Source organism: Octadecabacter ascidiaceicola, assembly GCF_900185015.1.
Taxonomy (GTDB): Bacteria; Pseudomonadota; Alphaproteobacteria; order Rhodobacterales; family Rhodobacteraceae; genus Octadecabacter; species Octadecabacter ascidiaceicola.
This window is the reverse complement of sequence record NZ_FXYD01000002.1, coordinates 168,056-621,534: the sequence shown is the minus strand read 5'-3', so window position 1 is coordinate 621,534 and position 453,479 is coordinate 168,056. Positions and strand designations below refer to the sequence as shown.

Below are 453,479 nucleotides of genomic sequence, written 5' to 3'. Positions count from 1 at the left end.
CGCGATCGGTGATCTTGGCGCGCAATTGCGTTTCCCCAGCACGCGAGGCGAGGCGCACGAACTGACCATCGCGCACGCCACGTACTTCGGCGTCATGTGGATGGATTTCGAGCACGTCTTCCTCATGCCAAACAACGTTGTCGGTGCGTCGTGTTTGTGCGCCCACGTTGTATTGCGACAAAGTACGCCCCGTTGTGAGGAGAAGCGGGAAGCGTGGGCCGGTCTTTTCATCGGTTGCGACGTATTCGGTGATGATGAATTGCCCCTTGCCGCGTGCAAATCCGTCGATATGCATGATGGGCGAACCATCAGGCTTGTCGTCGTTGCACGGCCACTGAACGGAGCCACGTGTTTCCAGCATTTCGTAGCTCACATTGGCAAAACCCGGTGTGGTGGCCGCGATTTCGTCCATCACTTGGCTCGGGTGAGTGTAGGTCCAGCCTGCGTCCATCGCGTTGGCCAACATCATGGTGATTTCCCAATCCGCATAGCCATTCTTTGGCGCCATAACCTTGCGCACGCGATTGATGCGGCGTTCGGCGTTGGTGAATGTGCCGTCCTTTTCTAGGAACGTGGACCCCGGCAAGAAGACGTGGGCGTAGTTCGCGGTCTCGTTCAGGAACAAGTCGTGCACGATGACGCATTCCATCGCCGCAAGGCCCGCTTGCACGTGTTTTGTATCAGGATCAGACTGAAGAATGTCTTCGCCTTGGCAATAGAGGCCCTTGAATGTGCCATCGACGGCGGCGTCGAGCATGTTGGGGATACGCAGGCCGGGTTCTGGGTCGATCTTGCCGCCCCAGATTGCCTCAAACACTTCGCGCGTGGCGTCGTCGGACACGTGGCGGTAGCCGGGTAGTTCGTGCGGGAAGGATCCCATATCACAGGCACCTTGCACGTTGTTCTGGCCGCGCAGCGGGTTCACGCCAACGCCGTTTTTGCCCAAGTTACCGGTCATCATCGCGAGGTTTGCGATGGCCATAACCGTGGTGGATCCTTGGGAGTGTTCCGTCACGCCGAGGCCGTAGTAGATGGAGCCGTTGCCACCCGTTGCGAACAGTTTCGCGGCTGCACGCAGTTCTTGCGGATCAACGCCAGTCAGCATCGCTGTTGCTTCGGGCGCATGGCGCGGGTCGGAGATGAATTCGGCGTAATGCGCGAACTCGTCCCAATCACAGCGGGTGCGGATGAACTCTTCGTCCATCAAACCTTCGGTCACGATCACATGCGCGATGGATGACATGACGGCAACGTTTGTACCCGGAAGCAGCGGCAGGTGGTGCTGTGCCTCGATGTGTGCGGATTTCACAATATCCGTACGGCGTGGGTCGATCACGATCAGCTTCGCCCCTTGACGCAGGCGCTTCTTCAAGCGGCTGGCGAACACGGGGTGGCCGTCTGTCGGGTTGGCGCCAATGATGATGACAACATCGGTTTCCTCAACGGAATCAAAGTTCTGCGTACCAGCGGATGTCCCAAACGTTGTCTTCAACCCGTAGCCAGTGGGCGAATGACAAACACGCGCGCAGGTGTCTGTGTTGTTATTGCCAAAGGTCGAGCGGATCATCTTTTGAACAAGGTAGGTTTCTTCGTTCGTGCAGCGACTAGACGTGATGCCACCGATGGACTTCACACCGTGCTTGGCTTGTAGATCGCGCAGGCGTTTGGCGGTGTATGAAATCGCTTCATCCCAGCTGACTTCTTTCCACGGATCGGTGATCTTATCGCGGATCATTGGGTTCAGGATACGATCCGAATGGTTGGCATAGCCCCATGCAAAACGACCCTTCACACAAGAATGGCCACGGTTGGCTTCCCCGTGTTTATAGGGAACCATACGCACCAGCTCATCGCCATTCAGCTCGGCCTTAAAGGAGCAGCCGACACCGCAATAGGCGCAGGTGGTGATAACGGAACGCTCTGGCGTGCCCATTTCGATCACGGATTTTTCCTGTAGCGTCGCCGTTGGGCAGGCCTGCACGCAGGCACCACAAGACACGCAATCAGAGCTTAGGAAATCATCGCCCGCTGCTCCGGCAGACACACGGGAATTGAAACCCATGCCTTCAATCGTCAGGGCGAATGTCCCCTGCACTTCTTCGCAGGCCCGCACGCAACGCGAACACACGATGCATTTGGCAGGATCATAGGTGAAATACGGGTTGGAGTCGTCCTTCGGGATGAACTGGGTGTTTACGTCACCTGAATTGTCACGCGCCTCAAAATGGTTTGCGACGGCCTCGTAGCGGACATCGCGCAAACCCACCATTCCGGCCATGTCTTGCAATTCGCAGTCACCGTTCGCCGCACAGGTCAGGCAATCCAGCGGGTGATCCGAGATATAAAGCTCCATCACGCCTTTGCGGATCTTTTTCACCTTTGAGCTTTGGGTTTTTACAACCATGCCCGGCGTAACCGGTGTGGTGCAGGACGCAGGCGTACCGCGTCGCCCTTCGATTTCAACGACACACAAACGACAGGACCCGAACGCCTCGACACTGTCCGTTGCACACAGTTTTGGCACCTGAATGCCGGCCTCGGCAGAGGCACGCATTACGGATGTGCCCTCGGGCACAGTCACATCAAAACCGTCGATTGTCAGCGTGACCATTTCCGTAGATTTGGACGCGGGCGTGCCCATGTCCATGTCTTTGCTTGTCGGGATTATGAAATCTTTCATTCGGCGGCCTCCTTCTTGGTGGCAAAGTCGTCTGGGAAATTCTGCAATGCGCTCATGACTGGGAACGGCGTGAAACCACCCAACGCACAAAGCGAGCCCTCTTTCATGGTTTCACAAAGGTCTTCCAGCAGCTCAATCGCTGATGTGTCGCCCTTGCCGATGCGATCAATCGTTTCAACGCCGCGCACGGCACCAATGCGGCATGGTGTACACTTACCACAACTTTCAACGGCGCAAAATTCCATCGCGAAACGGGCCATGCCAAGCATGTTAGCACTGTCATCAAACACAACGACGCCAGCATGACCGATCAACCCGCCCTGCCCGTCGAATTCTTCATAGGCAAACGGCGTATCGAACTTTGATCGCGGCATGTAAGCGCCCAGCGGCCCACCGACCTGCACAGCCTTAACCGGACGCCCTGACAGGGTGCCTCCTGCGACTTTGTCGATCAGATCGCCCAGAGGCAGGCCAAAAGCCGTTTCATACAAGCCGCCAAATTTGACGTTACCCGCAATCTGGATTGGCATGGTGCCCTTGGATCGACCAAGCCCGAAGTCCGCGTAATGCGCAGCACCCTTTTCCATAACCACAGGCACGGTGGCCAATGAAATGACGTTATTGACCACGGTTGGCTTGCCAAGGAATCCTTCCAACGCTGGTAGAGGCGGCTTGGCGCGAACCACGCCTCGCTTGCCCTCAAGCGAGTTCAAAAGCGAGGTTTCTTCTCCGCAAACATAAGCCCCTGCACCGACGCGGATTTCCATATCAAACGCCCGACCCGAGCCAAGAATATCCGCCCCCAACATGCCAGCACCGCGCGCCAAAACGACAGCTTTTTCCATGATATCAATGGCATCAGGGTATTCTGAGCGCAGATAGACGTAGCCTTGCGTCGCTTCCACCGCGAGGCCAGCGATGATCATACCCTCAATCAGGGTGAAGGGGTCACCTTCCATGATCATGCGATCCGCAAAGGTGCCGCTATCGCCCTCGTCCGCATTGCAGACGATGTATTTCTGATCGGCCTGCGCCCCCAGAACCGTGTTCCACTTGATACCAGTTGGGAACCCCGCCCCGCCACGGCCACGCAGACCGGAGTTGGTGACTTCCTCAACGATGCCAGCAGGTGTCATCGCGATTGCATTGCGCAAACCTGTGAGGCCGCCGTGGGCCTCATAATCGGCCAGCGACAGCGGGTCCGTTACACCACAACGTTGGAACGTCAGGCGTGTTTGGCCCTTCATCCAGTCCAATTCTTCGACCAGACCAAGGCTCTCCAGCTTACCATCCAGCAATGCCGGTACGTCTGCCACATCAACCGTGCCGTAACCGACACGGCCTTTTTCTGTTTCAATTTCAACCAGAGGCTCAAGCCAGATCATGCCACGCGTGCCGTTGCGGATGACTTCAACGTCTAGCCCGCGCGTCTTTGCCTCGCTCAGGATCGCTTCTGCAACGTCATCCGCGCCAACGGCTTTCGCCGCACTATCAAGGGGGACGTAAATCTTCATGCGCCTGCCTCCGCCAAGAGTTTGTCGAGCTTTGCACCATCAACCCGCCCAATGACCTTACCGTCCACCATCGCCGCAGGGGCGCAGGCACAAAGACCAAGACAATAGACCGCTTCAATCGTCACAGCACCATTTGTCGTCGTGCCGCCCCACTCAACGCCGAGCTTTTCCAATGCCCGGTCTGACAGCGCGTTCGCGCCAACGGACTGGCACGCCTCAGCGCGGCAAATCTTGATGACGTGTTTACCCGCAGGCGCATCGCGGAAATCGTGGTAGAACGAGATCACACCGTGCACTTCGGCGCGCGTAATGTTCAGGTGATCGGCAATAATCTGCACCACATCTGCGGGGATGAATCCATATTCCGCCTGCACAGAATGCAAAATCGGCAGTAACGGCCCTTCCTGCTTCGCATGGCGAGCAAGAATACCTTGCATTATTTCAATGGTTTGCGCATCGGCCATTTGGATAACCCCCTATTTTCTTAAGCAAGGTATCGCCAGAATTACATGGGTTATCAATATCGTTATTCCGTGGATTGATAGGAAATGCCTATCACTCTTATGCAATCTCTGAAAGCGCTCGCGCACGGTCGAGCAAGCTTGCCAGAACTGGTGTGAACGGTTCGCGATGCGGTGCCACCAGCCCAACCACATGGCTTGCATCAGGCTTGATCAACGGGACCGAGCCGAGATCGTCGCCTTTTAGAAAAATCTCAGCGGCGCGAACTGGTAGGATTGTTGCTAAGTTACTGCGCACAACATGGCTGACCAAAACAATAATTGAGGAGGCTTCGATGCGAGGTATCGCTTCAACCCCAACCTCAACCAGATGTTGGTTAATGATCCGGCGGTTCTGCATATCCGGCGTTAACAGGCATAGCGGAACATCTCCCAAGTCACCCCATTTCACAGGACCGGACAACAGCGGATGGCCCGCCTTTGCGACCAATACATATCGTTCTGCGTAAAGCGGGACCGTTGTGACGCGGCCTAAGGGTTCGTTGTCGAGGTACGTTAGCCCTGCGTCGATCTCTAGGTTGTCCAGATCCGACAAGATCTGAGTCGAGGTTTTGGATTGCACTGAAAACCGCACATTGGGGTGTCGTTCCCCAAAATCGGCTGTGATTTCAGAGACAACAGTCAGCGCCGTTGGGATAACGGCCAACCGCAAGTCACCCGACAGCCCTTCTCGGGCCACTCGCATTTCTTGGCGCAGCGTTCGCGCGTCCCCGACAATCTGGCGCGCCCAGATCAGCGCGCGCTGCCCTTCAGGTGTAAGCCCCTGATAGCGCGACCCGCGCCAAACCAGCATCACGCCCAGTTGGTCCTCAAGCTGTTTAATCGCAGCGGACAACGTCGGCTGGGTCACCCCCTGCGCCAGTGCTGCGCGGCCAAAGTGTTCTTCCCGCGCAAGGGCGATGAACATTTCAAGTTTGTCGATCATATTTAGGACTTTCGATAGGACATGCCTATCAAACCCGACTCGGCCTATTAGAGCAAGCGGCGTTGCGATGGCATTTCAAGCCGATTCTAATACGCTACTTTTGGCAAAGTGCGCCCGGCGCATCTGGTGAGAGCGGCGCGGACGCGAGTTGCCCCATATGCCAGGCAAGTGCTTGATTGCTGCTGACCACGGGCAGCCCAAGGCGTTGCTCAAGATCATCTATGATGTCCAAGGTGCGCAGGTTCGTGCAGGACAGAAAAACTGCCTCCACCCCTGCTTGCGTCCCTATCTTTAATGCCGCTGCGCGAATTGATTCCGGATCGATCCGTGCAACGTTGGCTTCAATTTCTTCGCCAAATGACAGGGTTGCCGGAACCTTAAACCCTGCGCTCTCAAACGCGGCTTGAATAGGCAAGGCAACGGAGGCGATGTAGGGCGACACGATCGCGATGGATTGAACGTTTAGCGCCCTAAACGCCGCGATGGATGCCGTGAGCGGATTGGTTACCGCATTCGTGTTGGCAGCTTCCTTTATCAGCGTGGTGACCTTCTCAGCACCGATCAGTGTCGTCCCAGACGTGCAGGCATACCCGATCACATCAAACACAGCCGCAGGTGGCAAAAGCGACGTGGCGTAGGGCAAATCAATCGCCATTTGCGCGATGGTGTCTGGCGTCAGATTATCCCCCGACGGAATGCGACTGACATAGAGCGCCACATCCGGTCTGGCAAACAATCTGCGAAAGTCTTGCTCTAAGGTCTCGTCCACCTGAAGCACCACCACCCCCAAGGTTGCGGCACTCCCAATGGGGCCCGTGAGGTCATATGGGAACTGATCCATCAATCCAGCCTTGGTAATTCGTGCGGCGCGCGCGCAGACAACAACTCTGGCCCGTTAGCGCGTAAAACGATGTTTTCTTCATGGACAAGGACCTTGCCCGCAGAAACCTCAACTCCCGGCTCTAAGGTAAGGACCATGCCTTCGCGCAGCGGTGTGGTGTCTTTGGCGGTGAACGACGGCCATTCGGTCAACGTAATGCCCAAACCATGCCCAAGCCGCCCGCCGCTAGGCGTGGCACCTTCAGCGCGAAGCGTGTCCGTCATAGTCGAATACAGATCCGCCGACGTCATGCCGGGGCGTAGCGTTTCCAGCACTGTTTCTGTTGCAGCAAACAACGCGGCTTGCGCACGTTCAACTGCGGCAGTCGGCGGCCCGACAGAATAGTTGCGATCAAAGTCACAGAAGTAGCCGTCCTTCACTGCACCCGTGTCCAGCATCAGGACATCACTTTGGGCCAATGGCTGCGTCGTTGCGGGCGAGATCACATCGCCGTACCCCCCCTGCCCAGCGCCGCCCGCGACATAGCTGACCCAGTCGGCACCCTCTTGCAGCAGTGCGATCTGGAAGTCGCGGAAGACTCGATCAAGCGGCTGTCCGGTTGAGGCAAATTCAGGAACCCGCGCGAATACTCGATCCGCGATTTCGCAGGTGGTTTTAATCTTGGCGATCTCAGCTTCAGATTTGATTTCACGCACGCGCTGCACGGTTGCAGTCGCATCCATTATGCGGCGAGGTTCGATCCGGCGCTTAACGCGTTCAAAATCACCCAGCGGCATTCGAACATGGGTTTCCAGCCCCATTGGTATCCCAAGAGCGCCATTGCTCGGCACGGTTTCGACGATAGCATCTGCCAGTAAGGACACCCCATCATCCAAGGGGTCAGGTGCGTCCCAAGTGCGAATGTCGTCCAACCAGCTTCTCCCCATCAGGTCTGCACCGATAGAGGGGATGATAGCGATTGGGTCACCATTCGTGGGAACCAGTATGAACCAAGGCCGCGCAGGGCTTTCCCAAAAGCGCGTCAAGAACCCTGTGACGTAGAACACATCTGCCGGTGTTGTCAGCAGCAGCCCATCCAGTTGCGCCGCTTTCATACTATCCTGAAGGCGCCCGACCCGCCCACGGTGTTCTTTGACCGAGAACAGTGGCGCGGACTCAGACATCCTCGGCGCCTTCGCTGAGGATCACCAGTACGCGCGCGTCAGGAGCCATGCCGTCAAACCCATTCAGAGCCGCAGCAAAACCTGCGCCGCCAGACGGGGTGGTTGTCAGGCCGTGTTCAGCCAGAACATTCACCGCTTGGGATGCGTCATCTTCGGTGATGGTCACAAATGTATTCGCATCCCGCGCCAGACCCGCCAGCGCAATCATGGACGGAGTTTTGCAATCAAGGCGCCCCATTTCCGAAACGGGGCCCTCTGTCGTCACGATCTCCCCTGCACGCATGCTTTCAATCAGCGCAGGCGCTGCGTCAGGTTCTACAACAACAATCACAGGCCCGTCCGTCCAAACGGCACGTGCATAAGCCGCGACTGCCGCTGCCAAACCGCCAACACCGGCCTGTAGGAAGATATGTGTAGGTGGTTCATCAATTTGCTCAGCCACCTCTACGGCGAGCTGCAAATACCCTTCCATCACCCGCGACGGCAGTGTCGTATATCCGGGCCAAGAGCCGTCAGACAGCAACGTGCCCTGCCCTGCATCAGCACTTTCGTTTGCCGCATCCAAGCTGTCTTCATAGGTGGCCCCAGCGCGAACAACATCGGCTCCGATGGCCCTTAGCCTGTCTGCGAATGCTTCCGGTACACTCTCGGCTAGATAGATGATCGCTTTTGCCCCAAACAATCGCGCGCCGGCGGCCACAGACAACCCATGGTTTCCGGCGCTTGCCGTGATGAAGACTTCGCCCGTTAACGCAGTTTCCCAATGACCGTCTACCACCCGATCCGCAGCTTCACAGGCAATCGCATAGGCGGCGCCCAGTGCTTTGAAACTGCCCAACCCCATGCGACCGCGTTCGTCCTTTACGTGCAGCTGTGCGACGCCGATTTGTTCGGCCAGCTCCGGCATGTCCAACAATGGCGTGGCTTTGTGCGCAGGGCATTTCGCCAATAAGGCCATCACGTTTGACGCGTCATCCTTCGGCATATGCTGAAATTCTGGCAGACCGGTTTGAATATATGGGTTGTCGAAGCTGTCACGCATGAAGTGTCCCTTTAGGCAATGATGCCACGCGATATGTCGTGACTGAAAAATCCTGACCGAATTCACAACGCAAGTCTAGCGAAGTTAGCGTTCGAGGATGATCAAGCGGTCCAGGACCTTAGCTGGTCACTGATAAACTCGAATGATGCGTTTATCTCGGCATAAGGATCTGACATTGCGTGGACGACAGGCGAGAAACATTCATAAGAGAACGCCCCAGTGTAGCCGCTTTTTACTAAGGCGTTGATTTGTTCAATATTCCCGAGGCGATCCCGCGCATCCACGAGCACCCGATGTTCGTCTTCCATGTCTTCAAAACGCAATCCGGCCTCGGTGACAGCCGAAATATGCACAATACCCGTCGATTTTGCGAACACGTCGCCTCCCCCAGCAAGCGTATGATGGAATGTATCGTGCACCATTTTGATGTGGCCCGAACCACCGATCGAATTGATCGTCTCAACTAGTTCAGCCTTTGAACGCAAAGAAGACCGCTGAAATCCGAGCGGTTCGACCAATGCGTCGATGTTCGCGTCCTGCAACATCGGCAGGATTGCCGTTAGCGCGGTCTGTAGATTGGATTGTCGTTCCCCATCACCCATCGCCGTGCCGTCATTACGGGGAATAAGGTTGACGGTTTCTGCACCAGCGGCGGTTGCTGTTTCAATCAGTTCGCGAACGGCCGTTTCCCGTTCAGTGGTCCAGTCATTGAACGGGTATACTTGGCTTAATCCCAGTATCCGCAAACCTTTGTCGCTGGCCAATTTACCGGCCTCAGCTGGGTCCATGCCATCGAACAGCTCTCGGGTAATATCGTTGCGAACTTCTACGCCAATGCAACCAAGCTTTGCCGCCAAGTCAAGAAACTCGGCATAGCCCAAATTGGGAACCGTCATGTGGTTCAAAGCAAAATTCATTCTACCCTCCAACATGTCGCAATCAATTTAACTGAACATCTAGTGTTTGCTATCATTCTTATACATGGTCTCGACAACTTTTTCCGGCGCATTCAAACGCGAATAGCCCAATCAAACGAGGCCCATATGTTTCGACCTGCGCAGGGCTGATCAACTGTGCGTCCCTTGGGCTGAAGATCAAGTTGACGGGCAAGACCGCCCATGCAGCTGACCCCGAGGATGGCCTTTCCCCAGCATTAGCTGTTGCACAGATCATCCCCGCGCTTGACGCGCTTGGACGAGGTGGCGCACTGGATGATGACTTCCGGCTAGTAACGATCACCCATGCCCAGATCGGCGAGCCCACATTTGGCGTGGCCCCCGGAGACGCTGAAATCTACGCTACATTACGAACCACGGCTGATGCAGGCATGGAAAATTTTGAAACGTCAGCGCGAAACATTGCTACGAAAGCGGCGCAAGAGTTTGGAGTGTTTGGTTGGGATGCGAAGGCCGCGATGCTTTGCCTTGGACCGGGCGAGGATTACGCCGCCCTACATAACCCCGACTACGATTTTCCAGATGACCTGATCCCCGTCGGTGCAGCCATCTTTGCAAGAATTGCCCGCGATCTATTGGGATAGCGACGCACTATTTTCAATCATCCATCACGGAACACGCGCGCAATATAGTCTGTCAAAGGACGGGTTAGGTAGTTGATTGGTGTACGATCCGCAGTTCTTATGAATGCTTCCACAGGCATGCCCGGAATCAATGTCGTGCCATCCGCAAGGCGGGCAAGCTCACCATCGTTGAGGCGAATTTCGGCGCGGAAATAGGAAGCACGTGTTGCGCTGTCAGTAAACGCATCCGCGGAAACCACCGCGACCGTGCCGTATAGTTCTGGCGTTGTGCGATCATCAAGGGCGGTAAATCGCAGACTAACTTGCTGGCCGATGGTCAACACATCCACATCATTCGGCGAGACCTGTGTTGCGATCACCAGCGGGCGATCTTGCGGCACGAGATATAGCAACGGATCGCCAGGCTTCACGACAGCGCGTGAGCCGAAAACAGTCAGACCGTAGACGATACCGCTGACAGGTGCGCGGATGTCCAACCGATCAAGGCGGCGCAAGACACTTGTGCGCCGCTCACGCAGTTCCAATTCGTTAAACTGAAGATCACGCAGGCGGGTGATTGCCTCTTCGCGCCGTGCAGTTTGCAAACCAAGAATTTCAATCTCAATTTCGGTGTTACGCTCTTGTGCCCCCCCCGCTGAAGCGGCCAGCTCCCCGACTTGCCCCGCAAGCCGTGCTTTTTCTCGCTCAAGATTCAGCACCACAGACGCCTGCGCTAACCCGCGATCAAGCAATGCCTGCTGGTTGGTTAGTTCTTCGTCAATCAAAGTAAGCTGAATTTCAACCGCTGCTTGCTGCGCAACAATCCCGCGAACCTGTGAACTGATCTGATCCTTGCGATTTAACAATTGTTCCGTGCGACGCGTTTCGCTTTCTAAACGCGCTGTGAAGAGGTTTTGCTGCCCTGTCGTCAGGTCATCTACATTGCCAACCAAGAGCGGATCAAACGTAAGCGTTTCAGCGCCGTCACGTTCCGCTTCAAATCGCGCGCGGCGCGCCAACACTTCAAATAGCTGCCCTTCAATCACGGCCAGTTCTGCTTGCAGGTCTTGCGCATCAAGCCGTAGCAGCAGATCACCTTCAGCGACAAGATCGCCCTCATCGACCAAAATTTGCGTCACTTCACCACCGTCAAGGTGCTGCACAACTTGGCGATTTTGGTCGACCTCGATCAAGCCGCTGGCGATGATCGCTCCGCTGATTTGCGCGGTCATTGCCCAGCCACCAAAACCACCAACCAGAACCACAAGCGCCAACAAACCAACCATCAATGGGCGGCGGGCAGACCATTCCGTTCTCATGTAACACCCCCGCCGCTACCTTTAACCTGAGCAATCTCTGCCCTATTCGCGAGGATTTTCGCCTTAACCGCTTCTGTGGGCCCGAACGCCCGTAAGATGCCGCCGTCAAGATACATCAGTTTATCACATTGCTCGATTGCAGCAGGACGGTGGGCCATTACAAAAACGCAACGCCCCTCTTCTCGCATTAGCCGGATGGCGTTGTTCACCGCAATCGATCCCTCGTTGTCTAGGTTCGAATTAGGTTCATCCAGCACCAAAAACACCGGATCGCCATACATCGCACGCGCAAGGCCGATCCGCTGAACTTGCCCTCCAGACAGCTGCCCGCCGATGCTATCGACAACTGTATCGTAACCATCTGGCAACTGGAGGATAAGATCATGCGCAGCGGCACGTTTAGCGGCCTTAATGACTGCGGCATCGTCTGGATCGACAGACATCCGCGCAATGTTGTCGCGGATCGTTCCGTTCAAAAGCGTAACCGTTTGGGGCAAATAGCCAACATAGGAGCCAAGAACATCCGGTTCGTATTGATCCAGCGTCGCGCCATCTAAGCGGATCGTACCGCTGATTGGCTGCCATAGCGCCACAAGCGCGCGTGCCAATGTTGACTTACCTGCACCAGACGGCCCGATCACGCCAACAGCCTCACCCGGGTTCACGGCAAATGACACCATTCGAAGGCTCGCTTTGGTCTGGCCCGGGGGAACAATGGTCACTTGATCGGCGACGATCGATGCTTTGGGAACTGGTAATTGTGTGCGATGTTTCGCTTCAGGTATCGCCCCGAGAAGGCGGGTCAAATTGGTCCAACCAATGCGCCCCCGGTTGAGCACAGGCCACTGGCTCACCAGCAACTCAACCGGCGCCAGTGCCCGCCCGAGAAGGATGGAACCCGCGATCATCGCACCCGGTGTCAATTCGTTTTGAAGGACAAGGTAAGCGCCCATGCCCAACATTGCCGATTGCAAAAACAGCCGCAATGACTTGGTCAGGCTTCCAAATCCCCCTGCAAGATCCCCTGCCCGAATGCCGGCCCGAAGCGACGTATTGCGTAGATCAAGCCACCGCTGAAACGCCGCCCCCCGCATACCAAGGGCCTGAATCGTATCGGCATTGCCGCGCAGTTGTTCACCCATGTTTTCTGACCGAAGCGTCGCAGTGTTAGACACTTCAAGCGGGCGCTTGGCGCTCACTTGATTTACTATAGCAATCGCCACGAGTAACGCCCCGCCAACCAACGCAAGGTAGCCAAGGTAAGCATGGAAAATGAATATCCCGAACAGAAAGACCGCGGTCCAAGGCAAGTCAAACTTTGCCATTGCAACAGGTGCGGTGATGGATTGTTGAACGGCTTGAAGATCACGCTGGCCTGTCGCAGCCTCAGAAAGAACGAAACCTGCGGCTCTTGCGCGCATGGATGAATCGTAAACTCGCTTATCCAGATTTGCTTGGAACTGTGCCCCAATACGCCCCATAATCCGCCCACGCGCGAAGTCCAAAATCCCCATCATCAAATACATGAATGCGACAAGCACAGACAACGCGACCAGGGTCTCAAACGACCGCGACCCGAGAACGCTGCCATAGACGTTAAGCATATAAAGAGGGCCGGTCAGCAAAAGCGCATTCACAAAACTGCTGAAAATCGCAACAAACCAGTACAAACCACGCGAGCGTTTGCGCACCTGCAAAAGCTCAGCTTGCCCCGCTTGGACTTCAGCACGGGTAGGTTCTTTGACAATCATCAGATGAGGTCGACTTTCGTAAACGGTTACTTAAATGATCCGCTTTTAGAGTTGAAAAGCAATAAACTTTTCTCCGGGGTCACTACAAATTCTGAGATACGGACTACTATTAGAAAATCAGAAAGTCGTTACAATTCAAAGCTACGGTCAAGAACTATAAACTTATGAAAGTTAGTTGAAAAGTCAACGGTGACGAAGGTCGCCTATTCAACTCGGGCAAAACTGAAAAAGCCAAACAGGTACGTCAACGAGCAGCGCCATTCTTAGATGCTCTGAACAGAGAAAGGGGAAATCAGCGTGCTCTACTCAGTTAAATAGTGCCCATGCGGCCTTACACCAACGACATAGGCACCTGAAAAAACACTTATAATTACTTTACCTGCCCTTAGCTGACGGCTTTTCTTTTTTGGTTCATTCGTAGGTATGAGATCAGATCACCTCATCCGTGCGATCGTCGCTTTCTCCGTAGCGCTTAAGGGTGGCTGGTTTCGTCCCTTCATAGACCCTGTCCACATTCTCGGCGATCTTTGCGTTTTCGCGCTCAAACAAGCAGTCGCCATTCATGTCGGACGCAACGATAAACGGCCCCATATTGTTGCATTTCAACACCCACATGGCTTGTGCGATGCCCAGTTCTTCGTTCCAATGCACGGCTTCGACGTTTTCCACCCCACGCCCAAGCAAGGCGCCCGTACCATAACCGACGGTCGACAGATACACAGCACCATTGGGCACGAAATACTCCTTATAATCCTTAGGCGTCATGCCGCCCTTGCCGACAATTAACTTCGCGCCGGTTTTGGCCATCCATTCGGGCAACCACTTGGCAAAGCGAAACGACGCTGTGGCCTTGACAGCCCCCATATCAAAGCTGCCATCTGCGTTGATCCGGGCCGCAGGAGAGCAATGGAAATTCGCCGCTGATTGGCTGGGCAGTTCCATTGGGATATTCGCCTGATCTTCCAGTGCACGCATGTAGACGCCTTCACGCGCGGTATACATCAGGCCATCGAGGTAGACGATGTCGCCTAGGCGCAGGTCGGTGATGTCTTCGGGCGTTGGGGTGGTGGACAGGCGAACCTCACGAATGCTCATTCTGCGGCCTCCTGGGCTGCAGGCCAGTCAACAGTTTCACGCCGTTGATAGGAGGTGAACCAATCGGGATCCGTGCGGTGTTCGACACGCCCGTCGGCATGAATGCGCGCCACCGCACGGCGCGACGACAGGCAGAACGCATGCACCGACATCGGCATGCCACCCGTGTGGCAATATCCGACCTCGATGTTGCAATCGATCACCATGTTCTTACCGACAAAGCCCATGGCCCACATGCCAATGGAATTACCGAGCTCTTTGAATTCCGCTTCCATCTTGGCAATCTCTGGATCAGAATTTTTCGACCCGACAATACGCAAGGTGGATGCGCGTTTTCCAAGGCTCATGCAGATGTCCTTGGACCCGCCAAGCCCGATTCCGATGATCGCAGGCTGGCACGCTAACCCGCGTTTACCGAACGCCATAAGGCTATCGAGGTAAAATCGTTTGATCCCTTGGACGCCGTCAGACGGGAACAACATTCGATAGTCAGAGCCAAACAACCCCCCCTTGTGCACCGTAATCAGGTCAACCCAAGCGCCTTCCGGCTCGTACCCGTATTCAATCTCGGGCGCACCTATGCCGACGTTGTTGTTGTGATCCGTGCGCCAAAGCGGGTGCACGCGGTTCGGGCGCAGCGGCACGCCATTCGTGGCGGTGGCCGTCGCCCGTCGCAACGCCGCCTCCAGTGCGACCATTCCGCCCTCGACCTGTGCCTCATTGCCCATCTTGACGAACCACCGCGGCACACCCGTGTCGCCACACATGGCACGGCGGTCTTCCTTGGCCGCCTCGTAGTTCTCTAACATCGCCTTCAGAACAAAGGACGACAAATCGCCATCTTCCGTGCGCGCAGCCTCTTGCAACCCGTCCAGATAGTCCTGCGGAATTTCGATCGCGGCCTTGCCCATCAACGTTTCAGCTGTGGACTGAATGAGGTGTATTGGTATCATGGGTTTGCCACCAAAGTTTCTGGTGCGCCATGCGGCAGCACGGTTTCGCCCGGTTTTACGATTGTGAACTTTACGGGTTCGCGGGTTACGTTGACATCACCATCCTTCAACTGCGCAACAGTGAAATCGCTGTCTTCCATGGCACCCGCGTCTGGGAAGTCTTCACGGAAATGCGCCCCGCGAGAATTCTCGCGCGCGACGGCCGCTTTCGTAATCACTTCGGAAATATCGCAAAGCGAGCGCAGATTGAGCCAGTCATGCCACGTCAAATTGAACGCGAGGTTGCTGTCATCTACCCCTACATCCTTCAGCGCCTTTGACACCTCAGCAATGCCTGTTAATCCTCGTTTCATATCACCCGAGAGGTACTCCAAGAGCGGAAATCGAGATTGTTAACAATTCAAATGTTGAAATTACGCTTGTGGACGCAAGTATTTCCGCCGCTGCCGAAGCTATCATTGCTGAGGTTTTGGACAAGCGTTTCGTAATTCAAGACGGTTTAGAGGGACGGATCACGATCCAGTCTACGGGGCCAATTCCAAAATCGGCTCTTGTTGACCTGTTTCAAGCCGCACTGAACGCAAACGGCGCGCGCCTTGAAGTTGATGGTGATATTTTCAGCATTGTCGCTGGAACCAATGGTCGTCGAACATTTCAAACCGTAGGATCAGACGGCGTAACGGATGCGACAATCATTGTAGCTCCGCTAGAGCACATCTCTGCAGGGCAGATGGTCGAAATACTCAGCCCTCTAACGGATGATGGGTTAAATGCTGTCGCCGATAGTGATCGAAATTTGATACTGTTGTCTGGCTCTGCAGGCCAGCTAGAGTCCGCAATGGATGCGCTCAACCTGTTCGACGTCGATGTTATGCGTGGGAAATCCATTGCAATTGTTCGTCTTGAGGCAGCCGATCCCAGTGCCGTCGTTGAAGAGCTAGAGGCGATTTTTGGTGCGCGTAATGGTGGTCTACTTGATGGTGTCATTGAGTTTCATCCAAACGACCGCTTAAATTCTGTCCTCGTTATCTCGTCTCGTTCACAATACATGGATGAAGCGAAACGATGGATTCATGAACTTGACCGCACGGCTGGTCAGTCACAGCAATACACGCGGGTCTATCCACTTCAGAACCGCCAAGCAGCGGAACTTGCTCCAGTGCTAAATCAAATACTCGGCGGCGGAGGAACAATCACGGCCACGTCATCAGATGGAGATAATCCAGCGGCGTCTATGTCGGAACAGCCTCGGGTTGCAGCAGATCCTGAACGAAACGCGCTTATTGTTAGGGCGCTCCAGCCGGAACACGCGGAGATTGGGCGTTTGCTGCATGATTTGGACAACAGAGCGGCGCAGGTTGCCCTCGAAGCGACCATTGCAGAAGTAACGCTAAACGACGAAGTATCCCTCGGGGTGCGGTTCTTCTTGGATGAACGTAATTCCAACACAACTTTTTCAGATGCGGCAAGTGGCGGTGTTTCACCTAACTTCCCAGGCTTTTCGTCCCTGTTTACCTTTGGGGATTCATCAGTTGTTCTGAACGCACTAGCCGGGGCCACGGATGTGAAGATAATTTCGTCTCCGACCTTGATGGTTTTGGACAACAAAGAAGCTGAGTTACAGATTGGTGATCAGGTTCCAGTAGCAACCCAAACTGCGGTTTCGACAAAGGATGCGGGTGCACCTGTCGTGACAACCATCGACTACAGAGACACAGGCGTCATTCTACGCGTGCGGCCTCAAATTGGCGCCGGAAACACGTTGACGTTAGAGATCAGCCAAGAGGTAAGCAGTGTAGCGAATACAAACACCTCAGGGATCGACTCCCCTACTATTCGCCAACGCCAGATCACGACCAGCGTGGTTTTGCGGGACGGCGCAACTCTTGCGCTAGGTGGCTTGGTCCAAGAACGCGACAACCTCACTGACAGCCGTGTGCCTGGGCTTGGCGACATCCCATTCTTAGGCAGCGCATTTCGCAATCGTGATAGCTCGAAAGATAGAACTGAATTGTTGATCCTAATTCGACCACGCATCATTCGAACCGATGAACAAGCTGATCAATTCACATCGGATTGGCGGGTGCGTTTGTCTGGAGCGGACAGTACATTGCAGTCGGGATTGGGCGAACCGACACACAGCCTGTCGGAAATATTACGCTAGGAGGCCGTGCTGAAAGAGTTTTTCTATAGGGCAACTGATAAATCAGGGTTGGACGTCGAAGGGGTTTCTCTCGCCTCCTCACAATCTGAAGCGTTGGTTGATTTGGAAAGCCAAGGCCTTACGGTTTTTGAATTCTTTGACCGATCCCCTGCAGTGTCAAAGAGCTGGCTGACTAGAGATATTTCGCTCTTCCGGTCGGAGTTATCCAGTGTGGGTCTTTCAGAGCTCTGTTGGTTTCTTTCTTCAACTTTGTCCGCAGGCCATACCCTCGATGCAGCGGTCGAAATGGCGGCCCAAATGCATTCCGCACCCAAAGTCAGAAAGCTATTAGTTCGTGTTCGGAATTCTCTTGAGAGCGGCATGGACGTCGGAGAAGCATTCAAATCGGTCGGCAGCTTCCCCCAAGACTTTCTGATTTTTGTTCGTGGCGGCAGTTCATCAAATGCGCTTGCCAGTTCGCTATCTGAAGCCGCTGGTTACTTTGAACAACGAAGCGAAACAAAGTCCAAAGTGGTAGCTGCGCTGGCTTATCCAGTTTTCTTAGTAATCGTCGGCATCGGTGTTTTTGCTATGATCGTATTTTTCCTAACACCAACCTTGCATGGAACCATCGCGGCTTCGGGCCAAGAGGTAACAGGAGTTCTTGATAACTTAGAAAGGTTTCGGCGCTGGGTTGTGGGAAAGGCACCATTTTCCATAGCAGTGTTGTTGGGCTCGGCCGCATTTGGTGCCGTGGCTATTTGGGCAATGTTCCGCATAATCTACTCACGCCTTCCAGCGATGCAGAGGAATTTTCATGCGCGTGACTTTTCGAGATTGAGCCGAGCGATGGCGGCACTGCTTCAGTCTGGGCATTCCTTGACTGAAACGCTACAGACTTGCCTTCCACTTGCACGAAAACCACAGGCGCAGTTACTTCAAGATGCCATAAATCAAATTTCAGTGGGTGAGCCCTCAAGCGGCGTTTTTGAAAAGGCCGCTAACGTGCCGTTCTCATTTTCACGTCTCTACGCTTTTGGCGAACACGCAAACGAACTCCCCTCGTCGCTGAGGCTGGCCGCAGAAATCATGGAAAAGCAATACGCAGCGTTCACCGCAAAGTGGGTGGCCATCATCTCACCCCTTTTAACCTTGTTTGTTGGGAGCTGCATTGGCCTTTTGGTCTTCGTGGTGATCTCAGCCGTGTTACAGGTCAGCAACCTTGCGACATTCTGATTCAGGCTACACCTTACTTGAGACCTTGCTAGCATTGGCCTGCGTCGCCTTGATTGGCATTCCAATACTAACAATATTTGGCAGTGTTGGTCGGATCTCTTCAACGTCACAAGTTCAACTCGAACAAATCGAGTTTGCGCGCTCTTTGGTCGAAGAAGTTAGGGTAACCCGCGATCGCACTCCAAGACATGAAACCTATAAAGGGCGGTATCAAATTGAATTGAGTTTCCAAGAACAGGCCATTCCCGAAAATAACCGCTACGCTCCTGTTCTGGCTCTGTATCAAATGACAGTTACAGTCGACGATCTCACAAGCGCCACCCAGCCGTTTCGAGGTGAATATTTCGTCGTCGGGCCCCAAGAGCAATGAATCAGCGCACCTCAAATGCCGGTATGGCGCTTCTAGAAGTGCTGATCGCTCTGGTTTTGATGAGTGCCATTGCGATTGCTCTGGCATCTATTGGACGTACTGGTTCGCAAGTCTGGGCGCGAGTGGAAAATGGCGCAAGTCCTTCGGCTGCCGCATTGGCGCGCTTCGAGCTTTTGAAGCATTTCGAAGCGATCCCATTAGCCGGCCCGCAAAACCCGCTGGAGCAAGTGTTACGTGTTGAGGATGACGGCAAAACAATCGCAGTATTTTCTCCTGACCGAGGGTGGTGGCAAGCGAGTTGGTCACCAACGGCATTCACGTTTTCGCAAGTCGGCGATCAGCCTAACCTAGACAACCTACTCTATGTAGATATCAGCGACGTAACCGTTTCCTTCTATGGCTCGAAGATGCCCCGATCGCCAAGCGGTTGGTTCTCGGATTGGCACAATGCAACTCTCGTCCCGCAACTCATCAAATTTGAGGTCACTGGAGCGGATGGACGAGTCTTCCCTCCATTGGCCGTTCAGCCAGGAAAAATCGAGCGTCACCGCGAGATATCGGCATCTTCGTTGTTTCCCCCAGGTTGACCGTCACGGCCCAATGACATGAGGTCAAAGCGCCCATTTGAGCCCGGTTGGTGGTAGATCCACGCCCGACTCCATGGGTCCATTAAATTACTTTGATCCAAATATGGCCCCTGCCAGCCCTCTCCGGTCGAAGGAGCTTCGAGCAATGCACCCAATCCCTCTGCTTCAGTTGGGTAGCTGCCGACATCAAGGTAATAGAGTTGCAGAGCCGCATCGACATTCACAAGTTGGATTTCAGCGGCTTGCCCTTTGGCCCGCCCAAAGCTGTCCATCAGGCGCGGGGCGGCAAGCGCCGCGATCATTGCGATGATGGCCAACACGACCAAGACTTCCAACAATGTTGTGCCAGCGTTGGGATTGCGACGTACCATTTTTACCTCAAAAGTGAATGGGCCCAGTTAGCCAGACAAGGAAGTTTGCGAATACAATATAGGGCCCGAACGCGACCCCACTCGCCCTGCCCAGTTTTAGTTGAATTAGACCGACAACGATACCACCTAAAGATGCAATCAGCAAAAGAGTGGGCAAGGCCGCAACGCCACAAAGAAGGCTGCAAGCAGCTATCAGCTTTGCGTCGCCAAACCCCAATGCATCCACGCCCTTCACACGAAAAAGCACAGCTCCAATTGTGCCGAATAATGCCAGTACCACTAAGCCAGCAACTGCATTGAAAAGGAACATATCTGGGGAAAACTGAATGTTGGCTATGATACCCAGTCCGACAATCAGCAAAACCGCCATGTTCGGTATCGTAAAGTCTTTTAAGTCCTGTAGAGTAACCCAAAGACTTAACGGGATCAGGCACAACGCGACGACCAGCGCGTCGAACGGCAATGGTCTCCCAAACAGCACTAAGGTCAAACCATAAATGCTTACGAGCCCGACGCATAACGCGGCCTTACGTCGAAAGGATTCTGGGGTCACGCTCATAGCAACTCTGGTCATTCTCATAGTTTATGCTGGGTTTGCTGCGGTCCTGCAAGCTAAGGCGTCCGCGCGTTTTAACGTTTCTAGTGAAGTGTCAGCACACTACCAAAACCAGTTGGACGAAGCCTCCGCGAGGGCTGGTCTTTTGCCCGAAATAGCGGAGGCGCTTCTGGTTGCCCGTGAAGGGCGCCCTACAGAACTCAACCTCGCTGGTGAAGAAAACTTTGTTGAGCATGACGGGCAAATGTACATTCTGATTCTTGAACCTGCTGAACGGGCACACAGTTGGTTCTTGTCAGTCGCTTTGGCAAACTGAGAGCAGCCGAAAAGAAAGAATCCGCATAGGTTTCCACGCCGCCGAACGGCGGCTATATGGCGTCCCAGGCGACAGTGCCGCTCATGTTCGTGGCGAAGATCGGACGGCCGATGTGATCCGTGCGCACGGGGTAGTAGGCGCCGTTTTCCCAAACCCCGATCAGGCGATCTCCGGCCCAGAGGTATTCGCGGATCAGCGAGGACGTGCCTGCGACATTGCCCTAGAGACACTCCGCGAACCGATGCGCTCAACTCTCTCAATGGCAGCGGCCCAGTGTTGAGAGCAAATCGCATATCAGTTCCTGCCTTTCACGGCATACAAAATTTAGTCTAATGCCTGCCCAAAGTCGTCCAACGCTTGTGGCGTGGTGTCCACATTCGTCACTTCGACCTCTGAAAGGTTCGAAAGACCTCGAATGTCGATGCCAAATTCGATAATTGACATGATGCCCCGGTTACAAACGAAATCAACACGGCATTTTTTACCGTCTAAAAGAATTGTTAACGTCGCCAAAATGACAGTTAGATCGGTGAATGCAAACTTCTTCTTCCTTTTTAGATCGGGGCCCCATGGACGCATCTTAAATAAAATCGCCTCCGATTTTCTTTTGTAGCACACATGACTTACGTAATTCACCTCGCGCAATTGGCTCTCTAGAATCAGAGTTTGATCCGGTGGCAATTTACTGCATAGCTCTGCGATCAAGGCTTCCTCGAACTTACTGAATGTTCGCCGTCTGATTTTGTTCCACAGGACTGCAGGGTAAAACATCACCCCAAAGAACACAAACCACACTCTGGATGGTGTTGGAGATATCGTCACCTCATCAACTACATCAATGCTATCGCGCTTAGCCAAACCGACCGTCCTCCATCTATTCTTGACACCTACAACTATCTGGTTCGGAAAACAATGAACCGCTCCAGCCAAACATCCAAGGTGGTGCCCTGAAGAGAGCTCCAAAGCGGCCAGCCGAAGGAATGATGTCTTTGAGATAGCTATGCAAGAATCGATGGGCAAACCTATCAGTTGCAGCGTGATACATCCACGGAACAAATGTGGTATTCAAGCTAGAGTGTCCGATTGCGGCTGCAAGTCCACCGCCTGCAACGCCACGGCTCGGTATAAAGTGCGAATTCTCAAAGAAATTTTGGAGCCTTGGACCTCTCCGAGTGTTCACCGTGCGCCCTATTCCCGCCCGCTTCAAAATAGGATTCAAGAAACGTCCGGCATGTCCTACTCCACCAAAAGCGCCGCCAATTGCGGTTGATCCTGCTATTTGCCACGGATTGTAACATTCGAAGTTCCAGCCGTGAGCTAAATATTGGTCTAATACGCCAAATGAAAATCCGAGTGCGGCCCCCGCTAACAGCGCCGGCACGAGCTCCCCTGTTGGATCCACATACCTTCCTGGGTTTTGAGTAACGTATCCATAAACAGACGCGCCAACGACCAGCCCCAACGGATCGGTCTGTGACTGAGAGATCGAGTACCTTTGACAAATCAATTTCCTAACCAATGCCGGAAATCGTGGCGGATTTCTAACCGACCTGTCTAGTTGACAGACTGTTTCCAGAACAACGGTTTAGGGGGTATTTTGTGGTCCGAAATTTATGACCCTATAGGGTCATAAATCCCGCCCGCCCTGCCTGAGTGACAATTTAAATTTCAAAGAGTCTTCGTTCGATTGCTGGTTTCTCTGAAACTAGCGCATTTCGCTGCTCAATTAGGCTGGACTAGCTGCCAGTACAAAACGTGAATATTCATTCCATTTTTTCCTGGACATTCATAGTCTGTCGCTGTAGAAACGCGATATGAGGAGAACCTAGTCTTGCGAGAAATGAACGGACACCCAACCTTCATCGACCTATTTGCTGGCTGCGGCGGGCTGTCTTTGGGCTTGGAGCAAGCTGGCTTCTTTCCGCTATTTGTCAACGAACTCAACAGCGATGCGCTGGAAACATACCTTATCAACCGTGAAGAAGAGTACCCGCATCTGCGCGAACGCTTCAAATCGCAAGACATCAAAAAAGTGGTGGCGGACGAATCCTTCTTCGGGAACTTGTTTGGCGACCTTAAGAACCAGTTTGATCGCGACTTCTCGAATGGTGAGGTTGATCTGGTTGCAGGTGGACCACCATGCCAAGGCTTCTCGGGCATAGGCTTGCGTCGCTCGTACTCAGTGGACAAAACACAGCTACCCTCTAACCACCTCTATCAAGACATGGCGTACTTTGTGCACCAAGTCCGGCCAAAGATGTTTGTGTTCGAGAACGTCGAGGGGTTGCTTCGCGCGCGTTGGACGAAGGATGGCACCAAAGGCGAAATCTTCAAAGACGTCCTCAAGACCTTCCAGAAGCTGGTCGAGTATGAGGTCCGGTACAAACTGATCCACGCCAAGGACTACGGAGTCCCGCAAAACCGGCCACGCGTGTTGCTAGTGGGTGTTCGCAAGGATATTTGCGCGCCTACTTCAGACAAGGTTGATGCTGTGGAAAGTGGATTTCTTCCGCGCATTGTAGGTGGATACCCGCACCTTGAAAACGTCTTGTCTGATCTGGTTGACCCAGACTTCGAGTACGGCGGCAAGACCAATACATATATCAATTCGTCTAAGTCCGATTGGCAGAAAACCATGCGCACTACGCTGGCTGGAAAAAAGCTCAAAAAGGGCGACCCACTCACCGAGCAGGAATACAGCAAACACGCAGCGCATGTTCGCGCCCGTTTTGAGGCCATGATCGAAAATGGCGGCACAATCCCTGAAAGCATGCGCACCAAGAAGTTTGCCCAGCGGCTCCTACCAAGACATTGGGGAAACATGGGGCCTTCTATCACAGCCTGTTCGCTGCCCGACGACTTCGTCCACTACGCCCAGCCACGCACCCTCACCGTCCGTGAGTGGGCTCGGCTGCAGACGTTCCCAGACTGGTATCAGTTTGCAGGCAAGCGTACTACTGGAGGAATACGTCGCGCTGGCAATCCACGCGAAAACAACTTTGAGCGAGAAGTACCGAAGTATACTCAGATCGGGAATGCCGTACCGGTGCGATTGGCGCAAGAGCTGGGCAAACATTTTTGCGAGGGAATTTTGGGCGTCAGCTAGCGTGCGCCAAACATTCCGACCCTATTTTTAATGGCGTCTGCAATGCTAGCGCGAATATTGACATCGAAAGCCGAACCGTAGTTGCGGTCAAAAATTTCTGACAATGACAGCGCCACACCGGAGTTCGTCGGCAAACCCCAGTAGTTGCCACCTGTGAGCTGGTTGACCCTCTTCACCGCCATTTGTGAACTCTTTTTGGGCATTCTGTCCTCTTTTTGCGATGGTACCGTCACAAACGAATAGGTAAATCGCCTCAGGTTCCGAACGCTGTATCCATTTTTCCCAATGTGGATGTTTGTCCCTGCTCCAAAAGTGGCTCGATAGACCATATCCCAGAGCATTGGGATTTGCGCATTATCGTTCCAATTAGTTTTGCATTGAATAATACCAAGCTCTAGATCGCCAATTCGTCTTGTTACCTCATCGTCCAATGCGTCAAAGAAATTTCTGCCCTCGGCAGGAAATGCGAAGTCTTTGGGGTACAAAACCACACAAACATCAGACTCTGTGTTCGTTTGATTGTTGCCGTAGCTAATTGTTGTTGCATCTAGGAGAGTCTTCGGAACGACCCCTTGGCTTTGCCTCATCGCAACCGCATTTGTACCTGTAAAAACTAAATTTAGATACCACGTTACTAAGCTTTCCCACCCAGCACCGCCTGCTGAAACTGAACCCTGATTTCTTCCAGTATTGGTAAGAAAGAACACTTCTCTCAAATGGCTTCCAAGGTCATGTATCTTTGCTGGGTTCGTAAGGTTATCGGTTCGCCTAAGAATATCAGGCTCCCAAATCGGCCAGTTTTGCTTCCAAGTTGAGATGGACGCAAGTGCATCGTTAGCCATCGATCTGTGCTTTTCGGCTGTCATATTCCCACCAGTTTTTTTGTAACCAAAGATGAGTACACATATAGATGCAATGCAAAAGTCTGTTCAGATATCGATTTTCCGGCTTCACGTCCTCATAGTAAGGTGTCGTAATCTGAAAATAGCGGAACAAACTCAAGGAGCAAACCCTTGCTTCAGAGGATTGAAACTGCCTTCCAGTAGCTCGCTGAAAATCGGTCAAGTTTGATGAGGTCGGGTGACCAGCCTTGCAAAGCCAGCCACCCAGCTCCTGAAATCAGGAGTGTCGGTGGGGTTCTAACGCTGTGCCAGGCGTTCATTGAGCCAGTCCAACACTTCAGCCTCAACCCAGCCCACCCGGTTCGGGCCCAGCTGTACCCGCGTTGGGAATGAGCCTGCCTTCTCTAGGCGTGCGATGTGTTGCGGTGAATATAGAACCAACTCTTTGACCTGACGTTTTGAAAGTATCCTCATCACAATGTTCTCCATGATTGAAGAGCATCGCGATGCCCTAGGGTTAGACATACCTAGGCTGGGTCAGGGTAGCGGTTGATTCTGGTCTGACCAAGGCAGAACATGGCAACACGCTGTTTCGCACTTGGTGCGGTGGGCCAAAAGGTGGCCTGAATAATAGAAATACGATCTAAATTATTGATATATATTTGTAATTTTAGAATAAATGGTGCCCCCACACGGACTCGAACCGCGGACCTACTGATTACAAATCAGTTGCTCTACCAGCTGAGCTATAGGGGCACTGGGCGGTGACTTAAGGGACCTTTTGAGTTCGCGCAAGAGGGTTTTGAACAGAAATCTGCATCAATGAAGGTTCCACTGGTCGTAAATCGCGCTTAAGGTTCAAAAAACACCATTTCACAACGGCAACGGGCGCGGATTTCATGCAAATTGTTTACCATATCGGCGCAAATTGTACGGATCAGGATCGACTCCTTAAATCTGTACTCAAAAACGCTGAAACCTTTGCTGCGCAGGGTGTGAAGGTTCCGGGCCCGGGCAAGTACCGACGTTTGATTCGCGAGACGATTCAAGCACTTGATGGACAAGCACCTGCAGCAGACACGCGCGAAATCTTGATGGATGCGATTCTCGACGATGAGCAGTGCAACCGCCTTGTGATGAGCCACGCCCAGTTCATGTGCGTGCATCGACGTGTTTTTGAAGATGGAATTTTCTACACGCTCGCCGAGCAGAAACTTCAGGGCCTTTCGGATCTGTTTCCTAACGATGATATCGAAATATTCATCGGTTTGCGCAATCCTGCGACGTTCATCCCCGCCACTTTCGGGGACAGCAGCGCAAATAATTTTACCAAGTTTATGAATGGCATCGATCCGTTTGATTTGCGCTGGTCCGACTTGATTGCACGTATTCGCACGATTCTACCGCGCGCCAGCCTGACGGTTTGGTGTAACGAAGACACCCCGCTTATTTGGGCCCAGCTTATTCGCGAGCTCGGAGGCGTTGATCCATTGGCCAAGATTACAGGCGGGTTTGACCTGCTCAGCGCGATCATGAGTGCGGATGGCATGAAGCATTTTGTCACCTACCTGAAGGCCAACCCGCCCCAGACGGAGCAACAAAAGCGGCGCATTATTGCGGCGTTCTTGGAAAAATACGCGCTGGACGACGAAATCGAGGACGAGATCGACATTCCCGGCTGGACGGATGAAACCGTGGCACAGCTAACGGCGAACTATGACGAAGACATCGACCGTATCGTCAGCATGGAAGGGGTTAACTTCATTGGCCCATAAAACCGCCCGATCCCGCGTGTTCATGCAATGCGATGTTTTCAGCACGACGCCTACGGGTGGTAACGGGCTGGCCGTTGTGTTGGATGGCGACGGGCTGAGCGATGATGACATGCAGGCCTTTGCCCGCTGGACCAATCTGGCGGAAACCACTTTTGTTTGCCCGCCGACTGATCCTGCTGCGGATTACGACATCCGCATTTTCACGGTCTCGCGCGAGCTGCCCTTTGCGGGGCACCCTACCCTTGGCACGGCGACCTGTTGGATGGCTGCGGGGAATACGCCCAAACAGGTGGGTGTGATCCGGCAGAACTGCGGTGTTGGGTTGGTTGAGATCGACCTTAGTGGTGATACGCCGGCGTTTATTGCCCCGCCGACGGTGGTTAGTGAAATGCCAGAGGCAACGCTTGCGGCAATCACCACCGCCCTGAACCTTGATCCGACGCGCATCAACAGCCACGCGGTTCTGGACAATGGCCCCGTTTGGCATGCGATTGAAATGCGTGACGCCGATGATCTGCTAACACTTGATGCTGTCGCAATATCACCTGTCAAAGGCTTGGCCGTCGGCCTTATTGCGCCTCACAAGGATGGCGATGCAGACTATGAAGTTCGCATGTTTTCAATGTGGTCAGGTCTAACTGAGGACCCGATCACGGGTTCTTTGAACGCAGCCCTCGCCCATTGGATGCAGTCACAGGGCCGCGTCAAAGCCCCGCATATCGTCGCGCAAGGCACCTGTATCGGGCGTCTTGGCCGCGTGCATGTGATCCCGTTACCGGACGATCCGGACAACGGGCCAATGCGCATCGGTGGGCATACAAATATCTTGATCGAGGGTCGCGTGACCCTCTGATCAGCCGTTTATGAAAACGCCCTTTTGGGGCGATTACATGCCAAGCGCTTCTTTATACATCTCAAGCACGGCTTCTTCTTCGGCGATGTCGTCGCTGTCACGCTTGCGCAGTGCGATCACTTTGCGCATGACTTTGGTGTCGTAGCCGCGCCCCTTGGCTTCGGCCATCACTTCTTTTTGCTGCTCGGCGAGGTCTTTCTTCTCGGCATCAAGGCGTTCGATCCGTTCAACGAACTGACGCAATTCGTCTGCGGTTACGCGGTAGCTTGTGTCGATGGATGTGTCAGACATGTCGGGCCTCATATGGGTTGGATCGGCCCCTTCCCTAACCGCCCCCGCGCCGCGCGGCAAGCGGTTGCGTGCAAGCCGCAGGCGCTGTACCCGATGTCTGGCAAACAGGAGACGCAAATGGACCTATTGATCAGCATTGGTGCCGTCATTTCGGTGATTGGGCTTGTGGGAATTATTCTGAGCATCCTGAAAGTGCGCCGTGCAAAACGCGAAGCAGCCAACGACGAGGAACTGCGCGCAAAGATTCAGGCGGTTTTGCCACTGAACCTTGGGTCATTCTTATTGTCGGTCATCGGGTTGATGTGCGTCGTCTTGGGCGTGATCCTGACCTAAGAGCTTTCGACGGCGTCAAACCCGCGCGCGTCTTTAATCGCTTCATCAAGCAGGTTTGGTACAGTCCATATTTCGCTGTCTTGCGCCCAAACGCGCATGTCTTTGCGCAAACCGATCAGCCCCATAGACTGAGCAGCACGCATCGGGCCACCCATGCGGCGCGGAAAACTAATCGCGTGAACCGCTAGCGCATCCACATCTGATGGGCGTTGGACCGCCCCTTCATCAACGCATGCAGCGCCCTCAACAACAAGCGCTGCGATCATTTTGCGTTCTATTTCGGAATTTCTTTCGGTTTTCGTTCTACCTCCAGACGGCCCTTTGCGAAAACCATAGGCGACCATGGCACCGTCGATGTCCGCTTCGTTCTCACCGTTTTCAACGAGGTGTTCTGCGGCTTTTACCACTGTCTTGCGCAGTCGCGTTGCTACAGATTTTCCCATGGGCGCAACGGGGCGGAAATTATTTTCGGCCTTTTCAATCAATGCGCTATCGATTTTTCGTTCAGCCATGAAAACATGCCGCAAAGCGATCGATTGAGGGTGTTCCATGCAACGGGCGAACGCGTCGTCCTCAAACGCCAAACCCGCATCAAATGGAAGCAAGGCCGCAACCTCAACGCAATCAACAGCCCGTTCTGGAGCATGTAGCGGGCTACCATCCAAGCTCGCGCGTGCTTTAGCAATTGCAGCAGCATGTGCGCGCGCGTCCAGAAAGTGCTTTCGATTGTCTCGCGTTGGCCTTGGCCCTTTCCCGCTCTCAATAAGGTTTTGGGCAAAGGCTATGGCACCAGACCCAAGATCGCCTTGAACGATCCCATCAACAAGCCCGGTCCGATGAGCAATGCCTGCTTCAATAGACTTAGTCGTGATCAATAACTGAAGCGCTCTCTCAGCCCCAATCAAACGCGGAAGCCGCTGCGTACCTCCTGCCCCAGGAACGAGGCCCAATGAGATTTCGGGAAGCCCAAAACGCGCATCCGGAGATGCGAGACGATAATGCGCCGCAAGAACGAGTTCTGCGCCACCACCCAGCGTTTGCCCGTGAAAGGCTGCAACGACGGGTTTGGTGCAGGCTTCAATATGGTTGCACAGCTGCGGCAAAGACGGATCAGCAACCGGATCGGAAAACTCGCGAATATCAGCACCTGCAGAAAACATGCGCCCAGCGGCCATCAATACCGCCGCTTTAATGTCTGGGTTGCTATCGATGCGGCTGAATACTTCCCAAAGACCTGCACGCATGGGGGCAGAAAGCGCATTCACGGGGGCCGCGTCCAGTGTGACAACGGCAATCCCGTCTATTACTCGAAACCGCACCAAACGTGCCATGTCACTCCTAATCTTGCGGGCCGGAAATACAGTTGGCCCGCTATGGTTAACAGAATGGCTGGCTGAAAGAAAAAGGGAAAGCCCCCAAACACAACAATCTAAGGTGGTACAGGTCGATTTGTGCCCCGCGCGGTCTAGACCTGTGCCGCAGCACGTTCTAAATCAGGGCATGGATATTCGCCAACTGACCCCCGACTTCGCCGTTTCCCCGCAAATAGACCCGCAGGATTTGCCTGCGATCGCAGAGCAAGGGTTTACCACCATCGTCGTCAACCGCCCGGATGCAGAGGTTCCGCCGTCTCATCAGGTGGATGCAATGCAGGCCGCCGCGTCAGCGGCTGGGGTTGAGCTTGTGGTGCTGCCCGTCACACATATTACGCTCTCACCCGATATGGGGGCGCAACTAGACGACGCCCGCGCCAAAGCAAAAGGGCCAGTTCTGGCTTATTGTGCGTCCGGCACGCGCAGTGCAATTGTTTGGGCACTGTCCCAAGCTGGTAAGCGCAGCACTGATGAGATCACCGAAATCGCAGCGCAAAATGGATATGATCTGTCCATGATGCGTTCGCAATTGGATGCTCTCGCGGGAAGCTAAGCTTTATCCCCCAACCAGGTCAGCCGCCGTCGGAGTGGGCTCCGGTGTGGCAGCAGTATTGTGTGGGCTTGGCTGTGGAGCCGAAGGCAGCATCGGGGGATCGTCCAGCATTTCAATTTGAGCATCTTCAATCCGCACCGCGCGTTTCCCCGCGACCTGCCCGAGACGCGCAGTTGATACAGCTTCACCACCCGGCCCCGTGAGCGTGACTGATCCGACCGTTGTCCCCGCCAGCTGCAAAACCTGCCCCACCTCAAACGCTTCGATCTTGCTGATGGGCAAAGTCATCTTTGTCAGAACAGCATCAAGGTCAGCGGGGGCATCATCCAATGCATCGCGCAGATTTCTTGACCAAGCGTTCGTATCCACCGTCGGCTGGGGAACATTGGCATCCTTGGGGCGTAACGCAATCAGCATTTCGCCCTGCGCTTCCCCACCGCCCAATTGAACGGAAACCCGCCAAACGCGATACCTCCCCTGCATCATTACCAGCCCTGCGGTGCGCAAATTTTCGACCGGGCCGATATCATACGCCGCGAGGTTAACGTCTGGCGCACCGAATTCGACTTCGCCCAATTCAGCGAGCAAGTTTGCGGCAAATGGCACCGACATCACCGCGTCCGTGCGGGTAACGGGGCGCTGGGTTTCAGGCAAGGGAAGCAAACTGCCCATTGTCTGCATCTCGATCAAAGCAGACCGCAAAGGTGGGTCCATCAGGAAAAGCCCCGAAAGGCCAGCCGCATCACCAGTACGCAGGCCTAACACGATCCAGTCATCCGGCCCGTCTTCTATCAACCCTTCTGCATCCATCTGATCCTCAGAGATTCCAAGCACGGACGCCAATAGGCCAACGGCGTTGTCTGCGGCACGCCCCAAGGCACGGCGCATTTGGCGTGTTGGAGAAGTCGCACTTTCAGCAAGTTCTGGTGCTTCAGTCTGCAACTGCCCAAGTTTATGGGCCAGGATCGGGTTAACCGCGTCCATCAGGGCTGTCTCGTGTCAAATTTCATAGTTCTTTGTAGAGGGAATGTGGTTACCAACACCCTAACAACACGGGGGAAAATCGGTTATTGCGCGGCCAATGCCTGTGTTTTTGGTAGCGTAACACGAAACGCCGCACCGCCCTGACCGGGAAGATAGATAACATCACCGCCAAGCGCGCCCATGATCTGGCGACAAATCGCGAGGCCAAGGCCTGCACCGCCGGCTTTGCCTTCATCCTCAAGCCTCGAGAATTTTTCGAAAATCATCGATTGGCTTTCCTTTGGAATGCCTGCGCCATTGTCACAAAAATCAACGACAGTTTCACCGTCTATCTCTCGCACAGTGATCCGCAATTGCGGCGTTTCGGATGCGCAGTACTTTGCGGCATTGCTGATCAGGTTAATGAACACTTGCGCCAAACGGTCCAGATCAGTTTGAACGAGAATAGCTTCGGCCCCGGGCTTTCTTAAGATTGAAAGCTTCCCAGTGTCCGCACCAGAAGCGATCACCGCGCGATCCAGCACATCAGCCAAACTGCCCTGCCCCATATTCAGCTGCACTTGGCCGCTTTCCAGAACGCCAAGGTCAAGCAGATCATCAAGCAAACGCGTCAAGCGATTGGATTCCTCATGGATGATCCCAGCAAACCGCTTACGCGCTTCGTCTTCGACTTCGCTGTCACGCAAAATATCCGAGAATGATCGGATCGACGTCATCGGCGTACGCAATTCGTGGCTGATTTGGCTAAGGAACGCGTCCTTCTGGATCGACAGCGCGGTCAGCTTTTCGTTGGCTTCCAAAAGCGCGCGCGCAGTACGTTCTTGCTCAGCGCTTTTGGCTTCCAATTCGTTGGAGTACTCCATGATTTGTGCGGTTTCGTCCGCCACTGCGATCAGGTCTTCGACGGAAACCATGGTGCCTTCGGTCAATTGACCGATCATCGCATGGGCCGTGGCCGCGCCCACGGAACCGGACAGTTCTCGTTCCAATCGCCCAATGAAATCGGGTGTCACGTCTGGCAAAAACCCTGCTTTGCCTTGGGATTTCGCTTCGGCCCGAAATGTCGCCTGCGCCACTGAGCCACCAAGAATGCGTTGCGCCATGACGAGTAGATCTTCAGCCTGCGCAGCGGATTGCGACCATGTGCGGGCACCGCTGGAATAGTCAAACACGTTCACAAACTGCGCACCCTGCAAGCGTTCCAATGGGTTCGGGAAGGTCAGGATTGAGACGACCATGAACGCTGTGGTGTTAAGGAACATTGACCAGAAGAGCGCATGCACAAACGGATCCATTCCGGTGATTCCGAACAATGCTTGTGGCCTTAGCCAACCGATCCCGAATGGCCCATGTTCGAACACAGCTTGGGAAATAGCGCCGTCGATCCCGAAGCTCGGCAAAAAATTCGTCCATGCCCAGACCGTAAAGCCAACGATCAAGCCAGCCCCTGCCCCCCATCGGTTCGCGCCGCGCCAGAACACGCCACCAATCATCGCCGGAAGCACCTGAACAACGCCCATGAAGGACACGAGGCCAATAACCGCCAAAGCCGTGCCGCCCCCAGACAAACGGAAGTAGATGTAGCCAAATGCCAATATCACGCCGATTGAGATACGCCGCGAGATGACAACGACCCGCCGCACGTCACCGGAAACCACGGCACCGGGTGTACGGGCGTTTAACCAACTCGGAACGATAATATGGTTAGATACCATTGTCGCCAACGCCAAGGTCGCCACGATCACCATGGATGTCGCAGACGAGAATCCACCAAGGAACGACAAAATCGCAAGACCCTGCCGCCCTTCACTGAGAGGAAGCGTCACAACGAACAAGTCAGGGTTCGAACCCTCTGGCATAAGGTCCAGCCCCACCACCGCGATCGGCATGACGAAAAGGCTCATCAGGAGTAAATAGGCTGGGAACGCCCAGCTTGCGGTTCCCAGAACGCGTTCGTCAGAATTTTCCACGACCAAAACCTGAAACATCCGAGGCAAACATAGGAATGCGCCAGCGGAGACGAAGATTAGCCCAATCCAGCGCCCTGAAACTGGGTTCCACTGCGATTGCGCAGACGCGTCAATGAGGTCCAACGTCGGGCCGACACCGCCAGCAATGCCCCAAACCACGAAAATTCCAACTGCCATCAGCGCAAAAAGCTTCACCACAGCTTCGACCGCGATGGCCAAGACGATCCCGTGGTGGCGTTCATGAGCGTCGAGGTTTCGGGTGCCGAAAACCACTGTAAACACAGCCAGCCCAACAGCGACCCACATCGCAGCACTATTCAGATCACGCGGTAACCAAGTTTCACCACTGCTTGCAGCAAACACGCCGATAGATTGGGTAACCGACTGAAGTTGCAAAGCAATATAGGGTGTTGTTCCTACAATCGCGAGGACCGTCACCAAAACGCCCAGCACCGTAGACTTGCCGTATCGCGACGAAATGAGGTCAGCGATAGAGGTCAGACGCTGCGTGCGGCCAATTCGTACCAGCTTGCGCACCAGCCACCACCAACCGATCATCACCAAGGTCGGCCCAAGGTAGATCGTCAAGTATTCAAGGCCAGATCGCGCGGCATAACCTACCGCGCCGTAAAACGTCCACGCGGTGCAATAGATGCTTAACGACAGCGTGTAGATCGTCGACGAGCGCAACCAGCCGGTTTTGCCCTGCGCAGAACGGCGTTCTGCAGCGAACGCCACTAAAAACAAAAAGGCGACGTAGGCAAGTGATACGAAGATGAGCAGGTTAAACGAAATCATTCGCCGCCGCGCGGGATTCGCGCCTCTTCATCACGAGATGGGTCACTAAAACGCAATACCCGAGACAAGAACAAAGAAACAAAAACTAGAAAAATCCAAAGGCCAAATATATAAATAATTCCGTCGCTTGTCTGGTTTTGTTCAGGTGAATTTCGGGGCCACATCAGTGGCAATATCATCAAGACGAGCGCTACAATCGGAAGCAGGCGCGCGCCATCGCGAATCCGACGTTGGCGATAACTGCTTCGTTCAAGAAACTCAGCTCGTTTGGACTTAATCATGTCGCCGCCCCCCTACGGATTACGGCGTGGCCAATGCGCGAACGCTTTCCAGCACATCGGCATTTGAGAATGGTTTCGTCATGAATTGCGTCGCCCCTAGCCCGATCGCCATCTCACGATCTTTCGCTTGACCACGTGCGGTCAACATCATCACAGGCACATCCGCCGTCGCGTCTTGCGCCTTTAAGTCGCGAAGAATGTCATAACCAGACCGCCCAGGCAGCATAACGTCGAGTATAATCAGGTCTGGGACGCCCTGCATCACCTTCTCCATCGCCGTTTCACCGTCAGAATGCGTGTGAACGGTCCAGCCATCCTTGCTTAGGATATAGCTGATCGCCTCGATGATATTTGGCTCATCTTCGATAAGAAGGACGCGTTGGCCCATGCTGTCATACCCTCCCAAAGGTCTGAAATGCCGCGCCCCAAACTCCCCATTGGGCCGGACAACGTGACTATCGCGTTAACAGAAGGCGAAGTCAAAGGCTCGAGGATTAAACAAGGCTCGGGTGTCTTCGGCTTGTGCAGTCTTTCACCGTGCAGACCCTGCATCCCGGCCCAACAACATCAGGCGTATCCTCGTTTTTGGCTGGTCGCACCAGCATTGTCGCGGTAATGCGCGGTTCCGCAACAAATGAAACATCGCCTACCGGAGTTGCGACTGCAAAACATTCAAATGGTGTATGTGCCCCACCTGGTAAGCGAACCACACGTCGGATCGCCCGCCCAGGTTGGGTCAATGCCTGATACAATGGCCACAGCGGGCATGCCGCGCCAGATCTGGGAAGACGGAAGTCCAATACTGGCTTTTGGAATGTCACCACCCCTGCTGCATCACACACAGCCAGCCCCATCAGCGGATGCTCCCGGTCGGTCGGCAAATGCGCCAGCCGCCGGAAAATCACATTTAGCGGCACATTAAACCAAGCGGCCAGGCGAGCCGGATCATAGGCCGTCGCCCGCGCCGCCTGACTGAATTCCTCCAAAGGCAAGCGTTCGGCATCGTTACGGGCAACCTTGGCCCAGTTTCGCAAAATCTCGCGCGCACTGGGTTCTTCCACATCGTCAAATCGCAGCTCCATCCCCGCATCAATGTCTGGAAAATAAAACCCTGACTTGGCCAGTTCCGCTTCTGCCACTTCCATCGCGGATTCCGTTTGGGTGTCCCCGGCTTCCATCTCCATATCCAAAAACCCCAGCAACGCCTGACTACTTTGCGCCAATCGCGCAGAGTCCGTATCGATGTTGGTGTGGAACCGAGCACGCCATTCGCGATCAAGATCAGGTGTTTCGGCCAGAATGCTCGCGGTCGAGCGGATTGCGGTCGCCGTTGAGATAACCTCGTGCAGGGAATTGGCGATTTGGCTGTCATGGGCCAGCCTGTTGCTTAGCGCCTCGGTGCGTTCTTCAAGCTGCGTGATACGGCGGCGTTGTGCGGCAACCAAGGCCGCCCACCCCGGAAAGCGGGCAACCAGTTCTTCAGCACGCGCGTCTTCAACAATTGCCTCTGGGAAAGCAGCAGCGGCCTCTTTGATGGGTGATAAGATGGCGTCTGTTGTGTCGTCAGACAGCAGCGCGGCATCGATCTGAAGCACCTCTGCCAGATCTGTCAAAAGTTTCCCCGCGATTCTGCGGCGGTTATGTTCAATAAGATTCAAGTAGGAGCCAGAAATCCCTACAATCCTAGCGACATGTGCCTGTCGCAACCCAAGATCAAGCCGACGATTGCGTGCCCTTGTCCCTGTCAAAACGCGATCCGGCATTTAGAATTCCTTAATAATTACATCGTGTTTCTGCAGTGCGCAGATAATTTATTTACAATCTACTGCCTTGCCGCGTCGATGTCTTTACAAAACTTTGTAATTATCCCTACCCCTTATTGTTAAGTTTTCAGAATGCCCGTCTATTAAGCAGGCTACTAAAAGCATATGCAGCCGGGCGGGAGGCCCAAGGTCATCTAACCGCTGCATCACTCTAGGGAGGATTATATGTCCAAATCAAACTTTACACGTCGTGGTGTACTTAAGACTGGTGCCGTTGCTGGTGCTGGCCTGACACTGCCAACATATCTACGCGCTGATGGCCACACTGGTTTCACGAACGCACCAGGCGACTCCGAAGTCGTTCTTGGTTTCAACGTTCCACAGACAGGCCCATACGCTGACGAGGGTGCAGACGAACTGCGCGCTTATGAGCTGGCAGTCGAGCACCTGAACGGTGGCGGCGACGGCGGTATGCTGAGCACGTTCTCTTCCAAGGTTCTGGACGGCACAGGCATCTTGGGTCGCGAAGTTAAGTACGTAACTGGTGACACACAGACAAAATCCGACGCGGCGCGCGCATCTGCACGTTCCATGATCGAAAAAGACGGCGCAATCATGATTACTGGTGGGTCTTCCTCCGGTGTGGCTGTTGCTGTTCAGGCTTTGTGCCAAGAAGCTGGCGTCATCTTCATGGCTGGCCTTACACACTCCAACGACACAACTGGTAAAGACCGTAAAGCGAACGGTTTCCGCCACTTCTTCAACTCCTACATGACTGGTGCGGCTCTCGCGCCTGTTCTTGCAGCGCAGTACGGTACAGACCGTAAAGCATACCACCTGACAGCTGACTACAACTGGGGCTACACAACTGAGGAGGCGATTAAAGCTTCCACAGAAGCTATGGGTTGGGAAACTGTTAACTCTGTTAAGACACCTCTTACACAGACTGACTTCTCTTCCTACATTGCTCCAGTTCTGAACTCTGGTGCTGACGTTCTGGTTCTGAACCACTACGGCGGGAACATGATCAACTCTTTGACATCCGCTGTTCAGTTCGGTCTGCGTGAAGCTCAGGCAAACGGTCAGAACTTCGAAATCGTTGTTCCACTGTACTCCCGCCTCATGGCGCGTGGTGCTGGCGAAAACGTTAAGGGCATCTTCGGTTCCACAAACTGGCACTGGTCCTTGCAGGATGAGGGTTCTCAGGCGTTCGTTCGTTCCTTCGGTACGAAGTACGGCTTCCCACCATCCCAGGCTGCACACACAACATACGTTCAGACACTTCTGTATGCGGATGCTGTTACACGTGCTGGCTCCTTCGCACCTTGTGCGGTCGCTGAAGCGCTTGAAGACTTTGAGTTCGACGGCATGGGCAACGGTAAGACACTTTACCGTGGCGATGACCACCAGTGCTTCAAAGACGTTCTCGTTGTGAAGGGTAAAGAGAACCCAGAGTCAGAGTTCGACCTTCTTGAAGTTGTGGAAGTTACACCTGTTGATCAGGTTATGTACGATCCAGCACACCCACAGATGGGCGGCGCAGAAGCCACTCTTGGTGAGTGTAACAACGGCGCGTAAGCGACTTTGTAAACTATTCGGGCGCGCGGCTTATGTTGCGCGTCCAACCCTACCGCTGCACCCCCTCTTCCATTCATAATTTCCTGAACCGAGGCCACGTCCATGGACCAGATAATCGTTCAAATTCTTAACGGTTTAGACAAGGGATCCGCTTATGCGTTGATTGCCCTTGGTCTGACCCTCATCTTCGGAACGCTTGGCGTTGTGAACTTCGCACACGGCGCGCTGTTCATGATGGGTGCGTTTTGTGCCGTCGTAACATCCAAGATACTGTCTTCATCGCACAAGGTTGTTGATGAAACACGCACTGACTTTCTTGGAAATCCACTCGAAGTGGATGTGTTTTATGTGCAAGACTGGTTTGGACAGGCAGCAGGTGCTGCCATTATGGATTGGGCCGTGCCGCTCGCCATTCTGGTCTCCATCCCGTTTATGATCCTTCTCGGTTTCGTCATGGAACGCGGATTGATCAAACACTTCTATAAGCGTCCACACGCTGACCAGATCCTTGTGACTTTCGGTCTTGCGATCGTTCTGGGCGAAGTCATCAAGTACTACTTTGGTGCGAACCCAATTCAGACCCCTGCCCCTGATGCCTTGAACGGCCGCGTGGACTTCGGTGTTTGGCTTGGCTACGGCCCGAATGTGGTCGTCTACCCGATGTGGCGTCTTGTGTACTTCTTCTTCTCAGGCGCGATTATCGCATCTGTCTTTGCCTTCTTGCAGTTCACAACCTTCGGTATGGTTGTTCGCGCAGGCATGGCAGACCGCGAAACGGTTGGCCTGCTGGGTATCGACATCGACAAGCGCTTTACGTTCATGTTCGGCCTTGCAGCCGCTGTGGCTGGCATCGCCGGCGTCATGTACGCACCGATCGTTTCCCCTGCCTACACGATGGGCATGGACTGGTTGGTTCTAAGCTTCGTGGTTGTTGTTGTTGGCGGAATGGGCTCCCTACCAGGGGCGGTCCTCGCGGGCTTCGTGCTCGGCATTATCGAAAGCTTCGCCTCTATGCCGGCTGTCGTGAACCTGCTGCCAGGTATCAACCAAATTGTTATTTACGTGGTCGCAATCGCGATCTTGCTGATCCGCCCTCGTGGCTTGATGGGTCGCAAAGGCGTGATGGAGGACTAAACCATGCTAGGACTAGACAAAAAAGACAGCACTTTGATGCTGGTTGTAATCGGGCTGGTGATTTTTGCCCCGTTCCTTCTCAACCCCTTCCCTGAAGGCTCTGCGATGGCGCAGTTCAACGCGGGTTACCCCGACTTGATGCAGCGTTTCGTAATATTCGGGATCCTTGCGATCGGCTTTAACATCCTGTTTGGCCTCACGGGCTACCTCAGCTTCGGTCACGCCGCTTTCTTGGGTGTGGGGTCATATGCTGCGATTTGGTCACTGAAACTGTTCACACTGAACGTTATCCCGGCCATCTTGTTTGCGATCATTGTCGGTGGCTTCTTTGCTTGGGTCATCGGTAAGATTTCCCTGAAGCGTTCCGGTATCTACTTCTCGATCCTGACACTTGCCTTCGCGCAGATGTCCTTCGCGATGGCTTACTCGGTTCTGACTCCGCTGACTGGTGGTGAGACGGGTCTTCAGATCAAGAACACTGACAACCCGCTGATTGGTGGGCCAACAGACGGCAGCATCGGACGCGCAAACTTGTTTGGCGCTGAAATGGGCAATTCGTTTGAGTTGAACTTGGGCAACTGGGTGTTCACATTCAACCTTGGCTACTACATTGCAGCCTTGGCCATGATCGCCGCCTTCTACCTGTCGATCCGCATCTTCCGCAGCCCTTTCGGCATTATGCTTCGTGCGGTTAAGTCCAACCAGAACCGGATGAACTACACCGGCCTGACACCAAAGGTTTACACTCTGTACGCCTTCGTCATCTCCGGCATGTATGCTGGTCTTGCGGGTGGCCTGATGGTTGCAATGGATACACAGGTTGGCCCTGAGCGTATGTTCTGGACAGCGTCTGGTGAGATCGTGATCATGACCATCCTTGGTGGCGCCGGAACACTCATTGGCCCCGTCCTTGGAGCGGGTTCGATCAAATACATGGAAAACATCCTATCCAAGATCAACAAAGACGTTCTTCACCAGTGGTTCGCATTCCTTCCGGACGGCTTGGAAGACGCGATGGTCGTGTTCGCCGATATTTTCGTTGGCAAACAATGGCACTTCACATTGGGTATCGTTTTCATGCTCGTTGTTATCTTCCTGCCAGGTGGCCTTGTTGAAGGTGCACAACGCCTCTCTGCACGCTTTGGCCGCAAGAAGAAAACAGACACCACCGACACCGCCGCAAGCACACCTGCGGAATAAGGAGACAAATAATGGCAATCCTCTCAGTCAAAGGCGTGAATAAGCGCTTCGGTGGCCTGCAAGCTTTGGGCGACGTAAACCTCGATGTGGTAGAAAACACCTGCCACGCAATTATCGGCCCGAACGGGGCCGGTAAATCCACCCTCCTCAATGTGCTGGTTGGCAAATTGATCCCAGACTCTGGATCGGTCGTTTTTGATGGCCAGTCGGTGTTGGGTCGCCAACCACACGAGATCAACCAGATGGGCATTTCCCGCGTGTTCCAAACACCGGAAATCTTCGCTGACCTGACCGTAATGGAAAACATGCTTATCCCATGTTTCGCCAAACGCGACGGTGCTTTCCGGATGCACGCCATTGAAAGCGTACGTCACGAGAAGGACATGATCGAAAAGGCAGAAAGCATGCTGTCCGAAGTCAACATGCTTGATAAGCGTGAGATGACTGCGTCAGCCATGTCGCGTGGCGATAAGCGTCGCCTTGAGATGGCGATGTGTCTTGTCCAAGACCCTCGCCTTCTTTTGCTGGATGAACCAACCGCTGGTATGGCCCGTGCTGATACGGAAAACACCATTGAGCTGCTTAAGACCATCCGTAAGGAACGCGGTCTGACAATGGCAATCATTGAGCACGACATGAACGTTGTGTTCTCGCTTGCTGATCGTATTACTGTGCTTGCGCAGGGTATGCCGCTAGTCGAAGACACACCGGACAACATCAAAGGCCACCCAAAAGTGCGCGAAGCGTACCTCGGCGAAGCTCAGGTCTAAGGAAAACCAGATGACACACGTTGAACACCTCGAGACCGACAGCAAATTCGACAAGAACCGCAACATGGCGGCCACGTCCGCCAAGTTCCTGTCGGTTTGGAACATCGAAGCCTACTACGGTGAAAGCTACATTGTTCAAGGCGTAAGCTTTGACATCCATGAAGGCGAAATCCTCGCGCTTCTGGGACGTAACGGTGCTGGCAAAACATCAACCCTGCGCGCCCTCGCCCGCATGGATGACCCTCAGTTGAACCACGGTGAAATCTGGCTCGACCACAAACCTGTTCATGAGATGAAAGCTTGGCAGGCGTCACAGGCTGGTATCCAGCTGGTGCCGGAAGATCGTTCGATCATTCCGGGCCTGACGGTTGAAGAAAACCTTAAGCTTGCGCAAATCGCCCCACCGCACGGTTGGTCTATTGAGCGCGTATACGAATTGTTCCCGCGCCTCAAAGAACGCCGTAACCAAGAAGGCGTTACGCTTTCTGGTGGTGAGCAGCAGATGCTGGCAATCGCCCGCGCCTTGTGCCGGGACATCAAAATCCTGCTTCTGGACGAGCCTTATGAAGGTCTGGCACCTGTTATCGTTCAGGAGATCGCCAAGACATTGCAACTGATCCGCGACCAAGGCATCACGACCATCATCGTTGAGCAAAACGCTGTTGCTGCGCTTAAGCTCGCTGACCGTGCTGTGATCCTTGACATCGGTAAGGTCGTTTATGATGGTTCTGCAACCGAGGTTCTCGAAGATGAGGCCCTGCGCGCGAAGTACCTCGCGATCTAATTGAATTGGTGGGGGCCAAACGGCCCCTGCCCCGCACATTTTGCGCAACTTTCGGCCGATCCGGTTCCCTGCGCGAACCACGCGATAACACCGTTGCCGCATCAGGCCCCAATCCAAACGAAGGATGCCCCCATGCCAAAAACTTACCCCCCTTCCGCCAAAACCGCCGCCCGCGCGCACATCACAGCCGAAAACTACGGCCCAATGTACGAGCAGAGCATCAATGACCCGGATACATTCTGGGGCGAGCATGGCAAGCGTGTCGATTGGATCAAGCCTTATACAAAGGTCAAGAACACATCCTTTGAGCCGGGCAAAGTTGACATTAAGTGGTTTGAAGACGGTACCCTAAACGTTTCCGCCAACTGTGTAGACCGTCACGTTGAAACACGCGGCGACCAGACAGCGATTATCTGGGAACCGGACGATCCAAACACAACTGAATCCTTGCACATCACCTATGCTGAGCTTCAGGTTCACGTCTGTAAGATGGCCAATATCCTACAAGAACTGGGTGTGGGAAAAGGTGACCGCGTTGTCCTTTATCTCCCGATGATCCCTGAAGCTGCTTATGCGATGCTGGCTTGTGCACGTATCGGCGCGATCCATTCTATTGTTTTCGCAGGTTTCTCTGCGGACGCTTTGGGTGCTCGTATTAACGGTTCCGACGCTAAGGTTGTTGTCACAGCTGATCACGCGCCACGCGGTGGCCGCTCAACTCCGCTGAAATCCAACTGTGACGCAGCCCTGCTGCACTGCAAGGACAGCGTGAAATGCCTGGTCGTAAAGCGCACCGGCGAACAGACCACGTGGACAGATCGCGATTACAGCTACAACGACATGCGGCTTGAGGCTGATGACTACCAGAAGCCGGAAGAAATGAACGCCGAAGATCCGCTGTTCATTCTTTACACATCTGGTTCAACGGGCCAGCCAAAGGGCGTTGTACACTCGACTGGTGGTTACCTCGTCTATGCTTCCATGACGCACCAGTACACATTCGATTACCATGATGGCGACATCTTCTGGTGTACGGCTGATGTTGGTTGGGTCACAGGCCACAGCTATATCGTCTACGGCCCGCTGGCCAACGGCGCGACCACGATCATGTTTGAAGGCGTCCCAACCTACCCTGACGCGGGCCGTTTCTGGGAAGTCTGTGCCAAGCACAAGGTCAACCAGTTCTACACCGCCCCAACTGCTATTCGCGCCTTAATGGGGGCTGGCAATGAGTGGGTCGAAAAGCACGACTTGTCTGACCTGCGCCTTCTGGGATCTGTTGGTGAACCGATCAACCCAGAAGCATGGAACTGGTACAACGAAGTTGTCGGCAAGGGAAATTGCCCAATCGTTGATACGTTCTGGCAGACGGAAACTGGTGGTCACATGATCACGCCCCTGCCCGGCGCAACAACATTGAAACCTGGTGCGGCGCAAACGCCATTCTTTGGTGTAAAGCCCGTCGTTCTGGATCCGCAGTCTGGCGTGGAAATTCACGGCAACGACGTCGAAGGTGTTTTGTGTATCAGTGACAGCTGGCCGGGCCAGATGCGAACCGTCTACGGCGACCACGAGCGTTTCGAAAAGACATACTTTGGCGATTACGCTGGCTACTACTTCTCCGGTGACGGCTGTAAGCGCGACGAAGATGGCGACTACTGGGTCACAGGCCGCGTGGATGACGTGATTAACGTGTCCGGCCACCGTATGGGCACAGCAGAAGTCGAATCTGCGCTTGTTGCACACGTCGCCGTCGCAGAAGCCGCGGTTGTCGGCTACCCACACGACATCAAAGGCCAAGGCATCTACGCCTACGTCACCTTGATGAACGGCCAAGTGCCGACCCCAGAGCTGCGCAAGGAGCTTGAGACATGGGTTCGCGCCGAGATCGGCCCAATTGCGAAGCCTGACCTTATTCAGTGGGCACCGGGCCTGCCGAAAACACGTTCCGGCAAAATCATGCGCCGTATCCTGCGCAAGATTGCCGAAGACGATTTCGGTTCTTTGGGCGATACATCAACACTTGCGGATCCGTCCGTGGTTGATGATCTGATCGAGAACCGCATGAACCGCAACTAAACGCGGAAAAACACAGAGACGATGCCGCGTTGATCCGTCAGCGCGGCATTTTTTTGCGCTGTTGGCTTTTTTTTGCGCTGTTGGCTTTTCGCTTGTTCAGATCAACAGATTCTTAAGACCTATCCATTATGACAGAATTGGTGGGGGCTCCGTTCTAGGAATAGGAGCTTGAGATGGAACTTCAAAACGCATCAAACGTTCACGTATCTGCTGTACCGACGCAGCAAACCACACCGCCTCCGGCGGAGGCCGACGGTCGTGCGCCAGCAGACGCGAATGCAATCGCAACTGATCCAACTCCTGAAGTGCCGCTCCCTATCCCAGCCAGCCCTTCGCAAACAGGTTTGGTAAGCAAAGCATCGCTTTCAGATACCGAAGCCGCGCCAAAATTCGTCGGTATAGGTGCGTCGGCCGCGCAGCGCACATTGAAACCATATGGAATAATTATGCTGCCCGAAAACCTCGATGCGCCTCAGAACGAGGCAACGATTGATACACCAAGCGAATAAGCCCCAAATTCCCCAACGTCATTTTCCAAGCAGCCCCCGCTTCCCACCCTCGCCACCTTGGTGTAGGAGTCCAAGAAGCGTTTGCGCTAAACTTGCCAAAACGCACTAAAAGACAGGCAACAGCCGAGGGAAAAATGACCAAAAAGACGCCTCACGACTCAGATGTAAGCTTTATTCAAGCTTTGGCAGAATTGCTGCGCGAAAATGACCTTACCGAGCTACAGGTCAAACGTGACTACGGCGAGAACGATGCGCTGAACGTCCGCGTTAGCCGAAAACAGCCAGCCCAAGTTGTGACCCAAGTGGCCGCTGCTACGCCGGTGGCCGCACCCGTAGCCGCCGCGGCACCTGCTGCAGCCGCTCCTGCTGCTGCTCCCGAAGCCAGCGCAGACCCTGCCAGCCTGCCCGGTGCCGTTACATCACCAATGGTCGGAACTGTTTACATGTCTCCCGAACCGGGTGCCGATGCCTTTGTTAAGGTTGGCGACACAGTATCCGAGGGCGACACGCTATTGATCATCGAAGCGATGAAAACCATGAACCACATTCCCGCGCCGAAATCCGGCACGGTAAAGCGTATGTTGGTCGAAGATGGTGCGCCCGTTGAATTCGGTGCACCGTTGATGATCGTTGAATAGGCCGCTGCCATGTTTGACAAAATCCTTATCGCGAACCGTGGTGAAATAGCGCTGCGTGTGATCCGTGCATGCCGCGAAATGGGCATTAAGTCTGTCGCGGTTCATTCCACCGCTGACGCTGACGCAATGCATGTGCGCATGGCAGACGAAAGCGTTTGCATCGGCCCAGCCCCATCCCCGCAAAGCTATCTCAGCTTTCCGGCGCTGATTTCCGCCTGCGAAATCACCGGTGCGCAGGCTATTCACCCAGGGTATGGGTTCTTGTCCGAAAACGCGCAGTTCGTTCAGATCGTTGAGGACCATGACCTGACATTCATCGGCCCAACAGCCGAGCACATCCGCACAATGGGCGATAAAATCACCGCGAAAGACACGATGAAGGCCCTTGGCGTTCCTTGTGTACCCGGTTCTGAAGGTGGTGTTGATACCGTTGAAGACGCGCTGAAGATCGGCGAAGAATTCGGTTATCCTGTCATCATCAAAGCCACGGCTGGTGGTGGTGGCAAGGGTATGAAGGTCGCCAATTCCGCGGAAGAAATGAAATCCGCGTTCCAGACTGCACGTGCTGAGGGCAAGTCGAACTTCGGCAACCCCGACGTCTATATCGAGAAATACCTCACCACGCCGCGCCATATCGAAATTCAGGTGTTTGGCGACGGTAAGGGTAAGGCTGTGCATCTGGGTGAGCGCGACTGTTCCTTGCAGCGCCGCCACCAAAAGGTATTCGAGGAGGCCCCCGGCCCGTCAATTTCCCCAGAAGAGCGCGCGAAAATCGGTAAGATTTGTGCGGATGCCTGTGCCAACATCAACTACATCGGCGCCGGAACCATTGAATTCCTATATGAAAACGGCGAATTCTACTTCATCGAAATGAACACCCGTCTACAGGTCGAACACCCTGTTACGGAAGCAATTTTCGACCAAGATCTCGTGCGTGAACAAATCCTTGTGGCTGCTGGCGAACCCATGACGTTCTCTCAGGACGATCTGAAAATCCGCGGCCACGCGATTGAGGTTCGCATTAACGCCGAGAAACTGCCGAACTTCTCGCCTTGCCCGGGTAAGATCACGCAGTTCCATGCGCCAGGTGGCCTTGGTGTGCGAATGGATTCAGCGCTCTATGATGGTTATTCGATCCCTCCATATTACGACAGCTTGATCGGGAAACTGATCGTACACGGCCGTGATCGCCCCGAAGCCTTGGCACGCCTTGCACGCGCCTTGGGTGAGCTGATCGTGGATGGCGTGGATACGACCGTGCCGCTGTTCCACGCGCTGTTGCAGGAAGATGCCGTGTTAACAGGGGATTACAACATCCACTGGCTTGAGCACTGGCTTGAAGAGAATCTGTCGTAGACGCTATGACCACGACCCTCACGCCGGAAATGTTGCTGTCCGCCTACGCGGGCGGCATCTTTCCAATGGCCGAGAACCGTGGCGACGATGAGCTATTCTGGGTTGATCCACGTCAACGCGGGGTGATGCCGCTTGATGGTTTTCATATCTCACGCTCGCTGACCAAAACGATCCGCTCAGAGCGTTTCAAGATCACTTTTGACGTTGATTTTAATGGTGTTGTTAAGGGCTGTGCGGCCCGTGACGAGACATGGATCAACGATATGCTGGAAACGCTTTATGGCCAGCTGCATTTGGCACGCATGGCGCGATCCATTGAGGTTTGGAACGGGGGCGACCTTGTGGGCGGAGTGTTCGGAATTACCCTTGGCGGTGCATTCTTTGGCGAAAGCATGTTCAGCACCCGCAGGGATGCCTCAAAAGTCGCCCTCGCCTATTTGGTTGATCGGTTAAATAGCGGTGGGTTTGCACTGTTTGATACGCAGTTTATCACACCGCATCTGGCCAGTTTAGGCGGGCTCGAAATTCCACGGTCCAACTATCGGGAAATGTTGAACATTGCGCTCGCGTTGGACGCGGACTTTGACCGGCAGGGCGATGTGCCTGATTCTTACTCGCTACTACAGCGCAATGCCCAAACATCGTAACGTGGGTGGTCAAGTGCATTCAGCGCTGGCGCGGATGCGATCATCCAACCGCGAAATGCAGGATCTGGGTCGTTGCTATAAACAATCGTAAGCAAGGCGTAGGCATCGCCGGATCGGTTGCCGCTCGGGTAGCGGCATTCTGTCATTGTGATCGCCAACAGTCCGACCATCTTGGTCTGACCATTGCGAAATTCAATGTCTTGCGTGGTGCCAGTGATCTTATCCAGAAGCCGCAACGTCCCTCCTGGTGCGGTCGTCGCCTGTTGCGCAACCGCTGGCGCAGCTAAGCAAAGCACTAGCGCTGTCAAAAGCGCCTTCACGCCTCTTCCCCGCCAACGAATTTCATCAACAATTGAATAAGACTAACAGCGCCCTGCGTGTCTTGGATAAGTCCGCCGTCAGCGAACATTTCAAAGGACCCGCCTGGTACGATTTCAACGAATGTACCACCCAAAAGCCCCTCAGAAGCGACAACGGCTGCGCTGTCATCAGGGATTTCAATGCCTTCATTGATCGCGAACACAGCTTCGGCGCGGTAGGTTTCGCCGTTCAGATCAAGTTCGCTGACGGTTCCAACAGAAACACCAGCAAGACGGATATCGGTACCGACGCTAACCCCTTCGGCAGAGCGGAAATTGGCTTTAAGCTCGATACCTGTTGTGCCGCTGCTCAGCCCCGTTGCGCTAACTATGAACCACAAAAAGCCCAAAGCCGCCGCAAGAACGGCGGCCCCGACAACGACCTCTGTGGTGTTTTCACGCATCAGTTATTCCGGAGTCCACGCTTCGTAATCGCTACGCGGCGTAGGTTCAGCACGGCGCAAGGACCCCGCTGGCGCATAGGCCGCGGCCGTCCCGGTTAGGTTTTCGAGGTGTGGTTTTTCCCAAGACTTGTGAGCCAAAGGCTTATCACCCGGCATTTCGTCAAACGTGTGATGCAGCCAGCCGTGCCAATCCGGGCTGACACGGGAACCTTCGACTTCGCCGTTGTAAATAACCCAACGACGGTCGCCTTTGGCATTGGTGTAGTAGATGTTGCCAAGTTCGTCTTCGCCGACCTTTTTACCTTTGCGCCACGTCCACAGCTGCGTGCCGAGCGTTTGCCCGTCCCACCACGTGAAAATACGTTTGATAAAGTTTAAAACGCCCATTGGCTTGGCTCCGGTTCTGATTGGCCCCGTGATGCCCGATAATCGCGGTGAGGTCCAGTGGCCGCGTGGCTTCGCCTGCGCGTTATACCGCCAGTGCGGTGACTTCGATTTCGATGCGGTATTTGGGGTCGATTAACCCGCTTTCAATCATCGTTGCCGCAGGCGGATTATCCCCAAACGCGGCCTTCAAAAGCGGCCAGCAGGGTTCGAATTCGGCAGCATCTGGAAGGTAGTAATTCACCCGCACCGCGTTTTGGATGCTTGAACCCGCCTCTGTCAGCGCGTTTTTAATGATTTCCAAGGCTGAAGCACATTGGGCAACAACATCATCGCCCTGCCCCACTGTCCCTGCGACATGCACGAAACCACCCGCAACAACAGCACGGCAGTACCCGATTTTGGCTTCAAACTCGCCGCCGGAATGGATGCGTTTAATCGACATTAGCCTGCAGAGGCCGGTTCGGCCTTTTTCTTGCTCTCATCGTGGATCATCAGCGGTTGAACGTCAGCGCCAACGGCCTCTTCGTTCACGACCACTTCTGTCACGGTTTCCATGCCTGGCATTTCAAACATCGTGTCGAGCAGGATGTCTTCCATGATGGAACGAAGACCCCGTGCACCCGTTTTGCGTTCAATCGCGCGTTTCGCAATCGCTGTAAGCGCGTCTTCCGTGAACGTCAGCTTCACGTCTTCAAGCTCAAACAGGCGTTGGTATTGCTTGACCAGCGCGTTCTTTGGCTTGGACAGAATGGTGACCAGCGCGTCCTCATCGAGGTCTTCAAGCGTTGCGATAACCGGCAAACGGCCAACGAATTCAGGGATAAGGCCGAATTTCAGCAGATCCTCAGGTTCAAGGTCGGTGAAGATTTCGCCAACGCCACGGTCATCGGGGCCGCGTACCTCGGCGCCAAAGCCCATGCCAGCGCCTTTGCCACGTTGTGCGATGATCTTATCAAGACCCGCAAACGCACCACCACAAACGAACAGGATGTTCGTAGTGTCCACTTGCAGGAATTCCTGCTGCGGGTGCTTACGGCCGCCCTGCGGCGGCACAGAGGCTACGGTGCCTTCCATGATTTTCAACAGCGCCTGCTGCACACCCTCACCCGATACATCGCGTGTGATGGACGGGTTGTCAGACTTGCGCGTGATCTTGTCGACCTCATCGATGTAAACGATGCCGCGCTGTGCGCGTTCAACGTTGTAATCAGAGGCCTGCAAGAGCTTAAGGATAATGTTTTCAACATCTTCACCCACGTAACCTGCTTCAGTCAGCGTGGTGGCGTCAGCCATTGTGAACGGCACATCCAGAATACGGGCCAGTGTTTGGGCCAGCAGCGTTTTACCACAACCAGTAGGGCCGATCAGCATGATGTTGGATTTCGCTAGTTCAATCTCGGACTTTTCAGCGTGGTTGAGGCGTTTATAGTGGTTGTGAACCGCCACAGACAGCACGCGTTTGGCGTGGGCTTGGCCGATCACGTAGTCGTCCAGCACCTGACAAATCTCAAGCGGTGTTGGCACCCCTTCGGAGGCTTTTAAGCCAGCCGACTTGGTTTCTTCGCGGATGATGTCCATGCATAATTCAACGCATTCATCACAGATGAACACCGTTGGACCCGCGATCAGCTTGCGGACCTCATGCTGGCTCTTACCGCAAAAGCTGCAGTAAAGTGTGTTTTTGCTATCACCGCCGGACGTCGTTGCCATGTCGATTTCCTTTGGCCCGTTTAAAAAAATATAGGGCCGATAAATGTGTTTCGGGCTGCTTTGGTCCGTATCCTACGGCAGCCCGAAATGGTCCACAACGCCAAAACGTCGTGTGTTTACTCTTCGTCTGCTGCCTTGCCGCGGCTTTCGACAATCTCATCGATGTGGCCCCAGTCTTTGGCTTCTTCTGGTGTCATCCAGCTGTCGCGATCAAGCATCTTTTCGACCTCTTTTTTGGTCTGGCCAGTGTGCTTGTTGTACAGCTTGTACATCCGCTCACGTGTTTGCTCGATGTGTTTGGCAGAAATCAGGATGTCTGATGCCTTACCTTGTGCGCCACCGGATGGCTGGTGCACCATGATTTCAGAGTTCGGGAGCGAGAAGCGCATGCCCTTTTCGCCGCCAACAGCAATGATCGACCCCATAGACGCCGCCATACCGCAAATCAGCGTGGACACCTTCGGGCGGATATATTGCATGGTGTCATAGATGCTCATGCCGGAATGCACTGCCCCTCCTGGGCTGTTGATGTACATTGAGATTTCTTTTTTCGGATTTTCCGCTTCAAGGTGCAAAAGCTGCGCCACGATAAGCTGGCTCATGCCATCGTGGACAGGGCCGTTCACGAAAATGATGCGTTCCTTCAGCAAACGCGAGAAAATGTCATAGGCGCGTTCGCCACGGCTGGTCTGTTCAACGACCATAGGAACGAGGTTCATGTATGTTTCGACGGGATCGTGCATATGCTCTGCCTTAGAATTGGGACGCTTGCGCGCCCGTGTACGGGAATTTTGTTACCCAAACCTTAGTGCTGCAATCGGGGGGCTACAAGGGCGTCTGAAGGCTTTGGTTAGGGGAATGATAAAAGCATTCCCGCAATGGATTTCAACCAAGCGTTAACCAATAATCCTATGGCTCGCGCAGCGCTTCTTGTGAACGGTACAGCGGCTTGGTGAGATATTGCAAAACGGTCTTGGACCCAGTGTGAAGTTCAACATCTGCCTGCATACCAGGGCGAATTTCGATTTGGGACTGACGCTCGCCTAGGTCGGTGGTGTCCACACGCAATGTCACGCGGTAATGGGGCGGTGCGTTAGGGTCACGCTCGTCCTCAAAGGTATCAGCAGAAATCAGCTGCACTTCGCCCGTGAGTGCGCCGTAAATGGTGTAGTCATAAGCACTTAGCTTGATTGTCGCGGCTTGGCCCGGGATGACGTTGGCGATGTTGGATGGGGAGACCTCAGCCTCGACAAACAGCTCATCATCCAGCGGGATAATCTGGAAAATCTCCTCACCGGGGCGAATAACACCGCCGATGGTCGTAACGGCCAAGTTGTTCACGATACCGCGCATCGGGCTGGTGATGACAGTGCGTTCCATGCGGTCCTCAGCGCCGCGCAACTCTTGGCGCAGGGTTGCGAGGGCGGACAAAACGTCCGAATATTCAGAGGCGCGTTCCAGTTCAGACCGTGTCACGATTTCGTTGTACGTATTAAGCGCATCAGAATTGGCTTTACGTGCGCGGGTGACCTCGATCAGGGCTGCAATGTCGCGGTTATAGAGGTCTTCCATCACGCCAAGTTCGCGGCGGGTTTCATTCACAATCGCCTGCGCACCCTCAGTACGGCTGACGTAATCTGACTGACGCGCGTTCAACAACGCACGCTCGGATGCAACCATATCGGGGCTGAACGTTGCGATGGCTTCGGGAACTTCAAAATCGAACATGCCGTCAATCTCGGCCTCAAGGCGCAAGCGGCGGATTTCAGCGGCAATCACCTGTTCGCGCAGGTCGGTCACGGATGTTTCAAACTGCGTGCCACGCAAACGGGCCAGCACATCACCGGGTTCAACTTCGTCCCCTTCGGCAACCAGAAGTTCCGCCAGGATACCGCCTTCGAGGTTCTGGATGATCTGCGGGCGTGAAGATGAAACGACGTTGCCGTTCGCACGTACAATTTCGTCAATCGCTGCGAATTTGGCCCAAAGGATAAACAGCAGTACTGTCAAACCGATCAACCAGATCAGCAGGCTGGGGCCCTTCGTGCGTTCTTCAAATTCGTCGTTAAAGGTCACCATTACGCCGTCGCTTTCTTATTGTTCTTTTGCAGGTGCGCCAGCACCTCTTGGCGCGGACCATCCACAGCCAAGCGGCCGTTTTGCAGGATCACGGTACGGGTCGTCAGTTCAAGGATCGGTACACGGTGCGTCGCGATGATCGCGGTGCGCCCTTCCAGCCACGTGTCCAAGCGGCTCACGATTGTGGCCTCAAGTGTTTGGTCCAGCGCGGCGGTCGGTTCGTCCAGCAGGCAGACCTTGGGGTCTTGCAGCCACAGACGTGCCCAGCCGATGGATTGGCGTTGGCCAACGGACAGGCCTTCGCCTCCGTCGGAAATTTCCAGATCAAGACCTTTAGGGTGGTTGCGCACAAACGGGCCGAGGCCTGCAAAATCAAGCGAAGCCAACAGACGGTCATCATCGCGTTCCAGCAATGTCAGGTTTAGGTTTTCGCGCAGAGTGCCGGAGAACAAGCGTACTTCTTGGGACAGGTAGCCAATGGAGCGACGCAGGTCGCGCGGCATCACTTGGCCCATATCAACGCCATCAATCAAAACGCGGCCTTTGGTCGGGCGATAGATGCCAGACAACAGTTTCAGCATTGTGGACTTACCAGATCCGTTGGACCCAAGCACAGCAATACGCTGGCCCGCTTCGATCTTAAGACCCGGAATATCAAGGTTCTGACCGCTGTCTTCATTGTAGCAAAACGCGATGTCACGCAGTTCAAACGCGCCCTTCATCTCTTCGCGGCGCAGGTAGGTGCGATCTTCTTCTTGGTCTTGCTCCGCCTCGGCAATTTCGCCCAAAGCTTCCAATGCGGCCTTTACGTTGGACCAGCGCGCAAGCGTTGCCGCCAGCTGTGTCAGTGGGCCCAATGTACGGCTTGTCAGGATACCAACGGCGATGATTGTACCAACCGTAAATTCACCGGTGAACACCATGAACGTACCTGCAACAACGGCGGCCACATAGGTCGCCTGCTGCACGCCCTGCGCCCAGAACGTCAGGGTGCTGGCGAGCTTGCGTTGCTCGGATGTAGCAAGGGAAGACACAGCGGAAAGCTCAGCCCAAAGGCGCTTGAAACGGTCTTCGCCGCGCTGTGATTTGATTGTATCGGCTTCATAGATAACTTCGTGAAGCAGCTTGTTGGACTTGGCCGAAGCGCCCTGTGTTTGGTGGGTCAGCGCGATCATCTTCTTTTGCAGGAAGAAGGATGGCAGGACCATCAGCAGACCACCAACAAACAAGACCCAAACCACATTGCCACCAATGGAGGCAACGAGTGCAAGGAACAACACAATAAAAGGCAAATCGGTCAGCGTGCCGATGGTGGACGCAGTGAAAAATTCACGTACAGAACCGAATTCGCGCACAGCGGAGAACAAACCAGACGGCGTTTGGCCTTCCTTGCCACGACGCATGCCGAGCAGGCGGTCCATCAGCAGGCTTTGTACCTGAAGTTCAATCTTGCGCCCTGCCCCGTCCATCAGACGGGCACGCGCTATGCGAAGGCCCGCTTCAAGCAACATCGCCAAGCCAGCGCCAATCGCCAAAACCCACAGCGTCGCGGTGGACTGGTGCGGGATCACGCGGTCATAGACCTGCAAAGAAAACAGTGCCACAGCCACAGCCAAAAGGTTGGCAACGAACGACCCAAGGGCCACTTCCGCGATGTGACGACGAAACTGCATCATCTCGCCCCAGAACCAGTGGGCTTTCTTACCTTTGCGGGCATGCTTTTTGGACAGATCGGCAATCGCCATATCTGCACGCAACACAAGGCCGCTGAAGAATGGGATGAATTCGTTGATCGGCACTTCGGCGCGGTTGTCACGGCAGGTTGTGTCAAACACAATTACCGCATCATCGGTCTGGTCCAACACCAACAAAACATGACCCGATGTCATTTCAACAAGCGCTGGCCATTGATCAGCTGTGGGTTTGCCAACGGTTGTGACCTCGCTCACAAGGCCCGCTTCGTTTAGCGCTTTGGCAATCGCGTGCGGTGTGATGTCATCCCCACTTGCCGCGGTCATGACCTCCAACAAATCGGAGCGCACGATGTCTACGCCCAGCAAGCCCGCATAGGTCGCGGCCAAATCAGCGCGTGTTTTGGCTTTGTCGGAAAAACGGTCCTCGGCGCTTGCAGGGTGCGTTTCATCGATCGCATCTTGTGTGTTCGCGGCCTCTTTTGGCTCCGCCTTAGAGATACGCGTCAGCTTACCACCGCTTGTGGCATTGATATCAAAGGCGATGACGGGTCCAGTCATATGTCTTCTCCGTCAACAAGCGTGCCGTAGATGCGGGCGAGCTTCAGTTCTTGGCGAGCAAGGTCATAGCGCAGGGCCACCGCGTCGCGTTCTGCATCTAGCTTGGTGCGGAACACACCGACAACCTCAGGCACAGTACGTTGGCCCGCACGAAGCTGTTCTTCGAACAATGTGTAATTGTCATTTGCCTGCGCAATGATCGTTTGAATATTGGTCTGCTGACGACGCAGAGATGTGATCTGACCTTCAATGGCCGCCACTTCGCGGGCGCTGTCTTCGCGCTGCTCAGCAACCTGAAGCTCAGCCGCTTGTCCCATTGCTTCGATCGCTGCCATATCTGCGCGACGACCAAATCCGAGGCCGTTCGGGATGCCTACATCAATTCCGGCGCTTCCGCCCTCACCGATCAGGCCTGTTGCAGAAACACTCGGGGAGTAGCCAGCCTGAAGCGCGCGGGCTTCGGCCAAGCCACGTGTGCCTTCGGCTTCGACCTTCATCACATCAAGCGGTTGGGCCGTTCCGGCTGGATCACTGATCGTGTCAATGCCGCTGACACCGTCCAAGGACGTGGCAGACATCGCGGCAAGCTCTGCACGTGCAGAAGACGCCGCTTCGCGGTCTTCCAAAACATCAGATCGCATCTGCGTCAACTTCTGTTGGACCAGCTGCAAATCAGCGCGGTCATTGATGCCAGCGTTCACGCGCTCAGACATGACGTATTCAAAACGCTCCATCCGCGCCATGCCGCCTTCGTTGACAGCCGCACGGGCTTCGGAGGCCTGAATGGTCAGGTACAGATCCAGCGCTTGGTACACGCGTTCATTGGTATCCTGCGCCAGTGCCACAGCGGCAACTTCCACGTCGGCGCGGGCAAATTCACGTTCGGAACGTTTGGCGCCATTATCAAATAGGGTTTGCTCAACCACGAGGTTCGCAACAATCGACCCAAGGGAGTTCAGGGAAATTGTTGGGCCAAGCGTTGGGAGCCAGTTCATTTCGCGGGCCTCAGAGCGCAGCATTGCGGCGCGAAGCTCGGCTTCTGCTGCGCGGGAGTTCGCAGCCAGTACGGATTCTGAAACTTGGGCGTAAGGGCCTGAGGAGATAACGGATCGGCGGTTCAAGAGCGCGTCAATCAGTTCGGAACGTTCGCCGTTGGAAAGTTCGCCGTCTAGTGCGGCAGCTGATTGTGGCGCGTCTGTTGCGACTGCTTCGCTTGTTCCCAAGAGGTTGCCAGCGCGGGACACGATGTCTTCCCCCATGCAACCACTCAAGATCGTTGCGGCCAACAATGCTGCAATCGGTGTCTTGATGTAATTCGCCTGTCTCACTCGATACCCCAGTTCGCTTATCTTTTGCGTAGCGGGGGCCGGTTGATCCGGCCCTCCGCCAATGTCGTGCGCCCTCCCCTATTGCGGGAAGGGCGTGGGTTTTTAGATGGTCACGTTTACGCCGTCTTCGATAAAGATCTGCGCGTCGTCTCCCATTGTGTAAATGTCGTAGGACTTGCCATCGATGGTCGTGGATTGACCGCTGTCTGCCGCCCCAAGGATCGTAACGCTGTCATTGTCAGCATCGCTACCGTGGATGATGAGGTTGTTGTCGACATCCGACAGCCCCTCAAGCGTTGCAAGATCAAGCGTGAGTTCAGCATCCTGTGCGTAACCGAGGTCAATCGCGCCGATGTCAAAGCCGTCCAAACCACCCAGATCAACCGAGTTGGTTGCGGTTTCTTCCAGCACAACGAAGGTTGCGTTGGCGTTTCCAGCATCATCCAGCTCGTTGACGACAAGGTGTGAACCGTTTGGAAGCGGTGCGTCAAAGCCGTAGTAGTCCCCTGCTGCGCCAAGTGAAATTCCGTCATCCTGATCAGCCAACTGGTTGGTCTGATGGCCTGCCGTGACTTCGTTGATCGTCACGTCGGCGTCAGTCGCCTCAATGGAAACCGCCGTTACACCCTGCGGTGTTACAACAACGCTTTCGATACCTGGTGCCTCCGGGTCCACTGTATCAACGCGGAACTCGTCGTTGATGCTGAGCGTGTTGCCGTTGGCGTCTGTCGCATCAATGGTGATGTCTACGTCGTATTCACCCTGCGGGATTTCAGAGCCCGCGTAAGTGATGGACCAGTTGCCTGCGCTGTCAACTGCGGCTTCGCGAACGATCTGGCCGCCGTCGTAGTCATAGGTGATCATGACCGTAGAACCGGCTTCAACTGTACCTGTCAGCGTCACACCGTCAGAAGCTTCAGCGAAGTTTACAACGTTGTCACCTTCAACCGGATCGGCAGTTGTCAGGTGCGTCACGAGTGTGTCGACCTCAACAGTGCGGGTGATCGGCGCGGAAACGTTGCCATGCGGGTCAGTCGCAGTTGCTTTCACAACGGCCGTGTATTCATCGACACCAATCTGCGCTTCAGAGAATGTCGCGCTCCATTGGCCAGCACCGTTTGCGTTTACGGTTTGGGAATAGCCGTTGAATTCAACAACCACCGATGAGAATGCCTCGACTTGGCCATCAAACGTTACGCCGCCGTTTTCAGCTTCGGCGTGGTTAATGATGTCGTTGCCTTCGATCTGACCTGCAGAGAAGTTGAACGGGTTCACAACTGTGTCGATTTCAACTGTGTCGCTAACTTCTTTGTAGTTGCCAGCTGCATCCGTGATGGAGGCCGTGATTTGCGCAGACGCCGTGTCAGCTGGAACTTGGCTGGCGGGGAAGTTCGCGGACCATGTGCCATTCGGCTGGGCTAGAACGTCCATCGTAGCGTCGCCAAAGCCAACTGTGACAACCAAACCCGGTGTCGCCGTGCCATTGATGATCACGCCGTCGCTTGCTTCGTCATAGTTCACCACATCGTCAAACTCGATCGGCTGAGTAGACAGCGCCAGATCACCAACGACCGTATCCACATGGACCGCTTCTGTCAGCGAAGATGAGTTTCCAGCCGCATCTGTCGCAGTTACAACAACAGTTGTTGGGTAATCCCCGCCCGGCAGCGTGCCACCAGGGTACGTTACGGTCCACGCACCCGTGGATGCATCAACCGTTGCTTCCATGATTACACCGTGCAGGTTCACGCTAACTGTTGATCCAACCTCAACCGTACCTGACATCGTGATGGCTTGTCCGGATTCATTGAAGTTGACCACACCGTCGTCGCCGCCAGCTGTGTTTGTTGTCATCTCAAGTTCGTTAACGAACGTGTCGATTTCGATCGTGCCTTCGTCGCGCGAAATGTTGCCAGCAGCGTCTGTTGCCTCAACAGCCGCGATCAACGTCATTTCACCTGTCGGCAATTCGCTCGCCGGGAACGTGTGTGACCACGTACCGCTCGCACCGGCAGTGAACGTGTGTGTTGCGTATGTTTGCGTTCCATCAGAAAGCGTAACAACAACCGTAGAACCCGGCTCAGCTGTACCTGTCAAAGACGCACCGCTTGAATGCTCGCCAGAGAATACAACGCCATCAGAACCACCAACACCAGAAGTGCTGATTGTTGCCGCTGTCACTGTATCAACGATCACAGTGCCAGTTGTGCTTGATGAGTTGCCCGCCGCGTCTGTCGCCGTGACGATAATGTCATGTGTGTGATAATCGCCAGCGGTAATCGCCGCGCCAGTCGCCAAAGTCCAAGTAGAACCCGATACTTCAGCCGCGTATTCCGTACCGTCGATAGTGATAACAACCGTGTCACCACCAGTTACGGTGCCCGTCAGCGTCACGCCGCCACCGAACTCAGTTGCGTTGATCACGCCATCAACACCACCCGTTGCCGACAGATCAGCACCGATAATTGTATCCACGACAAGCGTGTGCGTTACAGATGTGGAGCCACCCTCGTTTGTGACTGTAACATCGACGACAGTTGAATATTCGCCCGTTTCAACATCAGAAGGGCCGAATGTAACCCCCCAAGAACCATCGTCACCAACGGTTGTTGTTTCGGTCACATTACCAATTGTCACGCCGACCGTCGCGCCAGGCGTACCCGTGCCGCCAATATCAACGCCGTCCGCGTGATCTTTCTCGTTTACGATATGGTTGTTACCCTCATCCGTTCCAGTTGTCACTGCGACTTCTGGTGCAGTTGAACCACCACCACCGCCGCCACCCCCACCGCCGCCAGTTGTAACGATTGCCGCCGCGCCAGCCGCTGCGGCCGCGCCACCCCAGCCAAACAACGGAGCCATCGCACCCAACATACCAACTTCGTCGTCGGCAGGCACGTAAGCGTCAGCAAGCATAACATCTGCGCCGCGCATGAAGTAAAGATCGTCATTTACTGCAAATTTACCAGCACTATCGCTTTGCAAGTAATTCGCAAAATAGTCAGCACCCGCGCCTTGCGTCAGGTCGACTTCCGTAAGGTATCCATCGGAAGACAAGAACAACTGGTTCTCAGAAACACCTTCAGATGTGAAATATCCCTCAATCACAATCACACGCCCATCAACCAATGTGACCTCTAGCGCCTGACCCTGACGGGTATAAGAAATGATTTGGCCCTGCGTGAGGTTAAGCGAAACATCCGCCCCCGCCCCAACAATAAGAGATGACGGAACGCCCTCTCCGGCTACAGTTCCTCTGGAAATATTGCCCGCAACATCGCGAACAACGAAATTAATCGCTGACATGGTACTCACTCCGCCTCATTGTCACGGCATTTTTTACGCCGCTTTTATCATTGCGGATACCATATGTTGATTTACCCACAATTTCTAGGGGGAATTTAGACCCGTCTCAATCATGCCACAATTCAAATATTTCACTTTGTTTCACAATGGCTTACGGCGATCCAAGGCAACGTTAATCGCACCCCCCGCGAGGATTAGGTATGCGCTTAGGTAGAACCAAAACAACAAAGCAATGACCGCGCCGAGCGAACCATAAACTTCGTTATAAGTCCCGAAATTTGCGACATAAACTGTGAACATGGCAGATACGCCAAGCCAAACCGCCACGACTATAAACGCACCAGGCGTGATCCACGAAAGGCGGGCGAACCTGCGATTAGGGCCGTAGCGGTACAAGACACCAAGACCCACAAAGAGAACTGAGATTGCAACCGTCCAGCGGATAACCTCAAGCCACAACCCTGTATCCGTTTCGAATGGGATGACCGCCAAAGCAATAGGCGCAACCACCAGCATTAACAGGGCGATAATCGCGATCCCGACTAAGCACAGGGTCAACAGCAACGCCACCAACACATGGCGAATGCTGCCTCGGTTTGGGCGTTCAAAGATTGCATTCAACCCGCGAATTAGGGCAGCGACCCCTGTTCTTGCAGACCAGAGCGCCAATCCAATTGAGATCAGCGTCGTCACCCCAAGCGTGGTCGTCCTCGCCCCCAAAAGCCGGTCAACTTGCGTCTCAAAAAGTTTGAAAACGCCGGTCGGCATTAGCCCTTGCATCAACTCCAGCTGCGCTTCGACAACAAAGGGGTCAGCAAACAAACCGAACAAAGAAATCGTTGCCGCGATGCCTGGAAAAATCGCGAACAGCCCGTAAAATGCGACGCCCGCCGCAATTAAACTGGCGTTTTTTTCCCCAAGGTCATCAATGACTTGGCGCGAAACATCATAGGTTGAACGCCACCCCATCAAATACCCCTAGTTGGCATAGACGGTGACTTCGGGAAGCCCGGTTAGCGGCGCTTCAATCAGGCGCATCGCGGCCAGTGAAATCTGACTTCCAGACCCCTGCGCGCCACCTGATGGGCGCAGTTCGACGTTGACGGATTTCCCGTTGTATTCAACGCGGCCTTGCGTGACCTCGCTAACCAGTGGGGTTTTGAACCAAATACCAGGATCGGTCGGGCTGCCTAGGCTTGCGATTGCTGTCCCTAGCCTACGCTCACCGCCAGCGGGGGGCGCAACAGCTGCGGCGCGATCTTCGGCGGTTGTTGTATCAAATTGCTCAACGGTGCGGGCATTTGGCGGCGGTGGCGGCGGTAAATCGGGCCGCGTTTGTGTGGTGTCGATGGTCGGGCGTATCGGTGGCGCGAAGGCCTCCCCGCGGGACGGTGACAAATCAGGCCCCTCAACCACAACCGCAACTGGTACAACAACAGCCGGATCCGTGCTTTGCATCCCACCAAGAAAAGAGCCCTCAGCACAGGCCGTCAGCCCAGCAAGGGCAGCAATCGTAATAACGTATTTCATGCTAGCAAACCTACGGTTGGCCTTCGTCGCTGTCGAGGGGGAATTGGTCGCGTAATTCCCTTGCGCGCCCTATTGCGCATGCCTACGTTCACTGCATGGAACAGCGCCTTATTGACCCCTTTCAACGTGCCATCACCTACCTTCGGGTTTCGGTGACAGACCGCTGCGATTTTCGCTGCGTATACTGCATGTCCGAAAACATGACTTTTCTGCCGAAAAAAGACCTCTTGACCCTCGAGGAGCTCGACAGAATGTGCACGAACTTCATTCGCTTAGGAGTTGAAAAGCTTAGAATAACTGGTGGTGAGCCATTGGTTCGACGTGGCATCATGACGTTCTTTGACGCGATGAGCCGCCACCTTGATAGCGGCGCGTTGAAAGAGCTGACGTTAACCACCAACGGCTCCCAGCTTGAGAAATATGCGGATGATTTATACGCCGCTGGCGTGCGCCGCATCAACGTCTCATTGGATACGCTGGATGATGACAAGTTCGCCAAAATCACCCGCTGGGGCCGCCTACCCCAAGTCATGCGCGGGATTGACGCAGCACAGCGTGCTGGATTGCGCATCAAGATCAACGCTGTGGCGCTCGCTGACTTTAACGAGTCCGAACTGTTCACGATGCAGGCGTGGTGCGCCGAACGCGACATCGACCTGACCTTCATCGAAGTCATGCCAATGGGCGACATCGGCAATGAGGACCGCATCACGCAATACTGGTCCCTCAAAGACCTGCGCGCCCGTCTTGAAGAACGCTTTACTGTCAGTGACTTGGCGGAAACCACCGGCGGCCCCGCCCGCTATATCCGCCTTGAGGAAACAGGTCAGAAAATCGGTCTCATCACCCCGATGAGCCATAACTTCTGCGAAAGCTGCAACCGCGTGCGCATCACCTGCACCGGTGAAATCTATACCTGCTTAGGCCAAGAAGGGCATTCTGACCTGCGCGCGCCACTGCGGGCCAGCGATGATGATGCGCACCTCGAAGCCGCCATTCGCGCAGCAATTGGGCTAAAACCCAAGGGGCATGATTTCGACTACTCGCGCCAAACTGTTGACGGTCAAGTTTCCCGCCACATGAGCCACACTGGTGGCTAACGTTCTGCCGCGATTGCGCCACGCAGCACTGCTCGCATTTATCACAGCACTTTGGTGTTGGTTGCTAACGGCGTTACACGGCATGTGGTCGTTTGGAGTTGTTTTGGACTACTTAAACGACGGAAGGATGCCACTTTATCCTTCGCTACCAGTTACATACGGAACATTCTTCATCTACACCATCACGGCCCCAATCGTGGTGTTCTTGCTTGCATTCGTCGCTTGCGCCGCGCTCCCGCCGACATATCATCTGGCTGCCATCATGCTCGCTTGGACGATCGGTGGCTTTCTAGGCGCGACGGGTCTCGCGTTTGAATTCCAGTTTGACTTTGGGGCGACTTGGGTTGGGATCGAAGCCTTTAGCGCGCTCTTCTTTCATCCCATCATGACCCCGTTTTGGATCATATTCGGGCTGGCAGGCACCGCGTCCTTCACGCGGCCCCTGCGTCAAAGCACCTAGCCCGCAGGCATCCGCTGTTCCACGATCTCAGCCCACCAGCTGCAGCCCGCTGGGATCGCATCATCGTTGAAGTTGTACTCAGGGTGGTGAACCATCGCGGTGTCGCCGTTGCCAACGAGGATATACGCGCCTGGACGTTCCTCGAGCATAAACGCAAAGTCTTCCCCGCCCATAACCAAGGGCGCGTCTGCGCAATCACCAGAGATTGACGCGGCAACCTCAGCGGCAAAGGCAGTCTGGTCTTCGGAATTCACCATAACGGGGTAGCCGAGGATATAGTTCACATCCGCACTGCCCCCAAACGTCGCCGCTGTGCCATTGCAAATCTCGGTCACCCGCTTTTCTGCCAATGCGCGCATATCTTTGCTGAGCGTGCGCACTGTCCCGCGGATCGTGACGCGCTGCGGGATCACATTGAACGCCTTTGAAGACGATTCAATCGATGTCACGGACACAACAATCTGATCGACGGGGTCGGCATTGCGGCTGGCTATCGTCTGCAACGTCATCACCGTTTGGGACGCCATGACCAGTGTATCAACGGTTTCATTCGGCTTGGCCGCATGCCCGCCAATACCTTCGAACGTGATTTCAAACGTATCGGTCGCAGCGAAAAACGCACCTGGGCGGATCGCGAATGACCCCACAGGTTTGCCGGGCCAATTGTGCATGCCGTAAACTTCTTGAATGCCGAAACGCTCCATCATGCCGTCATCACACATCTCTTTGCCGCCACCGCCGCCTTCTTCAGCGGGTTGGAAAATGACCACGACCGTTCCGTCAAAGTTGCGGGTCTCAGACAGATATTTCGCCGCCCCAAGCAACATCGCCGTGTGCCCGTCATGGCCACAGGCATGCATCGCGCCGTCGGTTTTGGACGCATACTCAAGGCCGGTCTGCTCATGGATCGGCAGCGCATCCATATCCGCACGCAGACCGATAACCTTGCCCGACGTGTCAGATTTCCCTTTGATAACCGCCACAACGCCCGTGCGGCCAATCCCCGTTACGATCTCATCACACCCAAACGCTTCTAACTTCTCAGCCACAATCGCGCTGGTGCGGTGGGTCTCAAACAAGATTTCAGGGTTTTCGTGCAAATCGCGGCGCCACTCGGTGATTTCGGGTAGCAGTTCGGCAAATCGGTTCTTAACTGGCATCGTTTCTCTCCAATTGAATTTCATATACTTGGTCTGCGCCCTGCCTGTCAGCAAGGTGCCGTATTCGTTTCTTTGGCTCTTAAATACTCACTCGCGAGGTCTGCAAACGCACTGTCGCATCTAGATTGCTGGCCCCAGCACCATCTTTGATCCATCCGAAAACCGAGACAACCGGAAACGGTTCAGATCGTAGGCCGCCGTTTTCCCTGTCATCGTATCTGCCAACATGTATCCGATGGCAGGGCCAATTCCAAACCCGTGCCCGCTCATCCCCGTTGCGATCGTCAGCCCGCTGATGTCCTCAACGCGGTCGACCACCGGGACAAGGTCCGGCATAGAGTCGATCATACCCGCCCACGCCGCTTTGACTTTGATTGGGCCCAGTTTAGGAAACTGTGCTGAAAACCCACTGACCAGAGCTTTGCACTTTGCGGCATTTGGTTTGGGATTCAATACACGCATCCGTTCAAACGGGGACTGTTCGTCCAATGCCCAGCGCCGCGGGGTTCGCCACGCATCTGGATACCCTTTGGGGGCTGCTGGATAGTAGCGCGTCCCGAAAGGGTCGCTTTTGATCTGGGTTAGGTATTTGCCAAACGCCCTGAATGCATCCGGTCCGAGGAAGAACTCATGGAATTCACCGGCGGCTAATGTGAACCCCCCGTCTGCGCGGGTTCGGAAGGCAATTTGGGAGTCCGCGCCGCCTCCTTGATAGGTCATTGGCGCTCCATCCACGGCCACGACGCTAGCGCGTACGGACAGTTGGGGGATGTTCACGCCTGCATTTCGTAAAAACAGCGAAGACCATGCGCCCCCAGCGATAACAACCTGTGGCGTCCTAACGGTTCCCTGTTCGCTCACAACCGCGGTGATCTGCCCCGCTGATGTCTCGACTCCACGTGCCGCGCAGCCTTCAATAATCGTCACACCTTCAGACACAGCCAGTCGTGCAAGCGTTGGAACAGCGACCCAAGGCTCAGCCCGCATATCACTTGCGGTATAGATACCCCCTGCCCAATCGCTACGCGCTTCGGGTAAAAGGTTAGCGAGCTCAGCCCGACTGAGCATTCGGCTATCAACGCCATTCGCTTTGGCATGGGGCATCCAAGACGCGAACTTTTCATATTCGACCTGATCCTTGGCCATATAGGTAATTCCACCTTGGACCAGACCTATCGTATCGCCCGTTTGCGCAGATAACTCCTGCCACAGGCGGCGTGCTTCAACCATGATAGGCAGCTCGTCCGGGTCGCGCCCTTGTTGGCGAATCCAGCCCCAATTGCGGCTGGATTGTTCGCCCGCGATGCGCCCCTTCTCAAGCAAAACAACGCGTTGCCCTAACCTGTTCAGATAGATCGCGGCAGATACCCCTACGATCCCACCACCGATGATGACGACATCAACGCTTTCGGGAAGCGCTCCGCCGTGTTCTATCGGCGTAGCATCGGAGATCGGGAACTCAACCAAGGCTGTCGAGCAAGCGTTCCATGAACGCCTCGCCTGCCTTGAATTGCTCAATCGTGATGAACTCGTTTGGCTGGTGGGCCTGCGCGATGTCGCCGGGGCCGCAGATCACGGCGCTATAACCTCGCTCTTGGAACTGGCCCGCTTCTGTGCCGTAGCTTACGACGTTGACGGCATTGTCGCCCGTCAGGTTGCGCACGATCTCTTCGGCTTCGCCTTCCACTTCGGGCTTCAATCCGGGCACATCGAATTTGCGCGTGTAGTCGATACCGGTGTCAGGGTGAATCGCTTTCATCTCAGCGTCGATCTCGGCGACTTTTTCCTCGAACGCCTTCACCCACAATTCACCGGGTTCGCCCGGAACGTTGCGGAAGGTCAGAACGAAATTACAGTCCTTAGCAGTAATGTTGTGGGCGGTGCCGCCCGTAACCATGCCGACATGAAGCGTTGTGTAGGGCGGCACGAACCCTTCATCGATTTCGAGCGGTGCTTTGGCGGCATTGGCCGCGTTCATCTCATTGCACCAATCAATCAGCTTGGATCCAAACATGATCGCATTAACGCCGGTATGGATCAGTGACGAGTGGACCTCGAAGCCGCGCATATGAACGTCAAACCCGATTCCCCCTTTGTGACCCGTGACCACTTTCATCATCGACGGCTCACCAATGATGGCGGCGGATGCCCGCGGCATCCCGCTGGCAACCATTGCATCAATCATGGGTGGTGCTCCGGTGCAGCCCACTTCTTCGTCATAGCTCAGCGCGAGCTGCAGCGGCCGTGTGACGCCACGTTTCTTTGCCTCAACCAAGGCCCAGATTGACAGCGCATCGAACCCCTTCATGTCGCAAGTTCCGCGCCCATAAAGCTTGTTGCCGCTTTCGATCACCTCGAACGGGTCGGTGTCCCATGCTTGCCCGTCAACCGGCACAACGTCGGTGTGACCGGACAAAACAATCGCGCCTTCAACCTGCGGCCCGACATGGGCGTAAAGCGCAGCCTTTTCGCCAGTTTTATCAGGAATCCGCGTTGAATTTATTCCGTGATCAGCCAAATAGCTTTCAACGAAATCGATCAGATCAAGGTTGCTGTCGCGGCTGACAGTGGGGAACGCAATCAAGCGTTCCATCAAAGATCTGGTGTCCAGTGTTGTCGTCATATTGCCCCCGGCGGGCCTTCAATTTGGGCCGCGCATTTCAGTGGTGAGCGTGAAACGCGCGCACCACTTGGTCAAGTACATTAGGACGCCCTGCGCAAAAAATTTACCATACGGTAAAATGCTATCAGGGGTTGCGGGATGTCTTTTTTCCGCTAACGTCATCCCAATCGCCGGGGTTCCTAAGACTCAAATACCAACTTATCGGCAATAAAAACAAAAACTTAGACCACTTTTACAGGGAGGTCGCCTATGCCCGATGGGGCGCTGACAGTTCTTGATGTTCAAGGACTAAAGACTGTATTCAAAATCCGCGGTGGCGAAGTCCACGCCGTCAACGACGTGAGCTTTGACCTTAAATCCGGTGAGCTTTTGGGCGTTGTCGGAGAGAGTGGATCGGGCAAATCTGTTACCATGATGTCGCTCTTGGGACTGCTGCCAAGTCCCCCTGCAGACGTACGTGGTGGAACCGTGACCTTCGATGGGCAAGACCTTCTAAAGGTAGATGCAGAGACGTTACGCACCACACGCGGCGGCAAGATCGGGTTCGTGTTTCAGGACCCGATGACGTCCCTCAACCCTGTCTACAATGTCGGCATGCAAATCATGGAGCCCCTGCGCAAGCACATGGGGATGACCAAGAAGCAGGCCGCCGTTCGTGCAAAAGAATTGCTCGAATTGGTCGGCATTCCAGACGCGGACCAGCGCCTGAAAGATTACCCGCACCAGTTTTCCGGCGGCATGCGCCAGCGCGTCATGATCGCGATTGCGCTTGCTTGTGATCCAAAGGTGTTGATCGCGGATGAGCCGACAACCGCCCTTGATGTAACGATCCAAGCGCAAATTCTGGAGCTGATGAAAGACCTGCAAGAACGACTTGGAATGGCCGTGATCTGGATCACCCATGATCTGGGCGTTGTGGCAGGAATCGCGGACCGCGTTGTGGTGATGTACGGTGGGCAGATTGTTGAGCAAGCACCAACACGTGAATTGTTCAAGAACCCTCAGCACCCCTATACGCGAGCACTATTGAAAACTGTGCCACGCGTTTCTGGTGGCCGCGAAGAGCGGCTTGAAATCATCGAAGGCCAGCCGCCCATTCTTGGGGCGTCCCCCACAGCTTGCCCATTCCGCGACCGCTGCGATGTGGCGCTGGACCGTTGCGCGCACGAAAACCCGTCGCGCTATGATGTCGGCAACAACCACGACGCCGCGTGTTTCTATGACGCCCGAACAGGAGAGCCGCGCGATGTTTGATGACACCAAATCCGCGACCAAGCTGGTTGAGGTGAATAACCTCAAAATGCACTTTCCGATCCATACTGGGTTGTTCCGCCGCCACACGGGTGACGTGAAAGCCGTCGATGGTGTTTCCTTCGATATCTTCGAGGGTGAGACATTGGGGCTGGTTGGGGAGTCCGGCTGTGGCAAGTCCACCTGTGGCCGTGCCGTTCTGCGCCTTTATGACATTACAGATGGATCCATTGTCGTGGACGGCGACAGCATCGGGGATGTTGCGCAAAAGGATCTGCGCGGCAAACGCCCAACGATGCAGATGGTGTTTCAGGACCCGCAAGCGTCGCTAAACCCACGCATGACTGTACAAGCGATCATTCAAGAACCGCTGGATGAGCACACGTCCCTGTCTAAGGAAGAAAAGCGCGAAAAGGTTTTGGCGCTGATGGATCAGGTGGGCCTGAACCGGAAGTTTTCAGGCCGCTATCCGCACGCCTTTTCCGGCGGTCAACGGCAGCGTATCGGCATTGCCCGCGCACTGGCGTTGAACCCGAAGTTTATTGTCTGCGATGAACCGATCGCGGCGCTTGATGTGTCAATCCAAGCGCAGGTCGTGAACCTGCTTGAGGATCTGCAAAAAGAGTTCGGGCTGACCTATTTGTTCATCAGTCACGATCTTTCCATGGTGCGCCATATCGCGACACGCGTGGCGGTGATGTACCTTGGCAAGATCGTCGAACTCGCCCCACGCGAGGAACTATACGCCGAACCGCTGCACCCCTACACAAAGGCGTTGCTGTCAGCGGTGCCAGAACCCGACCCCGAATTGCACGACAAAATGGAGCGCACCATCCTGACCGGTGATGTCCCCTCCCCGTCCAACCCGCCAAAGGGTTGCAACTTTTGCACCCGTTGCCCCGCGGTGATGGACATTTGCAAGCAGATCGACCCCGAATACCGAGAGGTGCTGCCAGGCCGTTTTGTTGCCTGCCACCACTATAACGACGTGACAACGAGTGCCGAACAAACGGCAGCATCCGAGGCATCAGACCGCCAGAGCCTGAGCAATACCAATACGAAAAACCAACCAGGAGAGAGTTCATGAAAAAACTATCAGCCCTAATGGGCGCTACCGCACTGGTAGCCTGTGGCACGGCGGCACTTGCTGACGGCCACGAAGTTGAGCGCGGCCGCGATGGCCAGCTCAACATCATCTATTGGCAAGCGCCATCCACGTTAAACCCGTATCTATCGGGCGGCACGAAAGAAGTTGAATCCGCATCCTTGGTGCTGGAATCCCTCGGCCGTTTCTCTGACACAGGTGAATTGTTGCCTTGGCTTGCTGCTGAAATTCCAACTGTTGAAAACGGTGGTGTTTCCGAAGATCTGACATCCATCACATGGACGCTGAAAGACGGCGTTATGTGGTCCGATGGCACACCTTTGACAGCAAACGACGCAGTCTTCACATGGCAGTACTGTACTGCTGAAGGCGGCGGTTGTGCGCAGGCATCCTACTTTGACGGCGTTGAATCCGTTGAAGCTGTTGATGACCAAACCATCAAGATCACGTTCGATGCACCAAAGCCGTTCCCATATACGGCCCTTGTTGGTGCTGAATCCCCAATCATCCAAGCGGCACAGTTCGCGGACTGTATGGGTGCAGCTGCGCCAACATGTGTTGACGCAAACTTTGGCCCAATCGGGACCGGCCCCTTTGTTGTGACAGACTTCAAAGCCAACGATGTGGTTCAGTTCTCAGCCAATGAAAACTTCCGCGTAGACGGCCAGCCAGCATTTGAAACAGTGCTGTTCAAAGGCGGCGGCGATGCAGCTGCAGCGGCACGTTCCGTTCTGGAAACAGGCGAATTTGATTACGCGTGGAACCTGCAGATCGACCCAACAGTACTCTCCGACATGGAATCCGCGGGCCTTGGCACTGTTGTCGCCGCGTTCGCGACTTCCGTTGAGCGCCTGCACCTGAACCAGACAAACCCGTCTGCTGATCTGGGCGATCTTCGCGCAACTGCTGAAGGCGGCGCGCACCCGTTCCTGACCAACCGTACAATCGGCCAAGCGATGTCCATGGCGATCGACCGTGGCTTGCTTGTTGAAATCGGATACGGCGCTGGCGGCCAACCAACCTGTAATGTATTGCCTGGCCCTGCGGTTTACGCATCCACTGCAAACGACGCCTGCCTGACACAAGACGTTGCCGGCGCGAATGCACTACTTGATGAAGCTGGTATCGTAGACAGCGATGGCGATGGTATTCGCGAGTTTGAAGGCACACCACTTATCGTGTCTTACCAGACATCCACGAACGCCGTGCGTCAGGATACACAAGCGCTGGTCAAGCAGTGGTGGTCCGAAATCGGCATCCAAGCTGAGCTTCGCAATATCGACGCATCCGTCTTCTTTGGTGGTGACCCAGCTTCGCCTGACACCTTCCAAAAATTCTTTGCGGACGTTGAAATGTACACCAACAACTTCGCAGGTGTTGACCCAGAAGCCTACATGGCGAACTGGGCGTGTAAAGAATGGCCAAGCCCTGAATCCCAGTGGCAGGGGTCCAACATGCAGCGTTTCTGTGATCCTGCATATGACGCTCTGATCGATGAGTTGGCATCTACTGCCGGCATCGACGCCCGCGCTGAAATCGTCAAGCAGATGAACGACATGTTGATGGCCTCCTACTCCATCATCCCACTCGTTCACCGCGGCAATCCGTCTGCGCATGCCAACACACTCGGTGGTGTTAAAATGTCCGATTGGGATTCTGAGCTGTGGAACATCGCTGAATGGTACCGCACCGAGTAATTTCGATTGCTCAACAACGGGGTGGGCAGACATGCCCACCCTTTTCCTACCAACTATGGACCCGATTTTCATGCAGCCTGCCTTCGCTTTCACCGAATTTCCAAACCCGCATCCTATGTCGGCTGGCGATGAACAAGACTGCATCAAAACCTCGTCCCGCATCGGAGATACCGAATGCTGACTTACACAATCCGGCGTTTGCTGACTGCGATCCCGACGTTGATCTTCATCTCGTTGATCATCTTCCTGTTGCTGGACATGGCACCGGGCGACCCAACGGCGCAGCTGCCTTTGACGATCCCGCCAGAAGTGCGTGAGCAAATCCGCCAGTCCTTGGGCCTCGGTGAACCCGTCCACATCCGCTACCTCCTCTGGCTGAAACAAATGGTCTGGAGCGAGCCGGTCTACTACCTGTCGCAATCCGTTGACTGGGTATCCGCACCGGACGAAGCCCGCCTGATCTCATGGCAGACCCGCGCGCCCGTAATGGACACCATCCTCGAACGTCTGCCTCAGACGCTTATGGTCGTTGGCCTCGCCTATGTGGTCGGCGTGCTGATCGCCCTGCCCATCGGCATCATCTCGGCCTACAAACAGTATTCCGTGTTCGACCAAGCCGGTACGTTTGTCTCTATGATCGGCTTTTCCATCCCGCCGTTCTTTTCCGGCGTTCTGATGATCATCCTATTCACTGTGATGATGCCAAACGACAGTTTTTGGTGGTTCCCGTCGATCTATGACACCACCCTCGTGATCGACAGCTGGGAGGCCTTTGGCAAGCAAGTTCGCCAGATGGTTCTGCCTGTGATGGTGTTGGCCCTGCAAACCACAGCGCAGATCAGCCGGTTTATGCGCGCCTCCATGCTCGACAACCTCAATCAAGATTACGTGCGCACTGCCCGCGCCAAAGGCATGACCGAAAGCGTCGTTGTCCTGAAACACGTGCTGCGCAATTCGATGATCCCCGTTGTGACGGTAATTGCCCTTGGCATCCCTGCGATTTTTGGCGGTGCGATCATCACCGAGCAAATCTTCAAGGTGAACGGTATTGGCCAACTTCTAATCGTCTCGATCCAAGCCAGTGACGTGCCCATGGTGCAGACGCTCACCTTTATCTTCGCCATCCTGATCGTGTTCTTTAACCTGATCGCTGACATCCTTTACGGAATTCTAGATCCGAGGATCCGCTATGACTGATACATCCATAGACACGCGCGACGATGCAGTGGCCCGCAACCAATGGTGGGACGTCTGGGACCAGTTCAAAACCCACAAGGGTGCGGTCATGGGCGCGTGTTTCTTCATCTTCATCGTGCTCGCCGTCTACGTGGGCCCGTGGATCTGGAGCATTGATCCAACCTACATCGACGTGCGCGCCCGCAACCAAGGGTCCACATGGGCACATCCCTTTGGCACTGACCAATTAGGCCGCGATATGCTGGCGCGGATGATGGCGGGCGGACAAACCTCCATCTCCGTGGGACTCACGGCAATGGGGCTCGCGCTGTTCCTTGGCACGCTGGTTGGGGTCCTTGCGGGCTACTTCAAACGTATCGACGGGCTGTTGATGCGCGTAACCGACCTATTCCTCGCCCTGCCCTTGCTGCCATTGCTGCTGGTCATGGTGATGCTATTCCGCCAACCACTTTCGGCGTCTTTTGGTCCTGAAACCGGCATCTTCATTCTGATCGTAATCGCCATCGGCATTACCTCATGGATGCCCACTGCCCGCATCGTGCGAGGTGATGTATTGGCCCTGAAGGAACGCGAGTTCGTCCTCGCGGCGCGCTCCATCGGCACTCGCCCCGGCAAAATGATCTTGCGCCATGTCCTGCCAAACGTAATGTCACCCATCATGGTCTCCGCCACCCTTGGCATCGCGACTGCCATCATTACTGAGTCAGCCCTCAGCTTTCTCGGCCTCGGCTTCCCACCGGATTTCCCAACATGGGGCCGCCTGCTATTTGATGCGACTGACTTCATGCAGCAACACCCCCAGCGCGTCATGTGGCCCGGTCTCGCAATCAGCCTCACCGTGCTCAGCGTTAACTACATGGGCGACGGTCTACGCGACGCATTAGACCCCCGCATCCGCGGCCTCTAATCCTGTCTCTGTTACCCAAATGCCCCGAAGGGAGTCCGCAGGACGGGGGGCTAGCCACCCTCGGTCGGATGAGCGCAGCTCATTCGAAACCAACTTAATGCAACGCCTTACGAATACGGCGCACCATCATCCAGACGCCTAGGATCACCAATGGCGTTAAAACCGCTTTTAACGTCTTCTCACCAAGTCCAAGATCATAGGCGAACGGCGCGGCAATATTCGCGGCCAAATTCACCGCGTAATAACTGATCGCCACAATCGACAGGCCTTCAACCGTCTCTTGCAAACGCAACTGGATATCTGCCCGCCGATCCATGCTTTGCAACAGCGCCTTGTTCTCAGCAGAACGTTCCACATCAACCCTCGTTCGCAACAAATCGGACGCACGGATCGCACGACGTCCCATCGCATCCAGACGCGCTTTGGTGCTGGCAACGGTGCGCATCGCGGGATCAAAGCGGCGCATCATGAATTCGCCAAAGGTTTGCCGCCCCAAAAACCGCTCCTCGCGCAGCACTTCAATGCGCTGGTTCACAATGGTCTCATAGGCTTGTGTCGCGCCAAACCTAAACGTTGAGCGCGCAGACAGAGCCTCCAGCTCGCCAGATATCTGCAACAACGCATCAAGCGTGTCTTCCGTGCTCTCTAACGGTCCTGACAGCGCCTCTGTCAACGCAGACAAGCGCCCATCAATCGTGCCCATGTCGCGGCTTAGATCGCGGGACCGCGAAAACCCCAGCATCGACATCGCTTTATAAGTTTCGATTTCACAGAGCCGCTGAATGACCCGCCCAACTCTACGCTCTCCGGTTTCTGGCCGCGCGAAAACCGCAATCCTTATGTGCCCCGCTGCATCAATTCTGAAATCCCCAGCAATGACAGCATCGTCATCCAGCACACGGCTGACAGCAACGCTTTCTGGTACAAACCAATCCGCGAGTTTCTTTGTGATCCCTGCATCACCTGTCTGTTGTTCGACCCTAATCAACGCAGAGGTCACCCGCGTTCCCGGTGCTGACGCAAGCCAGCTTTCTGGAAACATTGCAAATGCCGCGAAATCGAACGGGGTATCGCGCACCCCTTCTTCGAAAATCGTATAGGTCACGAATTCCGTATGGCTTTCCCATTTCAGAATATGACGTCCGATCTGGCCGAAGTAATGGGTAGCGCCCTCTTCCGGATGGGGCGCGGCGTAGTGATCCAACAAAGCCTTAAGGTGCGCCATATCCGCAGAACGATCTCGTCCGGCGGCGTCTTGCGCGGGCTTAATCGCGAGGTAGGCCGCATGGCACGGCGCAGCCAGCGCGGGAAACGGGCGGGCGTGCAACTCGTTCGCCATTGCATAGCGCAGCGGGTGGTCTTTGATCGAACTCATTGCTGTATCCTTGTTAACTTGCGCAGAAACTAGCGGACCACCCTCGCCTGTAAAGCTAAAAAATAACGCAATCTCAAAAGGTTAGCGGAACACAATGGTATACAACCGTTTTTTCACACTCGTTTTCGCCCCAGCTAAGCCATGCAGACAATGCGTCGTGCAATCAGAAGCCGTTGAAACCAATCAAGGAAAAAGGGCTTTGAAATTGCAGCCGCCCGTCTTGCAAGTTACCAACGCCACATGGCCACCATCCTTTTCAATAAACCTTTCGGCGTGTTGTCGCAGTTCACAGACGCCAAGTCCCCGACCGAGCGCCCGACGCTGTCGGGTTTTGATCTGCCCAAAGGTGTTTACGCTGCGGGGCGGTTGGATCGCGATAGTGAAGGTCTGTTGGTGCTCACGGATGACGGCAAACTTCAGGCCAAACTCTCTAGCCCGAAGTTCAAGACACCCAAGACATATTTGGTACAGGTTGAGGGTGCGCCAACTGATGCTGACCTTGCCCCATTGCGCGCGTCCGTTTCACTAAAAGACGGCCCCACCCTGCCCGCCAAAGTGCGCCTGATCGACCCGCCTGACCTATGGCTGCGTGACCCGCCCGTTCGGTTCCGCAAGTCCGTTCCCGACACGTGGATCGAAGTTCAAATCACCGAAGGCCGCAACCGCCAAGTGCGCCGCATGTGCGCCCATGTCGGCTTTCCGTGCCTGCGCCTCGTGCGCTGGTCTGTTGGGGCTTGGACGCTGGACGGCATCGGCCAAGGCCAGTGGCGTACTGTTTAACGAACTGTTTCACCAAATACGGTTAGCTCGAACGCAGTGAGCGCCCCAGTATCCGTTACCGCATATTGCGTTGATAACGTAGTGTTCCCCCCGACGACCCCCTTAGTAATCCCTGCCGGTGTTGGATCGCTTGTTCGGTTGCCAATGAACTGGCCGATGATCACACCATCAACTGTGTAACTCGTGCCATCAACGGTGAAACCTCCAGCATAATCTGCGGCAAGTGCGTTATTTAACGTACCAGTTCCGATCAAGCTTTCATCCTGTCCGATGAGAATTTCGCCAGAGGCTGGAACAAGCGTTTGAGTATCAGTTCCCGCGCTCGTGACCGCTTCGAAATTGGTAATCGAACCGGTGAATGTGCCGGTACCGCTAAATTCAGCGGTCATGGACGCGTCCGCGACGATCGCGATATTGTCAAACTCAGTGAATGGAGAACGGTCCATTCTCATAACTGCGTGACCGGCATAGGAAGCCGATCCAGTTGTTGGCATGTTTCGTTCGGTTGTAATTGATAGATCGCGCAATCGGGCGATTTGATCGTTCGATTCTTCAGCAGCGTTCCACCTTACTTGTTGGAAACCTTCTTCGGTGCCACATGCGGTCAAACCGGCTACTGCAAAACAAACAAGAAATACTCTTACGGACTTAGTACACATCGTGAATCACCTAACCAATCTAACACGCTCGCCTTTTGGGTTACTTAGCAGGTACCGAACCGCCCCTAAAGGTTGTTTCGGGAAATTCATAGTTTCTTAACTTGCGCTAAACTTTGTCTTTACAAAAACGGCCGCCAAAGTTTCCTATGGCGGCCGTCAAACAACTTTTTTACATTTGCTTAGGTGATCTTACCCAGTAACGCATCCAAGGATGCCTTCGCGTCACCATAGAACATGCGTGTGTTCTCTTTGAAGAACAGCGGGTTTTCGATACCGGAGTAACCAGTACCTTGGCCACGCTTGGACACGAACACCTGCTTGGCTTTCCAGCATTCCAGAACCGGCATACCCGCGATTGGCGAGTTTGGATCATCCTGTGCAGCTGGGTTCACGATATCATTGGAGCCGATCACGATAGCGACGTCCGTTTCAGGGAAGTCCTCGTTAATCTCGTCCATTTCCATCACGATGTCATAGGGCACTTTGGCTTCTGCTAGCAGAACGTTCATGTGACCCGGCAAACGACCTGCAACAGGGTGGATCGCAAAGCGTACGTTCTTACCCGCAGCGCGCAGGCGGCGTGTCAGTTCAGCGACGTTCTGCTGAGCTTGCGCCACGGCCATACCGTAGCCCGGGATGATGATGATGCTGTCAGCTTCTTCCAAAGCTGTCGCAACACCGTCCACGTCGATGGCGATTTGCTCACCTTCAACGGCCATCTGTTCACCAGCTGGGCCGCCGAAGCCACCCAAGATCACGGACACAAACGAACGGTTCATCGCCTTACACATGATGTAGGACAGGATCGCACCGGAGGAGCCCACCAGCGCACCAACCACGATCAACAGGTCGTTCCCGAGGGAGAAACCAATCGCCGCTGCGGCCCAGCCAGAGTAGCTGTTCAGCATGGAAACCACGACAGGCATATCCGCACCGCCGATGCCCATGATCAGGTGGTAGCCGATAAACAGTGCCGCCAGCGTCATGATGAACAGCGGGAAGAAGCCGCCAGAGTTGAAGTACCAGACCAGCGTGATCGCAGAGATAACAGCCGCTGCGATATTCAGCATGTGACCACCCGGCAGCTTTTTCGCCGCAGAGTCCACTTTGCCAGCCAGCTTGCCGTAGGCAATGACAGAACCGGTGAATGTGATCGCACCGATGAAGATGCCGAGGAACAATTCAACACGCAGGATGTTCAGCTCAATCGTCGTCTTCTTGGCAATCAGCGCCGCGAATGTGCCGAGCTCTTTCAGGTCCGCACCCTCTGCGACAAGGCCAGCAACGCGGCCCATTTCAAAGTGCGCGATAAAGCCAACAAACACCGCCGCAAGACCAACGAGCGAGTGCATCGCTGCAACCAGTTCGGGCATTTGTGTCATCTGAACCTTAGTGGCCAGCTGATACCCGATGGCACCACCACCTGCGATTAACAGAAGCGACAGAAACCAGAAACCGCTACCTGGTCCGACCAGTGTCGCTGCCACGGCCAAGGCCATACCAACGATACCGTACCACACCGCGCGTTTCGCGCTTTCTTGGCCGGAAAGACCGCCCAGTGACAGGATGAAAAGAACTGCTGCAACTACGTAAGCTGCTGTTGTGAAACCGAATTCCATTGGTCAGTCCCCCTTAAGATTTCTGGAACATGGCAAGCATGCGCCGTGTGACGAGGAACCCGCCAAAGATGTTGATGCCCGTCATAAAGACCGCGAGACCCGCAAGCAGAACGACTAGGAAGGACCCCGACCCGATCTGCATGAGTGCGCCCAAAATGATGATCGAGGAGATCGCGTTTGTTACGGCCATCAGCGGGGTGTGCAGGCTGTGTGCCACGCCCCAAATGACTTGGAAGCCGATGAAGATCGACAGAACAAAAACGATAAAGTGCTGCATGAAAGATGCTGGCGCCCAAAGGCCCGCAAGCAGGATTACCGCTGCACCGATACCCAGCAGGGTAACCTGCTGCTTTGTCTGCGCTTTGAACGCTGCGGTTTCTACAGCGCGTTTTTCTTCTGGGGTCAGCTCAACCGCGGCCGCTTTTGGCTGTGCTGCAATCGCTTGGACCTTTGGTGGTGGCGGCGGGAAGGTCACTTCCTTGCCGTAAGCCACTGTCGCGCCGCGGATGACGTCGTCTTCCATGTCATGATTAACCACACCGTCCTTTTCAGGGGTCAGGTCAGTCATCAGATGACGAATGTTTGTCGCGTAAAGCGTTGAAGACTGCGCCGCCATACGGGATGGGAAGTCGGTGTAACCGATGATAGTCACGCCGTTGTCGGTGACGATCTTCTCGTCCTTAACGGTCAGTTTACAGTTGCCGCCCTTTTCCGCCGCCAAGTCAACAATCACAGAACCAGGCTTCATGGATTTCACCATGTCCTCGGTCCAAAGCTCAGGCGCTTCGCGGTTCGGGATCAACGCTGTAGTAATAACGATGTCCATGTCCGGCGCAATTTCGCGGAACTTGGCGAGCTGGGCCGCTGCAAATTCAGGCGAGGAAACGGACGCATACCCGCCAGAGGACGCGCCGTCGGCCTGTTCTTCTTCAAAGTCGAGGAACACGAATTCCGCGCCCATGGATTCAACTTGTTCAGCCACTTCTGGGCGCACGTCGAACGCATAGGTGATCGCGCCAAGGGATGTGGATGTTCCGATAGCGGCAAGTCCAGCGACCCCTGCCCCGACAACCAGAACCTTCGCTGGCGGAACCTTACCCGCCGCTGTGATCTGACCGGTGAAGAAACGTGGGAAGTTGTTACCGGCCTCAATAACCGCACGGTAACCCGCGATGTTCGCCATGGATGACAGTGCATCCATTTTCTGGGCGCGGCTGATACGTGGGATCATTTCCATTGCGACGACTGTGGCACCCTTACGGGCCGCAGATTTCATCTTGGCCTCATCCGCGACGGGGCTGAAGAAGGAAATAAGCGTTTGGTCCGCAGATAGGCGCTTCATCTCGCCGTCATCCGGTACGCGTACCTTGGCGACAATGTCTGCCGCTTTCCACAACGCAGCGGCGGTTTTAACAACCTCAACGCCTGCGTCTTTATAATCTTTGTCCGAGAAACCCGCGGCAGCACCTGCTTTGGTTTCGATCACACATGAGTGTCCTAATTTTTGCAGTTCGAGCGCAGACGCCGGCGTCATCGCAACGCGGTTCTCCCCCTCAAACAGTTCCTTTGGTGTGCCGACTATCATCGGATATCCCCCTCTTATGTCGCATTCCGACAATTCGTATAGGCCACAAGGGCAGACCACAAGCAAGTGCACCTTGCACAGATGCTATGCCACACCCTGCTTGACAAATGACATTCCTTATATAACAATATTGTTATGAATGATTCACCCGCCCCAAACCTAGATCGGATCTTTGCCGCGCTTGCTGATAGCACGCGGCGGGCCATTCTATTGAAACTCACAGACGGCGACGAAGGCGTCATGGATCTCGCCGCCCCTTTTGACATGAGCCAACCGGCAATCTCGCGCCATATCAAAGTGTTGGAAACTGCTGGCCTCGTGACACGATACCGTCAAGGCACGCACCGTTTGTGCCGACTAGCCCCTGATACGCTTGGCCAAATCGAACCATGGCTGGACATGATCGCCGACCGTTATCGCCGAAAATACAATCGCTTGGACGCTGTTCTCGAGACGATGAAACCATCACAAAAAGGAGACAATTGATGCCCCCACTTCAGCTATCCCTAGAAGGCGACACGGATGTCGTTGTCACACGCCAGTTCAACGCAACACCCGAAAACGTCTACCGCGCTCACCTTGAACCAGACCTAATTTGCCAATGGATGGCCGCGTGGCCAGGCTGGACAATGCCCGTTTGCGAATCTGATGCTCGTGAAGGCGGTGCATTCAGGTTTGAGTTTGAAGGCGGCGAAGAGGGCTCATTTACTACAACTGGCGAATACATAACGCTCACACCTAGCTCGCTGATTGTTCACATCGAACGCATGCATATGCCTGATCCGGCGCCAGACAGCCACGTCCGCACGACATTCGAGGCGTCCGGCACAGGCACGTTGTTGACCTTAAGGATGACATTACCAGATGCGGAATCACGCCAGGGCATGATGGATATGGGTGCCGCTGACGGTATGGAATTGTCGTATTCCAAGCTGGATGAAATTATGTCCTAGGCCGCATTTCAACTACCCCAACAAACCCGCCGTTATATCCAGCGGCGGGTTTGTTGGGTGTACTTGAAAAAGTCCTGCCGGAATTTGCGACGCAGGCGGTTTTCCTCGGGAATGACGAACCGCTTTTCCAATACCCAAAGCAAGATCGGCGCCAATGGCAATGCAACGGGCGCATCCCAACGCAAGATAAAGCCAGCTAAGATTATGACATCGCCCAGATAAATCGGGTTGCGCGAGCGTTTGAAAATGCCCGATTGAACAAGTTGATCTGCTTCAAGGTGCGGAATAACAGTCGTCCGTTGGCGGCGCATCTCTGTGATCGCCAAAAGCATCAAAATCAGCCCGCCACCAATCAGAACGGCCGCCAGAAACTGCGTCAGCGGATGATCAATGCTGAGGTTCCAAGGCTGACTTTGACCAAGAAAATACGCAGCAAGTAAAGAAGCCGCGAGCCATACGGGGGGGATGTCTATCCATTTCATGGCTATCAGGTGCCATATGGCCACCAAGACCGCCAGCAGATTGTAGCAACATAAAGAACAGCCCAACACATTTTCGCCATGAACTGGCCTCGCCTTTCTCACACACCCTCCTAACTCAGAACACTTGGTCTCCGTAAACCCTCACGCAAAGGGACCTCATTGTCCGAATTGTGCCGAACGAAAACGGCGCGACAAGGCAGTGAAGTGGAGCAGTTTACTGGAACGTTTGTTTGTTCCTGCAAGATGTTAAAGAGGTTTTTGCAATGCCACAGGGTTATTTGGTCACACTTGGTGATGGGTCTCTCGATAACGGGGATGCCATTTCTGGCAGTCAATCAACGTTTACAACGAGCTCTACAATCGGGGCTGGTTCGTGGACTTGGACCGGGGTCTGGGATGGCGACGGCAATGCCTACAACAATGTCAACGACTCTGGTGTTTATTACGTTGCAAGTGACGGCAACGTTTATTTCGTGCCGGACAATTGGTTCACAACCTCCGGTACCGCGACGGCAGTTTCCCCACCAGCATATACGGCAGCTGACGGCACAGTGACTGGCACGGCTGGCAACGACGTTATAGACGACGCCTACTCTGACACCGATGGAGACAGCATTTCATCGGGTAACGATACTATTGATGCAGCGGGCGGCAACGACACCGTGTATGGTGGCGGTGGCGACGATTCAATTGATGGCGGCGATGGTGCTGACTACATTGTTGGCGATCAAACGCTTGCCAACGACGGCCAAGACAACATTTCAGGTGGAAGTGGCAATGACGTCATATATGGCGACACGGCCGCTGGAACTGATAACTCACCAACACTCGTTTCTTGGGCCAACCAAGGTCTGGCAGATGAAACCAGCGTTGCAGGCGGTACCACAGCAACATCCGCAGACGGCAACATCAATATAACTGTATCCGTCGCGAATGAGGCGAACTTTTATGGTGCATCTGTCGAAACTGGCGACCCCCTCTATAACTACAATAGCGCCAGTGACACATCGTCCCTCGCAATTGAAGGCGGTGATATCGCCACGGGCGGTACACTTGGTAATGACCAAAACGCTGCGGTTGTCACACTCGACTTTTCTGCTGCGGAAGCTGGTTATTCAGATGAGGTGTCTAATGTCACCTTTGGCATCTTCGACATTGATGAACTGGATGGGCAGTTCCTCGATCAAATCATCGTCACGGCATACGACGCCAATGGGGTCGCCATTCCGGTTTCTGTGACGCTTGGCAGTACGACCACACTTACGTCCACAACAAACGCAAACGGGTCCCAGACTGTAACCGCGATCGTGAATTCCGGTGGCGCTGGTAATACCGATTCCCAAACTGGTTATGCGCACTTCACTGTTGCAGGCCCAGTCTCTTACATCGAAATCGACTATAACAACGTCGACACAGCCTATGGCGGTCACGCGATCCGTATTGGTGACGTCGAGTTGACCCCAATTCCGGAAGAGCCCGAAGACGGTGCTAACGATACCATCGATGGCGGTATCGGCGACGATGTAATCTACGGTCAAGGTGGTGACGACAGCATCAATGGTGGCACCGGCATTGACACAATCTACGGCGGCATTGGCGCTGATGTTATTGATGCAGGCGCTGACAACGACAGCGTCACAGGTGGCGAAGGCAATGACACCGTAACCCTTGGCGCTGGCAACGACACCTTTGGTGACTGGAGCACCGATGACGGAAACGACACTGTCTTTGGCGGCGCGGGCAACGACACCATCAACGGCGGCAACGACGACGATGAACTTCACGGTGGTGCAGACGACGACACGCTGATCGGCGCATCCGGTGATGACACCCTTTATGGCGGCACAGGCGATGACGCGTTCTGGATCACGGATGATCACAACAGTGACATTATTGTGGGCGGCGAAGATGTCGGCGACGGCGATGTGGATACTGTAAGCTTCTACAACTATTCCTCGACTGACGGCGTCACGGTAACGGCCACGGGCGACGAGGCCGGCACATATGATTTCGACGGCACTGTCGGGACAGGAACCTTCACCGAAATCGAAGCCATCGAAACGACCGACTATGACGACACGGTCGACTTGACCGCCGACAACAATGGCGTGGATGTGTCTACGTTTGACGGTAATGACGACATCATAACCGGCGGTGGCGACGACGTTGTGGACGGTGGCCAAGGGTCCGACACATTCAACACCGGCGCTGGCGATGACCAGATCAACCTTGGTGATGATGGCGCAGGCAGCCCTGATGGCGATGCCGATGTCATCGTGCTGGAAGACGGTTTTGGCGAAGACGTAGTCACCAACTTCGACGCCCCTACCCCAGATGGCGACGGCACATTCACAGGTATCGACACGCTTGACGTGTCCGGCCTTTATGACCTTCCCCTAGGCGATCCTAATCGTACGCCCGTATTGACCAACGATGTTACGGTCACGGATGACGGGTCTGGTAACGCGTTGCTGACTTTTCCGAACGGTGAAACCATTACGCTCGTCGGGATCAGCCCGACCGACGCGGATAACCCGTTCTACCTCAACGCAATTGGTATCCCGATGCCGGATGGTACGGTCGAAGGCACTATCGGTGCGGACAACATCGGAGCGGGTTACACTGGTGACCCGGATGGCGACATGGTCGATGCTGGCGATGCGATCCTGCCCGGCGACACAAACAACGACGACCTGATCTATGGTTACGGCGGGAACGACACCATTTACTCCGGCACTGGTGCTGATGAAGTCTACGGCGGCGATGGTGACGACACGCTTGGCACGAACGGTGATCCGACCGTTGGCAATACTCTGAGCGGCGATGCGGGCAACGACACGATCTTGGGTGGTAGTGGTGACGACACCATTCTGGGCGGAACTGGCGATGATACAGTGTTTACCACTGGTGGAAGTACCGACACCATCGAGGGCGGCGAAGACGCTGGCAATGGGGATGTCGACACGCTGAACTTCGTGACGCAAACGTTCTTTAATGCAGGTGTCGATGTTACCATGTCCGGAAACGAAGCCGGCACATACACCTACGTGACCGACGGCGGCACTGGCTCTGGCACCTTCTCAGAGATCGAACAGTTCAACCTAACCGATGAGAACGACTCCTTTGATGGTGTTGCTGCGACAGGCGGTAGCACTGTAGATGGCCGCGCCGGAGACGACACGTTGGTTGGTTCAAGCGGCGATGACAGCTTCATCGGTGGTACTGGCAATGACACGCTGAATGCGAATGCTGGCAGTGACTCTCTGGATGGCGGCGAAGGCAACGACACGGTCTTTGGCGACGAAGGCGATGACGTCATCGACGGCGGCGACGGCTCGGACGAGCTTCATGGTGGCGATGACAATGATATCGTCGATGGTGGCGCCGATGATGACACGATCTATGGTGGATCGGGCGACGATACGCTGACAGGTGGTGATGGTGCCGACACCATCATCGGAGGCGCAGATCAAGACGTGATTTATGGCGGCGCGGGCGATGTCATTGACGGCTCGGAAACAGGCACGGACAACGACACGTTGATCGTATCAGGCGTTGATTATATCGACTACGACACCAACCCCGAAAACGGCACGGTCTACTTTGAAGGCGGTGGCAGCCTGACCTTTACCAACATCGAAAACGTCGTTGTCAGCGACCGCGACGGCACCGTCAGCGGCACCGCAGGCAATGATACTATTAACTCAGGTTATGTCGGCGATCCTGATGGTGATCAGGTGGATGACACTGATGCCATCCTCGAAGGCCATGAACCGAACGACGACCTGATCGAAGCAGGCGCCGGTGATGACACCGTCATGGCAGGCCTAGGCGATGACACTGTCTATGGCGAGGCCGGTAATGATCTGATCATCGGCCAAGATGGAACCGACACCATTTATGGTGGCTCAGGCGATGATATCATCAACGGCGGTGTCGATGCAGATACGATTTTTGGCGGCGACGGTGATGACCGGTTCGTGCAAGAAGCCAACTTCGGCAATGACGTAATCGAAGGTGGCGAAGGCGGCACTGACAACGATGAAATCTGGTCCACCCAAAACGTCGATATAACGGTTACGACCAGTGGCGACGAAGCGGGCACAATTTCGGATGGAACCTCAACGGCGACATTCACCGAAATTGAAGCCATCCAAACCGAAGGCGGAAACGATACCATTAACCTGAGCGGTGGCAGCGCGGGCATGACAGTCGATTCCGGTGCGGGCGACGATACGATCACAGGTGGTGTCGGCAACGACGTTATCGATACTGGAACCGGTGACGACCTCGTTCACACTAATAATGGTGACAATACCATCACCCTTGGCACTGGTGACGACGAAATCATTCTGGGGAATGGCGATGAAACGGCCTATGGCGGTACGGGGCAAGACATCTTCCATGTGGACGATACGTCTGGCACCAACACCGTTGTCGGTGGCGAAGGTAACGACGGGTTTGGCGACATTCTGAACAGCAACGACCCAACACCTGTCAATGTCACAACATCCGGCGATGAAGCTGGTACAATGACAACTGGAACGACCACGGTAACGTTCTCCGAAATCGAGGTCATTCAAACTGACAGCGGCAACGACACCGTTGACATATCAAACGACAGCTTTGGTATGACCGTCTTCGCCTATGATGGCGACGACACGATCACAGGCGGTTCCGGCGACGACCTAATCTTGGCGGGCGATGGCGATGATGAACTGACAGGCGGCGAAGGCGATGACACCTTTTATGCTGGCGCTGGCGATGACGATATCACGTTCTCGGAAGGCGACACGGCGGATGGTGGATCAGGCGACGACCTGTTCGTTCTTGAGGACCTCGGCGAAACCAGCAATGGCACGATCACTATTGATGGCGGGGCTGGTGATGAAACAGGTGGCGATACGCTGCAGTTGGGCAACCTTGGTGTTCTGACACAAGCCGTGCGCGACACCTTTGTCGATGACGGCACTGGCAGCTACTCCGGTTCTATCACGCTGGATGATGGCTCGATCCTTAACTTCTCCGAGATCGAAAACATCATCTGCTTCACGCCGAACACGCGCATCGCCACGCCAACTGGTTTGGTTGCGATCGAGGACCTGGAAGTGGGCGACTTGGTGGTCACGCGCGATCATGGTTTGCAGCCCATCCGCTGGATTGAAGGGCGCACAGTGCCTGCAATTGATCGCTTTGCACCGATCAAAATTCGCAAAAATGTACTGTCGGGACAAGACCGCGATCTTATCGTTTCCCCGCAGCACCGCGTATTGTTCCAAGGCTATCGTGCCGAGCTTCTTTTCGGTGAAAGCGAAGTTCTGGTTGCGGCCACGCACCTCGTGGACGGTATGGACGTGACGCAGGACGAAGCCGAAATGGTAACCTATGTGCACATACTCTTTGATCAACACGAAATCATCTATGCAGAAGGTGCGGCGACAGAAAGCTTCCACCCTGGTGACATTGGTTTTTCTGCTGTTGGAGACGCTGCGCGCGAAGAGCTGTTTGCTATCTTCCCCGAGCTGCGCGTTGACCCTCGTCAGTACGGAAGCACGGCACGTCGTTGCTTGAAGTCACACGAGGCAAAACTGATCCGCACCTAAGAACTGCTTGATTAGACGGATTGCGCGGGCCAGTGTCGGTTTGACATTGGCCCGTTTCATTTCGGGCTTACCGATAAAGGAAGCCGAATATGCGTCTGACAATGCTTGCAATCCCCGCTTTGGTTCTGGGGGCCTGCACCACCCCACCGCAAACATCTGTAGCTGCAATCGGGTCAACAGAGCCCGCGATAGAGCCACATTTCAGCTTCGATGTACCAATGGACCCCGGTCAGATTCGGTGTTCGTCTTTGTCAAACTCCGTCGCGCTGGAAGCGGCCGTACAATGGACCATCGGCCAGGCGCGCGCAGGTGTTTTGGCAGGGCGCGACGCGGAAATACCCGGCGAAGGGGACCTCGCCCAGATCTTTGCGGCGTATTGCGCTCAGAACCCGAACAACACAGTCCGCGCCGCTGCGATCCATTGGGGGCTTGCGTCTTAGGCGGTTTGAAGGAGCGACGGTTCGCCTCGGTTGGCCCATGCACCCGCCGCTACGCCGAAAGCCTCAAACAGCGGCTTTGAAACAGGGTCGAGGCCAGCTTGCCATTCTGGGTGCCACTGCACCGCCAGCGTGAAACCGATCGCATCTTTGACGTAGATTGCTTCCGGCGTAGTATCGGGTGCGCGTCCGTCGATGACGATCCGCTGGCTACATTCAAGGATGCCCTGCCCGTGCAGTGAATTGGTCATAACCTCACGCTTGCTCCAAAGACGATGGTACGGCCCGCCTTCCGAAACTGTCACGAGGTGACGCATCCCAAACTTTTCTTCGAGGCTACCATCTGGCGGCATTCGGTGGTTGTCACGACCCGGAATGTCGCGAATTTCGGGGTGCAGCGTACAGCCCATAGCAACAGCAACCTCTTGAAATCCACGGCAAATCCCCAAAATCGGCTGGCCGCGCTCAACACATTTACGGATTAGCGGCAAAGCAATCGCATCACGTTCACGATCGAAAGCGCCATGCGCCTCGGTCTCTTCATGACCATATTCGTCTGGATGCACATTCGGGCGTCCGCCTGTAAACAGGAAACCATCACACACGTCGGACAGATGATCGACATCAACCAAATCCGGATGTGCAGGAACGACTAGAGGCAAGCCACCGGCCACCTGTGAGACCGCAACAGCGTTCATCGCACCAGATGTGTAAGCAGGGTAATCACCATGAAGAATATCATGATTGCCGATGATGCCGATAACAGGTTTACGCATAACAAGTCTCTTTTAGCAGATACTAAACAAATAAATAGTTAACATAAGACATCAACTCCGTCTCTTTTAGCAGATACTAAACAAATAAATAGTTAACATAAGACATCAAACTCCAGTTCACGAATTTGTTAGCCTAAAACTCTAAATTTCCGCCGAGTAATTGGCGGCCTCGACACCGAAAGCAGCGCAGGCCGCATCATTTTCTGACAAATCGCCGGTAACGCCGACTGCGCCAATAATCGCGCCGCGTTTGTCACGCACAATCACGCCCCCGGGAACCGGAATGACCCGCCCACCGTAAATACCGTTCACCGCATTCATGAAATAGGCCTGCTGCTCAGCGCGCGCCATCTGCGCGGTCCCAGCCATACCCAGCATGACCGCCCCGTATGCTTTTGCCTGTGCAATTTCAAATCGACCAGGCGCCGCGCCATCTTCGCGTTCAAATGCTTTGACGTGGCCGCCGGAATCCAGAACCACCACAGCGAGCGGATTTAGCTCCATCTCGCGGCCTTTCAACAGTGCTTTGCGGATAATTGTCCGCGCTTTATTCGTCGAAATTTCAGCCATATCGCTTAAGCCTTTTGTCACTACCCCGACAATCGGGGCGCATGAAAACAAGTTCAAGCGGAACAAATCACGAATTGCGCTGTGATTTCAACTCCAAACGCCGACGGTGCAGCACTGGCTCAGTATAACCTGACGGCTGTTCTCTACCGCGGAACACCAGATCACAGGCTGCTTGGAACGCAATCCCATCGAAATCCGGGGCCATCGGACGGTATGTTGGATCACTTGCATTCTGCCCATCCACAACGGCGGCCATCTTGCGCATCGCCTCCATTGTGTCAGCTTCGCTAACGACATCATGATGCAGCCAGTTGGCGATGTGCTGCGCTGAAATCCGGCAGGTGGCGCGGTCTTCCATCAGTCCTACGTTATTGATGTCGGGAACTTTGGAACACCCGACCCCCGCATCGATCCAACGAACAACATAACCCAGAATGCCCTGTGCGTTGTTTTCGACCTCGCGGATGATTTGCGCTGGTGTCCACGAACGGTAGCTGGCCAGCGGAATATCGAGCAGCGCCTGTACATACGCGCGACGCCCCCCTGCTTTCAGTTTTCGTTGAACCGCAAAAACGTCGACCTTATGATAGTGCAGCGCATGCAGTGTCGCGGCCGTTGGCGACGGCACCCACGCACAGTTCGCGCCGGATTTTGGATGCTCGATTTTTTGTTCAATCATCGCTTCCATTGCGTCAGGCATCGCCCACATGCCTTTGCCGATCTGCGCCTTTCCCGACAATCCGCATTCCAAGCCGATATCAACGTTCTGGTTTTCATAGGCGCCAATCCAACCTTTGCGCTTAATGAAGTCCTTGCGGCTGAACGGCCCAGCTTCCATCGAGGTGTGGATTTCATCGCCGGTGCGATCAAGGAAACCGGTGTTGATAAACGCCACACGGGATTTCGCAGCGCGAATACATTCCTTGAGGTTTACCGAGGTGCGGCGTTCCTCGTCCATGATGCCAACTTTAATCGTATGCTGCGGCAGGCCGAGGGTCTTTTCCACATGGGCGAAGATGTCATTCGTGAACGCCACCTCTTCAGGGCCGTGCATCTTGGGCTTTACGATGTAAACAGACCCATGCACCGAGTTGCCGCTTTCACGGGCAAGATCATGCTTGGCGATTAACGTCGTGATCATCGCGTCCATCAGGCCCTCATAGGCCTCATTGCCGTCACGGTCCAAAATCGCAGGATTCGTCATCAAGTGACCGACATTGCGGACCCACAACAACGCGCGGCCTTTGAGCGTCAGCGTGCTGCCATCAGGTGCAGTGTAGGTACGATCGTCGTGTAGGCGGCGCGTTATGGTTTTGCCGCCCTTTTGAAGTTCTGCTTCAAGGTCGCCCTTCATTAGGCCCAGCCAGTTTCCATAGGCAAGAACCTTGTCTTCTGCGTCCACACAGGCCACGGAATCTTCGCAATCCATTATCGCAGATACAGCGCTTTCAAGGCGCACGTCCGCCAACGTTGCGCGGTCATGTCCGCCAATCGGGTGGTCTTTGTTGAACACCAATTCTACGTGTAGGCCGTTGTTTTTCAAAAGAACTGTTGATGGTTTAGCCGCAACGCCCGTGTAGCCAACAAATTGCTCAGGCATCATCAACGCATTGCCATCCACCAATAGCGCGCCATCTTTAACGCAATAGATTTCCGCATCCCCATGCGACGCCCCTTGGATCGGAAAAGCATCATCAAGGAATACACGTGTGCGGGCAACAACGCGGCTGCCGTGCCCGCGATCATAGCCCTTGTCCTGTGCATGACGCCCCATTGCGTCCGTTCCATACATGCTATCGTAAAGGCTACCCCATCGCGCGTTTGCAGCATTCAATGCAAAGCGGGCATTGGTGATTGGCACGACAAGCTGCGGGCCGGGAACGCTGGCGATTTCGGGGTCAACATTGGCCGTATCGATCTCGAAATCGGCGCCCTCTTCAACCAAATAGCCGATCTTGCGCAAAAACGCTTCGTAACCCGCCTCATCATGGGCTTGCCCGATACGCGTGCTGTGCCAGTCATCGATCTGGCTTTGCAACGCATCGCGTTTCTCAAGCAGCGCTTTATTCTTGGGGCCAAATTTGTGGATCAAATCAGACAGGCCGGACCAGAACACACCCGCGTCTACATCTGTGCCTGTCAACGCCTGCCCGTCGATGAAGTCTGCTAGTTCCGCGGCCACGGAAAGGCCCGCGCGATCCACTCTGTTGGTCATGATGTGTTTTCCCTTGTATGCCGCTGCACACGGCGCTTTGGCAAAACCTAGGTCAGACGGTGAAAAATGGCAACTATATGCGGTTTCTGAATAGTCTTAAATCGCTTTCAAAATTAGTACGATAATAGGCGTTCAGCGCACCTTGTAGCCTCGCGCCGCCGCGCCTAGGTTTCCCCCAACATCACCGGAGATTCACATGACCGACGCGGCCCAAGAAACCATCTACCTCAAAGACTACCGCCCATTCGCCTACATCGTGGATGACGTGCATCTGACGTTCAAATTGGCAGATACGGCTACGCGGGTGATCAGCCGGATCTCATTCCGCCCGAACACCGACTTTCCAGGTGAGTTTTTCCTGCACGGTCAGGATGTTAAACTGATTTCAGCGAAGATTGATGGCGTTGCGGTTTCCCCCAATGTCACTCCCGATGGCCTGACATGCGACGTCCCCGACGCCCCCTTCGTTTGGGAAGCCGAGGTTGAGATTTCCCCCAGCACCAATACCGCGCTTGAAGGGCTATACATGTCTGGCGGCATGTATTGCACCCAATGTGAGGCCGAAGGTTTCCGCAAGATCACCTTCTACCCCGACCGCCCCGACGTCATGAGCGTGTTCACCGTGCGGGTTGAGGGCGACTACCCCGTGTTGCTGTCTAACGGGAACCCCGTTGCATCTGGTGAAGGTTGGGCCGAATGGCACGACCCATGGCCCAAACCGGCCTATCTGTTTGCCTTGGTTGCAGGCAATCTGGTCGCCCACCCAAGTTCATTCACCACGATGTCTGGCAAGGACGTGGACCTGAATATCTACGTCCGCCCCGGCCCTGACGAAGACAAGTGTGCCTTCGGGATGGAAGCGTTGAAGCGGTCGATGAAGTGGGATGAAGACGTTTACGGGCGTGAATACGACTTGGACATTTTTAATATCGTCGCCGTGGATGACTTCAACATGGGCGCAATGGAAAACAAAGGATTGAACATTTTCAATTCCAGCTGCGTTCTCGCCTCGCCCGAAACCAGCACCGATGCCAATTTCGAGCGGATCGAAGCGATTATTGCTCACGAGTACTTCCACAACTGGACCGGCAACCGGATCACCTGTCGCGATTGGTTTCAGCTATGCCTTAAAGAAGGGCTAACCGTTTTCCGCGACCAGCAATACACCGGCGATCAAGGCAGCCACGCAGTCAAACGAATCGAGGACGCAATCACCCTGCGGTCCCGCCAGTTCCGCGAAGACGGCGGGCCGCTGGCTCACCCCGTTCGCCCCGAAAGTTTCATTGAGATCAACAACTTCTATACGATCACCGTCTATGAAAAAGGCGCGGAATTGATCGGCATGCTGAAACGGCTTGTGGGTGACGCAGAATACTACAAGGCCCTTGATCTGTACTTCACACGTCATGACGGGGACGCGGCAACCATTGAAGATTGGTTGCAGGTGTTTGAGGATTCAACGGGCCGCGATTTGACCCAGTTCAAACGCTGGTATTCACAGGCTGGAACACCGCATGTCACCGTTACCGATGACTTCAAGGATGGCACCTACACCATTAATTTAAAACAAGAAACATCACCCACACCTGGACAGGACAGTAAGCAAGCACAGGTCATTCCAATAGCTGTCGGGTTGTTGTCGCAAAACGGCGACGAAGTCTCCCCCACGCGGGTTTTGGAAATGACCGAAGACAGCCAGAGTTTCACCTTCGAGGGACTTGCGGCGAAGCCTGTGCCCTCAATCCTGCGGGATTTCTCGGCGCCTGTGATTTTGCAACGCGAGCAAAGCAACACCGAACGCGCGTTCCTGATGGCCCATGACACGGACCCGTTTAACAAATGGGACGCTGGGCAAACGCTCGCGAAGAATGTCCTGATCCAGATGATCACACAGGACGCAGCACCGGATGGTGCATTCCTTGACGGGATCGCGGCGATCTTGCGCGATGACACCCTCGATCCGGCGTTCCGCGCCCTTGCGGTTTCCTTGCCTTCTGAGGACGACATGGCGCAATCGTTGCATGGTGCAGGAACCACGCCTGACCCGCTTGCCATTCATCACGCCGTGGAAGCATTGCGTGTGGCCATGGCGCAGCATGTGCAGGATATTTTGCCACGTATTCAAGCAGGTATGACAGTATCCGGCCCTTATTCACCCGATGCAAAATCGGCGGGAAAGCGAAGTCTTGGCAACACGGTTCTTGGGCTGTTGTCACGGCTCGACGGCGGCGCTGCGGCCGCAAAGCAATACGACGAGGCCGACAATATGACCATGCAACTGGCGGGCCTTGCAGCGCTGTTAAAGCTTGGGAAAGGCAGTGCCGAGTCCCAAGCGTTCCGCACTCAGTGGCGCGATGATCGCCTGGTGATGGACAAATGGTTTGGCTTAACGGTCTCAATGGCGGCGCCCGAAAATGCGGCCCGAACAGCGATGCAGCTAACGCAAGAGCCTGATTTCGATATGAAAAACCCGAACCGTTTCCGTGCTGTGTTTGGAGCGCTTGCTGGCAACTCGGCTGGGTTCCATGACGCATCCGGCGCGTCTTATACCCTGCTTGGCAATTGGCTGGCCAAGTTGGATGCGATAAACCCGCAAACCACGGCCAGAATGACGGCAGCCTTTGAAACATGGCCACGATATGATGCGGACCGGCAGTCAAAGATGCGTGGCGCCCTTGAAACGTTGGGCGCGACAGCGGGGCTTTCGCGTGACACTGGCGAAATGGTTGGGCGCATGCTGGGGAACCAGACTTCCTGAAAGGGCTAAACGGCGGTATCCATTAGAAAAGTCATGATAGGGATCTGTTTATGCCGTTCTTAATTGCACTTCTCGGGGTCATCGGGGCCGCCTATTTCTGGGCACAACGTGCGCGCAATGCGCGTGATATGGTTGGCGATGTTGCGGATATGGCCAATGATGTGCGCCTTGCGGCGCGGCGTTTCGGGTTCACCCGCAAAATGAACGTTCACCCCGTTGAAAGCATTGAAGACCCTCGTCTTGCTATCGCAGCGATTGGGTCAGCGTTTCTGGAACTCGACGACCTTCCAACGGCCGAGCAACGCAAACTTTTGCAGGTTCAAATCCGCGCGAAACTACGGGCAAGCGCGGAAGAAGCCGAGGAGATGGAAGTCTTGGGTCGTTGGTTCATGACGGAGTGTGGTGGCGCTGAACCCGCCGTGGCAAGGCTATCACGCAAGCTATATAAACTTGGCGGATCCGAGCAATTGGAACCGCTGCTTGACCTATTGCAGGCCAGCGTTTCGAATTTGAGCGATCGGCAACGCGACGCCATCGAAGACATCAAACGCGCCATGCGCCTGCGATGATCTATCGCCACGAACGCCGCGGCCGCCGTTGGGGCGTAGTTCTGCCACTGACTGGCGTTTGGGCCGCAATCTTTGCGCTTTGGATTGGTCTAGGTGCCGCTTGGTGGATCGTTGCCATTGCCGTCGCCTTCACCCTCCCCGCGCTTTGGGACGTTATTCACGATACCCACACATGGGTCGAAGTATGGCCCCAACGCATTGTCTGGGGTTCTGCAATGCGCAGTGGGGAAACCTCGGACATCGACCATATCAGGCTTGATCGGCGCTTTGATGGCGGAATGAAGATCACATTAGTTCATATTGGTGGAACGCACTCTCGGCTGCCGCCAGATGTGTCCCCGCCCGTCGATGCCTTTCAGGACGCACTGAAAGATGCAGGGATCGCGTCCCAACGCCACCCGTTTTCGGTGTTTTAGCTGTCGTCGCTCATCGTTGACAGGGTGGCCTGCACGATTGGGCGTGCCTGTGGGCGGATTGAACGCCGCGAAACGCAGTATTCCTGCCGCCGCGTCCATGCCGACATTTCCGCGATCTTTGATCGGTTGGTCATTGGTCCCCAATCCGCAGCCACCCCGCGCCAACGGCTGTCGCGGATCGCAATCGCCTGATCACGCGGCACGGTCACATTCATGATGCGAATGGCGCAGCTGAGGTTGTCTTCGGGATCTTTTAGCGCCTCACCCGTTGTCGCGCGGCACCCGTATCGGCGCGCTGTGTCGGGGTAGATTTGCAGCAGGCCATACCAAAGGTTCCCGCCCCCAACCGCCGTAGGGCGGTATGTGCTTTCGTGTTTGGCCAAGGCCGACATCATCCCAACCCAGAATGCACGGCGCAAATGCGGTGGGTTTTCCTCATACGCCGGACACCACGCCGCGATATCACGCGGAACGGTTTCTTCCATTCGGCTACCGTGGCTACGCAGGGCCGCAAGGGCTGCACGTGTCCAACTGTCTGAACCACTTACGAAATCCCAACGGGTGTCGGGAATGTAATTGGTACGCATCACGGGGCGCTGTGTCGGGTTCTGCGAAATCGTGACCGGATAGCGCACCATATAAACTGGGCGCGCAGTTGGGCGGGCTTCAGCGAGGGCCGCAATCGCCGCAAGGCGCGCCTCTTCTGCCCGATCAAGGGCGGCTTGCGTGCGCATGACAACCACATCAGCGCGGCTTAGGGGGCGGATATCGGTCACGGGGCCAACGACCGGCCATTCAGCCAGCGCAGCAGTACCCATCGTGATCGCAAGAATCCCCCCCAGGAGATTTCTAATAGCAAACATCGCGCGCACCTTTGCCTAAGCTTTTGGAATTTGCAAGAAAATCGGGCAATTCCCGTGCGTTACGAGCAGGTTTTCGCGCCTTAACACCAGATATTGCGTATCGGGTGCGGCGAACCGCAACGCAGCTGCCTGATGTCGTCTTGAAGCTCGGCCCGCTCGGGGCTATTCACCCACTAACAACGTCGTACCAACCTGATGCGGAGCACAGCATGCTTGATCTCACCTATGAGACCCCAAAAGTGAAAACCATCGCCGGAATGACTGGCGATTGGGAGCTTGTGATTGGTCTTGAAGTCCACGCGCAGGTCGCCACAAATGCGAAGCTATTCTCCGGTGCCTCAACACAATTTGGCGCAGAGCCAAACAGCAACGTCGCATTCGTTGACGCCGGCATGCCCGGCATGTTGCCCGTTATTAACGAAGAATGTGTGGCTTATGCGGTGAAAACGGGCCTTGGATTGAAGGCCGAGATCAACCTAACCTCAGCGTTTGACCGCAAAAACTATTTCTACCCCGACCTTCCGCAAGGCTACCAGATTTCACAGTTGTACCACCCTATTGTTGGGACCGGTGAAATTCTGGTTGAAATGGGCGATGGCACCGCGCGCAACGTGCGCGTTGAACGCATCCACCTCGAGCAAGACGCCGGTAAGTCCATCCACGATATGGACCCGACGATGTCATTTGTAGACCTGAACCGCACAGGTGTGGCCTTGATGGAAATCGTGTCCTTCCCTGACATTCGCGGCCCCGAAGAAGCGGCCGCCTATGTGGGCAAGCTGCGCCAGATTATGCGCTACCTCGGGACCTGTGATGGCAACATGCAAAACGGCAACCTGCGGGCTGATGTAAACGTGTCCGTTTGCCGCCCGGGGGACTACGAAAAGTTCCAAGAAACCGGCGATTTCGGTGTTCTGGGCACGCGCTGCGAGATCAAGAACATGAACTCCATGCGCTTTATCCAAGCGGCGATTGAACACGAAGCCCGCCGCCAGATCGCGATCATCGAAGACGGTGGCGAAATCATTCAGGAAACCCGTCTTTATGACGCGGACAAGGATGAGACACGCTCTATGCGGTCCAAAGAAGAAGCGCATGATTACCGCTACTTCCCTGACCCCGACCTGCTCCCACTTGAGATTGAGCAGGCATGGGTTGACGACATCGCGTCCTCCCTGCCCGAGTTGCCGGACGACAAAAAGGCGCGTTTCATCAAGGAATTCAACCTGTCTGACTACGATGCTTCTGTTCTGACAGCGGATGTTGTGAACGCGGGCTATTTCGAAGCCGTTGCGAGCGGAAATGACGGCAAACTTGCCGCGAACTGGGTCATCAACGAGCTGTTTGGCCGTCTGAAAAAGGACGACAAAGGCATTGAGGATAGCCCGATTTCCGCGGCGCGTTTGGGCCAGATCGTGGCGTTGATTAAGTCTGACAAGATCAGCGGCAAGATCGCCAAAGACGTGTTCGAAATCGCCTACACGCAAGATCGCGATCCCGAAGAGATCGTGAAGACCGAAGGCATGGAGCAAGTCACAGATACTGGCGCAATTGAGGCAGCTGTGGACGAGATTATTGCTGCCAACCCGGATCAGGTCGCCAAGGCGAAAGAAAACCCGAAACTTGCCGGTTGGTTTGTAGGCCAGGTGATGAAAGCCACAGGCGGCAAAGCGAATCCTGCGGCTGTGAACAAACTGATTTCGCAAAAACTTGCCCAGTAGCCAGAACATGTGGGGGTCGCGCACGCGCGCCCTACTAGCTATGGTGTTTCGCAAAAAAATCCAATGATTGCTTTGCGTTAAGAACCACTCTTGATACAACTCTCTCGGGCAGAGTGAGGTAAGTCATGACCGGATTTGAGTATAAAGTATTGCCAGCACCGATGCGAGGGTTAAAGGCAAAGGGCGTCAAAGGCACGCCAGCGCGGTTTGCGAATGCACTGCAATCGGTGATGAACGACCTTGGTGCAGAAGGCTGGGAATACCAGCGCACAGACACCCTGCCTGTTGAGGAACGTGTTGGTCTGACAGGTAAAACCACCAATTTTCAAAACATGCTCATCTTTCGTCGTGCCGTCGATTTGGCCGTCGAAAAAACGCCGACCGTCGCGGCCATGATCGAAGATCAAACCGAGGTTCTTGAAGACGCGCCAGAATTAGAAGTCGTAGAAGACATCGCCGCAGTATCAGACGCTGACGTTGCAGTTGAAGAAGATAGCAACGTTGAGGCTGACGAAGCGCCCGCTGAGCCGGCAATGTCCCTGGACGCCAAGGACCGAGTTAGTGAAACGCTGAACGCGCCCTTCACCTTCCCGTGGAACAAACGTCGTGCAGCTGGAACACCGTCAAACGACGATCAGCCCCAGCACCCAGCGGAATAGCCTAACCTAAGAAATCTGTAGCGACAGGGCGTGGATGCGTCCGATGATATCTGCGCCAAGTGCGGCATGGATCGCGCGGTGCTTTGCAACACGCGACTTGCCGTCCAGCGCAGGCGCCTTGATTTCAACGCGCCAATGGCTTTCGCCTGACCCGTCATCACCGGAATGACCCGCGTGTAGATGGCTTTCGTTGATGACGGCAAGGGCCGTCGGTGAGAACGCCGACACCAGCGCATCATTTATTTGTTGTTCAAGACCCATTATTTTCTCTCCTGCCCCTTCAATCCTCGCGTCATTGGTCTAATATCTATCGTCCGAGTCGGAAAGGTAGCACCATGTCAAAAGACGACCCCTTTGGTTTCAATATGTCGGTTTCGGCCAGCAAAAAGAAGAATCCGCGCGGACGCCGTGGGATGTCTGGCGCGTCCGAGACGTCCACACGCGTGTGCGAGAAACCAGGTTGTGAGGAAGCTGGTAAGTACCGTGCGCCCAAGAACCCAGATGTTTTGGACGACTACTACTGGTTCTGCAAAGACCACGTGCGCGAGTATAACTTGGGCTGGAACTTCTTTGACGGAACGACCGAGGCCGAGATCAACGCCCAGCGCAGCAAAGACCGCGTTTGGGAGCGTGAAACATCCTCGATGAAGAAATCCGACGAACAGCGTGCATGGGCGCGTTTGGGCGTGGATGATCCGCATCAGGTGTTGGGCGTGAATGCGACGCAGAACCCGGGCAAATCCATCACAGGTTCAACACGCAAACTGCCTGCGACGGAACGTAAGGCGATCGATATTCTGGAAGCCAAGGATCACTGGGCCAAGCCTGAAATCCGCAAGGCTTATAAAAAGCTCATCAAGGTTTTGCACCCAGACATGAACGGCGGGGATCGAAGTCAAGAAGACCAGCTTGCAGAGGTGGTTTGGGCGTGGGATCAAATCAAATCTAGCCGTCACTTCCGCAACTAGATAGCACGGCCCTGCAGCCGTCTTCGCAAGCTGTCTGGGTTATCTGACTTGTCGATGCGCGAAGGCGTAAAAATCGAGTCGCGTTCGCGCTGGTAAGTGGCCAGCAAGAAATGGATGCCGAGCAGATTGAATGCCCAAAGCATCGCCAAGATCGGCGCGCCCATCAGGGTTACGGCCACAATGAACGGCCCAAACATCGTGCCATAGAATGGCAGACCAAGCGTCCCACCGATCAGCGATCCAATAAACGTCACCCAAATTGCGCCAGCCACAGCGCGGATTGCTCCCACCTGCCCTGATTGGCCCATTCGATCACCAGACAGGAAAAGTGCAATCACGCCGCCAAGACCGGATGCGATAACGATCCAAGTCTGATACAGGCTAAACCCTTCAAACAGCGCCGTATGATCAAGATGCAGCACAGCAAGAAAACCCAAAGCAGCGCTGCAGGCGCCCACGAGCAAAAAGGCCAACGCGCGTGCACGTTCGCCTTCGGATAGTTTCGCCTTTTTGCGCGAGAATGGGCGCATTGATCCTCCGGTTTTGAAAACTCGATATGCTGGGGCTTTGAGGCGGCCATAAGGCATCGGGTACGTAATGTAGAAATGGACTGTTTCGCACATAAAAACAGTCCCATCCCTTGCGAATACTAACCCTTTGATTTCAATAAAGCTAAATGCAATACAGCCATCAGGCACAACCAAACGAGTGCGATCGTTGGATGCGCAATTGCTTGGTCCAGTAGCGCGAAGGGCGCGATGATTGTCCCAAATAATGGCAGCACAATTGTTCCCCCAATCGCGGCCCCCAAAAGGGTCGACAAACAAGCGCCCAAAAGCGCAAGCCCCCAACCCATCGCGCCTTGTTGGCCAAACATCCCGCCAAAAAGGAAACCAGCCATCCATGCGCTTGGGCCTGCGATGATTACGACACCAATCGGTCCGGTCCACGGATCGTGCAGTTCACGTAAGTCGCCGAATACAACGAGCGCAAAGGCGGTTAAAATCCCGACCAATCCAAAAGCAACGGCAATGTCTTTACGTGCAGGTCGTGTCATGAAAAATCCCTCGTCTCAGTTTACCTGAGAGAGGGATAAAGCGGCAGCGCACAGCCCCCGCATAGCAGTTGTGCAGCGTTTGCTTAGGCTGCGCGGAACACGAGGCTGACCCCGTTCAAGCAGTGACGCAGGCCCGTTGGCGCAGGTCCGTCATTGAAGATATGCCCAAGGTGGGACCCGCAGCGGTCACAATGGCATTCGGTGCGCACGGACAGCAGACGTCGGTCTTCTTTGGTCTGAATTGCACTTGGCAACACGTCATAGAATGACGGCCAACCCGTACCGCTGTCAAACTTATGTTCGGAGGAATAGAGCGCCTGATCGCATCCGCGGCAGTGATACACACCCGCAGCGTAATTCTTGTCCAGTGGCGAGGACCCTGCCCGCTCCGTACCTTCTTCACGCATAACGCGGTACTGGGCATTGGTCAGCATCGCGCGCCATTCTGCTTCTGTGCGTGTTACTTCGTACGGGCCGTCAGCAGCTAAGCTGCGCGTTGCGCCGAATGCGGTGGCTGCGAGTGCGGTAATTGAAAACGTGCGGCGGTTCATGGGTGGGCTCCTGTATACTTGTCGGCAGTGTAAAACGTACGTTGCAACAAAGGGATAGTTTTCGTCGCAACGCACGTAGATGTGACCAAAGGCGACCGCACTGAGGGAAATGCCTTCGATCTGCCACCCGATCTGAGTGTCGGGTTTTATTGTTGAGGCAGGATCACACGGTCAATGACATGGATCACTCCGTTGGATTGGTCGACGTCAGCAATGGTCACAGTCGCTACGCGGCCGTTTTCATCCGTAAGCGTGATGCTGTCACCGTCCATTTCTACGTTCAACATGCAGCCACCCAAGGTCTCAACCGCGAACGCGCCGCCGCCATCAGAGATCATGCCAGCAAGCGCTTCGGAAAACACTTCTGCTCCAACCACATGGCAGGTTAGAATTTGTGTCAGCTGTGCTTTGTTGTCATCCATCATTAGCGCGCCAAGTGTTTCATCCGTGATCATGCCAAACGCTTCGTCTGTTGGGGCAAACACAGTGAATGGACCGGATCCCGAAAGCGTATCGACAAGGCCGGCCTGCGTAACAGCAGCAACAAGTGTCGTGTGGATCGGTGAGTTCACCGCGTTTTCTATGATGTTCATCTCAGCCATCATTTCAGCGCCCCCAACCATCGGGTTAGCAACGTGTCCGTCAGCGAAAACCATGCCAGCAGTTACAGCGAGAGCGGCGGCAGTTGTAAGTGTCTTAATAGTCATGATGCGTCTCCAGTATGTTGAACTTGGAACCACGTGATTGCGGCCCCGGTGCCAAGAGCAACGGATCGATCTGGAAACAAGTTTCAGAGTATTTCAGCGCCTCACACCGATGTGTGCGCTGCGTGATCAAAGAGTGGTTATTGGCCCAACCGCAAGCACCTCGCCTGTCGCAACACCAGTTGGTGAGCCTCCAAGCGGTTCATCAGACACAGCGAGCGCGCCGCCAACCAAAAGGTTCCGCAACTCAGCGGGAATGGATACTTCGGTGACTTTGCCTTCTTTGCTCAGGACGCCGAGGGAAATCGCATCGCCATCAGCGACCAACCAAAGTTCGACATCGCGATCAGGTATTCGGTCCCCAACCTGCCATTCAACAAACAGCGTTTGGCTGTCCTCTACATAGGCTGCGGCGACAATGATACTTTCGTCCTCGGCAACTACTTCAGCAACAAGACTGGCAACCGGTGTTGTGGGCTGCATGTAATTGCCGAACTGCATCGCGATGATCAGAACAAGCGCCGCAGCGCCTGCTCCGATAAGCGCTGGAAGAATGCCAAGTTTCTTCCAGATGCGCTGCGGGCTTTCTGGGTAGGCCTGCGCTTTGATCTTGTCGAACAAGCCCTTCGGTGGTGCCACCGGATCAATCGTTTCCGTAAGCGAACTGAAATGAATGTCCCAATCTTCAACCAAGCTGGCAAACCGCAAGTCCGTGCGGGCACGGCGTTGTGCATGGGTCAGCGCATCACCCGACAGCAGCCCAAGGCTTAGCTCAGCCGCGAGGACATCGTCGTTGTCTTCTGGAATGATGCTCTCGTCGCTCATCTGCTCAAACAGTCTTTCAAACTTATTAGGCTGCGGCGCAGCCATGTTCGCATTGTATTCAGCGGCACATCAAAACGCGCCGCGAGGTCGGCATATGTCTCCCCATCCAGATAAGCACCGCGCACGGCCGCGGCACGATCCGGGTTCAACTCATCCAGACACCCATCGATTTGCGCGCGTTCAGATGATGCCACGACGAGGTCCTCAGGCCCCATCGCGGGATCAGCTGGCTCTGCAACCCCTTCAAGGCCACTTTCAGGCTTGGTCCGCCGCAACCGGTCAATTGCGCGGTTGCGTGCAATCGTGGCAAGCCAACTGATCGGGCTGGCACGCCCCGTCGCAAATGTCTGCGCCCCGCCCTTCCAAAGACGCATGTAAACGTCTTGCAATACGTCCTCAGCAGCGGCGCGGTCTTTTAAGACACGCAGGATAATCCCAAAGAGTTTCGCGCTGGTTGCAGCATATAGTCCTTCAAACGCTGCGCGGTCATTCAGCGCAACGTGATGGATCATTTCCTCTATGTCTTCGCGCGTAGTCATTTGGCGGCAGTCTCCTTGTCGCTCAGCATGACAGAGTGAACACTAAATACAAGCAATCGGAATGCCGCTTCCCCTTGCAGCTTAGCGCAATATGATGCATCCAAATCGCAAAGCGACCACGCACATTTTGATAAATAAGGGCACCAACATGGCCGAAGAAAATCTTGACCCAAATATGAAGCCAACCGAAGAGATTTCGGTCCGTGAGATGTTCGGAATTGATTCCGACATGAAGGTCAAAGGATTTCCAAAAGGTGCTGGTGACCGCGTGCCGGAAATTGACCCAACTTATAAGTTTGACCCAGACACCACATTAGCGATTTTGGCCGGTTTTGGCTACAACCGCCGCGTCATGGTGCAGGGGTATCACGGCACAGGTAAGTCTACGCACATCGAACAGGTCGCTGCGCGTTTGAACTGGCCTTGTGTGCGTGTGAACTTGGACAGCCACATCAGCCGGATTGACCTTATTGGTAAGGACGCGATCAAGCTGAAAGATGGCGTTCAGGTTACAGAATTCCACGAAGGCATCCTGCCATGGGCGCTGCGCAATCCTGTCGCGATTGTGTTTGATGAATACGATGCAGGCCGTGCGGACGTTATGTTCGTGATCCAGCGCGTTTTGGAAGCCGACGGTAAGCTGACGTTGATGGATCAGAACGAGATCATTACGCCAAACCCGAACTTCCGCCTGTTTGCGACAGCCAACACCGTTGGCCTTGGTGACACAACTGGCCTCTATCACGGTACACAGCAGATCAACCAAGCGCAGATGGACCGTTGGTCCCTCGTCGCGACGTTGAACTACCTCAGCCATGATGCGGAAACCAACATCATCCTATCCAAAGCGCCGACGTTCAACACCGACAAAGGCCGCAAGACAATTTCGCAGATGGTGACCGTCGCCGACCTGACCCGCACCGCGTTCATGAACGGCGATCTGTCGACAGTCATGTCTCCACGGACCGTCATCGCATGGGCCGAAAACGCCCGCATCTTCCAAGACGTCGGCTATGCCTTCCGCCTGTCCTTCCTGAACAAATGTGACGAACTCGAACGCCAGACTGTCGCCGAATTCTACCAGCGTTGTTTCGACGAAGAACTGCCGGAAAGTGCCGCGAGCTTGAGCTTGGGATGAGTGTCGCGCAGGCAACCATGATTGCGGCGTTTGTGATGCAGGCACTACCTGTCTCAAGCGACAATATCCAGTTGTCAGACATTCTTGCGCGCCCCGAACCTTTAACGACCCTTGCGTCTGATGCGCCCGACTCTAACGTGCGCTGCCACTCTTTCTTTTTGGCGGTGAATGCAATTTGGGCAATGTCAAAGCCATTCGGTGAGGTCCGCGACGTGTTTGACTGGTCCTTCGATCGCACGCTTTTTGCAGATTACGATGAGGAGATGCGCGCACAGGTTCAGGACACAAATTACGTCGGGCGCTATATCGAAACGATTGCCCCCGATGGGATTAATCCTGAGCTGAATAGCCGACATCCCGTCTATTTGGCCGACAAAACATTTTGCGCGCCCTTTGGGGACGAAACATCATGAACAAACCATCCGACAACCCTGCTGATCCGTTCAAAAAAGCGCTCGCCGAGGCTACCAAGGTCATGGCGGATGATCCTGAACTGGCGGTGACGTTCACCGTGGACCCTCCGGGGGCGACGCAAGAGACCGTGCGCTTGCCGCAGGTTTCGCGTCGCATGACCCGCGAGGAAGTGTTGATCGCACGTGGCACGGCAGATGCCTTCGCCCTGCGCCACAAGTATCATGACGTCAAAGTCTCTGCCAAATACATGCCGCAGGGCCAGATGGCGCAGGACCTGTACCAAGCGATGGAAAACGCGCGGGTTGAGGCAGTGGGTGCGCGTCATATGCCGGGCACCGCAGGCAACATCGACGCCAAGATCGGCAATGAGGCCCTGCGCAAGGGCTATGACCAAGTGCGCGAAGCATCCGAGGCGCCACTCGCCACGGCCGCCGGATACTTGATCCGCCACCTCGCGACGGGTCGTGATTTGCCCCGTGGTGCGGCCAATGTGATGGAGCTATGGCGCGGGTTTATTGAAGATTCCGCAGGCGGAACGCTCGATGACCTCCAAGACACGCTCGAAGACCAAGCAGCATTCGCCAAATTCGCCCGTCAAGTAATTTCCGATTTGGGATACGGCGACCAGTTGGGCGACGATCCTGACGACACGGGCGATGAAGACCAAGACGCGGATGAAGGCGGCGAGGACGAACAAGAGCCAGATAGCTCCGGTCAGGACGACGGCGACGAAGAAGAGACTGAGGGTACGCCCGAGCAGTCCCAAGAGGAACAGCAAGACAGCGCCGAAGCGCAGGTCAGCATGGATGACACAGCCGAATCCGAGATGGCCGAAGAAGCGGAAATGCCCGAGGGCGAGGCCCCGATGGAGCCCCCCACCCCGCAGCCTGTGTCAGACGCCGACCCAAACTATATCGTCTATTCCACCGAGCACGACGAAGAGATTGGTGCCGAAGACTTGGCGGAACCCGCCGAGTTGGAACGCCTGCGTGCCTACCTTGACCAGCAACTTGAACCACTAAAGGGGGCCGTGTCCCGACTGGCCAACAAGCTGCAACGCCGTCTACAGGCGCAACAAAACCGGTCGTGGTCGTTTGACCAAGAAGAAGGCATTCTGGACGCGGGTCGTTTGGCACGTGTTGTTGCCAACCCGACCACGCCATTGTCCTTCAAAGTCGAGCAAGACACCGAATTCCGCGATACCTGCGTGACGTTGCTGCTGGATAATTCCGGTTCTATGCGTGGCCGTCCGATTTCGATTGCTGCGATTTGTGCGGATGTTTTGGCGCGTACATTGGAGCGGTGTTCGGTGAAGGTCGAAATCCTGGGCTTTACGACGAAGGCGTGGAAGGGTGGATTGTCCCGCGAAGAATGGCTGGCCGAAGGTCGCCCGCAACAGCCGGGCCGCCTGAACGATTTGCGCCACATCATCTACAAACGGGCCGACGCACCGTGGCGTCGTAGCCGCGATAATCTGGGCCTGATGATGAAGGAAGGCCTGCTGAAGGAAAACATCGACGGTGAAGCTTTGGAATGGGCGCACCGTCGTCTTGTTGGCCGCCAAGAAGCCCGCAAAGTGTTGATGGTAATCTCCGATGGCGCGCCGGTGGACGATTCAACTTTGTCCGTTAACCCCGCGAATTACTTGGAAAAACATCTGCGCGATGTGATCGCCATGGTCGAGAAACGCAAAGCGGTTGAACTGGTTGCGATCGGGATCGGCCATGATGTGACGCGTTACTATGATAAGGCGGTTACGATCACCGATGTAGAACAATTGGCGGGCGCAATGACCGAACAGCTCGCCAGCCTGTTTGACAGCGATCCACGCAAACGCGCGCGGGTTCTTGGAATGCGCAAGGCGGGCTAACAGGATCGCCTGCGTTTAGCGTGCGCCTCCGGCGGGGATATTTTTGAAACAAAAGCAAGGGTGTAAAGATGTTCCAGACGTTTGAAGTGACATCATCGCCTGACACGGGGCCGGCGCGTTTGGCGGCGGTGCGCGCCGAGATGAGCGCGCGAAAACTGGACGGTTTTCTTGTGCCGCGAGCGGATCGGTTTCAGGGTGAGTATGTTGCTTCCTGCGATGAACGGTTGTCGTGGCTGACGGGGTTCACGGGGTCTGCGGGATTTTCCTGTGTTTTGAATGATATAGCAGGTGTTTTCATTGACGGACGCTACCGCGTGCAGGTGCGCGACCAAGTGGCAGATGTGTTTACGCCCGTGCATTGGCCCGAAGTGCAGCTGGCCGATTGGTTGAAAGAGCAATTGCCTGAGGGTGGCGTCGTTGGGTTTGATCCGTGGCTTTATTCTGTCGGGCAAATCCGCGATTTGCGCGGAAAGCTGGACAGGACTGGGATTAAGCTGGTCGGGCATACAAATTTGGTCGACGCGGTCTGGGAAGATCGCCCCGCCCCGCCCCGCAAACCAATTTGCATTCAGCCGGATGAGCTGGCGGGAGAACGATTTGAAGATAAATGTAGCCGTCTCGGGACGGCGTTAGAAAAGGACGGGCTGCGGCGCGCGTTTATAGCGTTGCCAGATTCAATCTGTTGGCTTTTGAACATTCGTGGAAGCGATATCCCGCGTAATCCTGTCATGCAGGCCTATGCCATTCTGGATTGGACGGATCATGTGCATCTGTTCACCGACGCGAAAATCGACGCTGATGTGGCTGCGCATCTGAGCGACGAAATGGATTTAGTCACAACTTATCCATTGAATGACCTTGCTGGGTTCTTCGCGAAAGCAGAACGCGCCACATTCCAGATTGATCCGGCCACTACACCGCAGGCGGTTCTAGACCTATTGGAAGCCAAACGCGCGGTAGACCAATCTGTGCAAATCGTCGAAGGCCCTGACCCCTGCATTTTGCCTAAAGCGCGTAAGAACGCGGTTGAAGTCGGCGGCAGCCGAGCAGCGCATTTGCGGGACGGAGCGGCGATGGTGCGTTTCTTGACATGGTTGGACGCCGAGGCGCCGAAGGGCGATCTGACAGAGATTGATGTGGTTACGGCGCTTGAGGGATTTCGGCGCGACACCAATGTCTTGCAAGACATTTCCTTTGAAACCATCAGCGGCGCAGGGCCAAACGGCGCCATCGTTCATTACCGAGTGAACGAGGACACGAACCGCGTCGTTACACCTGGGGATTTGCTGTTGGTCGACAGCGGCGGGCAATACCTTGACGGGACGACTGATATTACCCGCACGATTGCGATTGGCGATATTGGGGGGGATGAGAAAACCTGTTTCACCCGTGTACTGCAAGGCATGATCGCCATCAGCCGCGTGCGCTTTCCTAAAGGGGTTGCTGGATCTGATCTGGACGCATTGGCGCGCTATCCTTTGTGGTTAGCGGGGCAGGATTATGACCACGGCACGGGCCATGGCGTCGGTTCCTATCTGTCCGTGCACGAGGGGCCGCAGGGGCTATCGCGGCGGGCGAAAACTCCGCTTGAGGTCGGTATGATCCTGTCCAACGAACCTGGATATTACCGTGAAGGGGACTTCGGCATACGCATTGAAAACCTCATTGTCGTTCGGGAAGCCGATGCCGTAACCGGCTGTGATGCCCGCGCGATGCTGGATTTCGAAACCTTGACCTATGTACCGCTTGATCGCCGTTTAATAGATGCGACACTTTTGACGCGTGACGAACAAGCATGGATTGATCAATATCATTCTGATACGTTGCAAAAAATTGGCCCGCTTGTAGACGGATCCGCGCTGGCATGGCTGCAAGCGGCCTGTGCGCCGCTTTAGTCACTTCAGCGCTAAACACAGCGTCTGGGCCAGCATCCCTGATCATGAAGATCACGGAAATACTGCCTTTGGGGGGACGAAACGAATGTCTGATCATATCAAAATCAAAGCCGCTTCTGGGACTTGGGTTGTGCGTGCCGCTGGCGCCGTTCTTGGTGAAAGCAATGAGGCGCTGGAGCTTGCTGAAGGCGCTTTCCCAGAGGTGATCTATTTCCCGCGTAAAGACATCTCTATGGCGTTCTTTGATAAGTCCGAAACGACGTCGACCTGCCCACATAAAGGCACCGCGACTTACTACAATCTGGAAGCCAAAAGCGGCACGTTTGCAGATGCGGCTTGGTCTTATGAAACCCCAAAAGATAGCGTATCACAGATTGCGGATTATCTCGCGTTTGATCTAACCAAGGTGAACGTTGAACGCGTTTAAGAGTGTTCTTCGGCGGCGGTTGCGGCCAGTGCGCGGTTGAACGCGCGCAAAGCATCCACCTGAAACAGCGCACCGCGTAATTCAGGTGGGCCATCGCCAATGGCAGGTGCGACGACGGGAATGAAGTTTGAGCCCGTAGCCTCAAGGATAGGCATCGCTTGGTCGAGGGTTTTATCCTCGAACACGTATGTCCCTTCCAAAATCAGCGTCGCACAGGTTTCGGCATCCGCCGCCTTGGGGTGATCGACCCCGCGCATGACGCTAGCAACCTTAAACGTCCCGAGCAGATAGGCCTGTGGCCCTGCCGCCAAATGCACATCGCGGCGTTCCAATTGGGTCAGAAAGAAACTGCGGTGCACCAGTTTTGACGCCAGTGCAGATGACAATGACACAGACACCATCACCGCAATCCCTGTTTGCCAGTCTCCTGTCAGTTCAAACACGATCAACGTGGTTGAAATCGGGGCTCCCAACACTGCCGCTGTGACAGCCCCCATGCCGGCGAGCGCGTATAGCGTCCCTTCCCCAGAAACGTCGGGGAAAATGCCTGTCGCGACGATACCGAAGGCCAAGCCGGTCAACGCACCAACCATCAAAGACGGTGAAAACACCCCGCCCCCCATGCGGCCCGCCATTGTAATGGCAACGGCGACAATCTTGATAAACACAAACACCACGGCTTCGTGCATCACCAAGCGACCTGTCAGTGCGTCAGACGTGGTTTCATAGCCAACGCCAATGATATGCGGATAAAAGATCGCCAAAGCGCCAAGCAACGTGCCCGCAACCATCGGGCGCAGGTAACGCGGCATGCCAATGCGGGCTTGCAGGTTTGATCCGAAATTGTCCGCCCAAAAGATGGATCGCATGAGGACCACAGCAATCAACCCACAGAGCAGCCCGAGGATCAGGAACGCTGGAAGTTCAACATAGAAGGCCAACACATTTTGGTTTGGAATAAGGAATTCAGTGACATCCCCGTACACAAGGCGGTTGATCACGGTCCCTGCGACTGATGCGATAACGATCGGGGCAAAGGCATGCACCGCAAAGTGGCGCAAGATCACTTCGAGCGCGAAAAGCGCCCCAGCGATCGGCGCGTTAAAACTGGCGGACACTGCCGCGGCAACTGCGCAGCCCAAAAGGTCGCGGCCCGTAACCCCGTCAGCACGGATAAGTCGGCAGACATAGGTCGACACCACGGACGCCAAATGCACCACTGGCCCTTCACGGCCAGTCGAGCCACCTGTGGACAGCGTAACGAAAGACGCCAGCGTTGAGGCGAGACCTTTATGGCGTTCAACGCGTCCATCATAGAGTGCGGCCCCTTCGATCACATCTGCGACGGACCGCACACGTGCATCATCGGTGAAGCGATCCAAGATCAGCCCGACCAACAAACCGCCCGCCATTGGGATCAACAAGATCCACCACCAATCAAGCCGCGCCGCATCCGTGCGCAAGTTGGCGATGTCGTCCGTGCGATACAGCCAAGCTTGCAACGACTCGATTCCGAAGCGAAACCCGATGGCTGCAAAGCTCGCCGCGATGCCGACCAGCAGTGCGATGAACCAGAACTGCACCTGTGATGGGCCGCGATCGCGGATCACGTTCCACATGTCGCGCGAGACTTGCAGGGCGTCATCTACACCTTGCCGTATCGCTGACTTTTGCGGCTCCGCCATATCTTTCCCCTGCTACACGTCTGGCCCCCAACAAAGGAACCACGTAGTCTTCAGCCAAGCCAATGAAGGAGAATTCCATGTCCATCGACGCCGCCATTCGTGCGCTTTCCACAGTGTTAGGCGATAGGCTGTCGCTGTCCAAGCCCGATTTGGATGCACACGGCCAATCAGAGTCTCACTTTGATGCAATCGCGCCTGATGCAGTGGCTTATCCGGCTTCAACGGATGAGGTTTCGCAGATCATGACGATCTGTTCTGGGCACCATTGTCCGGTGGTTGGCTACGGCGCAGGCACGTCTTTGGAAGCGCATACACTTGCGATCCAAGGCGGCATTGCGATGGATTTTCGTGACATGGCACAAGTGCTTGAGGTCAACGCGTCTGACATGACCGTGCGGGTTCAACCCGGTATCACGCGCGAGGCCCTCAACGAAGATCTGCGTGCGACAGGCCTGTTCTTCCCAGTCGATCCGGGCGCAAATGCGTCGCTTGGCGGTATGGCCTCCACCCGTGCGAGTGGCACAACGGCCGTGCGCTACGGCACCATGCGCGACAATGTCATGGCGCTGGAAGTCGTGCTGGCAGACGGGCGTATCGTACGAACAGGGTCAGGTGCACGCAAATCCAGCGCAGGGTATGATTTGACTGCGTTGATGGTGGGTTCTGAAGGGACATTGGGCCTCATCACCGAGCTTACCCTAAAACTGCAAGGCCAACCCGAAGCCACCGCCGCTGCCACCTGTGCATTCGACACAATAGACGCAGCCGTTGACGCGGTCACAGCGACCATCGCGATGGGTATCCCAATGGCCCGCATCGAATTCCTAGATGCCGCCAGCGTTGCAGCCGTGAACGCCTATTCCAAGGCTAGCATTCCCGTGTCTCCGCACCTCATGGTGGAATTTCATGGCTCGGATCAGGGTGTCGCGGAGCAAGCGGAACGGTTTGGTGAGATCGCCGCCGAGTTTGGCGGTTCGGCCTTTGAATGGGCGACCAAACCAGAAGACCGAAACCGGCTTTGGCAAATGCGTCACCACGCGTATTGGGCCATTCTAGCATCCCGAAAAGGAGCGACTGCGATCGTAACGGACGTTTGCGTTCCTATGTCCAAACTCGCGCAGGCTGTCGCTGAAACCCAAGCTGACATAGACGCATCAATGATCCCTGCCCCGATCTTGGGCCATGTCGGTGACGGAAACTTTCATGCGATCCTGCTGATTGACCCATCCAACGCGGATGAGAAACGGCGCGCGCAGGAATTATCGACCCGCATGGCCGAACGCGCCATCGCACTTGGCGGCACAATTACTGGCGAGCATGGTGTCGGCATGGGAAAGCTTCCCTATATGGCCGCAGAACATGGCGTGGGTTGGGATGTTATGGCTCAAATCAAACGAGCACTGGACCCGGACAACATTCTCAACCCTGGAAAAGTTGTACGTTTGAACGGATAAGGTGACGCAAGGGTAAACTTCTGCTACTCTTTCAACCTGAGAGGGAAGATGGGTACAGATGACAAACCAGCGGCTTCGCAAGGTGTCGCGAACACAAACGAAATGATCGACCGACTTTACGAAGTCGCCGTCGATCCGTCCCGCTACGAAGCGCTGCTCGACCACTGGGAAGCGATGATCGGGCCTGAACGCTTAGCAGCCCATCACGCGCAACCTTCTGTCATTGGGCTGGACCAACTGGTTGGCCACGTTGAACGCGCGGATCAGGTTTTGGACCGTGTTCTGCGCGACGAAGTTGGCAAAGGGCCGCAATCCATCATCGACCAGATTGACCATTCCGCCGCCTTTGCCGTGGATCAAAGCCTTACAATCACTGCAGCAAATGCCGGTGCCAGCCAATTGTTGCACGTCAAAAGCGGAAGCCGCTTGCAGGATGTCCGACTTGGCGATGGCGACACCGAAGAACTCGCGCATCACATCGCCCGTATGTTGAACAGTGCGCAAAATGAACCCGTGGTGCTTCGTGGCCATACCGCGGACAGCGATCGTCTCGTGGTGTTCCATTTGCGTGTCATTCACACGCCAGACAACGCCCCGTTCGTTTTGATCCTGTCATCAGATATCCATTGGCCCGACGGTTTTTCCGAAATGCTGCGTGCAGCCTTCGATCTTACCCCTGCGGAATCCCAAGTCGTTCGTGCCCTGACCGAGGGCAATACACTTCAACAAGCCGCCGATATTCGCGGTCGCAGCGTTGATACGATCCGTGCCCAGCTCAAGTCCATCATGGCCAAGACTGAAACCCGCAGCCAAACAGAGCTTGTTCGCCTGACGCTTTCGACGATGGAAATTGCACAGTTCACGACCCAAGTTTCAGAAAAAACCAAATCTGTTTCCCAAGGGTATGACACGCTCCCCCCCCGCCCGTTCCAGACGTTTACCTTAGAAGACGGGCGGCGGATGGATTACCTCATTCTGGGCGACCCTTATGGAACGCCACTGATCTACTCTCCGCTCGACTACGGCTTAGTACGCTGGCCGGCGAAAGCCGAAGTGGAAGCGGCACGGCTCGGTATAAAGGTGATTGTACCTGTTCGAGCCGGATACGGAAAATCCGACCCGATCCCCAAGCGCACGCCCTATGTGCCGCAATTGTGCGATGATCTTGCGGCACTGATGAACCATCTGGATGTTGAGGCCGCGCCTATGCTTACCCTTGGCGGAGATACGCATATTGCATGTCAATTCAATCAATTACACGAAGGCCGTATCTCTGCACTTGTGGCTTGCGCAGGTGTTCTTCCACTGACCCGTGCTGAACAATACGACCGGATGGATAAGTGGCACCGCTTCATCCTCGCTGGAGCGCGCTATACCCCTCACCTTTTGCCATTTATGGTTAAAGCGGGTTTTGCTTTGGCGAAGCGGCTTGGGAAACGCGGCTTTCTTCAGGCGGTTTATGGAAAATCGGAAGCCGACACTGCGACCTTTGCGAACCAAGACGTGTTTGAAGCACTCGTCGTAGGTTCTGAAGTTTGCCTTTCTGATGATCATAGCGCCCACGATTCATTCTCTCGCGAAGTCATCGCCCATGAAACGACCGATTGGACGGATTCAGTTCTGGCACTGAAAGGTAAAGTCCCCGTGATCTTGATGAATGGGTTGCAGGACCCGCAGGTTCCGGCTGAAACGCTTGCAGAGTTTCGTCGCGATTACCCATGGATCACATTTGATGTGTTTCCCGACGCAGGACAGTTGCTGTTCTTCGTAAAATGGCCGCAAGTTCTTGAACGATTACAGCAATTTCTGATCAAAACGTAATTTTACCCTAAATGGGGTAAGCGGTTAATTGACCAAAAGGTTAATTTAAGTCTCATTAGAGTGGTACATTTGAATTTTGGCCTTCGGGTCACAGAATTTCTTTTAGATCCCGTGATGCGAATTGATCGTGGATCGGGCTTTTCAGAGAGCCGAGCAATCGGCGCAAGTTTTGGTCGGGTGGTGGCAATGACGTGGGTATTTCAGCGTTAAACACTATCCGGCTTGGCTTGTCATTTCGCAACAAAAATCAGCAATTTCTCCCACAAAACCACCGGAATTGTTGAACAAACGCAACTTGAACCTGATCACTCAGGAAGCAATGCCTTTGCAGCAGCACGGGCTTCTTCAGTTATACGATCACCGCTGAGCATACGCGCGATTTCGTCAATGCGTTCATCATCCATCAAACCAACAACTGTCGACAACGTCGCGTCCTTAGTCTGGCGTTTTTCAACGCGCCAGTGATGATCCCCAAGGGCCGCGACTTGTGGGCTGTGCGTTACGACCAACACTTGGCCCTGCCCTGCCAGCTGGGACAAACGTCGCCCAACAGCATCTGCCGTCGCACCGCCAACGCCGCGGTCAATCTCGTCAAAAATCAAAGTGAGGCCAGATTCAGCGCCCGTCAGGCAGACCTTCAGGGCAAGTAGGAAACGGCTCAATTCCCCACCTGAGGCGATCTTTCCGATCGGACCGGCTGGCGCACCGGGATTGGTCGCAACGGTAAATGCAACGGTATCCACCCCTTCTGGGCCAGCTTCTGCTTCCGTGATTTCTGTAACGAAAACAGCGCGTTCCATTTTCAATGGTGCCAGCTCGCTCGCCATAGCCTTGTCGAGCTTGGCCGCCCATTTACGTCGAGACTCCGTCAATTCGCTTGTGGCTTTGTCGTAACTTGCCTGTGCGATGCCCAATGCGGCATTCAGATCGGCAAGGTCAGATGCACCTCTATTCAAAGCGTTCAAGCGTTCGCGCAAACCGTCGGCAAACGGCGCAAGCTCATCTGCCAGAATGTTGTGTTTGCGGGCCAGACCACGGATCGCGAATAAACGTTCCTCGACCTGTTCCAGCTCAAATGGATTAAACGCCAGCGCATCAATGCAAGTTTCCACACCCCCCTGCGCTTCGCTTAGCTCAGCCATGGCGCGTTCTAGTGCGGCAAGTGGACCTTCCAGTGTGCCATCTGCTTGGTCGGCTGAATCGCTCAGCCAACGCATCGCATCGCCAAGCATTCCCTCTGCCCCGTTCAGGCCAAGTGCTTGTTGTGCTTTAGAAATATCGACGCCGATCTTTTCAGCGGCCTGCATTTTGCGGCGCTGCTGGTCAAGTTCTGCGTCCTCTCCAGCTGTTGGGGCTAGCCCGTCCAGCTCGGCCACTGCATGGCGTAGGAACTCTTCCTCAGCCTGCAATTCAGCGACGCGCGCCTGCGCTTCAGACAGTTCTTTCTTCGCCGCAACCAAGGTTCTCCAAGCGCTACGAACTTTCGTTAACTTTGAATCCAACCCACCGAAATCATCTAGAAGAACACGATGCCCTCGCGGGTTCAGCAAGCCACGATCATCGTGTTGACCGTGCAATTCAACGAGCGTTTCAGACACCGATCGTAAAATTTCCCCACTGACACGGCGATCATTGATCCACGCCGTTTTGCGCCCGTCACGGCTGTTAATGCGGCGTAAAATCAGGGTGTCATCGTAGGTAAACCCCGCCTCGCGCAGCACGTCCCATGCGGCGTGGCTTTCGGTGAGATCGAACTCGGCAATGACCTCACCCTGATCGGCCCCTTGGCGCACAAGCTCGGCGCGGCCGCGCCAACCAAGAACAAAGCCCAATGAATCCAGTAAGATAGACTTGCCCGCCCCAGTTTCTCCAGTCAGCACATTCAACCCCGGTTGGAACGCAAGCTCCAGCCGGTCAATGATTAGCATGTCACGAATATCAAGGCTGCGGAGCATGCCTTAGCCTAGAGCCATTCGCCGCGTACCATCTGACGATAGATGGCCGACAACCAGTTGTCCCCGATGGATTTCGGCTCAAGCCCCTGCCCCGTCAACAACGCAAAGCTGTCTTCATACCACTCGGTCGACTGGTAGTTATAGCCAAGGATCGCGCCAGCGGTCTGGGCTTCTTCGACGAGGCCGAGCGACAAATACGCCTCAACCAAACGGTGTAAGGCTTCGGGTGTGTGGGACGTTGTTTGGAAGTCTTCGACAACAATGCGGAAACGGTTAATGGACGCTGCGAAATGGTCGCGTTTCAAATAGTAGCGGCCGATTTCCATCTCTTTAGCGGCGAGATGGTCAAAGGCTAGGTCAAATTTCAGGACCGAAGAACGTGCATATTCGCTCTCAGGGTAGCGCTCAATCACAACGCGCAATGCCTGCAGCGCTTGGAACGTAAGACCTTGATCTCGGCCAACTTCGTCAATCTGGTCGTAGTAAGATAGCGCCAACAAATACTGAGCGTAGGCTGCGTCAGAATCGGCGGGATAAAAGTCGATGTAGCGTTGTGCCGCTGCACGTGAATTCGGGTAGTCCTTATCACGGTGATATGAAAACGCCTGCATGATCAACGCGCGTTTGGCCCATTCGGAATAAGGGTATAGGCGCTCAATTTCACCGAAGTAGAAGGCAGCGTCATCGCCCTGCCCGCGTTCGAGTTCGAACTCACCGCGTTCAAAGATCTCTTGTGCGGAATATGCTTCCAAAGCGCCAGGTGCACGGGTATCAAGCGCTCCACACCCAGCCATCAGCCCGAGCACAAACACGCCTGTTACCAGACCTTTACGAAGTTTAAAAATGCTGCTGCGGCCTGACATTGAGGCGCCCCCGCTCACGTTTATTGTCCGAACATCTGTTCTCATTGGAAGTGGTCTAGCACATAAATATGGGGTGCAAAATGCCTTTTGCACGCACGCGTTGTCGATTGATAATTGAAGGTAATTTAAGCGACAGCAGGAACGTCAGCCCAACGAATGCCAACACCCGGCAAACGAGCGGCAGTTGCCACATCAGCGTCTCGCCATGCCCAAGCCTCGGGGTCATTAAACAATGCACACAGCAAGGCGTTCGTGACCGCATGGCCAGCCTTTGATCCGGTGTATCGGCCCAAAATTGGGGCGCCTGCGGTATACAAATCACCCAATGCATCCAACATCTTATGACGAACAGCCTCGTCTTTGTGGCGCAGACCACCGGGGCTGAGAACCTCAGCATCATCAACCACAACTGCGTTTTCCAATGTGCCACCAAGGGCGAGACCTTGGGCGCGCATCGCATCCACATCGGACGAACGGCAGAACGTGCGGCTGTTGCTTAACTCACGCACAAAGGCACCGTTAGACATGTTCAGTGTCTTTTCTTGATGTCCAATCGCGCGATCGGCGAAGTCGATTTCAAAGCGGATGTGCAAAGTATCAGCAGGGTCAAGGCGTGCGGTCGCATCGCCGACCGTAACCGAAACTGGTTTCAGTACTTCGAGCACGCGCAAGGGCGCGTTCAAGCGGCGAACCCCAGCGTGCAAAAACCCTTCGACGAATTGCGCCGCCGACCCATCAAGAATTGGCACTTCAGGGCCGGTTACTTCGATCAGTGCGTTGTGCAAACCACATCCGGCAAGTGCCGCCATGATATGTTCAATCGTGGAAACAGACGTCCCTGCCGCGTTTTCGATCCGCGTGTTCAGCGGAGAAACGATGACGCGGTGCCAGAGGGCCGGAACATCGGCTTTGGATGCATCAACGTCCATACGGCGAAAGATGATTCCATGATCTGCGGGTGCAGGACGAACAACAATAGACACAGGCTGCCCGAGGTGGAGCCCCTTGCCTTCAAATGCCACTGTTGTGTCGAGAGTCGTTTGCACGATTAAAGCCTTCTTTGTTGAAAAAGACTTAAGAGGTGGGGGGCCGTCTCTCAACACACTCTTTGCAACGGACTGAAACATCCCTGTTACAAAGTGGCTAAAAACTGCCGTTGTGCGTGCTGCGGCGCGGCAAGCGCCTGATATGCAAATAAAAAGGGCCACCAGCTGGCAGCCCTTCTTCTTAAATCGTGACCTTACGTCACAGCATTTTAGTTCGCTTGGCGACGCAGGAACGCTGGAATTTCGATACGTTCTTGGTCTGCATCAGCTTCAGACGCTGGTGCAGCCTCTTCGCGCAGGGTCGCAACAGGTGGCTGCGGGCGCTCGGCGGCTTGGCTTTCGTTATGACCAGTCATGCGGCTGATCAGGCTGTTCAACCCGCCCATCCGCGGCTTTGCGGCCTCTTCTGTTTCCATCGGCTCTGCGACGGGTGCTGCGGCTGGTGCGCTGCGGGTCGCTGCGGTGCGAAGACGATTAAGCGTTTCCTGGCTTGGTGTGCCAACTGCAGGGCGCTGCGGCGCAACGAATGCGTTAGTTGGCGCTTCGATTTCTGGCTCTGGGCGCGGCTGGTAAGCGGCCGGTGGCAGATCAGCTTCGGCTGCAGCAGCGGCTGCAGGTGCGTCAAATGTTGGCGCTGGTGCCGGTGCAGCGGCAGCTGTTTCATCAAACAACGTTGGTTCAGGAGCCGTTTCTGTAGCAACTTCAGCAACAGCAGCAGGTGCCTCAGCCGGCGCCGGTGCCGCTTCTTCTGCTTTCACTTCAGCTGTAACTTGCTGTGTCAAAGGTGCTGCCATTGGGCGACGTGGAACCGGAATGTCGGACGTTTTCGCAACAGCGTCGATGCCAGTTGCCACAACGGACACACGCATCTTGCCTTCCATGCCAGTGTCCAGCGTGGACCCGACGATGATGTTTGCTTCTGGGTCGACCTTTTCGCGGATCTTGTTGGCTGCTTCGTCGAGTTCGAACAACGTCAGGTCGTAGCCGCCTGTGATGTTGATCAGAACGCCGCGTGCGCCTTCCAAGGAAATCTCGTCCAGCAGTGGGTTCGCGATGGCTTTTTCTGCCGCCTGAACCGCACGGTCCTGACCGTCGGCCTCGCCTGTGCCCATCATCGCCTTGCCCATTTCGTCCATTACGGCGCGAACATCAGCAAAGTCGAGGTTGATAAGACCAGGGCGAACCATAAGATCAGTAACACCCTTAACACCTTGATAAAGCACGTCATCCGCAAGGGAGAACGCTTCGGTGAAGGTTGTGTTTTCATTCGCCAGACGGAAGAGGTTCTGGTTTGGAATGATGATCAGCGTGTCGACAACCTTTTGCAAGGCTTCGATGCCTGCATCCGCTTGGTTCATACGCTTGCCGCCCTCAAACTGGAACGGCTTGGTAACAACACCAACAGTCAGAACGCCAAGTTCACGGGCAGCCTGTGCGATGATCGGTGCAGCACCTGTACCGGTGCCACCGCCCATACCCGCTGTGATGAAGCACATGTGTGCGCCAGCAAGGTGGTCAACGATCTGTTCAATTGATTCTTCTGCGGCAGCGGCACCAACGGTTGCACGAGCACCTGCACCCAAACCTTCGGTTACTTTGACACCCATCTGAATTTTCGCATCCGAGCGGGACTGCTGAAGCGCCTGCGCGTCTGTGTTGGCAACAACAAACTCAACACCTTCAAGCTCTTGCTCGATCATGTTGTTTACTGCGTTACCGCCTGCGCCGCCTACACCAAATACGGTGATGCGTGGTTTCAGTTCTTCCTGCCCGGGCATGGAGAGATTCAATGTCATGTGCTGTCCGCCTGTCTTGTTGGGCCCGTCCCATCGGGCGTTCTTGTCGAATTATTTACTGGACCTTAACGGCCTCTGCCCCCTGGGTCACGTCTAAAGTGCCAAAAAACCGCAAAATGTGGGCCTCTTGGCGAGATTTTCCGCCGTATCTGGGGTGATCGGCGAAATCTTGCGTATGCGTGGGTAGTAACCCACGGAACTACCAGTTCTCTCGGAACCAGCGAACAGCCCGTTTGAAGGAACGTGCCGGATATTTCTCGGCGGGAATATCGAAGTCCCACCACTCATCCTGCGGGTTCGCCGCAAAAAGGCTGAGGCCAACGGCGGCCGAAAACGCCGACCCTGTCGCCGCTTGCGGCAAGCCTTGAACGCGCAATGGACGACCAAGGCGCACTTGCTGGCCAAGGATTTTGCTGGCCAGACCATCAAGGCCCGGAATTTGGCTGCCGCCCCCTGTCAGAACGATCTGTTGGCTTGGCAAATGTTCAAAGCCCGCGGCGTCCAAACGCACACGTACCTCTTCAAGTATTTCTTCAACCCGTGGGCGCATGATGCCGATAAGCTCCGCGCGGCTGACGGTGCGACGATCGCGTTCCCAGTCGCCTGTGTTGCTGCCAACTTCGATCATTTCGCGGTCGTCCATGCCCGTCGCCAGCACGCCTCCGTAGAATGTTTTGATGCGTTCTGCCATCGCAGGTGCAACTTGCAGACCCATGGAAATATCAGACGTCACGTGGTCCCCGCCCATGCGCACAGCGTCCGAATAGATCATGTGTTTGCGCATAAAGATCGAGATACCGGTAGACCCGCCGCCCATATCGATGCAGGCCGCACCGAGTTCCTGTTCATCCTCAACCAGCGACGAAATCCCCGCCGCATAGGCCGATGACGCAATACCCGCCAACTCGAGGTCGCAGCGTTTGATGCAATACAGCAGGTTTTCAATGATGCTGTCTTCGACAGTCATCATGTGCATATCGGTCGTCAGGGTTGTGCCGATCTGCCCGCGCGGGTCTTCAAGACCAGAGCGGTGATCCAGTGCGAAGTTGATCGGTTGCGCGTGCAGCACTTGGCGACCCTCGCCAATGTCTGGCACTTCGCATTCCGCCAGAACACGGCCAATGTCGCCTTCCGTTACAGTTTGCCCCATCACATCAACCTGCCCGTCCAGTCCGTAGGACCGCGGGCGGCCACCGGACAGACAAGCTATCACGTGATCCACGCGAACATTCGCCATCTTTTGCGCTGCTTGAACAGCGGTACGCACTGCACGTTCAGTTTCGGCCATGGCCTCAACCTCGCCAAAACGAACACCACGTGAACGGGTGGTTGCGGCCCCAATCACCCGAAACGACGACTGCCCCGCCATGGAACCAACACCATCCCCATCGCTATATTGCTCAGGCCCGTCAAAACGCAGAACAAGGCAGGCGATCTTGGAACTGCCTATGTCCAAAATTGCAATGACACCACGTTGCATGGCTGCTTGGCGCATAGCGCGCATGGCGCGTTGGGATTGGTAAAGATCTCTCATTTGTTACACACCTATTCTTATTCTTGTTCGGCGTTGATCTGACGCAAATTCGTTACGGCCTGTTCATTCATTCGGATTGTCGGGCGGGCTGGATGGCGCATATCGACCACCGCTACATCCCGTTCCAGCAAGTCTTGGGCTTGGTTCAATGCAACCACCCGTTCAAACGCGGGCACTGGATTGTCTGTCGGTAGTAGAATGCGTTGACCACTGTCGAGGATCACGTCCCAACGACGTTCGCCCATCCGCACCACGCCGCGCATACGTGGCATCAACGGCCCCGCAACACGGTAAATTTCAAGCCCTTCATCGAGCGCTTCCCGAGCGCCATCACCTGTGATCAGCGGCAAATCCGAACGGTCTGCGCGGGCGATGATATTTTGAATTAGCACGCCTTCGCTATCGATCAGCTTAAGCCCTTCAGGGGCCCGAAACACCGCAACCGGAACGCGCTGCGTAACGTTGACCTGCAAAACGCCCCCTGGACGCACACGTAATGAGACATCCGCAACAGCGGGCAAAGCCGCAACCGTTTGGCGCATTTCTTCTAAGTCGAGGTCAAAGTTGGATTGCGGAAATTCCAACGGCAAGACCGTGCGAATATCGGTGGCCAACGTATCGTCAGCCCCGTCAATCGCCATCATCTTAACCATGAATTCATCGCGCTGCTGAAGCTGGGTTTTGGTGTTGTTGTAGGCGTCCGCGATCATCTGACGGTTCGCTTCACGCGCTGTCCAACCTGCGATCAGGCCACCAACAACTAGCATTGGAACGCCAACTTTTACAAGCTTGCGGAACCCAGGTGTCAGCATCAAACGCTGGTAACGGTACCCCCAACGGGATGGCGCCGGGTCGCGGCGTACACCTTCAGGACGCTGAGCCTTTAGCGATCGCATGACGCGTCCTCCACCATCCAAGTCATCAATTCTGGGAATGAAATTCCGACATGTGCCGCCTGCTCTGGGGCCAATGATGTTGGTGTCATACCCGGTTGCGTGTTGGTTTCCAGCAAGATTAGCCCATCAAGGCCACGGCTCTCGTCCCAACGGAAATCCGAACGGCTAAGCCCACGACAGCCAAGCGCGTTATGGGCGCGGACCGCGTAGTCCATACAAGCATCGAAAATGTCCTGCGGGATGTTAGCGGGCAGAATATGTTTGCTGCCGCCGGCACCATATTTGGCTTCATAGTCATACCAGCCATCCACAACGATATCGGTGACCGTTAGCGCGCGACTTTCAGCAGATGCAGCCCCCGCCCCCCTCACGGCTGTCGTCAACTCGCGCCCCGGCGCAAAGGTTTCAACCATCATCACATCCGGCAATTCCGGTGCGATCTTTGGCGTCCCGTTTGCCGCTTCATGCACAAGGTAAATTCCAACGCTGGACCCTTCATCGAAAGGCTTCACAACGTAGGGTGGCTCCATCACATGGTCCGCTTGAATCTCGACCTTGGTCGCCAAAATGCTTTCCACAAACGGCAAACCGTGGGTGCGATACACGTCTTTGGTCTTCTGTTTATCCATCGCAATCGCAGACGCCAGAACGCCGCTGTGCGTGTAAGGGATGCGCAACCATTCCAACACGCCCTGCACAACACCATCTTCACACCACCGCCCGTGCAGCGCATTAAACGCGACATCTGGCTTGGCGGCTTTCAGCTGTTCCACAAGGTCAGCACCGGCATCAATCTCGACCACATCAAAACCTGCGACGCGCAACGCGGCCGCACATTCTTTGCCTGAACTGAGGGATACCTCACGTTCAGCCGAGGGGCCGCCCATCAGAACGGCTACGGTTTGGGGTGTCCTGCTCGACACGCTATCGCCTCTTTCGCGACCCTTTGTTGGGTCGTCATATACTTTGTTTACCGCGCCCCTGCCTGTGGGGCTTTGATCCGTTAAAGGAGATCAGTCTTTCGGGGCCGGTTCACCAACCCTCATAATTTCCCACACTAACGTTAATCCACTGGTTTCGTAAACCTTTTTTCTAACGCTTTCCCCAAGGTTTTCGAGGTCGGCCGCCGTTGCGCCCCCCGAATTGGTCAAAAAGTTGGAATGTTTTACGTTCATCACCGCGCCACCGACGGCTGCGCCACGCATGCCAGCGTCGTCAATCACCTTCCACGCCTTCAAATCTTGGCTATCATCCGCCTTTCCAGTGCTGGAAAAACCCGCAGGGTTACGGAATGTGCTGCCAGCGGTGCGATCCTTGGTTGGCTGGGTCTCATCACGCTTGGCCAGCTGCGCCGCCATGCGATCCTCAAGGGTTTGAGGATCCTCGAGTGGCGCTTTCATCGTGGCCGAAACAATCACCGCGCCCTCTGGCAATGACGAGGAACGGTACTGCAAATCCAGCGCATCGGCCGCCAACGTTTGCACAGAGCCATCGCGCATCACAACACGTACGTTCTGCAAAACATCGGCCATATAGTCGCCGTAACACCCTGCGTTCATTCGAACAGCGCCGCCAATGGAGCCCGGAATTGTCCGTAGAAACGTCAGGTTCAACCCCTGCGCCGCTGCCTTGCGCGCCACATGCATGTCCAGTGCCGCGGCCCCTGCCCGCACGGTGTTTCCGTCAAACTCAATCCCGTTGAATCCACGCCCAAGCCGGATCACGACGCCGCGCACACCGCCATCTCGCACGATCAGATTGGACCCAACGCCCATCGCGAAGACAGGAACATCTTCCGGCAAAGCAGCCAAGAACGCGCATAGGTCTTCTTCATCCGCAGGCTGGAACAACACATCCGCAGGCCCGCCCACGCGCATCCACGTCAGTTCTGACAGGTCACGGTTTGGCGTTAACACGCCGTGCACTTCGGGCAAATCATTCAACATCATGGGGCTCGTTTAGCGCGACACACCACTGCTGCCAAGCATTTGTCGCGTCTCTTAGCTTTCTGTCTTCGCCATTACGCGGCGTATCCAGCGCCCCAAATAGATCACCGGCCAGCGCAGCACACTGCATCCAGCAACCAAAAACGCCATCCCCCAAAGCGGGCCGTTGATGTATGTAATGTAGCCCAGCAACGGAATGCCAATCGCGATCAGCACATAGGCCCGCGTCCACAGGTTATCGCGGCTTGGCAACATCGCCAAAACATTGGCCGCAACCAGCCAAGCGAATCCCAACCCCACTGCCATCATTTCGGAATCTCCGGCCGTTGACCGCGTGCGCGAGCGAACAAATATCTAAGCGGGTTGCGAAACATTGACGCAAACCCAATGAATGCCGCAACGCCCCAGCCCCAGCCAAAGTCATAGCCCAGCCAAAGGATCAGAACCGGCGCCACCAACAACAATGTAACCCCCGGCACATATTGCCGGCGCATCGGCAGCAACGCGGTTCCCGTCGCGACCAAAACCCAGAGGGCGGCAATGACAATCGACCAACTCACGCCCAGATCCTCTTTGTCTCTGTTTCAAAAATATCCCGGGGGCGCGGGGGCTGGCCCCCGCATTGGTCGGATTGGCATAGCCAATTCGAACCCATCACAATATGCCACCCAAAACCATACGCCGAATAGGGCGCGCAAACATCAGCCCGCCCCCCATTGCCCCCAACGCAAGCGTCGCTTCACCAGGGTTATGCTGCATGTGAATTAACATCATCCCAACAAATGCAATCGAAAACGCCCAAAACAGGCGGCGCACCCATTTGATCATCGGCAACAGCGCGGCAATCAGAACCGCCCCAAGGATGAGCCATTCATAGGTCACGCTTTCAAAAGCTCCGGCAGCGCGTTGGCCCAGCTGGAAATAGAACCCGCGCCAAGACACACGACCATATCGCCCGGCTTGGCTTGTTCTTTCACCAAGCGCACCAAGTCAGCCTCATCCGTGATGGCACGGGCATGGCGGTGGCCCGCGCGGATCAATCCGGCGACCAGATCATCGCGCGTCGCGCCCTCAATCACGTCCTCACCAGCGGCGAAAACCTCGGAAATAGCGACGACATCCGCGTCGTTGAAACAGGCGCAATAGTCATCAAAGTGATGGTGAACACGGGTATAGCGGTGGGGTTGGTGCACGGCGATGATACGCCCATCGCAGGCTTGGCGTGCGGCCTTTAGAACGGCCAGAATTTCGGTCGGGTGGTGACCGTAATCATCAATAATCGTGACCCCATCCACTTCGCCCACACGGGTAAAGCGACGGTTCACACCGCCAAAGTTTTCCAAGGCAGACCGGATTTCTTCGGCCTTCATCCCCAAATGCCGCGCAACGGCGATTGCCGACAATGCGTTTGAGACGTTATGATCCCCCGGCATCGGCAATGCGCAGTTTTCGATCGTCATGTCTTCGTTTTGCAAGACCACGTCAAAATGCGCGACGCCCTGCTTATATGTCAGGTTGATCGCGCGCACGTCCGCTTGTGCGTTAAACCCGTACGTCATGACACGGCGGTCGGTGATTTTCCCAACCAAAGCCTGAACGTCACTGTCATCGGTGCAGCACACAGCCAGCCCGTAAAACGGAATGCCGGACACGAAATCATAAAACCCGCGGTGCAGGTTTTCCTCGGTACCCCAGTGCTCCATGTGCTCAGGGTCGATGTTGGTCACAATCGCGATTGTCGCTGGCAAGCGGTTGAACGTGCCATCAGACTCGTCCGCTTCAACCACCATCCATTCGCCGTCGCCAACGCGCGCGTTGGACCCATAGGCGTGAATGATACCGCCGTTCACAACCGTTGGGTTGAAATTACCGCCATCCAGCAGCGCCGCAACCATAGTTGTGGTCGTCGTTTTGCCGTGCGTCCCCGCGACCGCGATATTAGATTTCATGCGCATCAGTTCGGCCAGCATTTCGGCGCGACGCACGATTGGAAGACCTCGGGCACGGGCTTCGTCCAGTTCTGGATTGCCCGTCTTGATCGCACTGGAAATCACGATGACTTCGGCGTCTGCGATGTTTTCAGCCTTTTGACCGACAAACACATGTGCACCCAGTTTTTTCAGGCGCTTAGTGATCGGGCTTTCCTTCAGATCGGACCCCTGCACCACATAGCCGTGCGACAACAGCACTTCGGCAATCCCTGACATGCCAATACCGCCGATACCCACGAAATGGATCGGGCCAACGTCGAGGGGGAGTTTTGTCGCTGCTGCGTTCATGGGTCTGCTTCCGTCCATCTTCTTTTTGTTACTCGTATCTACGGTTTGGGTTGGGTCAATTCCAACGTCAGCGCGACAAGTGTTTCTGTCGCGTCCGGCTTCCCGCAGGCAAGGGCTGCTTGGGACATGGATTGCGCTTTGTTTGCGTCGCCCAAGATATCTGCAATCTGCGTGGATAAGCTGTCGACTTGCAGGTCTGCTTCGGCAATCGCAATTGCAGCGCCTGTTTCAACCAACTGGCGCGCATTTGCGGTTTGGTGATCTGATAGCGCCATTGCATATGGCACAAGGATCGCGGGGCGACCGATGACGCTCAGGTCTGCGATAGACGACGCGCCTGCGCGGGAAACCACCAGCTGGCATTCAGACATCAGCGTCGGCACGTCGTTAAAGAACGGCTGCACGTCTGCGGGAATGCCTTCGTCTGCGTAATACTTCGCGACGCGTTCAAGGTCCTCGGCGCGGGCCTGATGGCTGACGCGGATGTTGCGACGAATGGCCGAGGGAAGCCCCGAAACCGCAGGCGGCACAATGTCTGACAGGATACGTGCGCCCTGCGAGCCGCCCATCACCAGAATGGACATCGGGTAATCACCCGGTGCGATGTATCCCGCCCCCGCACGTTCCAAAATTGCATTACGCACGGGGTTGCCCACGGGCACGCCTTCGACACCGGCGGGCAATTCTGTCGGCCATGTTCCGCAGGCAACCTTGTTCACGCGCTTTGAGAAAATCTTGTTAACACGGCCCAGCACGCCGTTTTGTTCGTGGATCATCGTGGGCTTGCGCAAAATCCACGCCGCAGACATCGCCGGAATAGTTGGATAACCACCAAAGCCGACAACGACGCTGGGCTTGTCGCGCAGCATCTTAAACACTGCCGAAACCACCCCACCTGCGATCGTGAACGGTGCCCTGAGCTTGGCCACCAAACCGCCCCGCGCGAAGGTGGCCGATCCGACCTGTTCGATTTCAACCGCATGGGGAAAGCCGCCCGTGTAGCGCGCGCCGCGCACATCCGTGGACAGCTTAACCCGCCAGCCGCGTGCCAGCATCGCTTCGGCCAAAGCTTGGGCTGGGAACATATGGCCACCAGTGCCACCTGCCGCGATAATCAAAAGTGGATCAGACATTACCGGCCCCGCCGTAGCAAAATGTCACCGATTTGGCCCTGTGGACGCGTGCGCGTGAACGCCAGCAACATGCCGACCGCAATCGCGGACGCGATCACGGACGAACCACCGTAGCTAACAAACGGCAATGTCATGCCTTTTGCAGGAAGCAAACGCACCGCCACCCCCATGTTAATCATCGCTTGAACACCAACGATGCAGGCAAGCCCACAGCCAGCCAAACGAATGAACGGGTCCCGTTCTTTCATCAAACGCATCAGGGACCGTACGACGACAGTTGCATAAAGCCCGATGATCGCAAGAACACAGATCAATCCGTATTCCTCGGCCGCGACTGCAATAATGAAGTCTGTATGCGCATCAGGCAGAGACCATTTCACCTGCCCCTCGCCCACACCAACACCAAAGAACCCGCCTTCGCGAATGGCGTTTGTGGCATAGCCAAGCTGCGTGGTCGGGTCGACGTCAGGGTTCAAGAAACCGTCAATACGACGCGCAAAGTGTTCGGAGTTCGAATAGGCAACCGTGCCGCCAAAGGTGACAACACCAGCAAGCGCGACGAGAATAAGCATCGGCGCACCGGCAACGAAATACATCACGCCCCAGCCAAACAGGATCAACGCGGATTGGCCAAAGTCAGGCTGCATGGCCAGCATCAACACGATCACCGCGGTCAGAATAAGGGAATATGACTTACCAGGCGGGCCGCCAATCTCTTGGCTCGCAGCCATAAACCATGCGGCCACAACGATAAATCCAGGCTTTAGGAATTCGGACGGCTGCACAGATGCAAAGCCCAAGGAATACCAACGCACGGCACCTTTGCCAAAGTCCGTTCCCAAGAACGGCAAACCAGCAAGGGCAATAAACGCTGCCAAAAAGCCAAGCGTAGCCAATCGGCGCACCAAAGTCGGGGACATCATCGAGGTGACGACCAATACAACCATGGCGATGGAGCCAAACAACGCCTGACGTTGCACATAGTGGAAAGGTTCAAACCCGTTCTTAGCAGCCAAAGGCGGCGAAGCGGCCAGCCCCAACAACATTCCAATTCCGAATAAAATGATGACGCATGACAGCGTCCATTTATCAACCGTTCTCCACCAACGTGGAAGAACCGGATCGCCCGATTGCACGGGGATCGCACCGAAAACCATTTCTGTCATGGCGACTGCCTTACTGCCTCAAAACGCCCGTTTGCCGGGTCTGGTTTCAACTGTAACGTCAAAAGCATCACGTTTCCAGTGAAATGACGCTTCTTTAGCCCTCTTGTGCACGAGACGTTTTCAAGGCACCTGAACTGCATGCATGTAAACACTCTTATTCTTGGCGCTGGCGCCGCTGGACTTCACTGCGCCGCCTTCGCGGGGACCAGCACATTGGTTGTCGATCACGCCAAATCCGCGGGTGAAAAAATCCGCATTTCGGGTGGTGGGCGTTGCAATTTCACCAACCTTGGCACGACGGCGGCGAATTTCATCAGCCGGAACCCGCATTTCGCGAAGTCCGCATTGGCACGCTACACGCAGTGGGATTTCATTGACCTGATGGATCGCTACAAAATCGCGTGGCACGAGAAAACGCTGGGCCAGCTGTTTTGTGACGACACAGCCAAAGACATCATCGCGATGCTTCTGGCCGAGGTTGCAAACGCTGGCGGCGAGGTTTGGACACAAACCAGCATTGGCAATATTCGTCACGACGGGGCGCAGTTTCAGGTCGCGCTGAAACGACACGGGCAGGCGCAATTGGTAACGGCCGCCAATCTGGTCGTCGCGACGGGCGGCAAATCCATCCCGAAAATGGGCGCGACGGGGCTGGCTTATGACATTGCGGATCAGTTCGGGCTGGCCGTTACAGAAACGCGCCCTGCCCTTGTGCCGTTCACGTTCTCGGATGAAAAATTCAAACCGCTGGCAGGCGTCGCCACCCCCGCGCGCGTCACAACAAATGACGGCACAGCCTTTGATGAAGCGCTGTTGTTCACGCATCGCGGGCTGTCTGGCCCTGCTGTTTTGCAGGCATCGTCCTATTGGGTGGATGGCGAAGATATAGCTGTCTCCTTGTCCCCAGGCTTTGACCTTGCCAGCGCATTAAAGGCCGACCGTACCTCAGAAGGCCGTAAGGCACTAACGACAACATTGGCCAAGTACCTGCCTGCTCGTTTGATCGAATTTATTGCTTCCGAACTCAAACTGAGCGGAAACACGGGCGATCTGTCAGATGTCCGCATCGAAGCGTTGATCGCAGACCTTCGCAACTGGACCCTCAAACCATCGGGCACCGAAGGTTACCGCACCGCCGAAGTCACGGCGGGTGGCGTGGACACGAACGGCTTGTCGTCAAAGTCCATGGAAGCCAAAACGCAAAACGGTCTTTATTTCATTGGCGAAGCGGTGGACGTCACAGGCTGGCTCGGCGGGTATAACTTCCAATGGGCGTGGGCGTCAGGGCATGCCGCAGGAACGGCGATTGCGGCGCGTGAGGGCTAAGGTCGGGATCTGAGTTTTTTGGCCAAGATGAAGGTACTAGAGCGCGTTTACACAGTCGGTGAAGTCCTCACCGCGTTTCTCGAAGCTGTCGTATTGATCAAACGATGCGGCTGCTGGGGCAAGGAGGACGGTTTCACCCGACTGAGCCTCGGCTGCGGCCTTGGTTACGGCTGTTTTCATGTCACCGCAGATTTCAACATCCACACCCTTAAGCTTCATGGCGAAAGCTGCGGCCTCACGCCCGATGACATAGGCTTTGACGACGGTTGGTGCCGGTAGCAAGGCATCCAAGCCGCCCTCTTTTTCCAAACCGCCGCAAATCCAGCGGACCTTATCAAAGGCGGCTAATGCTTTGGCGGCTGAGTCCACGTTGGTGGCTTTGCTGTCATTCACAAACCGCACACCATCGCGTTGCGCGATCAACTGGCTGCGGTGCGGAAGGCCCTTAAAGCTGTGCAAAGCCTGTTCGATCACCCGCGGCCCGATGCCCAAGGACCGGCAGGCAGCGTAGGCCGCACAAGCGTTCTGGTGATTATGTGCGCCGGGCAGTCCGGCGATTTGTCGTAGATCGATTGACCCAATTTGCCGCCCCTTTCGCGTTTCGCTCAGAAACCCTTTGCGGGCAAAGATGTTCCAGCCGTCCCCGCCAAGTTTCGTGCCAGACGAGACGCGGATCACGCGATCATCTGTTGGGCCTTCGGAGAGTTGGTTGGCGATGTAGTTCCCTTCAGGTTCATCCACGCCTATCACCGCGCGGTCAGGGCCGCCTTCAGCGAACAGGCGGCGTTTGGCGGCGAAGTAACCTCCATGCCCGGCGTGGCGATCCAGATGATCTGGCGAGAGGTTAGTGAACACGGCCACATCCGGCGTCAACGCGCGAGCAAGGTCGGTTTGGTAACTGCTCAGCTCAAGCACGATGACTTCTCCGTCATGGGCTTCATCAATGTCCAAAACACCGCGCCCGATGTTTCCGGCCAGCTGTGTAGGGCGGCCTGCTTCTTCGAGGATATGATGGATCAGCGCGGAGGTCGTTGATTTACCGTTTGAACCCGTTATCGCAATGACCTTCGGGATGGTTTCGAAATTGTCCCAACCACCCGTTGCAAAGCTGCGAAAGAATAACCCGATGTCGTTGTCGACGGGGCAGCCCTCAGTCATCGCACGGGCAATCGCGGGGTGCGGCTCAGGGTAAAGATGCGGGATTCCAGGAGACGTGATCAACGCTGAAACGTCCGCAAACGCGCCTTGCTTGGTCAGGTCGCGCAACGTTGCGCCCGCGTCATTGGCTTTGTCGGCGGCTTCAGGGCTGTCGTCCCAAACGATCACATCGGCGCCACCAGCCTGTAGCGCCGTAACGGTCGCGAGCCCCGAGCGTCCTAGACCGAGAACCGCGACGGTCTTGCCAGAATAGCCTTGCACTGGAATCATGTTTTCTGCCCCTTTTATTGGCGCGCAGAGTGCAGTGCGCGCGCCGGTTTCGCAAGCTCAGGATCGCCGTCCGCCGAGTTTGTTCAATCTTGTGCAATTGCGCCAGATCAAGGCGGCGTAGCTGCGAATAACGTACAATGAAAGCGTGATCAAAAGAGGAGGACACGCGGTGTTATTGGTTCACAAAACCAAATCCGATCGTCTCGACATCCTAGTAGGTGGCCCGCTTGACGCGGAAATGATGAAACTCGGCCTCGAAGATTTGTTCGAAAAGTCCGAGGGGATTTCAAATGGTCAAATGCTCATAAAGGTTGCGGATTTTGCGATGCCGACATTTGGTGCAATAATGATTGAGATGGCACGGCTGCCGTCGTTGTTTAAAACGATGCACCGTTTTCAAAAGCTCGCCGTTTTAACTGACGCGAAGTGGATGCAAACCGCTGCAGAGATTGAAGGCGCACTTATGCCAGGCCTTGAGGTAAAGGCATTTGATACCAAGGACGAACCCGCTGCTGAAGCTTGGCTTACTGGTGCGACTGTGCTGGTTGAAGAAGAGGAAGATGATCCAACGGACAATATGCCCGTTTAGCGCACTTTCAGCGTTGCAAGACCAATCACCGCGAGGATCAAAGAAATGATCCAAAACCGGATAACAATTTGCGGTTCGGCCCATCCCTTTTTCTCGTAATGATGGTGAATTGGCGCCATTAGGAAAACGCGTTTCCCTGTACGTTTAAAGTACAGCACTTGGATTATGACGGACATAGCTTCGACGACAAAAAGGCCTCCAACGATTGCGAGGACGATCTCGTGTTTCGTCGCGACAGCAATCGCGCCCAGCGCGCCGCCAAGTGCCAGCGAACCAGTGTCACCCATAAACACGGCAGCAGGCGGGGCGTTGTACCACAAGAAACCCAAACCACCGCCGATGATACCCGCTGCAAAGATCGCCAGTTCACCTGTCCCGGGCACGTAGTGCAGTCCAAGTTCTGTCGTAAAGTCGGTACGGCCAACGAAATAGGCGATAATCGCAAAGGCACCGGAAGCGATCATAACGGGCATAATCGCAAGGCCGTCCAGACCGTCGGTCATGTTCACAGCATTCGCCGCACCTACGATAACGATCATCGCAAAAGGAATGAACAACACGCCAAGGTTGACCAATACGTCCTTGAAAACTGGCAACGCCAGTTGGTTTGTCAGCTCATCTGGGTGATATTGCGCGGCCCAATAGGCGGCAACGCCAGCAATCAGAAAGCCCAGCGCAAGACGCAATTTACCGGACACGCCTGCTGTATTCTGCTTGGACACCTTGGCATAATCATCGGCAAAACCGATCAGGGCGAACGACATGGTGACGAATAAAACCATCCAAATGAACGGGTTATCCAGACGGGCCCACAGCAAGGTCGACGTCAGCAACGCGCCAACAATCAACAAACCACCCATCGTCGGGGTGCCCGCCTTGGCAAGGTGGCTTTCAGGGCCATCATCACGGATCGGTTGGCCTTTGCCCTGACGGGCACGCAACACGCGGATCAACGAAGGGCCGAACACAAAGCCAAAAATCAGGGCCGTCAGAAATGCACCACCTGCACGGAACGTGATATAGCGGAACAGGTTGAAAAAGTCCCCGCCGTCAGAAAGTGCCGTGAGCCAATACAACATATACGTAAACCTTATCGCGTTATCACTAGATCGTGTCGGGATGCCCCAGTTTGCGGATGGCGTCAACGACAAGGCTGATTTTTGAGCCTTTTGACCCCTTTACAAGCACAACATCGCCTGCATCCACAAGCTGTGACACTTGCGTTGCCAGTTGTTGCGCGGTTTGCGCCCATTCCCCGCGTTGCCCTTCGGGGAGTGCGTCGTACAAATGGCGCATTCGCGGGCCGGCACAGTGAATCAGCTGCAATGCCGGAACGGAGGGGTCATTGACCACATCGGCGTGCATTGCCATTTCATCGGGGCCAAGTTCTAGCATATCCCCAAGGATCGCAACACGCCGCCCTTTTACAACGCGCCCAACATTGTCGCGTGGGGTGTAAGACGCCAAAACTTCAAGCGCCGCAGTCAGCGACGTCGGGTTAGCGTTAAACGCGTCATCCAACAACGCAAGACTCTCGCCGACATTTGCAGGATCCGTGGTCACTGTTTCCAACGTACCGCGCCCCGCAGGGGGCTGCCAAAGGCCAAGGTCCATCGCCGCCTGCACAGGGTCCGCACCCATTGCATCACAGGCCGCCAGAATGCCAAGCCCGTTCATCGCAAAGTGACGCCCAGCGGTGGAGAGTTTGAACATCAGCGGGCCATTGGGCGTGTCCGCTTGAACCATGGTTTGCCCCTCAGATAGGGCTACATGATCCAGTTTCCAAGTCCGCGACATTTGGCCAAACAGTACCTGCGTAACTTGGCAACGGGCGGCATATTTCTGCAATACGGCGCTTGTTTCAATGTCTGCATTCAAAACGGCGACACCATTCTTTTCCAACCCATCAAGGATCGATGCCTTTTCACGGGCAATACCCGAAATGTCATCAAACGCTTCAAGGTGGGCTGCCGCGACGGTCGTAATCATCGCAACATCAGGATGTGTCATGCGTGACAGCGGCGCGATCTCTCCGGGGTTGGACATGCCGATTTCGATAACGGCAAATTCCGTGTCTTGCGGCATACGCGCCAAGGTCAGCGGCACGCCCCAATGGTTGTTATAGCTGGCTTCGGCGGCATGGGTTTTGCCTTGGCGCTGCAAAACAGTGCGCGCCATTTCCTTGGCCGAGGTCTTGCCAACCGACCCCGTAATCGCAAGGACCTTGGCCTTGGTGCGCGCGCGTGCTGCCTGCCCCAAAGCTTCGAGTGCTGCTAAGACGTCTGTAACAACCAACAGCGGCGCATCATCGGCGACACCGTCAGGCCGATGCGTCACCAGCGCCGCAGCGGCCCCTTTTTCTAACGCCATCTTTACGAAGTCATGGCCATCGCGTTCCGCCTTGAGCGCGACAAACAGATCGCCCTCTTGGATGGTGCGCGTATCGATGGACACACCATTCGCGGTCCATTTTACGGCTGATGTTCCACCTGATACGGCGGCAGCGTCACTTGATGTCCAAAGCGTCATCACAAATCTCCGTCAAGGGCGCCCACGGCGACACTGGCTTGTTCTACATCGTCAAATGGCAGCACATCATCCCCGATGATCTGTCCGCTTTCATGGCCTTTACCGGCGATCAAAAGCGCATCCCCCGGCCCAAGCGCATCAACGCCGCGCAGGATTGCCTCGGCGCGATCGCCGATTTCGATAGCTTCAGGACATCCAGCCATAACAGCGGCGCGAATTGTGGCAGGGTCTTCCGAGCGCGGGTTGTCGTCGGTTACGAAAACGATATCCGCGTTTTCAGCTGCGGCCTGCCCCATCAAAGGCCGCTTGGATGCATCACGATCCCCGCCGGCCCCGACAATCGCGATCAGCTTGCCCATCACATGCGGGCGCATCGCTTTCAGGGCCGTAGCAACCGCATCAGGCGTGTGGGCATAATCGACAAACACAGATCCGCCGTTCTTGCGCGTCGCGGCGTGCTGCATGCGGCCGCGAACGGTAGTCAAATATGGCAGGGTATCAAAGGCTTCCTCAGGATCGCCGCCCGCGGCAATCACCAACCCAGCGGCAAGCAAAACGTTATCCGCCTGAAAGCCACCGATCAGGTTCAGGCGCGCCTTATGACTGCCGCGTTGCCAATCAAACAATATTTCCTGCCCCGTTGCGTCAAACCGCTGTGCAGTCAGTTGCAAACGCGCCTCGTCTCTGCGGCCAACGGTGATGGTTTCCAGCCCGCGGGCCTCGGCCAATGCAACGACCTCTGGCCCCTTAGGGTCATCAATGTTGATGACTGCCACGCCTTCTTCGGGCAAAAGCCGCGTGAACAACCCCATCTTGGCATCGAAATAGGCCTCGAAGGTTTCGTGATAATCAAGGTGGTCTTGCGTGAAGTTCGTGAACCCCGCCGCCGCCAAAATCACCCCATCAAGGCGGCGCTGGTCCAAGCCGTGGCTTGACGCCTCCATCGCGACATGGGTGATCCCTTCGGCCTTCGCCTGCGCCATGGTGCGGTGCAGCGTGATGGGTTCGGGTGTTGTGTGTTTCAACGGATGGGTCCACGCGCCTTCAACCCCTGTGGTGCCAAGGTTCACCGCCGCAAGGTCCATCTCGACCCAGATTTGGCGGGCGAAGGTAGACACCGATGTTTTGCCGTTGGTGCCTGTGACCGCAATAACCGTTTCAGGATGTGCGCCAAACCAAAGGGACGCGGTTTGCGCCAAGGCACCGCGCGGGTCTTCAGCTATGATCAAGGCGGCATCGCTTTCGGCCAGCTCTTTGGCTGCAATTTCAGCGCCTTGCGCATCCGTTAGAACAGCGGCCGCCCCCATGCGCAGCGCGTACTGGATGAATTCACCGCCATGCACCGTGCTACCTGGAAGCGCGAAGAACAACGTTCCCTCGCCCACCTCGCGGCTATCAACGGTTAACCCCGTTATAGTCGCTTCCTGACCACCCTGCGCATGCAAGCCGAGGCCCGCCAAAGTGGATGTTTTCTGGTCTGCTTGGCTGCTCATATCCGACCTCAAGTTAGGGCGTGATGGGGGCCCCCCATCGCCCGTATCAATTTGAAGTCAGTGTTACACCTGTTGGCGTCAGGGTTTCAACGTCCGGTCGCATGCCCAACAGCGGTGCAACGCGGCGGATCATTTCTGCGGCAACTGGAACGGCCGTCCAACCTGCGGTGCGGCGTTCCTCACCAAGAGTTTCGATGGATGGTTCGTCAAGCGTGACGATCAAAACATATTTCGGATCAGAGGCTGGGAAAACGGAAGCAAATGTCGCGATGGTGCGGTCTTCGTAATAGCCACCTGTTGGGCGCGGCTTATCCGCCGTGCCTGTTTTACCGCCAACCTCATAACCAACCACATCGCCAAAGGACGCGGTGCCGTGGTCAACAACAGCGCGTAGCATGTTACGGGACGTTGCTGAAACTCGCTCGCTGACGATACGATCACCGTATTGCGGGCCGTCTTGGCGTATTATCGTCGGCTCAACGCGGTAGCCACCGTTCAAAAGGCTGGAATAGGCCGTCGCAAGGTGCACGGGCGAAGACGAAAGACCGTGCCCATAAGATATTGTCATCGTTGAAATTTCTGACCAATTCGCTGGCAACAACGGGTCACCTGTTGGGGCCTCGACCATTTCGACTGTGGTTTCTTCCAGCAAACCCAACGTTCCAAGGAATGCGCGTTGGCGTTCGCCGCCAATCATCATCGCAATACGCGCGGTGCCGATGTTGGACGATTTCACAATTACATCTTCTGCGCTCAAAGCGGGACCGTAATTATGGAAGTCACGGATGCGGAAGCGGCCCCATTCAAGCGGCCCAGTTGTGTCGATCATCGTATTGGCGTTGATCAGACCAAGTTCCATGCCTTGCGCCACGGTGAAAATCTTAAATACAGAACCAAGCTCATAGACCCCCTGCACCGCGCGGTTAAACAGCGGGCTGTCGGATTGGTCCCCTGCGCCGTCTTCAGCGGTCAAAACGCGTGGGCGGTCGTTCGGATCAAAATCTGGTAAAGACACCATTGAGATGATTTCGCCTGTGTGAACGTCCATCAAAACGGATGACGCACCTTTGGCGGACATCAACATCATGCCGCCTTGCAACACACGTTCGGACGCTGCTTGCACGGTGAGATCGATGGACAGTTCCAACGGTGCGCCTTCATTTGCGGGATCACGCAGGAAATCGTCATAGTAGCTTTCGACGCCAGCCACGCCGACGACTTCCGCCGAACTCACACCTTCACGCCCATAAGTCGCGCCACCAAGAATGTGGGCTGCAACGGAACCGTTCGGGTACAGACGCATTTCACGTGGGCCAAACAGCAGGCCCGGATCGCCAATGTCATGCACGGCTTGCATCTGCTCTGGTGAAATTTCACGGCGAATCCAAAGGAAACGGCGCTCTCCAGTGAAGTCTTTCAACAGCTCTTCGGCATCTAGCTCGGGGAAAATCGCCGCCAAGTCAGTCGCGGCTTTTGCCGGATCTATCATGTCTGGAATCTGTGCATATAGGCTGTGCGTATCAAGATTGGTTGCCAGAACGCGGCCATTTCTGTCTACAATATCAGAACGTTGCCCGATAATAGGCGAACCGGACGCCTGCGCCGTAGGTTCCTCGGGAACCGAACCGGAAAGCGCCGCCATGCGCACACCGATCACACCGAACGCACAAAAGAACGCAAGTCCCATTACCAACAAGCGCCCCTCGGCACGGTTGCGGGCGCGGTCACGGTCTTCCTCGTGACGCAAGCGAATGTTTTCCGCCTCAATAGCGTCAGGGTTTTGGCCCTGTGCGCGGGCTTTCAGGATACGGGCAAGTGGGCGCAGTGGTGTGCGGATCATTGGGTCGCCTCGGGAGCATTATCTGAGGACACTTCGATGGAATTGGAAATGTCGAATACAATCTCGGTTGGGTAAGCCACCTGTTCGATCCGTCCAAATGCGTCCGGCATCAAAGGCAGCAATCCCAGGCGATCAAAGTTCAACTCCGCCAAGTCGCGCAGACGATCGGGACGGTTCAGGTAGGCCCATTCAGCCTCCAAGACATTCAGACGTTCATGCGCGGCACCAATCTGGCGGTGCAGGCTGCGCACATCACTCAAAGATGCCTGCGTTTCGTAGTTTTCATGGTACGCCCAATAGGCAAGACCCATAACCATCAAACCGGAAATAATGTAAAAAATTGAACGCATTACCGTTTATCTTTCAATTGAGGCATACCGAGTTTCGAGCGATCCACAGCGCCCGCTGGCGCATCCGTGCGCCGTGCAACGCGCAGCTTGGCGGACCGCGAACGCGGGTTCATTTCCAGCTCATCGGCATCAGGGCCGATGGCTTTCTTTGAGGTGATTTCAAACGCAGGCTTTTCCGTTTCCATTACGGGGGAATAGCGATTTGCATTGCCCATCCCGCCCCCGCGCTGCTGCAAGAACCGTTTCACCATGCGGTCTTCAACAGAATGGAAGGTCACGACGGCCAAATAACCGCCGGGTTTCAGGGCGCGTTCGGCGGCCTCCAACCCTTCGGCAAGCTGGCCATATTCATCATTTACCGCGATGCGAATGGCCTGAAATGACCGCGTTGCCGGATGGCTTTGCCCGGGCTTCGAGCGCGGCAAACACCCTTCAATTATTTTTGCGAGGCGAAGTGTCGTTTCAATAGGCTCACGGTCACGTTCGGAGACGATTTTCCTTGCGATCCGTCGCGACGCACGCTCTTCACCATAGGTAAAGAGAATGTCAGCAAGATCGGTCTCGTTTGCTTCATTGATAATGTCAGCTGCACTTCGTCCCTCCTGTCCCATCCGCATATCTAGCGGACCGTCCCTCATAAAAGAAAATCCACGCTCAGCCTGGTCCAACTGCATGGAAGACACACCGAGGTCGAGGACAACCCCGTCTAAATCAGTCGCAATCGCGTCTAGGTTGGAAAATGTATTTTCTACCAGCTCAATTGCTGGGTTTTCGATTGTCCATTGTGCCATTTTGAAAACGGCTGGGTCGCGGTCGACACCAATTACTTTGTCAGCACCGGCATCTAAAAGGCGCTGGGTGTAGCCGCCCGCGCCAAAAGTGCCGTCCAACCATGTACCCTGAACAGGCGAACAGGCCGCGATAAGCGGTCCGATCAGCACGGGAACATGGGGGGGAGAGGCGGCAGCAGTCTCCATCTTATTCAGACCCTGGTGGGTAAATTAGCGAGAGTGGATCAAAGTCACCGTCAAACTCTGCTTCCATCGCTGCGGCTTCTGCTGCCTCAACTTCGGCGTAGGTCTCGGCGTTCCAGATCTCAAAGAAGTCGCCCATCGCGGCCATTGTTGCTTCACCGGTTAGACCGATTTGCTGACGCAGACGCTGGGGCAGCACGATGCGCCCATCTTTATCAACTTCAGTGTCCCATGATTTACCAAGGATCATCCGGCTGGCACGTTTGCGGGCTTCAGAGCCACGCGGCAGGGCCTTAATGCCCTCTTCGATCTCTTCCATCGCTTCAATCGTATAGGCGTGGAGACAATTTTTCAGATGTGGGCCGTGCAAAACGACCATACGTGGGAGGGGATTTTCAGGGCAACGCGGATCGCCATCGGTGAGCACAACGCGAAAATCGGCAGGGATCGACATGCGTCCCTTTCCGTCAACCTTCTGGTTGAATTCGCCTCTGAAGCTCAAACCCACTGTCCCGCGGCTCCTACTACTCTTCCCCCGATAAATCGCTGTTTTTTAACGAAAAGAGGCGGATTAGTCTGCTGCCACTGACCAATCCGCCCTCTCCTTCCCGTTTCCGGGTTAGTCCAGCTGCGCGCGCCACCTGGGGGGATGTCTGCTCGCTCGCGCGCCGGATCTCTTCGTTCAAGAATTGGGTGCCTGTATGAAACCTGACCTAAGTTTTCTTAGTGTCGGTGGGGTCGTTTGGTGCCCCGTATTGTCTGCCCGTCTTCTTGAGATGTTTATGCATGGGAATTCATGGTCCGCCAAGTACTTTTTGGGAATTTATGGCACAACATGGTGTTTTTGAACCTCCCCCACACTAGGGCGTGTGTTCAGATTGGCATATATGGGGAAAATTTGCGTATTTTTGCCAAATTAAGCACAAGATATAGAGAACGCACTTTTTTTAAAAAAGTTCCAGAAATTCCCAGAAAAACTAGAAATTTTCAGCAAACCCCATTCCAATTCACGCAAAAACCCGCCCTTCACGGACGAATCATGGGTATTTTCCTTGAAATTGATTCGAGAACTACGGGCCTAGCCCATGATTTCCCATATCGCCGCTTAATGTATTTTTCATAGCCGCGCCGTCCGTGAAAGACGACGCGCTGGATCTTCAGCCCATGCCGCCGTCGATAAGACGCTTTGCGAGTGTCGCGTAAGCTTGCGCCATTGGCCCCTCGCCCGCGGCAATTGGTGTGCCAGCATCACCGGCAAGCCGCGTGTCCAGATCAAGGGGCAGCGCACCTAAGAAAGGTGCTCCAATGGTTTCAGCCTCAGCCTCAACACCGCCATGGCCAAACAGATGCGCCTCATGTCCGCATTCAGGACATATATAAGTAGACATGTTTTCGATCAGCCCCAACACAGGGGTTTTAAGCGTGTTGAACATATCAATCGCCTTGCGTGCATCCAAAAGGGCGACGTCCTGCGGCGTGGACACAACAATCGCGCCGGTCAGGTTGGTTTTCTGGCACAGGGTCAGCTGCACATCACCCGTTCCGGGCGGTAAGTCGACCAGCAGAACATCCAGCTCACCCCATTCGACCTGCGTCAACATCTGTTGCAACGCGCCCATTAACATAGGACCACGCCAAACGACGGCCTTTGCTGGGTCCAACATCAGGCCAATAGACATCAGCGTCACACCATGGGCCTGCAATGGAATAATGGTTTTGCCGTCCGGCGATGCAGGGCGCTTGGTTGTGCCCATCATGCGCGGCTGGCTGGGCCCATATATATCGGCATCCAACAGGCCGACCTTACGGCCTTGTTTGGCAAGCGCGACGGCAAGGTTGCTAGAGACCGTCGATTTACCAACGCCGCCCTTCCCAGAACCCACCGCAATAATACGCGCAACACCGGGGATCCCTTCAGGGCCCGCTTGCGGCGTTGGGTGACGTCCGATTGTCAGGTTCGGAGGCGTTTTATCTGTCGGTGGCGGGGGCTGCTTGGACGGGCCGCCGCTGTGGGCTGTCAAAACGACTGACACGGTCTCAACGCCATCCATCTTAGCGACAATCATCTCGGCGGCTTGCCGGATCGGCTCCATCCGGCCAGCCATCGCTGCATCCGGCGCCTCAATAACAAAGCGTACGGTGCTTCCTTCGACGGAAAGCGCACGGATCATATCCCGTGAAACCAGATCACCCCCATCAGGAAGGCCGATTGTGCTCAACGCGGCCAGAATCAATTCATTAGTTTGCGCCATTTGGATCACCCAGTAGTTTTCTTGGACTATCTAGACTGACCAAGTTTGAGACAACAGTGCTGATATTTTGCACATGTTGAAAATTGACACTACGTAAAAGCGACTAATTACCTAGCGTCAGACAACCTGTTTGCGCAATCCGTAACAGTTTCAAGACATTATCCATGCATTTTCTGCATAGCGGTATTGATCATGCAAGGGATTGTGCAAGTGCAGCAATTGCCTATTTTCAATCTCGAAGACGCAATACGGCGTCCTAACCGACGGCCCATACAATCGGGCTCAACACTGAAAAGAGACTAAGACATGGCACATATTACTGACGTTCGCATCAGCAACGCATCTGTGTTCTCAAACATCGCAGCGCTGCGCGACGCACTCGCGGCACGCTACGCACAATACCGCGTTTACCGCACAACATTGGCTGAGCTTCAGTCCCTGTCCACCCGTGATCTGGCCGACCTCGGCATGCACCCAAGTGCAATCGTATCCATCGCTCGCAAAGCGGCATACGGCACTAACTAATTACCGAAATCGGGGCTTTCTCTTCCTCCCAGAAAGTTGCCCCGTGATCGCGCCCACCTCCTCCTCCCAGGATTGGGCGCAGCGATCAAGACGCGGCGATGTCTTCCTCCTCCCTGACATCGCCGCACTTGAAACGCGACACGGTCAACCGTCCTCCCACGAGTTGGCCAACGAACAGAACGACGAGTTCCCTCCTCCCGGGCTCGTCGTTTCTTCGTTTTAGGGGCATTGTTTTCTCTGGCCTTTCGCAACGCTAGGCGTAGAAATGCCTGATGAGTTCTGACGTTTTCCTTACCCTAATCACGTTTGCATTTGTCGGAACCGTCACACCGGGGCCGAACAATGCGATGTTGATGGCATCTGGCGCGAACTTCGGGTTGCGGCGCACGATCCCGCATATGATGGGGATCACGCTTGGGTTTCCCATCATGATCGTACTGGTAGGCTTCGGCCTGATGCAGATTTTTGACGCCTTTCCGGTGGTCGACAGAACACTAAAAGTCGTCTCGATCGCCTATCTTTTATGGCTCGCCTACAAAATCGCGACGGCAGCACCAAAACTGCCAGATGTACCTAAGACTGGTGGCAAGCCGCTTACGTTTCTGCAGGCCTCTGCATTTCAATGGGTAAACCCCAAAGCATGGAGCATGGCGGGCTATGCAATCACGCGGTTTGCAACGGATGCTGATGGCGCACGGTCCCTATTGGCTGTCGGAATTGTGTCCTTCGCCTTCTTCGCAGTGAGCTTCCCGTCAGTGACGGTATGGACGACTTTGGGCCAACAAATGCGCCGCTTCCTGACATCGCCAGCCCGCTTGCGCACTTTTAACATAATCATGGCTTTGCTCTTGGTCGCGACATTGGTGCCTGTGGTTTTTCCAAACCTACTCGGCCCCTAATACTGTCTCACAACTTGCTAAACGTGCTCAGAACGGCACATCATTGGCTTTGTGCGCGCTGACGATAAACTTGCCGACAACCTTTTTCTCACCGGCTTTGTCGAACTCGATCACCAGCTTGTCCCCCTCGATCTGCATCACTTCGCCATAGCCGAATTTTTGGTGGAACACCCGTTCACCCGTGGTGAAGGATGATGTCGCGGTCATGTCGATGGTCATGCTGCGGGATTCTTTAGACTGGCTCATCGGGCGTTGTTGACTGCGCTGCTGCAAACGCCGCCATCCGGGGGAGTTGTAGACATCCGCACTCGCAACACGCTCATGCAGGTCTGACGCCATACCATCGCTGGCCGGATTAGCCTGTGCTGCCATGCCCGCCGCGCCAAAGTTGCCACCGTACAAACCGGGCGGCGTGAGAACCTCGACATGTTCTTCGGGCAGCTCATCAATGAAGCGGCTCGGCATTTGGGACTGCCAGCGGCCAAAAATCAAACGGTTCGACACAAAGGAAATCGTGCAGTGGCGTTCCGCCCGCGTGATGCCAACATAGGCCAAACGACGCTCTTCCTCGAGGCCCTTGAGACCGCTTTCATCCATGCTGCGTTGGGACGGGAAAATTCCGTCTTCCCAACCAGGCAAGAACACCGCCGGAAATTCCAAACCTTTGGCGCCATGCAGCGTCATGATCGTAACCATGTCGCCCTCGTCTTCTTTGGCGTTGTCCATGATCAGGCTGACGTGTTCGAGGAATCCTTGCAGGTTCTCAAAGTTTTCCAGCGCGTTAACCAGTTCCTTGAGGTTCTCCAACCGTCCCGGAGCCTCGGGCGTTTTCATGTTTTGCCAATGACCCGTGTAGCCGGACTCGTCCAAAATCATTTCGGCCAACTCAATATGCGTAATCTCGGGCGGCCCATACTCATATTCAGCGGCAACCGAACCAGCGTCGTCATCAATGACTACGAGACGTTCATTTTCGTTTACGCGGACAAGAGGCCCGCGCAGCTTCTGATTCCAACGGTCCAACCCCTGAACCAACTCGCGCAAGGCATTGCCACCCTTGCCCTTAATCAGCCCGCCCTCAACACACATCCGTGCGCCTTCGACCAAGTTCACGCCGTTTGACCGCGCGGTCATCTGGATCGTTTGTACCGCTTTATCGCCCAACCCGCGTTTGGGCGTGTTTACGATCCGCTCAAACGCCAAATCATCATCTTGGGACACGGCCAGCCGGAAATAGGCCATCGCATCGCGCACTTCCAAACGTTCGTAAAAGCGCGGCCCACCGATTACGCGGTAGGGCAAACCGATGGTTAGAAAACGGTCTTCGAACGCGCGCATCTGATGGGATGCCCGCACCAATATCGCCATTGAATTCAAAGGAATAGGATCAAGTCCACGTGTGCCGCGTTGCAGGGACTCGATTTCCTCACCGATCCAACGCGCTTCTTCCTCACCGTCCCAATGCCCAATCAAGCGGACCTGTTCACCGTCTTCGCCGGCTGTGAACAACGTCTTGCCAAGGCGGTTTCTGTTGGCGTCGATCACCCCCGCCGCAGCGCCTAAGATGTGTCCGGTTGAGCGGTAGTTTTGTTCAAGCCGCACCACATGGGCGCCTGGAAAATCTTTCTCGAACCGCAGGATGTTGCCCACTTCGGCCCCGCGCCAGCCATAGATGGACTGGTCATCATCGCCCACGCAGCAAATGTTTTTGTGCCCCTGCGCCAACAGTCGCAGCCACAAATACTGCGCGACGTTGGTATCCTGATACTCGTCAACAAGGATGTATTTGTACCAGCGCTGATAGTTTTCCAGCACGTCTGCATGGGTTTGGAAAATCGTCACCATATGCAACAGCAAGTCGCCAAAATCACAGGCGTTCAGGTCTTTCAGGCGTTGCTGGTAGGCCGTATAAAGCTCAACCCCCATACCATCATAGGCCGATGCCTCATCAACAGGAACTTGGCTCGGCATCCATGCCTTGTTTTTCCAGCCATCAATGATCCCCGCCAACATGCGCGGCGGCCAACGTTTTTCGTCAATATCCGCGGCCCGAACGAGCTGTTTCAAAAGGCGCAGCTGGTCGTCGGTGTCCAAGATGGTGAAGCTCGATTTCAGCCCAACAAGTTCCGCATGGCGGCGCAGTTGCTTTACACAAATCGCGTGGAATGTTCCCAGCCAGCGCATCCCTTCAGAAACGCCATTCGTCAGTGACCCGATACGCGTCTTCATCTCACGCGCGGCTTTGTTGGTGAATGTCACCGCCAGAATTTCGTCAGGTCGCGCCGATTTGGTGGCCAGCAAATGCGCAATCCGGCAGGTCAGCGCCTTGGTTTTGCCTGTCCCTGCCCCCGCAAGCATCAACACAGGCCCGTTCAACTGCACAACGGCCTCGCGTTGCGCATCGTTCAAGCCGCTCAAATAATCAATGGCAGGGGCTGCCATCGCCCGTTGGGATAGGGATGGCTTGGCTACTGCAGCGCTTTCAAAAGCGTCTTCATCGGAAAAATTGCTCATGCCGTTTGTTTATCCCGCATCTGCGCCCACCGCAAACCCTGTGTTCACTTTCTGTTCATGCAGCATCCACACGCGAAACCTGCGTGTCTGAGGTCGTTTTAGGCTGGTTTTCTTGGCGTATGGGTCAACTTGTGCGGCAATCAATGCATTAGCTTGGAGGGTAACATGAAAAAAATCTATTATTAGTACGACTTTGGCATTTAGCCTTTTTTGCATCCGCGTCATTTGCGGACAAAAACTTACCAGTCATGCAGATGGACGAAAGCGCCATCAAAAATCAGACCTCTGTCGGGTCAAATTCTGCGTGGGCGCTGGTGCCGATTATCATCTTTACGCTTTGGGTATTTCTAGCGTCGAGAGGCGGCGGTGGCGCTCCGATGTCGGAATACCTAAGCTAGAGTTTAATGATCGCTTGGAAATTCTGAAACTCATGCGGTTGCCGGGAAAGCCTCGGCAATCGCAACTACGAAATTGCCCAACACTCAGAACAGATAGCTATTCCTGCATGTGTTGGCGCTATAAATTCATCACGACAGCTAGTTTACACCCACAAAAAAATCCCCATAAATGCTGCAACTGCAAAATGCACCATTCAAACGGGGGGCCAAACGCATGGCTGACTTTCAAAAAATCCTGATCGCAAACCGGGGTGAAATCGCCATCCGTATCATGCGCGCCGCTAACGAAATGGGTAAGAAAACTGTCGCTGTTTTTGCCGAAGAAGACAAACTTGGCCTGCACCGTTTCAAAGCGGATGAAGCCTACCGGATTGGCGAAGGCCTCGGCCCTGTAGCTGCATACTTGTCCATCGAAGAAATCATCCGCGTGGCAATCGAATCCGGTGCGGATGCCATTCACCCCGGCTATGGATTGTTGTCTGAGAACCCTGAGTTCGTAGACGCCTGTGAATCCAACGGCATCAAATTCATCGGCCCAAAGGCCGAAACCATGCGCATGTTAGGCGACAAAGCCAGTGCACGTGATGTTGCAGTTGCAGCCGGCGTTCCTGTCATTCCCGCAACAGACGTGTTGGGCGACGACATGGATGCTATCAAAAAGGAAGCGGCAGAGGTTGGCTACCCGTTGATGCTCAAGGCGTCATGGGGTGGTGGTGGCCGCGGGATGCGCGCCATCAATTCCGAGGGCGAACTAGAGGAAAAGGTGCTTGAGGGCCGCCGCGAGGCTGAGGCTGCGTTTGGCAACGGCGCAGGTTTCCTTGAGAAGATGATCGTGAAAGCGCGTCACGTTGAAGTGCAAATCCTTGGCGACAGCCACGGCCAGATTTACCACCTTTGGGAACGTGACTGTTCTGTACAGCGCCGCAACCAAAAGGTTATCGAACGCGCCCCTGCCCCGTATCTTTCGGGCACCCAGCGTGAACAGCTTTGCGCGCTAGGCAAAAAGATTTGCGAACACGTGAACTATGAATGCGCTGGTACGGTCGAATTCTTGATGGATATGGACAGCGGCGAGTTCTACTTCATTGAGGTGAACCCCCGCGTGCAGGTGGAACACACTGTGACTGAGGAAGTCACTGGCATCGATATCGTTCAAGCACAGATCAAGATCGCCGAAGGCAAATCACTGGTCGAAGCCACGGGCTGTGCGAGCCAGTATGACGTCAAACTCGACGGTCATGCGCTGCAAACCCGCGTTACCACCGAAGACCCATCTAACAACTTTATTCCCGATTACGGCCGCATTCAGACCTATCGCAGCGCAACGGGCATGGGCGTCCGTTTGGATGGCGGCACCGCCTATTCCGGCGCGGTCATCACGCGCTACTATGATAGCTTGTTGACCAAAGTGACCGCATGGGCCCCAACACCCGAAGCCGCGATTTCCCGTATGGACCGCGCGTTGCGTGAATTCCGTATTCGTGGTGTGTCGACCAACATCGCGTTCGTGGAAAACCTACTGAAACACCCGACGTTCCTTGATAATACCTACCATACCAAATTCATCGACGAGACTCCGGACTTGTTTGACTTCAAACCGCGCCGTGACCGTGCGACGAAAATCCTAACCTACATCGCGGACATCACAGTAAACGGGCATCCTGAAACCGCTGATCGCCCGAAACCTGGGGCTGAAGCGATTGCTCCAAAGGCCCCCACCCCGCGCACAAAAGACACCATTCCCGGCACGCGCCAAATTCTTGATCAGTTCGGCCCAAAAGCTGTGGCCGATTGGATGCGTGACCAGAAGCAGCTGTTGATCACTGACACCACAATGCGCGACGGTCACCAGTCCCTGCTGGCCACGCGCATGCGTTCGATTGATATGGTGCGGGTCGCCCCAAGCTATGCTGCCAATATGTCCGGCTTGTTTTCTATGGAATGCTGGGGTGGTGCGACGTTTGATGTGGCCTACCGCTTCTTGCAGGAATGCCCGTGGCAGCGCCTGCGCGACATTCGCGCCAAGATGCCAAACATCATGACGCAGATGCTTTTGCGTGCGTCCAACGGTGTTGGTTACACCAACTACCCTGACAACGTCGTTCAAGAATTTGTGCGCCAAGCCGCCACATCCGGCGTCGATGTATTCCGCGTATTTGACAGCCTAAACTGGGTCGAAAACATGCGTGTTGCGATGGACGCGGTGATCAAGGCTGAAAAAGTCTGTGAGGGCACGATCTGTTACACAGGCGACATGCTGGACCCAGATCGTTCCAAGTATGACCTAAAATACTACGTCGGCATGGCCAAGGAATTGGAAAAAGCCGGCGCGCACGTATTGGGCCTGAAAGACATGGCCGGCCTGCTAAAACCACAGGCAGCGACGCAATTGGTTAAAACCTTGAAAGAAGAGGTCGGTCTGCCGATCCACTTCCACACACACGATACATCCGGTGCCGCGATAGCGACCGTTCTGGCGGCATCCGCTGCAGGTGTAGATTGTATTGATGCGGCGATGGACAGCTTCTCGGGCAACACATCCCAGCCGACGCTTGGGTCTATCGTTGAATCCCTGCGCGGGTCTGAACGTGACACGGGCCTCGATATTTCCGCCATCCGCGAGATTTCGAACTACTGGGAAACGGTTCGCGCCCACTATGCGCCGTTTGAATCCGGTCTTCAGGCCCCAGCGTCCGAAGTTTACTTGCACGAAATGCCCGGAGGTCAGTTCACCAACCTTAAGGCGCAAGCGCGTTCCTTGGGTCTGGAAGAGCGCTGGCATGAGGTTGCGCAAACCTATGCGGATGTGAACCAGATGTTTGGCGATATCGTAAAGGTCACGCCATCCTCAAAAGTGGTGGGTGACATGGCCCTGATGATGGTGTCCCAAAACCTGACACGTGCGCAGGTTGAAGACCCTGAAACAGACGTTTCCTTCCCCGATTCCGTCGTAGATATGATGCGCGGCAACCTTGGCCAACCACCAAACGGGTTCCCTGACACCATCCTGAAAAAGGTGCTTAAGGACGAGAAGCCGAACCTGTCCCGTCCGGGCAAGCATTTGAAAGCAGTGGATTTAGAAGAGGTTCGCAAGGAACTTTCGACCAAGTTGGATGGCGCGGAAATCGACAACGAAGACCTGAACGGCTACCTGATGTACCCAAAGGTCTACACCGATTACGCCCAACGCCACGAAACCTATGGTCCCGTGCGCACCCTGCCGACAAAGACGTTCTTCTACGGCATGGAACCATCCGAGGAGATCGCAGCGGAAATCGACCCAGGCAAGACGTTGGAAATTCGCTTGCAAGCCGTCGCTGACACCAATGAAGAAGGCGAAGTGAAGGTCTTTTTCGAACTCAACGGTCAGCCCCGCACGATCCGTGTTCCAAACCGCATGGTTAAGGCAACAACCGTTCAGCGCCCGAAAGCCGAAGCAGGCAACGAACACCACATTGGCGCACCAATGCCCGGTGTTGTCGCCAGCGTCGCGGTTGCAAATAGCCAATCCGTCAAAGAAGGCGATCTATTGCTGACAATTGAAGCGATGAAGATGGAAACCGGCATCCACGCCGAACGTGACGGAGTAATCAAAACCGTCCATGTTGCAGCTGGTGGGCAAATCGATGCCAAGGATCTTTTGGTGGAAATAGAGTAAGCTCCAACATGCTCACACCCGTTCAAACTATTGTCGCAACCCTAAGCGTTCTGGTTCTGAGCGGGTGCCAAGTCCTTGTTGCGAATGGATCACTACGGTCAGGAATTCGCGACCTTACATATCAAATGCCCTACGAAGACGTCGTTGCCTTACTCGGGCCACCAACGCATGGGGGGAACCCGACTTTTGAGAGGTTCCAATCGTCATGTCTTAGCTGGCTTTATTCGGAGATATACGGTCCACGCTATCTTCATATTGTATTTGAAGAACAAAAACTGTCGAGCGCGCGAGATAACTTCAAGGAACCATGCACGGAGCGAGTTTGGTAACGTGCAGCGCCTTTCGACCCTCTCCATACTTGTACCATCCTACGAGGCTGGCCTTGCGTTTTTCGTGGACCAGCTGGGGTTTGAGCTTCTGGAAGACACCGATCAAGGCCATAAGCGTTGGGTAAAGGTCGCGCCAAAGGGGGCTGAAACCGCTTTCCTACTGGCCCGCGCTTCAACTCCTGAACAGATCGCTGCGATTGGCAACCAAGGCGGCGGGCGTGTTTGGTTGATCTTGGAGACGGATAACTTCGTCCGCGATCATGCGGCCTATCTCGCGGCGGGCATCACGTTCGAAGAAGACCCGCGCCATGAACCCTACGGTACAGTTGCGGTGTTCAACGACCCTTTCGGCAACCGCTGGGACCTGATCGAATTCACCTAAGGTTGTGATCATCGGTTGCAGCCTCACGTCCTCCCTGCTCTATATCCTCCCAACAATTTGGGGAGAGTATTTATGAGACGTTTGGTTATTGCAGTAGTCGTGCTGGGTGGGTTGTTTCTTTATAATGGGGGTCATCTAGACAGCATTATCGGCAGCGTAGCCCCTGATTATGTTTCCACAGGCAGTGGCGACCCAATAACTGAGTTCGCATCCGATGACGCAACAATGTCTGCAGCTGAAGCCGAAGCACAATCTACGCTTCAGGCGTTTCTACCCCGCGCCTTGGATGCGAATGGCGTGGCCACTGACAATACATTGATCAAAGTTGCGTTTCCAATCGCTGGCCCAAACAACGCCGAAGTGATTTGGGTAGCGGCGTTCCAGCAAACATCCGCGGGCGAATTCAAAGGATTTCTAGCGAACCAACCAAACGGCATGGAAGGTCTTAACGCCGGTGACGAGGTCACGTTCACCACTGACATGGTGCGCGACTGGTCTTACTCCACCGCTGATGGGCAAATGTTTGGCAACTACACAACACGCGTGATGCTGCCCAACTTGGATGAGGAAACAGCGGCAATGCTTGGCCAGATGCTGTCCCCTGATCCCGTGCCTGCCGACTGGAACTAACCCGTGGATAAGATCCTCGTCCTAACTGATTTACATCTTCGCCTTCAGGGCCAAACCATTATTGGGTTGGACCCTATTGCGCGGTTGGGCGAGGCGCTGGATGCTGCACTTGGCGATCATCCTGACGCCAAAGCTTTCATCCTGATGGGGGATTTGACTCATTCAGGATTTAAGGAAGAATACGAACTCCTGCGTGATATGATGCGGAATTGCCCAATTCCCGTGACCTATATGCTTGGCAATCACGACCTGCGCGCGCCGTTTCGGTCCGTCTTTCCCGATGTTCCCGTAACGCCGCAAGGCCACATTCAACACATCATCGACCTGCCGGATCACCGGATCATCACGCTAGACACCCATCAGGCAGACGTGGTTCCGGCCCATTCGGGGTTCCTGTGCGATGATCGCTTGTCTTGGCTGGATGCCGCACTAGCCGGCGCAAATGGACGGATGCCATTGGTGTTCACCCATCATCCACCTCACACGATCGGCCTACCCGGAATGGACGCGATTAAACTAACGAATGGCTCTGATTTGTTGGAACGACTGGCCTGCACCAAAGCACATCTGTTTTGCGGACATGTGCATCGCACGATTTCAGGCCAAGCACAGGGCGTACCCTTCACGATGTTCAAGAGCCCCTGTCATCAAGCACCGCTTGATTTGCATGACGCGGACAGCACATTGTCGAACGCTGAACCAGGCGCTTACGGCCTTTTGCTTTTGGCTAAGGGCGGCGTGACCGCGCATAGTGAAGATGTCGGGCTGAACTTTCCGCCAATGTCGGGGGCGGACGCCCTACCCGACCACTAGCCTAACCCGACGTTAAGCAATTATCGGCCTTTTGTTGCCCATCGAATACCGACCCGTCGGCGGTATATCGTCATGGATTTCTACACGCATTTCTCCCCCCCTAAATCCGCACGCTCAAATCATGAAACTAACAAGTCACCGTGCATATTTTGTGTGCGGATCAATGACTTGAAAGTATGTAACAATGAAAAACACGACCCTCCTTCTTGCAGGCACTGCATTGTCCATGATGGCGACTGGCGCCGTCGCGCAAACCTTCGGCGATAGCGCCGTCGACCCCCGCAATGAGCAGCTCGCAGAGAACATCGCTGATGACTTCAACCGTACGTCGGCGCCTTTGGCAACACAGGCCGCGCATTTGGATTTGAAAGCTCTATGTCGCTTCAGGGGCCCGCTGCATCTGGCAACACAGACACTGCATCCCTCGGTATCGGCGCTGATTTGGGATACTATGACGGCACAAACGGCTACAAACTTCAGCTGGGCTACCAGTACTCCGAAAACGATGGCACAACAGACGAAGACAGCTTGCTGTACGATCTGGAATACACACGAGACTTTAGCGCGTCATATTTCGGATTTGCCACGTTGCAAGGTAACGTAAAAAGCATCCCGTTTGACACATCTGATAACTTCCTTGGTTTCGGTGCAGGGTATCGCATCCACAACACCGCAGACGTCTATTGGGCTGTTCAGGCGGGTGTTGGTTACCGTGTGGCGGACCTGACGTCCGCAAGTGATCTGGATGAGGGTACCTTCACGCTTGGATCCGATTACTCCAACCAGCTGTCTGAAACACTGGATGTCACAATGGACACCGATATCGTTTCCTCCGAAAGCGATACAGTCGTTTACAACGATTTGGGCCTGAACGTCGCCATGACGGAAGTTCTGGCACTGCGCACATCCGTTGTAACGGAATACCACACAGATCCCGACGCAGGTCTGAAAGACACAAACAACACCTACGGCGTCTCGCTCGTCTTTAACTTCTAAGCGGTTCTAAAACGTGTTTGCTGGACGGGGCGGTTGCATCATGCAGCCACCTCTTTCATGTTCGGCGGGGAAACCAGAACTGGAGTCTCCTATGATCACAGGCGTCTATGCCTCCGCCGTCGCCCTTATTTTCTTAACGTTAAGCGTTAGGGTTATTCTGTATCGTCGCAAAAACCAACTTGGGTTGGGGGATCATGGCGACAAAAGCCTGATGAAACGCATGCGCGCACAGGCCAATTGTGCAGAATACGCGCCATTCGGATTGCTTTTGATGGCGCTGGTTGAATTACAAGACGCCGATCCCAGTGCTGTGCACTTAATCGGCGCAACCCTGCTTTTGGGCCGCATCGTTCACGGGTACGGATTTTCCACATCTCCCCCGATTATGCTTATGCGCCAAGCCGGCATGATGCTGACATTCGCGTCATACCTCGTCAGTGTTTATTGCCTTTTGTTCTTTGCATTCATCTGGACATAACCGCATCGAAAAAAAGTAGTCAGATTGGCAACTTTTCCTCTTGCGGGGTTTGGCGAGAGTTTATAGATGCTGCCTCACGAAACGGTGCGGGCGTAGCTCAGGGGTAGAGCATAACCTTGCCAAGGTTAGGGTCGGGCGTTCGAATCGCCTCGCCCGCTCCATTTCGATCCAGTTCACCCAGTTGGAAGCACAGGCCACCCATCGGGTGGCTTTTTGCTTTTCTACAGCAAGCCATTTCCCCTGCGTTGCCTGCTGTGCAGTGCCAGCCTAAGGTAACTTATGGATGAAACAACCAAATCAACAATCATAGAAACCGTCGTCGCCCGCGCCAAAGACCTGCGCCCGGGCATATACATTGGGTCCAAATATGGCGGCACCACCTTTGTGACGGACCCTGCACAACCAGATTCGATAAGTCTGGTCGGAGGCGTCTACGCCTACAAAGACTACGTTTCCGTCGAGTTTTCAAAAGGTGCGGAATTTGACGACCCGAACGGCCTGCTAGAAGGCAAAGGCAAAGCACGACGCCATGTCAAACTGCGTAGCCTTGGGGACCTTGATTTCAAAAACGTTGTCGGTTTCCTAAGCCAAGCGTTCGCTTAGATAATCGGTTCTTGCGGGCTGCTGTCGCGGGGCAGCACGCCGTTCAGACGCGGGTCATCTGCGATTTCGACCTGTCGATTGTAGGCTTCAAACCCGCTCCGCATATAGAATGGCAACGCCTGCGCGCTATCCAACGTGCAGGTATGAACATGAAAGCGGCTGATCGGGTGTTCCCACGCCTTATCAAGCGCATGTTCCATCAGCCAACGCCCCGCCCCTGTGCCAACCATTGCAGCCGTAAGGCCGAAGTAACCAAGTTCACATTCGTCCGGCGCGCGGAAATCAAGTTCCAACATCCCCTCGTCGCGCCCATCAATGCGCACTGAATATATCTGAACGTCCGCGTTATGAATGACATCGGTTAAGGCTGCATCATCCATTCCAAGGCGGGAAAACCACATCCAGTCATTTCCACCAACCCGCGAAAACAGGTCGCGATACCATTCAAGATCCGGCTTTTCATGGAAAACCAATTCAGCATTCACTACAGGCACTTTGCGCGGCGCAGGGCGTTCAAACATCTGCAAATGTGTGACCACCGCGGCAATTTTGCCTTTAGGTACATCCCAATACTCTGACTGCATAACCGCACCTTTCCAATGCTGATGATCCGTCTTTGAGGCACTTGAAACCACACTCCGAGACTGAAAACCACACCCTGTTGAACCATGGTTGCTCGACAGCCCACTGGCGGCCTATAAGGGCGCCAATATCAAGGAAAACAATCCCATGCGCACCAGCACCATTACCCGCAAAACTGCGGAAACAGACATTTCGCTTGAAATTAACCTCGACGGAACAGGCGTTTACGACAATCAGACCGGCGTTGGGTTCTTTGACCACATGCTGGACCAGTTGGCGCGTCACTCTCTGATCGACATGACGATCCGCGCGACGGGTGATCTGCACATTGACGACCATCACACCGTTGAGGACGTAGGCATCGCCCTTGGTCAGGCGCTTGCGGACGCTTTGGGCGACAAGCGCGGCATCAACCGTTACGGCGACTGCCACCTTGCCATGGATGATGCGCAGGTGCGTTGTGCCCTGGACTTGTCTGGCCGTGCCTATCTGATCTGCAATCTTGAGCTTCCTACAGCCAAGATCGGCACGTTTGACACTGAACTGGTGCGCGAATTCTTCCAAGCGCTGTCCAGCGCGGGGGGCATCACGCTGCACATCGACCGTTTGCACGGCTTTAACAGCCACCACATCGTTGAGGCCGCGTTCAAATCCGTGGCCCGTGCGTTGCGCATCGCGGTTGAGACTGATCCGCGCAAGGCGGATGCGATTCCGTCGACCAAAGGCGCACTTTGATCCTATGACCACAGTTCTTATCGATTACGACAGCGGCAACCTGCACTCGGCACAAAAGGCGTTTGAGCGCATGGCGGCCGAGGTTGGCGCTGGCGACGTTATCATCACAGGCGACCCCGATGTTGTCGCCAAAGCGTCCCGCGTGGTTCTGCCCGGTGACGGCGCCTACCCCCATTGCCGCGACGAACTTCACGGTATTTCCGGCCTCGCCGATGCGATCATTGAGTCCGTTGAAGTGCGTGCAGTGCCGTTCATGGGCATTTGCGTCGGCATGCAGCTGCTTGCCCAAAAGGGCTATGAGTACCAAGAGACTGAGGGCTTTGGTTGGATCGACGGCGAAGTCCAAAAGATCACGCCAGCAGACCCAAGCCTGCCGGTTCCGCACATGGGGTGGAACGACCTTGTTATCGACACTGCGCACCCCGTTCTGGACGGAATAAAAACGGGTGACCACGTCTATTTCGTTCACTCATGGCAGATGGTTTTGAACGATCCAACACAGCGCTTGGCCCATTGCGATTACGCAGGCGACGTCACCGCAATCGTCGGGCGTGACAACATCATCGGCGCGCAATTTCACCCCGAAAAAAGTCAAGACGCTGGGCTGCGGATGATTGCAAACTTCTTGCAGTGGGCGCCATAGAAAAAACCGCGCAGGCATTAAGATAAGCGCGGCTTTTATACTTTATATCAAATAGGTATCAACCGAAGCTAAAGTGATACTTCAATTGCGTGTCCACGTACCACCGTCGCGGCAGATGCCCAAAACACACCCTGAAACGGACAACGAATTACCGTTCAGCTGCAGGCGTGAATTGTAGGTTTTGTCGCGATCTGGTGAGTACACCTGACCACGATATTCGCCGCCGCCACTTGGTGTAGTGTCAAAGATAATCTGTCGACCAATGTTTGCGGAATCCATCGACGCGCCTGAGCTATCAAACGCTTGAATAAGTGTTCCACAAAGCGCGGTACCACAGGGTGCAACCTGCACGATCCCTGAGTTTCCGTTGTCATCTGATGGCGTGCGCCAGTTGCCTTCAAGCGGGTCAGCAGCAGCCGCGCCAGCGAAGCCGACAACAGCCGCAAGTGTAAGTGCAAAAGTCTTCATTTTCGTATCTCCTCCCTGAGATTGAGCAAATCTTGCCCGCGAACTGCGATTCCACGCAAGCGTAACGTAGGGTCGCGCCGGTCCCTCCCGTTGAACGCCCCACGTTGCATCCCCCGCCTGCCCGTGCATAAACGCGCCAAACGTAAACACAGGTGCCGCCATGATCCTTTACCCAGCAATCGACCTTAAAGACGGACAAGCCGTACGGCTGGTGCATGGCGACATGGAGCAAACCACCGTCTTCAACGACGACCCCGCCGCGCAAGCCCGTGAATTCGTCGAGGCCGGCTGTGAATGGTTGCATCTGGTCGACCTGAACGGTGCCTTTGCAGGCGAACCTGTGAACGCCGCCCCCGTTGAGGCGATCCTGAAAGCTTGCCCCGTCCCCGCACAACTAGGCGGTGGTATTCGCGATTTGAAAACAATCGAAACTTGGATCGACAAGGGCCTCGCCCGTGTGATCCTTGGCACAGTGGCCGTCGAAAACCCCGATCTAGTGCGAGAAGCCGCCAAAGAATTCCCCGGTCATGTCGCCGTGGGCCTTGATGCGCGTAACGGGTTTGTGGCCACGAAAGGCTGGGCGACGGAAACGGACATCCAAGTGACCGACCTCGCCAAATCCTTTGAGGACGCGGGCATTTCCGCGATCATTTATACCGACATCCTGCGTGACGGTGCGATGAAGGGCCCTAACATTGACGCAACCGAGGCCTTGGCCCGTGCGGTCGATATTCCGGTCATCGCATCTGGCGGCGTGTCGTCTATGGCGGATCTTGAAGCGCTGAAAGCCACTGGCGTGATCTCCGGCGCGATTTCCGGCCGTGCGCTTTATGATGGCGCGATTGATCTGGGTTTAGCACTAACGACGCTGGCAAGCGATTAATCCGTTCGCTGCAAAACTATTTCGGTCAGGCCAACTGCCCCAAGCGGACAAACGGTTCCGAACCCAAATTGAAGAAGCTCACGTTGCTCATTGAGTCGTTGAATCATCGATTCACTTATAGAAATCAGTGCCCTATCTGAAGCCACGATCTCTCTTTTGGCATTTGCGATAGAAACCTCAAATTCGTAGTCTCCGACCGTAAGGCTGAAGTTTTCGTCAAAGAACGCTTCGAGATCGCGGGCTAGAGCAACGTTCAAAACGGGTCGCCTCTCAAACCACTGTCGCTTGCAGTCGACTCCACCCAGTCTTTGTATGTCTGCTCCAGCGCGCGCGCGAAGCTCAGCATGACGATCGATCACTTCTAAATCCGTCGAATAGGTTTCAGAAAGACAGTTAACCGGATTCATAAACTCCTCGGAGATGTTGAGTGAAACAGCGCCGATAACCTGTTTTCCGAGGTAGTTTCCGGTACCATCCGGCAAATTGAACGTCGCTGCCCGCATTTCTTGTACTTGTTCATCTCGGGTAAGGCTGCATTTGATCTCAGCCACGCTACCGGGCGCATTTCCGTCATTCACAATGGCAAGGAACGGCGTGAGTTCAACAATGCCTAGGTTAGTTGTTGCCGTCATCGCGACCGGTAGAATGACTTCTAGTTTTGGCCCTGAAAACAGATCAGACAAAGGTTGATAAAGTGATACGGAAAAAGCTGCCACCGATACGATAACAGCCAAATATTCCGCTGCGAAGATTTTTTTCCTGAACGTTTTGATCACTGCTGGCCTTACAAAAAACAACCCCAAGCTGAACTAAAGTGCAATCCGGCTCGTACTGCAAGCAAAGTGCAACTTTGGTAGACGCATTGCGCAGGCGCTTTTCGCCAGCTAAACCACGCCCATGTTAAAAACACGCATCATCCCCTGCCTAGATGTCGCCAACGGGCGCGTCGTCAAAGGCGTGAACTTCGTTGATATCGTTGACGCAGGCGACCCTGTGGAATCCGCCATTCGTTACAATGACATGGGCGCGGATGAGCTGTGCTTTCTTGATATCATGGCCACGGAAGAAAACCGCGGAACCATGTACGACCTCGCGACCCGTACTGCAGAGGCCTGCTTCATGCCACTCACTATTGGTGGCGGAGTGCGCACCCATGTTGACGTGCGCAACCTGCTGCTCGCGGGTGCGGACAAGGTCAGCTTTAATTCTGCCGCTGTGGCCAACCCTGATGTACTAACCGAAGCCGCCCTGCGCTTTGGTTCGCAGTGTATCGTCTGCGCGATTGACGCCAAAACCGTCGCACCGGGACGTTGGGAAATCTTCACCCATGGTGGGCGGCGCGCCACCGGCATTGATGCCGTCGAGTTCGCCCTGACCGCACAGGCCAAAGGCGCTGGAGAAATCCTTCTGACCTCGATGGATCGGGACGGCACAAAGGCAGGTTTCAACCTGCCCCTAACAAAAGCCATCACCGATGCGGTCTCCATTCCAGTGATTGCCTCTGGCGGTGTTGGCACGCTTGACCACCTCGTGGATGGTGTCACCAAAGGCGGCGCTTCTGCCGTCCTCGCGGCCTCGATCTTCCACTTTGGCACCTACACAATCCCACAAGCCAAGGCACATATGGATGCCGCTGGCGTCCCTGTAAGGCTCTGATATGTCGATAAAAGACCTCGCGAAAACCATTGCAGACCGCGCCGGTACTGATCCCAGCGAAAGCTGGACAGCGAAATTGCTGGCCGATCCGGACAAGGCTGCGGAAAAGTTCGGCGAAGAAGCCGTGGAAGCCATTATTGAGGCCACAAAAGGCGACAAAACCCGCCTTACCTCGGAGGCGGCCGACGTCATGTACCACCTTTTGGTCATGTGCGCGGCACATGGCGTCACGCTGGCTGACATCGAAGCCGAACTCGCCAATCGCACCCATCAAAGCGGCCTTGCCGAGAAAGCCAGCAGATGATCCGCCACATTGCCTTCTTTTCCGCAATCGATCCAAGCGATCTGGATGAAATCGAAGCCGGTCTTTGGATCCTGAAGGACAACCCACATGCCGAAACCTTCAACGTCTCGCGCAACTTGAACCTTGATGAAATCCCGGGTCCGCACCCCGATTTCGTCGTCACTGCCGAAATCAAAGACGAAACGGCCCTCGCCGCCTACAAAGCCCACCCGCTTTACGCCGAATCCATCCGCCGCGTGCGCCCTTTGCGCGATATCCGCGTCGCGGCCGACCTTCTGATCGAAGACCCTGCTTAACTTTGCCTTTGTTTTAAAAATATCCCGGGGTTCGGGGCAGCGCCCCGATCCGACGTTACAGCTTTGACGAAATCACGCCCGTAGCGAACCCGCCCATCCGCAATTCCCCAAACAGACGCTGATACTCAATCTTCGGGCAGCGGTTTTCAATTACCGTCACACCCCGCGCCTGCGCCACTGCGGCTGCTTCACTATGTTCAACGCCGAGCTGCATCCAGATCGTCAGCAACTTGGGCCAACGGGCCAGTGCCTCATCTACAATCGCAGGAACGGCGTCTGAACGGCGGAAAATATCAACCATATCAACATCAAACGGGATATCCGCCAGCGTCGCGTAGACCGTTTCCCCCAACAGCTCTTGCCCCGCAAGCCCGGGGTTCACGGGCACAATCTTGTACCCTTTCAGCTTAAGGTAACGGGCGACAAAGAAGCTCGGACGCACTTGATTGGCGGACACACCAACAATCGCCACCACCTTGGCGCGTTTTAACACATCTTTGAGCATCTGATCACTGTACATACAGCCTCCCTACCCGATCATTTCACCATAAAAAAGGCGCCCGGACAAAACCGGGCGCTAAGTTCGGAACGAGGGACAGTGAGTTTGCGCAAGGGGGTTCCAACCCTTGCTCACATCTTAGAAATAGGCACGAAGGTACGTATTTTAAGGGGGATCAGGAAAACGTGATCATTCAGATCAACCCAAAATCGCGGGCCATTGGACATCTGCCAAGGCGATATTTCCTGGAATATCTTCCGACCACACCTGACGCACATTCACGGAATAATTCAGGTAAAGCTTGTCGTCATGAATGGTCCAGGCCTCAGGCACCGTGCTCGCCAGCGAGCCCTTGGAAAGGGCGAAGGCACAATAGCCGCCATATTGCGGCGCATAGGCCGTCGGGTTGGCCATAAACATTTCCATGTTCTCGGCACTGGCGAAATGCCACGTGGTGCCTTCCCACATCAGCGCATGCCCAGCGCTGCCGATTACGGGTGCCGCTTCGGTGAAATAAGCAACAGGGTCCGCTCCACGAATAGCAACGCCGTCCTCAGAAAAGACATAGGGTTCAGCGGCCATGGCCGGGCGTGTGAAGAATGCGGCAGCTGGGGCAGCAGCGGCAGCGCTAAGTAACATGCGGCGTGTCAGCATCGGGGACTCCAAAAGTTCAATTGCGTTGAACCTTATCTGGCGTATTCGACTGCTAAAAAATACCCGCCTCGCCTATCTGTGACAGCGCGTGCGCAAATGTTTCAATCGAAGACATCTTCGATTTCGTCCCAAATCTCTTCAACAAGATGCCGCAGTAACCCTTTACGTTTCTTGTATTTTTTCACCTTCCGCGGCCTCGGGTGTGGCTGCTTGGGGTGGGTCGGTTTGGGTGTCGGGCGGGCGGGCGTCGCGGAACGCGCGGTGCCCTGCACGACAGCAATCGGTAACATTTTGAGGTCATGCAGCGGCGCGCCGCAGTTTGAACAGTTCAACTCATGGCGCTCAGATCCGGCCAGAACCAGCACCGCGCGGGTGCCACAATAGCAACAGGTCGCGATCTTACGGGCAGGCATCTTGGCTCCTAGGTCGCGCGACTTGCATAAAGCGCCACCGCCGCCGCGTTTGAGACGTTCAGTGAACCAAATTCACCCGCGAAGTCGATCTTCACCAGTGCATCGCAGGTTTCTTTGGTCTTTTCGCGCAAGCCTGGCCCCTCGGCCCCCAAAACCAGTGCAATTGCGCGGTCGCGCTTGCCCTCTACGACTTGTTCAATGGTCTGCTCAGCTTCACCGTCCAGCCCAAGCACCAGATACCCCATCCCTTGCAGCTCTACGATTGCATCGGCCAAGTTGCGGACCCGCAAATATGGCTGGCGCTCCATTGCACCGCTTGCGGTTTTCGCCAAAGCGCCCGTTTCTGGGGCGGCGTGACGGCTCATCGCGACAACGGCCTGTGCGCCGAATACTTCCGCCGAGCGAAGAATCGCCCCAACGTTATGTGGGTCCGTAACGCGATCCAGAAGCACAACACGCGGCGGATTCGTTCCATCCCCCATGCAGCGGTCCTCAATCTTCCCCCAATCCAGCGGTTTCACCTCAAGGGCGGCCCCTTGATGGACAGATTGCGGGTCGATGGGCGCTGCAAAACGGCGCGGATCGCTCATTTCAGGCTCAGGGCCGTGCTGAACAGCATCACCAAGACGATCAAAGGCGTTTTTAGTCACCACAAAGCGCAATTTTTCACGCGCAGGATTCAAAAGCGCGTCTCGAACAGCATGGATACCAAACAGCCAAACCGTTTCATTGGCAGCAATGCGTTTGTTGCGTTCTTTTTCAACAACCCAAGTCGGTTTTTTCATGGTCTTTTCCTTTGTCCTTGCCCCCTCATGCGCGGCTTATGCAAAAACCGCAAGGTGCAGCGCAGAATTGAGGTTGACGCCCCAAGGGCGCAAAGCTATTCACGCCGCCAGTGGGCGTCAGGCCGCAAGGTGTGGCAGGAGACTGTAACTCTCTCGCGGAAACGCACGCCTGGTTCGATTCCAGGGTCGCCCACCATTATACCCAAATAGCTGTTTTTATTGAGCCTGTGGTGCTATGATGCACCCTATATAGCCCATTTTCGATACAAACAGCGCAACTTTCGATACAATGAGTGATGAAGAGAAGATCCCATACCTGAAGATTGACCGAGGTCGGTACTTCTACCAGCGGCGTGTTCCAAAGCGTTTACAAGCTCACTTAGGTGTTAAACGTTGGCAGTTACCTTGCGGTGATGTGAGTTATTCGAAAGCTGTTCAGTTGGTCGTGACTTGGGCTGAGGAACACGACGCTCTTATCGCCGAGATGCGAGACCCAGACAAACTGCGGACCGCTGGAGTGGCTGCGGCCAAAGCAACCAAGTTAAGAAAAGATGCAGCCTATTCCGATCTGGGACTTCCCAAGTTTTACGAGATGACAACGCGGCTTGCAGGCGAAAAACAGTTTTATCCGCGAGAAACCCTTCCCCGCCCCTGGCAAGCCGCCGCGAAGTTGCTTCAGGAAGCGGAGGCAGACTTCTCTGGCAATATATCTCTAGACGTCGTCAAGCGTCAAATTGCTATCCGCCTACGCGATGCATCCAATGGCGAGCGACCCAAAAGGGCACTTTCATTGCCTGGGCTGCCAGGTCTTCGCGAATACATCAACACACTCGATCTGGAAGCCGTAAAAAGCGCAAAGATAGAGATCAGAAGGGATGCTTTACCGATGGAGCCTGAACTCTATTTGGTAAGGCTAGTTGATGCCTATGTACTGGGATTTGACCCAGAGATCGAAGCTCCTTCTGATCCAGACGACAAGGACGAATTCGATTTCATCAAAAAGAAGCTGGAACGCAAGATATCAGAACTCTCACCGGACCCGAATAGCTACACTGTTTTCGATACAATTCGGACACTTATCGATACAATGGCAGGTTATTGAGATTCACAAAAAACAGATATTACCTTACAAATAAGGATAAAATTTCGAACTTAGCCCAAATGGAGAATTCGATTCCAGGGTCGCCCACCACTTACTCCTTTTTTCACAAACGGCCATTCCACTGGCTTTCCAACTGTAATTGTAAAAAGAACTGCACCCCTCCTGTTTAATTCCGCAAAACTTAACCTATTTCAGACTGGAAAGTGCCTTTCATAGGGCCCTATTATTTTTTGTCGCCTTTGTGCAGTGAAAACTGAACAATGGCCCCTTCTTCAGCTGCAGTTCCAAAGGACTGACCCAATGACCAGTACGCCTAAAAAAGCCACCAAGCTTAAAGTAGATACAAAAACTGACGAAAGTGCGGTGCTACCAGAAGCTGACACGCCAACGCCAGAGAGTCAGCGATTAACCTTTGCGTCAGACAAGGGCGCATCGCGAGCGACATGGATCGCCGCGGTTTTGGTTCTGATCATCGTTGGTTGGCTGGGTAGCGGGTTTATCTTCCCGTCCGAAGGCGAAGACGCGCCTGTCGCACGCGAAGCCCCAAAACCTATTGCCGTCGCGATTGAGACATCAACCGCTGAAGTCGTCACCCAGTATTATCAGGCCGAAGGCCAAGCCCTACCCGATCGCGACACCATGATGCGGGCCGAAACGTCTGGCGACATTGCCGAGGTCTTGGTGCGCAAAGGACAAGATGTGTCCGCTGGCGATGTCATCGCGCGGTTTGATCCGACCAGCAATGAGGCCGATGCCAACCGCGCGGCCGAAGACCTCGCCAGCGCGGAACGTGAGCTTCAGAACGCACAACAATTACTTGAGCGTGGCGTAGCGACGACAGATCGCGTGGTGGAAGCCCGTGCGAGCCTTGCTGCGGTGCAGGCACAAATGACCGCCGTACAACAGGCCGCTGATGCACTGACGATCACTGCACCCTTTGGTGGGCGCATTGAAACGCTCGACTTAGATGAGGGTGAATTTGTCTCTGCTGGAACGGAAGTGGGTCGTCTGGTGGATATTACGCCGCTTACAATCGCCATTCAGGTCCCCCAACAGTCCTTGACCCGCCTAGCTGTCGGCCAACCCGCGACAGTGCGCTTCATCACGGGCGAAGAGAAAACAGGCGTCGTCACATTCGTCGGGACCTCTGCGGCGGCTGAAACGCGTACGTTTTTAGCTGAAGTCGAAGTCGACAATGAGGACGGCGCCATTCCTGCTGGCATTTCCGCAGAGGTCATCATCCCGACTGGTGAAGTGACAGCGCATTTCCTGTCTCCGTCCATTGTTTCGCTGAACACCGAAGGCGATCTTGGGGTTAAGACCGTGAACGGAGACAACGTCGTAGAGTTCTATGCGATTCAGGTTGTTAAGGCACAGATCGACGGTATCTGGGTCATCGGGCTACCAGAAAGTGTGGACATCATCACAGTAGGCCAAGGTTTTGTTAATGCAACAGAAACCGTTGCGCCCAGCACAGGGGATGCAAGTTAATGTACACGCTCATTGACGCCGCCTTCTCGCGCTCACGCGTTGTTGTTATGGCGCTCCTGATGATCCTTGCGGTGGGGGCCTACGCCTATGTTTCCATCCCAAAGGAGGCAAATCCGGAAATCCCGCTACCATTTTTCTATGTCTCAACAGGTCTAGACGGCATCAGCCCGACGGACGCTGAACGGCTGTTGCTTGAACCGATGGAGACAGAATTTGCCTCCATTGAGGGTCTTCAAAGCATGAATTCCGATGCAACCGAAGGATTCGCCAGTATTCAGCTGGAATTCAGCGCAGGCGGCGACACGGCCGAGGCGCTTGATAAAGTCCGCGAAGCGGCTGATCGTGCACAAAGTGACCTACCAACCGATGCGCGTGACATCACAATTACCGAAATCAACACCGCCCTCTTCCCGATCATCACTGCAATTCTGTCTGGCCCCGTCCCTGAACGCACTCTGAACAATCTGGCTGAAACGCTTCAGGAAGAAATCGATGGATTGCCAGGCGTCCTGGAAGTCAGCATCGGAGGGCAGCGGTTCGAGTTCCTTGAGGTGCTGATCGACCCCACAGTGTTTCAAACCTATAACCTGTCATTCGACGAACTCATCGGCCAAATCCAACGCAACAACATGCTGATCGCTGCTGGCGCGATTGAAACTGGGTCCGGGCGCATTGTGCTTAAGGTTCCGGGGCTGATCGAGGATCTCGAGGACGTCATGGCAATGCCGGTAAAGGTCCGCGGAAACGCAGTTGTGACGTTCGGCGATGTCGCCACCATCCGGCGCACTTTTGAAGACCCGAGTTCCTTTGCACGCATCAATGGCCAGCCTGCTTTGGCGTTGGAGGTCACAAAGCGATCCGGTGCAAACATCATTGAAACCGTCGCCGCTATCAAATCCGTGGTAGCTGAACTTCAAGCGGATTGGCCGGAAAGTATCGAAGTTACATTCCTTCAGGACGAATCTAAAACCGTCGAAGACCTGCTAAGCGACCTTGAGGCCAATGTTATCGCTGCGGTGATCCTTGTGATGATCGTGATCGTATTCGCCCTTGGGACGCGGTCGGCGATCCTTGTTGGGCTTTCTATTCCGGGCGCGTTTTTTGCAGGTGTCGTCGCGCTTTGGGCTTTGGATTATTCAATGAACATCATCGTGCTGTTCGCGCTTATCCTCGTGGTTGGCATGCTGGTTGACGGTGCGATTGTGACCACCGAATTGGCGGACAGAAAGCTGCAAGAAGGCGCGGAACCGAAAGAGGCCTATTCTTTTGCTGCCAAACGCATGGCGTGGCCCATTATCGCGTCAACCGCAACGACCCTATCGGTGTTTTTCCCGCTACTGTTCTGGTCCGGCATGGTTGGGGAATTCATGAAATACCTCCCCATTACCGTGATCTTCACGCTCTCAGCGTCATTGTTTATGGCCCTAATTTTCATCCCAGTGGTCGGCGGCTTGATCGGGAAACGCCAAGCACAATCCGCCAACGCCAAGGCCGCGCTGCATGCGGCTGAAGTTGGTGATCCTCGTGATATCGGCGGGTTTACAGGGGCGTACGTTCGCGTGCTTCATTGGGCTATCATGCGCCCTGCCGCGACCCTGCTGCTTGCCATTGGGTTGCTACTTGGTGGGTTCAGCCTTTATGTGCAATTTGGCAAAGGTATGACCTTTTTTCCCGATATTGAACCTGATTTCATGCAAGTCCAAGTGCGTGCGCGTGACAACTTTTCAATCTTCGAACGCGACGCATTGGTACGCGCCGTCGAAGACCGCCTTCTGGGGTATGATGAAATCAAGAGCATCTACGCCCGCTCCGCCATGAGTGCAGGACAAGGCGACGAAGAAACCATCGGCACGCTGCAATTGGAATTGATGCCGTGGGACACGCGGCGCACTGCCGCTGAGATTGGCGTTGATATCCGCGAAAGCGTTTCAGACATCGCAGGCATCGACGTTCAGGTCCAAACCGAGGACGGCGGCCCGTCAGCGGGCAAGCCCGTGAACCTGCAAATTACTGCGCAAAACCCTGATGTGCAAAATGACACCGTGCAACAGGTACGCGATATCATGGACGCGATGGGTGGCTTTACGGACGTCACCGACACGCGCCCAGTCCCCGGCGTCGAAGTTTCGATCCTTGTGAACCGCGCAGAAGCGGCGCGGTTTGGGGCTGATGTTAGCTTGCTCGGGCAAGCGGTGCAGTTGCTGACCCAAGGGATCACGGTTGCCGACTATCGCCCCGGTGATATTGACGGGTCCTTGGACATTCGCGTGCGCTTCCCCCGTGAAGAACGTTCGCTTGCTGAGCTGAGCAGCCTGCGCGTGCCGACAACGTCCGGCCTTGTGCCGATCTCCAACTTCGTGACCTTCGAACCAACTGACCGCACCGGCGTTATCCGGCGTATTGATGAAAAGCGCGTTGCAACGATTGAGGCAAATGTCGCCCCCGGTGTTTTAGTCAACGATCAGGTTGTCGCACTGACTGCCGCACTGAATGCGGCTGAGCTGCCTGATGGCGTCGACTTTAGCTTTGGTGGCGAAGCCGAAGACCAAGAGGAAAGCATGACCTTCCTCATTGGCGCGTTCATCACCGCGATCTTTTTGATGTTCGTGATTCTCGTGATCCAGTTCAACAACTTCTACCAAGCCGTCATCGTCATGAGCGCAATTGTCTTTTCGATTGCCGGCGTGCTGCTTGGCCTTCTCGTGACGGGCCGCCCCTTTGGCGTGGTCATGGGCGGGATCGGCGTCATCGCGTTGGCGGGGATCGTTGTAAACAACAATATCGTGCTGATAGACACGTTCAACGACCTAAAGAAGGCGGGCCAGTCCCCTCTGGAAGCTGCATTGAGAACCGGGGCGCAGCGTTTGCGCCCCGTAATCCTGACGTCGGTAACGACAGCGCTTGGCTTGATGCCAATGGTGATCGGCCTCAATCTCAACTTCTTCACGCGCGAGATCGTTTACGGCGCACCGTCTACACAGTGGTGGACTGAACTGTCCTCTGCCATCGCGGGTGGCTTAGTGATCGCGACGATCCTGACGCTGGTTGTCACGCCAGCCATGTTGATGCTTGGCGAAAGGCGACGTCACGAACCAGCAGCAGGTGTCAGCTAGGGAATACGAACCTCGTTTCGCTCAAACTGGCCGAAGTCTTCTGTGCCATCGTCATAAACGATTTCAACGTAGACACTTTCGATCGAGCCGAGCGGGTAAGTCACGTATGGAAGATAGTTTTCGACATCTACCATGACGTTAGGCTGGGCGAATTCTTCGTTGCAGGGTTCCATTGGCACCACGATGTCCGCCGATTCACCGTTGATGCCATAGCGGATATCCCAAAGCCCGCAACGCCATGCCATGAGGTGCGAAAAGTACAATAGGTCCTGCCCTTCGTATTCGCGAACACCCACCCAGCTGTTCTTCGTCATCCCTAGGATCGGGCGAATTTCAATTGCCGTGGTATACTTCCCCGTTGGAATTTGTGGTTCCGGTTCGCGCGCGGCACTCAGATCATCGCCAGACCCTTGGTCAATGGGCAGTAATACCTCAGCCACAACCTCAGGTGTTTCGACTTCGTCGAAATCGTCCTGTGGGGGCGTAATCCCAATACCTACGCCAATAATAAGCGGTAGAAATAAATCAATCATCTTGGTCTCCTATGCGGCAAACGGGCCTTCCCTTGCGCCCCGCTGCGCCCCTATAGTGGCAACATCGAGCAAGCAGGCAAGCAAAATGGCGAAAAAGACCACTCCTAAAAAGACATCGAAAAAGGCAAAGGCGCCTACGGCGATGTCCTCCGACTTTGATATTGTCATCGTCGGTCAAGCAGGCCGACTGCAGTACGAAGCCCTACTTTTGGCCGCATCTTTGCAAACGAATGCGCCTGATTTCGCCGGAACCCTGTATATCGCCGAGCCACAAAAAAGCAGCCTTTGGCCCAAAGACCCTACCATGCCGGGCGACATAAAGACGGCGCTGGAGGAACTTGGCGCGGTGATCTTGCCGTTTGAAAATCAAGCCTTCGGCGCTGACTACCCCTATGGTAATAAGATCGAAGCGCTTTGCGCGATGCCCACTGGTCGCAACTTCCTGTTCTTGGACACCGACACACTGATCGTTGGCGATATTGCAACGCTTGAGACGGACTTCACCAAACCAAGCGCATCCATGCGCCGCACCGGTACATGGCCCGAAGAAGAGCTATACTGGCCCGGATATTCCGCGACATGGAAGTCACTTTATGACCGCTTCGGTCTGGATTTTGACAGCACCTTGGACACCGACCAGCCTGACGAATACTGGCAACGCTACCTCTACTTCAACGCGGGTTGGATAACAGGCCATGACGCGCCTGCGTTTGGTGAGCGCTGGAAAGAATGGGCGCTGGATGTGCGCGATAATCGGCCCGATGAATTGGTTCTGCAATCGCTTGATCCGTGGTTAGACCAAGTGACATTGCCGCTGGTGATTCACAGCTTTGGCGGCGGACGGCCCGGCGACGACCTAGCCGGTTTAGACGGCGACCTGACCTGCCACTACCGCATGTTGCCCCTGCTTTACGCGCGTGAAAGCGATGCTGTTGTTGCGGCGTTGGAAGCTGTCACCGCGCCTAACAAGATCAAAAAGCTGCTCAAACAATACGACCCATTCAAGCGGATGATTTACCAAAAACGCGGCGACAAAGTACGCGCCTTGTTTGACCAAAACGACATGCCCCCGCGTGAGCGTCAGGTCCGAAACACGATCAAACGGGAAGGGTTCTGGATGCGCTAGGCATTTAGCGCAAGAATCCTGTCCCGCTTTTTTTCTGATTCCGAGAACGGGTGTCGTTTCGGGTGCACCCAAACGCGAACGCCGTTCCAAAACGTCCAATTACATTGAGGTTGTCGCGCTTTACACTTAACGTCGCGCCAACTTTACCTTTGGAGAGACCACATGTCCGACACCCCATCCTACGGCTTTGATACGCTGCAAATCCATGCAGGCGCACGTCCAGACCCTGCAACTGGCGCTCGCAATACGCCGATTTACCAGTCAACAGCCTATGTGTTTCGCGATGCAGACCACGCTGCAGCTTTGTTTAACTTGCAAGAAGTTGGCTACATCTATTCCCGTCTGACGAACCCAACGGTTGCAGTTCTACAAGAACGCATCGCAACCCTCGAAGGCGGTGCTGGCGCGGTTTGCTGTTCTTCCGGTCACGCGGCGCAGATCATGGCGCTGTTCCCGATCATGTCGCCGGGCAAGAATGTTGTCGTTTCTACACGTCTTTACGGTGGGTCCATCACGCAGTTTTCCCAGACAATCAAACGGTTTGGTTGGGAAGCTAAATTTGTAGACATGGACGATACCGCAGCTGTGAAAGCCGCCATTGACGACAACACCCGCGCGATATTTGGCGAAGCCATCGCAAACCCGGGTGGCTATATCATGGACGTCCGCGCGATTGCCGATATTGCGGATGCTGCCGGCATTCCGCTGATCATCGACAACACCACAGCCACGCCGTACCTGTGCCGCCCGATTGAACTGGGTGCGACGCTTGTTGTGCATTCCACCACCAAATACCTGACAGGCAACGGGTCTGTGACAGGTGGTTGTGTTGTGGATAGCGGTAAATTTGATTGGGCTGCATCCGACAAGTTCCCATCCCTTAGTGAGCCAGAGCCAGCATATCACGGCATGAAGTTCGCCGAGACGTTCGGCCCATTGGCCTATACGTTCCACGGCATCGCCATCGGCCTGCGTGATCTTGGCATGACAATGAACCCACAGGCGGCGCACTACACGCTTATGGGCGTTGAAACCCTGTCCTTGCGCATGGATCGCCACGTTGAAAACGCAACCAAGCTGGCCAAATGGCTAGAGGCTGACGCGCGCGTTGATTACGTCACCTATGCTGGTTTGGAATCGTCACCGTATTTCCACCGCGTGAAAGATGTTTGCCCACGTGGGGCATCTGCACTGTTCACATTCGCGGTCAAAGGCGGGTACGATTCTTGCGTTAAACTTGTGGATTCATTGGAAATCTTCAGCCATGTAGCGAACTTGGGTGATACGCGTTCGCTTATCATTCACCCAGCATCCACGACGCACCGCCAGCTGACCGCGGAACAGCAAGAGGCCGCATCCGCCGGACCTGGCGTTGTGCGTGTTTCTATCGGTCTTGAAGACGTAAACGACTTGATCGCGGATCTGGATCAGGCGCTAGCGAAAGCAAGCGCTTAATCGGTTTAAAAACGGGGTGCCGCATATTGCGGCACCCCGATGCAATTCTTAGTCAGCGATTGCATAAACCATCGTGACCGATGAATTCAGTTCGATCTTACCGGGTGACACCGGCACATCGTATTGCGGTGAAGACGCAGCAAGCTCCATCTGGCGCGTTTCGGCCTGAACTGGGCGATACCCGCCACCACCAGTTTCACTCAGCATAGTAAGCTCGCCAACAGTGACGTCTGCCGCTTGTGCATAAAGCTCAGCCAACCGTACGCCTTCTGCAACCGCACGGCGGCGCGCTTCATCAGTCGCTTCCGTTGGATCTTGAAGTCCGAAACGCACGCCATCCAAGCGATTAGCGCCATCGCCTACAACGGCGGCCAACAGGCTGCCCAAACGGTCCAGGTCATTCACCTGCACTTCGACGGAATTGATCGCCTGATATCCGGTAATCTGTGTCCCCGAACTTAACACGCTTTGGCTGTAGCGCGGGTTTAAACGGATCGCGCCACTGCGAATGTCTTCGTCCAGCACCCCTTCCCCGTCCAGAGAGGCTAAAATTGCGGCCGTCGCAACGCTGGCTTCATCAAGCGCTGTTGCTGCGACCTCCGCTTCGGTTTGTACACCGATGATAACGGTCGCCATATCCGGCTCAACACTGACTTCACCGCGCCCCGTGACAGTAATTGTGCGCTCTTGCGCAGCGACGGGTGCTGACAGGGCGGCGACCGCAAGGGTACCGGTCAAAAGGCTAAGGGCAATGTACGAACGCATGAGTAACTCCATTATTGATGCTTCATCATATCTGACGTGGCTCGCTTCGCCATCCTTGGAAATTAATTCGGGGAAAGTCGCGCTTGGCGTGGGCGAAAGCTTGCTGTACCTTTCGAGGATAAGAAAAAGGGGAGTTTTCAGCCCCGCTACAGGATGCTAAGCCACGCAGATGAAACCAAATTTCGCCTTGTCATTGTCCTTTGACGGACTGCGCTTGATGCACCGCGTGTCTGGCGGGTGGCATCTTGTTGGTGAAGTGGCGTTGGATGTGGCCGATTTGACCGGTTCTCTTGAACGGTTACGGAAAGCCGCCGAAGGGCTTGAGCCTGACGGCATATCGACCAAGCTTTTGATTCCAAACGATCAAATTAAGTACCTCGCCCTTGATACCACGCGTGCCGAAGTCGACGATGTACGTGAAGCGCTTCATGGCGCGACCCCATACAGCGTCGATGAGCTTGTTTACGATTTCACCAAAGGTGGCGGGCGAACCTATGTTGCGGCTGTCGCCAAGGAAACGCTGGGCGAAGCACAACAGTTCGCGACGGAGCATGGGTTTAACCCAAATAGCTTTGCAGCGGTTCCAGAACCCTTCACGTTTGTCGGCGAAGCGTTTTTTGGCGCTGTCGATGGGCAGACTGTGGAACGCGATGACGACGCAGTTGTGATTATCGGGAACGCGGATGTTTCGTTTCCTGAACCTTTTGAAGAAGCGACAGCAGATGCGGTTGAGGAAGAAACGCCTGTTCCTGCTGCCGAACCAGACGTTGACGCGCCTGCTGAAAAAGCTGCTACCGAAGCAACGCAGAGCGAAACACCTAAGGCTGAACCGACTGAAGAAGAACCTGTCGTTGATACGCCCGAAGACGTTACAGAAACAGAAATCGAAGCTGTTTCCTCTGCAGAGGTCGAAGACGTCGTCGCGGACGAGCCAATAGCAGAAGAGCTTGCCGCTGAGGCTCCGGTGGAAAACCCGCCCGACGAAACCGTTCAAGAAGATGAAACTCCGGTCGAAGACAATCCCGCAGACGAAGCACCAGCTCCGATGTTTGCCTCACGCTTGCGCGCGGATCGCACGAAAGGGCACCCTCCTCCGGCACCTAACACAGTTAAACAAGATACAGGGCGTACCGAGCCGACCTTTAGCAGGCAGACCTCCGCGTCTTTGGCTGTTCCGACGGGCAAACGTACCGATCCGATGCCACCATTGTCGGCACCAAGCCGCAATGCTGATGCTGCTCCGGTTGTTGCGCCAATCACAACCGAAACACCCGATGTTCAGGCCCCAGCAGCAGATATCGCCATTACGGGTGAGGCTCCGACGGCGTTGTCACCTGATGCGGCAGTTGCAGCAGCTTCACTTACGGCGCAGCACGAAGACGGTATTCACGTTCCCAGTGACGATCAGGCGGATCAAACTTCCGACGAGAAGAAAAGCGCAGCTGCAACGGCGCTAGGTGCGGCCACGGCAGTTGGCGGTGCTGTTGGTGGTATGTTTGCCAGCCGACGCATGGCCCGCGCGGAAGCAAAGGCGGCTGAGGCGGCTGAGGCGGCTAAAGAGTCCGAAACGGCAGCCAAGCCAGATGAAAAGTCACGATTAACGGTCTTTGGTGCGCGTAAGCCGCCGAAGAAAAAGGAAAAAATTGTTGTTGGTGGTAAGCCACGCTTCCTCGGGTTGATCCTAACGGCAGTGTTGTTGCTGTTCCTTTTAGCAATCGCCGCTTTTGCCGCGCTCTCCGAAGAAGGCATCGCCAGCTGGTTCGGATTTGGCTCTTCTGAAACACAAATCGCAGCCGACCCTGCCGATCCGACATCGGCTTCGGAGGTGGCCGCAGCGCAAGCTGACGACGCCGCACAAGTGGCTGCATCGGATGCATCCGATGCTTTAGCCGCTCCCATTGCGCTCACAGGGGGACAGGTCCTTACCCCTGAGGAAGCCGCGCGTATCTACGCCGCCACCGGTGTGTGGCAAAGGGCCCCCAGAATTCCCCTAAATCCCCGTACAACTTCACTTGATGGGCTTACGCTAACGTCGGCGCCGACGCCTGTCGTTCGTGTACCGCCTAGCCCCTTGGCCACTGCCAGCAGTGTGGCCGGTGATGCAGTAATCGCAACCCCGATTGACCCACCACCACCTAGCCAACAGTTTAATTTCAATGAAGAAGGTCTCGTAGTCGCAACGACAGAGGGCGCTGTCACGCCTGATGGAATCTTGGTGATCGTAGGACGCCCCGCGCTAAACCCACCAACACGCCCTGGAACTGTAGCGCCAGAAGTTACACCACAAGACCAGCTTGCGGCCGTCATCCCAGAAGAAGCCGCACCTGTGAGCGATGCACCTGACGGCGTCATCATTATTGCAGGCCGCCCGTCCATTGAACCACCCGTTCGCCCAGGCACAGCCGCCCCCGCCCCCGCACCTGAAACCGAAGCTTTGGCCAGCGGTGATGCACCACTCGTCGCCACGGATAATCTGTTGGTTCTCGCAGGTTCGCCCTCCATTCTTCCTCCGGTACGCCCCGGCACGGTCGCGCCCTCCGCGCTTGCAACCCCCGAAGCCTCTGTTGATGTAACCTCAACAACAGAGGTCCCGACGACCAATGCGCCTGTTGACGGTTTGAACGTTATTGCAGGCCCGCCGCCGATCCTACCACCAGCCCGCCCGGGAACCGTCGCTCCGCAGGAAGGCCTTGATAGGCTATCTCAGGATATCGCCGCCGCGCTGAACACCAGCACCGCGCAAACGCCGACCGCTGATACGCGCCGCCCGTCAACCCGCCCCGCCAGCATTCAACAGGCCGCAGTCGCGGCTGCCGAAGCCGCCGCCGCCGCAAACACGCCAATTCTTGGGGCGCTTACCGCATCCCAAGCCGCTGGTTTCCGCCCACGAACGCGTCCTGCTGGCCTTGCGCCCACACCAACCCCGACGCCAAATCCTGAGCCCGATGAAGCTGCAGTTGAGCCCGCACCAGAGCCTGCCGCGCCAGCCGGCCTTCAGATTGCCCCTGAAATCGCCGCCGCGGTACAAGCCGCCGCAAACCGCCCGAACCCGATCGTAAACCCGACAGCGCAGGCTGTGCCACAGTCTTCACGCCCTGATACGCGTCCGCGCAACATGGACCGGATTGTAGCACGGGCTGCACAAGCGCAAGAACGCGCCGCGACCCAAGTCGCCGCCGTTGCACCGCGTTCCGTCGCTCCAAGCGGACCAACAGCCGGTTCGGTTGCGCAAGCCGCGACATTAGATAACGCGATCAACCTGCGCGAAGTGAACCTCATCGGGATCTATGGCGGATCAGGTGATCGACGCGCGCTCGTGCGGATGGGCAATGGCCGGTATCTGCGTGTAACTGTTGGCGACCGCCTAGATGGTGGACGCGTCACAGCCATCAGCGCCAGCGCACTTAGCTATACCAAGCGCGGACGTGCGATTACCTTGCAAGTACCGGGCTAAGACCTTGAATTTCCCACGCCACAAACGGATAGCTGGCATATGGAACAAACCCTAATTCTAGCGACAGTTCTGCTGGGTGCTGCGGTTATCGCGGTGCCTTTGGCTGCGCGTCTGGGTCTTGGGTCTGTTCTAGGATATTTGCTCGCTGGTGTTGTGATTGCCCCACTTATTGGCGCTGAAGCTGCCGAACTACAGCATGTTGCCGAACTTGGCGTTGTGATGATGCTGTTTCTCATCGGGCTTGAGCTTGAACCGCGCGCATTATGGGGAATGCGCCATCGCCTTCTTGGGCTAGGTGGTTTGCAGATCGGTGTAACGACCCTTTTGCTCATGGGACTGTTTATGTGGCTAGGGCAACCGTGGCAAACGTCCTTGGCCATCGGCATGATCTTCGCCCTATCGTCCACCGCGATAGTCCTGCAAACCTTAGACGAAAAGGGCCTTATGCAAACAAGCGGCGGGCGAAATACGTTTGCTGTACTGCTCACGCAAGATATCGCCGTGATCCCGATGCTTGCGTTTCTCCCCCTTCTCGCGCTGCGCTCGCCTGTGTCAATCAACCCCGACGGGTCCGTGACGCGAGGGATTGAAACAGTGGAGACGGCCCACCACGCTATGAGTCTTGTAGAAGGCCTACCCGCATGGGGGGTCACGCTCGTAACGCTGGGCGCCGTCGTTGCCGTAATATTTGCTGGCGTATTCCTAACCAACCCACTGTTTCGCTATATTCACCACAGCCGCCTGCGTGAAATGTACACTGCCCTCGCGCTGCTTATCGTTGTTTCAATCGCAGCGCTCATGGGCCTTGTTGGGCTGTCCGCTGCGCTGGGGACGTTCCTTGCTGGCGTGGTCCTTGCGAACTCAGAATTCCGCCATGAACTGGAAAGTGACCTTGCGCCGTTTAAGGGCCTGTTGCTTGGCCTGTTTTTCATCACGGTCGGCGCTGGCATCAACTTTGACACACTCTTTAACGACATCTACCGCATTCTCGGACTGACGCTTGCTGTCATCCTGATCAAAGGGTCTGTCCTTTACGTTCTGGCGACCATTTTCAAACTGAAGCACCGCGCACGCTGGCTGTTCACCCTCGGCCTTGCCCAGGCGGGTGAATTTGGGTTTGTATTGATCGCTTTCTCGCTACAGCAGAGCGTCCTAACACAATCCCTTGGAGCTGAACTTTTGCTGATCGTGGCACTGTCCATGCTCGTCACCCCGCTTCTGTTCATTCTATATGAGGTCCTATCCAAACGCATCAAATCAGAAACTGCAGATCATCCTGAGGACGAAATCGACGAAAAGGGCACCGTCATTATTGCCGGCATCGGGCGATTTGGACAGGTGGTTAACCGCCTCGTGCAATCCAACGGGTTTAGCACCGTCGTCCTTGATAGTGACCTTAAGACTGTTCAGCTCATGCGGACTTTCGGTTTCAAAGGCTTCTTTGGGGACCCGACCCGCCCCGATATTCTGCATGCCGCTGGGTTGGATGAGGCCTCGGTGCTTGTTGTTGGGCTAGACAGCAAAGAAGCCGCCGTCAAATTGGTAAAATACGCTCGCTTGCACAATCCCGACCTGCATATCGTCGCCCGCGCACGCGACCGCGTTCATGTTTATGAACTCTACGAGGCAGGCGCGAATGACATCGTGCGTGAACTCTTCGACAGTTCGCTGAGGGCAGGCCGGTACGTGCTGGAAAACCTCGGGCTAACAGAATTCGAAGCTTCAGAGGCGGAAATGTCTTTCTATCACCACGATCGCCGCATCCTGCGAGACCTAGCCGAAGTTTGGGATCCCAAAACCCCAATCGCGGAAAATAACGCCTATATTGAACGGGCAAAGGCGGCGAACCGCGATTTGGAAAGCGCGCTCACCCAAACCCTGGATGAGGCCGAACGCAAGGCGACGCGCGGCAGCGACAGCCCCGCGTTTCGCCATGCCTCAAAACGTTAATTAGCCAGCCGCTACACCTGCTTCGGCGAATGTCGCCATGTCAGAATGACACGCAATCGCGGACTTCAACACGTTGATTGCCAGCGTCCCGCCAGAACCCTCGCCCAAACGTAGACCCAGCGACAACAGTGGTTTTTTACCAAGAGCGTCCAGCAATCTTTCATGCGCGCCTTCCGCGCTCAAATGCCCCGCAACCGTGTGATCCAATGATCCCGCTACAGCCTTTTCGAGCGTCGCGGCAGCCGCACTGCAGATGAAGCCATCCAAGATCACCGGAATACGGTGATGACGCGCCGCGGCAATCGCGCCCGCCATTGCCGCCAATTCGCGTCCGCCAAGACAGCGCAATGCCTCAAGCGGGTCAGTCGTGTCATGCAATGCCAAACCACGCGCAACGACATCTGTCTTGCGCGCGAGCCCTTCGTCATCCACGCCTGTGCCACGACCCGTCCAATCAGCCGCATCGCCACCCAGCACCGCCGCAGCAACGGCCGCTGCAGATGTCGTGTTACCGATACCCATTTCGCCCGTGACCAACAGATCGGTCTCAGGTTCAACAGCCGCCCAACCTGCGATCAGCGCCAGCACAACCTCGCCTTCGCTCATCGCTGGGGCAACGGTAAAGTCCTGCGTTGGCATATCCAGATCAAGGGCGACAACGTCCAAAGACGCCCCCGCCGCTTTGGACAATTGGTTGATCGCCGCACCGCCATGTTCAAAATTCGCGACCATCTGAACGGTGACTTCCGGCGGAAACGCCGAAACACCTTGCGCACAAACACCGTGGTTACCCGCAAAAATAATTACCTGTGGTTTTTCGATGCTAGGCCGATCCGTATCGCGCCACCCAGCATACCAGATAGCCAGCTCTTCAAGGCGCCCCAACGCTCCCGGAGGTTTCGTTAGCTGCCCATTGCGCTCCTTGGCACCAGCGATTGAAGCCATGTCAGGCCCTGTCGCCGCCTCAAGTAAGGCGCGAAATTCGGAAAGTGTCGAGAAAGGAGCGGTCATGGCACAGGCCTCATTGCAAACATTTACCGCACTCTCTACCCAATGGGGTGGGAATGACCAGAGAGGAAGCGGCGTCATGACACAAAACAACGACAAGACAGCGCCTCTTTCTTTGTCGGATATTGCCGCAGCCCTTGGGTTGCTCAGTCGCTTATCGATTCCCGTAGATACTGATCGCGCGATGCAACGCGGGGCCTTGGCATCATGGGCTTATCCGATTGCAGGCTTAGCCCTCGCGTTGATCGCAGGTGCCGTCACGCAAATCGCGCTTTTGCTAGTCCTTCCCGCCACATTAGCAGCGGCGCTCACACTCGCCACGCTGATCATTGCAACAGGTGCCATGCACGAAGATGGCTTGGCCGATTCCGCCGATGGGCTTTGGGGCGGGTGGGACAAAGAACATCGTCTGAAAATCATGAAAGACAGTCATATCGGCACCTACGGTGTACTCGCGCTCGCCCTCAGCCTGCTCCTCAGGTGGAGCGCGTACACTGTCATAATTGACCATGGCATGCTCTGGCCCGCTATCCTGACCAGCGCAATGGTCAGCCGTGCCGTGATGGTTCCAATTATGGCAACTCTACCCCATGCCCGCACCGAAGGCCTCAGCCATTCCGTAGGCCGCCCCACCATGCAAACAGCCTATATAGCACTGGCGATCGCCGCCGTTGCATCCCTCGTCCTAGTTCAATTCTGGGCTGTTTGGCTTGTTGCAGCATGCGCGATTTCAACGCTCGGGTGTATTGCGATCGCAAAGTCAAAGATAGAGGGTCAAACCGGTGACATCCTCGGAGCGACACAACAGCTCACAGAAATCACTGCCCTGCTCACGCTCGCGGCACTTCTCACTTAGCTTTGTCTTTGTTTTGATAATATCCCCGCCGGAGGCTTCAAAGCGCGCAGTTAAGCACTGCCGCCAATTGCTCAGGTGAAAACGCAGCAACCGAGCGCGTCTCTAACGCCCCTCCTTCCAACCGCGTGACCATAACGTCAGACCAGTCACTGTTCGCCGTCACAAGTTCGGGCCCATCGCCACAGTCCCGCACACCGCCAGAAATGAAGTCCTGTCCAATACGGTGGTTCGTCAGCCCACTCAACTCAGCATCCAACACTAAGTCCGATCCGTCCCATTCAAAAACTCTCAAGGTTTTGGTCAGATGTGGACGGTCAATAAATGCGACTTCTACGCGCCCATCCCCATCCAGATCAACAGCCCCAATTGGGGCAAGCCAGCGGTTCGTGCGACCGATATGGGGCGTTTCGGCAATCTTGCCTGTCTCGTCGTAAACGGCCAAAGACGCGCCTCGCGCCAGGTCGGTTTCGATCACGACAACTTCGGGGGCACCATCACCCGTGATGTCCCACAGTCGCGGCGCGATATCTTCGAAAACATGATCTTCGGGCAGGCTCACGCGATAGCGTGTTTTATGCGCCCAATCCTCGGTTTCGATCACCAACTCAGTGAACTCGACCGCATCGCCAAGGATACCATGCCCGTATCGCGTCGTTGGCCCGTCAAACGTGGCACCAACTATCGTCTCAGCCGCGCTGGTCCCAGCCAACCCCACGCACAACGTCAGCGACGCGCCGCGCAAAAGACCTTGCAACATCCACGACGCCAGACGCGGTGCCATCTTAGATCTGTTTTTCTGGCATCCGAACGATCAAGCCGTCCAAGTCATCCGTGACTTTCAACTGGCACGTCAAACGAGACTTCTCAGCGTCAGGCTCATAAGCGAAATCGAGCATGTCTTCTTCCATCGCGTCTTTCGCAGGAATTTTATCAACCCAAGCCGCGTCCACATAAACGTGGCAGGTGGAACAGGCACATGCACCGCCACAGTCGGCTTCGATACCAGGAATGCCGTTGTCACGTGCGCCTTCCATAACGGTCAGCCCGTTGGCGACGTCTACAACGTGTTCCGTTCCACTATGCTCGATGTAAGTGATCTTTGCCATTGTTATTGGCCCTTTGTAAAAACTCTGTTACCCGATAGATAGGCCGCGCGGCGCTGCCATTCCAGCCCCTTTTACTCACGAAGTCGTTGATGGGGTGGCACGTAAACGACACCATTGGCACCTGAATTACCTCTTACAGTCGCATCACGCTTTGCGGGCTCAGTTCGCTCGGGTACAAATCCGTAAAACGGGCCATAAGAGCCCGAGGATGAGCAGATGACGACACAGACCCTTCGACCTACGCACCTCGTGCTTGCAGCCCTTGGGCTATTCGTTTTGACGGGTTGTATGGACGCGCCGCAGGTCACCCGCGCGGATAGCGACTCGATTGGGCCACTGGCAGACCCTGCCACTGTAGACGCACAAACCGGAACCTGTTTTGCCCGCGCGACGACCCCTGCCATCATTGAAACTTTGACCGAACAGATCATGGTGCAACCCGCCAGCGTTCGCAGCGACGGCAGCGTTGATACGCCCGCCATCTTTCGCACGGTAACGCGCCAGCAAATCCTGCGCGAGCGCCGTGAAGTGGAATTTGAGACACCTTGCGCATCCCTAATGACGCCACAGTTCATCGCCTCGATCCAGCGTGCGTTGATCGCGCGTGGGTATTATCGCGGTGGTGTTAACGGCACATTAGATGCGCGTACTACGACTGCAATTGAACGTTTTCAGGCGGCTCAGGATGATGTGCATACCGGCACACTGACGCTCAAAACAGCCCAAACATTAGGTCTGGTCGCGCTGTCGCGTGATCAGCTATAGACGTCTCACCAAAACAGCCTAGGCGATCATTTCTTGTCGCGTGCGGCTTTTTCTTCTTTGGTCAGTGTCTGGTTCCAAACGTTTTTACTAATCCCTAAGGCTGGGTCCAGCGGTTTGGTTTTGCCTTTGGTGACCTTGCCGCCCTTATTCAGATATTGCTGAATAAGGTCTTCGTCTGTGGTGTCTTTGGGTACATGTTTCATAACCAAGGCTTACCGCGATCAATTGGGTGACGCAACATCACCCCGAAACGAAAAGGGCGCCCCAACCGGAACGCCCCTTTGCTAGACTGTCTAACTGATTACTCGAGGCCGAGTGCGACAAACCGTGGCGCACCATCGCGGCGGACCAGCAACAGAAGCGACTTGCGCCCTGCTTCTTGGGCCTCTTCCACACGGGCTTCAAAATCAGCGATTCCTGTCAGCTTTTGCTGCCCTGCTTCGGTGATCAGATCCCCGGCAAGCAACCCCTTGGTTTCTGCCTCGGACCCTTCTTCAACCTCAACCACGACCAAGCCACTGCCAGCCTCAACGCCAAGGCTTTCTTCCATGTCTGGTGAGATTTCAGAAAGCGTCATACCAAGCATGTTGGTTGTATCTGGTGTGCCTTCATCAGGTGTGTCGCCGTCCTCTGGGAAGGCTGCGGATTCGGCAGTTTCGCGGCGACCAAGCACAACTGTTAGGTCAACCATTTCACCGGTGCGCAGCACCTGAACGGGGACTTCTTTGCCAACAGGGGAGTTACCAACGATCTGCACCAGCTCACGTGTGTCTTCTATCGCGACACCGTCAAACAGCAGGATAATGTCGCCAGACACCATACCCGCGTCTTCCGCTGGGCCAGCTGGCACATCGGTCACCATCGCGCCGCGTGCTTCCTCTAACCCGTCAATCGCGTCGACCATATCAACGGTGACGTCCTGAATGCGCACACCAAGCCAGCCGCGACGTGTTTCCCCGAACTCTTCCAGCTGATCGACGACGTTTGTAACAACCGCCGAGGACATCGCAAAGCCGATCCCGATGGACCCGCCATTCGGGGACAGGATCGCCGTGTTCACGCCAATCACGTCGCCGTCCATGTTGAACAACGGCCCACCAGAGTTCCCGCGGTTAATCGCGGCGTCAGTCTGGATGTAGTCATCATAGGTGCCCTGAAGCGACCGGTTACGCGCCGAGATAATGCCAGCAGACACAGAGAACCCCTGCCCCAACGGGTTACCCATTGCCATGACCCAGTCGCCAACGCGCGAACCGGGGCCATTGCTGTCGCCAAAGCTGACGAAGGCCAGTGGCGTTTCATATTCGACCTTCAAAAGCGCGATGTCGGTGTTCGGATCCGTCCCGATCAATTCAGCAGGCAGCAGTTCGGACGGCTGGCCGTCGCCAGGAAAAAACTCGATCTCGATCTCGTCCGCGCCCTCAATAACGTGGTTGTTCGTCACGATGTAACCGTCAGCAGAGATCACAAAACCAGACCCAAGTGCTGAGGAGCGGCTGGGCCCGTTATCCCCGAATTCATTGAAAAAGTCTTCAAACGGGGACCCTTCCGGCACAACGCCTTGCGGGCCAGTGCGCCCTGCAATCACGGTACTTGTAGTGATATTCACCACAGACGGGCTGATCTGTTCTGCCAAGTCCGCAAATGTCGCGGGGCGGTTTTGTGCATCAGCGCGAACGACCGTCAACAACGACAACGCAAGGCCAACCATCAGCGCGGCGATCCATTTCTGGCGCGTAGCATCTTGGGTCCGTGTTGCGGCGATAACCTGTGGCTTTGTAACCGATTGGGGTTTCACGTGTCTCTCCTTCAGAGGGTAGCAATTCAACGACTGAATTTCAGCCTTTGCGTTAGAATGTAGGGGACGACAGCGCCAACGCAACGTCTAACACGCGTTCGTCAACAGCTTGTGAGGATTTCAGAGCGTTGATGCGCTTAGCTCAATACCCCAAGGTTTGCCGCCAGCCAAACCAACGCAACGCCGATGCACAGTGCAGCAAAACCGACCAAGCGTCGTGTCTCGAGTGTCATTTGACGCAGTGCTGCGAGCATGTCTTCAACAAGCGAAGGGACCAGTGCGTACACCAGCCCCTCCACGATTAGCACCAGCCCGAGGGCTAAAAGCGCGGTACCCATTACTCGGCGACATTGCCGTTTGGTGAGCGCAAGTAGTCAAAGAAGTCTTCTGGAGGCGTCATGACAAGACGCGCATTCCCCGTCGCAAGACCTTCACGGTAGGCTTCTAGAGACCGGTAGAATTCAAAGAACTCAGTGTCTTGACCATAAGCCTGTGCGAAGACTGCGTTGCGGCTGGCGTCAGCTTCACCTTGAACGATTTGCGCTTCACGGCTCGCATCGGATTCAAGTTCCACCACGGTACGATCCGCGAGGGCAGTGATGCGCGTCGCGGCTTCACGACCACGGGCGCGTTCGTCTTCTGCTTCACGCTGACGTTCCGACACCATGCGCTCGAACGTGCGTTCAAGGTTCTGAGACGGCAAGTCAGTGCGTTTTAGACGCACATCGATCACCTCAATCCCCAGGGCAGAAGCCTCGGCAATCGCGGCGTTCCGGATGCGTAACATCAGGGCGTCGCGGTCAGTGGAAAGGATGTCACCAGAAGTCACCTCACCCAGCACGGTACGTGTTTCTGCGTTCAGGATGTTTTCAAGCCGTTGATCTGCAATCGCAATCGCCTGATCCCCGCCTGCACCAGTCGCCTGGCGAATACGTTCCAGATTAACGATCCGGTAGCGCGCAAAGGCGTCAACAATCAAACGACGGTCATCGCTTGGGATAACTTCCTGTGCAGCCATGTCGATGGAAATGATCCGGTCATCATAAGTCACAACCTGATCCATCAGTGGAATACGGAAATTCAAACCGGGCTCATCGATGGTTTGAACCACGCGACCAAACCGCAGGACCAACACTTTTTCGCGTTCGTCTACGATAAAGATCGAGCTTAGGATCGCTGCAATCAGGATCACAATAACCGGTAAAATAAAGACTGACTTATTCATTAGTTTGACCCTCCGCTGTTTGACGGTGTGCGCAGTTGATCTAGTGGCAAATACGGTACCGCGCCGCCGCTGCCATCAGAGTTTTCGTCCAGCAGAATGATATTCGCTGATCCAAAGACTTCTTCGACCATTTCAAGATACAGACGCTCACGCGTCACTTCGGGTGCTTTCTGGTATTCTTCCAGAACGGACACAAAACGCGCCGCCTCACCTTGGGCCTCGTTGACGACGCGGGCACGGTAGCCTTCCGCATCTTCTAGGATTTGGGCTGCATTACCACGGGCACGCGCCGTTTCTCGGTTGGCGTAAGCGTCCGCTTGGTTTTGTAGCTGAATGCGTTCTTGTTCGGCATCCTGAACGTCGCGGTAAGCCGCAAGTGGGGATGTCGAGATATTTTCGCCATCGATGTTCTGCGTGTCCACGCGCGTTGCGGGCGGATCGGCAGCACCAAGGTTGATACGGACGATATTCACACCGGAGTTATAGCTGTCCAGCGTTGCTTGGGTCAGTTCACGCATCCGCTGTTCAATAGACGCACGATCCTGGTTCAGGTTGGCCAGTTGCGACGTCGCGATAATTTCACGCATCACAGATTCAGACACCGCTTCGATGGTTTCAGATGGCTCAGCCAAGTTGAACAAGAATTGGTCAGCGCGGTTAATATTCCAAACCACCTGAAAATCGATATCGACGATGTTTTCGTCACCCGTCAGCATCAATCCGGTATCGCCTTCAAGCGCACGTAGCACTGATGGGCTTTCGGAAAGCTCTTGCGGCACAGGATCTTCACCGATCGAAATCACGCGTTCCTGCGTCACCTGAACGATCTCATAAGTTACCAGCGGCCACGGCGCAAAGTTTAGACCGTCGGACCCGATGCAGGGGTCATTACATTCACCCAGAAACAGTTCAACCGACTGTTGTTCAGGCAAAACGCGGTAAAAGCTGTTGAAACCCCAAAGGGCGACAGCCGCCAAAACACCAAGGCCAATCATACCGCGTGAAACGGCTGGGCCACCTGACCCACCGCTGCCGCCAGCGCCACGGCGGTTTCCACCGCCGCCGCCCAGCAGATCGCGCAGCTGGTCTTTGGTTTTGTTTATGATTTCATCAAACTCAGGGATTTGCGGTTCGTTGGTCGGACGACGCCCGCCATTGCGATCGCCATTTCCGTTCGGGCGAAAACGGTCATCGTCATCGCCTCCACCATTGCCTCCGCCCCCCCAGGGGCCGCCGTTGTTTCCAGCCATTAAGCCTGTCTTCCTTTGTTGCGACCCGAATTTCGCGGGTCCGAATTAACTTGTACTATAAATGGGCCTTTGGCCCCGAGATTCAAGCAGTTCTCACCGGTTCCTTCATTGTAACCAGTTCTTCCGAAATCGTCGGGTGCACCGCGCAAGTTGCGTCAAATTGTTCCTTGGTGGCCCCCATCTTGATCGCGATCCCCGCCAGTTGGATCATCTCGCCGGCATGTGGGCTGACGATATGGCATCCTAGCACCTTTCGGGACTCTTTGGACACGACGAGTTTCATCAACACGCGATCAGGGCGATCCGCGAAGGCGGACTGCATTGGGCGGAAGCTGGTCGCGTAAATTTCAACGGGCTCCTGCTCGGCGGCTGCTTCTTCGCTTAGGCCGACAGTGCCCATTTCCGGCTGAGTGAAAATCGCGGACGGGATCAATTCGTGATCCACTTTCGTTGGGTTGCCTTTGAACACGGTTTCAACAAACGCCATGCCTTCGCGAATGGCGACAGGAGTCAGTTGAACGCGGTTGGTTACATCACCGATCGCATAAATGCTCGGCACTTTGGTCTGGCTGTAGTCATCAACCACGATCTCGGATTTGCGACCGACCTCAACACCAACGTCTTCAAGGCCCAGCCCATCAGTGTTTGGTACGCGCCCTGTCGCGAACATGACTTGGTCGAAAACATTTTCGGACCCGTTGGTGCATTTCACCCAAACGCCGCCGTCGCGCTTTTCCATTTCAAGCACATTTGTGCCCAGATGCAGGCCAACGCCCTTTTCAATCATCATCTCGGACACAAGACCCCGGGCCTCATCATCAAAGCCACGCAGGATTTGTGCGCCGCGATAAAACTGAGTGACTTCAACCCCAAGACCGTTGAGAATACAGGCAAATTCAGACGCGATATATCCACCACCAACGATCAGTATTTTCTTCGGAAGCTCCGGTAACAGGAAAATCTCGTTTGATGTAATTCCCAAGTCAGCATTCTTCATGTCTGGCAGTACCGGCCGCCCACCTGTTGCAACCAAAATGTGCTTGGCGCTGTAGGTTTTGCCATCTGCCAGTGTGACCTCATGCGTGCCAGAAACCGTTGCGCGGCTATCGTGTATGGTAACGTCAGAATTCCCGAGCAATTTGCGATAAATCCCCTCGAGGCGTTCCAGCTCTGCGTGCAGTTTCTTTTGAAACCCAGACCACTCAAACGTGCCGTCCTGAACATCCCAACCGTAGGCACGCGCGTCTGCGAACATCTCCTGATACTCGGATGCGAAAACCATCAGCTTTTTGGGAACACAGCCGCGGATCACGCAGGTTCCGCCCATGCGGAACTCTTCGGCCAGACCAACTTTAGCACCCGTCGCAGCAGCAACGCGTGCAGCACGTACCCCGCCGGACCCGCCGCCGATTACAAAAAGATCATAGTCAAAATCAGCCATGCCAGTCGTCCTTTAGCGCTATTTTGGTTCGGGATTTGGATAAAGCACAGCCCTGCGATGATGACCAGTCACAGGGTCGTGCAAAATGGAGCGATATTCGATCCGCGCTAATCGTTCAGATCGGCGAACAAGTTTTCCGTCTCGACGAACTCAATCCGGTCTTCCTCAATCGATCCTTCATTAATGTCGCGAGTTTCGACCCGGCCATCACCGAACCCGACAATGACAACATCACAGATATCAATGAACAAACCGTTTTCAACAACGCCCGGCATCTGATTGATAACAAGCGATAATTGACGCGCATTTCCAATCCGGTTCAGGTGCATATCAAGAATATGGTTGCCTTCGTCCGTGTAAAACGGTGCATCCCCGTTCATTCGCAAAGACACACGGCGACCCAGCACATCCATGCCGATCAGCGTTTCCTCAACCAATGTTTTCGTGGTTTGCCAACCAAAGGGGATAACTTCAATCGGCAGCGGGAAGGCACCCAATGTTTCCACTTGTTTTGACGCATCGGCGATCACAATCATTTGGTCGCTTGCTGTCGCCACGATCTTTTCTTGTAGCAACGCGCCGCCGCCGCCTTTGATCAGGTTCAGGTTACCGTCATATTCGTCTGCCCCGTCAATCGTCAGGTCCAGCCACTTGGCTTCGTCGAGTGAAATCACCTCGATCCCGACCTCTCGCGCCAAAGCAGCAGTGCGCGATGACGTTGGCACGCCTTTGATATTCAGACTTTCTTTCTCAACACGCTCACCAAGGCACTTCACCAACCACGCTGCTGTGGACCCAGTCCCAAGGCCGACTTTCATACCGTCTTCGACATAGCTGCTTGCTTGTTTCGCCGCGACGAATTTGGCTTTGTCGATGGGGGATAATTCGGACGGCATGGGGCAGCTCCTGCGGTTTGAATCGTTACTTGTGCCCTTATAAGCGCGCAAACGCCACGGAGCGAGGCGGAATGGTTAGTCGCTACGATTTAATTATTCGGAAACGCTGCATTTAGCGCCGTGAAGGCGCTGGCCAATCGCCTAAACTCTGCGATGTTACGACTATGTCCAACCTCGTTCTTCACTACGCACCAGACAATGCCTCGTTGTGCATCCGCCTCGCGCTTGAAGCGGCTAGCCTACCATTCGAGACCCGCCTCGTAGATCGCGCGTCATCCGCCCATAAATCCGAGAGCTACCGCGCGTTGAACCCCAATGGGTTAATCCCAGTTCTTGAGACACCGGATGGAACGTTGTTTGAAACGGCCGCGATTTTGCTCTGGCTTGCAGAGCAGAAGCCGTACCTGCTGCCGAGCCAAAGCGCTGAGCGTGCGCAAGCGGTCAAGTGGCTGATCTGGATGTCGAATACGCTACACCCCACCCTGCGTATGTTGTTTTACGCTGATCAGTTCACCACCAAGGAAGGTCAAAACGCCCTGTCTGAACACACCAGAACGCGCCTTTGTGAACAACTTGCAATCCTTGATATTGGCCTGACCGGCGCGGATTACATTGGGGGCAAAACCCCAAGTATCCTAGATTGTTATCTGTGCCCGTTGTTGCGCTGGATGCAGCTTTACCCCATCGACGCCCCGTCTCGACCGAACCTTTCGGACTACCCAACACTTCAGCGTGTCGCCGCTCTGAACGAAACCTATGCCTCAACGGCCTCAGCGATCATCGCAGAGGGCCTTGGCAAAACCCCCTTCACGGCCCCAAACTATGCCCAACCCCCTGAAGGATCAGCGGTCTAGCCCTCGCAAACGCGCGGTATGGTGTCGTTTTCCACACCGACAGCCCAATGTACGTCGATCTATCTTCTAGAAAACCAAAAAGGCGTCAGCACATGTTTCTCTCCGTCTTCGATATGTTCAAAGTTGGGATCGGCCCGTCATCGTCGCACACAATCGGCCCAATGGTCGCCGCCGCGCGTTTCCTAGACCACCTTCGCGCCCAGCCGTTCAAGGTTGCAGGTGTTAAAGCCTCCTTGCATGGCTCGCTCGCATTTACGGGCGTTGGCCACGCCACAGACCGCGCGACGATCCTCGGCCTCGCTGGGTTTCGCGCGGACGATTACGACCGCGACAAAGCGGATGCTGAAATGGAACGTATTGCGGCCGAAGGGACGGTGCATCCCGATGGGCTAGGGACGCTAACGTTTCGCCCGAAGGAACACTTGGAATTTGACTATGGCCCCGCACTAAAAGGCCATGCGAATGGCATGATTCTGATGGGCACCGATGCGCAGGGCGATGTGGTCACGCAGGTTACCTACTATTCCATCGGGGGAGGCTTTGTCCTTACCGAAGACGAACTCGCCGATGGTGCTGACAAGGAAGACGGCGCGCCAGTCCCATTCCCGTTTAAGAGTGCCGTGGAAATGCTTGATATGGCGGCCGAAAGTGGGCTGAGCATCGCAGAGATGAAGCGCAAGAATGAGCTCAGCCGGATTTCTGCTGCGGACCTCGACAAAGGGTTGGGTCGCCTCTGGCAAGTCATGAACGAGTGCATTGATCGTGGGCTTACAACGGATGGAATTTTGCCGGGCGGATTGCACGTCAAACGCCGCGCCAAGGGCATCCATGATGCGCTTGAAGCCGAGGCTGGTGTGAACCTGACAGCGCCGCACACGATCAATGACTGGATGTCGACCTATGCGATGGCTGTGAACGAAGAAAACGCTGCCGGTGGGCAGGTTGTGACCGCCCCGACCAACGGTGCGGCTGGCGTGGTCCCCGCGACAATCCGTTACTACATAGACCATGTGCCCAGCGCGACCACCGCTAAGATTTCTGATTTTCTTCTTACTGCCGCGGCGATTGGTGGTTTAGTGAAATTCAACGCTTCAATAAGTGGTGCTGAAGCCGGATGTCAGGCCGAGGTCGGATCAGCCGCGGCAATGGCAGCAGCGGGTCTATGTGCTGTCCTTGGCGGCACGCCTGAGCAAATCGAAAACGCCGCGGAAATCGCACTCGAACACCACCTAGGCATGACGTGCGACCCCGTGCGCGGGCTGGTTCAGGTCCCCTGCATCGAACGCAACGGGCTGGGTGCGATTAAGGCTGTCTCAGCCGCGTCCCTTGCTATTCGCGGGGACGGAACACATTTGGTTCCACTGGACGCTGCCATTGAAACTATGCGCCAGACTGGCGCGGATATGTCTGAAAAGTATAAAGAAACCGCGCTCGGCGGATTGGCTGTGAATATACCGAACTGCTAAAATGGATGGCGACAAAAGTACCATTAGATAGATTGGCTACCCTGATACCATTCTAGCGCGTCTTTTTCGGTCTCTATGATAAATGCGTCTTTCCCGTCCAAGTACCCACCCCAAGTCTGCCCCTCGACAGACACCAATGTTTCTTTAAGGTCCGAGTAAGCCGAAGCAACGTTTGCATGTTCTCGCAAGTACTCGCGAAACGCCAAGTGACGCTCAATATGAGGTGAGTTTTTCTCATAGATATGAAGTTGATGCGTGCGACGCCCGTCCGCCGTTATCTTTCGGAAATAGCGCCGACCTTCAATTCCAAACGCGCCCATGACCTCATAGCCTAGCCCCTCCATCGCCCTCGCATTGGCATCGACTTGGCTGAGATCGGAAACAACGCCAAGCAGGTCGATGATTGGTTTAGCCAATATCCTTTCAATTGCCGTGCTTCCGATGTGGTGAAGCATAATGTCCACGCCTCGCAAACATGCCTTGATCGCGCGTTTCTCTGCGTCAAAATCAGCTTTCCAGTTAGGGTCATGCGCAACAACAAGATCAACCATTTGCTTAGATTGCATCGCAGCCGCGTTAAGGACAACAGCATGCGGCGTTTTGGAATGTTCAAATTACGCGCGGCGTGTCGGTTTTGGGCGTGACAGCCGTGGTGTGCAAAGCTAGGTCGGCCTTATGATGACAAACAACACAGACACACCCGACCGGATCATGCTTGGCGTTTTGCTGATGCTGGGATTTTGCCTAACCGCCCCACTGCTTGATGTCGCCGCGAAACTTGCGTCTATCGAGATACCTGTGGGGCAGATCACCGCCGCACGGTTCTTGGTGCAGCTTGGTTTGATGTTACCAGTGTGTCTGATGATGGGATTGTCTTTTCGCATGAATGGGTTGCTTGGCTTGCTGTCGCTTCGCGCCCTGCTTTTACTGTTCTCAACGTTCTTCTTTATCGCCGCGATCCGCGTGATGCCCTTGGCGGATGCTCTGGCGATTGTGTTTATCGAACCCTTCATCGTCATGCTTGTTGGAAAATACGCCTTTGGAGAAGACGTCGGGCCGCGCCGGATCGGGGCGGCGGTTGTTGGCTTTTTCGGCGTGGTGCTGGTGATCCAACCGTCCTTTGCAACCTTTGGCGCCGTTGCTCTGTTTCCGTTGGGCACGGCTGTATCCTTTGCGGGCTATGTCTTGGTTACGCGCGGAATGCGCGGGCGTCTGCACCCTGTGATGATGCAATTCCACACAGGCGCAATCGCAACCGTTATGAGCGTTCCCGTCATCTGGCTTGCCAACGGATCGGGAATTGAAATGCTGGACCCTGTTTGGCCGACGGGAATCTATTGGACATGGCTGCTTGGTGTCGGGTTCTTTGCCACGGTCAGCCACATGATGATGACCTATGGGCTGACGTTCGCCCCCTCTTCCACGCTCGCGCCGATGCAGTATTTCGAAATTCCGGTGGCCGCTGTGCTGGGGTACATGGTGTTTCAGGATTTCCCCAACTCAATTGCGCTTGGTGGTATCGCCCTGATCATTGGTGCTGGGGTCTATATGATCCACCGAGAGCGCGTGACATCGCGTGGGGTCGCGACACGCCCGCATGCTCCCATCTAGACGCGGCTGCGCGCCCCGCATAGCGTGCACCCATGATTGACCGTCCCTTCTTAGGTATCCTTTTAATGCTCGGCTTTTGCGTGCTGGCCCCCTTGGGCGACGCCATGGCGAAAGTGCTAGGAAACGATATGTCGGTCGGGTTCCTCGTGTTCGTGCGGTTTTTGGTGCAAGCTGCGCTGCTGTTGCCATTGGTTTGGCTGCTGAAATACCCGCTGCCCTCAGGCACACGTTTGCTGCGGCTTACCGCGTTGCGCACGGCGTTACACATCGCGGGAATCACGCTGATGTTTTCGTCCCTGCAATACCTTGAGTTGGCAGACGCAATCGCGATTGCCTTTGTGATGCCCTTCATCATGTTGCTCTTGGGAAAAATCTTCCTGAACGAATTTGTCGGCCCGCACCGTTTGGTTGCCTGTTCTATTGGATTCATTGGCACACTGCTGGTGGTACAACCCAACTTTGTCGAGGTCGGCCTGCCCGCGCTGCTCCCCCTTGGGGTCGCCGTAGTCTTCGCGCTGTTCATGCTGGTCACCCGCAAGATCGCCAAAGATGTGGACCCAATTGGCCTGCAGGCCTTGTCCGGTGTGATGGCAGTTCCCGTCGTCGGTGCGGCGTTATTGATTTTTCCGAACACCACACTACTTGCGACCCAACCGATTGTGGGCAACGTTTGGTGGTTGCTTTTAGTCCTCGGCGGGCTTGGAACCCTCGCCCACTTACTTATGACGTGGTCCCTGCGCTTTGCACCCTCTGCCACCCTCGCACCGATGCAGTATTTGGAAATCCCGATAGGCACCGTTATCGGTTATCTGCTGTTTAAAGATCTCCCCAACGGCCTGGCCGCACTCGGTATCTGTATCACGATGGCCGCGGGTCTTTATATTATCCTACGCGAGCGGGCCATCTCTCGCCGTCCTGAAGCAGCGCCTGCACAGTAACGCCAAGCGCACCGCGCGGCAGGATCAGCAACATCTTTGGCGCGTCAGGGCGCAAGGATACCTCCCCCTCGACCTTATTCAAGGTGCCGATCTGCCTGTCCGGTGCAAATCGAAGGCCTCCCGTCGGCCAGCGCAGCCCCTCGCTTTCGCATCCGACCTCGGCCATTGGAAACAACGACACCGCGCTTTCCATCGGCAATTTCAGCGTGATCTGCGGCGGGCAAAGCAGCACAATCGTCTCTTCTCCGATTAGTACGCAGCGCCTTTCGGGATGGCGCACCAGCACCGTCATAGAGCCGAGCTCATGATCCAATCGCGCGCCGCTAAAACCTACGCCCAAAACCAATGGCGCATCTATATGGCGTAGTGCCTTGTCAAAATCTGTGCTGTTCTGTTCTGCAATCGGATGCAACACGTCTTTAAATGCACCCTTTGCAGTCTCGGAAATCGAATCCATGTCGCCTATCACGGCTTCTAGCTTCTGCCCTGCCGCGAACGCATGATCCGCACCACCGTCAGCAGCGACAACTAAAGGTGCAATGCTTAACGCCTCTGAAAGAGTTCCTGACGCAGGGTTCACGCCTCCAATCAGGGTGATTGGACACGAACTTGAAACAATCGGTGGATTCACGTTGATTAACCCCAGTTTTGGAAACATGCCTTAAAACGGTCACGAAATAATACCCACTTTAACGCGGTTCTGTTCCGGATTGCGAACCAATTGATGGTAAACAGACTGTCACTGGTTGGGAAGAAAGCGAGCAAATAATGGTTGGAACGAGTAAAATTCTTACCGTCTCTTACGGCACTTTTTCGTGCACACTTGAAGGTTTCGACGATTCCTTCAACACGATGAAGGCAATTGCGGAGTATTTCCGCGGTTTGGCCTCTGATGATCGGTACTTCGGGGCAGAACCCCCGACCCCAGATGCAGAAATGCTAGCAAAGATCGCCGAGCGTGAAATTTCGCGCCGCGTTGACGCCAGCATGGATGACAGCGGCATTGTGCTGCGCGCTGCGGCCCTGACAGACCAGTCAGACGCGCCAAGCGACGCAGATGAAGCCACTGCCGAACCTGAGCACGACAAAGATTCGCGTGCCAAGGTCGAAGCGGAACGCAAAGCCGCCAAAGCCGAACGCAAAGCGCGCCGCAAGGCCGCACGCAAAGCAAAGCGTGAAGCCGAAGCCGCTGCTAAGGCAGAGGAAGACGCGAAAGTTGAAGCTAAAGTCGCAGCAAAAGCGAAGGCCGAAGCTGAAGCAAAAGCGGCAGAAGATGAAAAGTCCGAAGCCGAGGCAAAGGCAGATGCTAACAACGCAGCGGACGACACATCTGATTTATCAATTCTAAGTTCCGTAAGCACTGCGACGGCAGCGCAAGCGGAGGGGACGACCGGATCCGACGTCGAAGAAACGCGCGGCGACGCGCCGTCTTCTGTGCTCGCGACGAACGATCCGGCCCCCGCCCATTCTGATATCCCGGCCCATCCGGATGCAGATAGCGTCGCTGCAAAGCTTCAGCGTATCCGCGCCGTTGTCAGGAATTCTGATGACGATGAAAACGCAGCAACTGACGACCTGACGGCGCAATTCTTGCCTAAGAGTGACGCGCCAGACGTAGCGGATGTTCAGGCGGAAGACGGCGAATTCGGTGACCTTGTCGCAGAACTCGACGCTCACGAAACTGAAATCGATCAAGACGCTCAAGTCGTCGGTGAAGTAGAAAACAAAAGCGCGACACCCGCCTCTGACGACAACGGTTCTGACATGATTTCTCGTGTAATGGGTCGTCACACCGTCGATGCGGCAGTTGAACCGGCTGAACCTGATGTTCAACCGTCTGAAAGCGACGATGCAATGACTGCCGAAGCGGACACCAGCCAGTCGCGTGTCATCCGCATGAAACGCGCGGATTTCGAAGATGCTGTCGAAAACGGCGATATTGATGCGCCGGTAGCAATGCCATCATCTAAATCGGGGCCAGACTTTGGCCTCTTGGATGGAGCCGATGAGCTTGATGAATATCTCGAAGACAGCGACTTCGCGCAAGCAGCACTTTCAGAAAGCGAAACACTAGACCTTGATGAAGACCTTGCAGCGATCGAAGCTGACTTCGCTCAAGAAGATGCTGTATTGGAACCTGAAGAAGTAGCGTCCGTCGCCGATGATGCGCAAACACTGGACGCCATTTCTGATGCAGTAAACGCTGATGAAACGGCCACACCAGCACCTGCAATCGAAGACGTTACTGAAGTAGAAGCCGAAGTTTCGGTAGAAGCTGATGAAGCGCCTGCAGAGGAAACCGAGAAGTCCGCGTTCCTTACCAAAGAGCCGCAAGTGGATGACGCAGCGCTTGACCGCTTGATGTCTGAATCCGACGCTCAAATGCAAGAACCGGAAGGCAGCCGCCGCCGCGACGCAATCGCGCAACTCAAGGCAGCCGTCGCTGCAAAAGAAGCAGCGCGCCAAATGGGTGATACGCAGGACGACGGGCAAGAAGCGGAAAACGCATTCCGTGAAGACTTGTCACAAGCGGTTCCGCCTGAAAGCGGTGGTGTTGTTCGTCCACGTCCGGTCGTGCGTTCAAGTAACCGCACCGAACGTCCACGTCCTGCTCCGCTCAAACTTGTGGCAGCCCAGCGCGTCGACATGGTGGAAAGCGAAAAGCGCGATACGCCAGTCGTACCACGCCGCGTCGCAACACGTCCGGATGCCGAAGCAGCACAGCAATCTGCGGGTTCATTCGCTGAGTTCGCAGAAAACATGGGCGCATCCGAGCTTCCGGACCTGCTCGAAGCAGCAGCCGCATACACTTCCTTCGTGGAAGGCGCGGATGAGTTTTCTCGCCCGCAAATCCTGCGCCGCGTGCGCACGGTGGCGACAGATGACTTCAACCGCGAAGACGGATTGCGCAGCTTTGCAGACCTCTTGCGTGCTGGTCGCTTTACCAAAGTACGTAATGGCCGCTTCCAGGTTGCAGACGACAGCCGCTTTAACCCGGAACGCCGCGCGAGCTAAAGCCGACAACAAAGCAAAAACCATGCGGTGCGAGGGTTCCCCCTTCGCGCCGCTTTTCTTTCTTTCATTTTCTTTGGCTCTTAAATACTCGGCCTTATGTATCAAACGCACCAACAATCTGGCTGATTTCTGAGCCGTCGTGAATCATCATACGGCCGGGCAGGACAAAACAATCAACAACGCGCTGCTTGCACTGTACCGACAAGACGAGGCGCTTGAACACGTGGAAGCGTTAATGGCGCGGCGTGGCATCCCTAAGCCCAAGTGTGTTCACGATAGGCCCCTAGGGTATTTCCGCCATGGCGTCACCGGCTCCCAGATCGAAGTACAAGTAGATCAGACCAATCAGGCTGCCCACGATAACCACGAACAGCATTTGAATCTGACCAGCGAAAGTGTCGGAAAGTGAGCGCATTAGATATTTCATTCCGCAAACATCTAATGATCTTGCGGAGTTGCGGAGTCCTAATCATCGTTCACACCCGCTTGGTGCGTTTGTTACATAAGGCCGTAAATACTCGCCCCGCAGGGCCGCAAAACCAGTCACCACGTCTCCGCGATTGGCTCACACCACCAAATACGCCAATAAAAACAACGCCGCACGGCGGCTCCGTTTGATGACCTCAGGCGTCCGGGTCTTCTTGGCCGATCCCTTTGAAGATAAACTTCAAGGGAAACGCCCAAAGTAAGCCGATCCCGACGAATATTCCGATTTGCACCAAAGGTGGCGGTAATTCCATCGGATTGGGGTAAAGCCAATTAATCACACTCACCGCGACGACCACATAGATCGGCAGCCCCACCAGCAATATCACCAGTGACCAGCGCTTTCGTGCTTTGTATGACAGCGCCATGTCGCCCCCTTAGTCCGCGAACGGATCCGTGACGAGGATCGTATCTTCACGCTCGGGGCTGGTTGAAACCAATGCCACAGGGCATTCGATCAACTCTTCCACGCGGCGCACATATTTGATCGCCTGCGCTGGAAGCTGCGCCCAAGACCGCGCACCTTCAGTCGACTCGCTCCAGCCTTCCATCTCTTCATAGATCGGCGTGCAACGGGCCTGCGCATCGGCGGCTGTTGGCAGATAGTCCAACCTCTCACCGTCCAGATCATAGCCAACGCAGATTTTCAGTGTTTCAAACCCGTCCAGAACGTCCAATTTCGTCAGGCAGATGCCAGTGATGCCGGATGTCGCGCATGTCTGGCGAAGCAGGGCCGCGTCAAACCAGCCACAGCGGCGTTTACGCCCTGTCGTGGTGCCAAACTCATGGCCGCGTTCACCCAGTCGTTGCCCGTCCGCATCATCCAATTCAGTCGGGAACGGCCCCTCGCCGACACGGGTTGTGTAGGCTTTGACGATGCCCAAAACGTAATCAATCGCCGTTGGCCCAAGGCCCACACCTGTCGCCGCCTGCCCTGCAATCACGTTAGAGCTTGTCACGAATGGATAAGTACCAAAATCGATATCCAGCAACGCACCCTGCGCGCCTTCAAACAAAATCCGTTTACCGGATTTGCGCTTTTCGGCCAGAACTTTCCAAACTGGCGCTGCATAAGGCAGAATTTTCGGTGCGATTTCTTGCAATTGCGCAATCAACGCATCGCGGTCAATCTCGTCAAAACCAAGACCCTTGCGCAGCGGGTTATGGTGTTGCAAGGCGCGATCAACGCGGGCTTCCAGTGTCGCGGCATCCGCCAAATCGGCCACGCGGATGGAACGGCGACCGACCTTGTCTTCATAGGCTGGCCCAATGCCGCGCCCTGTCGTGCCAATTTTCGTGCCCTTGCTGGCGGCTTCTTCGCGCACGCGGTCAAGTTCGCCGTGGATTGGCAGGATCAACGGCGTGTTTTCCGCGATCATCAGGTTTTCGGGGCTGATCTCAACGCCTTGCGCCTCAATCGTGGCGATCTCTTTCATCAGATGCCACGGATCCAACACAACGCCGTTGCCGATAACCGAAAGCTTGCCACCGCGCACAACACCAGAGGGCAGCGCGTGCAATTTGTAGACTTTGCCATCAATCACCAAGGTGTGGCCCGCATTGTGCCCCCCTTGGAATCGCGCAATCACATCGGCGCGTTCTGAAAGCCAATCGACAATTTTGCCTTTGCCTTCATCGCCCCACTGTGCGCCGACAACTACTACATTCGCCATATTCTTGATCCCCTAAGGTAAAACCCGTGCCCCTCATAGGGCATGATGCAAAGGGGCGAAAGTGGACATTTGACACACCCCCGATCACTGCCCCCTAGACAGGGCGCATCGGCGCGGCCATCTTGCCCCAAAGCGATACCTAAAGGGTCTTTCATGAACGGTTTTCTTTTGCGTTGGCTATTTGCGTTTTTGCTTCTGGCGGCCACATTCAACCCGACACAATGGTGCTATGCGCGCTGGGTGCAGACATCTGGTGCAGAGAATCTGTCCGTTGCGGTGCTTTGCGGACTGTTGTTGATCGTGGGCTACATCATCTACGTGCGCGCAACGCTGCGCTCCATCGGGTTTGTTGGCATGTTCCTTGTCGCCGCGATTACCGGCGCTTTGGTTTGGGTTGCCTATGATCTGGGGTGGATGAATTTTGAAAACCCAACGGCAAACACGTGGGTCGCCCTGTTCATGATGTCCTTTGTGCTGGGCATCGGCCTCAGCTGGAGCCACGTACGTCGTAAACTGTCTGGTCAAGCAGACATGGATGATGTGGACGACTAAAAACTTGTAAACATGCGAGACGTCACTGAAACGACGAGGGAAAAGCAATGCTTGAACTGAAACCAAACTGTGAATGGTGTGACTGTGATCTACCACCAGATTCACAAGAGGCTCAGATCTGTAGTTATGAATGCACCTATTGTGCAAGCTGTGTTGATAACATTCTAGAAAACGTATGCCCCACCTGCGGAGGTGGCTTTGCAATGCGCCCTATTCGGCCCACGCGTGCTGAAGGCCAGCAGAAAAACCTTGGATTGAAAAACCGGCCTGCTGGCACAAAACGGTATCATTCATCTTGGACACGCGCCCAAGTAGAAGAGGTGCGGGATCGGCTAAAGGATACGCCCCCTTGGGAACGATGATGCTTAAAAACTCGCGCTGATCAATCACGCGACACAGTTGGCCCGCGATTTTTCACACCTCACCCCGCCCAAGATCGAGCAAGTTTCGTTGAGAGGGGTTGCGACCTTCTCTTTTCGCTTCTAAGTACCACTCGTTCTTCCGCCAAAGGGTCCATCCATGGAAAATGTCGTACTTGTCGTCCACTTGTTGCTCGCGCTTTCGCTGATTGGCGTTGTTTTGTTGCAGCGTTCTGAAGGTGGCGGTCTTGGTATTGGTGGCGGTAGCGGCGGTGGCGCAATGTCCAGCCGTTCTGCGGCGACAGCCCTTGGCAAGCTCACATGGCTCTTGGCGATTGCATTTATTTGTACCTCTATCGCTCTGACCGTGCTGTCTGCACAGCAGGCAAGCGACGCATCTGTGGTTGGTGATGGTACTGCCCCAGCGGTTGACGCAACTGAAACCGCACCTGATGCCGGTGAGAGCCTGTTGCCACCCTCTGCGGACACACCAAGCGATCAGCCACTGGTTCCTGACACCGAATAGACCACTACCCATTGCGGGCTAAGCGACTTTATCTACTCGATATTGCGGTTTATTCGACCTGTGCAGAGAGACTCCGGTTGCCAGAGGGCACCGAATCCGCATAGACTTAAATCCCGTGATATATGCGTTCCGGCGTTCTGCTGCTGGGCTGTAATCCACTTATTTTAGACCTATTTCACGGGGGTTTCCTGCTTCATGGCGCGTTACGTATTCATCACTGGTGGGGTTGTGTCCTCGCTTGGCAAAGGTTTGGCGTCTGCCGCACTTGGCTCCTTGTTACAGGCCCGTGGGTTTTCGGTTCGTTTGCGCAAGTTGGATCCGTATCTGAACGTTGATCCGGGCACGATGTCCCCGTTTGAGCACGGCGAAGTGTTTGTCACGGATGATGGCGCGGAAACCGATCTGGACCTTGGCCACTATGAACGCTTCACTGGCGTGCCCGCACGAATGACGGATTCTGTGTCCTCAGGGCGCGTATATTCCACCGTGTTGGAAAAAGAACGCCGTGGCGATTACTTGGGAAAGACCATTCAGGTGGTTCCCCACGTCACAAACGAGATCAAAGATTTCTTGCATGTGGGCGACGATGAGGTCGATTTCATGCTGTGCGAGATCGGCGGTACCGTTGGCGACATCGAAGGCCTGCCGTTCTTTGAAGCGATCCGCCAGTTTTCCCACGACAAACCGCGCGGTGAATGTATCTTCATGCATCTGACGTTGTTGCCATACTTGGCGGCCTCGGGTGAGTTGAAGACAAAGCCAACACAGCACTCGGTCAAGGAATTGCAATCCATCGGCATCGCGCCGGACATTCTGGTTTGCCGGTCCGAGCACCCGATCCCCGAAAAGGAACGCGAGAAGATCGCGCTGTTTTGTAACGTGCGCAAAGACTCCGTTGTCGCGGCCTATGATTTGAAATCCATCTATGAGGCGCCGCTGGCCTATCACAAACAGGGCCTCGACCAAGCGGTGTTGGATGCGTTCAACATTACCCCCGCCCCGAAACCAGATCTGTCGGTGTGGAACGATGTCTATGACCGCATCCACACAACAGACGGCGAAGTGAATGTCGCGATTGTCGGGAAATACACGCAATTGGAAGACGCCTATAAGTCGTTCAAAGAGGCGCTGACACATGGTGGCATGGCCAACCGCGTGAAGGTCAATGTGTCTTGGGTCGACGCCGAAGTGTTTGATTCCGAAGACGCAGCACCGCACCTTGAAGGGTACCACGCGATCCTTGTTCCCGGCGGATTTGGCGAACGCGGCACTGAGGGCAAGATCAAAGCCGCGCAATACGCCCGCGAGAATAATATCCCCTATTTCGGGATTTGCTTAGGAATGCAGATGGCGGTGATTGAGGCCGCACGCAATGTAGCGGGTATTTCTGAGGCAGGGTCGGAGGAATTCGACCACGAGGCCGGCAAGAAACGGTTTGAGCCGGTCGTTTACCATTTGAAAGAATGGGTGCAGGGCAACGCCAAGGTAAAGCGCAAATCTGATGACGACAAAGGCGGCACCATGCGCCTTGGGTCTTACGATGCGACGCTAACGTCTGGTTCGAAAGTCGCGGAAATCTATGGCAGCTTGGCCATCGAAGAGCGCCACCGCCACCGCTATGAGGTGGACACGAAATACCGTGCGAAACTGGAAGACGCAGGGTTGCGCTTTTCGGGCATGTCACCGGACGGGAAGTTGCCGGAAATTGTGGAATGGACAGATCACCCTTGGTTCATCGGCGTGCAGTTCCACCCAGAGCTGAAGTCCAAGCCATTTGCGCCGCACCCACTGTTTGCGGATTTCGTTCGGGCCGCAGTTGAGGCGTCTCGACTAGTTTGATTTCGAATTGGCTACGCCAATCCGACCAAAGGGGGGCCAGCCCCCCCCCCCCCCCCCCGGTCCTGCGGACTCCCCCCGGGATATTTTTGAAACAAAGGCAAATGTGATAGGAGCGTTTGATGCTGTCGTACCAACATCTCTATCACGCAGGCAATTTGGCGGATGTTCATAAGCACGCGGCCTTGTCGTGGATCTTGGAGTACATGACCCGCAAGGATAAGCCGATCAGCTATATTGAGACGCATGGCGGGCGTGGGCTGTATGACCTAAGCGCGGATGAGGCGGTCAAAACCGGAGAGGCCGAGGCAGGCATTGCTGTGGCGGCGCCGTGGTTTAAACCGGATCACCCTTATGCGCGCACTTTGGCGGCGTGTCGTGCTGAGAATGGCGAAACATCCTATCCTGGCTCGCCTTGGATCGCGTCGGATTTGCTGCGCGGCGATGATGTTTTGCACATCGCAGAGCTGCACCCACAAGAGTTTGAAGGGCTGTATGATGCGGTTCCCGGTGCACATGTCCATGCGATTGACGGGTTTGATCTGGTCTATTCCATGTGCCCGCCGACCCCACGGCGCGGCTGCATGCTGATCGATCCGTCCTATGAAATTAAGGACGACTACGTGGCAATCGTGCGCCATTTTACCAAGATTGCGAAAATCTGGCCCGTTGGTGTTTTGATCCTTTGGTATCCGATCCTGACGGATGCGCGCCATCGCACGATGCGGTCATCCATCATGGGTGCGCTGCCTGATGCGTTAAACCACGAGGTACATTTCAAGCCCGCGCGCGAGGGACATCGCATGGTCGGGTCCGGTTTAGTTGTGCTCAATGCCCCTTGGGGGCTGGACGAAGAGTTGAAGACCCTTGGGGCACAATTTGCAGCGCTTTGAGACTTGCAGGAAACGTTAACACGCTTAAAGTGATCTTATGTTTGAACGTGTCCTTTCCCTTCTTCGATCACCTGCGGCTGAATTTACTGCAATGCCAGCGGCGGACGCGCGTCACGCACTTGGGGCGCTATTGGTCCGTGTAGCTAAGGCGGATGGGGCCTATCTGTTTCAGGAGATCGAGGAAATCGATCATCTGCTTGCAGACCTGTACGGGTTGAACGCGATTGAGGCTGCCCGCATGCGTGCGGAATGTGAAAAGCTGGAAGACTCGATGCCGGACACAAGTGAGCTTGCCCATATTCTTTCATGCGATGTGACGAGTGGCGAATGTAACAACCTTGTGCGTGCGCTTTGGAAGGTTGCGGATGCGGATGGTCAGCGCCACGATTCCGAGACTCAAGTCGTTGCAATCGCAACGAAAACCTTTGGAATGTCACCAGAAGACGCCGCCGCGTTGCGCAACTAACCCGGTTTATTGGGCCTTGGCCTTTTGGGGCGGTCTGCCTATATCTCTGATATGTTTGGTGATCTTTTCAAGCGCTTGACAGCGCCCGACCCCGCCCCCCTTCCGGATGCTGATGCGCGCGTCGCCCTAGGCGCGTTGCTGGTGCGGCTTGCGCGATCAGACGGTGCATATGACGGCGAAGAAATCGAACAGATAGATGCTGTTTTGATGCAGCGCTACAATCTGTCAAACACTGACGCCGCCGTGTTACGTGCGCAATGTGAAACGGCTGAAACCGAGGCACCGGACACCGTGCGCTTTACCCGCGCTATCAAGGACGCCGTTCCGTTTGAAGACCGTGTTGGCGTGATCGAGGCCCTTTGGTCCGTGGTTCTGGCAGATGGTGTGCGCGACGAACATGAAGACGCGATGTTGCGCATGGTTGCGCCTTTGCTGGGTGTTACCGACATGGAAAGCCACCAAGCGCGCCTTCGCGTTTCGCAAGGCTGATGTTCGCCAGTCTGCCAATGTATGATCGGCCGGAAAACCGTGCCGCACACGACGCGTTATGGGAACGGGTTCGCGATCACTTGGGGTACGGGCCCGAAAAGCTCGATCGCCAAACCGACCATATTGATGGCTGGCGGCGTGACGATTTGCTTATGGGACAGATATGTAACCTCCCGTACCGTGCCGAGTTTCATGACAGCGTCACTAGAATAGCCTGTGCAGATTACGGCTTGGCCGACACGCCCGCTGGATATTACCATTCGGTCTTTGTTGTACGTGAAGAAGATGCCGCGCGTGGCCTTGCGCCGGCTGCATTGGGCCGTTTTGCGTATAATGACGCGCTTTCCCATTCCGGGTGGGGGTCGCCGTTGGCGCGCATCACCGAACAGGGTTTGCAGTTTCATACGACTCTGTGCACTGGGGCCCATATTAACAGCGTTAACGCCGTCGCCGATGGTCGCGCGGATTTGGCAGCAATCGACGCGGTGACATGGCGCATGTTTCAGGCGTGGGAACCGAAGGCAGTTGGATTGCGCGTTGTTGGCCGTACAGCCTTGTCCCCAGGAATGACGTTCATAACCGCCAAAGCAAACAACCCAGCTCCGATCAAATCTGCCTTAACCGAAGCGGTCGCTGACCTTCCGGCTGAACATGTCGAAACGCTCGGCATGCGCGGGATCGTCACGCTACCAGATCGCGCCTATGACATACCGTTGCCAAGTGCCCCTTAAACGCACATTGCATTTAGCCACGATTTGCGCCCTACTCGGCCAGATCACTTTAAACGAGGCCACATGACCGCTCCTGTCATCGAAATCCGCAACCTGCACAAAGCCTATGGCGACCTGGAAGTTCTGAAAGGCGTCGATATCAGCGCACCTGCGGGTCATGTTGTCAGCCTGATTGGATCTTCTGGGTCCGGTAAGTCCACACTGCTGCGCTGCGCCAACCTGTTGGAAGACAGCCAGCAAGGGGATGTGTTGTTTTGCGGTGAACCCGTGAAGTGGAAAGGCAAGGGCCGTACCCGACACCCCGCGGATCGTGCGCAAATGATCCGAATTCGCACGAACCTCAGCATGGTGTTCCAGCAGTTCAACCTTTGGTCGCATATGACGATTCTACAAAATGTGATGGAAGCGCCCGTAACCGTTCTCAAGCGGGATCGCGCTGAAGTTGAAGCCGCAGGGCGCATGTATCTTGAGAAAGTTGGTATCGGCGACAAGTGCGATGTCTATCCGGCAATGCTATCTGGCGGCCAACAGCAACGTGCTGCGATTGCACGCGCGCTTTGCATGGAGCCAAAGGCGCTGTTGTTTGATGAACCTACGTCGGCGCTCGACCCTGAACTCGAGCAGGAAGTTGTTAAAGTTATCAAAGACCTAGCAACGGAGGGGCGCACCATGCTTGTCGTTACACACGACATGCGGATGGCCCGCGACATTTCGGATCATGTCGTGTTCCTGCATCAAGGGCTGATCGAAGAGCAAGGCCCGCCGGAGGAGTTGTTCACAAATCCAAAGTCAGAACGCCTGCAAGGGTTCCTTTCCGTCACGCAAACCGCTTAAGCCATTGCCTTTTTCGCCCACGCGGACAATCCTGCGCGGCAGTTTGGCGACCAACAATATGAGTCGCTCTTTCATCTCAGGGAGATACACGATGAAAAACCTTATCCTTACGACCGCTGCGGTCGCGCTTACAGCTGGCATAGCTATGGCTGACGATTCCGTTGTTCGCATGGGTACTGAGGGCGCTTACGCACCTTGGAACTTTATCAACGACGCTGGCGAAGTTGACGGCTTTGAGCGCGAGCTCGGTGATGAGCTTTGCGCCCGCGCTGAGCTGACTTGCGAATGGGTCACAAACGAGTGGGACAGCATTATCCCAAACCTCGTATCCGGCAACTACGACACAATCATCGCGGGCATGTCCATCACAGACGAGCGCGACGAAGTGATCGACTTCACAATGGCTTACACACCTGCTGACCCTACATCTTTCGTAGCATTGTCCATGGATGTTGACCCAGCGGGCGGCGTTGTTGCTGCACAAACTGGTACAATTCAGGCGGCCTACATCGCTGACCAAGGCTGGACGCTTGTGGAATTCGCAACACCGGAAGAAACGCTCGCAGCCGTACGCGGCGGTGAAGCTGACGCTGTTTTCGCAGACAAATCCTTCCTCGCAGCCGCTCTGGAAGGCCAGGAAGAACTCGTCATGCTTGAGCAAGAAGTGTCCTTGGGTGCTGGTGTTGGCATGGGTATCCGTGAAAGCGACGGTGAGCTGCGTGACACATTCAACGCGGCGATCCAGTCCATGAAAGACGACGGCTCCCTCAACGAGCTGATTACAAAGTGGGAAGTCGCTTCCACTTTCGAATAACCAATACAGCGCCCTACCTTTACTGGTGGGGCGCATCTTCGCTTTCTTTGGCTCCTAAATACTCAATCTCCTTCGCCTGACCGAGGCACCAACATTTTTGAATTTTGCACAGCCCCCAGCACCCTAGAGACCGTCAAATGGCTCTCCTGCTACCTGACTACAGGCAAGCACATGGGGTTCTATTGGTCATTCCTGACCGTCCTGACATTGCTGGCGATCACCGCCCCTCTTGCCCTGACATTTGGCATGGGAGGCGCAATGGCCGCGCGCTCGCGCATCGCACCTGTGTCTTGGCTGGGCAAAGGCTACATTGCCATTGTGCGCGGCGTGCCAGACATCGCATTCTTTCTATTCTTCGTCATCGCGCTAGATCAAGGCATCGAATACCTGCGTCACCAAGCGCTTTGCCCTGATTGGCCAGACGCGATCCGCCAAGGCAACGACTTTATTGTGTGCCAAACAGCAAAGATGCCCCTGAACAACGCGCCACCCGAAGCCCATGATCGCTACGGCTTTTTCATCGCTGTGTTCACCTTCGCCATCGTCTTCGGTGCCTTTGCAGGCAACGTATTGTTTGGCGCGATGAAAGCCGTGCCAAAACCGCAGATCGAAACCGCTGAATCCTATGGCATGACCCGCCGCCAGACATTCTGGCGCATCGTCGTGCCGCAGATGTGGGTCTACGCCCTGCCCGGCCTTGGCAATCTGTGGATGGTGCTGATTAAGGCCACGCCCTTGTTGTTCCTGCTTGGCATTGAAGACATCGTTTATTGGGCGCGTGAGCTTGGCGCCACCAAGACGCCGCGTTTTACCGACTACCCCCACGCCGATTGGCGGATGTGGTATTTCCTTGCTCTGCTGGTGTTCTACCTTGCCTTCACCCGTGTTTCAGAAATCGCACTCGAACGCATAATGCGCCGTTTAACCCGAGGGCAAGCGACGGCCGGTGGCGAAGCGCAACGGAAAGTCGCCGCATGACCAAATTTTCCCAGAAAATTTGTGAACAGAGTTTCCTAGAAACTCTGGTGCGAGGCTGCTGATGGAAGAATGCCTTAATACCATCTCGGACTATGCCCTGCGTTCTGTCGGCGTTGGGGAACGTCTGTTACCGCGCTCTGACTTCACGCTGTGCCAGCAATTCACGCTGATTGGTTCCGGTATGATCTGGAACATCTATTTCGGCCTTCTCGCGCTTTTGTCCGGCTTCTTTCTGGCAACTGCCGTGGCCGTGGGTAAGGCATCGCAAAACATTGTAATCCGCAAAGCCTCTGAATGGTTTATCTTCGTGTTCCGTGGCTCGCCGCTGTTTATTCAGTTCTTCTTTGCGTATTTTTTCTTCCTTTCGCTCAAAAGCCAGTTCGCCTTCTTTGATGCGTTCACCTCAGCGTGGCTTGGGGCGTTGATCGTGTTGTTCCTCAATACGTCCGCCTACACAGGTGAGATTTTTTACGGCGCATTGCAGTCCATCCCCAAGGGCGACTCCGAAGCGGCCGACGCCTACGGGCTGTCCGGCTGGCCACGTTTTCGTCGCGTGATCTGGCCAACAATGTTGCGCCTTGCGTGGCCTGCCTACACCAACGAAGCGATCTTCCTGTTCCACTCAACAACGTTAGTCTTTTTCAGTGGTTTCCCAGTTTGGGGCCAAAAAGGGGACGCGCTCTATTACGCCGCCTTTTTTGCGGACAAAACGTTTAACCCCTTTATTCCCTACCCCATTTTGGCCTTCTATTTCATCCTGCTTACTTTGGTCATCATCGGGATCATGGGAAAGATCGGCACACGACTGAACAGCCACCTACCGCAAGACGCCAAACCTAAATTCCGTTTCCGTCCTCAAATTATTCGGTGATCCGTTATGACATGGCTCCATGAAAACCCTGATATCAAGTCGATCCGCGTCGCGGCTTCAGATCTCAACGGTGTGGCCCGTGGCAAACGTATACCAACCAAATTCGCGCAGAAAATCGAAGACGATGGCTCACGCTTTCCGCTTTCGGTTCTTAACCTCGATATTTGGGGCGAAGACATCGAAAATTCACCGCTTGTGTTCGAAGCAGGTGATCCAGACGGCGTCGCCTTACCAACTGAACGTGGGTTCATGCCGATGCCCTGGCTAGAAAGCCCATCCGCGTTTCTACCGATGTGGATGCACCGCGAAGATGGCACCCCTTTTGACGGCGATCCACGCCATGCCCTCGCCGCCGTTTTGAAACGCTATGCCGACCGAGGGCTAACGCCTATTTGCGGTACGGAACTGGAATTCTACGTAGTAGACGACAGCGGCAAAGATTTGCAGGTTGTTCCGTCTGAACGGTCCGGCAAGCGCCGCCCCGGTGCAGAAATTCTTTCGCTGCGTGCGCTGGACGGTTTCGACAACTTCTTTTCAGCACTTTATGACGGCGCCGAGGCGATGGATATCCCCGCCGAAACCGCAATATCAGAAGCAGGCCTCGGCCAATTTGAGATCAACCTTAGCCACAGCAATGCAATGAAAGCCGCCGACGACACATGGTTGTTTAAACTGCTGGTGCGCGGCATGGCCCGCAAGCATGGGTTCGCGGCCAGCTTTATGGCGAAACCTTACCCCGAGTATTCCGGCAATGGCATGCACGTGCATTTCTCTGTGCTGGATGCGGACGGCAACAACATCTTTGACAACGGCGGGAATGAAGGCACGGATGTGCTGCATCATGCTATTGCCGGCTGCATGAACGGCCTCAGTGCAAGCGCATTGATCCTCGCACCTCACGGTAATTCTTATGATCGTTTGGTTCCGAATGCCCATGCGCCTACGTCCATCTGCTGGGCCTATGAAAACCGCACCGCTGCGATCCGCGTGCCCGGTGGTAGCCACAAAGCCCGCCGTATTGAACACCGCGTTGCGGGGGGGGATGTGAACCCGTACCTCATGCTTGCAGCTGTTCTTGGCGCCGCTTTGACAGGGATCGAGGACGGCGAAATGCCCCCGCCACCAATCACAGGCAACGCCTATGATCAGGGCCTACCGCAATTGCCGGGCAGTTGGGACGAAGCGATCAACAGCTTTGAAACGGATGAGCGGATCAAACGTATTTTCCCGACAGAGCTGATCCGCAACCTTGTCGCGACAAAACGTCAAGAATTGCAGGCCTTTGCGGACCTTAGCCCCGAAGAACGGATCAACCTTTACTTAGATACAGTCTGATAAATTGTCCGGCTTGTGCGATGGCTTAAGGCAGATTAGCCTAACCGCAAATCAATCACTGGTGTTTCATGAAAATCGGCATTTTGCAGACTGGCCATTCTCCGGATGAGCTGCGGCCCGTGATGGGCGACTATTCCAACCTGTTCGAACAACTTTTGGCGAACCAAGGCTTCACATTCGAAACATTCAACGTCGTGGACGGCGTGTTTCCGGATACGCCGGATCGATGCGAAGGCTGGCTGATCACCGGGTCCAAACATGGCGCTTACGAAGACCATCCGTGGATTGCGCCGCTCGAAGCCCTGATCCGTGATATCTACGCGAAAGAGGTTCCGCTGGTTGGCGTCTGCTTTGGCCACCAGATCATCGCGCAAGCCCTCGGCGGTAAAGTCGAAAAATTCAAAGACGGTTGGGCTGTTGGTCGCCAGACATATGATTGGAATGGCGAAACCATATCACTCAACGCGTGGCATCAAGACCAAGTCGTGCAACGCCCCGCCGACGCCACCCCGATTGCCTGCAATGACTTTTGCGAAAACGCAGCGCTGGTGTATGGCAAACGCGCCTTCACGGTTCAGGCCCATCCGGAATTTGAAGCTGAGTTTATCGATGGGCTGATCCGCACACGTGGCGGTGCTGTTCCGGCTGACCTGATCGGCGCAGCACGTGCAGACCTTGAAGGTGACGTGAACAACGACCGCCTTGCCGCGCAGATCAGCGCCTTCTTCAAAGGAGTCGCCGCATGAGTTGGTCTGACAAAATCCCACAAGCCGCGCGCGACTACCTCGACGCGAACCGTCTGGATGAGGTCGAGTGCATGATCTCCGATTTGCCTGGCATCGCACGTGGCAAGGCAGTTCCTGCCGCCAAATGGGAAAAACTTTCGCAGTTCCACCTGCCGGAATCTATTTTCTTTCAAACACTTACGGGTGGATGGGGTGAAGCGGCGGGAGACGCAGGGTTCACTGAACCCGACATGGTTTTAAAGCCTGACTACTCCACGACTACTGCCGCACCATGGGCCGCTGACGGCACACTGCAAGTCATCCATGACGCCTTTGACACAAAGGGCGAGCCGATCCAGTTCAGCCCGCGCAACGTGCTTAAACGTGTTGTCGCGCTTTATGAAAAGGAAGGTTGGACGCCTGTTGTCGCGCCGGAAATGGAATTCTTCCTCGTGGCGCGCAACACGGACCCGACCAAACCGATTGAACCAATGATCGGGCGATCTGGCCGCCCAGCTGCCGCCCGCCAAGCCTATTCCATGACGGCCGTGGACGACTACGGCCCCGTGATCGACGACATCTATGAATTCGCCGAAATCCAAGGGTTTGAGATCGACGGCATCACTCAAGAAGGCGGCGCAGGTCAGTTAGAAATCAACCTCAACCACGGTGACCCGGTTGAACTGGCCGATCAGGTGTTCTTTTTTAAACGTCTGCTGAAAGAAGCCGCGTTAAAGCACGATTGCTACGCGACCTTCATGGCTAAGCCGATTGAGGGCGAGCCAGGCAGTGCCATGCATGTTCACCATTCGATCCTTGATAAGGATGGAAACAACATCTTCACCGGCCCGCAAGGTGGCGAAACAGATGCGTTTTTCCACTTCATTGGTGGCTTGCAGGAATACCTGCCAAGCGTGATCGCTGTGATGGCGCCTTATGTGAACAGCTACCGGCGATACGTCAAAGATCACGCCGCGCCGATCAACCTTGAATGGGCGCGCGACAACCGCACGACCGGCCTGCGCGTGCCGCTGTCCTCCCCCGAAGCACGGCGCGTTGAAAACCGTCTCGCTGGGATGGATTGTAACCCCTACCTGTGTATCGCGGCGTCGCTGGCCTGTGGCTATCTAGGTATGAAAAACGAGATCCGCCCAGACAAACGTTTTCAGGGCGATGCCTATGAAGGGGATGGAGAACTGCCCCAGGGGCTCTATGCCGCGCTTGACCTGTTTGACGCCAACACCGAAATGCACGAGGTTCTCGGCCCTGATTTCGCCCGCGTCTATTCCATCGTGAAACGTGCGGAATACGAAGAATTCCTGCATGTCATCAGCCCATGGGAGCGTGAACACCTCCTGCTAAACGTATGATCCGGCTGGCGTTTATTCTTGTCACCCTTTTGGGTGGGCTGATCGCCTTTGGTGCGTTTCATCTGGTGCGTGGCAACCAAGCAGACGTTCCCCAAATCACGACCTTTCCCGCGTCCCCCGCCGAAGAAGCGACACAGACCGCGCCCACGCCGCCCGCCCCCCCCGTGGTTGAGCGCCTATACTACCTGCGCGAAATCGACTTTGATCAGGGCGAAATCACCGTGTTGTATTTCGGGGCTGGACCAGAGGGTAGCACGCTGGTGATCCGCGATCAGGACCCCCTGAAAGCCGCCCGCACCGAGGCCTATGTGAACACGTCCGCCACGGGTGGAGAAGCGGTAGACAGTTTTGTGATGGATATGATGGGCGCGCCGCCCGACGAAACGATTGTGCAAATCTATCGCCGCGACAGCTTGATTGCCGCTGTTACCTGCGTCAACACCGCCTGCGGACGTCGCGCCCAAAACCCTGACATCAACCATGCCGGACTGACCGACCACGCGACCCCCTATCAAGTGATCAACGATCAATTCGATGACCACGCTACCTATCTGGAAACCATCCACGCCGTGTCCGAGTCGCCCGATTTCATGCTTCTGGACCAACGTCCGCAGTCTGATTTTCCGGCGGAACGACGTGTTCCCAACCTTAAGCTCGCGTTGCCGACGGTCGTTCACCCGACCGTCACAGCGTTCGACGCGGCCACACACGAAGCGCTGCTTCGCGCTGCCATCGACCCGCTGTTACCCGATGGGGCGGAAGTCGAAAATATCACGATCACAGATCTTGGCCACGCCGTTCTTGCAGACAAGGACAACAATCAGCCCGTAACAGCAGGCGGCGCGCCGATCCCTTTCCCCGATGCGCAATATTTCGGAGTTCAGGCGCAGATCAACGGCACTGCCGCCTTGACTGAGGCCACCCTCGACCAGATCACGGCAGCGACGACGCGCAGCTTCGACCTCGACGCGCCGTTTGCAGAATTTGTAACGGCCCGCCTGCAAACCACCTGCGTGGATTGCTATTTCCTTAAGGTCGACGGAACTTTTGTGACTCAAGCCCGCGCCATCACATGGCGCAACGAGGTCTACGACCTGAGCTACTATGATCTACGCGAGGCCCCATAACCCGTTATGACAAACGCCCTTTATCGCAACGACCGCCCTGCCACGTTCCCCAATAGCTGGTACGCCGCAACCGCCGACATCCCAGCCGAACGCGCGCCGCTGCACGGCCAGATCAAAGCGGATGTCTGCATTGTCGGCGCGGGTTTCACAGGGCTTATGGCTGCGCTTGAACTGGCTGAGGCCGGGATGGATGTTGTTGTGCTGGATGCCCACCGTGCAGGCTGGGGTGCATCGGGGCGCAACGGCGGGCAAGCCGGATCAGGGTTCAACCAAGACCAACGTTGGATCGCTGCTAAACTGGGCAAAGGACCGGCCAAAGCTCTCTGGGATATGACGGAGGAAGCAAAAGAGCTTCTAAAGTCGCGCATTGAAAAGCACGCACCCGAAGCACGGTTTCGCCCAGGCGTGGCGCATGGCGCATATAACGCCGTCGAAGCGCGTGAGCTACGCGACGAGGCCGAGTTCCTGCGCCGGACTTACGGTTACAAAGACGTCGAAGGCCTAACCCGTGAAGCATTTCAAGACATTGTAAAGTCACCAAATTATCAAGGTGGGCTGATTGACCGTGGCGCGGGCCACATCCACCCGTTGCGCTACGCACTTGGCCTTGCCAAGGCAGCCGAACGCGCAGGGGCACGCATCTTTGAACGCTCTGAGGTGCATGACATTGTAGAAGGCGATCCTGCCGTTGTTGCCACCGGACAGGGCCGCGTCACAGCCCCGTTCGTACTGCTTGCTGGCAACGGATACCTACCCAACATCAACAAAAAGGTCACCGCGGGAACGATGCCGCTCAACTCTTTCATCGCCGCGACTGAGCCTTTGGGAGAGCGCGCGAAAGATATCCTGACCCAAGACATCGCCGTCGCCGACAGCAAATTCGTCGTGAACTATTTCCGCCTGTCTGAGGACAACCGCCTGCTGTTTGGCGGGCGCGAAAACTACACCACAGGGTTCCCACAAAACATCGAACCCGCCTTGCGCAAGCGCATGGAAAACATGTTCCCGCAGCTTAAGGGCGTGAAGATTGATTACACCTGGGGTGGCACGTTAGGAATTACACCGACCCGCCTGCCCGCACTGCTACGCGCTTCCCCCAATATCCTGAGCGCTGGCGGCTACTCCGGCCACGGTGTGGTTCATTCCGGCTTTGCAGGTAAGCTCATGGCCGAAGCGGTGCGGGGGCAAGCAGAACGGTTCGACGTTTTCGCCAGCCTTCCAACCCCACGTTTTCCTGGTGGTACAATGTTACGCGCGCCCCTGCTGATGGCGGCAATGACATGGTATTCAATGCGTGATCGCCTAGGGTTTTAGTGCGACAATAGGAATTGATCTAAGTCATTCCACTGTCACAATTCGTCTGCTATTAAGCAATAAAAATAACAGGCGAAAGAGCGGACAATGACTAAAATTCCTAACGTTTACAACGCGGAACCCATTCCTGAGGCCGCCCTCGAAGCGGTCACTCAGCTGCTCTCAAGTGCGGATCTGTTCCGCTATACAGCCCCTGAAAACGCTCCGGTGTCGCTGCTCGAGCAAGAGTTCGCTGAGATGATGGGAACCAAGTTCGCCCTTGCGGTGTCCAGTTGTTCAGCGGCTTTGTTCTTGTCCCTCAAAGCGTTGGACTTGCCACGTGAAGCGCGTGTTCTGATCCCCGCATTCACATTTGCCGCCGTGCCATCCGCTGTTGTTCACGCCGAGTGCATTCCTGTTTTGGTCGAATGCAACGACAACTACCGCATCAATATGGATGACTTTGCCGCCAAGCTGCCAGATGCCGACGCCGTGCTGATTTCGCATATGCGCGGTCACACATCAGATATGGATGCGATCATGGCTCTGTGTGACGCGGCGGGCATTCCTGTTGTTGAAGACGCGGCCCATAGCCTTGGTACAACATGGAACGGTCGCAAGATCGGGACCATCGGCAAAATCGGCTGTTTCAGCTTCCAAAGCTACAAGATGATTAACGCCGGTGAAGGTGGCATTCTGATTACCGATGACGCCGACCTCGTTGCGCGTGCGATCATTATGTCAGGCGCTTACGAACATATGTGGACGAAACACGCGATCCCGACAGAAGCGATGGAGCGTTGGCAGAACCTGTTGCCGCTTTATAACCTGCGCTTGTCAAACCTGTCTGCTGCTATCATCCGCCCGCAGTTGCCAGAACTGGCACGCCGTGTGCGTGACGGATTGCGCAACCATGATCACGTTGCCGCGCGACTGAACACCTCGCCAAACCTCGATGTGCCAGCACCCCTGTCCGCAGAAAAACGTGCGCCAGATTCCATCCAGTTTAACCTTGTCGACATGAACGACGAACAGGTTGATGCATTCGCAAAACTTACGGCGGAACGTGGGATGAAGGTACAGATCTTCGGAAAATCCGTCGATAACGCCCGCGCGTTTTGGAACTGGCAGTTCTTGGGCGACACGCCCGAATTGCCGACCACACGCACGATGTTGATGCGCGCGTGCGATGTACGTCTTCCCGCGCGCCTAACGGTCGAAGAATGCGACGTAATCGCGGATATCATTCTGGGCGCCGCACAAAGCGTCGCGAGCCAGTCAGCCGCGTAGTCGAAGGCTTATTTCCCGAGCTTAGACAGCTTTTCTTGCAGCGCTGCCAGTTCCGCCTTGATGTCATCAAGGCCTTCATCCGACGTTTCAGGCTCTGCAGACTTGGGTGCTGATGGCATCATGCCCCCTGTCATTGCCTTCATAAATGCCTGTTGCTGTGCCTGCATGGCTTCAAACCCAGGCATCGAGGCGAGCGGGTTGGTTGATCCGATGTTTTCCATGATCTTGGTTTGCCCATCGCGCAGCATATCAAACGATTGCGCTAGGAATTGTGGGACCACGGACATCGACTGGCTGGTGTAGGACCGCACCAAGTCCGTCAAAACATCAACCGGAAGCACGCTCTCGCCGCGACTTTCGTGTTCCGCGATGATTTGCAGCAAGTATTGGCGGGTAAGATCGTCACCAGATTTCAGGTCTACGATCTGCACTTCGCGCCCATCGCGAATAAATGCTGCGATATCTTCAAGCGTGACGTAATCGCTGGTCTCGGTGTTGTACAAACGACGGCTTGCGTACCGCTTGATCAGCAACGGTTGTGATTTGATGGCCAACGGATTTCCTCCCAGAAATGTTGCAGTGCAGAAGAAGCCTATGCTGCATGTCAGCAAAAGAAAAGGGCGTGCTGTCGGGAGAGAACAGCACGCCCCAGAAAGACGTTGGCGCTCAGGGAGGAGGAAGCGCCTATCTATCTAACATCGCTTACTTTGCAGTCGCGACTTTCTTAGCTGCAGCAGTTACGTCTGCAGTCGCCTTTTTGGCAGCGGCAGTCATGTCTTCGGACACGTCTTTGCCAGCAGCCATCATCAGTTCCAGAGTTTCTGTCTGAACTTTTTTCGCGATTTCAGCGAAAGCCGCCATGTGCTCAGCAGCAGCTTCAGCAGAAGCAGATGCGAAGTCAGTTACGGAAGTTGCGTAGTCAGCAGGCTCTGCCTTTGCTTTGGACAGTTCTGTTACCTTAGCAAGTGTGTCCTGTGCCCACTTAGCGGACAGGTCAGTGGAAGCCTGTGCTGCGGAGATGGAAACAGCGGAAAGCTTTTCGTTCAAGGAAGATTGCGTTTTGATCGCGTCGTCCATTGCTTTTGTGTCTACCGGGAATGCGCCCATCATGTCTTTGAGAACGGCGGTGAAGTCAGGTGTCTTAGCAGCCATGTCGGTGCTCCTTAAATGTTTGCCGGACTATTCCGGCGTTTCTGCGTCTGCAAACAATCTACGTGCTGCAGTGCAGCATTTCAAGTATTTTCTGCAGTGCAGCATATAAAACTTGGACGGAATTCAAGTATTTGAATTTGTTGCTAAAAACCATTAACGCCAGTGTTTAAAGGCTGGAAATGGATGGCGTTGCGCACCATCCAAACAGTTCATTCGCCTAAAACGTAAGTTCCAGGGGCTGGTGCAATTGCAGGGTGAGTCGCTGTCCCGGGCGTTCTTGCATCGACCTTTTTGCCAGATTTCTTCGTCAACCAGTTGCCCCACATCGGCCACCAAGATCCTTCATGGGCCTTCGCCCCCTCTTGCCAGTCTTCTGGACCAAGACTGAGGTCGGTATTGGTCCAGTGACCGTATTTCTTCTTGGCAGGTGGATTCACGATGCCCGCGATGTGGCCCGATCCGGATAGAATGAACGTCTTGTCCTTAGACCCCATCTTTTGCACGCCGCGGAAAGATGACTTCCAAGCAGCAATGTGGTCGCTTTCACAGGCAATCGCACAAATTGGAACCTCAACATCGCTCAACTTTGCTGTAACGCCTGCGACCTCAAAGCCCGTCGTTGCGAATGTATCGTCCTGACAAAGTCCACGCAGGTATTCGATCGACATTTTCCCAGGAAGGTTCGTGCCGTCGCCATTCCAATACAATAAATCAAACGCTGGCGGGGATTCCCCTAACATATAGCTGCGGATGGCTGGCTGGTAGATAAGGTCGTTTGCGCGCAGATAGCTGAACGTCCGGCTCATGTAGAAACTGTCGAGGAATCCAGCGCCCAGAACCTCAGATTCGATGCCATCTACAAAATCGTCGTTCAGGAACACGCCGACTTCCCCGCGATCAGAGAAATCGGTGAGGGTCGTAAACAGCGTGGCAGAGTTCACGTAATCAAGGCCGCGCGCTTTCAAAACAGTCAGCGAAAGCGACAACGTTGTGCCAGCAATGCAATACCCGACAGCATTCACTTTCTTTACACCACAGATCTCACGGGCAGTTTCAAATGCGGTGAGATATCCGTCCTCGACGTAATCCGCCATGCCGACATCACGGTAAGTCTCGTCAGGATTGACCCAAGACACGACAAAGACAGTGAAGCCTTGATCCACCGCCCATTTAATCAGTGAATTCTTCTCGTTCAGATCGAGAATATAGAACTTGTTGATCCAAGGCGGGAAAATGACCAACGGCGTTTCATGGACCTTCTCAGTCGTTGGCGCGTATTGGATCAGTTCGAACATATGGTTGCGGAAAACAACCTCGCCTGTCGTCATGGCAAGGTTCTCGCCGACCGTAAACGCGTCCTTGTCCGCCAATGATACGATAAGCTCACCATCGTTGGCTTCTAGATCAGCGATCATGTTTTCGAGACCGCGCACCAGACTGTCGCCCTCAGTTTCAACGGCTTTGGTCAATGCGTCGGGGTTGGTCGCCAGAAAGTTTGTCGGAGACAGCATGTCTACAATCTGTTGGCTGAAGTATTCCATCCGCCGCTTGTCTTCATCATCCAGACCTTCCATGTCGGAGACCACCGCATCGACGGCCTGCGCATTCAACATGTACTGTTGTTTGAGAAAGTTAAAATAAGGGTGCGACTGCCAGAGGGGGTTTTTAAAACGGCGATCTGTTGGTGTGTCGTCTTTTGGCGCCTCAAGGTGTCCTTTCGACAAGGCTTGCTGTGCGTCGACAAAATGCTGCAGCGTTTTGCCCCAGTAGCCGACTTGCTGCTCGATAATCTTGGACGGATTTTGCATCATCTCCTGAAAAAGTGCGCCACCTGCCCGCGCATAAAGATCGGGTTCTGGCCCCTGAAGGTCTTGCGGAACTTTGCGTTTATTCGCCACAGCCCCCATTAGGCGCGTTGTAAGATCTTGGATACGCTCCATATTCTGTTCAAGCTTAGGCAACGCAGCGTCCAGATCGATGGATTCATTGCTTTGTGAATCATCTGTTGTCATATCGGCGTCGCCCTCTTACTGTGCAGGTGCAGCATTTTCTCTTTTTGCTATCGGCTACGATAGCTTCTTGGTCAATGCGACATAGTCATCGCGTCTTAAGGCTAGGTCGAAAGGCCACAATAGTTTGACCGCGACAAAACCGAGGGCGCGTAAATGAAGTATATGGCAACATATGACCTGATGGAAACCATTCGAAATACGAACGAATGGATGGGGGCCTCGGCGCGGGCGATCGCGTCTTACCCTGCCGTTGCAATGTGGCCCGGTCCCGGAATGGAAATGTTGCGCGCTTGGGGCGAAGTGACTGAACGCAGCTTTGCCCGTATGGTTACAAAACCTGACTGGGGCATTGATAGTGTTCCTGCCGAAGACGGCAAAGACCACGTAATCATGGTGCGGAAAGTTGTCGAAAAGCCGTTTGGCGATCTCGTCCACTTCTGTGCGGTCGGCCGTGCGGAACGCAAACGCAAGGTTCTTCTGGTCGCGCCGATGTCTGGCCACTACGCAACGTTGCTGCGTAAAACGGTGATGTCCCTGCTGCCAGATTGCGAAGTTTACACAACCGATTGGCACAACGCGCGCGATATTCCGGTGTCTGAAGGCAAGTTCGACGTGGAAGACTACACGCTCTACCTTTCCGAATTTATGAAAGAGATGGGGCCGGACACACACGTTATCGCCGTATGCCAGCCCGTGCCGCTTACACTTGCGGCTACAGCCTACTTGGCAGAGCAAGACCCAGACGCGCAGCCACGCTCACTGACGTTGATCGGCGGTCCTGTTGATCCAGAAGCGAACCACACAGAAGTCACCGACTTTGGCCGCTCGGTCACGATGGGTCAGCTCGAAGAAACAATGATCCAGCAGGTTGGGTTCAAATACCCAGGCGTTGGCCGCATGGTTTACCCGGGTCTTCTTCAATTGGCATCGTTCATCTCGATGAACAGCGAAATGCACAGCAATGCGTTCCAAAAACAGATCATGGCCGTTACCAAAGGCGAAGCGTCAGAACACGACAAACACAATGTGTTTTATGATGAATACCTTGCCGTGATGGACATGACTGCCGAATTTTACCTTTCAACCGTCGACCGCATTTTCAAGAAACGCGAAATCGCGACAAACAGCTTCACAGTCGAGGGTCATCCTGTCGATTTCGGCAAGATCACGACAGTGGCCGTAAAAATCGTCGAAGGCGAAAACGATGACATTTCCGCACCGGGCCAGTGTCTTGCTGCGCTGCCTTTGCTGACCGGCTTGCCCGAAAGCAAAAAAGCGTCCCACCTTGAACCGGGTGCGGGTCACTACGGTATTTTCGCGGGCAAAAGCTGGCGTAACAACATCCGCCCTCTCGTGATCGACTTCATCGACGCGAACTCCGAACCGGTAAAGCCGGCTGCCAAACGCACCAAGAAGATCGCAGCGGTTAAGTAGATGGCAGACGTTCCCTTCTCATGCGACTGCGGTGGCGTGACAGGAACTCTGTCAGATATTTCACCTAAGGCCGGAAGCCACGCCCAATGCCATTGTGACGATTGTCGCCGCGCTATCGTTTGGCTTGGCCACGACGACCCTGGCCCCGACGGTGTCTGTTATTTCCAAACCGCTCCTAATCGCGTGACGTTTGCCAAGGGAGAAGACAGCCTCGCCGTCTTTACGTGGAAATCGGAAAAGCTGCTGCGCTGGTATGCGTCGTGCTGCAACACGCCTTTGTTCAACACGATGAGCACACCAAAGATCGCATTCGCCAGCCTGCTTGTATCCCGCACGCAGGACACGTCACCCTTCGGGCCGATAAAGGGCCACGCGTTCATCTCAAAACCCAATGGGAAAACCGGGCATACCGGACTCGGTGACTTTATCTGGGGTATGTTGAAACGCACGACGCACGCACGCGTAACAGGAAAATGGCGAGAGACCCCTTTCTTCAACGCGGACGGAATGCCCGCTGCTTCGGTTCAAACACTGAGCCACGAAGACCGCGCCAAAGCTCGCCTTTAAACCCGACCTTGTCCGCAAGTTTCCAACAGGCGCCTTAGCGCAACACGAGCGGCTGGCGCATCCATGCATAGATCGCCTCAGTCGTGCCTTCGGGGTCTTCAAGCATCACCGTATGTCCAACCCCCGGGAGCACACCCAACTTTGCGTAGGGAATCAGTTCCGCCAGAAACTCCTGTCGTTTCAGAGGCACGATCTGGTCCTCTTCCCCTGCCAAAACCAATGTTGGCTGCGTGATGCGTCGCAGGGTGCTCTGCTGGTCACGGCGGCGCTGCATCGCGCGTTCTTGGCGTGCGAACACATCCGCACCTACCGATATCGCCATCTCATAGAGTTGTGCAGTCGCATTAGAACGAAGCGGTCCGCCTCCGACGTGACGTGGCAACACATCGCTTTCAAGCAAGCGTTCAAACCGGCCAGACTTCGCCCCAATCATCCGTGGCTCACGATCAGCGGCCTCTTGCGGTGTATCAGACAACGGGTTGGTCCCTATCAAAGCCAACCGGATCACCCGCTCTGGCGCACGGCGCGTGACCTCAAGTGCAACCGCGCCACCCATCCCATGTCCACATAACGCAAATTTAGGTGGCAAACATGACAACAATTCAGATGCGATTTCTTCTATACGATCGCCAACGCAGATCGGTGCAACCGTCACAGGACGTTCATAGCTTAGAACCGTCAACTGCGTGGCCCAGACGCGCGCATCGCACATCATGCCCGGCAATAGGACGAGTGGTTCTGCCATGTCTGCCTCTGTTTAATATTCTGACTGTTGGCCTAAATTGCCCATGCACAGCCCGCAGACGCAACCCCTATTACAACGCTTTGGCCCAAGCGATGATCCTTTCCGCCAATGGCGCGGTTTGGTTGGGGCTAAACACGTCACCGGCCATTACATGCCCGTCTTTGTCATCACTTGGCCCCTGCACCAGAATGTCCTGCGTCACGGGCCCAGCCCAGCGCGCCATGACAGCGCGGGTGCGTTTTGGACTAACGACCCGATCATCTTCGTTAAAGGCAAAATAGGCGGGCGTCTGAATGGCCTCGATTTCACTGGCAAGGCACGACCGCACCGCGTCCCCCATCGTGAACACTGCTTGGGTGTCATATTTGATGGTCCAAAGCGCTGCGTGCTCGTCTGAAATCGCTTCGAATGACGTCTCTTTCCCCGCGATCAGCGGTCCCCATCTACGGACGCCCGGCAGGTCCAACAGCAACTGCGCGAGCCGGTGGCGCAGGCCGTAATTGGGCGAAAGATGAATAATCCCCTTTGCACGAGCACCCCTCGCCAGTGCGGTCGTCAGCAACGTGCACCCCGTGGAACACCCAATGACGACCACCTCATCGCCGATTGCCGCACCAATCTGCAATGCCTCATCTACATCGTCCTCCCAATCCGAAAGGCGCGCACGCCCCATCGCCTCTCCGTCCTGCCCGTGCCCTGTTAACCGCGCGAAATACAGGTTCGCGCCCAGCGCTTTGGCCACGATATCCGGCAATGGGCGTACTTCTGCAGCGGTGGCAGAAAATCCGTGAACATAGAGAATACACAAAGGCTTCTTTGCAGGTTGGTCCGCCCAGACAATTTGCTTTTCACAACCATCCCGCACGTCACCAACAGCGGTTTCATGATCCGCCAACCATGCGTCAATCTCATTCAGTTCTGGCAACATCGGACACCTTTCATGCGAACCCTCGTGGATAAAAACTACAAAACCCCGCCCCCAAAGCCACGCATTCGTTTGCTTTTGTTTCACAAATATCCTGGGGGGATCGCGCAGCGATGGGGGCTAGCCCCCCGCCACGCCCGCCGCAGGCGCAGTCACCTCGTTGATCGCACCAACAATCATCGGCAAACAAACCTCGCTGGAAAACGAATGATCCGCGCCATCCACCAGCGTCAGCCGCATATCCGGACTGTCCGCATGATCAAGCAGGCGCAACGCAGTTTCCGTACTCACCGAAGTATCCGCCGTCCCGAGCAAGAAGCGCACAGAAAATGGCAAATCAAGCGGCGAGCGCAACACCAAACGGTCCCGCCCTTCTTCAATCAGCCGCTTGGTGATGATGTAGGGGTCGCCGTATTCTGACGGCAGCGCCACCTGCCCCTGCCGTTCCAATTCGGCCCGTTGTACTTCATCAAATCCAGCCCAGAACCCGTCCTCAGTGAAATCAGGTGCAGCCGCGATACCCACCAACCCTGCGATCCGCTCTGGCATGGCGCGCGCGACAAGCAGTGAAATCCATCCCCCCATGCTGGAGCCGACCAAGACGACAGGACCGTCGATCAAACCTAGCGCAGCGCAGGCGTCCTCATACCAATCCCCGATACAGCCGTCCTCGAACGCCTCCCCACTTTCCCCGTGTCCCGAGTAGTCGAATCGCATAAACGCTCGGCCCGTTTTCTTGGCCCAATCTTCAAGGAAAACTGCCTTCGTTCCTGCCATGTCCGACTTGAATCCACCTAAAAACACAACGGTTGGACCCTGACCGGCCGTCAAATGATAGGCAATTTTGCGACCCTGTGGGGTTACCAATGTATCAACCATTTCAATTCCTTAACGTCTATTCTTTCGCATCCTATCCCAGCTGCGCCTGCAGGTAAATCACGTTACCAACTTGTCACGTGACTATTTTATCACCTATAGTAATCTCATGGAACACATCTTCAAAGCCCTCGCAGACCCGACACGTCAAAAGCTCCTTGATGCTTTGCGACTGCGCGATGGTCAAACCCTTACAGACCTTGAAGCGAGCCTCGAGATGACCCGCTTTGGCGTCATGAAGCATCTTAATTTGCTGGAGGACGCGGGGCTAATCATCACCCGCAAACGGGGTCGCTTCAAATACCACTATCTGAACGCCCTCCCCTTGCAGGAAGTCATGGACCGCTGGGTCGCGCCCTTTCTTCAACCCCAAGCCAAAGCCCTGAGCGACCTTAAAACCAAACTCGAAAAGGACACCCGTATGAGTAAGCCCGATTTCATGATGCAGACCTTCATCCGCTGCACCCAAGACGCCCTTTGGGACGCCCTAACCCAAGCGGACGACATGGCGCGTTATCACTTCGCCTGTAACACGGTGCAAGGCAACGCAGTCGTTGGCGACACCACAACGTTTATACGCCCTGACGGCAGCGCAATGTTGAAACAGGTCACAACCGCGCTTGATCCGAAATCCAAAATCGCGATGACATTTGAACCGAAGTTCATGGGCCCTGAAGCCCCCACGAGCCACATGGTTTATTTAATCGAACCGCAAGGAGATGTCTGCCAGCTAACAATTGAACATTACGACATGGCACCAGGCCAAGAAGGCTTTGCCGAAGGTTGGGCGCGTCTAACAGCATCCCTCAAATCCTACCTCGAAACGGGCGAAGCCCTCAAAATGGCAATGTAAGGACACGCAATGGAATTTCCTACAGAACTCGGCATTCTGACATGCCTCATGATCCTTGCAGCGTCGCTTTGGATTCCGCAAATCGTTGGCCAAGCCAACATCAAACCTGAAGACTGGCCGGAAGGCGCTCCCGACGGATTTTCACGCATCACCAACCCACATTTGATGCCTGCATGGATCGGGCGCGCCCATCGTGCGCACTTGAACCTATTGGAACAGGCCTTCCCCTTTGCGGTTCTGGTCTTGATCATTGACCGAATGGACGGCTTCACCGCGCTGACCTATTGGACGGCCATCGCGTTCTTCTGGCTGCGTATCGCCCATGCTATCGGGATGATTTCAGGTTTAGCCCTGATGCCACTTCGCCCGATCATTTTCACTGCGGGCTATGTCTGCGTATTGATCATGGCCTACTCGGTTTTCGTTGCCTAACGCTTAGGCATCAATGCTTTGCCCCAAAACACGGCTGATTTCCGTCAAGCTACGCCCTGATTGATCCGCCCATGTGTTGAACGCACCCTGAACCGCCGACATTGCCTTTTGCGATGTCGGCGGTTTGTCGATTACGCCTTCGGCAATCAGTCGTGCGATCACGTCACGCGACAGCAAAAAACTATCCACGCCAAGTCGCCGCAACGCATAGGCCCCAGTGGACCCGCCAAGGCGCGAGCCATTTTTCTTCATCCAAAGCATTAGCCCTGCAAAATCATCTGACGGCCAATCCGCGATGAACGCGCTAAAGTCACCAGCCTCTTGGATCATCACTGCATTCTCCTGAATCGCACGGATTTTGGGGGCGCTGCGAATGACGCGTTTGTCTTCGACCAGATCGTAAAACCAATCATCTGACATCATCGCAACACGCCCCACATCAAAGCCGTGAAAGGCCTCAAGGATATCGGGCCACTTGTTTTTCACGACGGCCCACGCCAGCCCCGTTTGAAAAATGCCTTCCGCAAAGGACGCAAGGAAGCGATCCCCTGAAATAGCCGCAATCTCATCGCGTGACTTGGGCGGTTCGATACCATCCAGAACCGCACCGCGCCCGCCTTTACGGTCAGCTGCGATATCTAAAATCTCATCGAAATGTCTCACACCTGCACCCCTATATGACCTATCTTTAGCTACGAATAATGCGCAAGAAATTCTCAAGCGCCGTGTTGGATTGCGACTGAATTTCCTCTTTATTCAAGAGAGGAAGTACGCCTGTCACCCGCCTAATTTGAAGATCACCGATGAGCAGCGTGAAATACAATTCTGCCATCGCGAAAAGCTCAGGCATAGTTTTTTCAGCGTGATAGGTACCCAAAATTTCAACCAGACGTGGTCGAACAACGTCACGCCCGCCAGTTGCCAAGGCCTTGCCCAATTCTCCTGTCCCGTCAGCAGCCGCTGCACGATTTAACGCAATCGCGCGCGGCCCAAGCAACATTCCAAGTAAAACTGGCCCGAATTCGGCCAGAAGGGCTTCTAAGCCGCCCTTTGCTTTGACGTTTGCGAGGTGTTGTTCGACCTCAGCGACATTGCGCGCGACAAGCGCGATGAACAACCCGTGTTTGTCGCCATACCAACGATAAAGCGTTTCGTTTGATGCTTTGGCGGCCTTGGCCACCGCCAACATTGAGATCCCATCAAAGCCCTTCCGTTCTAGGATTTCGTAAGCGACCCCTACTATCTGGGCTTCACGTTTTTCACGGATTTCGGGTTTCATCATGTTCTCCTTGACAGCATCCGTAATCATAGTTACGGACTTGGTAAATAGCGTATTTTCAATTACGGTTAGGAAAACCAATGCTCGTTCGCTCCCTCGCTTTGACGTCCCTCTTGCTTGTCGCAGCCATCTTTGGCTTCTTTTACGCCTATACCGTTTCGGCAATGTGGGGACTGGACGCGTCCCCCCCTTCTGTCGCTATTGAAGCGATGCAAGGTATCAACAACACGGTGCGCAATGTTGCATTCTTTCCGGCCTTCTTTTTGACGCCAGTTCTGCTTGGTCTAACTGCGTTCGCGGCGCATCGCGACGGTGCAAATGTATCCAAAATGGCCTTTGGCGCTGCGGCACTCATCTATCTGTTAGGCGGGATTGTTCTGACAGCTTCGGTGAACATCCCAATGAACAACGCCCTTGGCCTTATCGATGTCCCGCAAGACCCAACGGCCGCTGCTGAAATCTGGTCCAACTACTCCCCTAAATGGCAGGTGTGGAACCTAACGCGCACTGTCTTTTCCGGAATTGCGGTCGTGTTTACGGGGATCGGCCTTTTGGCCCTTCCTGCCACGCGTACGGCTTGACACCTCCATTTGGAAACGCCATTTGGAACAGGAAGACATAACCCGCAACCGGGCGCTTTGTAGGCGCCAAACTGACGAGGAGCCGAACACATGGCCCAGATCTCCCTTACATTTCCTGACGGCAATTCCCGCGAGTACGATGCAGGTGTTACGCCTGCCGAAGTCGCCGCATCTATTGCGTCGTCACTGGCGAAAAAAGCCATTTCCGCGACCGTGAACGGCGAACACTGGGACATGCAGTGGCCGATCGATGCGGATGCAAGCATCGCCATCAACACCATGAAAGACGCAGAACCTGCGCTGGAATTAATCCGCCATGACCTCGCGCACATCATGGCGCGTGCGGTGCAGGAACTGTGGCCCGAAACACAGGTCACAATCGGACCCGTTATCAAAGACGGCTGGTACTATGACTTTGATCGCAAGGACCCATTCACACCTGACGATCTAGCGACCATCGAAAAGAAGATGAAAGAGATCATCAACAAGCGCGATGAAGTCCGCACCGAAGTCTGGGAACGTGATGTTGCGATCCAGTACTATAAGGACAAAGGCGAGCCCTATAAGGTCGAGCTGATTGAAAGCATTCCAGGCAACGAAGACCTGCGCATGTACTGGCACGGCGAATGGCAGGACCTGTGCCGTGGGCCGCATTTGCAGAACACTGGTCAAGTGCCGGGCGATTCATGGAAACTGATGTCCATCGCAGGCGCCTATTGGCGTGGCGATAGCGATCGCGCGATGTTGCAGCGGATCTACGGCGTCGCGTTCCAGAACAAAGAACAGCTTAAGGCGCATATGAACATGCTTGAGGAGGCCGCCAAACGCGACCACCGCAAACTGGGCCGTGAGATGAACCTGTTCCACATGCAAGAAGAAGCCCCTGGTCAGGTGTTCTGGCACCCGAACGGCTGGCTGATCTACACCCAGCTGCAAGACTACATGCGCCGTAAGCAACGCGCGGGCGGCTACGTTGAGGTGAACACACCGCAGGTCGTGAACCGCAAACTCTGGGAGGCCTCCGGCCACTGGGAAGCCTATCAGGAAAACATGTTCATCGTCGAAGTTGACGAAGAACATGCCCGCGAAAAGACGATCAACGCGCTAAAGCCGATGAACTGCCCGTGCCACATTCAGGTGTTCAACCAAGGTATGAAATCTTACCGCGAACTGCCCCTGCGCATGGCGGAGTTCGGATCGTGTAACCGTTATGAACCGTCCGGCGCGTTGCACGGCATCATGCGTGTGCGCGGGTTCACCCAAGATGACGGTCACATCTTCTGTACCGAAGACCAGATCGCATCCGAGACCGAAAAGTTCATCGACTTCCTGTCCCAGATCTACACCGAGCTGGGCTTCAGCAACTGGAAGATCAAACTGTCCACCCGCCCCGAGAAACGCATCGGGTCTGAGGAAACCTGGGACCTGCTCGAAGCCGCCTTGGGCGAGGCCTGCGCGGCTGCAGGGCATGAATATGAAATCCAAGAAGGTGAAGGTGCGTTCTACGGCCCGAAACTGGAATTTGTTCTGACCGACGCAATTGGCCGTGATTGGCAGTGCGGCACCCTACAGGTCGACAGCAACATGCCAGAACGTCTTGGTGCGTCCTATATTGGGTCGGATGGTGAAAAGCACCTGCCCTACATGTTGCACCGTGCGACTTTGGGATCGTTTGAACGTTTCATCGGCATCCTGATCGAGGAACACGCAGGTAAACTGCCGTTCTGGATCGCACCGCGTCAGGTCGTTGTGGCCTCTATCATCAGCGATGCGGACGACTACGTCCACGAAGTTGTTGCAGCCCTGAAGGCCGTAGGTGTGCGTGCCGAAGCTGACATTCGCAACGAGAAGATCAACTATAAGGTCCGCGAGCACTCACTGGGTAAAGTGCCGATCATCCTCGCATGCGGTGCGCGCGAGGTTGAAGAACGCACGGTGTCCGTGCGTCGCCTTGGTGAAAAGCAAACTTCTGTAACATCTCTGGATTCGATCATCCAAGAGCTGTCTGAATCAGCGACTCCACCCGACCTTTTGTAACATTTAGCACATCTGCAGTGTTACAGGCCCGATCGTGAAAACGGTCGGGCCTTTTGTTTTCAACCACTTAACCCCGAGTGCGGTCTAACGCGCGATAACGCACACGCGATGCACGCTCCTGTGAGTGGATCGAAAGGAGCGCATCGCACTAGGGTTAGGAAGTCGCCAATCAGGGCGCATGACTACTTGAAACCAACCAACAGGAATTCACACCATGTCCAAGACAACAACATCCCTCGCACTCGCAGCTTCCATCGCAACAGCAGTTGCTGGCCTGTCCACAGCAGCGCACGCTCAAGAAAACGAAAAGTGCTACGGCGTATCCCTCGCTGGCGAAAACGACTGTGCAGCTGGCCCAGGCACAACATGCGCCGGTACATCCACTGTTGATTATCAAGGCAACGCATGGACATTCGTTCCAGCTGGCACATGCGAAGACACAATGATCGAAGCTATGGGCGACTCCCCAGAGCGCATGGGTTCCTTGACTGAGTTGGATCGTGACCTCCCAGCATAAGCTACCCTAATACTTGCGCCCAGCCTGCCAACTTAGTGTAGGCTGGGCGTATCTTACTGCCGGAGGCCCCATGTTAGACGCGACGAAACCATCCCTGCCTTTCACGCCCGGCGTAGGCTACAAAGCCCAACATTTTAACGACATCATGAAGGACGCTGGCCCCGTTGGCTGGTTGGAAATTCATGCTGAGAACTACATGGGAATGGGCGGTCGCCCCCTCGCGCAGCTACGCCATCTCTCTGAAAAATTTCCGTTTTCCGTGCACGGTGTCGGCCTCAGCATCGGTGGCGAAGGCCGCCTTGATGCAGACCACCTTGCCCGTTTGAAAACCCTTTGTGACTGGCTCAACCCGGCCAGTTTCTCCGAACATCTTGCATGGTCCACCCACGAAAGCGCGTTCCTGAACGACCTGCTTCCGCTGCCCTATACCGCAGCCACCGTAAAACGTGTGGCCGACCATATCGACGAAGTCCAATCGACCCTTGGCCGCCAGATGCTGCTGGAAAACCCGTCCAGTTATCTGGCTTTCGCTGAATCCGATATGTCTGAAACTGACTTTTTGGCTGAGATCGTCGCCCGCACCGGCTGCGGCCTTCTGCTCGACGTGAACAACGTCTTCGTAAGCGCCACCAACCTCGGTTACTCGCCGCAAGGCTACATCGACGCCTACCCGCTTGATGTTGTTCGTGAAATTCATCTTGGAGGCCATGATGAAGACGAAGACGAAACCGGCGCACCATTGCTGATTGATAGCCACGGTGCCGAGGTAGTGGACCCTGTGTGGGCTTTGCTCGACTACACACTCTCCAAGTCCGGCCCCAAACCATTGCTGATCGAATGGGACACCGATGTTCCTGAATGGGCCGTGCTGGTTGAGGAAACCAAACGCGCCGACGCAGCGCTTTCGGTACTCGTATGATCACCACCCAAACAGATTTCCGCACGGCCTTGTTGGACCCGTCCAGCCCAGCGCCGAACGGCGTGCAAAACCCTGATGGTGTGCCCGCGACCAAGCGGTTTGATGTGTACCGCAACAACGTCGCCGTCAGCTTGACGGACGCCTTGGAAACCGCCTTTCCGGTGGTCAACAAACTGGTCGGAACCGATTTTTTCCGCGCTATGGCAGGCGTTTACCTGCGGGCGCACCCGCCAACGTCGCCCGTGATGATGTTTTATGGCGATGAAATGCCCGACTTTCTGGCTGGCTTTGGCCCCGCGCAATCGGTCCCCTACCTCCCCGATGTTGCCCGCCTTGAGCTGGCCATGCGCCACAGCTACCACGCCGAGGATGCATCCCCGATCGAACCTGACGCATTGGCGAAAATTGCCCCGGATACGCTGCCGAATGTGACGTTCACCTTCGCCCCGACCGTGCATCTGATCCCCTCAAACTACCCGCTGCATTCGATCTGGTGGGCGAATACCCATGGAGGCGACATCGCAAAAGCCGCGCAGCCAACGCTGATCACACGGCCCGAATTTGATCCATCCGTTGACCCGCTAACGCCCGAACAAACTGCGGTTCTCGCAGCATTGATCGATGGAACCCCGCTCGGCGCGGCCCTGCAAATTGGTGGCGCAGGTTTCGACCTTGGCCCGCTACTGGGCTTGCTCCTTTCCCGTAACGCATTGATTTCAATAAACACCTGAAAGCCTAAATCATGATCGCATTGTATGACCGCATCGCAAACGCCCTGAACGCCTCCGCCAACGGCATCCTACCCACGCTGGCACGCTTCGTCTTTGCTGCGACCCTGTTGTTCTATTTCTGGAACTCGGCTGGCACCAAATGGGACGGCACACCTTTCTCCCCCGGTGTCGGCGGCTACGCACAAATCTTTCCGAAAGCGATGGAGGCCGTGGGCTATGACATTTCGCAAATGTCGATTTTCCATTGGGCCGTTGTTGTTGCGGGCACCCTAGCGGAATACATCCTACCCCTACTGATTGTCATCGGGCTGTTCACCCGTTTCGCCGCACTTGGCATGATTGGTTTCGTCACCGTTCAATCCCTGACCGATCTTTATGGTCACGGTGGGATCGAACACACAGAAACCTTGGGCAAATGGTTTGACGGGCTGCCAACAGGCGCGATCCTTGATCAACGCGCGTTCTGGATGGTGGTGTTCGTGACACTAGCCCTCAAAGGCGCCGGTCCACTATCGCTGGACCGCGTCCTTTCCAAAAACCGTTAGAAGTGTGACTTTTCTTCGTCTGGTCGGCCTGCGGCGATTGCCAAAAGGCCGCCCAGACCAGCGAAGCCAATCGGGAACATTGTAAAACCGTTGAACCCGAAAGCCGCCAAAAACAGCCCCGAGCCAATCAACAAGGCAATTCCACCCCATAATGCGCGCGACTTGGCCATTGCGCCCCCTGCGATGCAGACCATCGGCGCGACGAAGCTGGCGAATTGGATGAACTGCGGGTTATCGAAACTCAGCCATTCACTGGCCTCTGGCACCTCGTTTGACAATGCAACCATGCCCCAGCCGAATAACCCGACGAAAATACCCATGATCCCTGCGATGATGCCCAAAATGGCGGCTGCGTTACGCATTACTCTACTCCTACGGCGGCTTTGGTGGCGGGGGTCCACCCCTGATACCACGCGCCGTCTATTTCAATGACTGGGCGCTTCATAAGCGTTGGATGCTGGGCGAGCAACACTGCCGGGTCTTTGGCGCGCTCCTCCTCAGACAGGTTGCGCCACGTGGTTGAGCGGGTGTTCAAAACCCCTGCCCCGAACGCTGCGATCATCGCCGCTTGATCCGCCGCGCTGACCCCATCGCTGCGCACATCGATCACCTCTGGGTTTCGGTCCGCCAATGCTTTCAACGCCTTACGGCAGGTGTCGCAGGATTTGAGGGAAAAGACGCGCATCACAGCCACTCCGCCTTCACGGTGTCATCCCAGCCGAGCGTGTATTTCGTGCCGTCCGTGATGACAGGCCGCGCCATGACGGCGGGCGTGTCGGCCAATTGCGCGTCCGCCTCGCTCTCGCGCATCCACGCGTTGAGGTTGCGGTAGGCTTGGGATTTGCGGTCCACCAGATTGTCGCCGAACTCGGCCAACAACACGGCCCATTCCGCCTCGGACATCGGCTCGCCACGCACATCGCGGAAGGTGGGTTTATGTCCCTCGTCTTCCAGCGCCTTGAGCGCTTTTTTGCAGTCTGAACAGGTGGGGAGGCCGTAGAGGATCATATCGGGGCTTTCTGTGTGGTCACGTTGATCCCAACAAACTAGCCGAGTGGTGCTACCTGCGCCAGATGGCCCGTTAATCCTGTCGCTGGGCAAGCTTTCCAAACAAGGCGCGTACTTGCTGTGGCGTTAGTGGATACAACGGATTGTGTGTGCTTTTTGCTGTGTTTTCCATGACAGTAACATGGACGCTAGGGAAAGCTGATATCAGGGGAGATGTCGCGGAACCTTCCCCGCATTCAAAAGGCACCACCCTATCGGTTATCGACGCGCCTGACCCGGGGTGGGTGCGGAACGCGCCCGCCCGTGGGGCGGGTCAGGCGCGTGCGCATCGGAGATGCGCGCTGATTAATTCAGCCCCTAAATGCCCAACAGTGAAGCAACGTATGTTGCCAGCAAGCTAACTGAAATTGTTCCGACCGCCGCAAGCACCAGCGCTCCAATCGACTTAAGATACGATTGTCGAACACTTGATTTGGTTTCTACGTCAGCGTTTGACAACTTAATAAATGCCATTGGTGACAATGATTTAAATGATCGTCCTGCCCACGAACCTAAGCCGTAACCAATTCCGGTCATCATCGAAACCGACGCGACAAAAACAGTTAGTATCTTAAACAAACTTGAAGTGTCAGACGAGATACTTGGTAAAAAGAGGTACCAAGTTATTGAGATTAGTGCCACAAACCCGGCAAATTTGGTTACCTGACCAGAGTGTGTGGCAAAGAAACGGGCAATCTTATGCCGAAAGATCAACGGTTCCTTTTTTAAGCCGCGATACCATTCATCCAATTGAGCTTCGATTGATCGTGCTACTGAAACGTCAACGTACTCAATATGGAAACGAGCGGTAATTTTCATTAAATCGTTCATCATGTTTCGCTCTAAATCTGAGGCATTTGATCGATTCAGCCGGTCTAAAAGACCGACGTGGCTCATCAAGAACACTCCGACCTTGTAGGTCTTAGCTTCTTTTGTTTTTGGAAGAACGATTAAAAATTCATAGGACAATTCCAAATTTTCAACACATCCGACCTTTGCACCACTTAAGGTCTCGAAGCGTTCAAAACTGCTAAAACTGTCAGTTCTCCCATCACTATATCTTACTACCACGGAGCAACCCGAAGCTTCACAAGCATATTGCTCCAGCATTTGTTCCATCTGAGCATGCAGACTCTTTAGGTCATCGAAGCCGACCTTATGAAAATCAAACATATTCCGCGAAAGGTTTTCACGATGGCCTGTTATGCTATTGTAAACGTCTTGATAAACTTGGAAACTAATTTCCGAACCTGTGCCGCTTAGAACAATCTCTGTCGCTTCATTTCCATCACTCACCCCTCAACAACCCCCATAAACTCACGCCACTCGCCTTTGCTCATGCCGGACGTTTCCTGCGTCACCTTCTCGCCTGCCACCATGCGGCGGATGCATTCCACGGCTTTGCCGGACAGTGTCGCGCCGCCCAAACGGTAGTCTTCGAACGCGCCGTAGGCGGCTGGCACCCAGTCTTTGACCATTTCGCAGATCGCGTCGGCGTAGACTCGGATTTCGTATTGCGCGTGGCTGTCCGCACGCAGACGCAGGAAGTGGAACAGGTTGTGCAGGTCCACTTTCCAGTACCACTGGGTGTAGATGTTGGCTGGCAGGTTCATGCGGGCCAATTCGCGGGCGAGGCCCTGTTGCCCTTCGTCGGAAATCATTTCCTCGTAGTGGTCATAGGCGCGGCCTGCGTCGTCTTTGAGGTAGCGCAGCACGCGCTCGGCCTCTTCACCGGTCAGGGTTTCGCCGCGGCCTTGGTTGTTGATCACAGATTGCGCCGCGAGGTCTTCGGCCCGTGGGATGTAGAATTCGCGATCAAGGATGGAATAGCGGGCGGAGTATTCGTTGACGTTGGCCGTGCGGTGGCGGATCCACTGGCGGGCCACGAAGACGGGCAGTTTGACGTGCAGCTTGATCTCGCACATCTCAAACGGGGTGGAATGCCAGTGGCGCATCAAATAGCGGATCAGGCCTTCGTCGTTTTGAACAGACTTGGTGCCCTTGCCGTATGACACGCGGGCGGCCTGACAGATCGCCTGATCGTCGCCCATATAATCAATGACGCGCACAAAGCCGTGGTCCAAAACGTCGTGTGCTTTGTAGAGATGTTTTTCCATCCCCTCAGAGACCGCACGCAAGGTTGGTTTCGTCTGACCGCGGAGTTCGTCGATTTCGGCCTGCTGTTCGGGGGTCACGGGCATGTGTCTGTCCTTTGTGTACGGAGGCAGTGATTCTGCTGGAATGAGTTACCTACACTATATATACGTGGAACTGTGCCGAAAACCGCCATATAAGGTGGTTTTTCGGCTTAAGCATTCGTTGACTTGGCCTTTGCAATTTCCGACTATACGTCAAACACTGCGAACAGCGCAGAACATACCCGAGGACGAGCCGTTATGTTGAGATCTTTCACCGCCCTAGCCGTAATTGCAGTTCTTTCCGGGTGTGATGGAAAAAACCCATTTATGCCTGATGTGGTGGTCAATCCAAACACAGGTGCTACCGAAACATTGGAACCAGGGAATCCTAACACCGAGGTTTCAAACAAGTTCCTCTTTGATAGAAGTCGTGGTTTGACGATGAACAGTGTCAACTATGACGCCGTCAATGACGAGTTGGTCATCAACAACTTGCCTTTCGACGGAACCGACGGGCGCTACGATTCAGTCGCTGGCAGCGAGACCACCGACGCCAACGGCGTACGCCGTGAGTTTTATGAAAGCCGTCAAACCACAACGACGGGTCTAATCAAGCATTATGCAGTGTTTATTGACAGCGCGTTTCTTGAAGCCACCGCTGCAGCGGGCCGTGATTGGGGCAACTTTGGAAACGCTGGAGCCAACATAAATCGCAGCAGTTTCAACCTGCCACTGACGGCCGAAACGGAATATCGCTATGTCGGCGTTTACGCCGGAACACGAACATACGATCGGCGAAGCGGTATTGAGCTCGTGACGGGCGATGTCACGTTGCTCCTTGATACGGCAGACTTTGATCCAAACGGAAACCTACAGGGCGATATCGCCGGATGGGTGGACAACAGAGTGCGTGTTGCCCCGGGACTAACAGGTGGTGGCCCACTCCCTAGAGTTTCGTTGTTTGAAGTCAGCTTTGATCCTGCAACCGGGGTTTGGGATGAAGGTGTGGCTCGCACTTTTGACAGCGATGGCCAAACCCGAGACAACGGCACATATTCTGGACTTATTGCGGGTAACAACGGTGAGGAAATGGGCGGTTACCTCGTGATGGAAGGTGTAGCGGACATTCAGACCGTATCCGTTCAAACGGTTACTTACCAAGTCGGAACAGATGCCCCGATTACCGTAGACGGCCTCCAAACGACGAGCATTGAAGCGCTACAAGCATTGGTAAATTCCGGCGCAACCCTGCCAGCAACATTGAATGCGAGTGTTCCAGGTGGCGTGACGATCATCAGTAATGAATTTAACAATCGCGAATTCAGAACTGAATACAACGCGCGCGAAGTCGGCGTCTATGTCGGGACGCAAGTTGTTCCATAGATCGATATGCTAGTAGGTATTGTTCGGGCCATAATCATCGCGGCTCTATTTTTCGTCACTGTTCCAGTCAGCGCCCAAGACGGGAGACTCACCCGCGACGAAGGCCGCAATTTTGCGGTGCAATTGTTGCAGAGTGGTCAAGCCGCCGCCGCTAAAGCAATAGCAGAGGGTCTGTTGTCCGCCGATCCGCAAGATGTCATCGCGCTTATCTTGTTGTCACAAGCCGAACGAAATCTAGGTAATTTTCAAACTGCTCGTCAGGCGGGACAAGCAGCGTGGGCATATGCGACCACAGATAATGACCGCTTCGTTGCCGCGACAGTAACAGCACAGGCTTTCTCTAGCGAAGAGAAATATACGCGGGCGCAATTCTGGTTGCGCCGCGCCAGTAACTTCGCACCAAATGACGCGATGGTTGAGACACTCGCACGCGATTATTCCACACTTCGGCGAGTGAACCCTCTGCAATTCAACCTTCAGTTTGGGGTGGCTCCGTCAAGCAACATAAATAATGGCAGCTCGGTTGATTCAATCGAATTTGGTGGCCTCACTTTTCTGCTTAGCCCTTCCGCACGAAATCTATCCGGTTATGAAATCAGCGCCTCAGGAGAACTCGTTTATCGCATTCATGAGGACGAGCGACGCCGTACGAGCGTAGGCGCGAGTGCGCTGATTTTGAGATATGTTATGACCGATCAAAGTCGAGAATTGGCTCCTAATTTTGATCCTTCAGATCGCGCCTTCAACCGGTTAGAGCTCTTCGCCCGCCGCGATTGGGCCGCAAATTTGGGGCTGATAAGTGCTGAGATTGAATTTAGCGCAAGCACACTTGGCGGCGATCCCTACTCGACAGAAACATTGATTGGAATAAAACGTATTTGGCTACCCTCCGAATCGACCCGCTTGGATGGAGCGCTTTCCATAGGTAGTCTTAACTACATCCAGAGTGGCGACACGGCGCAGGTTTGGTCTGGAAATCTAAGTTGGCAGAAAGCTCTAACTAATGATGATAGTGTTCGGCTAAGCACTTACTTTGGAAGAACATATTCTGAGAATTCCAGTATCGCGAGTACGACGAAAAGCATCCACGCGACCTATGACTTAGGTTCGATCGCAGAAACACTTAGTCTCAATGTTGGGTTAGGCTATCAGTGGCGCGACTTCGGACCATCAACTCTGGCACCGTTTGGTCGTGAAGACCGGAAAACGTCCTTGAATATCAACCTTGGGTTTCCTGACGTCGAGTATTTTGGTTTTACACCTGTCGTTCAGTTTGAAGCACAAACCACAGAATCAAATATTGCGCGGTATCAAACTGAGGCGGTGTCATTTGATATCAGCTTCCGCTCCAGCTTCTGAGCACTGGTCGTTTGTCATCCACGTGCTAGGGTCGCTTCAACCAACACCGGAGAAAACATGCCCCTTTCATACCTACACACAATGGTCCGCGTAAAAGACCTCGACGCGTCAATCGCATTTTACAACCTTCTCGGCTTGAAAGAACGTAAACGTCATGACAGCGAAGGTGGTCGGTTCACGCTTGTCTACTTGTCCCCGCCCGAACAGACGGACGGACATGCCGATCTTGAGCTGACCTACAACTGGGATGGTGACGATGAATTGCCATCTGACAGCCGTCACTTTGGCCACCTCGCCTATGAGTGCGACGACATTTATGCGTTGTGCCAGCAACTAATGGACAATGGTATCACGATTAACCGCCCACCGCACGACGGTCGCATGGCGTTTGTCCGTAGCCCTGACAATATCTCGGTTGAGTTGTTGCAGGCTGGCGACGCAAAGGCACCAGCAGAACCTTGGACCAGTATGGGGAACACTGGCCATTGGTAAGAACGTGATCAAAACCAGTGCCACGCTAGGCTTAACCGCGCTTTGGGGACAGAGCGCGGAGGCCTGCAGGTTGGCATTGGTATTGGCACTGGATGTTTCGTCATCAGTCGATGCCCGAGAGGATGCATTGCAGCGCGACGGGCTCGCGCGTGCATTGCTCGCGCCACAGGTTCAGGCTGCATTCTTCGCGTCCCCTGATCCGGTTGCCTTGGCAATCTTTGAATGGTCTGGGCGCTATAACCAGTCAATCCTGCAAGATTGGGTTCTGATTGAAACTCCCGCTAGCTTGGCTTCAGTCTCAGAAAGCATCACAATCACACCTCGCAGCCATGACGACTATCCAACTGCACTCGGATATTCACTTGTTTTCGCAGGAACTCTTTTGCGGCGTGCGCCTGACTGTTCTCTTCACACCATTGATGTTTCAGGAGACGGCTTGAACAATGAAGGGTTCGAACCTCGCAAGGCTTATAACGCCTTCCCGTTTGAAGACATTACAGTCAACGGCCTCGTGATAAACGTTCCGGAAACGTCGGCCGCCCGCGAAGAGCCCGAAGAACTGCTCAAGTATTACGAAACTGAAGTGATCCGTGGCCCATCCGCTTTCGTAGTAGTCGCCAACGGATTTGAGGACTTTGCGCGAGCAATGGAGGTTAAGTTGATCCGCGAGTTGGGAGCACTGATCCTTGGAGAGAATGTCGTCCCCTTGGAAAGGGGATCAGGCGGGTAACCCTGTTTCCGGCCTTTGCCGGGATCTACCAACCGAACCGCATTTATTCTTTGTAACGCTCCTTACGTCACGCCCTGTTCTTGGGGGTGATGTATTTGGCCTCTGTCGGCGCACAGCAAATACGATTGTTGTTCGCCATTGGGCGCGCGCATGAAATGGTGCCTATGATATTGAGGTCATTCTCGCCGTTCTCGCTAGTAAATGTAGCGGATTTGGTCTGTCCAATACCGTTCAACGCGCCGTAATGAGCTAGCAATTTCATCCAGACTGTTCATGTCCAACACGCCCTTTTCCTGCAACCCTGACGCATGACCAACGAACAGGCGAGCAACAACATCACGAACTGAGCGCCCCTTCTCTGTGAGGCGCACCCGCACAGAGCGCCGATCAATCTCACAACGTTGATGATGCATATACTCCATCTCAACGAGCTTCTTAAGATTGTAGCTAACGTTGCTGCCTTGATAATATCCGCGCGATTTTAGCTCACCAGCGGTCACCTCATTGTCGCCGACGTTAAACAACAACAGCGCTTGAACTGCGTTAATCTCAAGCACACCAACGCGCTCAAATTCGTCTTTGATCACATCAAGCAAAAGCCGGTGAAGCCGTTCGACCAAGGTCAACGCGTCCAGATAGATGGACATGAATTCAGTGTCGGTTCCCGACGTTGGGGCACCATCGTGGGTTGGCAGCGAATGCAGGCTCATTTCAGTCTCCGTCTCGATCGTTTCTCGAATTTTCTGGAACCGGATTGCCATGCCAGTAGCAAACATTCCGTTAAACTGCGAAAAATAATGCGAAATGAAGTCCTAATTTGTAGCTGGTTTGGTAACCCCGACCGCACCCTTTCGGATCAAATCCATCAGGCCTCGGTAGGGTTCAGGTTCAACCGACTGCCCACTAACCCATTGATATAGATCGTGATCATTCTCAGACAAAAGCTGATCGTATAGACCAAGATCATCAGCGTTCAACTCCGCCAAATGCGCCTTGGAAAACCCCATCAAGATCAAATCCATTTCTTTGATCCCGCGCCGGATAGATCGCATATGCAGCCGTTTGCGCATTACATCGAGAGGTTCGCTCATGACTGGCCCATCCTGCGAAGTCGTTTTTCTAGCTTGGCAAGCCGATCATTGGACGCGGTCAATTGCGCCCGCACAGCGCGTACTTCATTCAATAAATCCGCTACATCCGAATTTATGGGCGCGTCTTCATCAGGCGCCAAAAGCCCCTCGCCCTCTGCAGTTAACAGCCATCGAAGGGAAACGCCCAGAATGCCGGACAAGATGCTAAGTCGGTTTGCGCGCGGCTCGCTCAGGTCTTCTTCCCAGTTGCGCAGCGTGCTTGTCTTAATGCCGACCCGTTGAGCCAGTTCCTTTTGGCTTAGTCGCGCCTCTTCACGCGCTGCTGCCAGACGATCCCCGAACGTTGCGGTTTCTTCGCTATACCAGTCGGTTGTTTCGGAATGCTCGTCCATCATAGTTCCTATTCGGTTTAAGATCAGTTGCCGTTCCGTGTCGCGCCCCATATGACACGATTATCTTGCAACTTCCACACGAGGCTTTCCCATGTCTTTTCTCTCCGCGACACTCGACCGAGTAAAACCATCACCGACCATCGCGGTGACGACAAAAGCGCAAGAATTGAAAGCCGCCGGACGCGACGTGATCGGCCTCGGCGCTGGTGAGCCGGATTTTGACACGCCTGAAAACATCAAGGCCGCGGGCATTGCTGCGATTGAAGCTGGTAAAACCAAGTACACAGCCGTGGACGGTATTCCAGAGCTGAAAAAAGCGATCTGCGTCAAATTCAAACGCGACAACGGCCTGAGCTATGAGCCTGCACAGGTGACCGTCGGCACAGGTGGCAAACAGGTTCTTTACAACGCCTTCATGGCAACGCTGAACGCCGGTGATGAGGTGGTTATTCCAGCCCCGTATTGGGTCAGCTACCCCGACATGGTTCTGCTGGCGGGCGGTGAGCCTGTCTTCGTCGAAGCCCCCCTTGAGACAGGTTTCAAAATCACCGCGGAACAGCTCGAAGCGGCGATCACCCCCAAGACAAAATGGTTCCTGTTCAACTCCCCGTCCAACCCGACCGGCGCTGGCTATTCTTGGGACGAACTTAAGGCGCTGACAGACGTGTTGCTGCGCCACCCGCATGTCTGGGTTCTGACAGATGATATGTACGAACACCTCGCCTATGATGATTTCAAGTTCTGCACCCCTGCGCAGGTTGAACCACAGCTTATCGACCGCACGCTAACCATGAATGGTGTATCCAAGGCCTACGCCATGACCGGCTGGCGCATCGGTTACGCTGCTGGCCCCAAAGCCCTGATCGCAGCAATCCGCAAAGTGCAAAGCCAATCCACATCCAACCCCTGCACCATCAGCCAATGGGCCGCTATTGAAGCACTTGAAGGGACACAAGACTTCATCGTTCCGAATAACGAAATGTTCGTGCGTCGTCGCGATCTGGTCGTGTCCATGCTCAATGACGCAGAGGGCATCATCTGCCCCAAGCCCGAGGGCGCATTCTACGTCTATCCAAACATCGCAGGCTGCATCGGCAAAACCTCCGCGGCAGGCACGCTCATCTCAGATGATGAAACTTTTGCAACCGCACTGCTCGAAGAAACAGGCATCGCAGTCGTCTTTGGTGCCGCATTTGGCCTTAGCCCTAACTTCCGCGTCAGCTACGCCACCTCGGATGAGGCGCTAAAAGAGGCCTGCACACGAATTCAAACCTTCTGCGCCAGCTTACGCTAGCCCGATACAGAATGCGCTGCTAGACTGCGCTCAGAAAAGCTACAGGTGACGTAATGGGTGCAGATCTTCCAGACTATTACTTCCGCGTCCGCGAGAACGGCGCAGCCGTTTTTCGTGTCGACACCGAAAACCGTCAACGCCGCATCGAAATGGACCAGATCGCCGTCATCAACATCAAAAACGGTGAAGTAAAACCACAAGGTGACCGCACGCTTTCAGAAACCGACATCGCGCAAATTGAAACCTGGATGTCCGAGCGCATGGCCCTCCTCGCCCAGCGCGACATTGACGATATCCACCGCGCCGTTGACTACCTCAACATCACGACCCAATGGGTGCAATCCAAAGCGAGCGACGAACAGCTTGAAGGCATCACCGACGACCTGCTGCTTGCGATGCATGACCTGCGCACAATCCTCGTTCGCAAAAAAGCCGACCGCTTGATGAAAGCCCAAGACGCAGCCGAGTAGCGTATCTACGCCCTGCCTTTGTTTCACAAATATCCCGGGGGAGTCCGTAGGACGGGGGCTGGCCCCCTTCTTTCTTCGCCAATTTTCTTGAAAATTGGCTACCCGCCCGCCGCAGGCGCAATCTTTCGGATATGAACGGACTGCCACCAAAACCGCTGGCTCAACAACGCTCCAGCAACCCCTAACCCGACCGTCAACCCAAGCCAAAGCCCGACAGGGCCCCAGTCCAGCACAAACGCCATCACATAGCTCGCCGGGATCCCAATCACCCAATAGCTGACAATCGCCAACCACATCGGCACGCGGGTATCTTGCACGCCGCGCAAAACCGACAGTGCAACAATCTGCGCCGCATCCACAAACTGGAACAGTGCCGAGAGCATCACCAACACTACCCCAAGCGCCAGAACAGCGTCGCGCGCAGGGTCCGACGGGTCGATAAACAACCCGACAAAGAACGCAGGGATCGCAAGAAACAAAACGACAACGATCACGCCGAAACTCAACGACACTCCATAGGCGGTAACCGCCCCACGCCGAAGCTCAGGCTCATCACGGGCGCCAAAGTGACGGCTTGCGCGGATCGTTGCGGCTTCGGTCATGCCGATATGAAACATGAACATAAACGCCGTCAGCTGCAGGGCGATCCCGTGGGCGGCTAGCTCAATCTCACCAATCCAGCCCATCATGACGGATGATCCCACAAACAACGCGCCCTCTGCAAACGAAGTCAGGCCAATAGGCATCCCAAGGCGAAACACCTGAACCATCGCCTCATGGTCGCTTTTCCAAATACGGCGGAACAATTCGGCCTCGGGCTTTTTCCACTGCGTGTAGGCCATCAAGGCGCCCATTTGCAGGATCTGAATAACCACAGACGCAATGGCCGCGCCCTCAATCCCCAATTCTGGTGCGCCCAAATTCCCAAAGATCAGCGCATAATTGACCAGCGCGTTCGCCGCCAACGCCACGAGCGTGATCCACAATTGCACGGCCGTCAGCTCCAACGCCCCAAGGTAAGACCGCATAACCTGCGCCCCCATCGCCGGAAACATTCCCAGCACAGTGATACGCAGGTACAAACCACCCTGCTCGGCCACGGCAGGTTCCTGCCCCATGGCCAGCAACACATCCTCGCCGTACATGAACGGCACAATCAGCAGCGCGGCATAGATCGCAGACAACCACAGCGCCATACGCGTTACGCGACGCGCGCGGGTCTCATCCCCCATCTCGATCGCTTCGGCGACGATCGGCGTCACTGCGCGACCGAAGCCAGCACCAACAATGAACGTGATAAACCAAAGCCCGGCAGCAACCGTCGCCGCCGCCAGCGACGTTACAGAATACCACCCCAACATAATCGTATCCGTCATATGGATCGAAAAGCCCGCCACATTGGCCCCGACAAGCGGCAAACCAAGTTTGAGCAAACGGCCCGTGTGGGTGCGATATGACATCTGGGTGGACATCCTTCCGGCATATGCCCAATCTTGGCATCGGTCTAGCCTAGTACCATTCCTAAGGAAGCAATAATGTTTGAGACATTCATCGGCGACACGCAGACCTTCCTGAAAACGCTCGCGCAAAACAACAAACGCGACTGGTTCCTTGCGCATAAGGCGGAATACGAAACGAAACTTCGCACACCTGCTCTCGCGATCTTGGAGGAAATGTCCCCGCGTCTATCGGTGCTGACAGGATATCCGATCACGACCAAACTGTTTCGCGCCAACCGCGATGTGCGGTTCTCCAAAGACAAAACGCCGTATCACACGCACCTCTACATGATGTGGATGGTCGAAACCGGAACCCGCCAGAACCCCGCTTTCTATTTCGGAACGGAACTAGAAACGGTTGGGATCGGAACAGGCATGCGTGAATTCACCAAAGACGTTCTGATGGACTGGCGCAAAATGGCCGACTTGGATGGCTCATATTTATCATCCAGAATCAAAATATTAGAGAGCAAAGGTTATGCAATACGTGAACCTGTACTCAAGCGTGCACCGCCTCCTTTCCCAAAGGATCACCCATATGGCGATCTTTTGCGGCATAAGGGTCTGGTCGCCTTCGGGCACCCAACGTCCACGGGTGACCTGATCACGCAATTGGAAAGTGCGTTCACAGACCTATGGCCGCTGTCTGACATGCTCATCGGCGTAGCGGAAACCCCAACGCTCTAGCCTGGGCAGCCAAAAATCTTTGATTTTTGGCCTCCGCCCGCTGCAAGCGCGGTTCGTTACAGGACGTGGTCCGCCACGTCTGTGAACGCCTTCAACGTCGCATCCACATCGCGCAATTTGTCGATACCGAACAACCCAATCCGGAACGTCTGGAAATCCGCAGGTTCATCTACCGCCAGCGGCACACCCGCCGCGATCTGCATGCCCGCTGCAGCGAATTTGGATCCGTTTTGAATGTCGCCATCGTCCGTGTAGGTGACAACAACTCCCGGTGCACCAAACCCATCGGCAGCAACAGGTTTCAACCCCTTGCCCGCCATATAGGCCCGAACGCCATTGCCCAGTTTCCACTGTGCGTCGCGCAATGCATCAAAACCCATCTCTTTGGTTTCAACCATCGTGTCACGGAAATCGCGCAGCGCGTCTGTTGGCATTGTCGCGTGATAGGCGTGGCCGCCATTCAAATAGGCTTCCATGATCTGGCGCCATTTCTTCAGGTCAATCGCAAAACTATTGGACGCGGTCGCTTCCAAACGCTCAAGCGCACGCTTCGACATCATCACCAAACCCGCAGACGGGCTAGACGACCACCCTTTTTGCGGCGCGGAAATCAAAACATCCACGCCAGTTTCTTTCATATCAACCCAAGCACATCCCGACGCGATGCAATCCAGAACCATCAGCGCGCCAACCTCATGGGCGGCCTCAGCCAAGGCTTTGATGTAGTCATCCGGCAAGATGAGGCCCGCACTGGTTTCAACATGCGGCGCAAACACCACGTCAGGCTTTGCTTCCCGAATAGCTGCTGTCACTTCTGCGATGGGCGCAGGCGCGAAGGGTGCGCGACTGTCGTTGCCCGTTTGCCGTGCCTTGTGCACGGTCGTTTTGGCTGTAAATTCGCCTGCATCGAAAATCTGGCTCCAACGATAGGAGAACCAGCCATTGCGCACGATCAAAGCATGGGCATTTCCACCAAACTGGCGCGCAACGGCTTCCATCGCGTATGTCCCACCACCGGGAACAATCGCCGCGCCATCGGCTTTGTAGACGTCACACAACATCTCATGCAGGTCACGCATCACACCCTGGAACGCCTTGGACATGCTGTTCAGCGAACGATCAGTGAAGACCACAGAAAATTCCATCAAGCCATCAGGGTCGACAGCACTCGGGTTCGGGTTGGTGGTCATCTGTTCATCCTTTGCATCGTTTCCGCTGTCTTAATCTGCGATCCGCAGCAGGGCAAAGTCTATCTTTGCATACCTAGATCGGCCCCGGCCTGCGTTCTTCACTCAACAGCACATTCGCCTCGACGTCCCCCACGCCGGGAAGTGTCATGACACGGCGGCGCAACACCCGCTCAAAGTCAGCTAAGTCCCGCGCGACGACACGCAAGCGATAGTCATATAGGCCAAGGACGTGCTCCACCAACTGCACCTCAGGAATCGCGACAACGGCACGTTCGAAATCATCAAGGGACACACGCCCTTTGGTTGCCAACTTCACGCCGAGGAAAACAGTTACTCCGAAGCCCAAGGCCTGCGCATCCAGCGCGACACGCTGCCCCACCAGTATGCCTTCATCGCGCAGCCGGCGAATTCGTCGCCAAGTTGCCGGTTGGCTTAGCCCAATGCGCCCCCCAAGGGCCGCGGCTGTCTGCGTTGCATCGCGCGAAAGTGCCGCGAGGATTGCGCGGTCCAACTCGTCCAATTCCGTCATAACGGCAAGCTTTCGTCGTTGTGCAACGTCGCCACCGTCATCAGCGCCTCAATGTCAGCCATATGCGGCAACGCCAAAATCTGTTCGCGATAGATCGTCTGGTAATGCGCCATATCCCGCGCGATCACGCTGAGGCGCACATCGACGCGGCCCAGAAACGTCTGGATCTCGGTAACTTCTGCAATGGTGCGTGCCGCGTCCATGAATTCATCAAAGGCGCGGCTCTGGGTTTTATCGAGCGTGATGCGCAACGAAACGCCAACCGCATATCCCAACGCAGCCCAATTGATGACCGCGTGCTGCCCTTTAAGAATACCGGTCTCTTGTAAGCGTCCCAACCGCCGTGTGGCCTTGAGCGCGGACACACCTGCCCGCTGGGCGAGTTCGGCGGCACTAAGGCTCGGCTCGGCCTGCAATTGGCGCAGCAATCGTTTATCCACATCATCAAGCATGAAAACACCACTAATCTGAAAATATACGAATAACAACTTCACCAAATGCAAAACAATGGCTCGTGACACTCTCGCATCACGCTTCATTCCAGTTCATAAGCGCGTCAATGCAACCGCAACCAAAGGAATATCCCCATGCGCGTTTATTATGATCGTGACTGCGACGTTAACCTCATCAAAGACAAAAAAGTCGCCATCCTCGGCTACGGCTCACAGGGCCACGCCCACGCTTTGAACCTGCGTGACTCCGGCGCAAAGAACCTCGTCGTCGCTCTGCGCGAAGGCTCCCCGTCCCAAGCCAAAGCAGAAGGCGAAGGCCTTAAGGTTATGGGCATCGCTGAAGCTGCGGCTTGGTGCGATGTGATCATGTTCACAATGCCCGACGAACTTCAGGCAGAAACATACAAGAAATACGTCCACGACAACATCAAGCCAGGTGCAGCAATCGCATTCGCACACGGGTTGAACGTTCACTTCGGCCTGATCGAGCCTAAAGAAGGTATCGACGTGATCATGATGGCCCCAAAAGGCCCAGGTCACACTGTACGTGGCGAATACACAAAGGGCGGCGGTGTTCCGTGCCTCATCGCTGTTGACACAGACGCATCCGGCAAAGCCCACGAAATCGGCCTGTCATACTGTTCCGCAATCGGTGGCGGTCGCTCCGGCATCATCGAGACCAACTTCCGTCAGGAATGCGAAACTGACCTCTTCGGCGAGCAGGCAGTTCTGTGTGGCGGTATCGTTGAGCTGATCCGCATGGGCTTCGAAACACTCGTCGAAGCTGGCTACGAGCCTGAAATGGCGTACTTCGAATGCCTGCACGAAACAAAGCTGATCGTTGACCTGATCTATGAAGGCGGCATCGCGAACATGGATTACTCCATCTCCAACACTGCTGAATACGGCCAGTACGTTTCTGGCCCGCGCATCCTGCCATACGAGCAGACTAAGAAAGCCATGAAGGACGTCCTCACAGACATCCAAACTGGTAAGTTCGTTCGCGACTTCATGCTGGAAAACGCTGTTGGCCAGCCAACAATCAAAGCGTCCCGTCGCTCCAACGACGAGCACGAAATCGAAGTCGTCGGCGGCAAGCTGCGCGACATGATGCCATGGATCGCCGCTGGCAAGATGGTCGACAAAGCAAAGAACTAATTCGTTCGAACCGACCAGAAAGGGGGCCGTAACGGCCCCCTTTTGCATTCTGACCTCCCCTAACCAATTTTGCCAACTCTCTAATTGTGACAGAAAACACATTCGCACCAACGCATAGTGACAGATCAACCCGACGCGACTAAAAGAACGTTATGCCAACGCTTTACGAAACTTCGAAAAACTCCACTCCGGCGATTACGTTCTATTTGACCAGCAGAAGCCTCGCGAAAGCGCAAGCTGGCACACATGAGATGTTCAACGCTGTGCGCACCTTGGGTGAACACAGAAATTTCGAAGTCAAAGCCGCACGGATTTCATCGCAGGCCCGCGACAGAGTGACCCCAGCCGCGCGGACGCTAACCCACATGGCGAACCCAGTGGGGCACAACGGGTTGGTGTTTAGGCGACTTTATGCGGGGCGGTTCTGGCAATTTGACTATATGTCCGCCAGATGGAACTGGGCCATTGCGCGGGCCAAATTTGACCCCAATATAATCGACAAAACCAAATCATTAGAATTCTTTGACCAGTGGCGCGATCATCTCTATCCAAACGCCGTCCAGAACACCGCCGATGTCGGCTTCATATACATGCCCCTGCAAGGCCGCTTGCTTCTGCACCGTTCCTTTCAAGTAATGTCGCCAATCATGATGATCCAGCATACGCTGCAAAACACCACCAAACCCATTGTCGCAACGCTGCATCCGAACGAGACATATTCGGACGCAGAGATGGCCGCTCTGCACACGCTGCAAGACCAACACGCACGCTTCGCAATCGAACAACTTCCAATGGAACAGGCGCTCGCAACATGCAGTTATGTCGTCACCCAAAACTCGAGTGCTGCGTTTCACGCGATGTTCTGGGGCAAACTGTCAGTCCTGTTTGCCGGTATCGACTTTCATCACATCTGTATCAACGTCGCTAGCCTCGGCGCCCAGCGCGCATTCGAGCTGGTGCAGACCGCGCGTCCGCAGTTTGCCGCATTTCTATACTGGTACTGGAAACTGAATGCGGTTGATCTCGATGATCAGCATTTAACCTCCGTCTTGGCGCAAAAACTTACGTCGTTGGGCTGGGAATTTCAGGAACAAAACGACTGACAGAACGAAACACGCAGAATACCGCGTGGCTTGTGGACTTTACGGACCGCATTTGCTCAAACGATGCATGACCACACAACCTACCCTCACCAACTGGTTCTCAATCCTTTTGCTCGGCCTGATCTGGGGCGGGACCTTCATGGTCGTCTCAATTGCGCTCGAGGGATACGGCCCACTGACGGTGGCTTGCGCGCGCACGACCTTGGGTGCAGTCACTTTGCTACTGCTTGTACTGGCAATGGGCCGGCCCCTGCCAAAAGAGCCAATCGTCTGGGCGTATTTGGCAGTGACCGGAGTGTTGAACACTGCCTTGCCCTTTGCGCTATTGTCGTGGGGTCAGCAGTATGTGCCATCCGCCTTTGCGGGGATTTCTATGGCCGCTTTGCCGTTGTTTGTTTTGCCGCTTGCCCATGTCTTTTCGGACGACAAAATGAGCTCGCGTAAGTCGATTGGCGTCGTCATAGGCTTCGTCGGCGCCTTGGTGCTTATTGGGCCGACGGCATTTGATTTTTCCGAAGGCAGTCTTGCCTTGCCGCAACTGGCTTGCGTTGCCGCATCTTTATCCTATGCCATTTCCAGCGTGCTAACCCGCCGCTGCCCACCTGTGGACAGCATCGTCATGGCGGCACTGACACTGATTGTTGGGGCCATTTGCTTAGTCCCCGCGATGTTGGTGTTTGAAGGCGTTCCAACATGGGTTGAGGGTCGTGCAGGTTACGCGATCATTTTCCTCGGGTTCGTGCCAACCGCATTCGCCGCATTGCTGCGTGTCACAACAATCCGCACCGCTGGCCCCGTATTTATGACGCTGGTGAACTACCAAGTGCCTGTCTGGTCGATGGTTTTCGGCGCATGGGTTTTGTCAGAGGTACTGCCGTTGCGTTTTTTCGCAGCCCTAGCACTCATCCTGTTCGGGCTGGCGATCAGCCAAGGCCCAAGCCTTATGCGCGTGTTTAAGCGCTGACAGTTGCCACAGCCTCAACTTCAGCGACAATCCCATCGACAACCTGCCCGAGAAGCGCCTCATCAACGCATTCCGCCATCACGCGGATCAACGGTTCGGTCCCAGATTTTCGGATCAGCAAACGGCCCGTGCCGACCAAATCAGCCTGAGCTGCAGCAATCGCAGCTTTAACTGTTCTCGCATTCAATGGATCAACACCATCGCCATACCGCACGTTTTTCAACATCTGCGGCACGGTTTCGAACACCTTAATCAGCTCTGAGGCCGGCTTACCTGTCTCGATCATCGCGGCAAGGAATTGCAGGCCCGCGAGCAGACCATCACCGGTTGTGGCGTAGTCAGTCATCACGATATGGCCCGATTGCTCGCCGCCAAGGTTGAAACCATTTGCGCGCATCGATTCAACGACATAGCGGTCACCGACATTGGTGCGCTCAAGGTTCAGGCCTTTGTCATTCAAGAAACGCTCAAGTCCGAGGTTTGACATAACTGTCGCAACTAAAGTGCCTTTGTTAAGGCGACCTGCATCGGCCCAGCGGCTGGCAAACAAACCCATGATCTGATCGCCATCTGCCACATTCCCGTGCTCATCAAGGATCATCACGCGGTCCGCGTCACCGTCCAAACAGATGCCAACATCCGCGCCATGCGTAACGATGGTTTCCGCCGCCGTGCGCGGGCTGGTCGAACCGCAACCTTCGTTGATATTAAAGCCATCCGGACTTGTGCCAACAGGAATAACCGTTGCACCAAGCTCCCATAGAACTTCGGGTGCCACGCGATGGGCCGCGCCGTTGGCACAATCGATCACGACCTTGATGCCATCCAATCGCATGCCTTGTGGGAATGTCCCCTTAAGGCGTTCAGCATAGCGGAAGCGCCCGTCATCGATACGTTTTGCACGGCCAATGTTACTCGCCTGCGCGGGCTCAATCTCGCTCTCGAGCAAACGTTCGATTTCGATTTCGGCTTCATCAGACAGTTTGAAACCGTCGGGGCCAAACAACTTAATCCCGTTATCGACTGCCGGGTTGTGGCTGGCGGAAATCATGATCCCCAGGTCCGCACGCATGGACGTGGTCAAAAGGCCAACACCCGGTGTCGGGATCGGACCAAGAAGTAGCACGTTCATTCCAGTGCTTGTCAGCCCAGCCGTAAGCGCGTTTTCGAACATATACCCCGAAAGACGTGTATCCTTACCAATCACAACACGGTGTCCGTTGGACCCGTCATTGCGGAAGTACCGCCCAGCTGCAGCACCGATTTTCAGGGCCATCTCAGCGGTCATTGGGTACTTGTTCGCAGTGCCGCGAACGCCATCGGTTCCGAAAAATTTACGTGCCATGTTGGTCCCGCTCAAAAAAGTACAGTGTTAGTTAACAGCCAAGAAGAGCCGCGTCGCCTGTTTGGTAGGCAACGTATCATGGACGCGTAGGAATTGCATACCCTGAGACAGCCCATGCAGCGCAACCGCAACAGATCCGCCGAGGCGGTCAATCGCGTTGGGTGCTTGACCTATCGCCCCGATAAAGCGCTTGCGGGAAGCGCCAAGAAGGACGGCGCAGCCAAGCCCATGAAAAATAGATAAATTTCTCAGCAACGCCAGATTGTGCTCTTGTGTTTTTCCAAACCCGATACCGGGATCAATGACGATTTGATCACGGCGAATTCCTGCCGCTTCTGCCGCTTGGATGCGGGCATTTAAAAAGTCATATACGTCTAACGTAACATCAACATAAGTCGGATCATCTTGCATTGTCACAGGGTCACCTTGTGCATGCATTAGGCAACACGGCGCGTTCGATTTGGCTGTAATGGCTGCCATATCAGGATCAAACGTAAAGGCGGCTACGTCGTTCACGAATGATGCCCCTGCGTCCAGTGCAGCCTGCGCCACAGGCGCCTTTCGTGTGTCGATAGAAATCGCAACATCGCTGCCCGCCCGCAACGCCGCAATGACAGGTGCCGTGCGTTCAATTTCTTCGTCAACATCGACGGTCTCAGCCCCCGGGCGCGTGCTTTCGCCCCCGATATCAATGATGTCAGCGCCTTCTGCGGCCATTGCGCGGGCCTGCGCGAGAGCAGCTTCTGGTGCGTTGAACTGACCACCATCAGAAAAGCTATCCGGCGTGACATTCAGAATGCTCATGATGCGCGGCGTTTTCAGGTCCAGTCCGGCGATAGCTGCACGCGGAGCAATAAGGCGAGTAAGAACATCGCCTGGCACCTCGGCCACGGGCACCAATTCTCCAGTGCGGCCGCGCTCCATCCGTTCAACATGGGTGAACCAACACCACCCCCCCGCAAGCGTAAGCGCGGATGGCGGGCGGTGCGGGTCAGTCATTGCAACTGGGCGGTAATAAATCATCAGAGGACTCGAACGGGAACATCGCATTGCGGTGCATCCGTTCCCGCGACGACAAGTTCCGATGCCTGCAATTCACCCGCAAACCACGCGGCCAAGATAAGGCCATCGTTGGTGTCCGGACAGTCGGAGGCATCCAGCGCGATCTTTGAAGGTGCCCAAACACAAATCTGGCCGTTCTTCATCGCCCAATCCAGCTCGGTGCGGGTTTCGACAACTACACAACGCTTGTCGCGTCCCGCCAAAACCCAAGCGTTCTGTTCAATCGCGAGCAAATCAATCCGCCGCTGCGCTTGCGCTACACAAGAGGTCGGCGCGGGAGTTTCCCCGGCTCCCACACAAAAAATCAAAGGCATCTCATCACCAGCCAAGTCGTCGATGGTACGGGGCAGCCCGTCACCGTTGATCATCTCATTGGACAGGAAAACAATGCGAGGGTGTGGTGCTTCCACGACCTCAACTGCAGCGCTGTCTATGCCACCCTGCTCACGCATGATCTCAACGCCGAGTGAGTATGGGCCGCGATCGATCTTTTCGATCCGCACGAAAACCCGCAGCGCTTGCGGCTCAAGTAGAATGCGTTCCGCGACACGTGCGGCCAGTGTTTCAAGCAGGTTCAGACGTTCTGCGCCAAGTTCCGCGTCAATTGCCTCGGTCACACGATCATAGGACAGGATACGGTCGACATCGTCGTCAATCGGGCCGGTAAGCGGCTCAACCTCAACAACAACATTGAACTTGATACGTTGCAGGTGACCACGTTCTTGCTGGAACGCGCCGATTTCGACTTCGGTAATGTAGTCACGCAGCGAAATTCGGTCGCGCAGACCACCCTCACCGTTTGGTGCTGTGGCCTCGGCCCTCTCGGATGGGTGGGCAAAAGCCAATCTTGTGTCGCTGCTCATCGTTTTACCCTTCCAGTCATTCCGATGGGAATACTAACTGGGAGAGCCTGCGACAAGCGCCAGTTACGGCACCTTTGTCGCCAAACACGCCTTAGCTTTGGCGGTAGAAGTGGTGCGATCCGATTGTAGCCGTGCGTGGAAAGACACGCGCCCAACGCGGGTTCACGGCCCGCGTGTGGTAGTGCGTGGCGCCATCCGTCAGCTGGCGCGGTGCGCCATCGATCAATAAACGCGCGACCTTACCAACCCTGGCCCAAGCAGCCGGTTCATGGATCACTTCGGCCGCACCGTCACAAGTGTAGGTAAACTGACAAGCAAACTGGCGACCGGTACCCTGGTTAATCACGCCACAAAGGGTGTTGGGGTAACGTGATGAATCGACGCGGTTCATGATGACTTCACCAACGGCAAACATACCGCGCACGCTTTCGCCGCGCGCTTCAAAGTAGAGTGCTTCAGCCAAACAACGCCATTGATCACCACCGGATGCCGATGGTTGGGATGCAAGGAAGGCTCGGTCATATGTGATGATGTCTGGGGCAGTTGGAATGTTGCGTGCGGATGCGGGCGGTACGGCTGTCAACGCTGCAACACGGGCGTCTGGAACCTGCTGGATCGCCGCGCGTTCCTGTCCCAACAACGCAGCCAACCGCGCCGCTAAAACTTCATCAGCTTGCGCAGCTGACACGCCACCAAAGGCCACACCAAAGCTCATGGCGCAGATCGCCAAAAGTTTCATACCAATTCGTTTTGACATTTCTGTCCCCAAGACAAAACGTGATCAGCTTCACGCGAGCGCCCTGCCTTTAAGGGAATGCGGCTGTCCCGTCGAGTCTTGCACCCAGTGCTACACCGTCGCACCGATGCAGTTAAGGCACAGCTTAAGAAACAAACCACAACATATTGCGGTTATTCGATTTTCCGAGGTTATACCTAGGTGCGGCTCTCAGCCGAGTTTATCGACCAATGCGAGCTGCGCAGCGGAAAGTCGCGCAACGGGCACCCGAAAAGGCGAACACGATACGTAGTCAAAGCCCTGCGCACGGCAGAATGCAATCGCAGCGGTATCACCACCGTGCTCACCACAAATGGACAATGTAACGTCCGGACGCCCCTTACGGCCCCGCTCAGCACCAAGCTGAAGCAGCTCACCAACGCCTTCCAGATCAAGCGTATGGAACGGGTCTTCCTCATAGACATGGAGCTTCACATATTCGGACATGAATTTACCCGCATCATCACGAGATAGGCCGTAAGTCATCTGCGTAAGGTCATTCGTACCGAACGACAGGAACGCCGCATGTTCCGCAATATCTTCCGCCCGCAGTGCAGCACGCGGTGTTTCAACCATCACACCAAGACGGTATTCGAAATCAACGCCGGATTCAGAATGAACCGCAGCCGCCACTGCTTCGATGTGCGCCTGCACGAGTTCGACTTCCCTCTTCGCACTCACAAGCGGGATCATGATCTCCGGCACTAATGTGCGGCCCCGTTCTTGGCATGCAACCGTGGCTTGGAAAATCGCGCGGGCCTGCATTTCATAAATTTCAGGAACGGTAATCCCCAACCGGACCCCACGCATTCCAAGCATTGGATTGTATTCTGTTAGATCTTCAACGCGTGAGGTGACTTCGGCCAAAGGCACATCCAGAAGGTCGGCAAGTTCACGCATGCCCGCCTTACCCGCCGGAAGAAATTCATGAAGCGGCGGGTCAAACAGCCGAATGCAGACCGATTGCCCATCCATAATCTGGAAAATTTCAGCAAAATCAGACTGTTGGAGTGGCAACAACCGTTCAAGCACGGCAGCACGCCCCTCGCGGCTGTCCGCGAAAATCATTTCCCGCATCAAATCAACGCGATCACCGTCAAAGAACATGTGCTCCGTGCGGCACAGCCCGATCCCTTGAGCGGCAAAATTCCGTGCTGTTTGAGCATCTGCTGGAGTATCGGCATTTGCGCGAATACCAATATCACGCACGTCGTCCGCCCATGTCAGCAAGGTTTGGAACGCATCGTCAAGGGCAGCTTCCAGCATTTTCGGTTCGCCAACCAATACCTGTCCGGTACTGCCGTCGACGGTCACCATGTCGCCCGCTTTGAATACACGCTCGTCTGGACCAGCAATCGTGCGCTTACGTTCGTCAACGTCCAGATCAGCAGCGCCAACGATGCATGGCAAACCAATACCCCGCCCGATCACCGCCGCGTGGCTGGTAATGCCACCGCGCAAGGTCACGACCGCGACAGCGGCATGCATTCCACGGATGTCTTCTGGCGTTGTTTCACGGCGTACCAGCACGCAGGCCTCGTTGCGCGCGGCGCTTGCTTGCGCTTCAGCCGCAGTAAAGACCAAACGACCTGATGCCGCACCCGGGCTTGCCGCGATACCCGTAACAAGCACATCGCGTTCTGCATCACTATCCACTTGACGGTGCAGCAATTCAGACAGAGCCGCAGGCTTCACCCGCATGATCGCTTCTTCTTTGGGGATTACGCCCGAGCTCGCCAAATCAACGGCAATACGCACAGCAGCACGGTTGGATCGATCAATACGTATCCCATCCAAAATCGCCAAAACCCCATCGCGCAGGATGAACTTGATCTCCATCTCTTCCCGCAGCTTTTCCCGCACCAACGCGCCGAACTTTACCAGCTCTTGAAACGCCTCAGGTGCGCTATCTTCAAGTGATGGTCCGCGCTCGTCACGTGTTAAAAACAACGCATCAGCGTTGTCGCGCAGCCCTTCGGCATGCAACATTTGAGGTACAAAACGCCCGTTGATCTGTTCTTCACCCGTTATACCGGACGCAAACTGGATCTCACCAGAACCGGAAACCCCTGCCCCCATCGGCAGCACCATTTCCTGTACGACCAACCCGAGACCGGCATCCGCAGGCGCGCCCTTGGCTTGGCGTAACAGCCGCGCAGTGGTGCCCTCCCAAGTCCGCGACATAGACCGCAGAACTTCGCTGATCTGTTCCCCAACATCTTGCGGGAATTCCGCGTCCATCTCGGTTTCATAAGTACGTAGCATCGCCTGCAATGCATCCATCGTCGGATGATCGCTCAGGTAAAACTCTTCAGGATCAAGGCGGGCAACTTCGACGGCAAATGTCTGAATATATTGCATATAAAGTCGCGTCGCGACCTCTTCACCGAGGCTTTCACATAGCTCAGCGTGCTTGATATCATTCAACCCAATATTAAGGATCGCAATTGGCCCGCCCCAGTCAGGATCCATGCTGCTTGGGCGCACCGATAACAACGGATTGCCCCCGAAATGGCGTAAAATCTGTGGTAGATCCGCCGCTGCACCACCGGCAATCGCACGCACCGCGTCAAACGATAGCGCCACTGTGGTTGGCACAGGCATATCCAGCCGGATCAAACGCTGCAAACATTTCGCACGTCCACCATGAACCTGCGCGGCCATAGGCGCGGTTTTGGTGACAAGGCACATATCTTTAAGCGTAATTACTTTCTGCACTGCGGCATCCCCTTTGCGGACACCATAGTGCGGTGCCCTCACAGGGCAAGGATAACCTTACAGTTTCCTTAACCCTCAAGTTTGCGCAAGTCTGCCACGCTCAGGCAGATCGTACGAATGCGGCTCAACATATTCAGGCGATTGCGGCGCAAAACCTCGCTTTCCGCATTGATCTGAACCGCATCAAAAAACGCATCAATTGGCGCACGCAGCTCTGCCATTGTCGACATCGCTGTGGCAAAGTCTTCAGCGGCCATCGCAGGTGCAATCTTCGCATCCGCAGCATCCAGCGCCTTAAACAGTGCTTTTTCCTCGTCAGTTTCCGCGAACTTCACATCCGCACCGTAAGAATACTCAACCCCGTCCTTGTCCTCAGCTTGGGACAGGATGTTATTGGCACGTTTAAACCCTTGGATCAGGTTCGTTCCGTCATCAGTTTTCAGGAACGCAGCCAGCGCCTTGGCACGGTTCACCAACAACAGCAGGTCATCATTGCCCGGCATCGCAAGGGACGCGTCGATGACATCATGAGAGACGCCTTCGTCCTTGAGGTAAACCTTAAGGCGGTCATGGAAGAAGGAGAGTAGGTCGGCACTACGTGCCTTAGCCTCCCCAGCAAATTTAAGCGTCTCTGCTTCTGTCTCCGCCATTACTTCAGATGTAAATCCACTAAGAACGGCTGAAGCCAAGCCTTCTTTACCAAGATCATTCAAACCATCATATGCTTTCCCGACCTCTCCAAATTTTTCATCCATTTGGACTTTACCTTGAAACGAAACCAAAGGTAACAATGTCAAATTGCGCAATTTTAGCGTCAGCCCATTCTCCAACACCAACCGAATAACGCCCAACGCCGCTCTCCGCAGCGCGAACGGGTCTTTGCTTCCTGTCGGTTTCTCATCAATCGCCCAAAAACCCGTCAGCTTGTCGATCTTTTCGGCCAAAGCCACAGCGACAGAAACCGGCGCGTTTGGCACATCATCAGACGGGCCAAGCGGTGAGTAGTGTTCCTGCGCAGCTAATGCTACGGCGTCGGACTTACCCGCTTCTTTGGCATAATAGCGGCCCATCAGACCCTGAAGGTCAGGGAACTCATAAATCATTTCGGAACTCAGGTCGGCCTTGGCGAACTTCGCCGCCTCAACCGCTTCAACCGCGTCAGCTCCAACAACCGGTGCGATCTCACCTGAAAGCGCAGCCATACGATCCACCAGCTCGGCAACGGTGCCCAGCTTATTGTGGAACGTCACATTGCCCAAGGAATCGAGCCATTCCTGACCACCCGCTTTGGCAACGCGCAGATCGTTTTCCCAGAAGAATTTCGCGTCCGACAGACGTGCAAACAGCACCTTCTGGTTGCCCGCCAAAATGGTCGCGCCTTGGTCTTTGGTTTCGCGGTTTGCCACCGTGACGAACCGTACAACTTGACCCGTCTTATCCTTCACCGAGAAGAACTTTTGGTGCTCGCGCATGGAGGCTGTCAGCACCTCTGGTGGGAGGGACAAAAAGTCATCCGCGATAGTGCCCATCAACACAACGGGCCATTCCACGAGGCCGGACACCTCAGCCAGCAGCCCCTTGTCTTCAACCAATTCCAAGCCGGCCGCGAATGCTTGATTGGATGCCTCAGACCAGATCATATCGGCACGTTCATCAGCACGCAAAACAACATTGGCGCGCTTTAACTTCACCTCGTAATCCTCGAAAGACGTTACAGAAAATTCATCTGACGCCATAAATCGGTGGCCCCGCGTGACATCGCTCGCAGTGATATCATCAACAGACACCGGAACGACTGTGGCGCCGCTTTCATCGGTTAAGATGCAAACGATAGAATGTAGCGGGCGCACCCATTTCAACGCGCCAGACCCCCAGCGCATGGACTTGGGCCAAGGAAAGTTACGGATCGCTGATTCAAGCACTTCGGCGACGACGTCCGCGGCCTTACGGCCCGACTTTTCGATCACCGCGAAATAGACTTCACCTTTGCCTGCATCACGTATTTCGAGGCTATCACGCGACACGCCTGCACCACGGCAAAACCCGTCAATCGCACCGTCTGGCGCGCCGACTTTCGGCCCCTTGCGTTCTTCACGTGTGTCGGGGCTTTCCGCACTCAGACCTTCGATAGAAAGCGCCAAACGACGGGGCGTAGAAAACGCACCGGCACCAGCATAGGTCAGGCCCGCTTCAACCAATCCGTCGGTCACCAATTTCTGCAAATCAGCGGCAGCTTTGGCTTGCATCCGCGCAGGGATTTCCTCGGAAAAGAGTTCAATCAACAGATCAGGCATTTAGAAATCCTCCGGCGGTTCTGGGCAGTCTTCAGGGGTATTATCGCCGGCAAAAACAGCTTCCCCGCACGCGTTAAGTTGGTGCCAAACGAAACCACGGCCGTCAGGCAGAACGGCAACAACGCGGTCCACACCGTAGCTGATGTTTTCTTCGCTCATGAAGGCAATGGCCTCGCCGTCTTCTAAGGCTTTGCCGATTTCTTGCGCGTCAAAGCACTCAAACCACGACGGCGCTGTCAAAGGGACCGGCTCGTCCATGATAACGTAAGTTTCCGATAACATTGCTAGGCTTTGCGGAGCGTCGAAGCACACACGGAATGATATCGCCCCCGATAACCGTACGCCGTCTTCGATAGTGTCGATCGCCTTTACATTATCCAACATCATTGGCTCTGCTTCGCCGGTAACGATGCTGATCAGTTGAATTTCTCCAACTTCCTCTTGAGTGAGTTCCCCGTAACCAGCGTAGACGAGGTTATAGTACATGAAAGCACCGCCAAGAAAGGCAGGAATCAGGATACCCAAGATGGCAAGACGCGTCGCGTTCATAACTTAAATCCAGTCCAGATTAATGCTGCCTTCGGGGAAATCCTTGGCCCGTTCACGCAACGCGGCAAATCGGTCGGCCTCCTGCGGCAATTGTTTTTCATGGGTTTCAACGAGGATCAGACCGATCTTGTGCGGCAAACCTTTGTCCATGATCGCTTCCATCAGGTCCAGCTCCGCCCCTTCGATATCGATTTTCACCAAACCAATCCGATGGCCTTCGGCAATCTTTTCTTCCAGCCACGCAGGCAAATCGATGACCGATACGGAAATGCCTTCAGCGCTGTCGTCAACGTCGCGCATGTCGGCAACAATGGACGACGCGACTGAGGCACGTTTAGGACGATCGTCCCAGTCGGAAGAGCGATAAAGCGTGAATTCGCCCGCTTCCGCACCAACCCCGGCCTGAATGCATGTCACATTGTCCAGATCTTTGGTTGAGCGTTCAAGCCGCTCAAACGTCCATGGATCGGGCTCGAACGCATGAACCTGCGCGCCAGAAGCGGCCATTCGCGCTGAAATTTCGCCAACATTGGCACCGCAGTCGACAATGATGTCGTCAGGGCCAAGAGACAGAAGATACCCGTCCAACAGGCCGTTGTAATACCCGACCATACGTTGACGTTTGACACGGCGTTTCAGCCCGCCGATTTGCTTTTCCAGCTCAGCCACTGTGGGTTTTTGGGTATCAGCCATCAGGCGGTTTCCTTTTCGGCCGCAGCACCACCGGCAGCCGTCTGAAGGAACGCATCGGCGCAAAGTTTGGACAATGCCCGAACACGTCCGATGTAGGCTTGGCGTTCGGTGACCGAAATCACACCGCGCGCATCGAGCAAGTTAAACAAATGGCTGGCCTTAATGCACTGGTCATACGCTGGCTGCGCCATGACGATCTTGTTGCCATTCTTCGGGTCTATGTGTTCGTGGCTAAGGATCGCGGCGCATTCACGTTCCGCATCTTCAAAATGCGTGAGCAGAATGTCAGTGTCCGCAATATCAAAGTTGAACCGCGAATATTCCTGTTCCGCCTGCTTGAAAACGTCGCCATAGGTCAGCGCGATCGGTGCATCAGGGTCGTTGAACGGCATGTCCATCACGTGATCGACGCCCAAAACATACATCGCAAGGCGTTCGAGGCCGTAAGTCAGCTCGCCCGAAACAGGGTGGCAGTCATGGCCACAAACCTGTTGAAAATAAGTGAATTGCGACACTTCCATGCCGTCACACCAGACTTCCCAGCCAAGTCCGGACGCCCCCAATGTCGGGCTTTCCCAGTCGTCCTCAACGAAGCGGATGTCGTGCATCTCCATGTCGATACCGATCGCTTCGAGCGAGCCGAGGTAAAGTTCCTGCAGGTTGGGTGGGCTCGGCTTAATCAACGCCTGAAACTGGTAGTAGTGCTGCAAGCGGTTCGGGTTTTCACCATAGCGGCCATCTGTTGGGCGGCGCGAGGGCTGCACATAGGCCGCGGCCCAAGGAACATCCCCCAAGGAACGCAGCGTGGTGGCAGGGTGAAACGTGCCCGCGCCGACCTCCATATCGTAGGGCTGCATCAATGCGCAGCCCTTAGCAGCCCAATAGGACTGAAGACGAAGGATAATCTCTTGGAAACTGCGTGGTGTATCGGCCATGGGACCCTCTTGGATTGCTAGGGCTTGCATAAGTTGCTGCGCGACGAGGGTCAATGTACGCAAATCCATACGATCCTCTTATAATTCGGTAAATTTCCTTACTTTCCCGACACTTTCCACGTGCGCTTTGTCGCAAGAGTGTTAAAAAGCGCGGTACGCGCGATTGGGAATGCAATCGCCAGACATTTTAGGGACGTTTTTACAGCCATGCTTCGTATTTTTTCCACATTGATTGTTAGTATTCTTATGGCGCTACCGGCGGCGGCTCAACAAAGCGTTTGGGTTCAAGTCGAAGCTCAACGCACGTTGACTGGCGCACAGGACGCGGCGCGTGGATATTCTGCGGCGGGCGTGCCGGACGTTACAGGTTTCGCGCTTCCTGGTGGATGGTACGGTATCGCGCTTGGCCCTTATGCGCCGGTTGATGCGGACGCCCAGCTAAGCCAATTGCGCCGCGCAGGTGTCATCCCTAGCGACAGCTACATCGTGGACGGTGGGCGTTTTCGCACGCAGTTTTGGCCTGTCGGCGTAACAACGCCAACTGCGCCGGTTGAGGTCGAAACGCAAACAACGACTGAAACGCCGATTGAGGAAACGCCTGTGGCCGCAGTTGAGCCTGAGCCAATTCCAGAACCAGACCCGATCCAAACACCTGATGAAACCTACCGCGAAGCGCAAGCAAGTGAGCAAGCTCTGGATCGTGACCAAAAACGTCTGCTGCAGACAGCACTTCAATGGGCGGGATTCTACGATAGTGCAATTGATGGTGCTTACGGCCGCGGGACGCGTCGTTCGATGGTTGCTTGGCAAGAAGCCAACAACCACGAGCCGACTGGTGTTTTAACAACCGGCCAACGTGCTGAACTTCTGGCCGCCTACAACTCAATTCTCGATGGTATGGGCCTTCAGCTGGTGCGCGATGATGCTTCCGGCGTCGAAATGCAGATCCCGACTGGCGTTGTGAAGTTCGCTGAGTACGAGCCCCCTTTCGCACGTTTTGATGCGTCCGGCGATATTGCGGCACAGGTACTGCTGATCTCTCAACCGGGTGATCGGACACGCATGTTTGGGCTATATGAAATCCTGCAAACACTGGCGATAATTCCGCCTACGGGTGAACGTTCCCGCCGTGACCGCGGCTTTGAAATCGAAGGATTTGACGACAGTGTTCATTCCTACACTTCCGTTGTTCTTGAAAACAACGAGATCAAAGGCTTCACGCTAATTTGGCCTGCAGGCGATGATGAACGCCGCCGCCGGGTGCTGGCAGAAATGCAGGCAAGCTTCACAACCATTGACGGTGTGCTTGACCCTGCCATTGCCCGCCCTGACGAGGACCAAGCTATTGATCTTGTGGCGGGCCTTGCCGTGCGCAAGCCGATCCGCGACCGTTCCGGTTTCTATATCAACGGGTCTGGCGAAGTGCTGACAACGATCGAAGCCATCGGCGAATGCACGTCCATCACACTTGGTATGGAGCATGACGCAACAGTTGTTCATCAGGATGAAACCCTTGGTCTTGCGGTCCTGCGCCCATCAACGCGCCTTGCGCCGCCTGCCTTTGCTGAATTCCAAACTGGCGTGCCGCGTCTTCAGGCCGAGGTTGCCGTCGCAGGTTTCCCATACGGTGGCGTGCTGACGACCCCTGCCCTTACCTTTGGCACACTCGCCGACATTCGCGGGTTAAACGGCGAAGACGACGTCAAACGCCTGTCGATTTACGCACAACCCGGTGATGCGGGCGGCCCAGTCTATGACAATGGTGGCGCGGTTCTAGGAATGTTGCTTCCGAAGGAACAGACAAACGGGCAGTCTTTGCCACCCGAAGTGTCGTTTTCGATGGATGCCGACCAGATCATCTCGTCCGTTTCAGGTGCTGGCATTGACGTCGCAACCACGGATTCCCTCGCCTACATGACGCCAGAAGCTTTGACATTGATGGCCGCTGATATGGCCGTCCTCGTGAGCTGCTGGAACGACTAAATCCGTCAAACTGCCAAGGCAGGTGTTAAACGGATAATTGTCGGCACATCCGCTTTAAACGCGGCGTCTAAAGCGGGTGCGATCTCGGCAAGCGTCTCTGGCTGAGACGCCCTCGCGCCGTACGCTGTAGCGAGCGCCATGAAGTCAGGATTGCGCTGGATCACTGAATTGGGCGCGATTTGTGCGGCGACCATGCTGTCCTCGATTGCTCCCAGCTTGCCGTTGTCCCAAAGGATGATCGGCAAAGACAGGCCAAGCTCCACAGCGGTTGCCAATTCAGCAATCGTGTATTGGATGCCATAGTCCCCGTGGATGCACAGGGTCGGCAGCCCACGCCACAGCACCACCGATGGAGGCAGGCAGCGCATAGCCCAAGGAGCCAAAGCCAGACGGATGGTGCCAATGGCCCGGGCGCGGCATGTCCCAGACCTCTTTCGCCGCGTAGGCGAATTGGGTCATCTCCGAATAGATCATCGCGTCATCTGGCATCGCATCGCGCAGGGCATCCATGATCGGCAGAATGTTTGGGAACTCCGCGCCTACTTCACTGCGCCACTTTACGCGGGTCTTAGCGATAGTATTTGCGGTCCAATCCGAGGCTTGAGTTGCATCACCAAGTTCCAGAGCCAACAAGCCCACGAAACACGCCGCATCAGCCAATATACTCTTGGTGGCACCCACATCCGTGGTCAGCGCCTCTTGGCTCGTGTCCACGCGGATCATTTCCGCTGTGTGACCCAGATGTTCGCGCCAGATGACAACTTCGGCCAGTTGCGATCCGATCACGAGAACCAAATCAGCCTCGCCGATAACACGGGCACTATCCGGACGCGTCAGAAAGGGGCCAAAATGCAGTGGGTAGTCGAGCGGCACAATCCCACGCCCGGCGAAGGTGCAAAATGTGGCCGCATTGGTCCGCTCTAACAAGCCGATGAGCCAGTCGGCCGCGCCTTTCGCCCCGCCACCGAGGACAATTAAAGGTTTCTTCGCGGCGCGAAGGGAAGCAGCGACGACTACTAGGTCAGCCTTAAACGGCAGCCCCTCGAACCCGCTGGCAGGGGCTTCCCGTCATGGGGCTCTGCTGTGCCCTCCAGCGCCGCAATTGGCACCGATATATTCTTGGGCCGTGGATCGCCGCACGCAAAGTCCGCTATGGCGCGGTCGATCAAACGGTAGGTCGTCTTGGCATCCGCTGCCGTTTCGGACCAATCACAAACAGTCGCCGCCGCGCCTTCTTGGTCTTTCATCTGGTGAAGCTGCCCCTTACGGTCCACGGTATCATCCAGACAGCTAGAAAGGCACAGAACAGAAACGCTGTCCGAATAGGCCTGACCAAGCGGGGTCATGATGTTGCACAAACCCGGCCCTATGATGACGTAACACACCCCGAAACCACCCGTTGCGCGCGCGTATCCATCGGCCATAAACCCTGCGCCCTGTTCGTGGCGTGCAAGTACATGGGTGATGCCGGCCTCTTCGATACCGCGTTACATTTCTTGATTGTGCACGCCGGGAATGCCGAAAGTCACATCAACACCACGATCTTTCAGCATGTGCGATATTTGCGCGCCCAAGGGTCGTGCCGTCATGCTTAGTCCCTCCAGAAGTGCCAGCTGATGATGGTAAAGACGGCCATGATCTCAAGCCGTCCCACAAGCATCGCGATTGCGAGTATCCATTTAGCGGTATCGTTCAGCCCCGCGAAACTGCCCGCAGGGCCGATTTCATTACCAAGCCCTGGCCCTACGTTTGCCAGTGCCGTTGCCGCGCCGGAAATCGATGTAATGAAATCCAAGCCCGTAAACGCCAAGGCGACACCAACCACGCCAATCGCAACCATGAACGCCACAAAGAACGCCATAACCGAGCTTAGAACGTCGTCACCAACTGCGCGCCCCTGATAGCGCGGTGTGAATATGCCGTTTGGGGAATGGATGCGCCGAATTTGCGCTTTGATTGATGTGAATAGCAGTTGGTAGCGGAAGATTTTCACGCTGCACGCTGTCGATCCCGCGCAGCCACCGATCAGGCCAATGAAGAAGAACATCGTAACGGCGAACGGGCCCCACTGCATGTAATCCGCGCTCGCATATCCCGTCCCCGTCAGGATCGAAACGACATTGAACAACGATTGGCGAAATGTGGTCTCGTTCATACGTGCACTGTGCGACCACTGCCAAAGCGCAAGGACTGCGACTAACGTGAATGCAACGATGAAAAACGTACGGATTTGGCTGTCTTTGAACAGCGGCATCGCGCCGCCGCCGGAGATCAGCTGAACGTAGCGAACGAACGGCAATGCCGCGAGCAACATGAAAACAACGCTGGCATATTCAACCCCAGCCCCAAACCGCCCGAAAGAAGCATCATAATTGGCAAAACCGCCCGTCGCGATCGTGGTCATGGCATGGATGAACGCATCAAAGTTGTTCATGCCCATAACCGAATAGGTGATCGTGCAGGCCATCGTCAGGCCAACATAAATAACCGAAATGCGCGATGAAATCTCGGTGGCGCGGGGCAAGATTTTACCCATGGTATCAAAACCTTCGCTTCGGAAGATCTGCATACCTCCAACGCGCAGTTCTGGCAGAAAAACCATCGCCACAACAATAATACCAATCCCGCCAAGCCACTGCAGCACACCGCGCCACAGCTTCAGCCCCTCGGGAAGGTTCTCAATACCTGTGATGACGGTTGAGCCAGTGGTCGTTAGCCCCGACATCGCCTCAAAGAAGGCATCGGTAAAATTCAGTTCGGACCCGCCCAACATGAACGGCAATGAGCCGAACAACGGCAGCGCCAGCCAGACCAGCGTGGTCAAAAGGAAAGTTTGGCGAATGCTAAGGCCCGAGGAAATGCCGTTCTGGCACGACAAAGACACAAGCCCACCTACCAGAATGGTAATCACAGCGCTTTCAAGGAAAACGGGCCAATGGCCATTGCCCGACACCAAGTCGGCCAGCAAAGGCGCGAACATCGTGACCCCAAGGGCCGCGACCAACAGGCCGATCACATATCCAACGGGGCGTACGTCTAACATGGGTAACGGTTGGCTTGAGGGGAGCGCCGTGTCAAGCGACCTCGCACCTAGCGCTTAGCTGGGCTCGATCATCGCAACGCGTGTTGCGTGGCGTCCGCCTTCAAATTCCGCGTCCAAGAACGCATCGACGATATCAAGGGCAAGCCCCTCGCCCGTTACGCGTGCACCAAGGGACAGCATATTGGCATCGTTGTGCTGGCGGATCATACGAGCAGAAAACGTGTCTGAGCACACGCCGCAACGGATACCCTTAACCTTGTTTGCGGCCATCATAATGCCCTGCCCTGTACCGCACAGAATAATCCCAAGCTGACAATCGCCTGATGCAACCTTTTGTGCAGCCGCCTCGCCGTGAATTGGGTAATGCGTACTTTCCGAGGTCATCGGGCCAATATCGACCACGTCCCAGCCTTTGGCTGCAACGTGCTTTGCGATGGTCTGACGAAGTTCGATATCAGCGTGGTCACTTGAGAGAACGATGCGTTTAGCGTCTGACATGGGGTATTCCGTTCTTAGCAGATGGATTTCCAGACACTCATACCAGAGGGTGTGTTGGCGTCCAGAGATGCATTAGCCGACATGGAACAATGTCGCGAACAAGCGTGGGTCCAGTGATTCCGCGTCAAACGTGCTGCCTTCGGTCAAAACAGACACTGCATCGTGGCTGTGCAGGCTTTCTTGGTGGGACGCGATCACGCGGTAATCCGCAATGCGCACATCCGCTTGAAATGTCTCGGCAAAAAGGCGTGCAGCGTCTTCAACAAAGATTGGGTTGGCGGCGTTGAGTTCTGCAAAGGCTTGCTCGTCTTCGCGTTTCACCATCACTTGGGTCTCGGTCGGCACGGCCGCGCGGCACATGTCGATCAGGTCTTCGAACCACAAAATATCCGCGTCTTGCGCCATCTCCACAGACACCCGTGCAACGGATCGCTGTGAATGCGGTGTCGCGAGCTGCCCGCGGAACTGGCGTGCATGTTCGGACAGTTCCAGTGAACACGGGCATGTGCTGGAATAGACGTAGTCCAAATGCACGATCTTTTTGCGCACATTGTCCGCCTCGATCAGCTCAAGCGCGATGTCGTAGTACTGATACCCCGACAGCCCAGAGCGCAGCGAGTTTACCTTCATCGGAAAGGACGTGCGCATCATGATGCGGGCGTCAAAGCTTTCCAGATCGGTCTTATAGGCATCAAGGGCGGCATCGATGACTTCGAAACTAAAGGTCTTTTCGGCGTGCTTGTAAAAGGTTCGCATGATGCGGGACATGTTGATGCCCTTCTTTTCCGCCTCAAGGCTGACAGTGCCCGTCACGGAGGTCTCAAGTGTCAGATCGGCCCCATCGCGGCGGTGAAACCGGATCGGAAGGCGGAAGTTGGAAATCCCCACGTGTTGGATTGCACGTTTTGCGCCCTTAATCAGGCTGCTTGGCCCGTTCTGAAGGTCAGGCATCGACGCCTTATAGGTCTCGTCAACCTCGAACTCTTCTGGGTAAGCGCGTGCCAAAGCTGGATAGTTGCTCAGCTCACGGCCCGGGACCAAACGCGATACCAATGGATCAAGCGCTACGACTTCTTCCTCGCTCACCTGCCCTGCCCAATGGCGCAACAAGGCCAATGCCTCAGCCGCTTCCTCATGGGTCAATGTGCGCTCTGGCTCACTGGTATGGATGTTCATGTCGTCGCCCTCTGATAGCGCGCGGAGAACCTCAACATGGGGATGATCGTGATCGTTTTCCACCAATTGTGCTCCCGAAGCGTGAAAGTGACGACAATGCGCCCTTAACAATGACCTTATAGCCCCCAAAAGGCGAGTCCATCTCGGTAAACGACAAATCGACCCTAGATTGCGTCCAGCGCCGCCAGCAAATCGTCAATCAAGTCACCTGCATCCTCAAGCCCGGCGGAAAGCCGTACCAAGCCGCCGGAAATTCCAAGCAGGTCTTTCTGATCCTGTGGCAGCCGCTGATGCGTTGTGGTGGCAGGGTGCGTAACGATGGATTTTGCGTCCGCGAAATTGTTTGAAATGGTGAACAATTCCAGCGCGTTAAGGAACTTGAAGCACGCGTCTTTGCCGCCTTTGACCTCAAGCGCCAATACGGTTCCACCAGACTCCGCCTGCGCGCGCGCGAGTTCATGTTGCGGGTGGCCGGAATGGGTCGGGTAGCGCACTGCGTTGAGTTTCGGGTGGCCATCAAGCGCTTCAGTAATCGCAAGCGTTGTGCTGGATTGCTGATTAACCCGCAAATCGAGCGTTTCCAATGCCTTAAGGTGCGTCCAAGCCGTAAACGGATTCATCGCGCCGCCGGTGTGTTTCATGTAGGTCTCAATGGGCCCGCGTACCAAGTCTTTGTTGCCGGCGATCAACCCGCCCAGCATCCGCCCCTGCCCGTCCACGTGTTTCGTGGTCGAGACCATGGCCAGATCAGCCCCGCATTCAGCGGCGTAGGAATAGATCGGTGTGGCCATCGCATCATCTACCAGAACCAGTGCGCCGACCTTATGGGCGGAGTCACAAACATGGCGCAGGTCAACGACCTCAAGCGTCGGATTAGATATTGTTTCAAGAAACACCAGTGTCGTATCTGGCCGGATTGCCGCATCCCATGCGGCGTTGTCCGTTCCATCCACAAGCGTGATTTCAACGCCAAACCGCGCGAGGATGTCTTCCAGAACGTACAAACACGACCCAAACAACGCGCGGCTGGACACAACATGATCGCCCGCCTTCAACATAGCCATAAGCGCACCAGACACCGCCGCCATACCGGAAGTACATGCAAACGCGTCTTCATAGCCCAGCAATGACGCCATGCGGTCTTCGAACATGCGCACGGTTGGGTTGCCGTAGCGGGCGTAGATGAATTCATCCTCACCCAAGGCTTCAAACCGCGCTTCTGCAGCTTCCGCTGACGGGTAGACAAACCCCTGCGTCAGAAAGACGGCCTCGCTGACCTCACCATACTGGCTGCGACGTGTGCCTGCGTGCACCGCTTTGGTGCGTTTCTTCCAATTTTTCATCTCGTGTCCCCTTTTGAACGACAAAGCCCCGACACCGGCAAAGGTATCGGGGCAAACCCGTTCCCTTTTTAGCAGCATGTTTAAAGTGGCCCGCAATCCGGTAACAAATCGCCACTGGGTGTCGAATACGCCTGTGCTTGTTTGGCGTCAACCAACTTGCCCTTGGCTGAACATTCGTCATTGTGACGCCAAAGGAGCACACGCAATGATTGACCTATATTATTGGCCCACGCCGAACGGCTGGAAAGCCACCATCTGCCTGGAAGAAATGGGTTTGGATTACCGCGTGAACCTGATCGACATCGGAGCGGGTGACCAATTTAAGCCAGAGTTCCTTAAAATTGCGCCCAATAACCGGATGCCTGCGATCATTGATCCTGACGGGCCAGATGGTGCTGCAATTGCGATTTTCGAAAGCGGCGCGATCCTGCAATATCTCGCCCGCAAAACCGGCAAGTTTGGCGGCCCGACCGAACGGGACCGCATTGCCGTTGATCAATGGTTGATGTGGCAAATGGGTGGTTTGGGGCCAATGGCAGGCCAAGCGCACCACTTCCTGAAATACGCGCCAAACATGGATCCGCCAAACGACCTTCCCTACGCCAGGGACCGCTACCGTGCTGAAACGGCACGTCTTTATGGTGTATTGGACCGCCAGCTGACCAATCATGAATTCGTCGCGGGTGATTTCTATTCCATCGCAGATATGTCGATCTGGGGTTGGGCATCTTTGTGGGAAGGACAACAGCAAACGCTGGACGACAAGCCAAACATGGCCCGTTGGCTTGAAACAGTTTCCGCCCGCCCAGCGGTCATAGCGGGCCGCGCTGTAGCTGCGGAAAAACGTGGTGATTTTAAAGGAAACAAGGCCGCCCAGGACGCGCTTTTCAAGCGCGGCTAACGACTTCTTCATACTTGCCCGCGACAGTGGCTTGGTGAGTAAGGAGTTGTCATGTCCGCCCGTCAAAAGCGTTATCCCGCCAATTACCCCATTGTCATACGCCAAGGGCCGGAAATGTTTGGGGCCACGATTTGCAATATTAGCTTAAACGGCGGCTGCATCATGACCGATCATCAGTTCAAAAAAGGCGACACGATCGTTTTGGATTACACATTCGGGCAAACCCGTGCATTCGTGATGTGGTCAATGGAAAAACTAACGGGTCTGAAATTTGAAAACGAGTTAACCACCCATGGGCTTCACCTCATTCGTGACCTACAAAGGGTGTCAGCCTAGCTGTTTTCAACGTCGCTTGCGTCTTCATCCGGTTCAATCACATATTTCTGCAACATGACGATCTGCGCCCATAAGAACAGGAACAAAGCCGCTGGAAACGCGAAGGTTTCGATTTTCACCCAAGCATCCGTAGACATGGTGCGCCAAACGAATTCGTTCGCGATTGCCAAAACAGCAAACCCTAGCGCCAAGCGTTTTGTGAGGATCATCCAGCCCTCTTGTTCCATCGGGATCATGTCGCCCATCACATATTGAAGCAGGCTTTTGCCGCGCAAAAGGCCCGCACCAAGGATCACTGCGAACATGCCGTTCACAATAGACGTCTTCATTTTGAAGAACCGCTCATCGTTGAACCACGCGGTTAAGGCCCCAAAGAAAATAACCATGAATGCGGTAAACACCTGAATTCGGCTGAGTTTTCCAGTCAGGTACCAAAGCACCGCCATTGACGCCAAAAGGATAGGTACAAAAACAATCGTTGCGACGATAAAGCCGGAATACTCCGTGCCGCCAAAGGTGTAGACTTCTTCTTTGATCCGCAAATAGATCACGAAGAAGACGATTGTCGGCCCCAATTCGAGGACCTGCTTCAAGGCGGGGTTCACTGATTTTTCGCTCATCCCGCTCACCTAACCGCCAACACGCACGATTACAGCCCCCAAAAGCGATAAATGCGATCAAAATCAAGCGACGCAGGTAGACGGTTCTTGGTGAAACGATCCATAGACTGAGGGGCGCGCGCCTCGTTCAGTTAGTCCGCGACTTGTGCGTCGGGCGCCCAGTCAGCCTCAACCGAAATGCCGTGCAGAAGAATTTCCAGCTCACTACCATCAACGTCGTCGGAAATGACGGCTTCGAGGCTGTTGTACATCCACATACCCACCTGCATCAGCCCAAGACCCTGCGCTGAGGATACAGACACTTCAAGCGTGCCAACAGGTTTGGGCAAGTCACCTGCAAAGGCGGTAAGTTCCGCGCGAGACGCATCATCAACCACGCCATCTGGCAGCTTAGAGATAAGATCAAAGGCTGCATCGCGTTGCGCTTGCGGCACGCCCCGCATTTCAACATCGACCCCGAACCCGAACGGGTTTTCATGGGTTCCTTCCAGCGTCAGGGAAATCAACCCGGCCTTAAACGCGGCTGAACCCATCGAGACTTGCATCATCGAAGGTGAAGACAAAAACACGCGTTCAAATACGCCTGACACCGTCATGCTATCGCCTGCGTTATTTTCCATAACGGCGCGTTCGATCACGATCATTCCGGCATCTGGCAATTGGCGCAACAGCACCTCAACATCTACGTTCGGACGGCCAGTGTTCATTCCACCCTGCATCTCATCGGGGTCCAACCCAGTTATTCGGACTTCCAACGCGAGCGGTGGAATCCCATCACGCGTCCAACGCGTTACACCCTCAGCACGCCATTCCAAGGTGCCAAACTCAGCGTCTTCCAATCCCGCCGTACCGCCGCGCATTTCGCACCAGCCTTGCGGCGTAACGCGAATACCGTTCGACATCGCGGCTGTGCTCGTATCATCGGGCTGCATGAGTTCTGCGAGCTTTTCGAAACCGACCTGACAATCGCTGCGCATCATCCGTTCAAACGCATCAGCTGGCATTGCCATCATCGCGACAAGTGCCGTTGGAATGAAATACTTCATTATTAGTTGCCTCCCTTCGGGTTCCACGTGAACAAAAGATCGACGCCGTCCAGTCCAAGTTCAACGATCTCATCCAGTGCAGGCGTATCCGCCATTAGCGCAAAGGGTGTCATACGGGACGCTCCGAGTGGTGGATTGGCGCTAAGTTGCAGGCGTGCTGCTCCACGGGGTGTAGGCAAACTCTGAACGAATGAACCAAGCGCTTCTTTGCTCGTTCCAGGGACAATCTCTTCTGGTAAATTGTAAATTATTTCAATGACTTGAGACTGTAATTCTTGCACTTGAATTTCTGGTTCTGGACCATCCTCACGTAGCAAACCGTACCCCACGGGCAAAGCCAGATATGTTTCAAACCAGCCAGAAAACTGCGTCGTTACAACAAGATCTTTCAGCCCCATACTTCCGATACTTGTTTGCATCGCAGTCTGATCAGAAAGGTCAACGCCATCAACACGTGCCGTCGCTTCAATCCGGTTTTCGGCAGAGAAATCAACGTAGGCCTCATCAACAAAAACTGCATTTTGGACGCCGTCCCACCGTACAAAAACCCCGAAACCCGTTTCAGGTACCGCGGCCTGAAGCCCCATAAGGTAGTCCAAATTCCGATCACCCGTCGCGCCCGCGATAGAAACGCCAACACCGACAATTTCAAGCGAGCGCGGCGGCAAACCTTGCTCTACGAACCGCTCCATATCGGACGCGCGCCAGCGAAGCGTTTCCACTTTGAAGTTGGTTTGTGGTTCCGCCAAAAGTTTCAGGTCATCGATTTGGCACCAACCGTCATCGGTGACAGAAATCTGCTGAAGTTGAGCATCCGAAGCAATCAAACGGACCACGGCAGCCCAGCCATATTGGCAAGTCGACAATTCCATACGTTCTTGTGCCGAAACTTGGCCAGCGCAAACCATCAGCGCGGCGAATACATAACATCTCATAACTCAAGTCCTGTTAAAGCAGCGGCAAATTCTTCTGGGTCGAACGGTGCCAGATCATCGATCTGTTCCCCCACCCCTATGGCATGAATCGGAAGGCCAAATTTATCAGCCAAGGCGACCAAAACGCCGCCCTTTGCCGTGCCATCCAGCTTGGTCATGACCAAACCGCTGACGTCAGCCAATTCTTGGAATGTCTTCACTTGCGACAGCGCGTTTTGCCCGGTCGTCGCATCCAGAACCAACAATGTGTTGTGTGGCGCGTCAGGGTCTTTCTTGCGAATGACACGCACGATTTTTTGCAGCTCTTCCATCAGGTCAGAACGGTTTTGCAAACGACCAGCCGTGTCGATCATCAACAAGTCCGCCCCATCACGTGCAGCCTGTTCCATGGCCTCAAACGCCAGTGACGCAGGATCAGACCCTTCCGGAGCCGTCAGGACCGGCACGCCAGCGCGGTCACCCCAGACTTGCAACTGTTCAACGGCTGCCGCGCGGAAGGTGTCGCCAGCTGCAATCACAACCTTTTTGCCGGCTGCCTGAAACTGACTGGCGAGCTTACCGATCGTCGTCGTCTTGCCGGACCCGTTCACCCCGACAACCAAAACGACCTGCGGTTTGGTGGGGTAAAGTGGCATAGGTTTAGCTACGGGTTCCATAATGCGGGTGATTTCACCAGCAAGCAACTCTTTGATTTCTTGTGTAGAAAGGCGCTTTCCAAATCGCCCTTCCGCCATATTTGATGTCACGCGCAGGGCCGTATCCACGCCCATATCCGCGCTGATCAACAGCTCTTCCAGACGTTCAAGCATATCGTCGTCCAGCTCACGGCGCACAACGGTTTTCTTCTCACTGCGCCCAAGCAACCGCCCAAGTAAACCCGGCTTTGCAGCTTCTTCTTGCGCGGCCTTCTCGGTCTCAAGGCGTTGTTCTTCAGCCTCACGCTCGGCCTGTGCGCGCTGTGCGTCTTCCTCGGCTTGCGCTTGGCGCGCCAATTCCGCTTCTAGCGCTTCTTTCTGACGTTGGGCTTCTTCTTGGCGGCGTGCTTCCTCGGCCAAACGTTTTTCTTCCGCCTGGCGCGCCTCTTGTTCCAAACGTTCAGCCTCAGCGATACGCGCTTTTTCTTTGCGCTGTGCCTCGGCAGCTTGCCGTTCCAATTCAGCAGCTTGCGCCGCTTTTTCCCGTTCAGCCCTTTCGACCTCCAGTCGTGCAACCTCTGCGGCGTCTGCCGCGGCTTTCGCTTCGGCCAATGCTTTGGCCTCGGCTTCCGCTTGTGCCTTTTCTTCCGCAAGACGCGCCGCTTCTTCTGCGGCTCGCCGTTCATTTTCGGCTTGTTCAACCTGCGCACGCGCTTCTGCTTCACGTTGGGCGATCTCTGCCTCTTTGCGTGCTTGTTCTTGTCGCGCGTCCTCAGCTTCGCGTTCTGCTTTCGCCAATTCCTCGGCCTTCAAGGCCGCTGCACGCTCTTCTTCAGCCAAACGTGCCGCTTCTTGTTCGCGCTCTGCCTCAACAACCCGTTCAGCTTCAACGCGCGCTTCTTCTTGCGCAGCAAGGGTGGCTTGCGCTTCATCAGCACCTGTCGTTTCCGGTTCAACCGCCTCAATTTCTTCTTCAACGCCACCATCTTCGATGATCGCATCCAACCCTTCCTCGATTTTTGAGGATGATTTGAACAAACGGTCTTTGAGCTTCTTAAAAAACGCCATTGAGGGCTCCGAACTAAGGCTTTTGTAATACCTAATAGGCCTAATGCGCGGAAGTAACCCGCCACCATGAAAATTCCTTATACAAGCCTCGCTTGAGACGCCATGTCGCGTTAGATTCGCAGAAAATCCGCCTTTATCGAAAGTATGACCGTGCAAAACCCGATGCCGATCTTCACAACCGTTACTTTGATGGCCCCGACGCTGATTGCAGTTGGTGCGATCTGGGGGGGAATCTGGGCGATCGCGGGTCTGTTTTGGATGACGGCCCTGACAGCGACGCTGGATTTGCTCATCAGCCGTACACTTACGACGGTGGAAGGCGATGAATTCCCATCGGCAGACCGCCTTTCCATTGCACTTGCGATTGCGCATTGCGTCCTATGGGTTTTGGTCATTGCGGCCCTCAGCGGATGGACCGGCCTTGTGCTTTGGGAAAAGCTGGTCGTGTTTACGGCTGCGGGGCTGTTTATGGGGCAAGTGAGCAATTCCAACGCCCATGAGCTTATCCATCGACCGGGTCGTTGGCTGCGTCGTGCGGGGCGCTGGATCTATATTTCAGTGCTGTTCGGGCATCATCTTTCGGCGCACACATTGGTGCATCACGTCCATGTGGGCACGAAATCCGACCCAAGCACAGCACGCAGCGGTGAAAGTTTTTATCGTTTCTTTGCCCGCGCTTGGAAAGGCGGGTTTCGCGAAGGTCTTCGCGCCGAAAACCGTCGTTTTTCGCAATCAGGCCGCCCTTGGTGGCGCCATCCCTATTACGCCTACGTTGTTGGTGCGGTCCTTACACTTGTTGCAGCGGCAATCATTGGCGGCGGAACCGGCGTTTTCGCAGCGTTATGCCTTGCAGGATTCGCGCAGACCCAACTGATGTTGTCCGACTATGTTCAACACTACGGGCTGTCGCGGCGCATCTTGGCGAACGGTAAGCCAGAACCTGTCGGGCCACACCATTCATGGAATGCGCCCCACCTGATGTCCTCTGCCCTTATGCTGAATGCCCCGCGCCATTCGGACCACCACGCCCATCCTGCACGTGCGTTCCCCGCGTTGCGTTTGACTGAAGACATGCCCATGTTGCCGCGTTCCTTGCCCGTCATGGCCTGCGTCGCACTTTACCCGCGCTTATGGCGTCGCGTGATGGATCCACATGCCGCACGGTGGCAACAGCCTGCCGAATAACGACTTGAGCCTTTCCGCCGCCCGATAATTCTGCCAGCATCGCTACATGCGCGCACTTTTTATTACCCTCTTACTCGCAACCCCCGCCCTCGCCGAAACGCCGATTGACGGAGATGAATTCGAAGACCTCGTCACAGGTAAAACCCTGACCTATTCCAACGCGACAGGCCCTTACGGGATTGAATACTACGCTCCAAACCGCCGCGTGATTTGGTCGTTCATTGGCGGCGAATGTGAAGTCGGTGAATGGGTGGAGGTTCCCACCGCAAACGGGCCAAGCATTTGTTTTACTTACGAGAGCGAACCCAATCCGCAATGCTGGTATGTGTACAATGACACGGGCCAGATACGTGCCGATTTTGTCGGCAGCACCGGCGGTTCAATCCTGTATCAGCTTGCTGAAACCGAACCATTGGTCTGCGGCGGCGTCGGCGCCTGAAGGTTCGGGGCAGAATTTGAGTATTTAAGAACCAAAGAAAGTTAAAAGAGGCTTCCTTGATCCGCGGGCGGTGTTTTTGGCTTGGGTTTAGGCGATGGCTTGCCTGCGGGTTTCATTTTTCCATCGGCGAATTCAATTTCAAGCGACGCGGCCGATTTCGCGGCTTTCGCTGTGGTGACGACATCGCCGTCACCGCGCACCACGGCATAACCACGTTTCAGAGTTTCGCGGTAGCCGAGTGTTTCGCGCATACGATCAAGAGCATCCAAGCGACTTCGCTGACGTTGGGTTTGTGTGACGGCCGCCGAAACAAGCCGCGCGTTGCGGGTTTCCAGCCGTTCGCGCCCTTGCGCGATACGGTTGTTCAGCATGCTCGGGCGCAACTGGCCAGCAACTTCGCCAAGCCGAAGGCGACCAACCCCGACGCGCACTTGCAGAGCGGCGTCCAGTTTTTCTGACCAATAATCAAAGCGTTGCTTGGCATCTTCGGTCAACTGTTCTGGCTTGGGCAGCACCCGCGCCAAATCCGCGACCCGTTGTTTGCGACGCGCGACCGCATCCGTCACCGCACGCGATGCACGGGCGCCCATCTGTTCAACCCCAGCCATCAAATCCAGACGCACGGGAACCGCCATTTCAGCGGCGGCAGACGGCGTTGGCGCGCGTTGATCGGACACGAAATCAATCAACGTCGTGTCGGTTTCGTGGCCAACGGCCGATATCAGTGGAATGTTTGACGACGCCGCGGCGCGCGCTACCACTTCTTCGTTGAAGCCCCAAAGGTCTTCGATAGATCCCCCGCCACGGGCCACAATCAGCAAATCAGGGCGCGGCAATGCGCCCCCGGGCGTCATGGCGTTGAACCCTTCAATGGCACGCGCCACTTGCGGGGCGCATTCTTTGCCCTGTACCGCAACGGGCCAGACTATCACCTTGCGCGGGAAACGGTCCCGCAAGCGATGCAAAATATCGCGAATGACTGCGCCTGTCGGCGAGGTCACAACCCCGATCACTTCAGGCAGAAACGGCAGGCTCTGCTTTCGATCTGCTGCAAACAGCCCCTCAGCCTCAAGCGCCTTTTTGCGTTTATCAAGCATCGCCATCAACGCACCAACGCCAGCCACAGCGACCTCAGTCGCGTTCAACTGGTACTTCGACTGGCTGCCAAAGGTGGTCATGCGGCCATGCACGACAACCTCCATCCCCTCCTCTGGGATCACAGAAAGCTGGGAAACTTGCCCCTTCCACGTGGTGCAGGCCAGCACATTGCGATCATCCTTGAGGTCGAAATACAAATGCCCCGAGCGCGCATGCACAACGCGCCCGACCTCGGCCTTTACCCGCACATGGCCGAATTCACCCTCAATTGCGCGCTTCACCGCGCCTGAAAGTTCGCTCACCGTGAATTCAGGGGTATTGCCTGCGGCTTCGGGTTCGTCGATTAGGTCCATTGGGTGCTCTTGTGCTGCGTTCCTGCGCACCTTAAACGGCAGCAAAGCGGAAGGGAAACAGCTGATGAACATCCTTATCTTGGGCGGCGGCGGACGCGAACATTCACTTGCATGGGCCGTCAAACAGAACCCAAAATGTGATCGCCTGATTGTGGCGCCTGGGAATGCTGGGATCGCCCAAATCGCCGAATGCGCGTCATTGGACATTGAAAACGGGGATGCAGTCGCAGGCTTTTGTGCAGAAAACGCCGTTGAGTTTGTCATCATCGGGCCTGAAGCCCCCCTCGCCGCGGGCGTCGCGGACGTTCTGCGCAGCAACGGTCTGACGGTGTTCGGATGTTCCCAAGCCGCTGCACAACTGGAATCGTCCAAGTCGTTCACCAAAGCGGTCTGTGATGCCTGCAACGCCCCAACCGCTGGCTACGGCCATTTTACCGACGCCGAACAGGCACACGCTTATGTTGATCAGCAAGGCGCACCGATCGTAATCAAGGCTGATGGCCTTGCGGCTGGTAAAGGCGTCGTCGTCGCGATGGACCTTGAAACCGCCCACACCGCAATCGACGATATGCTCGGCGGGCAGTTTGGCAGCGCTGGCGCTGAAGTGGTCATCGAGGAATTCATGGACGGTGAGGAGGCCTCTTTCTTCATCCTTTGCGACGGCGAGACCGTGCTTCCTATTGGCACAGCGCAAGACCACAAACGCGCGTTTGATGGCGACGAAGGCCCAAATACTGGCGGAATGGGCGCCTATTCGCCTGCCCCTGTTCTGACCGATGCGATTGCGGAAATCGCCCTGAACGAGATCGTAAAACCCACCGTCGCAGAAATGGCCAAACGGGGCACACCGTTTCAGGGCATCCTCTATGCTGGCCTGATGATCAAAGACGGCCAGCCCCGCCTCGTCGAATATAATGTCCGATTTGGCGACCCTGAATGTCAGGTTCTGATGATGCGCCTGGGCGCGCAAGCTTTTGATCTGCTGCATGCCTGCGCCGAAAATCGCCTCTCAGAAGTTGCACCAACCTGGGCCGACGACCACGCGATGACCATCGTGATGGCCGCCAACGGCTACCCCGGATCGTATGAAAAAGGCACAGTCATCAACGGGCTAGACGCCCTGCCCGAAACATCATCCGAGATGACCTTCCACGCAGGCACCGCCTCCAAAGACGGGCAAACCATCGCTACAGGAGGCCGCGTCCTCAATGTCACGGCCCGCGGCGCAACACTCCAAGACGCCCACGCACGCGCCTACGCGATGACAAAACAAATTGACTGGCCCGAAGGGTTCTATCGCAACGACATCGGCCACCGCGCCCTCTGATCTTGCTTTTGTTTCAGAAATATCCCCGCCGGAGGCGCATATTTCAGACTGATCAAACCCTCACCGTGATTGGCTCAGATCAACCAAACAACCCAATAAAAACAACAAAAGCCGCCCACTTAGGGGCGGCTTTTTCAATTTCTTTAACAGACGCTTAGGCTGCAGAAGCACGGCTTTGCAGTGTGTCTGTGATCTCGTTGCTAGCATCCGTTTCGTTGCCATTGCCTACGGCAGCAATCTCACGTGTCAGACGCTCAAGCGCGGCTTCATACAGCTGACGTTCGGAATAGCTCTGCTCACGCTGGTCATCTGCACGGTGCAAATCACGGACCACTTCGGCAATCGCAATCAAATCGCCAGAATTGATCTTCTGCTCATATTCCTGCGCGCGGCGGGACCACATGGCTTTTTTGACCTTCGCTTTGCCCTTCAGCGTCTTCATCGCATCGGCAACAACATCCGCGGAGGCAAGCGAACGCATGCCCACTTCTTCGGCCTTATTCGTCGGAACCTTCAACGTCATCTTGTCCTTTTCGAACGCGATCACGAACATTTCCAGCTCGAAGCCTGCAACTTCTTGCGTTTCAATCGAAACAATTTTGCCAACCCCATGCGCGGGGTAAACAACGAAATCATTCGGGCTGTAGTCGTATTTCTTCTTGGCCATTCTACTGGTCCTTCTCTCTCAATTCGGCATCACCACACGACAAAAAGTCCGGCGGCGACCAAAGGTCTCCGTCAGATCACATCGTTAAATCTGGTTCAGCAATAACGCGGCATTGAAGCCACCATAGCACAAAAATCGCCTGATTCCCACTAGCAAGTTGAAATGCTGCATTGCGGCGTTTTAGCCGCCTTCACCTGGCGCTTCGGAAAACAGTTCCATCTTGCCTTCTTTGCCGTCCATCTCTTCGGCAGTTGGCAACTGGTCTTTCTTGGTGATGATAACCGGCCACATCTCGGAATACTTGCGGTTGAATTCAACCCATTTTTCCATATCCGGCTCAGTGTCTGGACGGATCGCATCCGCCGGACATTCAGGCTCACACACACCACAATCGATACATTCATCAGGATGGATAACCAGCATATTCTCACCCTCGTAGAAACAATCTACTGGGCAAACTTCAACGCAGTCAGTGTATTTACAGGCGATGCAGGCATCATTGACGATGTAGGTCATGGGCTCGAGTCCTTTGTGGTCAGGGCGTCTGTAACCGCCACCTGCGCCACCTTCAAGACCTGACATTACGACCGTTTCAACGTGACCCCTTTAAGATGTCCATATCGCGGCGGTCTTTCTTCGTCGGCCTGCCCCCAACCCTATGTTCTAAAGGGTTAATCTTTGGCTCACGTGCCGGGGTCAAATCTTCGTATAATGCTTGTGCTTCCGGCGCTGGCCCACGCCGCACCCCAAGCCCGAGCACCTTAACAATGCGCACTTCGTCTTCTTTTGGAAATGTCAGCACCACGCCGGGCGAAATCGAGCGGCTTGGTTTGGACACGGGCGTGCCGTCCACCCGAATGCGCCCTGATTTAACGAGCGCGGTGGCCAGCCCGCGCGACTTAAAAAACCGCGCGTGCCAAAGCCATTTGTCTAATCGGAGACTGTCAGCAGCCTCGCTCAATCCTTCTTAAGCCCTGCCAGGGCAGCTGCGAACGGATTGTCAGGATCAATCGCTTTTTCCTTACGCGGCGGACGTGCCGAGAAATTCTGCGTTTTGTTGTTGCCTTGCGGCTTGCCGCGTTTTCCCTTTGGCGGGCCTTTGCGCTGCGGCTTGTCCCCTTGCGGGCGCGGGCTGCGTTTTGGCGCCCATGCAAAGGTGTAAAACACCTCCATCTCTGGGCCTTCTTCGGCCTTCTCAGCAGGTGCCGCTTCAGCAACTTCTGCGTCCGGCGCGGCCTCTGGCGCTGCTTTCACCTTCTCGCGCTCGCCTTTTTCACCCTTGTAGCCAAGACCTTCCATCAGGTTGGCGAACTGTTCCAGCGTCATACCAGTGATCGACAGCATGTCCGCCGTGGCCTCAAACCCTGCGCGGGTGTTTTGATCACGCAGCATATCCGCAAGGCGTTCTAGCATATCGATACGGATCGCACGTGCGCCCGCCGCGCGGTAACCGGACATTGTGTAAGTGCCATCAGGCAGACCATCGATTGTCGGCACAGTCACCAGACCGGGGGGCGGCGCTTCTGGAAAATCCTGCAAGCCTTTAGAAAGGCTCCACAATACCAAACGCAGACGCGTTGGTGCTGGCTTCAAGAGCAATGGCATAAAGATCGTAAATTGGCCGAAACGAACACCGTGTTTACGCAATGCGCCACGGGCGTCTTGTTCAAGCGCTTTGACGTCATTGGCGACGTCTCCGCGCGACACCACGCCGAAGCTCTCGGACAGGCGGAATGCAAACCCTTTGGCCAAACCTTCCAGCGTCTCGTCCGCGTTCATCTTCAACATCGGCTCAAACGCAGTCGCGATCTTGCGGTCAATGAAGTGCTGCAAACGGCGCTGCACTTTTTCAGCGACCTCTGCACCGGCCTCATCATCAACGAACGCCACTACCGTCGGTTTCAGGGGGTCTTGACCAGCGACCAGCTTCCCAACCGCATCGGCGCCCCACATCAGGCCGCCTTGCTCGGTGAAATCAATCTCGGTGTCGGGCGCGTTATAGAAACGGTCCGCGCGCAGATGGAACTGCGGAGCCAAGGCCTGAATGCTTGCCGCGCGAATGGTTTTCGCTTCCTCGGCGCTCGCATCCTTGTCCTGACGGAACCGGAATCCTTCGATTTTCCCAACGAACTGTCCTTCGACAGTCACTTCACCTTTGTCGTTTACGTCGGCCACAAGGCCCTCCTTTTGGTTGAGCCGGCGAAGCAAAACACTTGTCCGCCGGTCCACAAATCTTGCTGTCAGGCGTTCATGCAACGCATCTGATAGGCGGTCTTCTACAGCGCGCGTCGTGTCGCGCCAATGGCTTTCGTCATTCACCCAACCTTTACGCTGGGCGACGTAAGTCCATGTGCGGATATACGCCAACCGTTTGGACAGTGCGTCGATGTCCCCGTCGGTCCGGTCGATACGGTTCACTCGCCCCGCCAGCCATTCATCCGGCACACGCCCTGATTGATGCAGGAAGTTGTAAATATCGGTTAACAACTGCGCATGTTCGGCGCTGCTGATGCCGCGAAAGTCCGGAATGCGACACACATCCCACAGGAGTTGCACTGAAGGCCCGTCCGTCGCGCGTGCCGCAACCTCGGCGTCGGCGCTAACCGCCTTTAGCGCGCCTAAATCATCGCTTTCACGAACCCGCGTTAGCCACGGGTCATCGGTGCGCTCTTCCAACGTCTGGATCAGCCGCCCAACAGATCCAAACTGCAGCCGGGCATTGCGCCATTGCAGCTTTTTAACTGGCGCAAATTGGTTATCCTGAATCGCAGCAACAACGTCGTCATCCAGCAGCGGCGCTTCACCGGTCACTCCAAACGTACCGTTGTTCATGTGCCGCCCAGCGCGCCCCGCGATCTGCGCTAGCTCATTTGGCATCAGATGGCGCATGCGGCGGCCGTCAAACTTGGTGATCCCCGAAAACGCCACATGGTCGATATCAAGGTTGAGCCCCATCCCGATAGCATCCGTCGCCACCAGATAGTCGACATCTCCGTTTTGATACATTTCGACCTGCGCATTACGCGTTCGCGGGCTCAACGCGCCCATAACGACGGCAGCCCCACCCTTTTGGCGGCGCAAAAGCTCGGCAATCGCATAGACATTCTCAACCGAAAACCCAACGATTGCGGATCTGGCAGGCATGCGACTTATCTTTTTGGAACCTGAATACGTGAGCGTGCTGAACCGTTCCCGTTTCAGGAACTCCGCCTCGGGAACCATGCTCGCAATTGCGCCCCACATGGTCTCAGCGCCCATGAACAACGTCTCTTGCAGGCCCCGCATGCGCAGCAATCGATCCGTGAACACATGGCCACGGTCCAGATCCGCACACAGCTGAATTTCATCAATCGCCACGAAGTCCGCGCCGATATCTTGTGGCATGGCCTCAACGGTGCTGACCCAGTATTTCGCACGCGGCGGAACGATACGTTCTTCGCCCGTTACCAAGGCCACAACGCTCGGTCCGCGCAACGCAACGATCCGGTCATAAACCTCCCGCGCAAGCAGGCGCAGCGGCAGGCCGATTATGCCCGTTCTGTGCGCCAGCATCCGTTCAATCGCGTAGTGGGTTTTGCCGGTATTTGTTGGGCCTAAAACAGCCACAACCCGCCCGCCTCTCAGGGTCGACATGTTCACATTCCCTAAAAGACGTTAGAGCGCTTCACCGCGCAATTGGACCTGTAATCTTTCAATCATCGCAACGACTTCCGGATCATTCGGGACAAACTCCGCGACCTTGTGCCAAACCTCAAGTGCATCTTCTAGCCGCCCAATTTCCTCCAGCACAACAGCAACACCCGTCATCGCCCCGAAATGGCGCGGCTCAAGCACCAGAACTTGGCGCAGATCATCAATCGCGGGGCCGATTAGCCCCATTTGATAATAGGCCGTCGCCCGCCCATTGTAGCCTTCGGCGAAATCTGGCGCATGATCGACCAGTGCGGTGAAATGTTCGACAGCAATCTCGGGTGTACCGTCAACCAGCGCCTCATCCCCGCGCCGATACAGCAAATCCATCGCCGCAGAGCCGCTTTTTGACCATTCCGTAATGATTTGACCTTCAATCCGATCCGACTCACCTGGTTCCGCCTCAAGCAATTGTTCAAACAATTGGTCTAAACGGTCAGAATCAGCGCCCGTTTGCGCAGCAATAGGTGTGGAAAACCCCACTCCAACAAAAAGTGCCGCCACGATAGAATTGTGAAGATGTTTCTTAATGCCCATAGTGGAGAGTGTAGCGCATACAGCGCAATCTACCAGAGGCCTCGGTTCACAACTTCGGGGTCATAACAAAGGACGAGACCACATTATGAGCGACGTTATCACCCAAGCCGTAGACGCCCTGAACGCCAAAATGGGCGGAGACGGTTTTGACGGAACTGCTAAATTCGATATCGAAGGCGAAGGCGCCATTGTAATCGACGCAAACGGCGCACGCGCTGCTGACGACGACGCGGACGTGACCCTGTCTGCCAGCGCGGACACCTTCAAAGCAATTCTTGACGGCGAACAAAACCCAACGTCTGCTTTCATGACCGGTAAACTGGCCGTTGATGGCGACATGGGCCTTGCGATGAAACTCGCCGGAGTGCTCAGCTAATATGATAACCGCGGCCCCCTACCACGCTGATATTGCTGGAATGTCCGATGGTGCCTGCCATTGGTTAACCACCGTGGACGGGGTCCGCATTCGTGTCGGCCATTGGGCTGTTGAAAACGCCAAAGGGACGGTTTTAATCTTCCCTGGCCGCACGGAATACGTCGAAAAATATGGCCGCACAGCCAAGGACCTCGCCAAGCGTGGCTTTGCATCTGTCGCAATTGACTGGCGCGGTCAGGGCATCGCTGACCGCTTGCTCGCAAACCGCGCGGTTGGCCATGTCGAAACGTTTGAGGACTACCAGCTCGACGTGAAAGCCATGCTCGCGCATGTTAAATCGCTCGGGTTGCCGGAACCTTACCATTTGCTTGGCCATTCTATGGGCGGCTGCATCGGGTTGCGCTCTATTTACGATGGGTTGCCTGTGAAGTCGGCGGTCTTTTCCGCACCAATGTGGGGCATTAAAATGTCCGCAGCTCTGCGCCCTATCGCGTGGGGCCTCAGCTCGGTCAGTAAACCATTGGGTTTTTCGGATATTTTCGCACCGGGGCAACAGGCAGAAACCTACGTTTTGCGCGCCGAGGCGGGTGACAACACCCTTACATCAGACGTCAGCAGCTTCGGCTTGCTTCAAAAGCAGCTCAAAACCCATCCCGATCTGGCATTGGGCGGCCCGTCCTTGCACTGGCTGAACGAATCTTTGCGCGAAATGCGCACGCTTTCGCAACGCCCGTCGCCGGACATCCCATGCATAACCTTCCTTGGCAGCGACGAGGCGATCGTTGACCCCGCCCGCATTTATCAACGCATGGATAACTGGCCCCGTGGTGAACTGGTCGTCCTTGAAAATGGCCGCCACGAAGTCTTGATGGAAAAGCCCGCGATACGTGACCGTGTTCTGGATGGCGCAGAACGCCTGTTCCTCTCTCAGTCTCCGGAAATGGCTTAAACGCTACCTCCGCCAGATGCAGTCTAGGCAGTCACGTCCGGGCAAAACCGCCCGCCCCTTCCCGTTTGCTTTTGTTTCAAAAATATCCCCCCCGGAGGGCCGCCTAGCCAAATGCGCCCAGCATGCCTACATAAGACAAAACCAACAATGAGGCCCCCATGTTTGACCCCCGCACATTTGACGCAATTCCATCCTCCGGCACCCCGTTCGGGGACCTTCCTGAATGGGACCTGACGGATCTGTACCCCTCCACAGATGCCAAAGAACTCAAGCGTGACATGGATTGGCTCGAAAATGCCTGCCAAAGTTTCGCAAAGGACTACGAAGGCAAGCTTGCTGGGCTAGACGCGGATGGCCTGCTTGAGGCCGTTAAACGGTACGAGCAAATCGACATCATCGCAGGGCGCATTATGTCCTTCGCTGGCCTGCGCTATTACCAACACACCACCGACCCCGAGCGCGGCAAATTCATGTCCGACACGCAGGACAAAATCACCACGTTCACGACGCCACTGGTGTTCTACGGGCTGGAATTCAATCGCATGGACGATTCCCATGTCGACGGCTTGCTGGCAGCAAACGCAGACCTCGCCCGCTACAAACCCATCTTTGACCGCATGCGCGCGATGAAACCTTACCAGCTTTCTGACGAAATGGAAAAATTCCTGCACGATCAATCCGTTGTCGGGACCTCCGCCTGGAACAAACTGTTTGATGAAACCATCGCGGGCCTGAAATTCACCGTAGACGGCGAAGAGCTGAATATTGAGGGCACGCTAAACCTGCTGTCCGATCAAGACCGCGAAACACGCGAAAAAGGCAGCCGCGAACTCGCCCGTGTGTTTGGCGAAAACGTCGGGTTGTTTGCCCGCGTTCACAACACACTCGCCAAGGAAAAAGAGATCGAAGATCGCTGGCGCGGCATGCCATCCGCACAGGCCGGCCGCCACCTGTCCAATCACGTCGAACCCGAAGTGGTCGAGGCCCTGCGCAACGCCGTCGTTGACGCCTACCCGCGCCTTTCGCACCGTTATTACGCGCTGAAAGCCAAATGGATGGGCTTAGAGACCATGGAAGTCTGGGACCGCAACGCGCCGCTACCCATGGAAGACGACCGAACCGTCAGCTGGGACGAGGCCGAAAAAACCGTGATGGACGCCTACGCCACGTTCGATCCGCGCATGGCCGAAATCGCCAAGCCGTTCTTCACCGACGGCTGGATCGACGCGGGCGTTAAAGACGGCAAAGCACCGGGCGCATTTGCGCACCCCACCGTCACAACCGTGCACCCCTACGTCATGCTCAACTACCTTGGGAAACCCCGTGATGTCATGACCTTGGCCCACGAACTTGGCCACGGCGTGCATCAGGTTCTGGCGGCTGAACAAGGCGAATTGCTGTCTTCCACGCCGCTAACACTGGCCGAAACAGCCTCCGTCTTTGGCGAAATGCTGACCTTCCGCAAGCTGCTGGACAAGGCAGAAACCCAAGAAGAACGCAAAGTCCTGCTCGCGGGCAAGGTTGAGGACATGATCAACACAGTCGTACGCCAAATTGCGTTTTATGACTTTGAGTGCAAACTCCACGCTGCCCGTGGAAACGGCGAACTCACACCCGATGACATCAACGCGTTGTGGATGTCCGTTCAGGGCGAGAGCCTCGGCCCCGTGTTCAATTTCATGGACGGCTACGAGACCTTCTGGGCCTACATCCCGCACTTCGTCCACTCGCCGTTTTACGTCTACGCTTATGCGTTTGGCGACGGCCTCGTAAACGCGCTTTACGCCGTCTACGAGGACATGGGCGAAGATTTCAAAGACAAATACTTCGACATGCTCAAAGCGGGCGGATCAAAGCACCACAGCGAACTGCTGGCCCCCTTCGGGCTGGACGCCTCAGATCCGAAATTCTGGGCCAAAGGTCTCGGCATGATCGAAAGCATGATCGACGAATTGGAAGCGATGGAGGGCTAGGCGTTTTGCGCTTCGGCCTCTTCCCACTGATCGGCTAGTGCGTTCAGTTGGTTCTTCATTGCTTTATTCACTCTGGCGTTTTCCGAGAATTCCCGTCGGTTCGCCAAACGACGCAATGACGCATAGTCCCTCGCATCTGCGAGGGCACGAAGCCGCCATGGCAAATCCCCGCTCTCGGTAAGCGCTTTGATAAGGAGCGTATTCATTTCCACGTCAGCAACACCACCTTTGCACCATTCAGCTTCAAAGAGATGCATGATAAAGTCGAGGATCATTGGCTTTGGATGGCGCATATCGTCTTCCATTGATCCTGAGAAAACGTCATTCACCAGTTCGTAGGATGGCCAATAGAACACATTGGAATTTTTGGCTTCGCTGATGAACTCGTCAATTGCGACGCGCAGCACGGCTTTGGAAGTGGCATTTGCCGGAAGGCATGCTTGATCGCGGAACGTGGCAGCTAAGGGCACTGGGGACAATGTAACGATCAGTTTTGCATCCGGCCGATGCTTTTGGATCAGATCGTAAATGGCCTGAAGATTTTCCTTGTTTTCCTGCACTGTGGAAAGACGGAATTTATGCCGTTCCGGATCATAGCTATTTTTTGGAATGGTGCGCCAAAATACATTTTTTGAGACCTCGTCATACCAGACCTCTGATAGACCGACGGTCAGAATAAAAACTTCGGTCTTGTCGAAAATCGCCTTCGTCGCGAGGCGAACCTCCTCGTCATAGCCAAATTCTTCCTTTTTATAACCGTGCCACAACGCTTGTTCGAATTCTTTGCCTTCCCAAGCCCATTCAAATTGTTGGCGAAGAACAAAAGTGTTAACCATACCTTCGCCACAACGGATCACATAGGCAGCGCTCTCCTCTGAGTTTCCACCAGCGACATTAAAATTACGCTTAGTCAGATGGTTTGAGATATTAGCGGCAAAGCAACTTCCGAAAGCTGTAATGCGTGTATCGCGATCAATGGCCGGCTCATCAGGTCGCAAACCGTGCAATACGCTATCTGCAACGCCACTAGCGCTCATTAATTTGCCGCGAGAGGGTACGTAATTAGTGTGTTCGCCGCGAAACCAGGATTGGTGCTGATTGGTTTTCTGCGAAGTGTCTTGGAACCACACTGCACTTGATCGGCCGCCGTTTCGGACAACAATATTTGACGGCTTAGACACGTTAGCTGCTCCTACCCAATGATCCGCTGATATCTTTAGTTACTGCTGTTTTTACAGGCGATTATGGCGCCCACATTGTTAGTTATAGGCTAAGATAGGCACCATTACGCTGCAAGGCATTTTTTAGCTAGCACGTGCTCCTCAATCCAGTTCCGTCCAAGGCCACGGCTTCACTTCGGATGCAGCGGTCTGGTACCGCGTGGCTTTCGCAAACCAAATTCCGACATCGGTCCCAAGCTCAGCAAGACGTTCATTTGGCTGCTTGTTGTTCACCAACATGACAACAAACTGAACAACGGCTAAAACACCGATCGCGGTGCTGGCAAAGCTCATCATGATGGATATCAGGATCAGGTAGATCAACCGCGTGAACAGGCTCTCTTCCACGGGCTCCTCGGGCACGCGTTTTGCCGTGTTTTCTGGCATTACATCGTCAAACTCATGCGGGTCGGCCATGATCGAATCTCCTTGTTGTTGCGCCAGCCTAGCGAGTTGCCTTCGCTTCTTAAACCAAATCACACGTTCGGATTAGAACCCGCGCCACTATTGCTTTTGTTTCTTAAATATCCCCGCCGGAGGCTCCCCAGACAAGAAAAGGGCGCCAACCTTTCGGTCAGCGCCCCTTCTTCAACAGGCTGTTAAGCGTTTTCTAGCATGCCGCGCTCACGAGCGAGGGTTTGCATCTTTTTCTGCAGCTTCTCAAACGCGCGCACTTCGATTTGGCGGATGCGTTCACGGCTGACGTCGTATTGGCCGCTCAATTCTTCAAGCGTGATGGCTTTTTCCATCAAACGACGCTGCATCAGAATGTCCTTTTCACGGTCATTCAACACGTCCATCGCTTCGGCCATCAACTCGCGGCGCATGTCCAACTCGTCCTTGGCTTCATAGTCGCCAGCTTGGTCAGCGGATTCATCTTCCAACCAATCCTGCCATTGCATCGTGCCTTCGCCCTCAGACCCGACAGTGGCGTTCAGCGACGCGTCCCCACCGGACATCCGGCGGTTCATGGAAATCACTTCGTCTTCGGTCACGCCAAGGTCGTGGGCGATACGTTCAACATTTTCAGGGCGCAAATCACCCTCTTCAAGCGCGCCAATACGGTTCTTGGCTTTGCGCAAGTTGAAGAACAGTTTCTTTTGCGCAGATGTTGTCCCCAGCTTGACCATAGACCAGCTACGCAACACGTATTCCTGAATGGACGCACGGATCCACCACATCGCATAAGTCGCAAGGCGGAAGCCCTTTTCAGGGTCAAAACGTTTCACTGCCTGCATTAGGCCAACGTTTGCTTCGGAAATCACTTCAGCCTGTGGCAGACCATATCCGCGATAGCCCATCGCAATTTTGGCAGCCAGTCGCAGGTGCGACGTTACCATTTTATGCGCGGCTTCGGTGTCCTCGTGGTCCACCCAGCGTTTAGCCAGCATGTATTCCTCATCCGGTTCCAGCATTGGAAACTTGCGGATGTCCTGCATGTAACGGTTCAGGCCTTGTTCCGGCGACGGGGCCGGTAAATTTGTATAAGATGACATGTTTGTCCCCCTCATTAGTTCGCGTCCCATTATGGCAACGCGGCCGCATATGTTTACGGCCTTAACATCAATATGGTCACACTTCAGATCAATTCAAGACTGATCGGTTCACTTTTCGTAAGTTAGACTTAAGGAACAATGAACAGTTTACGAGATGTGTTTCTGCGCGTTCACGCACATGGGATTGTGTGTTTCAGCCCGAACCCTGCGCTATTTCGGGGGAAAGTCGCCTTAAAAGTCGGTTTCCCCACCCAATGCGGCCACCAAACCAACCATATCCGCGGGCATAGGGGCCTCAAAACGCAGCATTTCTTTGCTCACAGGGTGTTCAAATCCCAATGTCGCCGCATGCAAGGCTTGGCGGGAAAAATCATGCGCGGCTTGCCGCCCAGCGTCGCCAACCGCTTTTTCGGACAGTTTGCGCCGCCCACCATATGTCGGATCGCCGATCAACCCGTGGCCTGCGTGGGTAAGATGCACTCGAATTTGGTGCGTGCGCCCTGTTTCCAGCCAACAATCAAGCAGCGCGGCAACGGCGGGTTTGCCCAAAGGTTCCACAATACGCGCGCGTGTCACTGCGTGGCGGCCATTGTGCCAAACCACCTGTTGTTTCTGACGGTCGTGCTTGTGACGCGCCAGCTGCGTTTGCAGCTTTAGAATGTTACCCGGCTCAAAACTCGCGCCCTTAATTCCACGCACACGCGGGTCGTTGCTGTCAGGCACACCGTAGCAAATGGCGCGGTAGTGGCGCTCAACCGTGTGGGCCTCAAACTGTGCGGAAAGGCCATGATGGGCGCGATCCGTCTTGGCGACGACCAACAACCCGCTGGTTTCTTTATCAATGCGGTGCACGATACCGGGGCGCTTTTCACCGCCGACCCCGCTCAAGGCATCGCCGCAGTGGTGCAGCAGCGCATTCACCAGCGTCCCACCCGGCGTTCCCGGGGCCGGATGCACAACCATGCCCGACGGTTTGTTAATCACGATCAGATCGTCGTCTTCAAACACCACATCCAACGGGATGTTTTCAGGGGCGACATGGTAGTCGTCCACGATTTCAACCTTGATTGTAACGGCGTCCCCTTCGGCGGGCTTGGCGCGTGGGTCCGTAACCACCACGCCGTTCACCTGCACTGCACCATCCGCCAAAAGCCGCGCAAGACGCGACCGGCTCAGCGATGCATCCATCGGCACATTCAACGCCAACGCCTTATCCATCCGCGCTGGCGGGTTCTCGGCGATGGTGAATTCTACTGTTGTGGCGGTCATTGGGCATGCGTCCTTATCCTAGGCCGCGTCATAATCGCAGCCCGTAACGATGTCACGCCCCAGCAGCCCTGCAACCACTTGCACACGGACTCGACAATCTTCCGCTAGGTAAGTTAGCGTAAACATCTATCCCGATGGGATGTCGGGACTCGACGGGGCATTCGCCCACACAAGTTCTGGGAGGAACACATGAAATACTTTAATTTTAAAGCGCTTTCCGTCAGCGTTGCGCTGTCAGTTGGCGCAACCTCTGCAATGGCTGCCGAATGTATCGCGCCCGCAAACCCTGGTGGTGGCTGGGACTTCACATGCCGCCAAATTGGCAAAATCCTTTTTGATATCGGTCAGGTCGATGCACCTGTGCAGGTTACAAACCTCGCTGGCGCTGGTGGCGGCCTCGCGTTTTCCACTGTTGTGAACGAGCGTAACGACGACGTCGATTTGATTGTTGCGGCGTCTTCTGCGACGACCACCCGTCTGGCACAAAACGCCTATGGTGGTGCTACGGCCGATCAGGTTCGTTTCGTTGGTGCCATCGGTGCAGACCCGGGCGTAATTGTTGTGGCTGCTGACAGCCCATACCAGAACCTGAACGAACTGATCGATGCAATTATCGCTGACCCAGGCTCCGTTGCCTTCGCTGGTGGTTCTGCGGTTGGCGGGTTTGACCACCTTAAGCCGTTGCAAGTCCTGACCGCCGCTGGTTTCACTGACATCACAGCAGTGCGCTACATCGGTGTTGACGGTGGCGCAGATGCGATCACCCAAACCGTTGGTGGTTTCACCCAAGCGATGACGGGCGACATGTCCGAAGTCGTTGGTTTTCTTGATTCCGGCGACATTCGCGTGCTGGCCGTTCTGACCGAAGAACGCGTTCCGGGCTTTGAGGACATCCCAACGGCGATGGAACAGGGCTATGACGTTGTTGCTGTGAACTGGCGTGGTCTCTACGTGCCAAAAGGCATCTCTGATGAGGACTTTAACCTCTGGGCTGAGCGTTTGCAGGCCGTTGCGGACTCTGCTGAATGGCAGCAAGCGATGACAGACAATGGTCTGGCACCGTTCACCAAAGTCGGTGACGACTTCCAAAGCTGGATCGACAGTGTTGTTGCCTCCACTGAGGAGTTGTCCCGCGAAATCGGCGTAATCCAGTAAGGGCCGATTAAAATGAACAGGCTTTCAGACCGCATATTTGGTCTGGCCATGATCTGTGTGGCGCTCGTGTATATCGCGAGCGCCATGCAAGTTCAGGTCAGTTTCTTGTCAGATCCCGTCGGATCAAAGGCGTTCCCAATTGGTGTGGCATCCGTTGCTATCATCTGTTGCGTGGTGATGATCCTGCGACCGGACGAAGAACCCGACTGGCCTGTGATGTGGACAGTAGTGTCCATTATCATCTCTGTACTTTTACTCGTAGGGTATTCCTACGCGTTGAAACCAATGGGTTTTCTTATTCCAACAGCAATCGTATCTGGTGCGCTTAGCTATCAGATCAATCCCAAACCGCTGTCCGCTGTGCTGACCGGCCTTGGTCTGTCTATCGGGCTGTTCGTGCTGTTTCGCTATATTCTTGATCTCGGCCTCGTGCCGTTTGGAAAAGGCTGGTTTTAACATGGAAATCCTCGACAACCTCGCGCTTGGGTTTTCTATCGCCCTGTCGCCTTGGACGCTGATGCTGGCCGTTTTGGGCTGTTTCATCGGGACAATCGTTGGTGCCCTGCCCGGCCTTGGGCCATCTAATGGCGTCGCAATCATGATCCCGATCACGTTTTCTATGGGGCTTGATGCGGTTTCCGCCCTCGTCTTGCTCACGTCGATCTATTACGGCGCGATGTATGGCGGGCGTATTTCGTCGATCTTGCTGAACATTCCGGGCGATGAACCTGCGTTGATGACCACGCTCGATGGATACCCGATGGCCAAAAACGGGCGCGCGGCTGACGCGCTGGTAATCTCGGGCGTTGCGTCATTTGTGGGTGCTTTGCTGGCGACTATTGGCCTGATGCTGCTGGCACCGCTGTTGTCGCGCGTTGCTTACCAGTTCGGACCGGGCGAATACTTTGCCCTGTATCTGCTGGCCTTTGCCACCTTGGGCGGCATTTCATCTAACAACCAAGCCAAGGCTGCGCTTGCATCTTGTATCGGCCTGATGATCGCGATGATCGGGCTGGACCCGAACTCCGGCCTGCCGCGCCTGACGGGGGGCAATCTGCACCTTTATGACGGTATCGATTTCCTAGTCGCCATCGTCGGCCTTTTCGCCGTGTCCGAGATTTTCTTCTTTATCGAAAGCCACGGAAAATCCTCTGCGGCGGGTGTTACGATCGACAAAGTGCGCGTGCCGTGGCGCGATATCTGGTCCACCAGATGGACGATGCTGCGTTCGTCTTTTTTGGGCTTCTTTGCGGGCGTGCTGCCAGGTGCGGGCGCCAGCTTGGGCAGCTTCATGACCTATATGATGGAAAAATCCATCGCAGGCGACAAAGGCAAGTTCGGCACAGGCGTCCCCAAAGGCGTCGCCGCACCCGAAGCCGGAAACAACGCCGCCGCTGGTGGCGCACTTGTGCCCATGTTGACGCTGGGCGTCCCGGGGTCTGGCACCACGGCCGTTCTGCTGGCGGTTCTGGTCACACTCAACATCACACCGGGTCCAACGCTGTTCACAGATCGCCCCGACGTGGTCTGGGGGCTGATCGCCGCATTGCTCATCGCGAACTTCGTGCTGCTGTTCATGAACGTGCCGATGGTCAAAGTCTTCGTAAAAGTCCTGCAAGTGCCTCCCGCCATCCTGCTTCCGGGTGTGACGATGGTCAGCTTTGTGGGCATTTATTCCTTAACGGGCAGCTATTTTGACCTGCTGTTGGTCGTGGGCTTCGGTGTGCTGGGCTATCTGCTGCGCAAGCTGGATATCCCGACGGTTCCGGTGATCCTTGGCATTTTGCTGGGCCATCAGATGGAAAAACAATTGCGCGACGCAATGGTGCTGTCAGACGGCAGCGCGTGGGGGCTGATCTATACACGCCCATCCCAACCCGAAGATATCTCTTATATCGCGACGGGGCTCTTGATTGCCGCTGTACTTGGGTTCTTTGCACCGATCTTCCTGCGTCGCTTCATCACAAAACCGCAGCGCGTCAGTGACTAAGGTCCTCATCCCCTCCGGCGCGTTGGGCCTTGGCTACGACAAAGCCGCGCTTGAACATGGTATCGCGCAAGGGCCGGACCTGATCGCGATTGATGGCGGATCAACCGACTCCGGACCGTCCTACCTTGGGCGCGGCGTGTCCAAATACGCGCGCGAAAGCACCAAGGCCGAATGGCGGAACCTGATCGAGGCCCGCATCGCCGCGAACTGCCCGTTGGTGATCGGCACGGCAGGGACCTGCGGCACCGACAGCACCGTCGATTGGCTGTATGAAATAACGCTCGAAATCCTGTCAGACCTTGGCGCAACGGCCAAAATCGCACGGCTCTATAGCGAGCAAGACCCGAGCAAGATCGCGCAAACCCCGCTAACCCCGCTGTCCGCTGCGCCGGAGATTGACGCGAAAGCTATAACCAACTGCACCCACATCGTCGCCCTTGCAGGGGCTGAACAAGTCAACGCCGCACTAAACACAGGTGCGGATATCATCATCGCGGGGCGCACCACGGACACCGCGATTATTGCCGCCCTGCCCCTTGCCAACGGGGACCACGCAGGCGGAGCGTGGCATGGGGCCAAGATTGGCGAGTGCGGCGCGTTGTGCACGACCGCGCCGCAATCTGGCACCATCATGGTGGAATTCGACGCCTCGGGGTTCAACATCACACCAATGGGCGACGGCGCGACAGCGACGCCACACACCGTTTCAGCCCACATGCTTTATGAAAACTCCGACCCGTTCATCCTGTATGAACCCGGCGGGCATCTGGATGTGACCGCCACGCGTTACACGGATTTAGACGGCAAAACCGTGCGGGCAGAAGGATCCGTTTGGGTCCCGTCTGAACGGTATACTGTGAAGCTCGAAGGGGCGCGGATCGCGGGGTATCAGACCATCGCAATGGCGTTCCTGCGCGATGCACATTACGTGGCCAACGCGCAAGACTGGTGCGATGACATTATCAAACACCACGCCGCAAAAGCCGCTGACCGGATGGGTCTAGACCCACGAACTTGGCACGCAGAGCTGCGCATTATCGGCCAGCACGCCGTCCTTGGTGACCTTGAAAACAGACCGCCGACGGCGACCGAACTTGGCGTGTTGGCGATAATCACAGCACCCGATCAGCAAACTGCCAGCACCTTGGCCAAGCTGATGAACCCCTATCTTTTGCACCACCAACTGACCCGCGATGAAGAGATGCCAACCTTCGCATTCCCGTTCTCCCCCGCGGAAATCGACCGCGGTGCGGCCTACGAATTCGTACTGCACCATACGATGGAATTGTCTGACCCGATGGACGCCTTCCGGCTGGAGGTCACAGATGCCTAACCTGTCCCAAATCGTTCAAAAGATACGCTCTAAAAATGCCGGCCCGTTCTGGCTGACCATCGATATTTTCTGTGGCACGCCAGAGGCTTACGAGAAGACCGTAGACGGCCTCAGTACACAACGCGTCGCCGCGTTGTTCAAGACGGATGCGGCCACCGTCAAACGTTTCGACATCGCCGATTTGAACGTTGTGAAATTCTCAATGCCGCGCCCGACGATCCAAGGATCGCGCGATGATCGCGATATGCACGGCGCGGGCTGGGCGCCGCTTTTGGCAGAGCTTGAGATCAACTAGCCAAACCAGCGATTCATCAGCGGCGCGCCCGTAATCACGAAAACGATCCGCACCAAATGATGCGCCACAACCACAGCCGCATCTGCGCCCGCCACCAGCGCAACAATCGCCATTTCCGCCTGCCCGCCCGGCGAAAACGCAAGCACGGCTTCGGTGAAAGGCAACCAGCCAAACTGGACAATGAAATAGGCGAACACCGCCGACACCATCAGGCTCAACACGGTGAAAACCACGCCTGCGGTCACATCGACGCGCAATTCGCGCCATGAAATGCCCGCGTATTTCACACCAACCGTGAAGCCGATGAAAAACTGCGCCGCTTGGATCGCCTCGGCGGGTGGGCGGTGGTGGATGACGCCCAGCAACGACAATGCAGCCGTCAAGAAAAGTGGACCCAGAATGGACGCGCCAAACAGCCCGACGAATGCTGCAATGCGCCAGCCTGCGATGCCCGCAACAGCCAGCAAAACCAGTTCCTGCCAAGGCAGGGCTGTAAACGGATCGCCCACGGGTTGGTTCATGTCCACGCCGTACAGATAGGCGAAGGCGAATGGCAAAACAGTCACCACGATCAAGACCCGCGTGGCATGGATCAAAGACAGCGCGCGCACATCCCCTCCCGCTTCTTCGCCAAACAGCAACATGTCCTGTAAACCACCGGGCATAGCTGCATAAAACGCCGTCGGATGGTCAAAGCCGAACCCTTTGCGAAACAACGGATAGCCAACAGCCCCGACACAAATGACCAAAGGCGGCACCAACGCGAGCGTCCAGATCAACGTTCCGATCTGTGAAAACAACGCCGGAGTGATCGTCGCCCCGACGGCAACCCCAAGAATCGTTCGCATAACTTGGCTCGTGCGTGGCGCACCTTGCAACTGCACCCCGAACAGCGCCGCGATAAGACACCCCAGCAACGGCCCCAACAGCCACGGCAGCGGCAAAGACAGCACAATAAACACCGCCACACCGAAACCGGATATCAAAAGGGTAATCGCCAATGCCATAGGCCTAGGTCGCACGACAGCGAGGCGAATAAAAGGGGGGGGGTGGTACCGCCTCCCCGGCTTGAACGGGGGACCCCTGGTTCCACAAACCAGTGCTCTAACCAACTGAGCTAAGGCGGCATCAGGAGCGATTTAGCGAGGGCGGCGTATGATTGCAAGACCCAAGCCGCGCTTTGCGTAAGCGTTTTTTCACAGCCCTTGCTAAGAAGCGCCCGCACGGGGTAAATCGGGGCCAAGCATTCCAAAGGATCATGGTCATGGGCATTAACGACGAACGCGACATCGAAGCGAACCTACAAATCGGTCCGACCGACATCGGGCAGGTCCGCCTGTTCATCGAAGGGTCCGGCATCGAGATCCCAATGGACTTCTCACCTGACGAAGCCGAGGAAATCGCTGAAGAAATCGTTGCCGCTGCCAAAGCAGCCCGCATGGTGAAGCCCCGCTAAATGCAGCCTGTGGCGCTGTGGCGCGTCGGTCTGGTGATGCTGACCTCGATGACGCTGATCGTCGGGGGGGATGTTGCCGCAAAGGTGCTGACACAAGATGGGTTTAGCCCGCTGTTTATCGCATGGACCCGCTTTGCGTTGGCCTGTGTTGTGCTGTTGCCGTTTTGTGGGCTGACCCGCACGGACGCCCCTGCCCTGCGTGACCCGCGCGTGCTGCTTCGCGCACTCCTGATTACGGGTGGCATTAGCTGTATTCTTACGGCGCTGCGCACGGAACCTGTCGCGAATGTTTTTGGCGCGTTCTTCGTTGGGCCAATCGTTGCCTTCGCCCTGTCAGCCCTCTTGTTAAAAGAACGCATCACCCTTACCCGCAGCTTCCTGCTGGGCCTTAGTTTTCTCGGCGTTCTTTTGGTTGTGAAACCCGGTTTCGGGGTCTCGATCGGCATGGGGTTTGCAGTGCTGGCAGGCGTTTTGCACGGCAGTTACGTCGTCTCAACCCGCTGGATCGCCCCGTTTTATCGCCCAAGACTGCTGTTGTTTTCACAACTATTTCTCGGCGCGATTGTCCTTGCCCCATTTGGGCTAACAGCGCTACCCGACTCGGTGTCATGGGCTGCGCTTGGCCTGATCTTCGTTAGCGCGTTTGGCTCGGCTTTGGGCAACCTGATGCTGGTTTCACTTAGCAAAACAACGCCGTCGAATGTCATCGCACCACTGATCTACACCCAGCTTATTCCAGCGACGTTGCTTGGTTTCTTGGTGTTTTCGGATTGGCCGGATTGGGCCAGTTTTATTGGCCTCGCAATCATCTTCACAACAGGTGTTGCGTCTTTGGCGCTGTCACGCCGCTAAAGCAGTCCGCTTGTTAGGCGGTGCGTCGGGTCGCGAAACACCTGCAACCGCTGCGCCGCCGTTCGGGCAAACTTTTGCACCATCACCTTGCGCCGCGCCGGAGCGAGCTTGTCTTCGGGTGCCATGCGAATAACCTCACCGTCATAGGCATCCGCGATGATCAGCCCTGTTCTTTCGGGCAGCAGTTCCGTTGGAAATTCAGCATCCACAGCCCAAAAGAATCGGTCGCACCATTCCAGATAGCCCTGCCATTTGTTGTCGGATTGAAAATCAGCGCGGCTCGACTTGCACTCAATAACCCAAACTTCGCCCTTTGGCCCAAGCGCCATCACATCCACCCGCAGTCCGCGCGTTGGCACCAATTCTTCGACACAAACGAAATCATGACTGCGCAAATGGCGGCAGACCCCACGGGCCAAAAGCTGGCCGGGTTGGGAGCTGCTTATGTCGTCGTGGATCGCATCATCAGGCATTCGCCAAACATGAACAATGTGTGAACATCCGTCAAGTTGCAGGTCGTTCATACTGAAAGCCCCTTGACGAGATACCAAATGGTATCATATTAATGCGAAACCAAATGGTATTATGTGAGTCGAAAATGAATGAACCCCAACCCCTCTTTCGCGCCCTTGCCGACCCAACCCGCCGTGACATCCTGCTGATGTTACGCGGCACGGATATGACCATCGCGCAGGTTGCCGAAAACTTCGACATGACCCGCGCTGCCGTCAAAAAGCACCTAACCGTGCTGTCTGACGGCGGCCTAATAACTGTGCGCGCCCAAGGGCGCGAACGGTACAACACACTGAACCCAAACGCTTTTGCCCCGATCCGTGATTGGTTGTCGTTTTTCGATACCTTCTGGGACGCGCGTTTGGACGATTTGAAATCAGCCATCGAAAAGGATGCACAATGACCAATACATTGAACAAAACCATTTACCTAAAGGCGACCAAGGCCGACGTCTGGGCCTTCCTGACGGACCCTGACAAACTGGCGATGTGGTTTCACAAACCCAAGGTCGCGCTGGCCCAAGGGGACGCTTACGCGATGTACGGCACCACCAGCGGCGATAAACTGATGTGGGGTGACGTCGTGGCCGCAAACCCGCATGACTACCTCGAATACACCTTCACCATCGCGCCAATGGGCGATGCCGTCAGCACCGTGAAGTGGACGCTTGAAGACGTCGCAGGCGGCACGCGCCTGTCGTTGGTTCACGAAGGTCTGCCGGCAACCGAGGAAGCATTCGGCCTGACACTTGCCCTCGACAAAGGGTGGGAAGGCCACTTCGCTGACCTGCGCAAAGCGCTCCACGACGACTAACACTGCCCTTGTAGAAGCCCGCCCGCCGCACTACGTGTGTCCGTGGCGGGCTTCTGCTCCTCTCGTAACACAGTGGCATAATTCCAGTGGCCTTACGCAAATCCGAGGTGGCTGGCGCTGTCGGGGCTCTGGCTTCGTTACCTGGCTACCACCTGTACTTACAGGTCCTCGGGAATACATGACCCTACGGTTGCTGCGGGGCCCGCCACCTACCTATAAATTCAACGTCTTAGCGGCGCTTGGGCTTGCTCGCAGGAACTGGAATCGCAATCGGGTCTGGTTGAAAGATCGGCATCATGCGGCCGCGACGATCATTATCGTCGTCATCGTTTTCGCCCATTGTCATGATAACGATCGAAAACTGCACACCCGCGAAGACAATCCCGTTCAACACCCAAAAGACCAGTGTTGCCATGATGCCAATGTCGGACCCCATGATCAGCCCGCCGATTCCAGCAACGTCAACCCACATAATCGCGCCAACGAAAACGGCCGCGAGAACGAAGCCGAGAATACAGCTTTTGATATAAATCTTGATTAGGTCAGGTGATTTCCGAGTCGACATGTCAGCGCCTCCTCCCAATAAGGTAGGCGCTTGGCATGCAATCTCCAAGTGATGGGAAGCGGGCGAAATTGACTCAGGTCGCCTAGAACGCGTCCGGCTTGGCTGTTTTCGCCATGTGATCCAGCACAGCATTCACGAACTTCGGCTCATCGCCATCGTCAAAAAATGCGCGTGCGACGTCTACATATTCGGTAATCGCCACGCGTGGCGGCGTGTCACTGCCGAGGATTTCAACGCCAGCAGCACGGAAAAGTGCGCGCAATGTCGGATCAATACGGCCAAGCGGCCAACGCGCAACCAGTGCGCGGTCGGTCAGTTTGTCGATTTCGACCTGCTTTTCAACGGCGACTTCTACCAGCATTTTAAAATGCGAGATGTCGCCATCAATCATTTCGGCACCGTCATAGGTCTCGCCGAAACGGTAGTTCATGAACTCAGCCGTTACCTTGTCGATCGTCTGAGCCGAGTGTTCCATCTGAAACAGGGCCTGAACGGCATAAAGCCGCGACGCAGATTTCATTTTGCGTCGTTGGTTGCCAGACAGGTTTGAGTTTGCGTCGGTCATGCTGTGGTGTTGCCATCCGTATTGCCTGCCATCAGAATATCGTTGGTGAATCCAACGCCTGTGGCTGAGCGGCCCCACTTACGGCTGAGTGCAATCAAGTGCAAGGCCGCAGCAGCCGCGCCGCCACCTTTGTTTTGATCTTTCGGATCGGCACGCACTTCTGCCTGCTTTTGGTTCTCAACTGTCAGGATACCATTTCCGATGCACAGCCCCTGAAGGCCAAGCAGTTGAATGGCGCGGCTGCTGTCATTGCAGACCGTGTCATAATGGGTTGTCTCACCGCGAATTACGCAGCCCAGCGCGACATAGCCGTCAAAATTGCCCATGCGTTCGGCGATGCCGATGGCTGTTGGGATTTCCAACGCGCCCGGAACATGCACCACGTCCAATGTGGCCCCTGCTGCTTCGAGCTCGGCAATTGCACCTGCGATCTGGTTGTCGCTGATCTCTTTGTAATAGGGCGATGCCACGATCAGGACTTTGACAGGTGCGTCAAACGTCGGGCGATCTAGAATGTGGTGTGATGATCCAGCCATTAGCCAAGCTCCGAAATCTTGCGGGTGCCGATGATTTCCAAACCATAAGCGTTAAGGCCGACGATTTTCGGCTTCGGGGAATTGGTCAGCAATTCGATTTGTCCCAAGCCCAGCGACGACAATATCTGCGCCCCTAACCCGTACTGGCGCAAGGTGTTTGGGGACACATCGTCGTGCGCTTCCATTTTCATTGATGTGTCGCGCAACAGCACAACAACGCCACGCCCTTCTTCGGCAATACGCGTCATTGCGCCGCCAAATTCACCGGCGCGCCCCTTGGGGCCAACGCCGACGACATCCAACATCGCGTCCATCGCGTGCATGCGCACCAAAACAGGCGCGTCGCCTGAGATATCACCCTTGGTCAGCACGATGTGTTCGTCGCCGTGGGTCTCATCGGCGTAGATTTTCATCTGCCATTCACCACCGAATTCCGATGTGATGGTTTCTTCCGTCCGAACCCGCACAAGATTGTCGTGGCGGCGACGATAGGCGATGAGATCAGAGATCGTGCCGATTTTCAGCCCGTGCTTTTGCGCGAATGCCACCAGATCAGGCAGACGCGCCATTTCGCCGTCGTCCTTCATGATTTCACAGATCACACCGGACGGGTTCAGCCCAGCAAGGCGGGAAATATCAACGGCAGCTTCGGTATGACCAGCACGCACCAACACGCCCCCGGCGCGGGCGCGCAATGGGAAGACATGTCCCGGCGTCGCGATGTCTTGTGCGCCTTTGGTCGGGTCAATCGCCACTGCCACTGTTTTGGCACGGTCGGCTGCAGAAATGCCGGTCGTCACACCTTCGCGTGCTTCAATCGACACGGTGAACGCTGTCTCATGGCGGCTTGAGTTATGCGTGGACATCAATTGCAGGCCCAGCGCATCAAGGCGCTCAGCAGGCAGCGTCAAACAGATCAATCCACGTCCGTGGGTCGCCATAAAGTTAATCGCATCCGGCGTCGCCATCTGCGCGGGGATAACCAAGTCGCCTTCGTTTTCACGGTCCTCATGGTCGACCAGAACAAACATGCGCCCATTGCGAGCATCATCAATGATGTCTTCGATGCTGGAAATCACGTCTTTCCAATCAGTCTCAACGGGGCCGGGTTTTTCAAACGATTGGTTCATGGGAATCCTCTCAGCATCTTAAGGCGCAATAGCCTGTGGGCCGTGGTTTGGAAAGAGCTGCGCATGCGACTTTGCAGCCCTTCGCCTGTCGTTTAGTCCATCAACCATTCAACGTTGCGCGTAGCAGCAGTGTAGGCCGCGAACTGTGTGTTGTAGGTCTTTGCCGCGTCATCTTCGACCAGCTGCCAATCATCCCCTTCGCCGTCCGTGCGATGGTATTCGGCGTAGGTAAAATGGCTGTCGTCGTGGCGCAAGATATCAACAATACGCAGGCCTTCGTCGTCCTCAAGCGTGGCCACAACTTCGGGTTCGGTTTGGTCTGTCATTGGGAAACCTCAAAAAATGTCTCGGCAGGAAGCGCGCCGGCCATGCGGCCCGCCTCGACCCATTCGCGTTCCATCGCCGTGTCACAGATAAGAACGAAACGGCTGGAAGGGCGGCCAATTTTTGCAAATATCTCGCACATGTGGTCGCGCTTTTTCACCCAAGGGGCCAGTGGTTTGGGGGCAGAATATGCGGTTTGCAACGGCGGGGTAAGTTGGCTTGGCGTTGTCGGCGCCTGCGCGAGCCCAATGGTGCGCACGTCTTTCAACGCAGCGATTTTGGCGGCCTTCCCAGCCGCGACCTTGTCCGAACGGCGCAACACATCAAGCGCATTGTTGGAGAACATAAAGCCGATCAAATCATCCCCAGACGACGCGCGCAGCCCTGCATAAGTCTGATACGGCAGCCCCAGTTCCTTGGCCCGCGCAACGCGGCGACGCACGACCTCAATCGGGAGGGTCGGCATCAACTGTCGCCTCGCCTTCGCCCAAACGTGAGTGCGCCAGCTTTTGCCCGGCTCATCCACGCGACCAGAGTTATGCCCGATCCCAGCCATTAGCCGTAGTCCTGAAGACGTGCGACGTAGCGGGCCATTGTGTCGACCTCGAGGTTCACAGGATCGCCAACCTTAGCGTCCCCCCATGTCGTAACGGATTTCGTATGCGGGATGAAGTTAATGCCGAACTTCGCACCATCCACTTCGTTCACCGTCAGCGATGTCCCATTCAGCGCAACTGACCCTTTAGGCGCAATGAAACGCCCCAAATCATCCGGCGCTTCAAGCGTGACACGCGTGCTGTCGCCTTCATCAACCATCTCAACAATCGTCGCGACACCGTCCACATGGCCGGACACGATATGCCCGCCAAGTTCGTCCCCGATCTTCAACGCACGTTCCAAGTTCACACGCTTTCCAACAGCCCAAGCACCCAGCGCGGTTTTGCTAACGGTTTCGGCTGAAATATCAACGTCATACCAACCACGCGGATCGGTTCCCTTAGCGACAACCGTCAGACAAACCCCGTCCGAGGCAATGGACGCCCCGATCTCGATGCCGGCAATGTCGTAATCGGTCCCGATACGTGCCCGCAAATCACCGCGGTTCTCCAGTTCTAGAACTTCGCCTACGTCTGTGATGATACCTGTGAACATGGCGTATCCTTCTCATATTTCCCCGTCTCTCCCTTGGCCTAGCCCCTTGATCGCAGCGGGGCAAGGTGGCTAGGTGGTTAAGGGTGCGGCACATGCCATATTTCGGTCAAACTACACAGTTAACGTAACCGAAACCCGCACCGACTAAAGATGGGACCAACGTGAGCGCGCAATCGACCAGATCATTTCTGTTTCTACAGGGTCCCCATGGGCCGTTCTTCCACCGTTTGGGCAAAATGCTCCGCGCGGCGGGGGCAGATGTCTGGCGCGTGGGCTTTAACGCGGGCGACCGCGCGTTCTGGTTCGGCGCAAAGGGGTATATCCCCTACCGTGGCGGCCCTGATGAGTGGGTCGAAACGTTTCGTACAATCGTTACCGAAAAATCGATCACCGACATCGTTTTATATGGCGACACCCGCCCGATCCACGCAGAGGCCGTGATTGCGGCCAAGGAAATGGGCCTAACCGTTCACGTCTATGAAGAAGGCTATATGCGCCCTTTCTGGGTGACGTATGAGCGTGACGGTGCCAACGGCCACTCCAAGCTTATGAACACATCAGTGCAGGATATGCGCGACGCCTTAGCGAAGTCCGAGCTCGACGTGCCAGAGGCACCCGCCCATTGGGGCGACATGCGCCACCATGTATTCTACGGCGCACTTTACCATTGGTTCGTGATGTTCCGGAATGGCGAGTACCGCAAGTTCAAGCGTCACCGCGAATTGCCGCTGGTCGCCGAAACCGCCCTTTATACGCGCCGTTTGTTGCTGATGCCGTTCATCGCGCTCGACCGGATTATTTCGACATTCCGCATCAAACACGGCGGCTACCCCTACCACATCGCGCTTTTGCAGCTCGAACATGACTCCAGCTTTCAGATGCATTCGCCGTTCACGCGGATGGAAGAATTTCTTACCGTCGTGATCGAAGGTTTCGCCAAAGGTGCGCCCAAACACCACCATTTGGTCTTTAAGGCGCATCCGCTCGAAAATGGCCGCAGCCCCCTGCGCAAGATCATCCGCCGTTTGGCTAAAGAACAAGACGTGTTCGACCGCGTTCACTACGTGCGCGGCGGCAAGCTGGCACAGGTTTTGGACCATGCGCGCACCGCCGTGACCGTGAACTCAACCGCGGCTCAGCAGGTCCTGCACCGCGGTATTCCACTGAAAGTCTTTGGAGAAGCGGTATATGCAAAGCCCGAATTTGTTTCCGATTTGGCGGTCGATAAATTCTTCGCCAAACCCGCACGCCCAGACAACCGCGCCTTCAAGGATTACCGCAGATACCTGCTGGAAACATCGCAGGTTCCCGGTGGCTTTTATTCCGCCCGTGGCCGTCGCCAATTGATGCGCCAAGTCGTTGATATGATGCTGGATCGCAATGATCCCTATGATGCCTTGTCCACCGGCCAAGCCCCTCCACGCCAGCAGTTGCGTGTGGTGAAGTAGCAAACACTAAACCTTGTGGGTAAGGTGGCAGCACTGCCACACCCATCCAGATGGGCAACGTAATACTAGATTTTGCGCACGGATTCCCGTAACTTACAGACAAAAGGTGAGGTGAATCCAAATTCGCCCGCATGAAGACCGAGGCAGTTTTAATTAGGTCGAGGAGACCGGAGCAGTGATATCCCTTAGATTTCGCCTTACAAAAGGCGCGGCCCTACTCGCCGCAATAGCAGTTGTTGCATCTTGTGGTTTGCCCCGTTCGGGCCCCACAAAAAGTGAAATTTTCGCCGGTTCCGTGATGGAAGATGGCGACGCCTTCGTGCTTCTCGTCGATGATCGCGTAAATTTGGTGGCTGGTGTAACGCCTGCCCTTGGATTTGCCGCTGGTTTCCGTGATGCCGCCAGCCTTGGCAGCGACACAATCCGCCCTGGCGATGTACTCGGCCTGACAATTTGGGAAAACGTCCGTGATCCTCTCCTTGTTCCTCCAGGGCAAAACGCCACTGTTCTTGAAGAAGTACAAGTTGATGGGTCGGGCTTTATCTTTATGCCGTACGCAGGTCGCATCCGCGCCGCTGGCAATACACCCGAAGCGGTCCGCCGCATCATCACGGCAAAACTGGAAGAGCAAACACCCGATCCACAGGTTCAGGTGCGCCGCCTTGCCGGTGACGGTTCAACCGTTTCGGTAGTCGGTGCTGTTGGCGCTCAAGGCGTCTATGCGATTGAACGCCCGACCCGTACCTTGGCCTCCATGCTGGCGCGCGCCGGTGGCGTGGCAATTCAGCCCGAGATCGCACAGGTAACCGTGGTACGTGGCAGCCATTCTGGTAAAATCTGGTTCGAAGACCTTTACGACCATCCTGGTCATGACATCGCACTTCGCGCTGGCGACCGTATCTTCGTGGAACAGGACACACGTTCCTTCACTGCACTTGGTGCGACTGGATCGCAAAGCCGGGTCGCGTTTGAATCGCAAACCATTTCCGCCATCGAAGCCATCGCACAAGTTGGCGGCCTTGCCACCAACCTCGCTGACCCAACGGGCGTGTTTGTTTTCCGCAATGAACCCGAAGAAATCGCCAACCAATTGGTCGGGCGTTCAGACCTCGTCGGCACACAACGCGTCATCTATGTTCTCGATTTGACTGAACCAAACGGCATGTTCATGGCCCGCGACTTTGCAATCCGTGATGGTGACACAGTTTTTGTTACCGAAGCGCCGTTCAGCCAGTTCAATAAAACGATTTCGGCAGTGTTTGGAACGCTAACTTCTGTAAAGTCAGCCACCACTGCCCTCGGCGGATAATGTCGCAACTCGAAAATACAGCCGCCGCAGAGGAAACTCCGCGGCGGCTTTTCGTTTATAGTGGCGGCTTTCTGACCCAGAAACGCGTGCGCCGCATTCTGACTCTCTCCGGCTACGACATCTCCCTTGGCAAACCCTCCCCCGATGACCTCATCGGTGTTTGGGGCCAATCTCCGACATCTTGGCGCGGCGAAGCGGTGGCGGACCATACCTCAGCACCGGTGTTACGGGTTGAGGATGCGTTCCTCCGCTCTGTCCTTCCGGGCCGCGACGGGGAGCCACCGCTTGGCCTCCATCTGGATAGTCGCGGCGTACATTTTGACCCGTCCAAACCTTCCGACCTCGAGGTTATACTGCGTGAGGAGCCGCTAGATGACACCGTTCTTCTAAACCGTGCGCGTGATTGCATGGAAGCGATCAAACGCGGCCACTTCAGCAAATATAATAACTTCGCCCCAAAGACCCCTGCCCCAGATGCGGGCTATGTTTTGGTGATCGACCAAACGGCGGGCGATGCGTCCGTCACCGCATCCCGCGCTGATCGAAACACGTTCCTTGAGATGCTGTTCGTAGCGCGAGAAGAACACCCGACCGCACGGATCTTGGTTAAAACCCACCCTGAAACAGTGCAAGGCCACCGCGACGGGCACTTCAGAGACAGCGATCTATCAGAAAACGTTGAATTTTTCAGCGATGCCGTCTCCCCCCACCACCTGCTGGAAGGTGCGATTGGTGTTTACACCGTGTCGTCCCAATTTGGCTTCGAAGCGATCCTGGCAGGGCACAAACCAGCCGTCTTCGGGCAGCCGTTCTACGTTGGCTGGGGCCTATCAGACGACCGGATGCCCCTTGACCGCCGCCAACGAAGACTAACCCGCGCGCAATTATTCGCCGGCGCTATGATCCTTTATCCGCGTTGGTATGACCCCTATCGCGACGAACTTTGCGAACTTGAAACCGCTATCCAAACCCTAGAGGCCCAGACCCGCGCATGGCGAGATGACGGCGACGGTTGGGTCGCGTCCGGCATGCGCTTGTGGAAACGTGCGCCATTGCAAAAGGTATTCGGCGCATCGCGTAAAATGATGTTCGAAGACGACCCCGAAAAGGCCGACGCGCTTGCCGCGAAAACGGGGCGTGGCCGCATGGTCTGGGCCAGCAAGGCAGACGGTCACGACAGCGCGCTGCGCGTCGAAGACGGCTTTTTGCGCTCGCGCGGGCTTGGTGCCGACCTTATCGCGCCGCTGTCGTTGGTTCTGGATGACCTTGGGATTTATTACGACCCAACCGGACCCAGCCAGCTGGAAGAACTGATCAATGCATCTACCACGCTGCCTGACGCAGCAAGCCAACGCGCCGAAACCCTTATAAAAAAGATCGTCGGGTCGGGACTAAGTAAATATAATCTCTCTGCGAATGATCTGCCTGTTGACCTCCCCAAAGGGCGTCGCATCCTTGTCCCCGGTCAAGTCGAGGACGACGCCTCGATCCGCCTTGGCACAACTGACATCACCACGAACCGCGACCTACTCGCCGCGACCCGCGCTGCGAACCCTGCGGCAATTATCCTCTACAAACCCCATCCTGACGTGGAAGCGGGATTGCGAAGTGGCATCGTTGCGGATGCCGAAGACTTCGCCGATGTCATCCTGACCAAAACATCCCCAATCGCCGCGATGGACGCGGTGGATGTGGTTTGGACGATGACCTCCACCTTGGGGTTTGAGGCCTTGCTGCGTGGCAAAGACGTGACCTGCCTTGGATCCCCCTTTTATTCCGGCTGGGGCCTAACAGACGACCGTGCGATGCCAATCGAGCGCCGCGTTGCGCTGCCAACATTGGCCCAATTCGCCCATGCCGTCCTCATCGACTACCCAAGATATTTCGACCCTGTCAGCAACCTGCCCTGTCCCGTTGAAGTTGTTGTGGAACGCTTAGAAACCGGCACAGTCCCACACCCAACACGCAGCAATCGGCTCTTGGCCAAGCTCCAAGGCGCCTTCGCCAGCTACGCACATCTGTGGCGTTAAACGATTAGGTGCGCACCCAACGATGCATGAGGTCCGCGCCAACCCGCTGGATTTGCGCCAATTCAAACCGTGGTGCATCAACCAACCGATCAAGCCCCATCGCACCAATTGACGGCGTACCCTCCGCCCCCAACATGGTACCCGCAGTGAACCCGACGATCTCATCAACCAGCCCCGCCCCAAGCAAGGACGCCGCAAGGCTTCCCCCGCCCTCACAGAACACACGCGTAAGCCCTTGGGCCGCAAGTTTCTGCATCATATCAACAGGATCAATCTGGCGCCCCTGCACCGCGCACTCAAACGTTTGCGCGCCGAAGTCTGCCCATTTCTGCGCATCGACATTCGGCCCATGACACAGCCAAAGCGGGGCGTCTGGGATTGTCGCAAATAGCTGTCTTGCCTCAATTTCCAACCGACCGGACGCAACAACACGAACGGGTTGGCGAGTATAACCGAGGTCGCGCACGGTGAGGCTCGGATCATCCGCACGTACCGTCCCTGCCCCAACCAGCACAGCATCATGCTGCGCGCGCATGGCGTGAACCATTCGACGCGCGTCTGGCCCAGTGATCCATTTGCTTTCACCAGTCGCCGTCGCAATGCGCCCGTCAAACGAACTGGCAAGTTTCAACGTCACAAACGGGCGGTTTTGCTCAACGCGCAACAGAAAGCCCGCCAAATCTGCTCGGGCTCCCGCCTCGCGAACGCCTGTGTTCACCGCTATGCCTGCCCCGCGCAACATCGCGATCCCCTTGCCCGCGACACGCGCGTCAGGGTCACCCGTCGCGATAACCACACGCGCCACCTTCGCCGCGATCAGCGCCTCGGCACAGGGGGGCGTTTTTCCGTGATGGGCGCAGGGCTCAAGCGTGACATAAACAGTCGCGCCCTTGGCATCGATGCCATCCAACGCTTGGGTTTCCGCATGTGGCCGCCCGCCATCCGCCGTCCAGCCGCGCCCTAACACACGACCATCACGCACAACAACACAACCGACATTCGGGTTCGGCCAAACACGGCCAAGGCCCCGTCGCCCAAGCGACAGGGCCATGCCCATGAATTTATGGTCTAAGTCGCTGTTCAATCGTCCGATTTTTCAGGTGGGCGAAGTTCGCTCACAAACTTATCGAAATCATCAGCCGCTTGGAAGTTCTTGTAAACACTCGCAAAACGAACGTAAGCGACGGTGTCGATACGGGCCAAGGCCTCCATCACGATTTCACCGATTTGCTTAGATCCGATGTCTGTCTCACCCATGCTTTCAAGGCGGCGCACGATGCCAGAAATCATCTGATCTACGCGCTCCGGCTCAACGGGGCGCTTTTGCATCGAAATACGAACCGAGCGTTCCAGCTTTGGACGATCGAAATCTTCGCGACGTCCGTTCGATTTTATGACGACCAGATCGCGCAGCTGCACGCGTTCATAGGTGGTGAAACGACCGCCGCACGCAGGGCAAAACCGACGGCGCCGAATGGCGACGTGATCTTCCGCAGGGCGGGAGTCTTTAACTTGTGTGTCGACGTTTCCGCAAAAGGGGCAACGCATGTCTGTCCTCGTTTATCTGCCTCTGGGGTCTAACGCCCCATTTATCCACAGCCACTATAGGTGCTGGGATAAGTTTTGGGTAGTGGGCAAATGAAGGCACAAGATCATGAGTCGGATAAGCCACAGTTTAGCGCTAAAGAGAGAAGACCCAGCAGAGCGGGCAAGGATCTCATTCGGTCACTACGGTTGGAATATGCCAGTCCGTTCCGCGCTCCGTTTGCACGTATTCCGGCCATTTAAATCCATGCGGTGACGGATAATCACACAACGGCGGGATATCGTGTTCTGCTTTGCGCCGTTGGAATTCGCTTTGGGTCGATGCGCGTAAATCGTCGTCTTCCAGCAGACGTAGCGCTGAACACGCGAGAACCTTTGCCGCCACCTGAACCATCGGATCAATCGTTTGCGCCATGCCGCCCAGCGCGTTCATCGCCCACGCCGGATATGGCCCACCCTTTAGCGCAGGCCGTGCAATATAAAACCGCGCGGTGGGCGCGTGCCACGTCATATCGGTGTAATCATCCGAAGTTGAATTGCGCTGATTGGGCGGCAGGTTTTCACGCAAAATCGCCTCGGCGTCATGCGGTGAAATCAGCGCTTCGCAGGCAGGCAAGATGGGGTCATCATCTGGCGCGGCCCCGCAATTTTCCTGCACCTGACGCATCAACGCCTTCGCGTCTGCGTCCCAAACCGGTACGCCAACCTGTTGAATTTGCTCCCAAACCATGCCCGCCATTGCATGATTGGCAAGCCCAGGCCGCGACTTGCAAACCCAGTGGCGTTCAACCCGACACCCCGTTTGCGCGGCAATACTTTCGGCGAGGGCATCCAGTCGCGCACTCACGCTTTCCGCCATTTCAACGGTCGGAACACGCATCATGTATTGCAGCTCAGCAAGGCCAGCAGGCAGATTATCCGCCGTCGCCTGCCCCGTGCTGATTATGCTTTCAGAAATCGACCAACCGCCCACATGGGGCAGCATCGTATCGCGCAGCATGCGGGCTTGCGAATACATCATCACCAATGCGTCGTTCGCGCCGGGTGCGCGTATATCGCTGTGGCTTTGCGGGATTGGTGCGCCATCTGTTGCGCCAAACAAATGCGCTTCGTCGCAGATAAACCGATAGATCATCGAATAGGCCGCGCCACAGTGGGTGTCCCAGCGCACAGTATTGCACATCGGCAGCATGTAGAACGGATGGAACGACAACATGCCCGCCAAACCGTCATAGTACCCCTTCGCCGCATGGATCGGTTTGGAGCCGCGTACCTTTTCCGCAGGCTCCCCCGTAAAACGCAGCCCGCCTTTGATACCGAGCTGTTCCATCGCAGCCTTTGTTGCCAGCAAGCCACCCAAGCCACTGATACCCAATGCAGAATGCGGGTCTGTGTGGCCCGCAGCATGGGCGTTTAACCCATCACGCGGCGCTTCGTGTATTGTCGCGGTTTGGCAGTTTCCAGGCACAGCGTCATATTCCGCGTACATGCCCACAACAGGCCCGGCCCCATTTGACCATTCGGCGCAAAAGGCTGTCGGCATGCCGCCGCTGCCCTCTTCAACGGTAAACCCTTCCGCCCGCAAACGTTCAACGTACCACGCGGCGGATCGGTATTCTCGCCATGCTGGTTCGCCAAACGAAAAGATGCGGGCGCAGTCCCGTGATAGAACTTCGCGGGCGGTTTCAACCCATGACATGGCCGTATTCTGGGCGCTTGAAACAGTCATCGCATCATCCCCACAACGCGCCGCTGGTGGGACACGGCTCTATGTTCAAAAATGTAAATTCCCTGCCATGTTCCCAGCTGCAAAACCCCATCAATGACAGGAATTTGCAAGCTCGTTGGCAACATCGACGCCTTGATATGGGCCGGCATATCATCAGGCCCTTCATAGGTGTGCCTCAGATAAGACATGGACGGGTGGTTTGCGTTCGGCACCAACCGATCAAAGAACTCTGTTAGGTCCGTCTGAACTTCAGCATCGGCATTTTCTTGGATCAGAAGCGAACAGGACGTGTGCTGAACGAACAGCGTAAGTACGCCCGTGCCCGCAACCATTCCTGCCACGTCACGCGTGAACTCGTACAGGCCGGGGCCTTTGGTTTGAATGAGAAATTCCATAGGGCAAGTTTCCTCGCCCTACGGGAATTGCGCAAGCGCTTACTGGTCGAGGAAAGACCGCAAACGACGCGAGCGGCTTGGATGCTTGAGCTTACGCAGCGCTTTCGCTTCGATCTGACGGATACGTTCGCGTGTAACGCTGAACTGCTGCCCGACTTCTTCGAGCGTGTGGTCGGTGTTCATGCCGATACCAAAACGCATCCGCAGCACGCGTTCTTCACGTGGTGTTAGGGACGCCAGAACCCGTGTCGTGGTTTCCTTCAGGTTTTCCTGAATGGCGGAATCCAACGGCAGAACCGCGTTCTTATCTTCAATGAAATCACCGAGTTGGCTGTCTTCCTCGTCACCAATTGGGGTCTCGAGTGAGATCGGCTCTTTGGCGATCTTCATCACCTTGCGGACCTTCTCAAGCGGCATTTGCAGCTTGGCGGCCAATTCTTCCGGCGTTGGTTCGCGGCCGATTTCGTGCAGCATCTGGCGACCCGTACGGACCAGTTTGTTAATCGTTTCGATCATGTGAACCGGAATACGAATCGTGCGGGCTTGGTCAGCGATCGAACGGGTGATCGCCTGACGGATCCACCATGTTGCATAGGTCGAGAATTTGTACCCGCGACGGTATTCGAACTTATCAACCGCCTTCATCAAGCCAATGTTACCTTCTTGAATTAAATCAAGGAATTGCAGGCCACGGTTCGTGTACTTCTTAGCGATCGAGATAACCAAACGAAGGTTCGCTTCGACCATTTCTTTCTTGGCCTGACGCGCTTCTTTTTCGCCCTTCTGAACCTGCTGCACGATGCGGCGGAATTCTGAGATATCAACACCAACGTATTGACCTACTTGCGCCATTTCAGCACGCAGGTCTTCGATTTTACCTGTGGAACGTTCGATCAGCGCCTGCCAACCACGGCCGGACTTTTCGCCCATTTCCTCAAGCCATGTTGGGTCAAGTTCACGGCCCTTGTAGGCGTCAACGAATTCACGACGGTTGATGCGGGCTTGGTCAGCCAGCTTCACCATGTTGGAATCGATCTGCATGATGCGGCGGTTGATGCCGTATAGCTGGTCGATCAAGGCCTCGATACGGTTGTTGTGCAGGTGAAGTGAGTTCACCATTTCAACGACTTCGGACCGCAACTTCTGGTACTTCTTTTCTTCTTTGCCAGAGAAACTGTCGTCTTCGTTCAAGGTCGCAGACATCCGCGCGTCCTGCATGTCCGACAGCTTGCTAAAGCCCTTGGCGATGACCGCGAGCGTTTCCAAAACCTGCGGTTTCAGCTGTGCTTCCATCGCGGCGAGGGACAGGTTTGCCGCCTCGTCCTCATCGTCGTCGTCGTCCTTGGCGATGGGGTTGCCATCGGCATCAAGTTCTTGCTTTTCTTCTTTTTCAGCGCCGCCAGCTGGGGCAACAACAGCAGCCTGTTCGGTTTCTTCGGCTAGTTGATCGCCAAACGTTGTTTCAAGGTCGATCACGTCGCGCAGCAAAATGTCTTCGGACAAAAGTTCGTCGCGCCAGATTGTGATCGCTTGGAATGTCAGCGGGCTTTCGCAAAGCCCAAGAATCATCGTGTTGCGGCCGGCCTCAATGCGTTTCGCAATCGCGATTTCGCCTTCACGGGACAGCAATTCAACCGATCCCATTTCGCGCAGGTACATGCGCACAGGGTCATCTGTGCGGTCCAGCTTTTCAGCTTCCGCGCCACCAAGCACAACGTCACGGCCTGCAACGGTTGCGACTTCTTTGGATGTGCCGTCATCGACTTCTTCGGATTCTTCTTCCTCGGTGACCTGAATGCCCATCTCGTTGAGCATACTCATCACGTCTTCGATCTGGTCGCTGGACACTTGGTCAGGCGGCAGGACGGCGTTCAACTGGTCATAGGTGATCGTGCCGCGTTCACGCGCTTCTGCGATCATCTTTTTGACGGCGGCTTGGCTCATGTCCAAGGAGTGGTCCGAGTCGTCGCGCTGCTCGTTGGTGTCTTTGGCGGCCATGGTCGTGTCCTTTTCGATATCGAGCGGCTGATTCGCACCGCTGATTCGGGTGATTCGGTTTAGAACGAATCAACCAACCCTACGGCTGATTCGCAATGCCTCGAATGGCTTAAATTATAGGTTGTTGCAAAGGCACTTAGTTGCCTTTGTTCCCTTTAGCAAAGTCGATCTTGTCCAAAAGTGCATCAAATGCGCTTCTTTCATCTTTCTTGATTCGCGCCCCGTTGTCTGAGGTGTCGTATTCAGCACTGTCATCCCCGTCTTGGCGGCCCGCATTGTTCATCGCCGCAATCGATTGCGCCAACCGTGCCGTCAGTCGTTCGTCCGCCACATCCGAGTTCATCTCATCAATCGCATCTTGGACCTCATGGGCGTGGCCACGGCGGGATGTCAGTTTCGCGAGCTCTTCTGCAAGGCACATCCGCGCGAGTTCCCCATTGTCGGGTCGCCGCACGGCGGGTGTAATTGCCACGTGTGCTTGCGAGAACAGTTTTGCAAGGGGGGCATCACCCAAATCGTTGTTCAACAAGGCTTCGACATTGTCTTGGGGTTCGACCTTCAACAGAGCATCGCGCAGCAAAGCAATGTCAGGCCCAGAACAGAGCATCCGTTCAAGCGCGCCATAAAAATCATTCAATATCTTGGGGTTACGGATCAACACTGCAAGGATCACCGCCTCGCGCAAATGGTCCTCAGACAACCCGCCGCCGCCCAAAAGCGAAGCCTTCGTACTCATCTGTGCGGGCAGCTTCGCGCCTTTGGGCGACCACGTTCCGCGCTGCTGCCCCCCGCCAGACGGCTTGCGATTGTTGCTAAACAGCTCCCAGCGCATATCCTTGATCGCCTGCCCGTAATGGCTGCGAATGCTTGGGTCTTTGATCAACATGATCTTCTCGCGCAGCGCCTTATCTAGGGCGGCCTTGCGTTCAGGGCTGTCAAAAACCTTACCCTCAATCTCACGCTGCCAAAGCAGCTGCACCATCGGCAATGCGCCCTCAATCTTCTCGCGCATGGCACCAGCCCCTGCCGATTTTAGCAAATCATCAGGGTCTTGGCCCTCAGGCATCATGGCAAAGCGCACGGATTGCCCAGCCTCAAGCAACGGCAGCGCCAGATCAATGACACGCATCGCAGCGCGCTGGCCCGCCGTATCCCCATCCAACGTGATCACCGGTTCGGGCGCAATGCGCCACATCATTTGCAACTGCGTTTCAGTTACAGCTGTCCCCAATGGGGCCACCGCCGCGCCGAAACCTGCCTCGCTCAGCGCAATCACGTCCATGTAGCCTTCGGCCACCAACAATGGCTGCCCCTTCCCCGCCGCCTCACGCGCGGGGGCGTAGTTGAACAGGCTGCGGCCTTTATCGAACAGCTCCGTTTCCGGTGAATTCAGATACTTAGCGTTGTCATTGGGATCAATTGCACGGCCACCAAAGGCAATACAGCGCCCACGGGCGTCGCGGATCGGAAACATGATACGGTGGCGGAACGTGTCATAAGGCTTCTTTCCCTGATTGCTTGGCTTGCCCAAACCCGCCCCAAGGATCAAATCCTCGGACACACCTTTGCCGGTCAAATGATCCCACAGGTTTTGCCACCCCTGCGGCGCCAGCCCGATTTCCCAACGCTCCAACGCGGCGTCATTCAACCCGCGCCCCGCAAGGTATTCCCGCGCCTCAGCCCCCGCGCCTGTTTTCAACTGCAGGCGATAGTACTGCACCGCCTGTTCCATGACCTCAGCCAGCAAGGTGCGGCGATCCGATTTCGCCTGCGCCTGTGGGTCACGCTTGGGCATGGTCATGCCCGCCTCGCCCGCTAAAATCTCAACCGCTTCCATGAAACCGACATTCTCAGTTTCACGCACAAACGAAATGGCATCACCCTTCGCGTGACAGCCAAAACAGTAATAGTATCCTTTGCGATCATCCACATGGAACGACGCCGACTTTTCCTGATGAAACGGGCACGGCGCCCACAAATCGCCCTTACCTTGGTTGGACTTACGCTGATCCCACATGACCTTACGCCCAACGACCTGCCCAATGGACAGCCGCGTGCGAAGCTCATCAAGAAATCCCGGAGGTAATGACATGCTCGCTATATTGGGTCTGTTGTCCCAAGAGTCGAGGGGGGTTAGCGAACGAAACTAACCTTTGGTCTGGTGTGCCGTAGGGGTAATACGTCGCTTCGCCGCGGCTTCGCGCCATGTGATAAAGCTAATCGATGCCATGATAACCGCGCCGCCAAACACGACCCAACCATCCACCGGTTCGCCAAAGACCAACGCCCCAAGCAATACGGCCCAAATCAGCTGTAAGAACGTGACCGGTTGGGTGACCGTCAACGGTGCCGAAGCAAACGCCAGTGTCATTGAATAATGACCCGCTGTAGCAAAGCACGCCACAAGAAACAGCCAACCAACGTCCGCCCAGCTAACAGGAATCCAAACCACCCAAGCAAACGGCGCAAGACCAATGGTCACCGCAATCGACAACATGCCTACAACCACCGCAGCGCTGACTTCGCCACTCAGCTGCTTGGCAATCAGGTAGCCCGCCGCAAACATTAACGCTGTCCCAAGCATCGCAACATGGCCTGGGTCAATCTCACGAAAACCGGGGCGCAAAATGATAACCGCCCCCACCAGCGCCATGATCACAGCCGCCAAACGACGCGGGGGCAAGGGCTCCTTCAACAACAACGCAGCGCCCAGTGTAACATACACAGGCGACAGATAATTCATCGCCGTCACATCCGCGATCGGGATGCGGGCCATGGCATAAAACCAAAGGATCACAGCAATCGTATGCACCACCCCGCGCCCCGCAAACAGCTTCAATTGTCGGCGCGTCAGATGCGCCGCCAAAATCGGGCGCACCATCGGGATAAGGAACACAAGACCCAGAAGGTACCGCAAAAACGCCCCCTGCGCGGCCGGAACGTCAGACCCGACATGCTTCACCATCGCAGTCACAGCCACGAAATTCAGGCCCGTCAGGACCATCCAGAACATTCCGATAAGGGGGCGATCTTGTGCGGCCATAGGCGCACCAAACGCCCCTAACCCTTGAAGATCAAGCCCAAAGCGATAGCCCACATCACGCAGCCGATTAAGAACTCCAAAACCCGCCACGAACCGGGCTTCGCCATCACGGGCGCCAACAGGCGCGCGCCATATCCGAGGCTGAAAAAGAACACGAAGGAAGACGTCACCGCCCCTGCCCAAAACGCAACTTCCACACCTTCAAAACGCGTCGCGATGGACCCAACCAGCAACACCGTGTCCAAATAAACATGCGGGTTCAAATAAGTAATCGCGAGGCAAAACAACACGGCCGCCTTTAGCGATGTCGCAGAACCGCTCGCCGGATCAAGCGCAGCCCCGCCTTTCCAAGCCCGCCAAAAACTGAACGCGCCATAAACGAATAGAAACGCAGCCCCCAACCACAACATCACAGGGGCAAGGGCTGGCAAAACGTCGGTCAAAGCGGTGAACCCAAACACCCCAACCGTCATCAGCATCGCATCTGAAAACGCGCAAACCAAAACCAACGGCAACACATGTTCACGCCGCAACCCTTGCTTCAGCAAAAACGCATTCTGCGCACCAATCGCCATGATTAAAGTGATCGAAACACCAAAACCGTTTAAATACGCCGTGAGCATTTCGGATCTTCAACCTTGCTTTTGTTTCATAAATATCCCCGCCGGAGGCGCACCTATCAGCGGGGAACTCTTCAACCGCGATTGGCTCACAGCAACCAAGCAACCCAATAATCCTGCAGCCGCGACAGCGGCTCCAATCAGATCAGCCCTCGCTTGCGGCGTAGGCCTGCATAACTTCGTCGGATGCATCCATGTTGGTGGTCACTTTCTGGATGTCATCGTCATCCTCAAGCGCATCAACCAAACGCATCAGCTTTTCAACGCCCTCAAGATCAAGGTCGGACGTGATGTTTGGCTGCCAAATCAGTTTCGTCGATTCAGATTCGCCCAAATCAGCTTCAAGCGCCGTTGAAACATCATTCAAGTCCGTGTCGGCACACAAAATCACGTGGTTCTCATCGTCGCTTTGCACATCTTCCGCGCCCGCTTCGATGGCCGCCATCATCACTGTATCCGCATCGCCCACGGATGCCGGATAAACAACTTCGCCTTTACGGTCGAACATGAACCCAACCGAACCGGTCTCGCCCAAGTTGCCGCCCGCTTTGGAAAACGTGGATCGCACAGTGGATGCCGTGCGGTTCTTGTTGTCTGTCATCGCTTCAACGATCACAGCAACACCGCCTGGGCCGTAGCCCTCATAGCGGATTTCATCGTAGTTCTCTGCGTCGCCACCAATCGCCTTCTTAATGGCGCGGTCAATGTTGTCCTTTGGCATCGACAGGCTCTTGGCCTCTTTCACGGCCATACGCAGACGCGGGTTGTTGTCCACATCCGGATCGCCCATTTTGGCGGCAATCGTGATCTCTTTGGAAAGCTTGGAAAACAGTTTGCCGCGGATCTTATCCTGACGCCCTTTGCGGTGCTGAATATTCGCCCATTTTGAGTGGCCTGCCATGCGACGTCTCCCGTTCAATCAATTGTCTTTTCGCCGCCCTCTATAGGGCAGACACCCGCTGGCCCGCAATCCCATGCGTATGGCGCGCGACCCATATCAAACCCATACCGTTCCCATATGCATTCCATACGCACAAAAACGCGGTTTTCGCGCCCCGCCGCACGCGCTACACCTGCACCATGACAACAGATCAAATAGTCCTCTTCTCGCTCTTCACCGCCGTTTTCGGCATGCTCCTTTGGGGCCGTTTCCGATATGACCTTGTGGCCTTCACCGCCCTTATGATTGGCGTGGTCTTAGGTGCCGTCCCAACCAAGGACGCGTTCTCCGGCTTTGGTCATCCTGCGACCATTATCGTTGCACTTGTGCTGGTGGTATCCGCCGGCTTGGTACGCTCTGGGGCCGTCTATCTGATCACCCGAACACTGGTGGATGCCTCGCGCAAACTGGGCGCACATATCGCTATCATGGGCGCGATTGGTGGGCTGTTGTCAGCCTTCATGAACAACGTCGCGGCCCTTGCGCTGCTGATGCCAGTCGACATCCAAACCGCCCGCAAAGCAGGCCGCGATCCGGGCCTGTCGCTCATGCCCCTCAGCTTCGCGACAATACTTGGCGGCATGGCAACCCTTATCGGCACGCCCCCCAACATCATCATCGCCTCCATCCGCGAAGACACCTTGGGCGAACCCTTCAAGATGTTCGACTTCGCCCCTGTCGGCGGCATCACCGCCATTGCCGGACTTATCTTTGTCGCCTTTATCGGTTGGCGCCTAATCCCGACCCGCGAAGGCAAGGCAACAGGCGCCACGCTGGACAGTTACACCGACTACCTTGCAGAGCTGACCGTCCCTGAGAAAAGCAAACACATCGACAAACGCCTCTCGGAACTCTATGATATTGCGGAAAAAAACGATGTCGCGATCCTTGGCTTGATACGCGATGGCAAGCGACGCTACGGAACCGCCAAGAACACCAAACTGATCGCGGGCGACGTGCTGGTTATGGAAGCTGTTCCCGAAGCACTGGACGAGTTTCGCGCTGCTCTGAACCTAGATTTCTCGGACACCAAACGCGAAGAACTTCTCGCGGCGACCGACGGCCTTGTGAAGATTGAAGTGGTCGCAACCGAAACATCGCGCATCACGGGTAAAACAGCTGAAGCCATCGGCTTGGCATGGCGCCAGCGCACCGTCTTGATGGGCCTGTCGCGCAAAGGGACGTCCGTAAAATCCCAGATGCGCAAAACCGTTATTGAGGCGGGCGACATCCTGTTGCTGCTCGCCCCACAAGACTCCGCAAATGACGTGACCGAATGGCTTGGCTGTTTGCCGCTGGCGGATCGCGGCGTTGCCGTGACTGCGAACTCTAAGGTCTGGCTTGCGATTGGTCTGTTCGCCGGTGCCGTCGCCTTGGCGAGCTTTGGTTTGATTTACCTACCCATCGCCCTCGGCCTTGTCGTTGTGGCCTATGTCTTAGCGAAAATCGTCCCGATCTCAGAACTTTATACCCACATCGAATGGCCCGTCGTCGTGCTCCTCGGCTCAATGATCCCGTTGGGGGCGGCATTGGAAACTTCTGGCGGCACCGAACTTATCTCAGGCTCGCTCGTAAGCCTAACCAGTGGCCTCGCCCCGTGGATGATCCTAACGATCCTTATGGTTGTCACCATGACCCTGTCAGACGTGCTGAACAACACCGCGACAACCATCGTCGCGGCCCCTATCGCTATCCAGATGGCGCAGTCGTTGAATGTGTCGCCTGATCCGTTCTTAATGGCAGTCGCAGTCGCTGCGTCCAGTGCCTACCTCACGCCGATTGGCCATAAGAACAACACGCTGATCCTTGGCCCCGGTGGGTACTCGTTTGGCGATTACTGGCGCATGGGGCTGCCGCTCGAAATTCTCGTGGTTGCCGTGTCCATTCCTGCAATCTTGGTCTTCTGGCCCCTCTAGGTGGCGCCCGTTACAACGGCCAGATGTATGGGATCACCGCAGACGCCAGTATTCCGATGCTAAGGTTCAGCGGCACACCAACCTTTAGGAAGTCGCTAAACTTGTACCCGCCCGGACCGTAAACCAACGTGTTGGTCTGATACCCGATTGGCGTGGCAAAGCTCGCAGATGCGGCAACCATAACAGCCACCACCAAGGGGCGCGGATCATACCCTAGTTCCAGCGCGAGCCCAATTGCAATTGGCGTCACAACAACCGCGACCGCGTTGTTGCTGACCATTTCGGTCAACACGGATGTCAGTAAATAAATCGCCCAAATAATCAGGAACGGCGGCAACATCGCCAACCCCGGCGCTACGCCCTTCACGATCAACGCCACCGCGCCTGACGCTTGCAATGCCGCTCCCACCGCGAGCATCGAAAAAATCAACGTGAGCAAACGCCCATCGACAAAGCTGAACGCCTCTTCCGCGTCGATACAGCGGGTGATCAAAACAATTGCCACAGCAAGAATGCTAAGCAAGAAAATCGGAGCAACGCCAAACGCAGCAAGGCCAACAATCATCACCAAAGCCAGCAATGCGATAGGCGCTTGCGCGCGGCGATAGGCACGCGCGGACGGGTGCGAGACGTCAACCATGTCCATTTCAGAGGCGAGGCGTTGGATGTCTTCAGCAGACCCTTCCAGCAGCAAAGTGTCCCCAACCCGCACGACCAATTCATCCAGCTGACGGCCAATGTTCTGATTGCGCCGATGCACGGCCAAAACATACACACCGTAGCGGCGACGAAGGCGCAGAGCGCCCAGCGTTCGGCCGATCATTTTACAACCCGGTGTGATGAGAACTTCAACCGTTTGGGACTCAACGGCGGACACTTGGTCAACGCGTTTGAGTTCCTTAGTCGCCTGCAAGGACAGCAACTCGGTCATAGCCGTGCGCAACACAACGCGGTCGCCCACAGCCAGTTCAACCCCCGCCATATTGCGCCGCAAAGACGTATCGCCGCGAATGACATCGACAAGTCGAACGCCTTCGCGTTTGAACAGTTGAACGCCGGTCACTTCACGGCCAATCAGGTTGGATTCCGGTGGGATAACCGCCTCGGTGAAGAAGCGCATCTTTGAGCGATCCGAGAGAAGGTTCGCCATACTATCGCGATCAGGCAGCAGCTTTGGCGCGATAACGCCAAGGTATATCATGCCCCAGATAACCAGCACGATTCCCAAAGGCGTGACCTCAAAAATCGTGAACGGTTCAAGCCCTTCGGCGCGGGCAACACCGTCAACCAGCAGGTTGGTCGATGTGCCGATCAACGTCAGCGTACCACCCAAAATCGCGCCGTAAGACAACGGAATCAATAGCTTGGACGCTGACAGCCCCATTGACTTAGCCAGTTGCACGAAGATCGGGATCATCACAACAACAACCGGTGTGTTCGATACAATCGCCGACGCCAGCACCACAAACGCCATCAATGCGCCCAGCGCCAAGGCCGGTCTGGTTTTGGCATTGCGTTCGGCCAAAGCCGTAAGCGCGTCCAAAGAGCCCGTGCGCACCAGTGCCCCCATGACGATAAACATCGCCGCAATCGTCCACGGCGCGGGGTTGGACAGTACGGATAGCGCATCCTCGTAAGGCAACACGCCGGACGCCAGCAGCAAGGACACACCAGTCAACGCCACCACTTCGGTCGGATAGGTTTCGCGCAAGAACAGCACAAACATGATCGCGACCACGGTCAGTGTTAGCACCGCCTGCCCCGTTTGCGAAATTCCGAAAAGCTCGATCATCACGCGTCCTTCACCTTGATTTCGCTAGTTTCGCGTGCTGCGCGGTGCGGCGCAAGCCTCACATCGGGCCTTGCTGACTTAGCCGACCGCCTTGGCGCACGGGTTCGACGCGGGTCGCCTTGCCACTGCGATCATCGGTTTCCACGTAAAGGCCGGACAGTGTCGCCTCGCCCTTAGCGGGTTCAAAGCGCGATTTGGGCATGCCGGTGATGAAACGGCGCAAGGGTTCTTCCTTTTGCATACCGATTACCGAGTTGTAGTCGCCGCACATGCCCGCATCAGATTGAAACGCCGTACCACCCGGTAAAATCATGGTGTCGGACGTCGGCACATGGGTGTGGGTGCCAACAACAATCGACGCCCTCCCATCGCAATAATGGCCCATCGCCATCTTTTCTGAGGTCGCTTCGCAATGCACGTCAATCAGACTGGCCTGTACGTTGCCGCCCCTCGGGTGGGCTTTCAGCACTGTGTCTATGGCGGAAAACGGATCATCAAACGCGCGTTTCATAAAGACCTGACCGAGGACTTGGGCCACGAGGACTTTACGCCCGCGGGTGGCTTCAAACACACTAAACCCCTTACCTGGTGAAGCTTTGGAGTAGTTCAGCGGACGGATGATACGCGGTTCGGCCTCGCAAAACTGCATCATATCCTTTTGATCAAAGGCATGATCGCCAAGGGTCAGAACATCTGCACCCGCATCCAGCAGCGCCTTGGCGTGTATCGCTGTCAGCCCTGCCCCGTTGGACGCGTTTTCGCCGTTCACCACAACAAAATCGAGCTTCCATTCTTCGCGCAGCTTGGGAAGCCGTTCGATAATTCCAGTGCGGCCCGCGCGGCCCATGACGTCGCCAAGAAAGAGTATTTTCATGGAGATGGGTATTCCAAGCGCAGGCAGGTGTTGCAAGGGCGGAATGGGGGCCAGCCCCCGTCCTGGGGACTCCCCCGGGATATTTTTAAAACAAAAGCAAGGCTAAGAGGGTTCGATGATGCCTTGTTCGGTGACGATTAGGTCGAGGGGTTGATCGGTGGGTTCAAGCGGGAGATCGTCGATTTCTTGCGCCGCATAGGCAAAGCCGATGGCCAGCGTCGGTTTGATTGCGCGCAGGCCTTCGAGAGTTCGATCATAAAAGCCGCCGCCATAGCCGAGCCGCCCACCGCTGCGTGAAAAGGCAACAAGCGGCACGATGAGGATCTCGGGGGTGATCCAGTCGCCGCTTTCAGGGATGCGCGCGCCGAAAGCGCCGTCGATCATTGTGCAATCCGGCGACCAAGCGCGAAATTTCAACGGGTGGCCGGCGGCCTCAATAACGGGAAGGCACACAGGGCCATGTGCGCTGGCTTCTTCCATTACAGGCGTTGGGTCTATTTCGGTGCGCATTTGTGCGTAGCCCGCGAGTGGCACACCGCGATAACCCGCAAGAACCGAAGACAGATGGCCCGCGTGCCCCATGCCCGCTTCGTGGGCTGCCTTGCGTGCTGCGAAGGCTGATTTACGCGCTGCGTCTTTGCGGTCCTGAAGCGTCATAGGAGCATCACCGCAGCGAGGCCGAGGAAGGCGAAAAAGCCAACAACATCCGTAACAGTTGTCACAAACGCGCCCGAGGCAAGCGCCGGATCGACGCCCATTTTCTCAAGCACGACAGGAATTCCCGTCCCCGCAAGCCCTGCGACAACCATGTTTATCACCATCGCCAAGGCGATCACCACGCCAAGCATCGGTTGGCCAAACCATACCCAACCAATTAACCCCATAACGATCGCAAAAACCATACCGTTGACGAGGCCCACTAGAACTTCACGACGGATAACCCGCCAAACGTTCGCGCCTGTAAGGTCTTTGGTGGCAATCGAACGCACGGCAACCGTCAGCGACTGTGTACCCGCATTTCCGCCCATGGACGCCACAATCGGCATCAACACGGCGAGCGCTACGAGGGTTGCGATGGTGTCCTCGAACATCGCGATCACGAGAGAGGCGAAAATCGCGGTCACAAGGTTCACAGCCAACCACGGGAAGCGGCGTTTGGTGGTGGCGATCACCTTGTCGGTCAGGCTCGATTCAGCATCAACACCGGCAAGGCGCAGAATGTCTTCGTCGTGTTCATCGTCCAGAACAATCATCGCGTCATCTATCGTGATAACGCCGACGAGCCTGTCATCTTCGTCAACGACGGGCGCGGAAATCAGGTGATATTGGTTGAACGCATAAGCCACGTCTTCCTCATCTTGATCAACGCGGAAAGTTCGAAAGCTCTCTTCTATCAGTTCGGTGAGTGGGACGTCACGTGAAGTACCAAGCAAACGCCCTAGCGCCACGTAACCCACCGGTTTCACACGAGGATCAACAAGAATGACATGATAGAAATGCTCTGGCAAATCGTCAGACGCACGCAAGTAATCAATCGCTTCGCCGACGGTCCAATGTGACGGTGCGCACACGACCTCGACTTGCATAAGGCGACCAGCGGATTCTTCCGGGTAGGCCAGCGCTTTCTCGACAGCGACACGATCCCCTGCCTCCAGAGCATCAAGAACCTGCCACTGATGTTCTTCGTCGAGGTCTTCAACGAGGTCGACAACGTCATCGGATTCCAGATCACGTACGGCCTCGGCCAATTCAGTCGGCTCAAGTGCGTTGATGACTTCCTCGCGAAGGTCATCCCCGAGCTCAGACAGGATATCCCCGTCCATCCCGCCTTTTCGCAAGTGCAACAATGCCGCGCGGTCACGTTCGTCTATCTGCTCAAAAAGGTCGGCAATGTCGGCTGGGTGCAACGGATCAAGAAGCGCATCAATGGTGCCAGCATCCCCAAGTTGGACCGCGTCAATAACCGCAGCAACAAGGTTCTTGGGCAGACCTTCGTCTTCTTCAATCATTTCGACGGTATCAGCCATAATGACCCTCCATTGCGCTGCACAATATCCATATGCAGCCTACCCTCAAGCAATGATCTATGTTTTGACGATTTACCTGCCGCCATCTGGGGACTAACAACGAAGCATGACTGATCAACTCCTCCTTGGACAAACTTTACGCTTCTCTGGTGATCCGTTTGTGGGTGATCCAGAAGCAGTCACGCACATTAGTGCGCGCGGCGGGGTTTTGGTGCGCGACGGGCGGATCGCAGCCGTTGGCGAAGCCGACGATTTGCGACGCGACAACCCCCAAGCAACTGTAACAGAGCACGGCAACCACTTGATTACGGCCGGTTTCGTCGATGCGCATATGCACTACCCCCAGACTGCGATGATCGCGTCATGGGGCAAGCGGTTGATCGATTGGTTAAACACCTACACGTTCCCCGAAGAAATGCGTTTTGCAGACCGCGCCTATGCCGATGATATCGCCGGGCGCACGCTTGATCTGGCGCTGGCAAACGGGACGACGACCCTCACCAGCTTTTGTACGATCCACCCACAGAGTGTTGAGGCCTTTTTTGAAGCGGCCAACACGCGCGGGATGGCGGTTGTTGGTGGTAAAACATGTATGGATCGAAACGCGCCAGACGGGCTACAAGATGATGCGCAATCGGCCTACTCCGACAGTAAAAGCCTGTTGGAAACTTGGCATGGAAAGGATCGCATTTCCTACGCGATCACCCCACGTTTTTCCCCGACCTCAACCCCCGAACAGTTAGACGCGCTCGGCGCGCTTTGGGCGGAATTCCCTGACGTTTTGATGCAAACGCATTTGTCTGAGCAGTTAGACGAAATTGAATGGGTCCGTGGGTTGTTCCCCGATACCCGCGACTACCTCGATACCTATGAGAAATTCGGGCTGCTCGGGGAACGTGGGCTGTATGGCCATGCAATCCATCTTGAGCCGCGTGAGATTGATCGGCTGGCAGAGGTGAACGCGGCCGTTGTTCATTGTCCGACCTCAAACACCTTCATCGGGTCGGGCCTGTTTAACATGTCTGGCCTGAAATCACGCGGCATTCGCACGGGGCTGGCAACAGACACAGGCGGCGGTTCGTCGTTTTCGATGTTGCGAACAATGGCCGCGGCCTATGAAATCTCGCAGTTGCGTGGCACGGCATTGCACCCTGCCCAGCTGATGTGGCTCGCAACCGAGGGTTCGGCGTCTGCTTTGCATATGTCTGGCGAAATCGGCTCGCTCAACGTTGGGGCAATGGCGGATATCGCGGTGCTAGACCTCGCTTCAACGCCAGCAATCACACAGCGGTCTTGCCGCGCCGACTCCCTGTGGGAGGCGTTGTTCCCGACCATCATGATGGGTGATGATCGTTCTATTTCAACAACTTATGTTGCAGGGCGACCTGTTTAGCAGCCACGCCCAAGCATCATAACCCAATGGTTTTCAAACCGACCGATGCCGAATTGTTTGGCGTCCCTAAGCAAAATATTGCGACGGTGACCCGGTGAATTCATCCAAGCTGTCATAACATCCGCCTCGGTCCGTTGACCCCAAGCAATGTTTTCAGCGGCAACGCACCCATATCCGGCAGCACGCGCTCGCGAAGAAAGATCAGATCCATTTAGCCCTTGATGGGAAAAGTAGTTGTTCACCACCATGTCTTGCGCATGACCGCGGGACGCTTGAGACAGTCGCGGGTCTTCTGAAATCGGCCCAAGGCCGTTCGCCGCGCGTTGCTGGTTGATCATTGCCGCCATACTGCTCGCCGGAGCCGCGGTTTGTGCCAAATTCACCGTCGGCGCAGGCGGAGGCGTAGGCGTAGGCGTAGGCGTAGGCGTAGGCGTAGGCTGGCAAGCGGCCAAAGCCATAACAGCCAATACAAGTAGATTTCGCATTGCTCGCTCCTCTTTTTTTATTGCTGCAAACCTCGCACAAGCTGGTTTTGCTTCACAATGGCCCGTCCCAAATCGAAGCTGACTACGTGCCCATCTGCAACAATCTGACGCCCTTCTACGAACAAATGCTTAACATTTGTGGGGCCAGCCAACAAAATTGCGGCTGGGTCCCACGAACCTGCGCTGTGGATTCCCGACACATCCCAAATAGCGATATCCGCCCGCTTTCCGACGGCGACTTGGCCGCAATCATCGCGCCCCAACACTTCAGCGCCCCCGCGCGTTGCGATTTCCAACGCCTCACGCGCGGACATCGCATCAGCGCCATTCGCGACCCGTTGCAACAGCATCGTCTGGCGCGCTTCCCCAACAAGCGACCCCGCATCGTTTGACGCGGACCCATCAACCCCAAGGCCCACGTTCACCCCCGCATCCCGCATCGCACGCACGGGCGCGATCCCAGACCCAAGGCGGCAATTGGAACACGGGCAATGGGCGACGCCCGTCTTCGATCTCGCAAATAAATCAATCTCTTGCCCATCAAGCTTCACGCAATGCGCATGCCAAACGTCAGACCCCGTCCACCCCAAATCTTCTGCATACTGCCCCGGGCGGCAGCCAAATTTCTCAAGCGAGTAGGCAATATCTTCATCGTTCTCCGCCAGATGGGTGTGCAGCATCACACCCTTATCACGCGCCAGAATAGCCGCATCGCGCATCAGGTCGCGGCTGACAGAAAACGGTGAACATGGCGCCACCCCGACGCGCACCATCGCGCCCTCTTTGGGGTCATGAAACGCGTCAATCACCCGGATGCAATCCTCAAGAATGCCCGCCTCACGCTCAACCAAACAGTCAGGCGGCAACCCACCATCACTTTCGCCAATGCTCATCGCGCCACGCGTCGGATGGAACCGCAGACCGACCTCACCCGCTGCAGCTATCGTATCATCTAAACGCGCGCCATTCGGATAAAGGTACAGGTGATCAGACGTCATCGTGCAGCCGCTCAACGCCAATTCAGCCAATCCGATTTGTGCTGAAATAAACATCTCCTCAGGCCCGAACCGCGCCCAAATCGGGTAAAGCGTCTGCAACCACCCGAACAACAACGCATCCTGCCCACCAGGAACCGCACGTGTCAGTGTTTGATATAAATGGTGATGCGTATTCACCAAGCCTGGCGTTACAACGCAGCCCGCCGCGTTAATCACTTCCGCGCGCCCAGCCTCTAGCCCTGATCCAACGCCGACAATAACGCCATCACGCAGTAAGACATCGGCCTCAGCCAGCTCGCTGCGCGCATCATCCATTGTAAGAACCGCCAAAGCGCCCTTAATCAAAACATCAGGCATCTGCCCTCCTTTCGATCCCGTTCGGTAAGAAATGTGTCGCCAGAACGGGTAAGGACGCGACAAGCGAAGTCTAACGATACGCGATCGACCTTCAACCCTGCCTTTGTTTCACAAATATCCTGGGGGAATCGCGCAGCGATGGGGGCTAGCCCCCTCTTGGTCGGATTTGCGCAGCAAATTCGATCAGTGCTTTGAAAGGATCGCCAAAGCCTGCGCGTGGAGTTCTTCATTGGCAGCCGCTAGCGCCCGTCCGCCTTCATGCGCAGGGCCGCCACGCCAATCTGTTACAATCCCGCCAGAAGCCTCAATCACCGCGATGGGCGCCTGAATGTCATAAGCACTCAGCCCCGCTTCGACGACAAGGTCCACCTGCCCTGCTGCCAACAACGCATAGCCATAACAGTCCATGCCGTATCGCGTCAGCTTGCAGCGTTCTGCAACTGCCTGAAACCCGATCGCGTCATCCTCAATGCCGACTTCGGGAAAGGTGGTCAGGATTGTCGCCTCGGCCAGACTGGCCGTTTTCTTGGTCCCCAACGCACGCGCGCCCAAAGGCCCCGTCATGGTTGCGTGGCCAAAACCACCCTCGAACCGTTCTCCAATGTAGGGTTGATCGATCAATCCATAAAGCGGACCACTCGCATCACGTACTGAAACCAAAACGCCCCATGTCGGGGTGCCTGAAATAAACCCACGTGTGCCGTCGATCGGGTCTAATACCCACTGTAGCCCGCTTGTGCCATCATGCTCTCCGAACTCTTCGCCCAAAATCCCGTCCATCGGGCGCAGATCCGCCAGAATGGCACGCATGGCTTGCTCTGCAGCGCGATCCGCCTCGGTTACGGGGTCAAATCCCGTGGCATCTTTGTTGTCAGATGTAAGGCCCGAACGAAACAAGGGCAGGATCGCAGCGCGCGCGGCATCCGCCATGACATGCGCGCAGTCGCGCAGCAATGTCATCTCGCTTTCGGTCAAGGTAACTTTGGAAAGGGTCATGCGCCCGCCTTTGTCTTAAATGTCCCCAACGCGGTAGCGCCGGGAACAGTCAAAGGTCAAGGGCCGTTGCGCAGCTTAAGCAGCTTCGCTGAGAACACGTGCCAGATCGAACAGGCGACGGCGTTGGTTTTCTGGTATCGCGTAGTAGGACCGCAAAAGGTCCAGCGCTTCTTTGTCAGACAGAATATCGCTCGGCATCCCGCCCAGCTCTTCCGGGATCAATTTGCCGTCCAGCCCTTCAAAGAAGAACGCAACTTCAACACCAAGTGCTGCAGCAATATCCCAAAGACGGGACGCGCTGACACGGTTCATACCGGTTTCGTATTTCTGGATCTGCTGGAATTTGATACCAACCTGATCTGCAAGTTGTTGCTGTGTTGTTCCGCTTACCCAACGGCGGTGGCGAATGCGTTTTCCGACATGTACGTCTACTGGATGTTTCATATAAGTCGTCCTATGTTTAGCCCGGCTCAGTTGGTTTCAACGCCGCAGACAATTTAAAGTTGTGCAGATTCTTCTGCTCTGAGAACCTAAGAACCGCCCTGCGGTGAAACACGCAAGGGTTGCAGTCCCTATCCTATCCTTTAGGACAGGTTTGCACCGTGTTACCCTGTCGAAAAGGACAGGATTCCTGTTTTTCTCTGCTCTAACGCTCACTCGTAACCCTTTGGGAAATGCCGCTACCGGCTTGTGCTTTAAAGGGTTTCTTTTACCGAAAGTTCCCCATGCAAGCCTTCCAAGTTGAATCTTACGCCACCCCACCAACGTTGAGAGTCATAAATCCACCAGCGCCCGCAAAAGGCGAAGTGCTGCTCAATATCGAAGCATGTGGGCTGAATTTTGCCGATCTTCTTATGGCTAAAGGCACGTACCAAGACACACCAAACCCGCCCTTCACCTTGGGTATGGAAGTTTGCGGCACGGTACTCGCATTGGGCGAAGGTGTTAGTGAAGCTAAAATCGGTACGCGTGTTGCGGTCTTTGGAGGCCAAGGGGGATTGGCCCAGCAGGGTGTCTTCCCGGCTCTGCTCTGTCGAGAGGTCCCTGACGAAATGTCGCCGCAAGTCGCAGCGGGATTTCAAGTCGCGTACGGCACATCACATCTCGCACTAACGCGACGTGCAAAACTGCAAGCCGGGGAAACACTCTTAGTAATGGGGGCTGCGGGCGGCGTAGGCCTGACGGCAGTCGAAATCGGCAAGGCGATGGGCGCGACCGTCATCGCCGTCGCGCGCGGCGCTGACAAACTGGCCGTCGCAACCGCCGCTGGTGCAGATCACGTGATTGACGCGAGTGCAGACATCACAGCCGAAGTCCGCGCCCTTGGCGGTGCTGATGTGGTCTATGACCCTGTTGGTGGGGCCGCCTTCAAAGCAGCGATGCGTGCCACCAACCGCGAGGGCCGCATGATCACAATCGGATTTGCCAGCGGCGACGTGCCACAAATTCCGTCCAACCATCTGCTGGTCAAGAACATCACTGTCATTGGGTTCTATTGGGGCGGATATCTAAAGTTTAACCCAACTGCACTGACTGACAGCATGGGTGAGCTGATGGATTGGTACGTTCAAGGCCGTCTGAAACCTCATGTCAGCCATGTTCTACCCTTGGAACAATCTGCAGACGCACTTGAGCTACTGCGCAGCCGCACAAGCACCGGCAAGGTCGTTGTAACGCTTTAGACGCTGCGCAGTTTGGCGGCATGCGTCGCCCATTCAGACATATAGGATTCCCGGATCATATCGTGCAAAGCGGCTTGAACTGGGTCCTTTTTGGATTGCATATACAGAACAATCTGCGACTTTCCCGGATCTGGCAAACTTGCTTCGGACGGAACTGGCGCAGTTTGACGCGCATAGACACCCTTGATGACAGCGTGAACAGCCAAGTCAGCACTTACTACGGCTTGAATGGCGGTGTCGGTATGAGACTCAACAACCATCTCCCACGCAAAGCTCTCGTCATCCATCCGTTTCAGAACACCAGAACGGAAGATGCAATTGCTACAAAACGCGACTGGAAGCGGACGTTGCTTCCATGCCGTTCCTCCGGCGGCGCCAACCCAAACCAAGGGAAGTGTCACAAGGGATTCACCCCCGGGGCCAGGCTCAGCCTCGGTGGTAATGATGGCGTCACACTCGCCACGTCCAAACATCGCACGTAGGGCTTTGGTCGGCTCGGACACAAGGTGGATTTTCATGCGCGGGAATTCAGCTGCAAAGCGGCGCAACACATGGGGAATGTAGGGATCAATGATATCGTGCGGAACACCCAGCGTGATCGCCCCCTCATACTCATCTGCCGTCATCCGTTGCAGCGCTTCATCGTTAAGCGACAGCATCCGACGGGCATAGCTGAGCAACTGCTCGCCCTCGGCCGTGACAGAGATTTGGCGCGCGGAACGATCAAGTAGCGACAGATCAAGGCTTTCTTCCAGCCGCTTAAGCTGCATTGAGACTGCCGATTGGGTCAGGTTCAAAACCCCCGCAGCCTTGGTGACACCGCCGGCATCCGCAACCGTCACGAATGAGCGTAGCGCGGTAAGGTCCAGATTTCTCGCCATATCACCAATCCTGATGCTTCACATTTCAATCATTCATTTCCCTTATGCGTCAAATTACCCGATACATCAAGATATCAAATGCAATACGGCACTCACATCACGAAAGGACATAACATGACACTCTCCCTAAGCCGCACAACCGCCACCACATGCACACAGCAGCACAAGGCACCTGCGCCGTCACTGTTTACGTTCCTGACAGTTTGGAAAGAACGCCGTGAGCTCGCCGGATTGAGCGAAGCCCGCCTAAAGGACATCGGTGTAAGCCCCCGCGCAGCCGCACAAGAGGCCGCACGCCCCGTTTGGGATTTACCATCCCGCCACCGCTGAACGGCAATTGCGGGCAAATTTATGTGATAATTTGCACGTAAACCCGCAGTTTTCCTTGAATTACAGGGGAACCATGCCAATATCACCCCCAAGGGAGTTCCGGCGGCCAAATGGTCCGTTTCAGGGGCCCGAATGATTGAAATGATCACCTTGGAGGGATCTCATGGCTGACTACAGAACCCCCGGAATGGGCGCCACGGCTGGCGTACGTACCGCGGAAATTGACGAGGGTCTTCGCGCCCACATGAACAAAGTCTATGGGCTGATGTCCATGGCAATGGTTGTTACGGCAGTGCTTGCTTATGCCATCGGCACAAGCCCTGTCGCGCTTGAAACCATCTTTACAAACACACCGCTTCTTTACGCGATCATGTTTGGCCCACTCGCGCTTGTGCTGGTGCTGAACTTCAGCTTTGCCCGCCTGTCGGTTGGCGCATTGAATGGCATCTTCTGGGCCTACGCAGCCCTGACTGGCGCATCTTTGTCGGTGATTTTCCAGATGTTCAATCTGGGTGAGATCTTCGTTGCATTGGGTATCACATCCGTGGCCTTCCTTGGCCTGTCCCTTGTTGGCTACACAACAAAGAAAGACCTTGGTCCAATCGGCTCGTTCCTGATCATGGGCGCGTGGGGCTTGATCGCGCTGTCACTCGCATCCTGGATCTTCGGGTTCAGCTTTAGCGGCATGACGTTCTTCATCAACATCGCTGCCCTCGTGATTTTTGCAGGCCTGACAGCCTACTACACGCAAAGCATCAAGAACGAGTATCTGCAGGCCCGCACATACGGCGGCCCAGAAGCGGAAATGTACCTAGAAAAAGCCGCTATTGTTGGCGCGCTGAGCCTCTACATCTCGTTCATCGCGATGTTCCGATCCATCTTGTTCTTACTGTCCGGCCGCGAATAAACACCGGTTCAGTTGAAAGAATTGGGGCCGCCTTCGGGCGGCCCTTTTTTGTTGTTATGTTTGAATTCGAATTGGCTACGCCAATCCGATCCATGCGGCTTCGCCGCTTAAGGGAAAAGGGGGCCAGCCCCCGTCCTGCGGACTCCCCCGGGATATTTGTGAAACAAAAGCAAGGTGAAGAGGCGTTGGCCTAGTGGCGACATATTGCTGCTTTGGCGGCTAATCCTCGACGATGTTCCCTAAACTACGCTGACCTTGCTAGCGTGAGGCCCAGCGGTTTGGCGTTTCTATTAGACACAAAGGACTAACCAGTGAAATTGATGCGCTCGTTTTTAGGTCCCCACGATCCCGTTTCCTTGGCGCTTGTTGCAGCAGAATTGGCGGTAAATGTTGGCCCTTGGAAGCAGGCTGCTGTCCTAGGAATTGGCGGTTTGAATGCTGTTGGTTTTGATCGCGCAAGTGAAACCATGCTCGTGACATCTGTGAACGGGCAAAGTGTGATTGACGGCGCGACCGGTGAAATCCTGTATCGCAACCGCGATGAGGATGGGCTGGACGCATCTGCCCTTAAAGGCACGCGCCTTGATCATCCCGCGGACGAGCGTTTCGATATGGCGGGGCTATACGGTGGCGGCCTGCGCACCATGACCGACGATGGTTGGAGCGTTGAAAGGATCGGGTCCTATTGCGTTTTGCACCCCGCAGGCGCCTCTGTGCATTTTCTTGATGCGAAGTGGGCGGAGTATAACAAGGATGCCTCCTTCCACTTAGTTGATCGATCTGGAGAGGAGATAAGAGCGCACGGCTTTTCATGGACTGGCCGAACGTTGATCTGCGCAACGCCAAGCACCCTGTCGATTTGGAATCGCCCTGCCCCGCTTACCCTTTAACGTATCAGCAAACGAAAACGGGCCGCCCGTTGAGGCGACCCGTTTCTATTCGTTCAAATCAGGCGATCTTACTTGATCTTGCCTTCTTTGTATTCAACGTGCTTGCGCACAACTGGGTCGTATTTGTTGACGACCATCTTTTCAGTCATTGTGCGTGCGTTTTTCTTTGCCACGTAGAAGTGGCCGGTGCCTGCAGAAGAGTTCAGGCGGATTTTGATCGTGGTTGGCTTCGCCATGGTGTGTCTCCGGCTTCGCGCGGCAAAATGCGGCGCGTAAATTGAATCTGAACCCGCCTTTTAGGGGGTTTGCCCCCCGAGTCAACAGCAATCACACGCGGCGATGCCTTCTGATGAATTAGCCCGTATGTTTAGGCCCGTTTCAGCGTCAAATTTCTGGCATAGCACACATCACACGCCTTAACTGCTGAGTAGGCTGCGCATTTGCAAGCAAACGCGCCTTGCCTACCCGTATTTCTGGACCTTCGTCCAGAAATACGCGGAGGATCTATAAGCCGGATTTTGTTCCCCGCCGAAGCGGTTTGATGGCCATTCATCTAAGGCGCTTGTTACCAAACACCCTCTAGCTGCCAACCCGGACCTGCTCGGATCAAGACGATCCTGTGGTTACCCACACGCGGCCCCTATTTGGCATTGCTCCTGATGGGGCTTGCCTTGCCAGCGATGTTGCCATCGCCGCGGTGGGCTCTTACTCCACCGTTTCACCCTTACCTAGTAAACTAGGCGGTCTGTTCTCTGTGGCGCTGTCCGTCGGGTTACCCCGCCTGGGCGTTACCCAGCATCATGCCTTGATGGAGTCCGGACTTTCCTCGATGCAGGTTGCCCCACACCGCGGCCATCCGATCCTCCGCGTAGCGTCGGGTTAAGACGTAAGCGCTGACCGATCAATAGGAAATCTCTGCGCGAGATCAGCGGCGATCGCGCAATCCCAGCCATCCAGCGGCCCCTCATGCCCCTGTCTGTGGCGCAACCGGAACGCAGCGAGCAGCACGTCCGTGCTAACCCCTGCGCCATATCCAACGGCTGAAAGGTCGCGCAATAAGGCGTCCTCGTTTGCCGCGATAGCGGCAGGTGGAGACGCCGCCACGGCCAAACCCGCATGCACCAAACGCGCCCAGTCAAACTTTGCGCCGGGGTCAATTTTGCGCCCCGGTGCGAGGTCAGAATGAGCGATCACCCGCTCAGGTGGGATCGCCCAACGGGTCATGATTTCGGGTAACAGGCGTTCTAACGCGTCCATCAATGGGGCCGCAAAGGGGGCGCTTCCGGTGTTGTTCAGTTCAATCCCGATGGAACGCGAATTGACGTCGGTAATATCCCCCCAAGACCCCGCACCCGCATGCCATGCGCGTTGGTCCTCGGCCACCATCTGCACCACATTCCCTTGTTCGGAAATGATATAATGCGCGGATACTTCGGCTTCGGGGTTGCACAACCAGTCTCGCGCCGCGCACCAGTCAGGCATCGCGGTGTAGTGCAAAACAATGATGTCAGGGGTCGCCCCATCGCGCCGCTCACCAAAGTTCGGTGAAAGGCTCAAACTTAGTTGCCAGTCGCGAACGCGCGGAACGCTTGCGGGTCCCATCCACAGGCGAAACCGTCACCATCAGGGTCGATACCAAGGCGGTCACGCTGCGGGCCACCACGGCTGATGAAATCGCGCTGCGCGTCATCCGGCGTGCGGTACTTGGCGCAGTTGCGTTGGAAACGGCCTTCGCCAGAAATGCGGGAGCGGTCAAACACTGGCTCGCCACGGTCATTTGGCGCCTGCAACGCATATTGAACAATATTCGGACCAGCGTTGCCCGAACGGTCGGGAAGTGCTGTGGCTTCAATCAATTGATACGCAGCCGCTTGGCGTGCGCGGCGTTCAGCATCGCTTTCGATGCTCTGTCGCGAGGAAACGGCTTGAAAATCCTGCTCGTCAGAGATTTCGGGATTGGATGCAAGGGCAGCTTGCTCCTCAGCGGTTGTTCTATCGGTCTGCCTTGGAATGATACCTGCCTCGGCCAATTCTGTTGTCGAAACGCCCAGCGCTGGTGGCACAATTGCACCATTTTGCGTCAGTGTCGGGGTCGTCGTGCCTTGCAACGCAGCCTCACGGCGGGCGCGATCAAGCTCATATTGAGCATAATCATTGAAACCCACGCCAGCACCACTGTCTGGAACCTGCGTCGTACACGCCGTCAAAGCCAAAAGGTTAACACCAAGAATCGCTATCTTTTTCATACGTTTAGTCACAGGGGCGCGTCGCCCCCTTACTTTCATAAGTCGAATTTAGACGCGGTTTACCACCAACGGTTCGGTTTTGCTACAAATTGCAGGGATTGCTCCAACGCGTAGGCAGTATTCAGCAAATCGCCTTCTTCCCACGGACGACCAATCAATTGCAGGCCAAGGGGTAAGCCGTTTTTGTCCAGACCTGCGGGAACCGCGATGCCCGGCAATCCAGCGAGGTTCGTTGTGACTGTGAAGACGTCATTCAAATACATCTGTACCGGATCCGCGTCCTTCATCGCGCCTAATTCAAAGGCCGAAGACGGGGTCGCGGGTGTCAGGATCGCATCGACACCATCCGCAAATACGTTCTCAAAGTCGCGCTTAATCAGCGCACGCACCTTACGAGCGCGGTTGTAATAAGCGTCATAGAAACCGGCGCTGAGGACGTATGTCCCAATCATCACGCGGCGTTTCACTTCGTTACCGAACCCTTCGGCACGGGTCTTTTCGTACATCTCGGTGATGCCATCGCCAGCATCCAACGTGGCGCGGTGGCCAAAACGCACGCCGTCATAACGTGCAAGGTTGGAAGATGCCTCGGCTGGGGCGATCACATAGTAAGCTGGCAACGCGTATTGGGTGTGCGGCAGCGAGATATCTTTGATGACCGCGCCTGCATCTTTCAGCATTGTGGTGCCGTCTTCCCAAAGCTTGGAAATCTCTTCCGGCATGCCGTCCATGCGGTATTCTTTTGGAATACCGATTGTTTTGCCACGAATGTCACCTGTCAGCGCAGCCTCAAAGTCCGGCACGGCAAGATCGGCGGATGTGCTGTCTTTCGGATCATGCCCAGACATCGCCTTCAACATAATCGCGGAATCGCGCACGTCTTTGGTCATTGGGCCTGCTTGATCGAGCGAGGACGCGAACGCCACAACGCCCCAACGGGACACGCGGCCATAGGTTGGTTTGATGCCTGTAATGCCCGTGAAGGCAGCAGGTTGGCGGATGGAACCGCCCGTATCCGTGCCCGTCGCGCCAAGACATAAGTCCGCCGCAACCGCAGTGGCTGAGCCACCAGAAGACCCACCCGGGGTTAGCTGTGCGTCGTCATTGCCGCGCTTCCACGGGTTCACAGCGTTGCCGTAAACAGAGGTTTCGTTGGAAGAGCCCATCGCGAATTCGTCCATGTTCAGTTTGCCGAGCATGACCGCGCCGTCTGCGAACAACTGGGTTGTCACAGTGGATTCATACTCCGGCTTGAAGCCTTCGAGGATACCGGATGCGGCCTGTGACGGTACGCCCTTGGTGCAGAACAAGTCTTTGATACCAAGCGGAATACCGTTCAGATCACCACCAGCTTTGTTTGCGTCCGCAGCTTTCGCCATGTCCATCGCCAGCTCGGGTGTTTTGTGGACGAACGCGCCCAGCGCATCTGCTTTTTCGATCTCTGACAGGCAGGCCTGCGTTAGTTCAACGGATGTCACCTCGCCCTTTTTCAGGGCGTCACGCGCTTCGGAGATTTTGAGTTTTGAAAGTTCAGACATTATTCAACCACCTTCGGAACTGCGAAAAACCCTTCGCGGGCATCGGGTGCATTTTTCAGAACGGCCGCTTGCTGGCTGCCATCGTTGACCACATCGTCGCGGCGCTTCAGGCGCTGCGGCGTCACGGATGTCATGGGCTCAACCCCGTCAACATCGACTTCGTTCAACTGTTCAATGAAGCCCAGTATCGCGCTGAATTCATTGGCTAATTCTGGCAGTTCTTTCTCTGGCACAGCAATCCGCGCGAGTTTCGCAACGCGGCGGGCGGTTTCGATGTCGATGGACATGGGATTTCTCCGTTCAAATCTTTGTCCCGCTTTACCCCTCGTGCGCGCAGGCTTCAACCACCGCGACGCTAGGCTTGGCGTTTTGCGGCAAAGAACGCCTTTAACAGGTCCTCGGATGCTTGGGCAGAAAGCCCGTCGTAAACTTCGGGCGCGTGATGGCATTGGGGTTGCGCGAAGATGCGCGGCCCTTGGGCGACTCCGCCGGATTTTGGATCGGCCGCGCCGTAATAAAGCCGCGCGATGCGGGCGTTCGAGATCGCAGAAGCGCACATCGGGCAAGGTTCAAGCGTGACATAGAGGTCGTGACCCGTCAGGCGTTCCTGTCCAAGGGCCGCACAGGCCGCGCGGATCGCAAGGATTTCCGCATGGGCCGTCGGATCATTCAGCTCGCGGGTTCGATTGCCAGCCACTGCGATGACCTCCCCTGACGGGGAAACCACCACAGCGCCCACGGGGACTTCGTCGCGGATAGCGGCGGATTTGGCCTCATGCAGGGCGGCGTCCATGTGGGTGCGGAAAGTCATGTGCTTTGATGGGCTTTGGCTGGTGTGTTTGGCAAGGGTTGGATTTGAGTATTTGAGAGCCAAAGAAAATGGGTGTTTCGCTTTGATATTGAGCGGGATAGCGTGCAGCCATGAGTAGTGATCCGTCTTATGACCCCGCCGATGTTGCCGCGCTTTTTGACCGTTGTGCAGGGAATTACCGTTGGTGGAGCAATGTGAGTTCGTTCGGGTTTGTAAACCGTTGGCGGCGTGCGGCGGTGCGTCAGCTGCCGGCGACGCATCCAGAGGTGGTGGTGGATTTGATGGCGGGTACAGGCGAGATTTGGCCCCATGTGTTGGCGCGTTTTCCGGATGCCGAGATCACGGCGATTGATATTTCGCACCAAATGCATCTGCATGCGCTAGAAGTTTTGCACAGCGAGCGGGCCGATAAGATTACCCATCTGGAAGCCAACGCCCTGACAACGCCCCTGCCCGATGGGATTGCGGACGTCGTCGTGTCTACGTTTGGGTTAAAGACCTTTAATGCCGAACAGCACGTCATTTTGGCTGAGCAAGTGAAGCGGCTTTTGAAACCGGGTGGTGCGTTTTCTTTGCTTGAAGCGTCCGACCCTAAGGGCTGGATTGGGCGGCCGTTATTTCGGTTTTATATGGATCACGTCATTCCGTTGGTGGAAAAACTGTTCCTAAAAGGTGCCGAAGATTTCAGCATGGTTGGCCCTTATTCCAAACGTTTCGGCGATTGCGAAAGCTTTGCGCAAGCCATGCGGGATGTCGGGCTTGAGGTAACGTATCATCGGCATTTCTTTGGCTGCGCCACCTCGGTGTCAGGGCGAAAGCCCGTTGCCTAAGCCTGTGTGAGGGGCTAGGGCCAAGGGATGACTGAAGAGAACAAGAAAAAGCCCGCAGGGGACCGTATCGCCAAAGTTTTGGCGCGTGCAGGTATTGCCAGCCGCCGCGAGGCCGAGAAAATCATCGAAGCGGGCCGTGTGCAGGTGAATGGGGTTATCATCACCTCGCCCGCATTGAACGTAACAGAACGCGACCGGATTGTGGTGGACAACAAGCCCCTTGCCGAACCGGAAGCGCCGCGCATCTGGCTATATCACAAGCCCGCCGGACTGGTGACGACCGAGCGTGATGAAAAGGGTCGCAAGACCGTGTTTGGCGCGCTGCCGCCTGAAATGCCGCGTGTGATGTCTGTTGGGCGGCTCGATATCGCGTCAGAGGGGTTGCTGCTGCTGACCAACGATGGTGAGCTGAAACGCACGATGGAGTTACCCGCGACGGGTTGGCTGCGAAGATACCGTGTGCGCATCAACGGGTCCTTATCTGAGGCAAAGCTGGACGAATTGCGCAATGGGATCACCGTGGACGGCGTCGAATACGCCCCCGTTGAAGTGAAATTCGACCGCCAGCAAGGGGCCAACGCGTGGCTAACGATGGGGTTACGCGAAGGAAAGAACCGCGAAATTCGCCGTCTTATGGAGGCGATGGGCGTGGTCGTGAACCGTCTATTGCGCATTTCATATGGGCCGTTCCAGCTTGGGACGCTCAAGCCCGGCGCAGTGGAAGAGGTCAAGCAACGCATCGTGCGCGACCAGATGGGCCTGCGAAAGACACCCAAACCGACAATGGTAAAACGCAACACCAAGGGCAAACGCCCGCCGCCAAAACGCGGCACAAACGCGTCCGCTAAGGCGAAACCAACGGGTTCAACGGGGAAAACACCGCGCAGATGACCCTTGCCCCTGTGTTTTGGGGTGTGCATGGTTGGTTCGACTGATTTATCAAAGTCTTTGGGGACGTTTCATGCGTATTGAGTTTGCTGTAACATTGCCATTGGCGAACCGTGGAGGCGTGCGTGCCTGATACTGTGAAAACCATTTCGTTTGTTTTGCTGATCCTGCTGATGCTCGGCGTTGTTACCGGCTGGCTTGGGGGGCTTTAGATATGGCTAAGAAGTTTGGCGGCAAATTCAGCCCCGATGGAACCGAAGGCAGTGCCATTCGTGAGGCGGTTGTCGATGAACGTCGCGTCAATGCGGCGGGTGCCAAGGCTGGTATCTTGTTTGTTCCGGGTGTGATCCTTGCCTTTCTGTCATTAAACGAAGGCGCGTTGAATTTACTGCTTGGGTTGGGCGGCGCCGCTGTTTTGACCTTGGCCGCGTGGCTTACGCGTGACGGGTTGAAGGCGGCGGCGGCCTATGACTTGCGTAAAGTGGCGCGAAAGCCCGCACTTCCGCGCAAGCTGCTTGGTGCTATTTTTACCGGCGCTGGCATCACGATGGCATCTTTATCCAATGATCCCAGCGTTTTGGCGGCCGTTCTTTATGGCATCGTCGCCGCTGGATTGCACATCACCGCCTTTGGTATGGATCCGTTGCGCGACAAACGTATGGAGGGGATTGATACCTTTCAACAAGACCGCGTCGCCAAGGTGGTTGATGAGGCCGAGGCGCATCTTGCCTCCATGACTGATCACATTGCCAGCATTGGCGACCGTCATTTGGAAACCCGCACAGCACAGTTTCAAGCAGCCGCGCGGCGCATGATCCGCACCGTTGAGGAAGACCCGCGTGACCTGACCGGTGCGCGTAAATTCTTAGGTGTTTATCTGATGGGCGCACGGGACGCGGCAGCCAAGTTTGCTGATCTCTATAAACGCCAACGGAATGAAGACGCCCGCGGAGATTTCGAAAACCTGCTTACAGACCTTGAGCAGAATTTCGCCGCACGAACAGAGAAGATGTTGCTCGATGACCGCAGCGACATGGATATTGAAATCAAAGTGCTGCGCGATCGTTTGCAGCGCGAAGGCCTATAAACGGGCCACTACCTAGGGGGACACATATGTCTGACACAGTTGCAAAAAACATGGAGGCCGCACAAGCGAGCCTTAAAAACGTCGAGAAAGTCACAGCCGTGATTTTGGCAGAACCGAAGAATGAACTCGTCACGTTGGAAGCTGCCAACAAAAAAACATCCGCCGCGATCACCAAGCGGATGAAAGAGCTGAACATGGAAGATACGAATTCCATCATCTCTTTCGGCAGCTCCGCGCAGGCTGAATTGCAGGAAATCTCGCAATCCATGCTGCAAGGCGTACGCAATAAGGACGTGGGTCCAGCAGGCGACAGCCTTCGTGAAATCGTGACAACCATTCGCGGCTTTAACGTTTCCGAACTCGACGTGCGCCGCAAACGTAGCTGGTGGGAACGCCTGTTGGGTCGCATGGCCCCTGCTGCAAAGTTTGCTGCCAAGTTCGAAACGGTTCAGGGCCAGATTGATAAGGTCACTGATGATCTTCTCAAGCACGAACACGTGCTGCTGAAGGACATCGAAAGCCTTGATGTTTTGTATGACAAAACTCTCAGCTTCTATGACGAACTGGGCCTCTACATCGCGGCTGGCGAAGCCAAGTTGGCGGAAATGGATTCCACGGTCATTCCTGCAAAGGAAAAAGAAGTGGCAGACGCGCCGGAAGATCAGGGCGTCATGAAAGCGCAGGAATTGCGCGATCTGCGTGCTGCACGTGATGATCTGGAACGCCGTGTTCATGACCTCAAACTGACACGTCAGGTGACCATGCAGTCCTTGCCGTCCATCCGTTTGGTTCAGGAAAACGACAAGTCCCTTGTGACCAAGATCAATTCCACGCTGATCAACACTGTTCCGTTGTGGGAAACCCAGCTGGCGCAGGCCGTCACGATCCAACGTTCTGCTGAAGCAGCTGTTGCCGTTCGCGAAGCCAACGATCTGACCAACGAGCTTTTGACAGCCAACGCGGAAAACCTGCGTTCGGCCAACAAAATGATCCGCACTGAAATGGAACGCGGCGTGTTCGACATCGAAGCGATCAAAAAGGCCAACGCTGACCTGATCGGCACCATCGAGGAAAGCCTGCAAATTGCTGATGAAGGCAAGCGCAAGCGTGCTGAAGCCGAAGTTGAGCTGAAGAACATGGAAGCCGAACTAAAGGCGACTTTGTCCGCAGCCAAAGCACGCGGCACTGCGTCCGGTCACAACATCGGTTCCGCCGCTGGCGCGGAGTAACGATTTGATCCTGAACGCAGGCGGGAAATTGGGGAAAGCACTGGGTCTTGCGGCCCTGCTGATCCTTGCCGCCTGCGAAGTGGCGGAGCCTGTTGCGCCGCCACCAACAACACCAGAGCAACGCCCAATAGGGCTTGTCCCCCCTGCTCTGCCGCCCGCACCCATTGCAGCAACGCCATCTGATGCCAGCCGCGCATTGTCGGTGCACTTCCAACGCCTTCAAAACGACCTTATGGCGCGTGGCCTTTTGCGCACGGATGGCGGCGGACCGGACACCACGTTTACCGACACAGTACTCGCCCGCAATTTCGTGCGCATCGCCCTATTCGATGAATTCGTCATGACCCCAACAGGCCTTCGCGCGCAGCCAACCCTCAGCCGCCTGCGCCGCTGGGAAGTACCCGTGAAGTTCACGGTGCAATACGGCGCCACGATCCCCGAAGATCAACGCCTTGAGGACAGCCAAAACGTCCGCAACTATGTGTCCCGCTTATCCCGAGTTTCTGGCCAGCCGATGTCGATGAACGACACGGACCCGAATTTCCACGTGCTAATCCTGAACGAAGACGACCGCTTGGGATTTGAGGGAGAGCTACGCGCCCTCGTCCCCGGTATCGATGACGCCAGCGTCGGCGCGTTCCTAAACGTTCCGCGCGACACGCTGTGTCTGGTGCTGGCCTTTTCGCAGGACGGCAACCCGCAGTATTCACAGGCCGTCGCGCTGATCCGCGGTGAACACCCTGACTTGATGCGCCTTGCCTGTATCCACGAAGAACTGGCGCAGGGATTGGGCCTCGCCAACGACAGCCCGCAAGCCCGCCCAAGTATCTTCAATGATGACGAAGAATTTGGTCTCCTGACCACCCATGATGAACTGCTGTTAAAAATGCTCTATGATGACCGCCTGCAAACGGGCATGGCCGCCGCCGAAGCCGCCCCCATCGCGCGGGTCATCGCGACTGAATTGACGAACTCTGGGCCAAGTTAAACGAATACTGAACACAACGACTAAGGAGACCCAACATGGGCATTCTCGATTTTCTCACTGGCGAATTTATTGACGTCATTCATTGGACAGACGACACGCGCGACACGATGGTGTGGCGGTTTGAACGTGAAGACCACGAAATCAAATACGGCGCCAAGCTGACAGTCCGTGAAGGTCAGGCGGCTGTGTTCGTGCATGAGGGCCAGCTGGCAGATGTGTTCACGCCAGGTTTGTACATGCTTGAAACCAACAACATGCCGATCATGACGACGCTTCAGCACTGGGACCACGGGTTCAAATCCCCGTTCAAATCGGAAATCTACTACGTCAACACGACGCGGTTTAACGACCTTAAGTGGGGCACGAAAAACCCGATCATGCTGCGCGACCCAGAATTCGGCCCAACCCGTATCCGCGCGTTCGGCACTTATTCGGTTAAGGTCACAGATCCGGCCACGTTCCTGCGCGAAATCGTTGGCACGGACGGCGAATTCACGATGGACGAAATCAGCTTCCAGATCCGCAACATCATCGTTCAGGCCTTCACCCGCACGATTGCGGCGTCGGGTATTCCGGTCCTCGATATGGCGGCGAACACCGCCGATCTTGGCAAGCTCATTGCGGGTGCAATTTCCGAAACGGTTGCCGCTTATGGCCTTAGCATTCCAGAATTGTACATTGAAAACATAAGCCTACCACCTGCTGTTGAAGCTGCATTGGACACGCGCACATCCCGCGGCCTGACGGGTGATCTGAACGCCCACATGAAATACGCAGCCGCAGAAGCCTTGCGCAGCGGCGGCGAAGCGTCCGGCGCAATGGGTGCTGGTCTGGGTGCTGGCATGGGCATGGCTATGGCTGGCCAACTGGCGAACCCTTGGATCAACGGCAGTGGCATCAACACCGGCGGCGCAAGCACCTCTGCGCAAACACCTCCGCCGCCACCAGTCGAGCACGTCTGGCACATCGCAGACGGCAAAGACACCAAAGGTCCATTTTCAAAGGCCGCACTCGGACGCATGGTTTCTGAAGGCGAATTGACCCGCGACACCTATGTCTGGACGCAAGGCCAAGACGGCTGGAAGACCGCTGATGAGGTCGACGAGTTGGCGCAACTGTTCACAGTCGCACCTCCTCCGCCTCCAGGCGCGTAAACCGCAACCATTCTCAAAGGGGTTTTAGATATGACCACGCGCACAGGATACTCACGCACGCAAATTGTCCTTCACTGGCTAACGGCGATTGCCGTCTTGGTCGCGTGGTTTACCCATGAGGGAATGGAAGAAGTTGCGAAAGCAGCATGGCGAGCCAATGAAGGTCCGTTTCCAACCATTCACACGATCGCGGGCGCTTTGGCGATGATCATGATCATTGTACGGATTGTACTACGCCACCGCCGTGGCGCTCCAGAACCCGAAGGCACCGAGATGGGGAAACTGGCCGCGACTTGGGGTCATCGCCTTATCTATGCGCTAGTCATCATTGTACCGCTTTTAGGCGCCGCCACATGGTTCGGGGGCTTCCGCAATCTGTCGGGCTTTCATGAATTCACGGCAAAGGCATTGATGTTGGCAGCACTGGGTCACGCGGCAATGGCCATCTGGCACCAATTCGGCAAGAAGGACGGTACTTTGATGCGCATGCTGCGCCCTGAATGACCGTCACCATCCAATTATAAAGCGTCCCAATGTCTGACACGTATCTGGAAGATCAACCGCGACCTGCCGACGAACACCGCTTTCCTTGCGATCAATGCGGCGCGGACTTGCGGTTTGATCCGGGCGAGAACCGCCTGATCTGCGATCATTGCGGCAATACCGAAGCGATCGGCGATGGGCTGTGGCGTGGCGGATCGTTGCAGGAACTCGATTTCCGAAATGCTGTTTCTGGCGACATGCCGGAAGAAGAAATCGAAGAAACCCGCGTGGTGTCCTGCCCCAACTGTGGCGCACAAACCGAGTTTGACGAAAGCGTCCATTCCGCCGAATGCCCGTTCTGCGCAACGCCCGTTGTCACGGATACAGGCCTGCATCGGCACATCAAACCCAAAGGGCTGTTGCCCTTTGCACTGGATGAACGCGCCGCACGCGCAAAGATGACAAACTGGCTGGGCAGCCTCTGGTTTGCCCCCAACGGGCTGAAGGAATACGCCCGAAAGGGGCGCACTTTGTCGGGAATCTATGTCCCCTACTGGACCTTCGATGCCGACACGAAATCCAAATACGCAGGCCAACGCGGGACTCACTACTACGAAACCAAAACCGTTATGCGTGATGGTAAGCGCCAACAGGTTCGCGTGCGCAAAACACGCTGGCGGCGCGTAACGGGCCGTGTCGCACGGTTCTTTGATGATGTTTTGGTGCTTGGCTCCAAATCCCTGCCCAAGAAATACACGGACGCGCTGGAACCTTGGGATCTGTCCGCGATGGAACCCTATCAACCTGAATACCTCGCTGGTTTTCGCGCTGAGGGGTATTCAATCGAGTTGGAAGATGCTTTCAAAGAGGCCCGCCACTACATGGACCGCGTCATCCACCGCGATGTGAAATTCGACATCGGTGGCGACGCGCAGCAAGTCTCAAGCGTGGACACTCAGATCGGCACCCTGACGTTCAAACATGTGCTACTGCCTGTCTGGATGGCTGCGTATAAATATCGCGGGCGCACGTATCGCTTTGTGGTGAATGGGCGCACAGGCCGTGTCCAAGGCGAGCGTCCCTTTTCAGCCATCAAGATCGCGATTGCGGTCTTCTTTGGCCTGATTATCGCTGGATGCATCGGATTTGTTATCGCTAACAGTCAGTGATAAAAGCGCCGCGAAACGGAAGGACACGTTATGATTCTGGCCTGTGGTGAAGCCCTGATTGATATGTTGCCGCGCAAAAGCGCCGAGGGCGAAGACTGCTTTGCACCCTACCCCGGTGGTGCGGTGTTCAACACGGCAATTGGACTGGGACGGCTGGGCGTTGACGCGCAGTTTTTCTGCGGCATGTCGGCGGATTTCCTGGGTGACATCCTGCGCGGCGCGCTTGATGACAGCGGCGTGGATCACACCCCATCCCCGCGCATGGTTGCGCCTTGCACGGTTGCGTTTGTCAAACTCGTGGATGGTCAGGCGACCTACGCGTTCTATGACGAAAACTCGGCCATGCGTTCATTGACTGCCGCGCCAGAGACCGAAGCCAACGCCTTGTTCTTTGGCGGTATTTCTTTGGTCGGCAACGGCTGCGGTGACGTCTACGAAGCCTTGATGCTGCGTGAATCCCCACGCCGTGTAACCATGATCGACCCCAACATTCGCCCGTCCTTCATCAAAGACGTCGGCGCCTATCGCGGCCGAATTGATCGGATGATGGCCGCCGCAGATATCATCAAACTCAGCGACGAAGACCTGCACTGGCTGGAAGGCGAAGGCGACTTGGCTGAGCTTGCTCGCGGGCTTGTCGCCAAAGGCGCCAAGCTGGTGTGTATCACGCAGGGCGCTGATGGTGTGACAGGTTACACCGCCAATCACGAAGTGTTCGTTCCGTCTGAACGTGCTGAGGTGGTAGACACCGTCGGCGCTGGCGATACGTTCAATGCCGGCACTTTGGCGGGCTTGGATCGTATGGGCTGCCTCACCAAAAACCGCATCGCAAACCTGACCGAGGATGAGATCCGCGAAGCCTTGCATCTGGGCGTACGCGTAGCGGCTGTCACCGTATCGCGCGCAGGTGCAAACCCGCCCACCGCTGCAGAGCTCGGCCTTTGAGGGCCCTGATCCAGCGGGTTAAATCCGCACAGGTTCACGTGGATGGCGCATTGGTCGGCGAATGCGGCGCCGGTGTTTTGGTGCTGATCTGCGCGATGCAGGGCGACACCGATGACATGCCGGCGAAACTTGCGGCCAAGATTTCCAAGCTGCGGATTTTCAAAGATGACGAAGGCCGGATGAACCGATCCGTCGTCGATATCAGCGGCGAAGCCTTGATTGTGAGCCAGTTCACTTTGGCCGCAGACACATCGCGCGGCAACCGCCCCGGATTTTCCGCCGCAGCCGCCCCGCAAGACGGCGAGCGCCTGTACGAAGCCTTCGCCGCTGAAATGGGCGCGCTCGTGCCAACTCGGACAGGGCAGTTCGGTGCTGATATGGCGGTATCCTTGGTCAACGACGGCCCTGTCACCATCTGGATGGATACCGACGCTTAGACCTTGCGAAGTTGACCAACCGCGCTGGCCGCACAGAAAATTGCCGTTGCAAAACAAATAATTGACGGACCGGCAGGCGTGCCAAACTCACGCGCACCGTAAAGCCCACCAACGGCTGCAACGACGCCGATCAACGTCGCCCAAATCGCCATGCCTTCCGGTCCCCGTGCAATCAAACGCGCGGCAGCCGCAGGAATGATCAGCATCGCGGTAATCAGTAAGGCCCCAACAACCTTGATCGAAACGGCAACCACCGCCGCAATCAACAACGTCAAAAGCATCCGGTCCCGCCGTGGGTTAAGCCCCGACGCATAGGCGAGGTCATTGGAAAGGATTTCCGCCAACAACGCCTGCCAACGCCACGCAAGGACACCGCAAACAGTCGCAGCGCCGCCCCAAATCACCAACAGATCCATCTTAGAGACTACAAGAATGTCCCCGAACAAGTAAGATTCCAGATCGAGACGTGCTGACGGCATCAACGAAACTGCAACAAGCCCGATTGCAAGCGCACCATGGGACAGAACCCCCAGCAATGAATCCGGCGTTGTAGTACTGCCAGACAACGCCCCGACCAGCAGTCCCATCGCAAGTGCAACGATCAGAACCCCAAGCGGAATTGAGACGGAAAACAACAACGCCAAGGCAACACCAAGAATGGCCGCATGGGCCGTGGCGTCTCCGAAATAGGCCATGCGACGCCACACCACAAAACACCCTAACGCGCCGCACGCCAACGCCGTTCCGACTGCCGCGAGGATCGCCCGTACCATGAAGTCGTTTAAAAGGTCGATCATTCGGCCGCCTCATGTTCGTGGTGATGATCATGGGTACAGGCCTGATCGCCCGAATGCGCATGATCATGGTCGTGACGATAAAGCGCAAGCGCACCACCCGTCCCTGTCCCAAACAATTCGCGATAGGCTTCCGTCGCCGTCACGACAGCAGGCGTTCCTTCACAGCAGATATGCCCATTCAGACAAATCACGCGGTCTGTGGCCGACATCACAACATGCAATTCGTGGCTCACCATCAAAACCGCGCAGCCGATCTCGTCGCGCAGTGCTTCGATCAGGCGGTAAAAGTCAGCAGACCCCGGTTGGTCCAACCCTTGCGTGGCCTCGTCCAGCACCAACACCTGCGGGTCATTCAAAATCGCACGTGCCAAAAGAACCCGCTGCAATTGCCCACCAGAAAGCGCCGAAATCTGTTTTTTATCAAGCTCTTGCACACCCGTTCGTGTCAACGCAACACGCACCGCCTTTGCTCCAACATGGCGCGGCAAATTGAGAAAGCGGCGCACCGTCATCGGCAACGTAGGATCAACATGCAGCTTTTGCGGCACGTAGCCCACACGCAGGTTCGGCGCGCGTTTAATCGTGCCACTGCTTGTCGGAATAGCCCCGATCAAGGCCCGCAAAAGCGTAGATTTACCCGACCCGTTTGGTCCGACAATCGTCACGATTTCACCTGCTTCAATCGAAAGCGATACTCCGAAGACAGCGCGCGTAGCGCCGTGGCGGATTTCTATATTTTGAGCGTCAATGAGGGGCATTAGTCGTCCTGACACGCAGGGCAAACGCCAGTGGCCTCAACCACGGTGCGTTCAATTTGAAAACCAGCGGCAGCGGCAGAAGATTTCATCGCATCCTCAGCCTCGCCTTCCGCGACGGTACCACAGCTTTTGCAGATCAAGAACGCCGGGTCGTGGTCTTCGCCCGGGTGAACACAGGCCACAAAGGCATTCAACCGCTCGATGCGATGGGCCAAACCCGCATCCACCAAAAACGTCAGCGCACGGTATGCAACCGGTGGCTTTGACCCAAACCCTTCCGCATCCAGACGCGCCAAAACATCATACGCCCCAAGCGCTTCATGCGCCTCAAGCAGTATCTCTAACGTGCGGCGTCGCACGGGCGTCAGGCGCAAATCGGTCGCTGCACAGGCCGCTTCTGCGGAAGCCAATGCAGAAGCGATACACCGCCCATGGTCATGGGCTGTAAACGGCGCTGTTGAGTTTTTAGGATCGGATATCATCTTTCGCTCTTGTTATGTTATAACATATCAATTATAGAATGCCCTACCTTAAATCACAAGAGATCATTATGCGTATTCTCCTCCCAACTCTTCTCTCCACTTTACCACTCTCCGCCCTGGCCCAAGACCTGAAAATCGTCACAGATATCGCCCCGATTGAAAGCCTTGTTATGCAAGTCGCAGGACCAAATGCAGACGTCACTGCACTGGTTACGCGCGGTGCGTCGCCACACGGTTTTCAATTTTCCTATGACCAAGCTGACGCTGTACAATCCGCAGACCTCGTTGTTTGGGTCGGCCCTGAGCTCGCCCCATGGCTGGATGAAGCGCTCGAAACACTCGCGCCTGAAACGTCCTCGCTTGCATTGCTGGCAACATCGGACTGGCCAGCATTGACTCGCCGCGATCGTGCAGTTTTCGTGCTTGAGGATGATCACGACGGGCATGATGATCATGACGACCATGACGAACACGACGAACACGACGAACACGACGAACACGACGAACACGACGAACACGACGAACACGACGAACACGACGAACACGACGAACACGACGAACACGACGAACACGACGAACACGAAGGCCATGGCCATGGCAAGGTTGGAGATCTCGATCCACATGCTTGGACCGATCCACAGGTTGCTATCGCTTGGGTCGATGATATCGCGGCAGCTCTGTCCGAGGCCGATCCTGAAAACAGCGCGACCTATGCTGCCAACGCTGAGGCAACCATCGCCAACCTGACCGCGCTGGACGAAAGCATTGCGGCTAAACTGGCTGACGTTCCGGCACGCACTCTCATCGCGCCACATGATGCCTACCAGTATTTTGGCAGCCGCTACGACATGCCTGTCAGCGGTTCAATCAGCGTGAGTGATGCGTCGACACCAGGCCCTGATCGTATCGCAGCATTGCAAGAACTGGTCCGCGAAAACGACATCGCCTGCGTTCTCAGCGATCCACAATCACGCGATGAATGGGTTGAACTGGTTCGTGAAGGTACCGATGCGAATACTGCCGTTGCCGATCCACTTGGCGCGGCCTACCCACAAGGCCCGGATCACTACGCTGCAACGCTGAACGGGTTGGCTGATGCTTATCTGACGTGCCTTGGTGGCTAGTCGCTAAAGCGCCTTTGAAAACAGGTGTAGCCGGTGCATCCGGCTGCTCCCTGCCTTTTCGGCTTGGGCAAGGCTCATTGGATTCACATCCGCGATCCACGTATTGCCCACCTCGGTATATCCTGCCGCTTTCGCATTCATCATCACATGGCGCAGGATCACAGGGTTAATCCCTCGCCCCTGCAGTTCCGGCATGATGCCCGCAAAGATAACAATCGCGCGTTTATTGGTCATCCGATGCCGCAAAAAATGCCACGGCGTCGAAATTCCAAGGCGCGACCGGATACGCCACAAGAACGGGTTCATATCCGGCACACAAATTATGCAGCCCGCCGGTTGGCCTTTATGATGCAACACCGCTGAAATGCGCTTATCCATCACCCACTTCATGTCCTTGGCCTGAAAATGGAATTCTTCGGCGCTCACGGGAACGAACATCGGGTTATCCGCAAAGGATGCATTCAATATCAGCCGCGCCTCTTCAATGCGCTGCGAAATCGTCCGTTGGTTGATTGGGGCGAACTCGAAATCTGGATTATCCAGAACCGCCTGCTGTTTCGACCCGATCCCCATGTCAGGCGCGTTCTGCAGACCACGCACTTCCATCGTCGCCATCGGAAAACTCTGCTCAAACCCATTCTCGATCAATAGCCGCGCGATATGGGGCGGGGACCACGTCTGATCAAGGTAAGGCGCGTGCTCAAACCCCTCTGTCACAACGCCAATCTGCTGCATCGCCGTTAGGTTAAAGTTCCCCGCGATCTCGACAAGCCCCCGCGCACGGCACCACGCTTGCGCCGCTTCAAGCAACGCGGCGCCGGCCTCGGCATCATCAGCACAATCAAAATACCCGAAATAGCCAAGCCGCACGCTGTGAACGCGGTTTGACGCACCATGTTCATGCGCCGTAATACGCCCGACAACACCACCATTCCGATGCGCCGTAAAATAGGTCAATGCCCCTTCACCCGCGCCAGACACCAGCGGGTTTCGATCGGACAAGAGCCGCTTCAGGTCACCCTTTAACGGAGACACATAGGGGCTGTTCCGCCCATAGGCCTTGAACGGTGCTTCAAAGAACGCCTTGAAATCTCGCTCTCTTAACTCAACAGACATGGGCGCTCCTGACCAAACACAAGAACACTCTACCGCATTGCCTTTGTTTTATAAATATCCCAGGGGGGAGGCGCCCCGCGCCGGGGGGACTGGTCCCCCGCACCCGCTCGCGAGCGAGGCGCTTAAAAATCCGTAGGCGCGCCACCCTCAGTCTTGCGACGTGCCACGAAATCTTCCAGTTCACTGCGAATGCCCGCATCCATCGGCGGCTCTTCAAAGGTATTGATGATCTCTTTGAATATCCGGTGCGCACGTTGTGCCGTCCATTCCGCGCCCGCAACTTCCCACGCCTCAAAGTTGCGCCAGTCGGATGCAAAGGGCGAATAAAACGCGTTCTCGTAGCGGTCTTGCGTATGCTGGATGCCAAAGAAATGCCCGTCCGATCCGACCTCTTTGATCGCATCAAACGCTATGTCTTCTGGCGCCGTCGCAGTCACCGCTGGCTCCATGTAGCGTTGGATCATCTGCAAGACTTCGCAATCCATCACGAACTTCTCGGGGCTTGCGATAAGCCCACCCTCAAGCCACCCCGCCGCGTGATAAACCATGTTTGTGCCAGACTGCACGGACGCCCAAAGCGCGTTGGTGGTTTCCCACATCGCCTGCCCGTCGGGAACATTGGCCGCGCAAGACCCGCTTGAGCGCAACGGTAGCCCGTAAAACCGCGCCATCTGCCCCGTCATCTGTGTCGCGCGCATATATTCCGGCGTGCCGAATGCGGGCGCGCCCGACTTCATATCGACGTTGGACGTGAACGTTCCAATCACGCAAGGCGTACCCGGGCGGACATATTGAAACAGCGCAATGGCCGATAATGCCTCGGCAATCGACAACGCGACCGCACCCGACATCGTTACCGGCGCCATTGCGCCCGCCAGCGTAAACGGTGTGACAACCACTGCCTGCCCGCGCCGCACGCAACGCAAACATCCGTCAATCATCGGCACATCGTGTTTCAACGGCGAGGTCGAATTAATGTTGGTGTACATCTTCGGTGACGCTTCGAACTCCTCGTCCGACCACCCCCCCGATATCTGTACCATGTTCAACACATCCTCAACGCGCTCTTTGCCTAAGGAATATGCGTGTGACGCCTTATCCGTGATCGTCAGCTTATCAAAAACCACATCCAGATGACGCACCGAGGCATGCACGTCCACAGGTTCCACCGGATAGCCGCCTGCGAAATGAATGCAGTTGAAATGTTGCGTCAAACGCAACAGGTCCGCACACTGTTTGCGGTTGCCACTGACCTTCTTACCGATCTCAAGGTCAAAATAGTTGGGTGGCGATGACACGTTCCCAAACAGGATATGCCCACCCCCAACTGTAATCTTGCGATCCGGATTGCGCGGGGTGATGTCGAACTGCTCGGGTGCGTTGGCAATCATCTCCATGACCCAGTCACGGCCCATTTTGACGTTTGTGCCGTCAACCTTGCAACCCGCCTGCTTGAACAGCGCAATCGCTTCTTCGTTCAGAAACTCGATGCCGATTTCTTCCAAGATACGCATCGCGCCATCATGGATCGCCTGTACGCCATCCCCGTCTAATGGCTCGGTTGGTCGGTCCGTATTTACAGGGACACGCCACGGCATTTGGTTGATGTCAGACGTCTGGCGCTTTGCGGTATTGGCGGCGCGCCCACCGGAGCGGCGACGACGAGGTTTGGCATCATCAGACATCGGAAAATCCTTTGTTGGTCCACTCTAGCCTGACACCCCAACCTTAGTGCGCCTAGCGTTTAGCGACATAATTTGTCGCGAACCAAACTTCTCTGTTCGCTAAAGCCCCAACCATACGGGCAGCTCAGCGATGGAATTCAGGACAATGTCAGCGTGCGGCGAAAGCTCTTCACGCCTTGCCACACCCGTCAAAACTGCGACCGTAACCATCCCCGCCGCACGCCCAGCATGTAAATCGTGGGTACTGTCGCCAACCATCGCGCAGGCGCTTGCATCCAAACTGGTCACTTCACAAAACCCGTGCAATTGCCCCGCCGCTGGTTTGCCCCCATATCCGGAATCCGACCCGACAATGAAATCAAACAACGCTTCGGTACCCGCGGCCGCCAGATGCGCGCGCGCGGGCTCTTCACCATCATTCGTCGCAACACCCAGTTTCAAACCAGCTCTTTTGAGCGCAGTCAAAAACGGCACCAACGGCGTGGTTTCAACTTGGGGCGCCTCAATCGCCGCCGCATTAAACCGCGAAATCAACGCTTCGACGGATGTTTCGGGAACAAAAGGTAATGCCGCTTCGGCGATCTCGCTTACCGTGCTCGCAATCACGATGCTTCCCTCGCGAAACAAGCCTTTCTCAAGATCATAGCCAAGTGCGTCGGCCAATTCGCTTAGGCGATCCGGATCACCTTGCGTTTCGGCGGCAAACACATCACGCGCCCATGCGCCCCAGGTTGCGTTGAAATCAAACAATGTGCCGTCTTTGTCAAAGACCAGCCCTTTTATGTGTGTATTATTCATGTCCAATGTACCACCTGTGCACCCGGCAAGGCATAACGCGCCATTAGAGGTTCTTCATATTTTAGGGTGTTCATATCGCAAAACGCGACCACCCAAACGTCGTCCATCGTTAAGAATTCCAACACCGATCCAAGGAAAGCGGGGTTTTCCGCCTGTGCGCGAATGTCCTCGGCCGCAGCGCCGGATGAGCCAAGAAATAAAGGCAAAAGCTCTTCGTTTGTGGCCAGCCAGCCAAGGGCTAAAATTGCGATATGTTCGGCGCGTTCAGGAATCATTTAGGATAATTACCAACAATGAAAGAGTTTCTTAACCATTAGGGGCCAAATCTAATCAATACGAGACTGGGGTAAAGCTCTGAAGGAAACAAGAATGGCTGGCGAAATTCTTATCATAGACGCCGTTGCGACCAATCGGATCGTTCTGAAAGTCAAACTTTTGGTCGCGCAGTACCGTGTTCGCCTTTGCGAAACCCTCGCCGAGGCGAAGGCCGAAATAGATGCGTCCCTGCCAGACCTTATTTTGCTCGATACCGCTATTGGCAAAGATGCTGTCAGCGCGTTTTGCACCGCTTTGAATGCTGATGAGCGCGCAAGCCTTATCCCGATCATTGCCACTGGGGGGTTCACAACACCAAAAGACCGCGTGGCCGCTTTAGAAGCGGGCGCAGATGACGTTTTATCTAAGCCGTTTGATGACCATATCCTGCAAGCCCGCATCCGAAGTTTGCTGCGCAGTCGTGATGCCCGTCAGGAATTGCGCATGCGCGACGGGACGCGCACGGCCCTTGGGTTTGCGGAAGCATGCAGCGAGTTTACAGCGCCGACACAACTGCTCGTCGCGTCCCTCGATGACACATTGGCGCCGGACCTCGGGTATTTGTCACAGACGTTGGAAAACGTACAGGTCAACACATCTGCACCGGAAAGCATCACGCGTGAGCCCATCAAAAAGTTCCCTATCGACCTTTTCTTGCTAGATTTCCGCGCAGGACTTTCTGACGATAAAGTCTTGTTTCGAATCCTGTCAGAACTTCGCAGCCGCTCTGAAACGCGGCACTCAAGCATTATGGCACTGCTGCCCACAAATGCGCGCCATGCCGCTGCAATGGCGCTGGACCTAGGGGCCAACGATATCGTCTACTCTACAGTCGCCGCGGAAGAAATCAGGCACCGTTGTGCCGTCTTAATCCAAGCAAAACACGAAGCGGACGCCCTGCGCCGCACTGTTGAATCCGGCCTTGAAGCCGCCATTACGGACCCGCTGACAGGGCTGTTTAATCGTCGCTACGCTCTGCCGCATTTGTCACGCCTATCTACAGAAAGCCGCAAGAACGGGCGGCAATTTGCGATCATGGCCCTTGATCTTGATCATTTCAAAACGGTGAATGACACGTATGGCCACGCCGCAGGTGACGAAGTATTGCGACAAACAGCGGCGCGTTTGCAGGGCAACTTACGCGCCGTCGATCTCTTGGCACGTATGGGCGGCGAAGAGTTCCTAGTCGCGATCCCGAACAGTGACGTTGTTCATGCCCGCAAAGCGGCAGAACGGCTTTGCGACTTGATCGGTGGGGCGCCGTTTTACGTTGGCCCCGACCGCCAAGAAGTAAATGTGACCATGTCGGTAGGGGTTTACCTAAGCGACGGAACCGACGCCGGCGAGAAAATCGAAAGCCATGGCGCATTGGTAAATGCAGCCGATGTCGCACTCTACGCTGCCAAAAGCGGCGGGCGTAACAAGGTTAGCCTGTCCGCCGCTTAGTTGCTTTGTCTACGAGACTCCGGCGCGCGACGGGCTTGAGCTTCCAAACGGTCAGCAAATTCAGCGCGTTCTTCCACATCCATATCTTCGATTTGCGATGTAATCGCATCTAGAACGGCATCTTGACCGGACCGAAGTCGCGCACGTTGACGCGCTAGCGCGTCGCGAAACGCAGCTTCGTCAAAAACATCTGCCCGCAACGTCGCCAACAAAACCTGCATGTCTTCACGAATTTCGGCGCGATCCCGGCGCTGAAAAGCCCCGCTATCACGCAACGCATCGCGCACGGCATCACGGCGTTCACCGTCCATAGCACGGGTCAGAGGACCGACAGTCAAATCGATACGATGCGGCCCAGAAGGTCCGCCGCCTTTGATGAACGCGCCAGCTACGACGCCAACCACCAACAAATTCAGGGCAAGTGAAACGACCAGTATGCCGCGCAGCAAACGACCCGTTTTCTGTTGTTTATCTGCCATCTTTACCCCTCCAACCCGGCGAACATATCGCTTTCTAACAGTGGAACCTCAATCGTTGCTCCCCAGAGCCCCGCTGACAAATCTGTCAGCGCAGCAGGTGGCGAGATGCCGATCCACAACCCCGCGACTGTCGCTGTCGCCAAACCGCCGAACGCGGTCCACCCGCCAATTGCTTCGAGGATCATTACACCGATCCCTTGTTTGGGCCGCCTCTTAACCGGGGTGGGCGCTGCCAAAACAGAATCCGCATCCATCATGATCCGGTTCAACGCGTCCTCAGACGGCATCACGTCCGGTGTTCGAGCCTGCGCGAAAGCGGCCTCTAACATCTTGTCATCTGTTGTCATCTTCATACCCCAATTCTTCTTTGCGCCCCGATAGTCTCGCAATAAGGGCACGCTTTCCGCGTGCAATCAGACTTTCAACGGTGCGCACGTTGGTGTCCATAATGTTGGCAATCTCAGGATTGCCGAGTTCTTCTAGGTGGCGCAGAGCAACTGCTTGCGCTTGTCGTTCCGGCAGGTCTGCCAATGCGTCATGCAAAGCCGTCGCGCGGGCTGCGTCTTGCATGTTGTCTGCTGCCGATTGCGCCTCATCTGCGGGCTCTTCTATGGCGTCTAACGCGACGCCCCGGCCCGATTTACGCAAACGATCCGTACAAAGGTTTGCTACAACACGGTAAAGCCAAGTTGTGACCAGTGCGCGGTCAGCATCCCAATCCGGCGCGATCCTCCAAAGCCGCATCATCGCGTCTTGCGTGACGTCTTCGGCTTCTGCGCGGTTCCCGAGCATGCGATACGCCTGCCCCATCAAACGCGGTGTTAACCTGTGGGTTAGCGTCAGCGCTGCATTGCGGTCACCACCCGCAAAGGCAGCAAGCAAATCCGCATCGCTTTGAACTGGAGCCATATTGGTCATCAGTTAATCAGCTACCCACATCATCCTACCCTCGCAAGGGTTTGCGGCGCGATGGTCCATACCCCGCGCCACAGGTTCTTACTTAGTTGTTGCCACGACGGCCATTGTGTCCGCGATCACCGCGGCTTTCCATGCGGGTTTGCGCTTCTGCAAACTCTTCCGCATTCAGCGAACCATTTTCATCTGCGTCAAAGCGGTTGAACAGACGCTCTGCGCCGCGTGTGCCACGGTCTTCCATGCGTTCTGCGGCCATTGCTGTCATTTCGTCAGCTTGCAACAGGCCATCGCCATTTGTGTCAGCCTTTTCGATCCGCTCAGCGATACGGTTTGCCATACGTTCTTGGCGTTCGCCACCAGCGCGGGCGATCATTTCCTCAGCGGACAATGCACCATCGCCATCTGTATCTGCTTCAGCGAAACGTGCAGCGGCTTGCGCTTGCATTGCACCTTGGATTTCCTCTGCAGTGACTTCGCCGTCGCTGTTCAGGTCGAGTTCTTCGAATGCTGGCATTTCCATACGCTGGGCATGGCCTTCACGTGCTTGGGCGGATGCCGCCAATGTGATGCCTGCTGCGATTGCTGCCACAAGGATAGTCGTTTTCATTTTATGTTCCTTTTAGATCTTGTTGTGACGACTTCTCTAGGCCGTCGATGTATGTAAAACGGGCAGCGCGTAAATTTCCGTCGCAAATCGTCGAAAAAAAATTTCAAGGGCGATAGGGCGCGACACTATCGCCCATATGAATCTTGGGGATTGAGCGGCACAACTGTAGCAACAAAGTTGAGGAACTTATGGCCGATCATTCCACAAACGCAGCCGATTCCATCGTTGAACGCGAAACGAAACCTGCAATCCTGCGCGGTCTTCGTCGTCGTTGCCCGAACTGCGGGGACGGTGCATTGTTCGAAGGCTACCTGAAAGTCGCAGACAGCTGCCCAGTTTGCCACGAAGAATACCACCACCACCGTGCAGATGACGGTCCGGCCTACCTGACGATCTTGATCGTTGGGCATATCCTTGCCGTGCTGATGCACTTTCTGTGGTCCCAATTCCGCCCTGACCCATTGGTCTTTGCGACAGTGTTGACGATTGTATGCGTTGGACTTTCGCTTTACCTTTTGCCAAGACTGAAGGGCATGATCGTCGCCATTCAATGGGCACGTCGCATGCATGGTTTCGGGGGCAAGTCCTAACCCCTCAACGTAGGGTAAGGAATGTCTGAAACGCTCGATAAAACAGCAATACGTGACGCCGCGACGGTTATCGTGGTGCGTGATCGCACCACCACGCCAAGCATTTTGATGGGGCAACGCGGTGCTTCCGCCGCGTTCATGCCAAGCAAATACGTCTTTCCCGGCGGCGCGGTTGATGCTGGTGACGACAATATCGCACTTGGCGCTGATCTTTCCGCACTTGATGCCGAACGGCTCTCCCAAGACAGCACACGTGCAGCGCCGGCCCTCGCAACGGCTGCGATCCGCGAACTTTGGGAAGAAACAGGTCAAATTCTCGGCACGCCCTCAGTCTGGGATGATGCACCCGTCGATTGGCGCGGATTTGCGCAGCGCGGCCACCGCCCCAATGCCTCCGGATTGAACTTCATGTTTCGCGCGGTCACTCCCCAAGGCAACCCGCGCCGCTTTGATGCACGCTTCTTCATGGTGGACGCCGATCACTTGATCACCGACCCCGACGATTTCAGCGAAGCCGAGGATGAGTTAAGCCACCTACATTGGGTGCCCCTCAAAGACGCACGCATGCTTGACTTGCCCTTTATCACCGAAGTCGTCTTGGCCGAGCTTTCCGCGGTCCTTCAAAATGGTGCTCCACCCGCCTCTGTCCCGTTCTTTCGCAACGACGACGAGGCCCATTTGGTCACACGCCTCGGTGGGCGCAGCCCGTTGGACTTTTAACCGTAAAGAATGACCATCAGAATAGACACTGTCAGCACGGCCCCACCCTGCCATTCGCGCGGGCTGATCCGCTCGCGGAAAATGAAAATCGTAACTACCAGCGAAAACAGCAACTCAATTTGGCCAACAGCGTTCACGTAAGCCACGTTCTGCATGGAAAACGCGACGAACCAGCAGATTGAGCCAATCATGCTCGTCAGCCCAACAAGCCCCGTGATCCGCCACGCACGCAACACACGCGCCATTTCGCCGCGTTCACGCAACGCCATCCAAGCGGCCATAATCACCGTCTGTAACACTGTGGCAATCGCCAGAACAAAGACCGCACGAAAGAACGCGTCCCCCGTCGTCACCTCAAGAACCGCACCTCGGTACGACACCCCTGCAACCGCAAAGATCACACCCGACGCAAGGCCAAGTGCGCTGCCCATATTGAAAGCACGGCGCAACATATTACGGGTGACATCCCCTTGCGGGTCAGACAGCAACAGCACCCCAACAAAGCCGATCACAATGGCCGCAAACCCCAAAACGCTTGTGGTATCGCCCAACAGAACGAACCCCACAGGGACCGACATAAGAACCGTGGTTTTGGTAAACGCGATGCCGACCGAAAAGTTGCGCCGCGCAAACAGGGCCATCACGCATACCGTCGCAAGGATCTGTGTTGTACCAGCTGCCGCCACATACACCCAAAACAACGCGGTCGTCTTTGGCCACCCTAACCCGTTGAGCCACCCGTAAACCAACGCCAACCCGATCGCGAGGGGCGCAACAAACACATAGCGCGCAAACGTGGCCCCAGTAGACGTCAGGCGCGTCACCTTTAATTGCCGCATCAGGCCAAAGCGCACGGTTTGGGCCAAGGCGGCCAACAAGGTTACGGGGATCCATGGGTCCATACCCCGTTACATGCCCCGTCAGTCGCGCGGACGCCAGAGCGGATGCGCCACCGTGTCTTTTGCCCGCCAGAAATGGCGACGAAACACTTGGGAGTATGAAGTAAAAACATACCCATCATTTCGCCGCTGATAATGCGCTTTGTTTTGCGCATAGAGCGTCGGCAAGTCATACCAAGCCACATTCGGATGCATATGATGAACCACATGTAAGTTGTTATTTAAGAACAATAATGCCAACGCCCCCCTACCCTCTACGATTACGGTTCGTGCCCGTGCAAGCTCATGCGCTTGATGTTCCAAATAGGTTCGCAAACGTAAAATAGAATGCGCAATATAGGCCCCGGCGGCATAAGCCCAAAAAGGCAACGGCGCGGCCCAAACGACGGCCAAAACCAAACCCAGCGCCGGAATATGTTCGACCCAGCCCCGCAAAACCGTACGATCCCCAGCCCTGCACGCGCGATAATCGCTCAGCATCCAAACGATCTGCCCAATCAGCGGCCCAATCAACAACCGTCCAGCCAGTGTATTGTTAATCCGCAGGACTGCCCGCATTGGACGGCCCAAACGCTGCCAGACTTCAGGATCAAGATAGTTGGTTTCCGGATCATCATACGGGTCCGTCAGCACCTCATCCCTGTGATGCGCCAAATGCGTCGCGCGAAACCGCGCGTATGGAACCGTCAGCGTAAGTGCCGGAAAAACCAACGCCGCGTTCGCGACTTGGCTTTGAAACGGATGCCCATGCACCACCTCATGTGTAAGGGACGCATGCAACGCAATAGCCGGCCCAAGCACCAAAATTGCGCCCCAAACCGGTAGAACCCAAAGCGCGAGGAACAGGAAAAAATAGCACACGACCGCCAAACCAACCGTCGGCCATTCAACCGCGCTTCGCTCGGACGTCCTCACGCAATCAGACATTGCGCCCCCAAGACACGCGGTTCCAAATCCGCTCGTAAACGAAATACATCGACAGTCCCAGCGCGGCATTCACCAGCGCCATTGCACCACCAACAGCCAACGACCCTGTCGCGATCAACCCAACTATTGCCATCGTCGCCAAACCAATCAGGTTCCAGATCACGGCTTTGGTTATCGTACGTTTCGGGGTGTCCATATTTTCTCCATTGCTTGCCCTTTCACACTTAAAGACAACGCACCCGATTGGGCATTCTGAGAATAGTTAGCAAAACCCACAAATGATGATATAATCCATCACATGTCGCAAAATATGGACAAACGAGACCGCGCCCGCCTGCTTCGCACCCGATTGCATGAAGCCATGGAAACGCAGCACATGACGCAATCGGGTCTCGCCCGTGCAATCAGCGTGGATCGCTCCACCATATCGCAGCTTCTCAGCGGCAGCGGCGCGCGCCTGCCCAACGCGCATGTTGTTGCAAGCTGCGCCTCCGCGCTTGGCGTCTCAGCAGATTGGCTTCTCGGCCTGACTGAGCGCCCCGAACTGGCCGCCGAGCTCATCGCCGCCTCAATTGAGGTCACCAAAGCCCCCCGCGCTCTTGTGGATGAACAAATTTTTGAGTGGCACCAAGAGGCGGCGGGCTACAAAATTCGCCATGTCCCCGCTGGCTTGCCAGACATGCTCAAACTGCCAGACCTCTTGCGCTGGGAATATGGCCCGCATTTGGGGCGCTCAACGGAACAGGCCATCGGCGCTTCAGAAGATCGCATGCGCTGGATGCGCGCGGCCAAATCTGACTATGAAATCGCCCTCCCGCTCGATGAACTCGCCAGCTTCGCGGCGGGAACAGGGTACTACGAAGGCGTCCAAGCCAGCTTGCGCCTTACGCAACTCGACCACATCGCCCAGCTCCAAACCGACCTTTACCCGACGCTAAGGCTCCACTTGTTTGACGCCCGCCGCCTCTTCTCAGCTCCCATAACCGTATTCGGCCCGCTCCTCTCAGTGCTCTATCTGGGACAGAACTATCTCGCCTTTCGCGACACCGAACGCGTGCAAATGGTGACACGGCACTTTGATACATTGGTCCGCGAGGCCACAATCACGCCACCTGACATCGCCAGCCATATCCAGATGCTCAAATCAAAGTACCTCTAACCTTTCTTTGGCTCAAAAATACTCAATCCTATGCTAAGGCTTGGGATCAGGGTTTTCAGTATGCCCGTCCACAGATATCACTTGCCCTGACACCCGCTGCGCACCGTCGGACGCCAGAAACACCGCCATATTCGCAATGTCTTGCGCCGTTACAAACGTGCGCATAGACGTCCCCGACGCATAGCCGTCATAAACCGCATCCCGCGTCATACCCTTGGCGTCGGCTTCGCGCTGCAACACGCCTTCCATGCGCGGGCCCTCCACAGCACCAGGGCAAATCGCATTGGCGCGAATGCCAAACGGCCCCAACTCCATCGCCAGCGTTTTCATCAACCCGATGACCCCCCACTTGGCTGCCGCATAAGGCGCACGGTTCGGATAGCCGAAGACGCCAGCAGTCGATGACGTCAGCACAATCGCGCCCGAACCCGAAGCCTTCATCAATGGCGCTGCGTATTTTGCACAGAGAAACGCACTGCCAAGGGTCACATCAACACAGGCTTTCCAATCCTCCCACACCACGTCCTCGACACGCGCCGTCGGTCCCGCGATGCCAGCGTTGGCACAAACAACATCCACGCCACCCGCCGCTGCGATCTCCTCAAACAGCCTGCGCATTTGAACGTCATCGGAGGCATCCACCTGCCGCGTTGTCCAGTTGCTCGGACAACGCGGCAAAGCAGTCGCGTCCACATCCGTCACCCAAACGTCAAAGCCAACTTGCGCAAAGGCTTCGCCCATGGCGAACCCAATGCCCGACGCACCCGCCGTGATCAGCGCGCGCTTCACCGCACACCTACGGCGGCACCCGCACCCTCTGGGCGTGGAAGCTTGGCATGCGCTGCAGCTAAACGCGCCAACGGGTCTGCGACGCTCGGCGCAGGTTCGCTGGCGCGGCGTGTCTCAAGGCTCACATGGATCAACATATGCTCTCCCGTGGCCAGCAACCGCTCGCCCTCATACATCGCATGAAACAGGTGCATCTTTTTACCAGCCCCTGCCATAACCTGCGTCTCAACCCTGATCTTCGCGCCCGCGTGGACCTCATCAATATGACGTATATGGGTTTCGGCAGTGAAATAGCTGCCACCCTCGGCGATATACTCTGGCGTGCAGCCAACGATCAACATCAGGCGGTCGGTAGCATCACCGAACGCCTGCAAATACCGCGCTTCGTTCATGTGGCCGTTGTAATCCGTCCAATCAATCGGCACCGCGCGTTCCACGGTCTTAACGGGCTTGGTCAGGTCAGACACATCCGCCAGCCGTTCCGCAATCGCTCCGGTTTGGTTCATGGTCTTGTCATGGGTGTTCAACAACGCCCCGGCGCCCCAATCCCGTGCTTTCAATGTGCGCATCATACCGACCAGATTGGCGTCGCGATGGCGTTCTAACTCGCGAATGGAATACTGCCCCGACTGCGCGTCCGACTGATCCGCAATCTGATCAATCAACTCATCCGTCAATTCAGGTACATCCATCAACTTGGTCCACGGCCAGCTTAGGCATGGCCCGAACTGTTCAATGAAGTGGCGCATACCCGCCTCGCCGCCCGCAATACGGTAGGTTTCAAACAGCCCCATCTGTGCCCAGCGCAAACCGAATCCCATACGGATGGCTTCGTCGATTTCTTCGGTTGTGGCGATCCCGTCCTTGATCAGCCAAAGCGCCTCACGCCAGACAGCTTCAAGGAAACGATCCGCGATATGGGCATCAATTTCCTTTTTCACCATCAATGGATACATGCCAATGCCGCGCAGGGTGTCCGCGACACCGCCTAACATTTCTTCATTGGCATCTGTGCCCACGACCTCAATCAAGGGCAGCAGATAGGCAGGGTTGAACGGGTGGCACACCACGATTTGCTCTGGTCGCGTTGCACAGCCCTGCAACTCGGACGGCTTAAATCCCGACGTCGAAGACCCGATAATCGCATCAGCTGCGCAGTGTTCTTGCAACATTTGGTAAACCTTGCGCTTCAGCTCAAGGCGTTCTGGTACGCTCTCTTGGATCCATGAAGCCCCCGCAACCGCGTCCGACATTGTGTCGTGATACGTCAGCTTGCCCTCATCCGGCATCGCCATGTCATAGAGCCCCGGCAAAGACGCCCGCGCATTGTCCAGCACTTCACTGATCTTGCGTTCGGCCTCAGGATCAGGGTCAAACACCCGCACATCCCAACCATTCAACAAGAACCGTGCAGCCCAACCGCCTCCGATCACACCACCACCAATAATCGCCGCTACTTGTGCCAAATTCAGCCCCTTTATTTTCGGCCCCAGAACATCAAAAGGCCCCGCACATGCGAGGCCAATTTCAGTAGGGCGTCAAGCCGAATTGCGACGTTTTAGAGCTGTTATCCCTCAACCACTTCCGCGACTTGCGGAACGGGGCTACCCGGGTGGTCAAATTCGTTTGCCGGCACAGGCTCACGGCGCACACGTGGATCGCACGCGATCATCGGGCTGCCTGCATCGCGGATGATAATACCACCACGCGCACGACATTCTTCAAAGCTCATCGTTGATCCAAGAACGAGGTATTCACGGAATCCGCCACCGCCACCAGATGACGCTGCGGCAGCCGGAGAAGAAACACCAGTCACGCCCGGCAATGCAATTTCATCACATGCAACAAGCGTCATCGCCAAACCAAAACCAACAATTAAACGTTTCATCTGTTCACCTCTTCGAGTCGTGACACATTATAGCCAAACCAATCCATAATGTCCCGTGCTGCCGTGATGCGGTCGCCCCCTCCGGTGATGTTTTTATCCATGATCCAACCGAACTCGCCCGACGGGGCGCCGATCGCGGCGGTACGGCTATCAAATTCCATCCACATCACCCAAAACTCTCCCTCAGGCAACGCTGTTTGAGGGCCCTGCGCCGTCCAACGCCCCGGTCCCGTTTTTTCCAACAGAATAAGGGTTTCTTCCTCAAAACAAACATCATCAATGCAATCGCCACCGATGACGGTCAACTGCAACGCCTCATTTGGAAGCGCGGAAAGCGACATCCCTGAACGCGGCGTACGCGGGGCGGCAAACCTTTGCCGAATGGCCCATTCTCCTGCCATTCGCGCAGCGGTAACATCGGTTTGGGACGCAATTTGCGCAGCCGTGTCGCGGAAAACCTCAGCAGGTTGAACAGGTGCTACAGGTTCTTCCGTACAAGCAACCAAAAGAGACGAAACCATCGCCAACACAACCCGCTTCATACGCACTCCTCATTGGCCCATCGCACAAAACGCACCGTCAAGGCCCATCGTAATTCGTCCACCCATTCCGTTGCAGGTGGTTTCCTCAACCATTGTCACACCAAACGGTTCCGGCAAAGGCGTTTGTGAGCACCCCACGGAACTGGCCACGAAAACGAGAAAGCAAACTGCACGCAATTTGGATCAGCCTTTTGGCGCGCGTTTCACCAACCCCAGCTTTTCCCGCACCTCAGCTGGGCCAATGACCCGCGCCCCAAGGTTCTCGATGATCCCATGTGCGCGTTCGACCAATTGCGCATTGGTTGCCAGCACGCCCTTATCAAGCATCAGGTTGTCCTCCAACCCGACGCGCACATTGCCGCCAGCAAGAACAGACGCCGCAACATAAGGCATCTGTGAACGCCCCAACCCGAAAGCGCTGAACGTCCACTCGTCAGGCACATTGTTCACCATCGCCATGAACGTGTTCAGATCATCCGGCGCGCCCCAAGGCACACCCATGCACAGCTGCACCAAGGCGTTAGGCTCTAGAATACCCTCGGCCACCAACTGCTTGGCAAACCAAAGATGACCCGTATCAAACGCCTCGATCTCGGGCTTCACACCAAGGTCCGTCATCATCTGACCCATCGCCCGCAACATACCGGGTGTGTTGGTCATCACATAATCAGCTTCGGCAAAATTCATCGTGCCGCAGTCCAGTGTGCAAATCTCTGGCAAACACTCAGCCACATGGGCAACACGCTCCGTCGCACCTACCATGTCCGTACCCGCAACCGTCGGCAGTGGGCTTTCAACGCCACCAAACACAATGTCACCGCCCATGCCAGCCGTCAGGTTCAACACCACATCAACGTCAGACGCCCGAATACGGTCAGTCACTTCGCGGTACAATTCCAACTTGCGGCTCGGCACACCGCTCTCAGGGTCGCGCACATGGCAATGCACCACGGCAGCACCCGCTTTGGCCGCATCAATCGCGCTGTTCGCAATCTGCTCAGGCGAGCGCGGCACATGCGGACTGCGATCCTGCGTGCTCCCCGATCCGGTAATAGCTGCGGTAATAAAGACGTCACGGTTCATCGCTAATGGCATTGGTATCTCCTGTATTTCGATTGACCCTAGACGCACCAACTTGACACGCAAGCCCCCAAAGCGCCCTTTGTAGCCTATGACCGACATTGATCTCGCCACCCCACAAGACCTGCCCGCAATCTATGAGATGATTTGCGCGCTTTCGGCGTTCCACGGTGACGAAGCGCAGGTCACGCTGGCGCAGCTTGACGACATCTTCTTTAGCCCCGCTCCCATGGGCATCGCCTTGATCGCCAAACACCACAACACACCTGTAGGATATGCGGGTTTGACGCAGACAATGGTGCTCCACGATGGAAAAATCCGCCTCGATATCCACCACCTCTTTGTGGAAGAGCCCCATCGCGCCAATGGCATCGGCAAGGCCCTGATCGCGGCCGCAAAAACCTATGCACTTAAAACCTGCGCGACGCGTTTGACCATCGGTACGTCCCCGGACAATCATTCTGCAATCACCGCTTACCGCGCCATATCGGAGCTCAAAGAAATCTCCGGCGCGGGTCCGCGCTTTCAAATTGATTTAGGCAAGCCCTGAAAGAAAGAAACGAAGCACTCGACGCTAGAAGGGCATCGGAAAAGCGCGGTGGGTGATGTCGATATCAGCCAACACCTCACTCGACAGTTCGATATCTTTGCCCTCCAGCAGCGATGCAAGCTGTTGCGAGGTCGTCGCCCCGAAAATCGCGCTCACCTTAAAGGGCCGCGAGCGTTGGAATGCCATCGCCATATGCGCCAACGACATACCATGCAGGTCTGCAACGGCCTGATATGCATCCACAGCCGCAAAAACGCGCGGTGTAACCCGCCCGCCCAATTGCGGCCCATGCGTCATGCGCGACCCTTCCGGCACTGCGCCGTTCTGGTATTTGCCCGTCAAAAGCCCCGTAGCCAGCGGCGAATAGGAAAAGCACACCACATCCTCATTCACCGACATTTCGGCCAAATCAGTGTCATACTGACGGTACAGTAGCGAGTATTCGTTCTGCACCGAGGCCATACGCGGCGCGCCCAGCTCTTCGGCAACGTCGATCCATTTGGTCGCGCCCCACGCACTTTCATTGGACATCCCGAAGCTGCGAATTTTGCCAGCGGCCTGCGCTTCTTTCAGCTTTTCCAGCACGCCGCCCATGTGATCCAACGTCTGCTGCCTGCTTTGTTTGCTTGGATCATACAGCCAGTTTTGACGAAATGCGTAGGAACCGCGCATGGGCCAATGAAGCTGATACAAGTCGATGTAATCCGTCCCAAGGCGCTGCAGATTGCCGTCCAGAATATCCAGAATGTTATCTGCGCCGTAGCCTTCGCCGCCGCGGATCAACGGGCTATCACCACCCGCTTTGGTGGCCACTACAACGTCCTCGCGCCGTCCCGACTTGGCAATCCAGTCCGCGATGCATTTTTCCGAATTTCCGACTGTTTCTTTGCGCAACGGGTTCACCGGATACATTTCCGCCGTGTCCAAAAAGTTAATCCCGGCATCAAGACACATATCAATCTGGCGGTGCGCATCCTCAGCAGGCGTCTGCGTCGAGAACGTCATCGTGCCAAGGCACCAATCACTAACCATAATTCCTGTACGACCTAGCTCGACCTGATTCATAACTGTACCCTTGCTTTTCGAAACCTGTCCGCAAGTTAACTTCGCGCTTCGTGATAACAACCCCGCAGGCTCGCTTTCCTCAATAATACCCCATCCGCGACACCGCCTGTCGATTAAGCACTAGCGCCGCCGCTTGGATCAGGCCCTTATACTCTCATGAGACTCATGATTTCCTTTGCGGCCCTGTTGCTCTCTGTGGCTTTGTTGCAGCTTTCCTCCGGCGCCGTTGGCCCGCTAGATGCGCTGACGGGGCTTGGCAGCGGGTTCAGCCGTGGCGAAGTCGGCTTCCTTGGCTCAATGCATTTCACGGGTTTTTTCATCGGCTGTTGGTGGGCACCACGCCTTATGGGGGACGTCGGCCACAGCCGCGCGTTTGCGGTGTTCACAGCCATGGGTGCCATCGGCATGGCGGGCCACATCCTGATATTTGACCCAATCGCATGGGCGTTTTTGCGCATCATGTCCGGCATTTGCATCGCGGGTTGCTACACGGTCATTGAAAGCTGGCTTCAGGCCAAGGTCACCAATGCCTCGCGCGGGCGTGCAATGGGTCTTTACCGTGTCGTCGACATGGGCGGCAGCCTGATCGCGCAGTTGATGATCGGCTCATTGGCCAGCATGGAAACCTATATCGCCTATAATTTGCTAACGATTTTGTGCTGCGCGGCTATGCTTCCGTTGGCGTTGACCCGCGTTCCGCAGCCCGAAACACCCGACGCCCCGCGCCTGCGCCCGTCACTGGCGTGGCGCATGTCACCGCTTGCCGTCGCGGGTGTTCTGGTTGCCGCAATGTCGAGTGCGTCTTTCAGAATGGTCGGGCCAATCTATGGCCAAGAAGTCGGCCTCGCCGCCAGCCAGATCGGGTTGTTCCTTGCCGCCTTCGTCGCCGGTGGCGCGCTGGCGCAATACCCAACGGGCTGGCTTGCAGATAAGTTCGATCGGCGTTGGGTGCTGGTCTGGCTTTCGGTTGCTTCAGTGTTCTCCTGCGCCGTAACGGTCGCTGCATCCGGTCTTGGCACCGCGGGCGTGATGTTTAGTGCAGCGTTCTTCGGCTTCACGACCTTCCCAGTCTATTCCGTCGCCGCGGCCCACGCCCATGACTTTGCAACCGCTGAAGAACGCGTCGAACTCTCCGCCGCACTGATGTTTTTCTATGCCACAGGCGCCATCGCCGCCCCATGGGTGACGTCCGTATTGATCGAAAACTTCGGCCCCGAGGCGCTTTTCTACTTCATCTCACTCGGCCACATCGGACTTATCGTGTTCGGCCTTGGACGCATGCGCGTACGCGAAACCCGCGAAGACCGCACCCGCTACATCTACGCCCCACGCACGTCGTTTATCATTGGTCGGTTGTTGGGGAAGTCGCGGGGGCGCAACTAAAGAGGGAGTCGCGCACGCTAAAGCACGCCCTGCGTGAATATGTGTTGCTTATGCACCAAAAAGCTGGCCTCCTGACGTAGGGTTAACCATCAAGACGGCCCTTCAACCTTCTGAGGAGCAAAATCAATGAAGACATTTCTACGTAGTAATTTTACGAAACCAGCATTTCCTGAACCGCAATCTTATACGGATGGACTTCCCTCATTGGGGCCTTTGAACTTAGTTGCGAGTACACCCGTGGATACAAACTCACTCAGATGTATCACGAATTCCGCTTCACTCCCGACTTTTGCCGACTTGCGAAGCGGTCAGCATGGCATCTATCCGGCGCTCTCTGAAGTGCCTGCCACCCTTAATGCTGTTACGCGCGGACAATGGCACCTGGTTGGTTCCCAAGGTTTCGCAGGGGAGGTCAATATTACGAAAGACTATCAAACAACAACAGGGCTTTCGACAACAACGCAACGCACATTTGAAGCCTCCGTCGGTGCGAGCCCGGGCAATGTGAGTGCGGAATTCAAAGCGACGTTCAGCATTGAGCAAACCATAACAAACGAAGAGACTACGTCCTGCTCGTATAATTTCGTCACAGAGGCTGGGTACAACACGATTTGTGCGGAATGGCAGTGGTTTGAAACATTTACCTTTTGCACCGACTATACAAACTTGGAAACAATTGTGCCGTTTGTCTGGACAGATTTTTCAACAGACCCGTTTGTAGGCTATGGCAATGGCCAGGTCAGCTTCGGCGGCCATTGGGGATCAGCCTACAGCCCTACAGTGTTGGGCAAAAACTATCCTTTCCCGCAATAAACTAAATTAATGGTCTATCCCGATGCCATGTTATGATTCCGTGGCATCGGGCCTGACACCAATTGGGGTGCATGGTGCTTTGAACCCGAACGTTGCTGGCCCTTATGCGGTCGCTCCGCTAAACCTGCGCACAACACCAAAGCAGCAGGAACTTACACACCCCAATGGCACGTCACCTCATCACCTCCGCGATCCCCTACATCAACGGGATCAAACACCTCGGCAATCTGATCGGCAGCCAACTGCCCGCAGACCTTTACGCACGCTATTTGCGCGGGCGTGGGGATGAGGTTTTGTTCCTTTGCGCCACAGACGAACACGGCACCCCTGCCGAACTTGCTGCAGCCAAAGCGGGCAAACCGGTTGATGAATACTGCGCCGAGATGTGGGAAGTTCAGGCGAAGCTGGCCGAGGGCTTCAACCTGTCGTTTGACCACTACGGCCGTTCCAGTTCCGAGCAAAACCGCAAGCTGACCCAGCACTTTGCAGGTGTTCTGGCCGACAATGGGCTGATCGAAGAACGCATGGAAACGCAGATGTATTCCCATGCTGATGGCCGCTACCTGCCCGATCGTTATATTGAGGGGACCTGCCCCAACTGTGCCTATGAAGATGCGCGTGGCGATCAGTGCGACAACTGCGGCAAGCTGCTGGATCCGGTTGACCTGATCAATCCGCACTCCACCATCTCTGGCTCGACCGATCTGGAAATGCGCGAGACCAAGCACCTCTATCTGCTGCAATCCAAACTGAAAGACGACATCGACGCGTGGATCGACAGCCAAACGGGGTGGCCCGTGCTGACCACGTCGATTGCCAAGAAGTGGCTGCATGACGGCGACGGTTTGCAAGACCGTGGCATCACCCGCGACCTCGATTGGGGCGTGCCCGTGATGAAGGGCGAAGAAGAATGGCCCGGCATGGAAGGCAAGGTTTTCTACGTCTGGTTTGACGCGCCCATCGAATACATCGCCTGTTCCCAAGAATGGGTCGATGCCGGCAAAGGTGACGACTGGGCGCGCTGGTGGCGTACCGACAAAGGCGCGGATGATGTGCGCTACACCCAGTTCATGGGCAAAGATAACGTGCCATTCCATACACTTAGCTTCCCCGCGACAATTCTAGGCTCGGGCGAGCCTTGGAAACGCGTCGACTACCTGAAATCGTTCAACTATCTGAACTACGACGGCGGCCAGTTCTCAACCTCACGCGGACGCGGCGTGTTCATGGACCAAGCGCTTGAAATTCTACCTGCCGATTACTGGCGCTGGTGGCTTCTGTCCCGTGCGCCCGAAACGTCGGATTCCGAATTCACGTGGGAACAATTCCAAACCGACTGCAACAAAGACCTCGCCGACGTCTTGGGCAACTTCGTCTCCCGCGTCACCAAATTCTGCCGCTCGAAATACTCTGAGGACGTGCCAGCAGGCGGTGAATGGGGCGCGGCCGAAACGACCCTGATCGCGGACCTTCAAAAACGCCTCGCCGCGTATGAGGCCGCGATGGACGGTATCGAAATTCGCAAAGCAGCGACCGAGCTGCGCGCGATGTGGGCCGCTGGCAACGAATACTTGCAGGCCGCTGCACCGTGGGCCCTGTTCAAAACTGACCCCGATCAGGCCGCCGCGCAAATCCGCCTCGCGCTGAACCTCATCCGTGTTTACGCCGTGCTTTCTGCGCCGTTCATCCCAACCGCCAGCGCCAAGCTGCTGAGCGCGATGAACACGCTCGATATGGACTGGCCAAGCGACATGAACGCCGCCGTGAACGCCCTGTCTGCAGGCCACGCCTTCGCCGTGCCGGACAATCTGTTCACCAAAATCACGGACGAACAGCGGATCGAATGGACCGAACGTTTCGCAGGCAAACGCGACTAAATTCCATCGGCGGCAGACCGCCACTTGGTCGCGTTTTCCGGACTTTGCACCCGCCCAAAACCTGATAACCTTCGGTTAACCTTTATTTACCGGAGTTTTCCCATGCGTTTCGTTCTTGCTGCTGCCTTCATTGCCCTTGCGGCCCCTGCCCTCGCCGCCCCTTGCGGCAACGACGCGTCAGGCTTTGGCGCTTGGAAACAAGCCTTCGCACAAGAAGCGGCCGCAGCGGGTGTTGGCTCGGCTGGCCTTCAAGCCCTCGCAAACGCGCAATACAGCCAATCCACCATCAACGCAGACCGCAACCAAACCGGTGTGCGTTATGAGCTGAACGAATTCATCCGCATCCGCCTTGGCTCTCTTGATAGCTTCGCCAATCAAATGCAGCGTGAGCGTAACAAGAACCCAAATTTCTACGCCTCCCTTGAATCCGCCTATGGTGTGCCAGCAGGCATCCTTCTGGCGATCCACGGCATGGAAACCGGATTTGGCCGCACCATGGGCAACACACCAGTTGTCGACAGCATATCGACCGTCGCCTACGACTGCCGCCGCTCTGACTTTTTCACCCCCCACGCGATTGCTGCGCTGATGCTGGTTGACCAAGGCGGCCTTGGCGCAAACCAACGTGGCGCCGCCCACGGCGAAATGGGCCACACCCAGTTCCTGCCTGGTAACGCGCTACGCTATGGCGTTGATGCAGACGGCAATGGCCGCGTTGATCTGTATTCCGTCACAGACAGCCTCGCCTCCACCGCGAATTTCCTGCGTCAGAAAGGCTGGCAGCCCGGTGCATCTTTCCAAGAAGGCAGCGCAAACTTTCGCGTTTTGAACGAATGGAACGCGGCAACAGTTTATCAACAAGCGATCGCCCTTTCTGCGGCACGTTTACAGTAACCGTCTGAAAAGAATGACTTTAGGCCCTCGCTTAACGGCGGGGGCTTTTTCGTTTGTCGCTCTGTGTGGTTCTGCATGTTCTCATCGTTTTTCCAAAACGACTGCCACATGCGGTTGCGTAACCTAACGAGCTTTCGCAATACGAAAGCACGCTGGTACCCGCGGCCGGACTCGAACCGGCACGGCCGTAAGGCCAAGAGATTTTAAGTCTCCAGTGTCTACCATTCCACCACGCGGGCCAGCCCCCGCAACATAGGCAAATCAACCCGCGCGTCCAGTGCATTTCGCCTATAGATCTGTCTCTAATTCCTCGGTCAGCAATGCACGTTCCGCAAGCCAAGGATTGATCGCCAAAGCGGTGCGCAAAACTTCTTGCGCTTCGGCGTCACGCCCCACTTCAATCAAGGTCCGTGCCTTGCCTGTCAGCGCGCCCAAATGCAGCGGCTGCAAGGCTATCGCGACATCCAAATCCGTTAGTGCAGCTTCAAAATCGAAGGCTAGAAAGGCGGCATAGGCACGTTGGTTATACCCTTCGGCGTAATCGGGGCAGTACTCGATCAATTCAGTCAGAACCGCGCGGCTGGCCGCATAATCGCCATACCGTTGGTGCGCCAACCCCTCGTCCAACATCCCTTGCGCCAAGGCATCCGGCGCATCAAGCCAGATTTCCCACATCTCACTTGCCAGGTCTTGGGCGCGGCCTTGATCGGGGGCGAACTGCATCTGGTCCACAATGACAGCCAATTCGTCACTGTAATCCCGCCCCACCGCACAGTCCGCAACGGCAGGCCCCGCCAGAAACGGCACAGCAATCAGGCTAAAGGCAATGGCATGTTTCATCCCGTCAGGATGGCGCAGTTTGGCGTTTCGTCAACTGTCACCGCTTCGCGGCGCGATTGCTTCTTCTTTCACAGCCTGCATTGCCACATAGGTCGACGTGTTCGCAACATGCGGCAACGTCGATAATTTATCTGCCAAAACAAGGCGGTAACTCCCCATGCCCGCGGTCCGCACTTTCAGCAAATAATCAAACGAACCGGCAATCAAATGACATTGCTCAATCTCTGGAATCTGGGTCACGGCCTTATTGAACGTCGCCAAAGCAGATTCGCGGGTATCGCTCAGCTTCACCTCAACGAACGCCACATGGTCGCGCCCCAGCCGAATGGGGTCAAACAATGCGCGATACCCACGCACCACTCCCGTTTCTTCCAACCGCCGAAGCCGCGCTTGAGTGGGTGATTTCGATAACCCAATGCGTTTGGCCAAATCCGTAACGGTGATTCTCCCCTCAACCGCAATAACGTCCAAAATCTTGCGATCAAACCCATCCAGCTCAGAAGTATCTTCGTCCATTAAATTGCCCTTATTTCAGTCGAAGTGAGTGCCAAAAATCAGAAAGACAGTTCACTCGGCGCGCTAACTCTCGATATACTGGACCAAAGACCCGCCTTAAAATCAAGTCAATTGGAGTGTCACATGTCAAAAAACACAGCTTCGCACCTTCGTGCCGAAATCGACAAGGCATACTTACGTGAAGAAACTGACGCCGTGAACGCGCTTGTCACCGCGGCCAAGCTTTCAGATGCGGATCGCGCTTCAATCGCGGCGAGCGGGGCCGACCTCGTTCGTGACATCCGCGCCGCCTCCGATCCGGGCTTGATGGAGGTCTTCCTCGCGGAATATGGGCTGTCCACAGATGAAGGCATCGCCCTGATGTGTTTGGCCGAAGCCCTGCTGCGCGTGCCGGACGCCGACACCATTGATGCCTTGATCGAAGACAAGATCGCGCCGTCGGACTGGGGCACACACCTTGGCAAATCCGCGTCCTCTTTGGTTAACGCCTCCACTTGGGCACTGATGCTAACGGGGCGCGTGTTGGATGACGAAAAACCAGGGCTAACCCGCCACCTGCGCTCTGCCGTCAAACGTCTTGGCGAACCGGTTATCCGTACCGCCGTTGGCCGCGCTATGCGTGAAATGGGCCGTCAGTTTGTCCTCGGTGAAGACATCAACAAGGCGATGAAACGCGCCGCTGGAATGGAGGCCATCGGCTTCACCTATTCCTACGACATGCTCGGCGAAGCGGCCCGCACCGAGAAAGACGCCAAACACTACCACCTCGCATATTCTCGTGCGATTTCATCTATTTCGGATGCCTGCACCCATGACACCGTGGCCGAAAACCCCGGCATTTCCGTCAAACTCTCCGCCCTGCACCCCCGCTACGAAGAAGCCCAGCGCGACCGCGTCATGGCAGACCTCGTCCCACGTCTTCGCTCCCTCGCGATGCTTGCGAAATCCGCTGGCCAAGGCTTCAACGTCGACGCCGAAGAGGCCGACCGCCTCTCGCTTTCACTCGATGTGATTGAAGCCGTCGTCTCCGATCCTGCCCTTTCAGGCTGGGACGGTTTCGGTGTCGTCGTGCAGGCCTTCGGGCAACGTGCGGGCTACGTCATCGACTGGCTAAACGACCTCGCCATTCGCACAGATCGCAAACTGATGGTGCGCCTCGTAAAAGGTGCCTATTGGGACGCGGAGATCAAACGTGCACAGGTCCTTGGGCTTGATGGCTTCCCTGTGTTCACCTCAAAATCCCACACCGATGTCAGCTACATCGCCAATGCCCGCAAACTGTTGGGCATGACCGACCGCATCTATCCGCAGTTCGCCACCCATAACGCCCACACCGTCGCGGCGATCCTGCACATAGCAAAAGACATGGGCGTCAACGCCAATGAATACGAATTCCAACGGCTGCACGGAATGGGCGAAACGCTCCATAAGCTCGTGCTGAACGCCAACAAAACCCGCTGCCGTATCTACGCCCCTGTCGGCGCCCACGAAGACCTGCTCGCCTACCTCGTGCGCCGCCTGCTTGAAAACGGCGCCAACAGCAGTTTCGTGAACCAAATCGTCGATGAAGACGTCGCGCCAGAAGTCGTCGCAGCTGATCCGTTCAAGGACATCGGTGCAACGCCAAACCTGCCCAAAGGCCCCGCCCTGTTCGCGCCCCACCGCGCCAACGCCAAAGGCTGGGACATCACCCACCGCCCGACTTTAGACGAGATTGATCAGGGGCGAACACCGTTTCTCAACCATCTTTGGGCCGCAGCCCCGTTGTCGTCCGCACGCGGCAACGATGCGACTTCTAGTCCCCGCGCCGTCCTCAATCCCGTAAACAAAAAGGACACCGTTGGGCAAATCACATGGGCTTCGCCCGCGGACGCGACGGCCGCAATCGAAGCTGCCAAACCATGGGGTGCGCCCGTGAAAGATCGTGCAGACGTGCTGCGCCGCGTCGCTGCGGCCTATGAAAACAACGCCGAAGAACTCTTCGCGATGCTGCATCGTGAAGCGGGCAAAACAATGCTTGATGCCGTTGGTGAAATTCGTGAAGCCGTTGATTTCCTACATTATTACGCGACTGAAGCGGAACAACGCTCCCCAACCGCGCGCGGCATCTGGACCTGCATTTCACCGTGGAACTTCCCACTGGCGATCTTCACAGGACAAATTTCAGCAGCGCTTGCCGCTGGAAACGCCGTTCTTGCAAAACCCGCCGAGCAAACCGGCCTGATCGCACATCGCGCGGTTCAAATCATGTATGAAGTCGGCGTTCCAACAGATGTCCTTCACCTCCTGCCCGGGGGCGGCGATATCGGTGCGGCGCTTACCTCTGATCCGCGCATAAACGGCGTCGCCTTTACAGGCTCCACGCCCACCGCGCTAAAAATCCGCGCAAGCATGGCCGACCACTGCGCCCCCGGCACGCCGCTTATTGCGGAAACGGGTGGCTTAAATGCTATGATCGTGGATTCGACCGCTCTGCCCGAACACGCCGTGCGCGACATCGTGCAATCGGCGTTCCAATCGGCGGGCCAACGCTGTTCGGCCCTGCGGTGCCTCTACCTGCAAGAAGACATCGCCGACAAAGTCATCGACATGCTCAAAGGTGCGATGAACGAGCTACACTTGGGCGATCCGTGGCACCTGTCCACCGATGTTGGCCCCGTCATTGACGAAGCCGCGCGCAAAAGCATCCAAGACCACATAGATACCGCCGCCGCAGAGGGTCGCGTGCTGCATGCCTTGCCCGTGCCGGACATCGGCACCTTCGTCGCGCCGACAGCGATCAAGGTGAACGGCATCGCCGACCTCACCCGTGAAATCTTCGGCCCTGTTCTGCACATTGCAACCTATAAATCCCAAGACCTCGACAAGATCATCGCGGATATCAACGCCACGGGCTACGGGCTGACGTTTGGCCTGCACACCCGCATTGATGACCGCGTGCAGCAAGTGGTTGAGGACATCAACGCAGGAAATATCTACGTCAACCGCAACCAAATTGGCGCAGTCGTTGGCAGCCAACCCTTTGGCGGTGAAGGGCTTTCTGGCACTGGCCCCAAGGCTGGCGGCCCAATGTATATGCCACGTTTCGCGGCGTCCGTTGACTATCCAGACATCCCCCCAGCCCCGGTTGACTTGCCCGGTCCAACGGGTGAATCCAACCGCCTATCGACCCATCCGCGTGGCGCGATCCTGTGCCTCGGGCCAGACAAACAGGCGCAAGCGGACAGGGTTTTGGACCTTGGCGGAATCCCGATGGTCCATGATGACGACGTCACCGACGACGAACTACAATCCATGACATTCGCCGCTGTCGTCTGGCAAGGAGACGTCGAAACCGCGCGGCGCATAGAACGCGCACTCGCCCAACGCACGGGCGCAATTGTTCCGCTGATCACCGAACCGCTCAACGAAGGCCACGTCCTGCACGAACGCCACATCTGCATCGACACAACGGCGGCAGGCGGCAACGCAGCACTTTTGGCCGAAGTCGGCGGTTGATCCGCGAAATATGCTTGACCGTCCGCCCCCATTCGCGGACGGTCAGGCATGTTTCCAATTCGCGATCACAACCCGTCCGAGAAAACCCCTTATGTGACCTTCGCCCTGATTGGGCTGAACGTCTTGGTCTTTGCATGGCAATACGGCGTTCTTACCAGCGTCACGGCCAGCAATCAGTTCCTCATTGATTACGCCTTCTGGCCTGTACAGTTTGAAAATGGCGCGGGTAACCTCGGCTTTTTCACGCACATGTTCCTGCACGGCGGCTTCATGCACCTTGCTGGTAACATGCTGTTTTTGTGGATATTTGGCGACAACATGGAAGAAGAGCTGGGGCATCTCCCGTTCTTGGGGTTCTATATCCTCAGCGGGTTTGCTGCAGCCTATCTGCAATACCTTCCCAACCCGAGCAGCGCCATTCCGATGGTGGGCGCATCCGGCGCGATCGCTGGCGTTATGGGGGGCTATCTGTTGCTGTTCCCGAAGGCCCGCGTTGATGTGTTGTTGTTCTTCATCATCATCGTGCGCATCATCCCGATCCCCTCCTTTATCGTGCTTGGCATCTGGATGGCGCTTCAAGTCTTCAACGGGCTGGGCAGTGACTTACAGGGCGGCGGCACAGCATATTGGGCCCATGTCGGCGGCTTTATCGCGGGCTTTGTGATGACCATTCCAATCTGGCTACGCCGCGGATCAACCCGCTATTGGGACCGCACCGAAGGCCACCCGCCCCACCCTGAGGCAACCTACACCCGCTCTAACATTCCCGTAATTCGGAGGAACCGATGACCAAAGTCACCTGTCATTGCGGCGCAGTTGAGCTGCGCGTCACCCTGTCAGACGGGCTAAACACTGCGCGGCGCTGTGATTGCTCATTCTGTCGACGTCGCGGCGCGGCTGCCGTCAGCGTGAATGTCGGCGACCTCGAAGTTGTCAAAGGCGCGGATAACCTGACGCTCTATAGCTTTGGCACCAACACCGCCAAGCACCACTTCTGTAAGACCTGCGGGATCTATACGCATCACCAGCGACGTTCAAATCCCAATGAGTACGGGGTAAACATGGGCGGCATAGACGGCGTGAACCCTGCCGAACATGAACCGATCGTCTGGAACGATGGTGTCAATCACCCTTCAGACCGGAAGGCATAAGATGATCAAACTGGATGCCGTCGCAGTGTCTTCAACGGACATGGCCAAAACGGTCGCGTTTTACAAACTTCTGGGGTTTGAATTCCCCGAGGTTGGCCCTGACGACCAACACGTCGAACCCATAACCAAACCTGGCGAAGTGCGCTTGATGATCGACACGGCGGAACTCATGGAACAGCTTACTGGGCACGCACCAACACCGCCCAACCATTCCAGTTTTGCAATGCTGTGTGACACCCCCGCCGAAGTGAACGCAGTTGCCGCCGCCCTAAAAGACGCCGGACACATTCTTACGGTTGAACCTTGGGATGCGTTCTGGGGCCAGCGCTACGCCACGGTCAAAGACCCTGACGGCTACCAGATTGATATCTTCGCTGAACTTTAAGTCGGTTTAGCGTTAGGAAGACTTAGAGCGGATCACCTTTGAGAACTTCTCAAAAATCGGTTCAGCCGCACAGATGACCTCACCGGATTCAAGGATGTCATTGGCAGGGTTGATGGATTCAACCATACCACCCGCCTCACGCACGATGATCAGGCCCGCAGCCATATCCCATGCATGCAAACGGCGTTCCCAGAAACCATCGTAACGACCTGCGGCCACATAGGCCAAATCAAGCGATGCGGTCCCCCAGCGACGCACACCGGCGCATGTTGGCAAAATCCGTGCAAGGTCTTGCAAAGTCTCTGGCAAATCCGTGCGCCCAGCAAACGGCAATCCGGTTGCAAAAACGCTCTCGATCATTCGGGTACGGCCAGAAACACGCAGGCGCTTTTCGTTCATCCACGCGCCTTCGCCCTTTTCCGCAAAGAACAGCTCGTCCTTCATCGGGTCATAAATGACGCCAATCACGATCTGTCCTTTGTGCTCAAGCGCAATTGAAACAGCCCAGTGCGGCAGACCGTGCAAGTAGTTCGTTGTGCCATCCAGCGGGTCAACGATCCAGCGGCGGGTTGGGTCTGTGCCCTCGATCTCGGTGCCTTCTTCGCCGACAAAACCATAGGTCGGGCGGGCTTCCATCAGTGCCTCTTTGATGAGGTATTCCGCGTTGCGATCCGCGCGCGTCACAAAGTCGCCTGGGCCCTTTGTGGACACCTGAAGGTTCTCAACTTCGCCGAAGTCTTTTAGCAACGCTCGCCCCGCGCGGCGGGCTGTCTTCATCATCACATTGAGGTTTGCACTGGCAACCATGTCGATCTCCTTTGTGCGTTGACCAAAAATCGGCACCGCATCAGTTCTGGGGGCGTATAGGGGCTGCGTCATTTACGAACAAGGGGGGTGATTGCGCAACTTAAATGCAATTCGAGCACTATCTAAAACCTTCACGCTATGTTTGTGTGATCTTAGCGCGATAGATGCTCATTGGACCGTTATGCTAAGACTAATAATACAACAAAACCGGATGCATTTCGCGACAATCACAGCGACCGTAACGCGTGACAACCCTCTGCAAATCATATCCATCCTGTTTTTATGTGCTGTTTGTTTTCACTTTGGCTACACGACAATCGCGCTGTTTACAGGCGTTTGGATGATTGTTTCCAAGATTTGCACGTATAGGTTGTTTAGGGGGCTTCAGCCGTTTGACCAGTTTTCCAAGGACCACGTGCTTTTGGTTCTCATGGTTTTGTTTTTTGTCAATTCATTGATCTATGTCGCCCCTGCAGTGCTTCTTGCGTCCGAACCCTCGCTTGCGATGAAACTGACGGCCACGCTATGGCTAATCGGGGTACAAGTGTACATCGTTAACACATGGTCTCGCGTCCCGACGATTGCGTACACGATGCTCATCCCTGTTCTTTTTCTTATGGTGGTTGCGTCATTCAGATTGCCGACATCGGAACCTATGGCGTCACCGCTCAGCCATTGGAGCGTCACTTTCGCGTTCATGGTAATCTTCATTTATACGACGATCGACACAATGCGCAGGCAATTGGCAACCGAGGCGGCCCTTCTTAACGCGGAACACACAGCGACAACTCGGCTTTCTCAACTTGAAGAGTCCCAACGCACCGATGCGTTGACTGGCCTCCTCAACAGACCCGCGTTCGATGTCGCATTACATGTTATGCTCGAAGATCGCACCCACGGCGACAATGAAGTTGCCGTTCTTCTTGTCGATCTCGACAGCTTCAAACCTATCAATGACACCTATAGTCATGAAGCTGGTGACAAAGTCCTGAGTGAAATCGCAACGCGTTTGCAAGTTCAGGTCGGCGATATGGGAATTGTCGGGCGCCTCGGTGGCGACGAATTTATCTGCGCTGTGTTTGTTGATGAAGAGGTGGATGTTTTCAAACTCGCCAAAGACATGTGCAAGAACATCGCGCTCCCCATTTTGTGGAACGAGCGCATGCTGAAAGTCACTGCAAGTATAGGCATCTCAAAAACGGGTGAGTCCTTACAAGCACCGCTCGCAACCGTTCCCGCCCTTTGTTCCGCAGCCGATCAGGCTATGTTCGCCGCCAAGTCATCGCCCAACCGAGTGCCCGTTCTATATGAGGCAGACCAATTCGCGCCGCGCCTTACGGCAGATCAGAAACAAGCGCTTGTCGATAGCATCACGAATGAAACTGTACGCCCATATTACCAACCCAAGATTCACTTACAAACAGGCCAGATCATCGGGTTCGAAGCGCTCGCACGTTGGGACGACCCAAGTGACGGCATCCGAACTCCGCCCGATTTTTTGTTCCATATCAATGACCTTGGGTTGCAAGGCGACTTCATGATCTGCATTGCGACGCAGGTGTTTCGCGACGTTGAAGCACTATTAAACCTTGGCCTAAATCCCGGCCAAGTCTCCTTGAACGTCCCCGAATCCGCCCTTGCCACCCATTCAGGCCGCAAGGACCTTGAACGCATCGTCACTGCGCGACCTGCTGTGGCCAAACACATCACTTTTGAGATCACCGAAGACGTTTTCATCGCGCGCGCCGCAGATACCATTCAAGCGTCCATCAAAACATTCCACGATCTTGGTGTGCGTATTTCACTGGACGACTTCGGCACAGGCTTCGCATCGTTCCACCACCTGCGTCAGCTGGATTTCGATGAGCTTAAAATCGATACAAGTTTCGTTTCAGATCTCGGCCATGACACAACTGCAGAGGTCCTCGTGCGTGGGTTCCTTGATATCGCATCCGGCCTCGGAGTCAGCGTGATCGCAGAAGGTGTCGAAACGGAAGCCCAGAGCCAACAGTTAATCAATATGGGCTGCATGGTCGCACAAGGTTTCCTCTATAGCGCCGCCCTCCCCCTTAGCGATGCGATCGAATTCCTCAAAAAGCAACGAACCGCCTAAGATCTTTGCAGTTTTACGGCCTCCTGGCGTGCGTGTCGCACCAGATGGGCAACATAGGGCAATTCGGCTTCATCATCACGAACGGCCGCAAATAGACGGCGGGTAAGCCCCGGTTTCGTCAAAGGACGCGTAACAAAGTCAGACCCGTACGATGCCTGCCGTACAACCCAATCGGGCAACACCGAGACCCCGCGCCCAGATGCCACCAGCAGTAAAATCACCGCCGTCAACTCAACCTGCCGAACCTCCGCGGGCTGCACGTTTGCAGGCGTCAAAAGTTGTGAAAACACATCCAACCGCGCGCGTTCGACCGGATATGTAATCAAGGTTTCCCCGCGAAAATCTTCCGCATCGATATAGGCTTTGTTCGCAAGCGGGTGATTGGTCGCCGCCACAAAAACAGGTTCATAATCAAACAACGGCAGGAACGTTATTCCCGGGATGTCCTCCGGATCAGAGGACACCACAAGATCAACCTGCTGTTTTTGCAAGGCCGGTATCGCATCGAACGCCAATCCCGGCCGAATATCCACATCCACGTCTGGCCACGCCTTACGAAACCCTTCCAACACCGGAAACAACCATTCAAAACAGGCATGACACTCAATCGCGATATGCATGCGCCCCGCATGACCTTGCACCAGCCCCGAAAACTCGGCCTCCAATGCCGCGACCTCCGGCAAGATCCGGTCCGCGGCCGCCAACAACCGCTTCCCAGCCGCCGACAGCTTCAACGGCTTTGATCGGCGCACAAACAATTCCACCCCGGCCTGATCCTCAATCCCTTTAATCTGATGGCTCAACGCCGACTGCGTAATCCCCAAACTGTCTGCCGCACGCGCCAAGCCACCCATCTCATGGATGGCCTTAATCGTGCGCAGATGGCGAAACTCGATATGCATACCTGAATCAACTTCATGATGTTCGTGAAAGTTATGAATTTGCCTCATGTAGTCCAAAAGCAGATAAGGATGCAACCTTACGGAGCACGTCCAAATGTCCAGCCCAGCCATTTCATTCGAATTTTTCCCGCCAAAATCAGTGCAGGCCTCCTTCCGCCTTCGCGATTGCGTGCAAACCTTGGCACCGCTGGACCCGACCTTCGTTTCCGTAACCTACGGCGCAGGCGGTACGACCCGTACCCTCACCCATGAAGCGGTAGATGCGCTTGTGAAAACCAGTGACCTCAACGTTGCCGCGCACCTGACTTGTGTGGATGCAACACGCGATGAAACGCTCACTATCGCGCGCGACTACAAAGCCGCAGGCGTAAACCACATCGTGGCCCTGCGCGGCGATCCGCCAAAAGGCGCTTCCAGCTTTCACCCCCACCCCGAAGGCTTTGACGGCGCAATCGACCTCACTCGCGCCTTGGCCAACGAGGGTTTCGAAGTCACGGTCGGCGCCTACCCGGAAACCCACCCCACTGCGACCAGCCAACAGGCCTGCATTGACCACCTCAAAACCAAAATCGACGCAGGCGCCACCCGCGCCATCACCCAGTTTTTCTTTGAGGCAGACATATTCCTACGGTTCCGCGACGCCTGCGCGGATGCCGGCATCACCGCGCCAATCATCCCAGGCATCCTACCCATCGAGAACTGGACCGGCGTGCAAAAATTCGCCACCAGCTGCGGCGCAAACATCCCGCAAGTCCTGCAAGACGCCTTTGCCAAAGCGACAGATCCAGAAACATTCGACCTTCTGGCCACCGCACAAGCAACCGAACTCTGCGATGACCTTCTAACCCAAGGCGTCGACCATTTGCACTTCTACACATTGAACAAACCAGAACTCACGCGTGATATCTGCCACGCCCTTGGCGTCACCCCGAAACAAACCCTTCAGAACGTGGCATAATCCTCCACTTTCTTTGGCTCAAAAATACTCAAATCCACCCGATCAAAACGCTCAGGCCCCCAAACATTGCGGGCTCACGCCAGCCAAGCATCCCAAACAAAAATGCACACAAGCCCCGCTTGTGTTCAGTTGGGAACGGCGAATTTGGTGTCATTGGGGTGGCGCTCTGCAACGCTCGGGTGGAATGTCTCTGACGGATCGCGCCCGACCACACGGGATTTGCGCACCAGAAACAACTTCGACCAACCGCGCCAACTTCCCGTAGACGGCGCCGTCGCATCGGTCGGAAACCGCGTTGCCCAGTCGCTCGGCAGGGGCACCCCACACATCTCAAGCCGTTCCAACATCCAAACGAGAGACAGGTTCGCCAAAGGGCGCGCTGCTTCATTTCCGCCAAGCTGCCCACCAACGTCGCCATGGGTACCAGGAAACCAAACCTGCTCCATGCGTCCCTGCCATCCAGGCGGGCACGCCCAAAGCACGGGCGCATAGGCCTCGCGGGTTTCATCCAACGCGAGCGCATGAAACCCGTTCTTAATAGACGCACCCAAGGCGTGGTTATGAAACTGATGCTCAACCGCTGACCAACGCCACAAGAACGGCAATCGAACCCCGAGAGCTTTTACGGTGTCCCAAACGGCCACGGCCTCAATCTCAACGGCCGAATGGCAATGGCGCTTGCGAAACGCCTGCGCCGCCACCCCGCGCCCGCCTCTGCGATAGTGGCGATAGGCCAATTGAACATTGCGTTCAGTGGCCCAGTCAGTTTTCACCAACCCAACAAGATCAATCACCCCCGCAAGGGATCGTGCCGCATAAGCCCCACGGGAATATCCAGCCAAAACAATGCGATCCCCCTCGCGGTAGCGCGTCGCCAGCACGCCATACGCGCGTTTGATCTGGCGGTTGATCCCACGCCCCTGCATCACATCCAACGTCGCGCCCCAGTCTTTCCACTGGATCCCCGGTTCATAATAAATGGTCAGGTTCGCCCCAAGCTTGGCTGTGCCGCTGGCTTCTTGCAGTAGTTTATATAGCTGGCCCGCATGGGTCTCTTCGCCGCCAAGCAAGGACGACATCGTCCCATCCAGAATGATAACATGGGTCGCCTGCCCGCGCTTACGAACGCCAGCCGTTTCGTGCTGACGCCCGCGTCCGAAAATACTTTTGATCCAGTTTGTCAGCGCCATCTAGCGCCCTTTCTCATGCAAAGAAGGATGTCTCTCATGAGGCCATCATCAACCTGAAAGCTTTCAATATCGTAACGGGCGGTCTGCATACCTAGAACCCTAATCGCTCTAGGCTGCTGGTCTAGCCCCAATGTGTGAAATGACGAAGGGTTGTTTACGCCGTCATTTCGCAGACTCCACTCAATTGCCAGCGATCACACAACGCGCCACACTACGAACATCAACAGCCCTATTCAGAAAGCCACGCCATGGACCACGTCAAGTTTACCCAGATGAAAGACGGTGACGCAGAAGACTACGCCTTTCTGACCGAACACGAGATCGCCTACACCAAAGGCACCGCAGACCGCCTGCTCGGCGCGCTCGTCAGCCTTGATGAAAGCCTGTCCGGCTACCAGATCAGCCGCCTCGGGCATTCCTTGCAGGCCGCAACCCGTGCCGAGCAAGACAACGCAGACATCGACTGGATCGTTGCGGCCCTGCTTCACGACATCGGCGACATCTTTGCGCCCTACAATCACGACGAATACGCCGCCAGCATCCTGCGCCCGTTTGTGCGTGAACAAGTCACATGGGTCGTCGAAAAACACGGCGATTTCCAACTGGCCTATTACGGCAACCACGTCGGCGCTGACCCCGACAAACGAAACACCTACGCGGGCCACCCCTATTTCGACGACTGCGCGACCTTCTGCGAACGCTGGGACCAAAACTCGTTTGACCCCGCCTATACCCACAAACCCATCGAACACTTCGCCCCGATGGTGCGCGACGTCTTCGCCCGCGAACCCTACGATCCCACCGTGATCCGCACCGGCGAACGCGAGCCCTTGTTTTTGTAACTGCCACCTTCCCCTTTGCCCTGTGTTTGAGTATCCCTCGCCCAACAGATGAAAAGGGCGCATCCCATGCCAATGGAAAAGAAATTCGACGCACGCGAGGCCGAGGCCCGCATCACCGACCGCTGGCTGTCTAACGACGCGTTCAAGGCGGGCGCAAATGCCAAACGTGACGACACCTATTGCGTGATGATCCCGCCCCCGAACGTCACGGGCGTTCTGCACATGGGCCACGCCTTCAACAACACGCTGCAGGACATTCTGGTCCGCTGGCACCGCATGCGCGGTTTTGACACCCTTTGGCAGCCGGGCACGGACCACGCAGGCATCGCCACGCAGATGGTCGTGGAACGCCAACTCGCCGAAACCCAGCAACCCAAACGCGTCGAACTGGGCCGCGAAAAGTTCCTCGAAAAGGTCTGGGACTGGAAGGCTGAATCCGGCGGCCAGATCATCAACCAACTCAAACGCCTCGGCGCGTCTTGCGATTGGTCCCGCGAAGCCTTCACCATGTCCGGCGCCCCCGGTGCCCCCGCCGATGCGCAAGGCAACTTCCACGACGCCGTGATCAAAGTCTTCGTTGAGATGTACAACAAAGGCCTGATCTATCGCGGCAAACGCCTCGTCAACTGGGACCCGCATTTCGAAACCGCGATCTCCGATCTTGAGGTTGAGAACATCGAAACCGACGGCCATATGTGGCACTTCAAATACCCGCTCGCGGGTGGCGCGACTTATGAGTACGTCGAGAAGGATGAAGACGGAAATGTAATACTTAGCGAAACGCGTAACTATATCTCAATCGCGACCACACGCCCCGAAACCATGCTCGGTGACGGCGCTGTCGCGGTGAACCCACGGGATGAACGTTACACGCCAATCATCGGAAAACTATGCGAAATTCCGGTTGGCCCAAAAGAATTCCGCCGTCTTATTCCGATCATCACCGATGATTACCCAGACATGGAATTCGGCTCCGGTGCCGTAAAAATCACCGGTGCGCACGACTTCAACGACTACATGGTCGCCAAGCGCGGCGGCATCCCGATGTACTCCCTCATGGACACCAAAGGCGCGATGCGTGCCGACGGAAAGCCCTACGTTGAGGAAGCTGCAACAGCCCAAGCCATCGCCAATGGCGAGCAAGAATTCGATGAGGCAATGATCGCCGCGATGAACCTTGTGCCCGAAGCCTACCGCGGCATGGATCGCTTTGAAGCACGTGAAGCGGTTATCGCTGACATCACCGCCGAAGGCCTCGCCGTGATGCACGAGGTCACCCGCACCGTTAAGAATGACGACGGCGAAAAGGTGGAAATCACTGAGACCGTCCCAATGGTCGAGAACAAGAAAATCATGCAGCCGTTTGGCGACCGCTCAAAGGTCGTTATCGAACCCATGCTGACGGACCAATGGTTCGTTGAAACCGACAAAATCGTGAAACCCGCACTGGATGCTGTCCGCGACGGCACGGTCAAAATCCTGCCTGAGAGCGGCGAGAAAACATACTACCACTGGCTCGAAAACATCGAGCCTTGGTGCATCTCCCGTCAACTGTGGTGGGGCCACCAGATTCCGGTTTGGTTCTCTCCGAGCATTGGCGTTGATGGAAAGCTCTCGGCTTCAGCCGTCCAAATTAGTTGCTCCAGCGAAGATGAAGCTCTGAAACTGTCTATCGAGAATTCAATAGACAACTCATCAGCAATTTTAATCGACGCGGCTCATTGTACTATGGCCTCATTCGAAGAATACCATAATACAAATCCATACGGTTCCGATGAGTTGATATCGGAGACAGAGGGTTTTGGCAAAACAGCCAAGGTTTTCAAATCAGCAAAGGACGGGTCACTCTTCGCATCCGTACGATTAGATCGCGACCCCGACGTCCTCGACACATGGTTCTCCTCCGGCCTCTGGCCCATCGGCACCCTCGGCTGGCCCGAGGACACGCCTGAACTCGCCAAATACTTCCCAACATCCGACCTCATCACAGGTCAGGACATTCTGTTCTTCTGGGTCGCGCGAATGATGATGATGCAGCTGGCTGTCGTCGATCAAATCCCGTTCGACACCATCTACCTCCACGGCCTCGTGCGCGATGCCAAGGGTAAGAAGATGTCGAAATCCACGGGCAACGTCATCGACCCGCTCGACATCATCGACGAATACGGCGCCGACGCGCTGCGCTTCACCAATGCGGCGATGGCCTCTCTTGGCGGTGCCCTGAAACTCGACACACAGCGCATCGCAGGCTACCGAAACTTCGGCACCAAACTGTGGAACGCCTGCCGTTTCGCCGAAATGAACGGTGCCTTCGGGATGGATCGCGCCCATACCGGACCCATATCGGACCCATACCCAACCCATATCACCCAATCCGTTAACAAATGGATCATCGGAGAGACCACCCGCGCATTAACAGATGTTAACGCCGCCCTTGATACTTACCGCTTCAACGACGCCGCCGACACGCTGTATAAGTTCGTTTGGGGCAAGGTTTGCGATTGGTATGTAGAACTGTCCAAGCCGCTGTTGATGGACGGATCCGACGAAGAAAAGCAGGAAACTCAACGGGTTATGAACTGGGTATTGAATCAATGCCTGATCCTGATGCACCCGATCATGCCCTTCATCACCGAAGAACTCTGGGCGCTGGATGGCAATGAAACCCTGTTAACACATCAGGACTGGCCCGAATACGGCGCTGATTTGATTGATGACGCGGCAGACGCCGAGATGTCATGGGTCATTCAAGTCATTGAAAACATTCGCTCAACCCGCGCCCAGATGAACGTTCCAGCGGGGCTTTACGTGCCATTGATCCAGACAGAAGCGGACGACGCCGCCAAGACCGCGTGGGCCAACAACGAAGCCCTGATCAAACGTCTTGCACGGGTCGATGACCTGACCGTTGGGGATGCCCCAAAGGGTTCCATGATGGTCGGCACCAAGGGCGCGACATTCGCGTTGCCACTGGCCGACATCATCGACGTGGACGCGGAAAAAGCCCGCATTACCAAGTCCTTGGGTAAGGTCGAGAAAGAAGCAGGCGGACTGCGTGGACGCTTGGGTAATCCCAAATTCGCTGAAAACGCCACAGCAGAAGTCGTCGCCGAAGCCAAAGCCAACCTCGCCCTACGCGAAGAGGAAATTGCCCAGCTGACAGCGGCCTTGGCCCAACTTAACGAAATCTAAAAGGGCGGGTGGTCTAGTGGACCACCCGTTCCACCGCCCGCATCATGCCAAGCGATTTGTCGTAAACCAAAGTTAATATCCGACGGCCTGATCCAGACCTCGCCAAAGGCGCAACCCCACGTACGCCAATGGCCGCACCTGTCGTCGCTAAAAATCCACGTCTCGTGAGTTTGGGCATGTAAATGTCCTCCTCTAATATAGGTGGTCGTTGCGTTAACCCTTTTCAAAGGGGAACAGACACACCAAACTCCCCGCATGACCAATGACAATGCAAACGACCCACGCCTAACGCCCCTCGCGGCTTCCCTTCCTTCAACCGTTCCGTTTGTCGGACCTGAGGCGCAGGAACGCGCCAAAGGATCCCCCTTTAAGGCGCGTCTCGGGGCGAATGAAAACGTGTTTGGCCCGTCCCCATCTGCCATCCGCGCAATGCGCCAAGCGGCCAAAGACGTTTGGATGTATGCCGACCCGGAGAGCCACGACTTGCGCATGGCCCTAGCCGCACATCACGCTGTAAACCCTGATGAAATCGTCGTTGGAGCTGGGATTGACGGGCTGCTCGACAGCCTTGTGCGGCTAACAGTTACCACCGGCACACCGGTTGTGACCAGCGCGGGCGCCTATCCGACATTCAACTACCATGTGACAGGCTATGGCGGCGTGATCCACACCGTGAACTACACGGCTGATTTTGAGGACCCGGACCACCTTATCGCCAAGGCGCGTGAGGTCGGGGCGAAATTGATTTACCTGTCCAACCCTGACAACCCAATGGGTACGCACCACACCGGCGCTACCTTACAGCGCATGATTGAAAGCGTGCCGGAGGGCTGCCTTTTGGTGCTGGATGAGGCCTATCTAGAACTCGCCCCCAAAGGGGCCGCACCAGCGATTAACACCAAGGATAGCCGTGTTATCCGGTTGCGTACATTCTCTAAAGGGTACGGCATGGCCGGTACGCGGGTTGGCTATGCAATTGGGCATAAGTCATTGATTTCATCGTTTAATCGGGTGCGAAACCACTTCGGTATGGGCCGTATTTCACAAGTTGGCGCACTGGCCGCACTGGAGGATCAGGACTGGCTAAATGATGTCCGCGAAAAGGTCGAAGGCTCGCGTCAACGGCTTTACGAGATCGCCGAAGAGAACGGTTTGGAAGCAATTCCGTCAGCAACCAATTTCGTCGCGATCGATTGCGGAAAAGACGGAACGTTTGCACGCGCCGTCCTTACGGCGCTGGGTGATTTAGGTGTGTTTGTACGGATGCCGTTTGTCGCACCGCAAGACCGATGCATTCGAATTTCATGCGGCACACCCAAAGACATGACGCTGGTTGCCAAGGCCCTGCCCAAGGCATTGGCGCAAGCGAACGCCAGCACACAAAAGGTTTAGGTGATTTTTCAGCATTTGCGGTTAAGCTTACTGCGATATCTGCTGGAGATTGCTATGCGCCAATATCCAAAGCGCGTCGAAAACTACGCGAACGCCTTTTGGGTCACGTCTACCGTGATCTTGTTCATGGTGTTCTTCACGCTTGCGGCGACCTAAGGTTTCGTTTGGGTTTTGTTAGCCGCAGCACTGATCGACTTTGGCCTTCGCTTTGCCGCCGCACGCAGTGCCGCGCGCTCTGGCTAAATCCGCCAAGGTTTGGCTCGCAGCGTCCAATGCGCCTTTGCCGTGCGGGATGCCCAGCGCCTTTAGGCCTGCATCAATCGTCCCCAAAAAACCCAGCACCATATGACCATTTACATGGCCCATGTGCCCGAGACGGAAAAACGCGCTCGCCGGTGTGCGCCCTAGACCAATGCCCAACGTCACGCCCATTGTGTCTTCACACCATGCGCGAAGGGCATCCGCCTGCCCTTCCTCAAGGCTTAGGGATGTCACGGCGCGGGAACGTTCATCAGGGTTTGCAACGTTGATCTTCATGGGGCCTTCCACGCTCCACGCATCAATCGCGGCCCATATCGCTTGGGCCAGACCTTCATGGCGTGCCCAGACGTTTTCCATTCCCTCTTCGCTGATCATATCCAGCGCTTCGCGCAGCCCATAGATGTGGTGCGTTGGGGCCGTTCCATCAAAGAACTTCCAGTATTCATCCGCATCAATGCGCGGGCGCCAGTCCCAATAGCGCGACACTTTCGGGGTCTTTTCACGTACAGCATTTGCTTTGTCGTTAAACCAAACCAACCCAAGGCCAGGTGGCGTCATCAACCCTTTCTGGCAGGCAGATACGGTGATATCGACGCCCCAGTCATCCATGTAATATTCGTCGCAGCCAAGCGACGCGATGCAGTCACACATCAGCAATGCGTCATGTTCCGCCGCGGTCATCGCAGCGCGTATGCCTTTGATATCATTAAGAACACCTGTCGACGTATCCACCAAAACTGTCAGCACAGCCTTGATGCGCCCCTCTGTGTCAGCCTTTAGCACAGCCTCGACTTGGGCGAGGTCCACCGCATTGCTATTGCCAAAATCAATCGTCTCGACGGTGGCGCCAAGACCCTCGGCCATTTCGCCCCAGCCCACACAGAACCGCCCCGTTGCCAGAACCAATACCGTATCGCCAGCGCCGATCACGTTGGACAACGCCGCTTCCCACGCCGCATGGCCATTACCGATGTAAATGGCAACGTTATGCTGAGTTCCCGCCAGCGCCTTAAGGTCCGGAATGACGCTACGCGTCACCTCATGTAGCTCGCCGGTATAAATGTTGGGCGCAGCGCGATGCATGGCGCGCAACACGCGGTCCGGCATGACAGACGGGCCCGGTATCGCCAGATAGGTTAAGCCATTTGCAAACATCAGCACCGTCCTTATGTGATGGAATTAATGCGACATTAGCCAACGCCCGACGCGCGTCAATGCTCCCCTTTCGCAAACCCGCGTTTAAGCTTAGATGATACATATGCCTTGCACTTCGAGGCGCTGAAATGGACCAGTTGAATGCCGTCACAATCAAAGTCATCGACATATTCTAGCGCGCAAATGCTACGCTGGCTTTGGGTGAACTATCTAAGTGATTTCAAAGTCTGGCTGGCAATTGCTGTTATTCTCATGATGATTGAGGGCGCGACTTTCGGCTCTATCAGCTTTATGATGCAACCAATGTTTGACCGCGTTTTTGTAGGCGGTGAAGCGGGGAGCATTTGGACCGTCGGATTGGTCATTCTGGCGATCTTTCTTGTGCGCGCCGTTACCGCGTTGGTTCAAAACGTCATGATGAAATACATCTCTCAGCGAAGCGGCGAAAACCTGCGTTCTGACCTAATGGAACACATCATCGGGCTTGATACGGCTTATCATCAAACCCACCCCCCCGGACAAATGATCGAACGTGTGCAAGGTGATGTCGCATCCCTAAGCATGGTTTGGACGCAGCTGATCACGGGGCTCGCGCGGGACTTGGTCGCTTTGATCAGTTTGCTATCCGTCGCGTTTTGGATCGACTGGAAATGGATGATGATCGCGATGATCGGCATTCCGATCGTTGTCATTCCTGCCTTGACGCTTCGCACATTCGTACGCCGCAAAGCGATGGCCGCACGGGCTGTCTCAGCGGAAATTTCGACCCGTATGGACGAGGTGTTTCACGGTATTACCCAAGTCAAACTAAACAGCCTCGAAGCCTACCAAACCAACCGTTTCAACAAACTCTTGAAACGGCGCGTCGGGACAGAAGTCGAAGCAAAGTTCGGACAGGAGCTTTTGTCGGGGTCCGTTGATGTTATGGCTGGCGTTGGTTTCCTTGCGGTAATTGTTTTCGGGGGCTCCGAGATCATTGAGGGCGAGAAAACCGTCGGCCAGTTCATGGCGTTCTTCACTGCAATGGCGATCGCATTTGACCCACTGCGCCGCCTCGCCAAGATTTTCGGTACTTGGCAAACCGCCGCCGCCGCGATTGAACGGTTGTTGGATGTATTTGACACAAAGCCAACGCTGTTGTCCCCACAATCCCCAGCGGTCCCACCCTCCGCAGCGCCGGAAATCACTTTCAACGATGTCTCGCTCAGCTATGGCGACCTGCCCGTTTTGAACGGAACGACCTTTACCGCACAAGCTGGCCAAACCACCGCCCTTGTGGGGGCGTCCGGTGCCGGTAAAAGTACGCTGTTCAACGTCTTGACCCGCTTGGTTGAACCCCAAGACGGAAACGTTACGCTTAACGACACCCCCATCAACACGCTCGCGCTAACGGATCTGCGCAGCCTCGTCTCAACAGTTTCGCAGGACGCGGCATTGTTTGATGAAACCCTGCGTGAAAACATCCTGCTCGGGCGCGAGGAGGTAAGCGACGACGCCATTCAAACAACTCTCATGGACGCCCACGTCGCGGACTTCCTTGAGATGCTTCCTGACGGACTTGAAAGTGCCGCTGGTCCGCGCGGGTCCAACCTGTCGGGCGGCCAGCGCCAACGCGTCGCAATCGCGCGTGCATTGTTGCGCGACACGCCCATCTTGCTGTTAGACGAAGCTACCAGCGCGCTGGACACAAAGTCCGAGGCCATCGTGCAAAGCGCCCTCGACCGACTTGCCGAGGGGCGTACGACCCTCGTGATCGCTCACCGACTGTCCACGATCCAGAACGCGCACAAGATCGTTGTGATGGATAAGGGCAAGGTCGTTGATCAAGGCTCTCACGAAGATCTGCTGGCCCGTGGCGGGTTGTATGCTGACCTGTATCGCCTGCAGTTTCGCGACGGCAAGCAGGTGGTCGACAATGAAAACCGCCCGAAACGCACGTTGACCACCCCGAAATCACAAGATCGCCCACAATCTTGGTTTGCACGTCTGTTCAAACGAGGGCAGCGATCCTAAGTGGCAGATATGAACACACGCACCCTCCTGCGCCTCTCAGGGCCTGACGCCAATGACTTCCTGCAAGGGCTGATCACCAATGATGTGAGCAAAGCCAAAGATGGTCTTGTCTATGCGGCGCTGCTAACGCCACAGGGCAAATTCATCGCTGACTTCTTCGTTGCGACAGACGGTGATGCGCTCTTGATTGATGTCGCGGCGTCCCATGCCCCGACGCTCGCACAACGCCTCACGATGTACCGCTTGCGCGCCGACGTGCAGATCGAAGAAAGCCCGCTTGTGGTGTCGCGCGGCACGGGCCCTGCTCCAAACGGCAGCTTCCCTGATCCCCGCCATAGCGCCCTAGGGTGGCGTTTGTATAGTGATACGGACCAGTCAGATGACACCGATTGGGATCCTCTGCGTGTGGCGCACGTCATTCCTGAAACGGGAATTGAACTGACGCCAGACACATACATTCTTGAAGCCGGATTCGAGCGCCTAAACGGCATCGACTTTCGTAAAGGCTGTTATGTCGGCCAAGAAATCGCGGCCCGTATGAAACACAAAACCGAGCTGAAAAAGGGCCTCGCGCAGGTCTCCATTGAAGGCACGGCACCGATTGGCGCTGACATCACCGCAGATGGCAAACCCGCTGGCACGCTTTATACACAATCAAACGGGCTTGCTCTCGCCCATCTGCGCTTTGATCGTGCGACTGGTGAAATGCAAGCAGGCACGGCAACTCTCTATCGCACCTAACTCTGTCTTAGTCTTGTAAATATCCCTGCCGGAGGCGGCGTCAGCCTTTATGCGCGTTCTGAATATTCCATCGTTTCAGTATCAACGATGATATCCGTGTCCTGCCCAACAAATGGCGGCACCATAACCCGCACACCATTGTCCAGTATGGCTGGCTTGAATGAGTTCGCCGCAGTCTGGCCCTTAACAACAGGCTCGGTCTCAACAATTTTGCAGGTCACCTTTTGCGGCAGGCGCGCGTTTAGCGCTTCTTCTTCGTAAAATTCAACCACAGCAATCATGCCATCTTGCAAGAACGGGCGGCGGTCGCCGAGCAATTCGGCAGGCAGTTCGATCTGTTCGTAGGTTTCGGTGTCCATGAAAACCAACATCCCGTCGGTTTCATAAAGGAATTGTTGATCTTTCTGCTCCAGACGGACCTTCTCGACTTTGTCAGCGGACCGGAAGCGTTCGTTCAATTTGGACCCATTGCGCAGGTTACGCAACTCCACCTGCGCGAACGCACCACCCTTACCGGGTTTCACATGATCCGTCTTAACTGCGACCCAAAGGCCACCATTATGTTCAAGAACATTACCGATGCGGATTTCGTTGCCGTTGATTTTTGCCATGACTCAAATGTGTCCAAAAGTTGTCAAAAGGTTGAAGGAAAGTTGCCGATGCCTATATCTTGGGTTGGGTCACCGTGCAAGCCAACCAGATACTGTTTCCGGATCGGCCAAGGTATGCATAAACCGCATAGCTGCCATTCCAAATGAGGAACCCCGAATCGGACAATAACTGTCATATTGCCAAAACTGCCAGCTTCAAGGGCAAAAGCAAAATAAGGACCGACTATGCGAGATTTCGTCGACGGCACAGCATTCAACAACGAACAAGGCAACCGTGCACGCAAGCTATTTGCAGCCGTCGTGTTGGCCGCGTTGGACGACGCGATTGCAGACGATAAGAAATATGGCAACGGCCCGGAACAGATTGCACGCTGGGCGCGCTCCCGCGACGGACGTGAAGTTCTGTCTTGTGCAGGCATCGACCCCAACGAACGTGTTGTAACTGGTCTGATGGATTTCGTCGGCAAAGGTGTGCGGACATCTGTCGCCCTGTCCCGCGAAGAAAGCGAACGTCGCGCAGTTGCTGAAGCGGAAGCTGCTGACATGGAAACACGCGCCGCTTAAGCACTTCAAAAGTTTAGACTGCCATAGAACGCGACCTTCTGCTCGAGGTCGCGTTTTTCTTTGCCTACGTTCCAAACATGAAAATCCAGACAATCCCGGGAAGCAGCTGACCGAGTGCAAGAAGCATCGCAAGCCCGCGCATTCCCAAGCCGATAAACCAATGTGCTATTGCAATCGGCAACGAGAATAACCCAGCCAACGATCCGAACAAACCTAAGATACGATTGGTTCGGGTTTGGATGCCATCCGGCCATTCATATCGACGCCAAAGAACACCGCACAAAATAAGCGACACCGTGGTTTCTATCGGGGCGACGATACTTCCGTAGTGATTGCGGTCCCAATAGCTAACGGGGCTTTCGAAGACCCAGTTCGTTATTGGCCAGAAATGCGCGCGCCCGTCATCATGATGTAACGGAAAATCCAAACCGATATGCAAAAGCGCTGCCCCAGCGAACGCGATCACCCATGCCTTTCGCAACGCGATCCCAAGGCCAAGAACCACTCCCCATACAATAAACGAATTATCTATCCGGAAAATGCCCTGCCACAGATCCGAAAAATACAGTTCGCCAAAGACAACCTGCGGGTCCGTTCCAAGCACGAACAGATGTACACCAGCCAAAAGATAAAGCGACACATCGGGGAGCAAGGCCCCCACAATCGCGGCGGCTGTCACCTTTGGCGCGTCTGCCTTACCAAAAGCGGCAAGACCGAAAATCAAATGAGCAGGTGTATTCATCTTCGTTCCTTGGCCCTTTCCTCTTTTGACGTGACTGCTAGACAGAACCGTGGAGGATGAACATGGCTAAGGCAATCATGATTCAAGGCGCAGGGTCCAATGTGGGGAAATCCATGTTGGTGGCGGGCCTGTGCCGCGCGGCCCTGAAACGCGGGCTGACCGTTGCTCCGTTCAAACCGCAAAACATGTCCAACAATGCAGCAGTCACCGCGGACGGTGGCGAAATAGGCCGCGCGCAGGCGCTGCAGGCTCGCGCAAGTGGGTTGGAGCCACATACAGACATGAACCCCGTGTTGTTGAAGCCTGAAACAGATGTCGGGGCGCAAGTCATTGTACAGGGCAAGCGGTTTGCCACAATGAAGGCGCGTGAATACGGGTCACGCAAGGCTGAGCTGATCGGCCCGGTCATGGAAAGCTACCACCGCCTCGCGACTTCCCGTGACCTGATTATCATTGAGGGCGCGGGCTCCCCCGCAGAAATCAACCTACGCGCGGGCGACATAGCCAACATGGGCTTTGCCGAGGCCGCAGACTGCCCTGTTGTACTGGTCGGCGATATAGATCGGGGCGGAGTGATTGCGCAGCTTGTTGGCACGGATGTCATCCTGCCAGATGAGGACCGTGCCCGCATCAAAGGGTTTGCAATCAACAAGTTTCGCGGTGATCCGTCCTTATTCGCAGATGGTATGACGGCGATTGAGCAGCACACCGACTGGGCGCCGCTTGGCATCGTCTCTTGGTTTGAAGACGCTTGGAAACTGCCGGCCGAAGACGTGATGGACGTGGCGACCCGCAAAGGCGGTGCCATCAAGGTTGTCGTACCGCGCCTAAACCGTATCGCGAACTTTGACGACCTCGACCCGCTCGCCGCGCAACCCGATGTCACCGTTGAGATCATCGAGGCCGGACGCCCCCTGCCCGCCGATGCGGACCTAGTGCTGATCCCGGGATCGAAATCTACGATCGCTGACCTCGCCCATTTCCGCGCGCAAGGCTGGGACGTCGACCTGCACGCCCATGTGCGGCGGGGTGGGCATGTGTTGGGGATCTGCGGCGGCTACCAGATGCTGGGGCGCGAAATTGCGGACCCTGAGGGGATTGAGGGGCCTGCGTTCAGGGTCGAGGGCCTTGGGTTGCTGGATGTGACCACGACGATGTCCGAACATAAACGACTGGCACTTAGCAAGGCGACGTTTAACGCCACTGGCGACACAGTTACAGGATATGAAATCCATATCGGGGAAACGGTCGGGCCGGATTGCACGAACAATTGGCTGACGCTTGATGGTCGTCCAATTGGCGCCGCTAGCACGGATGGCCGTATCAAGGGCTGCTACCTACACGGGTTGTTTGCCTCTGATCCGTTTCGGGCGTCCTACATGGAAAGCATTGGCGCGCCCGTGCAGACCATGCACTACGACACGGGTGTCGACGCCACGCTTGATGCGCTGGCGCAGCATCTTGAAGACTGTCTCGATGTGGATCGTTTATTCAGCTTGGCGCAGACGGTTTCGTAACGCTGCGTTTTAGTCGAACTCTTGGCTCGACAGGATGCGATAGATTTCGCGACGAACAAGCTTGCGGACATTGCGTGTAATGCGTTCACCCAATGGGCCGGTCAGCTCTTCACGCACGACTTCAGACACCAAAGCACGCAGCGCTTCTTCGTCCAGCGTCACGCCGCCCGCTTCGAGTAACCCATCAAGGTCATCGTCGCCGTATTCATCCTGTGTGTCCGCGCTGCTGATCGTTTCAGGCTCGGCCTTTGTTTCGGCTTCGTCCGTTTGCTCGGGCTCAGCATCCGGCTTGCGATGTTCGAATGCTACCGAAGCGTCATCTGCTTCAAGATCGGGATTAAATTCTGGCGCGGGTGTTGTTTCCTCCGCGTCTGGCACATCGTCGAACTTACGCGCCACAGTACCCGGCCAAGCGATGGTTTCACCCATTAGATCGCCAGCTTCTTCGCTGCCGTCAGGCTCGAAATCTTCGACATCGTTGCTAACTGCAGCTTCTAGCTCAGCAATCGTAGCAACAAGTTCGGAACGATCAGGTGTTTGAACAGCTTCGTCAGCTGGAACAGCCGCGACACCCGCTTTACGCGCATCATTGACTGAATCCCAAACCAGATCTGTCAACGGCAACGGATCTTCGACATCGCCATTTTCCGGTTCTGAATCTGACGAAGTTGCTTCGTCTATTTCTTCGACCCATTCTTCTTCGTCTGGATCACTGTTTTCTACATCTGCTACGTCTTCAGACGGTGCGTTGTTATCTACCACCAAAAGAGCCGGCGTTAGTACAAACTTGTCTGGCTTTGATTCGGAGGTTTCAGCAGGTGTTTCAGGGGCATCCTGCACAGGAGCGGAGTCAGCCTCAGCCGGTGCGGGATCACGCGTACGGGCCTTATCTCCATCGCTTACGAGCCTACGGATGGAAGACAATACGTCTTCAATTTCTACATTCGTCACTGGATCGGACATTGTTCATCCTGCTTAAGCCTCAGACCCGCAGTTTAGCCTGCCCGTCGTCACCAAACAACCGATAGTAAGTATTTGATCTATTCGCCGATGGATTCGAGAACCCGATCCAATGCTTGACCCTGCTGGGAGTAGGTCGCGGGCGCTTCACGGACGAGGTTATAATAGGCTGCAGGATCATAGCTTTGCACGCCAAGGTTAAGGTGCTCAGCAGTGAGCAAACCCATTGACGAAAGCACACGGTAGCTGGCCACAACCTCATCGGCCTGCGCGGAAATCATGTTTGCCTGCGCATCAAGCAATTCTTGCTCGGCGTTCAAAACATCCAAAGTCGTTCGCGCGCCCAATGTCGCCTCTTCGCGGACACCACGGAAAGCGGTTCGAGCAGCACGAACCTGCAAGCTTGAGGCCTCAAGGCTGGCGCGCGCGACATTCAGGATCGCGTAGGCATTGCCAACATTCTGGTTCACGCCTTGAGTAGTAATAAGAAGGCCAGAGCGCGATGCATCGCGACGCGCTTGCGCCTGACGGATCACAGATTGCAGCTGCCCGCCCTGATAGATCGTTCCACCATATGTCAGTCCCAACTGCTGCGAAGTATTGCCTTCATCATTTAGGCCAACAGACCCGTTAAGGTTAAGACGCGGGTTCAAGGCGGCTTCGGCACGGCGGATATTAAGTTCAGCGGCAGTCACACCGTGCTGTGCACCAAGCACATCAGGGTGGCGGCGCATCGCAAAGGCGCGCGCGTCTTCAAGGTTGTGCTGCAATGTTGCGGGAGAAACGACGTTTAAGCGCCCCGGAGCGCGGCCAACGGCAACGCGGAATTCTTCGTTTGCTTGCGCTAAGGACCCTTCAGCCGCCGCCAATAGGCTTTGCGCAGCTGCGAGGCGTGCTTCGGCCAACGACACATCGGTTCGTGTAACTTCACCTACATCAAAACGATCACGGGCCGCGCGCAATTCTTGATTGATCACACTTACATTGCTGCGACGAAGTGCCAAAAATTCAGACTGGCGACGAACGTTCATGTACGCATCAACCGCGCGGAACAGAACCTGCTGTTCAACCTGCACAAGCCCCTGACGCGTCTGCAAAACAACTTCTTTTTGTGCTTCGGTCGCGAGTTCGCTCGCGCCACCGTCATGCAACAAAAGGCTCGCAGAGATAGAAACGGTGCCGCTTAGATCGTCGGAAAGATTGTTTGAGGATGGCGCTGCTGTCGAAGTCGCGTAAATCGCCTGTGCTTGCCAGCTAATGACAGGACGCAATGCAGCCAACGACTGCGCGGCGTCCTCATCCGCGGCCCGCAACAGCGCGCGGTTTTGATCCAGCAGGCCAGAGTTGTGGTATGCGTCACGTAACGCATCCGCCAAAGTTTCCGCACGCACGGGCGACGAAACTACCAACAACGCGACGCACATTGCGCCAAATAGACGTCCAAGTGTCATAGTCATGATCGTTTCCTCATAAATCAGCCCATCAAAATAGATGGACTTCGTACAAAAGGTTATATCAGAAACTGAAGGCCGCTTCTTTCGCAAATCCTGCCAAGACCGGCGCACTTGCGTTAAACGACATGCGCCAATTCACGACACCATCAATTTTGCGGCCAACGCGAACAACGCCCAATGCGTCTTCCGCAAAAATAGCAACAATGCGCCCGCCGTCTTTCACTTGCGCCAATAAGTCCGCAGGGATTTGCTCAACAGCGCCTTGCAAAAGGATCACGTCATACGGGCCGTTCTTAGCCGCTCCAGCGTTAAGCGCGCCTTCAAATACAGCAGCATTATCAATGCCATGATCGGACAAGTTCTGCTGTGCTTCTTCTGCGCGGCCGGCCTCGTCTTCAACAGCCACAACAAATTCAGCCAATTGCGCAAGAACCGCAGTTGAATAACCTAGCCCGCACCCAAGATCGAGGATGACATCACTTGGTTGGATATCGGCTGCCTCAAGCATTTTAGCAAATGTGCGCGATTCAAGAAGCACTCGCCCCGCGCCAATTTCGATGTTTTCACCGACATAGGCCGCTTCACGCTTGGCGTCGGGCACAAAATCTTCGCGTGGCACGCTTAGCAACGCATCGATAATCGGGAATTTGGTCACATCTGATGGGCGGACCTGAGTGTCTACCATCATAGTTCTACGGGTTTGGTAATCAGCCACGAGCTAAACTCTTTCGTTCAGAATCTACCACCCTTTCATGCCACAGCGCTTGGCTGGCGGCAACGTCCATTGTGCTTAACTTCCGTGTTCTTAGGATGCATTTGCAAACGCCCTATTGATCCGCTCTAGATTCGCCGCTAAAGCACCCTCACAACCACAGGACGGCGAGTTGGCGGAGTGGTTACGCAGCGGATTGCAAATCCGTGTACACCGGTTCGATTCCGGTACTCGCCTCCATTTAAAAACAATCACTTACACCACTCCTTGTCATGTTTGGGGCCCCGCGTTTACAGGGGCGTTTACATTTTTGTGTCTTGAGACAGTGATTTTGCTCGATTGAGCTTGCGCAAAACCGCATCGCTTTCGTCCGGGCTGACCTGCGCATAATGCTCGATTACCTGCGCTGCGTAGCGAACCGACCACCCCATTAGCACCGCGATCTGGCGCAAAGAAAGATCCGCATTCAGCAATCGTGTCGCCGCCGTCCCGCGCGTATCAGACAGAGTCTTCTCCCTGCCGTCGATCCAAGGGGGGATCTGAGCTTCGCGCCGCCACTTGGTGATCTGGTTCGATGCCCACCGGGCCGTCAAGGGCCTACCAAGCTCTGACACCAGAAACACCTCTTGGCCTACTGGTGTCTCTGCGATCAATTTCTCAAGTGCCGATGTGGCAGGGATATATGCGATCTGGCCGCGCTTACTGGTCCTGAAACGAAGGCGCTTGCCGTGCGGCGTATCTTCGAATTGGTCCATTTTGACCTGAACCAGATCGGCCGCTCGCAAGCCGGTTTCGCATCCGGCGGTCAGGATCCTCTGGACCCACTTGGGCGCATGTTTGTTGAACTGTGCGATATCGCCGCTCGTCCAGATGATTTCTGTGCGGTTCGATTGGTAGAGCTTCTTGAGCTTGTGGCAGTGATGCTCTTTCAGCTTCCCCTCTTCTACCGCCCAATTCAGAACGCGTGTCGCATGGGTGCCCGCCATATCATGCTGCTTGGGCGAATGAAGCCACTTCTTGCGCCAATTATTGACCTCACCCCTTGAAGCACGCTCTTCGAACATCACGACAGGATCTGCGCCGAACTCCTCGCGGAACAACTCCAGCCATTTGCGGATATCAGCCTTTGAACGCTCAGCCTTGGGCAAGGATGCACTGGATAGAAAATCGTCAATTAGTAGCGTCGTCAAATATTCAGAAGGGCTTACCGGTTTGCCACATTCCGTGAATGCATAGAAAAATTCCGGCTCCTTCGGGTCTGGATCAGTTCCTTCCCAAAACTTAGGGCCACCTCGCCATGCATAGAAATGATAGCGGGTACCGGCCATAACCCTGCGCCGGACACGATGAACGCCCTTGGGAAGGCTACTTCTGGGCACGGCGTGCTCTTCGCTGAGCAACAAGGCTCAGTACCGTTTTATCCTCGGATCTGGAAACATCAATCCCTTGAACTGCGTCTAATCGTGCGCGTACAAGTTTTGGATCATACCAGCCCCGACGGCCTGGAACCGGCGATATACCGCTGCGGCGACTAAAATCATAAAATGAATTCGTTGGCTCACTATAGCCAAACATCAAGGCCAATTGAGGCGTCGGGATGAGCTGCAACTGATCTTGCACACTCTTCCGCCCCGTCATGCACTGTCGCCTGTCGCGACATCGCAGCCCGCAAACAAGACACAACTTGCGAGCCCTGAGAACGAAGGTTACGAACCGCTTCCTCTTCGAGCCAAAGCTTAACGTCAGCTGGCAAATTCAATTTGAACTGGGTTGTTTTCATTTCAGCACCTCAAATTAGGGACATAAATTGTCCACACCATTGAGGACAAATATTGTCCATAGTGCCGTTATGAAGAATGAGAACCTGATTCAGTTTAAGCTTTTGCTCCCCGCCGCCCTAAAAAAGCGGTTAGAGACCCATGCATCCCTCAACAGGCGCAGCCTTTCGCAGGAAATTGTGGTCGTGCTTGAGGAAAAGTACCCAACTGATGCCGCCGACACGACACAAGACCCTGCAGCGCGCTTGCTGTTGTGGCTTGCAAAGAGAATTCGCCGAAGAAAACCCAAGCCAGGATCTGCACGAGACAAACAAGCCGCACTTTATGAGCGGATAGCAGGTGATATTTCTGATCGCATGAAAGATATCGGGACCGACGATCAGTAGGCGACCCACTCATACCCATGGTTGCCCTCGTGATCTTCCCACTCCACACCAACACCGCGCCGCGTGTTAGAAGATGAGCATCTGCGCGAGGGGATGACCCATGTGGGGGCTGAGGCAGGCGTTGTTCTTTGCCAGCTGAAACCGCCCTGCGTGCCGTAGGTGCCTAGATTCATGCTGTAGCGTTCTGAGCAATCATCGTCACGGCCTCGCTCTCGGTGACTGTAATGGCTCACATCCCAGACGCGGATGGAACGCACAAAATCAAATTCAAACCCGCTGATGTCGATGTCTGCGCCACCGCTCTCGGACAGCTGCGCCAAAATAATCCGCGCTGGATTTCCGCGGTCTTGCAGTGGTGTATTCACGGATACCCCCATTGGACAACGCCAAATCTGCAAAGGTGGCTCGATCGGCCAAGGCGTAATCCGCCTGATAAACACAGCCCGTGCATGAGCACATTCTGCTGAAGCTGGCAACCCACCAGCAAGGCATAGCAGAATGGCACAATCGACCTGATAGGCTTTGGCTGGCTGCGGCGACGCAATGGAAAGGAGAGCCGCAACCGACACCCCGAGGCCACATTTCCAAACTAGTCTACGCATCCAATAACCTCCGTGATCTTACCTGAGCCGACAAATTTGGCTCGCTTTTGCCAAACACTTCTAGAGGTCGCGCACCCGATCAAGCACATTCTTCGGAGGCTATGCGTTGGCAACTAACAAGAGCGACTGCAACGGGTGACATGGAGTCTTTTTCCAACAAAATGCCTAGAGCGATGCCAAGTGTGGCAACGCTTTCATGACCTGAAACTAGGTCCCGAACGATCTCGTCGGGGTCACGCCCAGCTTCAAGTTCGGAAAAAGCCCAATCCTCCAGTGCCATCAGGGCAGATTGGATAATGTCGCAAGAGAATAAGAGCAGTCCCTGGGCAGCTGTAGCGCAATAGCGCTTTGTCGGCGTTGCGGTCGCTTTTGCTAGTGCTCCGAGGGTCTTTTGTATGGGTAGACGCGGATTTTCGCAGTGTCACCACAAACATCCGCTTCTAAGTGTAAGGTCGGTTGGTGAGGTACTGGCCAAAGTCCTGAGACGTTCAACAATCTGCCCGCATATCAAATTGTTAACATCTGACACATGGGCTGCATTTCACCGTCATCTCCTGAATAACTCAATGTATTCACTGAATACAAACAACCGGTTGCGACGTTGGCCAGTAATTTCGAATAATACCCCATGACTGACCATGTCCGTAATAAGCGCTGACGCAGTGTTGGTTGTAGCTCCAATTATTTTAGCTGCCATATTCACGTCAACAACGGGGCGCGCATAAAGATGACGTATCAGCGCCTGAGCGTTGTCTTGTCGACGTGCACTAAAACGCGGCAAGACGTCTCTTTCGATCCGCTCCTTTATTGCAAGAATTGAGCGGAACACATCTGCTGAAGCGCGCGCCGTTTCCTCCACACCATGAAGGAAAAACACCAGCCACGCGCGCAGGTGATTGCCTTGGCGAACCGCCATCAAGTGATCGACATAAGCGGTCTTGTTGCGTTCAAAATAGTCCGAAAGATAAAGTGCAGGCCGGACCAGCAGCCCTTCGGATGCCAGGTAAAGTGAAATTAGCAAACGGCCTAACCGCCCATTACCGTCCAAAAACGGGTGGATTGTCTCAAACTGGTAGTGCCCGATGGCGATCCGAACCAGTGGATGGGCAAACAGAGTATCCGCATGCAAAAACGCCTCCAGATCGCTCATGAGATCCGGAACATGCTCATGATGTGGCGGTACAAAAACAGCATTTTTCAGGCTGACTCCAATCCAATTCTGGCTGGTTCGAAACTGTCCGGGCTGTTTCTGCTCTCCACGCACGCCAGACAGCAGGATTTCATGCGTTTGGCGTAATAACCGGTTGGAAAGGGGCAGCTCATCCAACGCATCAATCGCGTGATTGATTGCATTGATGTAATTCTGCACCTCAGCCCAATCATCGCGTTCTTCGGGGTTTAAGTCATCGGCATCCTTGAACGCATCCTCAATATTGGTTTGGGTTCCTTCTATCCTGCTGGACTGTGTGGCCTCTTTGGCCACGTACATTCGAATGAAGAACTCGATATCAGGGATCAATTGCGCAAAGGCATTCAACTCTCCCAAGGCACGGTCTGCGCGGCCTAAGAGATCAGAAAGCTCTGGGTCCGTTACAACCCATTCATGACAAATGGTTTCTGGTAGAAAGGCCTGATATTCGTACCGGTCCTCAAGTTTACCGGACTTAAACTCTGTGATATCCATATATCAAGAACACCCATGCTTTTTGCGTTACCTGAAGTCTTATCTCAGTTTCTGACGTGCCCGCAACATCTACGTCAAATACAAGCCTCCTTTCTGACATAACGCTATCCATATCTCAAGTTGACCCACAGCTCTCACACCTCTATGTTCAGCAATCAGAAACACGGCATTGAGGATCTGAGTTCGGCTATGACAACCTGACTGAATTCCTTTACCACCGAAAAGACGCATCTTGGCACCAAGCAAGCGCGATCAGCTTTAGCTCAACAGGTGCAACCTAGCTTTCAGCGCGTTGTCGATGGAAGCAAGCAACGCTTCTGGGAAACCCGCAGGAAGCTGATTGAACGTGGCCTCAACGATCGCGTGCGAAGTCTCTTGCAGCTCTTCGAACAGGCTCTGCACGACCGCGCGGGACAAGCCGGATTGAACTCCGGTCTCCACGATGTGGCGGCCCACGATATTCGCCACTTTGTAGTGGTTCGACTTGCCGAAATTCATAGCTAGCTTGAAGTATTTCCGCTCGATCTGGCGGGCGTCGACGGTCGACTGCACCGTCAGCACGTCGTAAAGCGGTGTCATGCGGAAACGGCCGCCGGGCAAAAGGCTGACGCTGAAGTTCTTACCATGTCCGTCTGTCGCACCCAGCAACCAGAACAGGACGTTGGCTTTGAAAAAATCGTACCTGTCTTTGTTGGGATCATCACTTCCCAACAAAAGATCCATGATATCCGGGATCCCTGGACCTCCCTCGTTCTGGTACTTTTGCGTGGGCACAATGGATAGTGCTTGGCAGCAATCCTCCTGTGGCAGACGGATCAAGCGGCCATCAGACGTCCAACGCCGATCAAAACGCTCAACCACCAAGGCTTTCTTATCGCCAAACTGAGCCATTTCGACATTCGCAGCCCTAAGCCCAAACGCTTCCATCAGCTTGAGGCACAGGTATTCGTTTTCAACGCTGTCGGACAGGTCCATGCCGTTGGGCAGTCTGCCAATTTGCGGTTTGATGATGTGCGTGGTTGGCGTCGTGCCGGTTGGCTCAATCCATTGGCCGCCTTTACGGAGCAGTGCGGTTTTTTCCTGCGCACCAGCGACAGAAATGCGGAAGTCATTCTCGCGGCGAATACCCAGTGGCGCAAGATCGAGATCGCTCAAAATTGCCCCGATCTGATCGTCATCAACAGGCTCCCCAGTCAGCTCGGACATTGGCTGTGGCTCTTGCCCGTCGGGAAGGAACTGAAGCGCACCGATGCAGTCACGCCCAATTTGTGACAGCAGGCTGAAGGCATCCACACCTTCAGCCCCGACGCGTTCTGCGACCTTTCGACGAATGAGGTCACTGTCAGGCAACAGGTTGTCAAAGACGGCCATCACAGGTGCTCCGCTGAAGCGGTTTTCCTGCAATGGCAACGATAACGACACCGGCATTCGGTGCTCCCAGTCGAGCCAGTCTCGTGCATAGGCGAAACTGACGCCGCCTGAGGGCTCACGCACCAATTGACCCACGAGCCGCGAGTTCAGGAAAACGTTCAGCGGTGTGTAACTGCGCTTGCGGCCCATGTCAGAAAATGTCCTCTAGCCCGTCTGATTTGCCTTTGCTGCGCTCGGTCACCGTAATTTCGAGCTCCAAGGCCGCGATCAAATCGAATAACGTTTCCAGCTTTGTGCCCCCGCTGCCGTTTTCGATCTTGGAAATTGTCTCCTGCCAGACACCGCTTATAGCGGCGAGTTCCGTCTGGGTCAGGTTCTTGGCTTTCCGAGCCTGGCGAATTGCGTGGCCCAAGTTTTTTGATGTACGAACGAGGTGCTTCATGGCGGTTCTCCTGCCACTCCATATGACCTCTAGATCATAAATTGTCAATATGATCTCCAAATCATAAAGCAACAGTATGATCTGAGCATCATAAATATCAACAGCGTTGCGAGCTGTCTCTCAGACTTCGCCAATGCTATCACGTCTGTAGCCCCGCAGAGCGCACTTGCTCGGGCGTCACCATCTTTGACGCGATCAAGTCTTCGATCTGGCGGTTCGTGATATGGCGGCAGAGGGGATGGCGCTCGTGAATCCACTCGGCAAGGCTGGCACGACCTTTGGCTTTGGCCTCTCGCGCCTTCTCGCGGTCGGCCTGGATCTGGACCAGTCCCTTTTCCCACCGGCGCATCTTGAACCAATTGTCCGAGAAACAGACCTTGCTGCGGGTGTAGCCCTCGCTTTCTTTGGCATAAGCTTTGACTGCCGCCAGCAAGTCATCGGGCGTCACACCGGCCTTCACAGCCGCTGCGATCAGGAGCAGACTGGTTCGCCGGTCTCGGATCCTGTCTTCGGGAAAGGCCGCTAAGATCTTCTCAGCTTCAAGATCTTCAACCTCCTCCGCCGCCTCGCGCCTGCGCGTAGGTGGTTTATGGATGGTTTTAGGATGGTTTGGGGTCCACCGTGAACCCCGTACCCCGTTCACCGTGGACCCCGTACCGGGTTCAGGCTGGACGGGGTTCACTGTGACCCCCGTCTCAATGTCGGGCTCAGCCGTGGGCTCGAGCGCGGCCACGCGTTCCAGAACGATGCGGTAAATGACGGTGTAGCCGTTCTTGCAGTGCCTCCGCCCTGTCTCAATCAGAATGCCTTCGCGCAGGAAGTCGATAATGGTGCGCTTGACCGTGCTCTCGCTAAGCTCTGTGTGGCGCTGGATCGTCCCCTTCGAGCACCAGATGCCTGAGCCGTCATCGCTCGCCTTGTCGGCCAGGAACATGATGATCTGCTTGCGCGCGGCGCTGCCAAAGCGGCGCTCGGCGCATTCATTTGCTATGCGCCAGCTCATTGGACCGCCTCACCAGTCAGAGGCCGCCAAAAGGCCGACTGAGCATTTGCGATGCGACTCCGGCTCGTGCTAATGTGCTGCGGAAGCTGACAGGCTTTTTCTATTTGGCCCCGGTTCACAGTTGCCGCTGTGACGGGGCCTTTTTCGTTTTGAACCGGCGAAATTGGCGTTGAAACTTTCGCTTTTTGTTCACTTTTTGTCAGGGGGTGTTTTGCACCCTTAACCTGTTGTTTTCGCTGTCTCTCTTTCTGGATTGCAAATCCGTGTACACGAGTTCGATTCTCGTACTCGCCTCCAAACGATTTCAATGGCTTGTAAGACTGTACCCATTGCGCGGACTGCGCCGTTTACAGGTGCGTTTACAGTTTTGTTCACTTTGTGCCCCCTTTTGCCTGTGCCAATTTGACTAGAACAGCGTCAGTTTCGTCTGGTGACACCCGCGCATAATGTTCGATGACATTGGCTGCAAAGCGGATTGACCATCCCATGTGGTTTGCGATTTCAGCAAGCGACAGCCCATTATTCAGCAATCGTGTCGCAGCTGTGCCGCGCGCGTCATACAATCTAAGGTCAGATGATAGACTGGCCTTGTCTCGCCACTGCCTGACACCTTCTGAAGCCCTGTGCGGGGTCAATGCGTTGCCGGTGGCGTTAGTCAGGATTAAAAGCTGCCCCTGCGGTGTAGCATCGATCACACGGGCCAATTCTGGCGTTATGGGAATATGAGCAAGCCTTTTGCGCTTACTGGTCCGCACATGCAGCCTACGGCCCATCGGTGTCTTTTCAACGTGGGCAGTAGTCAGCTTCACCAAGTCACCTGGCCTCAATCCGGTTTCACAAGCTACGCACAAAATGCGCTTTACCCAATCTGGCGCGATTCCATTGAACGCCTCACGATCAGATGAAGCCCAAATGATTTCAGATCGATCCACCTCATAAAGGCGATGCAACTTATGGCAAAAATGCTCTGCCAACTTCCCTTCCTGCACCGCCCAATTCAAAATCCGTGCGGCGTGTGTGCCAGCAACATCATGCTGTTTTGGTGAGTGGCTCCATTGCGCGCGCCATGCGTTCACTTCGCCGCGCGATCCCCTTTCCTCAAAAATTACAGCAGGCGCATCTTTGAAGTGTTCGGCAAAACGCAGTCCCCACTTCCTCAAATCAAGACGGGACCGTTCAGCCTTTGGCAATGCGGTGCTGGACAGGAAATCATCAACCATTTGCGGCACCATATATTTAGATGGTTGTGGCCGTGTCGTTGCTTCAGCAAATGCATGGTAGAATTCGGGTTCGCTTGGCTTCCGAACGTCATCCGTCCAGAATTTCGGCCCACCGCGCCAAGCATAGAAATGCCAGCGATAGCCTGCCCGCACTTTCCGCCTTACGCGGTGAACACCTTTTGGAAGGTCATGTTTTGCCTTTGGCATTGGACGCCTCCTTTGCGATCTCAAGACTTTTTGGGTGATAGAGCCGGATACCTTCATCACCACAAATACAGGTTTCCCAGCCATTCAGCGGGGTGATGCGGCGCGCCATTAGCCGCCGCCAATCTTCTAGCGGCAGGCCAATCAACCGCACCAACAAGCGTTCGTTGTTTGGCAAAGTTCCAATAGGGTTTTGGCAGAGCGCCACGCAGAACAAATCGAACACGACAGCACGAACGTCAGATTCTGAAAGCAACCGGATTTCAGATTTCAACCACCATTTGTGCGGCCAAGGCATTGTCCTGAATTCTGTAGGGCTGGATTCAGGTACAATAGGATATTCAATCGGATCGAAGTCACGTAACAGCATGTCGCGCCTTCCATTTTTCCAATGCAGTCAGTTCGCCCTCATTACCTGCTGTTGGCTCGTTTGAAGGCAACAACAGGACAGTACCATCCGGCTGCACATGCACTGCCGGTGGCGTATCATATGCCGCCTTCCACGCCTTCAGATAGCGTGTCAGTTCGGACTGTCTCACTGTTGCCTTCGCATTGGGCATCGTTTTTACCTGCCCTACACAGCGCCGTTCAGGCGCACTTCCGTGGTAGTTGCGCCGTCAGCAGCTGCGACAGTGGTCGCGCCAATCAGCTTGTTACCAGTTGCGGTCGTGGTCACAGTCGAAGTGTCGCTTTTCCAATAGACCTTCGCACCGGCCTCAATTGCACCAGCCGCCTTTGGCAACTCGAACACACCAACAATGCTGGCTTCAAAGCCATCGCCCGGTGCAGCATCGACAGCGGCAATTCCGAACAATGCGCCCATGGTCACACCCTGACCGGCTGCAACAGCATCGGCGCTTGTGAAGGTCAGTGTGTCACCGCGTTGGATATAGTTTCGCATGGTTATAACCCTTTCGTGGTTTGGGGATAGGTTGTGCGCGAGCGCGTGCCGCGCGTCAGTTTTGCAATTTCGGTTTCAAGTGCCGTCAAAGCCGCTGCAATCTGTGCGTCAGTTTTGTAGGTCACCTCTTCGCCGTCAATTTTGACTGTAGCGACACCGTTAAAGCGAGCGCGCCGCAAGCGGTCACGGCGCGCAATGAGTTCGGGCAGCGTCATTACGCTGTCGGCACTTGATGGACGGGACGCCAGTCCAACCAACCAGACCCAAAGTCGAGGAAGGCGCGGAATTTCATCCCAAGCGTGTCCCAAGCCTCTGTCCGCTGGATTTGGACACCTTGCGCAGCGCTAAGGTAGGCATACTGCATTGCTGCCAAACGGGCGGGGTCTGCAAAGACGTACCAGAAGTCATCAGGCAATCGCGGTTCCACCAGTAGTGACAGCTTTCCACCGAACGGGTTCACGTCTTCGGACTTGTTGGGCTGGATGGATGCCAGCACCTTTTCCGCTTCTGTTTCCAGCGCTGCGGAAACCAGCAAGTAGCGCGGTGCGACGGCGATGATGGTTTTGCCATCCATACCTTTGCGTGTCCGCATCGTCTGACGTGTGCTTGTCAGGGCAGCAACTGATGGCATCCCAGCTGCGCCAACATTGCCACGGCTGGCGTCAAACACCGCCGTTCCGTCTGACATTTCGGGGTTGCTGGTCAGCAGCTTCACCAGTTCGTCAGCTTCGGTCTGCGACCACGAGGCCGACAGTCCGTAGGACATAGAGTAATTAACCACCTGATGCCCTGACGGGGCTGACGCCCCGCCAGAATATCCCATGAACATCCTTGGTTGGCCGGAGTGGGGTCAATAAGTCGGCTTCTAATAGATATCTTATTAGCACACGACTTTCTGCCCCCCCCCCGCTCATCTCCGTCATCCGGCGGCGCAGGCCAAAACGAAGTATGACAGTGAAGCATCTGATACCCGGTAAGACGAGGCGGACATATTGGTAAATACCTCGAAACAACAATGAGGTGCCCATGCAGATATATGCCCCCTTTGAATATCCCGATCCAATTTACTTTAAAACGCGCGCCTTAATCGGAATGGAACGATCAACGGATAAGAATTACTGGCCCAGACCGGACCTCTATTCCGTTAAGGCTAAGGTCTGTAGTGCGGACAAGGTGTGCTTTCGCTGCGGCTCAGCAAATGTCTGCCTAGCCCAAACGGTTACGGGAATACGAAAAGCAAACATTCTTCGCAGACTGGTGCTCAGTCGACGGCAAAGAGCCAAAATCAGCTCCTTGCCGTTTTGCTTAAAAGCTTATGCGGTTGTAACGTTGCTGCCAAAATACATAAACTCACGATCCATACCGCTAACATCTGCCGCATTTAGCGAAAGATTGGCACTGTCCAGCATTTTGAAACTTTTTTGACTTTTGACCCACTCATCCGCATTTCTTAGTGTTGATAAAGTGTAGGTGGTTGTTTCGTTCAGGTAATGCGTAGGAATGACAACTTTTGGTTTCAGCCTGTCAACGATTGCATTGCCCTGCTCATAGGACAGGATATGTTCGGATCCGTCCACAGGCAGTGTCAGGACATCTACCTGTCCTATTGCTTCCCAAAAGCCAGGGTCGGGATCCGCGCGGTTGTCACCCCAAATCAACGTCCGAATGCCACCCGTCTCAATCAGATAAACCACCATATCCATATGGCCGACATTGTTGGGCGCACAGGCTTCAACGCCAAATTCAGCAAGTGCATTTGTCCAGTTGTAATAGCCGGGGGCCATACAAACGTGCTTATCCGCGAAACCTGTTATTTTTAAATCAGCGAATTCGAACGTACCAACCATGCGGTCCAGAACCATCGTGGATACAGGTCTGTCGATGGCATCGTGATCGAAATGGGTATGCGTTGAAAGCGTGATGTCCGTTACTGTTTCTGGGAATTTATACTTGTACCACAAGCCCCATGCCCCAGACGGATCGTCACGCCAAGGATCAACCACGACGGACGCACCACTCGGTGATGTGATTTTGAATGCGCAGTGGCCGAAGTACTCAATATTGACGGCCCCTTCCGGAAAGCTGGTTGAATTTTGCAATTCGATAACATGGTTGTTGTTGCCCGGCTGCGTCCAGTCCGTGGATTGCGCCTGCGCGGACGTGGAAGTGAGTAAACTGGCTGCACTTCCGACACCTGCCGCACCTGCGGCCATAAAAAACGAACGCCGCGAGAGGCCAGGAACTAAGGTATCCTTTTGCCCGTTCAGTTTGATCGGTTTGAGGTCTTTCTTATCCATCTTCATTGTTCTCCCTGTTTCAGTCACCCGCGTGAAAAGCGGATTAGGGCAAGCGTAGGGAGGAAAAGATGGGCTGTATCGCTAGTTTATTATGGGTTTTATATGGGGTAAAACCCCATATTAGACTAATGTCGTCAAGTGCTGCCGCAAGTTCTTGCCTCGGTGAGTAAGGCCCAGTTTCTGGCGAATATTGTTACGATGAAAATCGACCGTGCTGGTGCCGCGTGACAATGTCTTGGCAATTTCCTTTGTGCTGCGCCCTTGGACGATCAACTGGACAATTTCGGCCTCTGTTGGCGTCAACCCTTCCATCGCTTGAGCCAACTTTCCCGTGAAGTCAGACGTGATATTTTTGAGGTTCATTTCAACAATGTCGAGATGCGACAGCGCGCGATTGTCGTCCGCAACCAGTTGCTGCAATCGACCGACATGAGGTAGCACAAGCCCTCTGATTTGCTGGACGATGCGTTCTTCGACTTCGTTTTTCGAAATCTCGACCCCCATCAACAAGACCCGTAGTGCGGTGTTGGCATCTTCCAGATCCCGGGTCCGTTTATTGATAATCGCTTCACGGGCGTCCAGCTCTTGCTGTAAACGGGTCTCTGCCTTTTTTCGGTGTTCGATTTCTTCAAGCATGGCTAGGTCGTCTTCGACAATTCGACAGAACTGACGTAATCCATTGCGAAAGGACAAAGCGCGCTTGTTTCGAAACCGGTCCAACATGCAGATTGTCCCAAAAATCGAACCGTCCGGCCATTTCAGAGGAAGCCCAACATAAAAGCTCATCCCGTATTCCATGTCAGGGTTATCGTACCAATGCGGGTCGCAGGTTGCGTCCTCGACGCAAAGTTCTGCGTCATTTTCAAGCACGCCAAAGCAATACAGCTTGTCATGAAGCTGGAAGGATTGCCCCTCGACATAGGGATTCTCGTTGCCAGTACTTTTTACAAAAACGTTATTTTTCTGATCGTGTGCATGCATGATCAGCGTCGCCGGGACCTCTGCAATTTCAGATATCTGGTCGACTACATATTGCCACTTGGTGAGTGTTTCAGTCGTGATCACCGGTTTATTTTGCATCATGTCCAATTCGATCAAATATGGTGTTTCACCGAGCCTTCCGCACCTTCAGGGTGTGATGGCAATCACAATAAGAGGAGCAATATCTTGTCCAACGACTCAGTTTTTGCGAGCCCCCATGGGGACAATAGAGGTTCTGTTGCATTTTTTGAATATGGCTATATTCAAGCTTTCGCCTTAGAGTTAGATCCTTGCTGAATACAGTGTGAAGCTTCATGGTCGACTGAACCAGAGCAGACCTTCGTGATGAACGCGGCATCAAACAGTCTGGGCTCTCAACCGTCATTAGCTGCGATTTACCCGAATGTCTGTAATGCTGCCATCGCCTGTTGTGATGAACATCCAAATCATTACGGTGAACTAACCAAACGCCGCAGACCTCAAGATCAACTCACATCGCCGGGCAAACGATGATCCCTAAGGATGCGGTAAACCGACGCCCGACCAATTTCTAACTGCTTAGCTATCTCGTCAGGCGTGAATTTCCGACTTTGCAACAGCAGAACCTTGGCAGTTTTTGCGCGTGCCGTTAGCGACAACAGTTTCCAATTGTGCCACAAAACTTGGGCGTCCCGAAAACTTTGATGACCTAAGGATACTTGATCAGTGTATTCTTGAATATCAGCCTCATGATTGGCGGATGCAGTTCATGACCGTGAAACCAGATGACGAAAATCGTGCGTACGACGTTATAAGTATCTTCGTTGATAGAATAGTTGCTTCAGCAGCTTTTTCGGAACTTACTGAGTCGCAACGAACAGAAGCTGAGCGGGTGTTAGGCTCGTTTCGCAATTTCAGTCAGGAGTTTGAAAAGCAACAATTTGTGCAGATCTCTACGGAACACGCACTGTCAACTGAAATGAAGTTTGCAATCGAAGACGCGATAGAGGAAGTACCATTGCCTTGGGGCACATCTCCGCTGTTTCGCCTTCCAGCTCACCACTAACATCTTCAATTGTACGAATGCATCGAAACGCTTGGGCTTCGACAATTCCCGACAGGCTAATAAACTAACAGTCTTGGATCAATTTGGTGAGATAATCATCATATGCGGTCACAGCGACCCGCATTTCCTCTAGGTAGGTGTGGCGGTTGTATACCGCCGCAACGCCGCTAATCGTGACTGAAACGTGGTTCAACAGCTTTTAAGTAACATGGATCGGAGTGCCGAGTTTTGCGTGCGTAGTGGCGAATGTACGGCGCAGATCATGCAGGGTATATGGCGACATACGCATGGGGTTTCTCTGAAGGTGTGTCTGAAAGTTTAGAGATAACCTTCATGATTTGAGCTCGGCTAACCTCACGAACATCACCTTTGAAAGTGAAATGCTTATGCAGCAAACGGCGATAGTCGGCCACGGTTCGTGGCTTATTGCGGCGTTCGCAGTCGGCGAGGAAGTCTTCTCTGGCCTGAGCAAACGAGATGATTGGCCCTTCAGGCACAAACGCCCCTTCCTCCAATGCATTGTTGGCCAATAGCTGTTTTGCTTGCTTTCGGGCATCCGCCAAGGACAGGTCTGGATAGCGCCCCACACGTCAGCGGTCTTCTCGCCCGCTTCCTGCTCCTTGATCATCGCAATGATCTGTTCGTCCGTAAATCGTGCCTTCATTTGTCCGTCCTTTTGTCGGGCGGACTCCACACAAATTTGGAGGAGTTTTAGGGGCTCAGGTCAGGTGTGCAAAGCTACTAAATCGTACCTATTTGTTGCGTTGTAGTTAGATATTTGAAATAAAACTTCCGGTTTTTGATCACAAACACAGCTAAACGCTGATAGCGTGACCGAGGCGGGTATGGGCCATCGTCTCAAAGCATCTAAGGTGCTTTCTCGGGTTGTTCGACCCAACCCCTCCTAAAGGTCGTCGGAGACTGACCAAAACGTTTCCTGAACCTAGACGCTAAATGTGTCGCGCTTGCAAATCCTGTAGCTGCTGCAATCTGCGCAACGTTCATGTTGGTTTCGTTCAACAGTGCATACGCTCGGGAAACGCGAAGCTGGATAAAGTACCGGTTAGGTGAATCGTTAAGATATTTCTTAAACAAACGTTCTAATTGCCTTCGCGACAGTTTCACACGATCTGCGATGTCAGCGATTTCCAATGGGTCTTCTATAGACTCATCCATCAATTGCATCGCGTTGATCAGACTTTGATTGCGGCTGTTAAGAGCGACCGAGTAGGCTGATTTTTGAGGTGTCTCTCGATTATTCGATCTGTGATGAATGCACATATCCGACACAATCATCGCTAGGTCCTTTCCGTGTTCTACTTCGATCATTTCCAGCATCATGTCGGTTGCGGCACTTCCACCACCGCACGTCATCAAAGTTCCATCAATTTCATAGAGGTTATTCGTCGGTTGCAGGTCATAATAGTGCTCAGTGAAAGATGGCACGTTCTCCCAGTGAAGTGTGAATCTTTTGCCTTCGAGTAACCCAGTCTTGGCCAAGGCGAAGGCGCCGGTACAAATGCCTCCAAACTTCGATCCGAACGCGCTTTGCCGCCGTACCCACGCCAAAACATTTGTACTGACAGTATTAGCTGGTTCAATCCCTGAGCATACGAATGTCATCGCGCCTCGAGGCAGGTCTTCAAGTCGGGAATCTGGTGTAATCTCAATTCCGTTTGAGCAGCGAACTACAGCGCCATTCTCAGACAACAGAAACCAGCGATATAGCTCTTTGTTGGTGACTTGATTTGCAACCCGAAGGACTTCAACTGCCGAAGCAAAAGCGAGCATGGTGAGTTTCGGTAACAAGAGAAAATACAAATCTTTCGCGGGGCCTTCATGCTTTACATGAAAACTCGCGGCACCTCTGGGAACAAATTTATTTGGTGTCATCGGCTATCCAAGAAATAACAGGTAATTACATCAGAAAGAGCCCTATTGTTGTTCGCAACGAGTGGTAAGTCCGGGAGTCCGCTCCTTTCAGTTTCCTTCGGTGAAGCAAAGGCACCCATCCAACTTGGGTCCGCAACCAAGATAGTAAAGCAATACGAAACAATTCGCTGCAATGCCGGATGAGTTGTGACTTTGGGTTTGATCAACCTGCAACATCATCCTGCGCACCTGCAATGTCGATCCAGATGGTCTTGAGCTGTGTATACTGATCATGTGCATGGAGTGAGTTGTCGCGCCCGCCAAATCCGGATTGTTTATATCCGCCAAAGGGGGTGCTGATGTCACCCTCGCCAAAGCTGTTCACGGTCACCGTGCCTGCGCGCAATGCCCGCGCGCCCCGGATGGCGCGTGTAGCGTTCCCCGTGAAAATCGATGCACAAAGTCCATACTCTGTGTCATTCGCGATTTGTATTGCCTGATCAAAGCCGCTGACTTCTATAATCGAAAGGACGGGACCAAAGATTTCTTCTCGTGCCAGTTTGTGATCGTTCCCGGGAATGTTGATCACCGTAGGTTCCACAAATCCGTTTTCAGCTTTCCCCCCAAGGACAATGTCTGTGGTAACGTCAAGATAACCGCAAACCTTGTCGAAATGGGCTTTGCTGACCAAGGCGCCAACGCGGGTACTTGGATCAAGCGGTGCGCCGACATTCCAATGACGCATATGGGCCTCAATATGGTCGATCAGTACGGCTTTGACATCTCGGTGTACGATCAGGCGCGACGTGGCTGAGCAGTTTTCGCCCATATTCCAGAATGCGCCATTGACGATGTGTTCCGCCACTCGGTCAAGGTTCTCAGCGTCCTCCATGACAATTGCGGGATTCTTACCTCCCATTTCAAGTACGACTTCCTTTGCATTGCTTTCAGCTGAGTAAGACAGAAAGCGCTTGCCGGTCACGGTTGATCCGGTGAAGGACACCATATCGATATCCATATGCCGCCCGATTGGTTCTCCCACGTCAGCGCCACCGCCAGGTACGATGTTCAAAACCCCTTTGGGGATACCGGCCTCGCATGCGAGTTCGGCAACGCGCAGTGCGGTTATACTGGTCTCTTCCGCAGGTTTCACCAAGACCGAACAACCTGCAGCCAGAGCAGGCCCTATTTTCCACGCCAACATCAACAGCGGAAAATTCCAAGGCAGCACAAGGCCAACTACTCCGATTGGTTCGCGAACGACCATGGCAATGTGATCGTCCGACGCGGGCGAGACCTGATCGTAGATCTTGTCTACCGCTTCGGCATGCCATTTGATGCAATTTATGGTTTCAGGGATGTCGACGGTTTCGCAATCAAAGATGGTTTTGCCACTATCGAGGCTTTCCATCACCGCAAGTTCACGCGCATTGCGAGTCAGAAGTTTTGCAAACCGGATTAGGATGTCTTTGCGCTCGGACGGATTTGTGCGGCTCCAGCGGCCATCTTCAAAGGCTTCACGTGCCTTTTCAACCGCAAAATCAACGTCCTCTTGCCCGCATGCTGCAATCTTAGCTAAGGTTTTGCCTGTAGCTGGATTAACCGATTTGAACCTCTTTCCTGATGCGGCAGGGCGATACCCGCCATCAATAAAGGCATTTGTTGGTAAGATCAGATTCGCTGCGATGGCCTGATATTCCTCTTGTGTCAGCAGATCCATGGTTCTTATCCTTCCGCTTGAATGTTAGCGATTGTGCGTTTGAGCACCTGGACAACCTGTTCCAGTGCGCGTTTGTCATCCTTGCTTAACCCCTTTAGTGGCGGGCGCATTGGTCCGGCGTCGATGCCATTCAGGGTGACGCCGTGCTTGATGCATTGGATAAATTTTCCGCCCTGTTCCAGCAACGCCATCAATGGCAACATTGCGGACATAATCCGGCGACCCTTGTCGAAATCTCCCTCAACTGCGCAGGCGTTGTATAGCGCGAGGTGTTCTTCGGGCAGGAAGTTTGAACCGCCACAGACCCAGCTGCGCGCGCCCCAAGCGAAAAATTCGAGCGCTTGATCATCCATCCCGCAGGACATCTGTATATGAGGATAATCACGCGCCAGAAGATGTACGCGATTGATGTCACCAGAGCTTTCTTTGATGGCACAAATATTGCTTGAACGGCCAACACGGTCCAAAAACTCTTCGCCCATGTGTACGCCCATACGTCCTGGGTAATTATACAGCATCACTGGCAGGTTCGCTGCTCGGTCAATCGCCAGAGCATTCAATGCATTCTCGCGTTCGGTCGGGACGGAATAGGGCGGCGAGGCCACCAGTATTGCGTCGGCACCAATATCTCGCGCACCCGTCGCAAGCGCGATCGAATCCGGTGTCATCATGGCACCTGTGCCAACAATTACCGGGATTCGACCCCTAGTTTGTGCATGCGTAAATTTGGCAATTTCTAGACGCTCTTCAACGCCCTGCGCATAATTTTCGCCTGTTGATCCGCCAGTAATCAGCCCATGCACACCTTTGTCGATCAGGTTTTCGATCACATCGGACAATGCGTTATGATTGACGCTGCCATCTGCAAAAAACGGTGTCACAACAGGCGTGTAAATACCTTCGAATTTGAATAATGGAGTCACGAGGACATCTCCCAAGTTAATACATTCACAGAATCTTACCCAAAAACTCTTGGGTGCGTTCCATTTGGGGATTGCTGATCAAACTTTTGGCTGGGCCGACCTCATGGATTACACCTTGGTGGAAAAACGCCACCCGGTCTGCCACTTCGCGTGCGAAAGGGATTTCATGCGTCACCGCAATCATCGTAATCCCCTCTTCGGCCAAAAGCCGGAGTGTATCGAGCACTTCGCCAACCAATTCAGGGTCCAGCGCTGAAGTTACTTCGTCAAGCAACATGTAATCGGGCTTCATCGCCAAAGCCCGCGCAATGGCCAAACGCTGCTGTTGTCCGCCGGAAAGTTCAGATGGGAAGTGGTCAAGTTTGTCGCCCAACCCCACATGCGCCAGATGATGTTCTGCCAATTCTAAGGTTTCGACCTTGTTTTGACCTAATACGCGCCGGGGTGCTAACGCAACATTGTCACGGGCCGTCAGATGCGGAAATGCATTGAACTGCTGAAACACGATCCCCATTTTCTGACGCAGTTTGTTTTTTTCGGTCTGAGGGGCGTGCACATCAATGCCGTCGACTTCGACCCGGCCTGCATCAATCCCCTCCAGTGCGTTGATGCACATTAGCAAGGTAGATTTGCCAGAACCACTGCCGCCAATTAGGCAAAGAACTTCGCCCCTTTCGACGGTCAGATCGATCCCTTTGAGAACTTCCAGAGCGCCAAATGACTTCCGTACCCCTTCAATTTTGATCATGCTGTGACCTTTCCTTTGGATGCCCAAGATGTTTCGTAACGTTGCACCGCTACGGTGATGAAATGGCACATGATGAAGTAAAACGCGCCCGCACCAATCAGAATGGCCAGTGGTTCTTGAATGCGGGTTATGATGATCTGCGAAGAACGCAACAATTCCGGTGGTGAAGCGCCAAGGACTGCGATCAGCGAGGTATCTTTCATCAAGCCCAGCATCAGACCGGTCCAGGATGGCAATACTGATCTGGTGCCAATCGGTACCACGACAAACCGAAAACACTGGAAATAGCTCATTCCAAGTCCACGCGCCGCTTTGACCATTGTCGGCGGTACAGCATCAATGCCGGCCTTTACAACCTCTGCGACATAAGCCGCGATGTAGATCGACAGCGTAATTATCCCTGATGTGAACGGATCAATCGGATAACCTGCAATCGCCAAAAAGCTATTGAAAAGCACAAACTGAATGATCAAGGGAACAGACCGAACCACTTCAATAAACAGGCCTAGTAAATAGTAGAGCCACCACAGTCCCAGTGACCGACCCCAGCCAATGATAAAGCCGATGAGGGATCCAAAAAAACCGCTGACAATCGTTAGAACGAATGTGATGCCAGCACCCTGTAACATCAGCATGAAGTCATTTGCGGTGAAGGTTAGTGTAAGGTTGTTCATGACTCGCTCCTCACCAGCGGAATGCACGCCACGCCACGAGGCGGGCAAAAATCAAGATGGTTTCACAGACGATCAGGTAAATCACCGCTGCAGCGAGATAAAATTCAAATGGCCGGAAGGTCTGAGATTGTAGAAAAGTTGTCATTCCAGTCAGCTCTTGCAGGCCAATAATCATTCCTAGTGAAGTTCCAAGCATTGCCCAAACAATCTGATTTGTGATGGGTAGAAATACGGCTTTCAGCACCTGTGGGAATATGACGTATACGTACATTTGCAGCGGCTTCATCCCTAGCCCCAATGCCGCACCACGCTGTGATGGGCTAATCGAGTCCATGCCGCCACGTAGGATTTCTGCGAGGTAGCCTGCGTTGTTGAATGTGATGGCGGCCAGCACGGCGGTATAAGGCGAGAAGTGAATACCCAAAGCACCTAGACCAAAGAAGGCAAGATAGATTTGCAAAAGAGCCGGTGTGTTACGTGCCAGGGCAACCCAGGTGGCCGTAAACCAATAGAGAATCTTGTTGTCAGATTTGCGCCAGACGGACAGCACCATCCCGATCATCAAGCCAAATACCACCGAAAGGACCGTGATTTGCAACGTCAGCAACGCGGCTTCCAGTAGCTCGGGCCAATGTTTCCATACGACACGCCATTGAAAACGATAGTCGAACATGAAGTGCCTCCGGATCTTGCGATTGATACCAAAAGTGTCGATCCGGAGGGCAAGCCTTCCGGATCGACCTGTTAAGTGGGTTGGCTATTTAGTAGCCGTGCACGCCAGGGAAGCTCATTTGAGGAGCATCATAGCCAAACCATGTGTTGTACAGTTCGTTTGTGCGCCCGTCTTTCCACTGATGCCAAACGAACAGGTTAACCCAATTTAGGAAACCCTGCTCGTTGCGTTTTACCATCAAGCCAGTCCAGTCAGATGGTGCAGACTCAAACGAACAGCAAACGCGTATTACATCAGCGCCTTCGCCTTTGGCGTATTCACCAAAAATGGTAGTCGATTCAACAATTGCATCAACTTTACCTTGTTGCAGCGCTAGAAATTGTTCCGCGTTGGAACCAAAGGAAGAATAGGTTGTTCCCTGATCTTCCCAGGTTTCAAATTCGCTTAAAAATGCGACTTCTCCGCTAGTCCCTCGAACAGTGCCGACACGCTTGCCAGCAAGGTCTGTGTAGGAGTTGATGTCAGTGTTGTCGGCGGCGACTGCAACACCCACGTCCCAAATTTGGTAGGGGATGCTAAAACCAACGGCCTTTGCACGCTCTAGTGTGTTAGTAGCAGACGCGATGCCGACATGAACCCGACCGGACAGGATTGCGGGAATGCGATCCGGCCCGGGTGTTTCAACTATTGTCGCTTCAACCCCCAAAGCTTCAGCCATATCCTGGCAAAATTCGACGTCGAACCCGATTGGGTTGTTGTCATTATCGCGCATCCCGACGGGCGGCACGTCTAGCATGACACCGCACTTCAGCTCGCCATCCGCAATAATGTCATCCAGCAAATCAGCCTGCGCAGCATGAGCGACAACGCTCAGGCCCATCGCGGCTACCAATCCTGTCATGTAATTTGGTAAATTCATTTCGATCTCCCTTTTCTCCCAAATGGCCTTTGGCCGAACTGTAAAAGCTGGGCCGCATTGCCGCATAGTCGTACTGTTGATCGAAAGGCCGCAAAATAATTGTACGTAAAGGACAAAAAATTGTAAGCGTCAATGCATGCCGACTTCGATGTTGGCTTTACGCAATGCTGTGGGTGTTAGCTTGTAGCGCTTTTGGAACCACCGGATCATGTGCGAGCTGTCTGTGAACCCACATTCATATGCAATCTGGGTAATTGATCGATCGGTGTTGTTTACCATCCAATGCGCAGAGGTTAGCCGGATGTTGCGCCAATATTCAGCCGGTGGTACGCGCAGATAGCGGTTAAAGAGCCGGGTAAGCTCTCTCTTTGTTGTGCCAACCTGATCAGCAATTTCGGAAATGTCACACCGCTCATACATGCGTTGGCGCATAATGCCGATCGCGTTTACGACACGCCTGTCCTGGCAGTGCTCACCGATAAAGGCTTGATCGCGGTCAACGTTCCCGTCAAAAATGCTTTTCTTGTCAGCCATCAAATAGTGGAGAACTTTTTCAACCCGAGATGCACCGCAGGTCTTAGAAACAAGTCTGGTTCCCAAGTTCAGAGAAGCAAGCCCTCCTGGACATGTAATATAAGGCCCATCTTCGACAACAGGCTTGTCAGAAATTGGCAAAACTCGAGGGAAGTGTTTGCGTAACAATGGCTCTAAGGAAAAGTGGACAGCACACTGTCGACCATCCAAAAGCCCCATTTCAGCAAGTAAAAATTGCCCTGTACACAAGCCAACAATGGGGATTTTTTTGTCTACTGCTTGTTGAATGGCATCGTAAATATATTGTGGAATTGGTGTAGCAGAATGCATGGTTCCGCCATGAAAAACAAGATAATCATATTGGTCAAGATTGCTCATATCAGCTGTGGGCAACATGGCAAACCCACTGCTTGAGACCAAGGGATTATTATCCGGCGATAACAACGACCAAGTGCAATAAACTTGTCTGCTAAAGTCGTTTTCATCTGCGGCAAGACGCAGGTATTCGACCAGACAAGAAAAGGACATTAGTGTGAAATCAGGGGTAGGAATGATGCCTACACGCAGGGGTGGAACGATATCTGGTGGAGCCATTTTCGGACCAATCCACTGGTATTCTTTTCGCTCAATCACGTCTGTCCCCTTTTCTTACAGTCGACTGCATACACGAAATTGACCCAAACATACTATCCTTGGAGCCACAGAAGTTCCAAGCTCAACTGAGATTGCCTGATTTTCGAAGAGGAACCCCATGAAAATTACCAAAATAAATCTCTATCAGGTCAGCCTTCCGATGAAAGAAGGGTCCTATTCCTGGTCCAACCAGAGTTTTGAAGCATTCGACAGCACGGTTGTTCAGATCGAAACTGACGAAGGGATATATGGCGTTGGAGAAATCTGCCCGCTTGGGCCTGCCTATTTACCTGCGTTTGCCGAAGGGGCGCGTGCGGGCATTGCAACAATGGCGCCCGGACTGATTGGTCAAGACCCTCGCCAAATTGGCGCGATCAACGTGTTGATGGACAAACTCCTTAAAGGGCACCCTTACGTCAAATCGGCGGTAGATATCGCCTGTCATGACATCTTCGGCAAAGTGACTGGGCAACCGGTTTGCAACCTTTTGGGGGGGCGTCTGCAAGACGAGGTGCGACTCTTTAAGGTCGTTTCACGATCCGAACCGGAAGCTATGGTTGAAAAGCTCATTGATTATCAGGAACAAGGGTTCAAACAATTTCAGATGAAAGTCGGTGCAGACCCTGATGTCGATATCGAACGCATTCGCAAAGTTGTAGCAGAATTGAAGCCCGGTAATAGACTGGCGGCTGATGCGAACTGTGGCTGGTACCAACATGACGCTGTACGCGTTGTTTCGGCGGTTTCGGACCTAAGCCTTTACATCGAACAGCCTTGTGAAACCTATGAGGAATGTCGTGTGGTGCGGGATCACTCGCCGCACCCTATGATATTGGATGAGTGCATGGACAGCTTGCAGGCAGTTATGCGTGGCCACCGTGAACGCGCGATGGATGCCATCAACCTAAAAATCAGCCGTATGGGCGGATTGACTAAGTCGCGCATTATTCGTGACGTATGCACTTCTTTAGGTATTGTTATGACAATCGAAGACACATGGGGTGGTGAGATTGCTGATGCTGCAATTGCGCATCTCGCCCATTCCACCCCACGTGAATATCATTTTCAGTCATCTGCATTTCATGAATATGCCACACACCCGATTGCTGAAGGCGGCCCTGTCATCAAAGATGGATTTATGTCCATGTCGCACAAACCCGGATTGGGTGTTGAACCTAATTGGGATCTGCTCGGTGCGCCTATTGCATCAATAACAGTCTGAGGCTGCAAGTGAAGTTGGTCTCCGCAGTTGACTTTCGCCAGAAAATGACTTGGGAGAAAGCCATTACGGCTCTTTTCCTTGGCCTTCAAGGGGCGCTACCCAAGGTTCAAGACATCCTTCTGGAAGACGGGCCTTATTCGTTGTTCGGGCGCGGCGTCACTTTGGCCTAACCGCGCCGAGCGTGCACAGATTAGGGGTTATGAGGAACAAGAGCAAAACAAGAGAACACTTGACGGTTTTCTGATTCCTCGGGAAGTTCGCCCTTTTGGTCAAGGGGTATTCAGATGGATCGCGAAGAACTGAATGTGTGGAGCCTGTCGTATGGCGAGCTGGATTTCGTTCAGGGATATCGTCACGCAATGCGCACAGGGTTGGCGCTTCAGCTGGTTCATTTTCGCAGTCGCGGGTATTTTCCGGGTACGCTCATGAAATTGCAAACGACCAGGTTCAGTATGTTGAGGAAAAGCTGGGCACCGATGTCCATCTATACGATCTGCAATCTGACGCTGCCCGCCGTCACCGCCTTGATATCCTACGCAATCTGGGGTTTCGCCGGGCGAATGCGCGGGATCGCGCGGAACTCCATACTGTGCTTGTTGAGGAATGTGCCAGATCAGGCCCAACCATCGACCCTCTCATTGATTTTGGTTTCAGTTGGGCGTTGTTGAAAGCGATATCCGTGCCCTCGCGGAAGATTATGGAACGTGCGGTCCGTTCTGCCCTGCATGCGTTCTAGGAAAGGTTTCTGGCAGAGGTCTCGGGCGAGGTATCAAAGGAAGCCAGAGCGGCATTGGAAGAATGTCTTGCCGATCCGCGAGGAGCGCATGGTTTTCTGCGGCAGAAGAACGGTGCCGGGGCTGCGACTCTGGATAATGTTCTGGAAAACGCCTCCAAATTTGTGTGGAGTCCGCCCAACAAAAGGTCGGACAAATGAAGGCACGATTTACGGACGAACAGATCATTGCGATGATCAAGGAACAGGAAGCGGGCGAGAAGACCGCTGACGTGTGTCAGCGGAACGGGATCAGCTCTGCGACCTTCTACAAATACAAATCGAAGTATGGTGGCATGGAGCCATCTGACCCGAAGCGATTGCGGGCGTTGGAAGACGAGAACGGCAAGCTGAAGAAGTTGCTGGCGGAATAAATGCTGGACAACGCTATGCTGCGAGACATCAACTCAAAAAAGTGGTGACGCCCGTGGCAAAGCGGAAAGCTGTGGTTCATTTGCTGGAAGTTCACCAGGTCAGCCAGCGACGGGCGTGCGATGTATTGCAAGTTGACCGATCAACTGTGTGTTATCAGTCGCGTCGTGGCGATGACACTGAGTTACGCGATGCGATCAAACGGGTGTCCAGAGAACGACGACGGTTTGGATGCCGCCGTGTCCGCGTGATGATCGCGCGGGAAGGTTTTTCCGTGAACCACAAGAAGGTGAGGCGCATTTATGTCGAAGAGAAGCTTCAGGTGCGCCGCAGAGGCAGTAGAAAGCGTGCTTTGGGACGAGGATGCCGATGGTGCTGCCCGATGGCCCAAACCAACACTGGAGCTTGGACTTCGTGTCAGATGCGTTGACGGATGGGGGGGAGGATTGGAGGGCATGTTATGCCAAGAGTCCAACTTCCTGCAGTCACCCCTAGGGGTGCATATGTCGGTGACGGGACGCTTTGGGGTTAATATACCCCCGAAACGCGCGGCGGCTTGGACAAAATGGATCCGGTGGGGCTTGCCAACCTTGAAACCCTGCTGCCACCTCATCGGACCTATATGGAACGGATCGACGCAGGTTTTGGCGACATCCTTCACATATTTTTTTGGCCTGCCATATACGCTCAAGGCGCAGTATCTTTTGAATGTACGTTTGACCGGTGATTTGCTATCGGGCGTGGTTGGAAATACGCAGGATAATATCCTGATTGGCAACGCAGCCTACAATGTGCTGGGCGGGGGCAACGGGACGGATGTGGTACAATATGATGTGGCCTCAACCGAGACGCACGTTAGTAGGAACAACGAAGCACTGATCGTAACGGCCCCCGGGCACGGCACCGTTACGCTTGCCAACATCACCACATTCCTCTTTAAAGGTGTCGACATCTCAACTGCGGCGATCAGCTGATCTCTGCTGCAAATGAAAGGAAAGCCCGTGCAAACCATCACCCGCCGTGTTCTGATCGCCATGGGCTGCAGCAGTTTTGCCACCTCAGTTCTTGCCGTTGATCGCCCCCAAGTCGATGGAGGTGGCGGCTGGTTCAGCGGTTTGTTTGGAAGCGACAATATTTCTTGCAACAATGCGGGCGTGCCGGTCTCTCCGGTTGCGGAACGGATTGCGCAGCCCGGTGATTTCACCAAGGCAGCTGCTTGCGAGATGACCGAGGACAGCTTTGAAGGGCCTTACTTCATGTGTGTGGATCACACGGGAAAAGACATCACCGGTGGCCGCGACGGGGCGCCATTGACCGTCGCGCTGAAGGTACAAGATGCATCCTGCAAACCGTTACCCAACGCGACGGTTGATATCTGGGCCTGCGACGGGCGGGGGCATTATTCAGGCTACACGGCATCGCCCGATCTGGAGGCGACGACGGGCAATCATGTCACACCACAAACCGACGAACGTTTCTGCCGCGGTGTCTTTGCCACGGATGCTGACGGCATTGCAGAGTTCGACACAATCTATCCCGGCTACTATGCGGGCCGCGCCATTCACATCCACTTCAAACTGCATATCGATGACAAGGCGTACATCACCAATCAGGCATTGATGCCCGAGGATATCAACGCACGCATTCTGCAGATGCCACCGTACAATGAACCCCGGGGCACAACACGGATCACCAACGCTCAGGAAGCCGGCGGCGACTTTGCGATCTTTGACATCGTGGAGCGCAAAGGCCAATTGCTTGCGACGCTGACCCTGACCGTCGAGATCTGACCCATCACCCAACACGACAGAGACAAAATCATGAAAACACCTCTTCTTATCGCCGCCATTCTGAGTGGGCTCACCTTGTCGGGATGCAAAGACGAAGACACCAGCGGCATTGCCCTGCCCAATTGCCCCGGCACCAGCTTTGCCAAAGAGGCCATGGTCTTTAACGTCGTCGCCATTTGCGCAACCAGCGGGGTGCCGGACGAGAAACTGGCCCATGCGGCCAATGTGACGGCTGAATGGCTAGACAATGACGGGGACGGCATTGCTGACGAGCCCCGCCTGATCGAAGCACTTGAGACATCCCAGCCGTTTCTGGTCATGACGAAGAACGCAATCACCGATGCGGTGATCGAAAGCTTGATGCCCGCACTTGAAACGCGTGTCGGGCAGGACCTTTTCGCAGGAGAGACAAACCCAAGCCTTGGCCGTCGGGATGCAAGCCAGGAAGAAATCCATCACCTGATCATGAACGCCGGTTGGAAAGTTGCTTTCCCTGATCTGTTTAACCCCGAACCAGGTTCTCGCATGTTTGCAGAGTGGGAAAAGGCCGAGGCCGAAGGGCACTATTTCTATGACGACCCCACCTGCAATGCTAATTGTAAATCGGTTGAGTTCTTCTATCTGGCCACGGCGGCCTATCTTGGCTCTGATGCGGATCTATCCTCTGACGAGATGCGACTGAAGGACCGCGCCGCCTTAACTGCGGCCCTGCCTGGAACGGTCGCCCTGATGGAAAATAGCGCCTACAACTACCCATTGGATCACTGGCCGACGGGCAACTATGCCCACAGCGCGAATATCTCCTACTCTCCCTAGAAACGGCGTGGGTTGTTGCCTAGAATAGTTAGTGTCCCGAAGCCAATGAGACCACAATGCTTTCTGGCCCATGAAACATCTTGGATGGCTTGCGCAATTCGATAGACCGATTTCTGGGCCTCAGGCGGGGCGGCAACTTAGAGGCGCAATCCCCGCTTCATCCGATTAATGAGACAGTCATGCCAGGCGAACAGCAAGACAATTTATGGGGCATGAGCCTAATCAATCTCTGGTTTCAAAGCCGGTCGGTACATAGTAATTTACAATAAAATCCATACCGAGGAGGTCGTAAATATGACAGCCTTCAAGAAAGCACTGTATTGGGACTAGTTGTTACTTTGACAACTGGTGTTGCGGCACTAATTTTTTGCAGGCTATAAAGAATGTAGACCCGTTGTGGGTGTCAGTGGGCCTCGGTTTATTGTTCCCGGTCGCTCTGTATTTTCTTTTTTTAGGAATGAATACCTTCCCAAAAGGTCCTGTGATCATGGTCGCTGCTTTGTATTTGTTGCCGCTGGGGGGGATGATTACGAACCAGCTTGGGGATACGCCTACGCCTAGTGTCTTGTCCAAGGCGGGTTCAAGCTCAGACGCAACGCCCGACAAGACCTCTTCCGCCAGCGCCACACCAAAACCTGCTGCCTTCGCAGCCTGCAGGAAATGACGCGGCACCACCTCGTTGATCCGGTAGTGTCCATCGACGTCCATCGCGAGGCGCATCCGGTTCTGGCTGATTTGACCGTCATCCACTTCTTTTTGGGGGCTCAGCACATCATAAAGCGGGGTCAGCGGAAACCTCCGGGGCGCAATGCAATGCTGAAGTTCTTGGCGTGCCCGTCCGTCGCTCCCAAAAACCAAAACAGCACCTGCGCGTGGAAGAAGGCACGCTGATCCGCTTCAGGGTCATCACTACCAGTCAACATCCCGGTCCCTTCAGTGATCCCCGGCCCGCCATCCATTTGGTGTTTCTGGCTGGGTGGAACTGTGAGCGCCTGGCAAAAGTCTTCCTGCGGAAGGCGGATCAACCGGCCATCTTTGGGTCACAACAAGGCTCCGCACGTCCTCGAAGTCGGCATTCTCGACTTCAGCCACATCCATGCCCATGGCCCGACAGAGGTTCATGCAGAAAAATTCGTTCTCAACACTGTCAGACAAATCGATCCCTGCGGGCAGAACGCCAAGCTGCGTCTTGAGGATATGAGTTGTTCGGGTGAGCCCCGATGGACGGATCCACGCGCCCTCGTGGCGTAGCAGCGCCGTTTTCTCCTGCGCCCCTGCGATAGAAATGCGTAAGTCGTCTTCCTTGTCTAAGCCAAGGGGGGCATTTGCGAGGTTGCGTAACATATCCGCAATCTGTGCCTCAGAAACGGGCTCTCCCTCGAGTGCGCCATCCCCCTTAAACTACGCCCAGCGAACAAGTCCAATAATGGCTGAGGCCGCGTAGAAAAACTGAAGAGACAAAAAGGCCCATCTCTTGTCTAAGAAGCCCCACCCAGCAAAGAGTGCGGCGGAGATGAGCAATAAGGTAAACCCAACGATTTCATTGCCAGTGTTTGATGCGATCAGTAGCGCATAGATGATCGCGAGTGCCGAACCTGTCACTTCTAGTATTGTTATGAGGTTGGAAGTTTTCATGATCTCAATTGCTCCTGTTTGCGTGATGTTTGATCTTTTTCGGTATTGATAGAGCTTGACGCAACATGACGAAAATGGGATTCTTTCATAGAACAGCCCACTTTTGTCATGAAGGGGTCAAAACGAAGATGAAGCGACTGGATATCGAAGCGTTGCGGACCCTTTGCGCGATCGCTGAGCATGGTGGCATCACCCGCGCTGCGGAACACTTGTCGCTGTCGCAGTCTGCAGTCAGTCACAAGGTTAAACGTTTAGAAGAAAGAATTGGTTGTTCATTGTTGACCCGTCAGTCCGGTGCTCCGTTGCTTTCGGAAGATGGACAACGACTTTTGGTCTATGCGCGGCGAATTTGCGCCATGCATGACGAAGCAGTTCAAAGCCTGAGTACCCGTCCAATTTCCGGCCACATACGTCTGGGAATGACCGAAGATGTAACCAGCAGTGACCTGTCGCGTATTCTTGGTCGCTTCACCCGCTTGCATCCCAATGTGAGCGTACGCACACATGTTAGGCAAAGTGTTGTCCTTCAACGTGAACTGGAGAAGGGCGAAATCGACATTTCGATGATGCAGATTTTTGCAACCGACCTAAGGCCGTCTGACACAGTTTTGTTCACTGATTTGGTCCATTGGGTCAAAGCCAAGGATCTAGAACTACGCTGCGACTGTACAATCCCATTCCTCGCCTATGATGACGACTGTTTTTTTAAGCATTGGGCGATGGACATTGAAAACACTCCGGCGACAGGGTTTGATACCATCTTGGAGTGCGCAAGTTCGGCGGGCATCGTTTCGGCGGTTCAGTCTGGTCTGGGCGTTGCGTTGCTTCCCGGCAGATATTTGACGGACGAGATGCAAATCCTCGATCATCAGTTCTCGCCGCCTCCTGAGATTGCTTATGTTTTGCGAGTTGGACGCAATTCACGGTCCGCACATTTCAAGTCGTTTGCCATGGAAGTCGCCAAGGGCGTCACTTCAAAAGTCAGCCTACAAGTCGTCTGAAACAATACATCTAATTGGCGCGCGACGGTTGAACTCGTGCTTCCCAACTCTGCAATCATGATTTCGGAGCAAAGTCTTGGGCACTACTCAATATAATCTTCATCGCATCGAATGCAGCGTCGTTCCGCCCCGCCGAAAAGAACGTCGCTCCAGATGAACTGACGTGTCACCGATTGATCCGATCGCCTATTTCACCGGCGTTTACGGAAATCCAATGTCATTTATTCCAAACACAATTCTACACATCGGCTTGCTGTTCGGGTTCGCACACTTTTGGCGAAAAACGAAGACTGAGATCGCAGCGAACCACGCTAAGATCGCCTAAACCCCATCTGGGACAAAACCGCATTGCCGTCTAGGCGCAGCGGAGGGTAGCGAAGCCTGATGCAGGTTAGTCTACAAGATATGACTCACTGACATTTAATTCAGCGTCACTTTAGACGGCAATATTGTCGATTAGGCGAACACCAGCGAGCCATGCTGCGGCAAACAAGCGCGCGCCTGGTTTCATTGAATTCAGCAGGGACAAATCTGATCCGTCGCGCAATTCAAGGTAATCCACTTCGTTGAAACCGACAGAAAGCAAGCGTGATGTAGCGTCCGGAACGACATCACCCATTGCCTCGCCCTTGTTCAGTGCTTCAGCGATGTCCCCCATCACCTCAGCCAGTATTGGCGCGAAGACCCGGCTGCGGTCAGACAAAAGCAAGTTGCGGGAGGACATTGCCAGGCCGTCTTCTTCACGGATCGTCGGGCACCCTACGACTTCGATTGGAATGTTAAGGTCGACCGCAAGACGCGTAACGATCTGTAATTGCTGAAAGTCTTTCTCACCAAAGAAGGCCTTATCAGCCCGCGTCTGCATGAACAGCTTGCTGACCACTGTCGCGACACCGTCAAAATGTCCAGGTCGTGCTGCGCCGCAAAGCATATCCGTCAAGCCGCTTACAGAAACGGTTGTCGCGAAACCGTCGGGATAGATTTCCTCGGGATTTGGCACGTAGATCACATCGACCTTAAGCGACGCCAATTTCTTGGCATCCTCATGTTCGGTGCGTGGATAATTCTTTAGATCATCGGGGTTATCGAACTGCTTCGGGTTCACAAAGATCGTCACGATAACACGGTCACACTGCTCCTTTGCTGCCCGCACCAGCGATAAATGCCCTTGATGCAATGCACCCATCGTTGGCACTGCGCCGATCACTTCATCCGCTTTGTGCCACGCCGTTGTATATTCGCGCAGCTCGGCCAAAGTCCGTACGATCGGGGCCGTCATTTTACAGGAACCTCGTCTGCGAAGGTGTGTTCTTGGGCTGGGAAGGTGCGCGCGCGCACTTCTTCAGCATAGGCCGCGATTGCGACCTCTCCGTCGTCAGCCAGATGCGCATAGCGTTTCACGAATTTTGCTTTGAATGCTGTGAACAAGCCAAGCATATCATCAACAACCAAGATCTGACCGTCACAGCCCGCACTCGCGCCAATACCAATCGTTGGGATTTCAATCTGCGCGGTCACTTCATCAGCCAGCCCTGCTGGCACCTTTTCAAGGACGACGGCAAATGCACCGGCATCAGACACCGCCTGCGCGTCTGCCATCAGCATCGCGTGTGCATCGCCGCGGCCCTGTACCTTATAACCGCCTAGCGTGTTGATGGACTGTGGCGTAAGCCCGACATGCGCCATCACAGGAATGCCGCGCGCGACCAGAAACGCAATCGTTTCCGCCATCGCAACACCGCCCTCTAGCTTCACCGCGCCGGCGTTCGTTTCTGCCATCAACTGCGCAGCATTTGCGAAAGCTTGTTGTGGGCTTTCTTCATAGCTGCCAAATGGCATGTCGATCACCATCATCGCGCTGTTCAATCCACGCGCAACGGCCTGACCGTGCATGATCATCATTTCCATCGTCACGCCCAAAGTGGACGGCAAGCCATGCAGTACCATGCCAACGCTGTCGCCAACGAGAACGAAGTCACAATGGGCGTCCATCATTTGCGCCATCGGCGTTGTGTAGGCCGTCAGGCTGACAAGTGGCGTTCCACCTTTTGCGGCGCGAATATCATCGGCCATCGGTGCGCGTTTTTTGGCTGTAGCACTCATGTTGCGTCCTCGTCTTTCACGTTTGCAGCGTACGTATCAGCCGCGTTAAAGTGTTTCTACCGCCAATCGGTCACAGGGGCACACATGAACCTAAGCATTGCCAGCTGACAATCAATATAGCGATCCCACTGGTTGTGATTTGCTAGCTGATGTCTGAGGGGGCAATCGCGGTTGCTTTAAGGATTGCAAAGACTTGGTCGCCATTCTTCAACTTCATGGCCTCACAGGATCGCTTTGTGATACGTGCAAGTAACCTTGCGTCGCCCGCTTGCAATGCGACGGCCACACCGGGGCCTTTGCCGTGTTCCAACGCCGAAATCGTGACCGACAGCACGTTTAGCGCACTCATATCTTTTGGGGCGGATCGCGACAGGATCACGTCTTGCGCCGGTATTCGGACACGTGCGTGGCTTCCCGCGCGGCCCACCGCGCCCGGCACCCAAAGCGCACCAGCACCTGTTTCGATCTTGGTCAAACCATCATCGGCCAGTCCGACCACCCGCCCTGTCAATACCGCACCAGCGGCGTTAAGGCCCACGAAAGGCACCGCCGCTGGGTCCGCCAATACGTCCTGTACTTCGCCCGCAAGCGCGACTTGCCCTTGGTCGATCACCACGATCCGGCTGGCCATCCGCGCGACTTCGCCCATGTCATGGCTGACATACAGGATCGGGATCGACGTTTGGTCCCGCAGCGCTTCGAGGTACGGAAGGACTTCCGCCTTACGCGGTCCATCGAGCGCAGAAAGTGGCTCATCAAGGAGCAAAACCTTGGGGGCTGACATCAATGCGCGACCCAGCGCGACCCGTTGCTTTTCACCACCAGACAAGGACGATGGGTAGCGTTCAAGCAATGCGCTGAGACCAAGAACCGCAATCACCGCTTCCTCATCGTGCATTCCACCGTACCGCAAGTTCTTGAGGACGGTCATATGCGGAAAAAGGCGTGCGTCTTGAAAGACATATCCCATGTTTCGTTTATGCGGTGGCAGCTCAGACAGCTCCACACCATCAAGTGAAATCCTAGCTCGATCACACCCCAACAATCCAGCAACGGCGCGAATAATACTGGTTTTACCCGACCCTGAAGGCCCGAAAATCGCAGTCACACCCGCCGGTGCCTCAAACGTGGCATCAAGCGCAAACCCCTCAAAAGACTTAGCGACGGAAACCTTTAGCATCACGAAGCCCTCCGCTTAGTGACCCGCTGCGCGAGAACTTCCGAAACGATCAGCGCGACTGCCGCAATTGCGATAGATACAAGCGCAAGGCGCAACGCCAACGGCTCACCCCCTGGAATTTCCAGCAATGTGTCGATGGAAAGCGCCAACGTTTGCGTTTGTCCGGGGATGTTGGACACAAATGTTATTGTCGCGCCAAACTCGCCCATGCCCTTGGCGACCCCTAAAATGGCGCCCGCCAGTATCCCCGGCCACGCGAGGGGCAGCGTTATCGTGCGCAAAATTCGCCAATTGGACGCCCCCAATGTAGCGGCGGCTTCCTCGACACCCGTATCGATCGCTTCAAGCGACAAGCGGATCGCCCGTACCATCAAAGGGAAGCCCATAATCGCCGCCGCCAATGCAGCGCCCGTCCAGCGGAAGGCGAAGATCAGGCCAAACAAGTTCTCAAAAAGCTCTCCCAATGGTCCCGAACGCCCAAACCCGAGAAGCAGCAAATACCCAGTCACGACTGGAGGCATAACGAGCGGCAAATGCACCAAAACGTTCAGCGTTTGGCGCCCATAGAAGTTCCCCCGCGCCAAAGCATAGGCGGCAGCAAACCCAAAAGGTAAACTCACCAAAGTCGCCCAGAACGCAACCTTCAGCGACAGCCAAAGGGCCGTCCACTCTGCAGGGCCGAGCCAGTCTGTCATTGCTGGACTTCCAACGCTTCAAAACCCCAATGCGCCAAGGTGTTTTGCGCCTCAACCGATTGAATATACGACATGAAATCTGCGCCCGTTGGTGTCACTTGGGCGCCGGAGTAAATGATTTCAGGATGTGTGTCAGGTGGAAACGAATAAAGTTCGGAAAGATCCGTCAGCGCAACCAGATCGCTGGCATAGCCAATGCCAAAGCGTGCGTCGCCGCGCTCAACAAACCGCAGGGCTGCGCGGACGTTCCCGGCTTGAACAACTTGATGTTCTAATGATCGCCAAACGCCGAGCGTGATCAACGCGGCCTTGCCATAACGCCCTGCTGGAACAGCTTCGACCTGCGCCATTGCGATCCGTTCGTTCCCCAAATTCGCGATTAAGTCTGATACATCGGAAATAGCAGAGCCTTCGCGCCCGACCACGACCAAGCGGTTGGTCGAAAATGGCGAAACCGACGACACGGCGCCTTCCGCCAACAGCCAGTCGGCCCAGTCTTTATCCGCTAATAGCACAGCATCCGCTGGTGCACCTTGGGCGACCTGACGTGCCACTGCAGAAGACGCGGCAAAAACGAGCACGACCGTCGTCCCAGTCACCGATTCATAGTCGCCCGCAATATCGTGCAACGCATCGCGCAGACTTGAGGCGGCAAAGACGGTAATTGTTTCCGCCCGCACATTTTGTGCGGAGAACGCCCAAATTGCAGCGCACATCATCAGACTTCGCGCCGTAATGCCTTCAAATCTTTGCAATAGGTTCGTTATGTGGTTTAGCATCTTCATCAGGTAATTGTGCGCACCAACACGCACGAAGGGCAACAGGCGGATCAGCAAACATGTCAGGTTTGCAACAGCAGGAAATTGAACTGGGAGACGCGTCCAAAACGGACCTGCGGACCCAATTCGCTGCCCTGTGCTATCGCATCAAAAACGATAAGCTACAGTTTTGCATCGTCACGACACGCAGATCGGGCCGTTGGATCGTGCCAAAGGGCTGGCCGATGGACGGCCAAACACCAATGGATGCCGCCGCAACGGAGGCCTATGAAGAAGCTGGTGTGCGCGGTAAAATTCATTCGCGCCCAATTGGGGTTTTTAGCTACAACAAGACACGCCCAGACGATGATTTACCTTGTATTGCAGTCGTCTATCCGCTTCGCGTTAAAAAAGTTCTGCGCACCTGGCCTGAACAAAAAGAGCGAGAGCGTAAGTGGGTGTCGCGCAAAAAGGCGGCGGCGATGGTGGATGACGTTGAACTGGGCGATATCATACTTAGCTTTCGACCTGAGACCGCGTAAGCTCATGCTAACCGCAAAAAGAGGCTCCATTGATCCGCTACACGCTCACCTGTGACCAAGACCACCAGTTTGAAAGCTGGTTCCAGTCCTCCAAGGCGTTTGATGCCTTGGCAAAGGCTGGGCATTTGTCTTGCGCTATCTGCGGATCAACCGACGTGTCACGCGCGTTGATGGCGCCGTCTGTTCCGGCAAAGGGAAACAAAACCGACCTGAGCGCCCCGATGTCAAATGCAGAGGAAACCATGACAAAGCTGCGCAAAGACGTTGAAGACAACAGCGACTATGTCGGTAAAGATTTCGCCGCCGAAGCCCGCAAGATGCACGACGGCGACGCACCCGAACGCGCAATTTGGGGTGAATCCAAACTTGATGACGCCAAGAAGCTTATTGACGATGGCGTGCCAGTAATGCCCTTGCCCTTCGTCCCTAAACGCAAGACGAACTAAGCGTTACTCGCCGTCAAATTCACATAGAATATGCACGTCCATACCCAATGCTTCGAGTTTGGCGCGGCCACCCAGTTCCGGCAAATCAATGACAAACGCGCAACCCACGACTTCACCACCCAGCTTTTCTAGCAGTTTGATCCCCGCTTCAGCCGTGCCACCCGTGGCCAGCAAATCATCCACGACTAGAACCTTTGATCCAGCTTCAATCGCGTCATCATGAATTTCCATGACCGCTTCACCGTATTCGAGCGTGTAAGGCTGCTTGATCGTTTTGCCCGGTAGCTTGCCTTCTTTGCGGATCGGGACGAACCCTTTGCCAAGCTGATGTGCAATTGCGCCGCCCAAAATGAACCCGCGCGCTTCTAGTCCGACAACAACATCAATGTCTTCGCCGGCATAAGGGTGCAGCAACTGGTCAATCGCCATGCGAAACCCGCGCGGATGGGAAAACAGAGTGGTAACATCGCGGAACATGATCCCCTCGTGTGGGAAATCTGGAATAGTGCGGATGTAATCGCGAACGTCTTTCTTCGAGGTATTCATGGCAGGTCCTATGGATAAGTCATTGGGCTGGGTAGTGAAGTCGCAGGGCAGCACGGTCTTGTACACCCAGTTTCGCGACTGAATTGCTGTCTTCGGAAAATACCGAACGGGTTTCATAGTATGGATTGCGGATGTCCGTCATTAGGCCCATCGCTTGTGTCAGCTCTTCGAGCATGATCGGCCCCGCTTGATCAATCGGAATGTCACTGGCAAATGCGATCAATGCTTCGGTTAGCTTTAGGTCATCGTCCCAATAGATTTGCACGATAGCCGCGCCAATTGGGGTGCCGTCTAGTTCAGGGTAGCCAGTGCCGCGAACGGCGTCGCCAGATTGGATTGGCTGCAAAAACAACCGCACGTTTGCGAACTGGTGCTTAGGTACGCGCCGTAAGTTCAGCCCCGGTGCCGCAGATCTGATTTGCGCGATTGAGGTGTCCAAAACGCGATCAAACTCACGTGCCAAATCTGTCGGGTAGGAAGATACCATTGGCTCGAACCCGACAGTGACAACCCGTTGGTCCCAGCGTACAATTGGCTCGTTGCATCCCTGCCCTGGCCGCGCCGCGCAGGACACGAGGCTGTAAAACTCGCTGTCAGTTAATGGGCCGTCTGTGACGATGTATTCCTGTGCAGAGACAGTTGTGGCGAACAATGTTGCCGCCAAAATACGGATCACAGAACCCGCCCCGCAACCGCATCAAGCTTTGCCAAAAGTGCTGGATCACGTGCCTCTGGTGCTGTCATGATCGCATATTCCAAGGCTCGGTCACAGCCGTGTTGGCAGGCTTCGCGCACGCCGCCAAGCAGCGCAGGAAGCCCCGCAACCATTGCCTTGGCTGCCGCCGAGTTAGCCCCTAACGTTTTGATAATGTCAGAAATATCAACGCTACCGTGATCAGGGTGCCAGCTGTCGTAGTCGGTTATCATCGCAACGGACGCATAACAAAGCTCAGCTTCGCGGGCGAGTTTCGCTTCGGGCATGTTGGTCATTCCGATCACATCACATCCCCAAACATCGCGGTACAACCTGCTTTCTGCAAGGGATGAAAACTGTGGCCCCTCCATTGCCAAATAGGTGCCGCCGCGATGCACTGTCACGCCCGCGGCCTTGCCGGCTGCCTCGCAGGCATCGCCAAGACGCGCGCAAACTGGATGGGCGACGCTGACGTGCGCCACGCAACCCGTTCCAAAGAAAGACTTTTCACGCGCGAAGGTGCGGTCAATGAAATCGCTGACGATCACAAAATCACCCGGCGCCATATCTTCGCGGAACGATCCACAAGCGGATACCGAAATCACGTCCGTGCAGCCAAGCCGTTTGAGCGCATCAATGTTGGCGCGATAGGGCACGGTGCTAGGCGAATGCACATGCCCACGCCCATGACGCGGCAGGAATGCCATTTCTGTGCCATCCAAAGCACCCGTAAGGATCGCATCAGACGGCGCACCCCAAGGGCTATCTACATCCACCCAAACCGCGCCTTGCAGCCCATCAATGTCATACAAGCCAGACCCGCCGATTATTCCCAATTTCGTCATATGCTTGCCCCATATACTAGATAGCCGCGACATGAGACAATCAGAGCGTGCAACCTATGACAAGCAAAACACAGGACCAACTTCGCAAAATAGCACTGTCTGGGTTCCACCGTTTCTGTCTGGTGTGGATTGGTGCTATGGCAGCCCTCGCTTTGGTTGTCTTGATAGATGTCGACAATGTCATGGTCCATGAAGGTAAACTTGACCATCTGATTTTCTGGAGCCGCATGTCAGCCATGGTTACTGCTGTGTGCGGTTTTGCTTTGGCACTGAGGGAGCATCAATCCCACGAGCTGCCCCATTTTGGCAAAATGATCGCAGGATACGTTGCGGTCGTACTTTCCTGCGCAACAATCGGGGCAGCAGCGGCATATGGCGGGCTACCCCGCGCAAGCCTGCTCTGGATCCAAGCTGAAATGTCGGTCCCGGATACCCTTTACAAGGTATCATCCGGCGCAATGGACAGGCGCACCCGTCGCCGGTTTTACCGTCGTTGGGCTTGGCATGCAGAACACCCAAACAACGAGATATTCGATCTCTATCTGGACCACTACTTCGACCCCTATTTGCGACGCCAACAGGTTTCTGTTGCAAACAATCAAGGCGAGCGGTTGTGGCCCTCTGCCCGTGGCGGTCCTTCAAATCCAAAACTTGTCCTGCTTCATGGTGTAGGAAATGGCTACGCAATGCGGGTCTTTGAATTCACCGTGTTGGACGGCGAGGAAAACGCATGATCGAAGCCATCTCACTTGTGCGGGGGTGACAGCGCTAACCCCTTGGGCTACACGGCGCGCAACACTCCCCAATTATTCAGGTGAACCTGTGCGCCAATCCATGCTTGCGAGCTTTGTTAACCGTCTTGAAGAAGCCGATCTGAAACCGTCTGGTCGAAACCTGACGCCGGATCGTCTGCGGATCGAAATTCTGTCAGGCTTGACCGTCGCGCTTGCGCTGGTGCCCGAGGCCGTGGCGTTCGCCTTTGTTGCGGGCGTCGATCCGCTGGTTGGCCTTTATGCGGCGTTTATCGTTGGCCTGATTACCGCGTTGATTGGTGGCCGTCCGGGAATGATTTCCGGGGCCACAGGTGCGCTGGCTGTTGTTATGGTCGCCTTCGTTGCATTGCACGGCATTGAGTATCTTTTCGCTGCGGTCGTTTTGATGGGCCTGATCCAACTGGTCGTGGGCTTTATGCATTGGGGGAAGTTTATTCGCCTTGTGCCGCATCCGGTGATGCTGGGCTTTGTGAACGGCCTTGCGATCGTTATTTTCCTTGCGCAACTTGGTCAGTTCCAGGTTCCGGGCACCGCACATGGGGGTAGCCACGGCATCCCGAATGGTGACTGGCTGACAGGGACGAAGCTATACTTGATGTTGGCACTGACAGTACTGACGATGGCGATTATCTGGATTTGGCCAAAAGTGACGAACCTGATCCCTGCCCCTCTTGCCGGCATTGGTATCATTGCAATCATCGTGATCGGTCTTGGGCTTGATGTACCTTTGGTTGGTGACCTCGCCAGCATTGAGGGCAGCCTGCCACCTTTCCATATCCCGATGGTCCCGCTCACGCTAGAAACGCTGTGGATAATTCTGCCGTTCTCGCTTGTCTTGGCTGCAATTGGCCTGATCGAAAGTCTTCTGACGCTGAACCTTGTTGGTGAAATCGTTGGCAAACGTGGTGGCGCGAGCCAAGAATGCATCGCACAAGGCGTTGCCAACACTGTTACTGGTTTCTTTGGTGGTATGGGCGGCTGTGCGATGATCGGTCAATCCATGATCAACGTGAAATCCGGTGGCCGCACGCGTATCGCGGGCACCGTTGCTGCACTGTTCTTGCTGGCGTTTATCCTGTTTGCTTCTGGCCTGATCGAGAAAATCCCACTCGCCGCGCTGGTTGGTGTGATGTTCATGGTCGTGATCGGCACCTTCGCGTGGAACAGCTTTAAGATCATGACGAAAGTGCCGCGCATGGATGCATTCGTGATCGTGTTGGTGACTGTTGTCACGGTCCTGACCAACCTTGCGATTGCCGTTGTGGTTGGGGTTATCGTCTCGGCGCTGGCCTATGCGTGGTCCAACGCACGCCGCATTCACGCAGAAACCGAAACAACAGAGGACGGCGCAAAGATCTATAAGGTCAACGGCCCGCTGTTCTTTGGCTCTTCGGACGGTTTCGTTGAATTGTTTGACGTGAAGGATGACCCCAAATCAGTGATTATCGACTTCGCAGGGTCGCGCGTGGCGGACCATTCCGCGTTGCAGGCTATCGAAGACGTTGCGGCTAAGTACGAAGAGCACGGCAAATCTATCCAACTGCGTCACCTGACCCACGATTGCCATTCGTTGCTGTCAAAAGCGGGCCATTTGATCGTCGACAGTGACGATGACCCTGACTACGAAATCGCAGTCGATTATTCCGTCAAAACGGGCATCATCGGCGGCCACTAAACGCAAAAGTTATGCGGGGCGGTTCAGTTGGAACACGTCCCGCACAACGGAATAATCGCGATACCCACCCCGTGCGAGCGGTTGGAAACGGGTAACGTCAAACATCCCGTCGACAATACAGTCATCGCGCATCTGCACGCCCGTAACTTCCCCAAACACCGCGAAATTCGCTTCACCTTCGATCTTGATGATTTGGGTCAAGCGGCATTCAAGCACCGCAGGGGGCCCCGCAACACAGGCACAATCAATCGTGCGGCACGCGGCCTTTTCAATGCCAGCATCAACGAACTCATCAACCTCACGGCCCCATGCCCCACTGGTCTGATTCATCGCCTCGCGCATGGCGTATTCGACGATATTGACCGCAAACACACCTGTCTCACGGATATTGGCGACGCTGTCTTTGGTATCCCCACGGTCCGGCTTGGCGCTTGTGGACGAAAACATGACCTGAGGTGGCTCATAGGCAACTGCGTTAAAGAACGAATATGGTGCAAGGTTATCGGACCCATCGGCCCCGCGACTTGATATCCAACCAATCGGGCGCGGCGTTACGATCGCATTGAATGGGCTATGTGGCAGCCCGTGGCCGTCTTTGGGTTCGTAAAACACGCGATATCCTTCGTTCAATTGATTTTCGGCCATAACCTGTTTGCAATGAAAGCAAAACACAGGTTCATCTAACCCTATGGAGTTGCGGAACGAAACAGCTGACGATTGGTGGGGCGTAGAAAGTCTCTATGACTTGACGTTCGCGCCGGGCCGAAAGGCCCTGTCGTCTTATCGTTTGCGCGATGACGTGTCCCCTGTTCCCGAATTTTGTCGCGTGTTTGCGACTGACGATGGCATTATCGGCGGGGCGATCCGGTGCTGGCCGATCCGCGTTGAAGACCATAGTGCCTTGTTGCTTGGCCCTGTCGCCGTGCACCCCACCCGTCAAGGCGAAGGCCTCGGCGGGCTTTTGATCCGCGATGTTCTGGAACGCGCCGGGCCCGCTGGTTGGCCGCGTGTTCTGCTTGTGGGGGATGCGCCATATTACGAACGCTTTGGATTTAAGCGGCTGAATGGCGTGGTGATGCCGCCACCAACGAACCCTGCAAGGGTGCTGGGGTACGGCCCTTGGGCGGGTGTTCGCGGGCGCGTTCGTAAGCGTTTGGATTGAAAACTACCAATAAGACCCCATTTGTTAGACATGACAGCCGAACCTACGACCATGCATCTCGTCAACCCTGACGATCCCCCTGCCCAACTAAACGATGGCGCGCGCGCGCATATTGCAGCGCTTGCTGCCCGTCAGGACAACGCCACAGGCGTATTGATGCAGGTCGTGTCCTTCCTTGGCGGGCAGGTCGAGGACGGCATGAAATTGCTGCCAGAACGCACCCGAAAGCGTCTTGATGCGGCCGCCACACGTGGCCTTCGTGCCAGTTATGATGCCGCAGGACGCAGCCAGGGCGGTGTCGGACGCTTTGTCGCCACGGACCGCGCCCATAAAGCGCTTGCCACGGTGTCTGGTGCGCTGGGTGGCTTAGGTGGCTTGCCAACTGCCCTTGTGGAACTCCCTTTGGCGACAACGGTGATCTTCCGCGCGGTTCAAGGGATTGCCGCAAAACACGGGGAAGACCCGCTCTCGGTAGAGACCCGCGCCCAGTGCCTACAAGTATTCGGCAAAGGTGGCCCCGGTGATGACGACGACGGTGTTGATACAACGTTCGTTGGGGCGCGCATCGGGCTATCCGGCGCGGCTGTGAATAAGCTCATCAGCAAAGTCGCGCCACAGTTTGCTGCTGTGCTGGGCCAAAAACTTGCGGCCCAGACTGTTCCAGTCTTGGGGGCCGCTGCCGGTGCTGGGACCAACTATACGTTCGTCACCTATTACACCGAAATCGCCCATGTGCATTTCGGCCTTCGCAAACTGGCGCGAACCTATGGTGCAGACCAAGTTGCGGATGCGTTCACCCAAGAGGCCGTTAAGCTGAAGTCGCCGCTTTTCAAAGCTTAAATCACCGTTAAGTTAGACCTGCTTGCGTAAATAGTCCGTTACTGCACCACGTACAGATTGATCCCCACGCGCACGGGATGCGTCGATGACGGACTTTACCTCATCCAAATTCAACCGCCGTAAAAGGTGCTTAACCGGCCCGATTGAGGCAGGACGCATCGACAGGTTTCGCATCCCCAGTGCTGCGAAAACCACCGCTTCAATAGGGCGACCTGCGTCTTCGCCACAAAAACTGGCTGGTGTGCTGTGTGCGTTACAACGTGCGATCAGCTGTTCCAAAAAGGTCAGGAAACTGACGTTTAAGGTGTCATAGCGCCGACGAACGCGCTCGTTTTCACGGTCTGCTGCAAAGAAAAATTGTTTCAGATCATTGCCGCCGATCGAAATAAAATCGACCTCTTGGAAAAACACATCCGGCGCAAACGCGAGGCTTGGTGTTTCCAGCATCGCCCCTATTTCAACTGCGGATGGCAATGGATGCCCGAGAATACGTTCCCGTTCCATTGCCTTGTCAAACTCAGCGCGCGCCATACGGTATTCTTCAAGTTGGGCGACAAACGGGAACATCACCGTCAATGGCCGCCCGTTTGCTGCGCGAATAAGTGCCTGCAATTGCATCCGCAAAACGCCCGGCTTTTCGAGACCAACACGGATCGCGCGCCACCCCATCGCGGGGTTCGGCTCATCGTTGGCCTTCATGTAGGACAACACTTTGTCCGACCCGATATCGAGCGTTCGAAACGCCACGCGCTGCCCCTTTGCAGCATCCATTACCCGCGAATAAAGCGCTGACAATTCAGCACGTTTCGGCATCTGACTACGAATCAAAAACTGAAGCTCTGTTCGAAATAGCCCGACACCTTCAGCCCCCGAACTTGGAAGTGATGGCAAATCGGCCATCAACCCAGCGTTCATGCTAAGGGTAATCACTTTCCCACACTGCGTCTGCGCAGGTAAATCGCGGATGCTGGCGTAACGTTCTTGCGCGGCCGTTTGCATCGCCATTTTGTCGTTAAAGGCGGCTTTGACCGTGTCATCGGGGCGCAAATGCACGATGCCTTGTTCACCGTCCACCAGTATCTGATCGCCGTTCAATGCCTGCGCCGTAATGCCCGCTGCGCGGATCACCAAAGGGATTGCCCAGGCCCGCGCAACGATTGCAGCGTGGCTCCCGACGGACCCTTCCTCTAGCACGATACCTTTGATTTTCTTACCATATTCCAGCAGTTCACCCGGGCCGATATTACGGGCCACAAGAACGGGGTTCTCCGGCATATCCGCACCAGTGGCATGCCCACCTTGACCCGTCAAAATGCGCAGCAACCTGTTGGACAGATCGTCAAGGTCGTGAAGACGATCACGCAAGTAACTGTCAGCGGTTTGCATTCGGGTACGCGCGAGGGATTGCTCTTTCTCAACAGCGGCTTCGGCAGAAAGCCCCTGACCAATATCGGCTTCCATCCGCTTCATCCAACCGCGCGAATTGGCGAACATGCGGTAGGCTTCAAGCACTTGTTTCTGATCGTTATTCACCGTCGCCGTCTGCGTCAGCATCTCATCGACGGAAATGCGCAGCGAATCGACCGCTTCACGCAGGCGCGTCAGTTCAACTTCCGGATCATCTGCAACAACGTTCGTTACCACCACGCGCGGTTCGTGCAGATAGACATTCCCACCTGCGACACCTTCTTGGCCGACCAACCCTTTGAACATAATCGGTTCTTGATGGCGCGCACGCATTGCGGCACCCTCACCGGTAAAGGCACCAAGCTCGTTCATCTCGGCCAGCACCATTGCCACGACTTCTAACGCGTAGACTTCATCGGCAGTGTATTGGCGGGAATCGCGGCTTTGGACGACGAGAACACCCATAGTTTCGCCCACGCGCTGCACCGGAATACCGCAAAAACTGGAATATCGTTCTTCGCCTGTTTCCGGCATGTACCGGAATCCGCGCTCGGATGGCGCATCGGCAGTGTTCACAACTTGGCGCGACTTGGCGACACGCCCGACCAGCCCCTCACCCAAACGCATCCGCGTCTGGTGAACAGCTTCCTGTTGCAAGCCTTCGGTCGCGCATAACTCCAACGTCTCCGCGTCGCGGAAAAGGTATATAGAACACACCTCTGCGTTCATCGAGGATGCAATAAGGCGCACGATTTCGTCCAAACGTGCTTGGCCAGCTTCACCGCTGGCCATGACGTCACGCAGACGCACGAGCAGCTTGCGGCTTTCAGTCTCAAAACCTTGTGGCATTCAGTCCCCCAGCGCCTTCAGATCAGAGACTATAGGCCCGCGCATGGGGTCGCAATGGGGTGAAACACGCGAAGGTTGCGCACACTGCCCGAATATCAGACGTTTAGATCGTAAGTGACCCAAGCGGTTTCATTGGCAATCTTGTCATATAGGCCCCGCGCACGTGCATTGTCCTTTGCGGTAATCCAGCGAACAACGCTATGGCCGTCCGCTTTTGCCTTCTCGCGCACCGCATCAATCAGCGCGCCTGCAGCGCCAGTGCCACGTGCGTCTGGCGATACGTATAGGTCATCCAAAAACAGCCCGGTCGCGGCCGCCAAGGGGCGTGCAAACACGCGGTAATGGGTGATCCCAACAAGCTTTCCGTCAAGCTCTGCACACAACCCGTTCACTTCATGGGCGTGGGTCGTCAACCAACCGAAAACGCGCTCACGCATATCGGCGGATTGATCGACCCCATAGAATTCGGCGTAGGCCTGATAGAGTTCGTCCCATGCACCGTGATCTGCTGGTTCAATGGGGCGAACAATCAGGCTCATGCTGCTTTTTCCAACTCAAACGCGTCGTGGAGGGCTTGCACGGCAAGTTCCATGTACTTGCGGTCGACCAAAACAGACGTCTTGATTTCGGATGTTGTGATAACTTTGATGTTGATTCCTTCATCGCGCAACGTCGCAAACATCTTTGCCGCAACACCTGCGTGTGAGCGCATGCCGATGCCTACAATCGAAACCTTTGCAACATCCGTGTCAGCAACCAAATCGTGGAAATTGATGTCGTCGCGTGCTTTGGCGTCGTCCATCGCCTTTTGCGCGTGCTTCACCTGATCGATCGGGCAAGAGAACGTCATATCCGTGCGCCCCTCTTCAGAGATGTTCTGAACGATCATGTCGACGTTCACACCCGCTTCGGCCAATGGCCCAAAAATCGCGGCAGCAATTCCAGGACGGTCAGCCACAGAAATTAGCGTCATCTTTGCTTCGTCACGGCTAAACGCCACGCCAGCTACTACATTGGATTCCATGATTTCTTCCTCCGCACAGACGAGCGTTCCGGCTTCGTCAGATTGTTCTTCAAATGATGATAGCACGCGAAGGCGCACTTTGTAGCGCATCGCCAATTCGACAGAGCGTGTTTGCAATACTTTCGCGCCCAGTGACGCCAATTCCAGCATTTCCTCAAACGCGATCTTGTCGAGCTTGCGTGCTTTATCCGTGACCCGTGGGTCCGTCGTGTAAACACCGTCAACGTCCGTATAGATATCACAGCGTTCTGCTTCAAACGCGGCTGCAAACGCCACAGCTGTCGTATCAGAGCCACCACGTCCCAACGTTGTGATGCGCCCCTCTGGGCTAACGCCTTGGAACCCCGCAACCACGGCAACCTTCATGCCCTCGCCGAACTTCGCGTTGATATTGTCGGTTGGGATTTCTTCGATCCGCGCGTTGGCGTGGGCGCTCGTTGTTTGAACAGGCACTTGCCAGCCCTGCCAGCTGCGTGCGGGCACGTCCATTTCCTGCAACGTCAGCGCCATCAGGCCTGCCGTCACGTTCTCGCCTGAACTCACAATAGCATCGTACTCACGCGCGTCATAAAGCGGTGATGTGTCGTTCACAAAACCCACGAGCTTGTTCGTCTCACCGGACATTGCCGAAACGATCACGATCACGTCGTAGCCCTTCGCGACCTCAACGCCGACCTTCTTGGCCGCCCGCTTGATCTTGTCCACGGTAGCCACTGACGTGCCGCCGAATTTCATCACCAGAACTGGCATAATCTGTCCTTAGTTTCTTAGTCCGCGCCGTCATACGGCGCACGGCCAAGCGACGCAAGGTCATGCCCTTATTTGGCCCGTAAAACAGCGCCGGGATTCATAATTCCACGCGGGTCCAGTGCGTCTTTTATGGCGCGCATCATCGCCAACTTTGCCGGATCCCCATAGGTTTCAAGGTCCTTAACCTTTAGCCGCCCAATCCCATGTTCCGCGCTGACCGATCCACCGAATGAATGCGCCAAGTCATGCACTGCCGTCTTAATCGCGTCACGCTGATCCGTGAATTCAGCGCGATCGCGCCCCATTGGCGGGAACACGTTGTAGTGCAGGTTCCCGTCCCCCAAATGGCCGAAACAGTTGATCCGGAAATTGCCAATCTCGGCCAGTATTGCGGGGGCCTGTTCAATGAACGCTGGCACACAGGAAATCGGCACAGAAATATCATGCGACGAAATGGACCCGACCTGCTTATTCGCCTCTGGGATCGACTCGCGAATGTCCCAAAGCGCGTCCGCCTGCTGACCTGACTGTGCAATCACCCCGTCAGTCACCAAGCCATCCGTTGCCTCAAACAACGCCTCCAACGCCTCTTGCGGCGATTGTCCAGCAGGCAAACCAACCTTCATCAACACCGACCATTCCGGCGTGTCCTTGAAGGGGCGCTTGTGGTCTATCTCCACCTCTTCTAGAAAATCTAGACCCTGACGATGAATCAACTCAAACGCTGAAATCGTCTCGCCAAGACGCTCTCCCGCCAGTCCCAGCAGCCACACCGCTGCGGCAGGCGACGGCACAACAAACATCGCCGTTGCTTCTTCAGCCGGATGCGGCATCAGCCGAAGAGACGCGCCGGTGATGACACCAAGTGACCCTTCCGACCCAATCAACAAATCCCGCAAATCATAACCTGTGTTATCCTTGCGAAGGCGGCTCATCCCGTTCCAAATGGCGCCATCAGCTAGAACGGCCTCAACACCCAAACACTGCGCGCGTGCATTGCCATACCGGATCACATTCAACCCGCCAGCATTGGTCGCCAACAATCCTCCAATCCGTGCAGACCCTTCGGACGCCAGCGACAACGGGAACAACCGCCCTGCTTGCGCCGCGGCCAACTGCACGTCCTGCAAGATCACACCGGCATCAACCTCAATCACATTTTCATCCGGATAGACCGCCCGAACTTTGTTCATGCGCGCCAGCGACAACACAACAGGTACAGGCCCGTCCTCGACCACTTGCCCCCCGACCAATCCGGTCCCGCCGGAATAGGGAACAACCGGCACCGAAGCTTCAAAGCAGGCGGCCAAAATTGCCGAAACCTCTTCAACAGAAGACGGTGACACAACAACACCCTGCCCAGTCCAACGCCCTCTCGGCTCAATCAAAAACCCAGCCGGATCTGCTGCAAACGCCGCATCCGGAAGGATCGCTCGCAACCGTTCAACGAATGCACTGTCCGCAGAATTCAACGCCATATCAGCAACCCTGTTTGCCTCTGTTTTCTAAATATCCTGGGGGGAGTCGCTTGCGACGGGGGGCTAGCCCCCCTCAACGCCCGCGGCACGCGCTGAGCGTAAGCTCATCCCACATTCGTCTTTCCACGCCGGTCATGACGTAGATTGGCGTATAAAACATGATTGCGCCAGCGCCCGTTGATCTGCAAATACGCTTGCGCAACGCCCTCGTATTTAAAACCGCATTTCTCCAACAGCGCACGCGATGGCTTGTTCTCTTCCAGACACCCCGCTTCGATCCTGCTTAGGTCTAGCGTCGTGAATGCATAATGCACGACGGCCTTAATCGCCTCGCGCATGTACCCTTCGCGCGCAAACCTTTCGCCGATCCAATAACCCGTGGTGCCAGCCTGCGCAGGCCCGCGCCGAATATGATCCAGTGTGATCGCCCCCAACAACACCTCATCGCTGCGCCGAATGATAAACAGCGGCAACGCCGTCTCATTGGAAATCGACCGCTGCGCCCAGTAGACGCGATTGGTGAAACTTTTGCGGGTCAAATGATCGGGCGCCCAAACCGGCTCCCACGGCGTTAGGAAATCTGCGGACTCATGGCGCAATGCCGACCACGCACGAAAATCTGAATGGATAGGCGGGCGCAGGGTCAGCCGTTCAGTTTCAAGACGAACCTTTTTACGCGCCCGAAGCATCAGGCCACCAGCCTCGCCTTCAAAGCTTCAAACGCGGGTGCGTTGTTGATAGGCCCATAAAGCGCCATCGCGCTGCCCGCATCCGTGATCAGCTTGCCACCAAAGGCGCGCACATCACCGGTTGTTACGGCATCGATACGTTCAATCGTGTCCTCGATGCGCGGGACGTCCCCCCAAATCGCCACCATCCGCGCAAGGCGCTCGGCGCGGTTTGACGGGCTTTCCAGCCCCATCAACATGCCCGCCTTCATCTGTGCACGTGCGCGGGCGACCTCTTGGGCGGACATATCATCAGCTGCGCGTTTCAGCTCATCCACGGTCAACATCGCCAGTTCACCCAACTGCTCGGACGATGTACCCGCATAAACGGTCAGCATTCCGGTATCGGCATAGGCCCCAGCTTGGGCGAAAATCGTATAACACAAACCGCGGTTCTCACGCAGTTCTTGGAACAGGCGTGATGACATACCCCCACCCATCGCGATTGCGTGAATCTGGGCTGCATAAATGCCCGGGTCGCGATAGTCTGGCCCCTCAAATGCCAATGCAAAATGGGCTTGCTCCAGCCCCTTTTTCACACGCTTCTCACCACCCGTAAACGCCGCGGGTTCAGCCGCATGCGGCTGGGATCGTGGTGGTAAATGGCCGAATAGTTTTTCAGCAAGCGCCAACAGCTCATCAGGGTTCACCGCACCCGCCGCTGACAGGATCATCTGATCTGGGCCGTAGTGTTCGCCGATGAAGTCCGACAAGTCCCCACGCGAAAACGAACTCACCCGTTCGCTCGGGCCCAAGATCGTGCGGCCCAAAGCTTGGTTCGGGAAGGCCTCTTCCTGAAGCCAGTCAAAGATGATGTCGTCAGGTGTATCTAGCGCTTGGCCGATCTCTTGCAAAATCACACCGCGTTCGACTTCGATCTCGCTTTGGTCGAACACAGGGTTCAACAAAATGTCTGCAATAACGTCCAGCGCCAATGGCACGTCGTTTTCCAACACACGGGCGTAATAGGCCGTCATCTCGCGCGAGGTATAGGCGTTGATGTACCCGCCAACGTCTTCAATCGTTTCCGCAATTTGCAGGGCCGTGCGTCGCTCGGTTCCTTTGAACGCCATGTGCTCAAGAAAATGCGCCACACCGTTCTGATCTGCGCGTTCGTGGCGACCACCTGCCGTGACCCAAATCCCGATAGACGCGGATTGCAGACCCGGCATGTGTTCAGTGACGATGCGAAACCCGTTGGAAAGGGTGTGCTGTTGGACGGTCAATTTTGGATCCGCTCTTTGATAAGGGTTTGCAGTGCTTCCAGATCGTTGGGCACACGCGTAACACGTTCGTCGCGCTCAAACAGGTCGGCCATATGTGGTGGCAGTTCGGGGTGCTGACCTGTCGCTTTTTCTACGGCGGCTGGGAACTTTGCTGGGTGCGCCGTGGCCAATGTGATCATCGGTGTTTCGCCAAGGTGGTCACCCGCAACGGTCACAGCAACGGCAGAGTGCGGGCACAACAATTCGCCTGACAGCATCAGCTCGGTTTTGATCGTGGCGTAGGTCTCATCCTCGGACGCGCGACCGGATGCGAACGTGTCGCGCAGCAAGTCGATCGCCCCTTGGGAAATAGTGAATTCGCCTTTTTCTTTCAGCTCATCCATCTGCTCGGCCACGACTGCGCCGTTGCGCCCGTAGGCTTCGAACAAGGCGCGTTCGAAATTGGACGACACCTGAATATCCATGGATGGGGAAATAGATGGCGTCACGCCTTCTTTCACCTGTGCGCCCGTCTCCAGCGTGCGGTGCAAAATGTCGTTTTGGTTGGTCGCAATCACCAGCTGATCAATCGGCAACCCCATGCGTTTGGCGATGTAGCCTGCGAAGATGTCCCCGAAGTTGCCAGTAGGCACTGTAAAGCTGACTTTGCGATGCGGCGCGCCAAGGCTGACGGCAGAGGAGAAGTAGTAAACAACCTGCGCCAAAACGCGGCCCCAGTTGATCGAATTCACGCCTGCAAGGTTCACCCCATCACGGAAATCGAAATCGTTGAACATGTCTTTCAGCGCGGCTTGGCAATCGTCGAAATCACCGTCCATCGCCAAGGCGTGCACATTGCTTTCAACGGGTGTTGTCATCTGACGGCGCTGGACCTCGGACACGCGTCCATGCGGGAACAGGATAAAGACATCAACGTTTTCGAGGCCGCGAAAGGCCTCAATCGCGGCGGAACCCGTGTCGCCAGACGTGGCACCAACAATGGTGATGCGTTTGCCTGACCGTGTCAGCGACGCTTGGAACATCTGCCCGATCAGTTGCATCGCGAAATCTTTGAATGCCAGCGTTGGGCCGTGGAACAGTTCCAGTAGGAAGTGATTGCTATCGAGCTGTTTCAACGGGGCGCGAGCGGCGTGGTTGAAGTCAGCATAGGCGGCTTCAATCAGGTCGCGAAATTCGTCGTCTGTGAACGTATCGCCAATGAACGGGCGCATCACTGTGAACGCGATTTCTTCGTATGACTGGCCCGCCATTGCTGCGATTGCATCACGGCTCAGCGTTGGGATAACGTCGGGCACATAAAGCCCGCCGTCGCGTGCTAGGCCAGTCATCATTGCTTCTTCGAACGTCAGTTCAGGTGCAGCGCCACGGGTCGAAACGTATTTCATATCAATCGTCTTTCTGGCGCAAAGTTCGCGCGGTGTAGAAGGAAGTCATCGCAAGCCAAACAGCCGCAAGCAAGAACCAAGTGATCGCATATTCAAGATGGTCATTCTTGATATTGCGCGTGTCCACGGGCAGCGGCGTTAAGCGTTCGTCATATTTGCTCGCGGCGTAAAGAACGACCAAGACCGGTTCCGTCCCCAGTGCTTCGGCCATTGCTGGCACGTCGCGGGCATACCATTCATCGTCTTGAGGGGCTTGGTCGGAAATGTCATCCGGCCAAATCAGGTTTCCCTGCACCGTCACTTCATCCAGCAAGGGCTGTGCGTCATCCGCATAAAGCGGCAGCAAACCTTGGTCGAGCATGACGCGGCGACCGTCAACAGTTTCAAAGGCTGAGATAATGCGATGCCCAGTGCCTGCCGCCGTGCCGCTATCAAGAAAGCGGATCTCGTCGCCTGTCGCAGCGCCCTGCATGATCACCGTACGATAGTTATCGGCCTCAACTGTTGGTGCATCGGGAAGTGGAACAGCATCCGTGGAAAGACGGGTTTCAATATCCCTGATCACGCCCAGCTTCCATTCCAGCCGATCCATCTGCCAGAACCCAAGGTAAAGCAGCACGGCAAGACCGCCGAGGCCGATCACAAGAGGAAAGAGAAATTTCCGCATAAGTGGTGTCCCAAATAAAAAGACGCGCAAGGAGTTATCCTTGCGCGTCTTGTCGTGTCAAAAGCCTTAGGTCAAGTCTGCTTACTGGCCCCAGACGTAGACGGCTGCAAACAGGAACAACCATACAACATCAACGAAGTGCCAGTACCATGCAGCAGCTTCAAAACCGATGTGCTGTTTGGCTGTGAAGTGGCCGCGGCGTACGCGCAGGTAGCAGATGAACAGGAAGATCGTACCGATGATCACGTGAAATCCGTGGAAGCCAGTCGCCATGAAGAAGTTCGCGCCATAAATGTTGCCAGCAAGGCCGAACGCCGCGTGGCCATATTCGTAGGCTTGGAACACAGTGAAGATCACGCCGAGGATGACCGCGAGGATCAGGCCGGATTTAACGTCTTCACGGTTGTCTTCGTGCACAAGGGCGTGGTGTGCCCAAGTTGCAGCAGCACCCGAACACAGCAGGATCAGTGTGTTGATCAGCGGCAGGTGCCATGGGTCAAATGTTTCAATGCCCGCAGGTGGGAACTGACCGTCAATCGCAGGGGACTGTGGGCCCATCGGGTACATCGCGTGCTTGAAGAACGACCAGAACCATGCGGCAAAGAACATGACTTCGGACATGATGAACATGATGAAACCATAGCGCAGGCCGATGGTCACAACCGGGGTGTGGTCGCCTTGGTGCGCTTCAACGATAACCTCGGCCCACCATGCGTACATGCAATACAACACGCCAGCAAAACCCATCAGGAAGACATAAGGGCTGTCATGGGAATCCATCCAAAGAACGGCGCCAAACAGCATAACAAAGACAGCAACACCTGTCAGAAGTGGCCAAACAGAAGGCGGTAGGATGTGGTAGTCGTGGTTCTTTTCATGGGCCATGAGTTTCGTCCCTTTACGGCGTTGGTCTTATTAATTCAGGTCTGTTGGTTGCACTGTTTCCAGTGCGGCTTGTTCGTAGTCTACAGGCAAATCGTTCAGGTGGAACGTATAGCCCAAAGTAATCGTATGCACATATTGCCCTTCGCGATCATCCACGATGGCAGGGTCTACAAAGAACGACACAGGCATGCTGATGGTTTCACCCGGCTGCAGGATTTGCTGCTCAAAGCAGAAGCAATCAATCTTGTCGAAGAACGCGCCAGCCTCGTAGGGGGCGACGTTGTAAGACGCGGTGCCTGCAATCGGTTCGCTTGTTGGATTGGTGGCTTCATAAAAGGCCAGCACAGTTTCACCGATGCGCACTTCCATTTCGCGCTGAACGGGCTTGAAATCCCAAGGCATGTCAGCGGCAACCGAACTCGCGAAGCGAACGGTAATCGTTTGATCAAGGATCGTCTGGTTCTCGTTAGCGGCGATATTCGTCACACCACCAAACCCTGTTACACGGCAGAACCAATCGTAAAACGGTACAGACGCCCAAGACAGAGCGCCCATCATAACGACAACGCAGGCCGCTTGTGCCGCTGTGCGATTTGGCCCTTCGGGGATACGGTTAAATGGGTTGAGGCTCATTCGCTGGCCTCCGCGTTGGAAGTTGCTTCCAGTTCAGCAGCGCGCTGCTCTGCCGCTTCTAATGCGCCCGGCTCAAGCTGAGGGCGAGCGACGTGGTCAAACCGTTCCAACTGGCGGATGTCCGTCAAGCCAAGGACCTTCACGACCGTCAGGCCGAAAACAATGCCGATAAAGCCCAGTAACAGCAGGCCAACGCCATAGTTACGCCCTTTGCGGCGCGAATGGATTTCATGTTCTGCGCGTATCGCCATGTTACCACCCCGCCCAAGACGTGAGGCCATAGCTGCGCAGAAGCGCTTCGACCATCAGCGCGCTGAAGTGGCCGAATAGATAGTAGATAGAGACGATGAATGTGCGGCGTTCAACAGCGTGCTTGTCAGCCTCGCTATCTTCATCGGTGCGCTTCCAGATCGCAACGCAGCCTGTCAGGAACCAAACGTTCAGCACCACAGCGACAAGCAGGTAGAATGGCCCACCGATTGAGGTAAAGCCCAGCGCGAAGGCAACCAGAACCAAAGGCACGCAATACGCGAGGATATGGTTACGCGTTACTTTGCGGCCATGGGTTTCCGTCAACATTGGGACACCCGCATCGCCGTAATCAGACTTAACGAACAGCGCCAGCGCCCAGAAGTGGGGCGGCGTCCACATGAAGATCAGCCCGAACATCAGAATGGATTCAATAGAAACGGACCCAGTTGCAACAGCCCACCCAATCATCGGAGGGAAGGCACCCGCCGCGCCACCGATCACGATGTTCTGCGGGGTCGAGCGTTTGAGCCACATGGAATAGACAACGGCGTAAAAGAAGATCGTGAACGCCAGTAGACCAGCGGCCAACGCGTTCGTTGCCAAGAACAACAACACCACAGCAAAGGCCGACAATGTCAGGCCAATCGCCAGCGCTTCACCTGGTTGCACAGCACCCGACGGGATCGGTCGGTTCACTGTGCGTTTCATGATGGCGTCAATGTCGGCGTCCCACCACATGTTCAATGCGCCAGACGCACCAGCACCCACGGCGATACATAGGATAGCGACGAAGCCGACAAACGGGTTCACGCCAACAGGCGCAACGACCAGACCAACAAGTGCCGTAAACACGACCAACTGCATGACGCGCGGCTTCATAAGGGCGAAGTAATCGCCCATCTGCGCCTCTTGTGTCTGCGTTTGGTTGGTCACGTCAGTCATTTCAGTCCTCGATCAAAGAAAAGCCCCAGCGCTTAAGCTGGGAACTCTTCTTGTGCACCAGCAAGCCATTCTTCATAGACGGCTGGGTCAACCACTTTCACAGTGATCGGCATGTAGGCGTGGTCCTTACCGCAAAGCTCGGAACACTGGCCAAAATAGATGCCTTCTTGCTCAGCATTGAACCACAGCTGTGCGAAACGGCCTGGTACGGCGTCTTGCTTCACACCAAAGGATGGGATCGTCCAAGAGTGAATCACGTCAGAACCGGTAACAGTCATAACAACAGTCGAGCCAACAGGAACAACGACAGCTGTATCTGTTGCCAGACCGAATTCATCCTCGGAATAACCAGCTTCTTCAAGCTCAGCGATGATGTCAGCGTTGATGTTCTGACCGTAGCCGATCATGCGGCTGTCAAAGAAGATCGCGTCATCTGTGTACTCGTAGCTCCAGAACCATTTGTTGCCTGTCACTGTGATGTGCACGTCACCTTCAGGGATTTCCTGCTGCTTGAACAGAACCGGAAGGGAAAACGCGCCGATAAAGACGAGGATAACGATAGGAACGATTGTCCAAGCAACTTCGAGCGGTGAGTTGTGTGTGAACGTCGCTGGTGTCGGGTTCGACTTTGCGTTGTAGCGCAGGATGACCCAAGCAAGCAGGCCAGTCACGAACAGCGAAATAACTGTGATGATCACCAACAGCAAACCATCAAGCCACTGCAAATCGCGGGCGAGTTCTGTTGCAGCAGGCTGAAAGCCTAAGGCACCAGCTTCTGGCGCACCGATGATTTCAAGATCTTCGATTGCGGTTTGTGCATGTACTGATCCGGCAAGTGCTGCGCCAGCTGCGGCAAGTCCAAAACGTTTTGCGATGTTCATCATCTGCATGTGATCCCTGTGATGTAAGCGCGAACGGTGCGCGATCTTCGATTCCTTCGCGACTCCGCAGACGGAATCCCGTTGTATTCGTCTTGGGTCATCCCATATCCTGTAGACCAACTCAAGCGATCCAGACGTGTCAAAGGGTCGCTTTTTGATCCAAATCAAAGAAACAGACAGGAATCCCCGAATGTCGCACGATCCTTTCCGCCCGTTTGAGACGAATCTAGATCAGGAAAGTGCCTTGGCGATGCTTCGTGATGCGACAGCGGGGGCGGATGACGGCGAATTGTTCCTTGAGCGTCGCCGTTCCGAAGTTTTGTCCTTTGATGACAGCCGAATTCGCACCGCCAGCTATGATGCCACCGAAGGGTTTGGCCTACGTGCCGTGCGCGGCGAAGTCGCTGGATACGCACATTCTACCACCATTGATGAGCACGCCTTGCGCCGCACTGTTGCAACCGCACGTCTCGCTGTTGGGGATGGCGGCGGCACGATCGCCGACGCCCCTGCCCGCACAAACACTGTCCTTTATTCCGACCAAGACCCAATGGCAGAAGCGACATTCCCCGCCAAAATCGACCTACTGAAAGAAATCGACGCGTTCTGTCGCGACCTCGACAAACGCGTGGTCCAAGTCAGCGCGACCTTAGCTGCGTCCCACCAAGAAGTTGTGATTCTGCGCCCCGAAGGCTCGCTGGTTACAGACATCCGCCCGATGAGCCGCCTCAATATCTCAGTCATCGTGGAAGAAAACGGTCGTCGCGAATCTGGTGGCATGGGTGGCGGCGGACGGGCCAGCCTCATCAACCTCATCGGCCCTGACCATTGGCAACCCGTCGCCCGCGAAGCCCTGCGCATCGCGCTGGTAAACCTCGAAGCCGAAGCCGCGCCTGCAGGCGTGATGGATGTGCTCCTTGGGCCTGGCTGGCCTGGGATTTTGCTGCACGAGGCCGTGGGCCACGGGCTTGAGGGGGATTTCAACCGTAAAGGCACATCCGCCTTTGCAGGGCTAATGGGCGAACAGGTTGCCGCCAAGGGCGTGACAGTTCTGGATGATGGTACGATCCCAGATCGTCGCGGTTCTATCACCGTGGATGATGAAGGCACGCCCAGCGCCAAAAATGTGCTGATTGAGGACGGCAAGCTCGTCGGGTTCATGCAAGACCGCCAAAACGCACGTCTGATGGACGTTGCGCCAACCGGCAACGGACGACGCGAAAGTTTTGCACACATTCCGATGCCGCGCATGACCAACACATATATGTTGGGCGGCGATGCTGACCCGAAAGACATGCTCGCTGGGCTGAAGGACGGCATCTACGCCGTTGGCTTTGGTGGCGGTCAGGTCGACATCACCAATGGTAAGTTCGTATTCAGCTGCACCGAGGCCTACCGCGTCAAAAACGGCAAGGTCGGCGCTCCGGTCAAAGGGGCGACCCTTATCGGCGACGGCGCAACAGCAC

462 protein-coding genes, 6 tRNA genes, 1 other RNA gene, 3 pseudogenes and 1 riboswitch (2 of these 473 running past the window's edge) are annotated in these 453,479 nt (G+C 55.3%); of the genes and pseudogenes, 199 read left to right on the top strand and 273 right to left on the bottom strand.

Annotated elements, in window-relative coordinates; genetic code table 11:
• The 8 genes from fdhF to OCA8868_RS08455 form a co-directional block, all read right to left on the bottom strand.
• Nucleotides 1–2,680: the 5' portion of a formate dehydrogenase subunit alpha gene (gene fdhF, locus OCA8868_RS08490; protein ID WP_093996109.1), read on the bottom strand. 209 nt of this gene lie to the left of the window's left edge; 2,680 of the gene's 2,889 nt are visible here — the first part of the coding sequence; its start codon is at nt 2,678–2,680; its stop codon lies off the left edge, out of view.
• The gene (locus OCA8868_RS08485; protein WP_093996108.1) at nt 2,677–4,194 is read right to left on the bottom strand and encodes a formate dehydrogenase beta subunit; all 1,518 of its coding nucleotides are present in this window, start codon (nt 4,192–4,194) and stop codon (nt 2,677–2,679) included. Before OCA8868_RS08485 ends, fdhF begins: the two co-directional genes overlap by 4 nt.
• Complete coding sequence (locus tag OCA8868_RS08480) at nt 4,191–4,658, bottom strand: formate dehydrogenase subunit gamma (protein ID WP_093996107.1); 468 nt, start codon at nt 4,656–4,658, stop codon at nt 4,191–4,193. Before OCA8868_RS08480 ends, OCA8868_RS08485 begins: the two co-directional genes overlap by 4 nt.
• A 97-nt stretch (nt 4,659–4,755) precedes the next feature.
• Nucleotides 4,756–5,640 carry a LysR family transcriptional regulator gene (locus OCA8868_RS08475; protein ID WP_093996106.1) on the bottom strand — a complete coding sequence of 295 codons (885 nt, stop codon included), beginning with the start codon at nt 5,638–5,640 and terminating at the stop codon, nt 4,756–4,758.
• A 94-nt stretch (nt 5,641–5,734) separates the two neighbouring features.
• Entirely contained in the window at nt 5,735–6,481 is a 747-nt protein-coding gene (locus OCA8868_RS08470; RefSeq protein ID WP_093996105.1) for a maleate cis-trans isomerase family protein, read from the bottom strand.
• Nucleotides 6,481–7,644: a M24 family metallopeptidase gene (locus tag OCA8868_RS08465; RefSeq protein WP_093996104.1), complete on the bottom strand. Its 1,164-nt coding sequence runs from the start codon at nt 7,642–7,644 to the stop codon at nt 6,481–6,483. The genes OCA8868_RS08470 and OCA8868_RS08465 overlap by 1 nt, the downstream gene beginning before the upstream one ends.
• On the bottom strand, nt 7,637–8,686 hold the full coding sequence (locus OCA8868_RS08460) for a pyridoxal-phosphate dependent enzyme (protein ID WP_093996103.1): 1,050 nt from the start codon (nt 8,684–8,686) through the stop codon (nt 7,637–7,639). The genes OCA8868_RS08465 and OCA8868_RS08460 overlap by 8 nt, the downstream gene beginning before the upstream one ends.
• A gap of 101 nt (nt 8,687–8,787) precedes the next feature.
• Nucleotides 8,788–9,603 (bottom strand): TIM barrel protein, encoded by an 816-nt coding sequence (locus tag OCA8868_RS08455; protein ID WP_093996102.1) that lies wholly within the window; start codon nt 9,601–9,603, stop codon nt 8,788–8,790.
• A 128-nt stretch (nt 9,604–9,731) separates the two neighbouring features.
• On the opposite strand from OCA8868_RS08455, the pseudogene OCA8868_RS08450 reads away from it, so the two are divergent.
• Nucleotides 9,732–10,226 (top strand): annotated as a pseudogene (locus tag OCA8868_RS08450) (M20/M25/M40 family metallo-hydrolase); the annotation flags it as partial.
• A gap of 17 nt (nt 10,227–10,243) precedes the next feature.
• On the opposite strand, the gene OCA8868_RS08445 reads toward OCA8868_RS08450, so the two are convergent.
• The 5 genes from OCA8868_RS08445 to OCA8868_RS08425 form a co-directional block, all read right to left on the bottom strand.
• On the bottom strand, nt 10,244–11,524 hold the full coding sequence (locus OCA8868_RS08445; RefSeq protein ID WP_093996101.1) for an HlyD family type I secretion periplasmic adaptor subunit: 1,281 nt from the start codon (nt 11,522–11,524) through the stop codon (nt 10,244–10,246).
• Complete coding sequence (locus tag OCA8868_RS08440; RefSeq protein ID WP_093996100.1) at nt 11,521–13,275, bottom strand: type I secretion system permease/ATPase; 1,755 nt, start codon at nt 13,273–13,275, stop codon at nt 11,521–11,523. Before OCA8868_RS08440 ends, OCA8868_RS08445 begins: the two co-directional genes overlap by 4 nt.
• Before the next feature lie 429 nt (nt 13,276–13,704).
• Nucleotides 13,705–14,370: a fumarate hydratase C-terminal domain-containing protein gene (locus OCA8868_RS08435; RefSeq protein WP_093996099.1), complete on the bottom strand. Its 666-nt coding sequence runs from the start codon at nt 14,368–14,370 to the stop codon at nt 13,705–13,707.
• The gene (locus OCA8868_RS08430) at nt 14,367–15,323 is read right to left on the bottom strand and encodes a fumarate hydratase (RefSeq protein ID WP_093996098.1); all 957 of its coding nucleotides are present in this window, start codon (nt 15,321–15,323) and stop codon (nt 14,367–14,369) included. The genes OCA8868_RS08435 and OCA8868_RS08430 overlap by 4 nt, the downstream gene beginning before the upstream one ends.
• The gene (locus OCA8868_RS08425) at nt 15,320–15,676 is read right to left on the bottom strand and encodes a hypothetical protein (protein ID WP_245848117.1); all 357 of its coding nucleotides are present in this window, start codon (nt 15,674–15,676) and stop codon (nt 15,320–15,322) included. The genes OCA8868_RS08430 and OCA8868_RS08425 overlap by 4 nt, the downstream gene beginning before the upstream one ends.
• Before the next feature lie 68 nt (nt 15,677–15,744).
• On the opposite strand from OCA8868_RS08425, the gene gspD reads away from it, so the two are divergent.
• Genes gspD through OCA8868_RS08405 form a run of 4 tightly spaced genes read left to right on the top strand, consistent with a single transcriptional unit; the run spans nt 15,745 to nt 19,659 of the window.
• Complete coding sequence (gspD, locus tag OCA8868_RS08420; protein ID WP_179214815.1) at nt 15,745–17,487, top strand: type II secretion system secretin GspD; 1,743 nt, start codon at nt 15,745–15,747, stop codon at nt 17,485–17,487.
• A gap of 6 nt (nt 17,488–17,493) precedes the next feature.
• The gene (locus OCA8868_RS08415; RefSeq protein WP_093996096.1) at nt 17,494–18,702 is read left to right on the top strand and encodes a type II secretion system F family protein; all 1,209 of its coding nucleotides are present in this window, start codon (nt 17,494–17,496) and stop codon (nt 18,700–18,702) included.
• Nucleotides 18,689–19,072, top strand: coding sequence for a hypothetical protein (locus tag OCA8868_RS16495; protein ID WP_143849576.1), 384 nt, complete (start codon nt 18,689–18,691; stop codon nt 19,070–19,072). The genes OCA8868_RS08415 and OCA8868_RS16495 overlap by 14 nt, the downstream gene beginning before the upstream one ends.
• Nucleotides 19,069–19,659 carry a PulJ/GspJ family protein gene (locus OCA8868_RS08405; protein ID WP_093996094.1) on the top strand — a complete coding sequence of 197 codons (591 nt, stop codon included), beginning with the start codon at nt 19,069–19,071 and terminating at the stop codon, nt 19,657–19,659. Before OCA8868_RS16495 ends, OCA8868_RS08405 begins: the two co-directional genes overlap by 4 nt.
• Here the strand turns inward: OCA8868_RS08405 and gspG are convergent.
• Complete coding sequence (gene gspG / locus OCA8868_RS08400) at nt 19,617–20,030, bottom strand: type II secretion system major pseudopilin GspG (protein ID WP_093996093.1); 414 nt, start codon at nt 20,028–20,030, stop codon at nt 19,617–19,619. The two genes, OCA8868_RS08405 and gspG, sit on opposite strands and share 43 nt — an antisense overlap.
• Nucleotides 20,031–20,037: 7 nt before the next feature.
• Nucleotides 20,038–20,493: a prepilin peptidase gene (locus tag OCA8868_RS08395; RefSeq protein ID WP_179214814.1), complete on the bottom strand. Its 456-nt coding sequence runs from the start codon at nt 20,491–20,493 to the stop codon at nt 20,038–20,040.
• Nucleotides 20,494–20,527: 34 nt separating this feature from the next.
• On the opposite strand from OCA8868_RS08395, the gene OCA8868_RS16660 reads away from it, so the two are divergent.
• Nucleotides 20,528–20,902, top strand: coding sequence for a hypothetical protein (locus tag OCA8868_RS16660; protein WP_179214813.1), 375 nt, complete (start codon nt 20,528–20,530; stop codon nt 20,900–20,902).
• A 324-nt stretch (nt 20,903–21,226) separates the two neighbouring features.
• Here OCA8868_RS16660 and OCA8868_RS08385 read toward each other — a convergent pair whose 3' ends face one another.
• Nucleotides 21,227–21,760, bottom strand: a complete 534-nt coding sequence (locus tag OCA8868_RS08385) for a hypothetical protein (protein ID WP_143849574.1) — start codon at nt 21,758–21,760, stop codon at nt 21,227–21,229.
• A 982-nt stretch (nt 21,761–22,742) separates the two neighbouring features.
• Between OCA8868_RS08385 and OCA8868_RS08380 the strand changes: the two genes are divergently transcribed.
• On the top strand, nt 22,743–24,008 hold the full coding sequence (locus OCA8868_RS08380; RefSeq protein WP_093996089.1) for a DNA cytosine methyltransferase: 1,266 nt from the start codon (nt 22,743–22,745) through the stop codon (nt 24,006–24,008).
• On the opposite strand, the gene OCA8868_RS08375 is transcribed toward OCA8868_RS08380, so the two are convergent.
• From OCA8868_RS08375 to OCA8868_RS08365, 3 genes are all read right to left on the bottom strand, one after another.
• Nucleotides 24,005–24,850 carry a hypothetical protein gene (locus OCA8868_RS08375; RefSeq protein WP_143849572.1) on the bottom strand — a complete coding sequence of 282 codons (846 nt, stop codon included), beginning with the start codon at nt 24,848–24,850 and terminating at the stop codon, nt 24,005–24,007. The two genes, OCA8868_RS08380 and OCA8868_RS08375, sit on opposite strands and share 4 nt — an antisense overlap.
• 297 nt (nt 24,851–25,147) lie before the next feature.
• On the bottom strand, nt 25,148–25,324 hold the full coding sequence (locus tag OCA8868_RS08370; RefSeq protein WP_093996216.1) for a helix-turn-helix transcriptional regulator: 177 nt from the start codon (nt 25,322–25,324) through the stop codon (nt 25,148–25,150).
• Between the two features lie 206 nt (nt 25,325–25,530).
• Nucleotides 25,531–25,606 (bottom strand) — tRNA-Thr (locus tag OCA8868_RS08365).
• Nucleotides 25,607–25,749: 143 nt separating this feature from the next.
• On the opposite strand from OCA8868_RS08365, the gene OCA8868_RS08360 reads away from it, so the two are divergent.
• Both OCA8868_RS08360 and OCA8868_RS08355 read left to right on the top strand, forming a co-directional pair.
• The gene (locus tag OCA8868_RS08360; RefSeq protein WP_093996087.1) at nt 25,750–26,625 is read left to right on the top strand and encodes a hypothetical protein; all 876 of its coding nucleotides are present in this window, start codon (nt 25,750–25,752) and stop codon (nt 26,623–26,625) included.
• Nucleotides 26,615–27,478: a PhzF family phenazine biosynthesis protein gene (locus OCA8868_RS08355; RefSeq protein ID WP_245848116.1), complete on the top strand. Its 864-nt coding sequence runs from the start codon at nt 26,615–26,617 to the stop codon at nt 27,476–27,478. The genes OCA8868_RS08360 and OCA8868_RS08355 overlap by 11 nt, the downstream gene beginning before the upstream one ends.
• Nucleotides 27,479–27,511: 33 nt before the next feature.
• On the opposite strand, the gene OCA8868_RS08350 is transcribed toward OCA8868_RS08355, so the two are convergent.
• Nucleotides 27,512–27,769, bottom strand: coding sequence for a DUF2312 domain-containing protein (locus OCA8868_RS08350; protein WP_093996085.1), 258 nt, complete (start codon nt 27,767–27,769; stop codon nt 27,512–27,514).
• A 117-nt stretch (nt 27,770–27,886) separates the two neighbouring features.
• Here OCA8868_RS08350 and OCA8868_RS08345 point away from each other — a divergent pair, with 117 nt between their 5' ends.
• Nucleotides 27,887–28,102, top strand: a complete 216-nt coding sequence (locus OCA8868_RS08345; protein WP_093996215.1) for a hypothetical protein — start codon at nt 27,887–27,889, stop codon at nt 28,100–28,102.
• Here the strand turns inward: OCA8868_RS08345 and OCA8868_RS08340 are convergent.
• Nucleotides 28,099–29,433 (bottom strand): enoyl-CoA hydratase/isomerase family protein, encoded by a 1,335-nt coding sequence (locus OCA8868_RS08340; protein ID WP_093996084.1) that lies wholly within the window; start codon nt 29,431–29,433, stop codon nt 28,099–28,101. The two genes, OCA8868_RS08345 and OCA8868_RS08340, sit on opposite strands and share 4 nt — an antisense overlap.
• A 169-nt stretch (nt 29,434–29,602) precedes the next feature.
• On the opposite strand from OCA8868_RS08340, the gene OCA8868_RS08335 reads away from it, so the two are divergent.
• Complete coding sequence (locus tag OCA8868_RS08335) at nt 29,603–30,028, top strand: protein tyrosine phosphatase family protein (protein ID WP_093996214.1); 426 nt, start codon at nt 29,603–29,605, stop codon at nt 30,026–30,028.
• A 3-nt stretch (nt 30,029–30,031) separates the two neighbouring features.
• Here the strand turns inward: OCA8868_RS08335 and OCA8868_RS08330 are convergent, their stop codons facing one another.
• The 5 genes from OCA8868_RS08330 to OCA8868_RS08310 all read right to left on the bottom strand — a co-directional run bounded on the left by OCA8868_RS08330 (nt 30,032) and on the right by OCA8868_RS08310 (nt 35,824).
• On the bottom strand, nt 30,032–31,012 hold the full coding sequence (locus OCA8868_RS08330; RefSeq protein ID WP_093996083.1) for a FliM/FliN family flagellar motor switch protein: 981 nt from the start codon (nt 31,010–31,012) through the stop codon (nt 30,032–30,034).
• 83 nt (nt 31,013–31,095) lie between these two features.
• Entirely contained in the window at nt 31,096–33,780 is a 2,685-nt protein-coding gene (locus OCA8868_RS08325) for an ATP-binding protein (protein WP_093996082.1), read from the bottom strand.
• Complete coding sequence (locus OCA8868_RS08320) at nt 33,777–34,061, bottom strand: hypothetical protein (RefSeq protein WP_093996081.1); 285 nt, start codon at nt 34,059–34,061, stop codon at nt 33,777–33,779. The genes OCA8868_RS08325 and OCA8868_RS08320 overlap by 4 nt, the downstream gene beginning before the upstream one ends.
• 19 nt (nt 34,062–34,080) lie before the next feature.
• Nucleotides 34,081–34,449 carry a response regulator transcription factor gene (locus OCA8868_RS08315; protein ID WP_093996080.1) on the bottom strand — a complete coding sequence of 123 codons (369 nt, stop codon included), beginning with the start codon at nt 34,447–34,449 and terminating at the stop codon, nt 34,081–34,083.
• A gap of 106 nt (nt 34,450–34,555) precedes the next feature.
• Nucleotides 34,556–35,824, bottom strand: a complete 1,269-nt coding sequence (locus tag OCA8868_RS08310; protein WP_093996079.1) for an XRE family transcriptional regulator — start codon at nt 35,822–35,824, stop codon at nt 34,556–34,558.
• A 225-nt stretch (nt 35,825–36,049) separates the two neighbouring features.
• Between OCA8868_RS08310 and OCA8868_RS08305 the strand changes: the two genes are divergently transcribed.
• The 11 genes and pseudogenes from OCA8868_RS08305 to aat all read left to right on the top strand — a co-directional run bounded on the left by OCA8868_RS08305 (nt 36,050) and on the right by aat (nt 46,519).
• Entirely contained in the window at nt 36,050–37,402 is a 1,353-nt protein-coding gene (locus tag OCA8868_RS08305) for a substrate-binding protein (protein ID WP_093996078.1), read from the top strand.
• A gap of 102 nt (nt 37,403–37,504) precedes the next feature.
• Entirely contained in the window at nt 37,505–38,536 is a 1,032-nt protein-coding gene (locus tag OCA8868_RS08300) for a branched-chain amino acid ABC transporter permease (protein WP_093996077.1), read from the top strand.
• Between the two features lie 3 nt (nt 38,537–38,539).
• On the top strand, nt 38,540–39,736 hold the full coding sequence (locus OCA8868_RS08295) for a branched-chain amino acid ABC transporter permease (protein WP_093996076.1): 1,197 nt from the start codon (nt 38,540–38,542) through the stop codon (nt 39,734–39,736).
• Nucleotides 39,737–39,747: 11 nt separating this feature from the next.
• Nucleotides 39,748–40,266 (top strand): annotated as a pseudogene (locus OCA8868_RS08290) (ABC transporter ATP-binding protein); the annotation flags it as partial.
• A gap of 15 nt (nt 40,267–40,281) precedes the next feature.
• Nucleotides 40,282–40,506 (top strand): ABC transporter ATP-binding protein C-terminal domain-containing protein, encoded by a 225-nt coding sequence (locus OCA8868_RS17075; protein ID WP_412457892.1) that lies wholly within the window; start codon nt 40,282–40,284, stop codon nt 40,504–40,506.
• A gap of 10 nt (nt 40,507–40,516) precedes the next feature.
• The gene (locus OCA8868_RS08285) at nt 40,517–41,290 is read left to right on the top strand and encodes an ABC transporter ATP-binding protein (protein WP_093996074.1); all 774 of its coding nucleotides are present in this window, start codon (nt 40,517–40,519) and stop codon (nt 41,288–41,290) included.
• Between the two features lie 132 nt (nt 41,291–41,422).
• Nucleotides 41,423–43,369, top strand: a complete 1,947-nt coding sequence (gene acs, locus OCA8868_RS08280; RefSeq protein ID WP_093996073.1) for an acetate--CoA ligase — start codon at nt 41,423–41,425, stop codon at nt 43,367–43,369.
• A gap of 173 nt (nt 43,370–43,542) precedes the next feature.
• The gene (locus tag OCA8868_RS08275; protein WP_093996072.1) at nt 43,543–43,878 is read left to right on the top strand and encodes a hypothetical protein; all 336 of its coding nucleotides are present in this window, start codon (nt 43,543–43,545) and stop codon (nt 43,876–43,878) included.
• Nucleotides 43,879–44,012: 134 nt separating this feature from the next.
• Nucleotides 44,013–44,516 (top strand): acetyl-CoA carboxylase biotin carboxyl carrier protein, encoded by a 504-nt coding sequence (gene accB / locus OCA8868_RS08270; protein WP_093996071.1) that lies wholly within the window; start codon nt 44,013–44,015, stop codon nt 44,514–44,516.
• A 9-nt stretch (nt 44,517–44,525) separates the two neighbouring features.
• The gene (accC, locus tag OCA8868_RS08265) at nt 44,526–45,872 is read left to right on the top strand and encodes an acetyl-CoA carboxylase biotin carboxylase subunit (protein ID WP_093996070.1); all 1,347 of its coding nucleotides are present in this window, start codon (nt 44,526–44,528) and stop codon (nt 45,870–45,872) included.
• Nucleotides 45,873–45,877: 5 nt separating this feature from the next.
• Nucleotides 45,878–46,519 (top strand): leucyl/phenylalanyl-tRNA--protein transferase, encoded by a 642-nt coding sequence (gene aat / locus OCA8868_RS08260; RefSeq protein WP_093996069.1) that lies wholly within the window; start codon nt 45,878–45,880, stop codon nt 46,517–46,519.
• On the opposite strand, the gene OCA8868_RS08255 is transcribed toward aat, so the two are convergent.
• From OCA8868_RS08255 to OCA8868_RS08200, 12 genes are all read right to left on the bottom strand, one after another.
• Complete coding sequence (locus tag OCA8868_RS08255) at nt 46,483–46,839, bottom strand: DUF2155 domain-containing protein (protein WP_093996068.1); 357 nt, start codon at nt 46,837–46,839, stop codon at nt 46,483–46,485. The genes aat and OCA8868_RS08255 overlap by 37 nt on opposite strands.
• On the bottom strand, nt 46,836–47,282 hold the full coding sequence (gene mlaD, locus OCA8868_RS08250; protein ID WP_093996067.1) for an outer membrane lipid asymmetry maintenance protein MlaD: 447 nt from the start codon (nt 47,280–47,282) through the stop codon (nt 46,836–46,838). Before mlaD ends, OCA8868_RS08255 begins: the two co-directional genes overlap by 4 nt.
• A gap of 3 nt (nt 47,283–47,285) precedes the next feature.
• Nucleotides 47,286–47,669 carry an NADH:ubiquinone oxidoreductase subunit NDUFA12 gene (locus OCA8868_RS08245; protein ID WP_093996066.1) on the bottom strand — a complete coding sequence of 128 codons (384 nt, stop codon included), beginning with the start codon at nt 47,667–47,669 and terminating at the stop codon, nt 47,286–47,288.
• Nucleotides 47,670–47,751: 82 nt separating this feature from the next.
• A complete protein-coding gene (locus tag OCA8868_RS08240) occupies nt 47,752–48,111 on the bottom strand; it encodes a RidA family protein (protein ID WP_093996065.1) in 360 nt (119 codons plus the stop codon).
• Complete coding sequence (gene clpX, locus OCA8868_RS08235) at nt 48,111–49,379, bottom strand: ATP-dependent Clp protease ATP-binding subunit ClpX (RefSeq protein ID WP_093996064.1); 1,269 nt, start codon at nt 49,377–49,379, stop codon at nt 48,111–48,113. The genes OCA8868_RS08240 and clpX overlap by 1 nt, the downstream gene beginning before the upstream one ends.
• A gap of 116 nt (nt 49,380–49,495) precedes the next feature.
• Nucleotides 49,496–50,122 (bottom strand): ATP-dependent Clp protease proteolytic subunit, encoded by a 627-nt coding sequence (locus OCA8868_RS08230; RefSeq protein ID WP_049834091.1) that lies wholly within the window; start codon nt 50,120–50,122, stop codon nt 49,496–49,498.
• Between the two features lie 166 nt (nt 50,123–50,288).
• A complete protein-coding gene (locus tag OCA8868_RS08225; protein ID WP_093996063.1) occupies nt 50,289–51,458 on the bottom strand; it encodes a beta-barrel domain-containing protein in 1,170 nt (389 codons plus the stop codon).
• Nucleotides 51,458–53,710 (bottom strand): ATP-binding cassette domain-containing protein, encoded by a 2,253-nt coding sequence (locus OCA8868_RS08220; protein ID WP_093996062.1) that lies wholly within the window; start codon nt 53,708–53,710, stop codon nt 51,458–51,460. Before OCA8868_RS08220 ends, OCA8868_RS08225 begins: the two co-directional genes overlap by 1 nt.
• Nucleotides 53,707–55,038 carry a TolC family protein gene (locus OCA8868_RS08215; RefSeq protein ID WP_143849571.1) on the bottom strand — a complete coding sequence of 444 codons (1,332 nt, stop codon included), beginning with the start codon at nt 55,036–55,038 and terminating at the stop codon, nt 53,707–53,709. Before OCA8868_RS08215 ends, OCA8868_RS08220 begins: the two co-directional genes overlap by 4 nt.
• Nucleotides 55,039–55,140: 102 nt before the next feature.
• The gene (locus OCA8868_RS08210; RefSeq protein ID WP_093996060.1) at nt 55,141–58,344 is read right to left on the bottom strand and encodes an Ig-like domain-containing protein; all 3,204 of its coding nucleotides are present in this window, start codon (nt 58,342–58,344) and stop codon (nt 55,141–55,143) included.
• Between the two features lie 141 nt (nt 58,345–58,485).
• A complete protein-coding gene (locus OCA8868_RS08205) occupies nt 58,486–59,313 on the bottom strand; it encodes a YihY/virulence factor BrkB family protein (protein WP_093996059.1) in 828 nt (275 codons plus the stop codon).
• A 9-nt stretch (nt 59,314–59,322) separates the two neighbouring features.
• Entirely contained in the window at nt 59,323–59,874 is a 552-nt protein-coding gene (locus OCA8868_RS08200; protein WP_093996058.1) for a hypothetical protein, read from the bottom strand.
• Nucleotides 59,875–59,969: 95 nt separating this feature from the next.
• Between OCA8868_RS08200 and moaA the strand changes: the two genes are divergently transcribed.
• Entirely contained in the window at nt 59,970–60,974 is a 1,005-nt protein-coding gene (gene moaA / locus OCA8868_RS08195) for a GTP 3',8-cyclase MoaA (protein WP_093996057.1), read from the top strand.
• A complete protein-coding gene (locus OCA8868_RS08190) occupies nt 60,967–61,434 on the top strand; it encodes a hypothetical protein (RefSeq protein ID WP_093996056.1) in 468 nt (155 codons plus the stop codon). The genes moaA and OCA8868_RS08190 overlap by 8 nt, the downstream gene beginning before the upstream one ends.
• Here the strand turns inward: OCA8868_RS08190 and OCA8868_RS08185 are convergent.
• The 3 genes from OCA8868_RS08185 to argE form a co-directional block, all read right to left on the bottom strand.
• Nucleotides 61,431–62,594 (bottom strand): M20 aminoacylase family protein, encoded by a 1,164-nt coding sequence (locus OCA8868_RS08185; protein WP_093996055.1) that lies wholly within the window; start codon nt 62,592–62,594, stop codon nt 61,431–61,433. The two genes, OCA8868_RS08190 and OCA8868_RS08185, sit on opposite strands and share 4 nt — an antisense overlap.
• Nucleotides 62,595–62,714: 120 nt before the next feature.
• On the bottom strand, nt 62,715–64,061 hold the full coding sequence (locus OCA8868_RS08180) for an NAD(P)/FAD-dependent oxidoreductase (RefSeq protein ID WP_093996054.1): 1,347 nt from the start codon (nt 64,059–64,061) through the stop codon (nt 62,715–62,717).
• Nucleotides 64,054–65,217: an acetylornithine deacetylase gene (gene argE, locus OCA8868_RS08175; protein ID WP_093996053.1), complete on the bottom strand. Its 1,164-nt coding sequence runs from the start codon at nt 65,215–65,217 to the stop codon at nt 64,054–64,056. The genes OCA8868_RS08180 and argE overlap by 8 nt, the downstream gene beginning before the upstream one ends.
• Nucleotides 65,218–65,466: 249 nt before the next feature.
• Between argE and OCA8868_RS08170 the strand changes: the two genes are divergently transcribed.
• From OCA8868_RS08170 to OCA8868_RS08150, 6 genes are read left to right on the top strand one after another with little or no spacing between them, the layout of a single operon-like run.
• The gene (locus OCA8868_RS08170; protein WP_093996052.1) at nt 65,467–66,471 is read left to right on the top strand and encodes an ABC transporter ATP-binding protein; all 1,005 of its coding nucleotides are present in this window, start codon (nt 65,467–65,469) and stop codon (nt 66,469–66,471) included.
• Nucleotides 66,464–67,555 carry an ABC transporter ATP-binding protein gene (locus OCA8868_RS08165; RefSeq protein ID WP_093996051.1) on the top strand — a complete coding sequence of 364 codons (1,092 nt, stop codon included), beginning with the start codon at nt 66,464–66,466 and terminating at the stop codon, nt 67,553–67,555. Before OCA8868_RS08170 ends, OCA8868_RS08165 begins: the two co-directional genes overlap by 8 nt.
• The gene (locus OCA8868_RS08160; RefSeq protein WP_093996050.1) at nt 67,552–69,270 is read left to right on the top strand and encodes a peptide ABC transporter substrate-binding protein; all 1,719 of its coding nucleotides are present in this window, start codon (nt 67,552–67,554) and stop codon (nt 69,268–69,270) included. The genes OCA8868_RS08165 and OCA8868_RS08160 overlap by 4 nt, the downstream gene beginning before the upstream one ends.
• A gap of 31 nt (nt 69,271–69,301) precedes the next feature.
• A complete protein-coding gene (locus OCA8868_RS16655; protein ID WP_179214812.1) occupies nt 69,302–69,451 on the top strand; it encodes a hypothetical protein in 150 nt (49 codons plus the stop codon).
• Nucleotides 69,445–70,467, top strand: a complete 1,023-nt coding sequence (locus tag OCA8868_RS08155) for an ABC transporter permease (protein ID WP_093996049.1) — start codon at nt 69,445–69,447, stop codon at nt 70,465–70,467. The genes OCA8868_RS16655 and OCA8868_RS08155 overlap by 7 nt, the downstream gene beginning before the upstream one ends.
• Nucleotides 70,460–71,374, top strand: a complete 915-nt coding sequence (locus tag OCA8868_RS08150) for an ABC transporter permease (RefSeq protein WP_093996048.1) — start codon at nt 70,460–70,462, stop codon at nt 71,372–71,374. The genes OCA8868_RS08155 and OCA8868_RS08150 overlap by 8 nt, the downstream gene beginning before the upstream one ends.
• A gap of 94 nt (nt 71,375–71,468) precedes the next feature.
• Here the strand turns inward: OCA8868_RS08150 and OCA8868_RS08145 are convergent, their stop codons facing one another.
• Nucleotides 71,469–72,749 carry a DUF3422 family protein gene (locus OCA8868_RS08145; protein WP_093996047.1) on the bottom strand — a complete coding sequence of 427 codons (1,281 nt, stop codon included), beginning with the start codon at nt 72,747–72,749 and terminating at the stop codon, nt 71,469–71,471.
• 240 nt (nt 72,750–72,989) lie between these two features.
• Here OCA8868_RS08145 and OCA8868_RS08140 point away from each other — a divergent pair, with 240 nt between their 5' ends.
• On the top strand, nt 72,990–73,529 hold the full coding sequence (locus tag OCA8868_RS08140) for a pseudouridine synthase (RefSeq protein ID WP_093996046.1): 540 nt from the start codon (nt 72,990–72,992) through the stop codon (nt 73,527–73,529).
• On the opposite strand, the gene OCA8868_RS08135 is transcribed toward OCA8868_RS08140, so the two are convergent.
• From OCA8868_RS08135 to OCA8868_RS08125, 3 genes are all read right to left on the bottom strand, one after another.
• The gene (locus tag OCA8868_RS08135) at nt 73,526–73,975 is read right to left on the bottom strand and encodes a hypothetical protein (RefSeq protein WP_143849570.1); all 450 of its coding nucleotides are present in this window, start codon (nt 73,973–73,975) and stop codon (nt 73,526–73,528) included. The genes OCA8868_RS08140 and OCA8868_RS08135 overlap by 4 nt on opposite strands.
• A 392-nt stretch (nt 73,976–74,367) precedes the next feature.
• On the bottom strand, nt 74,368–75,807 hold the full coding sequence (locus OCA8868_RS08130; protein WP_093996044.1) for an NAD(P)(+) transhydrogenase (Re/Si-specific) subunit beta: 1,440 nt from the start codon (nt 75,805–75,807) through the stop codon (nt 74,368–74,370).
• Nucleotides 75,808–75,820: 13 nt separating this feature from the next.
• Nucleotides 75,821–77,392, bottom strand: coding sequence for a Re/Si-specific NAD(P)(+) transhydrogenase subunit alpha (locus OCA8868_RS08125; protein ID WP_093996043.1), 1,572 nt, complete (start codon nt 77,390–77,392; stop codon nt 75,821–75,823).
• Nucleotides 77,393–77,527: 135 nt separating this feature from the next.
• Here OCA8868_RS08125 and OCA8868_RS08120 point away from each other — a divergent pair, with 135 nt between their 5' ends.
• On the top strand, nt 77,528–77,878 hold the full coding sequence (locus OCA8868_RS08120; protein ID WP_093996042.1) for an ArsR/SmtB family transcription factor: 351 nt from the start codon (nt 77,528–77,530) through the stop codon (nt 77,876–77,878).
• A complete protein-coding gene (locus tag OCA8868_RS08115; protein WP_093996041.1) occupies nt 77,878–78,345 on the top strand; it encodes an SRPBCC domain-containing protein in 468 nt (155 codons plus the stop codon). Before OCA8868_RS08120 ends, OCA8868_RS08115 begins: the two co-directional genes overlap by 1 nt.
• 32 nt (nt 78,346–78,377) lie before the next feature.
• Here OCA8868_RS08115 and OCA8868_RS08110 read toward each other — a convergent pair whose 3' ends face one another.
• Nucleotides 78,378–78,827, bottom strand: coding sequence for a methyltransferase family protein (locus OCA8868_RS08110; protein WP_093996040.1), 450 nt, complete (start codon nt 78,825–78,827; stop codon nt 78,378–78,380).
• A 263-nt stretch (nt 78,828–79,090) separates the two neighbouring features.
• On the opposite strand from OCA8868_RS08110, the gene OCA8868_RS08105 reads away from it, so the two are divergent.
• Complete coding sequence (locus tag OCA8868_RS08105; protein WP_143849569.1) at nt 79,091–84,430, top strand: Hint domain-containing protein; 5,340 nt, start codon at nt 79,091–79,093, stop codon at nt 84,428–84,430.
• 89 nt (nt 84,431–84,519) lie between these two features.
• Nucleotides 84,520–84,870, top strand: coding sequence for a hypothetical protein (locus OCA8868_RS08100; RefSeq protein WP_093996038.1), 351 nt, complete (start codon nt 84,520–84,522; stop codon nt 84,868–84,870).
• On the opposite strand, the gene OCA8868_RS08095 is transcribed toward OCA8868_RS08100, so the two are convergent.
• The 3 genes from OCA8868_RS08095 to OCA8868_RS08085 all read right to left on the bottom strand — a co-directional run bounded on the left by OCA8868_RS08095 (nt 84,867) and on the right by OCA8868_RS08085 (nt 88,428).
• On the bottom strand, nt 84,867–85,643 hold the full coding sequence (locus OCA8868_RS08095; RefSeq protein WP_093996037.1) for a gamma-glutamyl-gamma-aminobutyrate hydrolase family protein: 777 nt from the start codon (nt 85,641–85,643) through the stop codon (nt 84,867–84,869). The two genes, OCA8868_RS08100 and OCA8868_RS08095, sit on opposite strands and share 4 nt — an antisense overlap.
• A gap of 141 nt (nt 85,644–85,784) precedes the next feature.
• The gene (locus tag OCA8868_RS08090) at nt 85,785–86,213 is read right to left on the bottom strand and encodes a GlcG/HbpS family heme-binding protein (protein ID WP_093996213.1); all 429 of its coding nucleotides are present in this window, start codon (nt 86,211–86,213) and stop codon (nt 85,785–85,787) included.
• A gap of 67 nt (nt 86,214–86,280) precedes the next feature.
• Complete coding sequence (locus OCA8868_RS08085) at nt 86,281–88,428, bottom strand: malate synthase G (protein ID WP_093996036.1); 2,148 nt, start codon at nt 88,426–88,428, stop codon at nt 86,281–86,283.
• 196 nt (nt 88,429–88,624) lie between these two features.
• Between OCA8868_RS08085 and pepN the strand changes: the two genes are divergently transcribed.
• From pepN to OCA8868_RS08070, 3 genes are read left to right on the top strand one after another with little or no spacing between them, the layout of a single operon-like run.
• The gene (gene pepN, locus OCA8868_RS08080; protein WP_093996035.1) at nt 88,625–91,186 is read left to right on the top strand and encodes an aminopeptidase N; all 2,562 of its coding nucleotides are present in this window, start codon (nt 88,625–88,627) and stop codon (nt 91,184–91,186) included.
• A gap of 50 nt (nt 91,187–91,236) precedes the next feature.
• Nucleotides 91,237–91,755 carry a hypothetical protein gene (locus tag OCA8868_RS08075; RefSeq protein ID WP_093996034.1) on the top strand — a complete coding sequence of 173 codons (519 nt, stop codon included), beginning with the start codon at nt 91,237–91,239 and terminating at the stop codon, nt 91,753–91,755.
• On the top strand, nt 91,752–92,171 hold the full coding sequence (locus tag OCA8868_RS08070) for a hypothetical protein (RefSeq protein ID WP_179214811.1): 420 nt from the start codon (nt 91,752–91,754) through the stop codon (nt 92,169–92,171). The genes OCA8868_RS08075 and OCA8868_RS08070 overlap by 4 nt, the downstream gene beginning before the upstream one ends.
• On the opposite strand, the gene OCA8868_RS08065 is transcribed toward OCA8868_RS08070, so the two are convergent.
• A complete protein-coding gene (locus OCA8868_RS08065; protein ID WP_093996033.1) occupies nt 92,168–93,034 on the bottom strand; it encodes a transglycosylase SLT domain-containing protein in 867 nt (288 codons plus the stop codon). The two genes, OCA8868_RS08070 and OCA8868_RS08065, sit on opposite strands and share 4 nt — an antisense overlap.
• 209 nt (nt 93,035–93,243) lie before the next feature.
• Between OCA8868_RS08065 and gatB the strand changes: the two genes are divergently transcribed.
• Together gatB and OCA8868_RS08055 are read left to right on the top strand one after the other, a co-directional pair.
• Nucleotides 93,244–94,755: an Asp-tRNA(Asn)/Glu-tRNA(Gln) amidotransferase subunit GatB gene (gene gatB / locus OCA8868_RS08060; RefSeq protein WP_093996211.1), complete on the top strand. Its 1,512-nt coding sequence runs from the start codon at nt 93,244–93,246 to the stop codon at nt 94,753–94,755.
• A 125-nt stretch (nt 94,756–94,880) separates the two neighbouring features.
• A complete protein-coding gene (locus OCA8868_RS08055; protein ID WP_143849568.1) occupies nt 94,881–95,414 on the top strand; it encodes a DUF4177 domain-containing protein in 534 nt (177 codons plus the stop codon).
• A gap of 6 nt (nt 95,415–95,420) precedes the next feature.
• Here the strand turns inward: OCA8868_RS08055 and OCA8868_RS08050 are convergent, their stop codons facing one another.
• The gene (locus OCA8868_RS08050; RefSeq protein WP_093996031.1) at nt 95,421–95,675 is read right to left on the bottom strand and encodes a BolA family protein; all 255 of its coding nucleotides are present in this window, start codon (nt 95,673–95,675) and stop codon (nt 95,421–95,423) included.
• A gap of 74 nt (nt 95,676–95,749) precedes the next feature.
• Here OCA8868_RS08050 and OCA8868_RS08045 point away from each other — a divergent pair, with 74 nt between their 5' ends.
• Nucleotides 95,750–96,382, top strand: a complete 633-nt coding sequence (locus OCA8868_RS08045) for a J domain-containing protein (protein WP_093996030.1) — start codon at nt 95,750–95,752, stop codon at nt 96,380–96,382.
• On the opposite strand, the gene OCA8868_RS08040 is transcribed toward OCA8868_RS08045, so the two are convergent.
• From OCA8868_RS08040 to OCA8868_RS08015, 6 genes are all read right to left on the bottom strand, one after another.
• On the bottom strand, nt 96,379–97,005 hold the full coding sequence (locus OCA8868_RS08040) for a hypothetical protein (RefSeq protein ID WP_245848113.1): 627 nt from the start codon (nt 97,003–97,005) through the stop codon (nt 96,379–96,381). The two genes, OCA8868_RS08045 and OCA8868_RS08040, sit on opposite strands and share 4 nt — an antisense overlap.
• Before the next feature lie 26 nt (nt 97,006–97,031).
• A complete protein-coding gene (locus OCA8868_RS08035; protein ID WP_093996029.1) occupies nt 97,032–97,439 on the bottom strand; it encodes a hypothetical protein in 408 nt (135 codons plus the stop codon).
• 83 nt (nt 97,440–97,522) lie between these two features.
• Nucleotides 97,523–97,990, bottom strand: a complete 468-nt coding sequence (gene msrB / locus OCA8868_RS08030) for a peptide-methionine (R)-S-oxide reductase MsrB (RefSeq protein ID WP_093996028.1) — start codon at nt 97,988–97,990, stop codon at nt 97,523–97,525.
• 146 nt (nt 97,991–98,136) lie between these two features.
• On the bottom strand, nt 98,137–98,697 hold the full coding sequence (locus OCA8868_RS08025) for a fasciclin domain-containing protein (RefSeq protein ID WP_093996027.1): 561 nt from the start codon (nt 98,695–98,697) through the stop codon (nt 98,137–98,139).
• 126 nt (nt 98,698–98,823) lie between these two features.
• A complete protein-coding gene (locus OCA8868_RS08020; protein ID WP_179214810.1) occupies nt 98,824–99,519 on the bottom strand; it encodes an anti-sigma factor in 696 nt (231 codons plus the stop codon).
• Nucleotides 99,516–100,058, bottom strand: coding sequence for a sigma-70 family RNA polymerase sigma factor (locus tag OCA8868_RS08015; RefSeq protein ID WP_093996025.1), 543 nt, complete (start codon nt 100,056–100,058; stop codon nt 99,516–99,518). Before OCA8868_RS08015 ends, OCA8868_RS08020 begins: the two co-directional genes overlap by 4 nt.
• A 148-nt stretch (nt 100,059–100,206) precedes the next feature.
• Here OCA8868_RS08015 and cobS point away from each other — a divergent pair, with 148 nt between their 5' ends.
• From cobS to OCA8868_RS07990, 5 genes are all read left to right on the top strand, one after another.
• Nucleotides 100,207–101,196: a cobaltochelatase subunit CobS gene (gene cobS / locus OCA8868_RS08010; RefSeq protein ID WP_093996210.1), complete on the top strand. Its 990-nt coding sequence runs from the start codon at nt 100,207–100,209 to the stop codon at nt 101,194–101,196.
• Nucleotides 101,193–101,609: a hypothetical protein gene (locus OCA8868_RS08005; protein ID WP_093996024.1), complete on the top strand. Its 417-nt coding sequence runs from the start codon at nt 101,193–101,195 to the stop codon at nt 101,607–101,609. The genes cobS and OCA8868_RS08005 overlap by 4 nt, the downstream gene beginning before the upstream one ends.
• A complete protein-coding gene (gene cobT, locus OCA8868_RS08000; protein ID WP_093996023.1) occupies nt 101,606–103,480 on the top strand; it encodes a cobaltochelatase subunit CobT in 1,875 nt (624 codons plus the stop codon). Before OCA8868_RS08005 ends, cobT (OCA8868_RS08000) begins: the two co-directional genes overlap by 4 nt.
• A 68-nt stretch (nt 103,481–103,548) precedes the next feature.
• Nucleotides 103,549–105,375, top strand: coding sequence for an aminopeptidase P family protein (locus OCA8868_RS07995; RefSeq protein ID WP_093996022.1), 1,827 nt, complete (start codon nt 103,549–103,551; stop codon nt 105,373–105,375).
• A gap of 85 nt (nt 105,376–105,460) precedes the next feature.
• A complete protein-coding gene (locus tag OCA8868_RS07990) occupies nt 105,461–105,802 on the top strand; it encodes a DUF427 domain-containing protein (RefSeq protein ID WP_093996021.1) in 342 nt (113 codons plus the stop codon).
• Here the strand turns inward: OCA8868_RS07990 and OCA8868_RS07985 are convergent.
• On the bottom strand, nt 105,799–107,487 hold the full coding sequence (locus OCA8868_RS07985) for a chloride channel protein (RefSeq protein ID WP_093996020.1): 1,689 nt from the start codon (nt 107,485–107,487) through the stop codon (nt 105,799–105,801). The two genes, OCA8868_RS07990 and OCA8868_RS07985, sit on opposite strands and share 4 nt — an antisense overlap.
• Before the next feature lie 77 nt (nt 107,488–107,564).
• Here OCA8868_RS07985 and OCA8868_RS07980 point away from each other — a divergent pair, with 77 nt between their 5' ends.
• Both OCA8868_RS07980 and OCA8868_RS07975 read left to right on the top strand, forming a co-directional pair.
• A complete protein-coding gene (locus OCA8868_RS07980; RefSeq protein ID WP_093996209.1) occupies nt 107,565–108,941 on the top strand; it encodes an FAD-binding oxidoreductase in 1,377 nt (458 codons plus the stop codon).
• A 48-nt stretch (nt 108,942–108,989) separates the two neighbouring features.
• Nucleotides 108,990–110,762 (top strand): bifunctional helix-turn-helix transcriptional regulator/alpha/beta hydrolase, encoded by a 1,773-nt coding sequence (locus OCA8868_RS07975; RefSeq protein WP_093996019.1) that lies wholly within the window; start codon nt 108,990–108,992, stop codon nt 110,760–110,762.
• 305 nt (nt 110,763–111,067) lie between these two features.
• On the opposite strand, the gene recN is transcribed toward OCA8868_RS07975, so the two are convergent.
• The 14 genes from recN to ftsW form a co-directional block, all read right to left on the bottom strand.
• Nucleotides 111,068–112,717, bottom strand: coding sequence for a DNA repair protein RecN (gene recN, locus OCA8868_RS07970; RefSeq protein ID WP_093996018.1), 1,650 nt, complete (start codon nt 112,715–112,717; stop codon nt 111,068–111,070).
• Nucleotides 112,718–112,725: 8 nt separating this feature from the next.
• Nucleotides 112,726–113,580: an outer membrane protein assembly factor BamD gene (locus OCA8868_RS07965; RefSeq protein WP_093996208.1), complete on the bottom strand. Its 855-nt coding sequence runs from the start codon at nt 113,578–113,580 to the stop codon at nt 112,726–112,728.
• Nucleotides 113,581–113,705: 125 nt separating this feature from the next.
• Entirely contained in the window at nt 113,706–114,626 is a 921-nt protein-coding gene (lpxC, locus tag OCA8868_RS07960; RefSeq protein ID WP_093996017.1) for a UDP-3-O-acyl-N-acetylglucosamine deacetylase, read from the bottom strand.
• Nucleotides 114,627–114,835: 209 nt separating this feature from the next.
• Nucleotides 114,836–116,422 carry a cell division protein FtsZ gene (gene ftsZ, locus OCA8868_RS07955; RefSeq protein WP_093996016.1) on the bottom strand — a complete coding sequence of 529 codons (1,587 nt, stop codon included), beginning with the start codon at nt 116,420–116,422 and terminating at the stop codon, nt 114,836–114,838.
• A 199-nt stretch (nt 116,423–116,621) separates the two neighbouring features.
• A complete protein-coding gene (gene ftsA, locus OCA8868_RS07950) occupies nt 116,622–117,956 on the bottom strand; it encodes a cell division protein FtsA (protein ID WP_093996015.1) in 1,335 nt (444 codons plus the stop codon).
• Nucleotides 117,957–117,973: 17 nt separating this feature from the next.
• Nucleotides 117,974–118,852, bottom strand: coding sequence for a cell division protein FtsQ/DivIB (locus tag OCA8868_RS07945; protein ID WP_093996014.1), 879 nt, complete (start codon nt 118,850–118,852; stop codon nt 117,974–117,976).
• On the bottom strand, nt 118,840–119,739 hold the full coding sequence (locus OCA8868_RS07940) for a D-alanine--D-alanine ligase (protein WP_245848128.1): 900 nt from the start codon (nt 119,737–119,739) through the stop codon (nt 118,840–118,842). The genes OCA8868_RS07945 and OCA8868_RS07940 overlap by 13 nt, the downstream gene beginning before the upstream one ends.
• Nucleotides 119,740–119,865: 126 nt before the next feature.
• Nucleotides 119,866–120,801, bottom strand: a complete 936-nt coding sequence (gene murB / locus OCA8868_RS07935; protein WP_179214809.1) for a UDP-N-acetylmuramate dehydrogenase — start codon at nt 120,799–120,801, stop codon at nt 119,866–119,868.
• 51 nt (nt 120,802–120,852) lie between these two features.
• Nucleotides 120,853–121,107, bottom strand: coding sequence for a DUF2484 family protein (locus tag OCA8868_RS07930; RefSeq protein WP_093996012.1), 255 nt, complete (start codon nt 121,105–121,107; stop codon nt 120,853–120,855).
• The gene (locus OCA8868_RS07925; RefSeq protein WP_093996011.1) at nt 121,104–121,358 is read right to left on the bottom strand and encodes a DUF2484 family protein; all 255 of its coding nucleotides are present in this window, start codon (nt 121,356–121,358) and stop codon (nt 121,104–121,106) included. Before OCA8868_RS07925 ends, OCA8868_RS07930 begins: the two co-directional genes overlap by 4 nt.
• Before the next feature lie 94 nt (nt 121,359–121,452).
• Nucleotides 121,453–121,680 carry a hypothetical protein gene (locus OCA8868_RS07920; protein WP_093996010.1) on the bottom strand — a complete coding sequence of 76 codons (228 nt, stop codon included), beginning with the start codon at nt 121,678–121,680 and terminating at the stop codon, nt 121,453–121,455.
• Nucleotides 121,677–123,095, bottom strand: coding sequence for a UDP-N-acetylmuramate--L-alanine ligase (murC, locus tag OCA8868_RS07915; protein WP_093996009.1), 1,419 nt, complete (start codon nt 123,093–123,095; stop codon nt 121,677–121,679). The genes OCA8868_RS07920 and murC overlap by 4 nt, the downstream gene beginning before the upstream one ends.
• 20 nt (nt 123,096–123,115) lie before the next feature.
• Entirely contained in the window at nt 123,116–124,210 is a 1,095-nt protein-coding gene (gene murG / locus OCA8868_RS07910; protein WP_093996008.1) for an undecaprenyldiphospho-muramoylpentapeptide beta-N-acetylglucosaminyltransferase, read from the bottom strand.
• The gene (gene ftsW, locus OCA8868_RS07905; protein WP_093996007.1) at nt 124,210–125,376 is read right to left on the bottom strand and encodes a putative lipid II flippase FtsW; all 1,167 of its coding nucleotides are present in this window, start codon (nt 125,374–125,376) and stop codon (nt 124,210–124,212) included. The genes murG and ftsW overlap by 1 nt, the downstream gene beginning before the upstream one ends.
• A 138-nt stretch (nt 125,377–125,514) precedes the next feature.
• Here ftsW and OCA8868_RS07900 point away from each other — a divergent pair, with 138 nt between their 5' ends.
• Nucleotides 125,515–126,702 (top strand): BaiN/RdsA family NAD(P)/FAD-dependent oxidoreductase, encoded by a 1,188-nt coding sequence (locus tag OCA8868_RS07900; RefSeq protein ID WP_093996006.1) that lies wholly within the window; start codon nt 125,515–125,517, stop codon nt 126,700–126,702.
• Between the two features lie 36 nt (nt 126,703–126,738).
• Here OCA8868_RS07900 and murD read toward each other — a convergent pair whose 3' ends face one another.
• Entirely contained in the window at nt 126,739–128,130 is a 1,392-nt protein-coding gene (murD, locus tag OCA8868_RS07895; RefSeq protein WP_093996005.1) for a UDP-N-acetylmuramoyl-L-alanine--D-glutamate ligase, read from the bottom strand.
• 169 nt (nt 128,131–128,299) lie between these two features.
• Here murD and OCA8868_RS07890 point away from each other — a divergent pair, with 169 nt between their 5' ends.
• The gene (locus tag OCA8868_RS07890; RefSeq protein WP_093996004.1) at nt 128,300–128,719 is read left to right on the top strand and encodes a SpoIIAA family protein; all 420 of its coding nucleotides are present in this window, start codon (nt 128,300–128,302) and stop codon (nt 128,717–128,719) included.
• Here the strand turns inward: OCA8868_RS07890 and mraY are convergent.
• From mraY to OCA8868_RS07850, 8 genes are all read right to left on the bottom strand, one after another.
• Nucleotides 128,716–129,798 carry a phospho-N-acetylmuramoyl-pentapeptide-transferase gene (mraY, locus tag OCA8868_RS07885; protein ID WP_093996003.1) on the bottom strand — a complete coding sequence of 361 codons (1,083 nt, stop codon included), beginning with the start codon at nt 129,796–129,798 and terminating at the stop codon, nt 128,716–128,718. The two genes, OCA8868_RS07890 and mraY, sit on opposite strands and share 4 nt — an antisense overlap.
• A gap of 25 nt (nt 129,799–129,823) precedes the next feature.
• Nucleotides 129,824–131,248: a UDP-N-acetylmuramoyl-tripeptide--D-alanyl-D-alanine ligase gene (locus OCA8868_RS07880; RefSeq protein WP_093996002.1), complete on the bottom strand. Its 1,425-nt coding sequence runs from the start codon at nt 131,246–131,248 to the stop codon at nt 129,824–129,826.
• The gene (locus OCA8868_RS07875; protein WP_093996001.1) at nt 131,248–132,741 is read right to left on the bottom strand and encodes a UDP-N-acetylmuramoyl-L-alanyl-D-glutamate--2,6-diaminopimelate ligase; all 1,494 of its coding nucleotides are present in this window, start codon (nt 132,739–132,741) and stop codon (nt 131,248–131,250) included. Before OCA8868_RS07875 ends, OCA8868_RS07880 begins: the two co-directional genes overlap by 1 nt.
• 46 nt (nt 132,742–132,787) lie before the next feature.
• On the bottom strand, nt 132,788–134,581 hold the full coding sequence (locus OCA8868_RS07870) for a peptidoglycan D,D-transpeptidase FtsI family protein (RefSeq protein WP_093996000.1): 1,794 nt from the start codon (nt 134,579–134,581) through the stop codon (nt 132,788–132,790).
• Entirely contained in the window at nt 134,578–134,931 is a 354-nt protein-coding gene (ftsL, locus tag OCA8868_RS07865) for a cell division protein FtsL (RefSeq protein ID WP_093995999.1), read from the bottom strand. Before ftsL ends, OCA8868_RS07870 begins: the two co-directional genes overlap by 4 nt.
• Nucleotides 134,931–135,908: a 16S rRNA (cytosine(1402)-N(4))-methyltransferase RsmH gene (gene rsmH / locus OCA8868_RS07860; RefSeq protein ID WP_093995998.1), complete on the bottom strand. Its 978-nt coding sequence runs from the start codon at nt 135,906–135,908 to the stop codon at nt 134,931–134,933. The genes ftsL and rsmH overlap by 1 nt, the downstream gene beginning before the upstream one ends.
• 1 nt (nt 135,909) lies before the next feature.
• Nucleotides 135,910–136,413: a division/cell wall cluster transcriptional repressor MraZ gene (locus OCA8868_RS07855; protein WP_093995997.1), complete on the bottom strand. Its 504-nt coding sequence runs from the start codon at nt 136,411–136,413 to the stop codon at nt 135,910–135,912.
• A 649-nt stretch (nt 136,414–137,062) separates the two neighbouring features.
• The gene (locus OCA8868_RS07850; RefSeq protein WP_093995996.1) at nt 137,063–138,157 is read right to left on the bottom strand and encodes an Mrp/NBP35 family ATP-binding protein; all 1,095 of its coding nucleotides are present in this window, start codon (nt 138,155–138,157) and stop codon (nt 137,063–137,065) included.
• Nucleotides 138,158–138,463: 306 nt separating this feature from the next.
• Here OCA8868_RS07850 and OCA8868_RS07845 point away from each other — a divergent pair, with 306 nt between their 5' ends.
• Both OCA8868_RS07845 and OCA8868_RS07840 read left to right on the top strand, forming a co-directional pair.
• On the top strand, nt 138,464–138,682 hold the full coding sequence (locus OCA8868_RS07845; protein WP_093995995.1) for a DUF1127 domain-containing protein: 219 nt from the start codon (nt 138,464–138,466) through the stop codon (nt 138,680–138,682).
• A gap of 272 nt (nt 138,683–138,954) precedes the next feature.
• The gene (locus OCA8868_RS07840) at nt 138,955–139,581 is read left to right on the top strand and encodes a LysE family translocator (RefSeq protein ID WP_093995994.1); all 627 of its coding nucleotides are present in this window, start codon (nt 138,955–138,957) and stop codon (nt 139,579–139,581) included.
• A gap of 27 nt (nt 139,582–139,608) precedes the next feature.
• Here the strand turns inward: OCA8868_RS07840 and OCA8868_RS07835 are convergent, their stop codons facing one another.
• On the bottom strand, nt 139,609–142,095 hold the full coding sequence (locus OCA8868_RS07835; RefSeq protein WP_093995993.1) for an ATP-dependent helicase: 2,487 nt from the start codon (nt 142,093–142,095) through the stop codon (nt 139,609–139,611).
• 612 nt (nt 142,096–142,707) lie between these two features.
• On the opposite strand from OCA8868_RS07835, the gene pyc reads away from it, so the two are divergent.
• From pyc to OCA8868_RS07790, 8 genes are all read left to right on the top strand, one after another.
• Nucleotides 142,708–146,151: a pyruvate carboxylase gene (gene pyc, locus OCA8868_RS07825; RefSeq protein ID WP_093996206.1), complete on the top strand. Its 3,444-nt coding sequence runs from the start codon at nt 142,708–142,710 to the stop codon at nt 146,149–146,151.
• A gap of 330 nt (nt 146,152–146,481) precedes the next feature.
• A complete protein-coding gene (locus tag OCA8868_RS07820; RefSeq protein ID WP_093995991.1) occupies nt 146,482–146,862 on the top strand; it encodes a VOC family protein in 381 nt (126 codons plus the stop codon).
• A gap of 72 nt (nt 146,863–146,934) precedes the next feature.
• Entirely contained in the window at nt 146,935–147,492 is a 558-nt protein-coding gene (locus tag OCA8868_RS07815; protein ID WP_093995990.1) for a DUF2314 domain-containing protein, read from the top strand.
• A gap of 3 nt (nt 147,493–147,495) precedes the next feature.
• Nucleotides 147,496–148,305 (top strand): metallophosphoesterase, encoded by an 810-nt coding sequence (locus OCA8868_RS07810; RefSeq protein WP_093995989.1) that lies wholly within the window; start codon nt 147,496–147,498, stop codon nt 148,303–148,305.
• A 375-nt stretch (nt 148,306–148,680) separates the two neighbouring features.
• Entirely contained in the window at nt 148,681–149,301 is a 621-nt protein-coding gene (locus tag OCA8868_RS07805; RefSeq protein ID WP_093995988.1) for a DUF481 domain-containing protein, read from the top strand.
• Between the two features lie 91 nt (nt 149,302–149,392).
• Nucleotides 149,393–149,779 carry an MAPEG family protein gene (locus OCA8868_RS07800; protein ID WP_093995987.1) on the top strand — a complete coding sequence of 129 codons (387 nt, stop codon included), beginning with the start codon at nt 149,393–149,395 and terminating at the stop codon, nt 149,777–149,779.
• An 86-nt stretch (nt 149,780–149,865) separates the two neighbouring features.
• A tRNA-Gly gene (locus tag OCA8868_RS07795) sits at nt 149,866–149,940 on the top strand.
• 118 nt (nt 149,941–150,058) lie between these two features.
• The gene (locus OCA8868_RS07790) at nt 150,059–150,382 is read left to right on the top strand and encodes a DUF1801 domain-containing protein (protein WP_093995986.1); all 324 of its coding nucleotides are present in this window, start codon (nt 150,059–150,061) and stop codon (nt 150,380–150,382) included.
• Here OCA8868_RS07790 and OCA8868_RS07785 read toward each other — a convergent pair.
• Nucleotides 150,379–150,966 (bottom strand): GNAT family N-acetyltransferase, encoded by a 588-nt coding sequence (locus OCA8868_RS07785; RefSeq protein ID WP_093995985.1) that lies wholly within the window; start codon nt 150,964–150,966, stop codon nt 150,379–150,381. The two genes, OCA8868_RS07790 and OCA8868_RS07785, sit on opposite strands and share 4 nt — an antisense overlap.
• 145 nt (nt 150,967–151,111) lie before the next feature.
• Here OCA8868_RS07785 and hisB point away from each other — a divergent pair, with 145 nt between their 5' ends.
• Nucleotides 151,112–151,699 carry an imidazoleglycerol-phosphate dehydratase HisB gene (gene hisB, locus OCA8868_RS07780; protein WP_093996205.1) on the top strand — a complete coding sequence of 196 codons (588 nt, stop codon included), beginning with the start codon at nt 151,112–151,114 and terminating at the stop codon, nt 151,697–151,699.
• Nucleotides 151,700–151,703: 4 nt separating this feature from the next.
• Nucleotides 151,704–152,342 carry an imidazole glycerol phosphate synthase subunit HisH gene (gene hisH / locus OCA8868_RS07775; RefSeq protein ID WP_093995984.1) on the top strand — a complete coding sequence of 213 codons (639 nt, stop codon included), beginning with the start codon at nt 151,704–151,706 and terminating at the stop codon, nt 152,340–152,342.
• 81 nt (nt 152,343–152,423) lie between these two features.
• Here the strand turns inward: hisH and OCA8868_RS07770 are convergent, their stop codons facing one another.
• The gene (locus OCA8868_RS07770; protein WP_093995983.1) at nt 152,424–152,810 is read right to left on the bottom strand and encodes a DUF2147 domain-containing protein; all 387 of its coding nucleotides are present in this window, start codon (nt 152,808–152,810) and stop codon (nt 152,424–152,426) included.
• Between the two features lie 160 nt (nt 152,811–152,970).
• Here OCA8868_RS07770 and hisA point away from each other — a divergent pair, with 160 nt between their 5' ends.
• On the top strand, nt 152,971–153,693 hold the full coding sequence (gene hisA / locus OCA8868_RS07765) for a 1-(5-phosphoribosyl)-5-[(5-phosphoribosylamino)methylideneamino]imidazole-4-carboxamide isomerase (RefSeq protein WP_093995982.1): 723 nt from the start codon (nt 152,971–152,973) through the stop codon (nt 153,691–153,693).
• On the opposite strand, the gene OCA8868_RS07760 is transcribed toward hisA, so the two are convergent.
• Nucleotides 153,690–154,469 (bottom strand): hypothetical protein, encoded by a 780-nt coding sequence (locus tag OCA8868_RS07760; protein ID WP_143849567.1) that lies wholly within the window; start codon nt 154,467–154,469, stop codon nt 153,690–153,692. The genes hisA and OCA8868_RS07760 overlap by 4 nt on opposite strands.
• Nucleotides 154,470–154,590: 121 nt before the next feature.
• On the opposite strand from OCA8868_RS07760, the gene hisF reads away from it, so the two are divergent.
• From hisF to OCA8868_RS07745, 3 genes are read left to right on the top strand one after another with little or no spacing between them, the layout of a single operon-like run.
• Nucleotides 154,591–155,349, top strand: a complete 759-nt coding sequence (hisF, locus tag OCA8868_RS07755; RefSeq protein ID WP_093995980.1) for an imidazole glycerol phosphate synthase subunit HisF — start codon at nt 154,591–154,593, stop codon at nt 155,347–155,349.
• A 1-nt stretch (nt 155,350) separates the two neighbouring features.
• Complete coding sequence (locus OCA8868_RS07750) at nt 155,351–155,653, top strand: phosphoribosyl-ATP diphosphatase (protein WP_093995979.1); 303 nt, start codon at nt 155,351–155,353, stop codon at nt 155,651–155,653.
• Nucleotides 155,650–155,949 (top strand): Dabb family protein, encoded by a 300-nt coding sequence (locus OCA8868_RS07745; protein ID WP_093995978.1) that lies wholly within the window; start codon nt 155,650–155,652, stop codon nt 155,947–155,949. Before OCA8868_RS07750 ends, OCA8868_RS07745 begins: the two co-directional genes overlap by 4 nt.
• Nucleotides 155,950–156,004: 55 nt before the next feature.
• Here OCA8868_RS07745 and OCA8868_RS07740 read toward each other — a convergent pair whose 3' ends face one another.
• The 4 genes from OCA8868_RS07740 to rlmB form a co-directional block, all read right to left on the bottom strand.
• Nucleotides 156,005–156,469 carry a CoA-binding protein gene (locus OCA8868_RS07740; RefSeq protein WP_093995977.1) on the bottom strand — a complete coding sequence of 155 codons (465 nt, stop codon included), beginning with the start codon at nt 156,467–156,469 and terminating at the stop codon, nt 156,005–156,007.
• 177 nt (nt 156,470–156,646) lie between these two features.
• The gene (locus OCA8868_RS07735; RefSeq protein WP_093995976.1) at nt 156,647–157,102 is read right to left on the bottom strand and encodes a YHS domain-containing (seleno)protein; all 456 of its coding nucleotides are present in this window, start codon (nt 157,100–157,102) and stop codon (nt 156,647–156,649) included.
• A gap of 101 nt (nt 157,103–157,203) precedes the next feature.
• A complete protein-coding gene (locus tag OCA8868_RS07730; RefSeq protein ID WP_093995975.1) occupies nt 157,204–157,515 on the bottom strand; it encodes a hypothetical protein in 312 nt (103 codons plus the stop codon).
• Between the two features lie 8 nt (nt 157,516–157,523).
• Nucleotides 157,524–158,300, bottom strand: a complete 777-nt coding sequence (rlmB, locus tag OCA8868_RS07725) for a 23S rRNA (guanosine(2251)-2'-O)-methyltransferase RlmB (protein WP_093995974.1) — start codon at nt 158,298–158,300, stop codon at nt 157,524–157,526.
• A 112-nt stretch (nt 158,301–158,412) separates the two neighbouring features.
• On the opposite strand from rlmB, the gene OCA8868_RS16650 reads away from it, so the two are divergent.
• From OCA8868_RS16650 to OCA8868_RS07710, 4 genes are all read left to right on the top strand, one after another.
• A tRNA-Tyr gene (locus OCA8868_RS16650) sits at nt 158,413–158,496 on the top strand.
• 93 nt (nt 158,497–158,589) lie between these two features.
• On the top strand, nt 158,590–159,402 hold the full coding sequence (locus tag OCA8868_RS07720; protein WP_093995973.1) for a hypothetical protein: 813 nt from the start codon (nt 158,590–158,592) through the stop codon (nt 159,400–159,402).
• A gap of 300 nt (nt 159,403–159,702) precedes the next feature.
• Entirely contained in the window at nt 159,703–160,893 is a 1,191-nt protein-coding gene (locus OCA8868_RS07715; RefSeq protein WP_093995972.1) for an efflux RND transporter periplasmic adaptor subunit, read from the top strand.
• On the top strand, nt 160,893–164,006 hold the full coding sequence (locus tag OCA8868_RS07710; protein ID WP_093995971.1) for an efflux RND transporter permease subunit: 3,114 nt from the start codon (nt 160,893–160,895) through the stop codon (nt 164,004–164,006). Before OCA8868_RS07715 ends, OCA8868_RS07710 begins: the two co-directional genes overlap by 1 nt.
• On the opposite strand, the gene OCA8868_RS07705 is transcribed toward OCA8868_RS07710, so the two are convergent.
• Nucleotides 164,003–164,539: a hypothetical protein gene (locus tag OCA8868_RS07705; protein ID WP_093995970.1), complete on the bottom strand. Its 537-nt coding sequence runs from the start codon at nt 164,537–164,539 to the stop codon at nt 164,003–164,005. The genes OCA8868_RS07710 and OCA8868_RS07705 overlap by 4 nt on opposite strands.
• 85 nt (nt 164,540–164,624) lie before the next feature.
• On the opposite strand from OCA8868_RS07705, the gene OCA8868_RS07700 reads away from it, so the two are divergent.
• Together OCA8868_RS07700 and OCA8868_RS07695 are read left to right on the top strand one after the other, a co-directional pair.
• Nucleotides 164,625–165,665 (top strand): GT-B fold glycosyltransferase domain-containing protein, encoded by a 1,041-nt coding sequence (locus OCA8868_RS07700; protein ID WP_093996204.1) that lies wholly within the window; start codon nt 164,625–164,627, stop codon nt 165,663–165,665.
• Nucleotides 165,666–165,827: 162 nt separating this feature from the next.
• Complete coding sequence (locus tag OCA8868_RS07695) at nt 165,828–167,120, top strand: O-acetylhomoserine aminocarboxypropyltransferase/cysteine synthase family protein (RefSeq protein WP_093995969.1); 1,293 nt, start codon at nt 165,828–165,830, stop codon at nt 167,118–167,120.
• Between the two features lie 48 nt (nt 167,121–167,168).
• Here the strand turns inward: OCA8868_RS07695 and OCA8868_RS07690 are convergent, their stop codons facing one another.
• Complete coding sequence (locus OCA8868_RS07690) at nt 167,169–167,885, bottom strand: SIMPL domain-containing protein (protein ID WP_093995968.1); 717 nt, start codon at nt 167,883–167,885, stop codon at nt 167,169–167,171.
• Nucleotides 167,886–168,054: 169 nt separating this feature from the next.
• Here OCA8868_RS07690 and OCA8868_RS07685 point away from each other — a divergent pair, with 169 nt between their 5' ends.
• Both OCA8868_RS07685 and OCA8868_RS07680 read left to right on the top strand, forming a co-directional pair.
• The gene (locus tag OCA8868_RS07685) at nt 168,055–171,339 is read left to right on the top strand and encodes a hypothetical protein (RefSeq protein ID WP_093995967.1); all 3,285 of its coding nucleotides are present in this window, start codon (nt 168,055–168,057) and stop codon (nt 171,337–171,339) included.
• A 39-nt stretch (nt 171,340–171,378) separates the two neighbouring features.
• On the top strand, nt 171,379–173,289 hold the full coding sequence (locus tag OCA8868_RS07680; RefSeq protein ID WP_093995966.1) for a cation:proton antiporter domain-containing protein: 1,911 nt from the start codon (nt 171,379–171,381) through the stop codon (nt 173,287–173,289).
• On the opposite strand, the gene cobT (OCA8868_RS07675) is transcribed toward OCA8868_RS07680, so the two are convergent.
• Nucleotides 173,290–174,300 carry a nicotinate-nucleotide--dimethylbenzimidazole phosphoribosyltransferase gene (gene cobT, locus OCA8868_RS07675; RefSeq protein ID WP_093995965.1) on the bottom strand — a complete coding sequence of 337 codons (1,011 nt, stop codon included), beginning with the start codon at nt 174,298–174,300 and terminating at the stop codon, nt 173,290–173,292. It lies immediately after the preceding gene.
• A 76-nt stretch (nt 174,301–174,376) separates the two neighbouring features.
• Between cobT (OCA8868_RS07675) and OCA8868_RS07670 the strand changes: the two genes are divergently transcribed.
• On the top strand, nt 174,377–175,153 hold the full coding sequence (locus OCA8868_RS07670) for an adenosylcobinamide-GDP ribazoletransferase (protein WP_093995964.1): 777 nt from the start codon (nt 174,377–174,379) through the stop codon (nt 175,151–175,153).
• A 37-nt stretch (nt 175,154–175,190) separates the two neighbouring features.
• On the opposite strand, the gene OCA8868_RS07665 is transcribed toward OCA8868_RS07670, so the two are convergent.
• Together OCA8868_RS07665 and OCA8868_RS07660 are read right to left on the bottom strand one after the other, a co-directional pair.
• Complete coding sequence (locus tag OCA8868_RS07665; protein WP_143849566.1) at nt 175,191–175,934, bottom strand: FG-GAP repeat domain-containing protein; 744 nt, start codon at nt 175,932–175,934, stop codon at nt 175,191–175,193.
• A 1-nt stretch (nt 175,935) separates the two neighbouring features.
• The gene (locus tag OCA8868_RS07660) at nt 175,936–176,259 is read right to left on the bottom strand and encodes a 2Fe-2S iron-sulfur cluster-binding protein (protein WP_093995963.1); all 324 of its coding nucleotides are present in this window, start codon (nt 176,257–176,259) and stop codon (nt 175,936–175,938) included.
• 216 nt (nt 176,260–176,475) lie between these two features.
• Between OCA8868_RS07660 and OCA8868_RS07655 the strand changes: the two genes are divergently transcribed.
• The gene (locus OCA8868_RS07655; protein ID WP_093995962.1) at nt 176,476–177,024 is read left to right on the top strand and encodes a peptidoglycan-binding domain-containing protein; all 549 of its coding nucleotides are present in this window, start codon (nt 176,476–176,478) and stop codon (nt 177,022–177,024) included.
• Between the two features lie 26 nt (nt 177,025–177,050).
• Here OCA8868_RS07655 and OCA8868_RS16645 read toward each other — a convergent pair whose 3' ends face one another.
• From OCA8868_RS16645 to rpiA, 7 genes are all read right to left on the bottom strand, one after another.
• Nucleotides 177,051–177,227 (bottom strand): hypothetical protein, encoded by a 177-nt coding sequence (locus tag OCA8868_RS16645; protein ID WP_179214807.1) that lies wholly within the window; start codon nt 177,225–177,227, stop codon nt 177,051–177,053.
• 98 nt (nt 177,228–177,325) lie between these two features.
• Nucleotides 177,326–178,822, bottom strand: coding sequence for a Do family serine endopeptidase (locus tag OCA8868_RS07650; RefSeq protein WP_370737991.1), 1,497 nt, complete (start codon nt 178,820–178,822; stop codon nt 177,326–177,328).
• 137 nt (nt 178,823–178,959) lie between these two features.
• Complete coding sequence (locus OCA8868_RS07645; RefSeq protein ID WP_093995961.1) at nt 178,960–179,160, bottom strand: DUF2065 domain-containing protein; 201 nt, start codon at nt 179,158–179,160, stop codon at nt 178,960–178,962.
• Nucleotides 179,160–180,047 carry a protease modulator HflC gene (gene hflC / locus OCA8868_RS07640; protein ID WP_093995960.1) on the bottom strand — a complete coding sequence of 296 codons (888 nt, stop codon included), beginning with the start codon at nt 180,045–180,047 and terminating at the stop codon, nt 179,160–179,162. The genes OCA8868_RS07645 and hflC overlap by 1 nt, the downstream gene beginning before the upstream one ends.
• Nucleotides 180,047–181,297 (bottom strand): FtsH protease activity modulator HflK, encoded by a 1,251-nt coding sequence (gene hflK, locus OCA8868_RS07635; RefSeq protein WP_093995959.1) that lies wholly within the window; start codon nt 181,295–181,297, stop codon nt 180,047–180,049. The genes hflC and hflK overlap by 1 nt, the downstream gene beginning before the upstream one ends.
• An 82-nt stretch (nt 181,298–181,379) precedes the next feature.
• Nucleotides 181,380–182,738 (bottom strand): glutathione-disulfide reductase, encoded by a 1,359-nt coding sequence (gor, locus tag OCA8868_RS07630; RefSeq protein WP_093995958.1) that lies wholly within the window; start codon nt 182,736–182,738, stop codon nt 181,380–181,382.
• A gap of 107 nt (nt 182,739–182,845) precedes the next feature.
• Nucleotides 182,846–183,634 carry a ribose-5-phosphate isomerase RpiA gene (gene rpiA, locus OCA8868_RS07625; RefSeq protein WP_093995957.1) on the bottom strand — a complete coding sequence of 263 codons (789 nt, stop codon included), beginning with the start codon at nt 183,632–183,634 and terminating at the stop codon, nt 182,846–182,848.
• A gap of 164 nt (nt 183,635–183,798) precedes the next feature.
• Here rpiA and OCA8868_RS07620 point away from each other — a divergent pair, with 164 nt between their 5' ends.
• Together OCA8868_RS07620 and OCA8868_RS07615 are read left to right on the top strand one after the other, a co-directional pair.
• Nucleotides 183,799–184,488 (top strand): glutathione S-transferase family protein, encoded by a 690-nt coding sequence (locus OCA8868_RS07620; protein ID WP_093995956.1) that lies wholly within the window; start codon nt 183,799–183,801, stop codon nt 184,486–184,488.
• 92 nt (nt 184,489–184,580) lie between these two features.
• Nucleotides 184,581–185,954, top strand: a complete 1,374-nt coding sequence (locus OCA8868_RS07615) for an L-serine ammonia-lyase (protein ID WP_093995955.1) — start codon at nt 184,581–184,583, stop codon at nt 185,952–185,954.
• Nucleotides 185,955–185,977: 23 nt separating this feature from the next.
• Here the strand turns inward: OCA8868_RS07615 and OCA8868_RS07610 are convergent, their stop codons facing one another.
• Nucleotides 185,978–186,520 carry a GrpB family protein gene (locus OCA8868_RS07610; protein WP_245848109.1) on the bottom strand — a complete coding sequence of 181 codons (543 nt, stop codon included), beginning with the start codon at nt 186,518–186,520 and terminating at the stop codon, nt 185,978–185,980.
• Between the two features lie 112 nt (nt 186,521–186,632).
• Here OCA8868_RS07610 and OCA8868_RS07605 point away from each other — a divergent pair, with 112 nt between their 5' ends.
• Together OCA8868_RS07605 and OCA8868_RS07600 are read left to right on the top strand one after the other, a co-directional pair.
• A complete protein-coding gene (locus tag OCA8868_RS07605; protein ID WP_093996201.1) occupies nt 186,633–187,565 on the top strand; it encodes a DMT family transporter in 933 nt (310 codons plus the stop codon).
• Nucleotides 187,566–187,597: 32 nt separating this feature from the next.
• On the top strand, nt 187,598–188,503 hold the full coding sequence (locus OCA8868_RS07600) for a DMT family transporter (RefSeq protein WP_093995953.1): 906 nt from the start codon (nt 187,598–187,600) through the stop codon (nt 188,501–188,503).
• Here the strand turns inward: OCA8868_RS07600 and OCA8868_RS07595 are convergent.
• Complete coding sequence (locus tag OCA8868_RS07595; protein WP_306456118.1) at nt 188,448–189,083, bottom strand: thiamine diphosphokinase; 636 nt, start codon at nt 189,081–189,083, stop codon at nt 188,448–188,450. The genes OCA8868_RS07600 and OCA8868_RS07595 overlap by 56 nt on opposite strands.
• Before the next feature lie 188 nt (nt 189,084–189,271).
• Here OCA8868_RS07595 and OCA8868_RS07590 point away from each other — a divergent pair, with 188 nt between their 5' ends.
• Nucleotides 189,272–191,518 (top strand): hypothetical protein, encoded by a 2,247-nt coding sequence (locus tag OCA8868_RS07590; protein WP_093995952.1) that lies wholly within the window; start codon nt 189,272–189,274, stop codon nt 191,516–191,518.
• Nucleotides 191,519–191,801: 283 nt separating this feature from the next.
• Here the strand turns inward: OCA8868_RS07590 and OCA8868_RS16890 are convergent, their stop codons facing one another.
• From OCA8868_RS16890 to OCA8868_RS07580, 3 genes are all read right to left on the bottom strand, one after another.
• On the bottom strand, nt 191,802–191,933 hold the full coding sequence (locus OCA8868_RS16890; RefSeq protein ID WP_281253601.1) for a hypothetical protein: 132 nt from the start codon (nt 191,931–191,933) through the stop codon (nt 191,802–191,804).
• A gap of 208 nt (nt 191,934–192,141) precedes the next feature.
• Nucleotides 192,142–192,372, bottom strand: a complete 231-nt coding sequence (locus OCA8868_RS07585) for a DUF2842 domain-containing protein (protein WP_093995951.1) — start codon at nt 192,370–192,372, stop codon at nt 192,142–192,144.
• Nucleotides 192,373–192,381: 9 nt separating this feature from the next.
• Nucleotides 192,382–193,677, bottom strand: a complete 1,296-nt coding sequence (locus tag OCA8868_RS07580; protein WP_093995950.1) for an adenylosuccinate synthase — start codon at nt 193,675–193,677, stop codon at nt 192,382–192,384.
• Nucleotides 193,678–193,830: 153 nt separating this feature from the next.
• Between OCA8868_RS07580 and OCA8868_RS07575 the strand changes: the two genes are divergently transcribed.
• The 18 genes from OCA8868_RS07575 (at nt 193,831) to OCA8868_RS07490 (ending at nt 210,166) form a co-directional block, all read left to right on the top strand.
• A complete protein-coding gene (locus OCA8868_RS07575; protein ID WP_093995949.1) occupies nt 193,831–194,229 on the top strand; it encodes a DUF6524 family protein in 399 nt (132 codons plus the stop codon).
• A 47-nt stretch (nt 194,230–194,276) separates the two neighbouring features.
• Entirely contained in the window at nt 194,277–194,591 is a 315-nt protein-coding gene (locus OCA8868_RS07570; protein ID WP_093995948.1) for a DUF1272 domain-containing protein, read from the top strand.
• 157 nt (nt 194,592–194,748) lie between these two features.
• The gene (secG, locus tag OCA8868_RS07565; RefSeq protein WP_093995947.1) at nt 194,749–195,114 is read left to right on the top strand and encodes a preprotein translocase subunit SecG; all 366 of its coding nucleotides are present in this window, start codon (nt 194,749–194,751) and stop codon (nt 195,112–195,114) included.
• A gap of 195 nt (nt 195,115–195,309) precedes the next feature.
• Nucleotides 195,310–196,953 (top strand): CTP synthase, encoded by a 1,644-nt coding sequence (gene pyrG, locus OCA8868_RS07560; RefSeq protein WP_093995946.1) that lies wholly within the window; start codon nt 195,310–195,312, stop codon nt 196,951–196,953.
• 119 nt (nt 196,954–197,072) lie between these two features.
• On the top strand, nt 197,073–197,843 hold the full coding sequence (gene rlmJ / locus OCA8868_RS07555) for a 23S rRNA (adenine(2030)-N(6))-methyltransferase RlmJ (protein ID WP_093995945.1): 771 nt from the start codon (nt 197,073–197,075) through the stop codon (nt 197,841–197,843).
• A gap of 37 nt (nt 197,844–197,880) precedes the next feature.
• Nucleotides 197,881–198,309, top strand: coding sequence for a tellurite resistance TerB family protein (locus OCA8868_RS07550; RefSeq protein WP_093995944.1), 429 nt, complete (start codon nt 197,881–197,883; stop codon nt 198,307–198,309).
• A 51-nt stretch (nt 198,310–198,360) separates the two neighbouring features.
• Entirely contained in the window at nt 198,361–198,798 is a 438-nt protein-coding gene (locus OCA8868_RS07545) for a tellurite resistance TerB family protein (protein WP_093996199.1), read from the top strand.
• Nucleotides 198,798–199,529, top strand: coding sequence for a phosphate/phosphite/phosphonate ABC transporter substrate-binding protein (locus OCA8868_RS07540; RefSeq protein ID WP_093995943.1), 732 nt, complete (start codon nt 198,798–198,800; stop codon nt 199,527–199,529). The genes OCA8868_RS07545 and OCA8868_RS07540 overlap by 1 nt, the downstream gene beginning before the upstream one ends.
• Nucleotides 199,530–199,592: 63 nt before the next feature.
• A complete protein-coding gene (locus tag OCA8868_RS07535) occupies nt 199,593–200,363 on the top strand; it encodes an ABC transporter ATP-binding protein (protein ID WP_093995942.1) in 771 nt (256 codons plus the stop codon).
• Nucleotides 200,364–200,454: 91 nt separating this feature from the next.
• Entirely contained in the window at nt 200,455–201,177 is a 723-nt protein-coding gene (locus tag OCA8868_RS07530) for a transporter substrate-binding domain-containing protein (protein WP_093995941.1), read from the top strand.
• A 93-nt stretch (nt 201,178–201,270) separates the two neighbouring features.
• Complete coding sequence (locus tag OCA8868_RS07525; protein WP_093995940.1) at nt 201,271–202,155, top strand: ABC transporter permease; 885 nt, start codon at nt 201,271–201,273, stop codon at nt 202,153–202,155.
• A 61-nt stretch (nt 202,156–202,216) separates the two neighbouring features.
• Nucleotides 202,217–203,026, top strand: a complete 810-nt coding sequence (locus tag OCA8868_RS07520) for an ABC transporter permease (RefSeq protein WP_093995939.1) — start codon at nt 202,217–202,219, stop codon at nt 203,024–203,026.
• Between the two features lie 6 nt (nt 203,027–203,032).
• A complete protein-coding gene (locus tag OCA8868_RS07515; RefSeq protein WP_093995938.1) occupies nt 203,033–204,361 on the top strand; it encodes a glutamine synthetase family protein in 1,329 nt (442 codons plus the stop codon).
• 68 nt (nt 204,362–204,429) lie between these two features.
• The gene (locus OCA8868_RS07510) at nt 204,430–205,107 is read left to right on the top strand and encodes a type 1 glutamine amidotransferase (protein WP_093995937.1); all 678 of its coding nucleotides are present in this window, start codon (nt 204,430–204,432) and stop codon (nt 205,105–205,107) included.
• The gene (locus tag OCA8868_RS07505; protein WP_093995936.1) at nt 205,104–206,456 is read left to right on the top strand and encodes a glutamine synthetase family protein; all 1,353 of its coding nucleotides are present in this window, start codon (nt 205,104–205,106) and stop codon (nt 206,454–206,456) included. Before OCA8868_RS07510 ends, OCA8868_RS07505 begins: the two co-directional genes overlap by 4 nt.
• Complete coding sequence (locus OCA8868_RS07500) at nt 206,453–207,583, top strand: hypothetical protein (RefSeq protein ID WP_093995935.1); 1,131 nt, start codon at nt 206,453–206,455, stop codon at nt 207,581–207,583. Before OCA8868_RS07505 ends, OCA8868_RS07500 begins: the two co-directional genes overlap by 4 nt.
• Before the next feature lie 6 nt (nt 207,584–207,589).
• On the top strand, nt 207,590–208,897 hold the full coding sequence (locus OCA8868_RS07495) for an NAD(P)/FAD-dependent oxidoreductase (RefSeq protein WP_093995934.1): 1,308 nt from the start codon (nt 207,590–207,592) through the stop codon (nt 208,895–208,897).
• Nucleotides 208,898–208,984: 87 nt separating this feature from the next.
• The gene (locus OCA8868_RS07490) at nt 208,985–210,166 is read left to right on the top strand and encodes a DegT/DnrJ/EryC1/StrS family aminotransferase (protein ID WP_093995933.1); all 1,182 of its coding nucleotides are present in this window, start codon (nt 208,985–208,987) and stop codon (nt 210,164–210,166) included.
• 8 nt (nt 210,167–210,174) lie between these two features.
• Here OCA8868_RS07490 and phaR read toward each other — a convergent pair whose 3' ends face one another.
• The 3 genes from phaR to phaC form a co-directional block, all read right to left on the bottom strand.
• Nucleotides 210,175–210,720 (bottom strand): polyhydroxyalkanoate synthesis repressor PhaR, encoded by a 546-nt coding sequence (gene phaR, locus OCA8868_RS07485; protein WP_093995932.1) that lies wholly within the window; start codon nt 210,718–210,720, stop codon nt 210,175–210,177.
• Between the two features lie 148 nt (nt 210,721–210,868).
• Nucleotides 210,869–211,318 (bottom strand): phasin family protein, encoded by a 450-nt coding sequence (locus tag OCA8868_RS07480; RefSeq protein ID WP_093995931.1) that lies wholly within the window; start codon nt 211,316–211,318, stop codon nt 210,869–210,871.
• Between the two features lie 209 nt (nt 211,319–211,527).
• A complete protein-coding gene (gene phaC, locus OCA8868_RS07475) occupies nt 211,528–213,330 on the bottom strand; it encodes a class I poly(R)-hydroxyalkanoic acid synthase (protein ID WP_093995930.1) in 1,803 nt (600 codons plus the stop codon).
• Nucleotides 213,331–213,483: 153 nt separating this feature from the next.
• Here phaC and phaZ point away from each other — a divergent pair, with 153 nt between their 5' ends.
• Nucleotides 213,484–214,764 carry a polyhydroxyalkanoate depolymerase gene (gene phaZ, locus OCA8868_RS07470; protein WP_093995929.1) on the top strand — a complete coding sequence of 427 codons (1,281 nt, stop codon included), beginning with the start codon at nt 213,484–213,486 and terminating at the stop codon, nt 214,762–214,764.
• Nucleotides 214,765–215,331, top strand: coding sequence for a DUF6151 family protein (locus tag OCA8868_RS07465; protein ID WP_143849565.1), 567 nt, complete (start codon nt 214,765–214,767; stop codon nt 215,329–215,331).
• 34 nt (nt 215,332–215,365) lie between these two features.
• Here the strand turns inward: OCA8868_RS07465 and OCA8868_RS07460 are convergent, their stop codons facing one another.
• From OCA8868_RS07460 to OCA8868_RS07450, 3 genes are all read right to left on the bottom strand, one after another.
• Entirely contained in the window at nt 215,366–216,076 is a 711-nt protein-coding gene (locus tag OCA8868_RS07460) for an alpha/beta fold hydrolase (protein ID WP_093995927.1), read from the bottom strand.
• A 70-nt stretch (nt 216,077–216,146) separates the two neighbouring features.
• Complete coding sequence (locus tag OCA8868_RS07455; RefSeq protein ID WP_093995926.1) at nt 216,147–217,004, bottom strand: alpha/beta hydrolase; 858 nt, start codon at nt 217,002–217,004, stop codon at nt 216,147–216,149.
• 117 nt (nt 217,005–217,121) lie between these two features.
• Nucleotides 217,122–217,880, bottom strand: coding sequence for an alpha/beta fold hydrolase (locus OCA8868_RS07450; protein WP_093995925.1), 759 nt, complete (start codon nt 217,878–217,880; stop codon nt 217,122–217,124).
• Between the two features lie 106 nt (nt 217,881–217,986).
• Between OCA8868_RS07450 and OCA8868_RS07445 the strand changes: the two genes are divergently transcribed.
• A complete protein-coding gene (locus OCA8868_RS07445) occupies nt 217,987–218,730 on the top strand; it encodes an ArsR/SmtB family transcription factor (RefSeq protein ID WP_093995924.1) in 744 nt (247 codons plus the stop codon).
• A 9-nt stretch (nt 218,731–218,739) separates the two neighbouring features.
• On the top strand, nt 218,740–219,162 hold the full coding sequence (locus tag OCA8868_RS07440) for an MAPEG family protein (protein WP_093995923.1): 423 nt from the start codon (nt 218,740–218,742) through the stop codon (nt 219,160–219,162).
• A 3-nt stretch (nt 219,163–219,165) separates the two neighbouring features.
• Here OCA8868_RS07440 and OCA8868_RS07435 read toward each other — a convergent pair whose 3' ends face one another.
• Entirely contained in the window at nt 219,166–219,825 is a 660-nt protein-coding gene (locus OCA8868_RS07435) for a DNA-3-methyladenine glycosylase I (RefSeq protein WP_093995922.1), read from the bottom strand.
• Between the two features lie 25 nt (nt 219,826–219,850).
• The gene (locus OCA8868_RS07430; RefSeq protein ID WP_093996198.1) at nt 219,851–220,441 is read right to left on the bottom strand and encodes a TetR/AcrR family transcriptional regulator; all 591 of its coding nucleotides are present in this window, start codon (nt 220,439–220,441) and stop codon (nt 219,851–219,853) included.
• 80 nt (nt 220,442–220,521) lie between these two features.
• On the opposite strand from OCA8868_RS07430, the gene OCA8868_RS07425 reads away from it, so the two are divergent.
• From OCA8868_RS07425 to OCA8868_RS07400, 6 genes are all read left to right on the top strand, one after another.
• Complete coding sequence (locus OCA8868_RS07425) at nt 220,522–221,022, top strand: anthrone oxygenase family protein (RefSeq protein ID WP_093995921.1); 501 nt, start codon at nt 220,522–220,524, stop codon at nt 221,020–221,022.
• Between the two features lie 90 nt (nt 221,023–221,112).
• Nucleotides 221,113–223,059 carry a threonine--tRNA ligase gene (gene thrS, locus OCA8868_RS07420; protein WP_093995920.1) on the top strand — a complete coding sequence of 649 codons (1,947 nt, stop codon included), beginning with the start codon at nt 221,113–221,115 and terminating at the stop codon, nt 223,057–223,059.
• 214 nt (nt 223,060–223,273) lie between these two features.
• Entirely contained in the window at nt 223,274–223,576 is a 303-nt protein-coding gene (locus OCA8868_RS07415; RefSeq protein ID WP_093995919.1) for a BufA1 family periplasmic bufferin-type metallophore, read from the top strand.
• Nucleotides 223,577–223,646: 70 nt separating this feature from the next.
• Entirely contained in the window at nt 223,647–224,495 is an 849-nt protein-coding gene (gene bufB / locus OCA8868_RS07410) for an MNIO family bufferin maturase (RefSeq protein WP_093995918.1), read from the top strand.
• Nucleotides 224,492–225,226, top strand: a complete 735-nt coding sequence (locus OCA8868_RS07405) for an HvfC/BufC N-terminal domain-containing protein (RefSeq protein ID WP_093995917.1) — start codon at nt 224,492–224,494, stop codon at nt 225,224–225,226. Before bufB ends, OCA8868_RS07405 begins: the two co-directional genes overlap by 4 nt.
• A gap of 11 nt (nt 225,227–225,237) precedes the next feature.
• Nucleotides 225,238–225,771: a DoxX family protein gene (locus OCA8868_RS07400; RefSeq protein ID WP_093995916.1), complete on the top strand. Its 534-nt coding sequence runs from the start codon at nt 225,238–225,240 to the stop codon at nt 225,769–225,771.
• On the opposite strand, the gene OCA8868_RS07395 is transcribed toward OCA8868_RS07400, so the two are convergent.
• The 5 genes from OCA8868_RS07395 to thyX form a co-directional block, all read right to left on the bottom strand.
• Nucleotides 225,768–226,133, bottom strand: a complete 366-nt coding sequence (locus OCA8868_RS07395; RefSeq protein WP_093995915.1) for a hypothetical protein — start codon at nt 226,131–226,133, stop codon at nt 225,768–225,770. The genes OCA8868_RS07400 and OCA8868_RS07395 overlap by 4 nt on opposite strands.
• Entirely contained in the window at nt 226,133–226,456 is a 324-nt protein-coding gene (locus OCA8868_RS07390; RefSeq protein ID WP_093995914.1) for an arsenate reductase family protein, read from the bottom strand. The genes OCA8868_RS07395 and OCA8868_RS07390 overlap by 1 nt, the downstream gene beginning before the upstream one ends.
• Complete coding sequence (locus tag OCA8868_RS07385; RefSeq protein ID WP_093995913.1) at nt 226,456–226,779, bottom strand: arsenate reductase family protein; 324 nt, start codon at nt 226,777–226,779, stop codon at nt 226,456–226,458. Before OCA8868_RS07385 ends, OCA8868_RS07390 begins: the two co-directional genes overlap by 1 nt.
• Nucleotides 226,780–227,136: 357 nt before the next feature.
• Nucleotides 227,137–228,114: a hypothetical protein gene (locus OCA8868_RS07380; protein WP_093995912.1), complete on the bottom strand. Its 978-nt coding sequence runs from the start codon at nt 228,112–228,114 to the stop codon at nt 227,137–227,139.
• A complete protein-coding gene (gene thyX, locus OCA8868_RS07375) occupies nt 228,111–229,019 on the bottom strand; it encodes an FAD-dependent thymidylate synthase (protein ID WP_093995911.1) in 909 nt (302 codons plus the stop codon). The genes OCA8868_RS07380 and thyX overlap by 4 nt, the downstream gene beginning before the upstream one ends.
• A 378-nt stretch (nt 229,020–229,397) precedes the next feature.
• On the opposite strand from thyX, the gene OCA8868_RS07370 reads away from it, so the two are divergent.
• Genes OCA8868_RS07370 through OCA8868_RS07355 form a run of 4 tightly spaced genes read left to right on the top strand, consistent with a single transcriptional unit; the run spans nt 229,398 to nt 232,920 of the window.
• Nucleotides 229,398–230,339, top strand: coding sequence for a hypothetical protein (locus OCA8868_RS07370; RefSeq protein WP_143849564.1), 942 nt, complete (start codon nt 229,398–229,400; stop codon nt 230,337–230,339).
• Nucleotides 230,340–230,345: 6 nt separating this feature from the next.
• The gene (locus tag OCA8868_RS07365) at nt 230,346–231,698 is read left to right on the top strand and encodes a surface lipoprotein assembly modifier (protein WP_093995909.1); all 1,353 of its coding nucleotides are present in this window, start codon (nt 230,346–230,348) and stop codon (nt 231,696–231,698) included.
• Between the two features lie 57 nt (nt 231,699–231,755).
• A complete protein-coding gene (locus OCA8868_RS07360; RefSeq protein ID WP_093995908.1) occupies nt 231,756–232,190 on the top strand; it encodes a VOC family protein in 435 nt (144 codons plus the stop codon).
• 7 nt (nt 232,191–232,197) lie between these two features.
• On the top strand, nt 232,198–232,920 hold the full coding sequence (locus OCA8868_RS07355; RefSeq protein WP_179214822.1) for a DUF1194 domain-containing protein: 723 nt from the start codon (nt 232,198–232,200) through the stop codon (nt 232,918–232,920).
• 194 nt (nt 232,921–233,114) lie between these two features.
• On the opposite strand, the gene OCA8868_RS07350 is transcribed toward OCA8868_RS07355, so the two are convergent.
• The 3 genes from OCA8868_RS07350 to OCA8868_RS07340 form a co-directional block, all read right to left on the bottom strand.
• Nucleotides 233,115–233,630 (bottom strand): MarR family winged helix-turn-helix transcriptional regulator, encoded by a 516-nt coding sequence (locus OCA8868_RS07350; protein ID WP_093996197.1) that lies wholly within the window; start codon nt 233,628–233,630, stop codon nt 233,115–233,117.
• A gap of 102 nt (nt 233,631–233,732) precedes the next feature.
• On the bottom strand, nt 233,733–234,011 hold the full coding sequence (locus OCA8868_RS07345; RefSeq protein ID WP_093995906.1) for a succinate dehydrogenase assembly factor 2: 279 nt from the start codon (nt 234,009–234,011) through the stop codon (nt 233,733–233,735).
• Complete coding sequence (locus OCA8868_RS07340) at nt 234,008–234,406, bottom strand: helix-turn-helix domain-containing protein (RefSeq protein WP_370737990.1); 399 nt, start codon at nt 234,404–234,406, stop codon at nt 234,008–234,010. Before OCA8868_RS07340 ends, OCA8868_RS07345 begins: the two co-directional genes overlap by 4 nt.
• Nucleotides 234,407–234,494: 88 nt before the next feature.
• Between OCA8868_RS07340 and OCA8868_RS07335 the strand changes: the two genes are divergently transcribed.
• Nucleotides 234,495–235,697 (top strand): pyridoxal phosphate-dependent aminotransferase, encoded by a 1,203-nt coding sequence (locus tag OCA8868_RS07335; RefSeq protein ID WP_093995905.1) that lies wholly within the window; start codon nt 234,495–234,497, stop codon nt 235,695–235,697.
• Between the two features lie 53 nt (nt 235,698–235,750).
• Complete coding sequence (locus tag OCA8868_RS07330) at nt 235,751–236,167, top strand: hypothetical protein (RefSeq protein WP_093995904.1); 417 nt, start codon at nt 235,751–235,753, stop codon at nt 236,165–236,167.
• Nucleotides 236,168–236,265: 98 nt separating this feature from the next.
• On the opposite strand, the gene OCA8868_RS07325 is transcribed toward OCA8868_RS07330, so the two are convergent.
• Nucleotides 236,266–237,627, bottom strand: coding sequence for an MATE family efflux transporter (locus OCA8868_RS07325; protein WP_245848107.1), 1,362 nt, complete (start codon nt 237,625–237,627; stop codon nt 236,266–236,268).
• Nucleotides 237,628–237,702: 75 nt separating this feature from the next.
• Between OCA8868_RS07325 and OCA8868_RS07320 the strand changes: the two genes are divergently transcribed.
• Complete coding sequence (locus tag OCA8868_RS07320; protein ID WP_093995902.1) at nt 237,703–238,353, top strand: TIGR02453 family protein; 651 nt, start codon at nt 237,703–237,705, stop codon at nt 238,351–238,353.
• A 56-nt stretch (nt 238,354–238,409) separates the two neighbouring features.
• Here OCA8868_RS07320 and OCA8868_RS07315 read toward each other — a convergent pair whose 3' ends face one another.
• The 3 genes from OCA8868_RS07315 to OCA8868_RS07305 form a co-directional block, all read right to left on the bottom strand.
• The gene (locus OCA8868_RS07315) at nt 238,410–239,543 is read right to left on the bottom strand and encodes an aminotransferase class V-fold PLP-dependent enzyme (protein ID WP_093995901.1); all 1,134 of its coding nucleotides are present in this window, start codon (nt 239,541–239,543) and stop codon (nt 238,410–238,412) included.
• Nucleotides 239,544–239,616: 73 nt separating this feature from the next.
• Nucleotides 239,617–240,072 carry an Lrp/AsnC family transcriptional regulator gene (locus OCA8868_RS07310; RefSeq protein WP_093995900.1) on the bottom strand — a complete coding sequence of 152 codons (456 nt, stop codon included), beginning with the start codon at nt 240,070–240,072 and terminating at the stop codon, nt 239,617–239,619.
• Entirely contained in the window at nt 240,069–240,524 is a 456-nt protein-coding gene (locus tag OCA8868_RS07305; protein ID WP_093996195.1) for an Lrp/AsnC family transcriptional regulator, read from the bottom strand. The genes OCA8868_RS07310 and OCA8868_RS07305 overlap by 4 nt, the downstream gene beginning before the upstream one ends.
• Nucleotides 240,525–240,659: 135 nt before the next feature.
• Between OCA8868_RS07305 and ilvC the strand changes: the two genes are divergently transcribed.
• From ilvC to OCA8868_RS07290, 3 genes are all read left to right on the top strand, one after another.
• Nucleotides 240,660–241,682 (top strand): ketol-acid reductoisomerase, encoded by a 1,023-nt coding sequence (gene ilvC / locus OCA8868_RS07300; protein ID WP_093995899.1) that lies wholly within the window; start codon nt 240,660–240,662, stop codon nt 241,680–241,682.
• A 152-nt stretch (nt 241,683–241,834) separates the two neighbouring features.
• Nucleotides 241,835–242,785, top strand: coding sequence for a hypothetical protein (locus OCA8868_RS07295; RefSeq protein ID WP_093995898.1), 951 nt, complete (start codon nt 241,835–241,837; stop codon nt 242,783–242,785).
• Nucleotides 242,786–242,852: 67 nt separating this feature from the next.
• Nucleotides 242,853–243,749: a DMT family transporter gene (locus tag OCA8868_RS07290; protein WP_093995897.1), complete on the top strand. Its 897-nt coding sequence runs from the start codon at nt 242,853–242,855 to the stop codon at nt 243,747–243,749.
• On the opposite strand, the gene glmM is transcribed toward OCA8868_RS07290, so the two are convergent.
• From glmM to OCA8868_RS07245, 9 genes are all read right to left on the bottom strand, one after another.
• A complete protein-coding gene (gene glmM / locus OCA8868_RS07285) occupies nt 243,739–245,094 on the bottom strand; it encodes a phosphoglucosamine mutase (protein WP_093995896.1) in 1,356 nt (451 codons plus the stop codon). The two genes, OCA8868_RS07290 and glmM, sit on opposite strands and share 11 nt — an antisense overlap.
• Nucleotides 245,095–245,121: 27 nt before the next feature.
• Nucleotides 245,122–246,117, bottom strand: a complete 996-nt coding sequence (gene folP / locus OCA8868_RS07280) for a dihydropteroate synthase (protein ID WP_179214806.1) — start codon at nt 246,115–246,117, stop codon at nt 245,122–245,124.
• The gene (locus tag OCA8868_RS07275; protein ID WP_093995895.1) at nt 246,117–247,019 is read right to left on the bottom strand and encodes a dihydroneopterin aldolase; all 903 of its coding nucleotides are present in this window, start codon (nt 247,017–247,019) and stop codon (nt 246,117–246,119) included. Before OCA8868_RS07275 ends, folP begins: the two co-directional genes overlap by 1 nt.
• 91 nt (nt 247,020–247,110) lie before the next feature.
• Complete coding sequence (locus OCA8868_RS07270) at nt 247,111–247,776, bottom strand: cell wall hydrolase (RefSeq protein WP_245848104.1); 666 nt, start codon at nt 247,774–247,776, stop codon at nt 247,111–247,113.
• Nucleotides 247,777–247,965: 189 nt separating this feature from the next.
• Nucleotides 247,966–250,512 carry a putative PEP-binding protein gene (locus OCA8868_RS07265; RefSeq protein WP_370737989.1) on the bottom strand — a complete coding sequence of 849 codons (2,547 nt, stop codon included), beginning with the start codon at nt 250,510–250,512 and terminating at the stop codon, nt 247,966–247,968.
• A gap of 68 nt (nt 250,513–250,580) precedes the next feature.
• On the bottom strand, nt 250,581–252,806 hold the full coding sequence (gene glyS / locus OCA8868_RS07260; RefSeq protein ID WP_093995893.1) for a glycine--tRNA ligase subunit beta: 2,226 nt from the start codon (nt 252,804–252,806) through the stop codon (nt 250,581–250,583).
• Nucleotides 252,807–253,355, bottom strand: coding sequence for a DUF6446 family protein (locus OCA8868_RS07255; protein WP_093995892.1), 549 nt, complete (start codon nt 253,353–253,355; stop codon nt 252,807–252,809).
• Between the two features lie 3 nt (nt 253,356–253,358).
• Nucleotides 253,359–254,048 (bottom strand): FkbM family methyltransferase, encoded by a 690-nt coding sequence (locus tag OCA8868_RS07250; RefSeq protein ID WP_093995891.1) that lies wholly within the window; start codon nt 254,046–254,048, stop codon nt 253,359–253,361.
• Entirely contained in the window at nt 254,048–254,983 is a 936-nt protein-coding gene (locus OCA8868_RS07245; protein WP_093996192.1) for a glycine--tRNA ligase subunit alpha, read from the bottom strand. The genes OCA8868_RS07250 and OCA8868_RS07245 overlap by 1 nt, the downstream gene beginning before the upstream one ends.
• A 207-nt stretch (nt 254,984–255,190) precedes the next feature.
• Here OCA8868_RS07245 and OCA8868_RS07240 point away from each other — a divergent pair, with 207 nt between their 5' ends.
• Entirely contained in the window at nt 255,191–256,966 is a 1,776-nt protein-coding gene (locus OCA8868_RS07240) for a serine protease (RefSeq protein ID WP_093995890.1), read from the top strand.
• 5 nt (nt 256,967–256,971) lie between these two features.
• Here OCA8868_RS07240 and OCA8868_RS17020 read toward each other — a convergent pair.
• The 5 genes and pseudogenes from OCA8868_RS17020 to OCA8868_RS07215 form a co-directional block, all read right to left on the bottom strand.
• Nucleotides 256,972–258,519 (bottom strand): annotated as a pseudogene (locus OCA8868_RS17020) (thiamine pyrophosphate-binding protein).
• 38 nt (nt 258,520–258,557) lie between these two features.
• A complete protein-coding gene (locus tag OCA8868_RS07230) occupies nt 258,558–260,009 on the bottom strand; it encodes a TrkH family potassium uptake protein (RefSeq protein ID WP_093995889.1) in 1,452 nt (483 codons plus the stop codon).
• Between the two features lie 54 nt (nt 260,010–260,063).
• On the bottom strand, nt 260,064–260,507 hold the full coding sequence (gene rpiB, locus OCA8868_RS07225; RefSeq protein WP_093995888.1) for a ribose 5-phosphate isomerase B: 444 nt from the start codon (nt 260,505–260,507) through the stop codon (nt 260,064–260,066).
• A gap of 72 nt (nt 260,508–260,579) precedes the next feature.
• Nucleotides 260,580–261,683 (bottom strand): GTP cyclohydrolase FolE2, encoded by a 1,104-nt coding sequence (gene folE2 / locus OCA8868_RS07220; protein ID WP_179214821.1) that lies wholly within the window; start codon nt 261,681–261,683, stop codon nt 260,580–260,582.
• A gap of 164 nt (nt 261,684–261,847) precedes the next feature.
• Nucleotides 261,848–263,026 (bottom strand): aminotransferase class V-fold PLP-dependent enzyme, encoded by a 1,179-nt coding sequence (locus tag OCA8868_RS07215; protein ID WP_093995886.1) that lies wholly within the window; start codon nt 263,024–263,026, stop codon nt 261,848–261,850.
• 47 nt (nt 263,027–263,073) lie between these two features.
• A riboswitch (SAM riboswitch) is annotated at nt 263,074–263,151 on the bottom strand.
• Nucleotides 263,152–263,231: 80 nt separating this feature from the next.
• Here OCA8868_RS07215 and OCA8868_RS07210 point away from each other — a divergent pair.
• Together OCA8868_RS07210 and OCA8868_RS07205 are read left to right on the top strand one after the other, a co-directional pair.
• Nucleotides 263,232–263,927 (top strand): glutathione S-transferase N-terminal domain-containing protein, encoded by a 696-nt coding sequence (locus tag OCA8868_RS07210; RefSeq protein WP_093995885.1) that lies wholly within the window; start codon nt 263,232–263,234, stop codon nt 263,925–263,927.
• A gap of 51 nt (nt 263,928–263,978) precedes the next feature.
• Nucleotides 263,979–264,263, top strand: a complete 285-nt coding sequence (locus OCA8868_RS07205) for a PilZ domain-containing protein (RefSeq protein WP_093995884.1) — start codon at nt 263,979–263,981, stop codon at nt 264,261–264,263.
• On the opposite strand, the gene OCA8868_RS07200 is transcribed toward OCA8868_RS07205, so the two are convergent.
• The 4 genes from OCA8868_RS07200 to ftsY form a co-directional block, all read right to left on the bottom strand.
• Nucleotides 264,260–264,883: an inner membrane-spanning protein YciB gene (locus tag OCA8868_RS07200; RefSeq protein WP_093995883.1), complete on the bottom strand. Its 624-nt coding sequence runs from the start codon at nt 264,881–264,883 to the stop codon at nt 264,260–264,262. The genes OCA8868_RS07205 and OCA8868_RS07200 overlap by 4 nt on opposite strands.
• 131 nt (nt 264,884–265,014) lie before the next feature.
• The gene (locus OCA8868_RS07195; protein WP_093995882.1) at nt 265,015–265,929 is read right to left on the bottom strand and encodes a hypothetical protein; all 915 of its coding nucleotides are present in this window, start codon (nt 265,927–265,929) and stop codon (nt 265,015–265,017) included.
• A gap of 2 nt (nt 265,930–265,931) precedes the next feature.
• The gene (locus OCA8868_RS07190; RefSeq protein WP_093995881.1) at nt 265,932–266,864 is read right to left on the bottom strand and encodes a hypothetical protein; all 933 of its coding nucleotides are present in this window, start codon (nt 266,862–266,864) and stop codon (nt 265,932–265,934) included.
• On the bottom strand, nt 266,861–268,234 hold the full coding sequence (ftsY, locus tag OCA8868_RS07185; RefSeq protein ID WP_442417740.1) for a signal recognition particle-docking protein FtsY: 1,374 nt from the start codon (nt 268,232–268,234) through the stop codon (nt 266,861–266,863). The genes OCA8868_RS07190 and ftsY overlap by 4 nt, the downstream gene beginning before the upstream one ends.
• 495 nt (nt 268,235–268,729) lie before the next feature.
• Between ftsY and OCA8868_RS07180 the strand changes: the two genes are divergently transcribed.
• Together OCA8868_RS07180 and OCA8868_RS07175 are read left to right on the top strand one after the other, a co-directional pair.
• Complete coding sequence (locus tag OCA8868_RS07180) at nt 268,730–269,752, top strand: alkane 1-monooxygenase (protein ID WP_179214805.1); 1,023 nt, start codon at nt 268,730–268,732, stop codon at nt 269,750–269,752.
• Between the two features lie 46 nt (nt 269,753–269,798).
• Nucleotides 269,799–270,191 (top strand): hypothetical protein, encoded by a 393-nt coding sequence (locus tag OCA8868_RS07175; protein WP_093995880.1) that lies wholly within the window; start codon nt 269,799–269,801, stop codon nt 270,189–270,191.
• A gap of 41 nt (nt 270,192–270,232) precedes the next feature.
• On the opposite strand, the gene xseA is transcribed toward OCA8868_RS07175, so the two are convergent.
• Nucleotides 270,233–271,642 (bottom strand): exodeoxyribonuclease VII large subunit, encoded by a 1,410-nt coding sequence (gene xseA / locus OCA8868_RS07170; protein ID WP_093995879.1) that lies wholly within the window; start codon nt 271,640–271,642, stop codon nt 270,233–270,235.
• 64 nt (nt 271,643–271,706) lie between these two features.
• Here xseA and purD point away from each other — a divergent pair, with 64 nt between their 5' ends.
• Nucleotides 271,707–272,969, top strand: a complete 1,263-nt coding sequence (gene purD / locus OCA8868_RS07165) for a phosphoribosylamine--glycine ligase (protein WP_093995878.1) — start codon at nt 271,707–271,709, stop codon at nt 272,967–272,969.
• 154 nt (nt 272,970–273,123) lie between these two features.
• On the opposite strand, the gene OCA8868_RS07160 is transcribed toward purD, so the two are convergent.
• From OCA8868_RS07160 to OCA8868_RS07140, 5 genes are all read right to left on the bottom strand, one after another.
• Complete coding sequence (locus OCA8868_RS07160) at nt 273,124–273,636, bottom strand: CarD family transcriptional regulator (RefSeq protein WP_093995877.1); 513 nt, start codon at nt 273,634–273,636, stop codon at nt 273,124–273,126.
• Nucleotides 273,637–273,816: 180 nt separating this feature from the next.
• Nucleotides 273,817–274,152 carry a ferredoxin FdxA gene (fdxA, locus tag OCA8868_RS07155; RefSeq protein ID WP_093996189.1) on the bottom strand — a complete coding sequence of 112 codons (336 nt, stop codon included), beginning with the start codon at nt 274,150–274,152 and terminating at the stop codon, nt 273,817–273,819.
• Nucleotides 274,153–274,228: 76 nt separating this feature from the next.
• Entirely contained in the window at nt 274,229–274,597 is a 369-nt protein-coding gene (locus OCA8868_RS07150) for an RNA-binding S4 domain-containing protein (protein ID WP_093995876.1), read from the bottom strand.
• Nucleotides 274,594–277,269, bottom strand: coding sequence for a helicase-related protein (locus tag OCA8868_RS07145; RefSeq protein ID WP_093995875.1), 2,676 nt, complete (start codon nt 277,267–277,269; stop codon nt 274,594–274,596). The genes OCA8868_RS07150 and OCA8868_RS07145 overlap by 4 nt, the downstream gene beginning before the upstream one ends.
• Before the next feature lie 21 nt (nt 277,270–277,290).
• Nucleotides 277,291–277,830: a tetratricopeptide repeat protein gene (locus OCA8868_RS07140; RefSeq protein WP_306456113.1), complete on the bottom strand. Its 540-nt coding sequence runs from the start codon at nt 277,828–277,830 to the stop codon at nt 277,291–277,293.
• Nucleotides 277,831–277,948: 118 nt separating this feature from the next.
• On the opposite strand from OCA8868_RS07140, the gene OCA8868_RS07135 reads away from it, so the two are divergent.
• From OCA8868_RS07135 to OCA8868_RS07125, 3 genes are all read left to right on the top strand, one after another.
• The gene (locus OCA8868_RS07135) at nt 277,949–278,239 is read left to right on the top strand and encodes an SCP2 sterol-binding domain-containing protein (protein WP_093995873.1); all 291 of its coding nucleotides are present in this window, start codon (nt 277,949–277,951) and stop codon (nt 278,237–278,239) included.
• 1 nt (nt 278,240) lies between these two features.
• Nucleotides 278,241–279,188, top strand: coding sequence for an alpha/beta hydrolase (locus OCA8868_RS07130; RefSeq protein ID WP_093995872.1), 948 nt, complete (start codon nt 278,241–278,243; stop codon nt 279,186–279,188).
• A 158-nt stretch (nt 279,189–279,346) separates the two neighbouring features.
• Nucleotides 279,347–281,161, top strand: coding sequence for a M3 family oligoendopeptidase (locus tag OCA8868_RS07125; RefSeq protein ID WP_093995871.1), 1,815 nt, complete (start codon nt 279,347–279,349; stop codon nt 281,159–281,161).
• Here OCA8868_RS07125 and OCA8868_RS07120 read toward each other — a convergent pair.
• The 4 genes from OCA8868_RS07120 to OCA8868_RS07105 all read right to left on the bottom strand — a co-directional run bounded on the left by OCA8868_RS07120 (nt 281,158) and on the right by OCA8868_RS07105 (nt 285,146).
• Entirely contained in the window at nt 281,158–282,342 is a 1,185-nt protein-coding gene (locus OCA8868_RS07120; protein WP_143849562.1) for a GSCFA domain-containing protein, read from the bottom strand. The two genes, OCA8868_RS07125 and OCA8868_RS07120, sit on opposite strands and share 4 nt — an antisense overlap.
• A 141-nt stretch (nt 282,343–282,483) precedes the next feature.
• The gene (locus tag OCA8868_RS07115) at nt 282,484–282,798 is read right to left on the bottom strand and encodes a DUF4389 domain-containing protein (protein WP_093995869.1); all 315 of its coding nucleotides are present in this window, start codon (nt 282,796–282,798) and stop codon (nt 282,484–282,486) included.
• A 182-nt stretch (nt 282,799–282,980) separates the two neighbouring features.
• Nucleotides 282,981–283,877 carry an RNA polymerase sigma factor RpoH gene (gene rpoH / locus OCA8868_RS07110; protein WP_093995868.1) on the bottom strand — a complete coding sequence of 299 codons (897 nt, stop codon included), beginning with the start codon at nt 283,875–283,877 and terminating at the stop codon, nt 282,981–282,983.
• Nucleotides 283,878–284,108: 231 nt separating this feature from the next.
• Nucleotides 284,109–285,146 carry an RluA family pseudouridine synthase gene (locus OCA8868_RS07105; RefSeq protein ID WP_093995867.1) on the bottom strand — a complete coding sequence of 346 codons (1,038 nt, stop codon included), beginning with the start codon at nt 285,144–285,146 and terminating at the stop codon, nt 284,109–284,111.
• Between the two features lie 189 nt (nt 285,147–285,335).
• Here OCA8868_RS07105 and OCA8868_RS07100 point away from each other — a divergent pair, with 189 nt between their 5' ends.
• The 5 genes from OCA8868_RS07100 to OCA8868_RS07080 are packed head-to-tail and all read left to right on the top strand — an operon-like array spanning nt 285,336 to nt 289,919.
• Nucleotides 285,336–286,301, top strand: a complete 966-nt coding sequence (locus tag OCA8868_RS07100) for a Bug family tripartite tricarboxylate transporter substrate binding protein (RefSeq protein ID WP_179214804.1) — start codon at nt 285,336–285,338, stop codon at nt 286,299–286,301.
• Between the two features lie 12 nt (nt 286,302–286,313).
• Nucleotides 286,314–286,757: a tripartite tricarboxylate transporter TctB family protein gene (locus OCA8868_RS07095; RefSeq protein ID WP_093995866.1), complete on the top strand. Its 444-nt coding sequence runs from the start codon at nt 286,314–286,316 to the stop codon at nt 286,755–286,757.
• Between the two features lies 1 nt (nt 286,758).
• Complete coding sequence (locus OCA8868_RS07090; protein ID WP_093995865.1) at nt 286,759–288,291, top strand: tripartite tricarboxylate transporter permease; 1,533 nt, start codon at nt 286,759–286,761, stop codon at nt 288,289–288,291.
• Nucleotides 288,284–289,624, top strand: coding sequence for an acyclic terpene utilization AtuA family protein (locus OCA8868_RS07085; protein WP_093995864.1), 1,341 nt, complete (start codon nt 288,284–288,286; stop codon nt 289,622–289,624). The genes OCA8868_RS07090 and OCA8868_RS07085 overlap by 8 nt, the downstream gene beginning before the upstream one ends.
• Nucleotides 289,617–289,919 carry a DUF4387 family protein gene (locus OCA8868_RS07080; protein ID WP_093995863.1) on the top strand — a complete coding sequence of 101 codons (303 nt, stop codon included), beginning with the start codon at nt 289,617–289,619 and terminating at the stop codon, nt 289,917–289,919. Before OCA8868_RS07085 ends, OCA8868_RS07080 begins: the two co-directional genes overlap by 8 nt.
• Here OCA8868_RS07080 and OCA8868_RS07075 read toward each other — a convergent pair.
• Nucleotides 289,916–290,926, bottom strand: coding sequence for an AbrB family transcriptional regulator (locus OCA8868_RS07075; protein ID WP_093995862.1), 1,011 nt, complete (start codon nt 290,924–290,926; stop codon nt 289,916–289,918). The genes OCA8868_RS07080 and OCA8868_RS07075 overlap by 4 nt on opposite strands.
• Before the next feature lie 43 nt (nt 290,927–290,969).
• Nucleotides 290,970–291,046 (bottom strand) — tRNA-His (locus tag OCA8868_RS07070).
• 137 nt (nt 291,047–291,183) lie between these two features.
• Here OCA8868_RS07070 and OCA8868_RS07065 point away from each other — a divergent pair.
• Both OCA8868_RS07065 and OCA8868_RS07060 read left to right on the top strand, forming a co-directional pair.
• Nucleotides 291,184–291,375: a DUF6324 family protein gene (locus tag OCA8868_RS07065; RefSeq protein ID WP_093996187.1), complete on the top strand. Its 192-nt coding sequence runs from the start codon at nt 291,184–291,186 to the stop codon at nt 291,373–291,375.
• Nucleotides 291,376–292,227, top strand: coding sequence for a DMT family transporter (locus tag OCA8868_RS07060; protein WP_245848102.1), 852 nt, complete (start codon nt 291,376–291,378; stop codon nt 292,225–292,227).
• On the opposite strand, the gene OCA8868_RS07055 is transcribed toward OCA8868_RS07060, so the two are convergent.
• Nucleotides 292,224–292,700: an MmcB family DNA repair protein gene (locus tag OCA8868_RS07055; RefSeq protein WP_093996185.1), complete on the bottom strand. Its 477-nt coding sequence runs from the start codon at nt 292,698–292,700 to the stop codon at nt 292,224–292,226. The genes OCA8868_RS07060 and OCA8868_RS07055 overlap by 4 nt on opposite strands.
• Nucleotides 292,701–292,825: 125 nt before the next feature.
• On the opposite strand from OCA8868_RS07055, the gene OCA8868_RS07050 reads away from it, so the two are divergent.
• Together OCA8868_RS07050 and OCA8868_RS07045 are read left to right on the top strand one after the other, a co-directional pair.
• Nucleotides 292,826–293,143, top strand: a complete 318-nt coding sequence (locus OCA8868_RS07050; RefSeq protein ID WP_093995861.1) for an ArsR/SmtB family transcription factor — start codon at nt 292,826–292,828, stop codon at nt 293,141–293,143.
• The gene (locus OCA8868_RS07045; protein WP_093995860.1) at nt 293,140–293,553 is read left to right on the top strand and encodes an SRPBCC family protein; all 414 of its coding nucleotides are present in this window, start codon (nt 293,140–293,142) and stop codon (nt 293,551–293,553) included. The genes OCA8868_RS07050 and OCA8868_RS07045 overlap by 4 nt, the downstream gene beginning before the upstream one ends.
• Nucleotides 293,554–293,782: 229 nt before the next feature.
• Here OCA8868_RS07045 and OCA8868_RS07040 read toward each other — a convergent pair whose 3' ends face one another.
• The 7 genes from OCA8868_RS07040 to OCA8868_RS07010 all read right to left on the bottom strand — a co-directional run bounded on the left by OCA8868_RS07040 (nt 293,783) and on the right by OCA8868_RS07010 (nt 297,825).
• Nucleotides 293,783–294,118: a hypothetical protein gene (locus OCA8868_RS07040; RefSeq protein WP_093995859.1), complete on the bottom strand. Its 336-nt coding sequence runs from the start codon at nt 294,116–294,118 to the stop codon at nt 293,783–293,785.
• Nucleotides 294,119–294,200: 82 nt separating this feature from the next.
• Entirely contained in the window at nt 294,201–294,683 is a 483-nt protein-coding gene (gene nusB, locus OCA8868_RS07035) for a transcription antitermination factor NusB (protein ID WP_093995858.1), read from the bottom strand.
• On the bottom strand, nt 294,680–295,219 hold the full coding sequence (locus OCA8868_RS07030) for a 6,7-dimethyl-8-ribityllumazine synthase (protein WP_093995857.1): 540 nt from the start codon (nt 295,217–295,219) through the stop codon (nt 294,680–294,682). Before OCA8868_RS07030 ends, nusB begins: the two co-directional genes overlap by 4 nt.
• Nucleotides 295,219–296,349, bottom strand: a complete 1,131-nt coding sequence (ribB, locus tag OCA8868_RS07025) for a 3,4-dihydroxy-2-butanone-4-phosphate synthase (protein WP_093995856.1) — start codon at nt 296,347–296,349, stop codon at nt 295,219–295,221. The genes OCA8868_RS07030 and ribB overlap by 1 nt, the downstream gene beginning before the upstream one ends.
• Nucleotides 296,350–296,441: 92 nt before the next feature.
• Entirely contained in the window at nt 296,442–296,675 is a 234-nt protein-coding gene (locus tag OCA8868_RS07020) for a hypothetical protein (RefSeq protein WP_093995855.1), read from the bottom strand.
• The gene (locus OCA8868_RS07015) at nt 296,672–297,229 is read right to left on the bottom strand and encodes a hypothetical protein (protein WP_093995854.1); all 558 of its coding nucleotides are present in this window, start codon (nt 297,227–297,229) and stop codon (nt 296,672–296,674) included. The genes OCA8868_RS07020 and OCA8868_RS07015 overlap by 4 nt, the downstream gene beginning before the upstream one ends.
• Nucleotides 297,229–297,825 (bottom strand): riboflavin synthase, encoded by a 597-nt coding sequence (locus OCA8868_RS07010; RefSeq protein WP_093995853.1) that lies wholly within the window; start codon nt 297,823–297,825, stop codon nt 297,229–297,231. Before OCA8868_RS07010 ends, OCA8868_RS07015 begins: the two co-directional genes overlap by 1 nt.
• 161 nt (nt 297,826–297,986) lie before the next feature.
• Between OCA8868_RS07010 and OCA8868_RS07005 the strand changes: the two genes are divergently transcribed.
• The 3 genes from OCA8868_RS07005 (at nt 297,987) to OCA8868_RS06995 (ending at nt 302,612) form a co-directional block, all read left to right on the top strand.
• Entirely contained in the window at nt 297,987–299,273 is a 1,287-nt protein-coding gene (locus OCA8868_RS07005) for a capsule polysaccharide biogenesis protein (protein WP_093995852.1), read from the top strand.
• Nucleotides 299,274–299,448: 175 nt separating this feature from the next.
• Nucleotides 299,449–300,582: a polysaccharide biosynthesis/export family protein gene (locus OCA8868_RS07000; RefSeq protein ID WP_093995851.1), complete on the top strand. Its 1,134-nt coding sequence runs from the start codon at nt 299,449–299,451 to the stop codon at nt 300,580–300,582.
• The gene (locus OCA8868_RS06995; protein ID WP_093995850.1) at nt 300,582–302,612 is read left to right on the top strand and encodes a capsule polysaccharide biogenesis protein; all 2,031 of its coding nucleotides are present in this window, start codon (nt 300,582–300,584) and stop codon (nt 302,610–302,612) included. Before OCA8868_RS07000 ends, OCA8868_RS06995 begins: the two co-directional genes overlap by 1 nt.
• Before the next feature lie 4 nt (nt 302,613–302,616).
• On the opposite strand, the gene ribD is transcribed toward OCA8868_RS06995, so the two are convergent.
• From ribD to OCA8868_RS06950, 9 genes are all read right to left on the bottom strand, one after another.
• Entirely contained in the window at nt 302,617–303,669 is a 1,053-nt protein-coding gene (gene ribD / locus OCA8868_RS06990; RefSeq protein ID WP_093995849.1) for a bifunctional diaminohydroxyphosphoribosylaminopyrimidine deaminase/5-amino-6-(5-phosphoribosylamino)uracil reductase RibD, read from the bottom strand.
• A 23-nt stretch (nt 303,670–303,692) separates the two neighbouring features.
• Entirely contained in the window at nt 303,693–304,160 is a 468-nt protein-coding gene (gene nrdR / locus OCA8868_RS06985) for a transcriptional regulator NrdR (protein ID WP_049833864.1), read from the bottom strand.
• A gap of 169 nt (nt 304,161–304,329) precedes the next feature.
• The gene (locus tag OCA8868_RS06980) at nt 304,330–305,886 is read right to left on the bottom strand and encodes a zinc-binding metallopeptidase family protein (protein ID WP_093995848.1); all 1,557 of its coding nucleotides are present in this window, start codon (nt 305,884–305,886) and stop codon (nt 304,330–304,332) included.
• The gene (locus OCA8868_RS06975) at nt 305,883–306,281 is read right to left on the bottom strand and encodes a secondary thiamine-phosphate synthase enzyme YjbQ (protein ID WP_093995847.1); all 399 of its coding nucleotides are present in this window, start codon (nt 306,279–306,281) and stop codon (nt 305,883–305,885) included. Before OCA8868_RS06975 ends, OCA8868_RS06980 begins: the two co-directional genes overlap by 4 nt.
• Nucleotides 306,282–306,320: 39 nt before the next feature.
• Nucleotides 306,321–308,279, bottom strand: coding sequence for an RNA polymerase sigma factor RpoD (gene rpoD / locus OCA8868_RS06970; RefSeq protein WP_093995846.1), 1,959 nt, complete (start codon nt 308,277–308,279; stop codon nt 306,321–306,323).
• Between the two features lie 136 nt (nt 308,280–308,415).
• Nucleotides 308,416–310,371: a DNA primase gene (dnaG, locus tag OCA8868_RS06965; RefSeq protein WP_093995845.1), complete on the bottom strand. Its 1,956-nt coding sequence runs from the start codon at nt 310,369–310,371 to the stop codon at nt 308,416–308,418.
• 54 nt (nt 310,372–310,425) lie between these two features.
• Nucleotides 310,426–311,322, bottom strand: coding sequence for a DMT family transporter (locus tag OCA8868_RS06960; protein WP_093995844.1), 897 nt, complete (start codon nt 311,320–311,322; stop codon nt 310,426–310,428).
• A gap of 17 nt (nt 311,323–311,339) precedes the next feature.
• On the bottom strand, nt 311,340–311,945 hold the full coding sequence (locus tag OCA8868_RS06955; protein ID WP_093995843.1) for a LysE/ArgO family amino acid transporter: 606 nt from the start codon (nt 311,943–311,945) through the stop codon (nt 311,340–311,342).
• A 142-nt stretch (nt 311,946–312,087) separates the two neighbouring features.
• The gene (locus tag OCA8868_RS06950; protein ID WP_093995842.1) at nt 312,088–312,843 is read right to left on the bottom strand and encodes a YebC/PmpR family DNA-binding transcriptional regulator; all 756 of its coding nucleotides are present in this window, start codon (nt 312,841–312,843) and stop codon (nt 312,088–312,090) included.
• A 179-nt stretch (nt 312,844–313,022) separates the two neighbouring features.
• On the opposite strand from OCA8868_RS06950, the gene OCA8868_RS06945 reads away from it, so the two are divergent.
• Nucleotides 313,023–314,798, top strand: a complete 1,776-nt coding sequence (locus tag OCA8868_RS06945; RefSeq protein WP_093995841.1) for an SLC13 family permease — start codon at nt 313,023–313,025, stop codon at nt 314,796–314,798.
• 10 nt (nt 314,799–314,808) lie between these two features.
• Here the strand turns inward: OCA8868_RS06945 and OCA8868_RS06940 are convergent, their stop codons facing one another.
• The 4 genes from OCA8868_RS06940 to mgtE all read right to left on the bottom strand — a co-directional run bounded on the left by OCA8868_RS06940 (nt 314,809) and on the right by mgtE (nt 319,491).
• Entirely contained in the window at nt 314,809–316,590 is a 1,782-nt protein-coding gene (locus OCA8868_RS06940) for an SLC13 family permease (RefSeq protein WP_245848098.1), read from the bottom strand.
• Nucleotides 316,591–316,648: 58 nt separating this feature from the next.
• The gene (locus OCA8868_RS06935; RefSeq protein WP_093995840.1) at nt 316,649–317,464 is read right to left on the bottom strand and encodes a TIGR00282 family metallophosphoesterase; all 816 of its coding nucleotides are present in this window, start codon (nt 317,462–317,464) and stop codon (nt 316,649–316,651) included.
• A gap of 102 nt (nt 317,465–317,566) precedes the next feature.
• A complete protein-coding gene (locus OCA8868_RS06930) occupies nt 317,567–318,121 on the bottom strand; it encodes a 5-formyltetrahydrofolate cyclo-ligase (RefSeq protein WP_093995839.1) in 555 nt (184 codons plus the stop codon).
• Nucleotides 318,118–319,491 (bottom strand): magnesium transporter, encoded by a 1,374-nt coding sequence (mgtE, locus tag OCA8868_RS06925; protein WP_093995838.1) that lies wholly within the window; start codon nt 319,489–319,491, stop codon nt 318,118–318,120. The genes OCA8868_RS06930 and mgtE overlap by 4 nt, the downstream gene beginning before the upstream one ends.
• Before the next feature lie 106 nt (nt 319,492–319,597).
• Here mgtE and guaD point away from each other — a divergent pair, with 106 nt between their 5' ends.
• Nucleotides 319,598–320,884 (top strand): guanine deaminase, encoded by a 1,287-nt coding sequence (gene guaD / locus OCA8868_RS06920; RefSeq protein WP_093995837.1) that lies wholly within the window; start codon nt 319,598–319,600, stop codon nt 320,882–320,884.
• Here guaD and OCA8868_RS06915 read toward each other — a convergent pair.
• The 4 genes from OCA8868_RS06915 to OCA8868_RS06900 form a co-directional block, all read right to left on the bottom strand.
• The gene (locus OCA8868_RS06915) at nt 320,881–321,369 is read right to left on the bottom strand and encodes a CAP domain-containing protein (protein ID WP_093995836.1); all 489 of its coding nucleotides are present in this window, start codon (nt 321,367–321,369) and stop codon (nt 320,881–320,883) included. The genes guaD and OCA8868_RS06915 overlap by 4 nt on opposite strands.
• Nucleotides 321,370–321,386: 17 nt before the next feature.
• On the bottom strand, nt 321,387–322,724 hold the full coding sequence (locus OCA8868_RS06910) for an 8-oxoguanine deaminase (RefSeq protein WP_093995835.1): 1,338 nt from the start codon (nt 322,722–322,724) through the stop codon (nt 321,387–321,389).
• Between the two features lie 183 nt (nt 322,725–322,907).
• On the bottom strand, nt 322,908–323,720 hold the full coding sequence (locus OCA8868_RS06905) for an inositol monophosphatase family protein (protein WP_093995834.1): 813 nt from the start codon (nt 323,718–323,720) through the stop codon (nt 322,908–322,910).
• A gap of 75 nt (nt 323,721–323,795) precedes the next feature.
• Nucleotides 323,796–324,164: a helix-turn-helix domain-containing protein gene (locus OCA8868_RS06900; RefSeq protein WP_093995833.1), complete on the bottom strand. Its 369-nt coding sequence runs from the start codon at nt 324,162–324,164 to the stop codon at nt 323,796–323,798.
• Between the two features lie 281 nt (nt 324,165–324,445).
• Between OCA8868_RS06900 and OCA8868_RS06895 the strand changes: the two genes are divergently transcribed.
• Nucleotides 324,446–325,402 (top strand): NADPH:quinone oxidoreductase family protein, encoded by a 957-nt coding sequence (locus OCA8868_RS06895; protein ID WP_093995832.1) that lies wholly within the window; start codon nt 324,446–324,448, stop codon nt 325,400–325,402.
• Here OCA8868_RS06895 and OCA8868_RS06890 read toward each other — a convergent pair.
• A complete protein-coding gene (locus OCA8868_RS06890) occupies nt 325,399–326,283 on the bottom strand; it encodes a LysR family transcriptional regulator (RefSeq protein WP_093995831.1) in 885 nt (294 codons plus the stop codon). The genes OCA8868_RS06895 and OCA8868_RS06890 overlap by 4 nt on opposite strands.
• Nucleotides 326,284–326,397: 114 nt before the next feature.
• On the opposite strand from OCA8868_RS06890, the gene OCA8868_RS06885 reads away from it, so the two are divergent.
• From OCA8868_RS06885 to OCA8868_RS06875, 3 genes are all read left to right on the top strand, one after another.
• Nucleotides 326,398–326,613, top strand: coding sequence for a DUF1127 domain-containing protein (locus tag OCA8868_RS06885; protein ID WP_093995830.1), 216 nt, complete (start codon nt 326,398–326,400; stop codon nt 326,611–326,613).
• A 163-nt stretch (nt 326,614–326,776) separates the two neighbouring features.
• The gene (locus OCA8868_RS06880) at nt 326,777–327,520 is read left to right on the top strand and encodes a Bax inhibitor-1/YccA family protein (RefSeq protein ID WP_093995829.1); all 744 of its coding nucleotides are present in this window, start codon (nt 326,777–326,779) and stop codon (nt 327,518–327,520) included.
• Nucleotides 327,521–327,831: 311 nt separating this feature from the next.
• The gene (locus OCA8868_RS06875; protein WP_143849558.1) at nt 327,832–328,410 is read left to right on the top strand and encodes a hypothetical protein; all 579 of its coding nucleotides are present in this window, start codon (nt 327,832–327,834) and stop codon (nt 328,408–328,410) included.
• 68 nt (nt 328,411–328,478) lie between these two features.
• Here OCA8868_RS06875 and rpmG read toward each other — a convergent pair whose 3' ends face one another.
• The 7 genes from rpmG to OCA8868_RS06840 form a co-directional block, all read right to left on the bottom strand.
• The gene (gene rpmG, locus OCA8868_RS06870; protein WP_049833842.1) at nt 328,479–328,646 is read right to left on the bottom strand and encodes a 50S ribosomal protein L33; all 168 of its coding nucleotides are present in this window, start codon (nt 328,644–328,646) and stop codon (nt 328,479–328,481) included.
• A gap of 255 nt (nt 328,647–328,901) precedes the next feature.
• Nucleotides 328,902–329,278, bottom strand: an RNA gene (gene rnpB / locus OCA8868_RS06865) — RNase P RNA component class A.
• Nucleotides 329,279–329,289: 11 nt separating this feature from the next.
• Entirely contained in the window at nt 329,290–329,967 is a 678-nt protein-coding gene (locus tag OCA8868_RS06860) for an N-acetylmuramoyl-L-alanine amidase (protein WP_093996183.1), read from the bottom strand.
• Between the two features lie 2 nt (nt 329,968–329,969).
• A complete protein-coding gene (locus OCA8868_RS06855) occupies nt 329,970–330,656 on the bottom strand; it encodes a hypothetical protein (RefSeq protein WP_245848096.1) in 687 nt (228 codons plus the stop codon).
• A 59-nt stretch (nt 330,657–330,715) separates the two neighbouring features.
• On the bottom strand, nt 330,716–332,194 hold the full coding sequence (gene gatA, locus OCA8868_RS06850; RefSeq protein ID WP_093995826.1) for an Asp-tRNA(Asn)/Glu-tRNA(Gln) amidotransferase subunit GatA: 1,479 nt from the start codon (nt 332,192–332,194) through the stop codon (nt 330,716–330,718).
• Nucleotides 332,194–332,481, bottom strand: a complete 288-nt coding sequence (gene gatC / locus OCA8868_RS06845) for an Asp-tRNA(Asn)/Glu-tRNA(Gln) amidotransferase subunit GatC (RefSeq protein WP_093995825.1) — start codon at nt 332,479–332,481, stop codon at nt 332,194–332,196. The genes gatA and gatC overlap by 1 nt, the downstream gene beginning before the upstream one ends.
• A gap of 68 nt (nt 332,482–332,549) precedes the next feature.
• Nucleotides 332,550–333,005 (bottom strand): nucleoside deaminase, encoded by a 456-nt coding sequence (locus tag OCA8868_RS06840; RefSeq protein WP_093995824.1) that lies wholly within the window; start codon nt 333,003–333,005, stop codon nt 332,550–332,552.
• 110 nt (nt 333,006–333,115) lie between these two features.
• Here OCA8868_RS06840 and OCA8868_RS06835 point away from each other — a divergent pair, with 110 nt between their 5' ends.
• From OCA8868_RS06835 to dtd, 10 genes are all read left to right on the top strand, one after another.
• A complete protein-coding gene (locus tag OCA8868_RS06835) occupies nt 333,116–333,835 on the top strand; it encodes a class I SAM-dependent methyltransferase (protein WP_093995823.1) in 720 nt (239 codons plus the stop codon).
• 27 nt (nt 333,836–333,862) lie between these two features.
• The gene (locus tag OCA8868_RS06830; RefSeq protein ID WP_093995822.1) at nt 333,863–334,726 is read left to right on the top strand and encodes a pseudouridine synthase; all 864 of its coding nucleotides are present in this window, start codon (nt 333,863–333,865) and stop codon (nt 334,724–334,726) included.
• A gap of 211 nt (nt 334,727–334,937) precedes the next feature.
• Nucleotides 334,938–335,810 (top strand): 5-bromo-4-chloroindolyl phosphate hydrolysis family protein, encoded by an 873-nt coding sequence (locus tag OCA8868_RS06825; RefSeq protein ID WP_093995821.1) that lies wholly within the window; start codon nt 334,938–334,940, stop codon nt 335,808–335,810.
• Between the two features lie 26 nt (nt 335,811–335,836).
• The gene (locus OCA8868_RS06820) at nt 335,837–337,039 is read left to right on the top strand and encodes a toxic anion resistance protein (RefSeq protein WP_093995820.1); all 1,203 of its coding nucleotides are present in this window, start codon (nt 335,837–335,839) and stop codon (nt 337,037–337,039) included.
• A 7-nt stretch (nt 337,040–337,046) separates the two neighbouring features.
• Nucleotides 337,047–338,027: a DUF2927 domain-containing protein gene (locus OCA8868_RS06815; protein WP_370737995.1), complete on the top strand. Its 981-nt coding sequence runs from the start codon at nt 337,047–337,049 to the stop codon at nt 338,025–338,027.
• Between the two features lie 35 nt (nt 338,028–338,062).
• Nucleotides 338,063–339,181, top strand: coding sequence for an SPFH domain-containing protein (locus OCA8868_RS06810; RefSeq protein ID WP_093995819.1), 1,119 nt, complete (start codon nt 338,063–338,065; stop codon nt 339,179–339,181).
• Nucleotides 339,182–339,211: 30 nt separating this feature from the next.
• Nucleotides 339,212–339,685, top strand: coding sequence for a cytochrome b (locus OCA8868_RS06805; protein ID WP_093995818.1), 474 nt, complete (start codon nt 339,212–339,214; stop codon nt 339,683–339,685).
• 29 nt (nt 339,686–339,714) lie between these two features.
• Nucleotides 339,715–340,833 carry a TFIIB-type zinc finger domain-containing protein gene (locus tag OCA8868_RS06800; protein ID WP_093995817.1) on the top strand — a complete coding sequence of 373 codons (1,119 nt, stop codon included), beginning with the start codon at nt 339,715–339,717 and terminating at the stop codon, nt 340,831–340,833.
• Nucleotides 340,834–340,863: 30 nt separating this feature from the next.
• The gene (locus OCA8868_RS06795) at nt 340,864–341,778 is read left to right on the top strand and encodes a carbohydrate kinase family protein (protein ID WP_093995816.1); all 915 of its coding nucleotides are present in this window, start codon (nt 340,864–340,866) and stop codon (nt 341,776–341,778) included.
• Nucleotides 341,775–342,215 carry a D-aminoacyl-tRNA deacylase gene (dtd, locus tag OCA8868_RS06790; protein WP_093995815.1) on the top strand — a complete coding sequence of 147 codons (441 nt, stop codon included), beginning with the start codon at nt 341,775–341,777 and terminating at the stop codon, nt 342,213–342,215. Before OCA8868_RS06795 ends, dtd begins: the two co-directional genes overlap by 4 nt.
• On the opposite strand, the gene OCA8868_RS06785 is transcribed toward dtd, so the two are convergent.
• The 3 genes from OCA8868_RS06785 to OCA8868_RS06775 are packed head-to-tail and all read right to left on the bottom strand — an operon-like array spanning nt 342,212 to nt 344,252.
• Nucleotides 342,212–343,012, bottom strand: coding sequence for a metal ABC transporter permease (locus OCA8868_RS06785; RefSeq protein WP_093995814.1), 801 nt, complete (start codon nt 343,010–343,012; stop codon nt 342,212–342,214). The genes dtd and OCA8868_RS06785 overlap by 4 nt on opposite strands.
• Nucleotides 343,009–343,770 carry an ATP-binding cassette domain-containing protein gene (locus OCA8868_RS06780; RefSeq protein ID WP_093995813.1) on the bottom strand — a complete coding sequence of 254 codons (762 nt, stop codon included), beginning with the start codon at nt 343,768–343,770 and terminating at the stop codon, nt 343,009–343,011. Before OCA8868_RS06780 ends, OCA8868_RS06785 begins: the two co-directional genes overlap by 4 nt.
• Entirely contained in the window at nt 343,770–344,252 is a 483-nt protein-coding gene (locus OCA8868_RS06775) for a Fur family transcriptional regulator (RefSeq protein ID WP_093995812.1), read from the bottom strand. Before OCA8868_RS06775 ends, OCA8868_RS06780 begins: the two co-directional genes overlap by 1 nt.
• Nucleotides 344,253–344,320: 68 nt before the next feature.
• On the opposite strand from OCA8868_RS06775, the gene OCA8868_RS06770 reads away from it, so the two are divergent.
• A complete protein-coding gene (locus tag OCA8868_RS06770) occupies nt 344,321–345,376 on the top strand; it encodes a zinc ABC transporter substrate-binding protein (RefSeq protein WP_179214803.1) in 1,056 nt (351 codons plus the stop codon).
• A gap of 3 nt (nt 345,377–345,379) precedes the next feature.
• Here OCA8868_RS06770 and OCA8868_RS06765 read toward each other — a convergent pair whose 3' ends face one another.
• From OCA8868_RS06765 to OCA8868_RS06750, 4 genes are all read right to left on the bottom strand, one after another.
• Complete coding sequence (locus OCA8868_RS06765) at nt 345,380–346,492, bottom strand: GNAT family N-acetyltransferase (RefSeq protein WP_093995810.1); 1,113 nt, start codon at nt 346,490–346,492, stop codon at nt 345,380–345,382.
• Between the two features lie 122 nt (nt 346,493–346,614).
• Nucleotides 346,615–348,177: a trimethylamine methyltransferase family protein gene (locus tag OCA8868_RS06760; protein ID WP_093995809.1), complete on the bottom strand. Its 1,563-nt coding sequence runs from the start codon at nt 348,175–348,177 to the stop codon at nt 346,615–346,617.
• Between the two features lie 99 nt (nt 348,178–348,276).
• Nucleotides 348,277–348,975 (bottom strand): HAD family hydrolase, encoded by a 699-nt coding sequence (locus OCA8868_RS06755; RefSeq protein WP_093995808.1) that lies wholly within the window; start codon nt 348,973–348,975, stop codon nt 348,277–348,279.
• On the bottom strand, nt 348,972–349,250 hold the full coding sequence (locus OCA8868_RS06750) for a DUF3572 domain-containing protein (protein ID WP_093995807.1): 279 nt from the start codon (nt 349,248–349,250) through the stop codon (nt 348,972–348,974). The genes OCA8868_RS06755 and OCA8868_RS06750 overlap by 4 nt, the downstream gene beginning before the upstream one ends.
• A 94-nt stretch (nt 349,251–349,344) precedes the next feature.
• On the opposite strand from OCA8868_RS06750, the gene OCA8868_RS06745 reads away from it, so the two are divergent.
• Nucleotides 349,345–350,736: a diguanylate cyclase gene (locus OCA8868_RS06745; RefSeq protein ID WP_093995806.1), complete on the top strand. Its 1,392-nt coding sequence runs from the start codon at nt 349,345–349,347 to the stop codon at nt 350,734–350,736.
• On the opposite strand, the gene OCA8868_RS06740 is transcribed toward OCA8868_RS06745, so the two are convergent.
• The 4 genes from OCA8868_RS06740 to OCA8868_RS06725 all read right to left on the bottom strand — a co-directional run bounded on the left by OCA8868_RS06740 (nt 350,733) and on the right by OCA8868_RS06725 (nt 352,737).
• Entirely contained in the window at nt 350,733–351,215 is a 483-nt protein-coding gene (locus OCA8868_RS06740; RefSeq protein ID WP_093995805.1) for a periplasmic heavy metal sensor, read from the bottom strand. The two genes, OCA8868_RS06745 and OCA8868_RS06740, sit on opposite strands and share 4 nt — an antisense overlap.
• A 2-nt stretch (nt 351,216–351,217) precedes the next feature.
• Nucleotides 351,218–351,562, bottom strand: coding sequence for a hypothetical protein (locus tag OCA8868_RS06735; RefSeq protein WP_093996181.1), 345 nt, complete (start codon nt 351,560–351,562; stop codon nt 351,218–351,220).
• Nucleotides 351,549–352,133, bottom strand: coding sequence for a sigma-70 family RNA polymerase sigma factor (locus OCA8868_RS06730; RefSeq protein WP_093995804.1), 585 nt, complete (start codon nt 352,131–352,133; stop codon nt 351,549–351,551). The genes OCA8868_RS06735 and OCA8868_RS06730 overlap by 14 nt, the downstream gene beginning before the upstream one ends.
• 82 nt (nt 352,134–352,215) lie before the next feature.
• Nucleotides 352,216–352,737 (bottom strand): EF-hand domain-containing protein, encoded by a 522-nt coding sequence (locus OCA8868_RS06725; protein WP_093995803.1) that lies wholly within the window; start codon nt 352,735–352,737, stop codon nt 352,216–352,218.
• A 188-nt stretch (nt 352,738–352,925) separates the two neighbouring features.
• On the opposite strand from OCA8868_RS06725, the gene OCA8868_RS06720 reads away from it, so the two are divergent.
• Together OCA8868_RS06720 and OCA8868_RS06715 are read left to right on the top strand one after the other, a co-directional pair.
• A complete protein-coding gene (locus tag OCA8868_RS06720) occupies nt 352,926–353,327 on the top strand; it encodes a DUF983 domain-containing protein (RefSeq protein ID WP_093995802.1) in 402 nt (133 codons plus the stop codon).
• 21 nt (nt 353,328–353,348) lie between these two features.
• On the top strand, nt 353,349–354,047 hold the full coding sequence (locus OCA8868_RS06715) for an NUDIX hydrolase (protein ID WP_093995801.1): 699 nt from the start codon (nt 353,349–353,351) through the stop codon (nt 354,045–354,047).
• Here OCA8868_RS06715 and OCA8868_RS06710 read toward each other — a convergent pair.
• Genes OCA8868_RS06710 through OCA8868_RS06700 form a run of 3 tightly spaced genes read right to left on the bottom strand, consistent with a single transcriptional unit; the run spans nt 354,044 to nt 356,069 of the window.
• Nucleotides 354,044–354,949, bottom strand: a complete 906-nt coding sequence (locus OCA8868_RS06710; RefSeq protein WP_093995800.1) for a DMT family transporter — start codon at nt 354,947–354,949, stop codon at nt 354,044–354,046. The genes OCA8868_RS06715 and OCA8868_RS06710 overlap by 4 nt on opposite strands.
• Nucleotides 354,950–354,967: 18 nt before the next feature.
• Complete coding sequence (locus tag OCA8868_RS06705; RefSeq protein WP_093995799.1) at nt 354,968–355,873, bottom strand: fatty acid desaturase; 906 nt, start codon at nt 355,871–355,873, stop codon at nt 354,968–354,970.
• Nucleotides 355,866–356,069, bottom strand: coding sequence for a DUF2061 domain-containing protein (locus OCA8868_RS06700; RefSeq protein WP_093995798.1), 204 nt, complete (start codon nt 356,067–356,069; stop codon nt 355,866–355,868). The genes OCA8868_RS06705 and OCA8868_RS06700 overlap by 8 nt, the downstream gene beginning before the upstream one ends.
• Before the next feature lie 102 nt (nt 356,070–356,171).
• On the opposite strand from OCA8868_RS06700, the gene OCA8868_RS06695 reads away from it, so the two are divergent.
• The gene (locus tag OCA8868_RS06695; RefSeq protein WP_093995797.1) at nt 356,172–357,032 is read left to right on the top strand and encodes a helix-turn-helix domain-containing protein; all 861 of its coding nucleotides are present in this window, start codon (nt 356,172–356,174) and stop codon (nt 357,030–357,032) included.
• A gap of 33 nt (nt 357,033–357,065) precedes the next feature.
• Here the strand turns inward: OCA8868_RS06695 and OCA8868_RS06690 are convergent, their stop codons facing one another.
• The 6 genes from OCA8868_RS06690 to bcoG form a co-directional block, all read right to left on the bottom strand.
• On the bottom strand, nt 357,066–357,773 hold the full coding sequence (locus tag OCA8868_RS06690) for an SDR family oxidoreductase (RefSeq protein ID WP_370737994.1): 708 nt from the start codon (nt 357,771–357,773) through the stop codon (nt 357,066–357,068).
• Between the two features lie 44 nt (nt 357,774–357,817).
• Nucleotides 357,818–359,287, bottom strand: coding sequence for a carnitine 3-dehydrogenase (locus tag OCA8868_RS06685; protein ID WP_093995795.1), 1,470 nt, complete (start codon nt 359,285–359,287; stop codon nt 357,818–357,820).
• A gap of 101 nt (nt 359,288–359,388) precedes the next feature.
• Nucleotides 359,389–359,709 carry a hypothetical protein gene (locus tag OCA8868_RS06680; protein WP_093995794.1) on the bottom strand — a complete coding sequence of 107 codons (321 nt, stop codon included), beginning with the start codon at nt 359,707–359,709 and terminating at the stop codon, nt 359,389–359,391.
• Nucleotides 359,706–360,251: a lipocalin/fatty-acid binding family protein gene (locus tag OCA8868_RS06675; protein ID WP_093995793.1), complete on the bottom strand. Its 546-nt coding sequence runs from the start codon at nt 360,249–360,251 to the stop codon at nt 359,706–359,708. The genes OCA8868_RS06680 and OCA8868_RS06675 overlap by 4 nt, the downstream gene beginning before the upstream one ends.
• A 9-nt stretch (nt 360,252–360,260) precedes the next feature.
• Nucleotides 360,261–360,389 (bottom strand): hypothetical protein, encoded by a 129-nt coding sequence (locus tag OCA8868_RS16885; protein ID WP_281253595.1) that lies wholly within the window; start codon nt 360,387–360,389, stop codon nt 360,261–360,263.
• A 45-nt stretch (nt 360,390–360,434) separates the two neighbouring features.
• Nucleotides 360,435–361,346, bottom strand: coding sequence for a 3-dehydrocarnitine:acetyl-CoA trimethylamine transferase BcoG (gene bcoG, locus OCA8868_RS06670; protein ID WP_093995792.1), 912 nt, complete (start codon nt 361,344–361,346; stop codon nt 360,435–360,437).
• 76 nt (nt 361,347–361,422) lie between these two features.
• On the opposite strand from bcoG, the gene OCA8868_RS06665 reads away from it, so the two are divergent.
• Entirely contained in the window at nt 361,423–361,881 is a 459-nt protein-coding gene (locus OCA8868_RS06665; protein WP_093995791.1) for a GNAT family N-acetyltransferase, read from the top strand.
• Between the two features lie 24 nt (nt 361,882–361,905).
• Here the strand turns inward: OCA8868_RS06665 and OCA8868_RS06660 are convergent, their stop codons facing one another.
• Nucleotides 361,906–362,946 carry an aldo/keto reductase gene (locus OCA8868_RS06660; RefSeq protein WP_093995790.1) on the bottom strand — a complete coding sequence of 347 codons (1,041 nt, stop codon included), beginning with the start codon at nt 362,944–362,946 and terminating at the stop codon, nt 361,906–361,908.
• A gap of 156 nt (nt 362,947–363,102) precedes the next feature.
• Between OCA8868_RS06660 and OCA8868_RS06655 the strand changes: the two genes are divergently transcribed.
• From OCA8868_RS06655 to OCA8868_RS06640, 4 genes are all read left to right on the top strand, one after another.
• Nucleotides 363,103–364,329 (top strand): MFS transporter, encoded by a 1,227-nt coding sequence (locus OCA8868_RS06655; RefSeq protein ID WP_093995789.1) that lies wholly within the window; start codon nt 363,103–363,105, stop codon nt 364,327–364,329.
• 126 nt (nt 364,330–364,455) lie between these two features.
• Entirely contained in the window at nt 364,456–365,142 is a 687-nt protein-coding gene (locus tag OCA8868_RS06650; protein ID WP_143849555.1) for a hypothetical protein, read from the top strand.
• A 164-nt stretch (nt 365,143–365,306) separates the two neighbouring features.
• Nucleotides 365,307–367,019 carry a methionine--tRNA ligase gene (gene metG / locus OCA8868_RS06645; RefSeq protein WP_093995787.1) on the top strand — a complete coding sequence of 571 codons (1,713 nt, stop codon included), beginning with the start codon at nt 365,307–365,309 and terminating at the stop codon, nt 367,017–367,019.
• A gap of 102 nt (nt 367,020–367,121) precedes the next feature.
• Nucleotides 367,122–367,913, top strand: coding sequence for a lytic murein transglycosylase (locus OCA8868_RS06640; protein ID WP_093995786.1), 792 nt, complete (start codon nt 367,122–367,124; stop codon nt 367,911–367,913).
• A gap of 153 nt (nt 367,914–368,066) precedes the next feature.
• Here the strand turns inward: OCA8868_RS06640 and OCA8868_RS06635 are convergent.
• The 3 genes from OCA8868_RS06635 to OCA8868_RS06625 form a co-directional block, all read right to left on the bottom strand.
• A tRNA-Leu gene (locus OCA8868_RS06635) sits at nt 368,067–368,152 on the bottom strand.
• 49 nt (nt 368,153–368,201) lie between these two features.
• Nucleotides 368,202–368,753: a tetratricopeptide repeat protein gene (locus OCA8868_RS06630; protein WP_093995785.1), complete on the bottom strand. Its 552-nt coding sequence runs from the start codon at nt 368,751–368,753 to the stop codon at nt 368,202–368,204.
• Between the two features lie 30 nt (nt 368,754–368,783).
• Nucleotides 368,784–369,269 (bottom strand): Lrp/AsnC family transcriptional regulator, encoded by a 486-nt coding sequence (locus tag OCA8868_RS06625; protein WP_093995784.1) that lies wholly within the window; start codon nt 369,267–369,269, stop codon nt 368,784–368,786.
• 123 nt (nt 369,270–369,392) lie between these two features.
• Here OCA8868_RS06625 and putA point away from each other — a divergent pair, with 123 nt between their 5' ends.
• The 4 genes from putA to OCA8868_RS06605 are packed head-to-tail and all read left to right on the top strand — an operon-like array spanning nt 369,393 to nt 374,303.
• The gene (putA, locus tag OCA8868_RS06620) at nt 369,393–372,767 is read left to right on the top strand and encodes a bifunctional proline dehydrogenase/L-glutamate gamma-semialdehyde dehydrogenase PutA (protein ID WP_093995783.1); all 3,375 of its coding nucleotides are present in this window, start codon (nt 369,393–369,395) and stop codon (nt 372,765–372,767) included.
• A 48-nt stretch (nt 372,768–372,815) separates the two neighbouring features.
• Complete coding sequence (locus OCA8868_RS06615; RefSeq protein ID WP_093995782.1) at nt 372,816–373,556, top strand: rhomboid family intramembrane serine protease; 741 nt, start codon at nt 372,816–372,818, stop codon at nt 373,554–373,556.
• A complete protein-coding gene (locus OCA8868_RS06610) occupies nt 373,553–373,918 on the top strand; it encodes a GFA family protein (protein ID WP_093995781.1) in 366 nt (121 codons plus the stop codon). The genes OCA8868_RS06615 and OCA8868_RS06610 overlap by 4 nt, the downstream gene beginning before the upstream one ends.
• A gap of 1 nt (nt 373,919) precedes the next feature.
• Nucleotides 373,920–374,303, top strand: coding sequence for a VOC family protein (locus tag OCA8868_RS06605; RefSeq protein ID WP_093995780.1), 384 nt, complete (start codon nt 373,920–373,922; stop codon nt 374,301–374,303).
• Between the two features lie 12 nt (nt 374,304–374,315).
• Here OCA8868_RS06605 and OCA8868_RS06600 read toward each other — a convergent pair whose 3' ends face one another.
• Complete coding sequence (locus tag OCA8868_RS06600; RefSeq protein WP_093996180.1) at nt 374,316–375,110, bottom strand: inositol monophosphatase family protein; 795 nt, start codon at nt 375,108–375,110, stop codon at nt 374,316–374,318.
• Between the two features lie 211 nt (nt 375,111–375,321).
• On the opposite strand from OCA8868_RS06600, the gene OCA8868_RS06595 reads away from it, so the two are divergent.
• The gene (locus OCA8868_RS06595) at nt 375,322–377,223 is read left to right on the top strand and encodes a putative bifunctional diguanylate cyclase/phosphodiesterase (protein ID WP_179214802.1); all 1,902 of its coding nucleotides are present in this window, start codon (nt 375,322–375,324) and stop codon (nt 377,221–377,223) included.
• On the opposite strand, the gene OCA8868_RS06590 is transcribed toward OCA8868_RS06595, so the two are convergent.
• Nucleotides 377,220–378,125 (bottom strand): LysR family transcriptional regulator, encoded by a 906-nt coding sequence (locus tag OCA8868_RS06590; RefSeq protein ID WP_093995778.1) that lies wholly within the window; start codon nt 378,123–378,125, stop codon nt 377,220–377,222. The genes OCA8868_RS06595 and OCA8868_RS06590 overlap by 4 nt on opposite strands.
• A gap of 94 nt (nt 378,126–378,219) precedes the next feature.
• Here OCA8868_RS06590 and metF point away from each other — a divergent pair, with 94 nt between their 5' ends.
• Nucleotides 378,220–379,083 (top strand): methylenetetrahydrofolate reductase [NAD(P)H], encoded by an 864-nt coding sequence (metF, locus tag OCA8868_RS06585; protein ID WP_093995777.1) that lies wholly within the window; start codon nt 378,220–378,222, stop codon nt 379,081–379,083.
• A gap of 125 nt (nt 379,084–379,208) precedes the next feature.
• Here metF and OCA8868_RS06580 read toward each other — a convergent pair whose 3' ends face one another.
• Nucleotides 379,209–380,273, bottom strand: a complete 1,065-nt coding sequence (locus OCA8868_RS06580; protein ID WP_093995776.1) for a T6SS phospholipase effector Tle1-like catalytic domain-containing protein — start codon at nt 380,271–380,273, stop codon at nt 379,209–379,211.
• 164 nt (nt 380,274–380,437) lie between these two features.
• Here OCA8868_RS06580 and OCA8868_RS06575 point away from each other — a divergent pair, with 164 nt between their 5' ends.
• Both OCA8868_RS06575 and OCA8868_RS06570 read left to right on the top strand, forming a co-directional pair.
• Nucleotides 380,438–381,115 (top strand): HD domain-containing protein, encoded by a 678-nt coding sequence (locus tag OCA8868_RS06575; RefSeq protein WP_281253607.1) that lies wholly within the window; start codon nt 380,438–380,440, stop codon nt 381,113–381,115.
• Between the two features lie 66 nt (nt 381,116–381,181).
• Nucleotides 381,182–384,307: a valine--tRNA ligase gene (locus tag OCA8868_RS06570; RefSeq protein WP_093996179.1), complete on the top strand. Its 3,126-nt coding sequence runs from the start codon at nt 381,182–381,184 to the stop codon at nt 384,305–384,307.
• Between the two features lie 13 nt (nt 384,308–384,320).
• Here the strand turns inward: OCA8868_RS06570 and OCA8868_RS06565 are convergent, their stop codons facing one another.
• Nucleotides 384,321–384,485 (bottom strand): Tat pathway signal protein, encoded by a 165-nt coding sequence (locus OCA8868_RS06565; protein ID WP_093995774.1) that lies wholly within the window; start codon nt 384,483–384,485, stop codon nt 384,321–384,323.
• A 77-nt stretch (nt 384,486–384,562) separates the two neighbouring features.
• Here OCA8868_RS06565 and OCA8868_RS06560 point away from each other — a divergent pair, with 77 nt between their 5' ends.
• Nucleotides 384,563–385,699: a pyridoxal phosphate-dependent aminotransferase gene (locus OCA8868_RS06560; RefSeq protein ID WP_093995773.1), complete on the top strand. Its 1,137-nt coding sequence runs from the start codon at nt 384,563–384,565 to the stop codon at nt 385,697–385,699.
• A gap of 174 nt (nt 385,700–385,873) precedes the next feature.
• Here the strand turns inward: OCA8868_RS06560 and OCA8868_RS06555 are convergent, their stop codons facing one another.
• On the bottom strand, nt 385,874–387,115 hold the full coding sequence (locus tag OCA8868_RS06555) for a pyridoxal-phosphate-dependent aminotransferase family protein (protein WP_093995772.1): 1,242 nt from the start codon (nt 387,113–387,115) through the stop codon (nt 385,874–385,876).
• 141 nt (nt 387,116–387,256) lie between these two features.
• Here OCA8868_RS06555 and OCA8868_RS06550 point away from each other — a divergent pair, with 141 nt between their 5' ends.
• Complete coding sequence (locus OCA8868_RS06550; protein WP_093995771.1) at nt 387,257–389,128, top strand: ABC transporter ATP-binding protein; 1,872 nt, start codon at nt 387,257–387,259, stop codon at nt 389,126–389,128.
• A gap of 9 nt (nt 389,129–389,137) precedes the next feature.
• Complete coding sequence (ygfZ, locus tag OCA8868_RS06545) at nt 389,138–389,869, top strand: CAF17-like 4Fe-4S cluster assembly/insertion protein YgfZ (protein ID WP_093996178.1); 732 nt, start codon at nt 389,138–389,140, stop codon at nt 389,867–389,869.
• A 47-nt stretch (nt 389,870–389,916) separates the two neighbouring features.
• Here ygfZ and efp read toward each other — a convergent pair whose 3' ends face one another.
• Nucleotides 389,917–390,480 carry an elongation factor P gene (efp, locus tag OCA8868_RS06540; protein ID WP_093995770.1) on the bottom strand — a complete coding sequence of 188 codons (564 nt, stop codon included), beginning with the start codon at nt 390,478–390,480 and terminating at the stop codon, nt 389,917–389,919.
• Between the two features lie 225 nt (nt 390,481–390,705).
• Between efp and OCA8868_RS06535 the strand changes: the two genes are divergently transcribed.
• The gene (locus OCA8868_RS06535; protein ID WP_049833784.1) at nt 390,706–391,044 is read left to right on the top strand and encodes a DUF6280 family protein; all 339 of its coding nucleotides are present in this window, start codon (nt 390,706–390,708) and stop codon (nt 391,042–391,044) included.
• A gap of 64 nt (nt 391,045–391,108) precedes the next feature.
• Here the strand turns inward: OCA8868_RS06535 and OCA8868_RS06530 are convergent, their stop codons facing one another.
• The gene (locus OCA8868_RS06530) at nt 391,109–391,786 is read right to left on the bottom strand and encodes a cobalamin biosynthesis protein CobQ (RefSeq protein ID WP_179214801.1); all 678 of its coding nucleotides are present in this window, start codon (nt 391,784–391,786) and stop codon (nt 391,109–391,111) included.
• A gap of 62 nt (nt 391,787–391,848) precedes the next feature.
• Here OCA8868_RS06530 and OCA8868_RS06525 point away from each other — a divergent pair, with 62 nt between their 5' ends.
• Nucleotides 391,849–393,303: a cobyric acid synthase gene (locus OCA8868_RS06525; RefSeq protein ID WP_093996177.1), complete on the top strand. Its 1,455-nt coding sequence runs from the start codon at nt 391,849–391,851 to the stop codon at nt 393,301–393,303.
• A 9-nt stretch (nt 393,304–393,312) separates the two neighbouring features.
• Here the strand turns inward: OCA8868_RS06525 and OCA8868_RS06520 are convergent, their stop codons facing one another.
• The 3 genes from OCA8868_RS06520 to OCA8868_RS06510 all read right to left on the bottom strand — a co-directional run bounded on the left by OCA8868_RS06520 (nt 393,313) and on the right by OCA8868_RS06510 (nt 396,432).
• On the bottom strand, nt 393,313–394,266 hold the full coding sequence (locus OCA8868_RS06520; RefSeq protein ID WP_093995769.1) for a hypothetical protein: 954 nt from the start codon (nt 394,264–394,266) through the stop codon (nt 393,313–393,315).
• A 77-nt stretch (nt 394,267–394,343) separates the two neighbouring features.
• A complete protein-coding gene (locus OCA8868_RS06515; protein ID WP_093995768.1) occupies nt 394,344–395,720 on the bottom strand; it encodes a TolC family outer membrane protein in 1,377 nt (458 codons plus the stop codon).
• A 58-nt stretch (nt 395,721–395,778) separates the two neighbouring features.
• Nucleotides 395,779–396,432, bottom strand: a complete 654-nt coding sequence (locus tag OCA8868_RS06510; RefSeq protein WP_245848088.1) for a protein-L-isoaspartate O-methyltransferase family protein — start codon at nt 396,430–396,432, stop codon at nt 395,779–395,781.
• Between the two features lie 163 nt (nt 396,433–396,595).
• Between OCA8868_RS06510 and OCA8868_RS06505 the strand changes: the two genes are divergently transcribed.
• Nucleotides 396,596–396,669 (top strand) — tRNA-Cys (locus OCA8868_RS06505).
• Nucleotides 396,670–396,731: 62 nt separating this feature from the next.
• Here OCA8868_RS06505 and OCA8868_RS06500 read toward each other — a convergent pair.
• Nucleotides 396,732–397,757: a tyrosine-type recombinase/integrase gene (locus OCA8868_RS06500; RefSeq protein ID WP_245848086.1), complete on the bottom strand. Its 1,026-nt coding sequence runs from the start codon at nt 397,755–397,757 to the stop codon at nt 396,732–396,734.
• Between the two features lie 233 nt (nt 397,758–397,990).
• Nucleotides 397,991–398,209 (bottom strand): hypothetical protein, encoded by a 219-nt coding sequence (locus tag OCA8868_RS16640; RefSeq protein ID WP_093995766.1) that lies wholly within the window; start codon nt 398,207–398,209, stop codon nt 397,991–397,993.
• A 69-nt stretch (nt 398,210–398,278) separates the two neighbouring features.
• Between OCA8868_RS16640 and OCA8868_RS06490 the strand changes: the two genes are divergently transcribed.
• Nucleotides 398,279–398,593: a hypothetical protein gene (locus OCA8868_RS06490; protein ID WP_093995765.1), complete on the top strand. Its 315-nt coding sequence runs from the start codon at nt 398,279–398,281 to the stop codon at nt 398,591–398,593.
• Here OCA8868_RS06490 and OCA8868_RS06485 read toward each other — a convergent pair.
• From OCA8868_RS06485 to OCA8868_RS06420, 13 genes are all read right to left on the bottom strand, one after another.
• Nucleotides 398,587–399,195, bottom strand: a complete 609-nt coding sequence (locus OCA8868_RS06485) for a hypothetical protein (RefSeq protein ID WP_093995764.1) — start codon at nt 399,193–399,195, stop codon at nt 398,587–398,589. The genes OCA8868_RS06490 and OCA8868_RS06485 overlap by 7 nt on opposite strands.
• Nucleotides 399,196–399,742: 547 nt before the next feature.
• On the bottom strand, nt 399,743–400,879 hold the full coding sequence (locus tag OCA8868_RS06475; RefSeq protein WP_093995762.1) for a Fic family protein: 1,137 nt from the start codon (nt 400,877–400,879) through the stop codon (nt 399,743–399,745).
• Nucleotides 400,880–401,137: 258 nt separating this feature from the next.
• Nucleotides 401,138–402,439, bottom strand: coding sequence for a type II toxin-antitoxin system HipA family toxin (locus tag OCA8868_RS06470; protein WP_093995761.1), 1,302 nt, complete (start codon nt 402,437–402,439; stop codon nt 401,138–401,140).
• Between the two features lies 1 nt (nt 402,440).
• A complete protein-coding gene (locus OCA8868_RS06465; protein WP_093996175.1) occupies nt 402,441–402,692 on the bottom strand; it encodes a helix-turn-helix domain-containing protein in 252 nt (83 codons plus the stop codon).
• 139 nt (nt 402,693–402,831) lie between these two features.
• Entirely contained in the window at nt 402,832–403,695 is an 864-nt protein-coding gene (locus tag OCA8868_RS06460) for a hypothetical protein (protein WP_093995760.1), read from the bottom strand.
• Nucleotides 403,696–404,066: 371 nt separating this feature from the next.
• Nucleotides 404,067–405,122 (bottom strand): tyrosine-type recombinase/integrase, encoded by a 1,056-nt coding sequence (locus OCA8868_RS06455; protein ID WP_245848083.1) that lies wholly within the window; start codon nt 405,120–405,122, stop codon nt 404,067–404,069.
• Nucleotides 405,103–405,489 carry a hypothetical protein gene (locus tag OCA8868_RS06450; protein ID WP_093995759.1) on the bottom strand — a complete coding sequence of 129 codons (387 nt, stop codon included), beginning with the start codon at nt 405,487–405,489 and terminating at the stop codon, nt 405,103–405,105. Before OCA8868_RS06450 ends, OCA8868_RS06455 begins: the two co-directional genes overlap by 20 nt.
• Nucleotides 405,476–405,679 (bottom strand): hypothetical protein, encoded by a 204-nt coding sequence (locus tag OCA8868_RS06445; RefSeq protein WP_093995758.1) that lies wholly within the window; start codon nt 405,677–405,679, stop codon nt 405,476–405,478. The genes OCA8868_RS06450 and OCA8868_RS06445 overlap by 14 nt, the downstream gene beginning before the upstream one ends.
• Nucleotides 405,680–405,693: 14 nt before the next feature.
• Complete coding sequence (locus OCA8868_RS06440) at nt 405,694–406,020, bottom strand: DUF2190 family protein (RefSeq protein ID WP_093995757.1); 327 nt, start codon at nt 406,018–406,020, stop codon at nt 405,694–405,696.
• Between the two features lie 2 nt (nt 406,021–406,022).
• A complete protein-coding gene (locus OCA8868_RS06435) occupies nt 406,023–406,235 on the bottom strand; it encodes a phage head-tail joining protein (protein WP_093995756.1) in 213 nt (70 codons plus the stop codon).
• Nucleotides 406,235–406,843: a phage major capsid protein gene (locus OCA8868_RS06430; RefSeq protein ID WP_143849553.1), complete on the bottom strand. Its 609-nt coding sequence runs from the start codon at nt 406,841–406,843 to the stop codon at nt 406,235–406,237. The genes OCA8868_RS06435 and OCA8868_RS06430 overlap by 1 nt, the downstream gene beginning before the upstream one ends.
• A gap of 490 nt (nt 406,844–407,333) precedes the next feature.
• Nucleotides 407,334–408,323 (bottom strand): MBL fold metallo-hydrolase, encoded by a 990-nt coding sequence (locus tag OCA8868_RS06425; RefSeq protein WP_245848081.1) that lies wholly within the window; start codon nt 408,321–408,323, stop codon nt 407,334–407,336.
• 114 nt (nt 408,324–408,437) lie between these two features.
• The gene (locus tag OCA8868_RS06420) at nt 408,438–409,400 is read right to left on the bottom strand and encodes a helix-turn-helix transcriptional regulator (protein WP_093995754.1); all 963 of its coding nucleotides are present in this window, start codon (nt 409,398–409,400) and stop codon (nt 408,438–408,440) included.
• 646 nt (nt 409,401–410,046) lie between these two features.
• On the opposite strand from OCA8868_RS06420, the gene OCA8868_RS06415 reads away from it, so the two are divergent.
• Nucleotides 410,047–410,343 carry a hypothetical protein gene (locus OCA8868_RS06415; RefSeq protein WP_143849551.1) on the top strand — a complete coding sequence of 99 codons (297 nt, stop codon included), beginning with the start codon at nt 410,047–410,049 and terminating at the stop codon, nt 410,341–410,343.
• 260 nt (nt 410,344–410,603) lie between these two features.
• On the opposite strand, the gene OCA8868_RS16635 is transcribed toward OCA8868_RS06415, so the two are convergent.
• The 9 genes from OCA8868_RS16635 to OCA8868_RS06370 all read right to left on the bottom strand — a co-directional run bounded on the left by OCA8868_RS16635 (nt 410,604) and on the right by OCA8868_RS06370 (nt 419,039).
• Nucleotides 410,604–410,930 carry an Arm DNA-binding domain-containing protein gene (locus tag OCA8868_RS16635; protein ID WP_179214800.1) on the bottom strand — a complete coding sequence of 109 codons (327 nt, stop codon included), beginning with the start codon at nt 410,928–410,930 and terminating at the stop codon, nt 410,604–410,606.
• A 280-nt stretch (nt 410,931–411,210) separates the two neighbouring features.
• Complete coding sequence (locus tag OCA8868_RS06405; protein WP_093995752.1) at nt 411,211–412,236, bottom strand: GlxA family transcriptional regulator; 1,026 nt, start codon at nt 412,234–412,236, stop codon at nt 411,211–411,213.
• 202 nt (nt 412,237–412,438) lie between these two features.
• Nucleotides 412,439–413,935 (bottom strand): aldehyde dehydrogenase, encoded by a 1,497-nt coding sequence (locus OCA8868_RS06400; RefSeq protein WP_093995751.1) that lies wholly within the window; start codon nt 413,933–413,935, stop codon nt 412,439–412,441.
• A gap of 5 nt (nt 413,936–413,940) precedes the next feature.
• Nucleotides 413,941–414,858 (bottom strand): dihydrodipicolinate synthase family protein, encoded by a 918-nt coding sequence (locus OCA8868_RS06395; RefSeq protein ID WP_093995750.1) that lies wholly within the window; start codon nt 414,856–414,858, stop codon nt 413,941–413,943.
• Nucleotides 414,859–414,883: 25 nt separating this feature from the next.
• Nucleotides 414,884–415,606 (bottom strand): amino acid ABC transporter ATP-binding protein, encoded by a 723-nt coding sequence (locus OCA8868_RS06390; RefSeq protein WP_093995749.1) that lies wholly within the window; start codon nt 415,604–415,606, stop codon nt 414,884–414,886.
• Entirely contained in the window at nt 415,603–416,280 is a 678-nt protein-coding gene (locus OCA8868_RS06385; RefSeq protein ID WP_093995748.1) for an amino acid ABC transporter permease, read from the bottom strand. The genes OCA8868_RS06390 and OCA8868_RS06385 overlap by 4 nt, the downstream gene beginning before the upstream one ends.
• Before the next feature lie 10 nt (nt 416,281–416,290).
• Nucleotides 416,291–416,953, bottom strand: coding sequence for an amino acid ABC transporter permease (locus tag OCA8868_RS06380; protein WP_093995747.1), 663 nt, complete (start codon nt 416,951–416,953; stop codon nt 416,291–416,293).
• Between the two features lie 88 nt (nt 416,954–417,041).
• Nucleotides 417,042–417,872 carry a transporter substrate-binding domain-containing protein gene (locus tag OCA8868_RS06375; RefSeq protein ID WP_179214799.1) on the bottom strand — a complete coding sequence of 277 codons (831 nt, stop codon included), beginning with the start codon at nt 417,870–417,872 and terminating at the stop codon, nt 417,042–417,044.
• A 129-nt stretch (nt 417,873–418,001) separates the two neighbouring features.
• Complete coding sequence (locus OCA8868_RS06370) at nt 418,002–419,039, bottom strand: GlxA family transcriptional regulator (protein WP_218822671.1); 1,038 nt, start codon at nt 419,037–419,039, stop codon at nt 418,002–418,004.
• 118 nt (nt 419,040–419,157) lie between these two features.
• Between OCA8868_RS06370 and OCA8868_RS06365 the strand changes: the two genes are divergently transcribed.
• The 8 genes from OCA8868_RS06365 to OCA8868_RS06335 all read left to right on the top strand — a co-directional run bounded on the left by OCA8868_RS06365 (nt 419,158) and on the right by OCA8868_RS06335 (nt 424,011).
• Nucleotides 419,158–420,261 (top strand): cis-3-hydroxy-L-proline dehydratase, encoded by a 1,104-nt coding sequence (locus tag OCA8868_RS06365; RefSeq protein ID WP_093995745.1) that lies wholly within the window; start codon nt 419,158–419,160, stop codon nt 420,259–420,261.
• An 8-nt stretch (nt 420,262–420,269) separates the two neighbouring features.
• Nucleotides 420,270–420,431 (top strand): hypothetical protein, encoded by a 162-nt coding sequence (locus tag OCA8868_RS16630; protein WP_179214798.1) that lies wholly within the window; start codon nt 420,270–420,272, stop codon nt 420,429–420,431.
• Between the two features lie 114 nt (nt 420,432–420,545).
• Nucleotides 420,546–420,929 carry a DUF4158 domain-containing protein gene (locus OCA8868_RS06360; RefSeq protein ID WP_245848078.1) on the top strand — a complete coding sequence of 128 codons (384 nt, stop codon included), beginning with the start codon at nt 420,546–420,548 and terminating at the stop codon, nt 420,927–420,929.
• A 262-nt stretch (nt 420,930–421,191) separates the two neighbouring features.
• Nucleotides 421,192–421,407, top strand: a complete 216-nt coding sequence (locus OCA8868_RS06355; RefSeq protein WP_093995743.1) for a transposase — start codon at nt 421,192–421,194, stop codon at nt 421,405–421,407.
• A 41-nt stretch (nt 421,408–421,448) separates the two neighbouring features.
• Nucleotides 421,449–421,835, top strand: a complete 387-nt coding sequence (locus OCA8868_RS17015; RefSeq protein ID WP_370737988.1) for an IS3 family transposase — start codon at nt 421,449–421,451, stop codon at nt 421,833–421,835.
• 274 nt (nt 421,836–422,109) lie between these two features.
• Nucleotides 422,110–422,379, top strand: a complete 270-nt coding sequence (locus OCA8868_RS16625; RefSeq protein ID WP_179214795.1) for a hypothetical protein — start codon at nt 422,110–422,112, stop codon at nt 422,377–422,379.
• A 27-nt stretch (nt 422,380–422,406) separates the two neighbouring features.
• A complete protein-coding gene (locus OCA8868_RS06340) occupies nt 422,407–423,195 on the top strand; it encodes a dioxygenase family protein (protein WP_179214794.1) in 789 nt (262 codons plus the stop codon).
• A 30-nt stretch (nt 423,196–423,225) separates the two neighbouring features.
• A complete protein-coding gene (locus OCA8868_RS06335) occupies nt 423,226–424,011 on the top strand; it encodes a hypothetical protein (protein ID WP_093995739.1) in 786 nt (261 codons plus the stop codon).
• A gap of 333 nt (nt 424,012–424,344) precedes the next feature.
• Here the strand turns inward: OCA8868_RS06335 and OCA8868_RS06330 are convergent, their stop codons facing one another.
• The 4 genes from OCA8868_RS06330 to OCA8868_RS06315 are packed head-to-tail and all read right to left on the bottom strand — an operon-like array spanning nt 424,345 to nt 425,646.
• Nucleotides 424,345–424,761, bottom strand: coding sequence for a type II toxin-antitoxin system HipA family toxin (locus tag OCA8868_RS06330; RefSeq protein WP_143849547.1), 417 nt, complete (start codon nt 424,759–424,761; stop codon nt 424,345–424,347).
• 35 nt (nt 424,762–424,796) lie between these two features.
• Nucleotides 424,797–425,036, bottom strand: coding sequence for a HipA domain-containing protein (locus tag OCA8868_RS16880; protein WP_093995737.1), 240 nt, complete (start codon nt 425,034–425,036; stop codon nt 424,797–424,799).
• Nucleotides 424,945–425,355 carry a HipA domain-containing protein gene (locus tag OCA8868_RS06320; protein WP_093995736.1) on the bottom strand — a complete coding sequence of 137 codons (411 nt, stop codon included), beginning with the start codon at nt 425,353–425,355 and terminating at the stop codon, nt 424,945–424,947. The genes OCA8868_RS16880 and OCA8868_RS06320 overlap by 92 nt, the downstream gene beginning before the upstream one ends.
• Before the next feature lie 57 nt (nt 425,356–425,412).
• The gene (locus tag OCA8868_RS06315) at nt 425,413–425,646 is read right to left on the bottom strand and encodes a hypothetical protein (RefSeq protein WP_093995735.1); all 234 of its coding nucleotides are present in this window, start codon (nt 425,644–425,646) and stop codon (nt 425,413–425,415) included.
• Nucleotides 425,647–425,774: 128 nt separating this feature from the next.
• Here OCA8868_RS06315 and OCA8868_RS06310 point away from each other — a divergent pair, with 128 nt between their 5' ends.
• The gene (locus OCA8868_RS06310; RefSeq protein ID WP_093996171.1) at nt 425,775–426,647 is read left to right on the top strand and encodes a LysR family transcriptional regulator; all 873 of its coding nucleotides are present in this window, start codon (nt 425,775–425,777) and stop codon (nt 426,645–426,647) included.
• Between the two features lie 163 nt (nt 426,648–426,810).
• Nucleotides 426,811–426,972, top strand: coding sequence for a hypothetical protein (locus OCA8868_RS16620; RefSeq protein ID WP_179214793.1), 162 nt, complete (start codon nt 426,811–426,813; stop codon nt 426,970–426,972).
• A gap of 111 nt (nt 426,973–427,083) precedes the next feature.
• Here OCA8868_RS16620 and panC read toward each other — a convergent pair whose 3' ends face one another.
• The 5 genes from panC to modA all read right to left on the bottom strand — a co-directional run bounded on the left by panC (nt 427,084) and on the right by modA (nt 431,461).
• Nucleotides 427,084–427,926: a pantoate--beta-alanine ligase gene (gene panC, locus OCA8868_RS06305; protein WP_093995734.1), complete on the bottom strand. Its 843-nt coding sequence runs from the start codon at nt 427,924–427,926 to the stop codon at nt 427,084–427,086.
• On the bottom strand, nt 427,923–428,750 hold the full coding sequence (gene panB, locus OCA8868_RS06300; RefSeq protein WP_093995733.1) for a 3-methyl-2-oxobutanoate hydroxymethyltransferase: 828 nt from the start codon (nt 428,748–428,750) through the stop codon (nt 427,923–427,925). The genes panC and panB overlap by 4 nt, the downstream gene beginning before the upstream one ends.
• A 142-nt stretch (nt 428,751–428,892) precedes the next feature.
• The gene (modC, locus tag OCA8868_RS06295) at nt 428,893–429,930 is read right to left on the bottom strand and encodes a molybdenum ABC transporter ATP-binding protein (RefSeq protein WP_093995732.1); all 1,038 of its coding nucleotides are present in this window, start codon (nt 429,928–429,930) and stop codon (nt 428,893–428,895) included.
• A complete protein-coding gene (modB, locus tag OCA8868_RS06290; RefSeq protein ID WP_093995731.1) occupies nt 429,930–430,625 on the bottom strand; it encodes a molybdate ABC transporter permease subunit in 696 nt (231 codons plus the stop codon). The genes modC and modB overlap by 1 nt, the downstream gene beginning before the upstream one ends.
• On the bottom strand, nt 430,622–431,461 hold the full coding sequence (gene modA, locus OCA8868_RS06285) for a molybdate ABC transporter substrate-binding protein (protein WP_245848075.1): 840 nt from the start codon (nt 431,459–431,461) through the stop codon (nt 430,622–430,624). The genes modB and modA overlap by 4 nt, the downstream gene beginning before the upstream one ends.
• Nucleotides 431,462–431,463: 2 nt before the next feature.
• On the opposite strand from modA, the gene OCA8868_RS06280 reads away from it, so the two are divergent.
• Together OCA8868_RS06280 and OCA8868_RS06275 are read left to right on the top strand one after the other, a co-directional pair.
• Nucleotides 431,464–431,925 carry an NUDIX hydrolase gene (locus OCA8868_RS06280; RefSeq protein ID WP_093995730.1) on the top strand — a complete coding sequence of 154 codons (462 nt, stop codon included), beginning with the start codon at nt 431,464–431,466 and terminating at the stop codon, nt 431,923–431,925.
• Nucleotides 431,926–431,954: 29 nt separating this feature from the next.
• Entirely contained in the window at nt 431,955–432,371 is a 417-nt protein-coding gene (locus tag OCA8868_RS06275; RefSeq protein ID WP_093995729.1) for a DUF1178 family protein, read from the top strand.
• 3 nt (nt 432,372–432,374) lie between these two features.
• On the opposite strand, the gene OCA8868_RS06270 is transcribed toward OCA8868_RS06275, so the two are convergent.
• From OCA8868_RS06270 to OCA8868_RS06260, 3 genes are read right to left on the bottom strand one after another with little or no spacing between them, the layout of a single operon-like run.
• On the bottom strand, nt 432,375–432,917 hold the full coding sequence (locus OCA8868_RS06270) for an adenine phosphoribosyltransferase (RefSeq protein WP_093995728.1): 543 nt from the start codon (nt 432,915–432,917) through the stop codon (nt 432,375–432,377).
• Between the two features lie 19 nt (nt 432,918–432,936).
• Complete coding sequence (locus OCA8868_RS06265; protein ID WP_093995727.1) at nt 432,937–433,593, bottom strand: DUF2927 domain-containing protein; 657 nt, start codon at nt 433,591–433,593, stop codon at nt 432,937–432,939.
• Complete coding sequence (locus OCA8868_RS06260) at nt 433,590–434,456, bottom strand: S-methyl-5'-thioadenosine phosphorylase (protein WP_093995726.1); 867 nt, start codon at nt 434,454–434,456, stop codon at nt 433,590–433,592. Before OCA8868_RS06260 ends, OCA8868_RS06265 begins: the two co-directional genes overlap by 4 nt.
• A 56-nt stretch (nt 434,457–434,512) precedes the next feature.
• On the opposite strand from OCA8868_RS06260, the gene OCA8868_RS06255 reads away from it, so the two are divergent.
• Nucleotides 434,513–435,190, top strand: a complete 678-nt coding sequence (locus tag OCA8868_RS06255; RefSeq protein ID WP_093995725.1) for a hypothetical protein — start codon at nt 434,513–434,515, stop codon at nt 435,188–435,190.
• A gap of 100 nt (nt 435,191–435,290) precedes the next feature.
• Entirely contained in the window at nt 435,291–436,904 is a 1,614-nt protein-coding gene (locus OCA8868_RS06250) for a SulP family inorganic anion transporter (RefSeq protein WP_370737993.1), read from the top strand.
• Between the two features lie 9 nt (nt 436,905–436,913).
• Here OCA8868_RS06250 and OCA8868_RS06245 read toward each other — a convergent pair whose 3' ends face one another.
• Nucleotides 436,914–437,516, bottom strand: a complete 603-nt coding sequence (locus OCA8868_RS06245) for a flavin reductase family protein (protein ID WP_179214819.1) — start codon at nt 437,514–437,516, stop codon at nt 436,914–436,916.
• 76 nt (nt 437,517–437,592) lie between these two features.
• Between OCA8868_RS06245 and OCA8868_RS06240 the strand changes: the two genes are divergently transcribed.
• The gene (locus tag OCA8868_RS06240; protein ID WP_093995722.1) at nt 437,593–438,066 is read left to right on the top strand and encodes a GNAT family N-acetyltransferase; all 474 of its coding nucleotides are present in this window, start codon (nt 437,593–437,595) and stop codon (nt 438,064–438,066) included.
• Between the two features lie 30 nt (nt 438,067–438,096).
• Nucleotides 438,097–438,906 (top strand): EcsC family protein, encoded by an 810-nt coding sequence (locus tag OCA8868_RS06235; protein ID WP_093995721.1) that lies wholly within the window; start codon nt 438,097–438,099, stop codon nt 438,904–438,906.
• 12 nt (nt 438,907–438,918) lie between these two features.
• Here the strand turns inward: OCA8868_RS06235 and ptsP are convergent, their stop codons facing one another.
• The 13 genes from ptsP to coxB form a co-directional block, all read right to left on the bottom strand.
• Entirely contained in the window at nt 438,919–441,162 is a 2,244-nt protein-coding gene (ptsP, locus tag OCA8868_RS06230) for a phosphoenolpyruvate--protein phosphotransferase (RefSeq protein WP_093995720.1), read from the bottom strand.
• A 95-nt stretch (nt 441,163–441,257) separates the two neighbouring features.
• The gene (locus OCA8868_RS06225; protein WP_093995719.1) at nt 441,258–441,701 is read right to left on the bottom strand and encodes a GNAT family N-acetyltransferase; all 444 of its coding nucleotides are present in this window, start codon (nt 441,699–441,701) and stop codon (nt 441,258–441,260) included.
• Entirely contained in the window at nt 441,698–442,936 is a 1,239-nt protein-coding gene (locus OCA8868_RS06220) for an aspartate kinase (RefSeq protein WP_093995718.1), read from the bottom strand. Before OCA8868_RS06220 ends, OCA8868_RS06225 begins: the two co-directional genes overlap by 4 nt.
• A 68-nt stretch (nt 442,937–443,004) precedes the next feature.
• Nucleotides 443,005–444,414: an FAD-binding oxidoreductase gene (locus tag OCA8868_RS06215; RefSeq protein WP_093995717.1), complete on the bottom strand. Its 1,410-nt coding sequence runs from the start codon at nt 444,412–444,414 to the stop codon at nt 443,005–443,007.
• A gap of 104 nt (nt 444,415–444,518) precedes the next feature.
• Nucleotides 444,519–445,103, bottom strand: a complete 585-nt coding sequence (locus OCA8868_RS06210) for a GNAT family N-acetyltransferase (protein ID WP_093995716.1) — start codon at nt 445,101–445,103, stop codon at nt 444,519–444,521.
• Nucleotides 445,103–446,368, bottom strand: coding sequence for a M16 family metallopeptidase (locus OCA8868_RS06205; RefSeq protein ID WP_093995715.1), 1,266 nt, complete (start codon nt 446,366–446,368; stop codon nt 445,103–445,105). The genes OCA8868_RS06210 and OCA8868_RS06205 overlap by 1 nt, the downstream gene beginning before the upstream one ends.
• Nucleotides 446,365–447,753 carry a threonine synthase gene (gene thrC / locus OCA8868_RS06200; RefSeq protein WP_093995714.1) on the bottom strand — a complete coding sequence of 463 codons (1,389 nt, stop codon included), beginning with the start codon at nt 447,751–447,753 and terminating at the stop codon, nt 446,365–446,367. The genes OCA8868_RS06205 and thrC overlap by 4 nt, the downstream gene beginning before the upstream one ends.
• Nucleotide 447,754: 1 nt before the next feature.
• Nucleotides 447,755–448,420, bottom strand: a complete 666-nt coding sequence (locus tag OCA8868_RS06195; protein WP_093995713.1) for an SURF1 family protein — start codon at nt 448,418–448,420, stop codon at nt 447,755–447,757.
• Nucleotides 448,421–448,501: 81 nt separating this feature from the next.
• Entirely contained in the window at nt 448,502–449,305 is an 804-nt protein-coding gene (locus OCA8868_RS06190) for a cytochrome c oxidase subunit 3 (protein ID WP_093995712.1), read from the bottom strand.
• Nucleotides 449,306–449,335: 30 nt separating this feature from the next.
• Nucleotides 449,336–449,938, bottom strand: coding sequence for a cytochrome c oxidase assembly protein (locus tag OCA8868_RS06185; RefSeq protein WP_093995711.1), 603 nt, complete (start codon nt 449,936–449,938; stop codon nt 449,336–449,338).
• Nucleotides 449,935–450,189, bottom strand: coding sequence for a cytochrome c oxidase system small membrane protein (locus OCA8868_RS06180; RefSeq protein WP_093995710.1), 255 nt, complete (start codon nt 450,187–450,189; stop codon nt 449,935–449,937). The genes OCA8868_RS06185 and OCA8868_RS06180 overlap by 4 nt, the downstream gene beginning before the upstream one ends.
• 1 nt (nt 450,190) lies before the next feature.
• Nucleotides 450,191–451,132, bottom strand: a complete 942-nt coding sequence (gene cyoE / locus OCA8868_RS06175; protein ID WP_093995709.1) for a heme o synthase — start codon at nt 451,130–451,132, stop codon at nt 450,191–450,193.
• A gap of 32 nt (nt 451,133–451,164) precedes the next feature.
• Nucleotides 451,165–452,022: a cytochrome c oxidase subunit II gene (coxB, locus tag OCA8868_RS06170; RefSeq protein ID WP_370737987.1), complete on the bottom strand. Its 858-nt coding sequence runs from the start codon at nt 452,020–452,022 to the stop codon at nt 451,165–451,167.
• Nucleotides 452,023–452,203: 181 nt separating this feature from the next.
• Between coxB and tldD the strand changes: the two genes are divergently transcribed.
• On the top strand, nt 452,204–453,479 hold the 5' portion of the coding sequence (tldD, locus tag OCA8868_RS06165; protein WP_093995707.1) for a metalloprotease TldD. Its footprint extends 146 nt past the window's final position; 1,276 of the gene's 1,422 nt are visible here — the first part of the coding sequence; its start codon is at nt 452,204–452,206; its stop codon lies off the right edge, out of view.

Coding starts and splice junctions, on each gene's coding strand:
- OCA8868_RS08485 (WP_093996108.1), bottom strand. CDS start 4,194: ATGAAGATTTACGTCCCCCTTGATAGTGCGGCGAAAGCCGTTGGCGCG.
- OCA8868_RS08480 (WP_093996107.1), bottom strand. CDS start 4,658: ATGGCCGATGCGCAAACCATTGAAATAATGCAAGGTATTCTTGCTCGC.
- OCA8868_RS08475 (WP_093996106.1), bottom strand. CDS start 5,640: ATGATCGACAAACTTGAAATGTTCATCGCCCTTGCGCGGGAAGAACAC.
- OCA8868_RS08470 (WP_093996105.1), bottom strand. CDS start 6,481: ATGGATCAGTTCCCATATGACCTCACGGGCCCCATTGGGAGTGCCGCA.
- OCA8868_RS08465 (WP_093996104.1), bottom strand. CDS start 7,644: ATGTCTGAGTCCGCGCCACTGTTCTCGGTCAAAGAACACCGTGGGCGG.
- OCA8868_RS08460 (WP_093996103.1), bottom strand. CDS start 8,686: ATGCGTGACAGCTTCGACAACCCATATATTCAAACCGGTCTGCCAGAA.
- OCA8868_RS08455 (WP_093996102.1), bottom strand. CDS start 9,603: ATGAATTTTGCTTTGAACCACATGACGGTTCCCAATTTGGGCTATGCC.
- OCA8868_RS08445 (WP_093996101.1), bottom strand. CDS start 11,524: ATGAGAACGGAATGGTCTGCCCGCCGCCCATTGATGGTTGGTTTGTTG.
- OCA8868_RS08440 (WP_093996100.1), bottom strand. CDS start 13,275: ATGATTGTCAAAGAACCTACCCGTGCTGAAGTCCAAGCGGGGCAAGCT.
- OCA8868_RS08435 (WP_093996099.1), bottom strand. CDS start 14,370: ATGAGCATTCGTGAGGTTCGCCTGTCCACCACCCCAACGCCCGAAGAC.
- OCA8868_RS08430 (WP_093996098.1), bottom strand. CDS start 15,323: ATGATACCAATACACCTCATTCAGTCCACAGCTGAAACGTTGATGGGC.
- OCA8868_RS08425 (WP_245848117.1), bottom strand. CDS start 15,676: ATGAAACGAGGATTAACAGGCATTGCTGAGGTGTCAAAGGCGCTGAAG.
- OCA8868_RS08405 (WP_093996094.1), top strand. CDS start 19,069: ATGAATCAGCGCACCTCAAATGCCGGTATGGCGCTTCTAGAAGTGCTG.
- gspG (WP_093996093.1), bottom strand. CDS start 20,030: ATGGTACGTCGCAATCCCAACGCTGGCACAACATTGTTGGAAGTCTTG.
- OCA8868_RS16660 (WP_179214813.1), top strand. CDS start 20,528: ATGCTTACGAGCCCGACGCATAACGCGGCCTTACGTCGAAAGGATTCT.
- OCA8868_RS08380 (WP_093996089.1), top strand. CDS start 22,743: ATGAACGGACACCCAACCTTCATCGACCTATTTGCTGGCTGCGGCGGG.
- OCA8868_RS08375 (WP_143849572.1), bottom strand. CDS start 24,850: ATGGCTAACGATGCACTTGCGTCCATCTCAACTTGGAAGCAAAACTGG.
- OCA8868_RS08370 (WP_093996216.1), bottom strand. CDS start 25,324: ATGAGGATACTTTCAAAACGTCAGGTCAAAGAGTTGGTTCTATATTCA.
- OCA8868_RS08360 (WP_093996087.1), top strand. CDS start 25,750: ATGCAAATTGTTTACCATATCGGCGCAAATTGTACGGATCAGGATCGA.
- OCA8868_RS08350 (WP_093996085.1), bottom strand. CDS start 27,769: ATGTCTGACACATCCATCGACACAAGCTACCGCGTAACCGCAGACGAA.
- OCA8868_RS08345 (WP_093996215.1), top strand. CDS start 27,887: ATGGACCTATTGATCAGCATTGGTGCCGTCATTTCGGTGATTGGGCTT.
- OCA8868_RS08340 (WP_093996084.1), bottom strand. CDS start 29,433: ATGGCACGTTTGGTGCGGTTTCGAGTAATAGACGGGATTGCCGTTGTC.
- OCA8868_RS08335 (WP_093996214.1), top strand. CDS start 29,603: ATGGATATTCGCCAACTGACCCCCGACTTCGCCGTTTCCCCGCAAATA.
- OCA8868_RS08330 (WP_093996083.1), bottom strand. CDS start 31,012: ATGGACGCGGTTAACCCGATCCTGGCCCATAAACTTGGGCAGTTGCAG.
- OCA8868_RS08325 (WP_093996082.1), bottom strand. CDS start 33,780: ATGATTTCGTTTAACCTGCTCATCTTCGTATCACTTGCCTACGTCGCC.
- OCA8868_RS08320 (WP_093996081.1), bottom strand. CDS start 34,061: ATGATTAAGTCCAAACGAGCTGAGTTTCTTGAACGAAGCAGTTATCGC.
- OCA8868_RS08315 (WP_093996080.1), bottom strand. CDS start 34,449: ATGGGCCAACGCGTCCTTCTTATCGAAGATGAGCCAAATATCATCGAG.
- OCA8868_RS08310 (WP_093996079.1), bottom strand. CDS start 35,824: ATGCCGGATCGCGTTTTGACAGGGACAAGGGCACGCAATCGTCGGCTT.
- OCA8868_RS08305 (WP_093996078.1), top strand. CDS start 36,050: ATGTCCAAATCAAACTTTACACGTCGTGGTGTACTTAAGACTGGTGCC.
- OCA8868_RS08300 (WP_093996077.1), top strand. CDS start 37,505: ATGGACCAGATAATCGTTCAAATTCTTAACGGTTTAGACAAGGGATCC.
- OCA8868_RS08295 (WP_093996076.1), top strand. CDS start 38,540: ATGCTAGGACTAGACAAAAAAGACAGCACTTTGATGCTGGTTGTAATC.
- OCA8868_RS17075 (WP_412457892.1), top strand. CDS start 40,282: ATGGCCCGTGCTGATACGGAAAACACCATTGAGCTGCTTAAGACCATC.
- OCA8868_RS08285 (WP_093996074.1), top strand. CDS start 40,517: ATGACACACGTTGAACACCTCGAGACCGACAGCAAATTCGACAAGAAC.
- acs (WP_093996073.1), top strand. CDS start 41,423: ATGCCAAAAACTTACCCCCCTTCCGCCAAAACCGCCGCCCGCGCGCAC.
- OCA8868_RS08275 (WP_093996072.1), top strand. CDS start 43,543: ATGGAACTTCAAAACGCATCAAACGTTCACGTATCTGCTGTACCGACG.
- accB (WP_093996071.1), top strand. CDS start 44,013: ATGACCAAAAAGACGCCTCACGACTCAGATGTAAGCTTTATTCAAGCT.
- accC (WP_093996070.1), top strand. CDS start 44,526: ATGTTTGACAAAATCCTTATCGCGAACCGTGGTGAAATAGCGCTGCGT.
- aat (WP_093996069.1), top strand. CDS start 45,878: ATGACCACGACCCTCACGCCGGAAATGTTGCTGTCCGCCTACGCGGGC.
- mlaD (WP_093996067.1), bottom strand. CDS start 47,282: ATGCGTGAAAACACCACAGAGGTCGTTGTCGGGGCCGCCGTTCTTGCG.
- OCA8868_RS08245 (WP_093996066.1), bottom strand. CDS start 47,669: ATGGGCGTTTTAAACTTTATCAAACGTATTTTCACGTGGTGGGACGGG.
- OCA8868_RS08240 (WP_093996065.1), bottom strand. CDS start 48,111: ATGTCGATTAAACGCATCCATTCCGGCGGCGAGTTTGAAGCCAAAATC.
- clpX (WP_093996064.1), bottom strand. CDS start 49,379: ATGGCAACGACGTCCGGCGGTGATAGCAAAAACACACTTTACTGCAGC.
- OCA8868_RS08230 (WP_049834091.1), bottom strand. CDS start 50,122: ATGCACGATCCCGTCGAAACATACATGAACCTCGTTCCTATGGTCGTT.
- OCA8868_RS08225 (WP_093996063.1), bottom strand. CDS start 51,458: ATGGTGACCTTTAACGACGAATTTGAAGAACGCACGAAGGGCCCCAGC.
- OCA8868_RS08220 (WP_093996062.1), bottom strand. CDS start 53,710: ATGACTGGACCCGTCATCGCCTTTGATATCAATGCCACAAGCGGTGGT.
- OCA8868_RS08210 (WP_093996060.1), bottom strand. CDS start 58,344: ATGTCAGCGATTAATTTCGTTGTTCGCGATGTTGCGGGCAATATTTCC.
- OCA8868_RS08205 (WP_093996059.1), bottom strand. CDS start 59,313: ATGGGGTGGCGTTCAACCTATGATGTTTCGCGCCAAGTCATTGATGAC.
- OCA8868_RS08200 (WP_093996058.1), bottom strand. CDS start 59,874: ATGAAATACGTTATTACGATTGCTGCCCTTGCTGGGCTGACGGCCTGT.
- moaA (WP_093996057.1), top strand. CDS start 59,970: ATGGAACAGCGCCTTATTGACCCCTTTCAACGTGCCATCACCTACCTT.
- OCA8868_RS08185 (WP_093996055.1), bottom strand. CDS start 62,594: ATGCCAGTTAAGAACCGATTTGCCGAACTGCTACCCGAAATCACCGAG.
- argE (WP_093996053.1), bottom strand. CDS start 65,217: ATGACGACAACACTGGACACCAGATCTTTGATGGAACGCTTGATTGCG.
- OCA8868_RS08170 (WP_093996052.1), top strand. CDS start 65,467: ATGCCCGATGGGGCGCTGACAGTTCTTGATGTTCAAGGACTAAAGACT.
- OCA8868_RS08165 (WP_093996051.1), top strand. CDS start 66,464: ATGTTTGATGACACCAAATCCGCGACCAAGCTGGTTGAGGTGAATAAC.
- OCA8868_RS08160 (WP_093996050.1), top strand. CDS start 67,552: ATGAAAAAACTATCAGCCCTAATGGGCGCTACCGCACTGGTAGCCTGT.
- OCA8868_RS16655 (WP_179214812.1), top strand. CDS start 69,302: ATGCCCACCCTTTTCCTACCAACTATGGACCCGATTTTCATGCAGCCT.
- OCA8868_RS08155 (WP_093996049.1), top strand. CDS start 69,445: ATGCTGACTTACACAATCCGGCGTTTGCTGACTGCGATCCCGACGTTG.
- OCA8868_RS08150 (WP_093996048.1), top strand. CDS start 70,460: ATGACTGATACATCCATAGACACGCGCGACGATGCAGTGGCCCGCAAC.
- OCA8868_RS08145 (WP_093996047.1), bottom strand. CDS start 72,749: ATGAGTTCGATCAAAGACCACCCGCTGCGCTATGCAATGGCGAACGAG.
- OCA8868_RS08140 (WP_093996046.1), top strand. CDS start 72,990: ATGGCCACCATCCTTTTCAATAAACCTTTCGGCGTGTTGTCGCAGTTC.
- OCA8868_RS08135 (WP_143849570.1), bottom strand. CDS start 73,975: ATGGACCGTTCTCCATTCACTGAGTTTGACAATATCGCGATCGTCGCG.
- OCA8868_RS08130 (WP_093996044.1), bottom strand. CDS start 75,807: ATGGAATTCGGTTTCACAACAGCAGCTTACGTAGTTGCAGCAGTTCTT.
- OCA8868_RS08125 (WP_093996043.1), bottom strand. CDS start 77,392: ATGATAGTCGGCACACCAAAGGAACTGTTTGAGGGGGAGAACCGCGTT.
- OCA8868_RS08120 (WP_093996042.1), top strand. CDS start 77,528: ATGAATGATTCACCCGCCCCAAACCTAGATCGGATCTTTGCCGCGCTT.
- OCA8868_RS08115 (WP_093996041.1), top strand. CDS start 77,878: ATGCCCCCACTTCAGCTATCCCTAGAAGGCGACACGGATGTCGTTGTC.
- OCA8868_RS08110 (WP_093996040.1), bottom strand. CDS start 78,827: ATGAAATGGATAGACATCCCCCCCGTATGGCTCGCGGCTTCTTTACTT.
- OCA8868_RS08105 (WP_143849569.1), top strand. CDS start 79,091: ATGCCACAGGGTTATTTGGTCACACTTGGTGATGGGTCTCTCGATAAC.
- OCA8868_RS08100 (WP_093996038.1), top strand. CDS start 84,520: ATGCGTCTGACAATGCTTGCAATCCCCGCTTTGGTTCTGGGGGCCTGC.
- OCA8868_RS08095 (WP_093996037.1), bottom strand. CDS start 85,643: ATGCGTAAACCTGTTATCGGCATCATCGGCAATCATGATATTCTTCAT.
- OCA8868_RS08090 (WP_093996213.1), bottom strand. CDS start 86,213: ATGGCTGAAATTTCGACGAATAAAGCGCGGACAATTATCCGCAAAGCA.
- OCA8868_RS08085 (WP_093996036.1), bottom strand. CDS start 88,428: ATGACCAACAGAGTGGATCGCGCGGGCCTTTCCGTGGCCGCGGAACTA.
- pepN (WP_093996035.1), top strand. CDS start 88,625: ATGACCGACGCGGCCCAAGAAACCATCTACCTCAAAGACTACCGCCCA.
- OCA8868_RS08075 (WP_093996034.1), top strand. CDS start 91,237: ATGCCGTTCTTAATTGCACTTCTCGGGGTCATCGGGGCCGCCTATTTC.
- OCA8868_RS08070 (WP_179214811.1), top strand. CDS start 91,752: ATGATCTATCGCCACGAACGCCGCGGCCGCCGTTGGGGCGTAGTTCTG.
- OCA8868_RS08065 (WP_093996033.1), bottom strand. CDS start 93,034: ATGTTTGCTATTAGAAATCTCCTGGGGGGGATTCTTGCGATCACGATG.
- gatB (WP_093996211.1), top strand. CDS start 93,244: ATGCTTGATCTCACCTATGAGACCCCAAAAGTGAAAACCATCGCCGGA.
- OCA8868_RS08055 (WP_143849568.1), top strand. CDS start 94,881: ATGACCGGATTTGAGTATAAAGTATTGCCAGCACCGATGCGAGGGTTA.
- OCA8868_RS08050 (WP_093996031.1), bottom strand. CDS start 95,675: ATGGGTCTTGAACAACAAATAAATGATGCGCTGGTGTCGGCGTTCTCA.
- OCA8868_RS08045 (WP_093996030.1), top strand. CDS start 95,750: ATGTCAAAAGACGACCCCTTTGGTTTCAATATGTCGGTTTCGGCCAGC.
- OCA8868_RS08040 (WP_245848113.1), bottom strand. CDS start 97,005: ATGTGCGAAACAGTCCATTTCTACATTACGTACCCGATGCCTTATGGC.
- OCA8868_RS08035 (WP_093996029.1), bottom strand. CDS start 97,439: ATGACACGACCTGCACGTAAAGACATTGCCGTTGCTTTTGGATTGGTC.
- msrB (WP_093996028.1), bottom strand. CDS start 97,990: ATGAACCGCCGCACGTTTTCAATTACCGCACTCGCAGCCACCGCATTC.
- OCA8868_RS08025 (WP_093996027.1), bottom strand. CDS start 98,697: ATGACTATTAAGACACTTACAACTGCCGCCGCTCTCGCTGTAACTGCT.
- OCA8868_RS08020 (WP_179214810.1), bottom strand. CDS start 99,519: ATGAGCGACGAGAGCATCATTCCAGAAGACAACGACGATGTCCTCGCG.
- OCA8868_RS08015 (WP_093996025.1), bottom strand. CDS start 100,058: ATGACTACGCGCGAAGACATAGAGGAAATGATCCATCACGTTGCGCTG.
- cobS (WP_093996210.1), top strand. CDS start 100,207: ATGGCCGAAGAAAATCTTGACCCAAATATGAAGCCAACCGAAGAGATT.
- OCA8868_RS08005 (WP_093996024.1), top strand. CDS start 101,193: ATGAGTGTCGCGCAGGCAACCATGATTGCGGCGTTTGTGATGCAGGCA.
- cobT (WP_093996023.1), top strand. CDS start 101,606: ATGAACAAACCATCCGACAACCCTGCTGATCCGTTCAAAAAAGCGCTC.
- OCA8868_RS07995 (WP_093996022.1), top strand. CDS start 103,549: ATGTTCCAGACGTTTGAAGTGACATCATCGCCTGACACGGGGCCGGCG.
- OCA8868_RS07990 (WP_093996021.1), top strand. CDS start 105,461: ATGTCTGATCATATCAAAATCAAAGCCGCTTCTGGGACTTGGGTTGTG.
- OCA8868_RS07985 (WP_093996020.1), bottom strand. CDS start 107,487: ATGGCGGAGCCGCAAAAGTCAGCGATACGGCAAGGTGTAGATGACGCC.
- OCA8868_RS07980 (WP_093996209.1), top strand. CDS start 107,565: ATGTCCATCGACGCCGCCATTCGTGCGCTTTCCACAGTGTTAGGCGAT.
- OCA8868_RS07975 (WP_093996019.1), top strand. CDS start 108,990: ATGGGTACAGATGACAAACCAGCGGCTTCGCAAGGTGTCGCGAACACA.
- recN (WP_093996018.1), bottom strand. CDS start 112,717: ATGCTCCGCAGCCTTGATATTCGTGACATGCTAATCATTGACCGGCTG.
- OCA8868_RS07965 (WP_093996208.1), bottom strand. CDS start 113,580: ATGTCAGGCCGCAGCAGCATTTTTAAACTTCGTAAAGGTCTGGTAACA.
- ftsZ (WP_093996016.1), bottom strand. CDS start 116,422: ATGACATTGAATCTCTCCATGCCCGGGCAGGAAGAACTGAAACCACGC.
- ftsA (WP_093996015.1), bottom strand. CDS start 117,956: ATGAGAGATCTTTACCAATCCCAACGCGCCATGCGCGCTATGCGCCAA.
- OCA8868_RS07945 (WP_093996014.1), bottom strand. CDS start 118,852: ATGCGATCGCTAAAGGCTCAGCGTCCTGAAGGTGTACGCCGCGACCCG.
- OCA8868_RS07940 (WP_245848128.1), bottom strand. CDS start 119,739: ATGGGCGGCCCCTCGGCTGAACGTGAGGTATCCCTCAGTTCAGGCAAA.
- murB (WP_179214809.1), bottom strand. CDS start 120,801: ATGATGTTGAATGATTTGCCCGAAGTGCACGGCGTGTTAACGCCAAAC.
- OCA8868_RS07930 (WP_093996012.1), bottom strand. CDS start 121,107: ATGATGGCAGTGGGGTTGGGATTCGCTTGGCTGGTTGCGGCCAATGTT.
- murC (WP_093996009.1), bottom strand. CDS start 123,095: ATGGACGGAAGCAGACCCATGAACGCAGCAGCGACAAAACTCCCCCTC.
- murG (WP_093996008.1), bottom strand. CDS start 124,210: ATGTCTGATCCACTTTTGATTATCGCGGCAGGTGGCACTGGTGGCCAT.
- ftsW (WP_093996007.1), bottom strand. CDS start 125,376: ATGACAGAAATGGTTTTCGGTGCGATCCCCGTGCAATCGGGCGATCCG.
- OCA8868_RS07900 (WP_093996006.1), top strand. CDS start 125,515: ATGCATGTAAACACTCTTATTCTTGGCGCTGGCGCCGCTGGACTTCAC.
- murD (WP_093996005.1), bottom strand. CDS start 128,130: ATGATTCCAGTGCAAGGCTATTCTGGCAAGACCGTCGCGGTTCTCGGT.
- mraY (WP_093996003.1), bottom strand. CDS start 129,798: ATGTTGTATTGGCTCACGGCACTTTCTGACGGCGGGGACTTTTTCAAC.
- OCA8868_RS07880 (WP_093996002.1), bottom strand. CDS start 131,248: ATGACGCTTTGGACATCAAGTGACGCTGCCGCCGTATCAGGTGGAACA.
- OCA8868_RS07875 (WP_093996001.1), bottom strand. CDS start 132,741: ATGAGCAGCCAAGCAGACCAGAAAACATCCACTTTGGCGGGCCTCGGC.
- OCA8868_RS07870 (WP_093996000.1), bottom strand. CDS start 134,581: ATGATCCGCACACCACTGCGCCCACTTGCCCGTATCCTGAAAGCCCGC.
- ftsL (WP_093995999.1), bottom strand. CDS start 134,931: ATGCGTTCAATTTTTTACATTATTTCCGGTTTGATGGTTATGGGTCTT.
- rsmH (WP_093995998.1), bottom strand. CDS start 135,908: ATGGAGACTGCTGCCGCCTCTCCCCCCCATGTTCCCGTGCTGATCGGA.
- OCA8868_RS07850 (WP_093995996.1), bottom strand. CDS start 138,157: ATGGCGCAAACTAATGAATTGATTCTGGCCGCGTTGAGCACAATCGGC.
- OCA8868_RS07845 (WP_093995995.1), top strand. CDS start 138,464: ATGGCACATATTACTGACGTTCGCATCAGCAACGCATCTGTGTTCTCA.
- OCA8868_RS07840 (WP_093995994.1), top strand. CDS start 138,955: ATGAGTTCTGACGTTTTCCTTACCCTAATCACGTTTGCATTTGTCGGA.
- OCA8868_RS07835 (WP_093995993.1), bottom strand. CDS start 142,095: ATGAGCAATTTTTCCGATGAAGACGCTTTTGAAAGCGCTGCAGTAGCC.
- pyc (WP_093996206.1), top strand. CDS start 142,708: ATGGCTGACTTTCAAAAAATCCTGATCGCAAACCGGGGTGAAATCGCC.
- OCA8868_RS07815 (WP_093995990.1), top strand. CDS start 146,935: ATGAGACGTTTGGTTATTGCAGTAGTCGTGCTGGGTGGGTTGTTTCTT.
- OCA8868_RS07805 (WP_093995988.1), top strand. CDS start 148,681: ATGTCGCTTCAGGGGCCCGCTGCATCTGGCAACACAGACACTGCATCC.
- OCA8868_RS07800 (WP_093995987.1), top strand. CDS start 149,393: ATGATCACAGGCGTCTATGCCTCCGCCGTCGCCCTTATTTTCTTAACG.
- OCA8868_RS07790 (WP_093995986.1), top strand. CDS start 150,059: ATGGATGAAACAACCAAATCAACAATCATAGAAACCGTCGTCGCCCGC.
- OCA8868_RS07785 (WP_093995985.1), bottom strand. CDS start 150,966: ATGCAGTCAGAGTATTGGGATGTACCTAAAGGCAAAATTGCCGCGGTG.
- hisB (WP_093996205.1), top strand. CDS start 151,112: ATGCGCACCAGCACCATTACCCGCAAAACTGCGGAAACAGACATTTCG.
- hisH (WP_093995984.1), top strand. CDS start 151,704: ATGACCACAGTTCTTATCGATTACGACAGCGGCAACCTGCACTCGGCA.
- OCA8868_RS07770 (WP_093995983.1), bottom strand. CDS start 152,810: ATGAAGACTTTTGCACTTACACTTGCGGCTGTTGTCGGCTTCGCTGGC.
- hisA (WP_093995982.1), top strand. CDS start 152,971: ATGATCCTTTACCCAGCAATCGACCTTAAAGACGGACAAGCCGTACGG.
- hisF (WP_093995980.1), top strand. CDS start 154,591: ATGTTAAAAACACGCATCATCCCCTGCCTAGATGTCGCCAACGGGCGC.
- OCA8868_RS07750 (WP_093995979.1), top strand. CDS start 155,351: ATGTCGATAAAAGACCTCGCGAAAACCATTGCAGACCGCGCCGGTACT.
- OCA8868_RS07745 (WP_093995978.1), top strand. CDS start 155,650: ATGATCCGCCACATTGCCTTCTTTTCCGCAATCGATCCAAGCGATCTG.
- OCA8868_RS07740 (WP_093995977.1), bottom strand. CDS start 156,469: ATGTACAGTGATCAGATGCTCAAAGATGTGTTAAAACGCGCCAAGGTG.
- OCA8868_RS07735 (WP_093995976.1), bottom strand. CDS start 157,102: ATGCTGACACGCCGCATGTTACTTAGCGCTGCCGCTGCTGCCCCAGCT.
- OCA8868_RS07730 (WP_093995975.1), bottom strand. CDS start 157,515: ATGCCTGCCCGTAAGATCGCGACCTGTTGCTATTGTGGCACCCGCGCG.
- rlmB (WP_093995974.1), bottom strand. CDS start 158,300: ATGAAAAAACCGACTTGGGTTGTTGAAAAAGAACGCAACAAACGCATT.
- OCA8868_RS07720 (WP_093995973.1), top strand. CDS start 158,590: ATGAGTGATGAAGAGAAGATCCCATACCTGAAGATTGACCGAGGTCGG.
- OCA8868_RS07715 (WP_093995972.1), top strand. CDS start 159,703: ATGACCAGTACGCCTAAAAAAGCCACCAAGCTTAAAGTAGATACAAAA.
- OCA8868_RS07710 (WP_093995971.1), top strand. CDS start 160,893: ATGTACACGCTCATTGACGCCGCCTTCTCGCGCTCACGCGTTGTTGTT.
- OCA8868_RS07705 (WP_093995970.1), bottom strand. CDS start 164,539: ATGATTGATTTATTTCTACCGCTTATTATTGGCGTAGGTATTGGGATT.
- OCA8868_RS07700 (WP_093996204.1), top strand. CDS start 164,625: ATGGCGAAAAAGACCACTCCTAAAAAGACATCGAAAAAGGCAAAGGCG.
- OCA8868_RS07695 (WP_093995969.1), top strand. CDS start 165,828: ATGTCCGACACCCCATCCTACGGCTTTGATACGCTGCAAATCCATGCA.
- OCA8868_RS07690 (WP_093995968.1), bottom strand. CDS start 167,885: ATGCGTTCGTACATTGCCCTTAGCCTTTTGACCGGTACCCTTGCGGTC.
- OCA8868_RS07685 (WP_093995967.1), top strand. CDS start 168,055: ATGAAACCAAATTTCGCCTTGTCATTGTCCTTTGACGGACTGCGCTTG.
- OCA8868_RS07680 (WP_093995966.1), top strand. CDS start 171,379: ATGGAACAAACCCTAATTCTAGCGACAGTTCTGCTGGGTGCTGCGGTT.
- cobT (WP_093995965.1), bottom strand. CDS start 174,300: ATGACCGCTCCTTTCTCGACACTTTCCGAATTTCGCGCCTTACTTGAG.
- OCA8868_RS07670 (WP_093995964.1), top strand. CDS start 174,377: ATGACACAAAACAACGACAAGACAGCGCCTCTTTCTTTGTCGGATATT.
- OCA8868_RS07665 (WP_143849566.1), bottom strand. CDS start 175,934: ATGGCACCGCGTCTGGCGTCGTGGATGTTGCAAGGTCTTTTGCGCGGC.
- OCA8868_RS07660 (WP_093995963.1), bottom strand. CDS start 176,259: ATGGCAAAGATCACTTACATCGAGCATAGTGGAACGGAACACGTTGTA.
- OCA8868_RS07655 (WP_093995962.1), top strand. CDS start 176,476: ATGACGACACAGACCCTTCGACCTACGCACCTCGTGCTTGCAGCCCTT.
- OCA8868_RS16645 (WP_179214807.1), bottom strand. CDS start 177,227: ATGAAACATGTACCCAAAGACACCACAGACGAAGACCTTATTCAGCAA.
- OCA8868_RS07645 (WP_093995961.1), bottom strand. CDS start 179,160: ATGGGTACCGCGCTTTTAGCCCTCGGGCTGGTGCTAATCGTGGAGGGG.
- hflC (WP_093995960.1), bottom strand. CDS start 180,047: ATGAATAAGTCAGTCTTTATTTTACCGGTTATTGTGATCCTGATTGCA.
- hflK (WP_093995959.1), bottom strand. CDS start 181,297: ATGGCTGGAAACAACGGCGGCCCCTGGGGGGGCGGAGGCAATGGTGGA.
- gor (WP_093995958.1), bottom strand. CDS start 182,738: ATGGCTGATTTTGACTATGATCTTTTTGTAATCGGCGGCGGGTCCGGC.
- rpiA (WP_093995957.1), bottom strand. CDS start 183,634: ATGCCGTCCGAATTATCCCCCATCGACAAAGCCAAATTCGTCGCGGCG.
- OCA8868_RS07620 (WP_093995956.1), top strand. CDS start 183,799: ATGTCCAACCTCGTTCTTCACTACGCACCAGACAATGCCTCGTTGTGC.
- OCA8868_RS07615 (WP_093995955.1), top strand. CDS start 184,581: ATGTTTCTCTCCGTCTTCGATATGTTCAAAGTTGGGATCGGCCCGTCA.
- OCA8868_RS07610 (WP_245848109.1), bottom strand. CDS start 186,520: ATGCAATCTAAGCAAATGGTTGATCTTGTTGTTGCGCATGACCCTAAC.
- OCA8868_RS07605 (WP_093996201.1), top strand. CDS start 186,633: ATGACAAACAACACAGACACACCCGACCGGATCATGCTTGGCGTTTTG.
- OCA8868_RS07600 (WP_093995953.1), top strand. CDS start 187,598: ATGATTGACCGTCCCTTCTTAGGTATCCTTTTAATGCTCGGCTTTTGC.
- OCA8868_RS07590 (WP_093995952.1), top strand. CDS start 189,272: ATGGTTGGAACGAGTAAAATTCTTACCGTCTCTTACGGCACTTTTTCG.
- OCA8868_RS16890 (WP_281253601.1), bottom strand. CDS start 191,933: ATGCGCTCACTTTCCGACACTTTCGCTGGTCAGATTCAAATGCTGTTC.
- OCA8868_RS07585 (WP_093995951.1), bottom strand. CDS start 192,372: ATGGCGCTGTCATACAAAGCACGAAAGCGCTGGTCACTGGTGATATTG.
- OCA8868_RS07580 (WP_093995950.1), bottom strand. CDS start 193,677: ATGGCGAATGTAGTAGTTGTCGGCGCACAGTGGGGCGATGAAGGCAAA.
- OCA8868_RS07575 (WP_093995949.1), top strand. CDS start 193,831: ATGAACGGTTTTCTTTTGCGTTGGCTATTTGCGTTTTTGCTTCTGGCG.
- OCA8868_RS07570 (WP_093995948.1), top strand. CDS start 194,277: ATGCTTGAACTGAAACCAAACTGTGAATGGTGTGACTGTGATCTACCA.
- secG (WP_093995947.1), top strand. CDS start 194,749: ATGGAAAATGTCGTACTTGTCGTCCACTTGTTGCTCGCGCTTTCGCTG.
- pyrG (WP_093995946.1), top strand. CDS start 195,310: ATGGCGCGTTACGTATTCATCACTGGTGGGGTTGTGTCCTCGCTTGGC.
- rlmJ (WP_093995945.1), top strand. CDS start 197,073: ATGCTGTCGTACCAACATCTCTATCACGCAGGCAATTTGGCGGATGTT.
- OCA8868_RS07550 (WP_093995944.1), top strand. CDS start 197,881: ATGTTTGAACGTGTCCTTTCCCTTCTTCGATCACCTGCGGCTGAATTT.
- OCA8868_RS07545 (WP_093996199.1), top strand. CDS start 198,361: ATGTTTGGTGATCTTTTCAAGCGCTTGACAGCGCCCGACCCCGCCCCC.
- OCA8868_RS07540 (WP_093995943.1), top strand. CDS start 198,798: ATGTTCGCCAGTCTGCCAATGTATGATCGGCCGGAAAACCGTGCCGCA.
- OCA8868_RS07535 (WP_093995942.1), top strand. CDS start 199,593: ATGACCGCTCCTGTCATCGAAATCCGCAACCTGCACAAAGCCTATGGC.
- OCA8868_RS07530 (WP_093995941.1), top strand. CDS start 200,455: ATGAAAAACCTTATCCTTACGACCGCTGCGGTCGCGCTTACAGCTGGC.
- OCA8868_RS07520 (WP_093995939.1), top strand. CDS start 202,217: ATGGAAGAATGCCTTAATACCATCTCGGACTATGCCCTGCGTTCTGTC.
- OCA8868_RS07515 (WP_093995938.1), top strand. CDS start 203,033: ATGACATGGCTCCATGAAAACCCTGATATCAAGTCGATCCGCGTCGCG.
- OCA8868_RS07510 (WP_093995937.1), top strand. CDS start 204,430: ATGAAAATCGGCATTTTGCAGACTGGCCATTCTCCGGATGAGCTGCGG.
- OCA8868_RS07505 (WP_093995936.1), top strand. CDS start 205,104: ATGAGTTGGTCTGACAAAATCCCACAAGCCGCGCGCGACTACCTCGAC.
- OCA8868_RS07500 (WP_093995935.1), top strand. CDS start 206,453: ATGATCCGGCTGGCGTTTATTCTTGTCACCCTTTTGGGTGGGCTGATC.
- OCA8868_RS07495 (WP_093995934.1), top strand. CDS start 207,590: ATGACAAACGCCCTTTATCGCAACGACCGCCCTGCCACGTTCCCCAAT.
- OCA8868_RS07490 (WP_093995933.1), top strand. CDS start 208,985: ATGACTAAAATTCCTAACGTTTACAACGCGGAACCCATTCCTGAGGCC.
- OCA8868_RS07480 (WP_093995931.1), bottom strand. CDS start 211,318: ATGGCTGCTAAGACACCTGACTTCACCGCCGTTCTCAAAGACATGATG.
- phaC (WP_093995930.1), bottom strand. CDS start 213,330: ATGACAACAGATGATTCACAAAGCAATGAATCCATCGATCTGGACGCT.
- phaZ (WP_093995929.1), top strand. CDS start 213,484: ATGAAGTATATGGCAACATATGACCTGATGGAAACCATTCGAAATACG.
- OCA8868_RS07465 (WP_143849565.1), top strand. CDS start 214,765: ATGGCAGACGTTCCCTTCTCATGCGACTGCGGTGGCGTGACAGGAACT.
- OCA8868_RS07460 (WP_093995927.1), bottom strand. CDS start 216,076: ATGGCAGAACCACTCGTCCTATTGCCGGGCATGATGTGCGATGCGCGC.
- OCA8868_RS07455 (WP_093995926.1), bottom strand. CDS start 217,004: ATGTTGCCAGAACTGAATGAGATTGACGCATGGTTGGCGGATCATGAA.
- OCA8868_RS07450 (WP_093995925.1), bottom strand. CDS start 217,880: ATGGTTGATACATTGGTAACCCCACAGGGTCGCAAAATTGCCTATCAT.
- OCA8868_RS07445 (WP_093995924.1), top strand. CDS start 217,987: ATGGAACACATCTTCAAAGCCCTCGCAGACCCGACACGTCAAAAGCTC.
- OCA8868_RS07440 (WP_093995923.1), top strand. CDS start 218,740: ATGGAATTTCCTACAGAACTCGGCATTCTGACATGCCTCATGATCCTT.
- OCA8868_RS07430 (WP_093996198.1), bottom strand. CDS start 220,441: ATGAAACCCGAAATCCGTGAAAAACGTGAAGCCCAGATAGTAGGGGTC.
- OCA8868_RS07425 (WP_093995921.1), top strand. CDS start 220,522: ATGCTCGTTCGCTCCCTCGCTTTGACGTCCCTCTTGCTTGTCGCAGCC.
- thrS (WP_093995920.1), top strand. CDS start 221,113: ATGGCCCAGATCTCCCTTACATTTCCTGACGGCAATTCCCGCGAGTAC.
- OCA8868_RS07415 (WP_093995919.1), top strand. CDS start 223,274: ATGTCCAAGACAACAACATCCCTCGCACTCGCAGCTTCCATCGCAACA.
- bufB (WP_093995918.1), top strand. CDS start 223,647: ATGTTAGACGCGACGAAACCATCCCTGCCTTTCACGCCCGGCGTAGGC.
- OCA8868_RS07405 (WP_093995917.1), top strand. CDS start 224,492: ATGATCACCACCCAAACAGATTTCCGCACGGCCTTGTTGGACCCGTCC.
- OCA8868_RS07400 (WP_093995916.1), top strand. CDS start 225,238: ATGATCGCATTGTATGACCGCATCGCAAACGCCCTGAACGCCTCCGCC.
- OCA8868_RS07395 (WP_093995915.1), bottom strand. CDS start 226,133: ATGCGTAACGCAGCCGCCATTTTGGGCATCATCGCAGGGATCATGGGT.
- OCA8868_RS07390 (WP_093995914.1), bottom strand. CDS start 226,456: ATGCGCGTCTTTTCCCTCAAATCCTGCGACACCTGCCGTAAGGCGTTG.
- OCA8868_RS07385 (WP_093995913.1), bottom strand. CDS start 226,779: ATGATCCTCTACGGCCTCCCCACCTGTTCAGACTGCAAAAAAGCGCTC.
- thyX (WP_093995911.1), bottom strand. CDS start 229,019: ATGCCCGTGACCCCCGAACAGCAGGCCGAAATCGACGAACTCCGCGGT.
- OCA8868_RS07370 (WP_143849564.1), top strand. CDS start 229,398: ATGAACAGTGTCAACTATGACGCCGTCAATGACGAGTTGGTCATCAAC.
- OCA8868_RS07365 (WP_093995909.1), top strand. CDS start 230,346: ATGCTAGTAGGTATTGTTCGGGCCATAATCATCGCGGCTCTATTTTTC.
- OCA8868_RS07360 (WP_093995908.1), top strand. CDS start 231,756: ATGCCCCTTTCATACCTACACACAATGGTCCGCGTAAAAGACCTCGAC.
- OCA8868_RS07350 (WP_093996197.1), bottom strand. CDS start 233,630: ATGAGCCTGCATTCGCTGCCAACCCACGATGGTGCCCCAACGTCGGGA.
- OCA8868_RS07345 (WP_093995906.1), bottom strand. CDS start 234,011: ATGAGCGAACCTCTCGATGTAATGCGCAAACGGCTGCATATGCGATCT.
- OCA8868_RS07340 (WP_370737990.1), bottom strand. CDS start 234,406: ATGATGGACGAGCATTCCGAAACAACCGACTGGTATAGCGAAGAAACC.
- OCA8868_RS07335 (WP_093995905.1), top strand. CDS start 234,495: ATGTCTTTTCTCTCCGCGACACTCGACCGAGTAAAACCATCACCGACC.
- OCA8868_RS07330 (WP_093995904.1), top strand. CDS start 235,751: ATGGGTGCAGATCTTCCAGACTATTACTTCCGCGTCCGCGAGAACGGC.
- OCA8868_RS07325 (WP_245848107.1), bottom strand. CDS start 237,627: ATGTCATATCGCACCCACACGGGCCGTTTGCTCAAACTTGGTTTGCCG.
- OCA8868_RS07320 (WP_093995902.1), top strand. CDS start 237,703: ATGTTTGAGACATTCATCGGCGACACGCAGACCTTCCTGAAAACGCTC.
- OCA8868_RS07315 (WP_093995901.1), bottom strand. CDS start 239,543: ATGACCACCAACCCGAACCCGAGTGCTGTCGACCCTGATGGCTTGATG.
- OCA8868_RS07310 (WP_093995900.1), bottom strand. CDS start 240,072: ATGACGGAATTGGACGAGTTGGACCGCGCAATCCTCGCGGCACTTTCG.
- OCA8868_RS07305 (WP_093996195.1), bottom strand. CDS start 240,524: ATGCTTGATGATGTGGATAAACGATTGCTGCGCCAATTGCAGGCCGAG.
- ilvC (WP_093995899.1), top strand. CDS start 240,660: ATGCGCGTTTATTATGATCGTGACTGCGACGTTAACCTCATCAAAGAC.
- OCA8868_RS07295 (WP_093995898.1), top strand. CDS start 241,835: ATGCCAACGCTTTACGAAACTTCGAAAAACTCCACTCCGGCGATTACG.
- OCA8868_RS07290 (WP_093995897.1), top strand. CDS start 242,853: ATGACCACACAACCTACCCTCACCAACTGGTTCTCAATCCTTTTGCTC.
- glmM (WP_093995896.1), bottom strand. CDS start 245,094: ATGGCACGTAAATTTTTCGGAACCGATGGCGTTCGCGGCACTGCGAAC.
- folP (WP_179214806.1), bottom strand. CDS start 246,117: ATGATTTATTACCGCCCAGTTGCAATGACTGACCCGCACCGCCCGCCA.
- OCA8868_RS07275 (WP_093995895.1), bottom strand. CDS start 247,019: ATGAGCAGCGACACAAGATTGGCTTTTGCCCACCCATCCGAGAGGGCC.
- OCA8868_RS07270 (WP_245848104.1), bottom strand. CDS start 247,776: ATGTCAAAACGAATTGGTATGAAACTTTTGGCGATCTGCGCCATGAGC.
- glyS (WP_093995893.1), bottom strand. CDS start 252,806: ATGCCTGATCTGTTGATTGAACTCTTTTCCGAGGAAATCCCTGCGCGG.
- OCA8868_RS07255 (WP_093995892.1), bottom strand. CDS start 253,355: ATGAACGCGACGCGTCTTGCCATCTTGGGTATCCTGATTCCTGCCTTT.
- OCA8868_RS07250 (WP_093995891.1), bottom strand. CDS start 254,048: ATGGCTGATACCCAAAAACCCACAGTGGCTGAGCTGGAAAAGCAAATC.
- OCA8868_RS07245 (WP_093996192.1), bottom strand. CDS start 254,983: ATGGCCGATACACCACGCAGTTTCCAAGAGATTATCCTTCGTCTTCAG.
- OCA8868_RS07240 (WP_093995890.1), top strand. CDS start 255,191: ATGCTTCGTATTTTTTCCACATTGATTGTTAGTATTCTTATGGCGCTA.
- OCA8868_RS07230 (WP_093995889.1), bottom strand. CDS start 260,009: ATGTTAGACGTACGCCCCGTTGGATATGTGATCGGCCTGTTGGTCGCG.
- rpiB (WP_093995888.1), bottom strand. CDS start 260,507: ATGTCAGACGCTAAACGCATCGTTCTCTCAAGTGACCACGCTGATATC.
- folE2 (WP_179214821.1), bottom strand. CDS start 261,683: ATGAACATCCATACCAGTGAGCCAGAGCGCACATTGACCCATGAGGAA.
- OCA8868_RS07215 (WP_093995886.1), bottom strand. CDS start 263,026: ATGAAAAATTGGAAGAAACGCACCAAAGCGGTGCACGCAGGCACACGT.
- OCA8868_RS07210 (WP_093995885.1), top strand. CDS start 263,232: ATGATTGACCTATATTATTGGCCCACGCCGAACGGCTGGAAAGCCACC.
- OCA8868_RS07205 (WP_093995884.1), top strand. CDS start 263,979: ATGTCCGCCCGTCAAAAGCGTTATCCCGCCAATTACCCCATTGTCATA.
- OCA8868_RS07200 (WP_093995883.1), bottom strand. CDS start 264,883: ATGAGCGAAAAATCAGTGAACCCCGCCTTGAAGCAGGTCCTCGAATTG.
- OCA8868_RS07195 (WP_093995882.1), bottom strand. CDS start 265,929: ATGAAGTATTTCATTCCAACGGCACTTGTCGCGATGATGGCAATGCCA.
- OCA8868_RS07190 (WP_093995881.1), bottom strand. CDS start 266,864: ATGAGATGTTATGTATTCGCCGCGCTGATGGTTTGCGCTGGCCAAGTT.
- OCA8868_RS07180 (WP_179214805.1), top strand. CDS start 268,730: ATGCCGATCTTCACAACCGTTACTTTGATGGCCCCGACGCTGATTGCA.
- OCA8868_RS07175 (WP_093995880.1), top strand. CDS start 269,799: ATGCGCGCACTTTTTATTACCCTCTTACTCGCAACCCCCGCCCTCGCC.
- xseA (WP_093995879.1), bottom strand. CDS start 271,642: ATGGACCTAATCGACGAACCCGAAGCCGCAGGCAATACCCCTGAATTC.
- purD (WP_093995878.1), top strand. CDS start 271,707: ATGAACATCCTTATCTTGGGCGGCGGCGGACGCGAACATTCACTTGCA.
- OCA8868_RS07160 (WP_093995877.1), bottom strand. CDS start 273,636: ATGGCCAAGAAGAAATACGACTACAGCCCGAATGATTTCGTTGTTTAC.
- fdxA (WP_093996189.1), bottom strand. CDS start 274,152: ATGACCTACATCGTCAATGATGCCTGCATCGCCTGTAAATACACTGAC.
- OCA8868_RS07145 (WP_093995875.1), bottom strand. CDS start 277,269: ATGTCGACCCTGAGAGGCGGGCGGGTTGTGGCTGTTTTAGGCCCAACA.
- OCA8868_RS07135 (WP_093995873.1), top strand. CDS start 277,949: ATGAGCGACGTTATCACCCAAGCCGTAGACGCCCTGAACGCCAAAATG.
- OCA8868_RS07130 (WP_093995872.1), top strand. CDS start 278,241: ATGATAACCGCGGCCCCCTACCACGCTGATATTGCTGGAATGTCCGAT.
- OCA8868_RS07125 (WP_093995871.1), top strand. CDS start 279,347: ATGTTTGACCCCCGCACATTTGACGCAATTCCATCCTCCGGCACCCCG.
- OCA8868_RS07115 (WP_093995869.1), bottom strand. CDS start 282,798: ATGGCCGACCCGCATGAGTTTGACGATGTAATGCCAGAAAACACGGCA.
- rpoH (WP_093995868.1), bottom strand. CDS start 283,877: ATGTCATCTTATACAAATTTACCGGCCCCGTCGCCGGAACAAGGCCTG.
- OCA8868_RS07105 (WP_093995867.1), bottom strand. CDS start 285,146: ATGACCGCCACAACAGTAGAATTCACCATCGCCGAGAACCCGCCAGCG.
- OCA8868_RS07100 (WP_179214804.1), top strand. CDS start 285,336: ATGAAATACTTTAATTTTAAAGCGCTTTCCGTCAGCGTTGCGCTGTCA.
- OCA8868_RS07095 (WP_093995866.1), top strand. CDS start 286,314: ATGAACAGGCTTTCAGACCGCATATTTGGTCTGGCCATGATCTGTGTG.
- OCA8868_RS07090 (WP_093995865.1), top strand. CDS start 286,759: ATGGAAATCCTCGACAACCTCGCGCTTGGGTTTTCTATCGCCCTGTCG.
- OCA8868_RS07080 (WP_093995863.1), top strand. CDS start 289,617: ATGCCTAACCTGTCCCAAATCGTTCAAAAGATACGCTCTAAAAATGCC.
- OCA8868_RS07075 (WP_093995862.1), bottom strand. CDS start 290,926: ATGGCATTGGCGATTACCCTTTTGATATCCGGTTTCGGTGTGGCGGTG.
- OCA8868_RS07065 (WP_093996187.1), top strand. CDS start 291,184: ATGGGCATTAACGACGAACGCGACATCGAAGCGAACCTACAAATCGGT.
- OCA8868_RS07060 (WP_245848102.1), top strand. CDS start 291,376: ATGCAGCCTGTGGCGCTGTGGCGCGTCGGTCTGGTGATGCTGACCTCG.
- OCA8868_RS07055 (WP_093996185.1), bottom strand. CDS start 292,700: ATGCCTGATGATGCGATCCACGACGACATAAGCAGCTCCCAACCCGGC.
- OCA8868_RS07050 (WP_093995861.1), top strand. CDS start 292,826: ATGAATGAACCCCAACCCCTCTTTCGCGCCCTTGCCGACCCAACCCGC.
- OCA8868_RS07045 (WP_093995860.1), top strand. CDS start 293,140: ATGACCAATACATTGAACAAAACCATTTACCTAAAGGCGACCAAGGCC.
- OCA8868_RS07040 (WP_093995859.1), bottom strand. CDS start 294,118: ATGTCGACTCGGAAATCACCTGACCTAATCAAGATTTATATCAAAAGC.
- nusB (WP_093995858.1), bottom strand. CDS start 294,683: ATGACCGACGCAAACTCAAACCTGTCTGGCAACCAACGACGCAAAATG.
- OCA8868_RS07030 (WP_093995857.1), bottom strand. CDS start 295,219: ATGGCTGGATCATCACACCACATTCTAGATCGCCCGACGTTTGACGCA.
- ribB (WP_093995856.1), bottom strand. CDS start 296,349: ATGAACCAATCGTTTGAAAAACCCGGCCCCGTTGAGACTGATTGGAAA.
- OCA8868_RS07020 (WP_093995855.1), bottom strand. CDS start 296,675: ATGACAGACCAAACCGAACCCGAAGTTGTGGCCACGCTTGAGGACGAC.
- OCA8868_RS07015 (WP_093995854.1), bottom strand. CDS start 297,229: ATGGCTGGGATCGGGCATAACTCTGGTCGCGTGGATGAGCCGGGCAAA.
- OCA8868_RS07010 (WP_093995853.1), bottom strand. CDS start 297,825: ATGTTCACAGGTATCATCACAGACGTAGGCGAAGTTCTAGAACTGGAG.
- OCA8868_RS06995 (WP_093995850.1), top strand. CDS start 300,582: ATGTCGCAACTCGAAAATACAGCCGCCGCAGAGGAAACTCCGCGGCGG.
- ribD (WP_093995849.1), bottom strand. CDS start 303,669: ATGGGCATGGCCCTGTCGCTTGGGCGACGGGGCCTTGGCCGTGTTTGG.
- nrdR (WP_049833864.1), bottom strand. CDS start 304,160: ATGCGTTGCCCCTTTTGCGGAAACGTCGACACACAAGTTAAAGACTCC.
- OCA8868_RS06980 (WP_093995848.1), bottom strand. CDS start 305,886: ATGACTGTTTCAAGCGCCCAGAATACGGCCATGTCATGGGTTGAAACC.
- OCA8868_RS06975 (WP_093995847.1), bottom strand. CDS start 306,281: ATGGAATTTCTCATTCAAACCAAAGGCCCCGGCCTGTACGAGTTCACG.
- rpoD (WP_093995846.1), bottom strand. CDS start 308,279: ATGGCCGCCAAAGACACCAACGAGCAGCGCGACGACTCGGACCACTCC.
- dnaG (WP_093995845.1), bottom strand. CDS start 310,371: ATGTCATTACCTCCGGGATTTCTTGATGAGCTTCGCACGCGGCTGTCC.
- OCA8868_RS06960 (WP_093995844.1), bottom strand. CDS start 311,322: ATGGCCGCACAAGATCGCCCCCTTATCGGAATGTTCTGGATGGTCCTG.
- OCA8868_RS06955 (WP_093995843.1), bottom strand. CDS start 311,945: ATGCTCACGGCGTATTTAAACGGTTTTGGTGTTTCGATCACTTTAATC.
- OCA8868_RS06950 (WP_093995842.1), bottom strand. CDS start 312,843: ATGGCAGGCCACTCAAAATGGGCGAATATTCAGCACCGCAAAGGGCGT.
- OCA8868_RS06945 (WP_093995841.1), top strand. CDS start 313,023: ATGACAACAGATCAAATAGTCCTCTTCTCGCTCTTCACCGCCGTTTTC.
- OCA8868_RS06940 (WP_245848098.1), bottom strand. CDS start 316,590: ATGATCGAGCTTTTCGGAATTTCGCAAACGGGGCAGGCGGTGCTAACA.
- OCA8868_RS06935 (WP_093995840.1), bottom strand. CDS start 317,464: ATGAAAATACTCTTTCTTGGCGACGTCATGGGCCGCGCGGGCCGCACT.
- OCA8868_RS06930 (WP_093995839.1), bottom strand. CDS start 318,121: ATGACGCTTCAGGACCGCAAAGACGCAGCGCGTAAATCAGCCTTCGCA.
- mgtE (WP_093995838.1), bottom strand. CDS start 319,491: ATGGCTGATACCGTCGAAATGATTGAAGAAGACGAAGGTCTGCCCAAG.
- guaD (WP_093995837.1), top strand. CDS start 319,598: ATGACTGATCAACTCCTCCTTGGACAAACTTTACGCTTCTCTGGTGAT.
- OCA8868_RS06915 (WP_093995836.1), bottom strand. CDS start 321,369: ATGCGAAATCTACTTGTATTGGCTGTTATGGCTTTGGCCGCTTGCCAG.
- OCA8868_RS06910 (WP_093995835.1), bottom strand. CDS start 322,724: ATGCCTGATGTTTTGATTAAGGGCGCTTTGGCGGTTCTTACAATGGAT.
- OCA8868_RS06905 (WP_093995834.1), bottom strand. CDS start 323,720: ATGACCCTTTCCAAAGTTACCTTGACCGAAAGCGAGATGACATTGCTG.
- OCA8868_RS06900 (WP_093995833.1), bottom strand. CDS start 324,164: ATGAAACATCCAGTAGACGTACATGTCGGAAAACGCATTCGCCACCGC.
- OCA8868_RS06895 (WP_093995832.1), top strand. CDS start 324,446: ATGCAAGCCTTCCAAGTTGAATCTTACGCCACCCCACCAACGTTGAGA.
- OCA8868_RS06890 (WP_093995831.1), bottom strand. CDS start 326,283: ATGGCGAGAAATCTGGACCTTACCGCGCTACGCTCATTCGTGACGGTT.
- OCA8868_RS06885 (WP_093995830.1), top strand. CDS start 326,398: ATGACACTCTCCCTAAGCCGCACAACCGCCACCACATGCACACAGCAG.
- OCA8868_RS06880 (WP_093995829.1), top strand. CDS start 326,777: ATGGCTGACTACAGAACCCCCGGAATGGGCGCCACGGCTGGCGTACGT.
- rpmG (WP_049833842.1), bottom strand. CDS start 328,646: ATGGCGAAGCCAACCACGATCAAAATCCGCCTGAACTCTTCTGCAGGC.
- OCA8868_RS06855 (WP_245848096.1), bottom strand. CDS start 330,656: ATGAAAAAGATAGCGATTCTTGGTGTTAACCTTTTGGCTTTGACGGCG.
- gatA (WP_093995826.1), bottom strand. CDS start 332,194: ATGTCTGAACTTTCAAAACTCAAAATCTCCGAAGCGCGTGACGCCCTG.
- gatC (WP_093995825.1), bottom strand. CDS start 332,481: ATGTCCATCGACATCGAAACCGCCCGCCGCGTTGCGAAACTCGCGCGG.
- OCA8868_RS06840 (WP_093995824.1), bottom strand. CDS start 333,005: ATGACTTTCCGCACCCACATGGACGCCGCCCTGCATGAGGCCAAATCC.
- OCA8868_RS06835 (WP_093995823.1), top strand. CDS start 333,116: ATGAGTAGTGATCCGTCTTATGACCCCGCCGATGTTGCCGCGCTTTTT.
- OCA8868_RS06830 (WP_093995822.1), top strand. CDS start 333,863: ATGACTGAAGAGAACAAGAAAAAGCCCGCAGGGGACCGTATCGCCAAA.
- OCA8868_RS06825 (WP_093995821.1), top strand. CDS start 334,938: ATGGCTAAGAAGTTTGGCGGCAAATTCAGCCCCGATGGAACCGAAGGC.
- OCA8868_RS06820 (WP_093995820.1), top strand. CDS start 335,837: ATGTCTGACACAGTTGCAAAAAACATGGAGGCCGCACAAGCGAGCCTT.
- OCA8868_RS06810 (WP_093995819.1), top strand. CDS start 338,063: ATGGGCATTCTCGATTTTCTCACTGGCGAATTTATTGACGTCATTCAT.
- OCA8868_RS06805 (WP_093995818.1), top strand. CDS start 339,212: ATGACCACGCGCACAGGATACTCACGCACGCAAATTGTCCTTCACTGG.
- OCA8868_RS06800 (WP_093995817.1), top strand. CDS start 339,715: ATGTCTGACACGTATCTGGAAGATCAACCGCGACCTGCCGACGAACAC.
- OCA8868_RS06795 (WP_093995816.1), top strand. CDS start 340,864: ATGATTCTGGCCTGTGGTGAAGCCCTGATTGATATGTTGCCGCGCAAA.
- OCA8868_RS06785 (WP_093995814.1), bottom strand. CDS start 343,012: ATGATCGACCTTTTAAACGACTTCATGGTACGGGCGATCCTCGCGGCA.
- OCA8868_RS06780 (WP_093995813.1), bottom strand. CDS start 343,770: ATGCCCCTCATTGACGCTCAAAATATAGAAATCCGCCACGGCGCTACG.
- OCA8868_RS06775 (WP_093995812.1), bottom strand. CDS start 344,252: ATGATATCCGATCCTAAAAACTCAACAGCGCCGTTTACAGCCCATGAC.
- OCA8868_RS06770 (WP_179214803.1), top strand. CDS start 344,321: ATGCGTATTCTCCTCCCAACTCTTCTCTCCACTTTACCACTCTCCGCC.
- OCA8868_RS06765 (WP_093995810.1), bottom strand. CDS start 346,492: ATGTCTGTTGAGTTAAGAGAGCGAGATTTCAAGGCGTTCTTTGAAGCA.
- OCA8868_RS06760 (WP_093995809.1), bottom strand. CDS start 348,177: ATGTCTGATGATGCCAAACCTCGTCGTCGCCGCTCCGGTGGGCGCGCC.
- OCA8868_RS06755 (WP_093995808.1), bottom strand. CDS start 348,975: ATGAATAATACACACATAAAAGGGCTGGTCTTTGACAAAGACGGCACA.
- OCA8868_RS06750 (WP_093995807.1), bottom strand. CDS start 349,250: ATGATTCCTGAACGCGCCGAACATATCGCAATTTTAGCCCTTGGCTGG.
- OCA8868_RS06745 (WP_093995806.1), top strand. CDS start 349,345: ATGGCTGGCGAAATTCTTATCATAGACGCCGTTGCGACCAATCGGATC.
- OCA8868_RS06740 (WP_093995805.1), bottom strand. CDS start 351,215: ATGGCAGATAAACAACAGAAAACGGGTCGTTTGCTGCGCGGCATACTG.
- OCA8868_RS06735 (WP_093996181.1), bottom strand. CDS start 351,562: ATGACAACAGATGACAAGATGTTAGAGGCCGCTTTCGCGCAGGCTCGA.
- OCA8868_RS06730 (WP_093995804.1), bottom strand. CDS start 352,133: ATGACCAATATGGCTCCAGTTCAAAGCGATGCGGATTTGCTTGCTGCC.
- OCA8868_RS06725 (WP_093995803.1), bottom strand. CDS start 352,737: ATGAAAACGACTATCCTTGTGGCAGCAATCGCAGCAGGCATCACATTG.
- OCA8868_RS06720 (WP_093995802.1), top strand. CDS start 352,926: ATGGCCGATCATTCCACAAACGCAGCCGATTCCATCGTTGAACGCGAA.
- OCA8868_RS06715 (WP_093995801.1), top strand. CDS start 353,349: ATGTCTGAAACGCTCGATAAAACAGCAATACGTGACGCCGCGACGGTT.
- OCA8868_RS06710 (WP_093995800.1), bottom strand. CDS start 354,949: ATGGACCCATGGATCCCCGTAACCTTGTTGGCCGCCTTGGCCCAAACC.
- OCA8868_RS06705 (WP_093995799.1), bottom strand. CDS start 355,873: ATGTCTGATTGCGTGAGGACGTCCGAGCGAAGCGCGGTTGAATGGCCG.
- OCA8868_RS06700 (WP_093995798.1), bottom strand. CDS start 356,069: ATGGACACCCCGAAACGTACGATAACCAAAGCCGTGATCTGGAACCTG.
- OCA8868_RS06695 (WP_093995797.1), top strand. CDS start 356,172: ATGTCGCAAAATATGGACAAACGAGACCGCGCCCGCCTGCTTCGCACC.
- OCA8868_RS06690 (WP_370737994.1), bottom strand. CDS start 357,773: ATGGGCGAAGCCTTTGCGCAAGTTGGCTTTGACGTTTGGGTGACGGAT.
- OCA8868_RS06680 (WP_093995794.1), bottom strand. CDS start 359,709: ATGAAACGTTTAATTGTTGGTTTTGGTTTGGCGATGACGCTTGTTGCA.
- OCA8868_RS06675 (WP_093995793.1), bottom strand. CDS start 360,251: ATGAAGCGGGTTGTGTTGGCGATGGTTTCGTCTCTTTTGGTTGCTTGT.
- bcoG (WP_093995792.1), bottom strand. CDS start 361,346: ATGCCATTAGCGATGAACCGTGACGTCTTTATTACCGCAGCTATTACC.
- OCA8868_RS06665 (WP_093995791.1), top strand. CDS start 361,423: ATGACCGACATTGATCTCGCCACCCCACAAGACCTGCCCGCAATCTAT.
- OCA8868_RS06660 (WP_093995790.1), bottom strand. CDS start 362,946: ATGAATCAGGTCGAGCTAGGTCGTACAGGAATTATGGTTAGTGATTGG.
- OCA8868_RS06655 (WP_093995789.1), top strand. CDS start 363,103: ATGAGACTCATGATTTCCTTTGCGGCCCTGTTGCTCTCTGTGGCTTTG.
- OCA8868_RS06650 (WP_143849555.1), top strand. CDS start 364,456: ATGAAGACATTTCTACGTAGTAATTTTACGAAACCAGCATTTCCTGAA.
- metG (WP_093995787.1), top strand. CDS start 365,307: ATGGCACGTCACCTCATCACCTCCGCGATCCCCTACATCAACGGGATC.
- OCA8868_RS06640 (WP_093995786.1), top strand. CDS start 367,122: ATGCGTTTCGTTCTTGCTGCTGCCTTCATTGCCCTTGCGGCCCCTGCC.
- OCA8868_RS06630 (WP_093995785.1), bottom strand. CDS start 368,753: ATGAAACATGCCATTGCCTTTAGCCTGATTGCTGTGCCGTTTCTGGCG.
- OCA8868_RS06625 (WP_093995784.1), bottom strand. CDS start 369,269: ATGGACGAAGATACTTCTGAGCTGGATGGGTTTGATCGCAAGATTTTG.
- putA (WP_093995783.1), top strand. CDS start 369,393: ATGTCAAAAAACACAGCTTCGCACCTTCGTGCCGAAATCGACAAGGCA.
- OCA8868_RS06615 (WP_093995782.1), top strand. CDS start 372,816: ATGTTTCCAATTCGCGATCACAACCCGTCCGAGAAAACCCCTTATGTG.
- OCA8868_RS06610 (WP_093995781.1), top strand. CDS start 373,553: ATGACCAAAGTCACCTGTCATTGCGGCGCAGTTGAGCTGCGCGTCACC.
- OCA8868_RS06605 (WP_093995780.1), top strand. CDS start 373,920: ATGATCAAACTGGATGCCGTCGCAGTGTCTTCAACGGACATGGCCAAA.
- OCA8868_RS06600 (WP_093996180.1), bottom strand. CDS start 375,110: ATGGTTGCCAGTGCAAACCTCAATGTGATGATGAAGACAGCCCGCCGC.
- OCA8868_RS06595 (WP_179214802.1), top strand. CDS start 375,322: ATGCATTTCGCGACAATCACAGCGACCGTAACGCGTGACAACCCTCTG.
- OCA8868_RS06590 (WP_093995778.1), bottom strand. CDS start 378,125: ATGCATATCGAGTTTCGCCATCTGCGCACGATTAAGGCCATCCATGAG.
- metF (WP_093995777.1), top strand. CDS start 378,220: ATGTCCAGCCCAGCCATTTCATTCGAATTTTTCCCGCCAAAATCAGTG.
- OCA8868_RS06580 (WP_093995776.1), bottom strand. CDS start 380,273: ATGGCGCTGACAAACTGGATCAAAAGTATTTTCGGACGCGGGCGTCAG.
- OCA8868_RS06570 (WP_093996179.1), top strand. CDS start 381,182: ATGCCAATGGAAAAGAAATTCGACGCACGCGAGGCCGAGGCCCGCATC.
- OCA8868_RS06565 (WP_093995774.1), bottom strand. CDS start 384,485: ATGCCCAAACTCACGAGACGTGGATTTTTAGCGACGACAGGTGCGGCC.
- OCA8868_RS06560 (WP_093995773.1), top strand. CDS start 384,563: ATGACCAATGACAATGCAAACGACCCACGCCTAACGCCCCTCGCGGCT.
- OCA8868_RS06555 (WP_093995772.1), bottom strand. CDS start 387,115: ATGTTTGCAAATGGCTTAACCTATCTGGCGATACCGGGCCCGTCTGTC.
- OCA8868_RS06550 (WP_093995771.1), top strand. CDS start 387,257: ATGCCGTCACAATCAAAGTCATCGACATATTCTAGCGCGCAAATGCTA.
- ygfZ (WP_093996178.1), top strand. CDS start 389,138: ATGAACACACGCACCCTCCTGCGCCTCTCAGGGCCTGACGCCAATGAC.
- efp (WP_093995770.1), bottom strand. CDS start 390,480: ATGGCAAAAATCAACGGCAACGAAATCCGCATCGGTAATGTTCTTGAA.
- OCA8868_RS06535 (WP_049833784.1), top strand. CDS start 390,706: ATGCGAGATTTCGTCGACGGCACAGCATTCAACAACGAACAAGGCAAC.
- OCA8868_RS06530 (WP_179214801.1), bottom strand. CDS start 391,786: ATGAATACACCTGCTCATTTGATTTTCGGTCTTGCCGCTTTTGGTAAG.
- OCA8868_RS06525 (WP_093996177.1), top strand. CDS start 391,849: ATGGCTAAGGCAATCATGATTCAAGGCGCAGGGTCCAATGTGGGGAAA.
- OCA8868_RS06520 (WP_093995769.1), bottom strand. CDS start 394,266: ATGTCCGATCCAGTGACGAATGTAGAAATTGAAGACGTATTGTCTTCC.
- OCA8868_RS06515 (WP_093995768.1), bottom strand. CDS start 395,720: ATGACTATGACACTTGGACGTCTATTTGGCGCAATGTGCGTCGCGTTG.
- OCA8868_RS06500 (WP_245848086.1), bottom strand. CDS start 397,757: ATGGCCGGTACCCGCTATCATTTCTATGCATGGCGAGGTGGCCCTAAG.
- OCA8868_RS16640 (WP_093995766.1), bottom strand. CDS start 398,209: ATGAAAACAACCCAGTTCAAATTGAATTTGCCAGCTGACGTTAAGCTT.
- OCA8868_RS06490 (WP_093995765.1), top strand. CDS start 398,279: ATGAAGAATGAGAACCTGATTCAGTTTAAGCTTTTGCTCCCCGCCGCC.
- OCA8868_RS06485 (WP_093995764.1), bottom strand. CDS start 399,195: ATGCGTAGACTAGTTTGGAAATGTGGCCTCGGGGTGTCGGTTGCGGCT.
- OCA8868_RS06475 (WP_093995762.1), bottom strand. CDS start 400,879: ATGGATATCACAGAGTTTAAGTCCGGTAAACTTGAGGACCGGTACGAA.
- OCA8868_RS06470 (WP_093995761.1), bottom strand. CDS start 402,439: ATGGGCCGCAAGCGCAGTTACACACCGCTGAACGTTTTCCTGAACTCG.
- OCA8868_RS06465 (WP_093996175.1), bottom strand. CDS start 402,692: ATGAAGCACCTCGTTCGTACATCAAAAAACTTGGGCCACGCAATTCGC.
- OCA8868_RS06460 (WP_093995760.1), bottom strand. CDS start 403,695: ATGAGCTGGCGCATAGCAAATGAATGCGCCGAGCGCCGCTTTGGCAGC.
- OCA8868_RS06455 (WP_245848083.1), bottom strand. CDS start 405,122: ATGCCAAAGGCAAAACATGACCTTCCAAAAGGTGTTCACCGCGTAAGG.
- OCA8868_RS06450 (WP_093995759.1), bottom strand. CDS start 405,489: ATGCTGTTACGTGACTTCGATCCGATTGAATATCCTATTGTACCTGAA.
- OCA8868_RS06445 (WP_093995758.1), bottom strand. CDS start 405,679: ATGCCCAATGCGAAGGCAACAGTGAGACAGTCCGAACTGACACGCTAT.
- OCA8868_RS06440 (WP_093995757.1), bottom strand. CDS start 406,020: ATGCGAAACTATATCCAACGCGGTGACACACTGACCTTCACAAGCGCC.
- OCA8868_RS06435 (WP_093995756.1), bottom strand. CDS start 406,235: ATGACGCTGCCCGAACTCATTGCGCGCCGTGACCGCTTGCGGCGCGCT.
- OCA8868_RS06430 (WP_143849553.1), bottom strand. CDS start 406,843: ATGGGATATTCTGGCGGGGCGTCAGCCCCGTCAGGGCATCAGGTGGTT.
- OCA8868_RS06425 (WP_245848081.1), bottom strand. CDS start 408,323: ATGAAGATGGATAAGAAAGACCTCAAACCGATCAAACTGAACGGGCAA.
- OCA8868_RS06420 (WP_093995754.1), bottom strand. CDS start 409,400: ATGATGCAAAATAAACCGGTGATCACGACTGAAACACTCACCAAGTGG.
- OCA8868_RS06415 (WP_143849551.1), top strand. CDS start 410,047: ATGACCGTGAAACCAGATGACGAAAATCGTGCGTACGACGTTATAAGT.
- OCA8868_RS06405 (WP_093995752.1), bottom strand. CDS start 412,236: ATGACACCAAATAAATTTGTTCCCAGAGGTGCCGCGAGTTTTCATGTA.
- OCA8868_RS06400 (WP_093995751.1), bottom strand. CDS start 413,935: ATGGATCTGCTGACACAAGAGGAATATCAGGCCATCGCAGCGAATCTG.
- OCA8868_RS06390 (WP_093995749.1), bottom strand. CDS start 415,606: ATGATCAAAATTGAAGGGGTACGGAAGTCATTTGGCGCTCTGGAAGTT.
- OCA8868_RS06385 (WP_093995748.1), bottom strand. CDS start 416,280: ATGAACAACCTTACACTAACCTTCACCGCAAATGACTTCATGCTGATG.
- OCA8868_RS06380 (WP_093995747.1), bottom strand. CDS start 416,953: ATGTTCGACTATCGTTTTCAATGGCGTGTCGTATGGAAACATTGGCCC.
- OCA8868_RS06375 (WP_179214799.1), bottom strand. CDS start 417,872: ATGAATTTACCAAATTACATGACAGGATTGGTAGCCGCGATGGGCCTG.
- OCA8868_RS06365 (WP_093995745.1), top strand. CDS start 419,158: ATGAAAATTACCAAAATAAATCTCTATCAGGTCAGCCTTCCGATGAAA.
- OCA8868_RS06360 (WP_245848078.1), top strand. CDS start 420,546: ATGGATCGCGAAGAACTGAATGTGTGGAGCCTGTCGTATGGCGAGCTG.
- OCA8868_RS06355 (WP_093995743.1), top strand. CDS start 421,192: ATGAAGGCACGATTTACGGACGAACAGATCATTGCGATGATCAAGGAA.
- OCA8868_RS06335 (WP_093995739.1), top strand. CDS start 423,226: ATGAAAACACCTCTTCTTATCGCCGCCATTCTGAGTGGGCTCACCTTG.
- OCA8868_RS06320 (WP_093995736.1), bottom strand. CDS start 425,355: ATGTTACGCAACCTCGCAAATGCCCCCCTTGGCTTAGACAAGGAAGAC.
- OCA8868_RS06315 (WP_093995735.1), bottom strand. CDS start 425,646: ATGAAAACTTCCAACCTCATAACAATACTAGAAGTGACAGGTTCGGCA.
- OCA8868_RS06310 (WP_093996171.1), top strand. CDS start 425,775: ATGAAGCGACTGGATATCGAAGCGTTGCGGACCCTTTGCGCGATCGCT.
- panC (WP_093995734.1), bottom strand. CDS start 427,926: ATGACGGCCCCGATCGTACGGACTTTGGCCGAGCTGCGCGAATATACA.
- panB (WP_093995733.1), bottom strand. CDS start 428,750: ATGAGTGCTACAGCCAAAAAACGCGCACCGATGGCCGATGATATTCGC.
- modC (WP_093995732.1), bottom strand. CDS start 429,930: ATGCTAAAGGTTTCCGTCGCTAAGTCTTTTGAGGGGTTTGCGCTTGAT.
- modB (WP_093995731.1), bottom strand. CDS start 430,625: ATGACAGACTGGCTCGGCCCTGCAGAGTGGACGGCCCTTTGGCTGTCG.
- OCA8868_RS06280 (WP_093995730.1), top strand. CDS start 431,464: ATGTCAGGTTTGCAACAGCAGGAAATTGAACTGGGAGACGCGTCCAAA.
- OCA8868_RS06270 (WP_093995728.1), bottom strand. CDS start 432,917: ATGAATACCTCGAAGAAAGACGTTCGCGATTACATCCGCACTATTCCA.
- OCA8868_RS06260 (WP_093995726.1), bottom strand. CDS start 434,456: ATGACGAAATTGGGAATAATCGGCGGGTCTGGCTTGTATGACATTGAT.
- OCA8868_RS06255 (WP_093995725.1), top strand. CDS start 434,513: ATGACAAGCAAAACACAGGACCAACTTCGCAAAATAGCACTGTCTGGG.
- OCA8868_RS06250 (WP_370737993.1), top strand. CDS start 435,291: ATGCTTGCGAGCTTTGTTAACCGTCTTGAAGAAGCCGATCTGAAACCG.
- OCA8868_RS06240 (WP_093995722.1), top strand. CDS start 437,593: ATGGAGTTGCGGAACGAAACAGCTGACGATTGGTGGGGCGTAGAAAGT.
- OCA8868_RS06235 (WP_093995721.1), top strand. CDS start 438,097: ATGACAGCCGAACCTACGACCATGCATCTCGTCAACCCTGACGATCCC.
- ptsP (WP_093995720.1), bottom strand. CDS start 441,162: ATGCCACAAGGTTTTGAGACTGAAAGCCGCAAGCTGCTCGTGCGTCTG.
- OCA8868_RS06225 (WP_093995719.1), bottom strand. CDS start 441,701: ATGAGCCTGATTGTTCGCCCCATTGAACCAGCAGATCACGGTGCATGG.
- OCA8868_RS06220 (WP_093995718.1), bottom strand. CDS start 442,936: ATGCCAGTTCTGGTGATGAAATTCGGCGGCACGTCAGTGGCTACCGTG.
- OCA8868_RS06215 (WP_093995717.1), bottom strand. CDS start 444,414: ATGGCGTTGAATTCTGCGGACAGTGCATTCGTTGAACGGTTGCGAGCG.
- OCA8868_RS06210 (WP_093995716.1), bottom strand. CDS start 445,103: ATGCTTCGGGCGCGTAAAAAGGTTCGTCTTGAAACTGAACGGCTGACC.
- thrC (WP_093995714.1), bottom strand. CDS start 447,753: ATGAAATACGTTTCGACCCGTGGCGCTGCACCTGAACTGACGTTCGAA.
- OCA8868_RS06195 (WP_093995713.1), bottom strand. CDS start 448,420: ATGCGGAAATTTCTCTTTCCTCTTGTGATCGGCCTCGGCGGTCTTGCC.
- OCA8868_RS06190 (WP_093995712.1), bottom strand. CDS start 449,305: ATGGCCCATGAAAAGAACCACGACTACCACATCCTACCGCCTTCTGTT.
- OCA8868_RS06185 (WP_093995711.1), bottom strand. CDS start 449,938: ATGAGCCTCAACCCATTTAACCGTATCCCCGAAGGGCCAAATCGCACA.
- OCA8868_RS06180 (WP_093995710.1), bottom strand. CDS start 450,189: ATGGCGATACGCGCAGAACATGAAATCCATTCGCGCCGCAAAGGGCGT.
- cyoE (WP_093995709.1), bottom strand. CDS start 451,132: ATGACTGACGTGACCAACCAAACGCAGACACAAGAGGCGCAGATGGGC.
- coxB (WP_370737987.1), bottom strand. CDS start 452,022: ATGCAGATGATGAACATCGCAAAACGTTTTGGACTTGCCGCAGCTGGC.